This is a genomic window from Terrimicrobium sacchariphilum, from assembly GCF_001613545.1.
GTDB classification, from domain to species: domain Bacteria; phylum Verrucomicrobiota; class Verrucomicrobiia; order Chthoniobacterales; family Terrimicrobiaceae; genus Terrimicrobium; species Terrimicrobium sacchariphilum.
The window spans coordinates 226,324-687,696 of the sequence record NZ_BDCO01000002.1; the positions used below are offsets into that span (position 1 = coordinate 226,324).

Sequence of the window (461,373 nt, forward strand, 5' to 3'; positions counted from 1 at the left end):
GTCCGGTGGGATCGGGAAAGACCATGCTTGTCCTGCGGCTCTGCGAATGGATGAGGAACGAGTTCAACATGGCGGTGGTCACCAACGACATCTATACCCGCGAGGATGCGGAGTTCCTGGTGCGCAATCAGGCCCTGGAGGCCGATCGGGTCATGGGAGTCGAGACGGGAGGCTGTCCGCACACGGCGATTCGCGACGATACCAGTATGAACGACGCGGCGGTGGCGCAGCTTCAGGCCCGCTTTCCCGGTCTCCAGCTCATCCTGATCGAAAGCGGTGGCGACAACCTCTCGGCGACGTTTTCGCCTGAACTGGTCGATGTGTTCATCTACGTGATCGATGTCGCGCAGGGGGATAAGATTCCGCGCAAGGGCGGTCCGGCCATTCGCAAAAGCGATTTGTTGTTGATCAACAAGATCACCCTCGCTCCCCATGTCGGCGCTGATCTGAACGTGATGGCCCGTGATGCGAAAATCATGCGCGGCGAGCGACCATTTCTCTTCGCCGACCTGAAGTCCGGCGAGGGGCGCGACGATCTGCTGAACTGGCTGCGGCGCGAGTATCTCTTCGTCTAGTTTCGTGTGATCGGGCACCTGGCGATTGAGTTGGCACGAGGACCGAATGGCCTTACGCATATCGGTCGGCAGTCCTTTCATGCGCCCATGCATCTGAGCAAGCCATATTGGGACGGTCGCCACCTCATCGTGCAGATGGTGAATTGCACGGCGGGGCTACTAGAGGGCGACGTGGTCGACATTTCCGTGGAGGCTCGTGCGGGATCATCAGCGATATTAACAAGTCCCAGCGCGCAGCGGGCCTTTCGTGTGCGGGAGGAGGATGCGCTCGCCACGGTGAACCAGACGTTCTCTGTCGAGGCCGGGGCGTGGCTGGAGGTGTGCCCGGAGATTTTCATTCCGCACAAGGGATCGCGGTTAAGGCAGTCGACACGGATCAATGCGGAGACTGATGCCGAAATGCTCTTTATCGAATCGCTCGCGCCCGGTCGGGTGGGGTCGGCGGAGTCCTATGCATTTGCCCGGCTGGAGTGGGCTGCCGAGGTGTATGTGGATGGCCGTTTACAGGTACGGGAACGGTATGACCTTTCCCCGGAGCAAAAGAACATCGAAGCGCTTCGCAAAGTATTTCCCGATGCCTACTATGCGTCGTGCTATCTGGTGACGCCTCGGCTAGGGGCGCTGGCGGATTTGCGGGCGATGATGCGGGACTCCTCCACGCCGGATCTTTTCATGGCCGCCAGCATCGTCGCTCCCAATGTCGCTGCCCTGCGCTTGCTGGCCTCTGGCAGCATAGCCCTGCGCCAGGGTATCAAGATGGTGAGGGAATATTGCTATTCGGCGCTCGGTCGCCCGCTGCCTGACTGGCGCAAACTTTAGGGTTCGTCGTCGCTGCGTTTGAGCTCGCCTTCGTCGAAGTCGGCGAGTTCCTCGAGATCCTCCGCCGTGATCGGGCTGGCGATGCGGTATTCCTCGCCGAGCCAGCGTCCCAGGTCGACCAGCTTGCACCGCTCGGAGCAAAAAGGCGCGTACGAGTGGCTGAACCACGGGCCTTTCTTTCCGCAGGTGGGGCAGGTGTTCTCTTTGGACATGGGGGTATTTACGAATCTCTTTCAAACTCCGTCAAGTGGCCCTCTGGCTTCCAGCGCGCCATTGATTCCCATCATCCCTCCGCGTTATAAGCTGACTCGTGGCGCGCATCCCCCCAGTTTCCCCCCGAGGTGCATCGGTCGCCTTGCTGCCTGAGAACTGGCGAAACCTCCAGGTTTCCCTGATCTGGGCTTACCGGGGCCGGGTGGCGGAGGAGTTTCTGGATTTTTCCTCGGAGCGGGGAAATGTGACGGCTCGATTGCTTGTTTCGGGGCGCATGACCGTACGGCGTGGCGGCCTCGTGAGTGTAGCGCTTCCCGGGCAGTGGATGATCATGGGTAACGGGCCGAGCCATCTGAAGTTTGAGCGTGGCTCGGAGATCCTTTCCATTCATCTCGATGCGCACTGGCACACGGGCCAGCAGGTGATTCCCGAGAGCATGGCGGCCGTGGTCGACAGCCGGGAGGAAGCGGAACTCACCCGCCTGGGGCGGGCTTTGGAGAAGTTCGTTCGTGATCGGCTGCATGATCCGCGGTTCAGCTTGTTGAGCCAGCCGCTGGAGTTGATCGACTATCTCGACAGCCAGACCGTCTTTATCCCGTGGGTGAGTGCCTTGTTCCGCGTTTTGCAACAGGCGGGAGCATCGCTTTTCGTTCCTGCTGCCCAGGATGACCGGATCACGCGGGTGCTGCACCTGCTCGGGGCGACACCTTTGGATCAGCCTTTTGAGGAAAAGCGATTGATGTCGTCAGCAGGTATGAGCCGCAGCCATCTCAATCGGCTCTTTATCAAGCACACGGGACTCACCCCGCGCGGTTTTGCCGAGCGGCGGCGACAGGACTACGCCGTGCGCCGCCTGCGCGAGCCGGGTGTGACCGCCAAGGTGGTCGCGCTGGAACTGGGCTTCAAGCAGCTCTCGCATTTCTCGCGCTGGTTCAAGGCCCATTCGGGTCTCACCCCGCGAGACTATCAGGCGCAAAGCCCGCTCAGGCTGCTGACGTAGCGGGCTCGTACTCCGGCAGATAACCGCCGTTTTCGCGCAGGATGTCGCGGAGGCGTCCGGTATCGACGTCGCGCACAGTGCCGTTTTCCGCGAGGGCGAGGGCTGCGGCAGTACCTGCCGCCTCACCCATGGCGAGACACACCGGCATGACGCGTACGCTGCCCTGCACGATGCGGTCGGTCGAGATGCTTCTCCCGGCCACGAGCACGTTATCAAAGGAGGATGGGATCAGGCAGCGGTATGGGATGCCGTGCGATTCGCCGGGACCGTATCGGGTGAAGCGATTGATCGCCACCTCCCAGTCTTTGTTCGTCGCGGCTTCTTCGCGGGTGAGATGGATGTCGATGAAGTAGGCGTTGCGGCAAATCTCATCCTCGAACGTCCGCCGGGAAATATAGTCTTCCACGGTGAGCGTGTAATCCCCGGTGATGCGGCGGGTTTCGCGGGCGCCGACGAGGCTGCCGGTTTGCACGAGGTGGCAGTTGCCGAAAGCCTCGGGCTGGAATTCCTTCAGCGCATCGCGATAGGTCGCGGCGAGCTGGCGTCCAGCCATGATGGCGCGGGAGACGGCGGCGGGATCGGTATTGTCGATCTCGTAGATATGGCCGGCATTGAAGCCGACGCAGCCGGGGCCGACGATGTTGTTGCAAAAGTGCGTGTCGGGGATGAGCGGATATTTCGCCATCATCTGGTCCATCAGGCTGGGTTTGCCGTCGATGGACTTGCGGGTGTCCGGCATCCGGCGATAGGCCTCTTCGTTCACATTGGCGAGGACGAAGCAGATCGTAACGGGCTGGAGATTTCCGGTGACAGGTTCTCCCTTTTCAAATTTTCCGCCGGCGAAGGCGACGACATCAGCATCTCCCGAGGTATCGATGAAGATGCGGGCTTCGATTTTGCTGAGACCCTGTTTGTTCGCGATGGTGAGGCTTTTCACCGTACGCTCCTCGACCTCTGTACCTACGATGAAGGTGTCAAAGAGCACCGTCACGCCCGCCTCGGTGACGAGGGTATCGTAAACGCGCTTGAGGTGTTCCGCATCGATGGCGACCCAGTCCATCTGATCGGCGGGCACGTGGGGCGTACCCTCCTTGGAAAGCTGGAAAACCTCCGAGGCGAGGCCGCCGAAGATGATGCGCTGCTGGTCTGAAAAGGGACACCATGCCGGGACGAGAGCCGATGTCCCCATGCCGCCGAGGGAGCAGGTGCGCTCGATGAGGAGAACGCGGCGGCCTTGTCGGGCGGCGGAAATTGCGGCGGTGCATCCAGCGGGGCCGCCGCCAGCGACGACGACATCCCATTGCTGTGAAGAGGGAGAGGAGGGCGGGAGACTCATGGCAAAACTATCCGCCCGCCTCCTGTTTCAGTGCAACCCGGGTTGGTTATCCGGTATGTTCCAAAGGTTATCCGGATTGCTCATATTGGGAACCCGCTCCGTGGGCGACCTGGTTATCCTGGAACTCGCTTCAGGCTGCTTTGATGAACCACTCAGGGAAAGGGTCGGGGAAGTGCTTCCAGGCGGAGGGGGCGAGTGTCATCTCGTGATCATCAAGCAGGCAGCCGCGGAGCGCCTCCTCCATGTCTCTTTCCGGCATCTCCTGGCCGATGAAGACGAGTTCCTGCCGCCGGTCGCCGAAGGGCTGCTGCCATTCCTTGCGAATGGCGGCGAGAAGATCCTCCTCCTGCGGCCACTGGTCGAGCGGCGCGGATGCCCACCAGGTGCCCATCGGTCGATACTCGCCGCTGCCTCCCGCCTGTGACCAGGAGGCGACCACATCGTGTCGGGAGGCGAGCCAGAAATAACCCTTGGATCGCAGCAAGCCGGGCCACTCGCCGTTCAGGAAATTCCAAAAGCGCAGAGGGTGAAAGGGTCTCCGGGCGCGGAAGACGAAGCTGCCGATGCCGTATTCCTCGGTTTCGGGTGTGTGCTCTCCCTGGAGCTCCTTGATCCATCCCGCCGAGCTTTGCGCACGCTCCATATCGAAGCGGCCTGTATTTAGCACCTCATTGAGAGGGACTTTGCCGCGTTCGGCCGCGATCACGCGCGCGCCCGGGTTCAATTTGCGCAGCACGGCGTTGAGTTCGTTGCGCTGCTCCGCGGAGACGAGATCGGTTTTGTTGAGGATGATCACGTCGGCAAACTCCACCTGATCGATGAAAAGATCGGCGATGGTGCGTTCGTCCTCCTCGCCGAGGGCGAGATCGCGCTCAGCCAGTGTGTCAGCCTGTTCAAACTGGGTGAGGAAATTCGCTGCGTCCACCATTGTCACCATCGTGTCCAGTCGGGTGATGTCTTGCAGGCTCTCGCCCTCTTCATTGGCAAAGGTGAAAGTCTGGGCTACCGGAAGCGGCTCCGAAATGCCGCTGGATTCGATGAGCAGGTAATCGAAGCGATCCTCACGGGCGAGGCGGGAAACCTCTTTCAGCAGGTCGTCTCGCAGCGTGCAGCAGATGCAGCCGTTGGACATCTCGACGAGCTTTTCCTCGGTACGGCTCAACTCTGCCCCGCCATCGCGCACAAGGGAGGCGTCGATGTTGACCTCGCTCATGTCGTTAACGATCACGGCGACGCGCAGGCCCTCCCGGTTATTCAGGACGTGATTCAGGAGTGTGGTTTTCCCGGCTCCGAGGAAACCGGAGAGAACGGTAACGGGGAGCTTTTTGAGGATCTTCATAACGGTAGGCAATTTGAGTGGATTGAAAACGAGAGCCAAATATCAGATTTAAAACTGATACTTGACTCTCAATTGCCGTCAACAGAAATTCCGGCATGGCTTACAAGACCCGTCAGCGCGACGCCATCTGGCAAGTGGTCGTATCCTCGGATCGACCGCTTACCCCCCTGGACATCTGCGAGCAGGCGGGGAAGTCCGTGGAGGGCATTGGGATTGCCACGGTATATCGGGCTCTGAAGCAAATGATCGCAGAAGGACAGGTGCGGCACATCGACATCCCGGGTGTGCAGCCTCACTATGAAGCGGCCTCGCGCACTCATCATCATTTCTTCCTATGCGAGCGCTGCCAGAGGCTGTTCGACCTCGTGGGCTGCCTGCGTGGCATCTCCAGTCTGCTACCGGATGGTTTTCGCATGAAGCGACACGAAATCGTCATCTACGGCGATTGCGAGAGCTGCGTCGGCAAGGCATAGGTCACGTCGCTTGCCGATAACGTTGGTTGTCCTCGGGGGCGAGGGAGCGGCTGCGCTCTCCCGTGATTGTCCAGGCGTTCGAGAGCCTTCCATGCGAGAGCCGGAACCCCTCGTACAGGAGAGTTTTTCTGCAAGGGAATTTGATAATGATTATTGACAATCAATTATCAAATTTGGAAGGAAGTGAGAATCGGTTCTCAATATCAACCGAAAATTCTCATGATGAAATACAAGCTGCCCCTATTGTCCGGTCTCGTTGGAGTCGGAATGGTTCTCTCCGCGGGAATATCCGAAGCCCAAGCCATCTACACGTCTGGCCATGGCGACCTCGGTATTGAGTACACGCCGGGCGAGACGGAGTTTGAGGCACATTGGCACATTGGCGCTGGTGCGGTCGTCGATGGGGTGGCGTTAACGGAGGAGCAGGAGTTTTCGCCTGACGCCCTGGCAGCCCGCCTCGGTACGCAGGCGGCTGTCTCTTCCTCTGCCGTGGCTTCTGCTCTCGGTGTTTCTACGGGAGCGCAGGTCTATCGCACGGGAAATGCGGCCTATCCGCCGAATGTCGGATTTGGGCTTGAGGAGGTGGGATCAGATTCGGAGTGGTTGGATGGAAGCATTACGCTGACCCTCACCGGATGGACCGGACCGGGATCGCTTGCGGTCTCGCAGACGATAGCCAATGTCGGCACGTTTGTCTGGTTTTCCAGCGATGCCTCCAAGACGCAGAACAGCAATGCCTGGGATTTCGCCGTGGGTGGGCATCAGCATCTCGATTGGTGGTTCTCCGAGGCGGGGACCTACTCGGTGACTTTCACCTGGACCGGAACCTATATCGGGGGTGAATCGCCCGTGGCGGTTAGCGGGTCGGGAGCATATGAATTCCAAGCCGTGCCCGAGCCGGGGACGTGGGCGTTGCTCGTCGCGGCCCTGCTTTTCGGAATGGTGGTTTATCGGCGGCGGATGCTGCCAGTACGTTGACCCACGGTGGAGAGACCGGTCCGCGCACTGTGTGTGGGCCGGATTCCGTCCCAGATGCGAGGCGGGTTGCCGGGGCTTTCACCCTGGTGGAACTGCTCACAGTCATTGGGGTGCTGGCGATTCTGGCCTGCCTCGTCGTACCTGCGATTTCCTCGGGCGCGATGGCGGCGAACCGCGCCAAGTGCGCCTCCAATCTGCGGCAGATCGGACAGGCCATCCTCCTGTATGCCGGGGACCACGATGGGGTATTGCCTGTTACCTCCCATAGTACGGGAGATTCCCGGGTGAAGCTCAATGGGAAGTGGCTGAACTCGATCGAGTATAGCTGGGTCTACCTGCTGGCCGACTATCTGGATAATGTCGACAAGGTGCGGGTGTGCCCCGCGGATGAGGCTATTCGTCAGCGGCAGATCCTCCAGATGAAGGCGACGAGTTATTTGCTGAACGATGAGGTGTTCGACTCGGAAGTTTACGGACGTTTTCAAAATCTTCCGCATCCCTCGCGACTCATGCTCGCCTTTATCAGCAACCGCCCGGTCAGTCGGACGTGGGACCATGCGCACTGTGCGGACTGGACCGCCTGGCCGGCGCTGACGACGGATGTCGCGGTCGATCGGCATCGCACCGGTGAACGGGCGGGATCGAGGCTCAAGGGATCAGCCAATTATCTCTTCGCTGACGGTCACGTGCAGAATATGCAGGCAACGGAGGTCAAGGCGATACTCGATCGCGGAGAGAACCCCTGGCTGCCAGGAGGCTAAAGCTTCAGGATGTCCTTGAAGAGAGGCTCCCAAGGAGCGAACTCCCCGGTGGTGAGGCCAGCCTCGATCTCCGCGGCGCTTTGCACATACGGACCCTCAACAAGGTCATTGGAACAATGCGTGAGCAGATTTTGCACAGAATCGGGCGTTGATTCGGCGTGAAATTGCAGGCCAAGACAGACGCCGGGCAGATAAAAGCCCTGCTCGGGACAGGCTTCGCTGGAGGCAACCCGAATGGCTCCGCGGGGCAGTTCGAACGTGTCACCATGCCAGTGCAGCACTCTGGGAGTTCCAGACAGCGATGGAAAAAGTTGCCGGATATTGTCCGTTGGCTCGACGGGGAACCAGCCGATCTCGTGCTGAGCATTCTGAAAAACCCGTGCTCCGAGAGCATCGGCCAGCAATTGTGCGCCGAGACAGATGCCGAGCAGCGGGACTCCGCGATCAATGCACTGCCGGAGGAATCGCTTTTCCTGTACCAGCCATGGGTGATCTCGATGCTGGTAGATGTTCATCGGTCCTCCCATCACCATGACGGAATGACATTCCGAGGGATCAGGTAAATCCTGTTCGGATACGAGAATCCTGCGGAGTGCGATACCTTTGCTGGCCAGCCAGTTTTCCAGCCTGGCGGGACCCTCGAAAGCGACATGTTGCAGGCAGGTGAATTCCATGGTGTGCGTGAATCAGGAGTTTTCGGAAGGGGAATCGTTTTGCACGTGGGCAAGCTGGCCCAGGGTTTGCAAGGCGGCTTCCACGGCAGAAGACCAGTCGATGGCGCAGTTCACGCGGATGAAGTGGGAAAACTCCCCTGTGTGAGAAAAGATCGGACCCGGGCAGATGCTGATGCCGTGATGCGAGGCGGCATCGCGAAGGCGCAACGAATTGACGCGCTCGGGCAGTTCCACCCACAGAAAGTATCCGCCGCCGGGCCGGCTGAGAGCGGTGCCCTGTGGGAACGCGCGGGCGATGGCGGAGGAAATCCGGCACATCTGGGTTTCCAACATTTTGCGGAGGCCTCGGAGATGACGGTCGAAGCCGCCGGAGCGGAGATAGTCGGCCGCGGCCTTGGCTGTGACCTGCGGGGTGGTGATGCTGGAGACCAGCTTGAGCCGGTGGACATCCTCGGCATACCTGCCGCCTGCGACCCAGCCGATGCGGAGGCCGGGAGAGAGAGTTTTCGACAAGGAACCGCACAGAAGGTTATCTCCCGATCTGCCGAAGGTCCGCAGGGGGCGGTGCCGGGAGTTGTCGAAGCCGAGTTCCGCATAAATATCGTCCTCGATGATCGGGATGCCGTGGCGGGCGGCGAGGTCGACGACCGTCTGGCGTCGCTCATCGTCGAGACTCGCGCCATGCGGATTCCCAAAACTCGGGATGAGAATGCAAGTGGCGATCCGATAGCGCGAAAGCGCCCGCTCAAAGGCGGCGATATCCAATCCTCGGTCACAGGTCGACGGCACGCTGATGACTTTCATGCCGAGGCTCTCCAGCATTTGCAGGATGCCAAAAAATGTCGGCGACTCGACCAGGACGGTGTCGCCCGGGTTGGCTACGGCGCGGACGGCGAGATTGAGGGCGTCCATGCAGCCTGTCGTGATGACGATCTCATCTGGAGACATGGTGCATCCCGCGAGAGAAAGCCGGAGAGCGATCTCCTTGCGCAGGCCGAGATCGGTCTCGCGGGAGCCATAGCGGCCAAAATCGGTGGCGTATTGGCGTGCCGCCCTGCTGACGCAGCGAGCGACCTCTGTCGTGGGCAAAAGGCTGGGATGAGGAATTCCCGCGCCGAGTGCGATGGTGCGGGGATTGTCAAAATCGCGGAACACCTGGGCGACATGCTCGGAGACCTTGGGGCGTTGTGGGCGAGCGATGGCATGGGCCGGGGTGGGCAGTGGCAGATGCGGCCGGGATTGCACGTAAAAGCCCGAGCGTGGCCGGGCAAAGATGAGGGAGCGGGCCTCCAGATTGGTCAGGGCCTGGATCGCCGTGGCAGGACTGATTCGCTCCATGCGACAGAGTTCCCGTACGGAGGGAATACGGTCGCCGGGACCCAGGGCGCCTCCGGATATGAGTGCCTCGAGACGGGATTCCACCCGTTCGTAGGCAAACTGTTCACGCAATGCCATGCGCGGACTATAGCCTGCATGGGGCGACCAATACAGAAACAGCTTTGAGAATTATCGATAGGCACAGTTGTGCCGGGAGTCGTCTGTATCGATGGGGAATCCCGCAGGCTGTCCCTGCCGGAGCTCTCTCCATTGAGGAAACCTCAAGCGCATGAACATCGTACGCATGATCATCGGGCTGGTCCGCCAGTTGCGGGATATACTGGATGAGACATGGAGGGTGCAGCTCTGGCTCTGGGAAAACTACAGCGACAGCCTCCCTGGTCGTCGGCCGCGGAAGTGAGCGAGCATCCGGGTCTCCTGTCGGGGACTCTTGCCTAGCGGTGGCAGATATCGCCATAATCCGTGGCTCATGGCCCGCCCCGACACAGAATCCCGCCTGGCTTTGGAGCTGATTCGCCAGCGTCTTCTTCACGGAGATTATGCCCACCGCCTGCCGGGGGAGCGTCAGCTGGCGGGAGAGCTGGGATTGAGCCGACCGACGGTGCGCAAGGCGATCTCGCAGTTGCTCGAGGAGGGCAGCCTGTTGCGGACGGAGAGCGGGCGCCTGCATTTGCCCTCCGGAGACGGAGATGGAGTCCGACGCAAGGTAATCGCGTTCCTGCACCAGGGGTCCTCCCTCGGCCGGGAGGCGGGACTTTGGCGGGATGGTGTTTACGCCGCCGCAGAGAAGCGGGGCCTCACGGTGCGATCCATGGCTTATGAGCACGATGATGACCTGAGGATCAGCGCAGCCTTTGGCCGATACGACGGGGTATTCATCCTCCTCCACTCGCGGGACCAGGTGACGCCGCGATTGATGAAGCGCATTCAAGAAGCCGGGACGCGGGTTGTGGGGCTGGATCAGGACTGCTCTTCGCTCGGCTTGCGGTCGGTCATCGTGTTTCCGAGTGGATCGGTCTCAAAGCTGCTCGATCATTTGCGGGAACTCGGGCATCGCCGGATCAACTGCATAAATGTCCAGGTCGACAACCCGGTGATCGAGTCCCGTATCGCAGCCTGGCAGGCGTATATCGACCAGCACGGGATCGACGGAGAGCTGTGCTCCGTGGAGGACGCGGCGACTCTCGGCGATGCTTATCGTGTGGTAGGAGAACGCATCCGGAAGGGATGGCTGCGGCGGGGAGCTGTCCTTTGCGTGACCCTGCAGGCTGCCATCGGAACCATGCGCGCCCTGTATGAGATCGGCGTGCGGATCGGGAAGGATGTGTCGGTCTGCGTCATTAACGACGAAGGAATGGGGCCGTACCTTGTACCTTCGCTTACCTCGCTACAAATGCCCGCCCGCCAGAAATATGTGCAAAAGGCCGTCGACTGGATGGCCGGGCTGACAGAGTGGAAGACGCCCTCGCTGGTCCAGCCTCGCGATGCGCGATTGTTTATCGGGGAATCCACCGGCACATCGAGGCGGTAGGCGGGATTCCCGTTGACAGGATGGATTAAAGGACCGAAAACGGTAACAAAATCACTTCCGTGTTACCCAAGACCTTTCTCTCCCAATTGGTGCCGGCCAGGGTCGGCGAAGCCGTGCGCCGGGTTGAAAAGCAGATCTGGCGTGATCTGCCCGGTGAATGCCGGATCGAGCAGACCGAGCCCTCGCTCACATTTCGCACGGTCAAGGAGGTCGGCTCTGGAGATTTCCATCCGGTGCCCGAGGGGAGTTTTCACTGGGGACCGAAGTACGCTCAGAGCTGGTTCCGTGTGACTCTCCCGGAGATTTCTGCGGACGAAACGATATATTTCAACTGGCAGGACCAGGCCGAGGCAACCGCATACATTGATGGTGTGCCGTACTCGGGGCTTGATATCGCCCACCAGCGAATTCCGCTGCCAGCCGGAACCAGAGAGCTTTGGATCGAGTCGGTCTGTATTCGCAGCGGAGTGTGGCTGGCGGGAGAGGCTGCCCATCTTGACCAGGCGGGGAGTCTGTTCGTCGCGCCGAAACTGGAGTCGCGCAATGATGCCGCCTGGGCCGTATACCATGATCTCAAGGTAATGCTGGAACTCATGGAGACGGAGTTCTTTGAGTATCAGCCTACAGCACCCGGCCTGACCAAGCCGCTCACCAGCCCGGTGCGGTACTCGGCCCCGGCATTTCGGGCGAGCCGCTTGCTTCGCCGTCTTTTTGAGCGTCTTGATCGTGCTGTGGATGTCCTGGATCATGAGGGGCTGGATGCGATGGTCGAGGAAATGCGCAGGGTCTATGCGGAGTTCCCTGGGTCGGTCGATGCAGGCAAGGTCGTGCTCACGGGTCACGCGCACATCGATCTCGTCTGGCTTTGGCCGGAGCGGGTGGGGGAATTCAAAGCCGTGCACTCGTGGTCGACCCAGACGCGCTTGCTGGAGACGTATCCCGAGTTTCGTTTTGGCTATTCCCAGCCTGCGAGCTACGAGGCGGTCGGTCGTCGCTCGCCCGAGCTGCTGGATCGCGTGAAGGGGCTGATCCAGGCCAGGAAGTGGGATGCGGTCGGTGCAGCTTACGTTGAAGGTGACACCCAGATGCCGTGCGGCGAGGCGATCCTGCGTTGCCTGCGCATCGGGCAGGAGGAGTTTCGCGCGCTCAAGGGATCTCCGAGCGAGGTTTTCTGGCTTCCCGATGTCTTTGGATACAGCGGGGCGATGCCGCAACTCCTCAAGGGTCTCGGAGTGAAGAGCTTCTTCACCACCAAGCTCTCGTGGAGTTCCATCAACCGTTTTCCGCATACAAGCTTTGTCTGGCAGGGTCTCGATGATTCCTCGATCACTGCGCACGTCGTCCTGATCCATGATTATAATGAATGGGTCGATGTGAAGCGTCTGCGCGAGGATATGCTGCATCACCAGCAGTCGGCCGTGCATCCGGAGGTATTGATTCCTACCGGCTATGGGGATGGTGGCGGAGGACCGACCGAGACAATGATCGAGCGTGCGCGTCGTGTGGCGAATCTCGCAGGCATGCCGCAGGTTGAATGGGGCAACATCGAGCCGTTCTTCGAGAGACAGCGTGAGTTTCAGGACGAACTTCCAGTGGTCAAGGGAGAGCTGTTGTTGGAGTTGCATCGGGGTGTTTTCACCACCCATGGGGAGTTGAAGTATCAATTCCGCCGGCTCGAGAGAGCCTTGCAGACGCTCGAGGCGGCTCACGTCGTGCGCGGTCTGGGTCCGATCGATCTGCATTACTGGAAGCGGGCGAGCTTTTCCCACTTTCACGACTACATTCCGGGTAGTTCCATCTGGGAGGTCTATGCCGAGGCGATTCCGGAGCTTCAGCAACTGGCCGACAAGGCCTTCGCCGAGACGACGAGGGCGTTGAACGACTCTGCTGCGCCGACTCCTGCGTGGTTCAATCCGCTTCCACTCCCGCGTACCTGGATCGATGGGGATACTTGCTACGACGTGCCTCCGCTGAGCGGTGCGCCCGTAGCGGAGCTGACCCCTCTTGCAGTGCGTGCGCCGCGAGCTTCGGCCGGGACCTTGGAAAGTGAGCGCGTGGCCGCCACGTTCTCCGCGAATGGCTCCATTCAGTCGCTTCTCATCGATGGACGCAAGGTTGAGGTGACGGCGCATAAACTGGTTTCCTATCACGATCATCCGGCCGATTTTGAGGCTTGGGATGTCGATCGAGGCAGCATCGTTCTTGGTAGCGAAGCCCGCCTCGTGAGTGAACCCGAGATCAAAGTGGAGGGACTGGAGGCTTCCGTCGCCTTCTCCTATGAAATCGCGAAATCCAGCGCTGTCACGGTGATCTATTCCGTGCGCGCCGGGGAGCCAGCCCTGCGCATCCGGTATGCTGTGGACTGGCACGACCCGAAGCAATGGCTCAAGGCGATTTTTGTCAGTCAATACAATGGCAGGGAGGCTCGCTATGGAGCGCCATTTGGCAGCGTGCTGCGCGGTCAGTGGCCCGGGTATCCCCGTGAGGAGGCGCTGTGGGAGGTGCCCGCCAGCCGCTGGGTGGTGGTCGCCGATGATGCGCAGAGCGAGGGCCTGGGCATACTTACGGAATCAAAGTATGGCTTCACCACGCGCGAGGGTACGGTAGGCATCAGCTTGCTGCGGAGCGCTTTGGTGACGGAGGCTCCGTTCCATCCACAGATCCGACCCACGCCCGACCGGCCGGACTATTCCGATCTCGGGCGGCAGACGATTGACATCGCGCTTACCCGTTACGCGCCGGATCTTCCCGTTCACGAGCAGCCTGCTGCCCTGGCTGATGTACTGTTCACTCCCTGCATTGCCTACCAGGGAGGGGCGGTGACCGCCGGTTTCCGTGGTTGCGCCGGTCTTTCCTCTGCCGTGCCAGCATGGGCTGAACCGCTCGACAAGGGATGGGTGCTCCGCGTGCACGAAACCCTGGGCCGTCGCGGCACTCATGCGCTCACCCTGAACGAAGGGACCACGGGTCGTGAGGCGGACATGTACGGTAAAGCCGTCGATCCCCTGGCGGTGGAGGAGTTGACTTTTACTCCCTACCAGGTGCGTTCGGTTTTGATCGACCAGTAAGCGCTAGGGAACGTCGTACGGCACGGAGCCCTCGCGGAGGGAATTGGTTCCGAGATAACCGGCGGCCACGGCCTGCCGGGCGTCTTGCGGAGAGGCTCCCAGTGTCGTGCCGTTTGTCAAAAAAGAGAGGAAGTCCTCGATCATGAGGCGATCCGCACCGCCGTGGTGGCCCTCGAGCTGCGGCACTGTGCGGACTTCGTGTCCGGCAGCTTGATGGGAAACCCGCTGGTTCCAAAGATGGACCGTGGCGGGTTGTCCTGGGCGGGAGATGTCTCCGTAGTTCTCGATGCGGCCCTCGGTACCGATGATCGTGTAGTTGCGGTGGGCATCGGGGCTGTAGTGGCACTGCATGTAGGAGGCCTGCACGCCATTGGCGAGTTGCAGGAGGAGCATGCTGTGGTCCTCAATGTCGACGATGGGGCTTAATCCGACATGGGAGAGTGGCGGCCAGGTGGGAGGTTCGGAGTGCGTACGTCCCGGCTCGTCAGCTTGGCGGCGATCACTGATCTTGTCGTAGACGCTGAGCTTTCCCATGCCGACCACTCGCCGGGTGTACGCTCCGCCCAGGTGATGGATGATGTCGATATCGTGCGCTCCTTTTTGGAGCAACAGACCGTGGGAGTAGGCGCGTTCGGAATGCCAGTCCTTGAAATAAGCATCACCGCCATAACTCACGAAATGCCTGCACCAGATGGCCTCCACCCGGCCGATGCGGCCTTCCGTGATGAGCTGGTGCATGATCTGCACGGAGGGAAAAAACCGCATGTTATGCCCGACATAGAGGCGGGCGGAGGATTCGGCATGCACCTTCAGGATGCGATCGCAATCGGCGATGGAAACTGCCATGGGCTTCTCCAGGAAGACGTGCTTGCCTGCTCGCAGTGCGGCGCAGGCGTGCTCCGCGTGCAGGTGATCTGGCGAGCACACAAAGACAGCATCGATCGACGGATTACCCACGATGTCGCGATAATCCGCAGTGAACGGCACGGGAGCTCCAATCGTTTCGCGATAGACCTCCAGGCCGTCGGGCGATGATCCGCAGACGGCGACGACGGAGAAACCTCGTTCCGGATGATGGGCGAGCAGCGAGATGCGGCCGCGGTTGTGCGCTCCGATGACGGCGAGTTTCATGAGTCTGACAGGGCGAAGGATACACCTGCCAGCGGGATAACCCATCAAATTTCCGGCGGATGGGCTCTCGCCCCATTCTCCGGCTATTCTGTCACGACCTCAATCCGCTGATCGATGACCTTGCCGGTGAAGCGGTCGATGGCGACATGCAGCCAGTAGCGGCGCTCGCTCTCCACGGTGAACTGCGCGAGGGCGCTCGCGCTCGGGGAGTAACGGCCCGACTGGGCGATGAGGTCAATCATGAGATTCCAGGTGCGCGTCTGGGTGACGTCGCCCAGCGCTCGCACAAAGGCTTCGCGGCGCAGCTTGATGTTCTGAGCGTCATTGTTGGGAAAGTTTCCGCTCGTCGTGCTGCCGGTGGTGGGGCTGAGAAAGGGACTGACCAGGGTGGCCAGTTCGCTCTTGTTGACGATTTTGTTGGTCGCGGTGAATCCGCTGATCGATGCGGCGAGCGTTGTCGCAGTCGTAGAGGTCATTGAAATGCTGGCCACCGGATCGATGACAGTACCAGCGAGCAATGACTTGAGAACATCCTGGTTGCGGGTGTTCAGGTTGACCTTGCCGGTGACGAAGGGCTGGGTCGAATCCTGCACGCTGAAAATATCGAGCAGGGCAGAATCCGCACTTTTCGAGGAAAACAGGTCGAGGGTTTTCCATGGGCCATCCCGGAAAACAAAGCCGAGTTCACCCACGGTGCGAAACGGACGGTTCAGCACCACCGGCTTGTCGATGCTGCGCTCAAAGGGGTTGCCAGAGATGCCGGTGGCATCCACGAACAGGCCGGAATCCGAGATGCGGCGCAGGCCGTCATTGTCGACATAGCTGGTCTCCGAACTTGATCCGGACGCCGTGACAGTGTTGTTGCTGCTGTCAGCGATGGCCGTGTTGCGGCCGTAGTTATTACGGGCAAGCTGCGCGGGGAAGTAATTGTCTCCGAAGATGGTCGGTTTGCGCTCCACCATGGTGCTTCCGCCGCCGAATCCTTTTTCGAAGGGGGCGGCGTTATTGGTTGATGACCAGAGGATCGTATGCTCGGCCAGCAAGGCTGCGGCCAGCCCGCTGCGAATGAAAACCCAGGCGTTAAAGCGCGTGGAGCGCGGATCGTTCGAGGCAAAGATCGGAGAGCGATCCCAGGAGTTGTCGTGTGTGATACGAACTTTGCCTCCGCTGCCTGGAGTGCTCCAGGGATCGCCAGTCTCCGAATTCTGCACGGCGCCCGTCGCCGAATCCACCGTCCAGCCAGACGGGTACGGGCCGCTCAGGTAGGAGATGAAGTTTGCGTAATATTGACTATCGCTCGCGCGCTGGACTGATGAGACGATGGGCAGGCTGGCCAACACGTCGCGGAACCATGTCGTATTATCGTTGATGCCGGTGGCGTATTGATAGGGAATCCACTCGCCGGAGGAGCCGTTGGGCCGGAGATACTCCATCACCACGTTGAATGACTTGCTGATGGTGGCGGTGGCGTCGTAACCGAGGCTGACCTTTACCGAGTTGAACTGGCTCGAGGTAAGGGTGCTGGTCGTGCCGAGCTTGAAGGGGAAGTCCCTCAGGCGTAGCGCCGCGACATCGGAGACTGGATTGACGACGCCGAGAGTGTACGCTTTTACCCAGGCGCCTGCGGTGGCTGGAGAGGGCATCGTCGTAGTGGAGCCAAGGTTTGTCGAGGGGTCGTAAATATCCGCCTCGCGTAATGTGGCCGGAGCGCCGAAGCCTCCCACCGCAGTGCTCGAAAGTTCGATCGACTGATCGAGGGTCGAGACAAATCCGGGCTCGTTGCCTGAGCCGAGGGTTTCGGGCAGGGAGCCGTTGTCACCGTATTTGTTATAAACGGCAACCGACCCCTTAACCCGGATTCGCACTCGGGGCAGGCTGGATGAGACGGTCTGGTGGGGGTTCCAGAGATTGAAGGTCAGGTAGACCGCTGCATTGGCCGAGGTTTGGGTAGGGGTTTGCGAGTTGGCCTGTGCGCCGATGACGGGAGTGATGGAGGCGATGCCCGGCAGACTTTCCACTCCGCAGGCCAGCCATGAGGTACCGCCCTGGGAATACTCAATCGCGGTCGGAAATGAATCGGTATCCGCCTGGTCGATGGCGGCAGCTCCCATCCGCAGGATTTGAAACATTGGATAGGTTTGCTGGATGCTCGCATTGTATGCGGATGACCCGCCGGACGCTCCGGCGTTGCCATTGAGTCCGAGCGAACCCTGGAGAATTGCGGCCTGGAGGAGTTCAAAGAAATCCGGGGCGCGACCCTCTGTGGCGACTTCGCTCAAGGTCTTGATGCGCTGTTGCTCTGTGGAACCCGACACGCCGACATATTTCCAGACGGAGGCACCGCCGAGCGCGGGGTCGAGGGATGGTCCCCAGACGAGTCCAAAGCAGGCCTGGACAGCTGCTGCCGACACCCCATTGGGTCCTCCCGAGCCGACCCAGGCAAGGCGGGACAAAGGAAAGCGCCTCTGGATCACCTCGTCGCCTGGTTCGACAGTGTAGGTATAGGCTGTTCCAGAGGAGTTGTAGTTCGTGATGGTGTTGGTCGAGGTGAACCGGACGCCGGGGAGGAAGCGATTCGGGTTGGGGCTTGCGCCGGAGAAGGGGGAGGAGGTTGAGACGCCTGCGTTATTCTTATAGGCATAGGCTGGCGTGCTGACACCGCCCAGCGAAGAGGCGTTGTAGGTCGGTCCCCAGGCCGGGGAGTTGCGGTCACGGGAGAAGGTGGTCAGGTTCGGCAGGGCATTCGTTGATAGTCCAGCGATCCCTCCCTGCGCGGCCTTGATGAGATCCTGTCGGCTCAGGAACGTATTATCACCCGGATACACGGTTCCCGCAGCGTTGGTCGTCAGGAAATTTGTCACGTAGTTGACATACGACGATTTACTGGCGGCATTGCGCCACTGCACGAGATCATCCTGATTGATCGAGGAGCTGGCATTCGCTGGCGATACCCCGGCGAGTAGTCCCTTGATCTGCTCGATTTGCGTGGCGGTGAGCGCGGCTGGATAACCCGCAAGAGTGATATCGAGCAACCCGCCGACATCATAAATGGCGTAGGCAAAGCGCCCGATGGCAAAGTTGGTGTTGCCCGGGGCCGGATTATTCGCCGTGTTGCCCGTCGCACCAAAGGAAAGTCCGCTTCCATTGGTGGCGCCTGCGCGCGTCATGATGATCCAGTTGGGCGTGCTGGCGGTGGTGGGGAAGTTTCCCAACTGGGGAAGGTTCCACCGGTTGGTGTCGATGTATCGCCCGTTCTGGGAAGAGGTGAAGGTATTGACTGAGGAAGCAATGAGCTTCCCAGAGGCTTGCGACCCGGTGTATGGCGCGGTGGTCGAGCTGATCTTGAGCAGATTGGTCATGGCGGAGTTCGTACCCACGGGCTGCGGCATGACGTTGGTCGAGGAGACGTTGGTATAGAGCGGCTTCTGCGGGTATGTCAGATCGGCGGCCGCATCCTTGCCCATTTCATTCTGGAGCTCGGCCACGATGAGACGGAGACCGCCCTGGGCGACCTGCTCGGCGGAGAGAGCCTGGCTGTAGCTGAATGATGCGGTGCGCTCCACGCGCATGGCAGCGACGAAAGCAACCAGGATGAGGCTGACAACGACAACGAGCGAAAGAACCGTGATGAGCGCGACGCCACGTGTACGCCGGGACGGATTGCTCCGGGGAAAGGAATCAGGGGAGGGAGACATAGCGTTCGAAAATCTTCAATCCGCTTGTGAGGGTTTTCGGGTAGGCATCCCAGTTGAGGTCATTTTTGAGATATTTCTCCCAGTCGGCCTTGATGCTGTTGGTGCCGGTGGCATTGGTGTTGAAGCCATTGCGCAACGCTGAGATTTTGGCCGGATTGGCGCTCAGGAGTTCCAGTGTCTTGTCATCGACCACGGCGAGGCCCACTGCGGCGACCCTCGGGCGGTTGGTCGCGACGTAATTGGTCGAGATCGAGCCATCAGGATAGATAAACTGCACCTTGAAGCCGACAATGCCGGGGGCGGTATCACGAGGTGTCGCCCCCGCCGGAGCGACGGTATCACCGAACGCGGGAGGCGCGGAGGAACTCCAGGACGCGGCGAGATCAGCGCGCTGGAGCACGGTATTCGTCGATGCTCCCAAGTCATATTGAACCCACGAGAGGTTGCGGGTGGTGGCATTGCTGGAGAAACCGGGGCGTTCTGTGTAGAAGCCCACGGTTCCCGCGGGGAAGGCTGGGAGGTCGGTGCGATAGAGACCTCCCTGAAGGTCGCGGGTCAGGAGATCCATCATGGCGCGGCCCTTGGTGAAGTTATTTACCCGGGCCTGTCCGGTGATCCATGTCTGGCTGGTCGCCGAGAGCATCTGGGCCAGCACGACCGAGATCAAGGCCAGCACAGTGATGGCGACGAGCAACTCAACCAGCGTGAAGGCGTGGCGGGCGCTTTTTCGCCGGCAGGGCAGTCCGGGAATGTCAATACAACGGGACATAGGTGAGGGCCTCGTAACGTCCTGCCGCGTTGCTGATCGAGGCCTGGTACGGCCAACTGAGCATGACATAGACCTGGGCGAGCCGCGGTCCGGTCTGGGCATTTGTGCCGGCACGGCAGACGATGCGATAGGCTGGTGTGCTGTTCGTGCGTCCGTCGAGCCCGACCAGGCCTCCCGAGGAGGCATAGACATCGCCATAGGAGTTGGTGAGAGCGGTAAGGGGGATTGCAAAGTTGTTGAGATTGGAACTCGTGGTCGGCGCAGCCAGGCGGGTTGCGAGGATCTGGGAGGCGAGATTGGCCGCCTGGACCTGTTCCTCGGATTCGCGACCGGTGCGGAGGCCGGTGCTGAACAGGCCGATAAGCGCAACGAGGACAAACGCGCAAATACCGAGGGCGAGGACGACCTCAACCAGGGAGAAAGCTCGCGTGGGGTGTTTCATGGTGGGTCAGGGGCGGAAGACGGCGGTCTGACCGGTGAGTCCATTGACTCTCAGGACAGCGACGTTGTTCTGGTCTCCGGACTTGCCCCGGGTGGGGCGCAGACCGAACTCGATCACATCGATGACGTTGGATGAAACTCTCGCCTCGCCGTTGGGGGTAAACTGAATGACGCGGGTGAAATCGGTCGTACCCGACGCTCCAGGCAGCTTGATCCTGAAAGATGCGGTGTTGTCCGCAGGGGAGTTTTTCGAGGCGGAGGTGGTGGTTTTTCCTGAGAGGCTGGGAATATCGCTCGAGGTGAAGGTCCCTGCCTCTTCCAACCGGATCTGGTCAAACGTACGGACTCGGGTGGCGAGATCGATCTGGTCGTTGGGTACGCTGCCGTAGCTCGACCACGGAGACGGGTCCGTACCGGTCTTGGAGGCGAGCACTGCCACACTGAGTTCATCGCCATTGGCCCCGCCCGGGTTGGGGCGCATGGCCACCCAGACGTAGGTATTGCGGGAGATCGCGTATTGCCGGGCCTGCTCGAGCGTGCCGGACAGCTCGATGAGAGCCTGGGTCATCTGATTTCCCTTGGCCATGGAGGTCAGCGCTGGAATCGCCAGGGCCACCAGCACGCTCATGATCGCGATAACGACTAACAGTTCCACCAAGGTGAATCCGGAGCCGGGCTTCTGGGGTCGCAGTTTCATGGGTGATGAAGTTACTGGGTAAGCTCTTTGTGGTTACAGTGTATTTACTTTGTTTTTGCAACCCCTTTTTGCGAATGCCTGCGATTCGGTGGATTTCGTTCTGTTCGGAACGTTAATTGGCAGACGAAAGCTCGCGTGATCCCCCGAGAGATGTTTTTGATGGTTTGGGCGGCGGCTTGCCGCGAAGCCCCCCGCGCAAGTCGTAAAACCGGAGTTTTCTCCATGCTTTTCTCCATCTTGTGGCGCTCTCGGCGGCTTGCGGGAGTGATACGATGAATGGGATGAAAATCGTCCGCGAATCTGCCCGGGAGACGCCTGTCGTCGGGGAATTTGATCTCTGTGTGATCGGTGGTTCCTGCACCGGGGTGTTTGCGGCAGTGCGAGCGGCCCGGCTGGGATTATCCGTGGCAATTGTCGAGCAAAGCCTCCTTCTGGGGGGAGTTGCGACTCTCGCGCAAGTCAATGAGTGGCACTCGCTTTACGATACGGCGGGCATGCAAATCATCGGAGGGCTTACGGTGGAGGTGCTGGATAATCTCCGCCACCGAGGCCTTGTCATTGAATCCGAGCGCGAGGGCCGCGGGTTATGTGCCACGTTCAACAGCGCCGAGCTGGCTCTCGACCTCGACCGGCTGGTGATGGAGAATGGCATCCGGATTTTTCTCAGAGCCTCATGCGTGGCAGCGATCCGAGAGGGAGGACGGGTGGCTGCGGCCATCATCGAGGACAAGTCAGGGAGGCGGGCGATTGCTGCGCGGTTCTTTATTGATGCCTCGGGCGACGGGGATCTGCTCCGGCAGGCGGGTTTTGGAGCATGGAAGAGTGAAAGCCTGCAGCCGGTGAATTACCAGATGCTGGCTGCGGGACTCGATCGCGTGATGGAAAAAACCGGGCAGGATATCTGGGAGCAGGTAAAACATCGGGCGGCGGACTATGGCTATCCCGCCGACAATGCGGTGCCATGGATCAATCGATTCCCGGCCCCGGCGGACCTGAGAAACATCTACGGCCCGCGGCTGAACGGGTATGATGCGGCCGATGCAGACCAGTTGACTGCTGCGGCGCTCGAGGGGCGGCGATGCTTGCGAGCGCTGCTCGACATGATCCGGGCTGGGCCTGATCCGGGCGTCGCGGCGGTGTCACTCGCCCATGCGCTCGGCGTGCGCGAGACATGGCACGCCCGGTGCATGCACCGATTGCGGGCCGGGGAGCTCATGGCGGGTGTTGCATTTCCTGATGCCATTGCGCAGGGGACCTATCCGGTGGATGTGCATTCGCCCGAGGGAACGGTGCTGAGGTTTCTCGATGGTCGCGAGCAGTGTATCGGTCGCGATGGTATTGCGGTCTGGCGGCGCTGGCGCGATGAGACTGCGGAGAGTCCCCGCTGCTATCATCTTCCCTATCGCAGCCTGGTGCCCGAGTTCGCGGAGAATCTCCTGGTGGCCGGCAGATTGATCGATGCGGATCGCGAGGCTTTTGGGGGAGTCCGCGTGATGGTCAACATGAACCAGACTGGCGAAGCGGTGGGCACGGCTGCGTACCTTGCCCTACGTGAAGAGTGCGCCGCATCGGAGGTGCCGATTGCCCAGCTCAGGCGGATGATGGTCGATGGAGGTTCGCTGCTTTCCATCGGTGATGCCTGAAATCGAAACCCGGGCGGGCAGTGGCACCCGGCCCGGGTTCGGGAGATGACTATTGCCTTTAGGCCCTCCAGGTCTGGGTCTTGTAATTGCCGAGCGGCACGCCTTGCGCCTTGACCTTGCGGGCGGCCTTCCCGTTGATCTCCACGGTCGCAATGTCGGTCGTGGTCGTCACGGTGAAGTCCGGTGCACCGGCGCCCTCATGGAGGGTTTCGGTGGAGATGCGGAGCGTGTTTCGGCTGAGCTTTGCCTCGATGGCGAGGCGGGTATAGGCCCCTTTTGCGTAGGCGAAAGAGAGGCCGTCATCGAACTCATACTCTGTGCCTGCGGTGCCTGCACGGGAGAGGAAGACGTGGAAGTCGACCTTGCTGCCATCGAAGGTATTATCCGCCGGAGAGACGCGGGCAAGCGGCAGGATCGAGGCGTCGCGGATATAGAGAGGCGTATTTTCGCGGTCTGCCTTCACCGTGATGCTGCGACCGCCATCGATCCATTTCCCTGTGGAAATGTCGAACCACCGCGTGCGACCTGGCAGGACGACGTCGCGCTGGGTCTGCTTTTCCTGGACGAAGGGTGCCTGAAGGATCGAGGGACCGACAAGAAACTGGTCGTCGATTTTGCCCAGGGGCAGGCCCTTCGTGTCTGCAAAGTCGTAGAAGAGGGGCCGCAGGATGGCCTCTCCCTCGAGTTCATTGCCGATGAAGAGCTGGTAGAGGTAGGGGCGCAGGCGGTAGCGCAGGCGGACATATTTGCGCAGGACTTTCAGGACGGCAGGACCAAACATCCATGGCTCCTGCTTGCGCGTGTCCTTCATGCTGTGGTTGCGCAGGACGGGGAAAAGGAAGCCCGCCTTGTACCAGTCCTGAATAAGCTCTGGCGTCGTGTCCCCGCCGAACCCGGCTGCGTCCGGGCCATTGAAAGGAATGCCGGAGAGGGCGAGATTCAGGGTTGTCGAGATGCAGGTCTTGAGGTGGTGGTAGTTGCTATAGTTGTCACCGGTCCAGATGGCGGTGTGGCGGCCGGAACCAGTCGAGCCGGAGCGGCAGAGCAGGAAGGGACGCTGGTCCGGGTGAGCCTTGATAAAGCCCTCGCGCGAGGCCTGCGCCATACCGAAGGCATACTGGTTATGATAGGTCTCATGGCTCTTTTTGCCATGATCAAAGCACATCTGGTCATTGTCGGCCGGCCCGGTCGACGGATCGTTCATGTCGAGCCATGCTCCATGAATGCCGTGGGAGGCGAAGTCGGCGACTTCTTTCGACCACCACTGGCGTGCGGAGGGGAGAGAGAAATCCGGGAAAACGGTCTGGCCCGGCCATACCAGGCCGATGTACTCGAGGCCCTGCGGGTTTTTGCAAAAGGCGTCGGCTTTCCGCCCGCGTTCATAAACATCATAGCCTTTTTCCCATTTCACGCCGGGATCGATGATGGGGATGACCCTGCGGCCCTTGGCATTCAGCTTTGAGATCGCGTCGGCGGGATCGGGGAAGTGCTTTGCGTCAAAGGTGAAGACGCGATAGCCCCGCATATAGTCAATATCGAGCCAGAGTCCGTCGGCAGGTATCTCGTGCTTGGTGAAGTGTGCATCAAGCTCGAAGAGATCGCGGGCGGATTCATACCCCCAGCGGCATTGGTGATAGCCGAGCGCCCAGGCCGGAGGGCGAGGGGTGGTGCCCACGAGATTCTGGAACTTGCGAGTCAGCTCCGGCAGGGTCGGGCCGACGAGGATGAAGAGATTGGGCTGACCGGATTCTGCTCCGAGGTGAATGCGGCCATCGGAAAGCTTGGAAACGAGCTCCTCAGCGAGAAGCTCGCCCTCGGGGTTTACCTCCATCTGCTCGGCGATGGCGACCTTGAAGCCGGTGGACATAAAGGTCGAGTGCGGGTTGTCGAGGAGCAGGCCAATGTATTTGCCGCGTCGACGAATGATGAGATAAGGGATGGAAACGTAGACCGGATCGGGTGCAGGACGTCCGTTGACATAAGCCTCCGCGTTGAAGTCCCCCCACACGTCGGTGTTCCAGAATTTTGTCGTCTTCCCGGAATGTTCCAGCCCCGTCCATTTTTCGCCCATGCCGTAAAAGGCGTCGGCCTTTTCCTTGATAAACTCGAAGACTGAGGCATCGCCGCACTGGCCGAAAAACCGGCGTGGGGCGGACTCGAGCAATACTTCGCCATCGGAATCGCGGAGGATGAAGCGGTTTTTTGAAACTTCCAGCTTCGGCCCCGCGGAGATCGAGCTTGGCTTGAAGCTTAGGCCCGCCTGCGAATCGTTCACTTTCCAGCCTTTTCCGGAAATGCCGAGATGAAAGATGCCCTCATCGGAGGCGCTCACTTTCAGGCTGTAGGAACCCAGGCTGGTCTTGAGGTTGCCTTTGGCATCGGTAGAGGCGAACTCGAAATTCGAAATGTACGGGTATTTATGAAAATGCATGATGAACTGAATGTGGCGGGGAATCGCTCCGGATGGCCGAAGCTGACGACCGGTTCATTCTCTTTTTATCGGGCAATCCGCCAAGAAGATAGTGAGGGGTGAAACTCTTTCTGTGTCCGTACAGTTCGTGTTGCCACGGGCACTCAAGCAAGGTTGCTGCTCCTGGGCAGTGCTGAAGCTTCTCCGAAGGGTTTCACGCGGCTGGAAATTACCAGCCGCGTGAGAAGCAATGCCTAGTGGGCCGGTTCGCCGGGAATCCAGAAGGTCGTTGTCGCGGTGATGGGCGCGGGATCGCCGTCCAGAGTGAGAACGATGGTGGTGGCGATGGGATCAGGGAGGGGCACGGGAAGATTTCGCAGCACGATGCGCTCGGCGTCCTGTTCAAACTCGATCGCCTCGCCTGTGGCGAGCCACTTCGCCGAAAGCACTTTGTTCTTCGGTTCCGCCCAGCAGAGCTCGGTGGCGGTGCTGTTGCGGATGTGCAGATAAACCTGGCTGCCGCGCATGGTGACGCGACCCCAGTTGTTCCAGGCGAAGGTGGAGCGATCCGTATTGCGGATCGACTCGCGATTGCGGCTGAGCCAGGCACCGGCTTCCTTGAGGATGGCGCAGGATTCCTCGGGAATCGTTCCGTCCGGCTTCGGTCCGATATTGAGCAGGAGGTTGCCTCCGCCCGTGGCCGTCTCGCAAAGCATCTTGATGACTTCCTTGGCGTTCTTCCACTGGGTGTCTCCCGCGTGCCATCCCCAGTTGTCATTCAGCGTCATGCAGGCTTCCCAGAGAGTGTCTTCTGCCGGCGGGCGTATTGCCTGCTCGCTGATCAGGACATGGGACGGAGCGCCATTCCGCTCATTGATCAGGAGATGGGGTTGAAGCTGGAGGAGGTGTTCGTTGACCTCCGGGCTTTGCAGATTGTCCGGGATACAGCCGTCGTACCAGAGGTAGTCGATCTTGCCGTAATTGGTCATCAGTTCGACGAGTTGGGCGCGATAGTAGGCGATAAAGCGTTGGCGTGCTTCCTCGCTGGCCCAGTCGGTGACGCCCGGCCAGTCGCGGAAGTATGCGCCCGGGTAGTCCGGGTGAGACCAGTCGGCGGGAGAGTAGTACAGGCCGACCTTCAGGCCGGCGGAGCGAAACGCATCGACGAATTCGCCGACAAGGTCTCGCTTGGGGCCGAGGCGCGCTGCATGGAAGTCGCTCTGCTGCGTGGGCCATAGGGCGAAGCCATCATGATGGCGGGCAGTGAGAACGGCGTAGCCCATCCCAGCCTCTTTGGCGAGCTCGGCCCAGGCTTTTGGGTCGTAGTTTTCCGCGTGGAAATTTTCTACATAAAGTCTTTGGTAATTCTCCTGAGAGATGCGCTCGCGGTTGCGCACCCATTCGCCTCGAGCGGCGACCGAGTATGCGCCCCAATGAATGAACATTCCGTAGCGGGATTCGTTGAACCAGCTGAAGTGAGGAGGGGTTGCCTGGGATTTCATGGAAGAGTCTGATGTGATTTTTGCGGCCTTTTCGGCGGGGCCGATGAAGGGCTGATCTATGGCCAAAACCAAAGGAATTGAAAAATAATTCGTGAAGTTCTTATGAAATATCCCTCTTAGATACCGCCTTACATGAGCGCCGAATCCTCCCTGCCTGCCTTTCCCGCCAATAGTTATCGCGGTTATCTTCGCCACGATTTTCAGCTCGATGAAAACCCTGTCACCTTGATCGAGCCTCGCAATCCTGCGCCGGGCCGGCGCTGGGTTTGGAGGGCGGAGTTCTTTGATGCTTTTCCTGCCTTTGATCTTGAGATGCTCGGGCGAGGGTGGTGGCTGGCTTACCAGAATGTCGGCAATACATTTGGGTGCCCATCGGCCATGGATCGATTTGACCTTTTCTACAGGGAGCTCACCGGCAGATACGGGTTTCATCACCGCCCGGTGCTCGAGGGACTGAGTCGTGGAGGCCTGTATGTTTACAACTGGGCGGCGCGAAACCCGGAGAATGTCGGGCTGATCTACGCCGACAATCCAGTGTGCGATTTTAAAAGCTGGCCAGGCGGACACGGGTCGGGGCCGGGGAGCAAGGAGGATTGGGCCGCCCTGTTGCGGTGTTATGGATTTGCTTCTGAAGAGGAAGCCATGACCTGGAAGGGAAATCCGCTCGATCAGGTGCAAATCATAGTGCGCGAAGGAATTCCGATCGTGCACGTCTACGGGGATGCTGACGAGGTGGTGCCTTGGGATGAAAATACCGGGGCCATGATCAGGCGCGTACAGGCTCTAGGCGGCTCGCTCCAGACGTACCTCAAGCCAGGTGCTCTCCATCATCCCCATGGGCCAGAAGATCCGGCCGAACTGGCGGACTGGGTGATCTCGCACACGCGAGACTAGAGTCTTTCCGGGCACGAGGTGCCATCGCGCCATGTCCCGGAGATGAGGGTGAGACGGGGATTTTCCGGGAGCCCAAACTGGTTGTGCAGGATCTTTGAAGCTACCGTTTCGAGAGTCATGCGCCCGAGCTCAACATTCGGCTCATCGACTCCGGCATAGAAGGGATCGGTTGGGCGGACGAGGCAGACGAGGGCAAGCTTGTCGGGGACCCGGATCTTCAACGTGTCGAGCCAGACCATCTCGTGTCCGATAAGGGTAAGGAGCACCTGGGGACGTGATTGCCTGAGCCATTTTTGAAAATCCTGGGCGGAAGTGTCGTCGGGATTTCCGTAAAAGACGGTTGTCCTCTGCCTGCCAAAATATTCATGCTCGCACTGAGCGAAGCCTCCCAGCCACCGGGAGGGCTGGTCGGAGAGATTGTGCCTGGGCAGACAAAGGCTGATTCGTTGAAATCCCCGGGCGATCAGGTTGCGATAAGCCAACATCACATTGGCGTGGTGATCGTGCGCGACCCGGTCGGTCGCAATCGGCCAGGAGTATCCGGTGGTCGAACTCGCATAGCGCTCCCATTGGAAGGAAATCCGCTCTTTCAAAGAGAGGAAGGGAGCAGTCAAAATAAGCCCCTTGATGCCTCGTGAGAAAAGGATCGAGTCGATGCGGGCCGGGGACATCTTTGGGGCGTGCAGGTAGAATGTCTCCGTGTAAAAGCCCAGTTCGTCGGCGCGCTGGAGTATGCCCTGGCGATACTCCTGGTAGACATGAAGGGTGGGCCACTGCTCCGGAGCGGCCGCATCGACCAGGAGGCCGACGCAGCTTCTATCCCGCAAAGGACGACCGGACCGGATCTGGTTCATTAAGGACGAAACATAAGCATTCGGCCGATAGGCCTGCTTTTGCACCTCGGCCTCGATAAGCGCCTTGGTCTCCGGGGGGATGGACCGGTCGCCGCGCAGGGCGCGCGAAACGGTGGACTGGTTGATCCCCAGCACCCTGGCGATGGCCCGTTGATTAGGCATGCGCTACGCATCGTGATGCGTGATGCGTTGTTTGCCAAGTCCTTTGTTTGCCGGGAGACTCGCCCCATGCAGTTTCCCCTAACGCCTCCATATCGTTGCCGCCTGACGAAATCTCCTGTCGCGGCGGTACTTAAGCCAGCCTCTCTGGCCGCGTGCATCGTTGCGCTAATGGGTCAATCCCTAAACGCCTCCTCGGTGACCTGGGATGGTGGGGGAGCCAATGCCCTGTGGGGAACGGCTAATAACTGGGATACGAATACTCTCCCAGCCAGCGTGGATGACATCACCTTTGGTTCGGGCTTTACCTCGGGTAGTCCCAGCCTCGGAGGTGTGAGCTACACCGTCAACTCACTCACCTTCAACGGCTCCACGGCGATCTCGCTTGTGACTGGTGGCGGATCTCCGACCATCACCTTGACCTCGGGTTTGTTGACGAAGTCGACGACGGCAGCTGTAACGATCGCGCCTAACATCCTGCTGGGAGCGAATGGGAGTTGGAGCAACTCCTCCACGCCGTCGGCAAATGCTCTCAAGGTGACCGGGGTGATCTCCGATGGGGCGGCATCCTATGGTTTGACTCTCAGTGGAGGCGGACGGGTGGAACTCTACGCGAATAATACATTCGACGGGGGAGTGACGGCGAATTCCGTGAACCTCGGCGTGTATAATAATGGAGCATTGGGAACCGGTGCGCTTACGGTGCAGGGCGCCTCGGCGGTGTTTTTCACCGCAGGAACGGTTGCAAATAACATTGTCTTCAACAGCCCCAGCGGCTTCACCGGGCTATATTCCGGTTCTTACACGTCGGCGACGAACAATTTCTCGACGACCTTCACCGGCAGCATCACCGGGGCGATGAACAACCAGCAACTCCGTGTGGGTGGGAACGGACGGACATGGGTTTTTGGAACGATCAACCTTACGGGCATGCAGTCGGCGGGCCTCCAATTGGTGCCGGAGGAAGCATCGAGCAGTTCGTCGTATATCTTTTCGTCGACGCCGACTCTTAGCAATGGCCGCATCCTGCTTGGCGCGACCTCTGCGGCCGGAGCTCAGGGTAATCTCCTCGTCAACGCCGCCACGACCTTCAATGTGACTCGTATCACACAAAACAGCGGTGGCGGCAGGGACACGATTGGCGGCATCCACACGTCCGGCACAGCGACGTTCTCGCAGTCAGAGGGCATCCTGCTCAATGATGTGACGGCCGGACAGGTCAACCTGATCTCGCTGAATTCCGGAGCGACCACGGACTTTGCGTCGCTGCTCGATGATGGGACGAACTCGGTGGGAGTGACAGTCAACGGTACCTATCGTCAGATCGACACGACCGCATCCGCGGGCCAGGCAAACCCGGTTTACATGACCCAGACTCCCACGGGCAAGGTGAGGCTAAGCAAGTCCACCGGGAATACTTATGATGGCGGAACAGTGGTTTCCGCCGGGACATTGCTCGTGGCTAATACGAGTGGATCGGCCACCGGTACAGGTAGTGTTTCGGTGGAGAGCGGAGCCGTTCTTGGCGGTACGGGTATCATTGCTCCCGGCGGGGCGGGAACCGTGCTGGTGAAATCCGGAGCCACGCTTGCGCCGGGCGAGGGGATCGGCCAGATCCGCTTCAATGGAGCGGCCACATCGGCGGCGGTGCTTTCCCTTGAGTCTGGAGCGGCATTTTCGTTCGAACTGGGCGCACCGGGAGTAAGCGATTCCGTGGCGATGTGGAACTACGCGCTCGGCGATCTGGTGCTCAACGGCAATGTTGTCAACTTCACCAATCTCGGCGGGCTGGCGGAAGGAACCTATACGCTGTTCTCTTTCTTCTCGGATAGCGGCACGACATTGACGGCGAGCGGGCTGGCGTCGGGGTTGACCATCGGAACCGGGCTCGAGTCTTATAGTGGCAGCTACTTCGTATACGGGCCCGACTCGATCAATCTCGTTGTGGCGGTACCGGAGCCATCCACAATTTGGCTGCTGGTTGCCGTGGGCGTGCTAGGTTTGTGCAAGATGAGGATGACGTCGGTCAGTAATGGACGGAGTGTCGCCTTCGGCTTTCGCAAGGTTAACGGGTTTACCCTCATGGAGGTGCTCGCCGCAGTCGCGGTGATCGCGGTGCTCGCCGCGCTGATCCTGCCTGCGATGCAAGGCCTCCGGCAGAAAGGATTGTCCATTCTTTGTCTCCAGAACCTCCGGACACTGGCTGTTGCCTATAGTCAGTATCGGGCGGATCGGGATGGACTGCCTTTGCCTCGCGGCGTTACCTCCACCGATCCCGATTCGGAGAACGGCCATAACTTTTCCGGAATCAGCCTGCTGAGGCAGTACTATCAGGGAGGAACCGGGCCTTATGTCTTCACGCCCAGGGGGCAGTACATCGAGGTGAAGACGGAGAAGTGCCCGATGTCGGCCATCCGGAAGGAGACCACCACAGCGAACTATAACTTTATAGCGAAGGATAATTACCTGAGCTACACGGGAAATAATGCGGTCCGCATGGACCTGTATTTTTCCAATCACTCCAAGACCCCGCTGATGTGGGAAAGCTGGTCGATCAACTGGGGGTCCAATCCGTACATGCCCATGAGGCATTCCGGCAAGGTCAACATGGCATTCCTTGACGGGCATGTGGAAAGCATCCCGGGCACGGATGGCCGACTCTACAAGGGATACATCGAGTCCATCTACAAGACCGGAACTGTGGATGAGACCAAGCAGGGCAGCGGTATCGCCCTGGCGCGTGAAACCTATCCTTGAGTCCGGCCTGAACTTTCTTCCTCTCTTCTCATGAAAACCTCCCTTTCCTTCCTCTTCGCCGGCACTTTTGTTCTCGCAGTCCTCGTTGGCAACTCGCGAGCAGACACCCTGGAGATTGATTCTTTCGAAACCCAGCCATTCCAATGGCAGGCGGCCATGGATCAGCCCGACCGGGCTCCCTTTACCAAGGAAGCCTCTGCCCAAAAGATCAAGGAAGGCAGTGCATCCGCCCGCTGGTCGGTGTCGCAGCGTCCATGGGCCATCATGAAGCATGCGCCCGAGGACTGGAGTTCCTATCAAGCGCTCAGTCTTTGGATCTATGCCGACAAGGCGAATGGGCAGGTCCTCAACTTTTGGGTTTATTCCGGCGAAGGAGGGCAAAACTATTATTTCCACAAGCTTGTGGTCGACTGGACGGGCTGGAAGCAGATCGTGTTGCCACTTTCCGAGTTTCACGCCGTGCGTGATCCCGCAGGCTGGAACAAGGTCACCGGCTTTATGATCTCTGGCAAGGGCGGCGAGGCTGCCCCGCTGGCTGACAGTGTGCTTTGGCTCGACGATATCAAGCTGGAGTCTCTGTGATATCCCTCCTGAGAAATTGTGCCGTGGCAGGGATGATCTGCCTGGCGGGCTCCATCACTGGGGCATCCCTTTTGTGCGCAGCCGATGTCCTGAATACACCCGAGGATGGCGGACCCGGCGTGTATGGCGGCGGCAAGGTGGCAAAGCCCTTTATTCCACAGGCGAACGCAAAGGAATTCCCGATTGGCCAGACGGCAAGGATCGTCACCATCGGGGGCGGGGTGCGAGGATTTGGCCTGCTGGCCGAGTTTCCCGAGGGAGGGCCTCGTCGTATCCTGGTGAGCCGGCAGACGACGATTTCTGCGCAGGAACCCTACATCCCCGCCGCGCTGGCCAGGGTCTTTGACCCGGCCGGGAATCTTGTTGCAGTGGAGGACTTCAGCACACAGGGGAGTGGCATGGAGACCCGGGCGTTGCAGGTACCGGAGGGTGCCGCGGGGATCTGGCGTATTTCCTTCTCCGGGGGGAGACAGGGCGACCTTGTTGAGCTTCGATTGCCGCCGACAGATGCCTGGGGAGTGCGCGGTGAAATGGCGTTAGGGGTCTCTCCGACGACGCCGCGGCCGGGCTATCTGTGGGTGCCGCCTTCGTCGCGGAAGCTGTTCCTCGGCGTGGAGGCGGGAGTGCCTGCCGGGATTGCGCTGGAATCCCGGGACGGGAAACTGCTTGGCCAGGCGGAAACCCTGGGCAGTGGTCAGAGAAAGGGAAGCATCCTGCTCGATCCAGCCCCAGCCAACCAGGTGGTAAAGGTCGTACTCCCGCAGACATTTGAGGGAGCCATCGATTTCGAAGGTGCTCCCGGGTTGCTCTGTCCCACTCCGGAGGCGGCGGAACGGCTTCAAGGTGGCACCGTCGATAGCCATGGCGTGCGGGTGGCTGGTCCCCTCCAGGCCCGGGCCCGCGATTGGATGATCGCAGCTGCTCCAACCCTCGACAGGGATCCTCATCTCAACTGGCCCGCAGAGGTGCCGGCCGATCTGGCCTCGCCATCAGTCGAGGTGCTCCCTTTTGGGAAATATGGCGGGCTGAATGGTGTGATCAGCCTGATGCGCGCCCAGAATGAAAACCTCGATCCGGCAAAGCCCTACTTTGGCATCCCGGCTCCCACCGGATTGCCCACGGATGGAACCGAAACGGAATCTTGGATGAATTTTCTGCCTTTCCCGGGTCGGTTTCTCTCACTCTATGACTCGGCGAGCTTCGCCGCGCTCCATGCCTTCCCCGGCAAGCTGAACCCGGCCTTTCATGACTCGCAGATCCTGAAGCGGGCCATCATGGCCGCCTTCTTCCATCTGACCGCGTTGCAAGGCGATGACCTCATCCGTGACGGCCGGATGATTACGCTGCCGTATCCGCTCACGCACACCTTCTTCATCTACGACGGACTGGCCCAGGCCTATCTATCGATCAAGGATGCCCTGCCCGCCGACGCGGGGGAAATCTGGCGGCAGGGCCTCATGGCTATCGCGGACAAGGCCGCAGATCACCAGGCATACGAATCCAACCAGTGGGCACATGTCCTCAAGGCGCATCTCGAAACGTATCTCGCGACTGGAGAGAAGAGGTTCCTCTCCTACTTCGAACGCGGTATGCGAGCCTATCTCGGCGGCGCGTATGGGCCGAACTCGAAGTTCGGCCAGCATCCGGCCGGATACTTCCTCGAGGAGTATGGACCAGATGGCAACTACGACCGGCTCAATCTCTACAGCCTCGTCGCCTGTTACAATCACTACAAGGGCATGCCGGGACGCGATGAAACTCTGACCCAGGCGATGAAGCAGGGAATCGAGAAAAACCTCCGCTTCAAGAGCTTCTTCTGGCTGCCGCAGCCGGATGGATCTCTACACTCGCCCACGGCACTGAATTGCCGGACCTCGGCGATGTTCTGCCTCAGTGGCTATCCTGGCGAGTTTATCGCCAGGGGGGACTTCCCGCTCGGCGCATCCCGGTATTACCTCGACAAGGAACCGGCAGAGGGCATCGGGGCTGCTGGTATTACCTCATTCGTAGCCAATACGCCGGATTGGATCGCCCGTACGATCCGCCAGGGCGTGGCATGGGGAGGCGCGGAATTCGAGGGTGGAGGCCAGTGGCTGCCTGCACTCGCCCAGGCTTATGGCTCGGGAGTGATCGCGGAGCCGGAGGCGCTTCCTTTTACCCAAAAGGACAAGACATGGCAGCTCCCCGGGCTGCTGGCGTGGAATCGCGGTGGGATTTATGGACTGACATTTTACGATGTCGTCGGGGCGCAGCGCAAACTGGTCGGTCACTTTGGTGGTGGGCCGACTGTGCTCTGGACGCCGGCGACCGGCGCGTTTCTCTCCTCCATGCAGCCCGTGCCCAATGCGGAGGCCGGACATCTCCCGGCCTCGGCCAAGGAAATCGCAAAACCTGAGCAACTCACCTACTCCTGTGTCTTTGGCAAATCGGACAAAGGCGTATTTTTTGCCAGCGGGTCGGATCGGTCCAACCTGCGGGAATCGCCTGACGGGAGACAGTATTCCATCGTCTCACGCGCCGGCGCACCCATGCTGGCGGCATTCACCTGGGAGTACGCGTTTGTGGAAAATGGCCTCGACCTCTCAGTGGCGGCAAAGACATTGACTGCTCCTCAGGAGTGTTTTGTGAATCTCCCGATTCTCACCAGTCTCGCTACTGCAAAGGTGACGTTGGAAAATCCGCACCGGCTGGTGTTTGCCACCGACCGGGGAAGCGTTGCCATTGAGTGGCCCGAGGCAGCTGCGGGACGTATTGAGGATTCCATATCTCCCTCCGTGAAGCGACTGGTCGTTCCCATTACGCCTGGAGGAGAGAGTATGACCTTCCGCATTCGCGTTTCCATACCAGTTGATCCATCATGAAACTTTGCACTATCGGCTGCGGAGGGCACTCGAGCGATGTTCATGGCCCCGCCCAGCAAAAGGCGGCCCGGGAGGGGGCTGTTCATCTCGTCGCGTGTTGTGACTTGAACGAAACGCTGGCAGAGACGTACCGGGCGAGATTTGGTTTCGAGCGGGCCTATACAGATATCCAGACCATGATCGACCGGGAGGCTCCGGATGTGCTTTGCCTTATCGTGCCGACGCACGTCACCAGCGATCTGGCGGTCGACATCCTTCGCCAGGGTATCCCTCTGTTTTTGGAGAAGCCTCCCGGGCTGAGAACGGCGGAGTTGGATCGCATGAGGGCGGCGGCGCATTCCGGAAGAGTGCCGAACCAGGTAGCCTTCAACCGGCGCTACATGCCCGTGGTCGCACGGACGCATGATATCCTTGAGGCACATCTGCCGCCCGAGGCCGTCCAGCAGATCAACTACGAGATGACACGGTTCGACCGGCGGGACGCGGATTTTTCGACGACCGCCATTCATGCCATCGACGCCGTGCGCTTCCTGGCGCGAAGCCCCTACCACGAGGTGCAGATCAGCTACCGGGAGATGCCTTGGATGGGCGGCGGAGTAGCGGCCTTTACGCTCGATGGCACCTGTGAGAGCGGCACCCAGGTGCGTATCAACATCCAGCCGATCGCGGGCAAGACGAGTGAGGGCGCCTGCATTCATGCGGCGGAGCACACATTGCGTCTCAGCCTTCTCGGTGCGGACGGGCGTCAGTTCCAAGGCTATCTGGAGCACTGGCAGAAAGACCGGCTGGCGGAGCGATTTCAGGCGACGGGAGATCTTATCGACCGCAATGGCACCTTTGGCGAGTTCCAGGCTTTTCTCGACGCTGTGCGGGAGGGCCGTATCCCCCGTCCCGGTCTGGACGATTGCGGTCAGCAGATGGCTTTGATGGAGGCCTTGCGCCGGCGTTTGTCTCGTGTCGATTTTGCAGAATCTCGACAGGATTTGCTCGCTCCGGAGTTGATTGTCTCGAGGTTATCGTAAGTCTTTTCCCGCCTGGGAACGGGAGGGTCTTCGTGGCGTTTCACGGATTGGCTCTTTCCAAAAATGAGTTTTTTGGGAAAGAACGACTTATGGTATCCATTCCCAAGAAGGTTCATGCCGTCTATTCCCAAGTGAAGGGGGAGATTCTTTCCGGGCGATGGGAATCCGGGGCCAAGCTGCCCAAGGAGGCTGATCTTGCGCGGCAGTTTGGCTGTAGTCCTGGCACGGTGGCCAAGGCGCTGGCAGTCCTTGCCCATGAGGGACTCGTGGAGCGCCGCGCGCGGGCCGGGACCACGGTTACCTACGGGAAGGGGGACTCGACGGAAAAGGTGCTGGATGCGTACGCCTTTATTTATCCCAGCGATCAGCATGAAGGCGTGTGGCGCACGGTGAAGGGCTTTCAGGATGCCGCGACACAAGCTGGTCGGCGCGTGGTCATGTTATCCGCTGGCTCAGATTATCTGCGGGAAATGGAGATGATCGCCCGGCTATCCGAATTTGACGTACGTGGGGCGGTACTTTTTCCCGTGATCCAGACGCCGGAGGACCAGGTGGCACTTTCCCGGCTGCTCGTGGAATCGCGGTTCCCGATCGTCCTTGCCGGGATGTATCTGCCCGGGCTGGGGCGCACGGCGGTGACGACGGATGGCTTTCACGCGGGGTATACCATGACCCGGCATATGCTCTCCCGAGAGAGGCGGCAGGTGGGATTTTTCTCGAACTATGCCTGGGCGCCTTTCATGCGGGATCGCTACCTGGGATATCGGTGGGCTTTGGATGAGGCAGGAATCCCGGAGTCGGCTGATATCGTTTATCTCGATCCGGTGATGACCCCGAATTTCGAAGACCCCCTGGCCGAGTCGCGGACGATGGCCCGGACCTATTTGCAAAGAGCGGCCGGGAAAGTGGATGCCGTCGTGTGCGCGGATGATCTTCTCGCCCTTGGCTGTATCGAGGCCGCAGGGGAGCGTGGACTAAAGGTCCCCGGAGATTTGCTGGTTTCCGGCATCGATGATTACAGTTCGCTCCCTCAAATCTCTCAGGTCGAGCTGACGACGTACCATATCCCGTTTGAAGAGATGGGGTGCAGGGCGTTCGGTGTTTTGGACACCCTTTTAGGAAAGGAAGCCGATCAGGTCGGCGATGTGCAGTTGCGAGGTAAACTTGTCATTCGCCGGAGCGCTTAGCCAAGGGTTTCATTTTTCCGGCTGTTCTAATAAGGGAGCGCTTGCGCGGCGCGGGATGACTTAATAGCGTCTGCGGTAGCCGGCATGAGGAAATTCGCTTCTCCAAAGCGAGAAGCGGTCGGTCGGCCATGCACTGATATTTTCATGTCTCAATCCCACGTGCCGAAGATCCCGCCCGCTGACAAGCTGATTGCCTGGTTGTACCGATCCGGCCGTCCCGGCCTCGCGGCGACGCTCCTTTGGCAGACTAAAGGCTGTAATCTTTCATCTCTTATTCAGTGGCCGGATGCCAGTGGGATGATCTGGACGCTCAATCCCCACGTCGCTATCGACCGTGCGCTGCTGCTTACCGGTCGCCACGATCCCGAGATCTTCGATATCCTTTCGGCGGAGATCCGTCCGCATGATGTCGTCTGGGACATCGGAGCCAATATTGGCTGCCTGTCTCTTCCGCTGGTTCGTCAGCACAAGACGGTGCGCCTCGTCGCCTTCGAACCCTCCCCGGCAGCCGCCCATCAGTTTACCTTGAATGCGGAGCTGAATGGGTTGAAGGCTGAACTTGTCACCACGCCCCTGGCCGATTGCCTGCGTGCGGAGTGCCTGCATATCAAGCTTTCGCGAAACTCCGGCCAGAACAGCCTTCGCCCCTGGGAGGAGGTCTCATATGACTTCAAGATTCATCTTCTGTGCGAGTCCGCCGCGAGCCTGATGGAGAAGAGCAATCTGCCGGAGCCGAATATCGTCAAACTCGACGTCGAGCAGTTTGAGGAGGAGGTTCTGCGCGGCATGGAGCCGATCCTGCGCGGCAGCAAACTGCGCCTCCTGATCTTTGAATGCATGCGAAACAATTCCCCGCAGCGATTCCAGGCGATTTCCGATCTCCTGACCGAATGCGGGTTTCGCGTCGACGAAATCCCTCCCGAACCGGGGAAACCCGTGGAGAATTTTGTCGCCCGCCGGACCGGGCGGGATTGACGCTTTCTGCCCCCCTACGCTCCGTCGGTGGTGGTTTCCGGCGCGGGAGTTTCTTTCGTAGCGGGAGTCGTTTGTTCAAAGGCAAAGCCTCCCATGAATTGCACAATGTCCTTGAGCGGGATCTCCATCACACCCTTGCTGGCCCGATAGCCAGTTTCCAGCCCGGGGGTGCCGCGTGGTGTGTAGTCCTGCCCGTGCGGGTCGCGGATGATAACACAGTCCTTCGCGGCATCGAAGCCGAGGACGGCATAGGCATGCATGGATGAGATGCCTGGGACCTTGGAGCCTTTTGCGCCTGTACCCGCGGTGATGAGGCGATGGGCGGAAGATGTTTCCTCAAGCAGAACCCGGAGTTGGCCGAGGAGGGCGTCCTTCTCGGCGGGAGTCGTTTCTGGCTTGCGCCAGGGTGAACAGGAGAAGCGCTTGATTTCGTTGCCGGTCAATACTTTCACCATCGTGCCAGCCGAGCCAGCGGTCGCCGCCACCAGCGGCGGATCCTTGAGCGACTTGTCCTCGATGCGCATCTGGCCCACGGCCTTCTCGTAAACCGTGCTCCAGTATCCTTGGTCGCCAGTGGCGGAGCTGATGGCGATCTCTCCATCAGTGGGTGCGGTGACATGGACGGTCCGGCTGCCATTGAGGCGAACAGTGAAGCCGTCCTTGTCTCTGCTGAACCGTGCGGCTACATCCGCGGGATCGCGATTGATCAGGGCCGCCATCGGTGCGAGGCAGAAGCAAGAACCGACCTTTCCCTGGCGGAAGCCTTCGAGGCTGGGGGTTCCATTGACGAAGAGCTGTCGCGGCGCCTTCCCGATTTTATCGACATACGCGGCGTAGTAGCTGCCGAGCCGTGGCATGCCCAGATCCTCATCGCTCGCTGACGTATTGGCCTCGCCGGAATCCTGTTTCACGAGGTCGGCGAGGGCGAAGGGCGGTTGCATCGGGTGCGATTTATTGCGGGCGGCGCGGTAGATCGCGGCCACGGCGGCAGCTTCTTCTCCTCGTATCTCGGGATTGGCCAGCGCCCAGTTGATCTCGTCGAGGGTTAGTGATCCATCGTGGTCGGCGTCCCAGGCGGGGAAGCCCTTCTGGATGATCTGCGCGAGAGGCTGTGGATCGGCCTGTGCGGGCAGCGTCAACAACGCGAGCAAGCCGGTGGCGATGAGGGTGATTGCCGGGCGTGCGCAGGTCTTCATCTGGTGGGAGCGGCGAGGCCGGGAACGCGAGGATCGCTCGCACCGGTGAGGCGCCCGTCGGAGGTTTTACGAATCAGCTGGGTGCCGCCAAAGGGCTCGATCAACTCAATCTCATAGCCGAGCGTTTTGAGCTGCTTGACCAGATCGGGAGAGGTGCTTTTTTCCATGCGCAGTTGGTCGGGCGACCATTGGTGATGAAAGCGCGGAAGAGCGAGCGCATCGGCGGGCGTCATATTGTAGTCGAGCGTGTAGAGGAGCGCGAGGAGGGTCTGGGTGATTATCGTAGGTCCTCCGGCCGCGCCGACCGCCATGACGACCTGACCATCTTTCTCGACGATCGTCGGACTCATGCTGGAGAGGGGGCGCTTGCCAGGGGCGATGGCGTTGGCTTCCCCGCCAATGAGCTTGAAGTGATTTGGTACACCCGGCGCGATGGAAAAGTCGTCCATCTCATTGTTCATCAGGATGCCTGTGCCGGGGATGACGACCTTTGATCCAAAAGCGGTGTTGATCGTCGCGGTGCATGACACCCAGTTGCCCTCGGCATCCGCCGTGACGAAGTGAGTCGTGTGCTTCTCGAAGTAGTTATTCTGCCAGTCCGGCGGCGTGCCGTGATCGGGCACCGGCGTCACTTTGCCGGGCGAAACCCTGGTGGAGAGTTCCTTTGCGTACGCTTTGTCAAAGAGTCCTCTGGGCACATGGACGAAACCGGGATCGCCCAACCAGTAAGCGCGGTCGGCAAAGGCGAGCTTCATAACCTCGGTGAGACGATTGACGAATTCCGGCGTGCCAGGCTTGACGTCTGCCGGGTTGAAGTTTTCGAGAATATTAAGCATCTGCGCGACGTGGACGCCGCCCGAACTGGGTGGGGGAAATCCCACGATCTGCCAGCCATGGTAGCTTGTGACCAGAGGCTCGCGTAGCTTGATCCTGTACGTGGCAAAGTCGTTGGCGGTGAGGATGCCTCCCGCTTCCTTCATGTAGGTCTGTGTAGCCTGGGGAAAGGGGCGTGCATAGAACCACTCCGCGCCCTGCGCGGCGAGTTCGCGATAGCTTTTGGCGAGATCCTTTTGGCGGAGGGTTTCTCCCTCGAGATAGGGTGAGCCGTCGGGCTTGAGAAAGATGGCCTTCGATGCGGGAAAGAGTGCCAGCTCCGGTGCGGTGGCCTTGAGCTTGCGCGCATAGACGAGGTCGATGGGGAACCCCTCATCGGCGCAGCGAATTCCGGCGGTGAAAGCCTTCTCCCATGGCAGTCGGCCAAATTCCTTGATTGCATAGGAATACGCGGCGACAGCACCCGGGACACCCGAGGCGAGCGGGCCGGTTTTGCTCAGTGATTCGTCAAGTTTGCCGTCGCGCACATACATGTCCCGCGTCGCTGCGAGAGGGGCGATTTCCCGACCGTCTATGCAGATGTTGCGACCGTCCTTGAGATGAATCAGGAGGAAGCATCCGCCGCCGATTCCGGAGTTGTGCCCATCGACCACGCCGAGCGTGAGAGCTGCCGCGACCGCCGCATCAATGGCATTTCCACCATCAGCCATGGCATCGAGTGCCGCACGCGTGGCGAGCGGCTGGACGGTCGCGGCATACCCTTCAACTTTTCCCGCTTGGAGCGGCGCGCCGGTGCAGGCGATCGCCACGGACAACAGACAAATACGACGAAACATCAGTGTGATTTATTGGGCCTCCGGCCAGTTGGTTCTCCGGTCGTCGGCCACGGCTTCCCGCCGACCATCAGGCAGGAACCGGACAGCATTGACTCCTCCGAAGTAGTAGGACTTGCGGCTCTTGGACTGAATATCCCAGTGAGCCTCACTCAGTTCCGCTCCAGTGCCGGAATCAAACCCCTCCTCGAGGTCGATCACATTTGGCGGTTCATTTGAGGAGCGGCGGCTGCGGGTGTGAAACCTTGGTTCGTCGATCGCATCTGCGAGAGTCTGCTGGTAATCCAGCACAGCGCTCAAAACCTGGTAAATGCCAGTCGGGATGCGCTGCGAAGCCGGGGACCCGAGCGCAAGCAGAGGCCGGCCATTATCGAGCACGATCGTAGGGGCCATCGTGCTGCGTGGACGTTTACCGGGCTGCACATAGTTGATTGCTCGCGGGGACGAGAAACTGAAGTTGGACATGCAATTGTTGAGCAGGATGCCTGTGCCGGGTGCGACCACGCCAGATCCAAAGTGGTGAGCGAGCGACTGCGTCACGCAGGCAATGTTACCCTCCTGGTCGACGACAATGAAGTGCGTCGTGCTGCCATTGGTCTCCTCTGAAACCGCGCTGCGGGAGCTGGCGTCCGGGAATGGCGTTCGCGGGTCGGCGCTGGAGGCCCGCTTCCAGATCCCCGCATAGGTGGATTGTTTGAGGATGCTGCCGGAGGTTTTCTCCGACTCTGGAGTATTGGCGAATGCTCCCGCGACGATCGGATAGATCTGCTGGAGGACACGGGCGACGGAATCCACTCGCTCGCGGCTGAGGGGCTGGTCGTGATTGGCGGCCTTGTTCTGTTCGAGCGACTTGAGCGTGAGAAGGACGATCGCTCCTCCGGTGAGGGGAGCCGGGCTGCTGTAGATCACCTTCCCGGCGTAGTCGACCGAGAGCGGGGTGAGTTTGTTGGCGCGGTAATCGGCGAAGTCCCGCTCGGAGAACCATCCGCCTCCATTAAGCGAGGCCGCGATAAGTTGCTTCGCGGTTTCGCCATGGTAGAACTCCCCGGGCCCGTCATTGGCGATTCGCTCGAGGGTCCTGGCGAGGTCGGGATTCTTGATGACATCGCCAGCGCTGGGAATGCGGTCTCCCGGCAGATAGATCGAGCGCGCCTCGGGGTCCTCCATCAGGAGGTCAAACTTTTCACGGTAGGCGGTGAGCTGCTTGGCCGGGACGGCATAGCCATCCCTGGCCGCCTCCACGGCGGGCTCCACGCAAGCCTTCCACGGGAGCTTGCCCCAGGTGTCATGCATCGCAGCGATGCCAGCGACGACTCCGGGCACGCAGGCGCTGCGATAGCCTTTTTCGCGATCTTTTTGGGAAAGCTTGAGGACCGCTGGCATGTCCAGATCCTCCGGCGCCTGGTTCAGTGCCTCTATGCAATAGACCTTCTGCGTCTTTGCCTCGTAGTAGAGTGCGATGAGCTTTCCACCCAATCCGGAGTTGAACGGCTCCGAGACGCCCAGCGTGAATGAGACGGCCACGGCGGCATCGGCGGCAGTACCGCCTTCCTTGAGAATCTGGATTCCTGCCTTCGTCGATTCCTCGCTGCCGGAGACAATCACTCCTTCGCGGGATTCCACCCGGATGGAGGCATCGGCGGCCTGGATGAAGACAAGGGAACCCAGGAGGAACCCCATGAGGGTCCCCCGCGAGGGGATGGATATGTGCATAACGACTTTAGTTTACAGATGGATACTCGCCGCTTCTTTTGAATTCCACGTGAGCATCGAAATAGACGTAGTGACGGCCGCCCCAGGGTGTGCGGACATCTTCACTGAGAGAGTTGGAGAGACCGCCGGTGGTGGAGGAGTTGTAGTTTTCCCCGTCGGCATTGGTGATCATCCAAATCTGGCTCAGCGGCTCCTCATCCTTGCCCTTGGGATCTTTATCGGGATCGAGGTTGGATTTGAGGCTCACGATCCTCTTGGGATCGTAGGTGGTTGCCCCGGCGGTGCTGCTGCGATTGCCGAAGAAATAGGTGGGGACGGAGGACTTGCCGCTATTCACCACGTAGGCCACGCCAAACTGGTCCGCGCCGTACCCGCAGACCGTCTTCCAGATCTTGTCATCCTTTGAGCAGTAGCCGGCATCGATAAGCACGGTGCTGAGATAATAGGTGCGCTTGGAATCGGTTGTCACCGTACTGGGGATGGCCACGCCACGATTGATGCGGCCGGGCAGGACCCCATCGTGCTCGCCCGCATAGGCTAATACCGCCATGGCCTGCCCCCGGAGGTTACTAACATCGCGGGCGCGCATCGAGTTGTCCTTGATCTTCGTCCAGGCTGGCATGCACAGGGCGGCGAGCGTGCCGATGATGGCCACGGTGATCATCATCTCCATGAGAGAGAACGCGCCTACGCCAGCGCGAAGACTGACCTTGCTCAGTCCGGTGTCTGCCGCAACGTTGCGGCTCGATTTGAAAAAGATCCTTGGCTCCATGTTTTTCATAAAAATCGAAACTGGAGAGTCATCAGCATCTCTCATGCCAAACCTATCGACTCCCCTCTGTACCTGATGGGGAGGGATTTTCTACGACCCTAATGAAAAAGAAATCTTGTTGTCAGTTTGTCCACCGTGTTGTTGATTTGACAACATTATGAGTGCCGGTAAAGCTCGTTCGAGATCGAATGTCCTCATCGTCGATGACGTGCCGGATTTTCTCAAGGAGACCTCGGCCGTGCTGCGGGCTCATTTTGGCGTCACAGTGTGCTCGAGTCCATTGAGGGGTTTGCGCCTGATCAAGCAGGGCGGCATTGACCTGCTGATCACGACGCTCGTGATGCGAGAGCTTGATGGCCTGGAGGTGATCCGGCGGGTGCGGGGAAGCGGTAGTGCGCTTCCTATTATTATGGTGACCGGCTTCGGTAATGAGAACACGGCCATCGAGGCGACCCGTGTGGGAGCCACGGACTACCTTACCAAGCCGGTCGAGCCGGAGGAGCTTATCGCGCGCGTGCGTCGCGCCCTTACCTATGCCGACGTGCAGGAGGAGGTGGACGAGCCTCTCGTGCTGAGTCAGGACACGACCATGTTGGAAGTCATTGAGGTCTGCCGCCGTGTCGCTCGCTCGCCCAGCCGGGTGCTGATCCTTGGGGAGACGGGCACGGGCAAGGAGTTGTTTGCGCGCATGTTGCATGCGCGGAGCCAGCGGGCGCGGGAGCCATTTGTCGATGTGAACTGCGCGGCCATCCCTCCCAATCTCCTCGAGAGCGAGCTGTTTGGCCATGAGCGCGGAGCTTTTACCGGAGCTACTGAGCGGCGTGTCGGGCGCTTTGAGGAGGCTGGGGAGGGTACGCTCTTTCTCGATGAAATCGGGGAGTTGGGTATCGCGATGCAATCCAAGCTCCTGCGCGTGCTTCAGACTGGTGATTTCTCCCGGGTGGGCGGTTCGCGCAATCTCCGTTCGCAGGCTCGTGTCATTGCTGCGACGAACCGCGACCTGAACCAGGAGGTGCAGGCGGGGCGCTTTCGGGCAGACCTTTATTACCGCCTGAATGTCGTCACCCTTGAGGTGCCTCCGCTGCGCCAGCGTTTCGGCGACATACCGATCCTGGTTCGCCACTTCAGTCGTAAATTTACCCAGCCGGATCACCAGCCATTAGGGTTCTCCAGCGAAGCTATGCAACGATTGTGTGCCTATGGATGGCCGGGAAACGTGCGGGAACTTGAGCATCTTATCGAGCGACTTTCCGTGTTGGTGACGAGAGGTGAGGTGCGGCTCTCGGATCTGCCCACACACTTTCAAGGCCTCGCGGAGGCAGCTCCGGTCTCCCCAATCCCCACAAACCGCCCCTATCATGAGGCGTTGCGGGAATTCCAACGCACCTATTTCCAGAATCTCATCGCCGCCACGCATGGCAACCTCGCCGCCGCCGCCCGGCAGGCGGGAATGGACCGCTCGCAGTTCTTTCGGAAGGTCCAGAGCCTGCGCCTTATTACTAACAGCTAGTAAGTAGAGCGCAGATTGCTCTTCTAACACAAAAAAACGACAGTTCTTGCTGTTAGGCATCAGGGAGTCTCCCTGATGCCTGGGGGGCTATGTGTTGATGATTTATCAACAAAATCTGGTTATCGAGGGTGAAAATCAATGCGGTTAAGTATATTGATGTGATGTAACATGTTTATTTTCAGCATGTAATAATCTGATTTTTGTGGCGGTTGGCGGATGGTGAAATCGGTTGGCATGAAAAATGTTAAAAGGGTGGCATGGACGTTATTAGGGTCGGCATGAAAATAGCAGTGCTCCTTTGGGGGGCGATGCTAGCGAATGCTTCGGCGGCATTTACGATCCAGGACATCACGCTTCTTCAATTCAAGCTTCCGAAGAAGACGGCATTTGTGACCTCCAAGGGGACGAGTGATTCCTGCCCGGGGATATTTCTCGTCATCCGTGCGAGTGACGGCATTCGCAGCATTACCTCTGTCGGCGAGGTGCTCCCGCGTGCGCTCGTGACAAATGAAACCTCAAAGGATGCGTGGAATGGCGCTCAAGCCTTTCGCTCGGCCCTGCTCGATCGTTCGCTCTCCGGGGACTCGCTGGCGAAGGATCGCGAAACGGTGGGTCATTGGATGAATGATCTTTTTGCCATCGCGGCGGAGCAGAAGCTCACCACACAATCGCCGCCGGGGAAAGGCCGCCAGCTCCGCGCGACGTTGTGTGGCTTTGACATGGCGCTGCTCGACCTCGTCGGGCAGATATACGGTGTCTCTATCGCGGCGGTGCTGGGTGGCGCGGTGCGCAAGGAAATCGCGATCTCCGCGACGACATTCAGCGCGGATCTCGACGGCGACGAGCTTGAGGGCAAGGTCGACTCGATCGATAGTTCCTATCGCGCAGTGCGCATCAAGATCGGCCTCGACCTGGAGTCGGACCTCAAGAAGCTGCGCGCGGTCGCCGGGTCCCTCGTGGCAGAAGGGCGCCAGCGCGAGATCTGGGTCGACGTGAATCAGGCGTGGAAGGACGCCCCGCACGCGATCGATTACCTTTCCAAGGTGCGGGATGAACTCAAGGCTGTCGGATTCACCTCGCGCTTCATCTGTGAGCAGCCGACGGCAGAGAGCGACATCGCTGCCATGGGTGAGGTCACGCGCCAGACCCGCGAGTGGGCGAAGACCGATCCCTTCCGCATTGTCATCATGGCCGACGAATCCATGTGGGATGTTGACGACGCCAGGAAGATCGTCGCGCTTGATGCCGCTGATGCGGTGAACATCAAGATCGTCAAGGCAGGTGGCCTCATCAAGTCGATGGAGCTCGGCCAGTACCTCGTCGCCAATGCTCCGAAGGTCGAGGTGTATGTGGGAGGGCTCATCATGACCGACATCAGCGCCACGGCCAATCTGCAGCTCTGCATGGCGTTGCCGCGCCTGGACTACGCCACGGGACCCCTCCCGCGCACACACTCGTACCCTGCCCAGCCTGCCAGCGCGCCGCTCGCCTATACGCACGACCGCACGTTGGAACTGCCCCGCCAGCCGGGTCTCGGCACCGGCCTCGACCAGCAGGCGATCAAGCCTTTCGTAACCAAAACCTACCCCGCGGAACAGATGCCATGAACCAGAAAATCAAAGTCGCTCAATTCGGCCTGGGTCCCATCGGACGCAGCTGCCTCAACCTGCTCGCTCAACGCCCCGCATTTGAAATCGTCGGTGGCATCGATATCGATCCGGCACTCGCAGGAAAACCGGTCGCGGAAATCTGTAACCTGCCGGAGATCGAAGCTGGAGTTGTGTATCCCTCCTTTGACGCGATGTACGAGGAGGTGCAGCCCGATGTGGTGCTGCACACGGCAGGTTCCCGCGCCGCGGTCTCCTTTGCCCAGTGCCGCCCCATCCTGGAGAAGGGGCTCACGGTTGTGTCATCTTGTGAGGAACTGCTCTATCCCGCCTATCGCGCTCCCGAGGAGACGAAGGAATATGACGAGCTTTGCCGCAGCACCGGCGCGCGCATCCTCGGCACGGGGGTGAATCCCGGCTTTGTCCTCGATGTCCTGCCCGTCTGCCTCACCGGTGTGTGCCGCACGGTGACGGGCGTGTACGGCGAGCGCGTGGTGAATGCCTCATACCGTCGCCAGCCGCTGCAGAAAAAAATCGGCAGCGGCTTGCAACCGGATGAGTTCCGCGCGCTCTGGAATGAAGGCCGCGCGGGCCATGCCGGGTTCAAGGAATCGCTTCTCCTCATCGCTCACGCGCTCGGCTGGAAGATGGAGAATCTCACCGAGACGCTCGAGCCGATGATCGCCGATCACGACATCAAGACGGCGCACTTTGAAGTCGCCACGGGACTCACCTGCGGCCTTCACCAGATCGTGAAGGCGGAGACTGCCGAAGGCTATGCCATCCATCTCGACCTGAAGATGTATCTCGACGCACTCGACCCCCACGATGCAGTGCGCCTCGAGAGCGACCCTCCGGTCGAGGCGTACCTGAAGGGTGGCGTCTTCGGGGACTCGGCGACCGTCGCCGCCGTCATCAATGCCGTACCACGCGTGCTCGCCGCGAGGCCGGGCGTCCTTCTCATGACGGACATCCCGCTCGCCGCCGGCGCGTCTCACACCTCACCGCTTCTGGCAGCCTAACCCGGAAGCGTTTCTCAACTCCACAACCTCAACTGCTGCCTAACATGAAGAAAACCATCAAACTCTCGGCCATCCTCGGCCTGATTTCCCTGGGCTGTCTGCCAGATATATTCGCTGCCACGAAAACCTGGGACGGGGGAAGTACAACGGGAACCTTCATTATGACGACTGCCTCGAACTGGGTCGACGACGTTCTTCCAGCCTCGGGAGACGATGTGCTGTTTGACCCTGCCTACGTTGCAAATGGCATCATCGGGAGTTCCGCCAACGGGTATTTATACCTTACCAACGGATCGACCACGATGACCACGTACCAAAGCATGGTATTTTATAATACGAATGCTGTAACACTCTCCGCCACAAGCACGTCGCCCGCAAGCGCGAAAGTCTTAACCCTTACAGGAGCTAATGCGGGGATTACCGCAGCTGGAACCGCAAATCTGACTCTCGGGCGCGGTTATGGCGGAGCACTCTCAATCGCTCTGCCAGGTGCTACGACATTCAATGTGGTTAATTCCGGTGTGACATTAACAATTATCGATGACGTTCCGATCACGGGAGCTGGATCAGTCACGAAGACCGGTGACGGCACCTTGCTGATGGGTGTGAACAACACATTTTCCGGCGGCTTTACGCTCGAGTCCGGAACGGTCAGGACCAATGGATCGGGAACCTCGGCTCTCGCCTACAGTTCGTTTGGAACAGGCACGCTGACTCTCAAAGGCGGTAATCTTCAGTCGGTGTCGGACACCTCCCGCACGTATTACAATAATACTGTGCTGAATGGCTCGATCTCCTTTGGAGCGACGAGCGTTAATGGCTCCGCCTTGCAGACATTCTCAAAGTCGGCTGGAGGAGTCACCACTCTGGCCAGTGATTCGACGCTGAACACGATCGCAAACGTCACATGGGAGCAAAACATCGTCGGTGCGAACAGTACGGCTTATCGGCTCACCAAGTCTGGCAGCGGAACTCTCAAGCTGAGCGGGTCCAATAGCTATGTTGGGGGATTCACTGTTACAGGTGGCGTCCTTGAATTTGGTGGTACGAGCACGATGGGCGGCACCTCGGGCGGCTCGGTGCCAACTTACGTCTCTAATTTCTTCACGATGGACGGCGGTACGATTCGTTTCACCTCTACGGTGCAAACGACTTCGCTTACGGCAAATCGCGGATTCATGCTCGGAGCGAACGGCGGTACCATCGATGTGAAAGATGGCGTCACCATGCGTGCCGGTGGTCGTTTTCGTGAGTCTGTGGCAGGGGCCTCGCTGACCAAGACCGGAGAGGGGACCTACATCATGGCCCAGGGTACGAGCAACTACACGGGTACAACCACGGTCTCCGCAGGAAGTCTGCTGATACAGGAAGAAGCCACGCTCTCCAGCTCGAACGTTACGGTTGCCTCCGGCGCGACTTTTGGAGGACTCGGCTCGATCGGCGGCACGGTGACGGTGAATGGCACGCTCAGCCCGGGCTTTGCCCTGGCCTACAAGGAAGCTGGTGCGCAGACTGGTGTTTTGACCATCTCCAACAGCCTCACGATGTCGGCTGGTTCGATCCTCGATCTGGGCATCAGCGCTTCGGGCTACGATAGCATCGCGGGAGTGACCGATCTGTCTCTCGGAGGCGTGATCAAGGTGTCGTTCCTCGATGGCTATGTGCCCTTCGGCGGCAATGTCTACAAGATCATCGACTGGTCCGGCACGGTTACGGACAATGGGTTTACCTTTGACTTCTCCGGCGCTCAGCTGGCTCAGGACCAGTACTGGGACACCTCGAGCTTCCTGACCAATGGCACGATCACCGCCGTGCCTGAGCCGAGTGCTGTCACTTTGCTCCTGTTCTCGGTGGGCGCAGTCATTGTCCTGCGCCGCGTGCGCTCTGCCAAAGCTCTGAAAGCCTAAGTCGTTGTTGTAATGCGTAAACCGTTCTTCCGCGTACCTCTCACGCACCAGATCCTGCTAGGCCTGTTGTTTGGCTGCCTGCTGGGCTGGGCTCTGCCGGCGGTGGGTGTTCATCTCGAGGTCGTCCGCGATGTGTTCATCCGGCTGATCAAGTGCATGGTCGCGCCCCTCGTCTTTGGCACGATCGTGGTGGGTATCGCGGGAACGGGTGACATCAAGAAGGTGGGTCGCCTTGGGGTCAAGGCGATCGCCTATTTCGAAATCGCCACCACGGCGGCCCTGGCGATCGGGCTGCTGTCGGTGAACTTCCTCCAGCCCGGCCATGGCATCATGATCTCGGGCAACACGGGGGATCTCGGCGCCGTGGCCAATACGAAGCCGCTCACCATCACGGAGACGATCCTGCATATGTTTCCGACGAGCGTGATCGACTCGATGGCCCGGGGCGACGTGCTCCAGATCGTCACGTTCTCCGTGATTTTCGCGTTGGCGCTCGCGGCAGCGGGCCCGGTTGGCAAGCCGGTGCTCGAGTTCTGTACGAGCCTGAACAACGTGATGTTCCGCTTTGCGGACCTTGTTATGAAGCTTGCTCCCGCCGGTGTGGCTGCCTCCATGGCCGTGACGGTGAGCCACCAGGGTATCGGGGTGCTGCTCGGGCTGGGGAAGCTCGTGCTCGCGCTGTACCTCGCCCTGGCCGTTTTTATCATCTGTGTGCTTGGCACGGTCATCTGGATTGCGAGGGTGCCGCTCCTTCCCTTCATTCGAGCCGTGCGCGAGCCCTTCATGCTCGCCTTTGCCTCGGCCAGCAGCGAGGTCGCGCTGCCCCGGGCGCTGGAAAACATGACCAGATTTGGCGTTCCCTCAAAGATCGCCGGATTCGTCCTGCCCGTCGGGTATACGTTCAATCTCGACGGCTCCACGCTCTACCTCGCGGTGGCCTCGGTCTTCATCGCCCAGGCGGCGGAGACGACCACGGGCATCCACTTTGGCCTCGGCCAGCAGCTCACGCTCATGATGGTGCTCATGCTCACCTCCAAGGGCGTGGCCGCCGTGCCGCGGGCGTCGATCGTGGTATTGACTGCGGCGCTGCATTCCTTTGGCCTCCCGCTGGAGGGCGCGGCGATGATCCTCGGCGTCGATGCCATCCTCGACATGGCGCGCACGTCGGTGAACCTGCTCGGCAACTGCCTGGCCACGGTGGCCGTGGCGCGCTGGGAGGGGGAATTTGATGCCAGCCAGGCGCGGGCGGAATTCGGCCCGCCACACCTTCAGCGTCCGGTCGAACCCGAAACGCCACCGGAGCCCGAAACAGCCCCCGCGACTCCACCAATTAGTGAACTTACCTAAGCCATGAAAATGAACACTCGCCTCCTCACGACCCTGAAGGTCCTCGCCTTTGCAGCCGTCGCCTCTGCGGCGATGGCGCAGAACACCACGAAGAAAATCGCCCTCTACGACGATCTCGGCAGCGGCGGCGCGGGCATTCCGTCCGTCCAGATGATCCTGACCAAGGCGGGGATCAATCTCACCACCCTCAGTGCCGAGCAGATCCGCAACGGCGAGCTGTCAAAATACGATGTCGTTATCTTTACAGGCGGCAGCGGCAGCAAGCAGGCCGAGTCCTTGCAGACCGCGGGCGTCGACGAGGTGCGCAAGTTTGTGCAGAACGGCGGCGGCTATATCGGCATTTGCGCCGGAGCCTATCTCGCCTGCGACCGCTTCAGCTGGTCGACCAAGATGCTTAATGCCCGCACCGTGTCGCAGAAGTGGAAGCGCGGCAAGGGCAACGTCGAGATCGAGCTGACCGATGAGGGCAAAAAGATCCTCGGCGATGTTGATGGCAAGATGCTCGTGAAGTACGCCAACGGCCCGATCATCACCTCGGCGGACAACAAGGATATGCCGGAGTTCATCCCGCTGGCCTACTTCCGCACGGAGATGGCGGAGAATGATACGCCGGTCGGCGTGATGGAAAACTCGCCCGCCATCGTGGCGTCCACCTTTGGCAAAGGGAAGCTCATCACCTTCAGCCCACACCCGGAGCAGACCGACGGCCTGCACGACCTTATCACCCATGCCGTGAACTGGGTCGCCACGCCCAGCTCGGATGTCGCCGGGGTGCAGTAACTTTCCCTTCTTACCTTGCAAAAATCTACAGCCCAAATCCGTAGACAGGGTGCCCGGGTAGCCCCCCGGGCGCCCACCCTTTAACCCCCGCACGGGTGCCCGGCCTGCCGTCTCGGGGGAGTGCGGCCCCGGGACCCGTGCCACTTTAAGAAGAAACGCCGCAGTGCCAGAACACTGCGGCGTTTTTCATTCCCTTCGCCTGCCCACCAGCAAGCGAAAGGAGCGTGATTGACTCGTCCGGATTCCTAGGCCCGGCGACGACGGAGGAGGAGCACGACGCCGGTCGCGCCAGCGAAGAGCGCCAGGGTCGAGGGTTCGGGCACGACAACCACCTGGAGACCGCTCGAGAGGAAGTACGCGCTCTTGCCCGAGCCGAGATCATAGGCATTTGCCTCGCCGATGTTGGAAACATTGGTGAGGTTCACTGTCGCGAGGCCATCGATGAGGCTGTAGGTCCCGTTGGCAGTCGAACTGTCGAGGCCGATGAGGCTGGCGATGCCAAAGCCGCTGCCGAAGGTGACTGCCGCGCCATTGACGGTGAGGGCATCGGTGAGATTGAAGACAAACTTGCCGCCTGCCGAGATTGACAGGCTGCTCGCGATCGTGCCCGTGCCACCGATGGCCGCGCCTGAGGCGACCGTGACGGTTGCCGTGCTGGCATTGGAGCCATTGATGAGCAGCGTGCCTGCGCTCACGGTCGTCGTTCCAGTGTAGGTATTGGCGCCACCGAGGGTGACCGTGCCTGCGCCGACTTTGGTGAAGGTGCGTACACCGCCGGTTTCTCCGAAATTGCCGGAGAACGTCGTGCTGCCGGAACCACCGAGGCTCGTGTTGCCAGCCAGGGTGACTGCGCCGCCGTAGCTCGCTGCCGTGCCGCTGCTATTGATCAAAGCGCCGCTGCTGCTGATGCCGGTGCCGGTGATCGACAGGGCCTCGGCTCCGACGGTCTGGCCATTGAGGTCCAGGACGGCTCCATTGCTAACCGTCGTGCCGCCCGCAGTACTGCCGAGGGCATTGGCATGACCGATGCGCAGCGTACCTGCATTCACTGTGACTGTCCCGGTGTAGCTGTTGTTGCCGTTGAGCACGAGCAATCCGCCACCGTCGTTGGAGACGACATTGCCAGAGGTATTATAATAATTGGTCGCGCTAAACTTGCTGACGGAGACTACTGACGGGCCATCGGCAATGTTTGAGTTGATGATCTGGGTCGCGCCGCTAATGACCGAGGCGCGAAGGGTGGTGGCCGAGCCTGTCGATACGTTGGTGATCGCTCCGTTCAAGGTCAGGGTGGTTCCTGTCGAGGAGTTGCCGATGTTCACTCCGCTGGCGATATTGATGTTGCGGTCAGTGGTCTGATTGCCTGTTCCGATAAAGTTCAGGAACCCGCCATTGCCAAAAGCCAAGGTTCCGGTGGTCGTCGTCGTGGCGTTACCGAGCGAGCTGTTTCCCTCGCCGACGTTTTTGATCGAAGTGTAACCGATATAGCCATCGTAACGTTGCCCCGCACCGACAAGATTTGCCACATACGAGTTATTGTCATTCGTCAGGACCATGGCAACTGTGCCAGCAGTCGTGGTTGGGGAGGTGCCATATTGGGTATAGCGCGCGGTGAACGACGCGCTCGCTCCGCCGCCGGTTACGAGTGAATTCACCACCAGCACGGGCGACGTGGTCCACTGCGCTGTCACGTTGCTGTTTACCGTACTGAGAATCTGGTGCGCCGCGTTGCTCAGGTTGAGGGTGAGGTCGGAACCGAGCGTGATCTTTGAGGCGTTGGTCGACGGCATGTAGATATTGCTCGTCAGCCCGAGGGTCGCGCCGCCTGCGTTGCCGTTAAGCGTCAGGATCTCCGCCGTAGTGAGCCCGGTGCCTGAGGCAGTCGTGTCGCCGAAATACAGGCTCTTCACCGCATAGGTACCCGCTGTGCCGGCCGAGAACGTGAGTCCGGCACCGGTATTGGTGATGGTGGAAAATTTCAGATCTGTAGCCGAGCTCCAGGTCGGTGTGGCGGTGTAGTTGGCCGAGTCGGTCCAGTCAGTGCCCGAGGTGCCGCCGGTGACGCCTGCGCCGTTCCAGACATTCTGGGCCTGGGCGGCCAGGGGAGCGATGCTCAACGCCATGGCCATGGCGATCCGCTGCTTCGGAGCGGAGTGGATGAGGGATTGGAGGAGGTTTTTCATCGTGTCTGCTTTTTGGTGGGGGGTCTGTGGACCCGTTTTATTTGAGGGGAACAGGCGACTGTCAGGGAGGCGAGGGACTTAAAATTCGCATTATAGGACAAATCGACCCAGGGAGTATCTGGAGCTACGCTGTCCACCTTGCAGGGGTTGCATCAACTGACCCATGGCGGGGAATCTGTCGGATGCCGGGCTTCAACGGAGATTGAGTCTCATCCAGCATCGTGTGTCCGGAGCGTTTGCTGGCGTTTGAAAATAAACGAAAGTGATCCCAACCCACGGGGAGGAAACCGCTCGGCTGAGGCGGGGATTTAGCCCGGCGTTGTTTTCCGAGAGGGATGTCTGCCAACGCACCGGGTCCATGCGCGAGGTGATGCTGTGCACAAGCCGTGGGCGACGTTGACGCCTGCCGGATGCTGGTCGGGAAAACACACATCACGGAGCGGAAATTGATTAACGGTCTCCAGGTTCTCCCCCCTAGAGTGACTGATCGGCCGCTCTGTGGCTGACGCCTAGAGATGGACTCTTCCCTTCCCACACCCTCGGACCCCAAGACCTGGAAAGTCGGTACCCTCACCTATACGAAGGCCGGCCTGGTCGGTCTCTTTGCCTGGCTGCTCTGGGGGGATTTTTGCTTCACCATCATGGAGCAGGTCATTCCCAGCATCATGCCGCTGAAGTTCAAGGAACTCGGCGCGAGCAACACGCTGATGGCCCTCATCATGACCAGCGTGCCGAGCCTGCTCAGCACGGTCTTCAACCCGATCATCAGTTTCCGGAGCGACCGTACACGGACGAAATGGGGCCGCCGCATCCCTTATCTGCTGGGGACGGTGCCGTTTCTCAGCTTTGCCCTGCTGGCACTGGGTGTGCAGGGGCCGGTGGGCGGATGGATTCAGTCCGTCGCCAGCTCGTGGTTCTCCGGCCTGTCGCTGCCGACGGTGCTGCTGATCTACATCTGCTTCTTCCTGCTGATCTTCAATTTCTTCAACATCTTCGTCAGCTGCATCTTCTGGTACTTCTTCAATGATGTCGTGCCGGAGAAGCTCATGGCGCGTTTTGTCTCGTGGTTCCGTATTGTAAACGCGGGCGCAAGTACGCTTTACAACTGGTTCATCTTCAAGCACGCCGAGACCCACTTCCTGGAGATCTTCATCGGCGCGGCCGTGCTCTATCTCATTGGTTTTGGCCTCATGTGCGTGATGGTGAAGGAGGGCAAATATGCCCCGCCGCCGGAGAATATCGGGAACAAGAAGGGCGCGGTCGCCTCGGTGAAGACCTATTTCACGGAGTGCATGACGATCAAGCACTACTGGTTCCTTTACCTTACCACCTTCGGAGGAGCCATCACGGGCAGCGCCAACCTCTATATCATCTTTCAGCAGCGGTATCTCGGCCTGGACCTTGAGCATATCGGCAAGCTGAGCGCGATTAACAACATCTCGTACATAGTCTGGATTGCCATCCTGGGATTCCTGGCCGATCGGTATCACCCGCTCCGCATCACCATCATCGGCAAGATCGCCGCGCTTTGCCTGGCGCCGCTGGGCTTGATCTGGCTGTTCTGGAAACCCTCGGCCGAGGTGGTGTTTTACTTCTATGCCGTGCTGGGCATGGTGGGAACGACTGCGATCGGGGCATTGCAGGCGATCGTTGAGATTCCGCTATTGATGCGCATTTTCCCGCGAGCGCAATATGGACAGTATTGTTCGGCACGCGCCATGTGCGGCAGCTTCTTTGGCATCACCGCCGGAGCGACGACCGGCGTGATCCTCGATCAGCTGTACGGAAAATTTGGCGACCGCGTGTACCTGTTTCTTCCGTTCTGGAGCATCGCGGGACTGTCGATCACGATTGTCTGCCTGTTTCTGCTCTATCGGAGCTGGCAGCAGTACGGCGGCTTCGAGCACTACGTCGCTCCCATTCCTGGTCACCAGAAGGACAAGCAGCCGCCGCAGAACTGTCCGGCCGGGGTCTCCTGATTCAGCTCAGGACAAACGCCGCCGGAGTCCCGCCCTGGGAGTGGGGGGCGACCCACGCGTGAAATTCCCCTGCCTCGGGACCGTACGAGCCGTCCCGATGATGAAACGCGAGATCGTCCGGGCCAAGGAGGAAGCTGACCTCCCGGGCCTCTCCTCCGGCCAGTGGGATGCGCTGGAAGGCCTTGAGCTCCTTGACCGGCCGCGTGACGCTGCCCACGAGATCGCGGACATAAAGCTGCACGACCTCGGTGATCGGTCGGCTCCCTGTATTGACAACCTCTGCGCTGACGCGGAAGGAGCCACCCTCGGCTTTCACGAGCGTCGGTCCGTATGAGACGGTCGAATAGCTGAGCCCGAAGCCAAAGGGAAACTGCGGCGTGGTCTCGGCATCGAGATAGCAGGAGCAGAAGCCGACCGGATCGAGTGGAGTGCCCATCGGCATCTTGCGCTCCACCTCGATGGGCGGTCGGCCGGTATTCTTGTGATTGTAGTAGAGTGGGATCTGCCCGACCGTGCGCGGAAAGGTCACGGGCAGCTTCCCCGACGGAGAATGATCGCCGAACAATAGGTCGGCAATGGCAGGGCCGCCCATCGTACCGGGGTGCCATGCCAACAGCAGGGCCGGGATGTTTTCCGCGATCCAGGGAATAGTCAATGGACGACCGGTAATCAATACGACGACGACCGGTTTGCCGAGGGCGTGGATTCTTTTCACCAGATCAAGGTGGTGCTCCGGGAGGTCCAGAAAGGCGCGGCAGTGGGACTCGCCGCTGAGACGTTCGCCCTCGCCGAGGAAAAGTACCACGGCCTCGGCCGCGGCGGCCGCCTGAAGCGCGGCCTCATCGGTCTCGGGACGCGGCGCGGCTTCGTCGGTAAAGGCCCGCACGTAGTCAATCTTGGTGGATTCCCCGACCGCGCCCCGGATCGCCGCCAGAGGCGTGCGAATGTCGGGCAGATGACGGTCGAAGGCCCAGCAGCCGATCTGGTCCAGCGGGCTGTCGGCCAGTGCTCCGATGACGGCGAGGGAGCCTGCCGCCTTGCGGAGCGGGAGCACGGAGTCCTCGTTTTTCAAAAGGACGCAGCTTTCCCGCGCGAGCTGCCGGGCAAGGTCGAGGTCTTCCGGCCGGGCTTCAAAAGGGGCTGGCGGGAGAGGCGGCAGCGGGTTTTCGAAGAGGCCGAGGCGGAACTTGATCCGGAGGATGGAGCGGACGGCATCGTCAATACATGAGAGGGGGATCTCGCCACTGGAGACGAGCGACTCGAGGTGATCGAGGTAGCATGTGCTCTCCATCTCCATGCTGACGCCTCCCAGCACGCCCTCGCGGGCGGCCTCGCGGCTGTCCGCGCAGAAGCCATGCACGATCATCTCCTGGATCGATGTCCAGTCACTGACGACAAAGCCGTCGAATTTCCATTCCTCGCGCAGGATCTGGCGCAGGGTGAAGGCATTGCCGCTCGCGGGCACGCCATCGATCTCGTTGAAGCCCGACATGAGCGTGCAGACTCCGGCGTCGACGCAGGCCTTGAAGGGTTTCAGATACACATCGCGCAGCGTTCGCTCCGGGATGTCGGCGGTGTTGTAGTCGCGTCCGCCCTCGGTGGCGCCGTATCCGACGAAGTGTTTGGCGCAGGCGGCGATGGAGTCAGGCCGCGAGAGGTCGTCTCCCTGATAGCCGCGCACCATGGCTGCGCCCATCGCGCCGGCGAGCACGGGGTCCTCCCCGGCACCTTCCGCGATGCGGCCCCAGCGGGGGTCGCGGGCGATGTCGACCATGGGGCTGAAGGTCCAGCGTACTCCGGTTGCGGAGACCTCACGGGCCGCCGTGCGGGCGGCTTTTTCCACGAGCCCGGTATTCCACGAAGCGGCCTGTCCCAAGGGAATGGGGAAGATGGTGTGATAGCCGTGGATCACGTCGCGGGCGATGAGGAGCGGGATGCCGAGCCGGGACTCCTGCGTGCTTACGCGCTGAAACTCCGCGACTTTTGCCGCCTCGAATTCGTTGAACAGGCTGCCGACAAGTCCCTGGCGTACGAGCTCCTTGTTGGCGTCGCTGGAGCTGTGGACCTGGACCATCTGCCCGATTTTTTCGCGCAGGGTCATTTGGGAAAGGAGATGCTGGATGCGGTTTTCGATGGTCATGGATCAGGCAAGACGAAGGCGCAGGGCCTCGTGATTGTTTTCGGCGAGCAGGGCCTGCGCATAACGCGCAAAGTGCCCCCGCAAGTCGTGGGTATAGGATTGAAGGATGTTGCGGCCGGTGGCATTGGGATCGCCGGAAAGGAGCAGCCCCATGGCGAGATAAACCTCCCGCAGCGACAGATTGCGCGGATCGGTTTCGATAAGATTGTCTGTTGCCTGATCTCGCAGCACTGCGAGGTCGGTGATCTCGTGGCCAGCCATGCCCGGCTTGCGAAGCAAATCCTCCAGCGCGCTGGCCAGCACCGGGTGAGAGATCATCGCGGCGGCGAGGGCGACGGCCCGACAATGTGAGAACGCCGCGGTCTCGTCGAGCGTGCGGATCTTGGATTCCAAGGTGTAGACGGCTATGGGGTTGCGAGTTTTTCCGAGAGCGATAATGACAGAATCCAGCCAGCTCATGCTGGCGCCAAACTGCCCCATGCCCTGGTAATCCCACCCTTCATCCCAAGGTGTGGTGCGCACGAGGGCCTCCAGGACAGGAGCTGCGGCAGCGTCGCCCATCATGCCGAGGATACGTGCCGCGTCGGGGCGGCGGGTCTCGTCCGAGAGCAGGATTTCCATGAGACGCCCCCGGGTTTTCTCTGGATGGGCGAGGAGAATCGCGATGTTTTTCAGATCCCGCCAATCGCCAGCGAGCGCCTGCTCCAGAGAAGAGGAATCGAGCGGAAAGGAATCTTCCTGCTTGAGGTTCGCCTGTTCTATGATGCCGATGGCGACGAGTTTGCGCTGGAGTGTGCGAATGTTGAGCTGCCGGGGAGCGAGGCCGGTCCGGGCGGATTCCGCAGCGGCCAGTCCGGCGGCGAATCCCTGGTTCTGCACATCCGCTTGCATGCGCAGCAAGGGCAGAGCGTCGCGGTGGGCGCTCATTCCCAGACCGGTGACGAGAACGCCGTCGACTCCCTGCGGCACCATGCAGCGGTACGGTACATGAGCCGTCATTGGATCATGGTCCGGCGCGACCATCATGAACACTGGATGAACCGTGAAGCCATGAGTGTCGAAGTTGCTGCGCGCGATGTAAACGGTATCTGGAAACGTACGTCCGGCGAGAATGTCGAGAGGTGAAATTTCGATCTCGCCGATGATCTGGCGGCGCTCGCGGGAACTCACGATGGATACGGTGTCGAAGGCCGCGGGATACTTGGCTCGAGCCTCGACAAAGGCGCTCGTGACGCCGACGGGATCGGTGTCGTCAACAAAGGTATGGTCGGAGTTTTGATACTGCGAGGTCAGGGTCTTGCGGGGCGAAAGGCCGGTGCCTTGAACGGCGAGATGGTCTCCGCCGATGAGGCGGCAGGGTGCGCCAGCCGCGGCCGCGACGTCGGAGTCGCCCGTTGCGTCCACCACCGACCGCGTGCGAACGAGGCCGCTGCCAAAGGGCGTGGAGACGAGCAGTCCATCGATCTGGGCTCCTGACATCCTCACTCCAAAGGCAAAAGACCCGAGCCAGGCGTTGCCTCCTGCATCGCGAAGCAGACGTTGGTAGACACGCGACTTGACCTCGGGACTCCAGCCCGATCCGTCTTTGCTGCGGCTCCAGGAATCGTATTTGCTGACCTCCCGGTCCAGTTCCGAGGTGAACCCGGTGCGATTCCCAAACCAGTAGGCACTGATCAGGCCCAGTGTGCCGACACCTCCGAGTCCGTGCTGGGTTTCCAGAACCAGCGTGGACACCCCGGACCGGGCCGCGGCAATACCGGCGGGCGCACCTCCTGTGCCTCCCCCGGAGACGACAACATCGTAATCCCCGAGAACGGGGAAGCTCCAGGCCGGGAGATCGAGTGTGCCAAGGTTCGTGCGCAGAAAGACCGGGGCAAACCGGTAGTGTCCTTCGGTTTCTCCGCCCGTTTGCGCGTGAAAGGTCCTTCCGGTTGCACGCGGTTTGATATTGGCGGCTATCTTCCGACCGACCAGGCGTGCAAAAGGGATCCAGGTTCCCGGGTTCCCGCATTCCTGGACGCTCTTTCCCGAGACTGGAAGCAGGCCGTTTAGCAACCAAAGGCTGGCCTGGGGCTGGAGATCACCATCTCCGAGATCTGCAAGGCTGTCCCGGGCGGCATTGGACGCCAGCATACGGGACGGGGGAAAGACGAAAAGATCGGCAGTAAGGAGAATTGCCTCATCCACGAGGAGGGCGCGGGCGGCATGTTCCGCAAGCATGGGATCTTTTCCGAGTACGGTGGCATCGATGGAGAGCCGGAACGCCCTGCTGGTCATCTCTCCATCACCCGTTTCGGAGGGAAAAATGAAAGAGGGCGAGAGCTCGGTGATGGTCCCTGGCCAGGAGGAAGGGCGATCCTTGGCAAGAACCGTCCATTCTACGCACCCGGCGATGCCTGTACGTTCCTGAATCGGAAGGCCCGCGAGCCGGGCGACAATGCCATGTTCCGAGGCATCGAGAATGGCTCGACAGGTCACGGCGAGCAGGGCTGAGCGGGTGGCGAGGATCGCGCCTGCGATTTGCCCCGATTCGTCGCGCAGGATGGCAATCGGTCGGCTTTGGAAAAGGAAGGGGATGTTGGCGCCAAGCAAGGCCCCTTCGAGAGAGTGCTTGATCGCGCCCGGCCGCGCGGGAACTGATCCGGAGAAGGCTGCGTGCAGCAAAGGGTCGGCTTCCTTCCAGTCTCCCGGCCAGAGCCGGAATGTTCCGGCAAAGTCGCTGCCGACATAAGGCAGGTCACCTGCCAGCATGGCAGAGATTCCGGCTTGCTGGATCTCGAGCGATGCGGCGACGGCGGCAGTCGATGAGCCGACGACCAGGACGTCGACATCGCGAAAAAGAGGTACGGAGAGTGAAGGCATGGAAGGGACCGCGAAAGGTCTATGACGATCCCATTATAGGGTGGAGATCCCCCGCGACGTTAACCGGAAGCCGACCTCCCATGTGCTGTTTCCTGATGAGTCGTTTTCAGTCTGAGGAAAGTCAGAAATCAACACATCCTCAAACAGGAGACTGCTCACCTGGGCGGCGTGTTTGCGTTACTGTCACCATGAAACGTTAACCCCCTCTCATCCCTTTTTGCTACTGATGAAGAAATCTGCCCTCGCTCTGCTCGTACTGACATTCTCCGGCCTCTCTCTGTGGGCTGGTGCGCCGGATCTCCTTGAAAATGCGAAGTCCGATCCTGCTTCGTTAAAGGAACATAAATCCGTGGTGACCCCGCCGGGGGCGGACGGGGCCATACGGGTGGAGTACAATGCAGATGGCGGATTCCCCGGCGTGCAGATCGCTGCTCCGCCGGAGGGTTGGGATCTTTCGGGCTTTTCCGGCGTCGAGGCGGAGGTCGCCAATGAGGGGGCGACGGCAAAATCCATCGCCCTGCGTGTCGACAATAAAGGCGGCAGCAATGCGAGCAATACCGAGTCGGTGAAGATCGGACCCGGCGAAACAAAGAAGGTGCGGGTGCGTTTTGGCTATTCCTACGGCGGAAATCCCGCCTACCAGCTCGACCCTTCCTCGGTCGTCGCACTGCTTGTTTTTGTCGGCAAACCAGCCGATGGCGGAGCATTTGTCATCAAGAGCGTTACTCCTTTCAAGGAGGAAGGCGCTCCGGCCCCTGCGACTGTGGCCCAGCCTGCGACGAATGGCGGCGAGGCAACAACGTCGCCGAGCATAGGAGGTGAACTCCTTGATCCCGCCAAGGGGGCAGAGGGCTTCAAGTTTTCCCACTCCAGCGGTTCAGTCGAGGGAGACAAGATCAAGGCGACCTTTTCCACGGATACGGATTACCCTGGCGTGCATTTCCCGATCCCGGCAGGAGGCTGGAATCTCTCAGCCTTTGGCGGAGTGGAGGTCACTGCGACAAATACCTCGAGTGTCCCGATCACCGCCGTGCTGCGGGTCGACAATCCCGGTGACTGGAAGCAAGGCCCCTGGAACTCGCAGAGCGTGAAGCTCGCTCCCGGAGCGACTCAGACCATTCAGGTGACCTTTGGAAAGAACAATGGCCAGCCGGGATATCCTCTGGATTCGAAGAAGATCTCGGGCATCCAGGTTTTTCTCGCCAAACCCAAGCAGGAGATCACCCTGCTCCTCGGCAATCTCAAGGCCTTTGGCAGTCCCGGGGCCGTGGCAGGCAAGTCCACCCTCACCTCGCCCGCAGATCGTAATACCCCGGTCACTCCTCCCGACTGGCTGGGCAAGCGCCCGCCGGTGGATGGCGACTGGACGCTGACGTTTGAAGACAACTTCGACGGCACCGCGCTCGACAGCTCAAAGTGGGAGGCCAGCAACAGCCACTTCAGCAAGTTCTTCTACTATCAAAAGGAAAAGGCGCGCGTGGAGAATGGTGTGCTGAGGCTGGGTGCGGAGAAGAAGGCGGTCGAGGGGCGCGAGTACATTTCTGGACAGGTGACAGGTTTCGGAAAATGGGCGCAGAGCTATGGATACTTTGAGGCTCGGGTGAAGCTTCCGACCACACGCGGTTTCTGGCCCGCCTTCTGGCTGATGCCCGATCGCGATGTGAATGGCCCGACCGATCAACAGTCGATCTGGAACCGCAACTCGACCAAATGGGGTGGGATGGAGTTCGACATTCTCGAGCACCTTAGTGAATGGGGACCGGGTCGCCACAATGTCGCCGTTCATTGGGATGGCTATGGCGACCAGCATCAAGCCTGGGGGGATACGAATGTTTATTACGGCCCCACTCCTGACGGATGGCATGTCTTTGGCATGCTCTGGGAGCCGGGCAAGCTTACCTGGTACATTGACGGAAAGAAGACAGCGGAATGGGAGAACCCGCGAGTGGGTTCTGTCCCGGGCCATCTCCTGCTCAGCCTGCAACTCGGTGGCTGGGCGACCAAGGACATCGATCTTTCGAAAATCGACGAAACCTTTGATATTGATTATGTCAAAGTCTGGCAGCGCAAGGACCTTGCGGAAGCTGCAAAGAACGTCGATCTCAGCATCCCGGCAAAAAAGTAGTTTATGAAGCCCCTCCTTCTCATCCCCGTACTGTGTCTTCCCACCCTGCTTTTGGGCGAGAGTTCCCTCCCGTCTCCGACCACGGAGGCGCCATCGCGGCCTGTGATCGACCTCTCTGCTCCCGGTGCTGACAAGCTTCTGGAGCCGAGTCATGCCTCCCAGGTCCAGGTGCAGCCGGCGACGGACGGAAAAGGTATTGACGTATCCGTTGCCGCCGGGCCTGCGGGTTTTCCTGGAGTGCGTATCGTGCCCTCGACGGGAGCCTTTGATCTTTCCGGCGCTGGCTTTGTCGAGGCACGTGTCACCAATACAGGCTCCGCCATCATCAGTGCCACGCTTCGCATGGATTCCGGGGAGAATAGTGCCAGCGGCTCCGCCTATCTGAAGCCGGGGGAAACAGGCGCGGCCCGGGCGTACTTCGCCTCGCCAGGCAAGGGATCCAATCCGCTCGACGCGGCCAGAATCACGCAAATCCTGATCTTTATCGGCAAGAACGAGACGACGGCACGGGCGTTTCGCATCGACTCTCTCTCGGCGGGAGGTCGGGAGGGCGACACACTGCCGATCAATCCAAACACGGTGCGGGTCAAGCCGCAGGGAGGTGTGATCTTCTCACCCTCCGTGCCGGTCAGTCCCGGCTCCCAGCTCACTGGGCGCAATGGAGCAAAGGCCGAGGTGACTGGCAACAAGACGATAGGGGTGAATTTTTCCGGCAAGCCGGAGGAGAATGTGCAACTCCGGCCTGCGAAGGGATACTGGGATCTGGGGGACTTTCTTCAGGTGACGGTGAAGGTCAAGAACACCGGTTCTCATCCGGCGTCGCTCACAGCCCAGCTTTCGAGTCAGGCCGACAGATCGGATACGGCTACGCCGACGAAGCCCATTGCGCCTGGTGAAACGGTGGATTTGGTGGTTCCTTTTATCCCGGGCACACCTTTCAAGATCATTTCGGTTCCTGAGCAGAATCAGCTCGAAGGGAAGAATAGCTGGGGCATGGAGTCGACACCCGGCGTTCGCTACTTCAGCCATCAAACAAATGGACTGATCCTCAGTCCGGTCGCCGGGCAGGAGCCATCGTCCTTCGAAGTGCTGGCCGTGACCGCTGGCATGCCCGAGGGCGACCCGCGTCCGGAATGGCTGGGTCAGCGCCCTCCCGTGGAAGGGGAATGGATCAAGACCTTTGAGGACAATTTCGATGGCACGACTCTCGATGAATCGAAGTGGAATGTTTATTCAGAGAATCACTGGGACAAGCGCGTCGGTTTCTCGAAGCAAAATGTCCTCATCGGCGATGGCCAGGCCCGCTTGCGCATTGAAAAGCGGGCTGGCTTTCATAATGACGATCCAAACGCCCGCGCGACGGACTTTGCTACGGGATGGCTCGATACCTATGACAAATGGCGGCAGACCTATGGATATTACGAGGTGCGGGTGAAACTACCCACTGCGCCGAGTATGTTCCCGGCATTCTGGCTCATGCCGCAGCGTGGCCCGGCAACGTGGCCGAAGTATCGTCAGGCTAGCACCAAGGATGGAGGCATGGAGTTCGACGTCTTCGAGGGGCAGTCGATGTGGGGGCCATACCGGACCACCTTTGGCGTTCACTGGGACGACTACATGAAGTACCACAAGAGCGCAGGCACCTCAGCCCACTACAATCGCCCCGACAAGGATGGATATCTCACCATTGGCATGCTGTGGCTGCCGGGGCATATCTCGGTATATTCCCAAGGGCGGCTCCAGGGGAGCTGGGACTCTCCGCGTGTGGGTTCCGTCCCTTCTTACCTGATCTTTGACATGCTGCCGGGGGGATTTGAATACGATCCACTCGATCCGGCGAAGCTCCCGGCCGACCTTCAGATCGACTATGTGCGCGTATGGCAGCGGAAGGATCTCATGGAGACCGGAAAGAACTAGGCGGAGTTTCGAATAACGGACCGGCGGGAACGCCCCGCCGGCCCTTAATATTCAGCGCACGACACAGCCGAGCATGGCTTCGGCAATGCCTGTGCTCTGGCGATCTCCATCGACGACGCCAAACAATCCTTTGTAATCCCAGTTGGCCCAGCCAATACCATACTCCTCAAATACCGAGATGATGTCGCGGTACCAGGCCTCGCGTACCGGCATGGGGGCGTAATTCACCACGCCAAACTCTCCACAATAAAGCGGGCAGCCTGTCTTGCGCGAGACCTCGATGGCTCCGGCAAAATCCGCCACCATGTTTGCGCGGGTAAATGGTTTGTTGAGTTCCGCAAAATCCAGCGCGCCAAACTTGGTCGGCTCGGGTGGACGAACCATGGGCAGGTGTTCGTCGGCGATGGGGCGGCCGGGATACTGGATGGGACCGTCATACATCCGCCCTTCCTGGCTCCATCCCGCCCGGTGATGGGTGATGAGCATCGGATGGTAGTAGTGAAATGTGATGATTGTGTCGCGAGTGTCCGGCAGGTCGAGCTCGTGCAGGGTAAAGACCGAGTTCCAGCGATTTGAGCCGATGAGGATCGTGCGCTCCGGTTCACGCTCGCGCACGAGACGCATGGCAGCCGCCGCGACACGATTCCAGTCGGCGGGGTTGTCCGCCACTGGCTCGTTCATGAGTTCATAGGCGAGCGTGTCCGTCGAGTGCGACGAAAGTCGCGAGGATAGTTGACGCCACATGCCGGCAAAGTGCGCCTCTTCGTCGGGATCGGTGAAGAGTTTGGGTTCCGTCATCTGACCGAAGGAATGGCCGCGCAGGATATGCAGGTCGAGGATCACGCCGAGACCTTCCGCTGTCGCCCAATCTATGGCATTTTCAAGGAGGTCAAAGGCTTCGTTCTCCTGGTTTCCCTCTTCATCCCACATCTGCTCCTCGTCGACGGGCAGGCGAATGTGATCAAATCCAAAGTCGGTGATGATGCGGATGTCCTCCGGGGTGAACCACGCGCGGCGGTCCTCGCCGCGTCGGGCGCTTTGGCTGAGCCAGTGGGAAATGTTGGTGCCTCTGAGGTAGGAGTGAGTTTTCATTTTTGAAAGCGATAGGAATAAATCTCCGCGTTGGTCTTGCGGACGGAATCGATGAACTCCTGGTGGGGAGTGTCTGTGATCGAGACGAACCCGATGCCCGCGTTCTCGCCATCCATGGCACGACCCGTGGCTGGCTGATCGGCATATTGGAACCAATGTGCACCGACAAATTTCGGGTGAGCGAGCACGCTGCGGATGTAGGCATCATAGCTCACGCCTCGTGATTTCTGGTCGGCTGCGGCGAACAGGCCGGTGTCAAAGACTCCCCGGTCGGTCGATCCGAAGTGAAACTCTCCGATCAGCACCGGCTTGTCATAGGCATCGAGTATTGCCCACTCCGTCGTGCTGAGTTTGTCGCGGTAGATATTGAAGGAGAGTACGTCGCAGTGCTTCGCTGCCGCCGCGAGCACCTCGGGGGAGTACCCGGCGAAACGGCATCCCAGGTAAAGATGGTTGGGGTCGGCTTGTTTGATTGCCTCGTTGACCGTGCGGAAGTACGTCTCGGCGTAAAGCGAGAGGAAGGCCGAAAGGTCCGCGATCACCTTGGGCCTCAGGATGCCCGGCAGGGAAACCGGAGCCTCCATTGCGCTCCAGCTGGCAAAGGAAGTTTCCCATGCGGCATTCAGAGCGCTGATGTCCCGGTACTTTTCTTGCAGCTGCTGGAGTATTGCGCGCTTCGCGGGAGACGCCTTGGCCTCGGCCTTGAGCGCGCCGATTGCCAGGCCGTAGTGGCTGGCGGGATCATTCTTGTGATAGCCCCATGCCTCCTCGTTACCCACAAAGTATCCGATACAAAATGGGTCATCCTTGGCCCGCTTTGCCTGACCCTCGACTGCAGCGGCAACGTCTGCGGCAAATTGCGGATCGAACGGATCATCCATCCCGCGGACATACCCCGTTCCCCATGTCACCCGGGCATGCTTGCCTGAAGGCCACACCGTCAATGTATAGGGCACCCGGCCATTCCCGATGGAACCCCATGACGAAAAGGCTGCGATGGTGTTGAATCCCCAGGAGAGCAGACGGATGTACGAGCGATCCAGCCAGGGCTTGGTAAAGTCCGACCCGTATTTGCGGATCAGATTGGCTTTGAGAAAGTCCACGCCATCCGCTGTGGTGGCGGCTTTCAGCGCCGGGTCATCGGCAGGCAGGCCATTGAAGAGCTCTTCACGTCCTTTGATCGTGGTGACATCGGTGGTGCCAATGCAAGTCGGGCCAAAGGAGAGAAACAGCCGACCCTCGGGATCGACGAATGTCCATTTGTCGTCATGTTTTGCCACACGGAAAAACCCTGTCGCGTCGAGCTTGGGGCCACTTGCCCAACCGCCATAAATATCGCGATCCTTTGCGACGGGATGGGCGGCGAGGTCTCGATCCTCCTCTGCCGATTGTGCCGCAAAGTCCTGATCACCTGTCACCTTGCCCGGCCAGGTTTCGCGCGTGTATTGGCCGTATTTGTCAACGAGGTTGGAGAAATCCTCTTTGTGCCCTGGTACGAGACGCACATTGTCGATGATGAGGTCCCGATTGTCCGCCGGGAGGTTGAGAAAGACCTGCCAGTTAACCACGTGGCTGAGGTCAAATGGTCCTTTCCCGAGCGAACCGACACTCCGGAATGCGCCAAAACCCGGCAGTGCCTTCACCTTGAGCGTCGAGGGATCGGTGCCAAAGGGTATGACATACGTGGCCCGCTGGCCGCCATCGATCGATCCACGTCCCGTGCGGGAATGGTTTCCGCTTCCATCGGCCTCGGTCGAGCTGTCGATACGGGTGTTGAAGGCGACCATGTTGGGGCCGGGATTGTAAACGTCGAAGGCGAGTCCACCATACCCCCGGAAATCCTGAGGGGTGTCGAAGTCGAAAATGACTGCCGGATAGGGTGCCGGGGTGCGAAAGGTGAGATGCAATGCCCTGGCCCCGTCGGAGGCTCCCTCCGTCGTTGTTGCATAACTGGCATCTTTTGTCGTGATACCGGTCGGCTCGCTTTCGAAGCTATTGATCGGGCGGGTATCTGTCTTGAGCGGCTCCTGGGCGCAGAGCACCACCGGAAAGCCCAGGATGGCTAGAAATCGGATTCGCATGGGGAAACAGCTTCCATCATGCCAGAGACCGTTGGGTCGGCGTTAGCCGAGGGCCGATCCTTCTTGTGCTCTTTTCCGACCTTGCGATCGTTGGGAGGGTATTGACGGACCCTACCGCAGAGCCGCGGCATCCGCTTGGAGCCGACGCTGAAGATCCTGTCTTTGCTTCACCTTTTGCAGAGCGCCCTCAAACGCCGGAGGCAGGACCATTGCTCCCGGAGGAGCATCTCCGAAGCGGTAAACGTAAAGCGCGCCATCCGAAATATATCCCAGAGGCAGCCCGGTCTGGGCATCGACCCATGCCTCGGCAATGACGATATCGTTCTCTCCTTCCTTGGTTCGAAGGACATAGTGATAAGCAGGGATGGTTTTATTGAAGAGCCTCACGGCATCGTAGGTTTTTGGTCCGACCCAGTTCAGCCCCGGAAAGCCGGGGGATTTGATCGGATTTCCGACAAGACGATACGCTCCCTGCTGGTCGATGCTTTCTTCCAGGGCGGTAAAGGACTGGATCACGACCTTTTCCGGCCTTGACGATGCTGCGGATAAAGCCTGTCCATGGACGTACCATACCTCTTCCTTCTGTCCGTTGGCATACGTGATGAGATCTCGCTTCATATCGCCCTGGTGTGCGGACTCTATGCTCGTCACCAGAGATTTTGGCTGGGGGGGTGAGGATTCCTTCTTCTCGGTTGGCATTTCCTGGGTCGTGATCGTCCAGGCGGCTTTCTCGGCGACGGGTTTTACGTATGGCTCACGTGGTGGAGGGAAACTCGTGAGATCGGCGCCGGGGCTGGCGGCGGTTGCTCCGGATGCGCTGAGCACAATGGCAAGAAAAGCGATGGGGATCTTCATTCTGTCACCACCTCGAGTTTCTGATCCAAAACCTCACCTGTGAAGCGGTCGATCGCAACATGAAGCCAGTAGCGGCGCTCGCTTTCGACGATAAATTTGTCCAGCGCGCTGGCTGCGGGTCCGTAGCGGCCGGATTGGGCGATGATGTCGATCATGAGATTCCACGTGCGTGTCTGGGTCGTATCGCTCAAGGCGCGGATGAATGCCTCGCGCCGCGGTTTTAGGTTCTGATCGTCGAGCGTACTGAAGTTCGCGCTCTTGGTTGTCCCGGTGGTGGGACTGAGGTAGGGACTCACGAGATTAACGAGATCGCTCTTGTTGATCAGCTTGTTGGTCGAGGTGAACTGTGTGATCGCTGCGGCCAGATTGGCGGCATCCGTCGCCGATAACGACGAGGCGTCGATAGGATCAACCAAGGCATCCGAAAGGAGCGATTTCAGCACGGCCGGATTGCGGGTATTGAGGTTCACGCGCCCGGAGATCACCGGCTCGGTGGATTGCTGGATGGTGAAGACATCAAGCAGGGCAGAATCTGCGCTCTTTGAGGAAAAAAGATCTGCCGTGCGCCAGGGATTGTCGCGAAAGACAAAACCGAGTTCGCCGACCGAGCGGAACGGCCGGTTGAGGACGATCGGTTTGTCGAGCGCTCGCTCAAAGGGATTTCCCGTCGTCGCGCCAGCGTCGATGTAAAGCCCGGAGTCCGCGACCCGTCTGAGACCATCGCTATCGGTGTAGCTCGTTTCCGACCCTGCCCCGGTGCGGGTCACGCCGTTGTCCGGGGCCGATATCGCGGTGGAGCTGCCAAAGTTGTTTCGCGAGAGTTGAGCTGGGAAATACGACGTCCCGAAGATGGCCGGCTTGAGCTGCACGGCATTGCTGTCACCGCCGAACCCTTTTTCAAAGGGAGCTGCGTTGTTTGTTGATGACCACAGCAACATGCTTCGGGCCGCGCCAAGCGGGACCGTTCCATTGCGTGTGAACATCCACGTATTGAATCGTGTGGAGCGTGGATCGTTGGAGGCGAACATCAGCGATCGTTCCCACGTGTTGTTGTAAGTGAGATAGACTGTCCCCGTGCCGGCGGGTGAACTCCACGGATCGTTGGTGACCCCATGATACACTGCGCCGGAGTTGGCATTGATTGTCCAGCCGGCCGGATAGGTTCCGCCGAGATAGGCGATGAAGTTGGCGAAGTATTTTCCGTCCGTCCGCGCATTGGCGGAGACGACGTAGAAGTTTCCTCCGAGCGAGTTGAACCAGGTCAGATCATTGTTCATGCCCGTGGCAAACTGGTAGGGGACCCACGCACCCGAAGGCGACTTGAACTCCATCACAGCATTGAACGGGCTGGTGTTGTCGTAGCCCAAGGCAACCTTGGTGCTTTGGTAACGCTCTGTGGTGATGGCGCTGGCGGCACCGAGCTTGTATCGGAAATCGCTAAGTCGCAGGGCTGCGATACTGGTGCTCAGGCTCGCGCCGAGTGGTAATGCTTCCACCCACTCTCCCCGATCGACATCCGTCGGCACGGTGGCGGGAGGCTTGGCTCCCTGGAGGTCCGTGGTCATGAGAGTGGCGGGCGTGGTGAACCCTGTCCTGGCCGAGGGGGTTAGCTCGATGGCTTCGTCGATATCGGCCAGATAGCCGGGTTCGGATTTGGAGCCGAGCGTGGATGTCAGGACGGCTGGGTCTCCATGCATGTTGTAGACGCCGACTGATCCACGAGCCCGGATGCGCAACTCCGGCACATTGTTTGGAGTGGTCCGATGAGGGTTCCAAAGGTTGAAGGAAAGGTATACCGCCGCGGTCGCGCTGGTCTCGCCCTCGGTCTGGGGCGAGGAATAGGGCACTCCCACCACCGGCGTGACGGAGATGATGCCGGGCAGGCTCTCCACTCCACACGCCTGCCAGGCGCTCCCACTCTGTTGATACTCGATCACGGTCGGGTAAGAGTCCACATCGGCCTGGTCGATGGCTGCTGCACCCATCCGCAGGATCTGAAATGCCGGGAAGGTTTGCTGGATGCTGAGATTGTACGCGGTTCCGCTCGTTACGCCGGCATTGCCGTTTACCCCGAGGGAACCTCGCAGGATTGCGGCCTGGAGCAGCTCGAAGAAATTCGGGGCCCGCCCTTCGGATGCCACCTGGTCGAGCGTCTTGATCGTCGACTGCGGCGTCAGCTCCTCATATTTCCACACGTTCACTCCGGCGAGGTTTGGGTCGGCGGAGGCTCCCCAGGATAGACCGAAACACGCCCGTACGGCGGCGGCGGTCACGCCGTTTGGCCCACTTGACCCCACCCAGGCGAGGCGGGGGAGGGGGAAGCGGCGCTGGACCACAGCGTCGCCCGGTTCCACTTTATATGTATAGGCTGATCCCGAGCTGTCGTAATCGGTGATGGTATGGGTGGAGCTGAAACGAACGCCCGGGAGCAGGCGATTTGGGTTGCGGTTCGCGGAAGTAAACGGGGTGGTTGTCGATACGCCTGCGTTGTTCCTATAGGCGTACAGCGAGGAGTTCGTGCCACCGAGGTCCGAGGCATTGAACGTGGGTCCCCAGCTGGGCGCGTTGCGATCGCGGGAAAAGGTGGTGAGGTTGGGCAGGGAGTTGGTCGAGAGTCCTGCGATGCCGTCCTTGGCGGCCTTGATCAGGTCCTGACGGCTGAGAAAGGTGTTGTCCCCGGGATAGACTGTTCCAATGGCATTGGTCGCGAGGAAGTTGGTGACATAGGACACGTAGGAGGACCGGCTGGCGGCGTTTCGCCAGGTGATCAGCTTCTGTTCATCGATGGAGAGACTGGAGTCACTTAGCGACGCACCCGGCAGCGCGCCCTTGATTTGCTGCAAATCCGATGAGCTGATCGACGTGGGATGACCCGCCTGGGTGATGTCGAGCAAACCGCCGGTATCATAGATCGCATAGGCGAAGCGGCCGATGACAAAGTTCGTGTTACCTGCGGCGGGATTGTTCAGCGTGTCGCCGGTCGCGCCAAATCCGATCCCGCTGCCATTCGTCACCCCGGAGCGGGTCATAAGGACCCAGTAGGGCGTGGTGTTGGCTCCGGGAAACCGGCCCAGTTGAGGCAGGTTCCAGCGGTTGGTATCCACAAAGCGGCCATTCTGCGCGGCCACGGATGTATTGACTGAAGTGGCGACGAGTCTTCCCGAGGATAGCGTGCCGGTGTAGGGCGCGGTCGTCGTGCTGATCTTGAGCAGGTTGGGCATGTCCGCATTGGTTCCCACGTACTGCGGCATGATGTTGGTGGAGGATACGTTTGTGTAGATCGGCTTGCGGGGATAGTCGAGGAGCGGAGCAGCATCCTTGCCCATTTCGTTCTGGAGTTCCGCGATGATCCGGCGCAGCCCCCCCTGGCCGATCTGCTCGGCAGATATGGACTGGCTGTAGCTGTACGAGGCGGTGCGCTCGATGCGCATTGCCGCCACGAAGGCAACCAGGATAAGGCACACGATCACCACCAGTGACAACACGGTGATGAGCGCCACGCCACGGGTGCGGCGGGCTGGAGTACTGCGTGGGAAACGGTCAGGGCAGCGAGACATAACGTTCGAAAATCTTGAGTCCGCTCGCGAGACTTTTTGGGTATGCGCTCCAGTCGAGATCGCTCCGCAGGTATTTCTCCCAATCCGATTTCACGCTGTTCGTACCGGTGGCATGGGAGGAAAAGCCGTTACGCAGAGCGGAAATCTTCGCGGGATTGGCGGTGAGAAGTTCCAGCGTTTTGTCATCGACCACGGCGATGCCCACCGAGGCGGCCCTCGGCCGGTTGGTCGCGATATAATTGGTCGACATCGAGCCGTCTGCGTAGACGAACTGGATCTGGAATCCGACTACGCCCGGCGCCGTATCGCGGGATACCGCGCCCGCTGGCGCGTTGCTCTCGCCAAAGGCGGGCGTTCCGGCGGCATTCCATGCCTGTGCGAGATCCGCACGCTGGAGTATGGTGTTAGTCGATGGGCCGAGATCATATTGCACCCAGGACAGATTGCGGGTGAGCGAGGCATTGCCGCCGAATCCCGGTCGTTCCGTGAAGAACGCGATCGTCTGGTTGGGGAATGCTGGCAGATCCTTGCGGTATACGCCGCCTTGCAGGTCGCGGGTCAGCAGGTCCATCATCGCGCGGCCTTTCGTAAAGTTGTTCACCTTGGCCTGCCCGGTGATCCACGTCTGGCTGGTTGCCGACAGCATCTGTGCAAGGACCACAGAGATCAGCGCCAGCACGGCCGTGGCCACCAGGAGCTCGATGAGCGTGAAGGCACCGCTGCCCGGCTTGCGCTGGAAGGGAATGTCAATACAAGGTGACATAGGAGGAAACCTCGTATCGCCCGGCGGCATTGGACAGTGCGGCCTGGTATGGCCAGCTCAGCATGAGATACACCCTGGCGATCCGGGGACCCGTTTCGGAGTTTGTCCCCGCCCGGCAGATGATGCGATAGGTCGGAGTGCTGTTGGTTCGGCCATCCAATCCGACAAGCCCGCCTCCGGACGGATAGATGTCGGCAAACCCATTGGTCAGCGCTGCGGCTGGGATGGCAAAGCTGGGGAGATTTGTGTCGCCGGCTGCCGCGACGCGAGTGGCGAGAATTTGGGAGGCAAGGTTTGCAGCCTGGACCTGCTCCTCGGACTCCCGACCCGCCCGTAATCCGGTGCTGAACAAACCCAGCAGGGCGACCAGGACAAAGGCGCAGATACCGAGGGCCAGCACCACCTCGACCAGTGAAAACCCCTTTCTGCCGTCCTTGCTCATTATCAGGGGCGGTATACCGCGGTCTGGCCCGTGAGGCCGTTGACGCGCAGCACAGCCACGTTGTTGGCATCTCCGGCCTTTCCGCGGGTCGGATGCAGTCCGAACTCGATCACATCGATGACGCTGGATGAGACGCGGGCTTCCCCTGTGGGCGTAAATTGGATGACGCGGCTGAAATCGATCAGGGAGGCGGCTCCGGGGAGCTTGACGCGGAAGACGGCGGTATTATCTGACGGCGTGTTGGTGATCGAGGTCGCGCTCTTTCCGTCCAGGCCTGGGATCTCGTTCTTGGTATATTTCCCAGCCTCCTCGAAGCGCATTTGATCAAATGTGCGCGGACGCGTGATGAGATCGATCTGGTCATTTGGTACGGTGCCGTAGTCTGACCATGGCTGGGGATCGGTGCCGGACTTGGAGGCGAGTACCACCATGCTGAGTTCGTCCCCATTTGGGCCATTGGGGTTGGGACGCAGGGCGACCCAGACGTAGGTATTGCGGGAGATGGCATACTGCCGTGCCTGGTCGAGCGTGCCGGAAAGCTCGATCAGAGATTGGGTCATCTGGCTGCCTTTGGCCATGGAGCTGAGGGCGGGTGCAGCGAGGGAAACGAGGACGCTCATCACGGCGATCACCGTCAGGAGCTCCACGAGAGTGAAGCCATGGCCTTGATTGCGAGCGGTGGTTTTCATGAGGGGCGTGTGGTGTTTTCTCCGCGCCGAATTGGTTTTTCTCCTCGGATCGATTCTCCAGCTGCTGGAAATGATCAGGCCGGGGGATTGCCCAATTTCGGGTGATTACGAGGGCACTGTAGTCCGGGGGCTTCGATGGACGGTAGTCGGATGCCGATTGCCATTATGTCGTTTTCCGATGGGGGGGATGAACGGATTAAGGTGGGGGTGTTAGGGAAAGCGGTGCTTTCCGGGAATGCTTCCTACGTTAAAGGGGGGACAGATATTTTACCTTTGGGAAGCGAGGTATGCAACCCGCGGCATCGGGGGGGCGGCTTGTCGGCGCGAGGTGGCTTTATCCTGCCGGGAAAGCCTGTTTTGGCAGCCGATCCGACATGAAATGACACATCTGGCGTCGGGTGGAGACTCACGCTCCCGCTTCCTTTGAGGGCAGGATTCAACGGTCCACCCACCTCACCATGAACCGAAGTCTCAACTCCCTCACCGCATCCCTTCTGGCTGTTCTTCTCGTTGCAGGTTACGCCCGCGCTGCCACGGTCATCGACTTCACGTCTGCCGAAGGCTATACGAATGGCGTTCTTAACAACCAACCTGGAGCCTCTCCAGTCTGGAAAACAACAGGAACCTCAAGCTTCACGGGATTTCAGGTCGACGCGTCGAATGGCGGTTCTGTCGCGCTGGACACGACGGCGAGCAGTAAGCTCGCGGGTTATGCGACTCCGGTCTATTTCATGTCGAGCGGACCCGTCACGATGACGATGGACTTTCAATTTACGCAGGCGACTGCATCAGTGGGTTCGGCGACCAATGCCTTTGGACTGGTTTTTGCGTCGAGTCAGAATGCCGGAGGCTCTGCTACTGGACTGGCTTGGATTGGCCGCTCGGCTAACACGACCGATGGCTATCGCCTGACCGCCTTTGGCTCCAGTTCCGCGCTAGTAACGGGCACGCAGTTGGGATTAAACTCGGCGTCATCGGACAATCTTTCCGATGTGATCAGGTTGACCCTCACCCTGACGGCCGTGACTTCCACCTCCTGGAACGGGACGGCAACTTTGTATAATGTGACGACCGGAACGCAGATCGCAAACCTCGTGAAGAACGGCATTACTTCGGCGGCCGATCTTAACAATGCCATGTACGGCGGATTTCAGATTGGCTCCGGCACCCAGATGTCGTCCTCCAATCTCGCAAATGCCTCGGTGCTCAGCTACACGACGACCGCAGTTCCCGAACCCGGTACCTATGCTTTGCTGGGATTGGGCCTGGGAGGCATGGCGTTCGTTATCCGCCGACGAAAGGCTCTGAGCTCTCGCTAAGTTTACCCCGTGAGGGGGTAGGACGCCCTGGTGAATCCCGGTTACGGGTTCATCAGGGTTCTTGCGTTTTTCAGGCCGGCGCTTTGCCCAAGGCTTCCTTTTGATACTGCCCGGGAGTCATTCCCGTGACACGCCGGAAGACTTTGCTGAAGTGCACACGGTCGGAGAATCCGGCCTGGTCTGCGGCCATGCCGATATCGATCTTTGGGTTTTCCAATAGCAGCTTGGCGCGCTCGATGCGCGTATGCTGAATGTAAACACTGAGGTCGGTACCCGTATGCTGCTTGAATTTCCGGCTGAGAAAATCCGGGTGGCAGCGTAGGTGCGCGGCGAGGTCTTTGACGATCAGCGGTTCGTCGATGTGCGAGGTGATGAAATGCATCGCCTCCTTCACCACATATGGGGAGGACTCGGGATCGTCGTAGGGGAATCGCTGTGATCGGCGACGATAAAGATCGGGGCGCACTCCTGCGGCTTCGCAAAAATACTCGGCGAGACGGACGACCGTCTTCAATGTTTCCCGGTGTCTTGGGATTGATGATGGCTCGATCATCGAGATTCCACCGAGTTCCTTCAGGTAGGTTTCGGGATCGATGCCGAAGCGCGTGCAATGACGGCGGATGCGGCGGCGGGACGCCCCTTCCTTGCCCTTGACCAGCACCGAACCGTAGTAAAAAACGCCCAGTGTCCAGCCGCGAAAGATCAATGGCTCAGCCATGTCGAAGAGGCCGAGATGGCAGTATCCGGAGACGCCTTCGCGACGGTGATATACGAGCCGGTTTACCGCAGCCTTGTTGCGGATGCAGTGCTTCCGTCCGTGAGCGTCGGATTTGATAAACTCACAGAAGTCGCATGAGTGCGTGAGATGCAGCCAGTCGAGCTTCATCTGCGGCACGTCTTCGTGCCACCCGGTACTCCACCCGGTGAAGTCGTCAAAGCTCATGTGCAGGCCGGTCTCCTGCTCGAAGGCAACCATGACGGCCTGGATCAGGGGAACCTTCTCGAGAAGCGGCTCCGGGGACATTGGGATGGGGGGTGTGGAAGCAGTCATCGGAAGACGACACAAGTCGAATCGGCAAGGGACTAACGATTCATCATCAAAGCATACAATATCCCTTTTATCAACCGGCAACGCCGGATTCCTGCTCAGTGCCATGCCTAACTATCCCGAGACTTTTTCTCATATGGCGGATGATCTGCCATCCATTCCTTTATCGCAGGAAGCGCCGCTGGTGCAGCGATTGGCGGTGCGTGACGTGCCGTTTGATGACTCATGGGATGTCATCGTCATCGGTGGAGGGCCATCGGGCTCCGCCGCTGCCACTGCGGCCGCCCGTGAGGGGGCGCGGACGCTCTTGATCGAATCGACCGCATGCCTCGGTGGCTCGGGAACGAGTGCGCTGGTGCCTGCATGGACGCCATTTTCGGACCAGGAGAAAATGATCTACTGCGGGATCGCGGAGAAAGTCTTTACCACCGCCAAGGAAGGCATGGCGCACGTGAAAGACCAGGATCTCGACTGGGTTCCGATCGATGCCGAGCGGCTGAAGCGTGTATACGATCAGATCGTGACCGACTCCGGCGCGCACATCCTTTTCCAGACACTCCTGGCCGGAGTGGAGAAGGATGACGACGGCCGCATTACCTCCATCCTCGTGGCAAACAAGAAGGGCCTTACCGCCTTCCGGGCAGGTGTCTATGTGGATTGCAGCGGTGACGCGGATCTTTGCGCTTGGGCGGGAGCGGACTTTCAAAAGGGAGACAGTCTCGGCCAGATGCAGCCTGGCACCCTTTGCTTCACTCTCTCGAATGTCGACGAAAATGCCTATCTGAACGGCCCTGACCTGGGTTGGTGGAATCCCGAAAGCCCGATCCACGCCATCATCGCCTCGGGCCGCTACCCGGAGATTCCCGACAAGCACATGTGCCACAATCTCGTTGGCCCCGGGACGGTAGGGTTCAATGCCGGGCATGTGTGGGATGTCGACAATACCGACCCAGGGACCATGTCCCGTGGTATAATCAAGGGGCGCAAGCTGGCTTTTGCCTATCGCAATGCCCTGGCCGAGTTTCACCCTTCTGCCTTTGGCAATGCCTTCCTGGTGGCCACTGGCTCCGTGCTGGGGATACGGGAGACTCGCCGCATTCTCGGCGACTATGTTCTGCGCGCTGAGGACTATCTGGAGCGTCGCTCCTTTGAGGATGAAATCTGCCGCAACTGCTACTTCATTGACATGCATCTCACGAAAGAGGAGGCCAGAAGCAAGGGAGAGCTGGAGGCCGCTTTACGCTTCGATCGTTATAGGAAGGGTGAGTCCCATGGCATCCCATATCGATGCCTCACCCCGCATGGACTCAAGAATGTCCTGGTGGCCGGGCGCTCGATCTCCTGTGATCGAGCAGTGCAGGGCAGCGTGCGCATCATGCCTGTGTGTCTGGCCACCGGCGAGGCTGCAGGGATCGCGGCGGTTCATGCCTTGCGTCTGACGGATGTGGATGTGCACGCCGTCGATACGGAGCGGCTGAGGTCGCGGCTGCGGGAGATGGGGGCGTACCTGCCGGCAGAACCCGCCGGGGTGCTTGTCAATACCTAGCGAGCGTCCCGTGCTGGCTAGTGCTCCAGTACTATTTCACGGAAGGTGAAGGTATTGTTGCTTTTTCCGATCCCGGCAAAACCCAGCACACAGAGGCTGCTCGCATTCTTGACGGTAAACTTGATCGTGAAATCGCTCCAATCCTGGTTCACGGTGATGTCCTTGCGCAGCAAGACCTGCTGAGGGGCGTCCTGTGGATGAATGAAGACGATCGCCTTTCCTGGTTCCTCGGCCTTGGCCTGAAATCGGATGGTGTAGCTCTGGTCTGCCTCCACCCCGCCAAACGAGCGATACACACGCACGTCCCCGGATGCGCCTGATTCTGAGGCCACGTCAGCCACGACCACCTGCAGGACGTTTTGACCGTCCTCGGTGATCACGGAGGCTGACACGCTCGCGCCGGGTGCACTTTTTGTGGTCCATGAGGCCGACCCGTCCTCCAGCCAGTCATTGCTGATCTGCTCTGCGCACAGAAAAGACTGCGAGAGAACGGTCATGGACAGGACGACGAAGGATTTGTGGATGTTCATTATGGGAGGGATGGTGGGGATTTTACTTTGGGCGACTGCATGGTGCCAGTTTCAACCGAGCGCAGCGCCGTTGCTGCGGATTATCCCGGCGTACCACGATCCGGAGTCCTTCAGTGTGCGCTTGAGGGTTTGGTAGTCGATATGGATCAGTCCAAACCGATGCTTGTACCCTTCGCCCCATTCAAAGTTATCCATGAGCGACCAATGAAAATACCCTTCCACTCGTACGCCATCAGCTATGGCCCGGCGGAGCTGGCGCAGATACTTTGCGAGGAAGTCAATGCGTCCTGCATCATGGACCATTCCGTCGTCGGCCACCCAGTCGGCATGGGACAGCCCGTTCTCGGTGATGATGATCGGCAGCTTGTAGCGGTCATGGAGGAATTTTGGCGTCCAGAATAGGGCGTCCGGAGTGACGGCCCACATGAAGTGCGTGTGCGGATACCCTGCGGGGAGCTTTGCCGCGATGGGCTTTCCGTCAGAGTCTGCCTTTACAATGCCATTGCTGTAGACATTGCAGCCGTAGAAATCCAATGGCTGGCAGATGGTCTTCATTTCCTGGTCGGTGAATTTCGGCACGGCCTCGCCATATGCTTCCAGGCCAGCTTCCGGATACTGACCGAGCACGACCGGGTCGGCCCACCAGGTGGCGTTCCAGACGCTGTTCGGATGCACCTCGGCCATGGCGGCCATGGCGGCGGCCTGATCTTCCGGGGAATCGGTGGCTGGGGAGTATCCGGCCCCCACCGGAGCCCAGCCGATTCTAGCCGGGACCTTTGACTCGGCTCGGATCACCTGCGCCGCCAGCCCATGGGCGATCAGGCAATGATGTGCGGCCAGCAGTGTCTCGCGGAGACCGACCTGCAGGCCCGGCGCATGCTGGGCGCCGGTGAAATATCCCAATCCGATGAAACATTGCGGCTCGTTCAGGGTGATCCAGTGACGGATACGATCGGAGAATCGCGATACGACGACCGAGGCGTAGTCGGCAAACCACTTTGGTGCGTCCGGGTTCAGCCATCCTCCACGGAGGAAAAGCTGATACGGCAGATCCCAGTGATACAGCGTTGCCCAAGGCGTAATACCTGTTTCCAGCAGGGCATCCACCAGTCGATCATAGAAATCGAGTCCCTTTGCATTGATGGCTCCCGTACCATCCGGAATGATGCGCGGCCACGAGAAGCTGAAGCGGTACGCTTGCAGGCCGATCTGTCGCATGAGTGCAACATCCTCGGGATAGCGATGATAATGATCACAGGCGACATCGCCGGTGTGTCCCTCCCAGACCTTGCCGTCATGGGAAAACAAATCCCAGATCGACGGCCCCTTTCCATCGGCATCCCATGCGCCCTCGATCTGATAGGAGGCGGTCGCTGCCCCCCAGGTGAAACCTGCCGGAAATTGAAGAGAGGATAACGTTTTCAAGCACGGCGAGAATAACCCGGTCTCGCCACGCAGCGTGAGTCACCCTCCCGACGGAAGGAGTGCTTTTTCCCGACTTTTGCCGCCGTGGAAGGTTCCCTCAGAGCCTAGTCGGCCAACTGAACCGACGCTTTTCCCCCGGCGACGCAGAGACTTTCCAGTCGCAGTTCCTGGCCTGCGGCGAGATCGGGCAGGATCTCGATCATATGCTCGACGGCGGGATCCAGGCCTTCGGCGAGGATTTGCACGAGACGCATGTTTCCATCAGCGCAAAGGGCGGAATATTTCTTGGGTTCGCCACCGTCGATTTTCACGACATAGCTGCCGGAGGTCTTCGTTTGCTCTCCGAAGAGCATCAGGTCGCTGCCGTACACGCGGAAGCGCAGCGGCTTGGCGCCGGGTGCGGCGATGGCGAGCGAGTCCATCCAGCGCGAGCAGACGAAGTCATAGGCGACGGCATTGCGATGCGGCTTGCCCTTGCTCCACCCTGCGGGCAGCGACGGCTGGGCGGCCAGCACGAGGCGGGTCACCGTCATGTATGTGTCGGCCTGGATCATTTTCTCCGGCACCGCGCACTTCAGGGACTTCGCGACGGCCTCCAGGTAGGCGGCCCAGGCGGCATCCGCATAGAGCGCATATCCGGCGTCGCCGGGGTGCGTGTGATCCTCCGGCAGGTCCCAGAGTTGATCCGGTGAGGTTTTCCCTTCGGCAACGCGTGCCTTGGCGAGTGCCACCGCGTCCGCAATGGGCAATCCGTAGGCGGAGGCGATCTCCTTGTGCCTGGCATCGAGGGGGCGGGCTGGCGGGTTGGACTCGACGTCCTTTTTAGCGGGTAGGATCACCGCCACCATCGGCGCGCCGGTGCTCACGATGCGGCGGACGATCCCTTCATAGGCGGCGAGGCGATGAGGGTTCGGCTTGCCGTAGGGATCGTCGTTGATGGTGTAGTCGAGAAAGACGAGATCGGGCTTGTACGCGAGGACATCGCGCTCCAGCCGGAAGGAGGCGAGTTGCGAGCCGGTACCGCCAATGGCGGCATCGTGAAACTGAAAGTGCGCCTTGGGATAGGTCTCTTCCAACTTGTGCTGAACGATGGCGCGATAGGAGGTCTGCTGCGGATTCGTCGACTGCGCGCCCCACGTCAGGCTCCCGCCGAGGAAAACGACGCTCAGGGTTTCGCCAGCGCGGGCCTTTTGGTCAAAGATGGCAAACTCGGGAGAAGGAGCGGTGGCGGCAATCGACGTCATGGCGAGGAGAAGTGAGAAAAACAGGGAGAGGCTCTTCATGAATTTTGAGGGCGCATTCAGCGGATTGATTGCGCAGATATTCTTTTCTCATCACTCGCCGGTACAGGTAAAGCGGGATGACCGGCAGACGCAGCTTTCGTCTATCATGGAGGGAGGAATTGACGATGGAGCTTTAGACGACTATGTTGATCGCGTTATGAATTCATACCCTCACGGTGTGAAGAAATTCCGGGTCGCCGGTTCACCGCTCCATCGATGTTGCCCTCGACCAGGCTCTTGGTAGCTGGACTTCAGTGGCAAGCGAACCTTTACCCGCTGCCTTGAGCGTTCTATGATTTCTCTTCCGCTTCGTTGCACGGCGAACACCCGCGCTTTGACCGGAAAATCTGATTCTTCCATTTCGTACGTTTTGTCCTCTCAATCTGATATCACCCATAAACACGCCGACCACGGTTCCCTTGGCGTGAAATCGTCCGAATCTCCTTCTGGAGAGCACTCGCTCGGGCGTGTCTCGACCAGCTTCTTCCATTCCAAGGAGCCGTTCGAACTACGCTGTGGTGACCGCCTTGAGGAGTTCACTCTTGCCTACGAAACCTACGGCTCCCTGAACGCCGACCGATCCAATGCCATTCTGGTTTTTCATGCCATGACGGGCAGCCAGCATGCGGCGGGCTTCAATCCCGTCGTGCCAGGTCTCGATGGCCGCTGGACCGAGGAGATGTTCGGCGGATGGTGGGAGAACTTTATCGGGCCGGGGTTGGCGATCGATACGGATAAGTATTTCGTTGTGTGCGCCAACTACCTTGGCGGCTGCTACGGATCGACTGGCCCGGCCTCGCCTCGTCACTCCGGCGGGGAACGCTGGGGAGCGGATTTTCCGCCGATTCGGATTTCAGATATCGTGGATTCGCAGATGCGGCTTCTCGATCACCTTGGCATCGAGACCCTGCATGCCGCGGTGGGCGCGTCGATCGGAGGATTCCTCACCCTGAGTCTGGCGACGCGGTATCCGGAGCGGGTCCGTACGGTCGTTCCCATCGCGACCGGACCCAGCACGACGATGCTTCAGAGGTTGATGAATTTTGAGCAGATCGCAGCCATCGAGCAGGACCCGGAGTTTGCCAACGGGCACTACACCGCCCAACCTTTGCGCGGCCTCGCCTCGGCACGGCGCACAGCGCACAAGACATTCGTCTCGTTGCACCACCTACGCGAGCGGGCGCGAGGCGAGCTCGTGGTGAGCGCTCCGCCGTTTGGCTGGTATCAGATCAATCATCCGGTGGAGTCGTACATGTTTCACCAGGGGGAGAAATTCGCCGCCCGCTTCGATGCAAACTCCTACCTGCGCATCCTCGATGCCTGGCAGTGGTTTGACCTCGTGGCTGAGGGCCACGCGAGTTCCTACAAAGAGCTCTTCTCCCGCTGCCGCGACCAGCGTTATCTCGTTTTCAGCATCGACTCCGATGGTTCCTTTGAACCTGCCGAGCAAGGGCGACTCGTCCACCATCTCGAGGCAGCAGAGGTGCCGGTGACCTGGATCAGTGTCCACTCCAGCAAGGGGCATGACGCCTTTCTGCTCGAGCCAGCGCTCTTCACTCCCCACCTTTCGCACATTCTCGCGGGCAAGGAGTGATGGAAAAGCAAACGGCGCTTCCCGGAGGACCAGGAAGCGCCGCGTGAACTTGGACAGGATGCTGCCTTACGCCTGTGAGGCTTTCAGCGCCTGATCGATATCGGCGAGGATGTCCTCGATGTCTTCAATGCCGACGGAGAGGCGGATGTAGTCCGGCGACACGCCCGTCTCAGTCTGTTCCTCAGCCGTGAGCTGGGAGTGCGTCGTTGAGGCCGGGTGAATCACGAGGCTCTTGGCGTCGCCGATATTGGCGAGGTGCGAGAAGAGCTTCACCGCATTGATGAATTTCTTGCCTGCCTCCAAGCCGCCCTTGATGCCGAAGCCGACGATGCCGCCGTAGCCCTTGGTGAGATACTTCGAGGCAACCGCATGGCTCGGGTGCTCCGGTCGACCGGGGTAGTTTACCCAGGAGACGAGCGGATGCTCCGCGAGATGATTTGCGACCGCGAGCGCATTCTGCGAATGCCGTTCCTGGCGCAGCGGCAGGGTCTCGAGACCTTGCAGCAGGAGGAAGGAACTCAGCGGACTCAGCGCCGGGCCGATGTCGCGCAGAAGCTGCACGCGCACCTTGATGATGAAGGCGACATTGCCCATGCCCGGCAGGTTGCCGAAGACTTCCCAGAACTTCAGGCCGTGATAGCTCGGGTCGGGTTCCGTGAATTCCGGAAATTTGCCGGTGCCCCAGTCGAAATTGCCGCCGTCGACGATCACGCCGCCGATCGTCGTGCCATGGCCGCCGATGTATTTGGTCGCGGACGCCACCACGATGTTGGCGCCATGATCGATCGGACGCACGAGGCCGACGCCCACCGTGTTGTCGACGATGAACGGGATGCCTGCTTCCTTCGCAATGGCGGCGAGCGCCTCAAAGTCCGGCACATCGAGCTTCGGGTTGCCGATCGTCTCGGCGTAGAGTGCGCGAGTTTTCGGCGTGATGGCCTGACGGATCGCCTCCGGATTGCCGGAATCCACGAACTTCACCGTGCGGCCGAGCTTCGGTAGCGTGTAGTGAAAGAGCTGGTAGGTGCCGCCGTACAGGTTGTTGGCAGAGACGATCTCGTCCCCGACTTCGGTGATGGCCAGCAGGGCGAGAGTCTGGGCCGCCTGGCCCGACGCCACAGCCAACGCTCCTGTACCGCCCTCGATGGCCGCGATTCGCTGTTCGAAGACATCCGTCGTCGGGTTGTTGATGCGGGTGTAGATATTGCCAAACTCCTTGAGGGCAAAGAGATTGGCGGCGTGCTCTGCGTCTTTGAAGACATAGGAGCTCGTCTGGTAAATGGGCACCGCGCGGGCGCCTGTGGTGGGATCGGGCTGCTGTCCGGCGTGCAGCGCCACGGTGTGGATGTTTTTAAGACTCATAAGAGGTAAACGATGGAGAGGTCGGTTGCTGAATAAAGGAGTTTTCCGACTTAGAATTCGTACTTGAGGGTGAAGCCCCAGACGCCGTTGGCGACGTTGTTGGCCACGGTTCCAAAGTAGCCGTATCCTCCGGCGACGGTAAAGTGTTTGTTCACCACCCAGGCCAGGTCGACCGTCCACCAGTCTCCAGATTTTCCGATCAGCCCCGGGATGGGCGTATAGGAGTTCGGCTGCTGGCGATATTCACCCGCGAGGATGAGCCAGTCCGTGAGGAATACCGCAACGTTTCCCTCGAACAGGAAGCTGTACTGATTGGAGAAACCGAGGAATCCCAGCTCCTGCGCCCGCGTGGCGCGGCCGCCGACATTGATCAGGACGGGGCGAGGCAGGAAAGTGATGAGCTTGCTGGCGTAGAGGGTGAAGTCCACGCCGTTGTTTCCGGAGAGTCCCGCCTGGTCGAGCGCGCCGCCGAGATCATTGTTAATCTCGCTGATCCCGACGTTGTACTTGTAGTGGACGCCGAAGGTCAGCGCCGGGAGCCACTTCTGATCAAACTCATTCTCCTTCAGCAATTGAAACCGGGCGTTGAAGTTATGCACCGCGACCGAGGTGTTCCCGATGCTGATCCCGGTGGCATTGCGAATGTCGGTCGGGAGGTTGCCCAGCGAGAGCCAGTTGAAGCCGTAGCCAAGTTCGATCCGCTCCCAGGGACTCCACGTAACCGTGGCCGGAACGAGCGCCCAGCCGTTTCCCAGGCTGACGAAACCCGACCCGATGGCGGGCCGACCCACGGGTTCCCCGTTCCGGGGAGGATTCACGATATAGGCTGACAGCGTGGTCAGAATGCCACCATTGCCCTCGATTTCATGCAGGGGAAGTGGAGGCCCCTTTTCGGGTGCCACGGGAGGATTCTTCGAGACGTCTTTCGACGTGTCGATGGCGGTTCCCGCCAGGAGATGAGTCCCGGCAAAGGCGAGGGATGCGGCGACGGCCAGCGTTCCAAGCAAGGAGCGATAGGAGCGGCGGAAGACAGGGTGTTCCGAAAGGGGGAACTGGGTTTTGGTGGTGTGAGTTTGGGTGTTCATAACTAATAGCGACTTACTTGGTAGTTATTTGAAAGTAAATAGGACTTTTTGACAATGCAGTCGGAGCTTGATCATTATTCCTTTGGATATAAGATACTTAAGAAATATCTTCAGGAGCCGTTGACGGCAGGAATTTCACGGACATAGTAGAAAATTCCCTGCCCGCCTGTGAGAATTTCCAACAAGACCGACTACGCGCTGAGAGCTCTTTTCGCCTTGGTGGCCTCGCCAGGAGATACGGCGGTTTCCGCTCGCGAGATTGCCGAGAAGAGTAAGATTCCCCGCAAGTTTCTTGAGCAGATCATGCGCGAGCTCAAGGAGCAGGGTGTCGTACAGAGCATTCCAGGCAAACATGGCGGATACCGCCTCGCCCGCCCGGCGGCAGAAATCTCCATTGGCGAGGTGGTTCGAAATTTCGATGGCCTTCATGGGCCGGCCCCTTGTGCGTGCCTGGACTGTAGCGCCGAGACCTGCCCCCACGAGAGCGCATGCCATTTTCGCTGGCTGTTTGTCGATATTCGGGACTACGCCGCCCGGTTGCTGGACGGGGCGACCCTCGAGTCCGTCTATCGAAAGTCTGTTTCGGATCGAAGCAACGAGATGCCTTAACCGGCCTTTCGATCTGCGGAAGGAGCTTTCCCCCAGAAGCTTTTGTAGGCCCGGGTGAAATCCCCGGAGTGGGCGTACCCGAGGTGGAGGGCGATTTCTTTAACCGAAAGAACGGGATTTCGCAGTCCTTGCCGGGCGGCCCGCATGCGAATGGCCAGAGCGGCTTCACGCACGGACATTCCTTTGTGTTTCTCGAATAACCTTTGCAAGGAAGAGGGCGCCATCTGGAGATAGTCGGAGAGAGCCCTTACGGGACGGAGTTCCCCGGGATGATCGGTCAGCCAGCGCCATGCCAGCCGGAATCGGGAACCCTCCCCGGTTTCCAGCATGAGAGCTCGGGCCAGCAGGATGTCCATGCGTGTGCGAATCGTCCCGAGAGCCTGTGCAGCCAGATCTCCACCCAGCGTCGCCTCGGAACGCGTCTCACGATGTAACTGGCGCAAGGTGGCGAGCGCAACGGGCGGAAGGGAAATGGCGCTCCAGCCTTGCGGGGTCCTTTCCAAGCCCGGAATGGCAGGCGCATCCCGCCAGATCCAGCTGAGGATTTTGCAGCGATCACTGGCGCGGCCGCTCCACCCGTAGGCGCATTCCGGGGAAATCAGCACCACTGAGCCGGTGCCAATAGTGGTTTTCGCATTCTCCAGTTGCAGGCAGACCGTGCCAGCCAGGACCGCCTGGTAGGTCCACCCGTCATGCCGGGCGAGGGGAATCGGATGCCGTCCATACTCCCGCCATCCCCAGGAAAGATAGTCCAACCCTGCGGCCACGGTGGCCTCGCTCGACCAACGAGGGCGGCCAGCTGGCGGGGGGTAGATGGCTTTGATCGTCATGACGTGCGAAGTAGCAATATCAGTCACCATAATCATAATGCTATCTCGATTTATTTCCCCTCCCGGCGGCCCGGCTCGATAGTTTCACCATCGTATGCAAAAAGCCTCCCCGCTCTCCCTGACGAAGTCCTTTGGTTTTGGCGACCGCCTCGGCGTTGCGACGCCCGGCCATCTGGCCGCTGCCCTTGGGTATGACTTCGCCCCGATCTTCGCCCAGCAATCGATCCGAGAAATGGCGCGCACGCAGCGCACTCCGACCGAGGTGATGACCGCGGCCGAGACGGCGCTGAAAGCCGCTGGGTTCAATGGTGTGTGGGGTGCGGATGCTGATCATCTCAAGACCCCCGAGGATGTGCAGGTCACCGCTGCCGCCGGGTTCACCTTTTTCACGATCGATCCATCCTCCTACGTGAACAACCGCGCCGACACGATGTCGGCAAGCCAACTGGAGCCACTCGCCGCGCAGATCGAGCGCGAGGACATCTTTCATCCGTCCGATTACCTGGGGAAGACCTTCGAGTTCGGTTCGCAATCCCTAACCTTCTCGCCTGAAACGCTCACCCGTACGGCGGTAAAATACGGTCGTGCCATCGCGCACAGCGCCAACATGGCGGCGGAGATTCGCTCTCATCGCGCTGATGCCGACATCGAGATATCGGTCGACGAGACGGACTTTGCCACTACGCCGCACGAGCATCTCTTCGTCGGCCTGGAGCTGAAGCGCCGCGGCGTCGCCGTGACTGGACTCGCTCCACGTTTCGTGGGCGATTTCGAGAAGGGTATTGACTACAAGGGCGACCTTGCCGAGTTCGAGCGTCAGCTCGTCCTGCATCGCCAGATCGCGGAGCTGTGCGGCCCCTACAAGATCAGCATCCACAGCGGCTCGGATAAATTCACCGTCTATCCCATCATCGGCCGCGTCTGCGGCGATCTACTGCACGTGAAGACCGCTGGCACGAGCTATCTCGAGGCCCTGCGTGCCGTGCTGCGGGTTGATCCCCAGCTTTTCGCGGAGATCGCGGAGTACTCACACACCCGCTTCGCCACCGACCGTGCCAGCTATCACATCTCGACCACCGATGCCGAGGTGCAGGCGCTGGAGGGTTCCGCCCAGCAGGATTGGGAGGAGCTTTATCTCGATCTGCGTCCCGGGCGGCAGTTGCTGCACGTGACGTTTGGCTCCGTGCTCACCGTGGGCCGTCGCCCGGACGGGCAGACCTTCCGCGAGGGCATCCTCGACCGGCTGACCAAAAACGCCGCCCTTCACGAGGAACTGCTCGAGCGGCACTTCCGCAAGCACCTCTCGCTGCTCTGCCAGGGATAAGTCAGGCCGCACCAGAGACGCTCGCCGACCGCAGCGAGCGTCGATAGGCGGCAGGTGTGGCATTCAGCCGCTGCGCGAATGCCTTGGAAAAGTGGAAGCGGTCGGAAAATCCCAGGCTCTCCGCGATGTCCTCGATGCTTCGCTCCGTACAGGTCAGCATCTCGGCGGATGAGGCAATGCGGCGATCCATCACGTATTGCGTGGGCGTCACTCCCAGCGCACCGCGAAACATGCGGATGAAGTGACTCGTGCTCATCCCGCACCGTCGCGCCAGCTCTTCATTGCGGATCGGCTTGGCGAGATGATCGGCGATGAAGTCGAGGGCGGGCTTGAATCGCCCCGATCCGGCGGCCCAGGCAAAGCAGCCTCGACCCTCGGGGTATTCCTCCAGAGCTGTTGCCATGGCTGAGTAAGCGATGGCGTAAGCGTGGGCCAGTGCAATCCAGAGAGGGTTATCCTGAATGAGGGCATCCTCCCACCGGGAGCAGGTCTGCAGGAGCTGGCCCGTGAGCGGCAGCGACAAGGGGCGCTGAAAATGGGCACGATGAATCCCGGAGGGGAAATTCTGGAACTCAAAGTGAATGTAACTCTGCATCGTTGGCGTGGTGACACCGGTCGAGAAACGCAGCCAGGCGGGAATAAGATACAGCGTTCCGGGTCTCAATGGAATGCGCCCATCGCCCATGTCGATGAATCCTCCGCGATCTTTATTTACATAGAGCCGCCAATAAGGAGAGCAGAGGTCAAGGCTCCAGTCGTCCCCAATGCATGTTCGTCGTGTTACGAGGACTTTCAGGGTGAGATTGCGGAAAAAGGCCTCGGCCTCGGTCGAGGGAGGTGAGCCGATGTCCATGGCGTGAATTTACATATCGTTGCCAGCTTTAGCCATACCATTCCCGCGGAGGTTTGCGCTACGTTTACCCCATGAGTTCTTCGACCTTCCCCTCGAGGGCGCGCCAGGTTCACCTCGATTTTCATACCAGTCCGTTTATTCCCGCCGTGGGCGCGGCGTTTGACCCGGAGGAGTTCGGCAGGGTGATCGAGGAGGCTCGCGTGGACAGCATGACCCTTTTTGCCAAATGCCACCACGGTCATCTCTATTATGACACGGAGCATGCCGCGCGGCATCCCAGCATGGGCGAGGGGCTGCTGGAAAAGCAGGTCGAAGTCTTGCATCGCCGCGATATCAAGTGCCCGATCTACATCAGCGTCCAGTGCGACGAGTACGCCGCCAACACCCACCCGGAGTGGCGCGCGGTCAATCCCGATGGCAGCCTGGTCGGCCAGAAACCACTCGGCAATGATTCGTTCAACTGGCGGATTCTCGATATGTCGAGCCCCTACCTCGAGTACCTTGAGGCGCAGACCGAGGAGGTCATGAAGAAATTTGCCCCGGTCGACGGCCTGTTTTTTGACATGTGCTGGGACCAGGTGAGCGTATCCAAGTGGGCCATCGCGGGCATGCAGCGAGAGAATCTCGACCCGACGAATCCCGACGACCGTGCTCTCTATGCCAACCGTGTGACGCAACGCTACATGGAGCGCCTGACCGCCGTGGCGGCGAAGTACCAGAAAGATGTTCCGATCTGGTTCAACAGCCGCCCGATTTCCGACGCAAGCAAGGAGCGGAGGTTCCTCCGTCACATTGAGATCGAGGCGCTCCCGAGCGGCCAGTGGGGATACTCCTATTTTCCGGTCTGGGTGCGTTATGCCAAGGCGCTCGGCCTCCCCATGATCGGAATGACCGGGCGATTTCACAAGAGCTGGGCGGACTTTGGCGGCCTGCGTACTACGGCCTCGCTCATGTATGATTGCGTGCAGGCTCTCGCTCATGGCGGCGGGTGCAGCGTGGGCGATCAGCTTCATCCCTCGGGCGCCATCGACCGCGGCGTCTATGATGTGATCGGTCAGGTTTACCGGCATGTGGAAAAATGCGAGCCATGGTGCCGCGATGTCGTGGCGACGAGCGAAATCGCCGTCCTGCTCAGCACTCCCGTCTCCGAGCGCAATGGCAACCAGTGTTTTGATGGAATCACCAAGGCGCTCAGCCAGCTGCGCTACCAGTTTGTCTTCGTCGATCCTGAGGCGGATTGGTCCTCCTACGCGGTTGTGATCCTGCCGGAGTCGCTGATCGTGACCCAGGAACTCGAGAAACGCCTCTCGGCCTACAAGGCGGCTGGCGGCAAGGTGATCCGGGATTGCACACCGGGTGAGGAGTCGCCTTTCTCCGCCGTCTACCTGCGGTTCGATACCGACAAGCGCGGTTCGCTGGCCGACACGCTCCATGTCTTTTATGAGCGTGGCAACCGGCTCGTTCCGCAGGAGGGAGACGACGTGCTCGCGCGTATCGTCGAGCCATACTTCGAGCGCGGCTGGGAGAAATTTTCCTCGCACGCGCAAACGCCGAACGTGCCGGAGACCTCCCCTTACGCCGCCGCCGTGGTGCGGGGCAATGAGGCGATCTTCGCCCTGCCGGTCTTCCGTGCCTACGCGCTGCATGGCAATCTCCCATGCCGTCAGCTCGTCGCTGCGGCTTTGGAGAGACTATTGCCTGCTCCTGCCGTACGCGTGAAGGGACCGAGCTATGTGGAGGCTACCGTCGGCACGCGAGGCAAGGAAACGATCCTGCATTTCCTGAGCTACATCCCGCAGAAGCGCGCCGCCACCCAGGAGATGGTGGAAGACGCCGCCGCCGCGCGCAATCTCGAGGTCGATGTCAAGGTCGATGGCCCCGTTGCCAGCGTGAGGCGGATTTTTGACGGTGGGGATATTTCCTTCACCGAGGAAAACGGGCGGGTGAGGTTTACCCTCGACTGGCTCGAGGGGCACGAAGTGGTCGTTATTTGCGGTCGATAGGGCCGGAGGAAGTGCGGAGCGCCTCGTAGAGAATCTCCACGGGGTGCAACGCACGGCGTCCCGTGCCATCGCGAATCTGATGGCGGCATGAGGTGCCTGCTGCCGCGACGAGAATGTCCGGCGGCAGCGACCGCACCGCAGGGAAAAGCACCAGTTCGCCGATCTGCATGGAGATGTCGTAATGCTCGGCCTCGTAGCCGAACGACCCCGCCATGCCGCAGCAGCCGGATGGGATCACTTTCACCACATAGCCCTGCGGCAGTTGCAGGGCGCGTATGACCGGATCGAGCGAGGAGAGCGCCTTCTGAAAACAGTGCCCATGCAGGCGGATATCTCGCTTCTCCGTACGAAACGCCTCCGGCCCGATATGCCCGGCCTCAGCTTCTCGCGCGAGGAATTCCTCGACGAGATAGGTGTGCTTTGCCAGCGCCCTGGCCTGCTCGCGTTCCGTGTCATCGACGAGGTCGATATACTCATCGCGAAAGCTCAGGATCGCCGAGGGCTCGATGCCTACCAGCGGAGTCTCCGCGGAGATCAAGGGAGCCAGACGGCGAATGTTTTGCCGGGCGATTTCCCGCGCTTCGCGCAGGAAGCCTTTCGACAATCGCGAGCGCCCGCTCTCCACGTGATCCGGGATCACCACCTCGTATCCCAAAGCTTCGAGAAGCCGTATAGCCTTCTGCCCGATCGAGGCGTCGTTGTATTCCGTGAATTCGTCGCAGAAGAAGTAGACGCGCCGTTTCCTCGGCGGCTTCGCGCGCTTGCGATTCCAGCGAGACAGCGGAGTTGTCTCCAGGAGAGGAATGCTGCGCTCCGGATGGAATCCGATGAGGCGATTGACCGCCCGGCGCAGGGTGGGATTGCTGAAGATAGCATTCCACGTCTGCGGTGCGAAAGAGGCAATACGACTGGCGGAGGCAAATCGCGCCACCACCCGGGAGCGAAGCGGCGCGCCATGTGCATCATGATGGTGCTGGAGAAACTCGGCTTTCAGCTTGGCCATGTCGACGTTGGCGGGGCATTCCGATTTGCACGCCTTGCACGACAGGCAAAGCTCCATCACCTCGCGGACCTCCTCATTGTCGAAGGGCTTGAGCGCGTCCCGGGGATGCAGCAAGGCTTCACGCAGCACATTGGCGCGGCCGCGAGTGGAGTGTTTTTCCGACCGGGTGGCCATGTAGCTCGGGCACATGGCTCCGCCTGCGAGTGGTCCCTTGCGGCATTCTCCGGAGCCATTGCATTGTTCGGCGGCTCGCACGACGCCGAGAGCCGAGGAAAAGTCAAAGACGGTTTCGTATTCCGGCGTGGGATGATCTGGCGAGTGCCGCAACGAAGTGTCCATCGGCGGCGTGTCGATGATCTTGCCTGGATTCAGGATGCCGAGGGGATCAAAGACCGCCTTGGTCCGGCGCATGAACTCATAGCATTCCTCTCCAACCATGAAAGGAATGAACTCCCCGCGCAACCGCCCGTCGCCGTGCTCGCCGCTGAGCGAGCCGTGGTATTTCTTCACCAGCGCGGCGATGTCCTCCGCCACGCTGCGAAACATCCGCTGGCCCTCCGGTGTCTTCAGGTCAAAGAGCGGACGGGTATGAATCTCACCCGTTCCCGCATGGGCATAGTAGACGCAGGCGATGCGGTATTTTTCCCGCATGATGGCGTCAAACTCCGCGATATACGCCGGCAGATCTCGCACATCGACAGCCGTGTCCTCGACCACTTCGCGAGGCTTGGCATCGCCCGGAATGTTGCTGATCAGCGCCTGTCCGGCCCGGCGCAATTCCCACACGCGGGCCTGGTCGCTGCCTTGCAGCACCGGATAGTGATAACCCAGTCCGGCCATTTTTAGGGAAGCAGTCAATTCTCGCAATGATGCCGCTGTGGCCTCCGCCGTATCGTGACGTATGTCGATGGCGAGCACCGCTCCCGGGTCGCCTTCGACAAAAAAGCGATTCTTCGCGTGCTCGATGTGGCGTTTCGTTGCCTCGAGAAGGTGGCGGTCGATCAGCTCGACGGCATATGGATGATGCGGGAGCGCCAGAGTCACTGCGCGCAACGCCTCGTCCACGCTGGAGAAATGCGCGCATAGCAGCGCGCTGTGAGGAGGCGGCAGCGGGCTGCACTCCAGCTCAAACTCGACACCGACAAACAGCGTGCCCTCCGACCCCGCCAGCAGGCGGCACAGGTTGAACGGCTTGTCGCTTGAGGGATCGAACACCCGCGCGTCCATCAGCAGGTCGAGCGCGTAGCCGGTATTGCGCCGGGGAATTGACGTTTTTGGAAAATTCCTGCGGATCGTCTCCCGGTTCTCTGCCGGGGAAAGCAGGTCGCGGCAATGGCGGTAAATCCGCGCCTCCAGCGAGCTTTCCGGCCCCGCGCATTTGGCGTGAAATTCCCCCTCGCTCAGCGGACCGAATCGTACCGGCGAGCCATCGCTAAGAAATCCGCGAGCGGAAACCAGATGATCGCGCGTCGACCCGTAGACGATGGAATTTGATCCGCACGAGTTGTTGCCCACCATGCCGCCAATCATGGCTCGGTTAGCCGTCGACGTTTCCGGGCCGAAGAAAATGCCGTAAGGCTGGAGAAAGGCGTTCAATTCGTTACGCACCACGCCCGGTTGCACCCGCACCCGGCGTTTCGCAGGATCCACCGCTACGACCTGGTTGAGATGCCTGCCGAGATCGACGACCAGTCCCGATCCCACCACCTGTCCCGCGATGGAGGTTCCCGCTGTGCGCGGGATGAAGCCCAATCCGTTCCGGGCGCAGAAGAGCACGACCTTACGCACGTCGATCTCACTCCTGGGAAAGGCAACCGCCAGGGGTGTCTCCCGGTACTCGGATGCATCAGTCGCATAAAGCGTCCGCACGAGATCGCCGCTTTCCAATGAGCCGTCCAATTGCGCAGCCAATCCAGTCAGGTCGGGCTTGGCGGCGGCAGCAGAGTGGGACATGGGAGTTTCGATATTTTCTCCAAAACGCCTCGCCGCGCCAAGTGTCCATTCGCCGCTCCGAGGGAAACAACGTGGCTAACCCATCGCGGAGGGCGAAAATTCTCCAGTGCGAAATTCCACGGGACTCCGCCCCGTAAATTTCCGAAAGGCTGCGCTGAAGGCGCTATGATTCGAGTAGCCCACCTCCAGAGCCACATCGATCACCGAGCGAACGTGTCGTCGGTCCATCAGGAGTTGCATCGCCTTGGTCAGTCGGGCCTGCTGGATGTAGCGCTCTGGCGAAAGGGCGAGTTCCGAACGAAAGTAACGCCGTAGGGTGCGCTCGCTTACCCCGGCATGGCGCGCCAGCGACGCGGGAGAGGCGGTCTCCAGAGTTTGCAACAACTGATCCACTGCCTTGCTGAGTGCCGCCGAGCGCGGCCGGGGCAGAGAAGGTTGCGCCGGATTTTTCAGAGCCTGGACACAGGTGTAGTGCAGCAGGGTAAAAAGACTTTGCCTGACGGCCGATGGCACTTTCCTGGTAGCAGTTCCAGCCATCAGGAGCTCTCTCAAAAGCGATCCAGCGGGGAGAACATGTAGAGACTCTACCGGTGTGCGAAACTTTGCCGCTGGAAAAAAGAGCGTATAGGCCGGAGCTTCGCCAATGGTCGTTGCATGCCGCACCCCGGCAGGAATCCAGGCTGCTTGAAGCGCAGAGACCACGTGCAATGCGTCGGCAGTTTCGACCATCACCACACCAGCCTGGGGAGAGAGTAGTTGGTGCTTGGTATGCCGATGAAAGGCATAGCGATGCCGCACCATTTCATCGGAGTATCCGAACGCTTCAATGAGCGATCGCTCGATGCCAAACTTCGAAATCGCCTTCTCCGTTTCCTTTGCGCTCAAGTGCTTCGTCACGGGTCCAATCTCTCATCACATGGCCGTATCTCAATAAAGATTGTCCGGATAACGTGAGACGGTCAGGAAAGAACCAGTCAGATTTCCGGTATGAATTCCGACACCCATCAGGCCGAGATCATTCGGCAGTTTACCTTGCAGGCTGTCCCCTTCGCACGGCATCAGGCACATTCCGCGCTGGAGTCCTTCGACTTTATCCGGGACATCGCACGGCTGGACGGTACCCAGTACGTTCTCGACGCGGGCTGCGGTCCGGGGCTGGTCTGCTGTGCTCTCGCTCCGCATTGCCGCGAAATCACAGGCGTCGATGTCACGAAGGCCATGATTGATGAGGCCGGACGGCGGGCTGAAGAAGCCGGTTTGGAAAATACTCGCTTCGTCGAAGGCGACATGGCTGCCCTGCCCTTTGCGGACGAAACCTTTGACGTGGCCGTGAGCCGCTACGTGTTCCATCACCTGGAGAATCCGCTCGTCGTATTGCGCGAAATGGCACGCGTTACCCGCCCGGGCGGACGCATCGTCATTTGCGATGCTTCACCCGCCGCCGCATGTCGGGAAAACTATGACCGCTTCGAAAAACTGCGCGACGCGTCGCACACCTCAGCCCTGACCCTGGAGGAATTCGTCGCCCTCGGCGAAGCGGTCGATCTGGGCGAAGCCTCCATTCGCCGCTTTGGTTTGCCCATGGAGCTTGATTCGTTGATTGATTCGTCCTTCCCCTCGGGGGAACGTGATGAACTCCGCGCCATCATCCGCGGGGATATTGGCCGCAATGCCTGTGGCTTCTCTGCTCGCGAGGTGGGAGAAAGGCTGTGTATTACCTTCCCGATCACCGTGGCAGGTTGGACGAGGAAATAGCCTCCGGGGGAGTGGGCTGTCTGCGGCGTCTCAAAAGGATCACGCTGACAGAGATTGCTGCTGCTATTGCGCCGAGACCGAGGGCCGGAGGCTCCGGCACCGACACGACAAAATTGCGGAAGTCCGTCGTACCATCACCGGTGCGATCCACGACAAACCCGACGCCGGTGATCGTTCCGGCTAAGTCGGCTTCCGCCAATGCTCCGATCACCGGGCCTCCGGAACCGCCGGCATTGACTGTCATCAGGCGCCAGTTCTCCCTGGCTGCATTGAACGCCATTTCAAATGTGGTGAACGTTGCCGGGGGGATTCCGAGATTGACGGTTGAGACATACCATTGCCCGTCATCGATCTGTACGGCGAAATAGTTAAGCGTGTTGGCACCGAAGTGATCGGAAACCATGTCGATGGAAAACTTCAGCGGGCCGGTCGCGAGACTGATCGCGGAGAAGTCGGCATTCATCGTGCGGTTGGTAAAGTAGGCCTCGGCCCCGCTCGTGGCCCAGGACCATATCGCCCACTCCGGAACGGTGATGCCCAGATTATTGGTAAAAAGTCGCCATTGATTGGCCCCCTGAATATCTCCGGCCCAGTGTATGAGGGAGATATTCTGGTCCGAGGTCACGCCCTCGGCCACGGGAGGCTGGAAGTTTTCCGAGTACAGGATGGTATCGGCAAGAGCCGTTGACGATACGAGGAGCCAGGCGATCGCTGCGCATGCAGCAAAGCAAGCAGGAGTTTTCATGGGAGGAGAAGGGGCTAACCAAGTTCCGATTAGCTCTTCTCAACCGGTTGTCAATGAATCTCGCCGGGTGACGATCATCCTGGAAGGGGAGTCAGGTCTGAGCTGCGCCTTCGCAAATGTCTTTCGCCAGATCCCTCACCGCATCCTCGCTCGTTGCCCACGAGCACATGAATCGCGCTCCGCCGCCGATGAAGATATAATAGCTCCAGCCCCGGCGCTTAAGATGATCGTGCACGCGTTGGGGGAGGCGGAGAAAAACCGCGTTGGCTTCGACGGGGAAGAGGCGCTCAACATCGGGGGCATCCTTGATCAGGTCGACCAGCAGCGCGGCGCAATGGTTGGCATGGGAAGAACCCTCCAGCCAGCTCCCATCGGGCAGCATCTTCACCCATGGCGCGGCCATGAATCGCATCTTCGAAGCCAGCTGGCCCGCTTGTTTGCAACGGTAGTCAAACTCCTCCGCCAGGGTGCGATTGAAAAACACCACCGCTTCACTGAGGCCGAGGCCGGTCTTGGTTCCGCCAAAGCAAAGAACATCCACGCCGACCTGCCACGTGAGCTGCGCGGGATTTACCCCGAGCGCGGCGATGGCATTGGCAAAGCGCGTGCCGTCCATGTGGACCTTGAGGCCGTGACTGTGGGCCAGCGCCGTGAGCTCGCGGATTTCCTCCGGGCGATAAAGTGTGCCGAGCTCCGTGGGCGCCGAGAGCGACAGGACGTGGGGGCGAGGGTAGTGGATGTCTCGCCGCTTCATGATCAGGTGATCCACGGTGTCGAGCGAGAGCTTGCCATTCGGACCGCCTGCGAGCAGCAGCTTCGTCCCGTTGGAAAAGAACTCCGGGGCGCCGCATTCGTCCGTTTCGACGTGCGCCGTCTCATGGCAGATCACACTATGGTAGGACTGGCAGAGCGAGGCCAGCGCGAGGGAGTTGGCCGCCGTTCCGTTGAAAACAAAGAAGACTTCGCAATCGATTTCAAAAACCTCGCGAAACGCATCGGCGGCCGCCTCGGTGTACTTGTCGTCGCCATAGGAGGGAAGAAACCCTTCATTGGCCTCCGCCATAGCAGCCCAGGCTTTCGGGCTGATTCCCGACGTGTTGTCGCTGGCAAAATCCCATCGCCGCTCGTTCACGGCTGTCACTACAGAGCGCATGTCTCCTCCAGTATCGTCGAGAATCCTGATGGAGGCACGTGCAATCGCGTTCTCCCTCGGGAAGGAATGGCTTCGCGGGGGAAAATCCCAGTGGCCGGGTTATCCTTTCGATGATTTGCGATAGGACTTCGGAGAAAGTCCGGTGACTTTTTTGAAAATGCGTGAGAAGTAATAGGCGTCTCCGTAACCGGTGCGCGCAGCGATCTCCTGAACGGAGAGGCTGGTCATGTCGAGTAGCGCACAGGCTCGACTGATGCGCACGCGGATCAGATGGTCGATCGGGAGTGCCCCGTGTGCTGAAGGAACAGGCTCGTGAAATGCGAGGTCGAGAGTCCAAACCGGGAAGCGAGGCCGGGCGCCGTGAGCGGCTGGTCAAAATGCGCGAGCAGGAACAAAACGGCCTCCTCCCTCTTCCCGGGGTATCCATCGCCCTGGAGCAACTGGCAGCTTTGTTCCGTCGATGAGACTTTTCTGCATTTATCGAACGATCTCGTACGCAAGGGCCGTACCGGATGGGGTGATGGTTGCGGCCGTAAATTTCAGGACGTCTTTCTCCTGCATGCATTCCACAGGAAAAAGGCGGCGCCCTGCGGGGTCGATCGCCCACACGCTCCATGGCTTGTCCGTCGCCGGGAGGGAGACAGAGATTTTCGCCGTGCCGCGCCGGATCAAATACGGCATGACGCCGAACTTTTGCAGCACCGTGCGATGCTTGTCGGTAAAGGTCGTCCCGGAGGGCAGGACATCGGTGAGATGGAGTACCGCGAGCCGATTGGTCGAGGCGAGAGGTCGATCGTCCGCCGACACGACGTAGACCGCGCTGAAGGAATCATCGCTCTCCACAGTCACGCGTCGGCCCTGCTGGGTCTGGCCAGAAGGAAGGACGAAACACTCTGCGTAGTCCGTCACCAGGCGGGCGAAACCCCTGGTCGGCGATACGGCGATTTGTTTCGTGGAACTCTCGATCGTTCCATCTGCGGCCTGGGCGGGCAGGAGATTGTCTTGCGTGAGCGCCTGCGCAAGATCCGGCTCGAGGCTGAAGACCGGGAGTGAAAGCGCACTCGGCTTTGGGATGCGGGTGATGAACGCTTCGATGCCGGCTCGTTGCGCGATTGTGGGAAGGTCCGGGGAGGTGATCGGGACCGAACCGATTCGCGTGATTAGTCCGAGCCGGGAAAATGCCTCCGGGATCTTGGGCGTATCAGCCCTCTTCCCCTCAAGCATGAGCGTAGGATCGACGAGGTAGCTCAGTGCCCCTTTTGCAGGAGTGATTCCGCCGTGCAGGAAGAGGGTGGCCGCGATGCGATCCGTCAGCATTCCGATGGGATCGGAAACGATGCTGAACAGGAATCCACTCCCCTCGACTGGCTTGGGGGTGAACAGGGCGGACGAGTCTTGCGAGGAATAGTCGAAACAATAAATCGCGTCCCAATCCTGCAACCCGGCATAGGCGGGCATCAGGAGTCCGGCTTCTGCGCGCGCGGCGTTGGGCCAGCAGAAGTTATACTCGGTGATCGTGTAGGGTTTGCCAAAGATGCGCGACGGCATCAGCTCCCGGGGCAGCCACAGGCCCGATACGATGGCGCTGTTTTGATTTACCCCGACGTTCGGACCGAGGGGCACCGGATGATTCCAGTATTCGTGATTGTCAACGAAGTCGTACTGGTCCCGCACGTAAACCTGCGCTTCCTTGTTGATGTTGTTATCGCTGGTAACGAGGCATTGCACGCCGATCTCGCGGAGGTAAGCTTCCATGCGGGCATCCGAGTGTTTTTTGATGTCGACCAGGAAGCGATTGAAGAGCGCATCCTGCGATTGGCCGCTTGTGGCGGACATCGGCTGCTTTGCGAGCCACTCGGAGAAAGACTTGTCATACAAGGCGATGAACTCGGGTTTGCGCCGCGAGATGCCGCCGAAGAAGATCGAGTCTTCATTGATCATGCACACGCTGACCAGCGCCGGGTCTTCCGCCCAGGTCAGGCCGGTGTATGGATTGCGATGCGTCATCAGGGCATGCGCGAATTTTTTCCAGGCGGTGAAGGCGTTCTCGGAAACCGGGACAAGAAGCTTGAAGAGTGTATTTAGCGGGTATCTCAGCGCATAGCCGAGGTCTGGTATTTCCTCGATGGGGAATCCGCGGAAGGTATACAGGTCGATCGTGAGATATATACCGCGCTTTTTTAGCGCAGCGAAAAGATACTCCAGGCGATCGAGTCGATCCGGGTTGAGGTCATACGATGATCCATTTTTGTCCACCAGCAGGCCATCATAATGATGCAGCCGTACAGTGTTGTATCCCGCTCTCGCGAGGCGGTCGGCAAGCTGGTCGGCTTGCTCCGGCGTGAGCAGGAGGGAATCGAAGCACAGGTTTACACCCCAGAAGCGCGCGCGTTGTCCGGTCTCCGAAAAGACGAATTGTCCCGATGGGGAAACCGCCACCCGCCCCGATTTTCCCGCTGGAGCAGAGAGGAGTCGTGAGCGATCAAAAACGCTGCCGGGCTCGACTTCCACGCTCCCTTGGAAAGGCGACCAGTCAGGTCCCGCCTCGATCTTTGCCGTCGGGAAGGGGTCGGGCGCCTTGTCAAAGTGGGTGATGCGAAACTGCAGCGCACTGTCCGTGATCGCGCCCGAGCGCGGAAAGAAGGAAATCCGCATGCTAAACGAGCTGCCGCCAAATTGCCGGTCGTCGTGCAGCGAGACGCGTAGATCTTTTCCCTCGATCACCACGGTGCCGCCGGGGGAGGGAATGGTCACCTGTGTCACACCGGAGACATCATATAAGTTTCCCTTTCCATCGTAGCTCGCGGGCAGGGTGAAGCTTTCCCGTTCTCCAGAACGCAGCTCAAACAGAACCGGCTGACCTGCTCCCGAGCCAAGCGGAATGGTTGCAGAGACACAGAGGGTATCGGTTGAGATCCCGTCCGCCAGACGTACCTGCCATGAGAGATCGATGCCGTCGTCTGCGGTGACTGTCTGCTCGACGCTGGACGGTGCGGACGAGGGGGGTATCTCCCAGCTCGCGGAGAATGCGATGCGGCTGGCCGAGATCTCCGGCGACCCGGCGCGAAGTGTGAGCTTCTGGTTGGAGGTATACGTCGACCATCCCTGCCCGTAGTGGGCGAGGGCGAAGCGGAGTCCCCCGATGGAGACGCGGCCATCTGGCGAGACTTCTGCTCCCCCTGCCGTGGCTGGGAGAGTGGCTGGCTGCGCAGAGACGACGGCGACGGTGGCGGCGAGCATCCCGCAGAAGGAAATGAACAAGCGAACCATGGAGGTGGGGATCTGGGTTTTAGCGTTCCGTCGTAAGGGATAGGTCGGAAAACCAGTATTGCGCCGGGCCCGCACCAAGGTCGCCAATGTCAAAGCGAAGTGCTCCCGGCCAGGCAGCTGCAGGAATGTCAAATTGAACCTCCTGCCATTCCCCGTTCAGGTCGACGGTTTCCTTCCATAGGACATCCCAATTTCCGCCCATCACGCGGAGCGATACGGAGATCTTACCTTCGCCCTTGGCGCGGAAGGACAGTTTGAGTCCCACATCCTGTGGAGCATGAAAGATCGACTGGATCAGTTTCACGTCATAGGTGTGCGCCGTGGCCGACGGCACGGTGATATGAACTGCTGGGGAACCGTTCCCGCCATCCTCCACGACAGCCGTTGCTCCCGATGAAGCCGGGGCCTCGAGTTCCCATCCCGCCAGCTTGGAAAGAAACCGGCCATTTTTGAGTAGCTCGGTTTGTGCGTGTGCAGACGACAGGGAGACCACGAGGCCGAGAGCGGCTGTGAGCAGGAGGGCAGACGATGTTTTCATAATGGTCAGAATCAGCGGTTCGGGATGGGCCAGTAGAATGTGCTGGCAGAGTAGGCGTAGGCTTCGAGATCCGAACCCTTCACCCACCGAGCAGAGCCGTCCACGTTTACGACGCACATGCCGGAGAGGGGCCGAGATACTCCGGGATCAGCGTGGCCATAGGAGCGACCAGCACCTGATGTCGCCATGCATCCCCAGAGAGGCAGGGAGTTTGGCGCCGTGCTGGTACGAGCGAGATTGGGCTTGTTCGATCCGGTGAGCGTACCGGAAAAATCTCCCGCGTAGTTGAAATACTGGTAGGTAATGTAGCTTTTGGCGTAGTCTGGCGAGGTGAGTTGAGGATTGCGCACTTTGTTAAGCTCTCCCTGGCAAAACATGATGGTGTTGCGCTCACCGAGGTAGGGTTTCAGCGTTTGCGCATATGTGCTCTCGGGGAAATAATTCGGTCCCCAGTAGCCGTTATTCACTGCGGGGAAGAGACCGTTGTTCTCCGCGGCGTAGGTAATGCACCCCGTCTGGATCTGACGCAGGCGATTCAGGCATTTTGTCTTGGAGCTCGACGAAAATGCCTTTTGCAGCGCGGGCATCGCCAGGGCGGACAAAAGCACGATGATGCCAATCGTCACCAGCAACTCGATGAGCGTAAATGCGGGATGCCTGGAGGGGAGCCTGGTCATGGGTGTTCCGGGTGGGGTCAGTTCATGAAGGAAGGGTAATCGCCTCGCCGACGAACGTCGATTCAGGACGTTCTGAAACAGGCAGATAGGCGCCGCGAGTGCGTAGCCGGGAACGGAGGACATCGGTATCTACCTCGTGCACGTTGCCGCCAGAGAGTGCGAGCGCGGCGGCGATCCCGGCAGCTTCTCCCATCGCGAGGCAGACGGGCATCACGCGGATGCTTCCATGGACGATTCGTTCGCACGAGATGGACCGCCCGGCCATGAGGACATTATCGAGATCGCGAGGGACCAGACACCGGTAGGGGATACCATGCGACTCGCCCGGTCCGTATTGAGTGAACCGCTTTTCCACATCCACCTTGCTCTTGTGTCGTGCCTCCTCCTTGGTGAAGTGCAAGTCGATGAAGTAGGCATTGCGGCAGATTTCGTCATCGAAACCGCGGCGATCCAGATAATCGGAGAGCATCAGCGTATAGTCGCCAATGATGCGTCGGGTTTCGCGAATGCCCACCACCGATCCCGTGCTGATCAGCAGGGCGTTGCCAAATGCCTTGGGAACGAACTCCGCCAGCGCACGCCGGAAAGCCTCTGCCATGCGTCGCCCTTGGGTGAGCGCCCGCGAGACCACCCAGGGGTCAGTATTGTCGATTTCCCACAGGTGGCCGGCATTGAAGCCCACTGTGCGTGGCCCCACCAATGTGTCACAAAGGTGCGTATCGGGGATCTCGGGATAACGTCCGGAAGCGACGATGGCATGGATCGGGCTATTGGGATTGTTGGGATGCAGAATCGGCCCGTTGCGATAGGCGTACTCGTCGACATTGGTAAGGACGAAACAGTGGGTGGCTGGCTGAAGATCGCCTGCCGCATCGCCCTTTTGAAATTCCGCTCCGGCGAGAGCCGCGAGGTCGCCATCTCCCGTGCAATCAATATAGATGCCAGCCCGCAACGCGGTGAGACCTGCCTTGTTGCTGATCAGCAAGGTCGATACCAGACGATCCTCGCTCTTTTCCACGACGGACAGGACGGTATGAAACAGGACGGTCACGCCCGCTTCCTCGACCTTCTGGTCATAGACGCGCTTAAGCTTCTCGGCGTCGATCGGCACCCAATCGAGGGCGGATGGCGGAATATGCGGGATTCCTTCCTTGGAGGCCTCAAAGATCTCCTCTGCCAGTCCGCGATAGATGATCTTTTCCTTGTCGGAAAATGGGCACCAGCTCGGTACGAGCGCGCTTGTTCCCGATCCGCCGAGCGCACCCGTTCCCTCGATCAAAAGAGTTCTGGCTCCCTCGCGCGCTGCCGCGATTGCTGCCGCACATCCCGCTGGACCTCCGCCGACAACGATAACCTCCCAGGAATCGTCGAGGGGAATCGAGCTGGAGGAGAACCGGTGGAAGGAATTACCCATTGAAAAATATGACGAGCTGTTAGCGGAGGGAGCGACGACGAGCGGAGATCCCGCGCAGAACGAGAAATGAGATCCCGGCAATAACCAGAGACACGCTTGAGGGCTCCGGTACCGGAATGACATCGGAGAGCGAAGTGCCCACACGCATTTCGTCGAAGTAAACCGTCTGGGAGACCTGTGCATTGCCAATGGCAAACTGGATACCGCCGCCCGTCTGGAGTGTGTAGGTGCCCGATGTGACGGATGACGAAACTGCGCTGAAGATGGTGTTGCCACCCGAGGCGCCGACAGTCGCCGCAGCGAGCGCGGCGGTCGTTACGCCTCCATGGGAGTTGAAGTAGTTGTACTGATCGAGCGTCATTACGTAAGTCGTCCCCAGCCCGGGGCTGCCCGCCGACAAGCTCGTGCCGGTATTCGTAAAGATGCCAACCACGAGATAAGTGGTATTCAGGCTGAGCGATCCGGCGGTGGTGGCCGGCGAGCTGCTGTTCACCTGAGAGGCATTCAATCCATAGGCATTGCCTGGGACTGTCGAGGATGACGTATCCCCGTAGCTCTGGAAAAATGCGGTTGCACCTGACGCATTCTGCGACGTGTTTATACGCAAGCCGCTGCTTGATGCTGTTGTGATGCCGGAGGCAATGTTGAGCAGGAAGCTCGTGTATACCGTTCCCGTCACGCTCGGTCCGTTGTAATTGTAGGTCAGGCCCGCCGCCACGCCCGCATTGTCCGCATACATCGCCGATCCGGCGCTCACCGGCATGGACCCAAAGGTCAGGCCATTGGCACTTGCATAATAGTCATTGGATTGCCCGATGCCGCCCACCGTCCCGCTCACTCCGTAGGCGCTGGACCCGACAGGCTTGCCTGCCAGCTGTTGCCCGGCCGCATAGCCGGTAAATCCTTCATATGCTAACAGCGTCGCGTGTGCGGTTATGCTGGGTGCGAGTCCGGCGACGACTGCGGCCAGGAGGAGTTGAGAAATGGCGGTTTTCATCGTTTTAAGGTGAGGGGATGGAGTGGGACCTTCAGGTTGGTTCTTGGAAAAACGTAACCAGCTGCCAGGCAACGGGCCATAATTTGCGGTTGCCGGATTTGTCCGAAAAGTTTCATGATCTGAACATGGCGCGCATCCAGGAAAATCCCATCGGTCCACTGGAGGATTGGGAGAACCTTCGCACGGAGCTTGTCTGGGCTTATCAGGGGGAGGTCACCCAGTATGCGAACTGTCGCTACCCTGCGTTTCCTTTTGCTGCGTGGCTCTTGTTGAAGGGATCGGTCACGCTGTCGTTTTCCCACCATATGGAGAAGTACAAGGCCGGACGCTGGATCTTTCCCCGGGCGGAGGAGGGATGGCAGGAGTTCAGTCACGATGCGGAAGTCCTATCGATTCGCTTCATTGCCCAATGGCCCACCGGCGATCCACTCTTTGACCGGTCAAATACCATTAGTGTCGATGCCGGGCGGATTCCCCGGTTTACCCAGAGTTCAAAACGTCTCGTGCGGGTCGTGCGCCGGCAGTTTCCCGGCATCACCGATCTACTGCGGTATGCGCCAGGCACCCCGGAGCGGCACTTCGAGTTTCATCTCGAGTTCTCCCGCTGGTTGCTTGCGTACACCCGGGCGATGCGGGAGATAGGCCTCCCGCCGCATGTCGTGGGCCAGCTCGACGATCGGGTACGTGCCGCGCTCGATTTCATGGAGAGCAACAATCTTCGGCGGCCGCCCAATGAACGGCAGCTTGCCCAGCATGTGGGCGTCAGCGTGACGCATCTGAACCGCCTTTTCTCCCAGGATCTCGGCAAGACTCCCATCCGTTACTGGGAGGACAAGCGGATTCAAGCGGCCCGCTACTCGATCGAGGAAAGCTCGAAGAGTCTCAAATCCATTGCCTATGACATGGGTTTTGCCTCCCTTTCTCATTTCTCCTCCTGGGTCAGGCGGAAACTGGGGAAATCTCCTCGTGCCCTTAGGGCCCTTCGCTAACGAGTGATGGATTTACGCGCCTGATGTATTAGGGTGTTTGATTGGTGAGGTAGAGCGAGGTTGGTTTAGTGAGCGGTGGATTGGAGTGCCGGGCTTTGCTGTTGACGACTGAGAGGTTGGGCGACTATGGAACAGGGGCCCCTGGAGTTTTCCTGGCAATTTACCCTTTCGTATTACCTCTCCGATGGCAGCCACACTTCCCCCGCGTCCAGCCAATCTCAATGGTGAGCCTGTGGTCTGGAGCAAGGGACCTCCGCCGAAAGTGCTTGGCGTTTCTATTTCCGGCCTGCCGGGATGGCGTGAGAAGCTTTTCTGGAGACTTCAGATCTGCGGGTGGAGCGTCGCGGCCGTCCTGTCCACCTTCTTCGTCGCTCTCGGTCCATTTCATATTGAGCATGCCTTGCTGCTGGCGCTGACTCGCAATGTCTTTGGATTTACCGCCACCCTGGGGATGCGCTGCGTTTTTCGTGCGCTGCGACGGCGGTCCAGTAGCGTTTGGATATGGGCGCTTGTCGTGCTGCCTCTGAGTGCGCTGGCGTCCTTTTTTGACGGCCTCATGATGCTCTTTGTGGCACGCCAGCTCGGGGTGGATTTTGCTTCGGTTTCGCTGGGTCGGCTCGTGGCAGCGAGCACATTTATGAGGTGGGTGCTGTATTTGCTTTGGAGCATTCTTTATTTCGGGATCAATTACTGGATTGAGGTCCAGCACGAGCAACTGCGCATCGCCCGGCGGGACGCCGAGAACCGCACGAATGAACTTCGCCTGCTCCGCGCTCAGGTGAATCCACATTTTCTCTTTAACGCGCTGACCTCCATTCAGGCAGTGGCGGGCGATCGTCAGAGAGCAGAGCCCCTTATTCAGGCCTTCGGCGATTACCTGAGGTTCTCCCTCGAGGGACGCCGGGATATGTTGCCCCTCGGCGTGGAGTTGGAGGCGCTGGAGAATTACCTGCAAGTCGAAAAGGTGCGGTTTGATAGCAGGCTCGAGTATGTCATCGATGCTTCTCCGGCAGCGCGCAAGGTGAGCGTCCCGATCGCGCTGGTGCAGCCGCTGGTGGAGAACGCGATGAAATTTGCGCAGAAGTCCGGCATCTGGCCTCTGCGCGTAGCCATCCGTGCCTCACTGGAGGGCGATCGTCTCCATGTCACCGTGGCAAATACCGGGTATTGGGTAGAGTTCGACGAGTCCTCTTCCACGGGTATCGGACTAGATAACCTGCGGCGACGGCTGAATTTACTCTTTGGCGCTGAGGCGGAGCTTGACGTCGCGGCCGTGGGAGATCAGGTGATAGCTTCTGTTATTGTTCCGGCCTCCTAGTATGAACCGATCCCTTTCCGCGCTGCTGGTCGATGATGAACCGCTCGCCCGGCTTCACTTGCGGCGTTTGCTGGAGGAGCACGGAGGAGTCACGATCGCCGGGGAGGCCGGTTGTGTGACGGAGGCTGCGACCCTCGCCAAGAGCTGTCGTCCCGACCTGATCTTTCTTGATATCGACCTGCCTCCGCATACCGGGTTTGACCTTTTGCCGGCACTGGACTCCCCGCAAAAAATCGTGTTTGTCACAGCTTTTGACGAGTTCGCCGTTCGGGCGTTTGAGATCAACTCTCTCGATTATCTTCTCAAGCCGGTGAGTGCGGCGAGGCTCAGGGAAACCCTGCGTCGTTGTGAACTGGCGCCTTCTTCGGTGATGTCTCCGCCGTCCTGCGTGCAGAGACTTTTGATCGACGATCAAGTGGTCCTGCGGGATCGGCAGCACATGAAGCTGGCTCCCGTCCGGCAGATCACCGCCATCAAGGCGGAAGGAACCTACACCCGGGTTTTTCTGGCGGAAGGCGATTCGCTGATCGTGCTAAAGCCAATCGGCGAATGGGAGTTTTGCCTGCCTGCTCCTCCGTTTATGCGTCTCGATCGCTCTCTGATCATCAACTGTGAGGCGGTGACGGATCTTCACGTTTACGGCAGGGATGATATGAGAGTGACACTCAAAGGTGTTACGGAAGTCTTTGTCCTCGGTCGAACGGCTTCAAGCCGACTCCGAAGCACCATGGCAGGCAGGTGAGTTTCTGACTTCGCGCCCGATTCGTTAAATATTCGGGCCGGTTCGTTAAACGGCGCTTTTCATGATGAGCCCGTAAAAATAAGGCACTCGGCCTAAACCATATTACGCCGACATGAAGAATCGCCGACAGAAAAGCAGGGTGCGCAAAGGAATTGCATGGGGAGCTGGCAGATTCGCCGCCCCGTGCCTGGCGCTCATGGTAATGACCGGCGCGAGCCATGCGGCGACAAGCACCTGGGTGGGTAGCGGAGATAATAGCAACTGGATGAACCCCCAAAACTGGTCGGGCGGTTCCGCTCCGGTAGCCGGGAATTCTTTGCTGTTCACCGGCAATCTGCGCACCGATCCGGTGAACAATTTTACTGGAGGAACTTCCTTCGCAGGCATCACGTTTGGCGCATCAGCGTCGGCTTCCTTCACCATCAGTGGAAACGGAATTTTTCTCACGGGCGATGTCGTCAACAACAGCTCGCTTTCGCAGTCGATAGCAGCGCTGTCCGGCGCAGGCTTTACCCTTAACGGGGGCGACCGCACATTTAGTGCCGCTGCTGGCGACCTGGCCATTCAGTCGAAAGTCAATACGAATGGCAATCTCCTGACCGCGAACGCCTCCACCGGCAAGACGCTTACGCTGAATGGCATCATCAGCGGGGCGGGCGGACTCACCAAGTCTGGCGAGGGTACGACAGTGCTGGGAGGGGTCAATACATTCACGGGTGCGACCACTCTGAATGGCGGTTCCCTGGGGCTGAACTCCACCGCGGCCCTTCAGTCCACCTCGGGGATCACGTTTGCCTCGGGAGCGACCTCGACCTTGTATGCGATGCAATCGGGTATCACCATCGATCGAAATATCACCCAGTCGGGGACGGCGATCTATCAGGTGGATTCCGGGAATACGCTGACGCTGAGCGGTGCGATTTCTGGGGCCGGCAACTTTCAAACGCTCGGTTCAGGCACCGTAGCTCTCACCGGCAGCAATTCGTACACTGGTTCGACTCTCATCTCCGGGAGCACCTTGGCTATCAATACGGCGACTGCGGTGCAGTCCACTTCCCGAGTTATCTTTGGAACGGGCACTGCCGCGACCTTGTATGCAACCCAGAGCATGGCTCTTGATCGCATCATGGATCAGACCGGCCGCGGAAACTACCAGGTGGACTCAGGCAATACGCTCACGCTTAATGGACTCGTCACAGGCGTCGGCCAGTTTCAGAAATTTGGCCTTGGCACCGTGGTGCTTAACGCTGCTAACGACTACAGCGGCAAGACGGTTGTCAATGCAGGCACGCTACGGCTTGGGACCTCGGGTTCCATTGCTTCCACAAATATCGACGTCCTGGGTGGTACGTTTGACATGAATGGCAAGAACCACACGATGGGCGGCACACTCACACTCGGTAGCGGCTCCACGAGCGGATCGCTTTCCTCCAGTGGCAGCGCCAGCACTCTTTCGGTGGGTACTTCCATCCTGGTGCAATCCGGCTCGATCTCGGTGAATCTCGCTGGTGCCGCAGTCCTTACCAAGACCACCACCGGGACGGTGGTTCTCTCGGGCACCAACTCCTACACCGGTCAGACGTCCGTGAATGCGGGTACACTGGTCGTTAACGGGTACAATGCGGTGAGCAACGTCGTGGTCGCCAGCGGAGGTACTTTGAAAGGCTCCGGGAGTGTGGGCGATGTCCAGTTGCAATCCGGTGCGGTCGCACGGGCGGGAAGCGATATGGGTATCCTAAGTACCAAGAATCTCACCATGCAGGCTGGTTCGACCTTGGGGGTGAACATAGGAGGTGCCACCTCGGGCACGGGATACAGCGCGTTCGCGGTTCTTGGAGGCGTGACTTTGGACGGCAATCTCGACGTGGCCATCACCTTCACCCCTGCCTATGGCGATATCTTCTTTGTTATCGTTAATGACGGCAGCGATGCGGTGTCGGGCACCTTTGCTGGCCTGGCCAATGGCAGCTTGTTTCTCGTGGGTGGCCAGCAGTTCAAGATCAGCTATGTCGCGGATAGCGGGATGAACTCTCTCTCGGGAGGCAACGACGTCGCCATCATGGCGGTTCCGGAACCCGCCCCGATCGCGCTGATGCTGTTTGCCTTTGGAGGTGCCTTTTGGCTCATGCGATGCCGTCTCCCGCGTCCAAACAATTAGCATTGTGCAAAGCGGCCGGGTCCATGCCTTTGGGCGCGGCTCGCTATGCCGACGGGATCTTGAGGACTCGTGGTCCTCGCGCACTCTAGCCCTTGCGCCCAAATCTCCGATGACAGCCACCATCCACAGGTTGAAGGTCGTCATAACGGATTGTTCCGCGGGGCTCAATATCTCGCTCATGCTCTTGGTGGCCGGTATTGCCATCGTGGGCTTCCTTCCTGCATTCGAAGCGGTGCGGACTCAGGACGAGTTGAGCCCGCCGTTTGCGGCCTTGAGCAGTGAGCCGTCGAGAGTATTTGGAAAGGATGGAGCAGGGCACCCGTTGAAACCCTGGGTTGCCATCACAGGTACCATTCTGGCGACGCTCCTCGGGGTGGCCCTCACTGTCGGATCTGCCTGCAAAGCTAAAGCAGACGTCGAGAAGCATCGACGGGCTTGTGCAGAAATCGAAAGCCTTGCTCGCTCCCACGCTCAGGAGCTTGGCGTGACCGTGGAGAAGCTGGCGCGGGCGGAAGCCGTAAAGTCTGATTTCCTGTCCATCATGAGCCATGAACTGAGGACTCCGCTTAATACCATTATCGGTTACACGCAACTCCTCCTTGAAGAGCCTCCTTCCTCCCAGCTGCGGAGGGAGTACCTGGAGGCGATCCTCTCTGGAGGAGATGCCTTGCGCGGCGTGATCCATGAAGTTCTCGATTTTTCTTCCGTTGACCGAGGCTCGATCAACATTCAGCAGGAGCCTGTCGATATCCGTCAACTTGTTCGCAAAGTCCTGCTCGCCATGCGTCCGCCCCATCTTTGCGAGCGGCTGGTAGCCGAGATCGACGAGTCCCTGCCGGCTCGCATTCTGACCGATGAAAACAAACTCCGGCAGGTCATCCTCAATCTCGTGGCCAATGCCTTGAAATTTGCTCCCACGGGACAGGTGACGGTCCGATGCGGGATGGAGAAGGATGGGCAGCGGCTGGCCGTCAAGGTTATCGATGACGGCATTGGAATGGCGGAGGCGCAGATCCATCGACTTTTCGAACCCTTTCTCCAGACTGAGCCAGCCACGAGGAGGCGATCCTCCGGCGTCGGTTTGGGGCTTGCGATTTGCCAGAGATTTATCGAGGCCATGGGAGGTTCCATCACTGCAAAGAGCCAGCCCGGCAAAGGGACTCACATTTCATTCTGGCTGCCCCTCAGGCCTGCTGCGGTGGATGAGAGTGCAGGTCATGAGATAGGACTCACACCCGATGGTCTTGGGTCACTACGGTGCCTTGTCGTGGATGACAATCAGGTGAACCGAAAGCTGATGGTTACACTCCTCGCCCGGCTGGGTATGAAACCGTTGTCGGCCGGTAGCGGCGAGGAGTGCCTCGCGGTGTTTCGACAGGTCCGTCTTGACGTCATATTTATGGATTTGGACATGCCGGAAATGGACGGCTTCGACACCACTCTGGAGATTCGGCGTATGGAGACCTCCCGGGGCATTTCCCCTGTCCCCGTCATCGCCCTGACTGCCGATGTCTTGGAGGGAGTGCGCCAGCGCTGCGCGCAGACAGGAATGAATGGATTTCTGGCCAAGCCGATCAGAGCGCACGAACTCACCGCCGTCTTGCACTCCCTGCCAGGCAATTGCCAGGCAGGGTCTGGTCCTCTGGGGAGCTGAGCGGCATTCGCCCTTACCAGGCTAAACGAATGCGCCCTTTTTTGCCGCTGGCAAAGCAGCGGTAGCGTTGAGAGCGCATCGGTTTGCAGGACGCCTTGGAATCCAGGCGGCAACAGGTTTTCCACGCGCTGCACCGAGCGGCTGGTTTCTCGGTGGAAGATGGTGTCGGCTCCAGCCGGTGCTGCACCAAAAAAAACCGAGCCGCGAGCCGCGCGGGCGTTAGGGGGCAACCGGGTGCTGCGCACCTGTGCGGCCATCAAACCAAACAACGAGACAAATTGCGGATCTTTAGTTTTGAAGTGTCCCATCCGCGGAGTCAGGTCAAACTTCGCCGTAGCCCGTTTTTGAAGAGGGTCTATTTGGGAACTGCGATCCGCGTGCTTTCTGGCTCGTCGTAAACCACGCTTGCCCTCGACGGATCGATTGAAAATTCTTTTTGATCTCCGTCATTCAGCGATATGTCTGCAAAAGAAAGCAACTGCACGTTGGTTGGGAAATCTGAAATTATTCCTGGAGAAATGGCGTAATATTTCAACTCAATCCTCTCGGGAACAAATAGCTTTGTAGAAGTCTGAACTGTGACTTGATGCTCTTTCAAGACGATCAGCTCGGAAACTAGTTTTCCTTCGGTGTTGAAGCTCTTCCATCCGATTGGTGTCAAGTTGTGTTGGGAATCGAGGAAGACAGTATACTTGACAGGGAAGTCGATGAAACGATCTCGACCTCCTTCGATGTCAAAAGCAATGACGTTTTTCCCTTCAATGCTTTCTATGTGAACATTTGAAATCTTGCTTTTTATCGACTCCCAATTAATCCCGTTTAGAATCAAGGTCTGGGGCGAGAGCCATATTTTATCTCCCTCAGCACCGAATAGAAATTCGTATATGGAAAAAAGATGCGGAACATTTCTAATTTCGGGTGGAAGTTGGAAACCTTGCGATTCTTTTCTCACGTGGAGAAGTTTTTCGTCAGAAAGCAATTTATAGGAGTTTGCACCGTCGAATGCATATTCTCTCTCGATCCGTAACTGCCCGCTTTCAGGGTCAAATTCCCTGTATGAGAAAATAAACTTATCCAGGCACTCCGACATTGAAACGCGAGCCACCAAAGACCGCTTGCTGCCCAAAAAACTGTCGGCGGTAAAAGTCACCGCCTTAATTGCAGATAAATTTTGCTTTATCGACTGGACGATGAATTCAGGAGTCACCTCCTCCTCGGAAAGGAGGCGATGCGAGGAAAGAAACAGCAGACTAATGACGACGACACTAAACTTCATTGCATTCCTCCAAATTCAATAGAACGACTTGCTCAGAAGCCTGAGCAGATGCAGCCTGGACATCATTATCCGGGCAAGGCACTGTTTGACCTCCCATGCATGGCTGCCCAGATGGCCAGCTTGAAGGAATGTGCATCTCAGCACAACCTTTACTCCCCACACGGAAGATTCCTTTAGAATCGCTGGTGCCTGCGGCGTTTGAATGCACAGCACTGCCGGGCAGGCTTGGTGAGAAGTTTTTCAAGTATGTATTAGTCACACCATTAACTCCATTTGTATTCGTTGCTTCGCAGCTCACCTGTTGAGGCGCCGAAGAACAATTCGTTGACGTTTTATTGAATGTGGCAAGCGCGGCATTCGCTTGAAATAAATACCGGAATTCGCCAGGAACTCAATGAGGTTCGCCGCCTCTCCGGTTGATCGGTGTCCCGACCGGGACTGCTCTGTGGAAGGAATCTCAAGATGTCCTTTCTTCTCTTTTCGACGTTTTAGGGTGTCGGAAGGGTTGTCGATCAGAACCCGCAGTTCGTTTTCGCGTAACCAAAGACCTGCTTCCGCGTCTCTATCTCGATATTCCAGCTCCGGGCCGAGAGATTGTTGCCGATTTGAGATGATTGAAGGAATTGGGCTTGAGCTCTCCGTGGCGGGAGGCGAGCCAGCGGGTGGCAAGCTCTTTGAGTGTGAGCGTTTGAAATCGCTGCTTCCTGTCAGCTTCGCGACACTGTCCTGAAAGTCTCGCAGCCGTCGTTTGGCGATGGCCTTATGCCTTGGTCCGGAGACTGCGTCGAAACTGCTTGCTGCCGCGTTTTACCAAGAGATAGTACATACCGTCGGTGGACCGGTACAAATCCGGCCCCACCTTGGTCAGATACTTCACATGTCCATCATCATCCATATTTTCAGCCTTGGGATGACAAAAACGGGTTACATCCCGGTTTTTGCCCTCTCGGGAAATGGATGTAAGTATTTGTCCTGAAGTATATTGCTCCTATAGTTCAACGGATAGAACGGAGGTTTCCTAAACCTTAAATCTGGGTTCGATTCCCGGTGGGAGCACTTGTCCTGCGGCAAAAGGGCTCTCGAGATTGCTCGGATGACGTCTGTCCCTGAAGGCTTGGAATTCCCTCTGCGACGCCGGGAGGATCGATCGCCGTGTTGACCCTGCACCCCGCATCGGGCACCACGCGATACTGCCAGGAAGGAGGGTTCCCTGTTCGCTGGCTTCTTTCCAGTCGACCAGCGCTAGAATGGCGGTTTTTGCTTCCGTGCCCCCCTTCGACTCAGGGTTGAAAGGCTCGCCAGCGTCCAGATTTTACTCCCGGCACCTTGTAGATTTCCTCTCCCTTGCAGGACTCCACGTGGCCGTCGGCGAAGAGTAAGTTCATTCGATTGCCATGGTAGTAGGAGCCATCCGGCAGCTTGGGGACATTGCTCTCCGACAACCATCCATGGGTCCACGCGTACGGTACCTTGCATTGAGCGTTGTCCTTGTGGAAATACTCGCTCAGCAGCACGGTCCTGGCCGGGCGCTCGATCTGGTTCGGGCGGAGTGACATTGTTTCGCTATCTTCGGAGAATACTCCGTAGCCCGGGTTGTCCTCCTTCTGGCTTGAGGCAGTATAGGATCTCGCATCCGGGCGTTTGCGTTGATCTTCCGGACACCGCAGGACCTTCATCGGTTTCGAGGAGTTTTCCAGCCCCAGATACGAGGCGAGATGCCTGTCCCATACACTGCCGGGAGGGTACGCCTGGTTGTCTGCGACATATTGGGAAAAAGCGATGCCGAGCTGATGCATGTTCGACTGGCATACCGCCGAGCGCATCATTTTCTTCCCCTTGGTGGTGGCCGCCATGGTGAAAACGGCGAGCGCGCTGATCAAGCTGACGGCGGCGAGCAGTTCCACCATCGTAAAACCGGAGACGAGTTTCCTCCGGTGCGACGCCGGATTAGCCGATGAGGATTCTTCTTTCCCGAAATCACCGTCATCGGGGATTCGAGCAGGCGTCGGGGAATTATGACGCGGTATTTTGATGTTCTGTCGTGGGGCGTTCATGGGTGACAGCTTTGCTGTCGGGGGTGGAACATTCCAAATTGCCAGGATCGCCGCGTCGAGCAGAAATGTTCCTGGTTGCACAAGATATTGTGGTTATCCGATTGCGCACCCCGAGTGGTGCCATCCGCCAAGATTTTCTGATTTTCATCCCTGCAAGGGCAGTAACGCAGCGCCGAATGACCTGAAAGCAGGTTTAATGGCGTATTTTGACCATTTCAAAAATCAGTTTTTCAGCGGAATTGGCGCATTTTGTTCAAAATATACCATTTTAAAGAAAAACTTATAGTTTGCTTGACTCTGAGCAATATTTTGAGGCATATACAACATCTCGTGCAGGCGATGGTATGAACACACAAGATGTAGTGCCCCCCAGATCTTTAACCACAGTCGATCCTGTAGCCTCCATGCGGGAGTATCTTGACCGCAGTGACTGGCGGGTTAATGCAAATGCCAACCAAGGGTTTTCCCTCGGTGGCTTGGTTTTGAATGTTGCAGGCAAGCTGACGGCCAATTATTGGCTGGATCACGTCTATCCGCCGGACATTGGGCGAGCTCATCGCCGCGGAGATATTCATATCCACGACCTCGACATGCTCTCGGGCTATTGCGCGGGGTGGTCGCTGCGAGCCCTGCTGGCGGAAGGTTTCAATGGCGTGGCCAACAAGGTGGAGTCCAGCCCGCCGAAGCATCTGCGCACCGCTCTGGGCCAGATGGTGAATTTCCTCGGGACTCTGCAAAATGAATGGGCTGGCGCCCAGGCGTTCAGCTCGGTCGACACCTATCTCGCGCCGTTCGTTCGCTGTGACAATCTCGATGACGACACGGTCCGCCAGAACCTCCAGGAGTTTGTCTTCAATCTCAACGTCCCGTCTCGCTGGGGGACTCAGACGCCCTTTACAAACCTCACCTTTGACTGGGTATGCCCGGAGGATCTGCGTGATCAGCACCCATTGATTGGCGGTAAACCGGCGGATTTCGTCTACGGCGATCTTGCCAAGGAGATGCACATGATCAATCGCGCCTTCCTGCAGGTGATGGCGACGGGCGATTCTCTCCAGCGTGTTTTCACCTTTCCTATTCCGACGTACAACATCACGTCCGATTTTCCTTGGGAGAGTGAGACGGCGGATTTGCTCTGGGAGGTGACAGCCAAGTACGGCCTGCCGTATTTTCAGAATTTCCTTAACTCGGATCTCTCACCGGGCATGGTTCGCTCGATGTGCTGCCGGCTGCAACTCGATCTGAGGGAGTTGCTCAAACGCGGCAATGGTCTTTTCGGTTCTGCCGAGCAGACCGGGTCCATCGGCGTGGTCACGATCAACATGGCACGGTTGGGCTATCTCCATCCCGGCGACGAGAAGAAGCTCTTTGCTTCCATCGATGCGCTCGTGGATCTCGCTCGTGAGAGCCTCGAGATCAAGCGCCGCGTCGTGCAAGAGCAGATGGACAAGGGGCTGTATCCCTACACCCGGCGCTATCTCGGCACGCTGCGGAACCACTTTTCGACCATTGGCATTAATGGCGTGAACGAGTGCATACGCAATTTCACCCGCGATGCCGAGAGCATTGCGACTCCCGAGGGCAAGGCTCTGGCCATTCGCATCATGGATCACCTCCGGGACAAACTGACCGAGTGCCAGCAAAAGACCGGTCACTTGTACAATCTCGAGGCCACACCGGCGGAGGGGACCACCTATCGTTTTGCCCGTGTCGATGCGGCCAACCATCCCGGCATCATCCAGGCCGGAACTCCGGACGCTCCATACTACACGAATTCCACCCAGCTCCCGGTCTACTCTACCGAGGACCCCTTCGAGGCGCTTGATCACCAGGAGGAACTTCAGGCGAAATACACGGGAGGCACTGTCTTTCACATGTATCTCGGCGAGCGGGTTTCCACTCCTCGAGCCTGCCGCGAACTCGTGAAGCGGGTCTTGACGAACTACCGCATCCCCTATCTCACCATCACGCCTACCTTCTCGATCTGCCCGACACACGGGTACATCGCGGGTGAGCACAAATTCTGCCCGACCTGCGACGCCGAACGCCTCGCCGCCAAGCGCGCACGCTCCCGAATCTCTCTATCCACACCATGAACAGCAACATCCAACTCGAAGATCACGAACGTCAGCCGTGTGAAATCTGGACTCGTGTGATGGGGTATCACCGCCCTGTCTCCCAGTTTAACATCGGCAAACAGAGTGAGTTCCGCGAACGCAGGCTCTTCCAGGAGCCAGCACAAACACATGAAACCCTTAAGCACGCCGCCTAATGTAGAAACCCTCCGCGTCGGCGGGATCGTTCCTTTCTCGACCGTCGACTATCCCGGCTGGCTCAGCGCCGTTGTATTTTGTCAGGGCTGTCCCTGGCGCTGCCGCTACTGCCACAATGCCCACCTCCGCCGCTTCCGTAGCGGTGCCGTCCCTTGGGACCACGTGGTGGAATTCATGGACAAACGCCGTGGCCGTCTCGAGGCCATTGTCTTTAGCGGTGGCGAACCCACTGCTCAGCCCGGCATCGAAAACGCCTGCCGCACTGCCCGCGCACTGGGCTTCCGAGTCGGCCTTCATACGGCCGGAGCCTACCCCGAGCAACTGCGCCGTCTGATCCCGCTCATCGACTGGGTCGGTCTTGACGTCAAGGCACCCTTCGATGCTCGCTATGATGCGGTCACCGGACGCAAAAACAGCTGGAAACCGGCTCGTCAGTCTCTGGACATTATCCTGTCCGCCGGCGTCCCTTATCAACTCCGTACGACGGTCCATCGCGCTCTACTCGACCAGGAAGCGCTCGACGACATCAGCTCCACACTGGCACAGATCGGCACCCAGCCGACTCGCTGGCAGACCTTCCGCCCGCAGGGGTGCAAGGATGAGGAGCTTGTGAACTGGGCCGGCGAACAGGCCGGTGAAGATTCTCCGGAGGAGACTCTGGACGAGCATCATCACGAACACCACGAAGAGCCCGAGCTGGTGGAATAATCCGGCCCCGGCAGCGACAGCGAACTAATCCTTCGCGTTGCTGATCACGCTCAGAAAACGAACCGGTGGTCCATGGACGGCCACCGGTCCGTGGGCGATCATTCCGTCAAAATACAGGCTGTCGCCAGGATTCAGGCGATAGACCTCCTCGCCGTGCCGGTAATCCATGGCTCCCTCGAGCATGAAGAGGAATTCCTGCCCGGGATGTCGGAAGATGTTTTGCTTTGGGTCGATGGTCTCCGCCTCGATCGTCATCAAATGCGGCTCGAAATCTTTTCCAAACGGCAGGTCAAAAGCCAGTGACTCGTACGCATGGCCAATTTTTGACCCTCGCCCGGCGATGGTCCTCCGCGATTCCCTGGTGACCAGCACTGCGCGCGGGACCCCGTTGTCCTCGGAGAAAAGGTCTCCCGGCGCGACGCCCAATGCGGCAGCTACCCGCGTGAGGGTGGAGACCGGTGAGGATACCTTCCCATTCTCGATCCGGGAGAGCTGTCCTTTGGTCAGCCTGCACTGGGCGGCCATCTGGTCCAGGGTCACATTGCGCGATTCGCGCAATGCCCGTATACGGCGTCCGATGCGCTGTTCCCAGCTCTCTTCCTCGGGACTTCTTACGACTTGGGACGAGGTGCTGCTCAAGATGCTGCACGGTCTACCTCGTGACGGGCGGCAGGGCGAGAACGAAACACACCGCCCGGCTTGACCAGCCGCCCGGAACCGAGCAACGTTCCCTCCCTTGAGCTCGTTTCACCATCTTGACTGGGATCTTACGTTTTTGGCCGATAACCCGACGGTACGGTCCAAGCGGTTCGGTATCCCGAAGGAAGCCAAGCAGGTCAGATACCCGATCCGCTTGCTGCGGTATTGGTTTGGCTATCACCTGCTGCGCGAGGAGGCGGAGCAGTCCCCCGGCACGCTGGATGTCGCCGAGATCGGAGTCCATACCGGGCAGATGCTCGAGTTTCTCAACTCCGTACCCAAACCGCCGCAGTTCGCCAGTTGGACTGCTGTCGACGCAGTGATGCTCACGGAAAAGCTCCGCAAGGCGGGCTACACCGACTTCTTTGAGGCCAACCTCGAGGCGCCCGATTTCGATCTTCCGCGGGATTACGATGTCGCCGTCCTTCTGCACATTCTTGAGCATCTCCATGATCCTGAGACGGCTTTGGTCAAGGTGGCTCAGCGCATCCGCCCCGGAGGATCGCTCATCGGCGGTTTCCCCGTCGTACCGCACCTCTTCGCCGCCACCCGCGAAAAGCAGGTTCGCAAGACAGCGGCTCCCATGGGGCATGTCAGTGTCTTTTCTCCGACTCGCGTCCGCCACATGGCGAAAAAAGCCGGGCTGGAAGTCGAGTTTATGTCCGGCGCGTTTTTTCTCCGTAGCAAGGGAAGCTCACTGGAGAATTCCGAGGCTTGGGCGCGATTCAACCTCATCTGGGGTGGAGCCTTCCCCGGCTGGCCCGGTGAGATTTACTGGAAGATGCGCAAGCCCCGAACGGCTGCCTGACAGTTTCTAGCTGTTGGATTTGCGCTGTTGATCGCGAATTGCTTCCAGTTCCAGCACTGCGTGCAAATCCCGGGGGCGCCCCATGGCGCGCTTGGCTTGGATGAGAGCATCGATCGACAGGACATGCATGGACTGGCCGTCGATTTCCAGTATTTCGCTTGAACCGAGGCAAGCCTTGTAATCGCCGACGCCTTTGACCTCTCCGAGGCAATCAAGCTGCCCCCAGTCTGTAGTGAGATAGAGGTATTTCAGCCCTCCGCTCATCGCCTGATCCCTCGTGAAGGGAAGCTTGGCCGGAGTCATTCGATGTACCGGATGAAGTTTATCCAGTGCGGTGTGGATGCGCACGAGGTTCTCGGCATCAAGAGCGCAAACGACATCGACATCGCGGGTCATCAGGGCGCTGCCATGCATGATGACGCTCAACCCGCCGACAATGACGAATCGTACGTCATGGGCTGCCAGTCTACTGCTGAGGCGGGTGAGTTCTTGCACGTGAGCGGGCGAGTGCGGCTTGAAGCTCCAGGGCTTCGTTCAGGATGCGGTCATTTTGGCGCAGGCGCTCCTCCGGGGTGAGGGCGAGATTGGCTTCGAGCAGCGAGAGGTCGATGCCGTAGGCCTCGGCTCGTTCGCGGGCGGTGAGGCCGTCATCGGTACGCCAGAAGCGTTCCAGCTCGGGTGGAAGCGTTTCCGATGAGTCCATTCCCGCAGAGTATCCTTTCCAAGCGGTCGGTGCAATCCCGGCCCGCCTCAGCCCGCGCCGCCCAAAAAAGCTGGGTGAATCCGGAGCGGATTGCTAGCGTCGCCCGGATTGGGGGATGGGTATGCTGCTTCGATATCCGAGCTGTTCCGCTGCCCGCGCGCAATTTCCACTTGCAGGCGGGCGACCCCGCCGCCACTTTGCCCCGCCCGTGATTCGTCTCCTCCTCGCATTTTTCGCACTGATGCTTCCACTCCAAGCCGAGTGGAATGTTGTGATGTGCGATAATCGACGGTACGTCTCGGTCCAGGACGTCGCGACGTTTTACCGGATGAATCAACCGGTGAATCAGGGCGATAAATTCCGCATTTCCGCCCCCGGGCGAAGCATTGAAGGTCAGGCGAACAGTCGCGAGGTGCTGATCAACGGGGTGAAGTACGTGCTTTGCTTCCCCATCTTCAGTCGTGGCGGCCAGATCCTTATCTCCGCCATGGATGTCGTGAAGATCATCGAGCCGATCATGCGGCCGCAGAAAATCCAGAATGCCACCGCCGTGCGCACTGTGATCCTCGATGCAGGGCACGGCGGGCACGACAGCGGCGCTCGTGGCCCATACGGATCGGAAAAGGATGCCACCCTCGATGTCGTCCTGAGAGCCAGGAAACTCCTGCAGGACAACGGATATCAGGTTCGCTGCACGCGTGTCACAGACACCTTCATTCCGCTCGAGGATCGTGCAAGCTTCGCCAGCAAGCAGCTCAACGCCATCTTTGTCAGCGTCCACTTCAACAAGAGCAACACGGGCGGGGGAACGGGCATCGAGACCTACTGCCTTGCCCCTCGCGGGGTGCCATCGATGGATGAGGAAAGCCTGAGCTATTCCGACTTTAAGCAATATCCGGGTCATGGACGCGACCCGGAGAATATCGCCCTCGCCACCACCGTGCATGCCGCCATGGTACGCTCGCTCGGACTCACCGATCGCGGGGTGAAGCGAGCCAGATTCCTGGTGATCAAGAATATCACCGTCCCAGGCATCCTCATCGAGGGCGGTTTCATGAGCGGGTCGCCCGATGCCCGCATGATCGATACGGCGGACTACCGGCAGAAAATCGCCCAATGCATTCTCGAGGGAGTGAACCGGTACAAGCAGGCCGTGGCCGGGCAGACTGTCTATCAGACGCCTTCGGCGATCGTTTCCGCGACGGACCCGACCTCTGTGCCCAATATCGACAAGGTCGGGGCCACGCCGACACCGACCCCTCCGCCCGTCGGGTCCAAGACCTCCATCGATTCCTCGGTCGTCCAGGCGCAGGAATCCCTGCAGATTACAAAGCCGGGAAATTAAAGTTGGCCTCGGTGTCAGGCTGGATAGCGTGTATCGGATGGATATTGAAGACTCGCGCGACCCGCGCCGCGACCCCATTGGGGTGTTCGACTCAGGCATCGGTGGCCTGACCGTGGCAGCCGCGCTGAAGACCCTGCTTCCCTCGGAGACGATTTTTTACATAGGGGACACGGCACGAGTGCCTTACGGCGGAAAGAGCCGCAAGACCATCGAGCGATATGGGGTCGAGATCGGCGGATTGCTCCTGGCGGAACAGGCGAAGATCATCGTGGTGGCCTGCAACACCGCCTCGGCACTTGCCGTGCCGCGCATGACAGACGTTTTCAAGGTGCCGATCCAGGGAGTAATCACGCCCGGAGCTGCGGCCGCGGTCGCTGCAACGAAGTCCGGTCGCATCGGGGTCATTGGCACGCGGGCGACGGTTTCCAGCGGAGCCTATGGCAAGGCCATTCATGCCATCGATCCCAAGGTTCGCGTCTTTAGCGAAGCCTGCCCGCTGCTGGTCCCGCTCATCGAGGAGGCAATGTTTGAGGACCCCATTACCGATCAGGTCCTGGAACGTTATCTCGCTCCATTGCTCGCGCAGGATATCGATACCCTCGTCCTGGGGTGTACGCATTATCCCCTCGCTCGCGAGGCTATCGGACGGGCAGCCGGGCCGGGAGTGACCTTGGTCGACTCCGCGGAGAATTGTGCGCTCGCCGTGAAGACGCTCCTGGAAGAGCGGCAGCTCGGCGCGCCTGATGATCAGTTGGGCCGCCTCGACGTGGCGCTCACCGACTCCACAGAAGGTTTCCTCCGCACGGCTCAGGATGCGTTGGAGCTTGAGATCGGCGACGTGCAGCTCCGGACCGTCCAGGCCTCGGAGTAATCAACTCGCTCGCAGGGTGTAGGCGCAGCGGGTATAGCCTTGCGTCTCCGTACGGGTGAGCACGTCTTCGCAAGCCTCTTGCAAGGCCCGGTCCTGGGCCGCCCTGGCGAAAAGCGTCATGGACGAGACGAGCTTCATCGCATCAGTTCGCCCGCCCATCAGATTCTCCGGCGAGGCGCCGGCTGCCAGATGTCGCTGTACGACAGCCGTGATTTCGATCAGTCGGGCGCAGAGGACGGGATGTTCGGCATATTCCCGGGCTTCCCTCAGGTCGCGTATTCCGTAGTTTTGCGCCATCGGGGATGTCCCCAGTCCTTTGAGCTGGGGAAAGATATACCAGATCCAGTGGCTGACTTTGCGCTCGGCATGGAGCTCGGCAAGGGCATCGGCATAGCCGTTCGACGGGCTGTTCTGGGCTTCGAGGAATCGGGCGATGGTCGGCATGGTTTGCGAGTGGAGAGAGGGGAAATCGCAACTCCCGAGTTGCACTTTCCCGGAAATCTTCACATTCCAAGGTATGGTTCGCCACTTTTTATCGGCTGTGTTCCTGGTGCTGGCCGGGTCGCTCGCCTGCGCACAGGTCCCACAGGCCCCTGCCAAGCCGCTGACTCGCAATGTCGAGCCGGGTCTGGAGCAGGCCGTGAAGTGGCGCTGGATGCCCGTACCTTCCGATGGCTCGGCCTGGGGCGAGACACCTCCGGCCGCACCTCGTCCTGTTGCGACACCGATCCAGGACATGTCGACACCGACACCCCAATCGACCTACGAGGTGAAAAAAGGCGATGTCCTGGTCGTGATCGCCCGGCGATTCGGGCTCTCGGCCATCCATCTGAAGAAGTTCAACAATCTCGACACCGACATGATCCGCATCGGTCAGGTGCTGAACATCCCAACTCCTGAGCAAGCCCGGGCGATTGCTCCTCTGCCGGCGGATATCCAAAAAGCCAACGCCGCGAAGAAGGAGAAAAAGGATCCCGCCACAGAACAAAGGGATACGCTTATCCTGCAAATCTTCCTCGACCGTGAAGGTTTCTCAGCGGGACCCATTGACGGCAAACCCGACGCCACGCTCGCCCGAGTGTCTGAGTTGTACCAGGCCAATCATTCCGACGCCTCCACGCCCGAGGCTCTCTTGCAAAAGGCCAAGTCGGTTGTGGGTAACGACATTTTTGGCCAGTACACGCTGCGCCCCGAGGATTATGAGTTCATCGTCACGCCCAAGGCCCAGCGCGTCGAAGCTGCCGCTCCCATCGGTACGAAACCCCGTAGCACCATCGCCTACGAGGCTCTGATTTCCGCGCCCATGCTGGCCTATCGGGGGCCGTGGGAATTCGTGGCAGAGCGCTTCCACTGCGATGAGGTTTTCCTGCGTAGCATCAATCCCGAGATCCAGACTGTGCCGCAGGCTGGCACGACATTTCGCGTCCCGCGTGTGATGCCCTTTGCCATCGAGGGCGCGTTGCGCCAGCCGCTCCAACCTGAGCCCAATAGCGCCCATCCCGTCACCGCCGCGATCGAGGATCTTTCTCTGCTCAAGATCCGCCGCGGAGAGGAACTCGTCGCTGTCGTACCGGTGACCTCCGCCCGCCCGGGCCTGCGTGGCCGCGGCACATGGACGATCCTCAACGCCATACCCCGTCCCCGGCTGGAAACCCGCCAGGAGCCAATGGCGGCCGCGACTCCCGCTCCCCGGCTTTTTGGCGCGTCTGAGGCAAATCCCGAGCCTGCTCCGACTCCGTTGCAGGAACCACAGTATCTCGCAGCCGGTCCCAACAACCCCGCCGGAATCATCTGGATTAATCTCGCCAAGTCCGACAGCACCGAGCCGCTGCCCTACGGTCTCCACGGCACCAGCATTCCTGATCAGGTGAGGCAATACGACAGCATCGGCGGCTTTCGCATGGCCAACTGGAACATCGCCCGTGTCGCCCGGCTCCTTCCCGTTGGCACGTCGCTCGTCTGGACCCAGGCCGTCCCCGTTCCCGTTGCTCCAGCCAATGGCTCCGGCACTGTCCCCGTCGCCCCGGCGCAGATCGTGACTCCCGCCGACCGGGCGGCTCAGGATGCTTTCGTTGTCCCGGAACCCTCCCCGGCCTCGACCAATACCCCGCCTACGCTTTAGGGCGCGGGCGAATTCGGGAGCACCTGCCCGCCCAGCAGTTGGCGAAACGGACTGATGGGCGACTGGGATTGCCGGGCTGCGTAGGTGAGCAGCTCTTGCAAGGAGCGAAATTGCGTCAAGGGTCCCTCAAAGTGAAATGAAGGCGAGACTTGCAGTGGATTGTCTGAGGTGAAGCGCAACGTGCCCTTGTCCTTCGTGAGATACACGAGGGTGATGGTGTCGCGGGGGAATTCCAGATGCGCACCGGGTGCGAAATCGCCCGGGGGAGATTCCACGATCAGTACGCCGCCCCGGAAGAATGGCCGCGCTCCCTTGAAGCTCACGATCTCCGAGTACTTCATGTAGAGAAAGACCGTCCCGTTCAGCGACCCCTTTGCACGGAAACTCAGGTGCCGGAAGGCGTAGATATAGTCGGCCTGCTCAGCCAGCGCGGAGCCGGACATCAGCGACGTTGGCTTCGCCTCTGATGGCAAGACGCCCAGGCACAGCCCTGCGGAGAAGAGGGCAAGGATCGCCCAGGCACGAGAGCCGCGTAGAGATTGCATGTCCTTGCTATTGCGGAGTCAATACGACCCCATGAGGCACATAGCTTACTTTCATATTGAGCTGGCTGGCGATCACATTCAGCACCTGTGCCATCGAGGCACTGTGCACTTCCAGCGAGAGCCTCGGCTCAAACGGAGCCTCGGACTTGAGCTTGAGAATCAGATCGACACCTCGGCCGCTCGGGTCGGACTCCGAGGACAGCTTGCGAAGATCACTTAGCGCACTCCGGAGCGTTACGTTTTGCACCTTGAACTCCGGGATGATGATGGAGTTTGCCTCCGCAGCTCTCATGGCTGCTTTGGGATCAGTCTGGCATCGCGCCGCTGGCGGATGCAGGAAAAACAGAACTGCGGCGGCGACGATCGGCAATCTCATGGCTGAGGAATAGTGGCATGCTACGTTGCGGGAAAGCGTGATGGGAGCCTTATTCGCGGCGTAAGCGGCCGATCCTCATCCAAAGAACCCTGCCGCTCAGGAAAAAATTCGCAACCTTGGTCAGGTGGGGTAGATTTACGTACTAATCCCCATGAACGCATATCCCCTGCATGCCCTTGGTATGTCCGCGTTTCTCTTTGCGGCATCCGCAGTGCCTTCCCAGGCGGCCCTGCTGGTTTACGAAGGCTTCAACTATACGACCGGCTCGACCTTGAACACCATCACGCCCAACGCGAGCACGGTCGGCCTCAACAAGACCACTGCTTACGCCGGCAATGGAGTCGCGAATTATACTGTGCAATCCGGGCTGGCGTTCGGTCCACTTACGACCTCGGGAGGCTCGATTTCCGCCACCGGTCCGACAGCCGTGGGCGCTGCCAAGCTCTCACTGAATTCTTATGTGGGCACGCTCTGGTCGAGCTATCTGGTCAACTTTTCCAGCTTCTCGAGCGTTGATAGAGGTGATGGAGCTCTGAGCCGCGTTTCCAATGATACTTCAAACAACGGGGAGCGATTCAACTCCTACGCCGATTCCCGGACTCCAAGCGGATCGCCGACATCGAATCTCGGTATTTCGTACAACGCAGCGAGCAATATCACGGTCGGCTCGACGGGGCTTGAACTGAACACCACGTATATTCTCATTTCCAGGTTTACGAACGTCGGTTCGAGTATTCCCGCTGGCACAGGCACCGGCACCCTCTATGCGCTGACCCTGAGCCAGTTCAATAGTTTCCTTTCCGCGGGAGGCACGGAGTCTTATCTCGATTCGGCGACTATTGGTACAGGTGCGTCCAATGTTACCGGCCGTGTCTCAAACACGAATAATAACAACACACCGACCACATATTGGTTCCAGTCCACCAACTACGCTCAGTTCGTCAATGTGAACGATAGCGTGACCTTCGACGAGCTTCGCTACGGCAGCACACTGACCGATGTCGTTCCCGTCCCGGAGCCACAGACGCTGGGACTCGCCGCTCTAGGCATGGCGGTAGCTTTCCTTTCCCTTCGCAAAAATCGCGTTCCTACAAGGGCGGCTGTTTAGCGAAGTGTTCCGTATTCTCGATCAGGTGTTCGAAGGATTTTCGCAAATCGGGCGACATGGTGTCTTGTCCCCGCTCCAGCGCAGCTTCAGCAAGCTCGTAGGCGTCGGGATCTTTGTCGCTGGATAGCGTGGAGAGAGCAAAGTACGCCGTTCTGAGATCACTTGACTGGCTCTTGGCCACGAGGAAGTCGCGAAGCTCTTGATCTTCGAAGCCGGTCATCAGGTCGAAAAATGCATAGCAGTTGTCTGGTTGTGTATTGGCTGCGCAAATCAGCAGCTCCTTGAGGGAGTGAAACTGGGGAAGCGGGTCCTTGTATTCGAAGACTGGGCAAAACTGCCAGTCGCCGTCCGGAGGCGGTTGAAGCAATCCCGATTCATTTTTCAAGAAGAGCAACGTCGCCAAGTTGTCAGGAAACTCGCGCGAGAATCCGCTGGGTATCCTTTCCGTCATGTCGGGCATAGTCAGGATAATCGTTCCCGTTTTTGGAAATCTCTCAGCCCCTTTGAGTGACTGGAGCTCACAATACTCCACCAGGAAAACCGTCTTTCCCGGGGCGGATTCGCGAGCCGTCCATTTTTTCCATCGGGCGACGCAGACGACATCGGAGTTGTCCCACATCCATTTTCCCGTTTGCGTTTGGAATGAGCGCCCGTGATTCGCCGCGATGGTCGAAAAGACAATCAGGAAGATGAGGATGGAGATATTCCTCATATCCAAGCGTTAGCAGAACTTGAGGCAACAGGATAGATGCAAAATGCTCTCTTTCTCGTTGCATCTACCCCGGACACTGGAACCCAATTCTTCGCGGGATGCAGAATTGCCCGCTATGCTTTGTTACTTGGTAATACGCTTCAGGTAACTCTAGCAGGTACGCTGCCAAAGAGGGCGATCAGCCCTTCTGGCATGGTCGGGTGCGTGAAGATCGTATCTCGGAGTGTTGTGAAAGGCAGTCCTGCTTGCATGACGATTTGCACAGGAGCCAGCAGATCTCCGGCACCTGTGCCAAAGGCGGTGAAGCCGAGGATGCGGTCGCCTTCCGGCTCTACCAGCGCTTTCATAAAGCCCCGTGTTTCGCCGAGAGTTCGCGTGCGCAATGCCGCTGCCATTGGCACCTTGGCCAGTCGATAGGATGCTCCGCGTGCTTTTGCTTCCTTCTCGCTCAGGCCCACTCGTGCGAGCTCCGGATCGGTAAACATACAGTACGGCACCTGCCGCCCGGTGGTCGTGCGATTGCCGCCTGCCCAGTTGTCCCGCACGATGCGAAAGTCATCGTACCCGATGTGGGTAAAGTACGGGCTGCCTGCGCAGTCTCCCACGGCCCATATATCGGGCGCGGTGGTCTCCAGGCGCTCATTCACCTTCACATGTCCGCGCTCTGTCACGTCCACGCCGGCCACCTCCAGGCCGATGCCCTCGGTATTTGGCAGCCGACCGGTTGCCGCCAGCAGGTGGGTGCCGTGGATCGTAATCTTCTTTCCGCTGTGCTCCGCATACACGGTCACCGCCTGGCCCGAGCGACCTTCCACATTCGTTACGTGGGTGCCCGTCAGGACTTCGATCCCCTCGTCGAGGAACAATCCATGCAGCGCTTCCGTCACGTCGTCGTCTTCCGAGTGCACCAGGCGTTCGTTCCGTTCCAACACTGTCACCCGGCTGCCGAACCGCCGCATCGCCTGCGACAGCTCGAGTCCGATGTATCCACCCCCCAGCACGATGAGATGTTTCGGGATGGAGTCGAGCTCCAGGGCCTCGATGTGGGTGAGGGGTGATGCCTCCGCCAGCCCCGGCGTGTCGTCCACCCGCGCCCGTGTTCCCGTATTGATTACCACCTGTTTTCCGAGAAGTTGACGAGTGTCCCCTTCAGGCGTCTTAACCTCGATCGCTTTGGGACCGATGAATCGCCCTGTTCCGAGAATTAACTCCGCGCCGCTCTTCTGAAAGTTTTCCAGATGCATGTCGAGCAAACCGGACACCATCTTGCGCTTCCTCTCACGCACGGCTTCCATGGCGATTTCCCAGTCCGGCGCGCGAATGCCGAATTCCGCCGCCCGGTGAAAATATGAGGCTACCTTGGCGCTATGTATGATGTTCTTGCTTGGCAGACACGCAATGTTCGGACACGACCCGCCGATATATTGGCGCTCGATCACCGCTGCGCGTCGGCCTTGCTTCGCCGCCGTCCAGGCCAGGTATTTCCCAGCCTCGCCGCTTCCGAGCACGACGAGGTCGTACTCCTCCCGAGAGGAAATGCTCACTTTTTGAAAATGGGGATCGATGGTCGGCCTTACGCAGCCAGATCGTTTTCCAGCACGATGCGATACCGTGCCTTGCCCGAGCGAAGATGCTCGAGGGCATCGTTCACTTTCGACATCGGGAAGAGCTCCGTCACCGGGGCCACGCCATGCCGCGCGCTGAAGTCGAGCATGTAATCCAATGCGGACGGGCTGCCCGTCGGGGAACCGGTGATCGACTTCTGCCCAAAGATGAGGCCGAGCGCCGGGACCTGCATCGGCTCCAGCACAGCGCCCACCACATGGAGGCGTCCCAGGGGAGCCAGCGTGTTGAGCAGCCCGGGGATATCCTGCGGTACGTTGATCGTGGAGATGATCAGGTCCAGGCTGCCGGCCAGCTTCTTCAGCGCATCGGGCTTCTTCGTGTTATGCACGAAATGCGCTCCCATTTGCTTAGCCTCGGCTTCCTTGCTGTCGCTGGTGGTGAAGGCATGCACTTCGCAGCCCCATTTGTTGGCAAATTGCAGCGCCATGTGGCCGAGGCCGCCGATGCCGATCACTCCCACGCGGGACGTCGGCGAAACACCATACGCGAGCAGGGGCGTGAAAACTGTCACGCCGCCGCAGAGGAGGGGGCCGGTCTTTTCAAAGCTCAGCGCCTCGGGTAGCGGTCGCGCCCAGAGCCACTGCACGCGCACCCGGTCGGCGAATCCTCCATGCCGTCCCACGATCGTACCCTGCGATGTCGCGCAAAGATTATGATGGCCCGAGATACACTGCGGGCAGGACAGACAGCTATAGGCCGACCAGCCCACGCCGACGCGCTGGCCGATCTTCAGGCCCTTCGCCTGCTCTCCCAGCGCCACGACCGTTCCGGTCACTTCGTGCCCGGGCACGAAGGGATATCCTGTCATGCCCCAGTCATTGTCGAGCATCGAGAGGTCCGAGTGGCAGATGCCGCAATGCGAGACCTGGATTTCGACTTCCTCCGGTCCCAGATCACCTGGATCATAACTATAGGGCTCCAGGGTTCCTTTGGCGTTCGTGGCGGCGTAGGCGTGGATCTGACTCATGATGTGTGTGCGGTTGCTTTCCGTGGGTTTTCGAAAGAAAGTGGAAACGTGCGAAATCTTCCTGCGATGGCTGGTCTCTCTTTTGGCTTTTTAAATTTCAGCCAACCGTTAGATAAATAAGAGAACACTGTTCTCTTGTCAAATCATGGCCGCGAAAAAAATCCCCGCATTCAGCCGAGCTCGCACCCCGGAGCAAATCGAGTCCCGGCAATCCGCCATCCTCGCGGCCGCCTATGACCTGCTGAAAGAAAAGGGTCTGGAGAATGTCAGCCTCGGCGACATCGCCACCCGGGCGGGTACGGTAAAGTCCAATCTCTATCGCTACTTTGAGTCGCGGGAGCACATCTATCTGCTCGTCCTCCAGCGCCATGGCGTCCAATGGGCTGCCGATGTGCAGGCCGCGCTCCACCGGCTGCGGGGCCGGGGCACGCCCGCGCGTGTGGCCCGCGCCGTCACCGCGACGTTTCTCAAGCATGGCGACTACTCGCGAATGGTCGGTGTCTTCAATCCCGTCCTGGAGCATGCGCTCACGCCCGCCCTCGTGCTCAATTTTCGCATCGGATTTCTTGCACGGCGCAAACTTCTCGCTGCTGCCATGGCGCATGCTCTGCCCGCCCTGTCGGAGGAGGCTGCCTTAGAGCTGACGATTCCCATCTTCGCCCACGTCGGCGGCATCTGGCCGCTTTGCCAGATCTCTGCCGATACGAGACAGCTTCTTTCCGCCCCGGAACACGCGCATCTCGTCATTGATTTCGAGACGGAAATGAGCCGGTTCCTGCAAACCCTCATCACCGGGGCGCTATCTACGGACAGTCGCCCCTCCAAGGCTCCCAAAGGATAAGCTAATACGATTAGCTGCCTGCTTAAGCCAGTGAGCGCTTCTACGCGTTGCGCGTGAAATTGTTGAACAGAGTGAGCCCGATCAGCACGGCTCCGGCTCCCATGGACAGAAACGAAAGCATCCTGCTGAGAAGCGAATGCCTGGGCGCATCCGGAGGGATGAATTTGTAGCTCGATCCGATCCAAAGCCGGTCGCCGAGGAGCGAGGCCAGGCCAGCGCCGATCAAGGCGGCTCCGCCCATCGCGGGAAAAAGGAGGTCCGGGACGAGCAAGGACAGATTGTGCCGACGCCCGGTGCTGGCAACGCCGATTACGGCTCCGACCAGGAGGCCGAGGAGATACTGCAAGCTCCAGGCGAGCCAGTCGGCTTGGCGGTTTTCCTCCATGAAGACGGAGAAAGGAAACGGAATCGCGGTTGCCGCGAAGGGCAGTGGTGTTGAAAAAGCCCTTCGCGAATTCGCTTCTAGGAGTTCAGGACGGCGACGCACTCGATCTCGACGTCGAAGCCGAGGAGCTGCGCGCCGACCGTGGCGCGGGCGGGTTTGGACTCGCCGAAGTGCTTGCCGTAGACCTCGTTCATTTCCTTGAAGGTCTCCGGATTCAGCTCGGAGAGGTAGACGCGGCAGCTCACGACATCGGCGAGCGTCGCGCCCGCCTGGGCGAGGACGTTGCGGATGTTGGTGATGACGATCTCGGTTTGTTCCGCGATCGTGCCGCGCTGGATCTTCCCGGCGGCGGCGTCAAATGGCACCATGCCGGAAACGAAGACGAATTTCCCCTCTCCGACAACACCGAGAGAGTAGGGACCAAGGGCGGGTGGCGAACCTGCGAAGGCTGCGATGGGTGATTTCATTTAGCCTTCTTTTTACCGCTTCCCGAGAGCAAGGCAACTTCGCTGGCCTTGAGCAAACGCCATTCTCCGCATTTCAGGCGGCCCATCTCGACGGGGCCGATGCGGACGCGCATGAGGCGCTTCACCTCATAGCCCATCTGGTAAAACATCAGGCGGATCTGGCGCTTGAGTCCCTGGCGGAGAATGACTTTGAGGTGCGTCGGGGCGATCACGTGTAGACCCTCGACCTTGGCGCGGCCCTCCTCGGTCTGAAAACCGCGGAGAAACTTGGGCTTCAGGGTGGAGTCGAAGGGCTTGTCGATCAGCACCTCGTACTCCTTGTCCACCTCATGGGCGGGGTGGGTCAGGCGTTGGGACAGGTTGCCGTCGTTCGTGAGCAGGATGAGACCTTCACTGTCCTTGTCGAGGCGGCCGACATGGAAAAGCCGACCAAAGTGGCCCGGGATCAGGTCGAAGATGGTCTTGCGGCCACGCTCATCGGACCGCGTGCAGACGTAGCCGCGCGGTTTGTGAAGCAGGAGATAGACTTGGGGGGCGGATCGGGCGGTCTTACCAGCGACGCGAACGTCGTCCTCTGGACTTACGGTCGTGGCAAGCTCGCGGACGAAGTGCCCGTTGATCGAGACCTTGCCATCGAGAATAAGCGCTTCGCAGGCTCGCCGGGAACCATAGCCCGCGGCGGCCAGAAAGCGGTTGAGTCGCATTGCGACCTATTCTTCAGGCTTGGTCTTGGGCAGACCGATCACGCGCTGGCCTTCGGTGAACTGGCCGCGCTTTTTGAGGAGCTCGACACGCTCAAAGCGCTTGAGCACACTGCGCTTGGCTTTGATAGCGCCTTGGCCCTTAAGGCTGGGATGTTGACTCATAGGGCGGGAAAGTTTCGTCGGAAATCCACGAAAAGCAACCGAAAACCGCACGTTGGCGCGATTTAAGCCGAAACGTTCGTGGATTCCCTTGATTATGAACGACTAGACGAGGCCGAGTTTCATGCGGCCTTCCTCGCTGATCATGGATTGATTCCATGCCGGATCCCACACGAGCTCGACTTCGGCGTCTTCGATGCCGTCGAGAGCGAGAATCTTGTAGCGGGCGTCCGACGCGATGGCGGGACCCATGCCGCAGCCGGGAGCGGTGAGGGTCATCTTGACCAGCACGGAGGCGCCGCCGGATTCCTTTTTGGTCACCTGACAGTCGTAAATCAGGCCCAGGTCGACGACGTTGACGGGGATTTCCGGGTCAAAGACGGTCTTGAGCTGGTTCCAGACGGCCTCCTCGAGCGGGCCGCTGATGGCGACTTTCTCGCTGCCTTCCTTGGTGGGATCAAGGCCGAGGGCGTCGGCGTCCTTGTACTCGATGCGGGCGAGGCCGCCGGGCGTGGCTACAGTGTAGGTGCCGCCGAGGGACTGGGTGATGATGACATTCATCCCCGCGGGCAGCACGATCGGGTGGCCGCTGGGGATCTGGATCGCGTCGCAATCGCGTGACAGGGTGATTTCTCGGTGGTCCATGGCTATTTCTTGAAAGTGATTTTCAGCCCGCTGGCTTTTTCCTGCAGGCTGTCGATGAGGGTGGGAGCCTGCTGGGGAGCAGGCGCGGCCGGTTTGGATTCCCCGGCCAAGGCGTCCTTGAGCGCGCCCTCGACGAGCTGGGCGCAGTGAATCTTCATGGGCGGGAGCGGCCCGAGCGGAGCGGAAAGGTCCTCACCGGAGAGCGAAAGCGCCTCGGTGGGCGTCTTGCCGCGGATCAACTCCGTCGCCACGCTGGCGACCGCAATGGCCGTCTGGCAGCCGAAGGTCTGGAAAGTCGCCTTGTCGATGACCTTGCGACCGTTCTCCTCCTTGAACTTCACCCACATGCGCAGCATGTCGCCGCAGCCTTCACTGCCGACCGTGCCCACAGCATCGGCCTCGGACATTTCTCCGACGTTTTGCGGGTTGCGGAGGGCTTCCTGGATTTTGGCTTCGAGATCGTCGCTCATTCGAGAGTGTAGCGGGGAAGGGTTGAGTCCACCTCGAGGCTCCAGGCGTCGATACCGCCGCGGAGGCCCTTGACGGTGGTGAGGCCGTGACCGGCGAAATACGTGGTGGCGTCGAGCACCTTGCTGCCCTGGTGGTCAATCAGGATAACCTGCCGTCCGGTGGCGGCGGTGCCGAGGACCTCCTGCATGGTTTCCTGGGTGAACTTGCTGGAGCCCGGGATGTGCACGGCGTCAAACTCCTCCTGCGTACGGATGTCGATGAAGTCTGCTTCCCCCGCTGCGAGGGTTTTCGCGGCGTCGGAGGGTTCGACGAGGAGCTTTTTGTCCTCTTCCCACGCGAGGCGTACGTTTTCCAGCACCTGCTCAGGATCGAGACCGCCATTGCGCTCGCAAACCTGCGCCAGGGTCTCGTCGGGACGGAAGCCGCAACTCTGGCAGCCGCCGATGTGGTAGTGCCGGAAGAGAGCCCGTTGAGCCCCGGGGAACTCCATCAGGAGCTCCTGCATCGTCATGTCGGATTGCACTGCCATCCCAACAGCCTAGGCGGTTCGGCGGTGATTTCAACACGCGAGGACAAAGAACTCGCAATCGGACTAGCGCCCGCCCGACATCCCGCTATGCTGCCGCGATGAAGTTTCGAGCGTTGGGCGAGGCCCGATGGATTTTGGGCATTCTGGGCGTGTGCTGGATCGCGACGGTCCTGCTCTTTCCCATTCTGTCCATCGTGGTGGCGCTGATGTTCCTGTTTTCAGTCTATTTCTTTCGCGACCCCGAGCGTCAGCCGCCTGCGGACCTGCAACTGGTCGTCGCCCCGGCGGACGGCCTGGTCGTGCAAGTGGAGGAACTCGATGAAACCGAGCACCTGAATACCAAGGTGAAGCGCATCGGCATTTTCCTTTCCGTTTTCGACGTTCACGTGAACCGCAGCCCGATCGAGGGTGAAATCATTCACTCTCAGGGAGCCAAGGGTCGTTTCGTAGATGCACGTAACCCCGCTTCATCCCAGCTCAATGCCCGCCGCACCTGGGTCATCGCCGGGGCGCAGGGCACTGTCATTGTGAGGCAGATCACGGGCGCGATTGCCCGCCGCATCTGCCCGTGGAAAGCGGTCGGCGATCACCTTGAACGCGGGGAGCGTTTCGGTATGATCCGCTTCGGCTCCCGTACGGAAGTCGATCTGCCACTGGAAGCGGAAATCCTTGTGAAGAAGGGTGACCGGGTGAAGGGCGGCGAGACGGCGGTGGCCAGGTTGATCCACAAAGCCAAATGACATCGCCCCGGGAGCCCAAGGTGTACCTCCTGCCGAACCTGATGACGGCAGGAAACCTGTTTTGCGGATTTGCCGCCGTCCTCCGGCTCATCGAGGCGGCTCTCATTCTCGACAATGGCGGCTCCGTCGTGGCCCAGTACCACCAGGCGATCCTCTTTATTCTCGGCGCTTGCGTCTTTGACCTTCTCGACGGTCGGCTGGCCCGCCTCGGCGGCAGCGAGAGCGCCTTTGGCCGGGAGTTTGATTCCATCGCGGACATTGTCTCCTTCGGCGTCGCCCCGGCGCTCATGGTGTACCAGATGGTGCTCCGCGATTTTGAGGGCAACATCGGCTGGCTCATCGCCTTCGTTTACCTGCTCTGCGGCGCGCTGCGCCTCGCGCGGTTCAACTGCTATGCCCAGGCCAAGCAGCCGAACGATCCGCCCTCCGACGAGTTCGTCGGTTTCCCGATTCCCGCCGCCGCCGGGCTGATTGCCTCGCTCACGCTTTTCATGCTCTGGCTCCAGGAGGGTGAGCGCACCATCGGTCAGTGGAAGTACGCCCTCGCCGCGCTCATGCTCTTCCTGTCGTTCATGATGTTCAGCCATGTGCGCTACCCGAGCTTCAAGGGTCTCGGCTGGCGGTCGCAGCGCTCCATCCCGCGCTTCCTCCTCATCATCGTGATCATCGTCTTCAGCGCGGTGAACTACCAGTGGATGCCCGCGCTGATGTTCGTCCTGTTTCTCATCTACGGTTTTGTGCGTCCCTTCATCTCGAAAGCGTGGCGCCGCGAGATCGAGGAGGACGAGGGTGATCATCCGGAGATCACCCCGGGCAACGGGAAGTAACCCCTAAAACGCGACGCCGATCGCGAAATTCCACGCGCCCTGCGCCTCGCCATCACGAGGCGAGGGATTCAGGCCGTAGTCGAGGCGGATCGAGCCGATGGGCAGATTGTACCGCAGCCCAGCGCCGATCGCGTAGCGCATGTCCTCCAGGCCGAAATTTGCCGCGTCCGAAATCACGTTGCCTGCATCGGTAAAGACCGCTCCGAACAAATCGCCGATAATCGGGAAGGTGTATTCCAGGTTGAAGACCGTGAACGCCTCGCCGCCAAGCGGGTATCCATTTTTGTCGCGAGGACCCAGGGTGTATTCCGAGAAGCTTCGCACCGTGGTCGCGCCGCCGTTGAAAAATCGCTCGTCGATCGGCAACGGCTCATCCGTGAGCGAGGAAATGATGCCGCCTCGCGCTCCGATGGCGAGCGACGATCGCGCCGTGATCGGCAGGTAGTAGGAGAACCGAGCCACTCCGCGGATATAAGCCACGCTGCCGAGACCATCCGGCGCGAAATCCACCGCCGAGGTCAAAATGTACCCGCGAGTCGGAAGGGCCTTGTTGTTGCGGTAGTCCAGCGTCTGGGTCATGCCGATGGCAAAGAGCGGGTAGCTTTCGCGCCCGACCAGACTCTCCGGCGTGATGAGGATGTTGGTCGTGCGATTGTACTCCGCGAGGATGAAGGCCGAGACGTTCCAGTGATCGGTGATGTCCTTTTGGATCGAGGGGCGGAAGCCAAGCTCGTTCTTGGTGAAACCCCGCATGTCCCGCGTGATGCCGTAGGCGCGCACCTCCAGCTCGTAGTCGGTCTCGAGGAACCACGGATCGGAATATTTGATCTGCCCGTTGTACCCGCGCTGGTTGATTTCCGCATCGATGGTCAGCGGGCGCCCGGTGCCGAAGAGATTGCGATCGGCATAGCTGAGGCTCACGATGCCGCCATCGTAGGTGGCATAACCAACGCCGATGCCAAACTCGCGCGGCTTCGCCTCATCCACCGCCACATCGAGCCGGAGCTGGTTGCCATTTACGGGAGTCGGGGTGATGCGGACATTGCGGAAAAGCCCCGTGTCGATCAGCTCTCGGAACCCGCGATCCACCCGCGCCGGGTCATATGTCTGGCCGCTCAGGCTGGCGAGGCGGCGCTGAATAAAGGCGGTCTTCACCCCGCTGTTGCCCGTCACCGCAACGCCATCGAAGAAATATTTGATGCCCGGCTGGAGCTGGATCGTGATGGGGACCACGCCGTCCTTGGCTTCCATCGGGTCGCCATTGGCCCGTACCGTCGCGGTGAAATACCCGCGCTGGCGGTAGTAATCCTCCAGCGCACGTTCCGCCGCGAGGAGGCGACCGGGAGTGAAGATATTCTTCGTCTGCTCGGCCACGGCCGCCAGGAGGTCCTCGCGGGGAAAAACGAGCGGTCCCTCAAACTTGATCGCGCCAAACCGGTACTGGGTGCCCTCGGTGATCTTGAGGGAAATGTTCGCGACCGTCCCGTCCTCGCTGAAGGTCGGGTCCGGGTCGGAAACCTCCGCATCGAGATAACCCTCCGAGGCATAGAGCCGACGAACCAGATCGGCCCCGGCGCGGACATCGACATCCACGTACGGCAGGCGCAGAACATCGCGGATGCGCGGGAAGCGTTCGCGGGTGGGGCCGAGGAGATATTTCTCAATTGTCTCGGAGTCGTAGGCAGTATTGCCTGTCACTGTGATCTCACCCAGTCGCACGAGCGAACCTTGATCAACGCTGAGGCGAAGCTGCCAGGGTCCGGTGATGGTGGCGGTCACCTCGGCGTCGGCGTAGCCATTCTTCCGATAAAACGACTCAAGGAAAAATCCCGCATCGTAGGCATTGGGTTCATCCAGGCCGTATTTTTCAATTTCCCGCACCTGGCGGTCGATGCCTTCGCGCAAGCGCCGTTCGGGAAAGGCTGTCGCGCCGACAAACTCCACCTGCAGCCGTCCATTCACGCGGGGGCGGGATTCCTGCAAGGGCGGCAATTCGTCCGGCGCGGTCGGGTGCTCGCGCTCCGGTGGCGCATCAGTTTGCGCCCTCGTCAATCCGGCGCCTCCCAGCAGGACGCTCAGCAACAGGGAAAGCGGCTTCTTCATTTGAATCGCAGCAGGTATTTCACCTGCCCCCGGAAGTTACCGCCGACATCGACGCCGCCGACGAGTGCGAATTGGTCGCTCAAGGGAATGCGCAATCCCGCGCCCTGCTTGCCAGTTTTGGGATCGGTCATGCCAACGTCGAACTGGATGCGGCTGAGAAAGGTGTCATTGGCGGGCGGACTGTTGCGGCGGAAAATGCTGTTGTAGGCTTTTTGGAAGAGCAGGATGGCGGCGCGACCGGCCACGGCATTCGGGTCGCTGGTCAGCTCACGCGTGGTCATGCCCGTGGCGATGAGCGAGACGATCTCGGATTGCGGCAGCGGCGGGTCGCTGGTGAAGATCGCATTGGGCGCCGTGATGGGTCCCTGCACCATGACCCGCACATCATAGTCGCGGATGGCTGAGGTGCCGCGAATGTCGAGCTGCGGGACGAATGGATGCTCGGGCCGGAAAAAGACGGCGCTGTTGCCGATATCGAGCCGGCTGAAAGGAAGCGAGGCGACCAACTGATCGATGCGCACCACGCCGTCGGCCCACGGTCGCAGGCCCGTGCCGCCGATTCGCAGATCGATCGAGATCTTGCCATTGGCGAGATTGCCCTGAACCAGGAACGGATCAGCCGTCCGGACTCGGACATCGAATGTCCAATCCCGGAGCGGTGGCTGCGGAAAGCTCACGATGGCAGGCTCTTCCGGCGGTTGCGGAGCAGGGCGTCCGGGGAGGCCGATGGGGAGGATGTCGATATTTCGGAAGAACCGGCTGCGGGTGATATTTACGTCGCCGGTGACCCTCCCGGCGTTGAGCGGACCCGCCACGCGGAGATTGCTCGTGATGCGTGCCGTGACGTCGTCATTTTGCATCACGAGGGCGTTCACCGTGCCGATGCGCAGATCGAATGTCGGGTTATTGAGAGGAGCAAAGACCACGTTGCCTCCGGCGTTGAAGGAACCGCCTGCGATTCCTCCCCGGCAGCGCGTAATCGTCACGCGGTCTCCGGCGAAATTCAGGAGGAACGATGCATCATTCACGGGCGGCAGGCTCGGGTCGGTGAAGCGAAGGGTTGAGAGATCGGCCGCCACGCTGCCGGAGAGATTTGGTTGAGCAAAAGTGCCGTCGATACGGACATTGGCTTCCGCCGTTCCGCGGCTCTGGCGAATCGCCGGGACGAGTGCGCTCAAGACCGTCAGCGAGGATCGCGGCAGAGAAACGGCCAGTTGAATCGGCGTGGCCGGATCGATCGTGTTTTCCCGGCGGATCTTCACCAGATCGAGCGGCACGTCGCCCGTGATGCGCAGCGGCTGGATCAGGGGCTGGCGCAGCTCTCCGGTCAGGCCCAGGCGGTCGTTGCGCACGGTCGCGTTGAGATCGAGATTTGCCGGGGCGAGGTCGGGCGTGGATTGGGATCGCACCCCGGTGGCGCGAAGGGCGAGGTTTGCCTCCAGGTCGTCGATGGTTCCTCGCCCGGTGATGGTCATATTGACAATTCCCCGTACCGGAGGCGGGTTCTGGCCGAGCTGGGTGAGGAGGCGTTGGAGATCGAGATTGTCGGTGCGCAGGTTCAGCGCGACCGGCTGATCATTCGGGATGAGCAGATCCTGATTCTGGATGTTCGCAAGGTCGAGCGGCAGGGAAAGGGCGCCGGACAATACGGTGAGCTGCTGCTGGCGGACGACGAGATTGGTAACGCTTAATACCTTGTCGCGCCAGGCGAGGGCGAACTGTGCCGAGGCCAGGCTGCTGGAGACGCGGAAATTGGGGAGGCTGATCGTCTCCGGCGTGTAGGTGGCATTGAACCTCGCGGCGAGGTTGCGCTGATCCGCATAGACGCCGTTGGTCAGCTCCAGCGAGGCCTGGCCGGAATGCGCCGTTTTGGTTCCATTCCCCTGCCATTGGACTGCCAGCGCCCCACCAAGCTCCGGGGCATCCGGACCGAGCAACGGGCGAAAGACCGCGAGGTTCCGCAGGGCGATGTCGAGGCGTCCATGATAGGCGAAGGGATCAGTCAGATCCGCCTCGCCCTCCGCGCTGAGCGAGTTGCGATCATCCACCACGAGCGAGAGCTGGCTGATGGTGGCGTGGTTTTGCTGGACGGCGATCTTTGCATCCAGCGAGCGGACGGGTACCCCCTGCGCCCGGATCTCCCGCCCCTCGATCGTGAGATCGCCGGAGTAAACGCCCTGGGTGATCTGCGCCTGACCATCGGCCTTCACCCGGCCCGCCAGTTCCGTGCCGCTCTCCGGTGCCACGAAGGCATTCAGCTGGGGTGCGTCGATGTGGAATTTCGCGCTGCCCGGTTGTGCCGTCCAGGATGCGAGGTCGTCGGGCAACAGATACTCGCCCTCCAGCGCGACGCGATTGCCGGATTTCTCGATCGTAAGCTGCGTGAGTCGCACCGCCGCACCATCGGTTTTGGCCGCGAGAGCAATCTGGTCCGTGGAATAATCGCCGATCTTCGTCGCCGCCACGCCGCCCTCGAGATTCGCCTTCGATCCGGCAAAGACGGGTCCCTCGGCCTGCAAATCCTTCTCCACGGTGAAAGTGAAATGACTGCCCATCGCCTCGATGTCGCCGGCGGTTACGCGATCCGAATCCAGTACGCCCGTGATCTTCGCGAGGTGGCGGTCGAGAGCGAACTCGGCGTTCAGCTTTGCGGTACCGGAGACCGGCGCCGAATCTGACCAGAGCGCGGCAAGGTCGGGTAAACTGGCATCCAGCACGCCCTGCGCCTTGGTCTCGATGAAGCCATCCAGCCTGGCGGGAAGAGCCGTCTCGGCATTGAGGCGAATCGTGTTTCCCGCGCGAGCCTCGACGTTTGCGGCAACCTTGGCGCGCGCGTTGCCCAACTCCGCGGCGACAGTGACATTGCCTGCCTGAATGGCGTCGGCGGTGACTCCGGTAAGAGCCACGTCCACTTTGCCGGTCCAGCTGTCGGGCTTCTCGGGCAGGCCATCGAAAGCGATATGCACGGTCGGTATTTCCGCCTCAATGGGAAGGGCGAGATTCAGATAGGCGCTGAGGACGTGCAGCGATAGCCCGGTCACATCCAGTCGGAGGGCGAGCTTGTTCGTGTCGTTGAGATCGTCGACTTTGGCCGAAAGCTTGGTTCGCCCTTGGAACAAGGTGCCCTCAAAGCCCAGCTTGAGCTGGTTGTCGTCGAGCCGGGAGGCGTCAAGATTCAGCACATCGACGGCGATTTCGGGTCCGATGATGAGGTTTCGCAGGAAAAGATTCCGGTCGTGAAAAGTCGTCTCCGCCGAAATATCCGTCCACCGGCGCACGCCGGGAATATTCAGTGTCTTGATCGCAAATGTCCCGGCGCGGTCAGGCAGCAAGGTGAAGGTGAAGCCCCCCAGCTCCGTGTCGCCGCCGGGGGCGTGCGAGACGAAGTTGACGTTCTCGATGCGCAGGATTTCCGGGAACAGGGCGGGGAACTTGAAGCGCTGCGGCTTCTCCTCCTTCTCTGGCGGAAGCGGTTCGCCGGGCGTGAGGCCGATGAAGGCATCTTTGATCTCCACCGTCTTGAGCAAGGCCGGGAGTCCTTTGCGGAAAAGCCCCCACAGGCTGTATTGCAGACGGATCGTGCCGATTTCGAGCTGATCGATCGGGCCCGGTTCCGTCGGTACGGCCTTGAGCCGGGTGACATAAAGGCTGGTAAAAATCGACCCGCCGATGTCGTAGGTCAGATCGAGATGCTGCTGCTTGGCGGCGCGAACGATGAAATACCGCGATCCCTCAAAAATCAGCGGGCGGTGAAAGATCGCCAGCAGCAGGAACAGGGCGAGCAGCACGACCAGCACCCGGCGCAGCCAGCGGCGGCGCGGCTTGCGAGCGGGTGTTTTGGTGGAGTCGGGTGCTGGCGTTTCGTCGGACACGCTAGGCGGGCTGGGCCGGGTGGCGTTTCTTTTCGGGAATCATCGGGTGCGTGCCAGCATGAGCGGTGCTCCGGTTTTTCCCCATCGGGGTGTTTCCGCAGGGAGCGGTCAGGCGGCTAACCTCGCAGGGCTTCGATTTCCGCGGCGGCATCGGATGCCTTGAAGACCGCCGTCCCTGCCACGAAGATATCCGCTCCGGCCTCGCGTGCGATCTTGGCGGTAGCGGTGTTGATGCCGCCGTCGACCTCGATATGGAAATCTGCCAGCCCCTTGGCGCGCCATTCTGCAGCCGCCTGGACTTTCTCGATGGTCTCGGGAATGAACGGCTGGCCGCCGAAGCCGGGGTTCACCGTCATGACGAGCAGGATGTCGAATTGTCCGATAAACGGCTCCACTTTCTCCAGAGGGGTCGGTGGGCTGATGGCCAGCCCGGCGAGACAGCCGGCGGCGCGGATGCGGGAAAGAGTCTGCGCCACGTCATGATCGGCCTCTACATGCACACTCACGGAATCCGCCAGAGGCGTGTACCGGTCGAGGTAGTGGTCCGGGCGCGAGATCATGAGATGGACGTCGATGTGCTTGTCCGTATGGCGGGTGGCTGCCTCGACGAAAGCCGAACCGAAGGAGATGTTGTCGACGAAGTGGCCATCCATCACGTCGCAATGAATCCAGTCACCGCCCGCCTCGGAGATGCGGGCGACTTCCTCGCCGAGGCGGGAAAAATCGGAGGCCAGAATCGAAGGTGCAATGATCGGGGTGCGGTCAGCCATGGGGATGTGATACTGTGCCGCGATGGATTTCGCCAGCGATGAGTTTTACATGGGGGAGGCCCTGCGCCTCGCCCGCAAGGCTTTTGCCGCCGAGGAGGTGCCGATCGGGGCCGTGATTGTGCGCGAGGGGCAGATCATTGCCCGCGCCTGGAATCAGGTGGAAATGCTGAAGGACGCAACCGCTCACGCCGAGATGCTGGCCATTACCCAGGCCGAGAGCGTGGTCGACGACTGGCGGCTCAATGATTGCGATCTCTACGTAACCAAGGAGCCGTGCCCGATGTGCGCCGGGGCGTTGGTTCATGCCCGTCTGCGCCGGGTGATCTTTGGCTGCATCGATGGGAAAAGCGGCGGAGGGGGAGGGCTTTTCAACATCCTCCAGCATCCGCAGCTCAACCATCGCTGCGAGGTCCAGAGCGGAGTGCGCGGCGACGAATGCGCCGGAATTCTCCGCGAGTTTTTCCAAATGCGGCGCGCTGCCGCAGAGCAACGGGCCGGGGAAAACTCCGAAGCCTGACCAGCCGTTGGCCGTGGTCGTCGCGATGAGGGACAACCACGGCGATTCGGGCCGCGAAATTTCAGCCACTGGAGAGGGGAGCGTCAGCGACGTCCCCTCCCGGGTGTGGTGATGAGAGTGACTTATGCGGCAGGTTCCGCCGGTTCTACGACCGGGGACTTGCCTTTATTCATCGCAAATTCCTCCTCCGGCGAGAGGATCAGCTTATGCCGGCCGATGAAGGCGAAGTAGGCGAGTCCCGCCAGATACCAGGCCAGCGCAGCATAGACGCCTTTTACATAGGAAGGGTCCTGCAATTGATAGTAGAGCGTGCACATCGCGATCACGATGGTCGCCACGGCTCCAGGGATGCCGAGCGGACTGCGATACGGACGCTCGATATGCGGCATCTTGATGCGCAGCAGGATAAAAGACAGGCCCTGGAAGGCGTATGAAAGCATCGCGCCAAAGACCGCCATGTTTAGCAGTGTGCCGCCGATGAGTGCTCCGCCAGCAGTTTCGCCAGCCGTAAACCAGATCGTGAGCAGCACAGCCAAACCGATGCCTGCTCCCGTGAACATCGCGACATGCGGGGTATGGCGCTTACCGTGAGTCACAGACAGGAAGGGAAGATAATATCCCGCGCGAGAGAGCGAGTAAATCTGGCGACCGAAGGCGAAGATGATCGTATGAAAGCTCGCGATCAGGCCGATCACCGCAAACAGGGCCAGCAGCTTGGCGATGCCTGCGCCGTATAAGGTGCGGAACCCATCGAGCAGCGGCTCCGCCGAGGTCGACAGGGAAAACGCGCCCTGCATCTGTCCCGGCGCAGTACCACCGATCGAGGCATTGAGCACCATGACCATTACAGCCGAGAAGATGAGTGTGAACATTCCTAGGATCAGGCCTTTGGGCATGTCCTTCTTGGGATCGTGAGATTCTTCCGCGGCGAGCGGGAGTTCCTCGATGGCGAGAAAAAGCCACACGGCAAAAGGCAGCGCGGCCAGCGCTCCACCGATTCCCTTGGGCAGGAATGATCCGCCGCCATTCGGAAGCTCGACAAAATTGCCATCCGGTCCGACCCCTATGTTCAGTGCCCAGCGGGTGAAGTCCGCATGCGGGATGGCGCTGATCCAGAAGATAACCAGCACGCCGAGAGCCATGAGCGTCACCGTCACCGAGAACTTGAAGGAAAGCTCCACTCCCCAGTAGTTCAGGGCCACAAAAACGATGTAGGCGCCGATCCACCAGAGCGGTTGCGCCGCCGATGGTGTCCCGAATATACTACTCATGTAGGACCCGATGAAGAATACGATGACCGCCGGAGTCATGATGTACTCGATACTCTCGGCCAGTCCCGTAATGAATCCGCCCCAAGGTCCCATTGCACTGCGCGCGAAGGAATAAGCGCCCCCCGTGTGAGGCAGAGCCGGGGACATTTCCGCCAGGCTGAAAATCAACCCGAGGTACATGATGGCGATCAGGATGGCGGCAATGAAAAGGCCGCCCCAACCTCCCTGGCCAATGCCAAAATTCCAACCTGAGAAGTGTCCCGAAATGACCGCTCCCACTCCCAGCGCCCACAGAGACCAGACCCGTGCGTGTCGTCTCAGTTTGCGTTTTTCAAAATACGAACTGTCCGCCTTCTTGTAGGTGACCCCTCCAACAGTTTGTTTGTCGCTCATGATTTTCTCCGCGAGGCGCGGCAGCATAAAGCGTGCCGTGGGGTATCTGCGAAAATCCTGAAACCTATGGCATGGTCTATGCTATTGGTTTTCGATTATTAGCTATTAGGATTTAATTGCGGGAAAAATCCTCTTACTCATGGGTGTCAACTTATTGGAGTGTAAGGGGATGAAGTCCTGCGGAGCCTTGAGTTCACTGGAGGGATGGGCGGGCGTCCCGCTGAGGGCAGGGCGGCGAATTTGAAGCGACGGAAAATCCGGTGAAGAAAAATCCTGCTGTGCAGAATTGCACATTACCGATGAGCGGCGTGAAAAGGAACTTCTTCGCGTTCGTTTTCGCGCAGGGATTTTTGAGTAAGGAAAAGTGAAACAACACACTCGTTCGCGGTGGCACGATAGGTGCTCGCTTCAAGAACCCGATGGCCTATCATTTGCAGCTTGGGAATTCGTCGTGGTCGTTTCGCGATCTTAAGACGTTGATAGCCAAGGCGACCCCGTTGCGATCTGGTGATCAACTGGCGGGAGTTGCGGCCCAGTCGATGGAGGAGCGTGTTGCTGCGCAGATGCGGCTCGCGGAGCTTCCGCTTCAGACCTTGCTCGATGAGCCGCTCATCCCGCCGGAGGAGGACGAGGTGACCCGGTTGATCCTGGAGACGCATGATGCGGAGGCATTCCGCCTCGTGTCCCATTTCAGCGTGGGCGAGTTCCGCGAATGGTTGCTCGATTACGAAACCGATAGCGATACGCTTGCCCGAGTCGCGCCCGGCATCACTCCGGAGATGGCGGCTGCGGTTTCCAAGGTGATGAGCAATCAGGACCTCATCCTCGCCGCGAGCAAGATGCAGGTCGTCACCAGGTTTCGAAACACCGTGGGCCTGCCGGGGCGGCTCAGCGTGCGGCTTCAGCCGAATCACCCGACGGATGATCCGCAGGGAATCGCGGCATCGATTCTGGACGGCCTGCTTTATGGGTGCGGCGATGCCGTCATCGGAATCAATCCCGCCACCGACAATCCCGCAGCTTGCGCATCGCTCATGCGGCTGATGGATCGCATCATCCAGGAATACGAGATTCCCACGCAAAGCTGCGTGCTCACGCATGTCACGACGACCATGCAATGCATGGAGCGCGGCGAGCCGGTCGATCTGGTTTTTCAATCCATCGCGGGAACCGAGGGCGCGAATGCCAGCTTCGGCGTCACATTGAATCTTTTGCGCGAAGCTCGCGAGATGGCGCTCACCCTGGGGCGTGGGACGGTTGGCGACAACGTGATGTATTTTGAAACCGGCCAGGGTTCCGCACTCTCCGCCAATGCGCATCACAATGTCGACCAGCAAACCCTGGAGGCGCGGGCTTATGCGGTGGCGCGGGAATTCCAGCCGCTGCTGGTCAATACGGTCGTCGGATTCATCGGTCCGGAATACCTCTACGATGGCAAGCAGATCATTCGCGCCGGGCTGGAGGATCACTTCTGCGGCAAGCTGCTCGGCGTGCCGATGGGCTGCGACATTTGCTACACGAACCACGCCGAGGCCGACCAGGACGACATGGATGTGCTGCTCACGCTGCTCGGGGTGGCCGGATGCAACTTCATCATGGGGGTGCCCGGCGCGGACGACATCATGCTGAACTATCAATCCACCTCCTTTCACGACAGCCACTATCTCCGGCAGGTGCTCGGCAAGAAGCCTGCGCCGGAGTTTGACGCTTGGCTAAAGAAGATGCAGATCTTCAGCGAGGAAAACCGGCTTCGCCAGATCGCCTCATCCCACGCTTTGCTGCAAGCCCCGGAAGCCGCCCTGCCTGCCCATGGGAACTGCTGATCCCTGGCCGCATTTGCGGACGCATACTGCAGCACGAATCGCCCTCGGTCGCGCGGGCGCCAGCCTGCCTACTGCGCCATTGCTCGATTTCAAGCTGGCCCACGCGCGGGCGAAGGATGCGGTGCTGACGCACTTCGACCCGGAGTTGCTTGCCGCGCAGCTTCGCCCACTGGATCCCGGCCTCCTGATCGTGGAGAGCGAGGCGCAGGATCGCGCGACCTATCTGCAGCGTCCGGATTACGGACGGCGGCTTTCCGCGGAATCCGCTACAATGCTTTCTGCGCGTGCGGCGATGCCCGGGCCGGACCTTGCGATCCTTGTTTCCGACGGACTCTCCACCACGGCGGTGATGACGCAGGCGCTGCCGGTGCTGACGGCCCTGCTGCCACTGTTCCGCGAGGCAGGCTGGATGCTCGCACCGCTGCTCGTGGTGAAACACGGTCGCGTGGCGATTCAGGATCAGGCGGGGGCTTTGCTCCATGCGCAGCTGAGCTTGATCCTGCTCGGCGAGCGCCCGGGGCTCGGGTCGCCCGATAGCCTTGGCGCGTACTTCACCTACAATCCCGTGCCGGGTCGAAGCGATGCCGAACGCAACTGCGTCTCCAACATCCGTCCACAGGGACTCGATCCCGCGCTGGCGGCGCGGAAACTCTTTCATCTCCTCAGCGCCAGTCGTCACCTGAAGCTCAGCGGCGTGAATCTCAAGGACGACGAACCCCTCCTGGGAGGAGGCGTCGTTTCGGAAATCGCGTAGCGTCAGGACAAAGCCGACAGGAAAATCTGCCGCAATCCGACCGGGTCCGGTCCGAGGGGCAGGATGGCGGAGAACGGGCGGCGAATTTCCAACCCCTTGATATTGGCGATGTCGAGCGAGGCGGTCGCGAGCTCCTGAGTGATGGCGATTCTGGAGACGCAGCCGACCCCGAGACCGGCCTCCACCGCGCGTTTGATTGCCTCGGTGCTGGGCAGTTCCTGCACGATGCGGCGCTTGCGCGGGTCGAGTCCCACGGCGTTCAGCGCGCTCTCGATATAGCGGCGCGTACCGGACCCGTGCTCGCGGGAGATGATGGGGTATTTCAGCAACTCCGAGGGAGGGACCGCTTTTGGGCGAGCCAGCGGATGGCCGACAGGGACGATGAAAACCAGCAGATCATCAAAGAAGCGCCGCACCCGCAGGTCGCGCCGGCTGCAGGGACCCTCAATAAGCCCCAGGTCGATACGCTGGCCGAGCAGGTGCGAGATCACGGCATCCGTGTTCCCTTCAACAACCTCGATCTCGACTTCGGGATGGCGCATTTTGAAGGAGGTAAGCACGTTGGGCAGATAATATTGCGTCACCGTCGTGCTGGCCCCGAGGCGCAGGCGACCGCGCAGAAGGCTGTCGTCCTTGCGGATTTTTGCCATCACCTCATCCTCCATCCAGGCTACCTGACGGGCGTGCTCCAGGAGAACGACGCCAGCCTCGGTCAACGCGACGCCCGAGCGGGAGCGTGTGAGCAGCGTGGCTTGATAAGTTTCCTCCAGCATCTTGATATGCCGGGTCACGGCGGGCTGGGAGATGTTCAGCACCCGCGCTGCCGCGCTAATGCTCTGATGTTCAGCCACCCGCGAAAAAACTTCCAGCCGGTAATCCATGAATAATCAACAGCTCATAACATCAAGTTATGGTAAATTCAAAAGCGATATTACCTGTGATTATGGGATTTTCCGTATCAAGGAAGCGTGAAATTTCGATGTCCTCATTTCCGGACAGGGCTGGCGCTCACGGCGTTGATCGCGGTGCTGGCTTTCAACCTGGCGCATCTACCGGGGCTGGAGCACGTGGGGGCGCTTTCGCTGGCTCTATTGATTGGCATCGCAGCGCGGGCCTTCCTCCATGTGCCGGAGCATCAATCGGTGGGCATCGGGTTCTCGGCCAAGCATCTCCTGCGTATCGGCATTGTCCTGTTGGGCGTTCGCTTGAATTTTGACCTCATCATGCATGCCGGTCCGCGCATTCTGATTCTTGCGGTATCGGTTATCATCACCGGCCTTCTCTTTATTACGTGGCTGGGACGGCGCGCGGGGTTGCCGGGATTGCTCCCTGTGATCCTGGCGGTGGATAGTTCGATCTGTGGAGCCTCGGCGGTGGCGGCGACGGCTCCCGTCATTCGCGCCAAGGCCGAGGACATGGCGCTCGTCATTCCGCTTTGCAGTCTTATCGGTACCGGAGGCGTGCTCGCGCTCACGGCCATGCAGGGCATCTTGCATCTGGCGCCCTCGACCTATGGGGTGCTGGCGGGATCGACCCTGCACGAGGTGGCGCAGGTCATGGCTGCCGCCTCGGCGGTTCCGAGTGCTCTTGAGCCTGGGGCCGTGACCAAGCTCATGCGCGTGCTCTTGCTGGCTCCCACAGTGCTGTTGCTGGGATTCATCTTTCCCGCTCCGCAGGGAGCCGATGCCGAGGCGGGCGGCTCGAGGTTGGGGGCCATCCTCAAGTCGATCTGGTTTGTCTTCGGCTTCGTGTTGGTCGGCGTGTTGAATACGGGGCTGCTCCGGGCTTTTCCGGGGCAGGCAGAAACTCTCGCCGTCATCGATCAGCATGTGCTCACCCTCGCGACATTCCTCATGGGAATGGCGATGGCAGGGCTGGGGTTGCAGGTGGATTTCACGGATATCCGCCGCAACGGTCTGCGCACGGCGGGCGTCGCTCTGGCTGGCTGGCTCGTTCTGGTGGGTCTTGCTGCGATGGAGATCTACGTAATGAAGCTCTAGAGCGATATTCCCCATGGCGTACTGGTTACGGCTATGCTATCGCACGGGAATGGGAATCGTAGCTCGATGCATGGCCCTGGCTATCGGGGCGGCCGGTATGGCAGCGTCAGCCTGGGCGCAGGCCGTGGATCCGGATCAAACCTATACGGTTCCGATCTATGTTACCGGGAGCCACTCTCCGGCGAACTACCAGATCTACGTGAGTCAGAATGCGGATGGCAGCGATGCTGTCCCGTATCTTTTCGATACCGGGTCGCCAAACATGTTCACCGTGCAGGGGACGAATACCTCCATCGCGCCGACGAATACCTTTGTCTTCGGAGACGGCGACCCGGTCTACGGGTACTACGTCGAGGGGCGGAGCCTGAGTCTCACCACGAAAGCCTCTGTGCAGGTCACGCCCGTCGTTTCAAACTTCAACACGGCCATGGTCGTTCAGATCAATGGCAATACGGTCGCAAGCAGTACGCCGCTGGCCGACGGCACCTATGGAGACTTTGGGGCGGGACTTTACGGCACGAGCACGCTGAGCACGCTGCTGACGGCCCTCCCCATCGGCAGCAACGCCCGGCTCGGGTATGTGGTCAATGTGGCGGGAATTTCCTCCGGTGAGGGGGCGCTCACCATCGGCCTTACCCAGCAGACCATCGACACCCTGACGAACTCGCCGGGAGCGATCCAGCTCCATATGAATCACTCGGGCGACCAGATACAGGGGCCAGATGGCCGCCTGATCACCGGCTATCTCAAGGGTGTCGCCGTGACCACAGTCACGGTACAGACGGCTGAGGGGGTGGCGTCAGCGGATCTGGCGACAGTGTTTGATACCGGAGGCGGACCCAATGGTGTGATCTACTATGGGAACTCCAGTACGCCACCGGGAGTTTTTGATGGCTACCTGCCCAATGGATCGTTCTCTCTCACCTCCCCCGACGGAGAGACTTTTGATTCATGGGTGGGCAGCAGCCCATGGGGAGGCTCCGTGGCGGTGATCGGCAATCAGGCACCGAGCGAGAATCGGGTGAACTCTGGCGGGTATCTCTTCGAGAACTACGTGGTCATGTACGATCTGGAGTCGGCCGTGCTTACGTTGGTGCCCGTGCCGGAACCCTCGACATGGACCCTGCTGGCCGTAGCGGTTCTGCTCGTGGTTCCTGCCGTCATCCGCAGGAAGTCCCGCGGATAGGCACCCCTCTTGAAACGTCGTCTAGAGCGAGATCTTCTTCCCGGGTTCCGGGATGAGCACCTCAGTCTCGGGCAGTTCCTTGTAGATTTTCAGCTCGAACCATTCGATCGCGGAGCGATCGCCATGGACGAGGACGATCTTCTTGGGCCGGAGGCCGACAGCGTAGTTCAGGAGCGTTTCGCGTGAGGCGTGGGCGCTAAAGTTAAACTCCTGGATGTTGCACTGGAGCTTGATCGGAGGCTGCTTCGAGTCGAGGACGACTTCATCGCCAGGATTGGCGGAGCGGATGCGCCCGGCAGGAGATTCCGGATCGGAGTAGCCGACGAAGAAAAGGCTCTGGTTGGGATCTCCGAGGATGCGTCGACAGAAGAGATTGGAGAGAGTGTTCTCCGTCATCATGCCGCTGGACAGGGCGAAGATGCATTTCTTCCGCGGGGCGATGGTAAAGACCTCATTGCCCGAGAGGACATAGGGAGCCATTTCCTGGAGGAGCTGGAGTTCCGGATGGGCTCGTTGAGGGTCGTGGGAGAGAGCGTCGTAGATGTTGGTGAGCTTTGTGCTCAGGCCACCGATGTAGATCGGCACAGGGGCGAGCAGGCCTCGCAGACGCATTCGCCAAAGCATGGCGAGGAGTTCCTGGGTCTTGCCGAGGGCAAAGACGGGGATCGTCACGCTGCCTCCGCGGTCGAAGGCCTCGCGGATGGAGCGGGCGAGACGTTCTTCCTCCTTCGCGCGGGTAAAGCCGATCGGCGTCGGTGAGTCGCCACGCGTGGTTTCCATGATGAGCGTATCCACGCCGCTCTCGGGGAAGTCTGCTCCCTGGATGAGCGTCTGGTTGTCGAAATTGACGTCGCCCGTGTAAAAAACCTTCTTCCCATCGCAGCGAATCAGCACTCCGGCTGCACCGAGGATATGGCCGGAGTTGTAAAACTCGATGGTCGGGTTGTCCTTGTCCGTGGCTCGCTCTCCAGTGAGCGTGTAACGCTGGTTGGGCTTGCAGGGGACCCACTGCTGGCGGGAGAACTCGACACCCCGGTGGGTGAAGAGCGGGTACTCGGTCAGGTTGTGCTCCTCGCGCTGGCGGAGCATGACATTCACCGAGTTGTGCAGCATCACATCGGCGATTTTTGCCGTGGATTCCGTCATCAGGACGCGAGCCTGGGGTTCCCGGCGGGTCAGGAACGGGAGCGAGCCGAGGTGATCCTGGTGAGCATGCGAGACGATGATGGTCTGCACGGAACCGGCTGGCACCTGGGAATAATCCGGAGTAGCGCTCAGGCCCTCGTCCTTGGGGTGCAGTCCGGCGTCGATAATCACGGACTGGCCTTTGATCTTTAAAAGATAGGAGTTTGCACCGATTTCGACGCGTCGCGTGAGGTTGATCAACTCCATAAACAACGGTATGCAGGGAAACGCCCGGCTGGAAAAGAAATTCTCGCCTATCGAAACTTTCGATCTCGTGCTTTGTTCAATCTGCTGACATGCCCGCGACGAAATCCAGCGATGCTTGGACCCCCTTGCTAGCGGCTCATCTGCTGAGCCGGGCAGGCTTTGGGGGATCGCCTGAGAGTATTTCCTCCCTTCACGGCATGGGCCGCACGGCTGCTGTGGAGTACCTGCTGGCCGGGGACGAGGACACGGATATTTTTCCTCCCCCCGAGCTCACGCCGGTGGCCGAGGCCTATTGGGCGTTTCGCCAGGCAAACATGATGGCGGAGGGAGAGGAGAAGCGCGAACTCTTGGGAGAGCTCCGTCGCGCTCAGGACGAGCAGCTTCGCGCTGTACGGGCCTGGTGGCTTCAGCGCATGCGCTACACCCGGTATCCCCTGCGGGAAAAGATGACGCTTTTCTGGCATGGGCACTTTGCCACCAGCTTTGATAAGGTAAACAGCGCCAATCTGATGTATCAGCAGAACGAGACGTTCCGCACGCATGCGCTGGGAAACTTCAATTCGCTGACCAAGGACATTTCCCGCGATCCCGCGATGATGAGGTATCTTGACCTCAACCGGAGCGAGGCCAAGCGGCCCAACGAGAATTTCGCGCGGGAGTTGATGGAGCTTTTCACTCTGGGCGAGGGGGTGCGATACACGGAGACTGATGTGCGCGAGGCCGCCCGTGCTCTTACGGGCTACCGGATGACCCCGGCCTCAGGTGCCTTTCGCTATCAACCCAAGGCTGCCGATCAAACCGAGAAGACCTTCCTGGGACGGACCGGCAACTGGAATGGCGATGACGTCATCGACATCATCTGCGAGCAACCCGAGTGCGCAGCCTTCATCTCTCGAAAAATCTGGGTTTACCTCGCCGGTACGGAACCCGGGCCGGACCTGCATGCCCGGCTGACACGGCATTTCCAGGATTCCCGATACGAGATCAAGCCGCTGTTGCGGGAGATCCTGCTCAGCCCGGAGTTCTATTCCCCCCAGGTCGTGCGTCGTCAGGTGAAAAGCCCGGTGCAGTGGCTCGTGCAGATTTCCCATTCCCTGGAGGCGCCGCTGCCTCCGCCGAATGCCTGCGAGTTCATCCTTCGCTCCATGGGGCAGGTGCTTTTTGCTCCGCCGAATGTGAAGGGATGGGCCGGGGGGCGCAGCTGGATCAACGGGTCCACCTATCTGTTGCGCTGCAACCTCGCCGGAACCATCGTCGGAGCGGACGACAAGCCGCTGGATAAATCCCGCGATGCCATCCCGGTCGAGTGGGACCGTATCGCTCCCGCCGGGTTGAGGGGGAATCCCGAGGCCATGTGCGATGCCTTTGCTTTTCGCTTTCTTAATGTCCCGCTGGAGCCGACGGACCGCCAGAAGGTGGTCGCCTTCCTCGCCAAGCGCGGACCCGAAATTAACGATGCCACGGTCAAAGACTGTGTGCATCTCATCATGAGCACCCCGGAGTTCCAACTCACATGAGCGACGAACAGACATTACGCACTCGCAGGCAATTCCTCCGCACCGGCGTATTGGGCGGTGCCATGGCCTGGACGCTTCCCGCCTTCATTGAAAAGACCTTCTTTGCCCTCGATGCGGCGGCGGCGGATTCCGCCTTGCAGGTGGCGACGGGCAAGGACAGCCCCATCCTCGTCATTCTTCAGATGGCGGGCGGCAATGACGGTCTGAACATGGTCGTGCCCTATGGAGATGATGCGTATTACCGCGCCCGCCCCAAGATCGGTCTCGCCGCAGGCAATGTGCTCAAGGTCGACGACCATATCGGGTTGCACCCCAGGCTGAAGACCCTGCGCGGGTTTTATGACGAGGGCCGTCTCGGCGTCATCCAGGGCGTCGGATATCCCAATCCCAATCGCTCCCATTTTCGCTCGACCGACATCTGGCAGACGGCGACCGACTCAAACAAATTTGCCAACAAAGGCTGGCTGGCGAATTACTTCGACTCCTGCTGCAAGGGCGAAGACCCCGTCGTCGGGGTGTCGATCGGCTCGGAAACGCCGCTTTCATTCTCCGGCAGTGCTGGTGCGGGGATCACGCTCTCCCGGCCCGACCAGTTTCGCTTTATTTCCAACGATCCGGCGGCTGGGGAGGCCTTTGCCGATATGACGAGTTTATCGGACAATACAGGCGGCTCGGTCCAGTCGCTATCCGGGGACAAGGCGCAGGGCGATGGCAATACACTGGATTTTGTGAGGCGTACCGCTTTGGACGCCCGCATCAGTTCGGATCGCATCCTTGAGATCACCCGCAAGTCCAAGGCGCCCGTCTCGTATCCCGGAGGGCGGCTTGCGACAGATCTGAACCTCGTGGCCCGGCTTATCGCCGGAGGGCTGCCCACGCGGGTTTACTATGTCTCCCAAGGCGGGTACGACACGCACAGCGGGCAGCTGGGTTCCCACGATCGGCTGCTCGGCGAACTGGACTCCTCTCTGGGTGCTTTCGTTGCCGACCTCAAGGCCCAGGGGAATCTCGATCGCGTGACGATCATGACTTTTAGCGAGTTCGGCCGCCGCGTGGCGGAAAATGCCAGCGGGGGAACCGACCACGGGGCGGCCGCTCCGATGTTTGTCCTGGGCGGAAAGGTGAAGGCAGGCTTGCATGGCACACAGCCGAGCCTCACTGAGCTCGGCGATGGGGACCTGATCTACACGGTTGATTTCCGCAGCGTCTACGCGACGATGCTCGACAAGTGGCTCCACGCTCCCAGCGAGGCTGTGCTCGGGCGGAAGTTCCCGTCGCTGGGCTTTGTGTAGCGGCTAGCGCTGCCAGCCGGGCTTGTTGTCAAAGACCCAGCGGTAGTAGTCCGTCCGCTGGAGTCTTGAAGCGGCGGCCTCGTCGATCACGATCTTGGCCGTCGGATGAAACTGCAGCACAGATGCCGGCACGTTGGCAGTCACTGGTCCCTCGACCGAGGCGGCAATGGCGTCGGCCTTGCCCTGACCGAAGGCGAGGAGAAAGATCTCCCGTGCCTCCATGATAGTGCCGACCCCCATGGTGAGGACGTGGTGGGGGACTTCCTCCGGGCTGGAGAAAAAGCGGGCATTGTCCTCCCGGGTGCGGGGGGTAAGTGTCTTCAGCCGCGTTCGCGATGAGAGCGAGGAGGAGGGTTCATTGAATCCGATATGGCCGTCTCCCCCGATGCCGAGGAGCTGAAGGTCGATGCCGTTGTAGGCTCTGATCTTGGCTTCGTAATCCGCGCAGGCGGCGGACACGTCGGAGGCCTGCCCGCTGGGAATGAAGGTGCGCCCGGGGTTGAAATTCACATGCTGGAAGAGATTTTCCTGCATGAAATGGTGATAGGATGCCGGATGCTCCGGGGCCAGTCCCAGGTATTCGTCGAGATTGAAGGCTGCGGCGTGGGAAAAGTCTGCTTCACCGCGTTGGTGGAGCTGGATCAGCTCGCGGTAGACGCCGACGGGGGTGCTTCCGGTCGCGAGACCGAGCACGGCGGCAGGTTTGGCAGAGAGGAGGGAGGCGATGCGACCGGCGACATAGCGGCAGGCAGCCTCGGGGGTGGGTTGAATGATGATTTCCACGATTACAGAGAGAGGGCGTGGCCGAGCTTGGTGCGGATGTCGGCGCGTAACCGGTCCACAAAGCCGAGGGTGAACTCCAGCGGATCGAGTGAGTCGTCCGTGATAAGCGGGGTGAGGTCGAGCGCGAGCGAAGCGCGGGAGACCGCATCGGCGGCGTGGGAATTGCCAAAGGTGGCATTGGCGCAAAGCCGGCCCACCGTGGCGAGATCGTAGCGTTTTCCGCCCGCGATCTGGGAGTCAAAGATCCCGGCCAGGGCGGAGAAAAGATGCTCGCGCTGGCTGACATCGAGAATGGTCTTTTCGGAGTCGATGACCCAGTCGAGTCCACGCCAGCCCTCGTAGCCGAGCAGCTGCCGGGGGCGTTTTGCCATCGGGAGGCTGCGCAGGGCCTTGAGCGTGGCGCTGAAGACCGCCAGGTGCGTCTCGTGTTTGTCGGCGGGATTGTGGGTGTAGACGACTTCCGGGCGAAGCTCGGATACCAGCTTCGCAAGATCACTGGCGAGCAGGGCATTGTCCGCTGATTTCAGCTGCTGGGAACTAAAGTCCAGCTGGGCAAGGAGACGATATTCGCCCGTCACGGCGGCGGCCCGTTGCTCGCGCTGGCGGATGGTGCGCATTTCCTGATCCGAGACCTGGCCGTATGGGCCCGTGCGGGAGCTGCCGGCGCCATCCGTGCAGATCACCCCGGCGAAGGCGCGCCCCGGGACATGGTAGCAGGTCAGGATGCCGTGAAACGCATTGAACTCGAGGTCGTCCTGATGAGCCCCGATCCCGAGGTGGGAAACTCCTTCGGCGAGTACGGCTTCGAGTGGTTTGCCGTCGGGAATGAAGAGATCAGCGTCAGGTTGCGAGAGGGTCAGGGCCATGCGAGGAGAGCGGCGAATCGTTTGCCGGAGTCTGTCAGGCGGGGCGAGGCGCCCGGCACGCCGGTGATCAGTCCCTTGGTGGTGTAGGTATAGGCATCGCCGGTATCCTTTACCCACAAGGCAACGGGACCTTGGAGAGGCTGGTTGAGCGCCTCGACGCGAATTGGCACGCCGTGGCGGGTGAAGGTGATGGCCCACGCCTGGGGATTGGCTGGCTGGCCGGCAGCGAGCCAGGGGTAATTCCTGATCAAGTCGAACGTCGGCCTGGCAGGAATCCCGATCTTGAAAGCCGGTTCCTGGTTCGCGACGTGGCTGCGGATATCGAGATTTTCATTCTGCTGCGAGGCGATAAGTACCTTCGCCGGGTCCATGCCTACGAGGTTCAGTCCGTTGTAGAGTCCGTGTTTATTGGGACTGCCCGGGAAATTCGTGGCATGCCAGCTGTCGAAATTCCGGCTTAGGAGCATGCACACCTCGAAATGAACGTGCGCTCTCGGCCGATCGATGCCTGCTCCGGTAAATCCCATCTGGCCAATCGTTTGACCCTGGCCGACCGCCTGCCCCGGTTCCACTGCGATCGTCGAGAGGTGAGCGTAAAGGGTGTAAAACGGAGAGCCGCCCCATTGATGCTCGATCACGACATAGCGACCGTAGTTGGAGGCGCCTGCCTCGCGACTCACATGCACCACCTTGCCAGCGGCAGCGGCCTTCACAGGATCGAGCGGATTTCCCGCCGCGTCGCGGGTGAGGGGCTTGATGTCGATGCCCTCATGGATCTGCGCGTAGAGTACCTTGCTGCCGACGCGCACCGGGCCGCGGACGTAGCCAAATTGCCCGCCCTGCCAGGGCTGGCTCTTTTCACCCTCGAAATCGCGGTTCACGTACATGAAGAAATCCTGCGGCCGACCATCGAGGATGGCGTGGTTGGCCGTGGGGAAATCAATGAGCGGGGCTGCGCCGAGCGACAAGCTGGTCGCAAGCAGCAGGAGACCGGCAAATCCTCTGGTCATTGGCTGATGACCTTCTGGTTCTTCTTCTTGGCCTCTTCCTTCGCCTCGGCTGCCTTCTGCCGCTCGGATTCCTTCAGGATCGTCATCGCATTCTTTTTCTGCGTGGCGAATTCCTTTTCCTTCCCGATGATCGGGAACTTTGTCTGCAACTGCGTGATTTCCAGCGGGGAGAAGCCCGTGGGAACCATGAGCAGGCCGTCCTTGATTTTCTTGTCCACCTGCATCGCGGGACCGACACGTCCATTGATCAGGACCACGTCGAGGGTATCGCGGGATGCGGTGGTGTGTTGCTCGAGCTTATTGGTCCCGTTGGCATCGAGTTGGAAATACGCGCCGATCGAGCCGGAGTTGTCCTGCGCGGGGAAGGGATAGAACGCCACCACGTCCTTTTCGGAGATGATGGGGACTTTCTCGATGAATATTTTCTTCTGCGGGTTGAAGAGCTGGATTTCCGCGACAAAAGAATCCCCGCCCTTGGAGTTGCCTTCCGCGTGGAGGCGTACCGTGACGAGGTATTTATCAGCTGCGATGAGAGGACTCAGGGAGAGTAGGAGGAGGCACAGGATGCGGCCCATGTCGGGATCATAATTCTGAACTCGGGATTTGCAACACGCGCGGCCCTACAGTAGCAAGAGACTCCTGATGAAACGCCGTTACCTCGCTCTGATTGCCATCCTGCCCCTGGCCGCCCAGGCTCAGGAACTCAATCCGGCTGCGGACAAGGTGGCTGCAGAGCAGGCTGCGGCGGCTTTTGCAGTCCGTCCGATCGATGAAAGCAGTCCGTTCTTCGTTCAGCGCGAGCGGGCCAAGTTTGACCTCAGCCAGGCTGGCCAGGCCCGGACGGCTGATGCCAATGTCGCCGTCTATCCCAAGGTGAAAAACAGTGAAAATGCCGCCTCCACCATGGTGACGCGCTTTTTCACCGACATGTTTTCCTCGATCCACATCGGCCGGCTGCGCCAGGAGCCAACGACTGAGACGCTGACGATCGAGCCTAAAAGCTTTTCCGTCGGTGACCGCCGCGAGCTGGATACCACCTACGTCGTGCGTAACAACACGAACAAGCTCTTGCGCCTTGATTTCACGACCAGCCAGCGCATTGAGATCATCACCCGCGACGCTTCAGGCAATGTGATCGACAAATGGTCCGATGACCGTGCTTTCAAGCCCCAGGAGGGCATCATCATCATCAACCCCAAGGAACGCATCCAGTATAACGAGACTGTTCCGACGCGTGATATGAAGCCTGCGGAGCCCTACACGATCCAGGCGGATGTCGTCGGCTATCCCGACTACTCGGCCAATAAGGTCGTAACGCCCTCGCCCTAGACGCGATTTCCTCTTGACGTTGCTGGAAAATCGGCAATTTTGCCTCCCCTTACCCGCGTGTAAATATTTGTTGCCAAAGCGACAGACGAACACTACGCCTACCTACCAACTAAACATCTGCCATGTCCGAAAAATCCATTGAAGAAAAAGTAAAAGACATCATCGTCGAGCAGCTGGGAGTGAATCCCGAGCAGGTTACCCCGAGCGCCTCGTTCATCGAAGACCTCGGTGCGGACTCCCTCGATACCGTCGAGCTCGTGATGGCTTTTGAGGAAGAGTTTGGCGTTGAAGTGCCGGACGAGGACGCTGAGAAGCTCCAGAGCGTCGGCGACGTCATCAAGTACATCGAAGAGCGCAGCCAGAAATAACGCGCGTCATTCGTTTGTCGATTGACCTTTTGCGTCCCGAGCGCCTCGGCGTTTCGGGACGTTTTTTTTCCGGGCGACGCTTCTTCGTCCGGCTAGATTGAGCAGTTACCTATGGCCGGACTCGTCATTCGTCCCCGCGCCCGCATCTTGCATGGCCACGACTGGGTTTACTCCAGCGAGGTCCTCAAGGTATTTGGCAATCCCGTCGATGGAGATGTGATCTCGATCAAGGATGGCCGGGACAAGCTTCTTGGCACTGCCATCTACAACTCGAAGTCCCAAATTGTCGCGCGGCGCTACTCCCGTCGCCGCCAGGACCTCGATCTCGATTTTTTTGTGCGTCGCATCACCCAGGCCATTGAGTGGCGGGTGAATGCCGGTTGCGATCCCACGCTCAGCCGTATCGTCTGGAGTGAAGCCGATGGCCTGCCTGGTGTGGTGGCCGACCGATACGGGGATGTGATCGTCCTTCAGACGCTTACGCTGGGCATGGACCAGCGCAAGGACCTCATCGTGCAGGCGCTCGCTCAATTGCCCGGCGTTGCGACCATCATTGAGCGCAATGACGCGCCGATCCGCTCCGCCGAGGGGATGGAACTCGTCACCAGCGTGCTTTTTGGCCAAGACCCAGGCGACCGGGAGATCACTCTGCGCGGGATCCGTTTCGGGGCGAATTTCCTCCACGGCCAGAAAACCGGACTCTATCTCGATCAGGCTGACAACTACGCTGCGGTGGCCCGGCTGGCGCAGGGGAAGCGTGTGCTGGATTGTTTTTCCAACCAGGGTGGTTTTGCTCTCGCCTGTGCTCTCAATGGGGCAGCAGCCGTCACCGCCGTGGAGAGCGGGGCGGAAAGCGCCCGCCGCCTGCGGGAAAACACCGATCGCAATGGAGTGACCGTTCAAACGCTGGAAGCCGACGTCTTTGAAATTCTCAAGGATGCCGAGCGCGCTGGCAGTCAATACGACCTGATCATTCTCGATCCGCCGTCCTTCACCAAGGCGCGGGCAAAGATCAAGGATGCCATCCGCGGTTACCACGAGCTGCACCTGCGTGCCGCCCGGTTGCTCGCGCCTCATGGTCTGCTGGCCACGTTCTCCTGCTCTCACCATGTGTCTGCCGAGGAGTTTGAGTCCACCGTCGCGAGCGGTCTGGGTGACGCCCGGCGATCTGCCCGGGTGCTGGCCCGGCTGGGACAGGCCACGGATCACCCTGTTGTGCTTCATCTGCCGGAGACCCACTACCTGAAGGGGCTCATCGTGCAATTGATGCCCGGCAGGTAGTTGTTTCTGCTGGAATTTTCTCCGCATCGCCGTACTAGTGGTGCAAGCGTAAGCATTTATCTCATGCCATCGGATTTTACCAAGGACCCGGACCCTTACCTGGAACTGCAGGAATCACCGGAGGACCTGGGCGATGAGGTCCAGAAAACCAATACAGAACTCGAGAAGCTCAAGAGGCAGCTCGAGGACATCGAGAAGCAGAAGCAGCGCCTCGAGGAGCTGAAGCGACGTCAGGACGAGCTGGAAAACGGTCGCATCGACATGACCGACAAGCTCACGCGCTCCCTCGTGACCGTGCAGCGCGAAATCGAGGAATCCCAGAAGCGTCTCGAGCAGCTGAACCAGATTTTCAACTCCTTCACCCAGCATCTTCGGTACATCGAAGGCATCAATGCCAAGTCTTGGGGCACCAATGAACTGCCCAAGGAATTGAGCAAGGCATTGAGCGCCGTCGAGGACGCCCGTGCCGACTACGCCAAGGCGCTTCCCAAGATCACGCCCGACCTGCCGGTCGAGGCCGCCCCGGCCGCTGCCGGCTATGAGGCCGAGTACGGCTATGCCGAGGAGCGTGGTTTTGTTTACTGGCTCAAGAGCGGCGTGGCCTTCACGCTTCCTCTCTGGGTGTTGGGTATCGTGGGACTTCTCGTCTGGATCTGGTCGATTTCTACGGGAACCCACTAAAATGGCGAAGCCCAATGGACCGAAACGCTCCCGGCTTTCCGCCGAGGAGCAATTGCTCGAGCGCCAGCGCAATGAAATCGTGCGCCGCCAGGAAGAGCTGGAGCGCCGTCTCAAGCAGCTCCCTGTCGTCCTTGAGGCCCAGGAGCAGCAGAAGCGCGCGCTGACCGAGCGTCGGGCCAAGGAGGCCGCTCCCGCCATCTCTCCCTACATGGGGAGTAGCATGCGCCGCCGCAATCGCACCAAGGGTCGCAGCCTGCGCACGCCCTCCCGTGAACGGTTTCTGGTCCGCTCCAAGACGATCCTGCTGCTTTTTATCCTCGCTGTGATTGTCTGGCTTCTCATGCGCCAGATTCCTTCTGTCTAGAGGAGTGAATAAGGAAAGCATTGCAGCCTTGGTAGGCACTGCGTAATTCTTTCGGGAATGTCATCCGACCGCGGGAGAGAGACCGCCCCACGCACAGAGTATCTCAAGGCGTATCGCGTCATGCTGATGGCGCGAGTCCTCGAGGAAAAACTGTCCAGCCTGTATCGCGCCGGCCATATCAAGGGCGGCGTGTTCCTTGGCCGCGGCCAGGAGGCTCTCAGTGTCTCCGTGGGCATCAATTTACGCAAAGGCGATATTTACGCTCCGCTCATTCGCGACCAGGCCGGTCGCATGGCTTTTGGCGATACCGCTCTCGATACCCTGCGCACCTACCTGGGTTCGCAACTGGGCTCCATGAGAGGCCGCGACGGAAATATTCACCGTGGACGTCCCCGCGAGGGCTATTACGCGATGATCAGCCATCTCGGCGCGATGATCCCAACCGTCACTGGCGCTCTGCTCGCCCGGCGTTTCCGTGGGGAAACCGGGGTGGTCGGGGCCACTTGCATCGGCGATGGCGGAACCTCGACGGGCGCTTTTCATGAAGGTCTCAACGCGGCCGCGGTGGAGAAGCTTCCCTTGATCATGGTCGTGGCGAACAACCAGTACGCCTATTCCACTCCCAACGACCGGCAGTATGCCTGTGCCGACCTGCTCGACAAAGCTGCTGGATATGGCGTGGCTGGTCATGATGTGGACGGCACGGATCTGGGCGCGTGTCTTGAGGTGCTGGGCAAGGCTGTCGCGGCGGCTCGAGCCGGAGGAGGCCCCCAGTTGATCGTCGGTCGCCTGCTGCGACTCGTCGGCCATGGCGAGCACGATGATGCCAGCTATGTCGATCCGGCCCTGAAGGCCTCCCATGTCGGGAGAGATTGCCTGAAGGTGGCGGAGGACTACATCGTGGAAAATGGCTGGGCGACCCCGGAGGAGATTGCCTCCTGGAGGGTCGAGGCCAAATCCGAGGTGGATGTCACGGCAGCCAAAGTGCTGCGCGAACCCGCTCCGGACCCGAATGAGGAAGAGTGGATGGCGATTTCCGAAACCCGCCTCCAGGATAATTTTGCCGCATGATCACGTATCTCGACGCCATCCGCAGTGCCATGGATGAGGCCTTGGGCCGCGATCCACGCGTTTTTCTTTACGGCCAGGATATCGGGTCGTTTGGCGGCGCTTTCAAGGCCACCAAGGGTCTCGCGAAAAAATACCCCGGCAGAGTGATGGATGCACCACTCAGCGAGGACGCCATTGTCGGCATCGCCATCGGTGCGGCCATCGAGGGGATGCGCCCGATCGTTGAAATGCAGTTTGCCGATTTTTCGACGTGTGGGTTCAACCAGATCGTCAACCACGCGGCGACGCTCTTTTATCGCACCGAGGTATCCTGCCCGATCGTGGTGCGGTTGCCCTCGGGGGGCAGCCCTGGCGGCGGTCCTTTCCATAGCCAGAGCATGGAGGGGCTTTATGCCCAGTACCCCGGCTTGGTCGTGATGACTCCCGGCACGGTGGAGGATGCCTACAGCATGCTCCTCGACGCGGTGACGATCGACGATCCGGTGATCTTTTGCGAACACAAGTTTCTCTATAACCACCTGCGAGCCGAGGAGTTGCCCAAGGAGACAACCCCCATTGGCAAGGCTCGCATCGTACGGCATGGCCGCGATGTCACGGTGGTGACTTACAGTGCGATGGTCCACGAGTCCCTCGCCGCTGCGGATGAACTCCGCGAGGACGGTTATCAGGTCGAGGTGGTGGACCTGCGCACGGTCAAGCCGCTCGATACCGATACGGTACTGGCTTCCGTCGCCCGCACAGGACGGCTGCTCTGCGTGAGCGAATCTTTCCCATGGGGAGGCGTATCGGCCGAGGTGATCGCGCGAGTGACGAGTGAGGGCTTCGGCCTGCTCGACGCTCCTCCGCAGCGCCTGAGTGCAAAAGATACCCCGGTCCCGTATCACCCGAATCTTTGGTCGTCGCATCGGCCGACGGCGAACGCGATCGCGTCCGCGTTACGACGCCTGCTGGAAATGTAAAATTATGGCCCGCGTTCCCTTGCTCATGCCCCAATTGGGCGAATCCATCGCCGAGGCGACCATCCTGCGCATCCTTTTCAAGGAGGGTGACGCGGTGGAGGCCGATCAAGATGTCATCGAAGTCGAGACGAACAAGGCTGTGATGGGCGTGACGTCGTCCAACACGGGCCTCCTCATGGAGATTTCCGTCGAGGAGGGACAGAGTTATCCGGTCGGAGCTGTCCTTGGCTACATTGAGGTCAGCGATGAGGAGGCTCGCAGGCTGGGACTCGATGAGGCTCCCACCGAGGAAGAAAAGGTCACACGCAAAAAAGAGGCCAAGCGCCCTGCCGCACCGCCGGTGCCGCAGCAGGTGGAGCCGACCGTGCAGGGACTCCCGGTTCCCGCCCATGCGGGGGGAGCCAGCTATCTTTCGCCTCGTATGAAGGCGCGCATGACGGAACTTGGTCTCCATGCTGCGGATCTCGCGGGCATTGCGGGTCGAGGGGCCGGCGGTCGTGTCACCATCGAGGATCTCGAGCGCTTCCTGGAGGATCTCGAGCGCAACCGCATCACGCCTGCCTCATCCATGCGAGTGGCTGTGGCCGATGCGATGCGCCGCAGCGCCACCCGGCCGCTGGCCACCGTGGTGCTGCCCGTTCGCATGGACACGATGCTTGCGCATCGCCGCACCCAGGTTCCTCATAAGGCGGGTCCGGCCCTTTATGCCATGCGTGCACTGGCCGTGGCTCTTTCTGAAAACAGCGCCCCTGCGGGCCGCCTGATTGGTGACCGTATCGTGCATCCGCGCTCGATCGATATCGGGTTTGCCGTGGAGGCCGAGGACGGCGTGCTCGTGCCGGTCATCCGCAATGCCGACCAGTTCCGCCTTGTGGATCTCATCGATCGGTACAATCGCCTCGTGGATCTCGCCCGTCAGCGTCGCCTGCCTGCCGGGGAGACTGGAGGCTCCATCGCGACCGTGACGAATTACGGAGTCTTTGGCCTCACGATTGCCACGCCGATTCCGCTGCCCGAGCAGACCCTCCTCCTGGGAATGGGCGCAGGGCAGACCGTGCCGCACTGGGATGCGGGAAAAGGTGCATTCGTTCCGGTCACGGAGGCGGCTTTCACGCTGAGCTTTGACCATCGCGTGCTCGATGGCGGCGCAGCAGGCCGACTGCTTCGCCGCGTCGCCGAGCTTCTGAACAGCCCGGACGAACTCTAGAGTATTCTCGGAAAGGGGAGATGATCCGGGCGGTGTGAGCCGCCAGGAGTCCCGATGCTGTCGCGCAGGCTTCTTGCCTGGGCCAAACCTCATCGCGTTTCAGAGAACGCCCCTGCTTAATGGCTGGAGCGCGGGCGGCATCAGTTAAAGTAACATGGTCGGGCCGCGTTCCTTTGAAAAGCGTGCGCCCGGCGAATTTCCTCCGCGGAAACGCGATCCCGGTCCAGCGCGGGAAGGTTGTCGGTCGGGAAAAAACCGATCTCCGTGCTTTCGATGCTCGTGCGGGCTTCCCCGCCGATGATCTGGCAGAGAAAGAAGATCTTGTAGATCGTGTGAGTATGGACGGGAAAACCCGCCAGTTCCCGATCGATGACAGAGGTGATGGCCACGGCTTTCACCTGGTAGCCACTCTCTTCCAGGAATTCCTTTTCCACGTTTTGCGCCGCGGAGAGATTCACGTCGGCCCATCCGCCTGGCGTGGTCCAGAGGCCGGAGCTTGATTCCTTGATCAGCAGCACGGAGTCTCCCCGGAAGGCCACTCCCCGCACATCGACTTTTGGTGTCGGATAGCCTGATTCTGCCGGCCAGCGAAAACCGCTTTGCCCGATTTCCACGGTCATGATCTCTCCCGCCATCTCGCGCAGGCGGTTGAATCGCTCGCGGTCAAAGGGATCTTTGGAGAAGGCAAGTCCGGCCTGTGAAATTGCGGCGAGTTCGCGGGAGACCTCCAGAAGAGAACGGGGAGCAGGCATGAAGTGCGGGATGCGGGATATTGCCGGGTCGAGCGTGTCAATGCACGATAATTAGCATTTCCTTCGTTGCTGTTAGGAGTCCGCGCAGGCCCTGTCTTCCCGCTTTCCCGCGCTGTTAGCTAATGAAACCAGATGCATGGCGCACGGAAGTTTGCGGCGCCGCCGGGGCAGGTGATGCCTTCCGCCGGGCGATATTGGCTGATCCCCTCGGTTTTGCGCGGTGCGGCGGAGATCAGGCGTCGCCGTCGGACTGGTTGTCGCGGGAGGAACCCTTTCCGGGCTTTTCCTTGAAGGCGAGCGAGGCCGCGATCGAGACGAAAAGCAGTGCCGCGACGACAATGAGCGATTGCTCCGTCTTCAGGGCAAATGACGTGCCCGAGAGCAGCATCTTCGTGCCGATGAAGACGAGGATGGCGGAGAGTCCATAGTGCAGGAAGCGGAAGAGCTTCAGGATGCCGGCCAGGGCAAAATAAAGGGCGCGCAGGCCCAGGATGGCGAAGACGTTGGAGGTGAAAACGACGAAGGGGTCCCTCGTCACCGCCAGTACAGCCGGGATGGAGTCGACGGCAAAGATCAGGTCGGTGGTCTCGATCGCCACGAGGACCACGCAGAGAGGCGTCGCCATCAGGCGGCCATCGACCCGGTTGAAGAAATGGCTGCCCCGATAGTTCTGGTCGATGGGAACAAGACGCCGGAAGAGCTTTACCACTGGATTCTGCGATGGGTCCTGATCGTCCTTGTCGTCACCGATCATCTTGATGCCGCCGTAGATGAGGATCGCGGCGAAGATATAAATGACCCAGTGAAACCGCTCCAGCAGAGCGATACCGGCGAAGATCATCGCCGCGCGCATGCACAGAGCGCCGAGGATACCCCAGAAGAGAATGCGATGCTGGTACCGGGCGTCGACGCGGAAATACCGGAATACCAGCGCAAAGACGAAGACATTGTCGACGCTGAGCGCCACCTCGACGATATACGCGGTGAGAAACTCGATCGAAGCCTGACCGCGATGCGCGGCGGAACCGTAGTTCCCGATCCAGCCCATGTAGAGTCCCAGACAGAAGATGAGCGCCAGGGCGACGCGGAGAGCGGTAGACTGGAGCGCCTCGGAGAGCTTGAGTTCGTGGACCTTGCGCTGGAATAGCCCGAGATCGGCAGCCATCAACACAGCCACCACAGCCAGAAACAATACCCACCAGTACCAGTCAACAGACATTGAGCGATTCTTGGGAACCGGCTACCCATTCCCGGTGAGGGGTGGTGCATCGCGTAGGACTCGAACCTACAACCAAGAGATTAAGAGTCTCCTGCTCTACCATTGAGCTAGCGATGCATTGCGGATCGAAGGTGATAATCACCCCCGGCTCGTCGGCAAGGAGGGTGAGTATTACAAAAATTTCCGCGAGATCAACCGGAAATTCGTGCAGAAGCTACTGCACGCTGCACAACCTTCTCAAGTTCCTCGAGGTGAATGGGCTTGGCGAGGAAGTCATCCATGCCGGCAGTGAAGCAGGCGGTCCGGTCGGAATCGGCAGAATTTGCGGTCACGGCCGAGATGCGGACGGGGTGCAGCCCTTCCCGCGACTCGATGCCCCGGATCTGGCGGGTTGTTTCCAAACCGTCCATTTCCGGCATCTGAATGTCCATGAGGATGAGCTCAAATTTACCCGAGGTGAAGGCGGCCAGAGCCTGCTCTCCAGAGGATACGGCCTGCGCGACGCTCCCGAGTTTGTCGATCATGTGAAGCATCAGCTTGCGATTGATCGGGTCATCGTCGACGACGAGGATCGTCGCCGGGTTTTGCTCGCCGGACGTGGAGAGCTGGGTGGGTGAGGCGGCAAGCGCGGGGAAATCCGGCGTGCGGATCGGCAGGGAGAAAAAGAAGTCGGAGCCCTTGCCGGGAGCCGTCTGGACGCTGATTTCGCCTCCCATGGTTTCAACCAGCCGTTTACAGATGGAAAGCCCCAGCCCGGTGCCGCCGAAGCGACGGGTGAAGGAAGGATCGACCTGGCTGAAGGGCTTGAAGAGCCGGTCGATCATCTCTGTGGGAACGCCCGGGCCGCTGTCCACGACATGGAAGGTCACCTTGTCCCCGGCTTCGGAGGACGTCATCGAGACCTTGATCAGGATGAATCCCTCCTTGGTAAACTTCACCGCGTTGCCGACGAGGTTGACCAAAATCTGGCGTATGCGGACATCATCACCGAGGATTTGCGCGGGAACGTCCTGCTCGACCTTGGTTACGAGCTCGATCGAGCGGTCGCTTGAGGCCAGGACAAAGAGCTGGCTGATCTGGCGAACGACCTCGCGGATGTCCACCGGCACCCGCTTCATGTCGAGCGCTTCGTACTCCATGTGCGAGTAGTCCAGGATGTCCTCGAGGATTCTCAGGAGAGCTTCGCCGCTCATGCGGAGGGTGGAGACGTAGTCGGACTGCTCCTTGTTGAGCGGAGTGCGTTCCAGCAGGGAGGCAAAGCCGAGGAGGCCGTTCATCGGCGTGCGAATCTCGTGCCCCATCAGGGCGAGGAACTGGCTCTTGGCGCGGTTGGCGATTTCTGCCGCGTCCTTCGCTTGCTGCATCTCGTGAACGGTGAGCTTTTGCTGGGTGATGTCGGAGAGCGTGAGCACCACGCCATCATTGAGCTTTACCACCGTGATGCGGAACCAGACCCGACCCAAGGGGCCGGTTTCCGTCGAGTGCTCCATCTCGTAGCGGCTTCCGCTCATCGTGACATGTACGCACCGACCGAAGAAATCCGGTGAGAAGGAGAGGGGGAACTCGGTGGAACTCCAGGGGTGCTCGCGGTCGACGATCGCGTTGCGCAGGATGCTCTCGGCGGCCGGGTTGTAGAAGACGAGACGGAAATCCTTGATGTCTCCGCGCGCGTCTCGGATCGCCTCCCCGGCGACGATGCCATCCAGCGAGGAATCTGTGATGCTTTGCAGGAGCGCCCGGGTGTCTTCGCGGCTGCGGGCGGCTTCGCGGTGCTGTTCGCGGGCGGTTACCAGGACGTAGGTCGTCGGGACCAGTAGACCGACGCACCCGGCGACGATCCACCAGAGGAGAGAGGTGGATTCGTGGCGTCTTTGCTCGATGGTCTCTGGCCGCAGCCAGCTGAGGATTTTCCAGCTTTGCGGATTTCGCAGTGAGGACTGGCCTCCGGATTGGCCGATCCGGATCGTATCATAAGAGAAGAACCCCTGGTTGTCGGTGGACAGCGATCCGGTCAGCGGCAGGCTGGCATAGTTCCACTGCTGGCTTCCTACCCGGGGTGGAGCGCTCAGGTCGTCTTCATTACCGATCCATCGGCCAGTAGAGTCGGCGAGGTAGGTCGTACCATTCCAGCGGGCATCCTCTGATGAGATGCGCTTGAGGATGCGGTCGATGGGGTAATCCAGAACGACGAATGCCACGGGGACGCCCGCCTCGCTGCCGTAGATGGGGGAGCCGACACGCACGACCCCAGGAAGCCTCTGGCTTTCGCTGGCGGCGGGATGAATGCCCAGAAAGATGGCCTTTTCGGGGGCGGCGTTCTCGAGGAGCTCTGGCAGCCAGGGTTCGTTGGCGGCGGCGAGGTCGTTATCCGTCGAGACATCCTCAAAGGTATACGCTCCGTTGTTACGGGAGACGCGCGTGATGTTGAGGATGCGCTCACCCGATGGCTTGACGATCTGGAGTTGATCAAAAGTGCCGCGTGAACGAAGGAAAGCCAAATGCTCGTCCCTCAGCAGGTTGCGGGTGAGGGCGCTATCGTTGGCGCTGTGCTGAAACTGATCTGCGGAGATGTAGGCGAGGAGATTGGAACTCGATGCCAGGTCGTCCAACATGGACTGCACCAGGTATTTCTGCTCGCGGACGACCTTTTCCTGCTCGGCGAGGAGGCGGCGTTCCGTATCCAGAGCCGTACGATAATGGACGAGCCAGCCGAGGGCGAGAATCAGCCCGGCTACTGCAAATGAGGATGCCAACGCCTTTAGGGAAGAGGCGCCGCTCTCATGCTGACTCCCTATGCGCAGCATTTGACCTCCTTCATAGCTGGTTATGCAACGTTGATCAACAAATTCGTTTGCCAGAATATCGCTCGGGGGAAGGAAAATACGAAAACTTCTTGACCGTCCGGAAACCCGCCGCAATCTTTCCCACGATTCTTATCGAGAGTGGCGGAGGGACTGGCCCTGTGATGCCACGGCAACCGCTTCCAGCCGAGCAGAGCACTCAAGCTCTCCGAGGCGGGAAGGCCCAGGTGCCAAATCCTGCTCTGGCGCGAAAGCGTCGGGGAAAAGATGAGGATGCGACAGTCACAATGGTCCTTGGGGAAAATTGTCGTCGTCTCTCGTCACTACGCTCGGTGGGAAGACAAAGACAATGAACGAAGACAGACCTTTCTTTTCCAACCTGAAATGCCGTGAGTGCGGCCGCCTTTATCCGAAGGAGGCCATCCACATCTGTGAGTTCGATTTCGGCCCGCTTGAGGCGGCCTACGATTACGACGCCATCCGCTCCAGCATCAGCCGAGAGCGCATTACCTCCCGCCCGCAGACGATGTGGCGGTATCGCGAGTTTCTTCCCATCGACGGCGCACCGACAGTGGGCGCGCAGGTGGGCTTTACTCCGCTGGTCAAGGCCGATCGCCTCGCCGCCGCGCTCGGCGTGAAGGAGCTTTACATCAAGAACGACACGGTGAATTACCCGACCCTTTCCTTCAAGGATCGTGTCGTCTCCGTGGCTCTCAGCCGCGCCCGCGAGCTGGGCTTCAAGGTTGTCGCCTGTGCCTCCACGGGCAATCTGGCCAATTCCGTCGCCGCCAATGCCGCCGCCGCCGGACTGCGCAGTTATGTCCTGATCCCGGCCGACCTCGAGCAGAGCAAGGTGCTCGGCTCGCTCGTCTACGGGACGAACGTCATCGGCATCCACGGCCCCTACGACCAGGTGAACCGCCTTTGCTCCGAGATTGCGGGCAAGTACGGCTGGGGATTCGTCAATGTGAACCTGCGGCCCTACTACGCCGAGGGATCGAAGACGATGGGCTTTGAAATCGCCGAGCAGCTCGGCTGGAAGCTTCCGCGCCACACAGTCGTCCCGATGGCCAGCGGGTCGCTCCTGACCAAGATTCACAAGGCCTACAAGGAGTTCATCCACACGGGCATCATCGAGGACCAGCCGTTCACCATTCATGGTGCGCAGGCCAGCGGATGCTCGCCCATCAGCGAGGCGATGAAGAAGCAGGTCGAGATCGTCAAGCCGGTGCCGAAGCCGGAGACCATCGTGAAGTCCCTCGCCATCGGCACCCCGGCGGACGGTTACTACGCCATCCGCACCATGAAGGACACCGGCGGCAGCGCCGAGGACGTGTCCGACGCCGAGGTGATCGAGGGCATCCGTCTCCTTGCCGAGTACGCCGGCATCTTCGCCGAGACCGCTGGCGGAGTGACGGTTGCCAGTGCCCGCAAGCTCATCGAAAGCGGCAAGATCCCGCGGGATGAGAGCATCGTCCTGTGTATCACCGGCCATGGCCTGAAAACCGCCGAGGCCGTGCAGGGCAAATGCGGCGAACCCCGTCTCATCAAGCCCAGCCTCCGCGAGTTTGAAGCGCTCGTGGCCGACGAAGTGGCTGCCGCAGCCAACTAACTTTCCTTACTACCATGCCAATCCAAGTCCGTATTCCCACACCCCTGCGCAAGCTGACCGGCGAAAACGAAGTCGTCGAGGCAGAGGGCGCAACCGTATCCGAAATCTTCAAGAGCCTCGAGACGACCTATCCCGGTCTCGGTGAGCGCATCCTCGACGAGCAGGGTGCCGTTCGCCGTTTTGTGAATGTCTACCTCAACGAGGACGACATCCGCTTCCTCAATGAACTGGCCACGCCGGTCAAGGAAGGCGACGAGATCAGCATCGTTCCCGCCATCGCCGGAGGTTAGTCGCAAAAATCCGCCATCTTCGCGGCATGCTGAGTTTTTCTCTCGGTGTGCCGCGATCCCTCTGTGTAAAACCTTCGTCATGACTCTCAGCGACGAACAGAAATCCGCCATCTCCCAATGGATCGAGGGAGGCGCGAGCCTTTCGGAAATCCAAAAACGGCTGAAGGAAGAGTTTCAGATTTCCCTGACCTATCTGGAAACCCGTCTGCTCGCCGACGACCTCAAGCTCGCCTTCAAGGAGCCTGAGCCCGAGCCGGCCGTCGACCAGCCTCTGCCGCCGCCGGAACCGGAAGTCCCAGCCGAGGCACCCGGCAAGGTTACTGTCACCATCGACCAGATCACCCGCCCGGGTTCCATTATCAGCGGGCGCGTGACTTTTTCGGACGGCGAAAAGGCCGAATGGTATCTCGACCAGATGGGCCGTCTCGGCCTCAATGCCAATACGCCCGGCTACCGTCCCTCGCAGGACGATGTGATGAGCTTCCAGATGGAGCTCGAGAAGGCTGCGCGCGGATCAGGTCTGTAAGCGGGCGTATTTAGCCCTCTGCCATCAACTTATCGTTGCCCGGAAGCTTACTTCCGGGCAAAAAACTCCGGCATGGACCCGGTTTCCCTCGGCTTGCCCCATCGCGATCCGTTTGTCTTTGTCGATCGCGTCGTGGATTTGCAGCCCGGGGAATCTGCCCGAGGCGAGAAGGTCTTTTCACCTGACGACCCGATGTTTCGCGGTCATTTTCCCGGCGATCCACTGGTGCCTGGCGTCATTCTCACCGAGGCGCTCGCCCAGATGGCGGGAATCGCCGGAGGCGGCGATGGGCGGCGCTTTTTGCTCTCGGCCATTCGATCGATGAAATTTCCTTCCGCTGCGCGACCGACGCAGATCATCGCCCTTCGAGCCCGTCGGACCGGGGCAATGGGAGGCTTGTGGATGTTCGATGTTTCCGCCCGGGTGGGTGAGGTGGTGGTCGCCGAGGGACAGGTCGTTTTGAACGAGGTGACGGCATGACGGACCCGCTCTTTGCCATTTCCATTGCCGTGGTGGCACTCTTTGCCGGGTTGATCGGCTCCCTCATCGGGCTGGGCGGCGGAGTGATCATCACCCCGCTGCTGGTTCTCGGGTTTGGCATCGATATTCGCTACGCGATGGGAGCCGCGCTGGTCTCCGTGATTGCCACCTCGTCCGGAGCGGCAGCCGCCTACCTGCGCGACGGAATTTCCAACATGCGCATCGGCCTCTCCCTGTGCGTGGCGACCACGATCGGCGCGGTCGGCGGAGCCATGGCGGCGACGGTGCTGCCGCAAAATACGCTCTCCATCATTTTCGGCGTCGCTCTGCTCTCCACCGTTGCCCTTTCGTTGGGGAATAAAAAGCCCAAGGCGCAGGTCGAGGACAAGTCCGACCCTCTCGCGGTGAAGCTGAATCTGCCCGGCTCCTTTCCCACGCCGCAGGGAATGCAGCAGTACACCGTGCACCGGTTCATCCCCGGCTTTCTCATGATGGGTGTGGCAGGCATCCTCTCCGGGCTGCTGGGCATCGGCTCCGGCGCGTTCAAGGTGGTGGCGATGGATCAGATCATGCGCATCCCGTTCAAGGTCACGACGGCGACGAGCAATTTCATGATCGGCGTCACCGCCGCAGCCAGCGTGGGCATCTATCTGAAGCGCGGCTATCTCGATCCGGCACTGGTCGCGCCGGTGTCGCTGGGCGTGCTGGTCGGAGCTTTTCTCGGAGCGCGGCTGCTTTCCGTGGCTCCGGTGAAAATCCTCAAGATGATCTTTCTCGTGATGGTGTCCCTTATCGCCGTGCAGATGATCCTGCGCGGCAGCGGAGTTTCCCTATGACCGACGAAAAAATCCAGAGCCTCCTCGCCCGCGTGATGGTCGGCGGCGTCATTATCTCGGGCATCATCATCTTCAGCGGGCTCACGTGGTATCTCGCCACCCACATCGGCGTGCCGCCGGGCGACCATGTCTTCAGCGGAGAGCCGAAGTACTTCGAATCCTTTGGCGGGATGATTCGACGTGCGTTTTCCTGGCACGAGTTTGGGGAGCGTCGCAGTGTGATCATGGTCGGCATCGTCCTTCTGCTGTTCAATCCCATCGTCCGGGTGGGGTTGGCGGTGGCGGGGTTCTTTGCCCAGAGGGATTGGCAATATTGCGCCATCAGCGCCCTTGTCTTCGCGGTGCTGGTGTTTAGTTTCTTTGCGTGAGCAGTTCGACGTCTCCCGGTTTGTCGGCCCCGCTGAAGATAGCGGCCTTCCGCAACCTCTGGATGGCGAACATCGTTTCCAACGTCGGCACGCTCATGCAATCCGTCGGCGCGGCGTGGCTGATGACGTCGCTGACGTCCTCGACCACCCTGGTGGGATTGGTCCAGACGGCGTCCACGCTGCCGGTTTTTCTCGTGGGATTCCTCGCCGGGGTATTGGCCGATACGGTGGAGCGCAAGCGGCTCCTCTTCTGGTCGCAGCTCTGGATGCTCGTCGTGGCCCTGGTGCTGGCGGTCATTACGTGGATGGGGCTGATCACGCCATGGGTTCTGCTCGGGCTGACCTTCGCGCTGGGATTTGGGGCGGCCATCAGCCTTCCAGCCTGGCAGGCGACGGTGCAAGACATGGTGCCTCGGGAATCGGTCCCTGCGGCGGTTTCGCTTAATAGCATAGCCTTCAACGTGGCGCGCGCCGTGGGTCCTGCCATCGGTGGCGTGCTGGTGGCGGCAACCGGGGCGGCCAGTGCGTTTTTCGTGAATGCCGTCTCGTTCGTAGCCGTGATCGGAGCGGTGACGACCTGGAAACCTGCCGCCCGGCAAAAGTCGCGGTTGAGCGAGGATATGTTCGGCGCGCTCCGAGCCGGCTTTCGTTACCTGATCCACTCAAAGCGCCTGCAAAGCCCGATCATTCGCGCCTCGGCGTTCAACTTCTTTGCCTCGGTCGTCTGGCCACTGGGACCGCTTTATGCCAGGGACGTCCTACACACGACGGCCAGCGGGTTCGGCCTCCTGCTCGCGTTCTTCGGTACGGGGTCCATTGTCTCGGCGCTGCTCGTACCCCGTTTGCGCAGCGTGATGCAGCTCGAGCGTATCCTGGCAGTGGGATCGATGATTTCGGCGAGTTCCCTCATCGGGCTGGCTTTCGCTCACGAATTCTGGGTGGCGGCGGTGGCGATTTTCTTTGCTGGAACCGCCTGGGTCGGTGTGCTGGTGAATTTCAATGTGGCGACCCAGACCGCCGTTCCGGCGTGGGTGCGCGGCAGGGCGCTTTCGTTTTATCTCCTCGCCTTCCAGGGCGTGCTGGCCTTGGGTGGCCTGCTTTGGGGCTATCTCGCGGGTCATATCGGCATCGCCCCGTGTTTCCAGGTTGCCGCCGGGGGGTTGGTTGTCGGGCTGATCCTGACCCGGTATTTCCCGATTTCTCTCAACGAAGACGTCGACCTGCGCCCGTCCATGCACTGGCCGGAGGTGCACGAGAGCATCGACCTCGATGTCGAAGACGGCCCGGTGTTGGTCCTGGTGGAGTTTCAGATCGCCCCCGAGAGAGCCGACGCCTTCCGGGAAACCATGCGGGGCATGCGCGAGCAGAGGATGCGCAATGGTGCGCATCGCTGGCGGCTTTATCAGGACATCCAGGACCCCCAGCGGTTCGTGGAGCTTTTCCGGGTTGATTCCTGGGGCGAGCACCTCCGGCAGCATGAGCGCCTGACCGTGACCGATCTCGAGGTGCAAACCGCAGCGCTGGCATTCCATGAGGGCCCGGAGAAACCTCGCGTCCATCATTACCTCAACATCGAGGGATGAAACTCGTCGGGAAAGTGACTTTTTCTTGCCGAACGAAGGCCGCGCACCGATACCTTTTCCGAGTCAAACGGGCTGTCCGGGCGAAAAATAACTACGATGAGTTCAACAGCAACTGAAGTTCCAATGCTGAACGTGCAGGTGGATGGGGAGTGGAAACAATTCCCCAAGGGCACGCGCTTGATTGATGCGTGTATGAAGAGCGGGAGTTATGTCCCGCATTACTGCTATCATCCGAAGCTCAGTACACCCGGTAACTGCCGCATGTGTCTCGTCGAAATGGGCATGCCCAAGATGACCCCGGATCGCAAGCCGATCCTCGGTCCCGACGGTCGTCCCGAAATCGGCTGGAGCCCGCGTCCCGCCATTTCCTGCGCCACCGAGGTGAGCGAGGGCATGGCCGTGCGCACCGCCTCCCCGCTCGTCGAGGAGTGCCGCAAGGGCGTGATGGAGTTTCTGCTCATCAACCACCCGCTTGACTGTCCGATTTGCGACCAGGCTGGCGAATGCCGCCTGCAGGAGTTTTCCGTTGAGTACGGCAAGAGCGACAGCCGCTTCGTCGAGGAGAAGGTCAAGAAGCCCAAGCGCCAGGATATCGGGCCGCGCATTGTCCTCGACGACGAGCGCTGCATCATGTGTTCCCGCTGCATCCGCTTCATGCAGGAAGTGGCGAAGGACGATGTGCTCGGCTTCGTCAACCGCGGCAGCTACACGACCGTTACGGTTTACCCCGGGCGCACGCTCGATAACAACTACTCGCTCAACACCGTCGACATCTGCCCCGTCGGCGCGCTGACCTCGAAGGATTTCCGCTTCAGCATGCGCGTGTGGTTCCTTCGCGAGACCAAGTCGATCGATGTCAACTGCGGCCTCGGCACGAACATCCTCATCGGCAGCCGCGAAAACACGATCTACCGCATCACCCCGCGTGAGAACGAAGCGGTCAACTCGTGCTGGATGCCCGACAGCCATCGCCTGAATTTCCATTACGTCAACAGCCCCGAGCGTCTGACCGAGCCGACCGTGAAGGGTCGCACGTCGACGACGTGGAAGGAGGCCGTCCAGGCCGCCGCCGACCTGATCAAGAAAGACCCGGCCACGACCGCAATCATCGCCTCGGCCCGCATGACGAACGAAGAGCTCTTCCTCACCCGCCGGTTTGCCCAGGCGGCTGGAGTGGAGAAGTTCGATGTGCTCCCGCGCCCGCAGAAGGGTGATGGATTCCTTATCTCCGAAGACGGAAACCCGAATACCTCGGGCGCCAAGCTCCTCGGTCTCGCCACCGGCAAGCTTTCCGAGATCGCCGCAGGCGTTGCCAGTGGCTCGATCAAGACGCTCGTCGTCCTCGGTGAAGATGCCACGGACTGCGGCATCTCCGAAGCGGATCTCGCCAAGCTCGATGCCCTGGTCGCCACTGGTATCCTCGGTACCAAGACCACTGCCGCCGCCAAGGTCGTCCTCCCGACGGCCTCGTGGGCGGAGAAGCGGGGCTCGATGATCAACATCAAGGGCCGCCTCCAGCGGCTCAACCAGGCCATTCCTTCGCCGGGCAAGGCTCGCGACGACTGGGAGGTCCTGCGTGACCTCACGCAGGCCGTCGGCGGCTCCAACGGCATTTACACCATCGACGAAGTCTTCAAGCAGCTCGCTGCGGAGGTCGCGCCCCTGAATGGCCTGACCCTCTCGAAGATCGGCGACCTCGGTGTCCAGCTCACTCTGCCATCATGAACCTGTCCGCCCTAGCGATGCAGCCCGAGATTTTTCTCGCCTGGACATCGATCATCAAAACCCTCGTCATCGTCTTCGGAATCGTCCTTCCGATCGTTTCGCTCACGGTGTTTGCGGAACGCAAGGTCTGCGCCTTCATCCAGGATCGCGTCGGCCCGAACCGTGTCGGTCTCCCGACCACGATTCTCGGCTTTAAGAAGGACATCCGCCTGCTGGGTCTTGGCCAGATGATCGCCGATCCGATCAAGCTGCTCCTCAAGGAGAACTTCATCCCCAACAGCGTCAACAAGTTCTACTACTACATCGCCCCCAAGCTGGCGATGATCCCGGCGCTGCTCGTTCTCGCCGTGTTGCCCTTTGGCCCGAACGTGTTCTTTGGCGACATCAAGGTCCCGCTCATGGTGGCCAATGTCGATATTGGCATCCTCTGGGTGTTCGCGATTTCCTCGCTGGGCGTCTACGGCATCGTGCTCGCCGGCTGGGCCTCGAACTCGAAGTACCCCTTCCTCGGCGGCATTCGCTCGAGTTCACAAATGATTTCCTACGAGCTTTCGCTCGGCCTTTCCGTCATCCCGGTCTTCCTCATTGTCGGTACACTGAACATGCAGGAAATCGTGATGTGGCAGCGTGAGAACGGCTGGATGGTTGCTCCGTTCTGGCCCAAGGGCTTCAGCCTTGAGCAGCTTCTCCATGGCGATTTTGCTGCGATCGGCGCTTCCTTTGCCGCCGGATTCTCCGTTCAGCGCCTGCTGATCTGGCTCCCGATGGTGATCTCGTTCATCATCTTTCTCATCGCGATGTTCGCGGAGACCAACCGCGTGCCGTTCGATCTTCCCGAGGCCGAGCAGGAGCTCGTCGGTGGTTATCACACCGAGTACTCCTCGATGGGCTTCGCGCTCTTCTTTCTCGGTGAATATGCGGCGATGGCAGCTGGTTCCGGCGTGATCGTCACGCTGTTCCTCGGCGGCTGGAGCCTGCCCTTCATCCCGGATGGCAGCGCAACGTCATTCTTCGGCATCCCTTTCATTCCCGCCTGGGGCGCGAGCCTTATCTGGGGGCTGATCGGCATGACCATCTTCCTCGCGAAGATTGCCGCCATGCTGTTTCTCTTCATCTGGGTCCGCTGGACGCTCCCGCGTTTCCGCTACGACCAGTTGATGAAGCTCGGCTGGTACTTCTTCTTCGAGCTGGCGCTGGTGAACATCTTCATCACCGCGCTGATCCTCGCCCTCGTAAAGTTCTAGGGCGTCATTTGACCCTCTCATGCTAGGATGGCGGCGGTGCAAAGCGCTCCCGCCATCTTCGAGAAGTCCTTTCGCGAACACGACCGCCATTGTGTTATCGCGTCGGTCCTGAGCCTCATCGGCGCGTGGTTCAGCTGGCTCCTTTTCGGGACGGTGTATTGTGGTGCAGTCATTCTTTTCGAGACCGTCCGCACGGGAAACCCCGGTCTCCAACGAGTCGCCAACGTCTATTGGGTGGTGGGAGCGGGCATTGTCCTGATCCTTTTTGTCTGGACTTCGATCGATCGGTTTCGCCGTCTGTACCAGCCGCCTCCAGATCGTTCCATCATCGGCTGGCATTTGTTCGCAGATGTCCTCCTCTGGCCTCCCAGGCTGACCTATGCCGTCGCGGACAATATGGCCCTCAGAACTCACGCCGATGCGCGGATGATCGGCGAGGCGTGGCGATTGCTTGAGGTGATCGTACGGCGCGAGCGGGCGCCTCGCTCTGTTTTGACGTATGATTTTCCCGATGACGTAGTCCTGGACAAGCTGCTACGGGCGCTCCAGCTGACCGGCTGGATCGATCTCTATCGCGGGGAACAGGACTGGTATTATCGCATCCGGACCGACGCGGAGGAAGCCTTGCGCCAAGGGGGCACGCAGGAAGAACCGGCCTAGCTGGTCACAACCTGCTCCTCAGCCTTGGAGCGCGATTTCGCTCCCGGGGATGAACGGAGCGTGCGATTTCTGGCGAACGCCGCGGCCACGAAGACGAGTTCCGCAGCGACAAAGGCGAGCGCCCATCCGAAGCCGCCGGTGCCGAATCCGTAACTATGCAGGCCGACGCCGAGGACGAAGTTCACTCCATACCACGCCATGAGGACGGCGAGGAAGGAAATCACCGAGCCAACCGCCATGCCGAAGCCGCCCCAATACCCGGCGATGCGCCCATGGAGGACGATGAGGTAGCCGAGCAGGGTGATGAGCGCCCAGGTTTCCTTCGGGTCCCAATCCCAGAAGCGACCCCAGGAGTAGTTTGCCCAGACGCCGCCCAGGATGGTTCCCGTGGCGAGGAGGAGCACGCCGACCTGGAGAGTGCGGTATAGGTAATTGTAGATCGGAGCGGCTGGTTTTTTCCCGGCCAGGATCTGGATGAGTGCGATGTGCGCGATCCCGAGAGCGAGGGCAAAGGCAGCGTAGCTGAGCGTGATGCTCAGCACGTGAGTGGTGAGCCAGAAGTTATTGCGCAGGACAGCAGTGAGGGGATTAATTGCCGGGCTGAGGGCGATCGTCTGGGTGTCGGCCAGGATGAGCGAGACCACGGCGACGGGGATCGCTCCGAGCAGAAAGTACCGGCTGCGATAAATCGCCTCGAAGATGAGGGCAAACAGCACGGTGCCAAAGGCCACCCAGAGGATTGACTCGTACATGTTTGTCACCGGGGCTCGGCCCGCGATGAGAACACGGGAGGTGAACCCGGCGATCTGGAAAAGAAGTCCGGCTACGGCCAGAGCCCATGTCGCCTTGTAGGCGAGCGGAAAACGGAATGAGAGGCTCAAGGAGAGACCCGCGCCGAGGTAAAGGATCCAGGCCCAGCGAAAGGGGTGGAGCTTTTGGTAGATCAACTCCAGACTGATCCGCCATGCAGGCGGCTGGAGGGCGGGTTCCGCGGCGGCCCACTGGGTTTTCAGCTTGAGGCTTTCCGTACGGAAGGCCTCGGCATCATTGCGGATCAAGGCATCGCGAAGAGCGGAGACCTGATCGGCGGGAACGGCGAACCAGGGAGATTCTTCGCCCCGGGGATTGGCGATAAAGCGAAAGGCGGAACCATTGACCAGCGATTCAAACTCGGCCAGCTGCATGCCGACATCCGACGCCTCCTTGGGCAGTCCGGAGAGGCGCGCTGAGCCGGGTTTCATGCGCAGGGTCTGCGCTTCGCTGAGGAGTTGACGCAGTTGAGGGTTTGTCTCGAGGTCCTGATAAGCGAAGAGCTTCTGCATCGGATCGAGGCCGATAGCCTTCTTCAGATCGCGATTGTTGATCAGGATGAGGGGTTTGGTCTCCCAGCCCGCCGGGTTGAGCCAGAGAGTGGTCACCAGCTCCGGCGCGGACCACCTGCGACCATCGATCGAGACAGCGGTCTTGCCCGCGAGGGCGAGCGTAGTCTCCTGGGCAAAAACGAGATACGGCTTTTTACGGCCCTGTTCCTGGATGGGAACTCCTTCCAGCACAGAGAAATCCGCCGCCACGCAGGCGGTCACACCGAGGAGGAGAGCGAGGACGGATCGGAGCATCGGCCGAAAAGGTTGCCCGGCCAAGCCCATAGCGCAAGCAAAAGCGGACCGTCTACGGTCGCCCGATCCTGTGGTCCTCGGCGACAAGCTTGGCGTAGGTTTCCGCCGGTCGGTCGCCCAGGTGGTCGACCACACTTCGCTCGGCATTGCGGGCAAAGTCGACGGTGAACAGGCCAAAGCGTGGAGTGAATGTCCCCCACTCGTAATTATCGGTGATGGACCAGTGAAGATAGCCGAGCAGAGGGACCCCGTCCTCGCGCAGTCGGCGCACCTGCTGGACGTGGGCGCGGAGGAACTCGCTACGGGTGAGTTTGTCGCGACGCGGGCTGTTGACGCTGTTGTCGTACTTGCGACGTAGCGCCATGCCATTTTCCGCGATCAGGATGGGGCGCTGGTATTCCCGCGCGTAAAAATCGCAGAAGAAGTGCATGCCCTCCGGCAGAACGTGCCAGTCCCACCATTTGCGCGAAAGACTGTCCATGAGTTTGCCGTGGACGCTCTTGCTCTTGAACTCGAGATCGGCAAATGAAGGGGGCCGGAACAGGTGGCCGGTAAAGGGGTCGTAGTAGTCGAGCCCCAGGTAATCCAGCACCCTGGGACGTTTCGATGCCGCCAGAGTTTCCAGAAAATATTGAAAAGCGTCGGTGATCGCGTGTCTGGGGGCCAGCCAGTTGACGAGGAGGTGGATGAATCGGCCAAGCCAGACGAATGGGTCGGTCTGGAACGGCAGATTGGCCTTCAGCATGGCATGATGAAGGTTGTTCGAACCCTTGCGCAGGTAGGTTTGGAGATCCGTGGCGATGATGCCGCGCTCGCGGGAAACCAGCAGATCCAGAAGCATCATCTCCGACCAGTAAACGTCGCTGCAAAACGTGTTCATCGTCACCTGCGGTGAAGCCCAGCCGCTTTCCTCGTAAAGGTCGTGGATGGCGTTGTAAGCCCGGACATGAGCGGCCAGCAGGCGATTGTAAGCGACGATGCCGACCGCCATTCCGGCTTTTCCTCCCCCGGGGAAATGCCGGTTCATGTACGTATTGAGGACGAGCATGTTGGGCTCGTTCAGCGTCACGTAGTAGGTGATCGGTTCCTGGCTGTGCTCGGATACGAGCTTGTCATTGATATGCCGAACGGCGACAGCGACGAACTGCTCGAAATATGCGGGGGTTTCGTCATCGAGCCACGCATCCAGGCCCAGCCAGGCAGGATGGGTGAAATGCTGGAGGGTAACGACAGGCTCCAAGCCGTGCTTGCGGCACGCGGCGATCATGGCTGCGTAGTGATCCAACGCAACGTAATCGAAGGGAGGCGGCGAGGACTTTTCCAGCAAAGGGGAGGGTTGGACACGGGGCCATTCCACGCTGAGCCGGAAGGCATTCAGGCCCATCTGGCGGCAACGCTCGAAATCCTCCTCGTACCGATGCCAGAAATCCGCCGCTTCACCGGTGCGCATTACGCGCCCGGTGGCTTCCGATGAGGACCAGTTGTTTTGCGGATCGCCCGGGGAGTTGTAACCGCCCTCGCACTGATACCCTGAACTGGCTACGCCCCAGAGGAACCGCTTTTCCATCATGACTGCTCTTCGATTCGCTTGCGCAGGGCCTTCTCGCGTCGGCGGGAAATGATGGCCGGTTTGCGCGGTGGGCTGTCGATAACGATGGAAGCGATATCTTTGGCGGCCTCGGGGCGACCAAGCCTGCGGGCGTTATCTCCCATGGCGGCGATACGAACGGGGTCCTCAAGCAGGCGCTTGAGCTTGTGGTTCAGGACGGTGACCTCGGTGCATTTCACTGCGGCTCCGGCCTCGAGCAGGACGTCGGCATTGCGCTCCTCCTGGCCGCCGATGGGATCGAGAATGACCATGGGAAGCCCGCGTGCGAGCGCCTCGGCGGTGGTGAGACCACCGGGTTTGCTCAGGAGCAGGGTGGCCGCGCCCATGAGATCGGGCATTTCCGTGGTGTAGCCGAGGACGCGGAACTGGGCCTCCCGGCCAGCGACGAGTTCCTCGATGTCCTTTTTCAAATCCTCATTCTTGCCGCAGACGATGACGGCCTGAAATTTGGTGTCCAATTCCAGGAGCCGTCTTACGACCGCCATGGCGGGGCTGAGTCCCAGCGCGCCTCCCGCGATGAGCAGGGTGGGTAGCTCGGGGTTCAATCCATGGCGCTTGAGAACGGCGGCAGCATCCACCGTTTCCGCAAACGGCGGATCAACGGGAATGCCGGTGACATGGATACGGTCGCCGGGGAGGCCGAGGGCTTCCATGTGAATCTTGTCCTCTTCCTGCGCGACGAAATACCAGTGAAACGCGCGGGTGATCCAGAAGGCGTGAAAATGAAAATCCGTCACCACGATGCCCAGCTCGGCATCAAGGCGTCCCGCGCCGATGAGGTAGGAAAGCACCCCGGCGGGCATGAAGTGGGTGCAGATGATCGAGTCGGGATTGAACTCTCGGACGAGATTGATCAGGGGCAGGGCCTGGGGCAGATCGAGGGCGAGGCGGCCCTTGTCGGAAACCCACGGATCGTCGCTGGACTCGTACCACCAGCCGAGGAACTCCGGCAGGAGGGCGGAGAGTCGTTTGTACAGCGAGGAGTACAGCTGCTTGTGCAGTACGTTGGTGTGGTCGAGGGAATCGTCGACGAGGACCTCCTCGACATCCTCCCTCGCGCGGAAGGCCTTGGCCAGTGCGTCGGCCGCTTTGACGTGACCCGACCCTACGGAGGCCGAGAGAATGAGGATACGCTTCTTCTTACTCACGGGATTGTCATTGGGAAAATACCATGGGCGGAGGAGCGTGGCTTGTTCTTTTCTTTCAGGGGGAAAGATGGCTGGCAGGTCAGGTTCCTACCGGCTCCATGCGATAGAGGCCCGAGGTGATCGTCCAGGCGTCCTCGAAACTCATGCGCTTCTCCTCGTGTCCGTACCCCCAGGAGTCGGAGTAGAGGATCTCATTCTTTTTCGGATCGTATCCGATGATGAGACGCATATGGCCTCCCGCGTACTGAGGGATGTTTTTTTCCGGGACCAGGCCCAGGTTGACCGACCAGAGAAGCGGGATGCCCTCATCCACGCTACGGGCGATCTCGCGCTGGAACCTGCCGAAATCGGTCGTCTTTTTCAGGCGCACCTCGCGGTAGACCTTGGGGTCGGCCTTGGAGAGGAGCTCCTGCACATCGATGACGTTGCCCTCGATGCGGAGTTCATCGACTTTGTCTTTCTTGGCGGCGCGATTGTAGTCCTTGAGGATGTCGAGGATCTCATTGATGTCCCAGGAGTAGATGGCTTTGATCTTCACCCCTAGGCGAGAGGTGAGCTTGCGGAGGGAGTTGACCATGGCGCTGACGCTGGTGCCTTCCTTGGCGTCGCTGTTGGCGATCTGCGCGAGCTCGTCCTGGTTCACCTCGGCTCCGTAGTAGCGCATGACGCGTTCCGTGGTGGCGACGACGCAATAGCCCTTCTCACCCTGATCGACCATCGGAATGCCAGTAATCCGGACCGTGCTGTCGGGGAGCCTCTCGACCTTGTCCTTGCCTACGAACTTCTTCACGGCATCGCGATTCGCATAGCTTGACGGAGTGGCGGCGCCGATGGCGCGCTGCTCCTTGACGGCGGGGAGGACGGTCAGGCGGATAAACTCCGCCCGGTACATCCCTGTTGCCATGTCCTTCCCGCCGCTCCACTCCAGAGTGTACTGGGTTTCAGGCGTATTCCAGACGAGGCCGTCTGTGCGCACCGCGCTGCCCGCGATGCGGCCGCGCTCTACGGGCTGGACTTTCGTGATGGCCGAGAGGTCGTCCGAGATGGCCTTGAGCTTGTCTTCAAAGACCCGCTTGTTGATGTCTCCCGAGTTTCCGCGGCTGTAATAGAGCAGGATGAGTGAGGCCACCTTGCCTTCTTTCAACCGGATAAGCGTCTCCGAGACGGATTGAGAGCCGACCGTGAGCCCGGGCGATGTTGATCGCGCCTCGTTTTTATCCGCTGAGGTCCACTCGAAGCGAAGCGTTTGCAGGTAGGGAAGGAGTTCCTCGCTCGTCCTGCCCCATGGCCCGGGCGGAACGATCAGATCCTGGAAGTTCGTCCCAGGTGCCGGGGCGGTGGGAAGCGTCTGCTGGCTTGCCGGGGTTTCCTGGGCGAGAGCCGGGCTGACGCAGGCGGCCAAAAACGCGAAGAGGAGGGCCTTCATGGGCCTTTTCTATCGGTAAAAAACGGCTACGGTGTCCAGCACGCATGCAAACATTGGTAATAGGTCACAAGAACCCGGACATGGACGCGATCTGTTCGGCTATTGGATATGCGGAACTGAAAAAGGCCGAGGGAGTCGAGAATGTCGTTGCCGCCCGCTGTGGCAATACGAACCAGCGGATTGATTTTGCCTTGGGAAAATTTGGATTCGAAGCGCCGCTTTTTGTCAGCAGCGTCCTTCCGCGCGTCGAGGACGTGATGGAGCGCGACGTCATCTATGCGGGCCGGGATGAACCCGTTTACGATGCCCTCACCCGCATCGGGGACAACCGCTTCCGCGGGCTGCCCGTTCTGGATGAGCGTAAGCGCTGCGTCGGCCTCATCTCGAGTTTTAAGATCAGCCGATACCTTTTCCCTCATCGGGACCAGGCCAGCACGACTCGCGAGGTGCATGCCTCGCTAAAGGATATCGTTGATACCATCGGGGGGATCGTGCTGGCCGGACCGACCGACAATGAGATCCTCGATCTCGTGCTCGTGGTGGCCGCGATGCAGACCGACTCCTTCCAGCGTCGTCTGGAGGATCTCGATCACGGTCGCACGGTGCTTATCGTCGGCGATCGCCGCAACATCCAGCGCATCGCCATCGAGGCCGGCGTGCACGCGCTGGTCGTCACCGGCAGCAGAAGGGTCGATGACGGCATCCTTGCGCTGGCCCGTGCCAACAAGACGGTCGTGATCAGTTCACCGCACGATACCGCGACCACCGTGCTGCTCGCCCGGAGCGCGGTGCGGGCCGGCCAGATGGTGTACACAGACTTTCACACCCTCACACCGGAGATCCCGCTGGAGGAAGCCGAGCGCGAGATTGCCATGCTGGCGCAATTTGCCTTTCCCGTCGTCGACGGGGACAAGCGACTCATCGGAATCATTTCGAAAAGCGATTTCCTCAAGCCCGTGCCGCGTCAGCTGATCCTCGTCGATCACAATGAATTGACTCAAGCCGTCGAGGGCGCGGAAAACGTGCCGATCGTGGAGATCATCGACCACCACCGTATCGGTACGGCACCCACGGAAGCGCCGATCCTGTTCATGAACCGGCCGGTGGGTTCCACGTCCACGATCGTGAGCACGCTCTTCCAGCAGGCGGGCCGTGAGATTCCCAAAAACCTCGCGGGACTCCTCATGTGCGGAGTGATCTCCGATACGCTCAACCTGACCTCGCCGACCACGACGGATGTGGATCGCCGCATCATGGCTCACCTGTCGAGCCTGAGCGGAATCAATCCCGCCGATCTGGCCGCGGAGATTTTCTCCGTGGGTTCGCCGCTGCTGACCATGACGGCCAAGCAGGCGATCAACGCGGACTGCAAGGAGTATGAGGAGCGAGGCAAGACCTTCACCGTTGCGCAGATCGAGGAGTTGAGCTTTGCCCTCTTCGAGGAAAAGAAGGAAGAGTTGCTTCGCGAGCTCGAGACTTCCTGCGCCGAGAACAAATACACGTTCTGCGCGTTGCTGGTCACGGATGTGAACACGCAAAACTCGATCCTCCTCGTGTGCGGCGAGAAGTGGTTCACCAAGCTGATTGACTATCCCGAGGTGAGCGAGAATGCCTGGAAGCTCGACGGAGTGGTTTCGCGCAAGAAGCAGCTTCTCCCGTATCTCACCGGCTTGCTGGCTCGCGGATAGCCCCATAGATAACGGGCCGGATGCAGCCGACAGCGTGGGCGGCTGCGATCTCTCATAGATAGAGGCCGGATAGCCGGTCCTCGCCTCCCGGCGAGGTTGGCACGGTCGATGCTTGTTAGGATTCTCCGATGATCCACGCAAATTGCAGGGTGCGGCTGACGGCGGACGATTTCGCGTTCATCGTCAGGGTATTGTCTCAAAACGAGAGCGACCGGGTATCGCTGGTCAGGCTGCTGACGGATGAGGACACGCGCGACGCGATCCTCGACCATGATCTGCTGGCCAAGGCGATCCTGGATTCTCCCGAGCGATTGCCGATCTCACCGCAATTGCTTTTTTACGTCCTCTGTCGCCGCGTGCTGCGCGACAGCAAGGTGCGAAGTCGCGAGACATCGGATTTCATCGCCTCGCTGCTGGACGGGTTCATGCGTACAGCGCGGCTGGATTCGCCGGAGGAGCTCGGCCAGCAGAGCATGCGCTACATCAGCGACATGCTTCAGGCGCTCGGCAAGGCCGGAACTCGCGAGGCTTTCCTGCTCCGCTCGCATATCGCGAACTACGCGCTCTTTGTCAGCGGCATCTTTGCCGAGAATGTCGAGCAACGCCGTCGCAAGGGCGCGCCGGATATTTCCTTCTACGAGCAGATGGGACGAATGAACTACCGGGCAGCGGCGGAATATCGAGAGGCCAAGAAGTTCAATCTCCAGTCGATCTATGAAGAGCTCTCCGACGGGTTCCATGACGTGCGGCTGGCGCTGAACGATCTGGCCTCCAGGCTGCTGCACGTTGACACGCCACGCCTACCTATCATTGCTGCGCCGTGACGACGCTCTTCAGTGACATTCAACGGTTATTCGAAAGGACGTATGCCAGCCTCGGGGTGAACCTTGAGGAGTGCCTCATCGACAAGCGCCGCTGCCGACAGCTCTCCGCCCTGGCGGGAGCGCAGGCGGCGGAACTAAGCATGCTGGCGCGCACCTTTCTGCGTGCGGCAGACGGGCAGTTACGTGTCGGGATATATTACTCCTCGTGGCTGATCGAACAGCTGGAGAAACATGATCCGCGACAGGGGTTGAGCGACGAGAATATCGGCCCGCTTATTTCCTTCGTGGAGGAGATCAACCACGCTCTGCACGCGGGGCTGCAGTTTCAGCGCGGCGGGGTGCCGAGCCAGGACGAAATCTATGCGCGTAACCTGGAGCTCCAGGCCAGCGTCGATACCTATCTCGTATTGCTGCTTTTTGTCGCCTTCTTCCGCAAGCCCGGGCGGGTGACGCGGGCCGACCGGCGCTGGCTGCGGTTTCACATGTTTCACGGGCAGCAAACGCAGAGGTATCGTGATCCTGCGATTCGCGCCCGCTATCTGGAAACCACGCTGCTCGCGAAGAAATACACCACGTTTCTCGAGAGCCTCGCCACATCACGGCGCGTCGAGGAGATACGCATCTTTCACGCCCTGGACTATTCCGCGAAGCGGGAGCACATCCTGGCTCTGCCCGATCGGCAGCCACAACCGGAGGAGATGCCTTAGCGAAGCCCTCGATCCAGAAAAGGAAAGCGCCGTCTCCGCGTGGGGCGAGGACGGCGCTTGAGAAGAATGATGTGTTACGGGATTACAGAGCGGCCTCGTAGTTCTTGGCGGCGACGTCCCAGTTCACGACGTTCCAGAAAGCCTTGAGGTAATCCGCGCGGCGGTTCTGGTAGTTCAGGTAGTAGGCGTGTTCCCACACGTCGACACCGATGACGGGCTTGCCTTCGACTCCGGCAACAGCCTTGCCGTTGAGCGGAGTGTCCTGGTTGGCAGTCGAGACGACCTCGAGTTCGCCATTATTCACGACGAGCCACGCCCAGCCGCTACCGAAGCGACCGAGGCCGGCGGCCTCGAACTTGGCTTTGAACTCATCGAAGCTGCCGAATTTTTTGTCGATGGCCTCGGCGAGGGCTCCGCTCGGAGCGGTGGCGCCGCCCGGGGTGATGAGCTTCCAGAAGAAGGTGTGGTTGGCGTGGCCGCCGCCATTGTTGCGCACGGCGCCGCGGATCGACTCCGGTACGGAGGCGAGGTCGGCGATGAGTTCCTCTACCGGCTTGTTGGCCAGCTCGGGAGCGCTCTCGAGCGCCTTGTTGAGGTTTGCTACGTACGTTGCGTGATGCTTCCCATGGTGGATTTCGTTGGTCTTGCCGTCGATGTTGGGTTCGAGGGCGTTGGCCGGGAAGGGCAGTGGTGGAAGTTCGTATGCCATAGTATTGTACGGGTTCGTCGACAAAGTAAGTCGCGGATGTGTGGTTGCAAAGGGAAACCCTGACGAAATTTTTCCACCGCGAGGCGGAGGGAAGTGGGAAATGTCACAAGTCCGTCACGTCGGGCGGCTTGCCAAGATATGGTCGGGGCTGGTAAGGCCGTGCGAAGCTTGAAGACGCCCGAGTTTTTACCTGAAGCGAAGCCGCAGCGCTCGATGCTGGCGGATGTGATCGTAGTATGTCTGCTGGGCGGTCTCTTGGTGGCGATCCTCACGGTGGGGCGGGAGTGGCATGCTCCGTATCGGGAAGAGACGCAAATCGATCTTTCGATCGCGAAGCTGCCCCTCTACACCCTTTATTCGCTGGCGCGCGGGTGGGTGGCCATGGGGTTTTCGTTCGTTTTTGCCATCCTGTATGCCACCTGGGCGTACTACGACGCGCGGGCCCGCACCGTGCTGCTGCCGGTGCTGGACATCCTGCAGAGCATTCCGGTGCTGGGGTTCATGCCCGGTCTGGTGCTGGCGCTGGTGGCGGTCTTCCCGACGAGCAACTTCGGGCTGGAGCTGGCCTGCGTGCTCATGATCTTCACTGCGCAGGTCTGGAACATGGTTTTCAGCTATTACGATTCCCTCAAGGCCATCCCGGCGGAACTGCGCCAGATGGGAGCGCTTTGCGGGTTTAGCCCGTTGAAGCGATTTCTTAATATCGAGCTGCCCTTCGCAGCCCAGGGCTTGATTTACAACTGCATGGTCTCCATGGCGGGTGGGTGGTTTTTCCTTACCATCAACGAGGCATTCACGCTGGGGAACAAGAACTTCCAGCTCCCCGGTCTCGGCTCCTACATGAGTGTGGCGATCGCCCAGGGAGATGTGACGGCGCAGATTGCGGCCGTGGTGGCGATGGGCGTGATGATCATCTCGGTGGATCGCCTGATCTGGTGGCCTCTGGTGATCTGGTCGCGCAAGTTCAAGCTCGAGGACACCGCGAGTGGCCCGATGGAGACAACTCTCGTCCAGCGCATGCTGGCCAGATCCCACATTCTCAGCACTGCGGCCGAAATGCCGGTGCATCTCGGCAAGCGATTGCTGGATTTCCTGCCCCGGCCCGCCACACCCAAGGCCAAGCTGGAAAACCCCGCGCGCGCAGCCGAGATCTCCGAGCCGCACGCGCGCGCGATGCGCATTGGTTCGCGGGTTTTCTATGGTGGCCTCATGGCGGCCATCCTCGCGATCGGCGGATACGGGCTGTATGTGCTCGCGGGCATCCTCGCCGAGATCGACCTGAGGGAGTGGACGTATATCCTGTCTGCCACGCTGGCAACCTTCCTCCGCGTGCTGGCGGCGCTCGTCATTAGCTCCCTCTGGACGATTCCGGTCGGCGTCTGGATCGGATTGAACCCCCGTGTGTCGCGATTCCTCCAGCCCGTCATCCAGTTTGCGGCATCGTTCCCGGCTCCGATGTTGTATCCTCTTGTTCTCGGGGCGATTCTTGCGATTGGCGGCTCGTTGCAATGGGGGGCGGTCGTATTGATGATGCTCGGCGCTCAGTGGTACATCCTTTTCAATGTGGCCGCAGGTGCGCAGGCCATTCCCGCCGACATGGTCGCCTGTGCGGATGTCTTCAAGATCAACGGTCTGTCCCGGTGGCGGGACTTTATCCTGCCGGCCATCTTTCCCTCGCTCGTCACGGGCTGGATCACCTCGGCCGGAGGCGCCTGGAATGCCAGTATCGTGGCCGAGTACGTGCAGCAGGGTTCGCACACCTACACGGCATTTGGCCTGGGCGAACTCATCAGCCAGGCAACCAACAAGGGAAACTTTGACGTGCTGGCGGGCGGCGTGGTGGTGATGGCGCTAACGGTGGTTTTGATCAACCGGACTTTCTGGAAGCGCATGCAGCGCGTGGGAGACACTTATTGCCGATTTGGAGGATGATGACATGGAACCGCTGATTTCACTGGAAGGGGTCTGGCTCGAGTACCCGGGCGAAAAGCGCGCCCCGGCGGCAACCATCCTCAAGAAGATCAATCTTGAGGTGGCAGAGAACGACATCATCGCGCTGCTCGGTCCGTCGGGATGCGGCAAAAGCACGCTGATCCGCCTCATCGCGGGGCTGATCGAACCCACCAAGGGTGTGGTGAAATTTCACGGTAAGGAGGTGCGCGGAGTGTGTCCGGGCGTGGCGATGGTCTTTCAGAACTTTGCACTCTTTCCGTGGCTGACGGTGAGCGGAAACGTGCGGCTGCCGCTCAAGGAAGCCGGACTCGAGGAGGCTGAGATTGCACAACGCGTGGAGCGTTCGCTCGGGATGGTCGGTCTTTCGGGTTACGATAACGTCTACCCGCGCGAGCTTTCTGGCGGCATGAAGCAGCGCGTCGGCATCGCGCGGGCCCTCGCGGTGAATCCCGAGGTGCTTTGCATGGACGAGCCTTTCAGCGCGCTCGATGTGCTGACGGCGGAATCCCTGCGCGATGAACTCGCCCGACTTTGCGCCGATCCAAAGAATCCCCTGCGCACCATGATCTCGGTGACTCACAACATCGAGGAGGCGGTCTATCTCGCCAAGCGCATCATTGTATTGGCTGCTCACCCGGGCCGGGTGGCTCTCGATATGCCGAATCCGCTGCCGTACCCTCGCGATCCCGAGTCGCCGGAGTTCCGTGCGGCGATGGAAAAAATTCATGCCATCCTCACCCATACGGAAATGCCGGACACGGGGCACACGCCCGAGGGCGAGCGGGGAGAGGATGGGCACATCCGCCTGACGCCCGTGGTCGCGGGCGTGACGATTGGTGAGTTGCTGGGCCTCATCGCCATGTGCGAACCGACGCCGGCGAACGTCTTCGATCTCGCGGAGGATCTGCGCGAGGAGTACGACTCCATGATCAAGGTGATCCGCGCCGCCGAGGTGCTGGGTTTTGTCGCCACCCCGGATGACGATGTGGTATTGACCGATCTCGGCGAGGAGTTTCAGCGCGTGGACATGCAGGGCCGTAAGGAAATCTTCACCCGGCAGGTCAAGACGCTTCCCTTCTACGCCAAGATTCACGAACTGATCGCGCCGCGCGAGAACATGGAGATCGAGATGGATGAACTCGTGGACACCCTCCATGCATGGTATCCGCACGACAAGATCGAGCCGCTGGTCCGCTCGATCGTGAGCTGGGGGCGCTATGCGAACCTCATCGAATACGACTCCGCGGGAAAGATCCTGCGACTGAAGGAATAATCAGCTCTGCCGGATGTACGCAGCCCAGTCTGGCGGGTAGGGGAGTTCCTCGATCTTGCTGGCGATGCGGCCCTCCGCGGCGGGCTCAAAGGTCGTGCTCGTCCCGTAGACCATGAGCAGATCCTCGCTGCCCTCGGCGCGCAGGGCATGGGAGACACCGGGGGGGATGACCACGGCGATGTTGTTGGAGCCCTTGCGGTCGTCGCCGTCGATGAAGAGGCGCATGACCCGGCGCGGCATGGAATCGCGCTCATCGCAGAGCGTGAGGTCGAGGCGGCCTTGGAGAAAGTACATCACGTCCCACTGCTCGAGGTCATAGCGGCGCAGGGAGTAATCGGGTTCCTCGGCGGTAAAGAGCTTTGCGAACCACTCGGCGGCGGTTGCTTCCGTCGGGATGTGGGGTGGGTGAATGTGAAAACCCTTGGACGAGCCGGCAAACATCTTGGCGGCGGCCCACTGCTTCGGCCAGAGGCCGATTTCCCCGAGGCGTCCCTGGCCTTCGCGACCGAGCTCGGAAAAGAGCCCCCGATGACGTTGCGGGTGGACGTGACGGAAGATCAGCTCGACGCCTGGAATCCACGCTCCGGCTTCCTTGAGGACGCGTTCGTTCGCCACGGCGGCTCCGGCTTCGAGTCCTTCCGTGGCGATGCGCAGCTCCACCTCGGGGGCGGAGTAGTTGCGGATGTCGAGCTTCTTGCGGGCTTCAGGTCGCAGGCCGCGCCAGAGGGAGTCGTCGTGCATGGGGCTATTCTTTCTCTCCCGCCACGGCGCGCAACACCTTTTCGTAGCCATCGACGGATCGATCGACGCCGAAGCTGGCTGCCAGTTTGTGCGAATGCAGCGCCATGCGGGTTTTCAACTCCGGCGAGGTGAGCAGCAGTTGGAGTTTCTCGGCGAAGGCGGGAGCTTCCAGGGGACACATGAAGCCGTTTTCGTCGTCGGAGAGGACGTCGGCCAGGCCGCCGATATTGGAGCCGACAATGACCAGGCCATGGTGCAGCGCCTCGATGGCTGCCATGGGAAGGCCTTCGTGCAGGGAGGGGATGAAGAGCAGTTCAGACTCCGCCATGGCGGCGTGGACGTCGCGGGCATCGAGCCAGCCGCGAAAGGTGATGCGGTCGGCAATGCCTTTCTGCCGGGCGAGCTCTTCCATCTGCGCGCGAAGGGGGCCATCGCCGATAACGTCGAGGGTCCAGGGCAGATCCCGGACCAGTGCAAGGCTCTCGATGGCGAGGAGGGGATTTTTTTGCACGCTCAGGCGACCGACCATCAGGAGCTTGTTGGCGATTTTCTGGTCTCCCGTATTTGCGGGAGCGGCGATGCCGTTGAGGATCACGTGAGGGTCTGCCGCATAGGCGGCCCGGGCGAGGGCCCCCACATAGGAGCTGACCGCCGTTGTCGCCGCGGCTCTTTTCCAAAGGATGCGGGCAAACGGGTCGACGATCTTGAAGAGGTGCGACGTTTGCTCCGGTACGCCGCCCGGCACATCGCCGAGGTGGGCGGTGAGCACGTAGGGGATGCGCGTCAGCGCGGAAACCGAAGCAGCCAATACGCCGGTGGGAACGGCGAAATGCGCATGGATCACGTCGGGCTTCCACTCGCGGGCGAGCTTCAGGGCGGGCAGGAAGCTGGTGGCGAGATAGAGCGCCATTTCCGGGACGCTGCAGGTGTCCTCCTTTTTGCGGAAGGACTCGGCGCGTTCGATGCGCACGCCGTCGCGGTCTTCATGCGCAGGCAGGTGGCGCATGCCCGAGGTCTGGACGCGTACTTCGTGTCCGCGGGCGACGAGGCCGGTGGCGACCTGGGCGGCCACGCGTCCGCCGCCTCCCCCTACCGGCGGGTATTCATAGCAGAGAACGAGGACCTTCACGCGATGAGCCCCGCCCGCTGGCGGCGAGCCCGCCATTGCTCCGCCGTGTATTGGCACCAAAGGAAGAGCCGCTCGTCGGATTTCCGGTTGAGATGCGCCACAGCCCTGGCCTGGGCGAAGTGCGAGGGCTCGGTGATGGTGAGCTTGCCGGTGTGAAACCACGCGCTCATTGGCGTGCCGAAGCCCTTTTTCTTCCGGTAAATGATGTCTGCCGGGAGGAGCGGTTCGAGGGCTTTTTTCAGGAGATACTTGGTGACGCCGTCGCGAAGCTTGAACCGATTCGGCAGGCGGCGGGCGAAGTTTGCCACCTCGATGTCGAGGAACGGGCTGCGCGCCTCCAGGCCATGCATCATGCTGGCGCGATCGACCTTCGCGAGGATGCCGTCCTGCATGTAGATCTCGGTGTAAAACTGCAGTGTGCGGTCGAGCAGGGTTTTCTGGCGGCAGGCATCCCACACCTCGATCGCCTCGGAGTACACGGCTTCCAGGTCGACGGAGCCGCCGAAGCAGCGCGAGAGTTCGCCGGGGGCCACGGCGCCGAGCCATGCGGCATTCCAGTACGGCGCGGGGTACTGCACGCCGCCGAGGCCGCGCTTGATCTTGAAGTCAAAGCTCAGGTTGTTGTGCGACACCGGCATGAGCGAGGCCAGCGCGGCGATGCCGTGGTGCACGGGTTTCGGCACCAGACGGGAATACCACTGCGCCTTGTTCAGGCCGCGAAAGGTCTCGTATCCCGCAAAGAGTTCGTCGCCCCCATCGCCGCCGAGGGCGACGGTGACATGGCGGCGGGTGAACCGGCTGAGCAGCCACGTGGGGAGCAGTGAGTTGTCGCCCTGCGGCTCGTCCAGCTTGTCGAGGATGAGCGGCAGCACCTCGATGGCCTTGTCGAGATCGAGCATCTCCAGGGAATGCGAGGTTTGCAAATGCTCGGCGGCGCGTTTGGCGAAGGCGGATTCGTCGAATGTCGGCTCGGAAAAGCCAATGCTGAACGTCTTGAGCTGGCCGCGATCGACATGGCGGCAGGCCAGGGCGGCAACGGCGGTGGAGTCGATGCCGCCGCTAAGGAATACGCCGAGCGGCACGTCGGACATGAGGCGGCGCGCCACGGCGTCATCAAGCAGGCTAAGGAGTTCCTCGGCGAGGTCCTGCTCGGGGCGGGAGTTCCACGACTCCTCGGGTTCGAGTTCAAATCTCCAGTACCGCGAAATCTTTGGAGCCTCCCCAGGGCGGACGAGCAGGTTGTGGCCAGCCGGGAGCTTCCAGATTCCCTCGATGATGGAATGCGGGGCGGGAATCAGCGCGTAGGCGAAGAACTTTTGCAGGGCCAGCCGAGACTCATTGCGAGGCGACGACGGGTGCTCCAGCAGGGCGGTCAGTTCGGAGCCAAACGCAAACGTTCCCTGATGGTGGAACCAATAGAGCGGCTTCTTGCCAAAGCGGTCCCGGCTGATGAAAAGCTCGCGCCGCGCATGGTCCCAGATCGCGAAGGCCCACATGCCGTTCAGACGCTCGACGAAAGCCGCACCGTGTTCGCGATACCCGTGCAGGAGCACCTCGGTATCCGAGTGGTCGGTCTGGAAAACGCATCCCCGCTGCTGGAGTTCCACACGGAGGGCGGCATGATTGTAGATCTCGCCGTTGAAGACGATGGAGTACTGTCCATCCGCCGTATGCATCGGCTGGGCTCCGCAGGTGAGGTCGACGATGCTCAGGCGGCGATGGCCGAGATGCAGTCCCTCGGCCTCGATCTGAAACAACCCCTCGGCGTCCGGCCCGCGGTGGGCCAGGGCATTGGTCATCCTCTGGAGATCGGAACGCGTGCCCGTCCCGAGAAATCCCGCGATGCCGCACATGGTGTTATCGAACTGTTGCGGTAGCTGCGGCCTGAACCGGGATTGGCAGAACGCTATCGCCGGGGGTCACATTGCGCGTACTGCGTACGATGTAGATCGATTTGCCCTGCGACTCGTGGAAGGTGCGCGTCACCATCTCGGCCAGCAGACCCATGAGCACGCAAATCACGCCCGTCATGAAAGAAAAGACCGCCATCATCGGCAGCGGGGTCGCGGTGAAATAGTACCCACGCGTCCGCATGTAAAAGGTCCAGACCGTGAAGCCGAGCGAGGCGGCGAAAAACAGGATGCCCCAGAAGCCGAAAAGGTACATCGGCTTGAGCATGAACTTGTCCATGAACTTCACCGTCACAAGATCCATCAACACCTTGACGACACGCTCGAGCCCGTACTTCGAGGATCCGGCGGTGCGGGCGTAGTGATTGACGGGGATCTCTGTGATGCGGGCACCATGCCACTTGGCATAGATGGGCAGAAATCGATGCATCTCGCCGTAAAGGCGGACGTTCTTGATCACTTCGGCGCGGTAGGCCTTCAGCGAGCAGCCAAAATCATGCAACTGCACTCCGGAGACGGCCGAGATGAGTTTGTTGGCCAGGATGCTCGGGAGGTTGCGCTGGAGGGCGTTATCCTGTCGATCCTTACGCCACCCGGAGCAAACGTCATAGCCCGCCTCGATCTGCTCGAGCATGCGGGGAATGTCGTGCGGGTCGTTCTGGCCGTCGCCATCCATCGGGATGATCACGTCGCCGGAGGCGTAGTCGAACCCCGCCATCATGGCCGCTGTCTGGCCAAAGTTGCGCCGGAAATGGATCACCTTGACCTGCGGATAATCTGCGGCGAGACGATCGAGGATCTGGGCGCTGCGGTCGACGCTCCCGTCGTTGACAAAGATAATCTCCCAAGGCTGTCCGTACGGGTCCATGACAGCCCGCACTTTTTCGAACAAGGGCTCGATCGAGCCTTCCTCGTTATAAATCGGAACTGTCAGCGAAATCATCAGCCGGGCAGCATCGGACCAAAATTTCCCGAGTGCCAGAAAAAAGCCGAGGCCGGAACCACGGGGATTTCATTTTTTCTTGAAATGCCCCCCTCAATGTCGTTGCTAGCCCTCAATGTTCCCAGCCGCACATAGTTTTCAGGGAAACGCTGCCGGGAGGCTGGAGGCGGTGACTTGCCCATGACCGGAGCCCCCCAGCCGATTTGGAAGCAGCTCGTGTCGAGGATCGGCCGGGTGGATGCCCGGTCCGCTGCCGTTACCGCGGACGGCTGGCTTGCGCGGCACGGCTGGCTCCTGGTGTTGGCTCTGGCGGCGCTGTACTATGCGCAATATTACCGCTCCGGGTTGAACCTCAGCGGGGAGGGTGGCACGGCAGCGGTGATCGCCCTGCGCCTCCTGGAAGGACAGAGGCCGATCGCGGACACATTCCTCGGGTACAATGTCATGTGGTTTTACCCGGTGGTTGGGTTGTTCAAAGTCGTCGGCCCGAGCTACGTGGCATTACGCATCTTCTTTTTTGCGATCTGCACCTGCTCCGGGTTGCTCGCCTTTTTCACGCTTCGGCGGGCGACCGGACTCGGCGTTCTCTCGGTGGGAGTGGCTTTTCTGGTCGTTCTCATCCCGGGAATGATCTTCCGCAACTACATGCCATTTCTCGGGTTGCTGAATATCTACCTGCTTTTGCAGGCTTATGTTTTTCAGCAGAAATCCTCTGGCCGTCAGCTCCTGTGGATGGTGATAGCTGGTCTGGGTCTGGGGCTGACCTACCTGATCCGAGTCGACCTGGGGCTTTTTTTCACCTTCATCATGGTGGGACTGGCCATCCTCGCGCCCTGTATTGCCTCCGGTTCGGTGGTCCGGCGTATCGGCATCTCCGCCTCGGGGACGGCTCTGGCTCTGGCGGTGGCCGTATTGCTGCATCTGCCGGTATACTTCGACGCGAGAGCCCGCGGGTTTGACCAGCAGTTTGTTGGGCAATACCTGAACTGGTTCCATCTCGTTCGCACCGGGCTTTTTTCCGCTACGACGGGAGCATCCGATGCTCCGGTGGATGTCACGCCGGCCCCAGTGGAGAGCGGTTCAGTCCCGCAACCAGTCCCCGAGGCAAACTCGGATGCCTCCGGGCGCTCCATCGACAGAAGCTCACTGCAAAGGCCTCTCATGAGCGATGCATGGACGCTGCCCGTATTTTATGACCGGGCATTCGCGGTCATCATTCATCTTCCTCTACTGGTGGCTCCGCTTTTCGTCGGGATATTTTCGGTGACGTTTGTCTCGGCGTTGATCCGTCGACAAAAGGAGGCTGGGGCGGACTATCTCGCTGTCCTCACCGCCTTCGGTTGCTCGCTGACCCTGTTTCCGCAGTATTACTTTTTCCGGCCCGATACGCCGCACCTCAGCGAATTCATGGCTCCGTTTCTCGTGGCATTGGCCCTTGCCGGTTGGTGCGCAGTGAGGCGCTTTCGCGCCGCTGGTTCGGTCGGGGTGGTGGTGATTGCGCTCGTCCTTTGCCTGTCGATCCTCGATGCGGGCTTGTACGTTTATCATTCCTTTCCAAAGGAATCGGCAGGAACCATCGCGGCGAAAAACAAGCGTCGCTACGAGTTTGTCGCCGAAAATGGCGTCCGAGTCTGGCTAAAGAAGAAGGAGCTGGCGGAGATGCAGGGAGTGTACGATCTCCTGCGCACCCGGACCAAACCTGGCGAGTATGTTGTGTGCTATCCGTACGCGCCGACGATCAACTTTTTCGCCAACCGCCCTTCCTACGAGTACAATCTCTACATCGACAACGCGACGGCGGGGGCGGATTTTCACCGGGAAACTCTCGCCGAGTTGGCGAAGTATGCCCCGGCAGCTATCGTGATCGACAATCGACAGATCAACAAAAACGACGCGTCGCAATTCTCGCAATGGGCTGCGGATACCTACGAATACATTCGCTCCCACTATCACCTGGGAGGCGTATTCGGACGGCAGGAGGTTTACCTGCGGGACGAAAATGCGACAGAGAGATAGGGTGCTTCGCCCCTCGCGGCGCGACTGCAAGATGATGCGCTTTCCTCTTGCCCGCCGGGAGTCCGCCCGGTAGGCAACCGTGATGAATCGAGAGAACAAGCAGGCACCACCACCTCTGGCAGGCCTGGCCAAATCGGCCCCGGTCGGCATCGAGTGGCTTGTCCTGGCCTATCTCCTTTTCTGCGCCTGGCAGGCCCGCGCACCGCTCGCACCAGTACCCTTTGGCGATCCGGATACCTGGGGGTACGTCAATCCGGCGCTCTCCTGGCTGAGCGGAGACGGATTCCGGCAAACCAATGGCCGCGACTGGCTTTATCCGGGTCTCGTGACGTTGTTTCTCAAGACCACGGGCAGCTTTGCCGGGCTTTTCTACTGGCAGCAGGCGCTCGGGTATATCTCGATCATCCTCATGGCCGTGACCTGGCGCATCTGGGTGTCCTTCTTTGATCTGAAGCCTTGGATTCGTCTCGCCGTGGTCGTGGCGGGTGCGATTCCAATCTGGATGCAGGCTGTAAACCCGCAGCTGATCTTTCTCGAGTCGGCGCTCAGACCGGAATCTGTAATGCAATTCTTTGGCTACGCCCAGCTCGCCTGCCTCATGGCCTATTGCTGGTGTCGCTGGAAGCGCCCGCATGAGATGATCGCGATCCTCACTGCTGCCGGGGCGCTGTTTTTTGCCTACGGGTGCCTCTTGCTCAAGCCCAGTTGGCTGTTTGCATTTCTCGCCACGGTTGCTCCGGTCTTCGTCGGTATCGTGGGCAAGGGATTGCCGCTGCGAGCAAAGCTCGTAGGCCCTGCTCTCGGAGTTGTTCTTTGCGGGATCTTCCTCTGGCTCCCGCCCGAGTTGTGGTTCATCAAGGACAAAAGATCACGCACGTTTCTGCCTTCGACGCTCTTTACGATTCACGCCCGGCTGATCGAGAAAAAGCTCACCGCAGATGCAGCCGCGATGCCCGCTGGCGACCCGGAAAAGGCCCGGCTGGAGACCTTGCTCGCCGAACTGCGCAGCGAGATGCACGTCGCGGAAACGATGCAGCACAACTACGAGAAGCTCGGATTCAACCCCGACTATCTCTTTTACCGCTCGCATTTCATGGACTCCCTCTATGAATACGCAGGAGCGGATCCTGAAAAATTCCGATCCTACTGTATCAAACTATATCTTGCTACCGCGCTGACCAATCCTCTGGGAATGGCGGGCAAGGTCCTGACTCAACTAAGCCACGTACTGCTGCCGTCGGGCTCAACCTTTTACCGCGGCGATCTGGTTTGGAGCCGCATCGCGAAGTCGGCCGGAAACTCATTTGAGCTGAACATCGTCGATGATTACCGCCCACACATCCAGGAGATGTGTCGGGTCTATCTGGATCAGGCCGCGGGGTTGAGCCGCCATCTGCCCCATCTGCACCAAAGTAATGTGGGCCGGGAATGGGCCAAGATCGCGACGAGACTCCATATCCCGACGATAGTCCTCTTTGCCGCGGCATTTGTCCTGGTGCTGGTGCGTCCGGAGCTTGGTGCCTATCGACTCGCTGCCTGGGGAGCTTTGATACTTTTCTCCGCGCCGATGGCAAACGCCTTCACGGTCTCCATTGTCCACGCTCTCGACATCCAGCGATACCGGATCAGCCTCGGCGGATTCCTTCTCTTCGCCTTGACGGCGATGGCGGTGTTCGTCTTGGTTGTTGCCGCACATTATCTCCGTCCAGTGGTTTGGAAACATCTCCAGCCCATCGTACAGAGGTATCTCCCAACTCGTTCGTGATTCACCTTCCATGGCCAACTCTCTGTCTCCCACTTCGCCGTCCATAGCGGTACTCGTACCCTGCTACAACGAGGAGAAGACCGTCGCCAAGGTGGTCGCCGATTTTCAGCGCGTGCTGCCCGATGCAACGATCTGGGTCTTTGACAACCGGAGCACAGATCGCACCTCTGAGGTGGCCCGTGCTGCTGGAGCCAAGGTGGTTTATTCCCCGGATCAAGGCAAAGGCTGCGTCGTGCGGCATATGTTTTCCGTCATCGAGGCCGACATTTACATCATGGTCGATGGCGACTCGACCTACTCGGCCGACTCCGCGCCTGAACTGCTCAAGGCCTTTCACGAGCTTTCCGCCGATATGCTCGTCGGTAAACGATGCACGCCCAAGGAGCAACTCGCTGGCGCCTACCGCCCGATGCACCAGCTCGGCAACCAGTTTGTCTGCTGGCTTATTCGCTCCGCGTTTCGAGCGCCGATCGAGGATGTTTTCAGCGGATACCGTGTCTTCACCCGCAACTTCGTAAAGAGCATCCCCCTTTACGCCTCCGGTTTTCAGATCGAGATCGAGATGACCTTGCAGGCACTCTCCAAGGGGTATCGCGTCGCCGAGATCGACACGCCCTATGGATCACGCCCGGAAGGAAGCTTTTCCAAGCTCAATACCTACCGCGATGGAGCGCTCGTCGTCTGGGCCTTTGCCCTCATTTGTCGCGACTATCGCCCGGGTCTATTCTTTGGAATGGTGGCTGCGATCTTCCTGCTCCTGAGCCTCGCAGCTGGCGCACTGCCAATCATCGACTACGCGATCTTTCGTTACGTTTATCACGTGCCGCTCGCGCTCCTGGCGGTCGGATTTGCCATTCTGGGCGCTCTCAGCCTCAGCATCAGCTTCATCCTGCAAACCCAGCTGCGCTATCACAATGAGCTGCATGCCCTGATCCGGCGCACGTCTCACCTGAAATAGCGGGAGATCAGGCCGGGTGCCCGGGTCCGGGCGAACTGCTACTCGTAGCTGCGCAGCAGATCGTGCCGCCAGGCCGCGGAGTCTTCGCGGACGAAGACCATCTCGGTGAGCCAGAGCGTGCGGCTCCGGGGCGCGCGATTGAAGTCGGTAAAGTCGAACAGGCGATAGCCGTGCGAACTCAGAAACGAGTAAATGGCGTGGAAGGAGTTTTCCAGCTCCAGGCAGCAGACACCGCTCTCCACGAGAAATACCTCCGTTTTTCCCAGCAGAGTCGAGGCCCCTTTTAGGACGCGCAGGTCTAGTCCCTCCGCGTCGATCTTGACCATCTCGGGGACGCGGCCTTCTGATCGCGCGATCTCATCGAGCGTTGTGATGGGAACGGCTCTCTGGGAAATTCCCAGCCGACCAGCCTCCTCTTTGGAGAGACGAAAGTTTGAGCTGTCGTCGCGGGACATCAGGGAAAGCTGCAACTCGCCCACCTGGTCGCCGACTCCGGCAGTGAGCCAGCGGATATCGGTTTTTCCCAGCAGCTCCTCGGAGTACTTCCTGAGCTCCTCCTGAGGCTCGACCAGCAGATAGCTCGCTCTCGGGAAGTACTGAAGCGCCGTCCGTGTCCACTTTCCATGGTTCGCGCCGACATCGATGATGAACGTTGGCGGAACCCCGATCTGCGTCCATGTCTTCAGGAACTCTTCTAGCGGCGAGCATGTACGTCGGACAGAGTCAATACGGCGCAGTTCGAAGCCGAGTTTCCGGAGCGATGATGTTGCCAGACGTCTTAACATGGTTTCCTCAGGTAGCCCAACACCGTATATGCGATGTCCGGGATGCTGCAACAGACAATGTGCATAGGCGATGGCGATGGCGATGGCGATGGCGATGGCGATGGCGATGGCGATGGCGATGGCGATGGCGATGGCGATGGCGATGGCGATGGCGATGGCGATGGCGATGGCGATGGCGATGGCGATGGCGATGATGGCAGTCGGAGTTTCTTGCAGGAAATGGGTGTGTGTTTCCTTCGCGAAGCTCCTGTCCCAAATTTCACAGTACGCGCGGTGACGCGCATGACACCAAGACCTGCCTGAACCGAACGATGCGTCGAATGTTACGCGAACGAAGTAAGAATAATTGTCATGGACGCCTCTTAAGGCGCCCTCCCTCCCAAAGGGAACGATCCGGCAGTCACCATACCGAATTGGCGGTGCCCGGCGTCAGGCGCATTCCTTTACGAGAAAATCGGGCCCGTAGCACCGGCCCGCAACGTGGCCTTGCCATCCGTATCATTGACCAAAAGACACATCTTCTTCACGGTAAACCGAAGTGAAGGGAGTTTGGTTGCCTTCATTTTTTATTGAAATCAATGAAGTTCGGGATAACACTCTATCCCAGACATGCTGGAAAAACCGATCACCCTGCCACAGGAAGCGGACAAAGAGTTGTCGGAGATCGAGATTGAAGCGATCCAGATGTTCATTAACTTCCTGAAACTGATTGGGTTGCCGAAATCGGTTGGGGAGATCTACGGTCTTCTCTTCGTCGCGCCAAAGCCTTTGGCGATGGACGAGATCATGAGCAGGCTCAACATCAGCCTCGGCGCAGCCAGTCAGGGGCTCAAACTCCTCCGCGGAGTGGGAGCCGTCAAAACCACCTATGTCCCGGGAGATCGGCGAGACCACTATGTCGCCGACTTGGAATTGAGCAAATTTGCCACCGCCTTCATCAAGGAAGAGCTGCACCCTCGGATGGAGCGCGCCCTGGAGCGCATCCGCCGCATGGAGCAGCTCTCCGCCGACATGACCCCCGAGCAGCGCAAAGCCACCATGATGAAAATCGAGCGGCTCAAACACTGGCTCGAAAAGGGGAACAAAATGCTCCCCTGGATCCTGAAGTTCCTCGTCCGATGACCCCGCTCCCTTGAGGAGTACTGTCTGTGAAGCAGACAAAACCCAACATCTTAGAACTTAAAAAATGGTCTCGCCGTAAAGCGAGCTACCAAGGGCGGCAGCATGCCCGGAAAAATTCAATTTAATGGATAGCCTCGTAAAAACACCCGGCATCTCTTCCGAGAAATGGGACAGAATCATTACATCGAAGAGATCGTGGTTTGATTTGAACCTCGCCGACGTCTGGCGGTATCGGGACCTGATCTACCTCTTCTTCCGCCGGGATTTTGTTTCCACCTACAAGCAGACGGTACTCGGCCCGGTGTGGTTCATCCTGCAGCCCTTGTTGACGACACTCGCCTTTGCTCTCGTCTTCGGCCAGATCGCCAAGATGGGTACCTCCAGCGTACCGCCCTTCATTTTCTATATGCCCGGCATCGTGATGTGGGGGCTCTTTTCCGCCTGCCTCATGCGCTGCTCCGGAGTTTTCTCCGCCAATGCGCAGATCTTTAGTAAGGTGTACTTCCCCCGGCTTACTGTCCCTATTGCATCGGTGTTCTCTGTGCTGGCGACGTTTGTCCTCCAGTTCCTGATGTTTCTGGCCTTTCTGCTGTTCTTTTATCTGAGGGGAAATGACATCCGCCCCGGCATCGATGTACTTACTTTCCCGGTCCTTGTACTGCAAGTCTGCCTGATGGGGATAGGATTCGGCTGCATCGTCAGCTCGCTGACCACTCGCTACCGCGATCTCCAGATGGCCCTGAGCTTTGGCATGCAGCTCTGGATGTATGGGAGCTGCATTTTTTACTCCCGCTCGCAGATCGATGAAAGATATCGCTGGATCCTCGATCTCAATCCGGTCGCCCCGATCATCGAGACCTTTCGCAATTCCTTCCTCGGAACCGGCATTGTAAATTATCCCGAGCTGGGCATCCTGACCGTAGTCTCCTTGATCATCTTTGCCGCTGGAGTCGCCATCTTTAACCAGGTCGAGAAAGACTTCGCCGATACCATTTAGAAGAGAGGCGAACGGAAACTAATGTCTGAACTAATCCGCATTGAGAACGTCTCCAAGCGCTACCGCTTGGGCACCATCAACCGGGGCATGCTCGTCAAGGACCTCCAAAGCTGGTGGGCTCGTAAAAGAGGTAAGGAAGATCCAAACTCTGTCATAGGCGAACATAGTAAACGAATCGAAAAAGGTGATGAATTCTGGGCTTTACGGAACATCAATCTATCGATCCAGGCAGGAGATACTCTTGCAGTGATTGGGCGAAATGGCGCAGGTAAATCAACCCTCCTAAAAATTTTAAGCCGCACGACATCGCCGACCTCTGGCGCGATCAAAACACGCGGTCGCATCTCGAGTCTGTTGGAGGTGGGGACCGGATTTCACCCGGAACTAACCGGGCGTGAAAACGTTTATCTCAATGGTGCGATTCTTGGGATGAGTCGCCGTGAAGTGCGGGTTAAGTTTGATGAGATAGTGAGCTTTGCTGAAATTGGGGCCTTCATCGATACTCCTGTTAAACGATACTCAAGTGGGATGTATGTAAGGCTTGCGTTTGCGGTGGCTGCGCACCTTGATCCAGAGGTTCTTATTGTTGATGAAGTGTTGGCGGTTGGGGATGTGAATTTTCAGAAAAAATGTACCGGTAAGCTGAATGAGGTTCATAGGGAGGGTCGGACTGTTGTGTTTGTTAGTCATAATATGGCTACACTTTCCAGCTTGTGTACGCATGCGGTTGTGCTCGAGGAAGGAAAGGTGGTGCTTCCTAAAAGTGGAATTTCGGAAGCGGTTAACTTTTACTTGGGACGAATATCTGAGATTTCTGCGACCTCATTACTTGAGCGGCGGGATAGGGTTGGGGTTGGGGCGATTCGGGTTAAGGATTTGAGTATTGTGGGTCCGGATGCCGAAGAGCAGAGAGTTTACCTTTCAGGTCAAGAAATTGAATTTAGGATAAAGTACGTTAAGGATCCGAGGGTGAAATTGGAAAATGTTGCATTTGCTATAAGTATTTATCATGGTCAGTCGACTTTTTTGGCGACGCTTGGAAATGAATATGCGCGAGGTTTTTTTGGGGTTTATGATACTGAGGGCATTGCGGTTTGCCGTTTGAAAAAGCTACCCTTATGTAAGGGTACATATACGATGAATGTGATTGTATTCAATAATGGCGTTATCCAGGATTGGATTCAGGAGGCTAAAGTGATGGAGGTTGAGAATGGAGATTTCTACGGTACAGGCCGGATGATTCCTGAAACTCATGGAGGCGTCTTGCTTGAGCAAGCATGGGAGTTGGAGGGATAGTTGCAATGTTCGCTAAAGTAGGCGGATTTCTTCAACGATTAAGGCGCGATGAGACAGAAGGCTGTGCCAGTTGTTCCTTCTTTGCGCAGGAGGGCGAGGATGCTGTTCTAGCTGGGTTGATTGATCCTGAGTGGAATCGCAAGGGTTTTTTTGTCGATGTAGGGGCGCACCATCCTACGCGGTTTTCTAATACGTGGATGTTCTATCAGGCGGGCTGGCGAGGGATTAATATCGATCCTACTCCGGGGAGCATGGTGCCGTTTCGGGAGCTTCGGTCAGAGGATGTTAATCTCGAGGTTGCAATCAGCCGGGAAGCTGCGGTGCGCAAGTTCTATTGCTACAATGAACCTGCGCTGAACGGCATTGATAATGATCGGCGGGAGGAACTTAAGGATACGCACTATAAACTAGAGCGGATCCTTGATATTGAGACGCTTCCGCTTTCAGAAATTCTCAAACGCCACCGCGAGCGGTTCGTTAGTCCGAGTTTTTTGACCATTGATGTCGAAGGGTTGGAGGTCGAGGTGCTTTCATCCGTCGATCTGCAGAAGTACTCCTTTGATTTCATCTTAGTCGAGCAAATGCTTCCCGATCTCATGGCCTTAGGCAAATCCGATGTGTGGAAATACGTGACGGAACGGGGATACAAGGCTGTCGCCTGTACAGGACGGACGGTTTTCTATCAGAGGACGGGTGACGTGGCGTGACTGAAGCGTGTCCATTCGCGCCGATTGCGCTTTTCGCATACAATCGACCGCTGCATCTGCAGCGAACAGTGGAGGCCCTCGCGAAGAATACGATCGCCCGTGGCTCCGCGCTGTTTGTCTTTCTGGATGGGCCACGGAATGAAGACGATAGAGGCCTCGGCGGCGAGATTCGTGAGTATGTATCGTCCATCGATGGTTTTCAGTCTGTTTCGCTGGTCGAGCAGAGCGAAAACATCGGGCTTGCGGCATCCATCATTAGGGGGGTGTCGGGAATGCTTGAGAGGCACGAGTCGGTTATCGTAATGGAGGATGACCTCGTAACCGCCCCTTTCTTTCTCCAGTACATGAATGATGCCTTAACGACTTACCGCGATGATGAAGCGGTCGCGAGCATTCATGGGTTTGTTTATGATATCAAGGGACTCCCTGAGACGTTTTTTCTGAAAGGTGCAGACTGCTGGGGATGGGCTACTTGGCGACGGGCATGGAGGGTTTTTGAATCAGATGGGAATCGGCTGCTGCAAGGTCTCCAAGAGCGAGGACTGCTGAACGAGTTTGATCTCGATGGTGCAGCGTCTTACACGCAAATGCTTCGCGATCAAATCGAGGGACGAAATGACTCTTGGGCGATCCGGTGGCATGCCTCCGCCTTTTTGAAAGATATGCTCACTTTGCATCCCGGGCGTTCCCTCGTCCGAAATATCGGTCTTGATGGAAGCGGGACGCACTGCCATGACGTTCCCGCCCACCTTTTGGTCGAGGCGGATAGTCGTCCCCTGTGTGTTGATCGCCTTCCCGTTTCGGAGAATACAAGGGCCAGAAAAAGGATTATCGATTTTTTGCGCGATCAGTTGCTTCCCCACTATACCAATGGTGGCATCTTTCTCCGAGTGATCAAGTATTTGAAATCGGTGTTTAATTAAGTAATGGCTCTGCGTGATATCCCATCGTTCCGCGAATACCTATGGAAGGTTTATTCCGCATTGCGAGGTACTGCGGATGAGCCCGAACCGGCTGCGGCGGCGATCGAGCCGCCGGTTTTTTCCGGAGACTACCCGTCCTGGGACGTCGCTGCCGCGGAGTGCGGAGGCTACGATGCAGACCAGATTTTTATCAAAATCAAGGAGGCAGCAATTGCGGTGCGGGATGGGTTTGCTGCGTTTGAGCGGGATTCGGTGCTTTTCGAAAAACCGGAATATCGATGGGAAACTCTCGCGGCGCTGCTCTGGCAGGCGGCGCGAGATCGAGGGGAGCTGCGGGTGTTGGATTTTGGCGGTTCGCTCGGCAGTGTCTACTTTCAGTCACGTGTTTATCTGACAGGTCTTCCCCGCCTCCTCTGGGGGGTCGTGGAGCAACCGCATTACGTGGATTTCGGAAACCGTGAGCTGTCTTCCGAAGCCCTGCGGTTTTTTCGGGAGATCGATCAGGGCATAGAGGAGGTCAGGCCCAATGCTGCGTTTTTTGGTGCCTCGCTACAGTACGTCGACTCTCCTTTTGATATCCTTGATAGCTTTTTATCCCGGCGGGTATCGTCTGTTATTTTCGACAAACTGGCCTTGATCGATCAACCCGAAGATCGGTTGACTATTCAGCGTGTTCCGAAGAATGTTTACGAGGCGTCTTACCCTGCCTGGTTCTTTTCGGAGTGTCGCTTCCTGAAGTATGTGAAAAGTGCGGGGTACTCCTGTGTCTCGGAATGGAGGAACGTTGATCACTATCTGCTAGAAGGCGGACAAACCATCTTCAAGGGATATCACTTTGTCAGGCGCGATTAGGTAATTATGGAAATGCTTGTTAATGTGGGTTGCGGCTGCCGTGTTCATCCTGACTGGCTCAATCTCGATCTTCATGCCTCGGTGCCTGGTGTCATCCTTTGCGATTTGACTCGGGGCTTGCCGTTGGGCGATGGCGAAGCCGACGTTGTATATTCGGCGGCTGTTCTGGAACATGTGCGCCGTGAAAATGTCCCCGCTTTTCTCGCGGAGTGCCGACGTATTCTGAAGGCAGGAGGTTATCTGCGTCTGGCAGTTCCTGACTTCGAGAGACAAGCGAGGGTTTATCTCGAGTGTATTGACCGCCTGGATCGCGGAGATATTACTGCGGACGCGGACCATGAGTGGATGATGGTGGAAATCTTCGATCAGATTGCGCGGGAGCGTAGCGGTGGGGAAATGGGAGATATGCTGGCACGGACCAATCTTCCAAATGAGCGCTTCATCGTTGATCGTATTGGCAAGGAGGGTTCGGATCTCATAAAGATATTGAAGGGATCCCGACGAGATTCTTCGTCGAGAACTTCCCTTGCCGATAAGGTTCCGTGGGGGCGATTGGGGCAGTTCCTGCTTAAAAAGTTGCTGAACTGCAAAACCCTTGAAGACGATCTGCGAGCTCTGGAGATCGGGCGATTCCGGTTGCTCGGTGGCGAAGTGCACCAGTGGGCTTATGACCGCTACGAGATGATGCGAGTTATGCGGGACGCTGGATTCAGGTCCATCATAGCAAGAAATCACGGCGAGAGCGAAATCCCGAGATGGGCGTACTATCATCTGGAGGTTGATGAGGCGGGCGTGATTGAGAAACCCGATCTCATGGTGATCGAAGCGAGAAAATCTTAAGGAAGTTTTCATGAAAGCACTCATCACTGGCGGACTCGGCTTCATTGGCTCGAATCTGGCTCGGCGGCTTGTGGCTGAGGGGGCGACGGTTACTTTGATCGACAGCCTGGTGCCGGAGTATGGCGGCAACCTCTTTAACATTGAAGGTATCGAGGATAGGGTGCGAGTCAATATCTCGGATGTGCGGGACCAGTATAGTCTCTGCCATTTGGTGAAGGGGCAGGATGTCTTGTTCAATCTGGCGGGGCAGACGAGCCACATGGACTCGATGGCTAGGCCGGAGATTGATCTGGATATCAACTGCAAGGCGCAGCTTTCGATTCTCGAGGCTTGCCGACATCATAATCCAAATATTCGTGTCATTTTTGGCAGTACCCGGCAGATTTATGGGAAGCCGCGTTATCTGCCAGTGGATGAAAACCATCCGCTCGATCCGGTGGATGTGAATGGAGTCAATAAGCTCGCGGGCGAGCAATATCATCTGCTTTATGGTAAGGTTTATGGCATAGCAACAACTGTGCTGAGATTGACCAACGTGGTTGGTCCTCGCATGCGGGTAAAGGATGCCCGCCAGACGTTTCTTGGCGTCTGGATTCGCAATTTGATCGATGGCAAGCCGATCGAGGTCTGGGGGGGGGAGCAGTTGCGCGACATCCTTGATGTTATTGATTGTGTGGATGCCCTTGTTCTTGCGGCGCGCTCGGACAAATCCGCCGGACAGGTTTATAATGTCGGCTCCAAAGAATCGATCAACCTCCTCGATCTCGGCAGATTGTTGATTGATGTGAATGGCGGGGGCGAACTCCTAGTGCGCGAGTACCCTACCGATCGCAAAAGCATCGACATCGGCGACTACTATACAAATGCCGACAAAATTCACGCCGACCTCGGATGGGCTCCCGATGTCAGCCTGCGGGATAGTCTGGCAGGCCTGCTGGCTTATTATCGGAAGAATCTCTTCTCCTATGTCTGATCCGTTCCTTGTCTTTCCCGCGAATCCGTCGGCTTCCTACCAAGTTCACCGCGAGGAGATCGATGCGGCGCTACATACGGCGCTGAACGGGACGAACTACATCCTCGGCGATCAGGTGGCCGCTTTTGAGAGAGAGTATGCGGAATGGATGGGCGGAGGGTATGCGATCGGCCTGGCAAACGGCACCGATGCCGTGGAACTTTGTCTGCGGGCTTGCGGGGTGCAGCCCGGCGACCACGTGGCGATACCCACTCATACGGCGGTGGCAACGGCTACGGCGGTGGTCAGGGCTGGTGCCAGACCGGTGTTTCTCGATATCAATCCGGAGACATTTTTGCTCGATCTCGCCTCCTTAGAAAAGGTGCTGGTTTCGGAGAGAAAGCTGGCGGCCGTGGTACCGGTGCATCTTTACGGTCAAGCGATTGACATGACGACGCTCATGGCCTGGGCGGAAATACATGGCTTTCAGGTGGTGGAAGATTGTTCGCAGGCTCACGGGGCTTTGTGGAATGGGGGCAAGGTTGGAACGTTCGGTCATGCCGCGGCATACAGCTGTTATCCGACCAAAAATCTTGGAGCCATGGGAGACGCCGGTGTGGCTTTCACTCGGTCACCGGAAATCGCTGAGTGCATTCTCTCGCTGCGTCAATACGGGTGGCGGGAACGGTACATTAGTTCCGAGGTGGGGATGAACTCTCGGCTCGATGAACTGCAAGCGGCAATCCTGCGGGTAAAACTCCGCCATCTCAATGCGGACAATGCTCGGCGTCGCGCTATTGCCAGTCAATACGACAAGGCGTTTGCCGCGCTGGACATCCTTCGCCCAGTGGTTCATGACGGGCATGTTTTCCATCAGTACACCATCGCGACTTCACGAAGGGATGAGTTCAAAGCCCATCTGGCGGAGCGCAAAGTGCTGGCGGGGATTCTCTACCCGCAGCCCATTCATCGTCAGCCCGCATATTATGAATATGTCGATGAAAGCACTGTCGACCTTGGCGCGTCTGAGGAGGCCTGCCGCACCTTGCTGTGTCTGCCAATGCACCCGCATCTCATGGATGGGGAGGTGGCTCGAGTGATTGATGGCGTGGTTAGCTTCTTTGCATGAGGCATTTCTGCACGTACGCAGATCATCGGTTTTTGTCCCGGGCTTTGGCCTTGGTGGAGTCCATGCGGAAGAGTGGGGGCGAATTTCGCCTTTGGTTCCTTTGCCTGAGTCCTGAGTGTCGCGAGCGGTTGGACCGTTTGGCGGACGAAAATATCGTGGCGGTGAGTCTGGGGGAGTTGGAGGCATTCGACTCCGCCTTGCTCACGGTGAAGCCGGAGCGCAGCCCATCGGAGTATATTTTTACGCTGACGGCGGCGTGGATGACCTTCCTCTTCGGGAGGCATTCGGAGATAGATATCCTGACCTATCTCGATGCGGATTTGTATTTCTTCAGCAACTATGAGGCGGTCTTCCGGGAACTCGGAGACGCGTCGATCGGGATCATTGAGCACCGGCATGCCCGTGCCTATTCCGACCGACTGCAATATGGGCGCTTCAATGTCGGATGGGTTTCGATCCGGCGTGATGAAGAAGGGCTGCGGTGTGTTCGTCGATGGCGCGAGCAATGCATCGAATGGTGCTATGACCGTCCGGAGGACGGAAAGTTCGGTGATCAGAAGTATCTGGATGAGTGGCCGACTCTCTATCGAAAGGTCAAAATCATCGATCATCCGGGGGCGAATCTTGCGCCTTGGAACCTTGGTAGACACAAGGTTAGCGGCGTTTGGGCGCATCCCGCGGCAGATGGGCGCCCAGTCCTTTTTTATCATTTTACCAATATGTGGCAATCTCGGCCCAGTTACGTTTGGACGGGTCTAGGAGATTATGAAATATCAACCGCAAGAAAATGGATTGCGGCGAAGTTGCTATATAAACCCTATCTCGAAGCAGTGATGCATGCCTCAGCTCGGTTGGAGGCAGTAGGCTATAGGGATATTGCATTTAATTATTCTCGCCATTCCGTAGCGGGTGATCCCTCACGGAAGCCGAAATCCTTGGTAAGAAGGTGGGAAAAATGGAGTAAGTTCATGGCGGAGCGGATACGAGCCGAAGTCCTCAGATTTGCTGAGTAAAATATGGTAGGTGACTTGAAGGTATCTGTGGTCACTCCGAACTTCAATGGGGAGGCGCGGCTTGCTCGCACGGTGGATTCCGTGTTCGCGCAGGATTACCCGAACTTCGAGTACATCGTTGTGGACGGTGGCAGTACGGATAAGAGTCCTGAGATCCTGAGCGGTTATCGTGATCGTTTCTCCAAACTCATTATCGAGCGGGACCGTGGGCAATACGATGCAATCAATAAAGGGTTTTCCCATGCTACGGGGGATGTTCTTTGCTGGCTGAATAGCGACGATGTCTATTTCCCATGGACTTTGCGCGTTGTGAATCGGATCTTTCGCGATTTTCCAGAGGTAGAGTGGATTACGGGCATCCGTAGTGAGTTGCGGGATGGCGCTGTCCAAGGGATGTCCAACCTTACCCCTTTTCCCCGGGAGCTGTTGGCGGGAGGCGCATTTTATCCCGGCGGATTGGGCTGCGTGATGCAGGAGTGCTGTTTCTGGCGGCGCAGCCTGTTTGAGAAAGCCGGGGGCTTGGACCTGCGATGGACCATTGCGGGAGATTTCGAATTGTGGACGCGTTTTGCCCGTCATGCCGATTTGGTGGCGACGACTGCGTTACTTGGTGGATTTAACTACACGGATGCCAACCGCTCGTTTCAAGGGGCGGATCTCTATCGTGAGGAGGTCCAAAAAGTAAGGAGCTCGCTGCCAGCGGAATCCGTCCGGCGGGGCGATGCCTTAATCCAGAGAAAAGACACGGCCGAGAGGTTCTTTTTCAAGCGTCCATGGTCGCGCCGGCTCTTGCACTCGTGGTTTTATCAAACTGCTTACCGAGGGCCTGTCTTGGGCTTTGATGCCGGAGCGGACAGGTATGTGAAGTTCCATCCGACGTATGCAATAACATGATCGTGGGAATCGCGGAGCTCGGTCTTTGGTGAAATTTTCCATCATTACTCCCTGCCGTAATGCGGTGGGTTTGCTTGGCGAAACGATTGACTCGATCGTTAATCAAACGGCGGTTCGTGATGGCTCTGTCGAACTGGAGTATCGGATCGTTGATGGGGCATCGACGGACGAGACCGCGTCGCTCGTGGAGAGATATGCAGATCGGGGTGTGGAGTTTCATTCCGAGGCGGACTCGGGGATGTACGATGCGTTAGCCAAGGGTTTGCGATCCGCTACAGGCGACGTCGTGGCGTACCTGAATGCCGGAGATACCTACCATCCTCACGCCTTCGAGATTTTGGCGGAGGTATTCACTCATCCTGGGGTGGACTGGGTAACGGGATACAGTGTGCTGCAGAATGACCGCTCACAGATCATCGCATCGTGGAAACCGCCGCGGTTTCGGCGGGAGTTTTTCGAGACGGGCGTATACTTGGGTCCGCATCCGCGGCCCGGCGTGCAGCAGGAGTCGACCTTCTGGTCGGCGAAGCTGAATCGCACCATCAACTTCGAAAAGTTGCGCCGGTTCCGATTGGCGGGTGACTATTTTCTGTGGCATTCCTTTGCGACACAGGCTCCACTGCATTCGGTGTATTCGCATCTGGGAGCTTTCCGCATTCATCATGGTCAGCTCAGCGGTAGCATCGACGCCTACAATGAAGAGGCTCGCTCGCTCGTGCGTCCGATGACCTTCCGGGAGAAGCTTACTGAATATTGGGAATACCGCTGCAACCCGGTGCTGCGGGGTTTGTTGTGGAATCATATCCTCCCTCCGTCTCCTGCGCGCATTTTCGAGTACGATTGCGCTGAGGCGCAGTGGAGGGCGCGGTAGATCCTTCGGTCTGTCTCATGAAAAAGCCCGTCGTTTTCCAGTGGATCGAGCCGTGCCGGAGCGAACGTCTCCGCAATGCTCAGGCAAAGCTGCTTGAGAGTATCGAGGCTTTTGGTCTTGATCCCGTCATCTTTCGCGCTGGGCCGAAGATGGTAAAGTTTGCCGAAATCCTAAAGCTCGGTCGCGCGAACTCCAATGGGCGGGGATTCGTGTGGTGCAACTCAGACGTCATCATCACTCGCGACCCTTTCGATCTTCCGAACCTCGATATTGCGCATGGTTTTCATCGTCGGGAGTTGCCCTCGCATGAGATCACCTACGGCGTCGACATGTATTATATCCCCGATGTCATCTGGGACGATCTGCTGGTGCGAGATATGCCGGATCTCTGGTGTGGGGCGGCGACCATTGACTGGTGGCTCTCGCGCGCCTGCCAGAAGGCGGGGGCTTACGAAAACCACGTCGGCTACATCGATCATCCCTCGCACGAGCGCTCCCAGGCCAGCGCGGGTGGGGATCGGTATTTCAAGCATAACGTGAAGCATTACAATGCATGGGCTCGACGCAATGGCATTGGCACGCTGGATACTTACATCGAGTTGCCATTGCTCGGGGTTTGGCAAAATTCCATTCGCTCACTCTGGAGGAAAAGCCGTTAAGACCTGATCATCATGGCAAGCTGTTCATCCATTCTCTCCTCATTGAGGTCAGTGCTGTCGGGTTCCCGCGGACGGACGGTGTCTCTTCCCGATCAACGGTTGACGCCGACACTTAATCACTACCTAGTCGGACAGTTTATCGGCGGAGCACTGCGTGACCGAAGGCCATTTCTGGCGAGCCGACTTGGTTGGATGGAAAGCAACTGCATCGGGGTATTTCAGGAGACAGGCCGGGCGGATGAGGCGTTTTTACAAAAGGTTTGGTTGCATGCCGGCGTATATCCCGCGACGAGGGATCAGTTTGCCCGGTTTACGGAGACCTATCTGGGTGCGCTGGAAGAGGCTGATCTGCTGGGGCTGATGAATGCTCCTTACGAGGCGGAGCATATTCGCAGTCGCTGCCCTGGTGCTGCATTGACGGATCTCGGTTCACTCGAGCCGTACCTTGGTCCCGAGCCTTGGTCACGTCATCTGGCCGGTCTTGACGTGCTGGTGGTGCATCCGTTTACGGAGTCGATTGAGGATCAGTATCGTAATCGCCGGGAAGCCATATTTACGAATCCCGACGTGCTCCCCTCTTTTAACCTCAAGACTCTGCGACCGCCACAGACGCTTGGCGGCAATAGCGATGGACGCGAGTCGTGGAGCGGGAGTTTTGATGCGCTAGCCCAGGCCGTAGCCTCACAGACATTCGATGCTGCGATAGTGGGTTGCGGGGCCTACGGTTTGCCGATTGGCGCAGTGATCAAGAAGATGGGCAAGCCGTGCATCCATCTCGGCGGAGCGACGCAACTTCTGTTTGGTATCGCTGGCACGCGCTGGCGGGAGCAGCCCGCCTTTCGGGCGCTCCAAACCACCGCATGGCGCAGCCCGCTTGAATCTGAGCGGCCAGCGAATTGGAACAAGATCGAGAATGGCTGCTATTGGTGATGGGGCGGCTCGCTCGATATGGATACAATTGATTGAAGCTCGCTTCTCCAAATCTTCCGGATCGCATCCGCAAGGATTATGTGAACTCTGACCGTTTGATCGGACTGTGCGACCACGTTTTCTGGCAGGATAGTTTCGGTGCATGTCCGGCGGATAGTGGTTTCCGGGGCGGCCAGTCGATCTTTTGCAAGATCGATCGGGTTTGGGAATGTTTTGGCCGTTTGGTGCGGACGCGCCGTCGGGTGGTGCTGATCACGGGCCAGGGGGATTTTCCAGTTGATGACCGGCGACTTGCAGAGGCTCCGGCCAATATCTTTGCCTGGTTCGGCAGCAATGCGGTGGTGGAGGACCCGAGGGTACATCCGCTGCCCCTGGGGCTGGGTTCCAAGCATAGCGCGGTTACCCTGTGCGCAGAGGAGCTGGCTGATGGGCTGGAGTCCCATCGCCCGAGGGAAAGATGGCTTTACGTGAATTTCCGGCCCGACACAAATCCCCAGGTGAGGCAGCCGGTCTATGATCGTTTCCAGAGCTTAAGCGGTGAGGACTGGGTGACCTTTCAGGCTCCCGCGACGCATGGCGACAACTCTGGCTACCTTGAGGCGCTCCTTACCCATCGCTTTGTATTGGCGCCTCCGGGCAATGGGATCGATACCCACCGCATGTGGGAGGCGCTATATGCGGGAGCGATCCCGATCGTGCTGAGATCACCGGCAATGCGGGCGTTTACCGGGCTACCCATCCTGTTCGTCGATGATTTCTCCGAGATCACTTTTGACCGGCTTCGCGAGGAGGAGCTTCGCATCCGGAGTGCGGAGTGGCATCTCGATGCGATGTTCCTGCCCTATTGGCGGGAGAAGGTTCTCGCCGCCTGTCGCGAGGTGCAGCGTCGGCCTGCCTTGAGTCTCCTCGAGTGGCTCCCATCGTTCCACCAGGCATTTGTCCGCCGGTTTTTTAACAGGCAATGAAGTCCGCGCCGCTGATTTTCATCCACTACGGCGATGCGCCTTATCTGCGAATCGTACTGCGTACGGCGCAGCTCACGAATCCCGGAAAACGCATCGTATTACTTGGAGATGAAGCCAACCGGAAATACGCCCGCAATGTGGCGGATTTCGTGCCATTTGAGGATCTCGCCTTCGGTGCCGACCTTTCACTCTTTGAAAAGGTCTTCCAGCCGATCCAGGGATCGCGGCACCGCTTCAACAAGCTGAATGGCACGGATTTCTGGCTTCGTTTCGTCTTTCGCAGGTGGTTTCTCATTGCGAACTTTCTTGAGCGCGAGGGCATCGATGCTTTCTGGACGTTTGACTCCGACACGCTGGTGCTGGCGCCGCTCGCTCCCCGTGAAGAGCGGCTGGCTGCGTATGATTGCACGGAACAGTGCCGGGGAGAGTGCCTTAATGGCTATGTCGCCTCCTCTCGCGTGGCGCGCGACTTTGTGCGCATGATCAACGTGCTCTTCCTGGACGAGGCCTACCTCCAGGAGCAGCGCGACCGCCTCGAGACGCACCTGGGTCTGGCCTTCAACGAAATGGATGCCTACCGCGAATTTCGCGCCCGGGCAGGGATTCGGTCGATCCGTCTTTCTGTACCGTACGAGGGCGAGGCTTTTGATGATGCATTGGCTTTTGCAGAAGACTACGAGGAAAATCCGACCAAGCTGGTGGGGCGCACGACCGTGAAGCGACTCTGGACCGGGCCGCATGGCGGACTGTTTGCGCGGCTCAAGACCGGGGAGGGTATCCGCCTGCTCTCTGCCAATATGAGCTGGATGCCGCTGTACCTCTATCGCCGTCTAGGTCTCATGGCGGCATCGCCCAAGGCGGAGGTTGCGATCGGCCCGTGCACCTACAGCCCACTATTATCGATTTCCTATGATGAGCCGCTTACTGATGCCGCGTTGCGACGACTGCGGTTGAGGCTTGCACCTGTCGAGAAAATCGCCTCCCAATTTATACGCCGTTTCAAGCCGTGTCCCTGACTCAAAAAATTCGTAAGGTTCTCAAGAAGCCCCGCCGTGTTATTACGCTGAAGCCCGAGGGGCGTAATCGCGGTGTCGTTGCATTATCCTACATCACCTGGCCCTTTGTGGATGGTATCGATATTCCGAAGGCTATGGGCCACACGAACCCTTTCGAGTGCGTCACCATGGCCGAGAGTTTCCGGAAGGAAGGCTTCGAGGTGCAGGTGGTGGACCATGACAATTTCGACTACGAGCCGCCGGCAAATTGTCGCGTCGCGGTGGATATCCATTCCAACCTGGAGCGCTGGCATCCTCATCTGCCCGCGGACTGTGTGCGAGTCTTGCATGCTACGGGATCGCACTGGCTGGGCTGGAACCATGCGGAGCTTACACGGCTTTGTGCCATCCGGGATCGCAAGGGCATCGCGCTCGTGCCTCGCCGCAATGTCCCGCCGTCCCGCGGTTCGGAGGTGGCGAACCAGATTTCCATCCTCGGTAATCAATACACCATCGACAGCTTCAAGTTTGCGGGCAAGCCGATCACGCGCGTTCCGCTGTCCTCAGCCGTGGAGCATCCCTGGCTTGAAGGGCGCGACTTCGAGCAGAGCCGCCGGAGATTCCTCTGGCTCGGCAGCTACGGCATGGTCCACAAAGGACTCGACCTCGCGCTCGATGCGTTTGCCGACATGCCCGACCTGGAGTTGACCGTCTGCGGGCGTCCGGAAAAGGAGGATGACTTTTACCGCCTCTATCATCGTGAACTGCGTGAACTGCCCAACATCCGCCATGCGGGTTGGATGGATATGACGTCCCCGGCATTCGTGGAAATCGCCCGCACGCATGCCAGCATTATTTATCCATCCTCGGCGGAGGGCGGTGCCGGAAGCGTGCTGCATGCGATGCACGCAGGCATGGTGCCGATAACGACCTGGGAGTCCTCGGTCGATCTTGGCGACTTTGGGGTGCCTATCGCGCGCGGGGACGTCGAGTCCGTGAAAGCAGCTGCTCGCGCATTGGCCTCTCTTTCGCCGGCTGAGGTGGCCCAGCGGGCCCGCGCTTCGTACGATCATGTGCGCAGCGCACATACCCGGCCCCTCTTTGCGACGAACTACCGCGCCTTTGCCCACAAGATCACTGCCGCGCTGTGAAGCTTTCGCAAAAATTCTGGAAACGGCTTTCGGATCTCTACGACGCCACGCTTTGCCAGCCGAAAGCGGTTGCAAAGCAGGGCCACGCGCCGGCGAAGCCATTTGCCGGGGAAAAAATTTCCGTCGGCATCCCGCATTATAATCGTGGCAGCCGTATCCACCGTCCGCTGCGCAATCTCCTCAATGATCCTCGCGTCGGCGAGGTGGTGATCTGCGACGATGCCTCATCGGCGGAGGAGTATTCCGCGCTTCAGCGCAACGTGCGCTCGCTCGATCCTCATGGGAAGGTGCGCATCGTCCGACACGAAAAGAATCTCGGGGCTATGGCCAACAAGCTCTCGTGCGCAGAGAATGCATCGTTGGAGTGGCTCGTCATTCTCGATTCCGACAATACGATCTTCCGCAACTACCTCGATGCCATCTACGCCCTTCCGGAGTGGGACCCGCAGGTCATTTATTCGCCGAGCTGGGCGTTTCCCTATTTCCCGTTCAAGCGGCTCATCGGAGAGCGGCTCGACTTTGATCGCGTGGTGGAGCTTTGCCGGGATAATACGCTCAAGCGCGTCTATTATCTTAACGACGGCAACTATTTTGTGAACCGCAAGGCTTATACCAACGCCGTCGGTTGTCTGGCCGAGCTTAAGTACGATGTCGCCGACGTGATGGTTGCCAATTATCTCTGGCTCTCGCTGGGAAACAGGCTGCAGGTCCTGCCCAATGCGCATTACTTCCATCGCATCGACGCCTCGAGCTTCTGGGTACGAACACAGGAGGAATCCCGCCGTCGGGTCTTTGAGCTTTTTGATCTGCTGGAGAGCAACACCCGATGGACTCCCGACCTGCTGGAGCGGTTTCGGAAATCAGCGGCAAAGGAAGAATGACGCTGGTGTTTCCCGGCTTGTCAGCAGAGCGGATTTTGATACTGGAGCAGAACTATGGCCATCGGATCGAAAATTGAGACACGCGGACATATCGTAGGTTTCCGCGAGGAGATCCAGGCGGCTTCCGGCAAATCGGCGGATGACTTTTTCACGTGGTTCGACAGCGCGGCGGATGCCGATGCGTCGTTCGTGCGGGGACAGTGGGATTTCTCGCTGCATATCGCACCCTACATTGCCAAATACGTTCCGCAGCCGGAGACGAAGACGATCCTTGAGATCGGGTATGGCGGCGGGCGAATCCTGGCCGCGGCGGCCCGCTCGTTTCGGGGAGCGGTGGGTGTGGACATCCACGATGAAGCGGCGCGTGTTAAGGGAGAACTCGCGGCCCGCGGGGCGCGAAACATTGAGCTGTTCAAGTGCGACGGTGCCAAATGGCCGTGTCCGGATGCCAGCGTCGATGCGGTCTACACGTTCATCGTACTTCAACACGTCGAGAAGATCGCGATATGGAGATCGTGCATCGAGGAAACCGCTCGCGTGCTCAAGCCGGGCGGAGTCGCCATGCTGTATTTTGGCCGCTGGGCTCCGGTCTCGCTGAATCGCGCTCTGCCGCTGGCCTACTGGGCGGAGCGATTTACTGAGCGGTTTTTCCTTCCGCAAGGTTACAAGGAACTCAAGGCTCACGTAAATGACACCAACCTGCTTGTGACCCTGTCATTTGCTCGCAGGGCGCTGCGTGAGGCGGGCTTTCGTGTGCTGGATACCGCGGTGTCGCGCAAGAAGGTGCCAGACGGGCTGCACCAGTTTGGCTCACAACACGGTCTGCTCGTCCAGAAAATCTAGATCTTTCGTGTGACGGTCTCGCGCCGTCGTTGCCATGCCATCGGTTAGCATTGTCATTGCCTCGTACAACTCGGCGGAGTATCTCCCGGCGACGTTGGTGAGTTGTTTGAATCAGGTCACTCCCGCTCGCGAAATCATCGTCATTGACGATGGCAGCACGGACGATACTCCGGCGGTCTGTGCGGGATTTGGGGAGTCGATCACTTATCGCCGGGTGGAAAATGGAGGCGTCTCGGCCGCCCGGAATCTCGGCGCCAAGCTCGCCACCTCGGACTGGATTCTCTTTCTGGATTCCGATGACGTACTGCTTCAAACCGCAGTCGCATCCCTGCTGGCACGGTCCGAGCAGGTCCCGTCGGCAGGCGTGGTCTACGGCATGGTGCTCCAGCGCATGGAGCCGCCGCAGGAGCCGCGTCTGAGCGGGTTTGATTACTGCGCGGGTGATCCGCCGCTGCCTGCTCAGAGAAATCTCTACCGGTGTGCCATCATCACGCCCGGCTCTGCCATCGTCCGCCGCGAGGTGCATCTGCGGGTGGAGGGATTTGTGTCCGGCTATGAGCCGATGGAGGATCGTGATTACTGGATCAAATGCGGCCTGCTCAAGCCGGTTGCCTTTTGTGATACAGCCGTGCTCGACAAGACATGGCGACCGGCCTCCGCCGGGACCCAGGATGCCAAGCGCATCTACCGCAGCCTTCTTGCTCAGGTCGCCTTGCGCAAATGGTGCAAGGAGCGTGGTATCGACTTTTCCTGGGCGCCGAAAAATGCGGGATTTGCCCGCGAGGCCATCCGGCAGGCGTTGTTTTGGAAAACGCCCGCCATCATGCCTGCTCTGCTGCGCAAGGCGGATGACCTGGGGTATCGTGGGCTGTGGTACTTCCGCGCCCAGTTGGAGCTTTTGAAGCTGCGATTCACCGGCGGCATCCCGCCCGAACCAGCCTGGCTCAATACGCCCACCGGTATACGCTGACGTGCCTTTTTTTTCTGTCATCACGCCGTCCTTCAACCAGGGCGCCTATATCGGCGAATGCGTGCGCTCCGTGCTCGCGCAGAACGATGCTGATTGCGAGCATCTCATCTTTGACAATTGCTCGACCGATGAGACAGCCGCGGTGCTCGGGGGATTCCCCCATCTGCAGGTGACCCGGGAAAAGGACCGTGGCCAGTCCGATGCCGTAAATCGTGGTTTTCAGGCCGCGACGGGCGAAATCATTTGCTGGTTGAATTCCGACGACGCGTACCCGCCGGGGCTCTTTGCCCGGCTGCGGGAGGTTTTTGCCGATCCCTTGGTACAGGTCGTTTTTGGCGATGTTACGCAGATCGCTTATGATGGTTCGGCTCCGCAGCGAGTCGAGGGGCGATTCGATCGGCGCGAGGACATGGTACGCTGGTGGCGTAGCGACGTACGGCTGCACCAGCCTGCGATTTTTTTCCGCTCGTCCGTCCAGCGCGCTACCGGGCTGCTTCGCGAGGACCTGCACCTCGTGATGGATTATGAATACTGGTGGAGGATGTCCGAAAAGTTCGCCTTCCATTATGTTCCCGAGGTGCTCGCCGTCCAGCATCGGCAACCCGAATCAAAGACCATCCTCGACTGGCAGGGCGTCTTCGCCGAGAGAGAGAGGGTCTTTTCGCCCTTTTACAGCCTGGTCGACGGCGGAAACCGGCAGGCTTTTGATCAGGAGCGTCGCCAGGGTCTGGCCGAGCGGTATCTCGGCGAGGCCTATCACAATGCCTCGACCCATCCGCAGGCAGCCATCCGGGCGTTCGTTCGTTCCTTGAAGGAAGCACCTGCGTATGGTTTACACGCACGTTCACTCGGTTTGTTACGTCGCCTGGACTGGCGGCGGCTTTTGAGTTCCACGAAATGAAAATACTTCTTATCGGCGGCGCCGGATTCATCGGCTCACACACGGCCCTGCGTCTTTTGCGCGAAGGCCACGAGCCCGTCGTCCTCGATTCCCTTGATCCGCAAATTCACGGAACCGATCTAGGCACGTCGGCCACCTTTGGCCTGCTGAGCGGTCGGGTGCCGGTGATCTGCGGCGACACTCGCGATCGCGGCGCGGTCGAGCGCGTCGTGCGCGATGTGGAGGCCATCTACTACTTTCCGGCAGGAACCGGCACTGGCCAATCGATGTACCAGATCGAGCGGTATACGGATATCAATGCGCGTGGCGCGGCGGTTTTCGGCGAGATTCTTGGAGAACACAAGGCACACATCCGCAAGGTCATCGTCAGCTCCACCCGGGCTATCTATGGAGAGGGCGCGGCGACCTGTCCGGAGCATGGCCGGGTTTACCCCGACTCCCGCAAGTTGACAGATCTTGAGGCGGGTGTCTTTGAAACGAAGTGCCCGATTTGCGGCGCTTCGGTGGAGGCTGCTGCCTCGCTGGAGTCCGACCCTGCGCGGCCGAGTTCCATCTACGGGATTACAAAGCTCGCCCAGGAGCAGATTGTTTCCAACGTCTGCCAGTCGCATGGCATCCCGGCGGTGGTTTTTCGCTACCAGAATGTCTACGGCCCCGGCCAGTCACTGAACAACGCCTATACCGGCATCCTCTCCATTTTCACCCAGCTCCTGCTTGCCGGACGCGAGATCAACCTCTTCGAGGACAGCCTGCCCAGCCGCGACTTCGTCTTCATCGACGACCTGGTGGAGTACAACTTCCGTGCGCTTTCGCTGGCATCCGAGGGATTGGAGGTCTTCAATCTCGGCTCCGGGGTGCGCAGTACGCTGGTCGATCTGGTCGAGGCGCTCGCGGCCGCGCTGGGTGTGGAGTTAAAGTATTTCATCTCCGGCCAGTTTCGCGTGGGCGACATTCGCCATGCCGCTGCCGACCTGACGCGTTTGACCGCGGGTCTCGGGGCGCATGAATTTCTCTCCCTGCGCGATGGCGTGAAGCAGTTCACAGACTGGGTGGGTCGCCCGGGCGAGCAGGTCACAGAGGCGAACCGCCGATTTGACCATTCCCTCAACGAAATGGCCGCTGCCGGGTTGCTTCGTTCCAGCCGCAAATGAGCGACCTCTGCATCCTTGTTTCGGTCTATCACCCATATAAATGGGTGGCGGACTTTACGCACCGCTTCATGGATCGGTTCTGGCCGGATCATCCACCGCTCTTTTTCTGTGGGCTCACTTCCGAGGAGGCGGGCGATCTGCCACACATTCCCTGTCGTGACCAGGGGCTACCCCGCAGCTGGGCAAAGTTCGTACGCGACGCCTGCGAGGATCTCGCCGCCCGGGGATACAAAAAGTGTTATTTTCTCCTGGAGGATCATCCTCCCCTGGCTCCCTGCCATGTAGGGCATCTGAATGAGACCCTGCCCGAACTCCTCGATGTCATGGGCGCTGCCTATATCGGCTTGATGGGATGGGACAATCGCCGCTTCCTCGCCCGGGGTCCGGTGCTGGCCAATGGTCTCATGCATCTCACCGAGCGGGAGTCCCCGCGTTTTCACCTCCATCCCTCGCTTTTCCGCCTCGATGTCCTCATGGGTTGCCTGGACTTGCTCCTTCAGCAGAAAAACCAGACGCCATGGGGATTTGAGAAGACCTGTGACAAGGCCGATAATTCGCTCCCGGAGGAGTGGAAGCAGGCATGCTATCAGATTCGCGGAGAGGATCTGGCGGTGCATCCTTCCGTCGGGATGGGGAGGCTCCTTCGCACCGCCGAGCGGAAGTTCTATCACCGCGCGATGAGCCTTGTCCCCGTGACGCAAAAGCTCGGGCTGGGCATGGCCTTCTGGGACGCGCTGGGTTATGACGACTTCTTTTACAATGGGCCGTATCCCATGTTTTACGCGGGCGTGATGTCGCGCGGAAAGGTTAACCCTTTCCTGCTCAAGTACCTCGAGCGTCATAAGTCCGATCCGGCCCTTCAGGAGCTTATTGCAGCCTCAAAGGCGCAGGGAGCCGCTTGAACCCATCATTTTCGCTGATTCTCCACCTCCTGGGCTGCATTCCCATCGGGCCAAAGTTGCCATCGGCAAATTTCGGCCTAAACTGCGGCCCGGAATGCGGTTCACCGCACAACCAAGTAACTCGTAATGGCATACTTTCGTGAAATTTTCCGCCCGCAGCTGAAGCCGGCATTCTGGGCAAAAACCTTCCTGCATCTCGTGACGCCTGGAGGGTACGGCTACATTCGCGAACTCCGCAGTCGTCAGGACGCTTCCTACAACCACGAGCGCGACAAGCACGAGGTGCGGCACAAGCACCACGGGCAGGGCGGCTGGAAGGCCGAAAAGGACGAGACCGGCCTGCTCAAGCGCGACTACGCCAGCTACGACGAGTACCTTACCCACCAGAAGCTGAAGCTCGACGAGATGGTGAAGATCAAGGGTGGTTTCAGCAATTTCGACATCTTCGATTATCGTCTGAAGTTTTACGTGCGGTTCCGCCAGCTGCTCACGCTCCTGCCTTCCGATGCGAAAATTCTCTGCTGCGGCGCCCGCCAGGGTACTGAAGTCGAGGTCCTGCGCGACCTTGGGTTCACCAATGCCATCGGCATCGACCTCAATCCCGGCGACGGCAATCCACTGGTTCGCCCCGGAGACATGATGAATCTCGACTTTCCGGACAACTCGCTCGACCTGCTCTACACGAACTGCGTCGACCACGCCTTCGATCTCGAGAAGATGATCGCCGAGCACTCCCGCGTGCTGAAACCCAACGGCTACCTGCTTTACGACATCGGTGTGAACATGGAGGAGGGCGGCGGTCCCTTTGAGGCGATCTCCTGGGATCGTACGGAGGATATCGTCATCCGCCTGCTCCGCACCTTCCGCGAGGTCGTTCGCATCGAGCGCGAGAAACAATGGCTGTGGGTCCTGCTCCGCAGCAAGATGGCTTGAGCCGTCCCCGCATCGTCGGCGTCGTCCTCGTGCACAACGAGGATGTCTTCGTGGAGCGGGCCGTGCGCAATGCCGCCCCGTTCTGCGATCACATCCTGCTCATGGACCACGGGTCGACGGACGCTACCGTACCGATCCTCAAGCGGCTGGCGAAAGACCTGCCCTCGGCGGAATTTCACCGCCTTTCCCATCCGCGGGAATCCCACAGATTGATTGCCGGGCTGGCTGGACAGGATACGTGGATTTTTGCTGTCGATGGAGACGAGATCTACGACACGGCAGGGCTGCTGCGTTTACGCGAGCGAATCAACGCCGGGGAGTTTGCCCGCACCTGGATGATCCTCGGCAACGTGCTCAATGTCACCACGTTGGCTCAGGATTTTCGTTCCGCCAGCGGACATCTGGCACCACCCTGCCGCAGCATGACCAAGCTGTACAATTTTGCTGCGATCAGCTCTTGGGACGGCGATGCACCGGAGCGTCTGCATGGCGGTGAGGTGGTCTTTCGACCTGGATTTTCCAACTCCGATCGACGCATGCTCCACGATGAAGTGCCGTGGGAGGAGAGCGATTTTCGTTGCCTGCACATGTGCTTCCTGTCACGGAGCTCCAAGGAATCTGCCGATGCCGCAACGCGGGAAAACATCATGGAAAAATACGGAAACTCCTGGCAGCGCGTCATTCGCACCCTGCGCCGCTGGGTTGGTCTGCCGGTGACAAACTGGAAGGACTCCCGTTATCGGCGCGGCCCGGAGGTTACGGTTTCCACCACAGCTTTTTTCCCGCTCGAGTCATGATCTTTTTCCGCAAAAAGCCTATCGCCACCGTCGCCTTTAATCTCGCGCCGCGTCGCACGGCGTTTGGCGGGGGCAATCAATGGCTGAACCAGCTGTCTCAGTATCTGAAGCGCTGCGGTTACGATGTGGTCTATCAAATCACGCCGGACGTCGATTGTGTCATGGGCACTCACGCGGGATTGAGCGGCAAGCTCACGATTTCCTATGACGATGTGGTCTGGGCCAAGCGCCGCAATCCGCGTCTCAAGTGCATCCAGCGCATCAATGACAATGATGTGCGCAAGGGAACGGACAAGATGGACGCTCGTCTTGCGGAAGCCAACACCGCAGCCGACCACACGGTTTTCGTTTCGGAGTGGCTTCGCGACCATCACGCCGCAAAGTGGTTTTCCCAGGATCGGCCGCACACGGTCATTACCAACGGAGCTGATCCTGCCGTCTTTCATCCGTTTGGCTCGCCCGTCTGGCAGCCAGGGCATCCGCTGCGTCTGGTGACGCATCATTGGTCCGACAACATGGCCAAGGGTTTCGATATCTACCAGGAGGTCGATAATCTCATAGCCAGCGGCGATCTCAAGGGAGTCGAGCTCTGGGTCATAGGGCGGTGGCCGAAACAAATCACCTGGAAGAAGGCGCGCACTTTCCCGCCCTGTACAGGGGCAAAGCTCGCCGGTCTCCTGCGCCAGTGTCACGTGGGCATCACGGCTTCGCGATACGAGCCAGGCGCCATGCACCCGGTCGAGGCGATGCAATGCGGCCTGCCGCTCTTTTATCATCGCGATGGGGGGGGCACGGTGGAACTGGGGCAACGCTTCGGCGTGGAGCTCACGGAGAATCTCCCGGAATCCATCGAGACCCTGAAGGACCGCTATCACGACCTGCGGGCCAGGGTTCTCCGCGAGGCCCCTGCGGGCGACCGTATGTGCGCCGCCTATCGACAGATCATCCAGTCCCTCATCAACCAGTGAGCACGCTGTGGCATGTCCATTTTACCGGCGGCGAAAAGGTCGCCTGGGCGCTCGATGAAGACCTGCGGGTCGCGCGAGAGGCCATGGAGGGGCATGTCATTCCCACCTCGCCTGCGGCGGCCCGTGTCATTCACTCCGCCTACTGGCCGCGTCTGCTCGATTTCGGCGAGCGTGCGGTACGGGGAAAAAAGCTCGTCTGTTTCGCGGATAATCCCCCGGTTTATTCACTCACGCAGCCGGAGTTTTCTCAGGCGGCGGCACGGGTGGACCTCTGGATCGCCCGCACCCGCGAGGCTGAGTCGCAATTTCGCATGCTGGGTCTTCCAGTCGCTCGTGCACCGTACACGGTTGACGCCACCATCTTCCGTCCGCTGGAAAATGACGGCGGACTCCGTCGCGAACTGGGCATCGACAAAAAGGCGTTCGTCATTGGGAACTTTCATCGCGATACCGAGGGCACGGACCTGCGTCGATTGAAGCGGCAGAAGGGGGCGGACATTCTTTTCGAAATCGCCAAGGAACTCTATCAGCGTCTACCGAATCTCGTCGTCCTCCTCGCAGGCCCTCGCCGCCATTGGCTTCGTCGCCGCCTGACTGCGGCAGGCATCCCCTTCCGTTTTCATGGACGCATTGGCCCGAACGACCAGGACGATTACGATCGCAACATTCTGCCGCGTACGGAACTGAACCGCCTTTATCAGGCGCTGGACGTTACTGTTGTCCCGTCGCGCTGGGAAGGCGGACCACATTCTCTCCTCGAAGCCCTTTTTGCCGGTCAGGCGGTGATCAGTACGCCTGTAGGTATCGCCCGGGACATCCTTCCATCGGAGATGCTATTCCGTACGGTGGACGAAGCTGTGAGCATCCTTGAGAACCATGCAAAAACCGGTTCGCTTCGGGAACCCGCATTTCTCGCCAGCCGTCGAGCGGATCGAGAAAACTCCACCTCGGCCCTGAGCGAGGCACTGGTGGCGATTTATCAGGAGTTGCCCCGGGGACCAGAGCGTCCCATGGCCCGGCTCTCGAGCGCGATTGCCTCGTCCCTTTTCCGCGTGCGCCGCCAGCTCGGCCAGCGTCAGGTCGTTTTCCCACCGAATGAGCAATCTGCCCTGGCCGATCGGATCATCGCCAAGGTGCAGAGTCGTCATGGAGCGGCTGCTCAGTCGGCGGAGACTCCGCTGGGCGTACATGATCCTGCGAGAGACGAGCAGATCCTGCTCGGCGCAGCATTGTTTTGCCAAGGGCGATGAAAAAGGTGCTGTGTTTCAAGCAGGGCAGTTTTTCGTTCGTGAACGAGAGCATTGCCCGCACGCTGCCAGCGGCCTTGCCCGGCTATGATTTCCGGTGGCTCGACATCATCGATGATATCGCCCGGCGCCGCCCGGCGACCTACTTTGCCGGATTGATTGAGGCCACGCTGCGCTATCCCCAACCGATCTTTCGATATCGGTTTTCGCCCCAGGCGTTCCTGCCACGGACCGTGACGTTCCTCCGTATGTTTGAGCACTGGGTTGCGACCAGCGAGGAGTTCTCCGGCGCGGCCTTTTCCTTCCAGACCCAATCGGTTTTTCGTGCGATTCGTGCCGGCATACCGCATTTCGGGTACACGGATCACACCCATCTGGCGAATGCGCGGTATGGCAGCGGCCGCAAGCTCCAGCCGATGACCCCGCAGTGGCTCGCGATGGAGCGATCGCTCTACATGGACTCGCGCGTGACGTTTACCACCGGGGAGTTCGCCGCGAGGTCGGTGATCGAGGATTACAACATCCCGTCCAGCCGGGTGGAGTGCGTGCATTCCGGGATTAATATCGCCTTTCCCGAGGTATTGCCTGCCAAGGTCAATCCTCACCCCCGCATCGTTTTTGTCGGTGTCGAATGGGAGCGAAAGGGCGGTCCCGAGATGATCGAAGCCTTTCGAAAACTCACGGGTGAGTTTCCGCAATCCGAGTTGCACATCGTCGGTTGCGACCCTGGCTTGAGCATGGATCGGGTGGTGATCCATGGCCGTATCCCGCGTGAGCAGGTGGGAGAGCACCTCACGCGAGCGGATATTTTTCTGATGCCCAGCCGCTCCGAACCGAGCGCGGTGGCTGTAGTCGAGGCGGCGGCGTATGCTCTGCCCGTCGTCACGACCTCAGTAGGGGCCAATGCCGAGCGCGTCCTGGAGGGTGAGAGTGGCTTTCTGGTCCCGCCGCGTAATCCCGAGGCCATCGCCGGAGCTTTGCGCAAGCTGCTTTCCGATGCCGCCTTGCGCCAGCGGTTTGGGGAAAGGGGCAGGGCCTTGGTCAAGGAGCACTTCTTGTGGGAAACGGTGGCTGACAAAATCGCCCGACGCATTCGGGCCGAATTATCCGAATGAGTCTTCCCTGGCAGATTGCCTCCGCCGTCCGGGGCGTATTGGATTTTCCCGAGAGGATGAGGGTTCGCCAGACGCGGGCAGATATCTCTCTCGCATCGTCGGGTGATCCAGTGCTTTCCTTTGGCGGAGTGCTGGAGCGACGGGAATTTCTCCATGGCGGAGCCATCAAACTCCTTCATCTCCGCGACGCATTTCCCTCCCATGCCCAGGCGTTCAACATCCTGTACCTGGTCAGCAGCGCCCAGCCACGTTTTGCTCGGGATCTCTGGGACACCTGCCGTCGCCGAGGGATAAAACTCGTCTGGAATCAAAACGGCGTTGCTTATCGCGGATGGGCGGGCGCAGAGGCCGAGCGGTTTAATGGCCCGATGCGGTGGCTCCGCGACCGCGCCGACTATGTCGTGTATCAATCCGGGTTTTGCCGAACGGCTTCCGACGAATTCCTGGGTCCGGCGGATCGCCCGTCGAGCATACTTTTCAATCCGGTCGATCTGGAAAAGTTTTCGCCCACACCGGAGCCGCTCCCTGCAATCCCGCTCCGATTGCTCTCATTGGGCACACACAGCTATCCCGACCGGGTTTTGTCGGCATTGCAATGCCTGTCCGTGCTGAGGAAAGAAGGCATCGAGGCGACCCTCACGGTGGCGGGCAAAATGGAGTGGCCCGGAGCCACGGACCAGGTGCGTGCCGAGATTCAGAGGCTCGGCCTGGAAGAGGAAATCCGCCTCCTGCCTGCATTCACCCAGGATGAGGCGGTGGCGCTTTATCGAGGTCATCATATCGTCCTTCATCCGAAATATCTCGATCCCTGCCCGACGGTTGTCATCGAGTCGCTGGCATGTGGGTTGCCCGTTGTGGGTTCCGCCAGTGGCGGATTGCCTGAGATGGTTCCCGCGAATTGTGGTGCGTTGATCCCGGTGCCTCTCGTCTGGGATCGGATGATCACGCCGCCCGCTGCAGAATGGGCTGCCGCGGTGAAAAAGGTGATACCGCATCTCGCGGAGTATTCCCAGGCAGCCCGGCAGCATGCCGTCCAGTGCTTCCAGGCGGAAACATGGATCGCCGAGCATCGACGGATTTTTGAAAATCTCCTCGCGTGAGTACGCCCGCCGTCACAGTTCTCATGACAGTCTACAATGCGCGAGCCTACCTCGACGTTGGCATCCGCAGCATTCTCGGGCAGACATTTCGAGACCTTGAGTTTCTCATTATTGACGATGGCTCGACGGACGGGGGAGAGGAGATTTTAAAAGCCTGGGCGGGAAAGGATTCACGCATTCGGCTCATCCTCAATCCGGTCAACCAGGGGCAGACTGTTTGCCTGAACCAAGGCATCACGGAGGCGCGCGCACCATGGATCGCCCGTCAGGATGCTGACGATCTGCCCCATCCACAACGTTTGGAACTCCAGATGGCCGAGCTTCACCGCCGGCCCGAACTGGTCATTCTCGGCACGAACGGATGGCTTATCACCGAGGACGGCACATTTTGCGGCCTGATCAACGCCCCGTGCGGCGAGGAATCTGTTCGCTGGTTCACCCTGTACGACAACCCGTTCATCCACGCCTCGGTCTGTTTCCGGAGGGACGCTGCTCTGGCGGTTGGAAAGTATGATCCGCATTTCCGCATCACGCAGGATTACGATCTCTGGCTGAAGCTCCTCAAAACAGGCCCGGGCGACAACCTCCCCCAGCGCCTGATTTCCTACCGGGTGGTCGACTCTTCCCTTTCGCACCAGAAAGCCGAGGCCACCGCCTCCGAGGCGATGGAGGCAAATCGCCGCGCGTTCGTGCAATGGGGGCTGGAATCCCACGCCACCCGGAGCAATCTGGCGCTTGTCAGCCAGCTTCGCGATGGATTCGTGCCGGGCAAACGCGCGGAATTTTGGGCTTTGCACCGGGAACTCGAGAAGACGCGCCCGGCTCCTGCCTGCGATCGCGCCGAGGCCAGATGCCTCCTCCATTGGAAAGCGGCAGGCAAATTGGGAGCATCAGCGGCGATGGCTCAGGAAATGTCAGCGAGCCTTCGCGCTCAACCGGACTTGTTTTTCAGCCTGCTGCGGGATCGAATGATGGGACCGCGATGAATAGCCTTTTTCAGGACTGGGATGTGAATGTGGGAAACCCGAAGGGGCGCGCCGTGCTTGTCTTCTGGCGGCTCTGCCGGGCGATTCGTTCCCTGCCGGGAGGACTGTGGCTGCTGGGTTCTCCGCTCCTGCTCCTCTATGTCGTGGGAGTGGAGTGGATCATGGGGATCGAGCTCGGCTACTCCACGCGTATCGGCACGCGTCTGCGCCTTTATCATGCCAGCGGCCTCGTGGTGCATCCTGCGGCGGTGATCGGAGATGATTGCATCCTGCGACAGGGCGTGACCATTGGCTACCGACAGGCGGGTGAGGGGGTTCCGGTCCTGGGGAACAACGTCGAGATCGGTTGCGGGGCGATCCTGCTCGGTGCGATCCGGGTCGGCGATGGTGCGAAAATCGGAGCCGGAGCAGTAGTCATCAAAGACGTCCCCGCCGGAGCCGTGGCGGCAGGGAATCCTGCGAAGGTCATTCGGGCACAACAGGCGTGAGGTTTCTTTTTCTTTCCAGTTACGCGCATCTGGTACTTGATCCGGCCTCGACCCGGGTCTCCGGAGGAGCGGAGCTTCAGGTTGCTCTGCTGGCGCGGGAACTTGCTGGTCGCGGCTACGAAACCACCATCGCCGCAGGGGACATCGGCCAGCCGGACGGGCAGGTCTTCCAAGGCGTGAGAATCCGCAATGGCGGAAAGTTTCAAACCGGCGGCCTGGTCGATAGCCTGAGGGCGCTCCCCAGGGTGGCTCGCATCCTCCGCGAGGAACGACCTGATCATGTGCTGATTCTCGGCTGGACGGCATGGCTGTTCATCCTCTGGCTGCTCCGCCCCATTTTTGGTTTTCAGCTTCATTTTATCTGTGGTCTCGACACGGAGGTGAATGGTGGCTTTCGGCGCGACAATCCGGTACGAGGATGGCTCTTTGAATTTGGCATGCGCCACTGCGACCAGCGCTTTGCCATGACGAAGCTGCAGGAACGGCTCTTCCAGAAGCAGGGCATGCCGTGTTCCCTGTACCGGAATCTGATCCTGCCCCGGGCAGAACCTCGCACGGCGGAAAAGACGGTCGATTTTCTCTGGGTCGCCCGATGCCAGCCGATCAAGCAGCCCCATATCTTTCTCGATCTCGTCGAGGCGATCCCCGAGGCCCGCTTTGAGATGATCTGCCCCTGCGAGGATGCCGCGCTCTTTGAATCCGTGCGCATACGGGCGGAGAAGCTGCCCAATCTCATTTTCCATAACGGCGTTCCCTATCGCGAGGTGCAGTCTCACTACGATCGCGCACGGGTCTTTGTAAACACCTCGACGTGGGAGGGGTGGCCAAACAGCTTTATCCAGTCCGGCCTCGCCTCCACAGCGCTGCTCTCGCTCATTGTGCGTCCCGACACGCTGTTTGAAGACTTTCAGCTAGGCGCCTGCATGGGTGGAGACCGGGAGCGATTCGTGGTTCTCGCCCGACAGTGGTTTGCTGACCGTGTCGCCACGGAGGCGATGGGGCGTGAGGCTGAGCGCTTTGTCCGCGAGCTTCATGATAATACGAAGGAAACCGACGCCTTCCTCGCCGGGCTGCCGGTCGCGAAACGATGATCAAGGTTCTCCAGGTCATCGATCATCTGGGTTCCGGCGGAGCGCAAACCGTCCTGCTCAACTTGCTGAAGTTTCGCGATCAGCGGGACTTTTCCTACACCGTGGCCTGCCTGCACGGGAAAGGAGGCGTCGCCGCGGAGCTGGAGGCCATCGGCGTGCCAGTGGTCTCATTGTCTCCCGGGAAACTGCCGCCGCTCTATGTGCCGAATCTCGCACGGTTGCTCATAAAAGAGCGTTTCGACATCGTGCATTGCCATCTATTTGGGGCGAATTGGCTGGCTCGCCCCATCGCCGCCCTCTGCGGGCAGAGAGCGATCTTTGCCCACGATCATTGTAATGATGCCCTGCGCGAGCGCCTCGCTCCATTTCTCGTCGATCGCCTGACCAATCTGCTTTCGTGCAAGATCCTCGCGGTCTCACGCACCACCCGCGAGTTTCTCCTCCGCCAGGAAGGACTCTCCGATGAGGTGGTCGAATATTTCACCAACGGCGTGGACGTGGATGCCTTCCAGCCTCCATCGCCTGAGGCCCGCGCGGCGTTTCGTGCTCGCTGGGGGTTGAAGCCGGGGGATTTTGTCATTGGGGGCATTGGTCGCCTCGTGCCGCAAAAGGACTTCACCACCTTTCTCCGAGCCGCCGTACTGGTGGCGGAGAAATCGACCGCCGCCCGCTTTGTCATCTTTGGGGAGGGTCCGGAGGAGGCGGAACTGAAAGCTCTGGCTGAAAGCCTCGGCCTCGGCGATCACGTACGATTTGCCGGATACGTCGGCGACCGACAGGCGGTTTATGGGGCCATCGATCTCCTGCTCCTCACCTCCCGCTATGAGGGAACTCCCATGGTCTTGCTGGAAGCCATGGCGGCAGGGGTGCCGATTTGCGCCACCGGGGTCGATGGAACGGCGGAGATTCTGGCATCGAGAGAGACGGCATTGCTCTTCCCTCCCGCTGATCCGCAGGCCGCGGCCGAGGCGGTTCTTGAGATGCAAAATCAGCCATTTTCGCACAAACTGAGCCTTGCCGCCCGGTCGCGCGTGCAGGCGGATTTCTCGGCCAAGTCCCTCTGCCACAGGCTTGAACAGTTGTATCGCGAGATGCTCCCGGTTGCGCCGACCGGATAAGCCTCCTTGCCTAGTCGAGAGGGAGTTACTAAGGTCGCCCGCGATGTTTCCCGAGGGCGGCCTTTTTTCGTATGTGCGACAGACCAGCGTACGGCTGGCGCTGTTCGCCGTTGCCGTGATCTTGTCCGGCTGCGCAGCTACCCAGACTTTCACCCCCCAGACGGCTCCGGACTACGTGATGATCCGGGACTACACTCCGTTTTATCGGCTCGGGCCGATGCAGGGGAGGCCGGATGCCTCGCTGCCCTCCGGGACGCGGGTGAAGCTCCTGCGTCAGGAAATGGGCTTCAGCCTCGTCCAACTTTCCGACAGCCGTACAGGATATGTCGCCAATGAGAATATGGTGCCAGCCCCGCCACTTCCTCCATCCGCGACGGACTCAGACTCTTCGGACTCCTCGTCCAAGCCCGGCAAGAAGCGCCGCAACGTGCCGGACAGTCCGCGCTACACTGGCGAACAGCTCAACGATATCCCGATGCCCGAGCCACACACCCCGGCTCCGGACCTGAATATCGCTCCTGAGGACGTGGCCGCGCCAGCTCCGACTCCGACGCCGCCGGCGGAAAAGCCAAAATTCCGGTATTAAACTTCTTGTGCCTGAGCCATTCGCGGGGCATTCCGTGTTGGCCTAGCACACGATGTCCGACCCGGTACGTTTTCAACATTTCGAGGTATTGCGCCGCGAGGACGGTTCGCTGTTCGAACTCGGTCGCGGTGCCATGGGCATCACGTACAAGGCGTTTGACACGAATCTGCGCTGCTTTGTCGCCCTCAAGGTCATCAACGGCACGTATTTAAACAGCGACATCGCCCGCCAGCGGTTCCTGCGGGAGGCCCGGGCTGCCGCCGCGCTGCGCCACCCGAATGTGGCGACCGTCTTTCACCTCGGTGACGAGGAGGATAATTACTTTTACGCCATGGAGTTCATCGACGGCGAGACCGTCGAGGCCTTCATGAAGCGCGAGGGCGCGGTGCCGCCCGTGATGGCTCTGGAGATTGCCCTGCAGGTCTGCCGGGCTCTCACTGCCGCCGAGAAACAGGGGCTCGTCCATCGCGATATCAAGCCCGCGAATCTCATGCTCATCTGGGAGGATGATACGGAGTTCACGGTCAAGGTGATCGATTTCGGCCTCGCGAAGAACTCCAGCAAGGAGGACGGCGAGGATGCTGCCACGCTCACGGCGGGCGGATTCCTTGGCACTCCGCACTTCGCCAGTCCCGAGCAGCTCGACGAGCGAGAGATCGATATTCGCTCCGATATTTACTCCCTCGGGGTGACTCTCTGGTACATGCTCGCGGGCAAGACCCCCTTTAGCGGTTCGCTCGCCCAGGTGATGAGCCAGCACCTGCACCGCGACCCGCCGTTTCAGTCCCTCGACGGCCAGATTCCATCTGTGGTTGGACTGCTCAAACACATGATGGCCAAGGCCCCGGAGGACCGCCCGGCCACGCCAGCGGCCCTCCGCAAGGAAATCGAGGAGTGTCTCGCAGCCCTGCGGCAGTCCGGGGCATCCACTGCTCCCGCCACCAGTGCAGATGCGGAATCATTCGAGACGGTCGTCCTGCCCGAGCCGATCGCCGAGGCGGAAACTCTCGCCTCCGGGCAAATGCTCGCGGGTCGTTTCCGACTTATCGCCGAGACTGTGGCCTCGGATCACGGTCGATTGTTCAAGGCCGATAGCCTGGAGGACGGCAAGACTGTCGCGGTGCTAATCCTGCATTCGGAAAAGTTCGCCACCTCGCAGGCATTCACCCAGCTCGAGCAGGAGATCGAGACGCTCCAGCGCCTTCGCGCCCCGGCCTTGCAGAAAATCCTCTCGCTGGAGCGCACGGACTACCACAGCTTCATCGTCCTGGAATGGGTCGACGGGCCGACCTTGCTCGACCTGCTGCGCACCCGCCGCCTGCTCCCTGTTCCCGAGGCGGTGCGACTGCTCGCTCCGCTGGCGGAAGCGTTTGATAACATTGCCGAGGCGGGACTGAATTGCCCCGATATCGCGGCTCATGAGGTGACTCTCACTGGTGGGGAAGTCGACACTCCGGTGACGGGCTGGACGACCTGCCACCCGCGTTTCCTCGGCCTGAGCCAGGCCGGAGCCTCAAACCTGCCCGCCGACGCCACCATGGTGGCGACATCCTACGCGCTGATGAAGGCCGCCGGCGCGTTCGCGGCCAATCCTCGCAATGCCTTTGTTTACGCCGTCGCCACGCTTGCTTTTGAAATGCTGGGCGGGGTGAGGGGAGGGTCGTCGATCGGGACGTTCGTTCCCATCGCCGGTCTTTCCGAGGATGGCAACAATGCCCTGCGCCAGGCGCTTGATCCCGCGAAAGGCTTCGCCACGGCCGCCGAGTTTGTCACACGCCTTTCCGAGGCCCGGTCGACTGCCGCGGTCCCTTCCGCTCCGGTCATTGCTCCTGCGATTCCTTCGCCGGCTCCGTCGGTGGAACCGGCCACGGCTGCGACTATTCCCGGCAGGAAGAAGACCTCGCCCATCCTCATTCTCGGAGTGTCGGGAGGAGTCCTGGTTATTCTCGCGATTCTCGGTGTGCTCCTCAGTGCCCGCAAAGGCGCCCCGGCGGAAAAGCCTGTCGAGCCAGTGGTCGCTTCTGCCACGCCGACGCCCACGCCGGTTCCCGCGACACCCACGCCGATCCCGGTCAACCAGCCGTATCTCGATGACATGGCCAGGGCCGACGCCTTGCTTCACGAGGGCAACTTTCCCGGTGCGCTCGCCGCCTACACCAGGGTCGCGGTGAATTACCCGGATGAGAAAAAACCGCTCGATCAACTCGAGCTCGTTTCAGCGAGTCTCCGCGCGCGAAAGATCCCGGCCAGCCAGGTCGCCTCGCTACGCGGCCCGCTTGAGACGGCAGCGGAGTTGAAAGTTCGTTCCGCCCAGATGGCTCTTGGGGAAATGTTGAGGGTGAGCGATCCATCGGCTGCGTTGAAATGGTTCATCGCGGCGGCGGATCAGGGTCAGACCGAGGCGATGGTCTACGCCGGTCAGATGCAGGCCAGCGGGCAGGGCGTCTCCGCTCCGGATTTCGTCAGCGCCGCCAAGTGGTTCACCAAGGCAGCTGATGGGCAGGATGCCGACGGCATGTACTTCCTCGCGGAATGTTATCTCAGTCCCGACAGCTCCAAAGGCGTGCTTCGCGATCCGCAGAAGGCCTTTGTACTGCTCTCCACCGCCGCCACGGTCAGGAACCACACCCGGGCCATGAATCTCCTCGGGGATATTTACACCAAGGGCATTCCGAACGTGGTGGAGCGTGATTACGCCAAGGCGTTTGATTTCTTCAGTAAGGCCTCCGCAGGCGGGCTGCTCGACGCCCAAGGAAATCTCGGCGTTCTCTACATCAATGGGCAGGGAGTCGAAAAAGATCCGGCCAAGGCAGCTGCGTTATTCAAGGAAGGCGCGGAGCAGAAAAATCCTCTCTGCATGTACTTCTACGCGATGTGCCTGGACGGCGGCTTCGGCGTTGAGAAAAACGCCTCAGAGGCCAGGGAGATGTATCGTGCTGCCGCAAGGCTTGGAAATGCCAAGGCACTGGATTGGTGCCGATCGAAGGGCGTCTCTCTGGAGTGATTAGGGAGTCATTAGGCAACCCATGATGCGAAAAGTGCAAAATTCGCATAGAGCATTCCTTGCAACCCGCGGAAGGGGCTGGTAATCCGAGTCTCTTTTCCTCTTACCCGAATGAACATCCACGAATACCAAGCGCGTGAGCTTTTCGCCAAATTTGGCGTCGCGACCCAACCCGGAGCGGTTGCTTTTACTCCTGATGAAGCCGAGGCCGTTGCTTCGAAACTCGGAGGAAAGATCGTCGTCAAGGCCCAGATCCACGCGGGCGGACGCGGCAAGGGGACGTTCAAAAACGGTTTCAAGGGCGGCGTGCATCTTTGTGACACCCCGGCCCAGGCTCGTGACCTCGCTTCCCAGATGCTCGGCCAGGTGCTCGTGACGCACCAGACCGGCCCGGAGGGCAAGGAAGTCGGCAAGGTTTTCGTCGGCGAGGCGGTCGACATCACGAAGGAACTGTATTTCGCCATCCTCCTCGACCGCGCCACCTCGGCTCCGGTCGTCATCGCCAGCACCGAGGGCGGCGTGGACATCGAGTCCGTCGCCGAGCACACCCCGGAGAAGATCATTCGCGTGGGCGTGAATCCGGCCCTCGGTCTCATGCCCTTCCAGAGCCGCAAGATCGCCGCGACGCTCGGCCTCACCGGCCCGCTCGCCAACCAGGCGGTCAAGCTGTTCGCCAATCTCTACAAGCTCTTCATCGACTGCGATTGCTCGATGGTCGAGATCAACCCGCTGGTCATCACGGCCAAGGGCGAGCTCCTCGCGCTCGACGCGAAGTTCAACTTTGACGACAACGCTCTTTACCGTCAGCCCGCCATCGTGGCGATGCGCGACAAGAGCGAGGAAGACCCCCGTGAGGTGGCGGCTTCCGAGTACTCGCTGAATTACATCGGACTCGACGGAAACATCGCCTGTCTCGTCAACGGCGCCGGTCTCGCCATGGCGACGATGGACATCATTCAATACGCGGGCGGCAAGCCGGCGAACTTCCTCGACGTCGGCGGCGGCGCGAGCAAGGACCAGGTTTCCGCGGCCTTCCGCATCATCCTCGGCGATGCCAACGTGAAGGGCATCCTCGTGAACATTTTCGGCGGTATCATGGACTGCAACATCATTGCCAACGGCATCGTGGAAGCAGCCCGCGAAACCAGCCTCAGCATCCCGCTCGTCGTTCGCCTGGAAGGCAACAACGTCGAGGCGGGCAAGAAGACGCTCGCGGAGAGCGGCCTCGCCCTCATCACGGGCGACGACATCCTCGACGCCGCCCAGAAGGTCGTCGCCGCGGTCGCCAAGGCTGCCTGATTCACGAAAATGATCAAGGAAGTCGCATTCATCGGATACCCCGTTACGGACGTGGCCCGTGCGCGCGCCTTCTATGAGGGTTTTCTCGGACTCAAGGTTCATTGCGCGGAGGAGATCAAGACCATGCCTGGCATCTGGTGGATCGAGTACGATGTCGCCGGTGTGACGGTTGCGATCTCCAATGCCTGGCCCCCTTCGGGCCAGAGTGGACCCGGGGTGGCATTTGAGGTCGACGATCTCGACGCCTTTGTCGCCAAGACCCGCGAAGCCGGAGTTTCCTTTGCTTTTGAGCCGATGGAGAGCCCGATCTGCCGATTCTTCGGCATCAAGGACCCCGACGGCAACGATATCACCATTCACCAGCGTTCCGCGGATCACCCGGAACATTCCCATTCTTAACCCCACACCATGGCCATCCTCGTCAATCCCGACACGCGCATCCTCATTCAGGGCATCACTGGCAGCTTCGGCGCCAAGCACGCCCAGCTCAGCCTCGACTACGGCACGAAAGTCGTCGCAGGCGTCACCCCCGGTAAAGGCGGCCAGCTTTTCTCGAACGTCGTTCCGATCTTTGACACGGTCGACCAGGCCGTGAAGGAGACGGGCGCCACGGTTTCCGTGGTATTCGTCCCGCCGCCATTCGCTGCGGACGCGATCCTCGAAGGCGTTGACGCCGGTCTCGATCTCGTGGTTGCGATCACCGAGGGCATCCCGGTCAATGACATGGTGAAGGTGAAGCAGGCCATGCGCGGTTCCAAGACCCGCCTCATCGGGCCGAATTGTCCCGGTCTCGTCACTCCCGGCGAGGGAGAGAAGTCCCATGGCGGCTGCCGCATCGGCATCGCTCCCGGCTACATTCATAAGAAGGGCAACGTGGGCGTGGTCTCGCGTTCCGGCACCCTTACGTACGAGGCGGTATGGCAGCTGACCACGCGCGGCTACGGCCAGAGCACCTGCGTCGGCATCGGCGGCGATCCGGTCAACGGCACCTCGCACACCGACGTACTCAAGATGTTCAACGATGACCCGGAAACCGAGGCCATCATCATGATCGGCGAGATCGGCGGCACGGCCGAGGAAGAAGCCGCAGCATGGGCCAAGGAATACTGCAAGAAGCCGATCGCGGCCTTCATCGCCGGCGCCACGGCGCCTCCGGGACGCCGCATGGGCCACGCTGGAGCCATCGTGTCCGGCGGCAAGGGCACAGCGGCCGCCAAGATCGCGGCCCTGGAGGATGCGGGTATTGCCGTTTCCCCGACCCCGGCCGAGATGGCCGACACGCTGATCCGCCACTGGGGCAAATAACCGACGCCAGTCTTTTTCCGGCGCGCTCGCACTCCGGTGTGAGCGCGCTTTTTTTATTCCCGGATCACGGGAAAAGCATGTGCGGGAGGGCATCCGCGAGCGGGAAAAAAGCGTATAACTTTGCCCCCTTTTCGGCCTTTCGCAAGGATCAGGAAGACTTTGAGGAAAAATCGGTTACGAAGGCAGGTTTTGATTGGCGAACCGGGATGAGCGGGGCATACCGTTGGAGAAACCCAATTCGCTTATGCCCGTTACCGCCAAAGGACTCGAAGGTATTATTGCCAACTCCACCCGCCTCAGCGATGTGCTCGGCCAGGAAGGAGTGCTGATATATTCGGGCTACAATATCAATGAGCTCGCTGGCAAAGCGACGTACGAGGAGGTCGTCTATCTCCTCTTCTACGGCGAGCTTCCCAATCAGGAGGAGTTGGATGCGTTCTCGGCCAGTCTCCGCGCCGAGCGTGATCTCCCCGAGGGCGTGGTGGCTTTTCTGAAAACCGCTCCCAAGGACGCCAACCCGATGGACGTCATGCGCACGGCGACTTCCATGCTGGGTCTCTACGATACCGAGGTGACTGGCGATGATCGCGACAAGGCGGACTATCGCCGCGCGATCAGCATCACCGCAAAGATGGGCGTCATTGCGGCCTATTATCATCGCTCCCGGCAGGGACTCGACCTGCCGCCGGTGCGCAAGGATCTCGGCGAGGCGGCGCACTTTCTCTATCTTCTCAATGGCGAGACCCCGAGCGAAGATGCGGCCAAGACGCTGGACGTGGCTTACGTGCTCCATGCCGACCATGGCATGAATGCCTCGACCTTCAGCGCCCGCGTGACCATCGCCACCCTGAGCGACATTTACTCCGCGATCACCTCCGCCATCGGCACCCTCAAGGGCCCCCTCCACGGTGGAGCCAACGAGGGTGTTATTCAGATGCTTCTCGAGATTGGCAGCGAGGACAAGGTGGACGCCTGGGTCGAGGAGCAACTCGTCCAGAAGAAGAAGATCATGGGCATCGGACATCGCGTGTACAAGGTGCTCGATCCCCGCGCGCCTCACCTCCGCGCCATGGCCATCAAGCTTTGCGAGCAGCTCGGCGAGGGTAAATGGATCCGCATGAGCGAGCGCATCGCCACGATCATGAAGGAGCGCAAGGGGCTCAATGCCAACGTCGATTTCTACTCGGCCACGGTCTACTACTCCCTGGGCATCCCGACCGATATGTTTACCCCGATCTTTGCCATCGCCCGCACGAGCGGCTGGACGGCTCACGTCCTCGAGCAGCTCGCGGACAATCGTCTCTATCGTCCACTCAGCGAGTACGTCGGACCGGCGGTGGGCAAGCAGTTTGTCCCCATCGAGCAGCGCTAGGCGTTTTCTCGAGTTTAGGGAGTTCCCAAGGCGGCACGCGGCGAAAGCCGGTGCCGCCTTTTCTTTGTTTCGGAGAGAGGCTTTCGATACATGGCAGACTGGATGGCTGGGAATTTGACCTCAATCCCCGGGGGTTGCCTGACCCTCTCATAAGGCATTTTCGGCCTTGGACTTTCGCGCCGGGTCCATAGAGTGGGGGCATGAATCCTTCGACGCTTTCGGACGATGATTTCTACCCCCTGATCGAGGCTCGTCATTGCGACCCGTTCAAGGTTCTCGGCATCCGGGAGTTGCAAGGCAGTTGGTTTGCCCGCGTACTGCGTCCCGATGCTGCTGAGGTCGTGGTGGTGGATGCGCAGGATTCGTCGCGACGCTTCCCGCTGCAAAAGGTACACGACTGCGGGTTCTTTGAATCCGTCCTGCGTGGAGTCGATGGGCCGTTCGATTATTTCCTGGAGATGAAGAGCTACGCCGGGGTGACGTGGCGGGAGCGGGACGTCTATTCCTTTGGGCCAGTGCTCGGGGAGATGGACATCTATCTCTTCAACGAAGGCACGCACTACGAGGTCTATCGCAAGCTCGGTGCGCACATCATGGAGCTCGGCGGAGTGCGCGGCACGCATTTCGCCGTCTGGGCGCCGAATGCCCAGCGCGTCAGTGTGGTGGGTGACTTTAACAATTGGGATGGCCGTGTGCATCCCATGCGCAAGCTCGTGCCATCCGGCATCTGGGAGATCTTCCTGCCCAACGTGCAGGAGGGCGCCCATTACAAGTTTGAGATTCGCGGGCCGCAGGGTGAGGTGTTTTTGAAGACCGACCCGTTTGCGACCTTTGCCCAGCACGGCACGGAAACGGGCTGCATGGTGTACGACATCAACCGCTACTCCTGGAGCGACTCCGAGTGGATGGAGCAGCGCCCGAAGAAGGATGTTTATAACACCCCGATGAGCATCTACGAGGTGCATCTCGGCTCGTGGCAGCGCATCCCGGAGGATGGGAATCGCTATCTTAGCTATATCGAGCTCGGTGACCGTCTGATTCCCTACGTGAAGGAGATGGGCTTTACCCACATCGAACTCATGCCCGTGATGGAGCACCCCTTTGATGGCTCGTGGGGTTATCAGGTGGTGAACTATTATGCGCCCAGCAGCCGGTTTGGAAATCCGGACGAGTTTCGCAACTTCGTCGACCGCTGCCACCAGGCGGGAATCGGCGTCATCCTCGACTGGGTGCCGGGCCATTTTCCCAAGGACGCGCATGGTCTCGCCCGTTACGATGGTACCTGCCTCTATGAGCATGAAGACCCGCGTCTCGGCGAGCACATGGACTGGGGCACGCTCATTTTCAACTACGGTCGCAATGAGGTGAAAAATTTCCTCATCGGCAACGCCCTCTTCTGGCTCGACGAGTATCATCTCGACGGGTTGCGCGTGGATGCGGTGGCCTCGATGTTGTACCTCGACTATTCCCGCAAGCCCGGCGAATGGGTGCCCAACCGCCATGGTGGTCGCGAGAACCTCGAGGCGATCAGCTTCCTCCAACATTTCAATTCCATCGCCTACGAGCGTTTCCCCGGAGTGATCACCATCGCCGAGGAATCCACCTCCTGGCCCGGCGTCTCCAAGCCGACCTGGGAGGGCGGGCTGGGCTTTGGATTCAAGTGGAACATGGGCTGGATGAACGACAGCCTGCGCTATATCGCGCGCGATCCGATCCACCGGCGTTTCCACCAGGGGGATATTACCTTTTCCATGCTCTACGCCTTCCATGAGCATTTCATCCTCGTGCTGAGTCACGACGAGGTGGTGCATGGCAAGGGGTCGCTCCTCAACAAGATGCCGGGTGACATGTGGCAGAAGTTTGCCAACGTGCGCATGTTCCTTGCCTGGATGTGGGGACACCCGGGCAAGAAGCTCATCTTCCAGGGCATGGAGTTTGGGCAATGGGCCGAGTGGTCGCATGCGCGCAGCCTCGACTGGCACCTGACGAATTTCTCGCTTCACGACGGATTGCGCCGCCTGATCCAGCATATGAACTGGCTCTACCAAAATGAGCCGGCCCTCTCCGACCAGGATGATAGCTATGCGGGATTTGAGTGGATCGACTTCAATGATGCGGACAACACCGTGTGGTCGTTCATCCGCAAGGCCCGCGATGGCAGCGAGATCGTCTTTGTCATTAATGCCACGCCGGTGGTGCGCGGAGCCTATCGCGTGGGGGTCAATAGTGCCGGCTGGTACGAGGAGATCCTTAATACCGATGCGGAAACCTATGGGGGTGGCAATGTTGGCAACTATGGGGGACGGCAGTCGGAGGAATGGGCGTGGCAGGGCAAGCCGCGCTCCATCGCGATCGACCTCCCTCCGCTGGGTGTCGTTGCCTTCAAGTACAAGGGCTGATTTCCCTCGGGAAACCATTGACAAATCGGATGGTTGGGGTGAGCATTAGGCATCACCCCAATGAAACGACTCCGTTCCTCCGCGTTCACGTTGATCGAGCTCCTCGTGGTTATCTCGATCATTGGTATTCTTGCAGCCCTCGCTCTGCCGGCCATCACCAGCGCCCTGACCAAGGGCCAGATGACCCAGACCCTGAGCAACATGAAGCAGCTTCACCTTGCCACCCAGCAGATGGCTCTCGACGCCACCACGACTGGTGACACCAACCTCGGTTGGCCCGGCGACACGGGTGGAACTTGGGCTGGCTGGACGACGAATCTCGTCGGAGGCAATTACCTGACCTCCAGCGATCTGGCGAAGCTCCTCTCCGCTCCGGGTATCATCGTTCCGGTTCCTTCTGCGAGCAATGCCCCGACGAAGAGCGCGCTCCTCCTTTACAATGTGTCGGAGAACAGCGACGGCTCCACGGTTTTCCTTTCCACGGCGAACTTCACCAACAGCGCCTCGGGCGGCACGGCTCCGATCGCCACGGCCAAGCCCTACGGTAACAAGGGATTCGTTGTGTTCCGCAAGGCGGGTGACGGCATCATCCTTCAGCCCCGTCAGGCCGGCAACACGAACCTCGTCGGAATGTTCACGAACACCATCGCGGTGCCGAGCAACTAACGGAACGGTTTAGATCTCATCGACCTCAAAAAGCCCCGCAGCGATGCGGGGCTTTTTCTTTTTCAGCGGCCCTCGTAACGGGGCCGTTTTTGCTCTGGTAATTGCCAAATGGCTCGTTAAAGTATCCGGTTCACGTCAAATCTCATGAAGACAAAGAAAACCTCCTCGAAATCCCCGAAGGCCGCGCCGGATCGTGGTCAACTCACTGACGGGGCCAGCATTCTTGTAAATTGCCTGGAGCGCGAGGGGGTCGACGTCATTTTTGCCTATCCCGGTGGAGCGTCCATGCCGATCCATCAGGCGCTGACCAAGTCCAAGAAGATCCGCGTGATACTACCCCGCCATGAGCAGGGTGGTGTGTTTGCCGCCGAGGGGTATGCCCGCGTGACGGGCAAGGCCGGCGTCTGTATGGCCACCTCCGGCCCGGGCGCGACGAACCTCATCACAGGCATCGCTGATGCCTACATGGACTCGGTGCCACTCGTGGCCATCACGGGTCAGGTGAACCAGGACATGATTGGCCGTGGAGCTTTCCAGGAGACCGACATGTTCGGCCTTACCCTTCCGATCGTGAAGCACAGCTACCTCGTGTGGGACATCAATGACATCCCGCGTATCGTGAAGGAGGCGTTTCACATCGCCCAGAGCGGACGTCCCGGCCCGGTGCTCATCGACATTCCGAAAAACATCCAGAACCAGCGCGCCCAGCCCATCTACCCGAAGGAAGTGTCGCTGCGTGGCTACAATCCCGTGGTGAAGGCTGATGACGTGGCCATCAACGAGATGATCGGCCTGATCCAGAGCGCCAAGAAGCCCGTGATCTACTGCGGTGGCGGTGTGATCACCGGCGAAGCCTCGAAGGAACTCCTTGAGTTCGCCGAGCGCACCCAGATCCCGGTGACGACCACGCTCATGGGCATCGGCTCGTTCCCGGAGACTCATCCGCTTTCGCTCAAGTGGCTCGGCATGCATGGCACCGTGTATGCCAACAATGCCGCCAACGAAGCAGACCTCCTCATCGCCATCGGCGTGCGTTTCGACGACCGCGTGACGGGCAAGGTGGAGAAATTCTGCGAGCACGGCACGATCATCCACATCGACATCGACAACTCCGAGCTGAACAAGAACAAGCTCGTCCGTCTGCCGATCCTGAGCGACCTGAAGTATGCTCTCTCCCGCGCCAACGGAATCCTCGACAAGCAGGGCCTGAAGCGCGCCAAGTCCTTCACCCGCTACCCCGAGTGGTACAAGCTGATCGATGGCTGGAAGAAGAAGCACCCGCTTTCCTACAACGACACGCCTGACGCGATCCAGCCCCAGCACGTGATCAAGCTCCTCAACGAGCTGACCAAGGGCGAGGCCGTGATCACCACGGGCGTGGGTCAGCACCAGATGTGGGCGGGCCAGTTCTACAACTACAGCGAGCCGCGCACCTTTGTGAGCTCCGCCGGTCTCGGTTCGATGGGCTTCGGCTACCCGGCCGCTCTCGGCGCGAAGGTGGCTTTGCCGCACAAGGAAGTCATCGACATCGATGGCGACGGTTCGTTCCTGATGAACGTGCAGGAGCTTGCCACCGCGCACATCGAGGGCATCGCCGCCAAGGCCATCATCCTCAACAACCAGCACCTCGGCATGGTGGTGCAGTGGGAGGATCGCTTCTACTCGAGCAATCGTGGCCACACCTTCCTCGGTGATCCGCGTGATCTGAAGCGCATCTACCCCGACTACGTCGAGATCTGCAAGGGCTTCGGCGTGAAGTGCGAGCGCGTGCTTCACAAGAAGGACCTCCGCGCCGCTGTCCAGCGCATGCTCGACTCCAAGGAAGCCTACGTCCTCGACGTAATGACTCCCTACACCGAGCACGTGCTGCCGATGATCCCGGCCGGTGCCACCTACAAGGACATCATCACCGAGTAGGTTATCGTTTCTTTCGTCCGCCGGGGCCGAGCGCCCCGGCGACGATCCTTAAAGTTCGCGTGGCCTGCGGAGAGTCCGAGTGCACGCAAATGGTGTCCGCCATGTTCAGGCTGACCAATCGCGCCAGCTGGCTGCGAATCTCCTCCGGGTCTTCCAGCACTGCCCCTGCCTCGGTGCGAGGAACCAATGTGCCGTCATCCCGGTAGCGGCGTTCAGCGAAAGCCTCCCCCCAGGTCGTCATTCCCCGCCGCAGCGCCTCGCGGTGAACCCTTGCGCCATGGAGCGCGATGATCCGTAGTCCCGGACAGAATGCCGCGACAAAATCCAGGTACGCTTTTGTTAGCTCCGCGCTTCGGTCGACCTGGTGGTAGAGCGCTCCATGGAGCTTTATGTGGCGGAGCCGGATACGCAGGCTCGTGGCGATGAGTTGCAGCGAGCCAATCTGCTGGGAGAGCAGGCTGGTTAACTCGCGAGGGGAGATGGGGAGTTCCTTTCGCCCAAAATTTACCCGGTCAAAATATCCGGGGTGCGCCCCCGGATGGACCTTCATCCCGGCACAGAGCCGCAGGCAGCGATCCATGGAGGCGAGGTCGCCTGCGTGGCCGCCGCAGGCGATATTGGCCGAGGTGGCATAGTGGAGCAAGGCGCGGGTCCGGGCGGCGGATTCGCCTTCGCCGAGATCGCAATTGATGTCTTTCATGGTGAGCCGAGTTGAAACTGAAAACGGGTGCCGGGCGCGCACTGGGCGAGACGGTCGAGATCGGGAGGCGAGACGGAAGCCAGCCGGGCATAACCGCCCACGGTGGGTCCGTCCCGCATGAGGATGATCGGTTGTCCGCTTGGGGGGACCTGGATGGTCCCGGTCAGGACGGGACCGCTCAGGATGCCTGGGGGACCGCCGGGGAGAGATGCCCCTTGGAGACGATATCCTGTGCGATCACTCTGGGCGGAAACTTCCCAGTCCCCTTCCAGAAGGCGGGTGCGCGAAGATTCGGGGAAAGCCTCCCATTCCGGCCCGGGCCAGATCTCGATATTAGCGGGGTGTCTCCAGTCGGGAATGGCTTCTGGAGAGAGGAAACGGCCGGCGATCGTATTGGTCCGAAAATCGCGGGAGCGTCGTATGATGTCGCCGGGGCGCAGCATCCGGCCAATGCCCGCCCGTTGATAGACGCTTGCGCTGCCCAGGAAATGCGGCGCGTCCATTTCGCCCTCGAGGGCAACATAGCACCACAACCCACTCTTCGCGCCTCGGAGGTGTACGCTCTCCCCTGGGGTGAGGCGCAGGGTTCTCCATAGGGGGTGGCTCGCTGAGGCATCGGCGCCAGTCAGGGCTATGGTGACGCTGGCAAGGGCGCGAAATATTGCACGCCCGAAGGCGATTTCCAGCACGGGAGATTCATCGCGATTTCCCACCAGCCGGTTGGCCTGGCGCAGGGATTCCTGATCCATCGCTCCGCTTGAAGGTACTCCGAAAGAGCGCCATCCCTTGCGGCCTGCATCCTGTATGCTGGCGGCCGGAGCCTCGAGAATTTCCAAGGCCGGCGTACTCATGAGACGGGTTCGAACTTTACTCTGTCACCCAGGGCGAAGCGGAAAGCCGTTGCGTTGTCACGTGTCGGATCAAAAAGAGCTTCCGGCGTCCTTCCCAGCAGCCACCAGCCACCGGGCGAGGCGATACTGTAGAGGCCCGTGTGGGTGCCGCCGATGCCGATGCTGCCTGCTTCAACCCGAAGGCGGGGAGTCTCCCGGCGTGCCAGATGCAGGCGCGGGTCGAGCGGTCCGAGATACGCAAAGCCTGGAGCGAAACCCACCAGAAACACATCATAGGTCGGAGCGGAGTGGATCTCGATTACCTCTGCCTCGCACAGGCCTGTGCGATGGGCGAATTCCCCCAAGTCGGGGCCGTCGTAGCTCATTGGGAGCCGGTGCAACCGCGCACCCTCTCCGGGAATGGGACGAGCTTTCGAGACGGCTTCCCTGGCGAGGTGCTTGCCCGAGGAAAGAAAGTCTACACCCGGAAGATCGATCAAAATCTCTCCGTAGCCGGGCACGAACTCTGTCCCGTCTGGAAATCCGGCCGCATTCAATGAGGCAAGCAAGCCGCGGCAACGCTCCAGAGAGAGGAGAGTGGCGGAGCTGGCGAAGCGTACGATGAGGGCCGAAGGCCCCCAATGCTCGATGGCGACGTGGTCCATGGGGTAAATCCCTAAAAAGATACAGGCCACCGCGACGAATGCCACGGTGGCCTGTTGTTCCCCCCAGAACAGTTTCCAAAGTATGCAATCGCTCCCAACACGCAAGGGAAATTCTCGAAATTTTCTATAGAGGGGGATTTTTCAGCCAGCGAACGTCGTGGGAGAGCATATTCTCCCCGTCAAAAACGAAGTATCCCTCGAATTCCCCTCCCGCGATCACTCCGGGCAGCCAATGGGCGTCGTCTGCCCACATCTCATCATAGGGAATGGCGTCGAGCGGAGTCCAGATCGGCAGAGCCTCTGGTGTTTCCATCGGGATGCCCCGGTAGTCGGGAGAGACGAATACGCTGCAGGTGAGGCTATAGCCGTCGAGGAACTGAAAATGCAGTCGGCCCCGCCATTCCGGGGAGAGCGGAGTGATACGGAGTTCCTCGATGGTCTCTCGCACGGCGGCTTCCTCGGGTGTTTCGCCGGGTTCCAGCCGGCCTCCGGGACCGTTGATCTTTCCAGCGCCAAGGCCCCGCTTTTTGCGAATCAGCAGGATCTGGCCGTCCTTGATGACAAAAAGCAATGTTGCCCGTTCCTTTGGCTCCCAGGTCGTCCAGTCCACATTCATTGTGCCGGTCACCATACGGAGAGCCGCCGCTGGTGACAATGGCGGGAATTTCTTGTCATAAATTTCACGAATTGTTAGTGTTAGCTCACCGTAATGAGCACGATCCATGTGCTAAAAAACGGGGAAAAATGGGGGCCGTACACCACGGAGGAACTCGAGGGTCACGTGGAGCAGGGGACTTTTACCTCCGAGGATCTCGTCTGGTGGGAAGGTTTGGAAGACTGGCAGCCGCTGTCTTCGTTGTTTGAGGAAGAGGAGCCGCCTGATTTCGAATGTGATGGAGTGCGAGTTTTCGCCGATCGCTTGGAGCTGGACGGAGTGAGCCTTCTGGCTCCCTTGATTTTACGAGCGTCCGTGCAGAGACAAAGAAACCGCCGGGTCAAACCCGTCATCGGGGCGGTCCTGGTCGGTGTGTTCGCCGTCTGCGTCGCCTTTGTGCCGATCCCGCGCCAGAACCATACGGAATGGATCATCTGGGGGCTGGTCCTTCTCGGCTTGGTGATCTGGTGTTTACGGCTGATGTATGCCGGACTGGGAGGGGGGCGTTCGCTCCTTATCGTGGATCTCGCCGATGGCAATGAGCGGATACGGCAGGTCGATCCCGCCATCGCACCCCAGCTTGAGGAAGCTCTCGGGCGAGTCATCGTGACAGGTCGAGCCGGTTTCCCGGCGGCCCCAAATCAAGCGAGCTGACGCGAGCCGCGCACAGGGTCGGGGCTGGCGTATCTTCTGTCACATTCTCCGGAGTGTTGCGCTTCCCAAAGGCCGGGAGCCATAGTAGAAGGCGTCGCTCACATGATTGCTTTCCTGCCGATTCTGGCCGCTGCTGCGATTTCCACCGGAGGTTCCCCTGCGGAACTCGCGATTGCCTTTGTCACCCTCTGCGTTCTCGAGGTCGTGCTCGGCATCGACAACATCATCTTCATCTCCATCCTGGCCTCGAAGCTGCCGAAGCACCAGCAGGCCAAGGCGCGTCTCATCGGCCTTTCGCTGGCGATGATCACCCGCGTGCTGCTGCTTTTGTCCATTTCCTGGATGGCAACGCTGGTGAAGCCGCTCTTTGAGGTATTCGGGCATGGCGTGACCGGGCGTGATCTCATCCTGGTCCTCGGTGGTTTGTTCCTGGTCTGGAAGAGCACGCACGAAATCCATGCCAAGCTTGAGGGAGCCGAGGAGGAGCACTCTGTCGGCCGGGCTGCGGCGGCCTTCTCGACCACCATCGTCCAGATCGTCCTGATCGACATCGTCTTCTCGCTGGATTCCGTCATCACGGCGGTGGGAATGGTCAATAACATCCCGATCATGATCGCGGCAGTGATCGTGGCGGTGATCTTCATGATGTTCTGCTCCGGGCCGATCAGTGATTTCGTGGACCGCCACCCGACGATCAAGATGCTGGCGCTCAGCTTCCTCCTGCTCATTGGCGTGGCCTTGATCGCAGACGGATGCGGCCAGCATGTGCCGAAGGGCTACATTTACTTTGCCATGGGCTTCTCTGTCTTCGTGGAATTTCTCAACATCCGCATGGGCCGGGGCAAGGAAAAGCCGGTCAAGCTGCACCAGCAGATCTCCGAGTAAGGAGGGTTTTGCATGCAGAGGCCGGGATTTGGGCTAAGATAGGAAGATGAGCGAAGTTTCCGAAGATCAGGATCGCGGGATCGAAGTCAGGACATATTTTGCCCGGGTTCGCAACGCGCTGGTCGCGCGGGCGGATTTTGGCGAGTTGTATGCCAGCCTTTACCTGCACCAGATGGATGCGGGTATCCGCCTGGAGCCCGTCATGGACGATCTCCTGCGCGAGGCCCTCGCCGCGGTGACGCTGCATTGCGCCTCGCGTCCCTGGAAGGAGACGGTGGCTTGGACGGTGAACTTCCAGCATCCACTGGCCAATGTCTTTGTCTCCGGCGACAATCGTCTCGGCACCGTGGTGGGCAACATCTTCACGGAGAACGTCCGGGAGACGGACAAAAATCTTTTCTACGCCGATGTCGTGACCGAGGACCAGCCGCAGCGGCGCAGCGTGGTGGAGTTTGAAGGTGGCAGCTTTTTCCGGGCGATGGAAAAATTCTATGAGCAGAGCGAGCAGCGTGTGGTACGGATCTTTCCGTACGACGAGGAGGAGTTTGTCCTCATCGCGGCCCAGCCCGATTGCGATATCGAGTGGCTCAAGGGCCTCGATGCAGAGGCGGTAAAGACGCTCGACAAGGATGTGGAGCTACGGTTGCTCGAGCAGCGGTACTACCGTTTTGCCTGCGGCTGCAACCAGGACCGCATGCTCGCGATGCTGGCGCCGGTTATGCGGCACCAGCCCGAGGATTTATTTCAGGGCGAGGAAACGATCCGCGTGAGCTGCCCGCGTTGCGGCGCGAGGCACACGATCACGCGGGAATCTCTCGAGGCCCGGATCGCGACGGAGAAGTCGTCTGGTTAGTTGGACGACTTCTTGGTCGGGCACTGCGACGACTGGACAGGGCACTGCTGGGCCTTGGTCTTGCACTGGGTCTTGGAGACGCAGCACGAAGCGCCCTTGGCGGGACAGACACCCTTGCCTGCCGGGGCCGGCTCAGGCTTGCTGGCGCAACCGCCTGCGAAGGCGACGAGGGCGACCGATGCGGCGAGAGTAGTGAGGAAGTTCTTCATGACGTTCGTATTATAACGCGGGAAAACGCGTTTTCATGTTTTTTTGACCGTCTTTTTCTTCGCTGGTCTGGCCTTTTCCTCCCGGACCTGGCGCTCGGCTTCGACCCAGTCGGAGTGTTCGTCTCCCGGCCAGCCATGGTGGCGGCGGCGTTCGGAGATGAAGTAAGCCCGGAGGCTGATCTCCTCGACCGAGATGACGACCTCGACCGGGGCGGCCTCTTTCTTGGGGCGGGGCGCAGCGGGGCGTTTGGCGCGAGCCTTGGGCTTGGGGGATTCCTCCGCGACGACAACGGGCGTGGCTTCAGCCTTTGGCAGTGCTGCCGCCGGTTCTACCGGTGCGGGAGTCGCCGTGATGATTGCCTTCTTTGGTTTAGCCTTTTTGGGCTCCGGGGATTTTTCCTTCTTTTTCTCTTTTGACATATTCCCTCCGTTAACGAATCCGGTTTTCCTCGCGGGTGGGAGGAGTTGCAAAATAAATCTTCAAAAATTTCATTGCTAAAATACCTTAGGGTCATGGCCGCATTTCTTTTGAGATGGCTGGTGACAACGGTTGCGGTGCTCGCCGCAGCGCATGTTATCCCGGGTATTCGCTACGACAACTGGGGTTCTCTGCTGGGGGCGTCGCTCCTCCTGGGGATTATCAACGCCTTTGTGCGTCCTGTGCTCCTGTTGCTCAGCATCCCATGGATCATCATCACGATGGGGCTGTTCATTTTTGTCGTGAATGCCCTGCTGCTGATGCTGGTGGCGGCGATGGTTCCCTCCTTCCATGTGGATGGGTTCTGGAGCGCCTTCTTTGGTGCGATCATCGTCAGCCTGGTGAGCTGGCTCTTGAGCTCCTTCTTCCGCGGCAGTGACGGGCACATCTATGCGATCACCCACCACTCCGCTCCTGCGGGCATGAAGAGGGCCAGCGCACGGGTGATCAAATGACGTATTGCCTGAGCCTTCACTGTAGTGAGGGGCTTGTCTTTCTCTCGGATTCACGCACGACGGCGGGCATCGACAATGTGACGCTGCATCCGAAGATGCGCATCTATGAGCGCGAGGGCGACCGCGTGCTGTGCATCCTGAGCTCCGGCAATCTCTCCATCACCCAATCCGTCTCGGCCTTCATTGACCGCGACATGGAACGCGCGGTCGGAGAGGCCGGCGGGTGCTGCCTGATGAACCAGCATAATCTCTACGAGACGGCCCGCTATGTGGGGGAGCGCATCCGTGAGGTGCGACATCTCGACGCCGACGCGCTGCGGCAGGGCGGGTTGGATTTCAATATCAACCTGATCGTGGGCGGGCAGATCGGCTCCCAGCCGCCGGAGATTTACCAGGTCTATGCCGAGGGCAATGCCATTCATGCCAGCCGGGAGTCGCCCTTTCTCCAGATCGGCGAGCTGAAATATGGCAAGCCGATCCTCGACCGGGGATTCACTTACGACACACCGCTGCACGAGGCGGTGAAATTTGGACTGCTCTCGCTCGACTCGACGGCGAAAAGCAATCTTTCGGTCGGCACCCCCTTTGAGTTGTTCTGTTATCGGGCGGGCGACCTCCGGGTGAGCCATCGCATGGTGTTTCCGGAGGATCATCCCTACTTGAAGGATTTACGCGACCGGTGGCAGAATGGATTAATTCAGCTTGTGCATGAGATTCCGCCGCTAGACTGTCTCCTGCGATGAGTTTGTCTGATCCCATCCCCCCGCTTCGGACCAAGATTTGTGGCATCACGAATCTTGAGGACGCCATCATGGTGGCCTCCTGCGGTGCCGATGCCCTGGGGTTTAATTTTTTCACCCAGTCGAAGCGGTACATTGACCTCTCCGCCTCGCGGGGCTGGATCGCGGAGCTGGAGGGAAAAGTCGATCGCGTCGCGGTGGTGGTGAATGCCGAGCCGGAGGAGCTGAAGGCGATCCGCGAGAGCGGATGTTTTGAGTGGATTCAGTTTCATGGGGATGAAACTCCAGATTACTGCCGTGAGCACGGCGGAGAGCGCTGGATCCGGGCCATTCGCGTCAAGGATCAGCGGTCGCTGAGCCAGGCGAGCCGCTATGAGACGGCGTATATCCTTTTCGATGCGTGGTCGGAAACCGGCTACGGCGGCACGGGCGCCCGGCTGAACTGGGACATCGTGCGCGAGTATGTCGTCGCCAACAAGGACCGACACATCCTCCTGGCTGGCGGCCTGACTCCGCATAACATCCGCGATGCCGTGCGCATCGTGAGGCCGCATGCGGTCGATGTCGCCAGCGGCGTGGAGCTGGAGCCCCGGCGGAAGAACGAGTACCTCGTGCGCGAGTTTATCCGCCTCGCGGTGACGGCCTGAGACAATTCGGCGCAGACGCTGGCTTGCCAACCCCCCGGGGGGACTGATTGGATGGCGGCGTATGGGTAAATCTTACAAAATCGCCGTCCTTGCCGGCGATGGCATTGGCCCCGAGGTGATGGCGCAGGCCCTCCGCGTGCTGGCCGTGGTCGAGACGAAATTCTCGCTGAAATTTGAGTTTTTTGAACGTCTGGTCGGCGGAGCCGCCATTGACGGAGCTGGCAAAGCCCTGCCCGAGGAGACCCTCAAGACGTGTGAAGACTGCCAGGCCATCCTTTTCGGGTCTGTGGGCGGCCCCAAGTGGGAATCCCTGCCTCCGGCCGAGCAGCCGGAGCGAGGTGCCCTGCTGCCCCTGCGCAAGCATTTCGGACTTTTTGCGAACCTTCGCCCGGCGGTCTGTCTGCCGGAGTTGACCCATGCCTCGCCGTTGCACCCGACGATCGTCGAGGGCGGGTTTGACGTTCTCTGTGTCCGCGAACTCACCGGCGGTCTGTATTTCGGTGAGCCCAAGTACATTAAGCAGGAAGGCAATGAGCATTTCGCCGTCGATACGATGGTATACTGGGAGAGCGAAATCCGCCGCATTGCGAAGGTGGCCTTCGAAGCCGCCCGCCGCCGCAAGTCGCACGTCACCTCGATCGACAAGGCCAACGTGCTCCAGAACGGCGTCCTCTGGCGTCGTGTGGTGGACGAGGTAGGCAAGGATTACCCCGACGTGACCCTCGACCACCTGTATGTCGACAACGCCGCCATGCAACTCGTGCGCCGACCCAAGTTTTTTGACGTCGTTCTCGCCGAGAATCTCTTCGGAGACATCCTCAGCGACGAAATGGCCATGCTCACCGGTTCGCTGGGCATGCTCCCGAGCGCCAGCCTGGGCGAAACCCACGAGGGTTCCACCTCCCGGTTCGGCATGTACGAGCCGAGCGGCGGGTCCGCCCCCGACATCGCAGGCAAGGGCATTGCCAACCCGATCGCCCAGATCCTTTCCTCCGCCATGCTGCTCCGTTTCTCCTGTGGAGAAGAGGCTGCGGCTGCCGCCATCGAGGCTGCGGTGAAGAAGGTGATCGCCGACGGATTGCGCACCGCCGACATCCATACGCCGGGCACCACGAAGGTGGATACGGCGGGAATGGGGCAGGCGATCGCCGATGCCGTTGCGGTTGCGTAAGGAATGCCTTGACGCAGAACCTCCGCAACCCCAATTTTCGGCAACACTTACGGCGAGGGGTGTGCTCGGGCGATGAAAGCGCCCTGCGCCGTTGGCGTTCACCACTTTTTATATGTTTGATAACGTCCTCGGGTTTTTCTCCAATGACATCGGTATCGACCTCGGTACCGCCAACACCCTCGTTTACGTAAAGGACCACGGCATCGTTCTTCGTGAGCCTTCCGTGGTTGCTGTCCAGCAGGGCACCAAAAAGGTGCTCGCGGTCGGTGACGAGGCCAAGCGCATGCTGGGCCGTACCCCCGGCAACATCGTAGCCATCCGCCCGCTCAAGGACGGTGTGATCGCGGATTTCGAGATCACAGAGGCCATGTTGCGCCATTTCATCAGCAAGGTGCACAACCGCCGTCGCATGGTTCGTCCCCGGGTGGTGATCGCTGTCCCCAGCGGCATCACCGAGGTGGAGAAGCGCGCGGTAAAGGATTCCGCCACCCGCGCGGGCGCCCGTGAGGTTTACCTCATCGAGGAGCCCATGGCTGCGGCCATCGGCGTCGGCCTCCCGGTGCAGGACGCGGCGGGCAACATGATCATCGATATCGGCGGCGGCACCACCGAGGTGGCGCTCATCTCGCTCTCCGGCATCGTTTTCAGCCGCAGCGTGCGTGTGGCGGGCGACGAGCTCGACGAGTCGATCATCAACTACATGAAGCGGGCTTACAACCTCATGATCGGTGAGCGCACCGCTGAGGAGATCAAGATCAAGATCGGCTCCGCCTACAAGCTGGAGAAGGAGAACACGATGGAGGTCAAGGGTCGCGATCTCGTGGCTGGTCTGCCAAAAACCATCACCATCTCCTCGCAGGAAGTGCGCGAAGCGCTCCTGGAACCCATCTCGACGATCGTGGACTCCGTCCGCATCACGCTCGAGCGATGCCCTCCCGAGCTTTCCGCCGACCTTGTGGACCGCGGTCTCGTGCTTGCGGGTGGCGGCGCTTTGCTGCGCGGCCTGGACCGTCTCCTCCAGGAGGAGACCGGCCTGCCCGTGCATGTTGCCGAGGACCCGCTCAGCGCGGTGGCCGAGGGAACTGGCAAGGCGCTGGAGGAGCTCCGCTTCCTCCGCGCGGTGGCTTCTCACGAGCACACGGGTTCCCAGTCCTCGCACTAACGACCCCTTCGCTCCTGCGAGCGGACAGCCTGACATATCCCGGAAATTCGCCCGATGAATCGACTGCTTCTTGTTATCGTTTTCCTGATCGTGGCGGGAGCTGTGCTGCTCTCGACGCTTGGTTCCGATGCGATGCACAAGATGCAGTCTGGTTTCCTCGGCATCGTCGCTCCGTTTGTCAAAACCGGTTCCGCCGTGCAGCGGCAGATCGGTGAAATGGGCTCGGGGTTGAAGAACCTCGATGAACTGGAGGCCGAGTACAACAGGCTCACGGTGGAAAACCGGGAGCTGCGCACGGAGAATCAGCTGCTCCGTGACATCGAGGCCGAGAACAACAAGCTGCGCCAGGCGCTCGAGTATCGCGAGCGCTCGGTCTTCAAGCTGCTCCCGGCCCGGGTTATCTCGCGCGACGGGTCGACATGGTGGAGCACGATCAAGATCAACCGTGGCTTCGAGGATGGCGTCGAGGTGGACGAGCCTGTCTTGACTGATGCGGGCCTGGTCGGCAAGACGACCACGGTCGCAAAGAACGAGTCCATCGTCCTCCTCATCACCGACGAGACCTGCAAGGTCGCGGGCAAGGTGGAGGGGAGCCGGGAGCAGGGAATACTCTCGGGTGTGCGGGTGCAGCAGAGCGACACGCCCGGGCTGCTCCAGATGGATTTCCTTTCCAAGCAAGCCAACCTGCAGCCAGGCCAGAAGATTTACAGCGCCGGTGTCAGCAACGGCGTTTTCCCCTCGGGGATTCCCATCGGAGTCGTGAAAAGTTTCCAGGTGCGTGCGCTCGACGGGAGGGCTATCGTCGAACCCGCCGTGGATACTTCGATGGTCGAAGATGTCTTCGTAATCGTCGGAGCCAAATGAAGGACGTCCTGGGCGGCATCAGCTTCGCGATCTGCATCTTCCTGGCTCTCGTTGTCCAGGAGTTCATTCCTCCGGTGCGCATGCTCCTCGGGGCACATGTGCTGCTGGTGCCGACATTGTTTTGCCTGGCTGCCATTGCCTACTCCCCCTGGACGATGCTTTCGCTGGCGGTCTTCACCGGCTTCATCATGGATTTGATGAATCTCCATATCGTCGGGGGCCGGGTTGAAATCGCCCTCGGCTGGTCTATCGTCTATTTCGTGTTGCTGGGGCTTCTTTGTCATGGGTTTCAACCCGCGTTTCTCCGCGGCGGCTGGTGGATTCACACCTGCCTTTCCGTGGGGGGGACCTCGCTGTATCTCGCCTTGCAGTATGTGATGATCTGCTTCCGCAGGGAGGGAATCGTGCTGAACGAGATGGTCTTCTGGCGCATCGTGGGGCCGGGGCTCATCGCGGCAGCGCTTGCGCCGCTGATCTATCTGGCTTGGGAGTCGGTGCGACACTTCATCCCGGGCGAGTATGCTCGCGGTGATCGTTTTGGAGGTCGGGCATGAGGCGTACGGGACCAGCTCTGCGTTTTGTCTTTGTCGGAGTCGTCATCGTGCTGGCACTCTCCGCGCTGGTGGCCCGCCTTTGGATCGTCCAGATCGCTCATGGTGCGGAGTACACGGCGAAGACCGGGTCCACCTCGCGGGTGACGGTGCGCATTCCCGCCGTACGCGGTGAGATTCTCGACCGCAATGGCATCCCGCTGGTCCAGAACCGCGCCAGCTTTGACGTCGACTTTTACCTGCCCGACATGGTCTCGGCCTACCGGCGGACTCATAACAACCAGGTCCCCAAGGTGCGGTATCGCGGCACGGTGCGCAACATGCCCAAGGACATGGAGGAGGCCGACGTGGCGCGCATCGTCTCCGAGCAGATCATTCCCCGCCTGGAGGAGCTGGGTGTCGCTCAGGACTACAACGCCAAGCGCCTGCAGATCCACTTTCGGAACAAGAGTGAGATCCCGTTCAACTACATGCAGGATCTCGACTTCGAGAAGATGGCCGTGCTTTCCGAGAACAACCTCGGGCTGCCGGGCGTCAGCGTGACGAAAAAGCCCGTGCGGCAGTATGTCTATGGCTCGCTGGCCGCCCACCTGCTTGGTTACGTCGGCGCTCCCAACAATCTTGAGAAGCTGCCCGACATCAACAAGTACAAGTTTTACGAGCCGGATACCGAGGGCAAGGCCCAGATCGAACTCTTCATGAACGAGTACCTCAAGGGCACGGCGGGGGTGAAAATCCTCCAGCGTGACGCCAAGGGGCAGATCATGCGCAATGACGTGGAGATCGTGGAGCCGAAGCAGGGCGACAATGTCTACCTCACGATCGACGCTCGCATCCAATACATCGCGGAGAAGGCCCTCCGTGCTGTCGGTCGCGGCGCCGCCGTGGTGATCGACCCGAACAATGGCGACGTGCTCGCGATGGCTTCCGTGCCGTCCTACGATCCGAATAAATTCATCCCTTCCATCGCGGCGAAGGACTGGATCGAGCTGAACAAGGACGAGACCAATCCGATGCTCAACCGGGCCATCAGCGCTTACGCTCCGGGGTCCACCTACAAGGTCCCCATCGGCCTCGCCGGTCTCCGCGCCGGGGTGGGCGACAAGACATTTACCTGCTCGGGCGGCGTCACCTACGGCAATAAATACATGATGTGCTGGGTGACGCAGAAGCATCTCCCGCCGCACGGGACCCTGAGGCTCCCCGATGCGCTGAAATACTCCTGCAACGCCTTCTTCTACCAGTACGGCAATGCCGCCGGCATCGATAACATCGTGGCGATGGGCAACATGCTCGGCCTGGGGCAGAAGTCCGGCCTTCCACTTTCCGGAGAGATGGCTGGTGTATTGCCGGGTCCTGATTATCTGGCTCAGGTCAGCCCCAACGAGCGCTGGTCGAGCGGCTATACGGCCAATACCTCAATCGGCCAGGGCATGGTGCTGGCCTCGCCCATCCAGATGGCCATGATCGCAGCGACTGTGGCCAATGGCGGTACCTGTTATTACCCCCGTCTGATCGACAAGGTCGTCGCCCAGGACGGCAAGGTGGTCCTGCAGGAGCCTGCACGGGTGCGCACCGACCTGATCAAGGATGGCGGGCTGACCCGCGAGCAGATCGAGAAGGTCCGCCTCGGCATGGACAAGGTCGTTAACGAAGGCGGCGGCACTGCGGGCAAGGCCCGAATCAAAGGCGTCGAGGTCGCGGGCAAGACCGGCACCGCCCAGTTCTGGCGCAATGGCGTGAAGGACAACCACACGTGGTTCATCTGTTTTGCTCCCTACGAGGCTCCGAAGTACGCAGTGTGCGTGCTGGTGCAGGGCGCTCAATCTGGCGGCGGCGTGGCGGCTCCGATCGCGGCCAAGATCCTCGAGGACACCTTTGCCTTGGAGAAAACACCCGAGGCCCCGGCGGAACCCCCGGCCCCGGATGCCGCACCGACTCCCCCTCCGCCGCCTCTGGTGGCATGGCTCGATCCCGCCGTGGGAAATTTCAATCACGTCGACAGCGTCGATTTCGGGCGCGACATCCCGGCTGCCACGACGGTGACGGCCGACCAGGACACCGGCACGGGGGACAACACCTCGGGCGGCGGCCAGGAAAGTCAGGTCGCAGCGGCTCCGAGCGTACGTGATGAAGCGGATGAAGGCGGCCGCGTGCGCAATCGTCAAAACGCCAAGCCCTCGGGCTTGGAAAAATTCTTCAATTTCTTCCGCGGAGGGGACAAAAAGAAAAAGGAATCAAATCCTTCCCCCAATCGCAGTAGATGAACTCCCCCGGATCCCCCCTAATCACCCTTTCCTCCTACCGTGGAGACCAACCTCCGTTTTTTCATGATCGAAACAGTCAAAAGAATTTTGGGCCTAGGCAAGAAGACCACAGGAATTAAACTCATCGTCAACTGCGAGCGCCTCGAGAAACGGGTCGCTCTCCTCGAGGACAACCGCCTCGAGGAACTGACCACGGAACGCGAGTCCGACCGCAATATTGTCGGCGCGATCTACAAGGGCAAGGTGCGGAACATCGAGCCGGGCATCAAGGCGATGTTCGTCGATATCGGGTTTGAGAAAAACGCGTTCCTGCAATTCTGGGATGCCATCCCGGCGGCGCTCGACAGCGGCGTGGAAGCCGTGAGCCGAGGCGGTGGCAAGAACAACCAGAAGAAGCAGAAGATCACTCACAAGGATGTGCCGAACATTTACCCGGTCGGCTCGGATATCCTCGTGCAGGTGAAAAAAGGCCCGATCGGAACGAAGGGACCCCGCATCACCACCGATGTGAGCCTCGCCGGTCGCTATCTCGTGCTCATGCCGTTCAATGAGCAGTGCGGTATCTCGCGCAAGATCGATGATCCCAAGGAGCGCGAGCGCCTGCGCAAGATCCTGCAGGAGCTCGATATCCCCGAGGGCATGGGCGTCATCATGCGCACCGTGGGCCAGGGGCAGCGCGCCCGCTATTTTGTTCGTGACCTCAGCCTGCTCCTGGAGCAGTGGGCGGAGATTCAGCGCGGCATGGAGGAGCTTCCGGCTCCGGCCTGCCTGTATGCCGAGAGCGACCTCATTGATCGCACCGTGCGCGACTTTCTCACCGACGATGTGGATTCCATCATGGTCGATGACCAGAAGGCGTTTGAACGGATGCAGAATCTCGTCGGCCAGATCTCCAAGCGCGCCCGCAAGCGCGTGCAGCTCTACACGGGCACTCAGCCGATCTTCGATTGCTTCGGAGTTCAGTCCCAGATCGACGCGGCCTTTCACCGTCAGGTCTGGCTGCCCTGCGGCGGCTACATCGTGATCGACGAAACCGAGGCGCTCATCGCGGTCGACGTGAATACGGGCCGCAACAAGGGATCGAAGGATATGGAGAAAACCATCCTCCAGACCAACCTTGAGGCGGCGGACGAGATTTGCCGCCAGATGCGCCTGCGCAATATCGGCGGCATCATCATTGCGGACTTCATCGACATGAAGAGCCGCAAGGACCAGCAGTCCGTCTACCAGCGCATCAAGGAGCGCCTGAAGCGCGACAAGGCCCGCACCCACGTGCTTCCGATTTCGCAGCTCGGTCTCATGGAGATGACCCGTCAGCGTGCGGCGGAAAGCCTCGCCAGCACGCAGTTCGTGCCGTGCCCGCATTGCGGCGGCAAGGGCGTGATCAAGAGTCCCATGACGATGAGTGTCGAGCTTCAGCGCGCCCTGCACACCGTGATGCGGCAGAACCAGGAGAGCGTGCATGAGATCAAGGTCATCGTGCATCCCGACCTGCTCAACCGCCTGCGCAACGAGGACGAGGAGCATCTCGTCGACATCGAGCGCCGCTACGCCGGTCGCCTCAGCTTCCGTGCCGATCCGACGTTCCATCCGGAGAAGTTTGTCATCACCAACGCTGTCACCGGCGCCGAGATCAAGGCGTAGCCGGAAGTCATCGATCGTCTTTATTCCGGACGGGCAGGCATCGCGCCTGCCCGTTTTGTTTTCCGCAAATAGCCATTGACCGGGGTCGTTTTCGGTCTAATAGTTCAAAAATCCTGAACAATAGGATTAACTAATAAAAACCATGTCAAAACTCGACGGAAAAATCGCAGTGGTCACGGGCGGCAGCAGCGGCATTGGCCTCGCCATCGCGCAGAAGTTTGTGGAAGAGGGCGCCTATGTCTTCATCACCGGCCGCAGGCCGGCGGAACTCGAGAAGGCCGTGGCGGCCATCGGCAAAAACGTTACCGCCGTGCAGAGCGATGTCGCAAAGCTCGAGGATCTCGACCGCCTCTATGAGCAGGTGAAAGCCGAGAAAGGTGCGCTGGACATCATTGTCGCCAATGCCGGAATCGCGGAGTTTGCTCCTCTGGGCGAGATAACGGTGGAGCACTATGACAAGATCTTCGACATCAATGTCCGGGGAGTTCTCTTCACCACGCAAAAGGCGCTGCCCCTCCTGAGGGATGGCGGGTCAATCGTGGTGGTGGCGTCCGTCGTGCAGTACCTCGGCTTCCCCGGGGCGACGGTGTATTCCGCCACCAAGGCGGCGGTACGTTCGTTTGTCCGTACCTGGGCGGCGGAGTTGAAGGGCCGCGGCATTCGTGTCAACAGTCTCAGCCCGGGACCGATCGACACGCCGATCCTCGATGGGCAGCACAAGAGCAAGGAAGATGCCGACGCCACGAAGGCCGGTCTCGCGCAGATGGTGCCCCTCGGCCGACTTGGACGTTCGGAGGAGATTGCCGCAGCGGCGCTGTTTCTCGCGTCGAGCGACAGCAGCTATTCCACTGGCATCGATCTGCTCTCCGACGGCGGCATGGCCGATATTTAACTCAAACCCAAAACGGGGAGAGCCGTCCGTTAACGCGGGCGGCTCTTTTCCGCGACGGACTTCTTTTTGGGTTCGGACGGGACGTTCTGAACCGATTCGCCGACCTTGAGGCCATAGGCGACGAGGACGGCGCGAATCAAATCGCCAAACCGTTCCTTCAGGTCGCCGCAGCGGCTGACGTTGCGCAGTTCGACGCCCTTGCGTTCGCTGCGGATGAGGCCCGCCTCGCGCAGGATCTTGAAATGCTGGCAGAGGGTGGACTTGGGAAGCTTGTGGTTTTTGAGGGTGAGGAAATTCGAGCAGGTGGGAGCTTCCTCGGAACACGAAATCTCCGAGTAAATCTGGGCCCGGATCGGGTCCGAGAGGGCGTAGAGAATACCCTCCGTCGAGATGTCCTCCTTCGAGGGATGGTACAGCGGTCTCATGGGTAACTGATTTTTAGGATACGACGAATTTGACAAAGCGTCCAATAGTTTATAAATATTGAACTATTGAACTTACTGCCTGATTCCAGGCGAAACCGATTATGTGGATTGTCCGACTGGCATTGAACCGGCCCTACACCTTTGTGGTGATGGCCGTCCTGATTCTCCTGGCTGGCGTTGCGTCCTTCGTGCGCACGCCGAAGGATATTTTCCCGCAGATCGACATCCCGGTGATCAGCGTGATCTGGACCTACAACGGGCTGAGCGCGGAGGAGTTTGAAAAGCAGATCACGGTTTACTCCGAGTATTCGCTCTCGGCCAACGTGAACGACCTCGAGCGTATCGAGTCTCAGACGCTCGATGGCGTGGGCATCATCAAGCTGTACTTCCATCCTGGAGCGAAGGTGGAGCGCGGTCTCGCGCAGGCCACAGCGGTGAGCCAGGCCATCCTGCGACGCATGCCTCCGGGGGTGCAGCCGCCGATCATCCTGCGCTACGCGGCGGATTCCGTGCCCATCATCCAGATGAGCCTCAGCAGCGACACGTTGAGCGAGGCGGAGCTTTATACCTACGGCATTTTCCGCATCCGCCAGCAGCTTGCGACGATCAACGGCCTTACGCTGCCCGCGCCATTCGGTGGCAAGGTGAGGCAGGTGATGGTCGATCTCGATCCCGCGAAGCTCCAGGCGCGAGGCCTCTCCGCCCGCGATGTGAACAACGCGATCAACGTTCAGAATCTCACCCTGCCCAGCGGCGCGGCCCGCCTCGGCGACACGGAATACCGGGTGAAGATGAACAACTCTCCCGACACTCTGGAGATGCTCAACAACCTGCCGATCAAACGGGAGAACGGCGTGGTGACCTATGTGCGCGACGTGGCGCATGTGCACGATGGCTTCGAAGTGCAGCAGAATATCGTGCGTGCCGATGGCAAGAGAGCCGTGCTTTTGCAAATCTTGAAGAATGGCTCAAGCTCCACCCTCGACATCATTAAGGGCGTGAAGGAAAAGCTGCCGCAAATCCAGGCGGCGGCTCCTCCGGGAATGAAGATCGAGCTGCTGGCTGACCAGTCCATTTTCGTTGAAGCCGCGCTGGATGGCGTGGTGCATGAGGGACTCATCGCGGCAGCGCTCACGGCGACTTTTATCCTGCTCTTCCTCGGGAGCTGGCGGAGCACGCTCATTGTGGCGCTGTCGATTCCGCTGAGCATCCTGTCCTCGCTGACGCTGCTGAGTTTGATGGGGTATTCGCTGAACGTCATGACGCTCGGCGGCCTCGCTCTCGCCATCGGCATCCTGGTTGATGAAGCGACGATCACGATCGAGAACATTCACCGCCATATCGAGCTGGGCCGTCCCTTGCGGGAGGCGGTGCTGGAGGGCTCGCGCGAGATCGCGCTCCCGGCGCTCGTCTCCGCTCTCGCAATCAGCATCGTCTTCGTGCCGGTGATGTTTCTGGTCGGCCCGGCGAAGTACCTCTTCACCCCGATGGCGCTGGCCGTGGTCTTTTCCATCCTCTCCAGCTATGTGCTGAGCCGCACGCTGGTGCCGGTGCTGGCGGATTACATTCTGCGCTTCGAGCCGCATGGCGCTCCAGCGAGGCCCAATCTCTTTCAGCGTTTCCAAGCAGGATTCATCGGCGGGTTCGAGAAACTCCACGCGCGGTATCTCGGCGCACTGGGCTGGGCGCTGGCACATCGCGCCTCGGTCTTCCTGCTCTTTGGCATCCTTATTGGTAGCGCCTTCCTCGCGTTCCCCTGGGTGGGCCGGGACTTCTTTCCCACCGTGGATGCCGGGCAGTTCCGCCTGCACGTGCGGGCAGCCACCGGTACTCGCATCGAGAAGACCGAGACCATTTTCAGCGAAGTGGAAGACGAGATCCGCCGCATCATTCCGGCGAATGAGATCAAGCTGATCCTCGATAACTTCGGCGTCGTCTCGGAGAAATACAGCCTGGCCTTTGGCGACAACTCAACCATCGGTTCGCACGACGGCGAGATCATCGTGCAGCTCAACCACGAGCGCACCAAAACCACGCCGGAGTATATGGAAGAGGTGCGCCGGGGGTTGAAGGAGCGGTTTCCTGATCTCACCTTCTTCTTCCAGCCCGCCGACATTGTTTCGCAGATCCTGAACTTCGGTCTGCCCGCGCCGATCGATGTGAAGGTGTCGGGCTATGACAAGGCCAACAACTACGCCGTGGCTCAGGAAATACGCGACCGGATGGCCGCCATTCCCGGAGCGAAGGACGTGTATGTCCACCAGTCGTTTGACGCGCCCGCGCTGTTCCTGAATATCGACCGCACGCTCCTCGCTTCCGAGGGACTCGACCAGCGAGACATCGCGCAGGACGTGCTGGTGAGCCTGAGCAGCAGCACGCAGGTGACGCCAAACTACTGGGTCGATCCCGTGTACGGCATCCCATTCCTGGTCGCGGTGCAGACGCCTCCGCGCTTGATCTCGTCGGTCAATGAACTCCTGAACACCCCCGTTTCGGGACGCGTCGCCGAGGAAAGCGGATCAGGCAGCCAGTTGCTGGCGAACCTTGCCCGCGTCTCTCGCGCCCGCACCCAGAGCGTGGTGAATCACTACAACATCCAGCCCGTCTTCGATGTCTTCGCCAATGTCTCCCACCGCGATCTCGGCGGTGTTTCCGAAGAGGTCGACAGGATCGTCGCGGACGCCCGGCAAAAGCTCGCTCCCGGCAACACCATTTCCGTGCGCGGCCAGGTCGATAGCATGAATACGACCTTTCTCCGCATGGGTCTCGGCGTGATCGTCAGCGCACTGCTCGTCTATTTCCTGCTGGTGGTGAATTTCCAGAGCTGGAGCGATCCCTTCATCATTACGATGGCGCTGCCGGGAGCTTTTGCCGGCATCGTGTGGGGACTGTTTCTGACGGGAACCACCTTCAGTGTGCCGAGCCTGATGGGCGCGATCATGACCATTGGCGTGGCCACGGCGAACAGCATTCTCATGGTGACCTTTGCCAACGAGCGCCTCGCGGCGGGATTAAGCCCGATTGCCGCGGCGATGGACGCTGGAGCCACCCGCTTGCGCCCCGTGCTCATGACGGCGGGAGCGATGATCATCGGCATGTTCCCGATGGCCCTCGGTCTCGGCGAGGGCGGCGAGCAAAACGCCCCGCTCGGCCGCGCCGTGATCGGTGGCCTCATCGTGGCGACCTTCACCACCCTGCTTTTCGTGCCCGTGGTCTTCAGCCTGCTGCGCCGCAAACCCAATCCCTACCTCCAGACGCAAACCGCCGAGCCTCCGGTTGCCGGATCGCTCGCGCCTGCCCACTAATGCCATGAATACGCCCATCGATCGTCCTTTGCCCGAGCTCGGATATGCGAATACTCCGCACCCCGCGCCTCCCGGCAAATCCCGCGTCCCGACCCTGCTTCTGGCGGGGGGATTTGCGACCGTGCTCGGCCTCCTGCTGGTGCTCGGGATCAAGCCGCGGCTCGACAATGTTCACGCGCTCGCGGCGGAAGCGCCGTCCACCGCGTTTCATGCTGTTGTGCAGGAAGCAAAGCCCGCCGAGTCGGCGCTCGACATCACCTTGCCGAGCCGGGTCGAGGCTGCGCAGCGTGCACCTCTTTATTCCAGGGTAAGCGGATACGTGAAGGAACTCCACACCGACATCGGCAGCCAGGTGAAGGCCGGCGATGTGCTGGCCGTCATCGAAACGCCCGAGCTCGACGAGCAGGTCAACCAGGGCCGCGCCGCGCTCGCGCAAGCCGCAGCCAACTTGAAACTCGCCCGGACCAGCTTTGATCGATGGACGAAGCTCTCGAAGGAAAATGTCGTCGCCGCCCAGGAATTGGATGAGCGCCGCGCAACGCTCGATGCCCGCGATGCCGACTACCAGGCGGCGCAGGCGAATCTTGACCGCCTCGAGCGGCAGCAGGAGTTTCAGAAGATCGTGGCGCCGTTCGACGGCACTGTGACCAAGCGCTTTATCGAGGTTGGCCAGCTGGTGACGGCCGATGTGAACGACGCCAGCCGCCAGCTCTTTGAGCTCGCGCACACGGCGACGCTCCGCGCCTTTATCGACGTGCCGCAGAGTTATTTCCGGCTGGTCGCGGTCGGGCAGGGAGCCGATTTGCGATTCCACGAGCTGCCGGGGGAAACGTATCCCGCCCGAGTCGTTCGCACGGCGGGTGCGCTCGATGATAACAGCCGCACCCTGCGCACCGAGGTGCTTGTTCCCAATCAGAATGGCAAACTCGTTCCCGGCCTGTACACCGAGGTGACGCTGCACGTGGAGCGTGCCCAGCCGCCGATCCGCATCGCGTCAAAGTCGCTCATCCTTGGTTCCGCTGGCGTACAGGTCGCGGTGCTGGATGAGGGAAATCGCGTGGCTCTGCGCAAGGTGACCATCGATCGCGACCTTGGCGATCAGGTGGAGATCATTTCCGGCCTGACGGCGGGAGACCGCTTCGTGGCCAATCCCACCGACAGGCTCAAGGACGGCGCAACCGTGGAGGTCGAACCGGCTCCCAAGGTCGCCGCCAAATAACGGCTAACCCGGGATCGTGTCGCCCAGCTTGCGGATGTACGGGAAGGTATAGATTCCCGTGCGATGGCCGTCGGCCCAGGTTGGTTGAACTCCATAGCCGCCAATGACTTCCCAGCTCTGGAGATCAAAGCTGGAGGGCTGATATTGGACGGTCGGACGGATCACCTTGCCGGTGACATCCGGCTCGCCTCCGCAGGCTGCGCAGGGACAGGCCCGGCGCAGGACCTCGGCTGGGATGTAGGTCTCGGTGCCGTCGCTCCAGGCGAAGGCGATTTCACGACCGACTTTATTGATAATCGTAGGCGTCAGGGGCTGGGACATGAATTTTTTAGTGGCGGGAGGTAACGACTACCGCTTTAGTGGTTATTTTCCAATGGATCATCTTGACCAACTCGAAGCGCAAAGCGTGTACATCCTTCGCGAAGCCTATCACAGCTTCTCGAACCTGTGTATGCCGTGGAGCATGGGCAAGGATTCCAACGTCCTGATCTGGCTCTCGAAGAAGGCCTTTTGCGGAAAGATTCCGTACCCGGTACTGCACATCGATACGACTTACGAATTTCCCGAGATGCTGGAGTTTCGTGAGTGGGCGCGCAAGGAGTATGACCTCGATCTGATCGTGAAGATCAATGAGGATGCCCGCGCTGGACGTGGATCCTACACGCAATCAGTAGGTTATGAGACTCATGACCCGGTGACGGTGACGCATGAACTCAAGACCGTGGCTTTGCAGCAGGTGATGGCGGAGCGGAAGTTTGACGCGCTCATCACCGGCATCCGCCGCGACGAGGACCCGACCCGCGCGAAGGAACGGTATTTCTCGCCCCGCAATGCGGAGTTTGAGTGGGACTACAAGGACCAGCCGCCGGAGTTCTGGAACCAGTTCACCACCGCCATCGAGCCGGGCGAGCACATTCGAGTGCAGCCTTTGCTCGACTGGGCCGAGGTGGACATCTGGCGCTACATCGAGCGCGAGAAGATCCCGATCCCGACCATGTATTTTGCCCGTCCGGGTGACGACGGAAAGAAGTACCGCTTCCGTTCCCTCGGCTGCTGGCCGATCACGAAGCCGGTGGAAAGCACGGCCTCCAACATCAGCGAGATCATCGCGGAACTCCTCGTCACCAAGACGAGCGAGCGCGCCGGTCGCGCCCAGGATCACCATGAGCGGAATGCGATGCAGAAACTGCGGGCCAAGGGATTCATGTGATGTCGGAAGTGGGAAGGCGGAAGTCGGAAGTTTCGCCTCGCAGTGAGTCTCCCGTGAAATCGGTCGGGCTCAAAAGCGTGGCAAATTTGCGAGATCGGACGTTTGAGTTCGCAGTACGATGCATTCGGGCTGCGGAGGCTCTTCCCGATTCGCGATCAGGTTCCGTCGTCTCTTCCCAATTGATCCGGTGTTCCGCCTCGGTCGGAGCAAACTACCGGGCAGCGCGCCGGGCGCGTTCGTCGGCGGAGTTTGTTGCGAAGCTGGGGATCTGTGAAGAAGAGTGCGATGAAGTGATTTACTGGCTGCAACTTTCCAAAGCACTCGGCCTCATCAAGCCCGCCAAACTTTCGGCCCTGGAAAAGGAAGCCGACGAAATCCTCTCCATCATTGTTGCCTCCATCAAAAGCAGCCGCAGCAAAAAGAAATAGTCTCCAGTGCAAACGACTCTCGAACCCACAAAAGTTCCGACTTCCGACATCTCACTTCCGACTTCGCAAAAGCTGCGCATCGTGATCGTGGGCCATGTCGACCATGGCAAATCCACGCTCATCGGACGTCTCTTTCACGACACCAACTCCCTGCCCGAAGGCAAGGTCGAGCAAATCCGCAAGGCCAGCGAACTCGAAGGCATGGAATTTGAGTTCGCCTTCCTGCTCGATGCTCTCCTCGAGGAGCAGGCGCAGAACATCACGATCGACACCACGCAACTGCCGTTCCGTACGGACAAGCGCGAGTACGTCATCATCGACGCTCCGGGCCACAAGGAATTCCTCAAGAACATGGTCACCGGCGCGGCCAGCGCCGACGCGGCGATCCTCCTGATCGATGCCAATGAAGGCATCCAGGAGCAGTCGAAGCGCCACGCCTACCTGCTTTCGCTCCTCGGCATCCGCCAGATCGTCGTCGCGGTGAACAAGATGGACCTCGTCGGTTACCGGCAGGAGCGTTTTGAAAAGGTGCGCGCCGATTATACGGAGTTCCTCGGAAAGCTCGGCATCGTACCACAGCACTTCGTGCCGATGTCCGCCAAGCTCGGCCTCAATATCACGACGGCCAGCCCGGAGCTCGCGTGGCACAAGGGGCCGGCGATCTTGGAGGCTCTTGAGCAGTTCCAGATTTCTGCTCCGCCGGACGACCTGCCGCTGCGTTTCGTGCTGCAGGACATCTATCGTTTCGACGAGCGCCGCATCCTGGCGGGTCGCATTGAAACCGGTTCGCTCCAGGTCGGGCAGGAGATTGTTTTCTGGCCGGATGGCAAGAGCAGCCGCGTGAAGTCCATCGAGGAATGGAATGCGCCGGAACCTCCGACCAGCGCCCTCGTTGGCGAGTCCGTCGCCATCACGCTCGAGGAGCAGATTTTCGTGGAACGCGGCGACATCGGCAGCGCGCCAGACCATGGCCCGGCCGAGGGTCGCGAGATCCAGGCCAGCCTCTTCTGGCTCCAGAATGATCCTCTGCCGCTCAATGTGCCCTTCACCCTGAAGCTCGGCACGCAGAGCGTCGAGGCGCGTTTGGTCGAGATCACGCGCGTGCTGGATTCCTCCACGCTCGAGCCGCTCGCGGGCAACCCGGGCATCATCCATAAGAACGAGGTGGCCGACGTGCGCATTCGCGCTCGCAAGCCGATCGCCTTTGACCGTCACGACCGCATCAGCGAAACCGGGCGTTTCGTCATTGTCACCGGCAAGCGCATTGGCGGTGGCGGCATCATTCGCGAAGCCGAGTATCAGGACGAGAAGCGTCTCGCCGGGGCGACGGAGAACCTCACGTGGACGGTCAGCCCGGTCACCCGGGAACTGCGTGCCGAGAATTTCGGCCATCGCGGAGCCGTTCTCTGGCTCACCGGCCTGTCGGGTTCCGGCAAGTCGACGCTCGCCACCGGCCTGGAGTATCATCTCCATCGCCGCGGGATTTTCAGCTACATCCTCGATGGTGACAACCTCCGCCACGGCCTCTGCGCGAATCTCGGCTTCTCCGCCGAGGACCGCTCGGAGAACATCCGCCGCGCCGGGGAAACCGCCCGTCTCATGGCCGAGGCTGGTCTGGTGGTCATCTGCTCGCTGATTTCGCCCTTCCGGGCCGACCGCGACAATGTCCGCAAGATCTGCCAGCGCGACGGCATCCCATTTGCCGAGGTGTTCATCAACGCCCCGCTCGATGTGTGCGAGTCCCGCGATCCGCGCGGTCTGTATAAGAAGGCGCGTTCCGGCGAGATCAAGGAATTCACCGGCATCACGTCTCCGTACGAGGCCCCGCTCGCTCCCGAGCTGGAGCTCCGCACCGCCGAGCACACGCTGGACAACACCTTGCTCGACCTGACGCACTTTGCCGTCGATCTGTCCCGCATCCCCGAGCCTCAGATCGACGAGGAACTCGCACGCGGCGGGGGCATCTAGTTCATCGACTTGCCGAAAGGACGAAATCGAAGATCGGGAAAATCCGTTCCCGTTCTTTGATTTTCCGTCCGTTTGGTGTTCTGTGCGGGTGGTGGTATCTCGACCTGAACTTCTCGCCCCGGCTGGAGACTGGGAATGCGTGCGCGCGGCCGTCGCCAATGGGGCGGACGCCGTCTACTTTGGCATGCCCCGGTTCAATGCCCGCATGCGGGCGGAGAATTTCGGCGCGGACGATCTGCCGAAAGTCGTCGCCTTCCTGCATGCCCATGGCGTGAAGGCCTACGTGGCGCTCAATGTCCTGATCTTCACCAGTGAGCTTCCGGATGCGGTCGAGGAACTACGCCAGCTCAACGACGCCGGAGTGGATGCGGTCATCATCCAGGATGTCGGGCTGGCCGAGATCGCGCGCCGGATGTTCCCGGGCCTGCGCGTTCATGCCTCTACCCAGATGACCGTCACCTCGCCCGAGGGCGTGCGTTTTGCCGAGGAACTCGGGGCGAAACAGGTGGTGCTCTCACGAGAGCTGTCGCTGCGGGAACTCGCCAAGTTTGAATCCGACGTGCCCTTGGAGGTTTTCGTCCACGGTGCGCTTTGCGTGGCCTACTCCGGCCAGTGTCTCACCAGCGAATCGCTCGGCCAGCGCAGCGCCAATCGCGGTGAATGCGCCCAGGCCTGCCGCATGCCGTACCAGGTGGTGGTCGACGGCATCGTGCGAGACCTCGGCGACAAACGGTACCTCCTATCGCCGCAGGACCTCGCGGCGGTACGGGAGATTCCCGAGCTGATCCGGCTCGGGGTGAAGAGCTTCAAGATCGAGGGTCGGCTCAAGACTCCCGAGTATGTGGCCGCCGTCACCTCGGTGTATCGCAAGGCCATCGATGCCGTGCTGGAGGGCGAGAATGCAGAGCCCTCGGCCGATGATTGGTACCGCATGGAGATGACCTTTTCGCGCGGGCTTTTCAGCGGCTGGATGCATGGCGTGAACCACCAGCAGCTCGTGCGCGCGGATTATGGAAAAAAGCGCGGTCCCTACGCGGGCCGGGTTTCGCGGGTGGGGCGGAATTTTGTCGAAATCGACAGCGAGCTCGCGCTCAAGCCGGGCGACGGCATTGTCTTCGAGCACGCCGCCGACACGAACGACGAACAGGGCGGGCGCATCTACGAGGTGAGGAACGGGCAATACTACTTCCGCCACGGCGCGCTGAACTTCTCGCGCCTTTCGCCCGGCACGCGGGTCTGGAAAACGGACGACCCGTCGCTGGAGGCGGAGCTTCGCGCCACCTTCAAGTCCCGCATCGAACCCCGCTCCACGGGGAAGACGCCGCTCAACCTGCGCATCACTGGAGCGCCGGGCCAATCTCTTGAAGTGACGGCCACGGAGGGAAACTCGGCGATCGTTTTGCGTTCCGGGATGCCCTTGCAGGAAAGCCGCAAGGTGGCCCTGGGCGAGGAGCAACTGCGCGACATCTTTGGCCGGTTGAATGATACGCCCTATGCACTCGGCGAGGTCGTCGTGGATTTTTCTGCTCCGGTTTTTCTGCCCAGCAGCGAACTCAACCGGCTCAAGGCGGCCATCGTCCAGCAGTTGGAGGCCGCAGATCGCGCGAACCGCGAACCATCGGGCGTTACACTGGAGCAGGTGCTCTCCGACATTCCGCCTGCGAGCAAGATCGAGGCGGTGCCTTCGCTGGCCGTGCTGTGCCGTGACATGGCGCAGATCGAGGCGGCGCTGGAGGACGGGGTGCGCACCATCTACGTCGATTTTGAAGACATCCGGCGATACAAGGACGCTGTGGCCGCCGCGCCCGGAGCGGAGATTTTTCTCGCCACGCCGCGCATTCAAAAAGCGGGCGAGGAGGGATTCTTCAAGCTGATCGAAAAGGCCGGGCCGACCGGTGTGCTGATCCGCAATGTCGGCGCCATCGCGCACTTCCGCGACAGCTCGCTGCGCAAGGTGGGGGATTTCTCGCTCAATGTCGCCAACCCGCTAAGCGCTGCGGTTTTCAAACGCCACGGACTGGAGCGCGTCACGATCTCCTACGATCTCGCCATCTCGCAGGTCTTGGCTCTTCTTCGCTCCGCGCCGCCGGAGTGGTTCGAGCTGACGCTGCATCAGCACATGCCGATGTTTCACATGGAGCACTGCGTGTTTGCCGCGTTTCTGTCCAAGGGCAGTTCCTTCCTGGATTGCGGGCGGCCCTGCGAAAAGCACCGGGTCCACCTGCGCGACCGCGTTGGCATCGAGCATCCGCTGCGCGCCGATGTGGGGTGCCGCAATACGCTTTTTAATGCCACGCCGCAGACCGGAGCGGCGCATTATGCCGAGCTTCGCGCCGCCGGGTTGGCGCGGTTTCGCATCGAATTGCTGGAGGAATCTCCCGCCGAAACCCGCCGTGTTCTCGCTGCGTATCGCGAGCTGTTGGAAGGCCGCGCCACCGGGGCGGAACTCTGGCGCGAACTCAAGGCCCAGTCCCAGCTCGGCGTCACCTCAGGAACTTTGTCGAATGCCCGCAGTCATCTTTGAAACCCTCGCGCCTCTGGTGCTGATCATCGCGCTGGGCACTGTGCTCGCGAAGATCCGGTTTCTCGGCCATGACTTCATGAACGACCTGAACAAGCTGGCGTTCTGGGTCGCGCTTCCCGCGCTGCTTTTTACCTCGGCCTCGCACGCGATCGAGCCGGGCGGCCAGTTGATCCGGCTCATGGGCGTGCTATGGGCGGCGACGATCCTTATCATCGTCATTGCGTGGCTGCTGGCGATTCCGCTCGGCATCCCGCACATTTATCGCGGGACGTTTTCGCAATCCGCCTTCCGGGGAAACTCGGCCTACATTGCGCTGCCGGTGCTGGCCTACAGCGTGGCGACGCAACCCTTTCCCGGCTCGAAGGCCATGATGGCGACGGCAGTGATCGCGATGATCCTGCTCATGGCGTCGTACAATATCTTTGCCGTGATCGTGCTCCAGGTCAGCCGCCATGAGGGCAGGGTGCACTGGATGCAACTGGCGAAACCCATCCTGCGCAATCCGCTCCTGCTCGCAGGCATCCTGGGCATTCTGGTTCCGATTCTCGACGTGCCGATTCCCGGCGTGGTCGACCGGGCGTTCAAGGCGCTCGGTGATGCGGCTGTGCCGCTCGCGCTGCTGTGCATCGGCGGCTCCCTGGCGCATGCGTCCTTTCAGGGCAAACGCTCCGCCATCGTGGCGGCGGCTCTGCTCAAGGTCGTCGTGCTCCCGATCATCGTTTACGTGCTGTGCCGGATGCTCGGATTGGGCCTGCCTGAGCAGCGCATCGCCATGGTGCTCGCGGCCGCGCCGACTGCGGCGGCTGCCTTTGTCATGGCCAAGGAGATGGGCGGTGATCCGACCCTGGCGTCGGGTTCCATCGCCCTAAGCACGATTCTCTCCGCCGCAAGCCTCGCGGTGGCGCTTTACGTCACGAGCTAAGTCGTAGGGGTGGCGTCCCGCCGCCCCAAAGATCAAGGGGATGAAACCGCATCGGCCCTGCTTACTGAAGACATGGGGCGGCGGGACGCCACCCCTACGGAAACTGGTTCAGTACTCGCGGTTCAGCAAGTAGTCGGCGAGCTCGTGGAGCCGGTCGGCTTTGCGGATCGGGTCGAGCGCCTTGTGCGCGGCGCTGGTCAGGCGTTTGGCTTCCGCGCGGGCGGCTTTCAATCCGATGAGCGAGGGATAGGTGGTCTTTTGTGCCGCGACGTCCTTGCCCGCGCTCTTGCCCAGCTTTTCGCTGGTCTGCGTGATGTCGAGGATGTCGTCGATGACCTGAAAGGCGAGGCCGAGGTTCTTGCCAAATTCCGTCAGCGCGAGCACGGCCTTGGGAGTCGCGTTGGCGCTCATTCCGCCGAGGCGCAGGCTCACGACGATCATGGCCGCCGTCTTGCCCTCATGGATGAAGCGCAGTTCCGAGCGGGTGGATTTCTTGCCCTCGGCCTCCAGGTCGGCGACCTGGCCGGCGATGAGGTAGAGGCTTCCGGCCGCGCCGGAGAGTTCGAGAATGTAATCGCGGATTTTGTAACGCGGGGTTTCCTTCGCCTGGGCGAGAATGTCGAACGCCTGGGTCACGAGAGCGTCGCCCGTGAGGACGGCGATGCCTTCGCCAAAGACCTTGTGCGAGGTCGGGCGGCCGCGGCGAAAATCATCGTCGTCCATGCAGGGCAGGTCGTCGTGAATGAGAGAGTAGGTGTGCACGCACTCGACCGCGCACGCGGCATAAAGAGCGTCCTCGATTTCCCCTCCGCAGGCTTCCGCCGCAGCGAGGGTGAGAATGGGCCGCATGCGCTTGCCCCCGGCGAAGATGCTGTAGCGCATCGCCTTGTGCAGGGTCGCCGGTTTGGTCGTCGCGCGCGGGAGGAAGCGGTTCAATGCGGCATCGACCGTCTTGGAGCGATCGAGCAGATACGTGTCCAGGCTCATTGGCGGCAGATGATGCACCGGATCGAATTTCTTGGGAAGCATCGCTTGCATGTCGGGGGCGGGCAGGCATCATCTCCTCCCGCAATGTCTAAAATTCGTCTCGGCATTCTCGGCTCCGGAAAGGGTTCCAACTTCCGCGCCATCCTTGAAGCCATCCAGGCCGGTCAGATCGACGCCGAGGTGGCGATCGTGCTCTCCGATGTCCCGGGGGCGGGCATTTTGCAATATGCCGCCGACGCCGGATTGCGCGCGGAGGAAATCGTGGAGCCGAAGTTCCGCACCCGCCTTTCCCCCGAGGTGGAGGAGGGGCTTGTCCGCACGCTGAAGGATGCCGGGGTCGACCTCGTGGTCCTCGCGGGCTACATGCGGATGGTCAAGTCGACCACCCTCGACGCCTTCCCGCGCCGCGTCATCAATATCCACCCATCGCTTTTGCCGAAATTCCCCGGGCTCGAGGCCTGGAAGCAGGCGCTGGAGGCGGGGGAATCCGTCACCGGCTGCACGGTGCATTACGTCGACTCGGGGATGGATACCGGCGAGATCATCGCTCAGGAAAGCGTTCCCGTGCTGCCCGATGACACGGCGGCGTCGCTCCATGCCCGCATCCAGGTGGCCGAGCATCACCTTTACCCGGCGATCGTCAAACGCTTCGCCGATGGAGAACTGCCATGAGCAAGTTCCGCTTTTTCGATCTCAATCCCGAGCAGCAGGACGCGGCGAGCCACGAGCATGGCCCGCTCCTGATCCTGGCCGGGGCCGGAACCGGGAAAACGCGCACCATTACCGCGCGCATCGCGTGGCTGATTTCGCAGGGCGTCGATCCCGCGAAGATCATGGCCGTGACCTTTACGAACAAGGCCGCGCGCGAAATGAAGGATCGTATCGCGGGCATGGTCGATCCCGACCAGGCCAAGGCCGTGACGGCCTCCACCTTTCACGCACTCTGCGTGCGCATCCTGCGCGGCGACGCCAACCGGCTGGGGTACAAGAACAACTTCAGCATCTTCGACGAGGGCGACCAGACAGGCCTGATCAAGAAGGTCATCACCCGCGTCTGTGCGAAGGACGAGAAGATCGACCACAACCTCGCCAAGAGCCTCATCAGCAAGGCGAAGAACTCCGGCCTGAACGCCTCGACCGACGAGAACAGCCTCGCCGGAGCGGTTTATCGCCGTTACCAGGAGGAACTCCACTCGCTCAATGCGATGGATTTCGACGATCTGCTCGTGCAGGCGGTGAAGCTCATGGAGGAGCATCCCGAGGTGCGAGACAAATGGCGTGCCCGCATCGAGCAGCTCATGGTCGACGAGTTTCAGGATACGAATGGCCTCCAGCTCCGCATGGTCGGCCTGCTGGCCAGCGGCGATCCGCCGAATGTCTGCGTGGTGGGCGACGACGACCAGAGCATCTACGGATGGCGCGGCGCGGATGTGTCGAACATCCTCGAGTTTGAGCGGCATTTCCCAAACCCCAAGGTCATCCGCCTGGAGCAAAATTACCGCAGTACCAACGCCATCCTCGGCGCAGCCAACCGGCTCATTCGCAACAACCCGCGACGCCGTGGCAAAAACCTCTGGAGTCCGCAGCAGGGCGGCGAGCCGGTGCGTATTATTGCGGTGCCGGATGATCGCAAGGAGGCGGAGTTTATCGTCGAGGAAATCGCCGCGCACCGCCGCAGCCAGAATCTCCCGTGGGAGCACTTTGCGATCATCTATCGCATGAACGCCCAGTCGCGCCTGCTGGAGGAAAACCTCCGCAAGCACAAGATTCCCTACCGTCTCGTGGGCGGGAAGAGCTTCTTCGAGCGGCGCGAGATCAAGGACATCATGGCGTACATGACGGCGCTGCTGAATCCCTCCGACGATCAGTCGCTGTTACGCATCATCAACACGCCGCCGCGTGGTATCGGCGCGACGACGGTGGAGCTCGCGCTGTCGCACAGCGTGGAGCATCGGCAGAGTCTCTACGAGGCGCTGCGCCACGACTTGTTTTTGGAAACCTGCACGCGCAAGGCGGCGGATGCGATCAAGCGTTTCACCGACGAACTCGAGGAAACGCGAATTCGTGTCTCCACGCCGGGCGCGCCAATTGCCGAGATCATCTCCACTCTGATCGAGAACTGCGACTACATGGAGGACATGAAGCGCACCTGCAAAACTCCCGACGAGGCGATGAACCGCGAGGAGAATGTGCGCGAGATGATTCGCGCCCTCGACGAGTACCAGAAGCGCTCGAAGGACGGCCTGCAAGGCTACCTCGACGAGGTGAGCCTCGACCGCGAGCGCGAGGAGGACAAGGCGGAGACCGCGCTCGGCGTCACGCTCATCACCATGCACGCGGCGAAGGGGCTGGAGTTTCCCCACGTCCACCTCATCGGCGTGGAGGACGGATTCCTCCCTCACGACCGATCGAAGGCCGAGGGCACCGTCGACGAAGAGCGGCGGTTGTTTTACGTCGGCATCACGCGGGCGATGAAATCGCTCATCATCACGTGGTGCCGGGCGCGCGTGAAATTCGGCAGCCCGATGCACTGCCTGCCGAGTCCGTTCCTGCAGGAAATCAAGGGCGAGCACGTTGAGGAGGAGACTTATGAGGAAATCATGAGCCGCCCGATGGGAGAGGAAGACATCATGGCGCAGTTTGCCAAGCTGCGCGCGCAGCTTTCCGGATAGGGCGTTTTCTGACAGAAATGCTCTCATGAAATTCGGAATTCTTGGAGCCATGCCGGAGGAGGTCGCGCTGATGGCGCGATCCATGACCGTGCATCACACGGTCGAGGCGGGCATGCGGACCTTTTACGTCGGCGAGTGGGTCGGCCAGGAGGTCGTGCTCGTGCTTTCCCGCGTGGGCAAGGTTTCCGCCGCCGTGACGACGATGCTTCTGCTGGAGCGATTCGGCGTGGATCATGTGATTTTCACCGGAGTGGCCGGCGGCATTCATCCGAGCCTGCGCGTGGGCGATGTGGTGATCGGCGACCGGCTGGTGCAGCACGACATGGACGCGAGTCCGCTGCCGGCTTTTGAGCGCTTCGAGATTCCGCTGCTGGGCAAGGTGTTCTTCGAGTCCGACCGGGAGATTTTATCCCGCGCGGTGGCGGCGGCGAAACGATACACGACCGAGTTTTTCCCGCAGGATGTCTCGGCGGAAAGCCGCGCAGCCTTTGGCATCGACACGCCCGCTGTGTACGACGGTCTTATCGCCAGCGGCGACCAGTTTCTCGCCGATCCCGAGGTGACGGCGGAACTCCGTGCCTCGCTCCCCGGCTTGCTCTGCGGCGAAATGGAAGGCGCTGCCGTCGCGCAGGTCTGTTATGAAATGGGAAACGTGCCCGCCACGGTGATCCGCGTCATTTCCGATCAGGCCGACCATTCGGCGGCGGTGGATTTCCTCCGCTTCGTCAACGAAGTCGCCGAGTATCTCACCGGCGGCATCGTGCGGGAATTGCTGGCGGGATATTCGAAATAAGCTGAGCTAAGTCCCGATGCTCAGCACGCCGATATGGCAACTATCCTTTTTCAGGAAAAGGATGGTGGTTCGATCTATATCCGATGAATAGAATCTCGTGTCAGCACCTTTGGTGATTTGATCTTCCAGCGGTGATGGTGTTTGAGAAGTGTACTCATGATTCACTTTGGATTGTCGGGTGAGTTCCTGGCACTTCTCGTAAACCTCCTTAAAGGTTCCTTCATCGAGCGCGATCAAACCGAGATAGGACGGGCCGTCTATCCACCCGCTATAGTCAGCGTATTCGTCCAGGACTTGAGCTTTTGACGCAATATTCACTCCCGTAGTCTGTTCGACGAGCGCGACCAACTGGGATTCGCCATCCGGTTTTTGCCAGTGAAAGGAGGTGTCTTCGCTCTGGCGGTGCCACTGTCGAAAGGTTTCGATGCATGGCCAAAGATAAAACGCGGCAATGGATGCGGCTGCTACTATGAGGAAGCCAAATCCGAGGGCAATTTTACGGATTTTCTTCACATTTGGATCGGCGGAAAAAGTTTCCTAAGTGGCTTCGGGTGAATATACTGGCGGCATGAGCACAGGACAAGGTTCCGCTGGAAACGTGATCGCAGCCCTCGCGAGTTTTTTCATTCCCGGGCTCGGGCAGCTCATTCAAGGGCGTCCCCTCCGCGCGCTGATCTTCTTTCTCGCGGCGGCGGCGCTGTGGGTCATCATGCTCGGCTGGATCATTCACATCTGGGCGATCATCGACGCGGCGTTGTGGAAGCCCAAATCCTAGCGTAAGCTGAGGGTGCCATGAGCACCCTGGAGAATTACATCAACGGGCGCTTTGTTCCCGCCCGGGCCGGTCGCACGCGCGAATACCTCAATCCCGCCACCAACGAAGTCCTCGGGGTGGCGACGGAATCCGACGCCTCCGACGTCGAGGCAGCCATTGCGGCTGCGCGACGGGCATTTGACGATGGACCGTGGCCGACGACTCCGGCGGCGGAACGCGCGGCGCGGTTGTTCAAGCTGGCCGATCTGATTGAAAGCCATGCCGAGGAACTGGCGAAACTCGACACGCTGAACAACGGCAAGCCGCTGCGCGAGGCACGTTACGACGCGGCGGATGCGGCGGGGTGTTTCCGGTATTATGCCGGGCTGGCCACGAAACCCCAGGGTCAGACCTATGAGGTGGGCGATCCGAATATCGTCTCCGAGACCGTGCGCGAACCGATCGGCGTGTGTGGGCAGATCATTCCGTGGAATTACCCGCTCCTCATGGCGGCGTGGAAACTCGCGCCCGGCCTCGCGGCAGGGAATTGCTGCATTCTGAAACCCTCGGAGCTAACCCCGGTCTCGGCGGTGCGGCTCTTTGAGCTGATCGCCGAGGTGGGTTTCCCTCCTGGCGCGGCGCAGCTGGTGCTCGGCGCGGGTGATCCGGTGGGCGCGGCTTTGGCGGAAAGTCACGCGGTCGACAAGATCGCCTTTACCGGCGGAACCGCGACGGGGCGCAAGATCATGGCCGCCGCGACGGGCAACCTGAAAAAGATCTCCCTCGAGCTGGGTGGCAAAAGTCCGAACATCCTCTTTGCCGACGCCGATCCCGAGGCTGCGCTGGAGTATGCCATGTTTGGCATCTTCGCCGGGCAGGGGGAGGTGTGCAGCGCGGGGTCGCGGTTGATTCTGGAGCGAAGCATGGCCGAGGACTTTCTGCCCCGGCTGGCGGAAGCCTGCGGGCGCATCGTGGTGGGCGACGGTCTCGACGAGGAGACGGAAATGGGTCCGCTCATCAGCCGGGCGCACCAGCGCAAGGTGCTCGATTACATCGCGGCAGGTCGGGCCGAGGGAGCGGAGCTGCTTTGTGGCGGCGGGATATACGAGGACGAGCGGGCGAGGGGGAACTACGTGCAGCCGACAGTATTCACCCAGACAACGCCCGGCATGAAAATCGTGCGCGAGGAAATCTTTGGCCCGGTGCTGGCGGTCCAGCTCTTCGATACCGAGGACGAGGCGGTCAAACTCGCCAATGACACAGTCTATGGACTGGCAGGCGCGGTCTTCACCTCCGACGGAGCGAAAGCCCGGCGGGTGATTCGCCGCCTGCGGGCCGGGATCACGTGGATCAATACGTATCATCCCACCTTCAACGAGGCTCCCTGGGGCGGGTACAAGCAAAGCGGCATCGGGCGCGAACTCGGCACCTACGGGTACGAAGCCTACACGGAGGTGAAGCAGATCAATACAAACCTTGCGCCCGGGCGGCTGGGGTGGTTCAAAGGCATCTAGCAATCCCTCCCTGCATGACCATACTCGGCATCGACATCGGTGGGACCGGCATCAAAGGTGCGCCGGTCGACGTGGAAACTGGCGCATTACTCGAGGAGCGTTTCCGGCTTCCGACTCCGCAACCTGCTCTGCCCAACGCAGTGGCGGACGTGGTCGGCGAAGTCGCGAAGCATTTCAACTACTCCGGTCCCGCGGGTATTACCTTTCCTGCCGTGGTCAAGAATGGCGTCACCTATACGGCGGCCAATGTGCATGAGTCGTGGATCGGTACGGATGCCGGCAAGCTTTTCTCCGAGCACATCGGCGGCCAGGCGACGGTGGTGAACGATGCGGATGCCGCAGGCATCGCGGAGATGCGGTTTGGTGCGGGTCGCGATCGCAATGGCGTCGTCATCATGCTCACGCTGGGAACGGGTATCGGCAGCGCGGTGTTTCTCGATGGCAAACTGCTTCCCAATACGGAGTTCGGCCATCTCAAGATTCGCGGCAAGGATGCCGAGAAGCGGGCTTCCGAAAAGGTACGTGAGGACAAAAAGCTCTCCTGGAAGGAGTGGGCCGACCGGATCAGTGAATATCTCCAGGAGCTGGAGAAGCTGTTTTCCCCCGACCTCTTCATCATTGGCGGCGGCGTAAGCAAGAAGGCGGACAAGTTCCTCCCCCACATCACCACCCGCACGGAGGTGATCATCGTTCCCGCCCAGATGCGGAACGATGCGGGCATCATCGGAGCGGCTTATCTGGCTCGCGGTCAGGTGGTGGATGCCCTGCCGACCCCGTTGCAGGCAAATTCCTGACTTTCCTGCTGTTCTCCGGGCAAAAAACGGCTTTGTTAAAGCGCGATGCCTGAAGCTCCACAGGGTACGATTTCTTTCTTCTTCACCGACATCGTCGGGAGCACGCGGCTTTGGGAGAAACACCCAAACCACATGGGCACGGCGCTGGCCCGGCACAACGACATCATCCGCGGGATCGCGGAGGGTGGCGGAGGGTATGTTTTCAAGACGGTGGGGGATTCCTTTTGTGTCGCGTTTCCCACTCCCAGGATGGCCCTGGAGGCGGCGGTGGCCGCCCAGGTGGCGCTCCTCGAAGAGGACTGGTCCTCGGTCGGGACGCTGCTGGTTCGCATGGCCGTTCACACTGGTACGGCGGAGTGGCGGGATGGCGATTATTTTGGCGGAACGCTGAACCGCACTTCGCGCATCGAGGCGGCCGCGCATGGCGGGCAGATTCTTGTCTCGCAGGTGACGGTTGATCTGTTGGAGGACGAGAATCTGGATGTTTCCTTCCGTCCGCTCGGCAGCCATCGCCTGCGCAATCTCGACCGGCCGGAGCATCTTTATCAGGTCATCGGCAACAATCTGCCCGACTCCTTCCCTCCGCCGAAAAGCATGGAGGTGCTGCCGAACAACCTGCCCGTGCAGACGACCAGCTTCATCGGGCGCGAGAAGGAGATGGAGGAGATTCATGCGCTGCTCGAGCGCACGTCACTCCTGACGCTCACCGGCACCGGCGGCACGGGAAAGACCCGCCTTTCCATCGAGGTCGGCGCGAGCCTGATTCATGACTTCCGCGATGGTGTGTGGCTGGCGGAGTTTGCCCAGATCTCCGATCCGGCGCGCATTGTGGAGGTCGTGGCGACCAGCCTCGGAGTGCGCGAAGATCCCGAGCGCACCCAGCGCGAAGCCCTCGTCCAATTTCTGCGCGGCAAGACGCTCCTGCTCATTCTGGACAACTGCGAGCATGTGCTGGCCGAGGCGGCGAAGCTGGCAGCGGAGCTGCTGAGTTCCGCGCCGAATCTCAAGATCATCGCCACGAGCCGTCATTCACTCGGCATTCGCGGCGAGCAGACCTTTGCGGTGCCGCCGCTCGGGATGTTTGACGTGCGGCTGCATGAACTTAGCGGCCCGGACGTGGTGGAGCGCCTGTCGCAATACGACGCGGTGAAGCTCTTCATCGAGCGCGCCATGGCGGTGAAGCCAGATTTCCGCGTGACGAACGAAAACGCCCCGGCTCTGGCCGAGGTATGCAGCCGCCTGGACGGCATCCCGCTTGCGATTGAGCTCGCCGCCGCCCGCGTGCGGGTGCTCGACCTGGCCCAGATTGCGTCGCGTTTGAATGACCGCTTCCGCCTTCTGCGCGGGGGCAGCCGCACCGGTTTGCCGCATCAGCAGACCCTGCAGGCGCTGATCGATTGGAGTCACGACCTGCTCTCCGAGGAGGAACGCATCGTTTTTCGCCGGATGGGAGCTTTTCTTCTGGGCCGCAGCCTCCGGGCCCTGGAGCAGGTCTGCTCCGGAGACGGCGTGGAGGAGTACGACATCCTCGACCTCCTTCAGCAGCTTGTCGACAAGTCGCTCGTTATGGTCGAGCGCGATGTGGCGGGAGAACTGCGGTACACCATGATCGAGTCGGTCTGGCAGTACGCCAAGGAGAAGCTCAAGGACTCCGGCGAGGAAACCACCGTGCGCAATCGGCATCTGAAGTTCTTTCTCGAGTATGCCGAGGAGTTGCATCCCAAGTTTGAAGGCCCCGAGCAAAAGCACTGGCTCGATGCCGGGCAGGCCGATGCCTGGAATTTTCGTGCGGCTTTGCGCTGGGCGGTTGAATCCAGACAGGCCGAGCTTGGCTTGCGCATGATGTCATCGCTTTACCGGCTGGTCGAGGTGCGGGGGGATGTGCGGGAGGTCTACGAACTCCTTCTCAAGCTCCTGGCAGTCGACGAGGACGGTGATGGGAAGAAATATCGGGCCGATGCCGAAGTGGCGGCCGGCCGTCTGGCCTGGGCGCTCGACCGGTATGGCGAATCCCGCAAGCACTACGCCGCCGCCCGGAAGATTTACGAAGCCCTCGGAGATGAAAACGGCATCGGTATCGTGGAAATGCTCTCAGGTTTCATCAATCGCGGCGACCAGCGTGTCGACGAATCAGAGGCCAATTTCCGCCTCGCTCTGGAGCTGGGGCGCAAGACTGGCAATCTTTACGTGATCGCTGCATCGCAGAGCGGGCTTGGCAGCATCGCGCTGGATCGCGGTCAGCTTGAGGAGGCCAGGAAGCTCAAGGAGGAAAGTCTCGCGAACTACGAGGAGCTCGGTGACCAGTGGATCGTGGGGTTGATTCTGTGGGGAGTGGCGTGGGTCGCACTCGCCCAGGGAGACTATGCCCGCGCCAAGCAGGTCCTCGATCGCTGGGTGGCCAATGTGCGGGAACTCGGCAATCAGTGGACGCTGCCGTACATCCTCGAGGAATACGCGCAGCTGGCTTCTCGCACAGGCAAACCTCTGCTCGCCGCCCGGATCATCGGCGCGGCTGATGCACAGAGAGAGCATTTCAGCTCCTCTTTTTCCGCCAGCGAAGCAGAGGGCCATGCCGACCTTGTTTCCCGGGTGAGGGCGGAGATTTCCGAGGAGGAGTGGGTCACGGCGCGCGAGGAAGGCCGCATCGCGACTCCCTGGGAGGTATTCCGGGAGATCGACGAGCAGCTTTCATGAGCGGGGACTATCCGGCTCGCGCCAAGATCCCTCGCTGTGAGATCGAGCGCGCGCAACGACATCTTTTCATCTGCCTCGGGCCGGATTGCTGCGACGCTTCGGCTTCTGCACCGCTCTGGGATTTTCTCAAGGCTCGCTGTCGTACCCTGAGAGTCCCCGTGCTGAGAACCAAGGCGGCGTGCCTGCGGGTTTGCTCCGGTGGACCGTGGCTGGTGGTTTACCCGGAGGGAATCTGGTACGGAGGGCTGACCGAGGAGCGCCTGGAGCGCATCCTGGTCGAACATGTCGAGCAGGGCAGGCCGGTGGACGAGTGGGTGGTGGCCCGAACGTCTGTGGAGTGCTGCTAGGATCGGCCGACCTCTTCTGGTCGAGCCTGGGGACGGCAAGGAAACATTCCCTGCGAAAAATGATTTCGACGCGGCGGCCCGAGGTTGTATGGTGCGGGCCGTGGCTGCGATGGTGGAACTCCGCTCGATAAGTAAGGTCTTCGGGAATTTCACGGCATTGCAGGAGGTGAGCTTTGAGATCAAGGAAGGCGAGTTCATGACCTTCCTTGGGCCATCCGGATGTGGAAAGACCACATGTCTGCGCCTGATCAGCGGTTTTGACACGCCGACGAAGGGACAGGTTTTTATCGGCGGGAAGGATGTGACCTTCGATCCACCGTATCGCCGCGACGTGAATCAGGTTTTCCAAAGTTACGCCCTGTTTCCGCATCTCACCATCGCCGACAACATCGCCTTTGGCCTGCGGATGAAAAAAGTGCCCTCCGCCGAGATCAAGCGGCGCGTGGACAATGTGATCGGAATGACCGCGCTCGAGCAGTTCGTCCATCGCAAGCCCGCCCAGCTTTCCGGCGGCCAGCGCCAGCGCGTGGCCCTGGCACGGGCGATCGTCTGTGAACCCAAGGTCTTGCTGCTGGACGAACCGTTGAGCGCCCTGGATGCAAAGTTGCGCACGCAGATGCGGGTCGAGCTCAAGCAACTCCAGAAGAAGCTCGGCATCACCTTTATCTTTGTGACCCACGATCAGGAGGAGGCTCTCACCATGAGTGACCGCGTCGCTGTGCTCAACAACGGGCGGGTCGAGCAGATCGGCACAGTGAACGAGATTTATTACAAGCCGGCCACCCGGTTTGTGGCGACGTTCATCGGGGAGACCAACATCATCGAGGCGACGGTGCTCAGTCGTGGCTCTCGCACCGTCCGGTGCCGCCTGGAAGGCGGGCTGGAGCTCGAGGTGGCAAGCGTCGATCCGACCCACGAGGGAAAAATTCTCCTCTCGCTGCGTCCGGAGAAGGTCCGCCTCTCCCGGAACAAGCCCGAGGGCAGGAATGTTTTTCCCGGTCGGATATCCGCTGAGATTTTCAAGGGAGCTGTCGATGATATCACCCTCGTCGTCGAGGGTGGGCTGGAATTGGGAGCCTTGCTGACCAATGATGGCCAGGAGGAATACGATTTTCACGAAGGCGAAAGCGTCTTCTGCCGTATTCAGCCCGAGGATATCAATATTGTCGCCAGCTGAGTGTCGCTTTTTGCGACCTTTGTTCCCCGATTTCCCCTCTCAATTCCCTTCCGCGTCGAGGGAAGGTGTATTCCCTCCTGCGAGGATGTCCAAAGAGTGACAATCGGTGTTCGGATTTGTTCAAAAAGAATGTGAAAAAAGCTTTGACGGGGGGGCTGTGCCTTACTAAGACCTTGGCACATAACGTGCTGAAAGGCGTTACCATGCTTTTTTGCATGAGTAGTCAGGGGTGAGCCGCAAGGTGCATTCGATGGCTGCAAAACCAAAAACAAAGGAGAACTACAAAATGAAACTAGCTACCAAGATTGTTGCCGCAGTCGGAATGGCAGCGATGCTGGCCAACCAGCCGCTCCTCGCCGGTGATGGCAAGACCTTCAAAGAGAAAGTGGTCGTCGAAGAGGAAAAGAAGTGGTGGGGCGCGTCCCTCAGCACCGGTTGGGACAGCCTTTACATGTTCCGCGGTGTGAACATTCTTCGCTTCGACAGCGATGGCACCAAGCAGTCCTACGGCTCGAGCCTCTACTGGACTGACCTCAACGCCACGTGGAACATCACTGATAACGATTTCCTCACCGTTGGCACCTGGATGGCCTTCGGTCTCACCAAGAGCGTCTACAAGGAACTCGATGTGTACACCTCGTATACCCACAACTTCGGCAACCTCGCGGTTAGCCTCGGGTACACGTTCTACTACTACATCAGCTCCCAGCTCTATCAGAACGAGTTGAACGCCAAGGTTGCGTACACCTTCGAGTTGCCCGCTGGCATCACGATCACGCCGTCCTTGACCTACTACTTCAACGTTGGTCCTGACTTCCGTAACTTCGACTCCTGGACGGGCGCTGTGAACTCGGCTTCCAGCTACCTCCTGGCTCGCATCGACGGTGCAGTACCGCTCTACAAGGACGTTCTGTCCCTGACCCCGTGGTTCGCCTTCGGCACCTCGTTCGACTACAACCCGCAGACGTCCGACAACGCCAACGGCTTCAACTTCTACACTGGTGCTAACAACATCGAGTTCGGTCTCGGTCTCCCGATCAAGATCAACGACATGATCACCCTGTACGGCTACGGCGCCTACAGCTATCAGTGGGAAGGCCTCCTCGGCACCGAACCCAGCACCTTCTGGGGCGGCGCGAAGGTCACCTTCTCGTTCTAAGCTGATCAGTTAGCTGAACTTACCAAAAACCCTCTCCATCTCGGTGGAGAGGGTTTTTTTTGCCCTGAAATCGCGTGACTTGATGCGTCGAATGCCGATAGTCACCTGCATATGGAGGACGTCTTGCAGACCCTGGGAGTCGCCTTGGGGCTGGCCGCTCTGGCAGGGCTGAATCTTTATCTCACGGTTTTCGCGGCCGGATTGGCGATTCACTTTAGCTGGGTGGCCCTGCCAGCTTCCCTGCAAAGCCTCCATGTGTTGGGCGATCCCTGGGTGATCGTCGTGGCAGGGATACTTTATTTTCTGGAGTTCTGGGCTGACAAGGTGCCCTGGATCGATTCGGCGAACGATTCCGTTCATACCATCATCCGGCCCATTGGCGGAGCCTTGCTGGCCGTCCTTGCTCTTGGGGATGCGCATCCCACGGTGAAGGTGGTGGCGGCGCTGCTGGCCGGCGGGGTCACCCTCTCGGCTCACGCGGCCAAGGCGGGAGCCCGTCTCGTGGCCAATACATCGCCGGAGCCGATTTCCAATATCGGGCTCAGCCTGGGAGAGGATGCGGTCGTGCTGGGAGGCCTCACGCTGGTGGCATGGTATCCCATCGTTGCCCTCATCGTGACGGTGGCGGCGATCGTGGTGATATGGGTGGTCCTGCCGAAGCTCATGCGCTCGGTGCGCGCCACGAGCTGGCTGGCCTGGCGCAAGCTCAACGAGCCGGCCGAGGGCGGCGATGACGATAATATTTTCCGCAAGATCCCCGGTCCTTGCGAGTTGCTCCTGAGGCGGGCGCATGCCACGACGGAGGGGTTTACCGTGGCCGTTCCGTGCATCAGTGGAGGAGGACCTCGACTGCCGCGCAATGTGTTCGGCTGGCTCATTCGTTTCGAGGGCGGGCGGCTCTTTTTTGTTGGGCCGCGGCGGTTTGGCCCCATCGTGGTGGAGATCGGTCTTGAGGGGCGCGATATCCTGCGGGAGTCTCGTTTTCTTTCGGAGCGTCTGCTCATCTCCGGGCCCTCGACGACGAATGTCTTTCTTTTCGAGCGTGGTCACCGGGTGCTCTGCGATCGACTGGCCGATGCATTGAAGCCCCTCCCTGCGGTGGAGCCGGAGTTGATCCCATAGCCAGTCGTCGTGACGGTGGATTTCGAGCGCCCTTATCTTCTTTGGCTGATCCCTCTCGCCCTGGGGCTGGTCTGGCTCCTGCAACGCGGCACGCTTGCCTCCTGGACGTCGAGTCAACGGGTGCTCGCCCTCGCGGTTCGCTGCGCGGTCGTGATCCTCATCATCCTGGCGCTGGCTGGTCCGGCCTTTCGCGGCGTGACGCGCGATGCCGCCGTGGTCTTGCTGCGCGATGTCTCCGCCAGTGTCGATGACGCGGGGCAGAAGACTGCGTCGGACTTCATTGCCCAGGCCTCCCGGGAGCACCAGGCCGACTCCGGTCAGGTGGATTTCGCCGCCGGGGCGGCGGTGGCCCGGGCGTACGGGAGCAGGGAAGACAGCGCGGCGGTGACGGTTCCGAGGGACGCGACGGATCTCGCGTCGGCCCTGGAGTTTGCCCAGGCGTCGCTCCCGGCTGATCGTCCGGGACGAATCATTTTGCTCTCCGATGGGGCGGTCAATACAGGACGGCCGGCGGAGGGAGTGCTGGCCCGTCTGAAGGAGCGGGGAGTGGAGCTCGATGTCGTGCCGCTACCTCCGGAAAACCGCCCGGATGCGGCTGTGCTGGCGGTCAAGGTGCCGGCTGCTGCGCGCGAGGGTGAGACGTTCGACGCCCGCGTGACCGTGAACTCCGCGGAATCCAATGCCCGCGCGACAGTGCGTTTCTTTCAGAACCGGGTGCTGGTGGCGGAGGTGGAGAAGGAACTCGCCCGCGGAGAGAACGAATTGGTGATTCCCAACCTGCGGGCGGAAGCCGGGCTCGGCCTGTACGAGGCGACGGTGTCTCTGCCGGGGGATGCGCGTCCGGAAAATAACAGGGGCCACGTGGTGACCGTGCATGGAGGCGCGGCGCGTACACTGCTGGTGGATCGTGATCCCGCTCAGCTCGACGGGCTGGCGGGGGTGCTGAGAGCGAGCGGATTTCAGGTCGAGGTGCGGCCGGCATCGGGATTCCCCGCCACCCTGGAGGAGCTGGAGAGCTTTGATCTCGTGATGCTGAGCGACGTGCCGGCGTCGGAATTGAGCGACCAGCAGATGCGCTCGCTGGCCTCGTGGGTGAAGGATTTTGGCGGGGGATTTCTCATGGCGGGCGGAGAGTCGAGCTTTGGGGCGGGCGGGTATTTCCGCACCCCGGTGGCGGCGATGCTGCCCGTGCGCATCGAGCGTCAGGAGCGGGAGGAAACGCCTGTGGCCGCACTGTTGGTGATCCTCGATCGATCGGGCTCGATGTCTGCGATGGCGGGGGGCCAAACCAAGATGTCGCTGGCGAATGATGGCGCCAGCCTCGCTCTCGAGGTGCTGCAGGCGCGTGATTTGTTCGGTGTCTTTGCCGTGGATACCCGGGTCCAGCAGGTCGTTCCGCTCGCCAGCGCATCGGACAAGACAGGCGCGGCGCGCCGCATTGCGGGCATTACCTCGGGAGGCGGCGGCATCTATGTCTATACGTCGCTGGCGGAGGCCTTTCCCGTGCTGCGCGATGCGCAGGCGAAGATCAAGCACATCATCCTTTTTGCCGACGCTGCCGACGCGGAGGAAAAGTCCGCCGGGTCCGAGGGCAATCCCTCGATGGGCGGCGGATCGTCGCTCGACCTCGCCGCCGCCATGCTGGCCAATCGTATTACCCTCTCCGTGGTCGCCCTCGGCCGCGAGGAGGACAAGGACACGGCCTTCCTGCGCGATCTGGCCGCCAAGGGCGGCGGGCGCTTTTACCTCACGGCGGACGCCACGACACTGCCGCGTTTGTTCAGCCAGGAGACGATGCGTGCCACGCAGTCGAGCCTGCGCGAGGACGCGTTTCTGGTCACGCCGACGGGGGCGTCCGACGTGTTGCAGGGCATCCCATGGTCCGAGGCGCCGCCGCTGCTCGGGTTGAACCTCTCCAGTGTGAAGCCCGGAGCCGATCTCCTGCTCGCCGCGGAATCCGGCGAACCCATTCTCGCTCTCTGGCGGTATGGACTGGGACAAGCGGCGGCTTTCCTCAGTGATGCAAAACCCCGCTGGGCGGCTGAGTGGATGACGTGGCCGGGATATGGCAAATTCTGGACCCAGCTCGCCCGTCAGCTCGTGAGACCGGATCGTCGCGACGACCTGAGCGCCGAGGTGATGGAATCCGGCGACCGTCTCGTGGTGGATGTCTCGGCTGTGACCGGTGCGGGAACCTTTCGCAATGGACTGCCTGTTGCTGTCACCGTGGCCGAGCAGGGTGGGGTGAGCCGATCGCTTATTGCGCCTCAGGTCGCGCCGGGACGTTACCGGGTGGAGTTTCCCAAGCCCGAGGCCGAAACGGCCGTCATCGCCGTGAGCGATGGGGCCGGTCGCCCGGTCTCGCTGGCCTGGATGCGCGATGCCGGGCGGGAATTTCTCCCCGTGGCCGACACCCGGCCCTTTCTGGAAAAGCTCGCCCGGGACTGCGGCGGTATCTTCCAGCCCACGCCTGAGCAGGTTTTCCGTCCGGCCACGCAGGCCGCCTCGACACGGCGCGACCTCTCTCCCTGGCTGCTGGTGGCGGCGCTGGTTCTCTGGCCGGTCGATATCTGGCTGAGGCGACGGGACTGGACCTAAGCGCCCGGTGGAGAAACAGCTTGCGGCGATTTTCCCCTGCCCGCTAGGTTGCTTCGATGAAAGTACTGGTTACCGGCGGCGCCGGTTTTATTGGCTCCCATTTGGTCCGCAGGCTCCTGCGTGCCGGCCATGCCGCTGTGATCGTCGACAACTTCAACGACTACTACAACCCCGCCATCAAGCGGTCGAATATCGCCGGGTTGGATGGTCACGTGGAGTTGATCGAGGCAAATATCGAGGATGCCGGCCGCATGAAGCAGGTCGTGGTCGATGGGAAGTTTGACGCCATCGTGCATATCGCCGCCCGCGCGGGAGTGCGTCCGTCGGTGGAAAATCCGCTCTCCTACCTCCAGACCAACGTCAACGGCACCTACAACATGCTCGATGCCGCCAAGGCAGGCGGGGTGAGCAAGTTTCTATTCGCCTCCAGTTCATCGGTTTATGGGCTGGCGAAGACGGTTCCTTTTTCCGAGGACCTGCCGCTTCCTCAGACTCTCAGCCCCTACGCGGCGACGAAGCTGGCGGGCGAGCACCTGTGCGGCAATTTCTCCCATCTTTACGATCTCGGCGTGGTCTGCCTGCGCTTTTTCACGGTCTACGGCCCCGGCCAGCGTCCCGACCTCGCGATCCACAAGTTCACGGACCTCATTTACAACGATAAGCCGATCCCGAAGTACGGCGATGGCGGCACGCGTCGCGATTACACCTACATCGACGACATCATCCAGGGCGTGATGGGGGCGCTCGCCTACGACAAGACGAAGTTTGAGATCGTCAACCTCGGCGAAAGCGAGACGACCACCCTCACCGAGCTGATCGAGGCGTTGGAGAAGTCCATCGGCAAGAAGGCTATCATCCAGCAGCTCCCCGAGCAGCAGGGTGACATGCCGCTGACCTGTGCGGACATTCGCAAGGCTCGCGCCCTGCTCGGGTACGATCCGAAGGTGAAGATTTCCGAGGGCATCCCCCGCTTCGTCGAGTGGTATGCCAGCCAGCACGGAAAATGAGCGCCGTCGCCGACCTTCTCACCCAGCTCGTCCGTATCCCGAGCGTGAATCCCGAGGGCGACCCCGGGACGGATCGCACGGGTGAGGCGGAGTGTGCGAAGTTCATCGCCGATTTTCTGACGAATCTCGGCGCTGAGGTACAGCTGCCTGAGATTCTGCCAGGCAGGCCGAATGTCATCGGGCGGTTTCCATCCGATCGGCCGGGCAAGCCGCGTCTCCTTCTCGCGCCGCATACGGATACCGTGAGCGTGCTCGGCATGACGATCGAGCCCTTCAGCGGGGAGCAGCGCGACGGACGCATCTGGGGCCGGGGATCGAGCGATACCAAGGGGCCGATGGCCGCCATGCTCCAGGCCCTGAGTGACCTGAAAGACGTGATTCCCACGCTGAGCCATGAAATCTGGTTCGCCGGGTTGATGAGCGAGGAGGCGGGCCAGCATGGGTCCATCTCGCTGGCCTCCTCGGAGACTTTCGATTTCGTCCTCGTCGGCGAACCAACCAGCCTCGAGATCGTGCATACGCACAAAGGGTCGCGACGCATTTTCCTCCATGCCGCGGGAGTGGCCGTGCACAGCTCCACGCCGGATAAAGGCAAAAACGCCATCGAGCCGGTGCTCGACGCATTGGTCTTTCTCAAGGCGGAGTTTCACCGCCGTTTCGGCGACCTGACCCATCCGATCCTCGGTCGCACGACCATGAGCATCGGAACGATTCGCGGCGGCAGCAAGGTCAACATCGTGCCGGAGGGCTGTGATGCCGCGGTCGACATACGCACGCTGCCGGGGCAGGACATCGACGGGTTCGTCGCCGATCTGAAGGCGCGCTTTCCCGAGGTGACATTCACCACGGCTGGAGCCGCGCCCTTGTGGACCGATCCGGAGAACGCTATCATCCAAAAACTTCGTGGTTGCGGAGCCGGGCTCACGGGAGCCCCATGGTTCTGCGACGCTGCGCCCTTCTCGGAACGCGGCGTGCCTGCCGTGGCACTCGGGCCGGGGTCCATCGCCCAGGCTCACACCGCCGACGAATGGATCGCCATCTCCGACCTCGAAGCCGGGCTCACCTTTTACAAAAACTTTCTCAACCAACTCGCATGAGCGAAAAAACCGCCGTCTCTCCCACCCGCCAGGAGGATTTTCCCGAATGGTACCAGCAGGTCATCCGCGCCGCCGACCTCGCTGAAAACTCCGAAGTGCGCGGATGCATGGTCATCAAGCCCTGGGGCTACGCCCTTTGGGAGCGCATGCAGGCCGTGCTCGATGGCATGTTCAAGGCCACGGGCCACCGCAACGCCTATTTCCCGCTCTTCATCCCGCTGAGCTATCTGGAGAAGGAAGCCGCTCACGTCGAGGGCTTCGCCAAGGAGTGCGCCGTGGTCACGCATCACCGCCTCGAGGCCAAGGACGGCAAGCTCGTCCCCTCCGGCCAGCTCAGCGAACCGCTCATCGTGCGCCCGACCTCCGAGACGATCATCGGCGCGGCCTACGCCCGCTGGGTGAAATCCTGGCGCGACCTCCCGATTTTGCTCAACCAATGGGCCAATGTGGTCCGCTGGGAAATGCGCCCGCGTCTTTTCCTTCGCACCGCCGAGTTTCTCTGGCAGGAGGGACATACCGCCCACGAGACCAGCGAGGAAGCGGTCACGGAGACGATGAAGATGCTGCGTGTCTACGAGACCTTTGCACGCGATTACCTCGCCATCCCGGTCATCACGGGTGAGAAGAGCGAGAGCGAGCGCTTCCCCGGCGCGGTGCAGACGTATTGCATCGAGGCCATGGTGCAGGATCGCAAGGCCATCCAGGCCGGCACTTCGCACTTCCTCGGGCAGAATTTCTCGAAAGCCTCCGGCATTCAATTCCAGTCGCGCAGCGGCGCGGTGGAGCATGCCTGGACGACGAGCTGGGGCGTGAGCACCCGCCTCATCGGCACGCTCATCATGGCCCATGGCGACGACGACGGGCTCATCCTGCCGCCGCGCGTGGCCCCGGCCCATGTCGTGATCATTCCCATCACGCCCAAGGAAGACACCCGCGCCGCCGTGCTCGAGGCTGCGGACAACCTTGCCGCGCAGCTCCGCGAGATCAGTTACCATGGCGTGCCCGTGCAGGTGGAGATCGATTCGCGCGACCTCGGTGGTGGCGTGAAGAACTGGGAGTGGATCAAGAAAGGCATCCCGATCCGCATCGAGATCGGCCCGCGCGATCTTGCGCAGGGTACGGTGGCCCTTTCCCGCCGCGACCGTCCGCACAAGGAAAAGGCGTTCCTGCCCAATGGCGACGTGCTTTCCGGCGTGACTGGCATCCTCGACGAAATCCAGGCCGAGTTGCTCGCCCGCGCCACCGCCTTCCGCGACGAAAACCTCAAGGTTATCGAGAGCAAGGAGGACTTCTACAAGTTCTTCACCCCGGCGAACTCCGACAAACCGGAGATCCACGGCGGCTTCGCTCTTGCGCACTGGAATGGCAGCGCGGCGGTCGAGGAACAGATCAAGAACGACCTCAAGGTGACGATCCGGTGCATTCCGTTCACGGATTCACCCGAGGCAGGCACCTGTATCTTCACCGGCGAACCCAGCAAACAACGGGTCGTCTGGGCCAAGTCTTACTAAGCCTTCTTGAAAGGGGCCGTCTCGAAGATCTCGGGGCGGCCCCTTTTCTTTTCCCGGGAGGCGCTAAGTTTTGTCTTAAGAAAACTCTGCGTTTCGCGTTAACTCGGTTGACGTGAAAACGCCCCTCCTCTCCCTCCTCGGGCTGTTCGCGCCGCTGGCCATCGCCGCGGCAGCGCAACCGGCGCTTACGATTTACAACCAAAACTTTGCCGTCGTGCGCGACAGTATTTCGCTCGATCTGAAGCAGGGCGAAAACTCGGTGGTCTACGATGGCGCGACGATGCAAGTCGAGCCGGATTCCGTAATCCTGCGCGACCCGGCGGGAAATCCGCTTCAGATTCTCGAGCAGAGCTACCGCAACGATCCACTCAGCCAGGCGCTGCTACTGTCGCTATTCGAAGGCCAGGAGATTGATTTTTACATCGGGGAAATCTCCAAGCCCGACCGCATCGTGCGCGGCAAGATCATTCGTTCCGGCTACGTCGCGCACAACAGCCTCGCCATGCGGCGCTACGGCAACCAGTACGCCATGACCCAGATGGCCATGTCCAGCGCGAGCGGAGCGGGGGAGCCTATCATCCAGGTCGACGGCAAGATCCAGTTTGGCCTGCCGGGCAGGCCGGTCTTTCCCTCGCTCGGGGACGACACCATCCTCAAGCCGCGCCTGTCGTGGGTGATCAACGCGCCCAAGCCGCTGAAGACGGAGGCCGAGCTGGGCTACATCACGCGCGGCATGACTTGGGAGGCGAGCTACAATGTCGTTGCCCCGGAGAAGGGGAACGACCTCGACATCGTGGGCTGGGTGACGATGGATAACCAGACCGGGCGCGACTTCGCCGATGCGAGAATCAAGCTCATGGCCGGCGACGTGAACAAGCTCGATCCGAATCAGATGCAGGTCGGTGACAGATTGCGGGCTGCGGGTTACGCCATGGCATTTGAAACGCCTGCACCGCAAGTCACCGAAAAAGCCTTCGACGAATATCATCTCTACTCGCTGGAGCGTCCGGTGACCCTGCACGACCGGGAGACGAAGCAGGTCGAGTTCATCCGTGCCTCCGGAGTGAAAAGCGAGGTCATCTATGTTTACGACGGCGCGGTGATCGACTGGAATCGCTGGCGGAGTTACAACCGAGTCTCTCTGCGGCAAAACGAGGAGTTTGGTTCCGACAGCAACAGCAAGGTGTCGGTGATGCGGGAGTTCAAGAACACGAAGGAAAACGGCCTCGGTATTCCCTTACCCAAGGGCAATGTGCGCTTCTACCGCGCGGACGGAAAGCAACTGGAGTTCACGGGCGAAAACCAGATCGATCACACGCCGAAGGACGAGACGGTGCGGATCTACACCGGCGACGCCTTTGACCTCGTGGGCGAGCGCAAGCGGACGAACTTCAAGGTCGACACCTCCAACAAGTGGGCGGACGAGAGCTTTGAAATCACCGTGCGTAATCGCAAAACCGAGCCGGTGACGATCCGTGTCGTCGAGCATCTCCTGCGCTGGAACAACTGGGAGATCACGGACAAGAACACGACCTACAAGAAGCTGAACTCCGACGAGATCGAGTTCCTTGTCGAACTGAAGCCCGACGAAGAGCGCAAGATCACCTATACCGTCCACTACTCGTGGTAACTCCCATGAAACCCCCTTTGCTTGTGATCGCCGGCTGGTGCGTGTCAATGGCGGCAGCCGTTGCCGCCCAACCCGGCCTGACCATCTACAACCAGAACTTTGCCGTGGTGCGAGATCAGATCGCGCTCGACCTGAAACAGGGAGAGAACTCGGTGATCTTTGATGGCGCTACGATGCAGGTGGAGCCGGATTCCGTAATCCTGCGCGACCCGGCGGGGAATCCGCTCCAGATCCTCGAGCAGAGCTACCGCAACGATCCGCTAAGCCAGGGGCTGTTGCTTTCCCTGTTTGAGGGGAAGGAAATTGACTTTTCCATGCCTCAGCCGATGAAGCCGGATCGTATCGTGCGGGGAAAGGTGATTCGCTCCGGGTATCAATCGCCAGCCCAAGCCGCACGCAATGCCGTGGCAGTCGCGAGCGAACCGATCATCGAGATCGAGGGGAAAATCCAGTTCGGCCTGCCCGGCCAGCCGATCTTTCCCTCGCTCGGGGACGATACGATCCTCAAGCCGCGTCTGTCGTGGATCATCAACGCGCCCAAGCCGCTGAAGACGGAGGCGGAACTCGGCTACATCACGCGCGGCATGACGTGGGAGGCCAGCTACAATGTCGTCGCCCCGGAGAAGGGGAACGATCTCGACATCGTGGGCTGGGTGACGATGGACAACCAGACGGGTCGGGACTTCGTCGATGCGAGGATCAAGCTCATGGCAGGCGATGTGAACAAGCTCGAGCCTCAGGAAGCAATGGCGAACTTCAGGGCATTCACTGGCGGTTGGGCAAAAGATGAACAAAGGGCGAGTCAGGTCACCGAAAAGACCTTCGACGAATACCACCTTTACACGCTGGAACGTGCGGTGACCCTGCATGACCGCGAGACGAAGCAGGTCGAGTTTATCCGGGCCTCGGGGGTGAAGAGCGAGGTCATCTACGTCTATGACGGGGCGGTGATCGATTGGAACCGCTGGCGCGGCTACGACCGCAGTTCTCTGAGACAGAATGAGGAGTTTGGTTCCGACAGCAACAGCAAGGTGTCGGTCATGCGGGAGTTCAAGAACACGAAGGAAAACGGCCTCGGTATTCCCTTGCCCAAGGGCAATGTGCGGTTCTACCGCGCGGATGGGAAGCAACTGGAGTTCACAGGCGAAAACCAGATCGATCACACGCCGAAGGACGAGACGGTGCGCATCTACACCGGTGACGCCTTCGATCTCGTGGGCGAGCGGAAGCGGACGAACTTCAAGGTGGATAACTCCAACGACTGGGCGGACGAGAGTTTTGAAATCACATTGCGCAATCGCAAGACCGAGCCGGTGACGATCCGCGTCGTCGAGCACCTGCTGCGCTGGAAGAACTGGGAGATCACGGACAAAAACACGACCTACAAGAAGCTGAGCTCCGACGAGATCGAGTTCCTGGTCGAACTGAAGCCCGACGAAGAGCGCAAGATCACCTACACCGTCCACTATTCATGGTGAGGCGGGCGACGCTGACTGCCCTTCTGTTTTTGGTCAGTCTTCATTGGGCGGGGGCAGCGGTTGGGCCTGCGCCGTTCCGGGTTTTTGGAATGGCTCCAGACAGTACTGGGCGGCTCTACGTTTACGGAGGGCCGAAGTGTAACCAACTGGCGATACTCGACGGAAAGCGATGGACACCCCTGTCCCCGGCTGGTCCCGGCGGAGAGGCGGTCGTTCAGGGAATCCTGGGGCTGAAGGGTGGACGGGTCGTCGTGCTGTGGGAGCTGAAGAAAGGAAAGTGGGCGGCCATGATCCTGAAGGATATGGTGGTCGAGAAGACGATCCCCTTCGACTGGTCCGACGGATCGCGCACCACGGTCAACGCCGTTGAGGATTCCCGTGGGCGCATCTGGCTGTCCGGGAGCAGTCAATGGATAGTCCGGTTGGAGCCGGAATCCGGACGGGCGATTTCCTATGACGCCAAGCCGTTTTGCTGGACGCGAGATACGAACTGGTACCCGTTTCATTTTTTCGAGGACACGCGGGGCGGCTGCTGGATCTGGAGCAATAACGGAAAGGACGGACGATTTGTCCCGTTACGGGTGGACGGCGAGACGCTTTCGGGGATCTCCATGGTCGACGAGCCGAAGGACGACATTCTGGACGTTTTGAGAAAAGACGGGGACTTCATGTGGCTGGTGGGAAGGAATCATCTGTATGTCATGAATCTCGACTCCTTCCGTGTGGAGAAAGTTCACGGGCCTGCTCGACAGAGCTTTGCCGATCCTGTGTCGCTCGTTCCCTATGGGGAAGGCTGGCTGCTCATCGAGCGGAGGAATGGTGACAAAAAGGCGTGGGAGTTGACCGCGGATCGGGTGTGGGTGCAGAGAGACCTCCCTTCCGCGATCTCGGCGTGCGAAGCGCATTCCAATGACCGGACGTATTGCCAGACCACGGATGGCGCGTTCCTGCTGGCTCAGGAAGGTGCGATCTTTTTTCCTTTTGGAAAGACGACTTCCGAGGTGATCGACTGGCGTCGCGGCTGGACGATGGGGGCTGCCCGGGAGATCGTGTCGCTACCCAATGACCGTGTCGTTGTTTTTACCCGGGATGTACGGTCGCCAGAGTTTGCCGTGGTGAACTCGCGGGAGTTTTTGGAAGAAAAGCCGGCGGCTGATGTGATGGACGTTCCGGCGCGTGAAGCATGGGTGGTTGACTCGCAGGATCGCGTCTTCACTTTTTTTGAGGAGAAAGATCAACTTCGCGTCTGGAATGGGACCGAATGGATGAGAATCCAACTCCCGCACGAACTGGGAACGTCTTCCACTCGCGATGTGGTGATCGACGCTCAAGAGCGCATCTGGGTGGTTCCGGCATATAACGACTCAGACGAGGTGGGTGTCTTGAGTTCCAATCTGCAGGATTGGGATGTGTTGCCGGAGATCAAGGCAGCTTTGGTCAAGTACCGCGACGAGTTAGGCGCTGCCTTTCAAAACTCTTCGTTCATCAAGCCCATCGTGGGAGGCAATGGGTATATCGCCTTTCAGACGTCCGCATCCCGGCTTTATCTTTGGGATGGCAAGGAGTGGAGGGAGTGGCCTTCCGAGGAGATAACAGGTCGGAGGAACCGTATAGATATCAGTCAGCCCTTTTACTCACCCGAGGGGGATCTGTGCGTCATGACGAATCGTCCGAAAATGACCTATCGCCTGGTGGATGGCAAATCATGGCAGTTCGATCCCAGAAGTCTGGCCGGGGATGAGGTCTGGCAGGATCGTACCGGCTCGCGGGTGGAGCGGAAAGTGCCCGAGGGGTTTGAACCGCGGAACATCAAGGAACCCTATGTCTCGGAGGATAATCTCGGGCGCACCTGGGTGGCGGGAGCACAACAGCTCTATATCTTTCGGAATGGAAAGACGGTGCCCGTCTTCCGTGATGGGCGGGTGCATCCGTTTCTCGATCGTTGTGAGATTGGCGAAGTCAGGGTGGACAAAGCAGGTAATACGTGGATTCAGCAGCACTACCCCCTTCCTGCCCGGGTGATGATTCCGAACCGAAACCCATTGCCCGACAAGGTGGCGCTCAAGCTTGATGAGTGGGGGCGTCTTCAACTGGAGACGGATTCAAGAAATGAGATCGAGTTCCGTCTCGATGAGGGGAAGTGGACCTCGCTGAAGTCGTCCGAATGCGCGCTGGGGTACGTGTTTCAGGGAAAACATGCCGTGGAGGTGCGGTTTATCACTCCGGATCTGGACGTGGCGGGGCCGGTGCGGTTGGAGTGCGAATTTCCGATGCCCGTTGAAAAACAGTTCGCTCATTTTGCGGCGCGGTTTGCGACTGGCACCGACCAGGAACGGGAGGAAGCGGTGGCCCTTTTGAAACAGAAGCCAGCCGAGGCGCTGGAGGTTCTCAGGGAATGGAAGCCGGAGTCGGAAATCGAGAAATGGTGGGTCGAGGCGGCGGTGCAGGAGTGTGAACGGGAGGCGGCGAAACGGCGGTGATGAGCCTTTGCGCTTGAGTGCCAAAATCTTTCAAGGCATTTTGAGGCACGTGCCTTACGCCGACCCCGAGAAACAAGCCGAGTACCATCGCAACTATTACCGCGAATACATGCGGAATCGTTACGCGACCGACGAGGAATTTCGCGAAGCCGAGAAGGCCCGCAAACGCGAGGCCTACCAGGCCAATCGCGAAAAGGTGATCGCCCGCGTGATCGCCGCCCGCGCGCGCCGCAAAGCCGCCCAGGCTGCCGCCGCCGCAGCAGCGGTGAAGTCGCCGCGCAAGGCGGAGTAGTTTTTCGCTGACGGTTCTTTTTCCGCCGTAGTCCAGCAGGGAATTCCATGAAACCCGGGGCGGAGCTCGCAATCTTTCGATTGGGCGGGTTGATTGTTTCCGCCACGGCGCTGGTGCTATCCCTGCCTGCCCTGATCGTGATGCTTCTGCTCGTGGCCCTGGCCCACTTCACGCCGCACGATGCGATGGATTACCTTTGGATGCCGGTGACGGGAGGAGCGACACTGTGGGCTTTGGTGGCGGGAATGGTCTTCCAGATTCGCCCCCGGCGTTGGAGCTACATGCTGGTATTTTCGTCGCTCGTTTTCGTGCCGGGCGTGTGGGTTTATTGGGTGCTGGCCTTTCCACTCCGGCTGCTTCACTAAACAAAAAAAGGCCGGTGTTTCCACCGGCCTTTTAGCGAGAAAGGGTTCTCTTACTGAACGGGCAGACCGAGGCGCTCGGTGACCTTGCGGCCGAGGTACTCGCGCAGCGGGGAGGACTCGAGGCGCTCGAGGAGTGACTGGAAGAAGCCGTTCACGATGAGGCGGCGGCCGTCCTCTTTGCGGATGCCGCGAGCCTGCATGTAGAACAGCTCGTCCTCATTGATCTCGCCCGAGGTCGCGCCGTGGGTGCAGCGCACATCATCGGCGAGGATCTCCAGGCCGGGCATGGAGTTGGCCTCGGAATCGTTGCTGAGGATGAGGTTGCGGACCTTCTGGTAGGCATCCGTGCGATGCGCTCCCTCCTCGACCTTGATGAGTCCCGCAAAGATCGAGCGGGAGGCATTGTCGAGGGCGTTGAGGTACAGCAGGTCGCTCGACGCGCCGGGCGCGGCGTGATCCTGCAGGGTGCGCTGGTCGACGATACGGGTGCCGTCGAGCGGGTTGATTGAGAGCATCTCGCTGCGGGAACCCTCGCCATCGAGCCGGCTGAGCGATTCTCCGCGCACGAAGCCGCCGCCGAAGTTCAGGCTGAGGGCCGAACTCGTGGCGTCGCGGGCGACGATGGTCGAGTTGATGTGAAAGGCGAGCGAGGTGGGCGACCAGTTCTGGACCGCGACGTAATTAAGCTTCGCTCCGCGCTCCAGGTGCAGGTCGTTGACGCCGCAGGCGAAGGCGCGCTGGTTGTCGGAACTCTGGAAGTAATCCAACACGGTCACCTTGCTGTTTTCACCGCAGATGATGAGGGTGTGAGGGAATACCGAGGCATTCTCGCCCTCGACCCAGTGGAAAACCTCGATGGGCAGGGCCACCTCGACATTGGCCGGCACGTAGACGAACGTGCCCCCGGTGACGCGCGCCTTGTGCAGGGCGGCGTACTTGTGGGACCCGAGCTCCACGGGTTGAGCCATGAAGTAACGGCGGAAGATCTCCGCATGATCGCGGGCGGCGACATCGAGCGGAGCGACGATCACTCCGGCGGGAAGGCTGGCGGTGTCACAATGCAGCAGGGCGTTGTTGCCAAAGACCAGCTTAGCGGCGGTCTGTTCCACTCCGCGCGAGGAGTTGATCAGGCGGCCTTCGCTTTCCACGGGCCTGGCCTCGACAAAGGCGTCGAGGTTGAGCGCGGAGAGGTCGGAGTAGCGCCAGGCCTCGTCGCGGCGGGTGGGCGCGGGCGTGTTCTCGTAGTCCTTCAGCGCCGCAGCCTGAAGCTCGGCCAGCCACGCTGGCGTGGTTGTTTCGATCGTATTGTCGTCCAAGGTCGTGCTCATCCTACCGATCCCTCCATCTCCAGGTCGATCAAACGCTTCAACTCGACCGAGTATTCCATCGGGAACTGCTGGACGAGGTCGTTGACGAATCCATTCACCGCGAGGCTCATGGCCGCGCCCTCCGAGATGCCACGCTGCTGCATGTAGAAAATCTGCTCTTCACTGATCTGGCTCACGCTGGCCTCGTGCTGACAGGAGTTGCCCTGGCCGCGCACGGTGATCGACGGATAGGTGTCCGTGCGGCTGTGCGAGTTGATCAGGAGCGCGTCGCACTCGGTGTTGTTCTTGCAGCCCTTGAGGTGCTTCGGCACGTGAACGAGGCCGCGATAGGTGGCGCGGCCGGTGCCGACGCTGATCGACTTGGACACGATGTTGCTCGTGGTCTCGTCGGCGGCGTGGATCATCTTGGCGCCGGTATCCTGGTGCTGGCCGTCGCTGGCGAGCGCGATCGAGATGACCTCGCCGCGCGCCTTGCGGCCCTTCATCACCACGCCGGGATATTTCATCGTGAGGCGGGAGCCGATGTTGCAATCGATCCACTTGATCTCGGCCTCTTCGTGGGCGAGACCGCGCTTGGTCACGAGGTTAAAGACGTTCGGGCTCCAGTTCTGCACGGTGACGTACTGGATCTTGGCACCCTTCATGGCGACGAGCTCGACGACCGCGCTGTGCAGCGTGGAGGTTTCAAACTTCGGCGCGGTGCAGCCTTCCATGTACATCACCTCGCTGCCCTCGTCGGCGATGATGAGCGTGCGCTCAAACTGGCCGAAGCTCTCCGCGTTGATGCGGAAGTAAGCCTGTAGCGGGTGCTTCACCTTCACGCCTGGCGGGACGTAGATGAACGAGCCACCCGAGAAGACCGCGCTGTTGAGCGCGCTGAATTTATTGTCGCCGGTTGGGATGACCTTGCCGAACCACTTCCGGAAAATCTCCGGGTGCTTGTGCAGGCCCTCGGTCGAGCCGACGAAGATCACGCCCTGCTCGCCCACGGCGGCCTTGATGTTTGAGTAAGCCGCCTCGCTGTCGAACTGCGCCTCGACGCCCGCGAGGAACTTCCGCTCCTGCTCCGGGATGCCGAGCCGTTCAAAGGTCTGCTTCATCTCATCCGGCACATCGTCCCACGAGCGCTTCGGCTGGGTGCCCTGCGAGAGGTAGTAGCGGATGTTGTTGAAGATGATGTTGTCGAGATCCTTGCTCGCCCAGTTGGTCGGCATCGGCTTCTCGAGGAACTTGCGGTAGGCCTCGTGCCGGAACTCGCGAATCCAGTCCGGGTCGTTTTTGACGTCGGCGATGTAGTCGATCGTCTTGTCGGAAAGACCGGTGCCCGCATCGAACTCGTAATTGACATCGTAACTGAAGTCACCGACCGAGCGGTCGATGGCGATGTCAGGTTTGGTATCAGTGCTCATGGTATGAGGCCTTGGCGGTTGGGGATTAGGCGGTGGCGAGGAGTTCCTTTTCGATCCAGTCGTAGCCCTCGGCTTCCAGCTTGAGGGCGAGATCCTTGCCGCCGCTGCGGACGATGCGTCCGTCGACCATCACGTGCACCACGTCGGGCACGATGTAGTTGAGCAGGCGCTGGTAGTGGGTGATGACGAGGAAGCCGGTGTCGGGGCTGCGGAGCGTGTTCACGCCCTCGGCCACGATCTTGAGCGCGTCGATGTCGAGGCCGCTATCCGTCTCGTCGAGCACGGCGTAGGCGGGCTTGAGCATGGCGAGCTGGAGCACCTCGCAGCGCTTCTTTTCGCCGCCGGAGAAGCCGTCATTGACCGAGCGGGAGGTGAAGGTGCGCGGCATCTTGAGCGCGTCCATCTGCGCGTAGAGATTCTTGTAATACTCGACAGCCTCGAGTTCCTCGCCCTCGGGCAGGCGGGCCTGCAGGGCGGCGCGGATGAAGTTGGCGATGGTCACGCCGGGAATTTCCATCGGGTACTGGAAAGCAAGAAACAGACCGGCGCGGGCGCGCTGGTCGGGCTCGAGACCGAAGAGGCTGCTGCCATCGAGGAGCACGTCGCCGCCCGTCACTTCATAGGAGGGGTGGCCAGCCATCACCTTGGCGAGGGTGCTTTTGCCCGATCCGTTCTTTCCCATGATGGCGTGGACTTCGCCCTTCGGAATGGTGAGGTTCAGTCCCTTGAGGATTTCACGGTCGCCGATGTTGGCGTGCAGGTCTTTGATTTCGAGGCTCATAGTTGAAATTCAGGTGTTGCAGTTCGTACAGATTCCCCGGAGCGTGATGTCGCAGCGCTCCACGGTGAAGCCCGGTGGCAGGTCCCACATCTGCTCGCGTTTCTCTCCCAGCGCGAACGGCACGTCGAAGACCTTCTTGCAGCGGTCGCAGACGAAATGCGCGTGTTCCTGCACGTTCGGGCAGTAGCGGGTAGCCTCCCGCTCGACATTTACCTGCTTGGCCAGGCCGCAATCAACCAGTGTCTCCAGGCAGTTGTACACTGTTGCGAGGGAAATGCTTGGCATTCTGGCCTTTGCGCGCAGAAAAACCTCCGTCGCCGTGGGATGGTCGCGCTCGGAAAGGAGCACATCATAGACCTCCCGGCGTTGGGGCGTCAGACGATGGCCATTATGGCTGATCGTCTCGTAGCGCTCGTTGCCAGCGGGTTTCATCATCGAAAAACCTACGACGGCCACATATTCAATCAAGAATTATTCTAAATTGAGTCTCCATCTCATGGGGGTCATTCTCAATAGTTGCAATCCGGCCGTTCGATGTCTTATTGACTGCCCTATGGTCAAAGGGCTGTTTGCTGCCGCTGTATTATTTGTCGCTGCCCTCTCCGCTCGCGCGGATACGCTGGTGGGGTATTGGGATTTGAATGAAAATCTGAACCGAAACGCCGGGACTTCCGGCAGCCTTGCCGTCGAGGTGATCGGTTTGGGTATTCAGTATGTGGGCTGGGGGACTGGTAGTGACAAGAATCTGGTGGAAGGTTACCCCGTCGGCCAATCGCTTCAGTTTACGAACCTTGCCACAGTCGCTGAGGTCGGCCACATCACGCTTTCCAACCTGAACTTCACCAACCTCGTGAATCCGGTGATCACCTTCGCGGCAAAGAGCAATCCGGGTTTTGAGCTGAGTGATACTTTCACCATCGACTACTGGAACGGCTCGCAGTGGGTGTCGTCCAAGCTGGATAAGCCAACGACCTCCTACGAGGTGATCACTCATCCATTCAGAGCTGGCGAACTCGACGGCGTTGCGAATGCGTCCATCCGCATCAGCTTTTCCACTGTGGCCGCGGTGGTGGATACGATGAATATCGACAACATCCAGGTGAATGCCGTGCCCGAACCCGGAACGCTCGCCTTGGCCGGAATCGGAATGGTTGGAGCGTTCGTTCTGTGGCGTCGCCGTCGGTAGAAATCGTTACAGATTTCCGTTTGGCACCGAGGGGAACTGGTGAGAGGTTCCGGCATGGATTTGCTACTTCAAGACAAGCTGGTGCTGGTGACGGGGTCGACGGCAGGTATCGGGTTTGCCATTGCCGAAGTGTTTGCCGCCGAGGGCGCGCGGGTAATCATAAATGGCCGCTCGGAAGAGCGAGTCGCGGCGGCCAGTGCCTCGATCTTGAAGAAATACCCTCAGGCGCACTTGGAATCCCTCGTCGCTGATCTGGCCACGGCCGGGGCGGTGGAGGAGACGATCAAGCGATTCCCGACGGTCGATGTGCTCGTGAACAACCTGGGCGTCTACGGGCCGAAGAATTTCGAAGACCTGTCGGACGAGGAATGGCTGTCGATCATCGAGACAAATTTCCTCAGCGGCGTGCGCCTCTGCCGCCACTATCTTCCTGCCATGAAGAAGCCCAACTGGGGCCGCATCCTCTTTCTCTCCAGCGAGTCCGGGGTGAACATTCCCGTCGAGATGATCCACTATGGCGTGACCAAGACCATGCAGATCGCCCTGGCGCGAGGCCTGGCCGAGACGACGATCGGCACCGGCGTGACGGTGAACTCCGTCCTGCCCGGCCCCACGCGCTCTGAGGGCGTGGAGAAATTCATCGCCGATATGGCGGAAAAGGACGGCAAGACCACGGCCGAGGTGGAAAAGGATTTCTTCGCCACCGTTCGGCCGAGTTCGCTCATCCAGCGTTTTGCCACCGTACACGAGGTGGCGACTACGGTCGCCTATCTCGCCAGCCCCCTGGCAGCGGCGACGAATGGCGCGGCTGTGCGGGCGGAAGGTGGTTTGCTTCGCTCGATTTTATAGGTGGCGTTTGTTGCGGTGAAAGTTGGGGCTTGGCCCCGGGGTGTCGGCGGGTTATATGGGGAAACTCATGTTGCCCGTCGAAGAAGCCGCCGCCATCCTCAAGCTGGCAGACAACGATACCCGGATGGCTTTTGATATCATTCAAAAGCAATTCGACGTCATGTATGGACGCGCCCAGTCGGTCGTCGGCATGGCGAGCATCATCGTGACCGTGACGGGATTTTCCGGTCGTTTGATCGCCGGTACGAATGTGGCGGCGCAGATTTTTGTCATCGCGGGTCTGGCGGTGGCGTTGCTCGGAGCGGGCTGGGTCGTGTGGCGCGTGATGCTGATCGACTGGCTGACGGCGCATCTTTCCGACGACGCAGTGGCCTCGCTCGGGCGCATGGTGATGACGCGCAATGCCAAGACCCGTGCCGTGGCCGTGGGCGGATGGCTCCTGCTGGCAGGGCTTACTCTTTACTTTGTGGCCATATCGATCATGCTGGCCAATCCCACCCCTCTCCAGGTTCCTGTGCGATAAAGCTGGAAGAGTCATTGTGGACGCTGTAAGTACTTCTCCCATAAGCTTTGAGATGATTTTTCCGCCGAGGCATCCCGTTTTGGGTCCTATGGAAAAAGATTTACAAAGAGCCTGATCCTGTAACTTTATCTAATCCTTTTCATGCGTACGTTGGCGCGAGATTTATTTCAGAAATGCCGGGACTACAGGGATAGCGCCGACGCGAAAGCACAGGGCTTCTATCCGTATTTCCGCCAGATCGACGAAACGCATGGCAATTACGTGATGTGCGACGGCGAGCGCAAGATCATGATCGGGTCGAACAACTATCTCGGCCTCGCTCAGGACGAGCGCGTGATCGAGGCGGCCTGTGAAGCCACTCGCGCCTATGGCGCCGGCTGTACCGGCTCCCGACTCCTGAACGGTACGATCCGCCTGCACTCCCAACTGGAAGAGGCGCTTGCCGATTTCCTCCAGCGCGAGGCTGTCCTTCTTTTTTCGACCGGATTTTTTGCGAACCAGGGAGCCCTGGCCTCACTGACCGAGGATGGAGACGTGATCCTGTGCGACCGCGAGAATCACGCCAGCATCATCGATGGATGTCAGTTTGCGCCGGCCAAGCTGGTGCCTTATCGCCACAATTCCGCATCGTCCCTGGGCAATCGCCTGAAGCGTCAGGCTCCCGAGGCGGGCAAGCTCGTCGTGATGGACGGTGTCTTCAGCATGTCGGGCGACATTGCCGACCTGCCGCCTCAGCTCGAGGTGGCCAAGAGCTACGGCGCCCGCGTCTATGTCGACGAGGCCCACTCGCTCGGCGTGCTCGGCCCGAAGGGCCGCGGCGTGGTGCATCATTTTGGCCTCAATGACGATGTCGATATCGTCATGGGTACGTTCTCGAAATCGCTCGGTTCCATGGGCGGCTTCATCGCGGGTGACCGCCAGATGATCGAATTTCTCAAGCATCGTGCCCGGTGCCTGATCTTTACAGCCTCGCTCGCTCCCGCTGTCGCGGGCGGCGTGCTCAAGGCACTCGAGATCATGCAGCAGGAGCCCGAGCGCATGGAGCAGCTCTGGCGCAACACGCACAAGATGCACGAGGGCTTCAAGCGCATCGGCTTCAAAATCGGCACCACCCAGACGCCCATCGTGCCGATCCTCATCGGCAGCGAAGCCAAGGCGTTCATGTTTACGCAGCGCCTGTTTGAGGAAGGCGTCTTTGCCACTCCGGCGATTTACCCGGCGGTTCGCTACGGCGAGGCCATCGTGCGCACGAGCTACATGGCGACCCATACGGACGACGACCTGGATCACGTCCTCGAGATCTTCGAGAAGCTGGCCAGGGAACTCGGTACCTTCGACGATCCCGCCTACGTGGAACCCGGTCGCCGTCGCAATGTTTTCGACTTCCGTCTCGATGCCTCGGAAAACGGCTCGGAAGGAGCTGCCGAGGGGCAGAATGGATACCATCAGGCCACCAAGTAGACTCTTTTCGTCAGGTACATGTCGGGGAGCATAGAGATCGTTCCATGTCATACGGGCAGGGAGCGGCAGGCTTTTGAAGATGTCGCGGAACTGCTCCAGGGGGAGAACCCGGCTTTCGTTCCGCCTTTTCCCGGCAGCATCGCCAAGTACCTTTCGGAAAAATCCGCCTTCTGCAAACGCCACGGCGAGATCATTCCTTTCATCGCGCGACGCGACGGCAAGCCGGTCGGGCGCATTGCGGCGATCATCAATCGTTCGCACAACGCGTATTACAAAGACCGCACGGGGTTCTTTGGGTTCTTCGAGTGCGAGAATAATCTCTCCACCGCGACGGAGCTCTTTAGAAAAGTCGATTCTGTCCTGCGCGAGCGGGGCTGCGACTCCGTGCGCGGCCCGTACAACCCGAGCATCAATGATGAGTGCGGGTTGCTGGTCGAGGGCTTCGACGTGCCACCCTTCATCGGCCTGACGTGGAATCCCGCCTACTACGAGGCTCTCGTGAGAGATGCCGGCTACGATTCCGTGCGCGCATCGCTCGGGTTTCACCTTCCGCTGGCCAAGCTCGAGGTGCCCGCGCGACTCAGCAAGATTGTCGACCGCCTCACCCGGCGCTCGCGCCTCAAGCTCCGCCCCATCCGGCTCAAGGAGCTCGAGGAGGAGCTCAAGATCGTGCTGGAGGTTTACAACTCCACGCTAGAGCGCAACTGGGGCTTTGTCCCCATCTCGATGGATGACCTGCTTTTTGCCGCCGACGATCTCCGGGCCATCGCTGATCCGGAGATGATCCTCATCGCCGAGCATGATGGGGAGAATGCCGGAGTCGGCCTTTCGTTGCCAAACATCAACGAGGTCCTCATCCAGCTCAAGAAGACCCCACGCTGGCTGCGCCCGCTCCATTTCCTCTGGCTTCTGAAGACCCGGCCGATTCGCACGGGTCGCCAGGTGGTCTACGGCATCTCACCGCGCTTCCGCGACAAGACCGGCCTGCATGGGTGGCTGCTGCGTGAGCAGTTTGCCTGCGCCAAGGCCCGCTACACGCATGCCGAGCTCGGCTGGATCGAGGAAAACAATACCGAGATCATCGAAAACTCCCTCATGCTCGGGGGGATTCCGCATCGCAAGTGGCGGATTTTTGAAAAGTCCCTCGGATGAACCTCCTGCTGACAGGAGCGACGGGCTTTGTCGGTCGCAACGCCCTGTTGCGCGCGCTCCCGGGTTACGGGACGGTTTTCGCCCCCGTTCGCTCCGAGGCCAAGCTGCGGAGCCAGTTGAGCGGCGAGGGAGTCGCGGGGGAAAATGTCGTCGCTCTCGGGGCAGATCCTGCGACGTGGGGAGGGGCCATGCCCGACCATGCGATTCTCGGGGCGGGAGTGCTCTTTGCCCGCGACCGGCAGGAATATTTTGAGACCAATGTCGACTGGAAGCTGCGCGTCATCGAGGCGTTGCCAGAAACGTGTCGGATCGTCGTTCTGTCCTCGCAATCCGCGGGGGGACCGACGCCGGCAGGCCGCGCTGCACGCGGCGAGGACGATGCCGATTCTCCGATCACGTGGTATGGCGAGTCCAAGCTCGCGATGGAGCGGGCGATCCGGGAGAGATTCCCGCATCGTCCGATCATCATCCTGCGTCCGCCGATGATTCTCGGCCCGCGCGACCAGGCGACGCTCCCGCTTTTCAAGATGGGCGAGGGGCTGGTGCGCCTGAAACCCGCGTGGCACACGAAGAGCTACAGCTTCATCGCCGTGCAGGATCTGGTGGAGGCCATCTTTCTCGCGCTGGCGGCGGGTTCGCTGCCGGATCGCAGCCTGTATGTGGCTGCTCCCGAGCCGATCACGGACTGGCAGTTGATCGCCTCCGCCGTGCTGCCGGGCAAGGTCGGGCTGACATTGCCTGTTCCGCAGCCCGCAGTCCGCCTGCTCTCCGCCGTGGTCGACGCGGTGCCTGCCTTGCGAGCACAGACTCCGAGCCTCACGCGGGATCGCGCGCGGGAGATCTGGCCGCCCCGCTGGGTGGTCGATGGCGGTCGCTTTGCCCGATGGTCGGGCTGGTCGGCGAAGCGCGGACTGGTCGAGACGATGCGGGAGACGGCGGATTTTTACCGGCGTACCGGCCAACTGTGAAAAGGCTGCTGGTTGTCGCTGCGTTCCTTGGGGCTCTCGCGTTTGGAACGTGGTGGCTCCTGCGCCAGCAACGATCCGCCGCCGTCCTCCCGCCCAAGCCGCGTACCCTGGCTGACGCCCTCCAGGCCATCGAGCCGACGGCGGGGCCTCGCGTGCGGGCCTTTTGCAAAAGGGCTGGCGTGGCCTATCCGCCCGAGCGGCTGATTTTCATCGCGAATAAAAAGGAACGGCGCATCGACCTCCTTGTGGCTCAGGAGGGAAGGTATCGCCTCGTCCACTCATGGCCCGTCCTCGCCGCCAGCGGCGGACCGGGTCCAAAGCTCCGCGAGGGCGACCGGCAGGTGCCGGAGGGGTTTTATCGCTTTGAGCTTCTCAACCCCAACAGCAGCTTCCATCTCTCCCTCCGCGTCAATTACCCCAATCCCGAGGACATCCGGCGCGGCGCGGGAGAAGGGATTACTCCCGCCGAACTCGGCAGCGACATCATGATTCATGGCGGTGCGGTCTCCATCGGCTGCCTCGCCGTCGGCGATCCGGCCGTTGAGGAAATCTTCCTCCTCGTCGCAAGGACGGGCCTCGACCATGCGGAACTCCTCATCCTCCCCGACGAAAGACTCACTGTCATGGACGACCGCCCGTGGGTGAACGACCTTTACGCCCGCCTCCGGGAACGCATGGGCGAGCTTGATCGGCGTTGAGCGTTTTTCCCGGCGGGATTGCCGGGGTGGGTCATCGGAAAAGTCTACTTCAGCGTGAGCTCGCTCACGTGAGAGAGGGGTGCGACGCGGGTGATCCCGTCGTCCGTGCGAATGACGACGACCTGATCGTAGACCTCGACATCGGCTCCCACGGGAATGCCAAAGCCGTTATTGCTTTGTCCGCTCGCCAGGCTGAAGTGCCACACGGTTCCGCTGGTGGCTTTGCCTTTGACGATCGGGCGGGGTGGGACGGAGCAGGAGGTCAGTGAAACGGCGGCGAGGACGGCGGCGAGCGTCGGGAGGAGTTTCATGCCTTGAGGTGAGGTGAAATGTCGCCCGGCCTCAAGCCGGAACCGCGGCGCTGGGGATTTCTCCTCGGAGAGGGAATGCACCGCGTCCCGGGAACCCCTTCGATTTTATATTTTCACCGAGAACGTCTCTCCCGCCTGCACATCGGCGCAGAAGCTCGCGACGAGCTGGGCCATGGCCTCCAGATCCTCCAGGTCGATGACCTCCACGGGGGAGTGCATGTAGCGGTTGGGCAGGCCGAGTGAGATCGACGGGATGCCGCCCCGCTGGAGGAAGAAGGCATCGGCATCCGTGCCGGTATAGCGAGGGTTTGCCTCGTACTGCACGGGGATGCTTTCCTTCCTGGCGACGGCGATCATGCGCTCCACGAGGACAGGGTGGTTGGAGCTGCCGATGCTGATGACGGGACCCTTGCCGAGCCTGATGTCGCCGTGCTTCGCCTTGGAGCAGATCGGGATGTCGGTGGCGTGAGTCACGTCGATGACGATGGCCAGGTCGGGTCGGATGCGGTAGCCGGCCATTGTCGCGCCGTAGAGGCCATTTTCCTCCTGGATGGTCGAGAGGGCGATGACGTTGGCGTTGAGTTTGCCCTCGTCCTCGGCTAGCAGGCGCAGGGCCTCGGCGGCGGTCCAGGTGCCGATGCGGTTGTCGCAGCCCCGGGCGGCGATGCGCTCGCCGAAGAGCTGGACGACGCCATGGTCCATGGTGATCGGGTTGCCCACGCGGACGAGTTCCTCGGCCTCGGCCTTGCTGCTGGCCCCGATGTCGATGAAGACCTCGTGAAACTCCGGCACCTTCTTGCGATCCTCCGGCTCCTGCATGTGGATCGCGAGATGACCCGTCACCCCAGGTATGGACCCATTGGGGCCGTGAATGAGGACCGGGCGCCCGCGCAGCATGGCCCGATCGACTCCGCCGATACCCTTGAAGTAAATGAACCCCTCCTCGCCGATGTACGAAACCATGAGACCGAGTTCGTCGGAATGCCCTGCGAGCACGATTTTCGGGTTCCCCGAGTCATTGAGGCCTGCGTAGACGTTGCCGTAAGGGTCGCTGTGCACCTTTTTGGCAAACTTGCCTACGTAGTCAGCCCACACTCGCTGGCCTTTGGTTTCGAAACCTGAAGGGGAGGGGGTGGTCAGCAGCTCTTTTAAAAAGGCGAGAGATTCGTGGCGCATGGCAATGAATTTTTCACATTTGAGTGTTCCACGGAAGCCCGAAGAAGAGCCGAAAATGGCGTAAATAGCCTTTTCTCAAAGCCTTAAAATCCTCCGTGAAAATGTGAATTTCTTGTGAAGAGAAGGGGGTTGGGAAAATTTCGCCAAACCACAACATATTGTGGTGTCTTTATTTTGCCTCCCCCATATAGGGGATTTTTTATTGACGCGCAAAAAGGCAAAAGGCATGGTGCGCGTTACCGCTGGATGTCAGGGTCTATCGCTGGGAAATGACGTATCCGGCGCTTCCCCGACCCCGGACCACAATCACCTTACTGCACCACCGAATGCCTACGACCACGATTACCCTTGGAGACCGTCAATTTGTCCTCGACCGCGATAAGGCGGAAGCCGCCTACGCAGCCAAGCGCGTGATCAATGGCCGCGACACGATGTTCTTCAACATCCTGCCGCTGCGCTACCAGTGGGCCTACGATCTGTACAAGACGATGAAGGCCAACCACTGGGAGCCGGAAGATATCCAGATGCAGAAGGACTGCGAGCAGTGGCGCGACGATACCGGCATCGCCGACATCGAGCGGTGGATCATCAAGATGGGCATCGGCTACTTTTCGGCCGCCGAGGGCATCGTCGGTGACAACATTCTCCACGTTATCCGCGAACTGGTGACGGCTCCCGAGTTGAAGCTCGTGCTGGGTCGTCACGCCCACGAGGAGAACATCCACGCGGATTCCCTCGTGTACATGATCAGTTCGCTCGGCATCAACCCGCACGAATGCGAGTCGATGTTTGAGGATATCGACACGATCAAGGAGAAGACCGATTTTGTCGTCAACAACAGTCGCAAGCTCCGCCGCGATGTCGACCTGACCGTCACGGAGAACAAGCAGGCGCTGGCCAAGAACATGTTCCTCTTCGGGCAGTGCATGGAGGGAACCCAGTTCTACGGCCTCTTTGGCATGATCCTGGCGCTCTACCGCCAGAACAAGTTCCCGGGCATCGGCCAGATGTTCCGCTACACGATGCGCGACGAGTCCAACCACATCGAGCTCCTGCGCAAGCTCTTCATGGAGCTGGTGGACGAGAATCCGGACGTATGGACGGAAGCCTTCCGCAACGACCTCCGCGCGACCATGGCCGAGGCTGTGCGCCTGGAGAAACAGTTTATCGCCGATTGCCTGCCCGTGCAGGCGGTGGGTCTGACGAAGGAGGAGTTCCTCACGTACATCGACTACATCGGCGACCGCCGCCTGGAAGGCGTCGGATTGCAGCCCCTCAACGGTCCAATCAACAACCCGCTCCCGTGGCTGGCCGAGTTGATGGATCTCAAGAAGGAGACTAACTTCTTCGAAGGCAAGGTGACGGAATACCAGAAGAAATCCGCCCTTGCGCCCGTTTCCGACGACGAGTTGTAAGCCGCCGTCTCCCCACAACACCACCACCGAACGAAACCGCTCGCTCATCACGCGCCATGATCCGCCACATCTCGCTCGAAGAAGACCTCATTCTTAAACGTCTCGCCTCCACACCCACCGACCAAAAGCCCGGCTACGCCTGGCGTACCGTGCTCGGCGACTCGCTCTTTAGCGACGCCCTGCCGGAGATCACGGTGACCCGTCACTCGGGAGAGGAAAAGCTCTTCAACCTCGCCGACGTCGCCGACGAGATCGGCTCCGCTCTCACGGACCTGCTTATTTCCCGCGAGGAGAAGGATATTTTCAACGAGCAGAACCGCGCGTTCGTGGCCAATGTGGCGCATTCGGTCTCGACTCGTCTGCTCGATCACATCCGCGAGGGGCACGCCCTTCGCCTTTCCGAGTACGATCTTTCCCTTCTCATCGAGAAGGCGCTCATCGAGAACGATGCTCACGATGTGGCCAAGAGTCTCGTCTTCAAGCGCTCGGCCTCCCGGCCCTCCGATCGGCAGAGCGATGAGGATGCAGAGCCGATTTCGGTGCGTCTGATCCGCCGCAATGGCGCGGTCGTTCCGTGGAATGAGGCCAAGATCGAGATCGCCTGCCGCAAGGCGTTCCTCTCCGCCAAGGAAGATGCCGAGGCTGCGTCCAAGGTGGCCCGTGGCATCACCAATCGCATCCGCCGCGGTGATCAGGCATTCATCCATATCGAGGATGTACAGGATATGGTCCAGGAGGAGCTGATGCGCCAGGGCTACTACAAGGTGGCCGAGAGCTACATCCTTTACCGTGCCCATCGCAGCAAGCTGCGCGAGGACGAGGTCCAGGCCCCGAATGACGAGGCCCAGCAGGAGTCCCTCATCGTCGTCAAAAAGAAGGACGGCCAGAATGTGTTCTGGGACGGCAGCGAACTCAAGCGCCGCATCCAGTTTGCCATGATCGGGCTCACCCTCGACTACGACGAGGCTCGCATCGAGCGCGAACTCCGCCGCTCCATTGGCACCGAGATCACGGAGGAGGGTCTGCGCAGCACGATCATCCTCAACGCCAAGTCGCTCATCGAGAAAGACGCCGACTTTACGAAATTCGCCGGGCGCATCCTGCTCTCCTACATCTACGAGGAAGTGCTCGACTGGAGCATCACCCGCGATGGCATGGAGGGGCTGAAGGAAGCTCATCGCAAGGCCTTCAAGAGCTACCTGCGCCATGGCGTGACCATTGAGCGCCTGAGCCCGAAGCTTCTTCAGTACAACCTCGACAAGCTGGCCGACGCGCTCGACCCGTCCGCCGACCTCGACTTTGAGTATCTCGGCATCCAGACCCTGTACGACCGTTATCTGATCGTCGACAAAACGCGCAAGCCGGCCCGTCGTCTTGAGACGCCGCAGTTCTTCTGGATGCGCGTGGCGATGGGGCTCTTCATCCAGGAGGAGAAGGACCGCGAGGATTGGGTGGTGCGTTTGTACAACCTGTACAAGTCCCGTCGTTTCTGCTCGAGCACGCCGACGCTTTTCAACTCCGGCACGCCGCATAGCCAGCTCTCCAGCTGCTACCTGTACAAGGTCGATGACAACATCGAGAGCATCATGATCCGCGGCATCGCCGAGAATGCCTTCCTCTCCAAGTGGGCGGGCGGCCTGGGTGGTTCCTGGACGTCGGTGCGTGGCACGGGCGGCTACATCAAGGGCACGAACGGCGAGAGCCAGGGTGTGATCCCGTTCCTCAAGCTGCACAACGACCAGCTCGTGGCGGTGAACCAAGGCGGCAAGCGCCGTGGCTCCGGCTGCGCGTACCTGGAATCCTGGCACAACGACATCCATGACTTCCTCCAGCTCCGCATCAACACGGGTGACGAGCGCCGCCGTACGCATGACCTGAATACGGCCAACTGGGTGCCCGACCTGTTCATGAAGCGCATGGAGTCCCGTGAGAACTGGACGCTCTTCCGCGCGAACGAGGCGCCGGATCTCCACGAGTGCTACGGCCAGAAGTTCGAGGAGCGTTACGCCCACTACGAACAGCTGGCGAAGGAAGGCAAAATCTTCGGACGCGAAGTCCCGGCGATCGATCTCTGGAAGGAAATGCTCAAGGCGCTCTTTGAGACCGGGCACCCCTGGATCACCTTCAAGGACCCGTGCAACGTGCGCTCGCCGCAGGATCATGTCGGCGTCATCCACTCGTCGAATCTCTGCACCGAGATCACGCTCAATACGAGCGAAGAGGAGACAGCTGTCTGCAACCTCGGCTCCGTCATTCTCGACACGCACATCAAGGACAATGGCGACCTCGACCTCGAGATGCTTCGCGAGACCATCACGGTCGCCGTGCGTGCCCTCGACAACGTGATCGACATCAACTTTTACCCGACCGAGGCCGCGAAGCGCTCCAACATGCGCCACCGCCCGATCGGCCTGGGTGTGATGGGTTTGCAGAACGCGCTCTTCAAGCGCAACGTCAGCTTTGCCAGCAATGAAGCCGTCGAGTTCAACGACGAGTTCATGGAGGCCATCGCCTACTACGCCTACAGCGCGTCGAGCGATCTCGCCGCCGAGCGTGGCACGTACTCCAGCTATCGCGGATCGAAGTGGGATCGCGGCCTGTTGCCGCAGGATACCATCGAACTCCTCGAGCAGGAGCGCGGGGTGAAGATCGACGTGCCGCGCGGCGGTCGCCTCGACTGGAAGCCCGTCCGCGAGAAAATCGCCAAGCAGGGCATGCGCAACTCGAATGTCATCGCCATCGCCCCGACGGCGACGATCTCGAACATCACCGGCACCACGCCGTGCATCGAGCCGAACTATAAGAACCTATACGCAAAATCGAATCTCTCGGGCGACTTCTCGGTGCTGAACCGCGAGCTCGTTCTTGACCTCAAGCGCGAAGGGTTGTGGAGTGACGACATGGTCGATCAGCTCAAGTACTTCGACGGTGAGCTGAAGGACATTGCCGGTATCCCCGAGCATCTCAAGCAGAAGCACCTCACGGTCTTTTCGGTGGGCTTCAACTACATCATCGACGCGGCGGCTCGTCGCCAGAAGTGGATCGACCAGTCCCAGTCGGTGAACCTGTTCCTGGCCGCGCCGGACATGAAGACCCTGAGCCACATGTACCGCCGGGCGTGGCATGTGGGATTGAAAACCACGTATTACTTGCGTACACTCCAGGCATCCAATATCGAGAAAGCGACGTTGCAGGTGAAGAAGGACGTGACCGGAGTGGCAGGCCGCAAGGAATACACCGCCGAGGAAAAAATGGTCTGCTCGATCGAAGCCATGCGAAATGGCGAGATCTGCGAGGCCTGCCAGTAACGGAAAATATAAACAATTTGGTTAGGCAGCCAGCGGGGCGAAGGGATCACTCGATCCTTCGCCCCGCATGCCTTTTGGATATTCGAGCTTTCGAGTTTCGCCATTAGGGTACAGAATAGAGAGTCTTCCATGAGCAAAGTGACTTTTGACTCCATCCCCGACGCCATCGCCGAAATCCAGAAGGGCGGAATGGTCATCGTGACCGACGATGCCGATCGGGAAAACGAGGGCGACCTCGTCATCGCCGCGTCGCATGCGACGCCGGAAGCGATCAATTTCATGGTGCGCTTCGCCCGGGGGCTGGTCTGCGCCCCGATCACCGAGGAGCGGGCCAAGAAGCTCGGCCTCCAGCGCATGGTCGCTCACAATCGCGAGCTGTATAAGACGGATTTCACCGTCTCGGTCGATGCCGCCAAGGGCGTGACGACCGGCATCAGTGCCCAGGATCGCGCCCGCACCGCCCGCCTGCTGGCGAGTGACGAAAGCGTGCCTAATGATCTGGTGCAGCCCGGCCATATCTTCCCGCTGCAAGCTCGCCCGGGTGGGGTGCTTCAACGTGCCGGCCACACGGAGGCGGCGGTCGACCTCGCCCGCCTGGCGGGACTCGATCCCTCTGGGGTCATTTGCGAGATCATGAACGAAGACGGCAGCATGGCGCGGTTGCCGGACCTGCTGAAGTTCAAGGAAGAGCACAAACTGCTGATCTGCTCCATCGAGGATCTGATCGCCTACCGCCGCAAGCAGGAGAAGCTGGTCGAGCGGGAGCAGACGATTTTCATGCCGACGGACTTCGGCGATTTTGATCTCTATCTCTATCGGTCCAAGGTGGACAACGGTCATCACCTCGCCCTGGTCAAGGGGCAGATTGCCGCCGACGAGCCGACGCTCGTGCGGGTGCACAGTGAGTGCCTGACGGGGGATGTTTTTGGCTCCCGGCGGTGCGACTGCGGGACGCAACTGCATACGGCCTTGCAGCAGATCGAGGACGCGGGGTCCGGCGTGCTCGTTTACATGCGCCAGGAAGGCCGTGGCATTGGCCTCGGGCCGAAGATCCACGCCTACAAGCTCCAGGAGCAGGGACTCGACACGGTCGAGGCCAATGAGAAGCTCGGCTTCCCGGCCGATTTACGCGATTACGGCCTCGGCGCCCAGATCCTCGTCGACCTCGGGGTGAAAAAAATCCGCCTCCTCACCAACAACCCCCGCAAGGTCGTGGGGTTGGATGGGTACGGCCTCGAGATCGTCCAGCAGGTGCCGATTCGATCCGTGGCCAACCCGCACAATGAAAAGTACCTGGCGACGAAGAAGATCAAGCTGGGCCATCTCCTGTAACCGGAGATAATCCGCTTGAGGCCGCCGCACATTTCACAAACCATTTAGCTACACATGTCATCCGCCCAACCGATTCGCCCCCGCATGGTGGGAAAAGCCACGTTTTCCTTTGCCCTGGTCGCCAGCCAGTACAACCAGGAGTACGTGCAGGGGCTGGTGACCCACGCGCATCAGGAGCTCAACGAGCTCGAGCCCGGCTGCACCGCCACACTGGTGTGGGCGCCAGGGGCCTTTGAGATTCCCCTGCTGGCAAAGCTGGTGGCGGAAAAGAAGAAGTACAACGCCATCCTCGCCCTGGGGGTGGTGCTTCAGGGCGCCACGGCTCATGCCGACCTGATCGGTCGAGCGGTGACGGACTCCCTCCAGAGAATTTCCCTCGAATATTCGGTGCCCGTGATCAACGAGGTGCTCCTCCTCCAGAACGAAGACCAGGCGCGCCAGCGTTGCCTGGAACTCGAACTCAATCGCGGCATCGAAGCCGCGCGCGCCGCCGTCTCCTCGGCCCGCACGGTTCGCGAAATCGTCTCCAAACTTTAATTTTTCATTCCCATGGGTGTCCGACGTGAAGGCCGCGAAGCGGCTGTGCAATATCTCTATCTCCGCGAAGTCAACGGGGAGTGCGACCTTGAGAGCTTTTACAAATTTCGCGGGCTGAGCCCGGCGGCGCGCCGATTCACCGGTGAGCTCGTGGCTGGCACGATGAAAGAGCAGGAGGGCATCGACGAGACCATCCGCAAGAGCGCGCAGAACTACGAGCTCAACCGCATCTCCGCCGTCGATCGCAACATCCTCCGCGTGGCCATCTACGAGATGCTGCACTGCCCGGATACGCCGCCCGTGGTCTCCATCAACGAAGGCATCGAGATCGCGAAAAAATACAGCACCGAGGAGTCGGGCCGCTTTGTGAATGGCGTGCTCGACCAGGTGCGCTCCAGCCTCGCTCGTCCCGCTCGTACAGCCGCGAACTGATGCCGCTGAAGTTCCTTCAGAAGTTTGTCGCCCAGTATAGCGCCGGGCCGGCGGACTGGGATGCCCTGGAAGAAGCGCTCCTGCGCGCAGACCTCGGCGTATCCATGACGACGCACATCCTCGAGGCGGTGCGCAAGCGTGGTCTCGACGTGAATGCCCAGACGGCAGCGGAGGTGTGCCGCGAGGAAATCCTCAAGGTGCTGCCTCCGGCCGGTCCTCCGCCGATGCCTCTCCCTGATCGCCCGAGCGTGGTGCTGGTGGTGGGGGTCAACGGCACGGGGAAAACCACGTCGTCGGCCAAGCTCGCGCGCTGGTTCACCTCTGGCGGTTTCGGTTGTCTCCTCGTCGCGGCGGATACCTTTCGAGCGGCGGCCATCGAGCAACTCGAGGCCTGGGGCAAGCGGCTCGACATCGAGGTGCTCAAGGGCCAGTACGGCGGCGACTCGGCCGCGCTCTGCTTCGACGCCTGGAATAGCGCCCATCGCCGCAAGATTCCCTATCTCATCTGCGATACCGCCGGTCGACTGCACACCAAGAGCAACCTCATGCAGGAGCTCTCCAAGGTGAAGCGCACCATCGGGAAACATGATCCCACCGCACCTCGCGAGTGCCTGCTCGTCGTCGATGCCACCACGGGATCAAACGCCATCGTGCAGGCGAAGGAGTTTCATGAAGCCGTCGGCCTGACCGGCATCATCCTGACCAAGCTCGATGGTAGCGGAAAAGGTGGCGCGGCCGTCGCGATCCAGCACGAACTCGGCATCCCGACGCGATTTATTGGCACCGGGGAGAAGCCCGAGGATTTTGCGGCCTTTGACCGCGATACGTTCGTTAATACGATTCTTTAGGCCTGCCGTCAGTAGCCCCGGTAGTGGAGGCTGAGGAGGCGGTAGCTGTTCGCGTCGCGCTCGGCCGTGTAGTAGTAGAGCGAGAGCGAGGTGGCGTTTTGCGTCCACTGGTAGCCGATGAGGGTCTGGAGCACGTCGGACTCGCGGGTCTTCTGGCGGGCGATGACGCGGCCGATGCCGTACTTGCCCTCGATGTTGCGACGGGTCTGGTCGAAGAAGTTGCCGTATTGTGTCGAATCCCAGTTTGGGTCGCCATAGTGGAGCTCGATCTCGTTGAGCGAGTCGTTGTCGAAATAAAACAGCGCGCGCTGGAGGAGCTTTTGCGGGATGCCCTCGACGACGAGGCAGAGACGGTTCTGCACCTGCTTGCGCTCGACCACCGAGGCCTGGACGCGCTTCATGCTGTCCTCCAGACGCTGGGAGGATTCGCCCCAGGTGAAGTTGAATGGCACCTTGATCTCCTCGACGGCGTGCGCCGATCCGCAGGCCAGAAAGGCGGCGGCGAGGCACAGGAAAAGGAATCGACGGAGGCTGGTCATGGTGTTAAGCGGCGCAAATCTGCATCTTCTTTCAGGGAAGATCAATTTCCCCGGCATCAAAAGGCTCAATTTGATCCGATCCGCTGACGAGAAACTCGGCGACCACCGAGCCATCCCCGGCGAAAAGCTGGACTTGGCTGGAGTCTGCGACCTTTCGCGCGACGAGGCGTGGGTTGGGGGCGGAGAAATCGCCCACCCGGAGGGTGCGCAGGTTGTTGATCTCGAGCCAGACGGCGCCGTTGTAGCTGGAGGCTTTCACGTTGACCCGGCGACCCACGGGGGAAAGGCCCGCGGGTGAGACGCGCATCTCCACGGTATCCTGCTGCGGGGTGCTCCCGGCGTCGGGAACGAGGCGGCCATCGACGATGCCAAACCTCGCGCAGGGCGTGATGGATTTCTCGAGGAGGATTTTCCACGCGACTTCGCTGTTTTCCGTTTTCTTCTCCTGTCGGAGTACGCGGAACCGGGTGACGCCGGTGTCGTCGGCCTCGAGGATGGTGATCTCGTCGTTCTCGTCGGAGGCGTGGATACGCCGTACGGAGAAGCCATCGTAGTATTTTCTGAGGAACGTCCCGTCGGGGGCGAACTGACCGGCAGCCTCCCGGCCGGAGTCAATCTCCTGCCCGGTCAGCCAGATGGTGCTGTCCTTGCCGAACGACACGCTGGTGACGCGGAAGGGGACGTCGAGCTTCTGCCAGCGGTCGTTCTCCAGTTTCCACACGCCGAGCTGCTTCGACGTGCCGCCGAGGAGCTGGTGCTTCGGGCCGGAGGCGAGGGATTGGAACTCCTCGGGGGCCTCGCTGGTGGCGACGGGCTCGAGGGTGGGCAGGGAACGGCGAACGAGGGATTTGCCCTCGATGGAGAGCAGGGCGGTATCCTCGATGGCGAGGGCGGCTGGGGCGGCGGTAATGGTCTTTGACTCGCCTGGGAGCGGAAATGCGCTCAAGGCTCCCTCGCGGGCAACGACGACGGTCGAGGCGCTGGCCGCGATGCGAGAGGGGGCAAAGATGCCCGACGGGCGCAGGATGCGCTCGGGCTGGAAGATGCTCTCCGGTCCCTCGGCCGAGGGATCGAGGAGGGTTTTCCACAGGAGGTCGCCCTCGCGGGCGTACCGGGCGGCGAAGGGCTGGCCGTCGGCCAGGTTGCCGAGGAGGGCGAAGGTATCGGGAGTGACAGCAAAGTCGCTGATGCGGGCGATGCGCGGCGAGGCATCCTCTGTCACCCAGTCATTGAAATGGTAGGCGATGCCCTCCGATTTCACCTTTTCGGTGATGACGTAGCCCCGGATGAAGTATTTCCCGGCAGGCTGGGGCTTTCCGGCGTCGTCCCGGCCGTCCCAGGAGGTGATGAGGCCGTTGAGGCCGATGGTGAAGTCCTGCTCCTTTGCCTCGGAGGCGAGCTGGCGGACGAGATTCCCCTTTGCGTCAAAGACGCCAAGGCTGATCAACCCCTCATGCTCGGGCAGGGCGAAGGTGAATTTCTGATCGTCGGCTTGCGCGGCGGCGAGGCCGAGGGCGACGAGGGCCGGGAGAAGGAGATGCTTCAAGCGTAGTAGCGCCAATTGATATTGGGGAAAATATTATCCCGGGATTCGCAGGCCGCCAGCAGGGATTGATCAGGAGTTTTTTGGCCGAGGGCCTCGTAAAGCCGGATGAATCGCATGATGTGATCCTTGGTTCGTTTCTCGGCGTACTCCCGGGCGGTTCCGGTTTTCATCAGAAACGCCCAATCGCTGGATTGCGCGAGGAGGAGTTCCCGAGCCATCTGGGCGAGGATGCGCTCGCGCACTGCGGACTTGGTCCTGGCGTACTTGCGGGCGCTCTCCGTCATGCGACGGGCGGCGGCGTGGAGGTGCGGGTAGATCCAGGAGTTTACCTGATCGAGCCAGACCTCCCAGTACCCCTTGTTGCCCCAGCTGGAGGGCGAAGGGGCGACGATCTGGAGAGTCGGGTGATTGGCGAGATACAGGCTCGGCGTGGTGAGGGTAAAAGCCTGCTGGTCGTAAACCGCCTTGCGCAGGACGAGGTCGAGGAACTCCGGCCCCTCGTACCACCAGTGGCCGAAGAGCTCGGCGTCGAAGGGGCTCAGGATGATGGGATCGACCGGGAGGACGGACCGGAGCTGGTTCATCTGGTCGACCCGGCTCTGGACGAAGTGCCCGGCATGGGAATCCGCCGCGCCCATGGCCCAGTCGCGCCGGTAGAGGTCCTTGTGTTCGCTGCCGGTGATGCGGTGGTACTTGATGCCGGTGAACCGCCGGTGGCCGACCTCGGGGTAGACCCGGTGCAGATACTCCTCGGAGAGTTCCTTGCCGATGTCGCGGTAAAAGTCCCGATAGGCAGGGTCGCCGGGGTAACCCTCCCGGGCGCTCCAGACCTGGCGGCTGGATTCCCGGTCGCGGGCAAACACGGCAGGTCCCGCCACGGTGTAGTAGGGCGAGAAAATGGCAAAGCGCGGGCGGGGTTCGCCATACATGAGGCCGTGGGCGTCGACGACGAACCACCGGATGTTGGCCTCCTTGAGGACGCGGTCGATGCCGGGGATATATCCGCACTCGGGCAGCCAGATGCCCACGGGGTCCACGCCGAAGCACTCCCGGTGGTAATCGCGCCCGATGAATATCTGCGCCCTCATGGCCTCCGGGTAGCTCTCCATGAGGGGGAGGAACCCATGGGTGGCCGCGCAGGTGATGATCTCGATCACCCCATCGCGTTGCAGCTCGGCAAAGGCGGCCACGATGTCGCGCCCGATGTCGTGCAGGTAAAAGCTCTGCACCTCGAGGAACCTCGCATGATAAAACCTCGCCAGCTCATTGAGCCGCCCCTCCGCCGAGGTGCGCTCGATCTCCATGCGCGACAGCTCCACGCCCCGGGCGATGTAGCGTTCCGTCCGGTCCTGGAGTAGTGGGTCCCGCAACATTGCGCACAATGTTGGCGTCATGGTCAGGGTGATCCGGAAAGGGACCTTGTCGACCACGAGCTTCCTAAAAATCTTCAGGAGAGGGACATACGTCTCGACGACAGCCTCGAAAAGCCAGTCCTCTTCATGAAACTCCTCGTGTTCGGGATGTCTCACAAACGGCAGGTGCGCATGTAGGAGAAGCGCGAGGGATCCCGGATTCATTCCAGCGCGGGAAGCTATCTGTGCGAGAAGCCGGGGACAAGAGTGATTTGCTGTTGCCGGGCGGCCTTCGTTGAGTTCAACTTTGCGCTGCCTTGAAAAATCTCCCACCCATCGCATGCATCGCGGCACTGGCCTGCGTCTTGGTCCTTGGCTCCGCGTTCGCCGAAGAGCCCTCGCCACAGCAACTTGTCGATACCGCCATCTCGGAGTTTCAGGCAGGGAAATACGACCAGGCGCTCGAAAAGCTCAAGCAGGTCGAGAAGACCCAGCCCGACTCGGCCTTCCTCCAGAATCTGCTCGGAGCGGTCTATACCAAGAAGAAGGACTACGCGAATGCGAAGGCGGCCTTCGACAAGGCGCTGGACATCGACTACACGTTCTTCCCCGCTCAGTTCAACGTGGGCGAGGTGCTTTTCCTGCAGAAGCAGTATCCGCAGGCGCTCGATCACTTTGAACGCATGCTGCGCGGCGCTCCGGACAACGAGTTGCTCCAGTTCAAGGTGGCGCTCTGCCTCCTGCAGACCGGCCAGAAGGCGGAGGCGGAAAAGCTGGCCAACCGCATGAAATACCCCGGACAGGAGCCGGCATGGTATTTCACCCAGGCGGCGATCGCCATCAACAACAAGAACTCCCGCAAAGCGTCGGAGAACCTCGCGGCAGCCAGGGAGCTCTTCCCCGACAAGACCAGTATTTACACCGAGACCTTCCAGGATCTCGGGTGGCAGACCAAATGACCTCGACCCTGAAGTCTCAGAAACAAAAGAAGAAGGAGCTTTCTCTCCTGCACCCCAAGGCGCGCGTGCTCGTGACCGGTGCCGGTGGGTTCATCGGCAGCGCGATCGTTCATGCGCTCAATCAACGTGGCATCGAGCAGATCGTCGTGACGGATTTCCTCGGCGAAGACGAAAAATGGCGTAATCTCGCCCCGCTAGCCTTTGAGGACTATGTCCCGGCAGACCGCTTCCTCGAGGGCATTACGAAAGACCCCGATTCCTTCGGCAAATTCTCCGCCTGCTTCCACCTGGGCGCGTGCTCATCGACGACGGTGACAGATTCCGCCTACGTGATGGACAACAACTTTGGCTACACCAAGGCGCTGTGCCGCTGGGCGCTGGCCTCGGGCACGCGGTTTGTCTACGCCTCGTCCGCCGCCACGTATGGCGACGGAGCCGCCGGGATGGATGATCGCACGGAGAATCTCCGGGCTTACCGCCCGCTCAATCTCTACGGCTACTCGAAGCATCTCTTTGACCTCTGGGCGCAGCGCGAGGAGCTCCTCTCGGAGATCGTCGGCATCAAGTACTTCAACGTCTTTGGTCCCAACGAATACCACAAGGGAGATATGCGCAGCCTCGTGTGCAAGGCCTACGAGCAGATCGTCGCGACGGGCAAGATCCGTCTCTTCAAGAGCTACAAGCCGGAGTTTGCCGATGGCTGCCAGATGCGTGATTTCGTTTACGTAAAGGATGCGGTGGCCATGACGCTGCACCTCGCGGAAAATGAGGAAGTCGGTGGGCTTTTCAACGTGGGAGCGGGAGTCGCCCGGACCTGGGTGGACCTCGCCAACTCGCTCTTTTCCGCGCTCGGCATCCCGCCGCAGATCGAGTTTATCGAGATGCCCGAGAGCATCCGTCACCAGTATCAATACTACACCTGCGCCGATATTTCGAAGGTGCGCGAGGCGGGGTTCTCCGCGCCGACGACGACACTGGAGGATGCGGTGCGGGATTACGCGGTGAATTACCTGAAACCCGGCAAGCGTCTCGGCGACGAGGCGGCGGGCTGAGGCGGGGCAGAGACGCGATCGTGATGATCCGGCGTAGAGCGAAACGGCGGTAGGAAGGAAAGCATGTCTCCCGTCACTTCGCTGATCCTGGGGCTGGGGTTGTTTTTTCTCGGCCTGCGGCTGGTGGGGGACAATCTCCGGCTGCTGTGCAGCTCCAGCTTCCGGGATGTCATGAGGTCATCCGTCCACTCGCCCCTGGCACGGGTCGGGGTCGGGCTCTCGGCTGGTGCGCTCATGCAGAGCGCGACAGCGGTGACATTCATCCTGGTCAGCATGGTCGGGAGCGGGCTGATCCCGGCGAGCGCGGCCGGGCTGATCATTATCTGGTGCAATGTCGGCCTGACGGCTCTGGCCTTTGTCGCGACGCTGAATATCACGGCGGTCGTCGGATTCGTTGTCGGAGCCGCGGGCATCGCCATGGGCATGCTGCGGAAGAGGCTTCCCCAGACTGTGGCGGGGGCTTTGCTCGGGCTGGGTCTGATCCTGTACGGGCTGGAGCGAATGAGCGCGGGGGCTGCTCCGCTCAAGGAAGCGGAGGTCTTTCGAGGAGCCTTGGAACATGCGGTGTCCAATCCCGTCATGGCTTTTGTGGCGGGCATTATCGCCGCAGCCGTCCTGCAGTCAAACAGCGGCGCAGTGATGCTGGTCATCACCTTTGCGGCCAGCGGGTTGATCGATCTGGAGCCCGCCATGCTGCTCATTTTCGGCACGAACCTCGGGGCCATTGGGCTGCGGCTCTTTTTGTCGGCAGGCTTGAACCGCCCCATGCTGCGCCTCGTGCGGCTGGAGGATTTATTTTGCGTGATTAGCGGGGTGCTGATGTTTGCACTTTTTCTGATCGAGCAGTGCGGGGTGCCTCTCGTGGGGGCTCTGGTGCGATCGCTCCATCGCTCGATCGATGTGCAGCTGGCGGTGGTCTTCCTGCTTTCCAACCTGATACCCGCCGCGGTGATGACTCCCTTCATGGGCGTGTGGCGCCGGATGCTGGAGAAGATCTGGCCCGACAAATCGGCGGCCGATGATCCGTCGCGCCCGATGTACATCCTGCCCCAGGCGCTGAATGATCCGGCGACCGCGCTCGACCTGATGCGCAAGGAGCTCACCCGCCTGCTCAGCCATGTCCCGGTCAAGCCGATCACCGATGGCGATGGGGAAAACCCGGACCCTGCATTTCAGGCGCTTTCGCAGGCGATTGAAACCTTTGCCGTTCAGTTGAGCGCCCGGTCGGTGCTGAACGAGAAACAGGCGGGATTACTGCACGGTCTGCGGGCCGAGTTGAGCCTTATCCGGCATACGGAGGAGGCGGTGCGCCATTTTTGCCGAGGTTTGAAGCCCGGAGCGGCGGGGAAGCTCGACGAGACGCTGGCCGAGTTGCTGAAGGATTCCGTGGAGGCATCCTCGGCGCACGATGCCGCGAAGCTGGAGCAGCTGGAGGAGCGCACGAAGTGGAAGGGCGAGTTTCTCAACCAGGTCTCCAACGGGCATGCCGAGGCGCTGGAGACGCTCGATGCGACGGCGGCGCATGAGGATTTCCGCATCGCGGTCTGGACGCTGCACCGGCTGGCGAAGCTTCTCGCCCGGCTGGATGCGAGCGGAGGCTAGAGCCTCCTCCGATAAACAGAAAAGGCATCCACCGGAGTGGATGCCTTCCTGCTTTGTGTGATTGTGCGGGAGTGTGTGTACTAGAAAACCACGAGGGACTTGACCGTGTGAGGGGCAAGGACTTCGCGGCCTTTCAGGAATCCCAGCTCGATGAGGAACTGGGCTTGGACGACGTTGCCGCCGGCCTGCTCGACGAGTTTTGCCGCGGCTGCGGCGGTGCCTCCTGTGGCCAGGAGATCGTCGATGAGGGCGACGCGTTCGCCCGGGCGAAAGGCATCGAGATGAACTTCGATGGCGGCTTCCGCGTACTCGAGTTTGTAGGACAGACTGGCGGTCTTCCAAGGCAGCTTGCCCTTCTTGCGAATGGGGACGAAGCCGAGGCCGAGCCGGTCTGCGACGGTGGCGCCGAAGAGGAATCCCCGCGCATCGATGCCGGCGATCTTCTCGATTCCCTGTCCCTCGCAGTCGGCCACGAAGCGGTCGATGGCAAGGCGCAAGAGGCGGCCGTCGGCAAGGATCGGAGTGATGTCCTTGAAGACGATGCCCGGTTGCGGGAAATCCTGAATGTCGCGGACGGCCGCGCGAAGTTCGTCAACAGCCATGGGACTAGTCACCGAAGGAAATGCCCACGGCGCGAGCGGCCGAGACGAGCTGGCTGTCCTCGGTCACGCGGCGCAGCTTGTGCACGGCATGCGAGATCGGCACGTCGAGAGTGAGGTAATTCTGGTAGCTCACCATGGTGCCAAACTTCTTTTCCTCGATGAGCTGCACGGCCTTCACGCCGAAGCGGGTGCCGAGGATGCGGTCGAGGGTGGTGGGAGCGCCGCCGCGCTGGAGGTGGCCCAGGATGCAGGTGCGCACTTCCTTGTCGGTGCGGTCTGCGATTTCCTTGCCGACGATGTCGCCGACGCCGCCGAGGCGGTGTTCCCCGCTGGCCACGGCGTGACGGAGGGGCTTGCCATCCGGAGCCGCGCCTTCGGCCACGACGATCATCGTGCTCTTGGCGCCTTCCTTTTCGCGACGCAGGACTTCCTCCGCCACTTTCTCAACGGAGAAGGGGATCTCGGGGATGAGGATGACATCCGCACCACCGGCGAGGCCGCCGTGAAGGGCGATCCAGCCCGCGTTGCGGCCCATGACTTCCAGGACCATGACGCGCTTGTGACTGGTGGCCGTGGTGTGCAGGCGGTCGAGCGCGTCGGCCACGCAGGCCACCGCGGAGTCGAAGCCAAAGGTCATGGCCGTGGCCTCCAGGTCGTTGTCGATCGTCTTGGGGACGCCGATGACCGGGATGCCATTCTCAAACAGCTGGAGAGCGGTCGAGAGCGAGCCGTCGCCGCCGATACACACGAGGGCGGTGAGGCCGAGGTTGTGAAAGGTCTGCTTGGCCTGGTCGATGATATCCTGCGGGATGGCGGCCTTGTCACCGGCGCCGACCTTGGCGACGAAGTGGCCGCGGTTGGTCGTTCCGAGGATCGTGCCACCGAGGTGCATGATTCCCGAGGTATTGCGACGGTCCAGCGTGAAATAGTCGCCGGGAGGGAGGAGCCCCTCGTATCCGTCACGGAATCCAATTACTTCCCAGTCCAATTTGTCCGCCGCCCGGCAGACTCCTCGGATCACTGCATTAAGACCGGGGCAATCCCCGCCACTGGTCAGAACACCTATTCTTGTTTTCGGCATATTGTCTAAAGTGTCTGGGAGCTTTTGATCTTGCGGCCTTGCGCGGCCCACTGGTCGTAGGCGGCCCAGCCTTGCTTGATCAGGGCCAATCCTTCTCCGAAGCGATTGGTGGAGCCCAGAAGCACGACGATGATTCGGCGGGGGGTAACTTGAACGGTGTTTCCTTCGCGCTGCACCTCGGGGCGGCGTTCGGAGGAGAGGATGAGGCATTCGCCGGCCTTGGAGGTACGACCGGTTTTCACACCGTCGATATTCTCCTGGCCGAGGAGCTCGTTGGTGTTGCGGAGTTCAAAGGGATTATCGACACCGGCGCGGAAGACGTGGACGACCCGGCTCTCCTGCGAAACATAGAAGGGAAAGTCGGCCTCGCTGTAGGCATAGCGGGTGAGGCGGGCGATGTCGGCCGCGGTCGAGAAGGGGAGCGACTCGCTGTTGCTATCCAGCCCGCTCGGGTTGAGGAAGCGGGTGTGGTTCATCCCCAGCGTGCGGGCGAGGGCGTTCATGTGAGAGACAAAGTTGTCGATCGGCAGCAGGCCCTGGGTATTGGGGAGGCGGGAGCCGACATGCTCGGCCAGCACGGTGGCGGCGACGTTGTCGGAGGCCATGAGGGCGCAGTAAAGGAGGTCGCGCAGGCTAAGCTGGTCGCCCTCCTGGAGGCCCACCGGGTTGACTCCGCCGGAGGAAAGTGCACGGGCCGAGACGGTGGCCATCTGGGTGAGGTCGGCCTTGTTCAACTGCGCCCAGTCGAGCACGAGCATTCCGGTGGCCACCTTGGTGAGGCTGGCGACCTGACGTTTTTCGTCACGGTTATCCCCAGCCAGGATGCGGCCGGTCTGGTTGTCGACAATGATATAGCTCTGCGCGGCGAACAGCGAGCCGACGGAAAGCAGCAAGGCGCACAGCGGAGCGAGGCGCAGAATCTTCATAAGCAAATATCCCGAGCAGCCTATCGTCCAACCTCAAGAGTTCAATGCCATTTCTCCTTGGACCGGGTGGGAAACAGCTTCCTGGCCCTCCGCCGTTGATAATCTCACGGAATTTCCTACCATTTGGTAAAAGTCACGGAACATGCCCATATATGAATTCTACTCTCCGGATACGAATCGCATATACAGCTTTCTGGCCCGCAGCCTGAGCCTGCGGGACGCCATCCCGCGCTGCCCGGATAATCCCGGTGCGCGCATGGAGCGGATGGTCTCCCAGTTTGCCGTGACGGGAAGGGCGAAGGAACAGTCGACCGAACCCGGCCCCGAGATGATGGATGCCGGGATGGAGCAGGTGCTGGCCCGGATGGAGCGCGAGATGTCGACGCTCAATCCCGACAATCCCGATCCGCGCCAGCTCGGGCGCATGATGCGGCAAATGGCCGAGGCGACCGGGCAGAAAGTGCCCGAGGGCATGCGGGAAATGATCATGCGACTGGAGCGCGGTGAGGACCCCGAGAAGCTCGAGCAGGAGTATGGGGACAACCTGGAGGATTTTGCCGAGGGCGAGGAGGGAGCGATGGGAGTGGAAAAAACGCTCGCCCGTATCCGCCGGGGGCTGCCCTCCCGCGATCCGCAGCTGTACGAGATGCGGGATTACCTTCCCGAGGCCTGAGCGGCGTTACGCGGGCAACCCGGCCAGGCGTCGGGCGGCGGCGAGGGTGTCGATATCTGCCACGGTCTTGTCGGGGCGAAGGCGCTTGATGCGGGGAAACCGCAGGGCGAGGCCGCTGGCGTGGCGGTCGCTCGGCTGGATGGCATCGAAAGCGACCTCGATGACGATGCGGGGATCGACCTCCAGGCGGTTGCCGGTACGGGAAACCATCTGGGTGAGAAAGACCTCGGTGAGCTCCTCGATCTCGGTATCGGTAAGGCCGGAGTAGGCCTTGCCGATGGGCAGGAGACGGCCGGACGCCTCGTCACGCACGGCAAAGGTGTAGTCGCTCAGGACATTGCTGCGCCGCCCGTGGCCGTACTCGACGGCGACGACGATGACGTCGAGGGTGGCAAATTCCTTTTTGAGCTTCAGCCAGGAGAGGCCGCGCCGGCCGGGTGAGTAAATGCTCGTGGGGTCCTTGGCCATGAGGCCTTCATTGCCTCGGGCGCGGGCGGCGCGGAAGGTCTCCTCGATCTCGTCGGCGGAGCGTGCGGTATGCACCTCCGCGGCCAGGATGCCATCGGTGAGCGGGAGGCGCTGGAGCAGGCTGCGCCGCTCGGTGAGCGGTTTTTTCAAAAGCGACCGACCGTCGAGCTGAAGCAGGTCAAAGATCATGTAGGCGACGGGAATCTCGCCGCCGAGGAAGAGATCGGCCTCGCGGCGGCCGAGGCGCTTCTGGAGTTCGAAGAAACTGAGTGGCGTGCCGTTTTCCCAGGCGAGGATCTCACCGTCGAAGACAGCCTCGCGGCGTAGTCGGGCGGCGGCTGTGGCGACCTCGGGAAAGGTGTCGGTGATGCGCTTGAGGTCGCGGGTGTAAATCTCGACACGCTCGGGGGTGACGTGGATCTGCGCGCGGATGCCATCGAGCTTGTCCTCCAGCCAGACGCGTCCGCTGCCGCCGAGGCGGTCCCAGATGGCGACGGCATCCGGCTCGGGGCTGGCGAGCATGCATTTGATGGGCTGGAAGATCGTCAGCTCCGCCTGCTCGAGCCGTTTCTCGCTGGCGAGGGTGGCGGCGCGGCCGATGTCGCCGAGCAGCATGGCGGCCTCGCGCACATCGGTGGCATCGACCTCAAAGGCCGTGGCGACCGCTTCCTCAACCAGCCCTTCCTTGAGCCCGATGCGGAGGTCGCCGGTGAGGATGCGCACCAGATAGCCTCCCATGATGGGCGGCATGCGCCGAAAGGCCTCGGTGAGGATTTCTGTCTTGGCGATCGGTCCGCGGGCGGCGCGCAGGTCGACGAGCAGGCTGTGGATTTCGCCTATGGCGAGATTTCCCTCGCCGGGGTGATGGGCCAGGGCCTCGGTGGCGGTGAGCCCGGCATCATTGTGGCGGCGCGAGATGGTGCGCAGCTCCGCCATGGAGAGCCGGCTGGCGGCGCCGAGAGCCCGGTGAATGATCGACCAGCCGACGTTGATCGCCTTTTCCTCATGCGGCGGGAAGGCTCGCCCGGTCAGCCACGTCGCGGCGTGGGGGAGTTCCTCCGCAGGCAGGGCGCGGAGGTAGGTGGCGAGGAAGCGTACCTTGCGGAGCTTGCCCGTGGACTGGCGGATTCTTTCGCAGACGGAGCAAAAGCGCTCGAAGCCATGCGCCGGGCGGTCGCGCAAGGGGACGGCCTCGGGAGTCTTGCTCCGCCGGGATTCCACGATGGAGAACTCCAGCTGGTTCGCCCCGGTGAGCGCCCAGGCATCGATGCCACGGGCGCGGAGGTCGCGGGCAAACTCCTGTGCAAAGCCATGCAGCGTGAGCACGCGGCGGGGCTGGACGGTTTCCACGAGCTGCACCAGGTCGTCGTACCCCGCGTGGTCGGAAAGCGGAAAGGCTGCATCGACCTGGAGGCGGTAGCGTGCGGCGGGATCGAGAGCCCAGCCCGTGAGCACAGCCACGCGGCGTTTCTTGATGCGCGTGAGCAGGCGCGAGCCATTCGCGCTCGGCGGGCAGATCAGGACATGGCCGGAGAGTTTCTCCGGGTCATACTTTTCGTAGGCAGGAAAGGTGACGCCAAACTCCTCGTAAACCTGCGCGACGGTATAGACTGAGCCGTGCAGCATGATGGGCAGCCCGGCGCTGTGCAGGACGGAGAGGATCTCCTGGGCCTTGCCGAGGGCGTAACCCAGCAGGACGGGCGTCTCGCCATCCTCGAGCGTTTCGGTGCAGAACTTCAGCACGTCGGCGATGACTGCCTCGGCGGGCGGAAAGACGTAATGCGGGAGGCCGTAGGTGGTCTCCATCACGAGGGTATCGGCCCGCGGGGCTTGGAAGACCTCCGAGGAAAGGCCCTTGCGGAGCTTGAAATCTCCCGTGTAGAGCAGGGAGCCCTGGCCATCCTCGTAGAGAAGCTGGGCCGAGCCGAGTACGTGACCGGCGGGGAAGAGCGTTCCCGCCCAGGAGCCGAAGGCGCGACGTTCGCCGAAGGGCAGGATATCCAGTTGCCCGATGTCGCCGCCCATGCGGGCCTGCATCAGGCGGGCGGTGGGGGCGGTGCAGATGAGGTGACGGTGCCGGCCGGTATGGTCGCTGTGAGCGTGGGAAACAAAGGCGCGATCGCAGGGAATCCAGGGATCGAGCCACAGATCGGCATCAGGCAGATGCAGCCCTTTGCGATATTCGATGGCGACCATGGATAAGAGAGCGGAGGTCTTTTTAACTCCGGCCCCGAGGATAGGACGGCTTGATCATCGCCGCCACCAGAAAGCCCACCCCTATAAGGATCAGGAAGATCGAGAGAAACTGCCCGCGAGTGAGGGAGCCGGTGAGCGGGGCGTCGGGCTCGCGGAAAAATTCCGCGACACTGCGCAGCAGCGCGTAACCGAAGAAAAAAATCGCCGTCAGCACGCCGTTGGGCATGCGGACTCTCGTGCGCAGCAGCCAGAGCACGGTGAAGAGCAGGGCGCCCTCGAGGAAAGCCTCGTAGAACTGGGATGGATGCCGGGGCGACAGGATGCCAGCGAGGGCCGCGCGGAGCGGTTCGGAGTCGCGCGATGCCTCGATGATGGCGTCGACGGAGTTCCACGCCGGATTGATCGATGTGCTCTCCTGCAGGGCGAGGGAGACGGTTTCCTGCGGAGCGGTATAGAGTTCCTTGGGGAACTGGACGGCCCAGGGAACATTGGTGACGCGGCCGTAGAGTTCGCCATTGATGAAGTTGGCCAGGCGCCCCAGGAGCAGCCCGAGCGGCGCGGCAACGACGACGTTGTCCCCGATATTGCGCCAGGAAATCCTGGCATGCCGCGAGTACCACCAGGTGTACAGCGTGAGGCCGATGATGCCGCCATGGGCCGACATGCCGCCATCCCAGACCCGGACGATGGAGATGGGGTCGTGGATGAGGCCGTCCCAGTTGTAAAAAAGCATATACCCCAGCCGACCGCCGAGCAGTACGCCAAAGATGGCTCCGCCAATGATGAAGTCGGCGACCTTGGCCTCCGGGATATCGCAATACCCGCGGCGGGAGAGCGACTTGACGACGAGGATGCCGAGAAAAAATGCAGCAACATAGGCCAGGCCGTACCACCGCAGCCCGAAGACCTCGGTGAAGCGTATGAGATACGGGCTCAGGTCATGGACGTAATAGGCGAGCATAAAACCGGGCAGAACGATGGGAGAGCGATGCCCCGAGCGCAACCCGGAAATGGTGCGGCGTGACAGGCTCGCGGATTGACAGCACGGGCGCGGACCGCGTTTACTCTGCCGAGTGAAATCTGCCCTCTACCTGTCTGGCGCGGTGGGCGCCCTCATTCTCACAGCTTCCTGCACCACCCTGGAAAATCGGCGCGACCTGTACTCGCCGCAGCCGGTTAATGGACCGTACACCCAGATGGTGCGCAACGGCCTCCCGACCCCGGCGCCCAAGAAGAGCGCCGTGACCACGGAGACATCGGTCAGCGATTACAAGAACGTCGTCCGCTAAGGACGGCTACTGCATCATCTCCGGGCCGCCGACTTCCGGCGGTTTCGGAGGCTGGAGCTTGATCAGGATCTCCTCGATGGTGGGGTCCTGCTTGACCATGGCGTCGTGCATGGTTTTGCGAAAAGCCTCCGCCGCGGAGCGGCGATCTTCCGGCGTCGCTGCCGATTGCATGGTTTCCCGGGCCTTGGCCACGGCGGGATCCGCCTTGGCTTTTTCGCGTGCGGCATCCAGCCGCTGACGCTCCGGGGGCGAAAGCTTTTCCATACCGGCTCCCTCCGGTCCGCGAGGCGGGCGGGGCCCTTGTCCTTTGTCGAAGCCGTTTTTCTTGATGATCTCGTCCAGGCCGGGATCGAGCTGCTGCATTTTCTGTCGGACAGCGTTGAAAAATTCATCGCGTGCGTCGTCCGCCTTTTTGCGCAGTTCCTGGATCTTTGGGTCCTGCAGGGCTTTCTCACGGACATTCTCGAAGCGCATGCGCTCGTCCTCGGTGAGCTTGTCGAGGAAGCGCTTCATCATGCGCTCGCGCGGGAACTCCCGGGCCTGCTCCGGGTTGGGCGCGCCGGGTCGCGGGGCATCCGGCGGAGGTCCCGGCGGCTTCTGGTCCGACATGGCCGGAGCAGGGGCGGGGGACGGGTTGGCGCCTTCCATCTGGGCGCGTGCTGCGTGGGTGGCGAGGATAGTGCCGACCAGCGCGAGGATGACGGGACGGATTTTCATGGCGATAAAGGTAAAACCCCCTGGCAAAGGTAAAGTTGCTGGAAAACGCCTCCAGTTCAAGGGGTGGGATGGGTCTCGGTCGCGGCCTGTGCGACGGGGAGGCGGACCTTGAAGGTGGCTCCCTGCCCGGGGACGCTCTCGACCGAGACGGCCCCACCATGGGCCTGGATGACATGCTTGACGATCGATAGCCCGAGCCCGGTGCCTCCGGCCACGCGGGACCGATCCTTGTGCACGCGGTAGAAGCGCTCAAAGATATGCGGCTGGTCCTCCAGAGGGATGCCGGGGCCGTTGTCCTGAAAGGAAATGACGACGTCGTCGGCGTCGCGGATCACGGAGATGGCGACCAGCACCTGGTTGGCGGTCCCGTAGCGGAGGGCGTTTTCCAGCAGATTGGCAAAGACCTGGTCCAGATGGCGGGCGTCGCCTTCGAGGTAGGAGACCTCCTCGGGGCAGTCGATCGTGACCTGGGCGTTGCGCTCGGCGACGGCGGACTGGAGGCGGTGGAGGATTTTCCTAAAGACCTCCCGGAGATCGAGCGGGCGAAACTCCAGCATGGCGGAGCGGTGCTCCATCTTGGAGATGGTCATCAGGTCCTCGATCAGCAGCGTGAGGCGCTGGCCGTTCTTGTACATGACCTTGAGAGATTTCTCCGCCATCGGTCGGTCGTCGAGCGCACCGTCGAGCAGGGTCTCGATATAGCCATTGATGATGGCGAGCGGGGTGCGGAACTCGTGCGAGACATTGGCGACGAATTCGCGTCGGACGGACTCGAGGTTGCGCACCTTGGTGACATCGTGAAAGACGATGACTGCGCCCGGCGGGCGGCCCTGGCCGCGCGGACTCAAGCCGCCGACATGGATGTCGAAGTGCGTGGTGCCGCCGAAGGTGATGGAAATCTGGCGGCTTTGTCCGGAGGTGAGCGTCTGCTCGATGGCATTTTGCAGCTGGTGGCTGCGAAAGACCTCCATCACCGAGCGATTCACCGGCGACTGGCGCAGATCAAACATGCGCTGGAGTGGATCATTGCAGAGGCGAACTCGCAGGGAACGATCGACGATGAGCACGCCCTCCACCATGCTGGAGAGAATGGCTCGCAGGCTGAAGCCCTCGTCGGCCACCTGCCGGTCGAGCTGCTGGAGCAACTCGGAGATACGGCGGACGTTGGCGGCGATCTCGCGAAACACTCCCAGCCGGGAGCGAAGCAGCACGGGGCGGAAGTCGTAGGCGGCCAGGCGCTTGAGTGATTCCCGCACCTCGTTGAACGGGGCGATGATCTGGTAATAGACGTAGCTGGCCAGCAGGATGCCGACGGCTCCGCCGACAATGGCCCAGATCATTCGCCGGAGGCCTGCACGTTGAAGCGATACCCTTCGCCGCGCACCGTCTCGAGACGGGAGGCGTGGTCGCCGAGCTTCTCACGGAGGCGGCGCATGTGGGTGTCGACCGTGCGGGTGTCGATGGCATTCTGGTATCCCCAGACGTCAAAGAGCAGCGACTCGCGGCTCTGGATACGGCCACGGCGATCGATAAGCAGGGCCAGGAGCTTGAACTCGGTCGTGGTCAGGTCGAGCCGCTTGCCATCGAGGCGAATCTCAAAGGCATTTTTATCGACCTCAAAGGCGTCGACGGTGACCAGGTCGTTGCTCCGGCTGGAGCGCAGACGGCGTAGCAGGGCTTGCACGCGCAGGACGAGTTCCCTCGGGCTGAAGGGTTTGGTGACGTAATCATCCGCACCGAGTTCCAGGCCGCCCACACGCTCGTTGGGTTCGCTCTTGGCGGTGAGCATCACGATGGGCATCGTCTCGGTTTCCGGCTCACGTTTCAAAGCCTTGCAGACGGCGAGGCCATCCATGCGGGGAAGCATGAGATCGAGGACAATGACGTCGGGGCGGTTCTTGCGAGCCATTTCCAGGCCCTCGACTCCATCGTTGGCAATGATTACGCCAAACCCGGCGCGCGACAAATTGTAGCGCAGCAAATCAACGACATCGGACTCATCTTCTACGACTAGAACCGTATCCTGCATGCAGAGTCGGGTGATAGCTGTCCGACCCCCCGGCTGGCAAGCCGATGCGGAAAAAAGATTCGGGCCACTCGCGATGAATGCTCAGAACAAAGGAAACTGAACCGCGGTGGCCCGAATTGCTGCCTTAACCATAGAGTTTGACCCCCCAGGTGGCACCGCGTTCAATCTTTCGAAGATTTTTTTGAGAAAAATCTACTGCAGCCCGGATTCCGGGAATCGCAGGGGCTGGAACGGCTGGGGTTCCTGGCTGTTTGGGTCCCAATAAACCTCGGAGACGCGCTTCCAGATGGCGGCCGGCTCGGCTTTGAAGAGGGTCTTTTCCTTCAGCTTTCGACGCAGATCCGTGCGGAGCTGGTAGCTCGAGGCGTCCGGTGCGGCATCGAGTTGCGGCTGGCGGATCGCGATGCGATTCTGGTTCAGCAACTGATAATGGAGGAAGACGTAGCTGCCCTGCGGGATGTCGCCCGGTCCTTCATCGCAACGCAGCGTGAGGAACACCGCGGAGCCGACGCGGGAAATCCACCCCTCGAAACGCCACTTCTTCTTCGGTCCGGACTTGGGCTCGCTCTCGTACCAGACGGTATAGCGAGCGCCCGTAAGGGGAAGAACCGTGGCGCGATCGAGGTCGCCCTTGTCGTTGGTGTGTTCCCAAACGCCTAGGAGCCAGGTGTTTATGTCCTTGGACGGCGTATCGGTCAGCGGATGGTCGTAAAAGCAGCCCGTGAGGACTGAACAAATGATGGCCATCAGCGCGGCCGCGCAGGAACGAGAAATCATAGCGTACGGGCGCCTGCTATAACCAAGTTCCCGACGGAATGACACTGTTTTTCGGCACGACCACGATGCCATCGCGAATGTAAAAGCCCTCGCCGTCGTAATCCGCCGCCTTTCCGGCAGGAGAGATGACGACGTTGTCCCCGATGCGGGCATTCTTGTCGATGATGGCGTTTTCGATATGGGTGCCCTGGCCGATGCCGATGCGGGGATGGCCGTTGGCCGGGGACTCCGAGAGGTCGGACTCGTAGTAGTCCGCGCCCATCATGATGACATTCTTGAGCTTGCAGCCGGGATTGATGATCGAGCGGATGCCGATGATGGCGCGGTCGATGGTCGAGTCGGTGATGACGCACCCGTCGGAGATCATGGCCTGGTCGATCTTGGTATTGCTGATCACACTGGCCGGCAGGAAGCGCGGATGCGTGTAAACCGGAGCGCCCGGGATGTTGAAGCTGAAAGATGGGTTCGTCTCCGCCAGGTTGAGATTGGCATCGAAGAAGGCTTTGATCGTGCCGATGTCCTCCCAGTAGCCCTGGAAGATATAGGCGTTGACCTGGTATTTCTCGATGGCGGCAGGGATGACGTGCTTGCCGAAGTCGACGAGGTCGTTGTCGAGGCACTCGATGAGGACCTTGCGGCTGAAGACGTAGATACCCATGGAGGCCTGGAAGAGCTCCTCTGTCTCGGGGTGGCCGATGGAGCGGAGGAGGTCCGGCGGGATGCGCAGGCTGTCGAGGACGGCGGGGTCCTTGGGCTTCTCCACGAACTCGATGACGCGGCGCTGCTCGTCGGTGTGCATGATGCCGAAGCCCGAGGCGTCGGCGCGATTCACCGGGATGGTGGCGAGCGTGATGTCGGCCTTGGTCTCGATGTGCTGGCGGAGCACGTCGCGGTAATCCATGCGATAGAGCTGGTCGCCGCTGAGGATCACGAGGTAATCGGCCTGGCGCTCGAGGAAGTAGCGCATGTTTTGCCGTACGGCGTCGGCCGTGCCCTGGTACCAGCGGGAACCCTCGGGGGTCTGCTGGGCGGCCAGGATCTCGACGAAGCTGGGCGTGAAGTTGTCAAACTTGTAGCTCGCGTTGATATGCCGGTGCAGCGACATGCTGTTGAACTGGGTGAGCACGTAGATGCTGCGCAGGCCGGAGTTCAGGCAGTTGCTGATCGGGATGTCGACCAAGCGGTATTTGCCGCCGAGCGGGACCGCGGGCTTGGCGCGTTCCTTGGTGAGGGGGAAGAGTCGGGTGCCAGCACCGCCGCCCATGATGATGGCGAGGGTGCGATTAAGAGGGAGAAGGATGGGTCGTGCGCTCATCGCGAGAGAGGAAACGGGAATTGCATCTTGCCCGGCTGTATGGCTCTTGTCACGATCCTAAAGAGATATGTGCGGAATTGTTGGATACGTTGGCAAGGCTGAGGCGGTGCCCGTTCTTTTGGACGGCCTGCGCAGGTTGGAGTACCGTGGATACGATTCCGCCGGGGTGGCGACACTCAACGGTCATGGCATCGAGGTTCGCAAATCGGTGGGCCGCATCGCGGAGCTCGCGCGGGTCATCGGCGAGTCGCCCGTGCATGGTCGCATCGGCATCAGCCACACGCGCTGGGCCACGCATGGCGGCGTGACGAATGAGAACGCCCACCCGCACTACGACCAGAGCGGCAAGCTCGTCCTCGTGCACAATGGCGTGATCGAGAATTACCAGACCCTCCGTGAGCAACTCGAGGAGCGGGGGCATGTTTTTAAATCCCAGACGGATACCGAGGTGCTGGCGCATCTCATCGGCGAGGCCTTTGAGCGCAATGGCGACATCAGCCAGGCGGGACTCGTCACCGCGGTGCGCGAAGCCCTGCGGCAGGTGATCGGTACGTATGGCATCGGGGTGCTGCACTCGGCGTTGCCCGGCGTGCTGGTCGGCGCGCGGCGCGGCAGCCCGCTGGTCGTCGGCATCGGCAAAGGCGAGCATTTCCTCGCCAGCGACGTGAGCGCGATCGTGGCGCACACCCGCGAGGCGGTGTACCTGAATGACTACGAGATCGTGGCCTTGCGCGAGGATGGGTTTGATATCTCCACGCTGGCCGGGTCGGGCGTGAGCTTTCAGGTGAGCAAGGTCGAGTTCTCTGCTGAGGACGTCGACAAGGGGACGTACCCCCACTACATGCTCAAGGAGATCTACGAGCAGCCGAATTCCGTGCGCGACGCGATGCGCGGCCGCCTTTCGCCCGAGGAGGCGACGGCCAAGCTGGGCGGGCTGAACATGACGAACGCCGACCTGCGTTCCGTCGAGCGCATCATTCTCTGCGGCTGCGGCACGGCGTTTCACGCGGCGATGGTGGGCGAGTACCTTATCGAGTCGCTCGCGCACATCCCGGTGGAGTGCGAGTTTGCCAGCGAGCTGCGCTATCGCAACCTGCCGACCGACCGCGACACGCTGGTCTTTGTCATCAGCCAGAGCGGCGAGACGGCGGATACGCTGGCGGCCTTGCGCGAGAGCCAGCGCAAGGGTCACCGTACCTTAGGCATCTGTAACAGCGTCGGCAGCACGATCGCCCGCGAGAGCGACGGCGGCGTCTACATGCACGCCGGGCCGGAGATCGGCGTGGCGGCGACGAAGTCCTTTACCTCGCAGCTCACGATCATGACGCTGCTGGCGACCCTGCTCGGCCGCATTCGTTACCTTAGCTATGCCGAGGGTTTGGAAATCCTCGCCAACCTCGAGCGCCTGCCTGCTCTGGTCTCGCAGACACTGGAACTCGACGCCCAGGTGGCAGCCATCGCGAAGAAATACGCGAAGGCGCCCAACTTCCTCTTCATGGGCCGCCAGGCGAACTACCCGATCGCTTTGGAAGGTGCCCTCAAGCTCAAGGAAATCAGCTACATCGCCGCCTCGGGCTACCCCAGCGCCGAGCTGAAGCATGGCGTGATCGCCCTGGTCAACGAGGTGACGCCCTCGGTCTTCATCGCGCCGCGAGACGCGGTCTTTGAGAAGAACGTGAGCAACATCGAGGAGGTCAAGGCGCGCAAGGGTCCGGTGATCGCCATCGGCACCGAGGGCAACGACCATCTCGACAAGGTGGCCGATGAGGTAATCCGCATCCCGCAGTCGCCCGATTATATCACCCCGATTCTCGCCTCGATCCCGCTCCAGTTGCTCGCCTACCACATCGCCGCCGAACTCGGCTGCGACGTCGACAAGCCCCGCAATCTGGCGAAGAGCGTGACGGTGGAGTAGGAGCAGTCCTCCTCCTTCGGATCGGCAAGATTCTGGCGGAGGCGGCGGATCGGACGACGAAACGCCGCTTGGCTAAGATTTTTCAATTAACTGGTCGTGCAAGTTTTCGACTTCTCCGCCGCGGAGAAACATCTCGCGAAAGCCGATCCGGTGATGCGCGGGTTGGTCCGTCAGTTTGGGCCGGTGTCGATCGGGGAGGAGGAGCGGCGGCAGAGCCTGTTTGAGTCGCTGGTGCGGGCGATTGCGAATCAGCAACTGAGCGGGCGGGTGGCGGATGTGATCCTCGGGCGCTTTGTGAAGTTGTTCCCGGGGAAGAAGTTCCCGGCGGCCAGGGACCTGGCGGCGGTGACGGATGAGGAGATTCGCGCGGCGGGGTTTTCATGGGCGAAGATCGCAGCGGTGCGCGACCTCGCGGCCAAGGTGATCGATGGCACGGTGCCGACGGCGGCAAGGATTCATAAGCTTTCCGACGCGGAGATCATTGAGCGGCTTACGGCGGTGCGGGGCATTGGGCAATGGACGGTCGAGATGTTGCTCATTTTCAAACTCGGCAGGCCCGACGTCCTGCCCGTCGACGATCTCGGCGTGCGCCAGGGGTTTACACGCGCCTATGGATTGGGTGAACCCGTGAAGCCCAGGGCGCTACGGGAATACGGCGAACTCTGGCGGCCGTATCGCACTGTGGTCACGCTGTATCTGTGGCGTGTGATGAAGGCTGCGGGCGACGGTGGCGCACCGGCGATTTAGCGCGTGGATCAAAAAAACTGCGTATCCCGGAGTGGCTGGGTCGCCCGGCTGGTAATCGGGTGAGTGGGCGGTGTTGCGGAGATCCCGGGTCGGTTTGATGGGAGCGCAAGCCATTGGCCGAAAAGGACAAGCTCTTCAGCTTGAGGTTTTGTTGTGAAGCGTTGTTGCAAAAGGTGGGTGTGGGATGATTAGAGTTCCGGTGAATTTGCAAGGGGGATTATCTAAGTTTTTTTAAGCTAAATTCCGGTGGTTCCCTTGACAAAGGAAAAGGCTGCATGACCTTTCTTCAGTGCTATGTGTCGCCGGTATACGCGATTCGTGGTGCTTGAAGGAGTGGTGTTAGCGATAGTGGTAGGGGTATTGTGGTCCGGCTGTGCAGATCCTGCTTTTCAAGCCTATCAGTCCACTCCCATATTCGGGAAGTCGCGCGGCATTGTGCGCAACGGGCATGCCTATCAATATCAGTTCCGGTATCGCGGCGGCCTGGTTACCTATGAAGGGTGGAGGGGCGGCGTCTGGTCCATGGATGGAAGTCGCAGACCGGTCGGCGTGGCGCACGCCATGGAGCCCGGGCAGGCTCCCCCGTTTCCGAATGGATGTCTGGTCTATGCCTGCATGAGGGCGGAGGAAATGCGCATCGGGTGGCAGCCGGGAAGGCGTTCCCAGGTGATCGCCTATTATCGAGGGGATGGATCAGGTCATGCATTTGTGGTCTATGACCTGCCCGAGGGGGTGTTTGGGGAGGATAACCTGGGGCGCAAGGTGAGGCTCCCGGACTGGAAGAACCGTACCTCGAGCGAGGCGCTGCGGCTGGCGACGGCTTTTTGTCAGCAGACGAAGGCGCGGCGCTCCTCCTATCCCCGGGAGGCTTCCTTTATCGGAATGTACTAAGCCTTGTGCCCGGTGAGTCATGGGCGGGCTTGTCTGACTAATGCAACGGATTGCTTAGTTTCGGAGATGCCTGGGTTGTTCTTTGGGTGATGCGTTTCTGGCGCAGGCCATTTGAGGTTTGCAATCTGCGTGCGCTCTCGCTTATTTGCGGGGAACCTCACAGAGAGATGAAAAACCCACGGAAATCCGGGAAGGCTGCAGTGCGGGCCGGCTCCCGACCCCTCGCCAAGAACAAACACCTCCTCAAGTGGATCGACAAGATCGCTGCATTGACGAAACCCGACGCCATTCACTGGGTGGATGGCTCGCAGGAAGAGTACGATGCGCTTTGCGAACAGCTCGTCCAGGGAGGAACCTTCACTCGGCTGAACCAGGAAAAGTGGCCGGGCTGTTTTTACGCCAAGTCCGATCCGACCGATGTGGCTCGCGTGGAGGATCGCACATTCATCTGCTCGCTGTCCAAGGATAATGCCGGGCCGACGAACAACTGGGTGAACCCTTTCGAAATGCGGCGCACGCTGAAGGGACTCTTCGACGGCTGCATGAAGGGGCGCACGATGTATGTGCTGCCCTTCTCGATGGGGCCGATCGGCTCGCCCATGTCGCAGATCGGCGTGGAATTGACCGATTCCCCGTACGTGGTCGTCAATATGCGCATCATGGCGCGCATCGGCCTCGAGGTCTTCCGCGAGATCGATGCCAGCAACAAGCGCGTGGTGCCGTGCGTGCACTCGGTCGGCGCTCCGCTTGAACCCGGCCAGGCCGATGTGCCATGGCCGTGTAATAAAGAGAAGTACATCGTCCATTTCCCGGAAACCCGTGAGATCTGGAGCTACGGCTCGGGTTACGGCGGCAACGCGCTGCTGGGCAAGAAGTGCTTCGCCCTGCGCATCGCCTCCAACATGGCCCGCGACGAAGGCTGGATGGCCGAGCACATGCTCATCCTCGGGGTTGAAGCCCCGACGGGCGAAAAGACCTATGTGGCGGCGGCTTTCCCGAGCGCCTGCGGCAAGACGAACTTTGCCATGCTCATCCCGCCGAAGCATTTCCAGGATCAGGGCTGGAAGGTCTGGACGGTCGGCGACGACATTGCCTGGCTGAAGCCGGACGCCCATGGCCATCTGCGGGCGATCAATCCGGAGGCGGGTTTCTTCGGTGTCGCGCCGGGAACCTCGGCCAAGACGAATCCCAACGCCATGGCGTCGCTTTCCAAGAACACGATCTTTACCAACGTCGCGCTCACGCCGGATGGCGGAGTGTGGTGGGAGGGAATGACCGACGAGCCGCCAAAATCCTGCCTCGACTGGCAGGGCAAGAAGTGGACGCCGGCCATTGGCGCGAAGAAGGGCACGAAGGCAGCGCACCCGAATGCGCGCTTCACCGCCCCGGCCTCGCAGTGCCCGTCGATCGATCCCGCGTGGGAGGACCCCGAGGGCGTGCCGATCAGCGCCATTATCTTTGGCGGACGCCGCGCCACCACGATGCCGCTCATCTTCCAGGCCTTCAACTGGAGCTCCGGTGTCTATATCGGTGCGACCATGGGTTCCGAGATGACGGCGGCCGCTGCCGGCACGATCGGCAAGGTGCGCCGCGACCCGATGGCGATGCTGCCCTTCTGCGGATACCACATGGGCGATTACTTCCGCCATTGGATCAAGATGCAGCGCACGCTCAACGAGACGCCGCGCGTCTTTCACGTGAACTGGTTCCGCAAGGACAAGGACGGCAAGTTCCTCTGGCCCGGCTTTGGCGAAAACATGCGTGTCCTGCGCTGGGTCGTCGATCGTGCCCGGGGCCGAGGCATCGCCAAGGAGACTCCGCTCGGCTGGCAGCCGCGGTATGAAGATATCGACTGGGAGGGACTGAAGTTCCCGAAGGAGAAATTTGAGGAGCTCCAGGCCGTGGAGCGCGACTCCTGGAGGCACGAGGTGCTGGGCCAGGAAGAACTCTTCCTCGACCTCCATGATCACCTGCCGAAGGAGATGGTCTACGAGCGCGAGCTGCTGATCTGTCGTCTCTAGGATTGCAAAAGATCCGCCAGTCCGGTAGATAAAGCCGGACTGGTCAGGATCTTACGCACCCAGCGAAAGAGCGGAACGGTGGCGGGAGAAGTTCAGTAACTTTTTCCTTGCGTCCCCGTGCGCCCTGCCTAGTATCTACCCTCCCTCGTCAAACCGAGGAGAAAAGAGGCTTGGCACCGGCCAGCTCTTCGTCTCACAGAGTTTCACCCGAGGAAACCGGATTACTCAATGCCCACTATTAATCAATTGGTCCGCAAAGGACGCAGCAAGGTGACTGTGAAGTCGAAGTCGCCGGCGCTCGTGAAGTGCCCGCAGCGTCGCGGCGTTTGCGTGCAGGTGATGACCCGCACGCCCAAGAAGCCCAATTCCGCCCTCCGCAAGGTCGCCAAGGTTCGTCTCACGAACGGGCAGGAAGTCATCGCCTACATTCCGGGCGAGGGACACAATCTTCAGGAACACTCGATCGTTCTCGTCCGTGGTGGACGTGTGAAGGATCTGCCGGGTGTTCGTTATCACATCGTACGCGGTACGCTCGACAGCCTCGGGGTTGACGGTCGCCGTCGCGGACGTTCCAAGTACGGAGCCAAGCGCCCGAAACCCGGTCAGGAAGACACCAAGGGTGCGAAGGGCAAGAAGAAATAGCACGCCATGTCACGTCGTCGCCGAGTCATTCACAAGGAAGTCAAGAAAGACGCCCGCTACGCCAGTCCGGTCGTAGCCCGTCTCATCAGCGCAGTCATGAACTGCGGCAAGAAGAGCATCGCCGAGCGCATCGTCTACACCGCGATCGACAAGTCCCGCGAGGGAACCGATACGGTCGACCCGCTCGAGACACTGCACAAGGCCATCGAAAACGCCAAGCCGCGTCTCGAGGTGAAGAGCCGCCGCGTGGGTGGCGCCACCTACCAGGTGCCGATGGAAGTGCCGGCCGATCGTCAGATCGCCCTCGCCATGCGCTGGTTGGTCACGTTCGCGAACAACCGCAAGGGTGTTCCGATGGAAAACGCTCTCGCTTACGAGCTTAAGGACGCAGCTGCCGGTCAGGGCAACGCGATCAAGAAGCGCGACGATATGCACAAGATGGCCCAGGCCAACCGTGCGTTCGCTCACTTCCGCTGGTAGTTCTCCAATCTCCAGTTGGTTTTAAAAAAGAGCGGCCTGAAAAGGTCGCTCTTTTTTTGTGCCCGGATGGCAGGGCTTTCACGCGAGAATCGTTGCCCCGTCGGGATGCCGCGATATGTGGTGGACGCGCGAGGGGAGCGTAAGGCGCCCGGTCGGAATGGGCTGGAGGCGGGTCGGGGCGGTTTCATTTCCATCTCTCACTGATTCCTTGCGGCGCTGGGAGGTATCCCCTGTCCTCGTGACCCTCGGGCGGCAGCCCGGTGGGATCGCGGCCTGGCTTCTGTCGATTTGGCGGCCATCTGGCACGCTCGCTATCTTTCATCCAGACGCCGTAACGGCTGAACAATATGGCGGATCATCGAACTGCGAGGCGGTCGTTCGATGGCGTCGGGTGACGCGATGGGCGGCTCGCTTTCCTTTGCCTGCGCCGGGATGCCGCCGCGATCTCATCCGATCCGACAGGGTGCGCGCGGGCATGTGTCGCTAGCGGTTGCGGCAATCACCCAAGCTGCCGGTGACGTTGAGCCGTGGGAAGAGCGAAGGGCGTGTTGTCACGCCGGGCGGGGGCGTTGCGCTGCCATCGTGCGCTTGATCCAAGCTCTCGTCAGGACCCGAGCCCCTCCTTTTCCAAAGGCCTGCCAGCCCGCTGTGCCTGTCCGCTTTTGGAAACTGTCTATGGGACGAAGTGCTAGCGTTTCCCGGGCGACCCGAGTAGCCGCACAAAATCCGCGAGAGGCGGAGCGGGGCTGGCCTTTTTATAGACGAAGGTGTGGTCGAGGGTGGGCGGTTTGCGGCCGGGGAGGGGGCGGATGGTGACGCCTTGCGCGAGGAATCTGCCCATCGTCACGGGGAGGAGGCTGATGCCCTGGCCTGCGGCGACCATGGTGAGCACGGCGGCGACGCGCTCGGACTCCTGCACGATGCGGGGCTTGAAACCCTCGGCGGCGCAGAGGGTATCGAATTGACGTCGGAAGGCCGGGGCGGCTTCGCGGGAGACCATGATCCAGCCTTCGTCGCGGAGGCGGGCGATGGGGAGCGAACGCGCGGCGGCCAGCGGGTGCGCGGCGGGGAGGGCGATGCCGAGGGGTTCGCGCTGCCAGATGAAGCTCGCGAGACCGCGGCGCAGGGAATGCGGCGGCGCGCCGAGGAAGGCCCCGTCGATCTTCCCCTCCGACAGTGCCTCCAGCTGCGCGGCGGGCGAGAGATCCTCAAGAGCGATCTGGCAGTGCGGGTGCGCCTCGCGAAAGGTCTGGAGCAGGCGGACGAGGGATTCGTCGAGCAGCGCGCCGACGAACCCGATGCGCAGCCGCGTGACCTCGCCCCCGGCGGCGCGGAGCACGGCATCGCGCGCGGCGTCGAGGCGCTGGAGCACGGCGCGGGCGTCCTCCAGGAAGAGCCGCCCGGCGGCGGTGATCGCGACCGAGCGCGTGCTGCGCTCCAGCAGCGGGCAGCCGAGCTTTTCCTCCAGCGACTGGATTTGCCGCGTGAGCGGAGGCTGGCTGAGATTCAGCCGACGCGCGGCGCGGGAAAAGTTCAGCTCCTCCGCGACGGCGGTGAAGCACTCCAGCTCGCGGATGGTCGGGCGATTCATACGTAAAAGGTATTAATCCGATGCAATACTGGCAATTCCGAAATACCGGAGGGGGCGGTAAAGTGCGCGGCATGACGACAGCAGCAGCATTCGCCGGGAAATCGACGCTCGAGGAAATCCGCGAGCGGTTCGACCACGACGTGGAGCGTTTCAGCAACCTGGAGACGGGCCAGCAGGCGACGATCGACGCGCCGCTGGTGCTCGACCTGGTGGCGGCTGCCGCCGCGAGCCATGTGCCGCGCGACGGGCGGCTGCTCGACCTCGGCTGCGGCGCGGGAAATTTCACCCTGCGCGTGATGCAGGAGACCGGCCCGCTGCATTGTCACCTCGCGGACCTGAGCCAGCCCATGCTGGACCGGGCGCGGTCGCGCGTGGAGGCGGCAGGGGCGCGGAGCGTGGAGACGCGGCAGGGCGACCTGCGCGAGCTGGAGTTTGCCGACGGGACTTTCGACGTGATCCTGGCCGGGGCCGTGCTGCACCATCTGCGCGAGGATGCGGACTGGGAGCGCGTGTTTGCCCTGCTCCACCGCTGGCTGAAACCCGGCGGCCGCCTCTACGTGGCCGACCTGGTGTATTTTGACTCACCCGCGATGCAGGCGATGATGTGGGCCCGCTACGGCGCGTACCTGGAATCCCTCGGTGGCCCGGCCTATCGCGAAAAGGTCTTCGCCTACATCGAGCGGGAGGACTCCCCGCGCTCGCTCCACTACCAGCTCGGCCTGTTGCAAAAAACGGGCTTCACCTCCTGGGACGTCCTGCACCGCAACAGCGTCTTCGCGTGCTACTTCGGAGAGAGGTAATACCGGAACGGAAGGAAGAGGTCGAACAGAAGGAAGCGAAGGAAACGAAGGGCTGCAACCTCCGGTGCTATTTCTCGGGGAGACGGATATCTTTCATCCAGTCACGTCTTCGTCTCGCTTCGGGATTTTCTCGGGGGAGGTCATGGCTGACGTTGATTATCCTCCTTGCTCTTCGGGGATGGGGGAAACCAAAACTGGGTCTCGTTGCCGGGCGTCCGGATGACGAGGCGCTGCGGTGTGTCGGCCCAGGAGGGATTGGAAAGGAACGGGCGCGGGTTGATCTGGATCAGCATTGCCTCCACGAAGGCGGCGGGAGCGAAGACGCAGACCTCCCACGCGTGGGGAAAATCGCGGTAGTGAAAATACTCCCCCGCTCCGCGCGCCCGGCCGGAGTCCCTGGTGGCGAGCAGGACGTACGTCCCCACGTAGGCCACGACGGCCAGAGCCGCGAGGATGAGGACGACGCGCGCGCGCTTCACGGTTTGGCAGGCGTTGGCGTCGCGGACGGGCGCGGGCCGATGTACATGAAAGAAAGGATCGGCGGGTGGCCGGAAATCTCCATCGTCTGGGCAAAGTACTCGATCTCGTCTCCGATGGCGCGGGGCGTGCCGCCGAGCGGGGAACTGACGACGATCTCCTGTCCCTTGCGCTCGACGACGTAGGCGAGGAAGGTGGCCGTGCCCTCGCTGGCCTGGTAGACCTTGAGAACTTTGCCTTTCTCGGTGGAGCTGGCGGTGGTCTTGGGGAGGAAGTTGCACGAGCTCAGGAGCAGGGCGGCCAGCAGAAGGCTGGCGAGGGTGGTCACTCTCATGGCGGGCGAGGGTACTTTGCTTAGTGGGAAAAGCAGAGTTTTTTCGGAGGGGAATTGGAAATGGGGCGCAACTCTGCTCTGCTGGCCGGGTGAAAGTTTTGCTTATGCTGCTGATCGTTTCGGGCTCCGCTTTGGCCGAGGATTTTAGCGGTATAGGATCGACACCTCTGTCAGCGCGAGCGATGGGGGACAGGGTGACATTTTCCGTGGTAGCGTTGCCTCCGGACAACTCGCTGTACTGGCGGATCGTGCGGGACCGGACGGGAGACAAACTGGATCCGGACATGAGGACCATTACTTCGGGAGAGGCGGTGAAGGCCGGAGAGCGGTATGCGTATTACTGGGACTCTGCCCAATCGATCCTCTGGTTTGCCACGCGTCGCTCTCTGATGAAATTGGATCTGACGGACTGGAAGTCGACGCACTGTCTCTATCGAGGCACAGCGGGCTATGAAAGCTTCGAGGATTTGCCAGATCAGTTTCGCCGCGAGATCCCGAAGGTGCTGGAGAAAGAGTAGGCAACAGGATGAAGCGCCGTTGAAAGGAAGCACCGCCGGGGTTGACATATCCGGGAATGGCATGTTTGGTCGCTGGCATGAAATGGCTGCTTTTCCTCCTGCTGCTCGGTGCCGCGACGGCGCGAGGGGCGGAGGTGGAGATGGCGGCGCAGTGGATCGAACTGCCGACGGCCTCGCCGCAGACGCGGGAGGTGACGTTTGATGAACCGCATGAGTCCTTTGCGGTGAATGCGTCGGAGGGAGCGGTGTCGAAGTCCTTTTCGCAGCCGGTGAGCTATGAATTTCACCCCGTCGAGGTGGATTGGGTTTCGGTGCGCTACACGGGCGAGATGCGGGTGGAGAATGTGTGGGGCGACTCGTATTTGCAGGGCAATCTCGGCTGCTCAAACCGCGTGGCCTTCGACCTCGATGTGACGCGCATGGTTTCCAACGAACTCTCGCTCGAGACGGTGAACCGCTTCGTGGACCGGGGGACGTCGACGATCAATCGCGCGGAATGGCGCGCGAAGGGAAAGACGCCGGTCGGCCTCACCTATGGCGTGACAGGCGGCGTGGCCGCGCAGACGGATGCGGCGGGAGCGATGCTGAATACGCGCTACGCCAGGCTGGAGCTGGCACAGGAGCTGCCCTTCGTTCCCGTGCGGCTGCGGGTCGCGCCCAGCTTTAGCACACAGGAGACGGCGACCTCGGGGCAATCTCTAGCGGGAGTCGATGCCTCGATCACCATCCGCGCGGCGGCGCAGACCCGCGTGAGCCTGGGCGCGGCGGAGACGGAGACTTACGATACGGATGAACTCGATAGCACGACGTACCGCGCAGTGTACGCCCAGGCGGAGCAAAAACTCCTGCCCGACGCGGCGCTGAAGCTGCGGGCCTCCTACGAGGATCGCGGCGCGGCCTCGCCGGAGAGCGGGCGCATGTACGTGGGCATGGAGTCCACCTTTGCGCTGACGGATTCCATCCTCGGGGCCTTCCGCCTGCGGCACGGCCTCGGCACGATGATCTCGGGCGCGCAGAATCTCTCGGAAACCCTGCTGTCGTTTTCACTCGGCGGGGGATTTTAAGGCAGGCCCCGATCAGGAGACGAGAAATGCCAGGCGCGGGTCGGCGCGACCGGGGTCGATCTCGATGATCTCGGTCTGCACGATGCCCTCGGCCACGAACGGGTCCGCCGCGAGGCGCGTCTCGAGTTCCTCCCTCGAAAGCTGGTGGGCAAGGATCGCGCCGCCCTGGCTCGGCTCGATGCCGCCTGCGAGGAGGAAGACGCCGTCGGCAAAGCCGCCCTGCACCCAGTGCTTGTGCTCCTCCATGTATTGACTGGCTCGGCTGCGGGCTTCGGTGAATCTCAGGAGGGCGATGAACATGCGATGTGGTTGGTTGTGGGTTTACGGAAAGCTCAGGCGCGTCTCCGGCGCGGCGAGGGAGAGGCAATACCATCGAGCCAGTCATGGAGGGCACGCACCTCCTCGCGGAGGAAGGCCTCGTCGCGAAGGGCGCTGGCCAGCGTGGCGATGCCCTGGCTGCGGGCGAGGAGATGGAGGGCGAGCGCGTCGGCCTCTTTCTTCAACCCGAGGGCGGCGAACTGCGTGGCGAGCCAGCCCTTGAAGAGTGTGAAGAGCGCGCTGGCGTGGCTGAGCGCGTCGTGCTCCAGCTTGGCGAGCTCGGCGCAGAGCGTGCCGACCGGGCAGCCGTGGAGCATGATTTTTGCGCGATTGGCGATGAGGATGTCGATGAAGCTCTTGATGCGGGCTGCCGGGCCTTCGCCGCCCGCCTCCCAGTGCTCCAGCAGCGCGGCGGTGCGTGCGAGCCGACGGTCGATCACGGCGTCGAGGATCGCGTCCTTTGTCTGATAGTGAAACGTCACATTGCCGCGGGAAATCCCCACCGCCTCCGCGATGTCGGCAAAGGCGGTGTGCTCGTAGCCGCGTTCATAGAAAAGCCGGTCGGCCTCCTCGAGGATCCGGTCGCGCGTGGATGTCGGCTTCATGCGTTGCGGACTAGCACTAGGACAATTGTCCTAGTCTGTCAATACGTTCCTGCCGCCTCCCGGAAACCGGGTAGGGGTGGCTCCCTGATATTTACGAAATCACCGGTTTTTTTCCGTGTGTTTGGCGGTTTCGTTTGCTAAGGCGGAGGGCAGTCACTCCACAGACTAATGAAAACCACCCGGCAGCTTCTTGTCGTTGCCATCTCGGGCTTCTGCGCCCTTGCTGGCAGGTCACTCCAGGCTCAACAGACCTCCTTTAGCGTAGCCACGGCGGCAGAGCTGGAGACGGCGCTTCACCAGGTTTATCTAAACAACGCGTCCAATCCCGCGCTGCAAAACACGATCACGCTCACGGCCAACATTTCGGCAACGAGCCAGATGGTGGTGAACGCGAATGTGACGATCGATGGCGGGTATTTCTCCATCGACATGAATAACTCCGACCGGGCGTTCTTCATTGCCGGTGGCACCGTGTCCATCAGCAACCTGACCATCGCCAATGGTAACGCCACGGGCGGCAACGGCAGCCTGGGCGGCGGCGGTGGTGCGGGGTTGGGCGGAGCGATCTTTGTCGGCAGCGGGTCGTACTATTCGGGCACGGGGGCGCTCGCCGCGCAGGGACTCAGTGCGCCGGCGGTGACGCTCAGCGGGGTGACATTTTCAAACAACAAGGCCGTGGGCGGCTCGGTGGGATTCACCCTGAGCGACCAGTTTCTCAGCGGTGGCGGCGGCATGGGAGGCAATGCCTCCGGTGGCGGCGGCGATGGCGCGGGCGGCGGTGGCGGCGGATTTGGCAATGGAGCCAACGGCGCGGGTGGCACGGGGAGCAACGGTTCGGCGGGAGCCTTTGTCAATGTCAGCGCGGTCAATAGCACGAGCCTCTCGGCCGGCGGTGGCGGCAGCGGCGGCGATGGTAGCGGGGGTTCCGGCGGCGCGGATGGCGGCGGCGGTGGAGGTGGCGGCAGCACGAGTTTTACCTATCCCGGAACGGGCGGAGGCGGCGGTGTGGCCGGAGGCTATGGGCACTATGCCGATAGCGACACGCCAAACAGCGGCGGCAATGGCGGCTTCGGCGGAGGAGGCGGCTCCGGTGCGGGATCGTATAGCGAGTCGGGTGGCAATGGCGGTTTCGGCGGAGGCGGCGGCGCGTCGTCCCAGAGCGGCGGTAATGGCGGCTTCGGCGGAGGCGGTGGAGCGTACTCCACAGGCTCTGCGGGCGTGGGTGGCTTTGGCGCGGCGAGCGCGACGCCGAGCGAAGACACGGGCCTTGACAGCTCGGGAGGCGGCGGCCTCGGCGCGGGCGGCGCGGTGTTTGTCATGGCGGGAGCGACCGTGACCGTGCAGGACGGCGGCTTCTCCGGCAACACGGTGACGGGGGGAGTCAGCTCGGGCAATCGCAACAACGGCTCGGCCTACGGCGCGGATCTCTTCCTCGGTGGGAATGCGACCTTCAACGTCTCGTCCACCCTCAATGTCACGGCCCTCGGCGGAGCAGGCAATCTCAGTGATGCCAATGTCTCGAAGAATGCCGATGATGCCAACGCCCAGGGCGGCGTGATCAAGACCGGCGCGGGAAATCTCATCATGAATGGGGACAACTACTACGCTGGCGTGACAACGATCAACTCCGGCACAGTCACCCTGGCCGCCGGGGCGGTCGAGAAAGGCACCAGCGTGGTGACGGTGGGGCAGGACTCTGGCGATAACGCGACCCTCGCCCTGGGCAGCAGTTCCCTGCTTCAGCTCAAGGGCTTCAACAGCAGCGATCCGCAGGCCTCCACGGATGCCGCGGTGCAGGTCGCGCAGGAGGCCGGCTCGACCGGCCAGATCGTGATCGGGGCGGGAGCCGGCACGAGCGGTGCGGATATCGGAGCGCGGGTCTTCAATGGTGGCGAGGGCACGGCATCCATCGCCTTTCAGCAAAACTTCGCGGCGGGTTCCTCCTCCAACACGGTCTACGAGTTTTACACCACGCTCACCGGGAGCATGAACCTCGTGCAGAGCGGACCCGGCACCACGGTGCTCAATCCCCTCTATGGTGCGAATACGATGACCGGCGATGTCTCGATCACCGGTGGCACGCTCGCCACGGCGGGCAGCGTGGCGTCGCTCGGCTCGGTGGGCCAGATCACGATCGATGGCGGCAATCTCCAGCTCGGCCAGTCGGAGGGTATTGCCAACTCCGCAGCGCTGAACCAGGGCAGCGGCCGGGTCGTCATCGGCGCGAGCGCCATCCAGGAGACCATGGGCGCGTGGGTGGTGTCGGACGCGGCGGTGGTGGATTTTAACAACTTCGCCGCCGGGCTGACCTTTGCCTCGCTGGAGATCGACGGCACGCTGGCGATCTACAACTACCAGGGCGCGTCGACGACGATCACGATCCTGAGCGGCTCGGCGGTCGGCGATCTCTCGCAGGTCGCCTTTTACTCCGACGAGGGCTCGACCTACCTCGGCTCCGGCGAGATCGTCGGCACATCGCTCCAGGTCGTGCCCGAGCCTGCGACGTTTCTGCTCGTGGGCCTCGGCGTGACGGCGCTCTGGCTCCGTCGCCGCCGGGAGTAACCTGCGGGTCTCTGGTTGCGGGACTGGCTCCGCAAGAGGGCGGAGCCGGTGCCGGGTGACAGGCGATGAGTCGCTCGGCCGCGCCTTGGCGTCTCAGGGAGGGAGTAGTCGATACGCGCTCCTTCCTGCTGGCAGACCTCGGGGGCGCGGCTTGCGGGCGACACCTCGCCGCTTTCTCGAAGCGCTCTCGCCTTGGCGGGGGCAAAAGCATGCTGGTTCCAGCGCGGTGGGCCTGGTACCATCGTCTGCCTATGGCAAAGCGCTCCCTCCTGCTCGCCCTGGTGATCGTTTTTTCCACGGGGCATGCTGCCTGGGCGGAGGATGTCGGGAACAGGCCGATCATTGTTCCCTTGAACGCCCTGCGCGATGTGAGCGAGGTGGAGATCTACGACCGGCTGGCCTGGGTGAAGGCGACCGATCTCCTCGATGCTCTCGGGCGCTTGAAACCCGAGGGGGCGCAGCCCTCGTATCTGGCAGAGCGCATGATGGTGAGCCTGTCGGGCGAGTATTTCATCGTGGGAGTGTTTCAACGCCACGGCAACGGCATGGAGGTCATGCCGGTGGTGATCGTGCTTTTTGACGACTCTTATCGTCCGATCGCCTGGGGGAAGTTTGAGTCGGCCGGCTCGGTGGTCTGGGCGGGCGCGCTGCAATCAGTTGCCGGCACGGAGAGCGAAGCCGGACTGGTGGTCATCATGGAGCCGGAGCGAGCTTTGAAGAGTGAACTGCACTTTCAAAAATACGCGCTCTCGCGGAGCGGGATCAGACTGCTCGGCCAGGGGCGTCGCTGGCCGCTGCCCGACGAGGAAAAATAGGGTCGAAGAAAAGGCGCGGTCGCCTAGACCGGGAGACGCCTGCTGGGTCAACGCCGCGAAAGCGTGTGATGCTCTCGCGGCGACAGCGGGGAATCAGGAAATACGGATCGCCCTACGGCAGGAGGCCGTCCTTTTGCATCTGGGCCTGCACCTTCTGCGCGGCGGAGAGATGCTTGGCGATGATGGGTGTGATCTTCTCGGCAAAGGCCTTCATCTTGGGATTCGGGCAGGTGGCGGCGAAGGACTTTACCATGGCGAGGACCTGTGTGTGGCCGGCGACCATGGCGGGGATGTAGGCTTTGTCAAAGGCGGGACCCTTGAGCGCGGAGAGCTTCTTCAGTGTGGCCTGGCTTGGGGCGTCGAGCTGGGTGGGCAGCGGGATATTGCACTCGGCCGCGACCTTTGCGAGCCGGGCATTGATCTCGGTGTGGCTGGCGGTCATGAACGCGCCGAATTTTTTCACCGAGGGCAGCGAGGCGTTGGTCTGGGCGACCTTGCCTAGTTGGATTTCCAGCAGATCGACCATGGCGACCTTTTGGGCAAAGGCCGGGCAGGTCATCGTGCCCGAGGGCATCTGGCCGCAACACGAGGCGGGCGCGGGGGCTGATGCGGCGGTGGCGAGGACGGGGGTGAGCGCGAGAAGCGCGGCGGGCAGGATGTGGTGGAGTTTCATGATGTGGGTATGTGCAGGTGGAGGTTTCAGGAAAGCGTCGGGTCGTTCCCGGCAGGTGGAGCGGGAAATGGCTGGCGGCTGGAGCGCGGCTCGCAGTCGTGGAGGAGGAGGGGATTCATGACTCCCGGGTAAGGGTGTGCCTGAGCACTAGGAAAGCACCTGCGCGCGCGAGTGCAAGGCGAATGCGCGACGTACCGCCTTCGCTGCACGTGCTGCCTGCATGATTGAGGATGGCGGCCTGGATGCCGGGGTGTGTCGGGTGGGGCGGTAAGCGTATTTCTACGGCATCGCTCCCTCGGGGCCGGATGTCTCCATTAGCCCTGGGCAAAGGCCAGGAACTCGCCTGCTCGCAGGGCCTTGGAAAAGTACCACCCCTGGCCGAGCGGGATGCCCAGCTCGCGCAGGAGGGCGGCTTGTTCCGGGCGCTCGATGCCCTCGGCGATGATCTCGATGCCGCGCTCCCGGGTCATGCGGACGATCTGCTCGATGAGCGGGATGCTGCTTTGCCCGCCCTCCTCGAGGCGGTCGACGAGGGATTTGTCGAGTTTCACGATGTCAAAGGGAGCCTGCTGGAGGAGGGCCGCCCAGTGGTCGTTCACCCCCACGTCATCGAGGGCGAGGCGCACGAGGCGGCGGCGGCCCGTGCGGTGGATCATGGCGTCGAGCGCGATCTCGTCGGGTACTCCGCGCTCGGTGACCTCGAGGACGAGCTTGTCGGCGACTGCGGCAAGGCCGACGCGGCAGCCCGCATACTCCATGCCGCCCCGCCCGATAAGCTCGGGAGGCGTGTTGATCGCGACGTGCGCGTCCTCCGTGCGGAGGAGCCAGTCGCCCAACTCGCCGGCCACGGTTTCCAGTACCCAATAGGTGAGCAGCCCGGCCACCGGCGTCCGTTCGACGATGGGAATGAACTCCGACGGCGGCACCAATCGCCCATCGGTTCGCCGCCAGCGGGTCAGCGCCTCGGCTCCCGCGCACACGCCATCGCGCAGCCGCACGGTGGGCATGTATTCCAGGAAAAGCTCCTTCTCCTCGATGGCTTCGCGGACTGTGTCGACTGTGATCATCCTGCGCGCACTCTATCGAGCTGCGCCGACCGCGCCATGGGAAATCGCTCCTCGTGGAGCTGAGGCCGATCCGCGCGGATGAGGCCGCGCCACCAAGGCGACACCAGGGGCAGTGGGCGCGTGGCCGCCATGCTTTGAGCATCTCATCCGTCCCAATCCTGACCGGCAGGGCGAGGTCAAGGCGGGAGCCGACGCTCCTGGAGGGCTGGCGAAATGCGCCCTGGAGTTTGGCCGAGCGGCGCAGGAATGCGATGGCTGGGTGGCTTTCTCTCCGGGGTGCTCTGGAGCAAATGGAAGCCTTTAGCCGAGGCTCGGAGACGGCGAGGGCTGCGGGGAGGCATTGGTCGCCAGGGCAGTCGGTATCCCTGCCGACGCGCTCCCGGCCTGCCTCTCCGTTCACCGATTCCCTGTTTATGGAAAATCGCCCTAAGGGAAAGTTCCTCGACCGTTGATGCGCTTTGCTTATGATAATGGACTTATGCCGTCCCTGCTCACCGCCCCCGGTCGTCGCTGGTGCATCCTGGCGATCATAGCGATCGTCCTCGCTCCTCTCTCTGCTCCGCTGCGCGCGGATGAGGACGACTACCGCAGGTACCTCGCCGCGACCCCGGCGACCCCCGAGCAGATGAGCAAGATCCTCTCAAGGATGAACATTCTGACCAACTACTTTCCGGTGCTCCTGCAAACCGAGGTCCAGAATGGCCTCACGGATCAGATCGTCGTCGGCGCGATCGTCGCCGTGACCTATACCGATCCGGCCACCGGCAAGGAAAAGACGCTCGATGTCTTTGCCGCGCTCCCGGAGATCCTGCCTTTGACGGCATCCAGCTGCACCTCCCGGCTCTTCGATGGCGAGGAGATTGCCAAGCTCTCTCCGACCCTGACTCTGAAGGAAGTGCGGCTGCGAAAGATGAATCTCGCGAAGGGCGCGTCAAAGTAATCTCGTCTCGCGCCACGGGACATCGGTTCGCCGCGAAGCTAGCTCAGCCAGGCCAGCGCGCAGAGGGCGAGCAGGGTCACGAGGACCGCCCAGCCAAAGTAAAGCGGAGCCTGGGAGCTATGCCGCAGGAAGGCCTGCGTGGGATCGTCGGGATCGTAATACACCGTCACGTCTCCGCCGCGATGGAGCTGCGCGAGATAGCGCAGGGCCCGCTGCCGTTTGTGGAAGCCGACGGGTTCGCTGGGTGGAACGTACAGATGAATGCTTTCGATGACGCGCCCCTCATAGACTGCATCGCCCACCTGATACTGATACCGGACGTTAACCGTATGGTCGTCCTCCCACCCGTGCCGGAACTCCTCCGTGCCGGCGGAGAGCAGGCGGCCCGGTACGGATGGCCATGTGCGGAATTTGCGAAACGCCCGCAGGTAGCCCGAGGAGAGCCAGATCCAGATAATGAAGAACCCCCCGAACAAAATCGAAAACCACCAGACGCGGGGCATCGCGGCGAGATAAGCAGGCAGACTCATCGAGGCGTCTGGACGTATTCCTTGGCGGATGACCAGCCAGTGCGAGGAGGAGTCATTACCCTACGGCGTAAAGAGCCAGCCAATGAGGCCGAATAACAGCCCGTTGAGCGCAAAGACCGCGCCAAACGCGACCAGGATGAAGGCCCTCTTGCTCACGCCCGGCTCCAGCACGGAGGTCTGCGGGCGGGCCGGATCGTACGCCACGGGAACGGTCGAGCCCTCGGGGTATTTGTTGTCGTAATACTGGGCAAAGCTGCGGCTGGCGGAGGAACCCTTCAGCCCATACGCGATGAGATCGCCGCAGTACTCCGTGCCGTCCACCGTGTAGGTGTAGGTGACCTCGGGCTTGTAGGTCCTGCCGCCCTTGGACCCGCGCTGGCTGGTCACCGTCGAGGTGCGAATGATCCCCTGCGCCGAAGGCCACGCCGCGCTCTCCCGCGCCTGGAGCACCGTCCGCACGCCGAAGCCCGCGACAGTGACCCCGACGAGGAAAAAGATACCGAGAAAGATGGCGACAAAGTTCATGATGTGATGGTTTCGCTTATACATCATCGCTTCCGCAAAAGCGATCCTAACCTTAGGAAATCTGTCGAAAACCATGCTAATACGGCAACCCTTGCAAGTTTGGCATGGGGGGATTTTTGCCAGTGCGTGCATGCCTGCCTCGACGAATCCGCGCGAGGTGTTGGGGAATTCGCTCCGGACGAAGCAATCCACCCACCCGCCGCGCACCCCTGGCTCGCGATGCCCCAACCATCCGTTCGCGGGAAAGAACCGCCCTCCGGTGTTTCCGAAAGGTTTTCAAAAAAACACCATCGGGAGCGAGAGGGAGAGAGCAACCGCCCGCCGCCCGCAGCGGCGACCCGTGGAATCCCACGCCGCCCGTACTCTCTCTCTGGTTGGGTACTGTACTGTTCTGTGTAGCGTGACGTCACCGTGACAGGGCGTGACATCCCGTGTGACATGAGCGTGACGTCACAGTGACAACAGCGTGACATGCCCGTGACAGGTCCGATCGGGAATCGCTAGCGGTCTAAATCTTGTGAGTATGATCCGCTTTGCTGAATGGGCGCACTCTTTTTACTCGTAAGATACACCGAAAAATTTAGATTTTCCATCCATCTATGCACGACTATCAGCTGGAACGTCTTAATACCCGCTCATTTGAGCAGCTTATTCAAGCTCTTGGCTTGGAAATAATTGGTAAGCAGTTGATGGTTTTTGGTGACGGTCCGGACGGCGGACGAGAAGCTTCGTTTGATGGTTTGATAAATTATCCTAGTGGGGGAAAGTGCTGGGACGGATGTGGCATTGTGCAAGCCAAGTTTCGACAATACCCGGATGCTCTTGCCAAGGTCAATGCCGATTGGGCTATTAAACAGTTGAATTCGGAGCTTTCGAAATTTGAGCCGCGACGGGAGAGCGAGAAGCAGGTTGTGCGAGGAGAAAGAATATGTCCCGAATACTACGTATTTGCTACAAACTTGTCTCTAAGTTCTGTAGCGAAAACGGGAGGAAAGGATCGTATATGTTCTATTCTAGACAATTTCAAAAAATCTCACGGGCTGAAAGATTATGCTGTGTGGGACCGTGATCAGATATGCCGATTTCTAGATGTATATCGTGATATTCGTTCCACTTATGCAGCGTGGTTGCTTTCGGGTGATGTTCTGGCGGAAGTTGCAGATTTTGTTCGGCTTAAGAAAACAGACTTTCTTAAAACTATTCGACGATATCTAGAAGTTGGGTTGCTGGATGATCAATTTGCGAAGCTTAGTCAGGGTGGATACACGGACGCAACCGCAATTCCTCTATCCAGAGTTTTTGTAGATCTGCCCGTAAAGGTGTCAAATGAACGAAATTATATAGATTCATCTTCTGACGAGTACGATTTTAATGATCTCTCTGATGAGGAGTTGGATTTAAATGAGCAGGAACGAGTGACCTTTCTCGATCTATTTTTTGAAGAAGGTCGTCAGGTATTGAAGCCTTCGGCTAATTTCAACAATAAATTGGGAAGTGCTGGTCTGAGGCAGACAGCTGGAAGGGTGGTTTTGGTTGGTGGTCCAGGCCAAGGCAAGACTACAATTAGTCAATTTGCGTGTCAGTTGTATAGAGCTGCGCTACTTCAAGAAGATTCCGCTAAACGGTCCCCTCAGGTTCGAGCTGCGTTATCTCATATTGAAAATCAGGCTGGCGACATTCCGAAACCGAAGGTTCTTCGCTATCCGCTGCGTATTGATCTGAAGAAGTTGGCTGAATCGCTCGCCGGGGAGGGTGGTCTTTCGTCCAGTTCACTTCTTGATTATCTGGTAAAACATATATCGGAGAGAACCGACTGTGAATTAAGTAAATCTGAATTTCGCAAATGGCTATCGAGTTATCCTTGGTTGATTGTTCTTGATGGTCTTGATGAAGTGCCTGCCTCAAGTAATCGCAAGAGAATGATGGATGCAATTCGTGATTTTGTTAGCTCGGAAGTGCACGATGAGGACGCAGACATATTAATTCTAGCAACTACGAGGCCTCAAGGTTATTCCGATGAATTTGATCCAAACTTCTATCTTCATCTTCCGCTTGCTTCGCTTAATGCAAATGAAGCGCTGAAGTATGGTAGTAGGCTCGCGAGTGCACGTCATCCTAATAATAATTTAAGGGTTGATGATCTCTGTAGTGCTCTGAAGAGAGCTACGGAAAACCCTGCTACCGTGCGTTTGATGGAATCTCCCTTGCAGGTAACGATCATGCTTGCACTTATTGAAGGCGGAGGAGAGCCGCCTGAACAGCGGTGGAAGCTTTTTCACGATTATTATGATGTGATTTATCGAAGGGAAAAGGAGCGAAACACAATTTTTTCAAAAATTCTTAGAACATATGAACCAGATATTCATTGGCTTCATCATCGCGCGGGTTGGGTGCTGCAACAGCGGAACGCTGCGATTGGTTCTACCGCAGCGCGGCTTTCTCATTCTGAATTTGAGGAAATCGTGGAAACTAGACTGCAAAAGCGTGGGCACTCGGAATCGGAAGGGCGCGCAACACTTGTAAGGCAAATACGGGAAGCTGCAACCGATCGACTTGTGTTTCTAGTAGGGAATAGCGCCAACGAGATTGGATTCGAGATTCGTTCCCTTCAGGAGTTTATGGCGGCTGAACATATCTTTTCGGGGCCAGAATCATGCGTGCTAGAAACAATTCGTGAAATAGCTCCTCACTCTTACTGGAGAAATGTATTCCTGTTTGCAGCTGGTAGGATATTCTTTGAAAAAGAACATCTAACGGATTCCTTAATTGGTATCTGTGGACGGTTGAATGAGGTGATTGTCAACCAGGAGCGCAAATTTATTGCTCCGGGTTCCCGGCTTGCGTTAGCAATGCTGGAAGATGGCGTGTCGAGAAATCAACCGGAGAATTCTCGTGCCCTTTCGCGTTGTGCAGCACGAATACTGGATGTGCTGCTTCCCGATGAGACTTCGAGGTTGCTCGAATTATTTTCAAGCGAGGCTAAGGAGGTGTGGAATGAAGAGCTTGGGAGAAGATTGCAGGTAGATGAAGGATGTTTTCCTTATGCTCTTTGGAAGCTGTGTTTGGATCTGGTTCGAGGAGGTAACAAATTTGCCGAGAATCTGATGCTAACAGGCTTTCCGTGGAAGAGTGATAGTGTTGGAGTGTTTCTTTCGGAGGTGGTTCCGGAAATCTCGAGAATTCCGTCGGAATTTTGGATTTCATTTAGGAATTATATTTATGTGCATTCTCCGGCTATATGGAGGCGGATGTTTGCTGGAGAAATGCTGCCGCAGTCGTTGAGATTTTCACCGATCAAAGAGCTCTTTAATATATACTCTCAAGACTTTGAAAGTGATGGAATTACTTTGCTTGATAACGATGGGGCGGAAACCTGTAATGCTCTAGTCTATAATGGTGACCGAAGACTTGCTCAATGGGCGGAATTGGGAAATCTTCCAGAAGAGGTGAGTGCGGATGTGCATCCGGTCTGGGGTGATTTTTGTTTGGTTTCCGAGTTTGCTCGCAATTGCTCATCGGAAAACTTAATCCGACAGTTTTCGTTAATGAGTAGCGATTTTTCTTGTGGAGAGTCGGTCTCTGGCGAGTTTCCGTGGCAAATAAATGCGTGCCTTATTGCTCGGCAATTAGGGTTTTCAGTTGAGGAGATTTGCAAGGTAATTCATGGTGGAGGATTGGGGCATGTTGCTGACTGGGAGCGCTGGGGTGCCGCTTGGAGGGGTGGTATTAGAATTTCTGAATTGGGATTCCCGAAAGATAAGTTTAAGTTAGTTTCCGATCAGCATCAAGGTATTGTGTTTTCTGCGAATGCATGGCGTCATAGCGGGGGGGTGATGAGGCGCAGTTTGCTGTTGCTTTAACTAAAGCTTTGCCTTATCTGAAAGCCGATAGCGCTGTAGTTAGGAGTCTGCTTGATGTGTGCTGCTTTGGGCTTGGAAATTGTGCGGATGAGTGGGGAGGTGGCATTTTCCCGACGATTGAGAATTTGATTGAGGTGTGTTCCAAGCTGGGAGCTCAGTTGCCGCGCGCCCTTGTGGCTGCTATTCTTCAATCTCCTTTTGGGGTGGACGAAAAAATGAGGCTCGTCGGTTTAATCGGTCCTAACGTGGAGTCGCGGTCATGGTTGTCTTTTGGCGGGGGACGTTCTGATAGGGTAAATGCATCGTCTCAACTTCTCGTTGAGAAGTTCGGTGAATCCGAAATCCTAGATGAATTCTTTGGCGCAATTTCTTGTCTTCCACCGCTTGCGTTTCTCCGTATGATGCCAACAGGCTATCTGCAAAGCTGCCGGTTGCGTGGCGGTCTCTACAGGCGGGCAGCAAGTGTCCTTAGAATTAACAGTCTGCGATGGGAGGGAGCTGAAAATGAAATTGCGACTGAGGCATTGCAGCTGAGTTCAAAATTTCCAAGGCTTCTTGAAGAGCTGTTCAGATTTATAGATCTACAAGGGCTATGTGGTAGCGACATCGAGGAGGTTGTTGTTCTTTTGTTGCAGGCTTCATGTCCGGCGTTATCTGTTTCGCTGAAGCATAGTGGGCTCCGCCTGCTTGTTAAGCTTGTCGAGCGTCGACCGGCAATGACAGTCATTCCTGATCCTTTGATGGCGAAATGATAAGATGATCCATGTGTAGCTGCGCCTTGCGGGAACGGGCGGATCTCGGGGATGTAGGAATAGCTTAATAGGACTATATAGGAGACCGGTTTTTTGCTGGCGCGCCGGGCAGAGGAGTCTGAGCGATGCGCAGAAGGTGAAGAGGGCGTGGAGGTCTTCGGTGGGGTCAGCGGGGTTTTGTTCCTGCGGGGCGAGGGATTCGGCGAGGGTGCGGCCTGCTGCTAATGTCTGAGGAGGGTGTATTGACTGGCATTAAGGAGCCTTAAGTAGGCGCTGTGGTCGGCTCGGTAGACGAAGAGGTGGATGGCCTCGGGGCGGAAGCGGTGGGCTATGGCCGGGCTGGTTGCTTCGGTCCGCCCGGGCGCTGGTGTCGGCGCGGAGGTGGTTGCACATGAGGCGGATGACGATGTCGTAGACGGGGTAACGGAGCGCGAACAGCGGGCGTGGAACTGGAAGCGCGGATCACCGCCGCGACGAAGAAACACAACAAGTACCTCAAGGAACTCGGCCTCCCGCCGCTGCCGTAGGGGCAGGGATTTTTACAAAAGACCGCCAAGGCAGGGACGAACAAAAGGAAGCGAAGGAAACGAAGGGGGAGGCAGGAAGGCCGTCAACCGAAGGGCGCGAAGGGTTTGGCTGCGCGGGACTCCGCGCAGGCCGGGCCGTACAAGGGCGTTTTCAAGCTGCGGGCGAAGTAATCTTTCCGAAGGATAACACTTTGTTTTTACGCGGGTTACATCCTTCGTGTCCGGGCATCGGGTTTGCGTACCCTTGGTCTATGCCGGGAACGGTGAGCCGATTTGCCGGGCAGGCCGGGCGGTGGGTCCAGGGGTGGGGTTTTTGTCGGAATGGCGCGGGCGGGGGTGGGGTTCGCGGGGAAATGGCGTCGAAAACGTAAAAAGGCGCTCTATTGACAGGGGGGCAGTGGCTCCGCATAGTGCTCCGCCCGTTCAATCCGGGATCGCCATGCAAAATATTCGAAATATCGCCATTATCGCCCACGTGGACCACGGTAAGACCACGCTGGTCGACCAGCTCCTTAAACAAGCGGGAACCTTCCGCGCCAACCAAAAGACCGACGAGCGCATGATGGACTCGATGGACTTGGAAAAGGAGAAAGGCATCACGATCCGCGCGAAGAACGCCGCTTTCCGCTGGCATAATTACCATGTGAATATCGTCGACACTCCCGGCCACGCCGACTTTGGCGGCGAGGTGGAGCGCATCATGAAGATGGTCGACGGCGTGCTGCTGGTGGTGGATTCCCACGACGGCCCGCAGGCCCAGACGAAGTTCGTGCTGCGCAAGGCGATGGAAAACGGCCTCAAGCCGATCGTGGTGATCAACAAGATCGACCGTGAAAACGCGCGTCCGCACAAGGTGCTCGACATGGTGTTTGAGCTTTTCATGGAACTCGAGGCGACGGATGAACAGCTCGACTTTCCGCATATTTACGCCAGCGCCAAGGCGGGCTTCGCCAAGCGCGAGATCGACCACGAGAGCGACAACATGGAGCCACTTTACGAGGCGATCGTGAAGCACATCCCGCCGCCGCCAAAGGCCGACAAGGATTACTTCCAGATGCTCGTGTCGAACCTCGACTACAGCGATTACCTCGGTCGTATCGCCTACGGGCGCATCATCAGCGGTTCCGTCAAGGTGGGCCAGAGCATCGTGTGTGTACACAAGGATGGCCGCAAGGAGCGTGGTAATGTGACGGCGCTCTTCAGCCACGAGGGCCTGGAGAAGGTCCAGATCGAGAGCGCCAGCGAGGGCGACATCATCGGCCTGACGGGATTTGAGGAAGTTTTCATCGGCGAGACGCTGGTCGACAACGAAGAGCGCGAGGCGCTGCCCTTTGTCGACATCGACCCGCCGACCATCGCGATGAAGATCTGCGTGAACGACTCGCCGCTGGCGGGTCGCGAGGGCAAGCTGCTGACGGCGCGCCAGATCAAGGATCGCCTCGTCCGCGAGACCCGTACGAATGTGTCGATCATCGTCGCGGAGACGGAAACCGCCGGCCACTTTGACGTGAAGGCGCGTGGTGAGATGCAGATCGCGATTCTCGTCGAGCAGATGCGCCGCGAGGGCTTTGAGCTGCTCGTTTCGCGTCCCGAGGTCATCTTCCGCCGCGACGAGGCGGGCAACCTCCTCGAGCCGATGGAGACGCTTTACGTTGACGTGCCGCCGGACAACCTCGGCGACATCCTGCAGTCGCTCGCCAGCCGCAAGGCCGAGATCGTGAACATGCAGCACAACCCGCACAGCGTGCTCGTCGAGGCGACGATCCCGACGCGCGGATTGATCGGATTTGAGACGGACCTCGTGAACGTGACGAAGGGTCACGGCATCGCGAGCCACCTCTTCAAGGAATACGGACCGCACAAGGGCGACATCCCGAGCCGCAACAACGGCGTGCTGGTCTCCATGGAAGGCGGCACGAGCACGGCCTACGCGCTGGACAGCATCCAGGAGCGCGGTCGCCTGTTCATCGGGCCCCAGGAGGAGATTTACGAGGGAATGATCGTGGGTGAAAACGCCCGCCCGGACGACATGCCGGTGAATCCCTGCAAGGCCAAGAAGCTCACTAACATGCGAAGCCAGGGTGACGGCAAGGGCATTCAGCTCGCCCCGCCGCTCGTGCTCTCGCTCGAGCGCTCCCTCGAGTACATCGCTCCCGATGAATACGTCGAGGCGACCCCGAAGAGCCTGCGCCTGCGCAAGAAGATCCTCGATGCCAACGCCCGCAAGCGTGCGCAGACGAAGGTCAACGTGGCCGAATAAGCCCCGTCTTTAGACAACTTCGAAAACGTCTTGTTGAGCGTCCCAGCCACCCGGCCGGGGCGCTCAATGCGTTTTTGGGGAGTTGCTTTTTGGAAGGCCGGGAGTAATTTTCGCCCGTGATTCTCCGTGCATTGTTGGCGCAATGGGAGAGCAGGAGACTCTTAATCTCCTGGTTGTAGGGAGGGATCCTACGCGATTAGCTCCCCGGCGATGGCCGGGTGTTGGCACGGCAATGGAGCGTTGTGATCTCGCTCTGCTCTGGTTCCAGAGACAGACTTTTCTATTTATCACTCAGAAATGCCGCATTTCATGAGTAATAAATCGGGCGGATATTACTCATGCGCTGCTCAGTGGTGTTTCCACAATGGGCTGGCGACAAGCTGCAATCGCCCATAACCGGCGGGGCATGCCCCGCCTTGGTGTCCTTTGCGACGTTGGCTTCGCCTGTCTCGCAGACTCGGCTCTGTAAAAGGTCTGCCTGTCTTTCTCTTCGTTTCCTTCGCTGCCTTCTGTTCAGAAGGTTTGAAGGCGGGAGGGCGTTGTCCGCCCTCCCTGTGATGCGGAGAACTAGGAGGCGAGTTTTTTCTCGAGGATTTCGCCGACGAGGGCGGGGTTGGCCTGGCCTTTGGAGAGCTTCATGACCTGGCCCTTGATGGCGTTGATGGCGGCGAGTTTGCCCGCCTTGTACTCGGCGACGGCCTTGGCGCTGTTTGCAATGGCCTGGTCGCAGAGGGCCTCGATGGCTCCGGTGTCGCTGACCTGCTCCATGCCCTTTTCCTTCACGATGACGGCGGCTCCCTTGCCGGAGGTGAACATCTCGGCGAAGACTTCCTTGCCCTGGCGGGAGTTGATCTTGCCATCGTCGATGAGGTTCACGAGTTCGTCGAGGGCCTCGGGAGCGACGGGACATTCGGCAATGGATTTGCTGGCTCCGGCGAGGGCGCTCTGGAGGTCGTTGAGAATCCAGTTGGCGATGCTCTTGGGCTTCTTCGCGCCCTTGGCGGCGGTCTCGAAGTAGCGGGAGGTCGGCAGGTCGTTGGAAAGGACGGCGGCGTCGTATTCCGTGACGGCGTATTCGCTCACGTAGCGGGCGCGCTTTTCCCACGGGAGCTCGGGCTTGCGGGAAACCGCATCCTCGATGAGGTGGGCGGTCTTGACCGGGAGGAGGTCGGGATCGGGGAAGTAGCGGTAGTCGTGCGCGCTTTCCTTGATGCGCATGAGGGTAGTCTCGCCGCGGACGTCGTCCCAGCGGCGGGTCTCCTGCTGGAGCACCTCGCCGCGCTCGAGGGCCTCGATCTGGCGCGGGATTTCAAAGAGGAGGGCGCGGCGGACGCCGGAGATGGAGTTGAGGTTCTTCAGCTCGATCTTGGTGCCCCATTTGTCGCTGGTCGACGGGCGCACGGAGACGTTGACGTCGCAACGGAGCTGGCCTTTTTCCATGTCGGCGTCGGAGATGCCGCCGTAGATCATGACCTGCTGGAGGACGGTGAGGTAGGCAAAGGCCTCCTCGGCGCTGGCGATGTCGGGCTCGCTGACGATCTCGACGAGCGGGGTGCCGGCGCGGTTGTAGTCGATGCCGGTGGAGCTTTCCATGTGGAAGCTCTTGGCGACGTCCTCCTCGAGGTGGATGCGGGTGAGGCGGATCTTCTTGTCCTTGGTCGCGATGTTCTTCTGGACGTCCTTCGGGTAGGCGAGGTCGTGGAGCGGGACGGCGCCGCCGAGACAGAGGGGCAGATCGTACTGGCTGATCTGGTAGTTCTTCGGCATGTCCGGGTAGAAGTAGTTCTTGCGGTCAAACTTGCAGGTGACCGGGGTTTCGCAGCCGAGCATGAGTCCGGCGAGGGCGGTGAGGCGGAGGGCCTCATCGTTCATGACGGGGAGGGCGCCGGGGAGGCCGAGGCAGACGGGGCAGACATTCGTATTCGGCTCGGCGCCGTACTCGACCGCGCAGGAGCAGAACATCTTGGTGCGGGTCTTGAGCTGGACGTGAACCTCGAGGCCGATGGTGGCGATGTAGTCGGGCATGGGAAAAATGGGATTACTTCTTCTTCGTGGCGGTAGTGGGTGAGGGTGCCGGAGAGGGGGAGGGTTTTTCCAGCGCGAAATTCATGGCGGCGCGAAGATCGACCTTGGCGAGCTGCTCGGCAAAGGCGGGGTCCTGCACGGCGGCGATGAGGGCTTTATTGGAAACGAGGGCGGGGAGATCCTTGCGCTGGGCGGCGTCGATGACGGTGGGATCGCCGAGGGCGGCGACGAACTTCGGGCTTTGCACGACGCGCTGGATATCGGGGTACTGGAGAAAGCGAGCCATGATCTCGGGGTCGGTCGAGATGCGAGTCAGCTCGGAGAGGAGCTGGTAGGCGTCGTCGGGGATGGGGTCGGTGGCGGCGATGAGCTTCCCGGCAGGACCCATCTCGAGGGATTCCTTGGTGCTGGCGAGGGCGGCGAGGAGGCCGGAGGGGGTGGGCTGCGGTTGAGCGCCGACGACATGAGGGCCGATATGAGGGCGGGCGGTATGGACGGGAGGAGCGGCAGCCTGGCTTTTCAGGGAGGACTCGGCAAAGGTGCCGAAGGTGCGGATGATCGACACGCCGCCCCAGACAACGAGGAGGCCGAGGATGAGTCCGCAGATGCCGCCGCCGAGGCCCCAGAGGAGCCGAAAGAGGAAGGTGCGCTGGTGTTCCGTGCGCTTGAAGAGTACCGCGCCGAGAATCCAGATCGCGGCAAAGACGACGATGGCGACGGCGAGGCCGACGAGGACCCCGGTGGTGAGGCCGGTAAAGGAATCCGCCCCGCCAAAGAGGGACGCGGCGACGCGCCCGGCGACGAGGCCGAACATGCTGGAGGCGACGATCGCGCCGAGGTTCAGCCCGGCCCGGACGAGTCCCGCCCGCCAGCCGCGCCAGAACTCGAAGGCGAGAAACAGCGCGGCGATGCCGAGGAGGATGGCCTGGAGATTGGGCGAACCCTGGATCATTCTTCCCGGGGAAGGGCGTCCTGCGCGCGCTGCCGGAGCAGGTGGTCGACGAGGACGAGGGCCGTCATGGCCTCCACCATGGGAACGGCGCGCGGGAGCACGCAGGGATCGTGGCGGCCGCGTGCGGCGAGGCTGGCGTTTTCACCCGTGACGGTCACGGTATCCTGCGCCCGCGAGATGGTGGCGGTGGGTTTGAAAGCGACGCGGAAGACGATGGGCTCGCCATTGCTGATGCCGCCCTGGATGCCGCCGGAGAGGTTTGTGGTCGTGCGGACCTGGCCGTCGACGATGCGGAAGGGGTCGTTGTGCTCGGAGCCGCGGAGTTTGCTGCCCGCGAAGCCGGAGCCGATTTCAAAGCCCTTCGTGGCCGGGAGGCTGAGCATGGCCTTGGCGAGGTCGGCGTCGAGCTTGTCAAAGACCGGTTCGCCGAGTCCACGCGGGCACCCGCGCACGACGCACTCGAGCACGCCGCCGACGGAGTCGCCGTCGCTGCGCACCTCTTTGATGCGCTCGATCATGGCGGCGGCGGTGGCGGCGTCGGGACAGCGCACGGAATTCGCCTCGATGGCCTCGGAGGTCACGGCCAGCGGATCAATGGCGACGCTGATGTCGTGAATGGCCGTGATGTAGGAAAGGATCTCGATCCCCGGGTGCAGGGTGCGGAGGATTTTCTTCGCGACCGCGCCGGCGGCGACGCGGCCGATGGCCTCGCGAGCGGAGGAGCGCCCGCCGCCCTCCCAGTTGCGAATGCCGTATTTCGCCTGATAGGTGAAATCCGCGTGCGACGGGCGGTACATCGTCTGCATCTCGGTGTAGGCCGAGGGACGGGCGTCCGTGTTGCGCACCATGATGGAGATGGGCGTGCCGAGGGTGCGGCCCTGGAAGACGCCGGAAAGGATCTGGCACTCATCGGCCTCTTTGCGCGGGGTGACGATGTCGCTCTGGCCGGGGCGGCGGCGGTCGAGGTCGGGCTGGATGTCGGCCTCGGAAAGCGGCAGCCGCGCCGGGCAGCCATCAATCACCACGCCAACGCCCCCGCCATGGGATTCCCCCCAGGTGGAAATGCGGAATACTTCTCCGAAGTTGCTCGACATAAAGGGGTCTAAAATACCTCACCCGGGCGGGAGGGGATAGGGGAAAATGGGGGGCGCGAGTTTGCGCGATCGCCCTATCTGGCGGGAACGAGGTCTTTCTTCAAAACCACGCGGATGTCCGTGGTGCCGGGCGAGAGATTTTTCGCAGCGGCGGCTAACTCGAAACCCGGAGCGGAAACGACTATTTGAAAGCCTTCATCGGGAAGCAGGTGCGGGAGAGTGAAGCGTCCGGCGGCGTCAGTGGACACGCTGTTGGCTCCCCAGGCGCGTTTATGAGCAGAGTGGGATGATACCGACGCATTGGCCACCGGATGGCCTTTTTCATCGACCACGATGCCGGCAGCGGTCGCATTGGCGGGGCGGAGGACGAAGTCTCCCAAGTCATGCCGGGTGCCGGAGCCTGTTTCAAATTTCCTCTCGGCAGAGCTTTGCGTCACACCGCCGACGGCAAGGATGTATTTGCAGTCCGGGTAGAGAGTGACCTCAAACGCACCATCAGTGTCGCTCGACCCCAGCGGGCCGCTTTGTGATCCCATGGGATTTGCTGGAGAGAGCGGGTCAAAACGCGCGGAGATGAGCACATTGGCCAAGGGGCGGCCCTTTTCATCGACGACGCGCCCTGTCGCTTTTGCCGCGCGGGCAGGCCGGGCCTTCTCGACAGCCAGGGTGATGTCTGTGTCGCCGGTTGCCACCTTGCCATCCTGGATCGAGACGATGCGTCCCGCCTGCTTTGCAGGATAGGCGAATCCCGCAGGGACGGAGGATATGTAGATGAGCGAATCGCCGGGTGGGAGGAGCAGGGAATAGCGACCGTCGGAGCCGGTCTGCGAGGAGTCGAGTCCCTGCCCGCCGACATCGTTGCTCACGGCGGAGACCAAAGCTCCTGCGATGGGTTTGCCGGTGTCCTGTTCCGACACGATACCGGAGACGACGGTTCCAGCCTGGCGCTGAAGGGTGATGGATTTTGTCTCTCCGTTTTTCACTACGACATCCACGGGCTGCATGGTCCATTTGTCGGTCCAGTCCAGCGAAACGGTGTATCCTCCCTCCTGGAGCGAGCCGATGCGGAAGCGGCCTTGCGCGTCGGCGCGCGCCTCGAAGGGAATCAGGTCGCCACGGAGACCCGATTTGGGATCGGGCCTGGCGGTAAGGCGGGCTCCCGCCGCCGGGGTGCCTGTCCCTGCGTTGGTGATCGTGCCCTCAATGAAAGCCTCCTTTTCCAAGGTAATCTCCAGCGGGGAGGAGTGGCCGGGCATGGAGATTCGCTGGGCCAATCCATAGCCAGGTCCGAAGGCCGCGACTGCGGCGGAGGCGCTCGCCGGGAGGTCGGTGAGTTCAAAACGACCCTCCGCGTCGGGGCGTGTCTCCATGAAGGCGGGAAACTGATCGTGCTCGAGCGAGGGATAGGCGGTAAACGCCTCGTAGCGCTCCGTTTGCATTAGCATCCATCGCAGGAGGCGCACTTTTACTTTAGCAAGACTCCCTCCTTCGCTCGTGGTGACCCGCCCGGTGATCCGACCGCTGGGGTGCAGCTTGATCTCAAAGGGGGTGTCTTTGGGGAATTCGCTCGCATAGGTCCCGCCGACAAGTTTTCCCGGCAGTCGGGCGAGGAGACGTGCGGCGAATGGTTCGCCGTCTTTTGCATGCAGCGTAAAGGATGCTTCTCCCTTCAGGTCGGTTTTTAGCGGGCCGTGGGCAAACTCTTGAAGGTCAGAGCCGTGTTGATACAGCAGGCGCTTTCCGATCATTTCATAGAGATAAACCTCGGCCTCCGGCACGGGATTTCCCTGCTCATCGAAACATCGGACGAAGAAGGTTTTTCCCGCGGCGGGAGCGGAGGTAGTTTCCGCTGCGACGGGACGCACAATGGTGGCGACGAGCGTGGTGGCGATTGCAGCGACCAAGGCCATCGCCCGTGTCGCGGACCTCGGGGCGGACCTGTCCACGCCTCCATCCAGTACACGGGACAGACGCGAGCTGATCTCGGAACTCCCAGCCATGCGGGATGCTGGAAAGAGGCGATGATCGGCCATCCGCAAACGGCGCACGGTGGCAAGAAGGGTCTCAGCATAGTCGGCCGGGGGGATCGCGCCTTTCAGCGCGTCGTCGTCAGCTGCTCGTTCCGACTCGGCGCGGAGTCTCGCCGCCGCGATCCAGACGAACGGGTTGAACCAGTGAATGGCCGATACAAGCCTCACAACAATGAAAAACGCGACATCGCCTCGCCTCACGTGAGCGGTCTCGTGGAGCAATACCGCTCGCAGAGAGTGGTTCGACTCCGTGAGCAGTTCCCCCGGAATGAGAATCGCCGGAACGAAGAGACCGGCAGCCATGGGGGTCCCGATTTCTCCGGAGGAATATACCGCCACTCCGCGCGTCGCATCGGCGGAGAGAAAGCCATGGTCGTCCGTGCGTCCGAGATAAGTCGCGCGCCGACTCACGCTGCGCAGGATCAGGAAACCGATGACAGTGCGGACGATCGTGAACGAAACACCGAAAGTCCAGACCGTCCAGATAAGGGCGGCCCAATCGAATGATGAAGCGTTGGAGGAAATTGACTCGTCCCCGGGCGGGATGTTGACGGACGTGCCGACGGGCACCGAAGGAACTGGCTCGTGAGGCTCGAGCGATGACGTCGCTGATGACGACGCGGCGGCCGGTGCACTTTGCGCCGGCAGGATCGGGAGAGGCAGACTCAGGTGCAGGAACGCCAGCGGGACACAGGCGGCGACTGCCGCAAAGGAAGCCTGCCAGACGAGTAGTCGTCGCGCGGCAGAGAGACGCGGCAGCAATGCCAGGACTGCAAAGGTGAGGACAAACAGGCTGGACGAGCCGATGAGGAGAAACAGGAGCGGGGAAAGGCTCATTTCGAGCGTTCCTTTCGCGCATCGGTTATCAGCTTTTCCAGGCGAGCGAGTTCCTTGTCGGAAACCGCGAGCTCGCGACTACCGACCAGTGTAGCCACGACACTCGAGGCGGAGTTGTCAAAGAAGGCCTCCAGCACGCGCTTGAGCACGGAGACCTTGGCTTTCTCTGGCGATACCACCGGCTCGAACAAATACTTGGCGCCCGCCCGGCTGTGGGTGAGCAGACCCTTCTTTTCCAGCAGGCTCAACGCTGCCCGGACAGCGGAATAGCTCGGAGGCGACTCCAAACTCTCCAGGACCTCCTGGGCGCTGGCCCGGCCTCGGGAGTAGATGATTTCCATGATCTGGCGCTCGCGGCGACTGAGGTTGGCGAGTGAGAACTTCGCTCGGGGCATGAAAGTGCTGATAAATCAGCACCAAGCTTCCGTCAATTGGAAATGCTGAAAATTCAGCAGTAATGGGTGGACCCTGCGGTGGTGGACTTGAGAGCCGGAATTGTCGTGGTGAGCGAGCCGTCAGGTGATGACAGGCAATGAGAGCGCCACCAGTGCGCCGAGTACGGTGAGCACGCTGATGATGGCGAGGATCGTGCTTTTTCGCCGCAAGGCCAGCGCATTGGCGAGGAGGATCAATGGGGCGATGAGCACGCCAAAAGCAACCACGGCATTCAGGAGCGGCGGGATGTAATAGCTGTTCCTCGGGAGGTAATAGGAGAGGAATGCCGAGCCGATAACTAAAGGCTCAAGAATGCACCAGGCGAAGTGCGCGGGACTGGTGGCGAGGCGATAAAAGGCGGGCGTGGCGGGGTCTCGCGGCCTGAGCAGCAAGCAACTCAGGCGAAAAACGAGAATCGCGAGGGCGAGCGGAAGGGCAGTTTGAAACAGCCAAAGACTGGTGGCGATGAGATCCATGTCCGTGCTGGGAAGGAGCAGGCATGCGCTCGTGATATAAAAGACGAGGATGCTGCACAGGAGGCCTGCGAGGGAGGCGAAATCCAAGGGCGTAGTTTGTGCTGGCCTGGAAGGTGCTTCGCGGGTCGGGATGTTCGTCAGCAGTTTGCCAAAGACAAGGCAGATTAGCCGATAGCTCAGAGCGGCAAGGATGAAGGGAAATATAATCCGAAGAACCAGGGAGATTCCGCCGCCGTAGCGAATCTCCGTGATAGATAGGGGCAGCCAACGTGGAGCGGAGAAGAAGACCAGAATGCCGACGATCGTGGCGAGGATGTGCGCGGGTCTGGAGGTCCGGGCAGAGGGAGGCATTGGGGCGTGGTTTATTTCCGATAGCCGGTTTTTGCACGGATGCGCTCCCGACGTGGGTCGGAAAGAGCGGCGAGATCGCCAGGATTCAGCCAGCCTCTATGGAGCCACTCGGAGAGTTGATCCTCGGCCCTGTCAAAATTGAGGGTAAAGGCGTGTCTGCGGTCTCTCCGCCATTCACGAATCTGGAGTTCCAAGCTCCAAAGGTCATCGGCTTTCCTGACGGGATAGGCTCGGAAAAGATCAAGTACCTCGGCCTCGGCGCTGGCCTGAGCGCGAGCGGCGGCTTTGTGGGCGACGTTTTTATCGGTCGCTGACCAACCTTGGGACATCCGTGAGAGAACTTAGCAAAGTGTGCGGTGGTCGTAAAGTTGCGAAACAGCCCCGGAGCGGGGACAGGCTTTTCTCATCGCCTCCGGATCGGATCGGCGATATGCAGGCGGGCAAGCTGATGCCCGGATTACCTGAAATACTCAAGGCGTTGATCGCCATCGTCGTACTCATCAATCCGCTCGAGGGGGTGCCGATTTATCTCTCGCGGGCGGCGAAGCTGTCGGATGCGGAGCGGCTGAAAACGGCTCGCAAGGCCTCGATCACCGTGCTCATCCTGCTGCTGGCGGCGATGGCGGGAGGCAAGGCGGTGCTGTATCTCTTTGGCATCCAGATTGCGTCGTTCACCATGGCGGGAGGGCTGATCATTCTCCTCATCGCGTTGAACATGGTGCTGTCGTCGCCGAAGGACGATCCCTCGAGCGGCGGGAGCGGGGATTTTTCCATCGTGCCGCTGGGCACCCCGCTGCTGGCGGGGCCGGGGCCGATCAGCAGCGTGATCATTTTTTCCAGCCAGGGAATCGGCGGCCACGACACGCTCTGGATGAGCGACGTGGTGCTGCTCGCGATCATCATCGCAGCGTCGGCGATCACGTACCTGTGCCTGCGCGTGGCGATTCCCGTCGGCAAGCTGCTCGGCACGACGGGCATCAACGTAATGACCCGGCTGGCCGGCATCCTCGTCGCGGCTATCGCGGTGCAGATGATCGTGAGCGGCGCGTTGAAGTCCTTCCCCGCCTGGCAGTGAGCGAGGTACGGCTCCGCGAGAAGCCCGGCCGGGCTCGGAGATAAAGGCTGTCGATCGATCGCGGCGAAGGAAGCGTGTTGATATAGCGGGCAAGCGAGATCAGGGTCAGGAAGAGGCCGATCAAGCCCTGGATATGGATGAGAGTCTCGAGGAGGTTGTCGCTGCCTAAGGGAATGTCAAAGAGGTTCAGAGTTGCCGAGAGGCTGGAAAAGAGCATGTCCGGGTAGTTTTGGAATCGGATTTGGCGGTTGAACGTGATGTAAAAGACCGAGAACCAGAAAACGATCTCCGCGAAGTTGTGGAGGAGCAGAATGAGCAGCCGCCGGAGGCTGATGACGGAATAGCGTTTGCCGTTGGCGGTCGCCCGGACTTCATCAAACAGCAGAACATTGATCTGATAGACGATGACTTCGAAGATTCGAAGCGAACCGTAAGCTGTAAGGGCATAAGCCAGCCACTTGAGGGGCAGGAAATAGAGCAGGATCGAAGCGAGGATCGCCAGAAAAAGGTGCCCGAGGACATAGATATCGATGAGAAAGCCGGTCCGCCACCTTTTGGGAATCCAGTGGCTGACTGAGATCATGGCCAGCCATCCGAAAATGGCGGCCCACCACTGTACGACAAAGGAACTTTTGCGCATAAATTATCGAGACGCACTGCGATCGCAGCGGTCGCAGGAAGATGTCACGAGTCGCGCGACCTTTTACAGTAAAAAGTCAGGCTTAGAGAGATTTGAGCGAAGCCATGAAAGCTTAAGCAGGCGGCTCAGTACTCTGCCTGCGGTGCTGTGCGCGCTCCAAGGTGAGGCTTAGGCAGTGAACGACTGAAAGCCTGGGGGACGGCTTCGTCTCCAGGGGCCATGCTCTTGTTGAGCATGGGATCGATGCCGCGAGAGGCAGCGGGGAGAGGGCGGTACGAGCTAAAAAAGTGCGCCCACAAAGAGGAGATCGCGGCTCGCGAGCCAGGAACCGTGCGAGAAGAGGCTGTTTCCAACCGTGCGGTTGCTTCGTACGATGACACTCCGCAGTTTCGGAAAAGCCGGAAAGAAAAAGAGGCGGTCGAAACTTCAGGAATACAGCAGGGCAGCCCCGACAGGGAAAGCTCACCCCGTCCGGGCGCCCCGGCTCCTTCGGTCTCCGTCCCGTGTGTTGACCGCTGGGGAGCCGGGGCGTAATCGGGAGAATCGGTTACTTCTTTGCGGGGAAGTGGCCTTCCTTGGACTGGACGGTGTCGTTCTTCAGCACGATGACGACGTTGGCCCCTTCGGAGTTTGTGTAAGTGTAGGTGGTCTTGGTGCCGCCGACGACGGGAATGGGCTCTTCCTTGGACTCCGTGGGAGCGCCGAGGATGGTCTTTACCTGGGTGGCGGACATGCCGTCCTGGATCTTGTCGAGGTTTTCCTGCGTGAGCGTCACGGAGGAGGCGACGTTGCAGCCCGCGAGCACGGCGGCACATCCGACGGCGAGGAGGGAAAGAGGTAGTTTCATCATGGGGTAGTTCGCTTCGCGGTTTGCGGCCGGATGGGTGAAAGTTGCGTCAGGTGACAGCAACTGGTTGCGCGGGATTTCAACATGTGCCCGGCTGTCGCGGCGCGTGAATGTATTGACTGATCGAGCGGAAAAAATCTGCATTGTTACGATCTTGTCAAAGATACCGGCTTCGCTTTGAGGCTGATGGGGTTGCGTGTTTCCGGATCGAGAGGTGGGGGCGGGGTGTATTGACGGTCTCCATTTTTTAATGGCCTGAGCGGCGTGGTTTGCCTAGACGTTCGCGGAACATTTTCAGGGAGGAGATTTGCAATGGTGAGGAAGGGATTGCTGGTGGTGTTGCTTTGCGGTGCGGGCCTGGGGCTGGAGGCGGAAGTGAGGGCGGCGGAACTGACCCCGTCGAGCGGGGTGCCGGGGACGTTATTTGGCACCGGAGCCAGCATGGATGGCGGCATCCTGGTTTTTGGCGCGACGGGATCATCGCTGGCGATCGGCGAGGCGTACTTGTATCGCGGACTCGACCCGGAAACGGGCGAGGCGACGGAGGCGGCAAAGCTGGTGGCCTCGGATGGCGCGCAGGATGATTTGTTCAGCGGCCCGGGGAGGAATAGTGTTTCTGGGACGATGGCCCTGATCGGCGCGCTGCGGGGTACGGTCGGGTCCAATGTGAACCAGGGTGCGGGCTATATCTTCCGGAATCTGGATACGGCAAGCGGGACGGTGACGGAAACGGCGAAGCTGGCCGCATCGGACGGCGCGAATAACGACCAGTTTGGGACTTCCGTCGGACTTGTTGGCAATATGGGACTCGTTGGAGCCTCCAATAAGCGAGCGGCCTATGTTTTTCGGAACCTGGACACGGCGACCGGCACCGTGACGGAAAACGCAAAACTTGTCGCCTCGGATGATGCTGCGAGCAGTCAGTTCGGCGGGTCGGTGGCAATCTCCGGGAGCATCGGGGTTGTCGGCGCCTATTGGGCCAGCATCAATGGCAACTCCCAGCAGGGGGCCGCGTACATCTATCGCGGCCTGAATACGGTCACAGGCACGGTGACAGAAAATGCGAAGCTCGTGGCCTCCGATGGCGGGGCGGGAGACCGCTTTGGCGGTGCCATGAGCATCTCGGGCAATATGGCTGTGGTGACCGCTCCGCGCACGACTGTGGGCGCTAATACGAGACAGGGAGCAGTCTATCTTTATCGCGACCTGGATACGGCGACAGGTACGGTGACGCAAAATGCCAAACTTTCGTCCTCGGATGGCGTGGCGAGCGGCAACTTTGGCGATTCCGTGGCGATCGATGGCACGGTGGCACTGGTAGGCAGCCTGTCGACCAAGATCGGCGCCAACTCGGCCCAGGGGGCGGTGTACCTCTTTCGTAATCTGGATACGGCGTCGGGCAGCGTGACGGAAAATGTGAAGATCTTTGCCTCGTCGGGAACAGCGGATATGAACTTCGGGTCCTCGGTGGCGATGAGTGGAGACCAGTTTGCCATCGGGGCGCGTGGGGTGGACTCCAAGACCGGCGCGGCCTTCACGGGCAGCGTGAGCAGCATGACGACGATGGATTTTGGCAATACGCAGCGCACGATCGAGGGCATCAGCTTTATCACGCAGGATGACTGGACGATCGGCGGCACGACGAGCGGCAACATCGTGGCGCTCTCCGCAGGCGACGCGGCGCAGGTGGTGGATGGCCGCTCGCTGTACATCGGCAAGGGCGCGGGATCGAATACCAACGCGCTGGCCCTGAGCGGTTCGCTCACGGCGGAGGAGGTCGCGATCGGCAGCGTGGCGGGGAATGTCGGAAATGCGCTCGTGCTCAATAGCGGTTCGCTCCTCACGGTGGATACGATCCGGCTCGCGGGCGGCAACTCGATCGTGATCGAGGGCGACTACACAGACCTCGCCAGCTTCCTCGGCTATCTCGGCAGTGCCGCGCTCAATGTCTGGAACGGCGCATCATGGCAGACGGCGGACAACGCGAATGTGTCGAGCCTGCTCACAGCCTCGCTGGAGGCCGACTACACCCGTATCACGGCGGTGCCGGAGCCGGGTTCTCTCGCGCTCCTCGGTCTCGGGTTGGCGGCTGCTGCGGTCGCCTGGCGACGTCAGGTCGCCTAGACGCGGCCTGCCCGGGAGAGAAATCTCCCGATCCACTGGGGACTTTCGCAAAGCTTCGATCAAGTCGTCTACAAACAGCGCCGCATCGGGATGACCTTTCCCGAGAGGTGCGGCTGCCATCGCGGAACCTCGGGAGTGAGATGATGCACTTCATGTCGTATTGCCTGCCGTTTGGGAGATGCCATTTTTCTCGTGGTCAGGAATCATGGATTTCTTAATATCGCGCGCATGTTTCCAGAAGGAGGCATGAGGTTGGCAAGAGGGCGGGATTTGGCCTTTGCAGTGAGCGTTGTACCGGGAGGTCTGCCGGATGAAAGAGGGCTAATAAATAGAAGACAGACCCTTTTGAAGGAGTGACGAGATGGAGATACTAAAGAAGCTGGGAGAACGGTACGTGCGCGGCTCGTGGTTTGATGTCGTGGCGGTGCTGGCCGGGAGCCTCGTGCTGGGCGTGGGTTTTTGGTCGCTCGGGCGGCAGGACCCGATGTGGGCGATCATCGCCTTTGTCCTGGTCTATGAGCCGGGGGAGGGCGAGGTGTTGGATCATGCATTGACGCGGCTGTGCTGGACGGTAATCGGCTCCGTGCTGGCGGTCGCCGCGCTCACGCTGGGTGGTGTGCAAAAATGGGTGCTGCCTGCCAGTCTTGCGATCGCGATGATGCTCGGGATCTTTTTCACCCCGAGCCTCGCAGCCCGCCGGGTGCTGCTGGTGACGGTGGCGCTGATCGTGGGCTCGACGCTGATGCAACCGTCGTCGGATCTGTTTATCGCGATCACGCGGTCGGTCGAGGTCGCGGTGGGAAGCTTCCTTGCGGTCGGGGTCTCCGCCGTCTCGGTGCGCTGGGTGCGGCGCGGTGGGCCACGCCAACGGAAGCGCTTTCTGGAAAAATAGGACCAAATGTGAGGGGGCTATAATGGGCTTGCCCGCTCTTTGAGGGGGGGCGACATCCCTGCCGCCCGAGTCATTCAGGATGTGATATGGGTTCTTTGGCCTGGGTAAGAGCCGCCTGCCAACTCTCGAAGTCCCGGCTCATCTCCCGGTCGAGGGAAAGCCGGGAGAGCCGACTGGACGAGCCACGCCACGTGTCGGATGCCGGATTTGAAATGTATTGACCAATCCCTCCTCGTTTTATGAAGGAAAAGGGAGCGGACTAGGGGATAAGCGCGGCGCTGTGGAGCTTGGCCACGAGGGCGGAGGCGAGCTGGTCGACCTGGGCGGGGGAGTCATTCACCATGTGGGTGAAGGTGGCGGACCAGAGGAGCGTGCCGGAGGGGGATTCGTAAAAGGTGGCCTGCGCGCCGATCACGTTGCCGACCTGGACGTTCTCGGGATTCGTGACAAAGGCGGAGGGGGCGCTGAAGAACTCAAACCAGTTCTGCCACGGGGCGAGGGTTTTTCCGTTATTGCCGGGGGAGATTTGCACGACCTTGAGGGTCTCGCGGTCGACCATGCGCACGGCGAGCACGGCCTTGACACCGAGAGCCCGGGCGCGCTCGATGGCGGCGGGTTTGTTGGAGACGATGGTCTGGGTGTCGACGACAGGGTAGGTCGCGCGGGCGTTGACGCCCTGCTGGCGGAGGCGGGCGACGAGGGCGTCCTCGACCTCCTTGCGCACATCGGCGTGATAGGCGAGCACGGCGACGGCGACGGATTTCTTGGGTCCGCCAAAGTAATCGGGCCTGCGCCAGATATTGGCCGAGGCCTCGGGGCTGCTCTGGCAGCTGGTGAAGATCGTGCCGAGCAGGAGCGCGGCGAAAAGGGCGGGGAGGGAGAGCTTCATGGCGGGACAGTTCCAAATTCCCGCGCGGCGGGCAATAGTGGTTTTTACGATAGGAAGATAGTTTTTAACAGAAGGAAGCGAAGGAAGCTAAGGGATGGCGGGACGTGGTGGCGGCGAGACGCTGCGGGAGTCGTTGAGGCGGCGAGGCAACCGGGGCGGAAGGCAGGTTTTACAGAAGGTCGCAAAGGACACAAAGAGGAAGGCCGCGATGGCAGGGGGTGAACAGAAGGAAGCGAAGGGAGCTAAGGGGTGGCGGGAAGTGGTGGTGGCGGGTGCCTTGGAGCTTGGGCGTGCTTTGCCATCGACTCGAGCAGGGTGATGTGCGATGGCACGCGAATGCTGGATCACTTTGGCTTTTTCGTGACGGATACGGAGCGGAGCTTTGCGTTTTATGAAAGCTGTCTCGCGCCGCTGGGTGTGCGGACTGTCGAGCGGCAGCCGGAATGGGGCTCGGTGGTGATGACGGGGGAGGCGGATGTGCCGTTTCTCTGGGTCGGTCCGGCGGAGCGCGATGGGGAGGGAAACCTGCGCCAGGCGGTGAGGACGTTTCACTTTGCCTTCACCGCGCGGAGCCGTGAGGCGGTGGATGAGTTTTACCGCGCGGGCCTGCAAAATGGCGGTCGCGACAATGGCGCGCCGGAGGAGGAGGGCGGGGTGTACCACGCTTTTCTCTTCGATCCCGATGGGAACAACATCGAGGCGATCTTTCGCGGGTAGCGGAGTGGGCATTCGACGCGGAAGACGGGCTTCTTACAGAAGGACACGAAGGGAAGGCCGCTAAGGCAGAATCGAACGGAAGGGAGCAAAAGGGCTAGGCCGAAAGCGGGGTGGCGGCTCGGCGGGAACCTCGATAGTCCGCTGAGGTGGCCCGGGGGAGGGAAAGACAGATTTTAAAGAAGGTCGCAAAGGACACAAAGGCAGGATCGAACAGAAGGAAGCGAAGGAAGCTAAGGGGAGGCCGGGAGTCGGAGGGTTTCGGATTCGTGCGGCCCGAGCGGGAGGGTGATTCGGGCTTGCGGCGGGGATGGGGCGGGGCGTTAATCGCGGGCTCTCTCTTTTATTTTGATGTTTGTTGTCGCGCGATTCGTGGAGTGGCTGGGGACGGAGCTTGATCCGGCCAGCTTGAAGGAAAAGGCCGTTTCCGGAATGGGCGGCGTGCTGGGCATCCTGCTGGTGATGGCGGTGAGCCATTCCGTGCTGGGGCTGTCGGGCGCGGCGATGCTCATTGCCTCGATGGGGGCGAGCGCGGTGCTGGTCTTTGGCGTGCCGCACGGGCCGCTGTCGCAACCCTGGCCGGTGCTGGCCGGGCATGGGGTCTCGGCGTTGATCGGGGTCACGTGCGCGCGGTTGATGCTGGATGCGATGTTCGCCGCAGCCTGCGCGGTGGGGCTCTCGATCGTGGCGATGCGCGTGCTGAAGTGCATTCACCCGCCGGGCGGTGCCACGGCGCTCACGGCGGTGATGGGCGGCCAGGCGGTGCACGATCTGGGCTATTCCTTCGTTGCCTGCCCGGTGCTGCTCAATGCCCTCGTGATCGTGGCGGCGGCGGTGGCGGTGAATTACCCTTTCGCCTGGAGGCGCTATCCGGCGGCGCTCGTGCGCCAGACCGCCCCGCCCACCGATCCGCGCAAGGTGACGCACGAAGACGTGATCGCCGCCCTGGAGCGACTGGACACCTTTGTCGACATCACGGAAGACGACCTGCTCCGGCTCCATGCCTCATTGACGAAGCGGGTCGAGGAGCGGGTCCGCGCGGGGCGGAGTGGGCGGGTGACGTCTTAGGTTTTTTGCCGGGTGCTGATATTAGCGTGATTTCAGCTTGCGACTGTCTTGCGTGCGGCGATTACTGGTTGCCGTGAGATTATTAGGTCCTTTCCTCCGGCGTGTCTTCTTTGCTTTGGCAATGGGTGCGTCATTGGGTGTAGCGGCTGATTTTCGAGAGGCGATGGATGCCGGGTACATGCCGACGTCAGCGGAAAGGAGGGCGATTGCCGGGATCGTTGAGGGCTTCATGAGGCAATACGATGTGAAAGGACTTTCTCTCGCCATCGCGAGGCACGGGAAATTCGTTTACCGGGAGGGCTTTGGGCTGGCTGATGTTTTTGTTGGGAAGAAGGTGACTCCCGAGAGCTTGTTTCGGATCGCGAGCGTGTCAAAGCCGCTCACGGCGGTGGGGATTCTCACATTAGTGGATCAAGGTCGGCTCAAGTTAAGCGACCGCGTCTTTGGGGAGGGGGGTGTTCTCGGGTTTGACTATGGAGAGAACTACCCTGAGAGGGTGAAGAAGATCACGGTCGATGATTTGCTGACCCATAGTGCCGGGGGCTGGGCAAATGACCGCTATGATCCGATGTATCGCGACCCAACCTGGAGCGCTGCGGAGCTGATCACCTGGACCCTGAAAAATCAGCCGCTTGATCACGAACCGGGTACGACCTACGCGTATTCCAACTTTGGATACTGCATTCTAGGCCGGATCATCGAGAAAGTCACCGGACAGCCTTATGCCGACTGGATGCAGCAAAACATGCTGGCGAAATGTGGCATTACCGACATGCGTATCGCTGCAGGTACACGATCCAGCGGTGCAGGGAGCGAGGTCGTTTATTACGCGAAGACTGGCGATCCTTATGCATTCAATATCAGTCGCATGGATGCACATGGCGGCTGGATCGGAACACCAAGCGATCTGGTGCGATTCGCCATCCGTGTGGATGGCTTTAATACGCCGAGCCTGTTGCGACCCGAGACCATCCGGCTGATGACGACTCCCGGCATGGCATCGCCCGAATACGCGAGAGGCTGGATGATCAATGCCGAGCAAAACTGGTGGCACAACGGGCGACTGGATGGAACAACGTCCATCCTCGTGCGAACTTCCGATAATTTCTGCTGGGCCGCATTTGCGAATACCTCCGGCCCTGACATGGGCCACGCGCTCGATCAACTGATGTGGAAGATCAAGAATGTAGTGTCGCGATGGAGGCGGTGAGAGGAAATGTGGTAGTCTTTAATGTCAAGTAAGAGAGTTCAAAAACTTGACAATAATTGGCAAGAAGCGGAACCTTCTCGCATGGCAAAGCGCTCCCGGGATGAATCTGTCGCCGCCAAGATCCTGCAGCGGATCTTGCGAGGCGGGGCGGATCGTCTTTGGGGGTTGCGGGATTTTCTCGATATCGATACGGCGACTGCTGCGGGGGTGGCGGCGACGCTTTCCCGTCTCTCTCGGCAGGGAACTTTGCGGCGTATTCGGCGAGGAGTTTACTATCGACCGGGGAAGACAGCCTTTGGAGAGAGCCAGCCTGCGGCGGAGGCGGTGGCGAAGTTTCTGCTGCGTGATCGGAAGACCGTGCGCACTGGTGAGTTTAACCGGCTCGGCCTGACGACTCAGATGAGCAATGCGCTGATCAATGCCTCGGATCGGCCCGTGCGAATGAAGGGACTGAGCGGGGTGGGCCTGCGCTTTGTGAACAGGCCATTGTCGGATCAGAAAGGCATTCTGGCCGAGGAGCGTACGGCGCTCGATTCGCTGCGGATGCTGGAGAAAATTCCTGACGCAACGCCGGAGCAGACGCTTTCTCGTCTGCTCGGTCTGGTGAGGCACGGGAAGCTGGATTTTGATCGCCTGGCCCGTTTCGCCCTGGCGGAACCTCCTCGAGTGAGGGCGCTGCTGGGTGCGATTGGCGAGACTGCTGGAGTCGATGCGGGAAAACTCGCCCTGCTGAAGAAGTCCCTGAACCCCATCACCACCTATCGGATCGCAGGGGCTGCGTCTGTATTGGCAAATCCCACGACTTGGAATATCAAATGAAAACGCTCGATACGCATCCCGAGTTTAGCCAGCTCGTTAACATCACAGCGCAGGAGTTGGGCATTCGGACCGAGTTTGTGGTCAAAGACTATTGGGTGACGCGGATTCTACGCGCCATCGCCACGGATGATTCTATGCGTCGTCAGGTGATCTTCAAAGGTGGTACCAGCTTGTCCAAAGGGTGGAAGTTGATCGACCGATTTTCCGAGGATGTCGACCTTTTGGCGACTGGACCGGATTTCTCTGGTCCTCCGGGAGGCAAGGCACGCGAGCGGCTCTTCAAGGCGATTCGGAGTCGAGTTGAACGCGAGACTCCTCTTCGACTGCCGGAGATGAGTGATATTGCGCCCGGAGACCGGAATTTCCTTTATCTTAGGGGACCGCATAAATGCGACATTCGTTACCCGCTCCCAGGTCGAGTGATTAGTAGGAGCAGTGCATACACGGAGTTTGTCTTTCTGGAAATGGGTTTCCGAGGCGGGCCGAATCCGCATGTGGCGGTCGCATTGAATTCGTTTGTCGGCGAGTATATCCTCGGCCTCGCGGCGGACCAACACTCAGCGCTGGCAGATTATGCGGAGGATTTTGCCGCCTTCGAGATGGAGTTGCTTGATCCGGTCCGTACCTTTGTCGAGAAGCTGCTGGTTCTCCATGGTTCGCTGGCGAAAGGCATCAAGGGCGTGCGGACGCGACATTTCTACGATCTCGATTCGTTGTTTCGGAAAAGTGAGTCTGTGCGCACATCGCTGCAGAGCGAGCAGTTTCCTGCTCTAGTGAAAGATGCCTTGCGGATCACGAGAGAGTATTTCGATGCCGATCTCGACCCGAACCTGAATCTCGCGGAGAGCCCTGTGCTCAACCTGACAGCGGAGCAAATTAGCGAGTTGACGATCCAGTATCGCGGGGAGCGGGATTACTATTTTGGCCGACAACCGCCATTTGGCGAACTGGTGGAAACGTTGGCGGAGGTCAGGGCATTGCTACGAGATCGCTGAGCTAGCGTTTTTCTCTCTAATCGCGGCTGAATTTCTTGGGAGGAATTTTCGGTCCTATTAGAGCGTTCAAAGGAGATCAGTTTTAGCCCGTTGAATAAAGCGTTCCATTATGTCTAGGGGAATATCTGGTTCGAATGTGCTCAAAGTCATTTCATGTGTGATGTCGGAGTGGAATATCTCCGAAAGGAGCTTTCCCGATTTCGAATGGTAAAGCTCAAGTCCAATGCCGTCTCGGATGATATCACTGGCACGGAGCGTGTGATACTCGGGGGCTAACTCAGCCATTTTTATGTGTGCTTTTTGAGTTTGATGCCCACCAGCTCCCCACCATGCAGCCGACCAGGAGCAAGGCCCAGAGGGGGTCGAGGTGGGAGCCTTGGGCGTTTTTTTGGCGTTGGGTGGTGAGGGTGGGGGTGGATTGGGTGAGGGTGGCGGCGGTGGCGAAGTCGGATTCGCGGAGGTCGGTGAAGCTCACGGCGGCGTCGAGGAGCGGGGTGCCGTCGGGGCTGGTGACTTCGTAATAGCCGGGGGTGTCGGGGGCCTGGTGTTCGGGCGGGGTTGCTCCGGCGACGGTGAGGGGTTGGGAGGTCTGGAGCTGGGCGGTTTGATAGACGGGTTTGCGGTCGCGGACTTGGGCGATGAAGCGGTGCAGGAGGAGGGGGAAGGCGGGGAGGCGCGCGAGGTTTGACGCGGCGGGGTCGAAGGTGAAGATGAGCTGCGGGGCGGTGGCGGCGTGGCGCAGGAGGATGAGCGGGCGGTCGCCCTGCCAGAGGAGCGGCGTGTCGCCGGGGGCGGCGGGAAGGAGGGCTGTATCGGGGCGGAGGACGAGGCCCTGCCAGTTCAGATCCTCCATGAGCGGGGTGCGTTCGGCGATGAGGAGGGTGTCGGGGCGCGGCGCGGGTTTCGCGGGTTCGCTCGTGGCGTTGCTCGTGGCGTTGCTCGTGGCGTTGCTCGTGGCGTTGCTCGTGGCGTTGCTCGCGGTGTTGCTCGCGGTGTTGCTCGCGGTGTTGCTCGCGGAGGTCGCGGAGGTCGCGGAGGTCGCGGAGGTCGCGGAGGTCGCGGAGGTCGCGGTGGGGGTGTCCCCGGCAGGGGGAAGGGGGGTGGTTTTGGCGGATGGGGGGAAGAGGATGGCGGGGGTGGTGGATTGGAGCGGGTTGGCGGGGTCGTAAAGGCCGAGGAGGAGGTCGGCTCCGGCGCCGGGGATGGGGCGCGAGGGGGCGGCGAGGCGGAGGATCTGGTCGACGAGCGCGGGGGCGGCGTCGGCGGGGGGGGTGGTGGTGAGGAGGAGCTTCGGCTCGGGGCGGATGAGGGGGAGGGTGTCGTCGAGGGCGAAGCGGTCGGGGTCGAGCCGGAGGGTGAGGCGGCCGGAGGCGGGCCAGCGTCCGCTGAGCGTGGTGAGCTGGCCGGGCTGGAGGGTGATCTCTTGCGCGGGGCCGTCGTCGATGCGCCAGCGGGCGGTTTGCGCGGTGGGGCTGAAGTTTTTGAGATACGCCTGCCAGGTGGTCTCGGTGGCGAGGGAGCCGGTGAAGCCGAGATTGGGGACTGGTTCGCCGACGGCTAGCCAGGTGGTGCGGGGATCGAGGAGGTCGGGGGTGGCGGGGGCGTGGTCGGTGAGGAGGATGACGGGGCCGGTGGGTCCGGCGAGGGTGCGGGCGAGGCGGAGGGATTCCGCGAGGTCGTGGCTGTGGCGGGCGGGGGTCCAGGCGCGGAGGGCGGCGTCGAGAGTGGTGGAAAGGTCGGTGCCGGAGGCGAGGCGGCGGGTGGTGGAGTCGAGAATGATCCACTGGGTGCGGGTGGCGTCGCGGGAGCGGTCGGCGAGTTGCGTGGCGAGGGCGTCGGCGGCGCGGTCGCGGAAGGCGCTCAGCGAAGCGCTGGAGTCGAGGACGGTGACGACGGTCTGGGCGCTGGTTTCGTCGAGCCAGCGGGGTTGCGCCCAGAGGAGGGTGAGGGCGAGGATGGCGAGGAGCTGCCACCAGAGGGCGGGGGATTGGCGGAGCCAGCGGAGGCGGCGGCCTCCCTCATGCGAGGGCGGGACGCGCTGGAGGAGGAAGAGCGTGCTGACGCGCACCTGCCGCGACCGGCGGCGCAGGAGGTGAATGGCGAGCACGACCGGCAGCCCGAGCAGGGCCCAGAGGGCGAGGGGATTGGCCAGAAAGAGTGCCGGCATGGGAACCGGAGTTTACAGGAGCGGGGGACGCGAAGGAAAGACTGCCCATACGGGATTGAAACAGAAGGACTCGAAGGCAGGGATCAAACAGAAGGAAGCGAAGGAAGCAAAGGGCTAGGCCGAACGGGGTGGCGGCTCGGCGGGAACCTCGATAGCCCGCTGAGGTGGCCCGGGGGAGGGAAAGACAGATTTTACAGAAGGACGCAAAGGACACAAAGGGGAAGGACTCAAAGGCAGGGATCAAACAGAAGGAAGCGAAGGAAGCAAATGGCTAGGCCGAAAGCGGGGTGGCGGCTCGCCGGGAACCTCGATAGTCCGCTGAGGTGGCGCGAGGGAGGGAAAGACAGATTTTACAGAAGGTCGCGAAGGACACAAAGGGGAAGGACTCGAAGGCAGGGATCAAACAGAAGGAAGCTAAGGAAGCAAAGAGGGAGACGAAGTCGGAGGTGGGAGGCTGGAAGTTTTCGGATTCGTGTGGCTGAGTGGCGCGGTGGAGTTCGGTCGCGCGGTGCGCAGGCGGGGGAGGAAGGCGGATTTTTACAGAAGGTCGCGAAGGGGGAGACCGCTAAGGCTGGAAGTCAATAGAAGGAAGCGAAGGGTTGGACCCCTTCCGAAACCCAAGTCGCCTATGTGTTTTCGTCATCTTTCTTGAAAGGGATTAATTCATCGACCGTTGGCAAAGGGCCGGGAGTTTCGTCAAAGCCATAGACTTCCAGGCCGGACAACATGTCTTCCTCAGTGAAAACAAACACACCGAAGTGACCGTTCGCCCCGCGCTGGAAGGCATGGTCGGAGATCACCGTAAGGCCTGGCTTGTAATGAGCAGGCTTGTCGCCAATCTGGAAATTAATGCTGGCACATCCGCAGCGGCAGCCCGATATCACGACAGCCTCTTCGAGTTGGGCGAGATAACGATCCGCACCCGGCTCGCCGTGTTCAAGCATCCACTTGACGAGCGTCCGCTCCTCAGATGTCAGACTACGGGGAAAGCTCATATCGGAAACCTGCTTTGGATTTATCTTTTGCACAAAAGGAAATCACCTGCTTCCAAAACGAGACGAAACCAAGATATCGTGCCTTCCTAAAGGACAACACAGCTCCCCAGTCGACCCCATGAAATCCCCCTCACAGGAAACCTTTGCCCAGGTCATGTTCTGGACGGGAATGGGCTGTTTTCCGCTCTCCATCATCCTGATCACCGTCGGCGCTCGCGCCAGAAAGGTGCGGCAGGCCGCAGCGCTCTTCTTTCTCGCTGCCCTCACCTTTACCCACTTCGTCTGGTACTTCAATGTGCTGGGCGGGGCGCTGGGCACCAAAGTCGGGCGATACGAACCGCCCAACTGGTTCTCGTTCCTCCCCTTCCCCCTTGTCGGCTTTATCGTCGTGATGGCGGTGTGGGTGGCCAATGACCGACGCCGGAAACAAGCCCTCCTGCCCCCGCCTTTGCCGCGACAGTAGACAACGCCAGTCCCGATAACCATTGGTGCTCGCTTCCCGCCTCGTCCCTTTGTTTCCTTCGCTTCCTTCTGTTCAAACCTGCCTTTTCGTCCTTTCCCGCAACATTTGACGCCCCCTTTAGTCGGGCAGTACTCCCCGGGTGAATGGAAACGGAGAGCGCGCCCTACCGCCGCAGCGGCGGCCCCGACAGTTCGCAGGCGTAGGCCTCGATGGCTTCGCGCGGGACGGTCACGCCGAATCCCGCGAGGGCGACATGCACGATGTCGACCAGCATGTCGACTCCATCCACGGTGAGCAGGCCCAAGGCATGCGCCTGGCGCAGGAAGGGCGTGGTGCGCGGCCCGGTAATGACATCGACGGCCATCGCCGCCTTGTTCAGCGTGCTCCAGTCGAGGTCGAGAGTCCCCTCGTCGGGAAAGGCTCCGACCGAGGTGGCGTTCAGCACGATGTCCGTGCCGTCGGGAATCTGGAGCGGCCCGTTCCAGGGCAGGACGTCCGCCGCGAAGCCCGCCGTGCCAAAGCGCCGTAGCGCCTCCGCCACCGGCTGGCCTTTGGACACATCCCGCGCCACGATGGTGATCGACGCCGCGCCCTGCCGGGCGATCTCCGCGCCGATGCCGCGCGCCGCTCCGCCCGCCCCGAGAATAAGGAAGCGCCTGCCCGCGATCTCCATCTGCTGCCGGATGGAATTGCAAATCGCGACACCGTCCGTGTTCCTGCCGACCGCCCTGCGCTCCGGCCCTTCGAAAGTGATGAAATTCACCGCCCCCACGCCCTGGCTCGACTCGAGGATTTCGTCGCAATGCGGGACGATGGCCATCTTGTAAGGCACCGTGATGGCAAATCCGGCAAACCCCATCTTGCGAGCCCCCTCCACGCAAACCCCGAGATCCTCCGCGCGCTCGACCCGGATCTTCAAAAACCGATAAGGCGCCCCCTCCTGCTCAAAGAACCGATTGAACAGCAAATCGATGGGATTCTCCTCCACCGGATTGCCCACCATCGGCAAAATCCGCACGAGAGGAAACAGCCCGCTACCATCCGTCTGGTCGAGTTTCATGATTCCGCCCGTCCTAGCGGAAGGGAGCGCGGTCTGCCAGAAAGGACTATGCGCCTTTCCGACAACTCAGATATGGGCAGGGATAATTATATCCGGGAAAGAATGCACTCTGCCAAAGTGCGAAAGTCATCTTCCGCGTCTTTGACGCTATAAGTATGAGCTCCGATGGCTCCGTCTGACGGTTTGAGTTTGAAAATCGGTTTGCGCGCCTCCATGGCCATGGGCATCAAACTGCGATAGTGCTTGAGCAGGCCGAGGCAATTCGGATCGGCCTCACAAGTTTCAAATGATTCTCCCGACTCACCCAGGACCTTCTCGCAAAACGTGGAGGGAATTCTCTTCGCCCACTTTTCGTAGGCGCTGACGGGCCGGTTATCACGGATGCCGAATTGAAGCACCACATATCCGAGAGGGCGCATAACGGCAGAAGGCAGAACGAGGTCATCCGCAGGATTTAGCTCCAAACGCGTCTGCCACTCACGCCTCCAATCCATCAAGGTGGGGCCAAGGTTGCGAAGACCCTGAATGGAGAATAAATCCGGGGCAACGGGAATCACCACGGCATCAGCAGAAATGAGCGCTGCCCGATTGATAGCTCCAAAATTTGGCCCGACATCGATCAGCGCTATGTCGGCACGAAAGCTCTCGCCCGATTCCCGAATGATTCTGTAAAAGGCGCTGGTCGTTCGAAAGGCTGGCTCCTGCCTGTCCAAACACTTGGCCCAAGCTTCCGAAAGATTTGACTCAAAGCTGGAAAGCGCCAGGTCTCCAGGAACAAGGCGGATATTGGGATCAACACTACGGAAAGGAGCAGGCCCAATATCTCCCAACCCTCGGACGATCGGCTTGAGAGCGGCCATGATACTCTGGTTATCCCTACCCTCTCCTCCCCATAAGTCCTCGAGTTCCCGCTCGACGAGGAACATCGAAGTCAAATTCGCCTGCGGGTCAAGGTCAGCCACCAGCACGCGCTTGCCCATATCCGCAAACATCCACGCCAGATGATAAAGCAGCGTGGTCTTGCCGACACCGCCTTTGTTGTTGAAGAAGGCTATGGTTTTCATCGGAGCGGATGCTTGGGAATTACGACAAGGAATTGGTTTCCTGGATAGTCAAATATGAGCTCTCCGCTACCGTTTTCCTTCATGGCCTTTCTGGCACGGGCGATGCCTCGCCCGAATCGGTTGACGTATCCCAAGACATGCATTGCCTCCGCGATGATAGGGTTGCGATAGGCATTTACCCGGGGAAAGTTTTCCGGAGCAGCATCACCGTAAAGACCCCCGGAATTCTGAATCTCAATGCGGTCGCTGAATTGATAGAACCGGATCGGACTCGTGGACTGGTAGTCACGATGAAGCACGGCATTCATCAACAACTCGCGCACTGCCTCTGGAGGATAATCAAATACAGCCTCTTCCCTAAGGTCCGATACAGCCACCGGGCGGGAGGTAAAGCGTCCTTTCAGAAAGCTATCCAGCTCCGCGAGTATGGTGATCAGATTGCCCGTAAAGGTTTTCTCCGCCAGCACATCATCCTCCAGGTCCGTCCCGTCATACTGGACAAACTGAATTTTCGCTCCCGGGAACAAGTCCAGGGGATCAAAGGCAAACACCAGCATGCCCGCGTTGGTCGGACATTCGCGTTTCAGGTTGTAAAACCGAAGAGCCGCGAGCTGCTCCGGTAGGTCACGATGATTTTCCGCAATAACCTCGGCTGCGACAGCCTGGGGACGATAGGTTTGCCGGAATGTTTCCAGGTCCAGTCTATCCAAATCCCCTTCGGGGCAAGGTGTGGCATCAAAGGTCGGAAAATTCGATGTTCGGCGCTCTATCAAGATCCTCTCTTCCGCCTCCGTCGCATGTCCCTTGCGCGGACCCACCCGGATGCAAATCCGCCCTTTGTAGCGAACGGGCGGCAGGGCATGAGGAAGAACCTCTACGACGATGACATCCCCCCCACCTTCGGGATGCGGGACGCTTTGCACATTCATCACGGGCAACGGCATGACCTGACCGTCATCGCGATAGGCAGTGAATTGCTTCAAAAGATCGTCTGTCGCTTGCAGCCGGAAAGACGCATCCTTCTCATCCACCCCTATCAGCAGATAACCGGGCAACTTACGCCCCGCCATATCGTTGGAAAAAGAGCAGATGGCCTCACGAAACTTGTCCGTGTCTGTCGTCGAGCGGGTTTTCTCGATACGATCAGCCTCCTCAGACTGTATCAGGGAGCGGAGGTCATCTGCTGTCATGGGAAAAGAATCACGAGTACGGGAAAATTGTCGAGCCCTGCCTTTTGTTCCTCCTGAAACGCCGATTATAGCACGCCGCCGCAACATTTGACGCCCTCTTTCCCGGGGCTATACTCCCCGGGTGAACGGAAACGGCAAACGCGTCCTTGTGGGGATGAGCGGGGGGGTCGACTCGAGTGTGACCGCCCATCTGCTCAAGCAGCAGGGATATGAAGTCATCGGCGTGACCATGAAGGTCTGGCCGCAGGACTGTATTTCGCGCGCCGAGGACAAGTGCTGCGGCCCCTCCGCCATCGCGGATGCCCGGGGCGTGGCTCATCGGCTCGGCGTCCCGCATTATGTGGTGGACGAGGCGGACCAGTTCGAAAAGCTCGTCATTGATTATTTCGCCAGCGAGTACCGCGCCGGGCGCACGCCGAACCCGTGCGTGATGTGCAATGAGAAGCTGAAATTTGGCAACCTCTGGGAGAAAGCCCGCGCGCTCGGGGCGGATTACATCGCCACGGGCCACTACGCCATCATCGAGCATCACGCGAATGAGGTGGTGCTGCGCAAGGGCCACGACGGGCGCAAGGACCAGTCGTACTTCCTCTTCAGCCTCAGCCAGCAGCAGCTCCGGCACGCGCTCACGCCGCTCGGCGGCATGACGAAGCCCGAGATCCGCGAGATCGCCCGCGAGCTGGGCCTGCGCGTCGCCGACAAGGAGGACAGCCAGGAGATTTGTTTCGTGCCGGGGAATGACTACAAGGCCTTCCTGCGGTCGCACCTCGGCGAGAAGGAATTCCATCGCGGCGGCATTTACGACGTGGATGGGAAGTTCCTCGGCGACCACGAGGGCATCGAGATGTTCACCATCGGCCAGCGCAAGGGGCTGCCCGGCGGTTCGCCGAAGCCGATCTACGTCGTCGACATCGACCCCGAGACCTCCCGCGTGATCGTGGGCGGCGAGGAGGATCTGGTGCGCGAGGAATTTGAGGTCAACCGCGTGACGTGGCATGTCGATCCCGCCACGCTGACCGGCGAGCTTTCCGTAAAGATCCGCTACGCGCACCCGGGAGCACCGGCGCGGGTGGAGCCTCTCACCTCCGACACGGCACGTGTGGTATTGACCACGCCGCAACGGGCCATCACGCCCGGGCAGGCGTCGGTCTTCTACGACGGCGACCGAGTGGTCGGCGGCGGGTGGATCGTGCGCAAGCCGTCGCTCGTTCCCGCCTGATTGGCGCTTTTTTCCGATGAAACTCGCCCTCACCACCTTTGCCACGCAGGAGGAGGCGGCGGCCGTGGTGCGCCAGCTCCTGGAGGAGCGCGTCATTGCCTGCGGCACCATCCTGCCCCCGGCAAGGTCGCTCTACGTGTGGCACGGCAAGGTGGAGGACTCGACCGAGAGCGTCGTGCTGCTCAAGACCGGCGCGAGCCGCCTCGACGACCTGCGCGAGCGCCTGCTCGCCCTGCATCCGTATGACACGCCGGAGTTCGTCGTGCTCGATCCCGAGACCGCGTCCCCGGCCTATCTCGCCTGGGTGCGCCAAAGCTGCGGGGAATGAACGAGACCTTCTGGCGGGACCGGGCGCGGCGCGAAGCCGGGCGGTTTAATTTCGCCTGGTGGCTCCAGCGGTTTCTCCCGCTCTTCGTCGCGTCGGCCATCATCTCCACCGTGCTCGTGCTCGCCCTGCGGGCCATGCACTCGGCCACCGCTCCCGCGCTCTGGCTGGCGGGCGTGCTCGTCGCCGCTTCCGCCGTGGCCGCCTGGGTGCGCGGGCGGAGCCAATACCTCACCGCCGCCGAGGCGCTGACCCGGCTCGACGCCGACCTGCGGCTGCACACGCGTCTGACCTCCGCCGCCGAGGGCGTGGGCGACTGGCCCGCGCCGCGCGATGATGCGCGGTTCCGCCTCGGGTGGGATTGGACGCGCCTCGCCTGGCCGCCCGTCGCCGCCGCCGCGCTCTGGATCGCCGCATGGGCGATTCCCGTTCCCGCCGCGCAGGCCGCTCCGAGCGCCAGCGTGACCGAGCCGCCCGCCTGGACCGCCGTGGAGGAAAAGCTCGAGGAGATCAAGGAAACGAAGCTCCTCGAGGAGCAGGCGCGCGAGGAATTTGCCCAATCGCTGGACGCCCTTCGCGACCAGCCGAAGGAGGACTGGTATTCCCACGAAAGCCTGGAGGCGGGCGACCATCTGGCCGAGCAGCTCGACACCTCGCTCGCCGCGCTGGGCAAGGATCTCTCCGCCGCGCTCGACGCCATGGAGACAGCGCGCGCGCTTTCCGAGCAGGAATTCGCCGCCCTTTCCCCCTCGCTCAACGAGGCACTCCGGCAATCCGCCACCGCACTGGAAAAAGGCCAGCTCAACGCCGAGCTGGCGAAGCAGCTCAAGGCCCTCGACGCCTCGAAGCTCCGCCAGCTTTCCTCCGCCGAATACAAGGCCCTCTGCGAGCGCATGGGCGAGGGGTGCAAGGTGTGCGATCGCATGGGCTACAAGCGCGGAGAAAAAGCCACTCGCGTGTCGGATACCGTCGTGCAAATCGGCCAGGGCGGCGTCTCACGCGGCCCCGGCGCGGCTCCGCTCACCATGGGCGACAAGCCGACCGACCTCGGCACGAAGACGACCGAGGGCATCTCAAACGACGACCTTTCCCGCGCCACACTCGGCGAGGTAACGAGCCTCGGCCTGTCCAAGCCCAAGCCGAACACCGAAGCACCTGCCACCACCGCGGGCGGCACGATTACGACGGGCAAGGGCGGCGAAACCGGCCTCCAGCAAACCGCCACTCCCGAGGAACAGGAAGCCTTAAGGAAATTCTTCGACTGAGCCGAAGCGGGATCTCGGAACGCGGAAGCCGGAAGTTTCGATGCGCCACGCCCGGCTCGGAAACGGCAGGCTGCCGATTTCCCAAGGGAGCAGGCGGGGCTGACGTCGCGTAGACAGCGGGTAAGGCGTGGTTCCGGGGGCAGGGAAGGGGGCTGTGCTCGGAAGTACCGCTAAGCGGAGAAAGGGAAAAGGCACGTGATTTTTCCCTGACGCGCCTCACAGAGAGCTGTCTTTTTTCAAAGCGGACCAGTCGAGCTCGGAGCAAAGGCGTGTCGCTCGCAGGATGGTTTCCCCGGCTTCCTCCATGCGCCGGCAAAAGGCGAGCAGGTTCAGCCATTGTGCGGGTGGCAGCCGAGGCGCGTTTTCCCGGCAGAGATCGGCGATGGCGGATTTTTTGGCGTTGAATGCCGTCTCGAACTGCGCCACCGAATCGGCGGGCGCCGTCCGGCCATCGATGAGCTTTTCGTTTGCGAGCATCTGCTCCCGGAAGTCATTCTCGAGAGAGACTGCCTTTACGTAGGCAGGCTCCTGCTTCATGCCGTCCGGCCAGTCTGCGCTTTGCCCGGCTGCGGCCGAGAGGATCATGGCACCGCGGTGCAGGCAGCGCAGGTATTCCCTCATCTGGTCAGCCTGCCCGTCGACGAGCACGGGCCGGCCTAACAACCCGAGCCTCGCGGAGACCTCGCCGGGAATGAGCGCCAGGCGGCCGCGCTCGGCCGGGGAGAGCTGGCTGGAGCCATCTCCCAGCACGCGGAGGGAGAGCCGGGAGAGCTCGCGCAGGCGGGAGAGGATTTCACGCTGGGGGAGGGAGGGCCAGATCAGCCTGCGAATGAGGGCCGAAAGCAGGATCGCCAGCATCATGCCCAGGCTGAGATCGGCGATGTCCTGAAACGAGACCGGTTTCTGGGCATTGAGGCCGAATATCCCGACGATCATCAGCATGCCCACCAGCATGGGGGTCGTCATTGGGTTGCGACCGTAAAAGATGTACCCCCAGAGAAACAGGAGGGAAAAGAGCACGATGTTCATCACTGCATAGGAGGCAAGGAACGGATGCACCCACAGGAGGATGATGCCGAGAACGAGCCAGGCGGCGATCGAGATGAGCGCGCCATGAAAGGCCCGCCAGTCCCCGCGCCCGGCGGGTGCGGTCGGGCCGCGAACGAGGAGTATCCAGGCGCTGATAGCGAGCAGGTCTCCACCGGGCGGGTGGAGCCAGTTTTCCAGGAATAGCGCGGCGGTCACCGCCAGCCCGCCTTTGATTCCCAGGCGAATCCAAAAGATGCTCGGCAAGGAGGGTCCGCGGAGCGTGGGCGAGGGGAGGCTGCCGATCTGGCCGGAGGCGATGAGTGCCAGCTTCTCGTGGATGACTGCGAAGGCCTGGGCGAGCTCAATCAATGCCTGAAAATGATGCCCCAGCGAGAAAATGTATTCGCGTTTTTCGGCGTCGAGGTCCCCCTGTTTCCTGGCGGTTTCCAAGCACTCGACGAGTTGTGACTGAGCGGTCTGGACCTGGAGAAGCGTCTCATCTGCCGGAGTGTTCGTTGCCAGGGCGCGGAGTCCGGTGACGAGGGTCCGGCCGAGGTCTTGCATCCGGCTCTGGAGTTCCGCGTGCGGGCGCTGGGATGGAGGGAGCGGCTTGGACAGGGCTGCCATGCCGAGTGCCATGAGGTTGAGTTGATCGGTTATTTCCTCAAAGACGGGGACCCACTGGTGGAAGCGGTGGCTTTCGTTGGCGCCAAAGCCGATCAGCGATCGCATCTTGCCCACCCGCAGCGGGAGTTTCCGGATGCGTTCGGCGGTGTCGGCTTCCCCGCCCTCAAAGAGCGAGTCCAGGCGGGGAATGAGCAGGCCCTCGATGTCGGTCAGGACGTCCTTGAGGGACTTTTCAAACTCCACCCAGGCATAGCGCGGCCATAGGACACTCTGGACGACGACGGCGACGAGGATGCCCAGCACGACCTCCTCCGCCCGCGAGAGGGCGTAGCGCCAGGACATCTCCGGATCGCCCAGCCCCGCCTGCATCACATCGATCATGGTCAGGCCGCAGAGAAAAAAACCATAAGCCCACAGACCCTGCCCAAACATGGCGACGCAAAAGGCGAGGATGCCCGCGACCACCGGCAAAAAGAGGAACGGCTGCTGCTGCCAACCCAGCAGCAGGTAACCGAGGATCGCTCCGATGATTGTCCCGAAAATCCGGAGCACGGATTTCTCCATGATTGTTCCCACGTATGGGGTGACCATGAGGACGAAGACTGTGAAAAGAGCCCAGGTCGGTTCATCCAGCCGCAGGAAGAGAGCGAGATAAGTGGCCAGCAGGCCGGCGATGCCGAGCTTCAGCCCGAAGCGGATGGCGGGATCGCGGAGGAACTCCCTCACGACGCCGGGGAGGCCCGCATTTCCTTCTCAACGCTCTGAGGCCCTGCCGTGGCGGCGAGGCAGTCCCGGGTGAACTGGACATTCCAGGAGTGCCGGGGATGGTGAGCGCTATCGTTCCGGGTCATTCGTTTACCTTGGATACCGTTCGTGATCAAAAAGCACGAACCGGAAAAGGGCGATGAATTTTTGGAGGATCAGGAGAGACGTTATTCCGCACGTTCCGACGATGCGATGAAAATCATCCTCCCTCGCCGGTTGGCCCAGGCACAACCGTGGCGCAGACCGTTCCGCTCACCCTTGCGAGGAAACCCTGCGGCGGAGGAAATAAAGCCCGAGCGCACCACCGACCAGCAGCGCCCAGGTCTGCGGTTCCGGAACGGCCTGCCATTGTCCGATCACGGTGCCGTTGGTCTCCGTGTTTACGCCGGTGATGATGTTGCCGTACGAGCCGATCGCCGGGAGAAAGGACGCGAAGCTGGACAGGTTGAGGTACGCCTCGCCGGTGAAGGCTCGCGCGGTCGTGTTGAAATTCTGCGGCGCAGTCAGCGAGCCGCCGTCGAGGAGATTCAGGTCCACGAGGGAGCCGCTGTAGTTGTCCGACTCGAAGTTCAGGTACGCGCCGCCACCCGTGGGCGTGAGCGTGCTGTCGCGCGTGTACATAACCGACATATTCACCGCGCTAGTGAAAAAATGGAGCAAATCGACGCCGACCATCTGCGGGAAGTCCGAATCGCTGGCCTGGGCGTTTGCGGTGGTTGCGGTGATTTTCACCGCCGAAGGATCAGTCACATCCACCAGCAACACCGTTGCAGCCGACGACGTCGCACAGAACGCCGCCATGGCAGCCAGGACACACACGAAAGCTTTCCAGACAGGGAACATAACGCGCCGGACTTTACGTGCCCTTTGTCTGAGATCAAGCCCCTGCGGCTGCTTTTCGCAACCAAATGCGCAATGGAGAAACATTTTACAGAAGGCAGCGAAGAAAGCAAAGGGGGTGCGGCGTCGCTCCGCATGGAGGGACGATATGGAAATTCGGGAGTGCGTCGTGGCAAGGGGGGAGGAAAGACGGGTTTGCAGCGGAGGAATTTTCGAGTTGCGCCACGCTGCCGACATGATCCTGTACATCGAAAACCTCGCCGATCAGCACGTCTTTCCCAGCGGGAGAAAACAGCCGTTCGCGGAACCCTCCGTCAGCCCCGAAAGGCCGCCAACCCTTTGTGTCCTTTGCGACCTTCTGTTTAAAAATGGTTTCCGTCCGGTTCAGGCCACGGTGCCGCGATACCCGTCGGGGTCGAGTTCCACGGAGGCGAAGCCTGCCTCGTGCAGGCCAGAGCGTATCGTCTCCTCCACGCGGAAGAGACTGGCGAGTTCGTCGGGAGCCACCTGGACGCGGGCGCCCGGCTTTTCCGCCGGCAGGTAGCGCACGCGGAAGACCCGGAACCCGTGCGCCTTCAGAAACGCCTCGCCCCGCTCGACCAGCTCGATCGCCGCGCGCGTCACCGGCGTGCCGTGCGGGATGCGCGACGACAGGCAGGGCTGGGCCGGGGCGTCCGCGGTTGGCAGGTCCCATTGGCGGGAGAGTTCGCGCACATCGGCCTTGGTCAATCCCGCCGCCTTCAGCGGGGCGATGACGGCAAACTCCGCCGCTGCCTGGGAACCGGGCCGCAGGTGGGCCGGGTCGTCGGCATTCTCGCCATAGGCCAGCGCCGCCGCTCCGCGCGAGTGGGCCAGCTCGTCCATGCGGAGAAACAGCTCGCTCTTGCAGAAATAGCACCGGTTCACCGGATTGCTCACATACCGCTCGTCCTCAAACTCCTGCGTCGTTACCACCTCGACACGCGCGCCGATGCGGTCCGCGACCTCCAGCGCCTCCGCCAGCGCCTGGCGCGGAAGGCTCGGGCTGTCGGCGATGATGCCCGTCACGGCCTCGCCCAGCGTGCGATGAGCCGCCGCGAGCAGGCACGTGCTGTCCACGCCCCCCGAGTACGCCACCAGCAGCGGCGTACGGGAGCGCAGGATCTCCTCCAGGCGGGCGAGCTTTTCCGTGAGCACGATTACAAACTCACCCGGGCAAAGAGCGAATCAAGCGGCATCTGGAGGCCGATGAAAAATTCGCCAAATTCCGCATACTGCGCGCTCACCTCGTCAAAGCGCATCTCGTACACGATCGCCTTGATGTCCGACGTGCTGCGGGAGAAGAGCGTGACGCCCCACTCCATGTCGTCCAGCCCCGTCGATCCCGTGATGAGCTGGAGCACGCGCCCGTGGTACGTGCGGCCCACGCGGGCGTGGCCGAGCATGAGCTTTTTGCGGGCTTCAAACTCGAGCGCATACCAGTTTTGCCCCGCCGTGCCGCGGCGTTTGGACATCGGGTAAAAGCAGACGACCGGCCAGTCGGGGAGGTTGGGTTCCAGGCGGTCCTTCATGTACTTCGCCATGCGGGCGCGGAAGGCGGCGAGGCGCTCCTCCTGCTGTGGGGTGCCGGGGGCGATGCCTTCGTCCTTTTCGAGGGAGATAAGAAATTCCTCCTCCGTCGTCGTGTACTCGCTGCGCTCCGTCATCGAGAGCCAGCTGAACTCCGGCACGAGGATGCCTGGGCCGAGCGCGAGACCGAGCTGCTTGGCAAACTGGTCGCCCACGTGGAGGTCCTTCGTCAGGAGCATGAAGCCGAGGTCCGCCTTGGGCGATACCATGCTGAAGGTTAGGAGCTGGGTATCCGGCGTGGCGCGGATATTCTGCACCAGCTGCGCGAGCGCGGTCTTGGCCGCGATTTTCTCCGAGTTATCCAGAATATCCCACGAGGCGTAGTCGATCCGGAAAAAAAGATGGATTACGTGCCGGCCCTCGGCGGGCAAGACAGGCTCTAGTGTCGGTACGGTCATCATTGACCTTTATGATGTGCCTCGGCAAAAAACGATTGCAATCCTTGGTGCGGAAATTAGTTTCCGCCATCGGATAGGAATCAACTTTTTATGGCAGATCTAGCGAACAAATACGCGCAGAACGTGGGAGGCAAATTCTACGTGGACGACCAGTGCATCGATTGCGACCTGTGTCGCGAAACCGCTCCGTCCAACTTCAAGCGCGACGACGACGGCGGGCACAGCTTCGTCTACAAACAGCCCGAGTCTCCTGAGGAGGAGACCCTCTGCAAGGAAGCCATGGAAGGCTGCCCGGTCGAGGCCATCGGCAACGACGGCGAATAAGCCGCCCGACATTCCAGATTTAACGAAGGAAGGCCTCCGCCGCAACGGAGGCCTTTTTTCTTCCCCCGGTCACCCCGCACCATGGCCCTGCGCATAGAGGAAATCCGTCGCCGCGTCCTCGAGGACTGGCGCGGCCTGCCCGAGCCGATCGAGAAACCCGATCGCTGCGTCGCCGTGCCCGATGCGCTGAAAAAGCTCCTCCCCAAGCTCGGCCTCTCCGAACGTCTCAACGAGCAGGAGATCCAGAGCGCGTGGAAGGACATCGTCGGGGAGTTCCTCGCCAGCCACTCCGTCCCCTCCGCCGTCCGCGAGGGCGTCCTCACCGTCCAGGTCCTCCAGCCCACCGTGCGCTACGAACTCGACCGCAGCTGGAAACCCCAGATCCTGCAAAAACTCCAGGCCCGCTTCGGCGCCAAGGCCATCCGCGAGGTTCGCTTTCGGAGTTAAGGGCAGGGGACGAACAGAAGGTAGCGAAGGCAGCAAAGGGATTGCTCAACCCGAAGATGGCGGGACCCCGCGACCTGGAGCGCATGCAGCGAGACCAGCCTAGGAAAACAGGTTTTTACAGAGCCAAGTCCGCGAGACAGGCGCAGCCAGCGTCGCAAAGAACGCAAATGGGGTGCCTCTCGTGTGTTTGCGTGACGGCGTTTTTTAAAAAAGGGACGACCGGGTGGAGACGTAGGGTCGGCATCCTGCCGACCTGTGAGTTTTGCTACACAGTCACGGCGTTTGTCGGCGTGCTGCCTGGCGAAAAAGTCCGGCGGGCGGGACGCCCACCCTACGACCGGATTTTCGAAACGAGTCAGTCGCCTTTCGTGACAAGGGCTCTACCTCTATTCCCGCCCTCAAGCTTTAGCATCAGACTCCTGCCTTCCCAGTGCTTCCTTCCACCCTCTGCAAAACCCCGTCTTTCCCTCCCCCACCACGGCACGCGCCAAAACCCACCACGCCCTGCCACCTCCAGGTCACGCCAGCCCCTTTGCTTCCTTCGCTACCTTCCGTTCGATCGGCCTTTGAGGCCTTCCCTTTGAGTTCTTTGTGACCTTCTGTAAAAACATGTCTTTTCCGCATCACTGAAAACTCGCCGTCTCCCGCCCTGCGGGCATAACCTCCCGCCAATCCGATGATCCGCAACGTCATCCTCGACTGGTCCGGCACCCTTGCCAACGATCTCGGCCCCGTACTGGAGGCCACCAACGCTATTTTCCACGACTTCGGTCGCGCCCCGCTCACGCTCGAGGAATTCCGCCACCACTTCCGGCTCCCTTTCTCCGGGTTCTACGCTGAACTGCTCCCCGAGGCTACCACCGAGGGCCTCGAGGTTCTCTATGAGCGCTTCTTTGCCAATCTCCAGGAGCGCGTCGAACTCCTCCCCGGCGCGCGGGAATTCCTCGAGTTCTGCGCCAGCACGGGACGCCGCACCTTCCTCCTCAGCACGATCAAGAAGCACCATTTCGAAACCCAGGCCGGCCGCCTCGGTGTCTACGCCTCCTTTGAACACGCCTACGTCGAGATCATGGACAAGCGGGAAAAAATCCGCGACATCCTCCACGACCACGGCCTGAACCCTGCCGAAACCATGTTCGTCGGCGACATGGTCCACGACATCGAGACCGCCCGCCACGGTGGAGTCCTCGATGTCGCCGTGCTCACCGGCTTTGACCCCCTGGAAAAACTCACGCCGGCCCGCCCCAGCGTCATCGTCCAGGACCTCGCCGCCCTCCAGCGCCTCCTCTCCTGATTCCCTCCGCCAGACTCGCCATCGCTCGTACCACCCTCCCAAGCCACAACCCACCGCCGTGAACGAAATCTTCATCAAAGCCCTCGCCGTCGACGTCCATATCGGAGTCCCCGACGAGGAACGCGCCCAGCCCCAGCGCATCCACCTCGATATCACCATCGTTCCGCGCGTCCCCTTCGACGCCCTCGACGACGACATCACCCGCACCGTCGACTACGACGCCGCCTCGCAAAGCATCGTCCGTCTCGCGCAGGCGCGTCCCCGCCGACTCATCGAGACCCTCGCCAGCGAGATCAGCCACATGCTCATCCGCGACTATCCCGCTACCGCTGCCACCGTGGAAATCCGCAAAGTCATCCTGCCCAACACCAAATACGTCGCCGTCCGCCACACCGCCCACGCCGGGACCTAGCGCCCGGAATAACGCGTGCTTTTTCACAGTACGCTCTCTGCACGAACCGCGGTGGCGGAGTTGAAAGAAGCGCGGCCTGTGTTCGTGCACTTATGATCTCCGGCCAGCATCCAACCTCAGAGTGCTCCCAGGAAGCGCGGTGACCGGGATCAGTACAATGCGAGAGAAGCGATGACCGCAGCGCAGCCATCCTCGCAAGACCACAGACACTACCTGATCGTCCGGACCTCAGTCCCTCGTCCGCGCCTCGCTTTCCGCGCGATACCTTTCACGAGCGCCGAGCCGTCCTAAAAAACAGATCGTAGCTCGCAGGCTTCGATCCAGGCGATGCCGCTCAACCAGCGCAGACCGGCATTTCCCGGCATCTGCGATGCATCGTTCCCGTAAAAGTGCCAGGATGAAACCGAGTCGCCGCTGTCGCCTCTGGAACCCGCACCGATCAAAGCCTTTCAGCGGAAAGACGGAGCCTACCTTCAAAAAATCTTAAAATTCCTGAAAACCGCCATTGACGTTTTAGGGGAGTGCGGTACTCTTTGCCTCCCAAGTTACGCGGGTGTAACTCAGTTGGTAGAGTGCAACCTTGCCAAGGTTGATGTCGCGAGTTCGAGTCTCGTCACCCGCTCCACCTTCCACAAACTCTTGTGGAAGAGCGCATTAAAAGATCTGCCGAGGCTCTTCAGGCGGATCTCGATGCTACCGAGAAAAAGGTCGGCGAGTTGGAAAAGGAAATCGGCCCTCTACGGCGGCTGGCGGAAGTGGCGGGCAAGTTTCTAGATGCCGTTATGGATAATTGGCCGAAGCTCGGCCCCGACTTGATAGCCATGCTCAAGGAGATCGGCGAGTTGATTGGGAATAAGGACGGGCAAGAGCTTGTTCAAAAACTGGAAAAAGGCGATGCCGCGCAGCTGTTTCAGACGGGATTTCTGGTACTGGAGGCATTTTTCCTGAGGGCAGCCGCCCGAGATTTGAAGATGTGCTGCGGTTCAACGAGCTCTTCCGCTACACTCACTTGCCATACTTCCCCAAGCAGGAAAAACCATGGGGGATACTACTAACATCTTAGGAAGCGCGCTCAGACGATGCGTCTATTCAGGGAACTCAATCCAGATTCGAGCGCTTCTGGGTGGAAGGGGCGGAAAGCGTCCTTCCCGGACGGAGATAATCTCTCCTGAAAGCCATTCCTTATAGGACTTATCGTTGCAGGCATTTTCAGATATCTGAATGCTTTTCGAGTCGTCGGAGAGGTTAAAGAGACCAATCATTGCCCGATCGCTCGTTGATCGGAGCACGGCCAGATCGGGATCACGAAAGCAATTAACCAAGCCTACCTTTTGCCGATGAGATGCAAATGCTTGTTGAAGGAGAAGCTGACGCTCAGGCGGCAGGTTGTTCCAGACTTCAGAAAGCACGCTCAACCCACCGGTAAACCAGACCGCTCTGACCCAGAATTCCGCTTCATTCAATGTCAGGCCAAAGTCCTTTTCTGAAATCCCCAGCCCGGTGGTTGGCAGCTCCGCCCTGATATGTTCAAACGCTGCGATCTCGTGAGAAACGGAGACGTCGCGAGCCAATAAACAATCCGGATCGTTCTGCCACCAGGCCTCGTGCATCCACTGCCGGTAAAACGTCGGATAGGCTGCTGCGCGAATACTGCAGTTCCCCTGGGGCCATTCCACCAGATTGATAGGGGCGTACCAGCGGCCGCCCACGTCGGGTCCGATGCGCATAGCGTCACAGAGCCCAATGGCGGGACCGAGGGGACTTCCGCAAGCCAAAACAAATTTCTCCTCTCCAGCGCAGCGTCGGATCACTTCCATACCCATCCTGAAGGCCTCTGCAGTCGTCTTGGTGGGATCAAATCTATTTCCTTCCAAAACGCCGTGCATCAGAAAATCGATTTTTACATAATCAAAACCCCAGTCGTAAAAAACGCGGTTAAAAGTCTCTTCCAGCCAGTTCAGGACTTCCGGATGTGTCAAGTCCAGCCCCTTCACCTCAGCCGGACCTCCGGCATCGAGAAGACCGCCTTGTCGATTCCTGGTCTGAATAAGCCAGTCGGGGTGCTCCGCAACGAGGGTGCTTGCCGGATCAGCACTAAAGGGCGCCAACCACAGCCCGGCTTGAAAGCCCAGAGCGTGAATTTCATCCGCCATGCGCTTCATTCCCATCGGAAACTTCCCGCCAGGCTGCCAGTCACCCCAGACTCTCTGCGCGTCAACTCCGGGGCGATTCCAGCCTTCATCAATTTGAATAACCTTGATCCGTTCACCCAGAGGAGATGCCCTTAGAACTCTCGCGTTTTCGAGAATATCGTCCTCGGTCTCGCTGCCATAATAGTGATACCAGCTACACCATCCCGACATGGTCTCTGAGGATACCCTTGCGCCGAGCCTCTGGCCTGTCACCTTTGCATACTCGCTGAACAAGGCGCTCATTCTTTGCCCTGCTCCGATCAAAAGAGGGGAAATTTCCAGTTCGGCGCCCGGCGCGAGAGCGATATCCTCCCGAGGGCACACCGGGGTTAGTCTACGTACGCTCGCATCTGCGGAAAATCGGTAGAAACTGTCGCTCAGATCTTCAAATCCGGCAAGCAGACCCTCTTCATCATTTAACCCTGAAAGTGCTACACACATGTGGGACTCAAAGATTCCTTGAAACTCGAAAATCCCAACCTTCTTCGTCATGGTTTCGCTTTGTGAGAATATTCGATCCCAACCTAAGCACAAAACCCCGGAAAACGGTTCGACGGAACGAATATTGACTGCCGTTTGGCTATCATTGCGAATGATCGTTCGGACCTTGAACCATTGATCGCACTCCTCCCATGTATGGGAAATGGCGATACTATCGATCTTATGGACCCACGCGTCTTGCGACTTCTCCGTCGCCGAAACCGCACCTATGGCAACAAAACCGTCCGCAAGCTCGACGCGCGAAACTAGATCGGACAAAAGGACGCGACCTCCCAATCGCAATTCCCCGCGTTCAGAGACAAACCAATTATTTGTAACGCTCATTTGATTCTATACAGCGGAATATCGTCTCAATCCGCGGTGGAGCCTCCGACCAATATCAAGTGGCTGATCTCCAATGTGTGTTCCAATGCCAGGCTCCTCCCGCCAAACTCCAGGACCCTCCAGGTCGTTGGATCGAGCCGGGTATTCTGATTTCCGATCGCAGCCGGACCAGGCTTGAACTCTGCAAAGGGAATGTAGGCAACATGCCATTCCCCATCTCCCGGGAAAATATCCGGAACCCAAAAAGGAATGCCTTCATTTGCACCGTTCACGCCAGTTTTCGCGATGATCGCTGGCGCCCGGCCGCCTGATGCCTTTGCCCTGATCAGGATGCCGTAGGCAGTCGAAGGATCGATCGGTTTCGGCAAGGTGAATCGGGGAAATGTCCATAAACCACGGTTACCGGGGTTGCTCTCGAAGATGCTCGTGATGCGCAGAACTCCATCCGGCAACATCGAAAAGCTCGTCTTTCCTTTGCTCTGATTGGTGCGCCAATTCGCGAGGTCCGCAATGGGAAGGGGAGATTTATTTCGGTGAATGGAGAGATGTTGCTCCAGGTTACCCTCCATGACGAAGGGAACCGCCAGCGGGGAAGGTTGAGAGCCAGCCGAGGATTTCGCGGTGACGATGATAAACTTCGTCTTGGCGATATCCAACGTGTTTGACGCATCCAACTTCCAGTCAACATCAACAAACCCCATGGCTGGAACCGCCACGCTCTCCTTCTTCAGCGGTGTTCCGCCCGGAAGAGTCAGCTCCGGAATGACGTCGAGCGGATCTTTGGAAAGATTGTGGATGCGGACCGTGATTGGAAGGGCTTTCGCAGTTTCCTGGGTCACCAGATAGCGACGGGTGGAAGCCCGGGACGGAGTATTCTGCGGCAAAAGTTGAAGAACAACGGGAGAAGCGCGCCGCTCATGCACCAGAGGGTTCTGGCCGATTTTGTAGAGCCGTGCCGCCTCCGTGTCGGGGTCCAATTTTTCGCGAATCTCTGCCTCATTGGCCCACAAAAAGCCGATGCCATCGGGCAGAGGAATCTTTCCGTTGACGGGTTGAAGCTCCCGGCCATCCGCTCCCGCAATTCTTTTTCCAGTAACCGGAAGTGAAACAAGCGCCTTGGAATCAATGACACCGGTATAGAGCACCACGACTCGCTCTCCACCAGATGGGTCTCCAAAGACGCGGGCGCGTTGGAGAGATTCTCCGACACCCTTCAAGTCACCCAGGTATTTCTTTCCCCCAAGGTTCGATACGGTATTTGCATAGACGGCCATGCTGCGCAAGGGGCTTGCTTCCCGTCCGAACATGCTGAAGTTCTTGAGCCCCTCCTCGTAATAGGTGAGGACGAAGGGGAAAGCTCGGGCGACTCCGCATGCCATCGATTCCACCCCCATGCCGGATATCTCCATGGCGCTGACGGCATCCTGATCCTGAGGAGGACGAGCCGGTCCATTCACCCATGGCTTACCGTATTCAGTGAGCCAGAGCGGCATATTCTCCTTGCCCGAGATCTTCAGCCATTCCCGATACAGACCGATCATTTTCTCCATGTTTGGAGTGGAGTCATAGGAGTGGAAACTCACGACGTCCGAGTCGTCCAACATCCCATTCTCTGCGCAAGTGGTGAAATAGGGACCCGGTGGCATAGTCGCAAAAACACCACCAACGAGAGGAACCTTTGAGTCAGCTTCCTTCAATGCATAGCTGAGAGCCTTGACCATCGGAACGTATTGATCGGCCGAGGCAACCGCCAGGTCAGGCTCATTATAGACTTCCAATCCGCCCCAAATATTCTCCCAGTGCCTGGCCACGCCGCTCCACTCGGAAGCCATAACCGCTAGATTCTGGGGAAAGATCTGGCCCTTCATCATGCCAAACTTCGCTTCGTCGCGCATGACGATATCGAGAACCCTCACATTGTGGTCGGAATAAACCCTCCGCAGTGATTCCATTTTTCGCTCCCCGCCCTCCCAATTGTACTGCCCGGGACCCTTTCCAAAAATCGCACTCGATCTCTCACGCGCGATCGAGAGGCCTGTGCGAGACATGATTTTCACCAGCCCGACCCGACGCGCTGGGTCGAGCTCCAGCGAAGTCATCGAGGCGTCGACCCCAAAGAATGGATCGACGGGGCCAGCGTGAGGGTCGATACTCACTATGCCAAAGCTTTCTGCGGCCAATGGAAATACCACCTCAAAGTAGCCCTGTTTGAAAACACGCTTCAGGCTTAGTATTCCGTCCTCCCCTAGATTCGCGACACCGGAGTCTATCTGGTTTCCAGAATAATCGTTGATCACATACGGAACTTCATGTGATGGTCCCGGGCTTCCGACCTTCCACTGGAGCGTCGTGTCCGCACCGGGGGTGACAAAGAACATGCTGTAATCAAGCGGCGTAAATGCCGTTGCCGAAAGGCTGGCCAGGCTGACCTTGAAATTACTCACGACCGGCACATTGGCGTCAACTGGTTCGTGAAAATGAAAGCCTGCAGCCGATATGCCGTTCAACTGCGCCTCTGGTGGCAATACCAAATTTTCGATCGCCGGATGGCCATTGATTCGAACGGTTGCCATTCGAGTGGTGGTATCCACATCGAATTCGATATGGTTTGGACTGTCGCTATGGATTAATCCTGGCGTGGGCGCGGCGACCAAATTCCTTCCGGCTGCGAAGAGATTGTATCGGCCATCGCTGGTTACGGTGACCATGACGGCGAGATTCCGCCAGAACAGCTCGCTAAGTTTTGCCCTTCCCAGAGCCAACCCCGTCCAACTCGTACCCCGCGCATCCACATCCGCTTCAACATGAATTTTCCCGGCTATCACCGGAAATGAAAGTTGAGACGCTCCCGGTCCGTTGGCGGAAACTCCATCCTTCACCATGACAATGCTTTTCGTCGCAGTCCATTTTCCTCCGCCTTCTTCGATGTCGGTTTTATCAAGCGGTTTACCCACCTCCCGCTGAGGTGTCGGCCGGAGACCGTCAGTGAAACTGGTGACCGGGACTGTCTGGGATTGAACGGCCACCGACAGACCGAACATAACGAAAAAGTTCCACATCAGAAACTTTGAGAGTCTCGAAGTTCCGCAATGTTGATCGCCGGGAAAGGAACTCTGAATATTTGTCTGCATGGGAAGGAGGGGAATTGGCGCCTTGGATCAAGATCATGGCGGGTTTGCGCGTTGTCGCTCCTGCCGTGAAGTAAACGGACGGTATTTCGCGTTTGGGATAACACAATTCCCATTTCATGTTATACGTAATCTTGATTGGCTGGCCTTCTTCCGGGGATCGATGGGAGCCGAAGAAGATCTCGTCCGCCGCCGGACTCCGATTGGGCCGTGCTCGTTTCTTGATTAAGCTCTCGCAGACCGTTCACGAATGTGGCTGATCGTGGAATTTCCCATTATCCACTCTCCGCCGGCCATCACGACCTTGGGCGCTTTGGGTATGCCCCTTTCGTTTTTGTGGATCTGTTCAACCACGATATCAACCGCCAGCTCCCCGACCCGCTCGTAATGTTGGGCTACGCCCGATAAACCGATGTTGCTGCCGTCGCTGTGCAGGCTGGCTACACCCACCTCCGTGGGGACGGAAAACCCCTCCTCCTCCACCCAATTCTTGACGGACGAATCGAGACAGAGGATGGCATCGGGTCGATGTTTGTGAAGCCACTTTGAAAACGTCCGTTTTTGCCAATCGCTTGTCATCAGGATTGGAACTCTCCCGCTGGCAGGCGCATAGAACTGTTCAGCCGAGAAACCGGCGACCCACCTTCTGTTTACCCGCTCATCGTCGCTGGCCTGAATGGCCAAGCCAATACGCTTGTATCCCAGCTCACTCAGAGATCGGCAGGCCGTGGAGACTGTCGCCAACTGGTCGTTGACGGCTCGGTGCAACACCGGAGCTTTCATGGAATACCCGATGGCCGCACACGCGAACCAATCCCAGGCCAGATTTATCTGCGGAGGTGGCTCGGGCAACGGGGCAATGATCAAGCCAGCCACTCCACGTCCGTGGAGGATTTTGTTCGCACGCTGGTCCGTCATTCCAGGCTCGGTCAGGCAGAAATGCTCAACGCCATAGCCGAGTGCATCGGCCCGCATTCGCGCCCCTTGGAAGGCATGGACGTTTAGGGATAGATCCTTCCAATGCGCGGGATCCGGATAGGCCGTTACAAAACAAATCGTCGCAAATCCCCCGTGGGGGCGCACGCCCCGTAGCTGAGCCATAAGGGTCGACACCATAGGATTTGGGCGATATCCCATTTCATCGGCAATTTTCTGAATGCGCCGTCTCGTAGACTCGGGCAGGCTCGGGTGGTTTCGCAGCGCTCGCGAAACTGTCATGGACGATACCCCGGCCTTTTCGGCCACAGCTCTCATCGAAATTTTGACCAGTTTCATGTTACGTATATCGTTACATGATTCCGGGCGTTGTCCAGTCCTGCCCGACCGGGAGCCCGTGTATGCCGCGTTGCCTTATCGTACGCCACCCGGAGCGATGTCCCAACCACTCTTCTGCCGCCTCAACGGCGCTATTCAATATTAAAGACCTGACGGCAATCTCGTACGACAGGGCTGTTATCATCATTTGACGACATGATTTCAGCCATGTATTTCCACCATCTCTTGCAGACATCTGTGTCTGCTATTGCTGCAAATTTCTCCTCCGACTCAATCTCCAGGCAGGCAAATATTTGAGACGTCTGCTCGTCTAGAAAGATGGAATAGTTGCTCACGCCGTGCTCCTTCAGAACACGAAGCAGCTCCGGCCAGACATGGGCATGACGTTGCGCATACTCGCTTTCTTTGCCCGGAAAGACGGACATGATAAACGCTTTGCGGATCTTCGGGGAAGACATGATCAGAATAGCAAACAGCCAAGGTTAATCGTCGAACCCACGCCGGCCACATCTTTTTGATGTTATCCGTAATCTTCGCGAACGGAACCTCGCGATTCGATTTTCCCGGCAATGTTAGGTGTAACTTTAAATAGATCTCGATTGAGTTGATTCGGTCCCGGAAACCTTAACAGCGCGTTCTTATGACCAATCCGACATTTCCGGCTTCGAGCCCCGGTGCTTCAGCGCATCACGAAGAGCAGCACTGCCACAGATGCACACTGGTGTGCGGCCATCGGATTAGTGCTATTGCCGTCATGGGCGAACCGAGGCGAGATTGATGCAAGACCTGATCAAACCCTTGTCGTCCGAGGTCGTCGCATCCGAAGCATTTGGAGACGCTCGATCACGCATTCCGCAAGATCGAAGAAACCATCTGCGCGCTGCCATCATCGGGGTATCGGGGTATGCCAGCATGCTGCTCGACTCCGTCATCCCGGCGCTGAAGGCGGTGCAAGGAAGCCTGGTAGCGGCAACTGCAATCGGAGCCGATGGCGAATCGCCGACTGCCAGGGCCCTTTCCAACGCTGGCTGCGCGATCTTTTCGGATTACCAACAGATGCTTTCCACGTTTCGCGGCCGGATCGATCTCTGCATCATTCCAACCAGCATTCACTGGCATGCGCGAATGAGTGTGGACGCCATGGGCGCGGGAGCCCACGTCCTCGTAGAAAAGCCGCTAGCCGGCTCCGTGGCGGATGCCTTGAAAGTCACGGAGGCCTCAAGCCGTACCGGCCGTTTTGCCGCAGTTGGCTTCCAGGACATGTACTCCACGACAACTTACGAGATTAAGAAATTTCTCTGCTCGAACCGCCTTGGCCGTGTCCGCTCCATTTTTGTCTCGGGAAGCTGGCCGCGGGAAAAGCCTTATTACGACCGCAATGACTGGGCCGGAAAGAGTTTCAAGGATGGCTGGGCCGTTCAGGACTCGCCTATCAACAATGCCTTCGCTCATTTCTTGAATCTCGCACTCTTCTTCTCGGGGTCGGGAATCGAAAAATTCGCCCGGATCGAGCACTACGGCGGAAAGTTGCTCCGATGCTACCCCATCGAGACATTTGATACCGCCAAGGTGAAATTGCAAACGACGGAGGGCGTTCAAATCGACTGCACTTTCACCCATTCCGACGAAGACTTGGTAGACCCTGTCCTGACCATCACGCTCGACCAAGGTTCCCTCGTCTGGGATTTCGAAAATATTGCTCGCGCCGCTCACAAAGATGGCACCGAGGTCGCCCGTTGGAAACTTGATACCTCCAGCGAAGCGAGATTGGCCATGATGACGAATGTCCTGCACTGTCTTGAATCGGGCGACGATCCGATGTTTCCGGCTCGGACCGCGTTGATTCACACGCGGGTGGTCGAGCGTATCATGTCCAGTCTCCCTATCGAGAACTTCAATTCGGAATCTCCCTCGTGGCGATTGCGAAGTGGGCTCCTTAGCTCGTTGCTTTACGCCTAGCGTGGCACATTCTCCGCAGAGTTGCTCGTGTCTTTCCATCGACCATCTCGAACGAAAAAGAACAATGCCACTCCGCCCTATGGTCACTCAGCTCCATGCGGTGTCGCCGCTGGCTGTCGAGGATCGCGCGTGGTTTTCAAGCGCGCTGGTCATACGACGTGGTGGCGAGCTTATCCCTGTAAACTAGACCACTGGCCAGTCGAAGCTTCGGTGATAATGCCAGCTTATTTTGAATCGAAAGTCCAAGGAAAGCCTGCATGGATGACCCCGCGTCTCCGGCCAGGGAGAAATTTCGATCCTACGTGTCAGCATACGACACGTTAGGTGTAACACACTTTTCACATTGTTCCGTTACAGACCTCCATTTTACTTTCGCACTCAACCCCCTCATTCTATGAAATATCTCCTTCCACTCGTTCCCTCCATCGCCGTCTTTGGCCTTCTCACTTTGGTTCCCGACAGCGGCCGGGCCGCCAGCAATACCTGGGATGGAGGAGGTGCGAATGGAAACTGGTCAACCCCTGGCAACTGGGTGGGCGATACCAATATCCCCGGTGTTGCCGACAACGGCGTCACGACGACGAACACTGACACCGCCACGTTCTTTCAGCCTCTGGGAACCTCGCCGATTGTCATCGACGCAGGTGGACGGAATCTTCAGAATATTACCTTCGATACGAACACCAATGTGGCTTTCGTGATAGGCACGGTCGGCGGAACCAATGCTCTTCTCCTCACGAACGGAGGAGCGATCACAAACAAGACCTCCACATCAACATCCAATGCGCAGACGATCAATGCGCCCATTGTGATTCAAGGCAACGGTGGCTCCTACACCTTTGATCAACAAGACGGAGGAACCGGCGCGGCAATCACTTTCAACGGGCCGATCTCTGGCGTGTCCACGTCGGGCAATACCACCACGCTCACTCTGACAGCATCCAACAATGGTGTGAGCATCATCAACGGGAAGGTCAGTGATGGAAGCGGCGGAGGAAAGCTGTCCATTTCCTCAACTGGAAATAGCGGCACTTGGCGGTTGACCGGCTCCAACGACTACACGGGCGGCACGACGATCTCGACGGGCAACATCCTGGTGGGCAACAACTCGGCTCTGGGCACGGGAACAGTGACATTTTCCGGGGCCAATGCGGGCACCCTTGGAGTGACCGGAGCCACCGCGATCACATTGGCCAACAATATCAACCTCCAGCACAGCGGGGGCAGCGGCTCTGGAAATATTTCCTCCGCCGCCAGCACCGCGGCACTGACTCTCAGTGGCACCATCACAAACGTGGGCGGGGGAAGTCGAGTCGTGACCCTCTCCAATACTAATGGAACGACCCTGTCAGGAAACATTCTCCTTTCAGATAACTCCAATGCAGGCACCCTAAACTTCCAACCGGCTGCAAACACGACCGCGACAATCTCCGGTGTAATCTCCAACGGAACGGCGGCATCCGGTGCCATCACCAAAAGCGCTACCGGCACATTGGTCCTTACCGGGAGCAATACCTATACCGGAGCGACCACGATCAGTGCGGGAACGCTGCTCATCAACGGTAACAACTCCTCCGCAACCGGCGCCGTCGCGGTGAATACCGGCGGCACGCTCGGCGGCAACGGCACCATCGGTGGCGCGGTAACCGTCGCCAACTCCACCACGGCCATTCTCGCGCCTGGTACGCTGTTGGATTCCACGGAAACTCTGACTCTGAACAACAAGGATCTCACGTTTTCCGGGGTGGATTCCCAATTGAAAATCGACATCACCGGGACGTCCGCCGGGAGTTTCGACCGCATCGTCGGCGTCAACTCGCTCACGGCAAACGGCGACATCACCTTCACCCTCTCCGGCACTTATGGGACGGCTTCTTGGGATGTCCTGGACTTCACTAGCAAGACGGGCAACTTCGACACGATCACGCTGGCCGGGAGCTATTCCGGGTCGCTGCTTCGCAGCGGAGACACATGGACCGGCACGGTCGGCGGACAGGCGTGGACCTTTGAGCAGACGACCGGAGTGCTTTCCGTCGTCCCCGAGCCGACAACTTGGGCATTGCTGGCCGCCTCGGCGACCTTCCTGGTGGTCACAGCCCGCCGACGCCGGGGCCTCCTCCGGTAAGGGCTTCCTCCTGGCGGATGACGCGCGGGCGTCGCGATCCTTTTCGTCGCCAGAGCATCAACCGCTGTTGCCAGTCCTGAGTCGATTGTCATTCACTGAGTACCAATGCATCCAAAAAGAATGGACGGCTGCCTGCCCGTATGCTGCGATCCCCCTTTTGGGGAGCCTCCCAAACACTGAGGCTCTTTGCCTGAAGAACTTCGATTCCCTCTCTTTGTTTTCAGAAGCATGAGACCAACTCCGATCCTCATCAGCGAGTTCTCACAAAATCGCTATCTCACTTATCCCCATGCCAATGGCTTCGCGGACCAGGGGAATTCACTCGTCCTTGGTGAGCTCTGGGAAGATACCGTGAATCTTTGGAAAATTGATATCGCCACAAGGGCTGAAACATTGATTTGCTCCTTCCCCAGGGAACCCGAACCCGAGAAGCTATTGTGGTTCGATATTTCACTCGAATCCAACAGGCTGGTCACCATCGCTCAGAATACCGTCTGGCTCTTCGACCTTAGTGACATTGAGCGTGGCGGCGTCGAGCTCTTCCACGCTTCCCCCAACCATATTATCCATCCCCTGCCCAGCCTCTCGAACGACGGGCGCCGGATTGTCATTGGGCACTACACCGAGGGAAGACACAGTGCGCTCCTTATCAGCATTGACGACCCCAATGTTAAAAAGCTTTTCGAGCACGAGTGGTGGGCAAATCACTTTCACTTTTGTCCGCACGATGAGAGCTGGATCGGATATAGCCATGAAGGAGACCCCGATGTCATCCGAGATCGCATCTGGGCTTGGCACGCGGATCTCGCCAGCTCGGGGAAACCGTTGTTTGATCAGACTGCCAGCGGTTCGGCTATAGGCCACGAGCGATGGTGTTTTCATGCCACGTCCGCCCTGGGAATCGCTTATGGCGTCTCCTCCACGGTCCCCGGCGGCCTCTTCGAATTTTTTCCCGACGGTCGACCGCCGCGTCTCGTCAGCGCGGGAGATCGCGACTGGCACGTCGGGGTGAGCCGCGATGGCCGATGGGCCGTGGTCGATACCACCGGCCCGTATGATGTCCCCGGCTACAGATGGACGGATGCGGCAGACATCAGTGACGTCCTTCTCGTCGACATGCAAACTGGCGACCGCACCTTTCTCGCCAGATCACACCAATACATGCGCCACCCGCGCCATCCGCATCCGACTTTCAATCTCGACGGCTCAGCAATCTACTATAACGAATCAAGCCCGGATGCATCCCGAAACCGTGTCTGGATGATTCCAAATCCAGCTTGGACGGAATCCGATCAAGTGCGGAAATAGCAGGGCGGTACCATGGGCGAAAGTGCCGATGGTAAGACTTCCTCCCAGAGAGTTGAAAGAAAGGGTCCGGAAAGAAGGTCCATGACGGTACCTGCGGTAAAGAGACCGGAACTGAGGCATTTTCCCAGCAGGCATCCAAAAAACGAGCCAAGGCTTTTATTTTTATGCTTCTTTTGATGAGTAAGCTAAAAAACGTTGTTACGTGAACCGGCCAGGGGCCTCAGACTCTACTTTCCTCCAGAGAGCCTAACGGGTGTGGCGTCGAGCTCACGGAATCTCGAGAGCTTTTTCACATACTCCTGCGGCGGGGACAGTGGAGAAGAAGGGGCGTTCCAAAAAGTGAAAACCCCTTTTAGGTCACTATTTTCATAGGCAACCGGCAGTAGAGAAACAGCATCAATCCAAAGAGTCTCATTGCTGTCATCGCTGGGACTTTTCCTCTCAAAGCGGAAAACGCGCCGTTCCTGGATGGTGTTTTCCTCCTTGAACGCATCGCCCGTTGCCCATGAGCCGAAAGCGGACAATGTCAGTGCTCTCCAGGCGGAGGAGGCTTCTTCACTCTGAATATTCATCACATTCAACCAGTCACCGACGGGGCTTCTTGTCACAAGCAGAGGACCATCAGCCCAATCCTCGGTTTGCTTTCCATCGAGCCAAGTGATCTTCGAATTCTGAATTCCATCAAAACGTTGCACTGCGACTTCGCTGGGCAAGGCATTCCCAGGGGAGGCAGCCGCTGTGGCTCCATTTTTCCAGATGAACTTCACCGTATAGGATGCCCGATCCAAAGCCGGATGCACGGAAGGCGCCTGACCGAAGGCTCGGATGCCAAACGCAAACACTAAGGATACCATCAGCGTGAATGTCCTATTCATAAACTGGTTCCAATTGACGTGAGATAACAGCGCCGGTAACGCGGTCGATCGCGATGTGCAGCCAGTAACGTTTCTCTCCCTCGACAATGAAATCAGAAGCGAGCGAAGTGGCCTGCGGTGAATACCTTCCCGCCTGTGCGACCACATCGATGAACAGATTCCAGGTCCTGACATCGCAAATGTCGGCGATACTGCGAATTGCAGCTTCACGGTGAGTCTTGTTTGCCGCATCGAGATAATTATTCGCGGGAACGACCGCCGACAACGCCGTGCCGAGAGAAGCCGCGATCTCTCCTCTGTGCAGGAGCGGCGTCTGCCGAAGCTGGGCAGACAAATTGGCCGCCAAATCCGGAACATAGCTGCCGAGCAAATCCGCTGATGCCGGCTCCGAGCCAACAAAATTCTCTCTCTTCAGACCTCCGGTGACAATTGCCCGCAGGACCTCCGCCGGAGCCGTATTCGGGTTGATCTTCCCTGCGACGATGGGGGCCTCATCGACCGAGAAGACGTCCAGCAGTCCCAGATCAGCACTCTGATCGGTGAAGAGATCCACGGTCTTGAACGGCAGATCCCGAAATGCGTATCCTAACTCTGCCACTGATCTGCACGGGCGGTTCAAGATAAGGGGGCGCTGGCTCCCGGTGTTGTTCCCAGCCGCCAGCGGGAAGCCGTTTGGAAAGCTCGCCGCTGACTCGCTTGCGAATCCCCCGTCGGCCATCCGCGCGATTCCATCGACATCCTTGTACTTGACTGTTCCGGCGTCGCTATTCTTGGCAAGCGACGCGGGATAATACCCCGCACTTGCTGTTGGCATGACAGGGCTTGGAGGCGATCCGTACAAGAAGCCCGACGCAACGTCAGGACCAGGGCCGACAAACTTGCTTCCGCTCACCGGCAGATAGGTCGGCCGGAAAGTTGAGTTGATCGGGAACAACGCCAGCCCAACTCCGAATCGGTCCGTCCTGCCATCAAAGGTGACATAAGAATCGTGAGCCGAATCATCACCCAGGTATCCCGCTGCATCAGGAGACACTTGCGTCTGCATCTTGGTCTTCACCTGTCGAATATTGGCGTATGTGCGCCAAACATTCCCGTCCAGCCATTGAAGAGTGAAGGAAACGGACCCTACGGGTTGAAAAAGAAAATAGATAGGGTTTGTCTTGGTCGTGCTATCGGGAAAATACGGCATCGCATCGACTGCAAACCCCACGGGTTTGGCCGTCCATGGCGCGGTGGGAAACTGCTGGCTCGGGATATTCTTGATATCGGTCGCGACAAGATCCACGTTGCCCTCATTCAATGGAACGGGCTGCGTCCGGAAATCAATCGAGGCGAGCGGCTGGATAATGGCGGCCTTTTGATCGACGGAGAAATCGGTATCCGGACCCGTGGCGGCCTTCTTGGGGGGCGTCGGTTGTGGAACCGGGCCGCTGTATGAGTAGCTCGCCGTCATGCGGGCCACCCCGGAGGCTTGCACGCGGATAACCGACGGTGTAGGCACGCTTTCCACATCCGCCTGGTGAGGGTTCCAAAGGGCAGGCTGGACCCAGCATCTTCCCAGGCTCTTGGTTCCATCGAAGGCTGGTGGCGTGACATCTCTAAGTATTGGCGCAAGCCTGGTCAAGTACGGGAGATTTTCGATTCCGTACGCGAAATTTGCGCTATCCGTCAAAGGCGCGAACATCGGGCAGAAAATCGTTGTCGGATAATTATCGGCGTCGAACTGATCGATAATATTCGCGCCAATCTTGAAGATTTGCGGGTCGTGCTCGACGCTCACGGCGCGTACATCGGAGTACATCCCGGGATCGGTGGAGTTGACCTTGACCCCACCCGGATCACGACCGAGGGATCCATCCAGGATTGCCGCTTTGAGCAGTTCAAAAAAATCCGGCTCACGATTTGCGGCTGCCACCTCTTGCAAGGTCATGATGCGCCCCGAGGAACCATGGTTATACGTCCAGGGCTCGTTCCCACCTGGTCCACTCAGACCAAAATACTTCTGGATGTCAGTAGCATTTGCGGATGCGTCCGCCAAAAGACCAAGCCGCTTGAGCGGAAACCGATTTTTCAGAAGCGGCTCTCCAGTCACCGCCAAACTCCCATCTGAGCGAACCCATCCTCCAGCCTTTACCCTGACGTTCGCAAGGGACCGATTGATCGACGAAGGAGTGTTTGCCTTATCCTTATACGCGTAGATCCCACCCGCCGGGGCATTTGTTGTCGGAGAATAATTTGGAGCGTTGAGCGATCTATGGATGGTGGTCAGATACGGAAGGGCGTTGGTCATTCCGTTCAGCTGCGCGTATCGTATGAGATCCTGACGATTGACAAATGCGTCGTCCCCGGCCTTCACAGCCACTCCTCCGTTCGTTCCCAGATAGTTCGTCACATAGGAGATTGCCGTGGGGAGACTGGCCTTGTTCCTCCACTTGACCATCTTGTCAATTTGAGCCGCACTGAGATTTCCACCTCCGTTGGGAATTTGCGTAAGATCGGCAAGGAAGGAGGACCCTTTCTGCGCGATGAACCTTCCGGTCAGATCCGAACCGCCCTTGGTAAAGCCCGCGATGGAGACATCGAGCAGCCCGCCCACATCATACACCGCATAGCTGTAACGGCCGATGACGTATTTCGGATTCGAAAGAGATCCATTCTTCGCTTCGGATACTGTGACAATCTGAGGGCCGGAACGAGTGACATTGATCCAGTCAGGCGCCGCCTGATTCGTCGGCCATCCATTGGCGAGGAGGGCTGGTTTACTCCAGCCTTGCAAGGTGATCCTCCGACCATTTCCCGCCGGGGCGCTGGACGCGGCCGCACTGGCGAGACTCGGCCCGTTGGTGAAGAAAGGCACTCCGGCTTTGCTGATCTTGTAGAGCGTGCCGACATTCGTGGTCGTTCCGGCCCGCTGGAGCACCATGTCGGTTCTCGCGATGGGTTCAAAGACGCAAGGAGCGCTGGTGTCGCCGGTCGTTCCGTCCGCCCCGTAACGGACAGACCCATTCTCGATCTCCGCCACAATCTGATCCTCAAGAGTCTGTGCTGCACCCAAGGCGATCTGGTCCGCCCGAATTCCTTGCGAGTAGCTCTGTGTGGCCGCCCGATCCATCCTCATGACCGTGACAAAGGCTATGAGGATCGAACTCACGACAACGATGAGGCAAAGAACCAGCACCAAAGCAAACGCCTTTGATTGAGAGGGAGCCTTCATCTTTGCGCGGTATTGGGAAGCGGCACGACCGTCTCGAACACTCGAATGCCGGTTCGAACATTCTGGGGAAGATTCGCTCCCTCCGGTCCGCTCAGAAAGGAGTCAATCGCGGCCTGCCAGTGGGCTCTGAGTCCCCGGCTCAAGCTCCCCGGTTCGTTCCAAGCGGAAGACGAGAGAAAGGCGTCTAGACGGCCTTGCGAAGCGAGCAATTTCTCGGTTCGCTCATCCAGTACGATCATGCAAATCCCCAAGGCGCGGGAGGACGACTGGGCACTATTGGTGTAGGAATTTTCGATAACTGGAGAATCTCCTTTCGGACCGGAGTTCAAAAAATAGATTCCAAACGCCACAACCCCGGTGACGAGTTCCGTGGACGAGCCCTTGCTATCGAGATCCGAAGCGCTTGGAATGGTAGTGGTTCCGAAAGCCATATTTCCCGAGTTCGAACCATCCCAATCAATGGGCAGAGTCTGTCTCAGCAAGGTTGCATTGGCGCCAATCCGGTATCGAACGATCGAGATGGATCGATCTCCCCGCCCTCCGCGGGCAACGTAGAGGCAGAAATTCTTCGGCACCGAGGAATCGACGGAAACGAAACCTCCGAGATCGGGCCGCAAGATTCCCGCTTGAACATCCCGCGTGATGATGTCGAAGGCGGCCCGGGATTTCCCAAGGTTATCCGCCAGTTGCCGACCCTCGGCCCAGCTCTTGCTCGTCCACGAGATCATCTGGAGAAAGAGGACCGCCATGACGCTGATAACGGCCATCGCGACGAGCAGCTCAACAAGGGTGAATGCCCCGACGCGGCTACGACTCCGTCTTTTCATGGGACAGCGATCTCCGTTGAAATCTCGTATCGCCCAATGGCATTTGTGAGATCGGCGCGAGGCGGCCAGTACAGCAAGCAGTAAACGCTCGCGGACCGCGCATGTTTCGTGACGACATACCCGAGGGCATACTCCGCCGCAGCCACGTTCGTCGCATAGCCATCGGCGCCCACGTAAACCGGAGTGATACTGGAAGACGATGGATCAAAGTTGCTTTTGCTCTCCTTGAGGTCAGGCAGAGAGAATCCGGACAGCAGGGGACTGTTTGTTCCGTCGATAGGAACCATTCTTCTCTGGTTAAGGAGAAGAGACGACAAGTTGGCCGCCTTTGTTGTCTCCAGGGATTCGCTGCCAGTGCGCAAGCCGAGGGCAAACAATCCCAGTATCCCAACCACGACGAAACCGACAATACCAATGGTGATCACCACCTCGACGAGGCTGAATCCTCGTTGCCCCCTGGGAGAAAGCAGAATCACAGACTTCTCGATGGATGCCTACTCCGAACGGTAGACATGGACAGAGCCCGTTAATCCAGCGATCTGGATCACTGAGGCCCATTTGGGATCGGGTCTGACATCCGGTCTGATCGCAAGCTCGATTCTCGTTGGTACATCAGAGTCCGTACTCGCGGAGCCATCCGGTGAAAACCAAAACCCAATCGGAAAAGTCGCTCCGCCGATCGGACCGAATGTTGATGCGCCTGTGTCGATCGGCTCCACTGATTGAGCGGGATCTGGACGAGATACGGCCGAAAGCGGAATCTGACCCTTCTTTTCCGTCACCATTCCATTTAGCTTGAGAGTGTGCGTCAGCTGCCTGCCCTCCGCGTCCCCCGACCCTACCACGAAAGACTTCGTGCCCCGAGCGGCAATGTCTGATCCGCTATTGGAGGCTACGGCCGTGACCCATAGGCTGGCCTCAGGCCCGCCGCTATCACGCGGCAGAAACGAAATGTAAACGTACGTGTTCTGGGCGGTCGCATACTGACGCGCCTGCTCCAGGAATGAAGCCAGCTTCAATGTGCTGCTGGACGCATTTCCACCGTCCGTGATACTATTGAGAGCCGGAACAGTTGCCGTCGCCAAAAGCCCGATGATCGCAATGACGAATAGAAGCTCAACGAGGGAGAAAGCTTCACGATGGCGACTGGGGAGTCTGGGGATGATGAGATTGTGGAACATCATTGCTCGATTTGAAGTAAACAGTGTGCTCGCAGACATTTCCACTCAATCTTTGTGTTAATCGTAACGTTATGGCATTTCCGCGGAGATGCAGCTTCCGCCACCTGCTGGCAGAACGCTGAGGCAAAGCGTTCAGTTTGTTGGTCAAAGTTATTGGGGTGCAGTCAAAACAATCTTGCAAATTTGAACGATCCCTCAAATTTTTGCCCTGATGCGCTCTTGCCACTGCCATCTATTAACTATTCTGGAGCAATAGCAGGTCTTTTCGGATATTGACCGACCCATCCCCCAGCTCGCTTGCCCCATAAGCCAACCTTTTGAGTTTTGTTTGAGCAATCCCTCAGGGGATACATTTCAGAAATCACATTGGATGCTAAGCGAAAGCCGTCCAGCAAGCGAGAGACGATCCGCAAGGAGTCACTGCTGGGACGGCTGGCACCGCTGGCGCAAGTGCTGGCGGAATCCATTTTGGAGACACACTTCCATCAAGCCTTTTCGCAGGAATGCGGGGTCCCATGACGGAGTTTGCTGCGGTCGGCGCGCCATTATAGAATTTTCACTTGTTGCGATATCGTCGTCCCCAGGCGTTTCCCATACTGTCGTGAGGGCTTGGAATCAACATATCGCCATAAATGCGACTGCATATTGGGCGCGGGAAATGAGATCGACACAGGCATGTTTCCCAGGTCCGGAGATGATTCTGCCGCCTCAAGGCGGCCAGGCGCTGCATCCGTCAGGGGGGAGAAACGAACAGAAATTTTCTGCGACCGTCGCAACATGCGACCGTTGGCACCACTGAAAAGGCGATAGCAGAATACGATGCCTGCGTTAGGAATAACATTGAGATTTCCTTGATTGCCAATCTCTGGGAATCCAAGATGGACGCTTGCTTTCCTTTCCCCCAATCGAGATGCCACGAATCCCCTTTCCTATCACAGGCTCAATAATGAAATGCTTCTTCGTTTCGGTTGCTGCCACCTTAATTTTTTCTGCCTCCCTATCCGCGGGGCAGACGCTTCCAGTTGAAAACTTCGATACTGAAAGCCCAGCATGGATCTCGCAGGCCGACGCGCCCGCGGGAGCGAAGCTGGAATTTGTCGAAGACGAAGGGCGATCCGCTATTCGCTTCAAGGGGACATTTTTTCCCGGGGATGGGGAGCCTCATGGTTTAAACGCAATTCAGTCCAAAGAGTTCCTGTCGGGCTTAACCGTGCCGGAGGGAAAAATCATCGTTGTCACAGTAGAGGCGAAGGCGAGTGAGGCAGGCCGCCGCCTCCGCCTCCTGATCAGGGATGCGCGGAGCCAGAACTTTGTCGTCTCTTCGCTGGACTTGGATACGAGTTGGTCAGAACTCCGGTACACCATCGATCCAAAAGAGATGAAAATGGCGTTGCCAGTTCAACTTTTTCGGTTGGCGTTTGAGACGGCTCGCCGCGACGAAATGGGGACCCCCGACGAATCCGTTTCCATCGACAAGATCACCGTTTCAGTTGAATGAAGACTGCCTAGACAGTGTGCGTCGGACTATTCGGAATCGGCCAGGATAGCTATTAGCCATCAGTTTGCGGGCTGGAGGAACGCATGAAGAGCGATCTGGCGGCCGTTGAGAACGCCCGGTCCGGCCGGGAGTCTAAGCGGTAAACCTTTGCCTCATCGATAACGCGCTGAAGGCGTTTGAACCCGGACACCCGTTTTGCCGCGAGGGTCTAGATCTTCCCGCACGTCACCACCTAAGCGATCACCTCGACGGTGCTACCCGTGGTGCACCGAGCCAGGGCGTCGGCAGTTAGCCTCAACCTTGCAGCCTTCCGCAAACGTCGATCACGTGAAATTCACCGTCCTGCGCGACCGCGCAGCCATGACCCGGGACTTTGCCAGTCCTGCTGCCCGGTATGTCCTGTTCCGGAAACAGCCAGTTTTTCCACCTCGCGGGGGTCGACGTGTATCAGTCGGTACATCGTGTTCAACGTATTGACTCAACGAAAAGCGAAACCCAGGAGCCCGGGTCAGTTTATTTCTGTCGGAGTGTATCCGAGATAGGTGGAGAACGCCTCTCTCACGGCGTCCGCGACGCGGCCAAAGGTCATGCTGACGTGGTGGCGGTAGCCGGCGCGGCCAATGAGATTCAGTTTTTTCTGCAGCTCCGGAATGCGTGCGACGCCCGCGCAGCCGAAGAATCCCTCGGCGATGGGATCCGCCGTCATCTCGCCCTCGCCAAGATAATAGTGGAATTTTCCGTCCTCGGTCTTGGCACTGGCATAGGTCATGGACGATGCCGCGATGCGCCCGACATTTGGACCCCATCCGCAGCCGGCGCCCAGAGCCTTGGCGAACATTGGATGATCCACCACCTCGCCCTTTGCGGTCATGAGATCCTGGGGAACGGGGCCGCAATGGAACAGGATGCATTTATCGGGATCCTCGCCGTAGTTGTTGTTCCAGTCCAGGCATGTGGCTGGCATTTCGGCGGCCAGGCGCAAGGCATACATGGTGATGGCATTGCACATGTCCACCTCGCACGCGGCGGGAATACCCCGGTTGTTTAGCTCGCTCATCAAAAGACACGGGGCGATTTTCAGTTCCTTCTCAAGCTCGATCCAACAGCGGAACGAGATCGCGTCCATCCGGTATTCCTCGATGATGTCGTCAATCACGATGGAGAGCTTGGACATCGTGTCCTGCGCAGGGGCGGGAACTTTGGAGCAATTGGCATAGCCGAGCAGAAAATCCTTGCGTGCTTTGAAGGCATCGCGCGAGGTGTCGAAATTCTTCACCCGAAGAAATACGTCGGAAAGATCGAGGGTCTCAGTCGTGATCCCGTAGCGTTGAAGCGTGAGTTCGTCGAAGCGCACGGTTTTGAACGCCGTCGTACGCGCGCCGATGGCGCCAACTGTCATGCGCTTCATTTTTCCGACGATGCGACAGATGCCTGCGAATTTTTCGAGCTGTTTTTTGAAAGTGTCGCTGGAGGGATGTGCGGTGTGGGGCGGGAACACCGTATAAGGCAGGCCATATTGGTAAAAGACATCCATGATGGAAAACTTGCCGCAAAATGCATCACGCCGTTCCTTGAAGCCCATCTTGTCGAGCTCGTCCGGATAGGCCTGGATGAGTATGGGCACGCCGCAATCCTGAAGCGCGGTGACGGCCCCGGTTTCATCGCCAAAGTTCGGCAGGCAGAGAATGATGCCATCGTATTTTCCCTTATTGGCTTCGAGAAACCTCGAATAGACGCGGCCTTCATCGGGGGTCTCCACCGCGCCGTAGCGGGTTGCGGATTCGTCCAGCAGGAGTGCCTTGTATCCGAGGGCTTCGACCTGCGCGGTGAGTTCCTGGCGGGCGCCAGCGACGAGTGTCTCGGGAAAGAATCCGCGGTTTCCGAAATAGAGAGCAAAGGTGAGCGATTGTTTTTTCATAAGAGGGTGGAGAGTTTATTCGCGAGAGCAGGGGAGGTTTCCCGGCGCGCCATTGAGGGTGCATCCTTCCGCCACGGCAGAGCGGTCCGTCCGCCCACTCGACCCGCCACGCACGACGCCAGGAGGGAGCCGAATTCCATGCGCAACTCAAGCGGCCAGTCTTCGAGCAAACCCACAATATAACCGGCGTGAAAGGCATCGCCGCATCCCGTGGTGTCTACCGCCTCAACAACAAAGGCTGGCTGATGCCGGAGGCCGCCGGAATCCCGGTCGAGCGCCCAGCTTCCGTGCCGCCCATCCGTCACAACCACCTGCCCGGGACACCAATCTTCCAGCGCGTGAAGAACCTCGCCCGGCTCCCGCAGACCGGACAGAGCTCGGGCTGCAGCAAGCGGAAGAATGGCATCGGTCCCTAGGCCGAGAAGTTTTTTCAACCGTTCCGGATCGCCTGACTCAAAGTCCATGATGCTCCGGCAGGCGCTTCCCGCGGCCGCCTTGAGCGCGGCCTCTGTCGCGTCCAGGTCATAGCTGTCCACCAGAAGCGCCCGCGCCTGCGCGATCTCGGCGTTCGGGATGTCCTCCCTCCTGAGATACCCATAATGATCCATCTGAATGAACACCGTGCGGGCCGCCGTGCGGTGGTCGATCTCCACCAGGGCAATGGCGGGACGCGACTCCTCGTCACGCACCACCAACCCGGTGTCCACGCCGTTGGCGTGAAAATCCTCGAGACAGATCGAACTCAGCGTGTTCCTTCCCAAGCGCGCCACCATCCCTACGTGAAATCCGAAACGCGCCACGCCGCAACAGCCCGATCCGACTGGCGCGCCACCCTGTATGACCAGATCGTCCACAAATTGTTTGTCATCGTGCCGTACCGTTTCCGGCAGGCGCACCAGCACGTCCACGGCATTGAGACCGACCGCGATCAGATCATAGGGCATGGGATCAATACAAGGTTGACCTAACGTTAGGTCAAGCCCTATTTAAATATCTTCCCAAGGCAAATCACGACTCCTGTGCAAAGTTCTCCAACCCAAAAGCAAAAGTCCCGAGCTGGAACGCGGCGGCGTGATGGGTTGGAATTTCTTCCGCCCTCTCTCACTACACCTCCGCGTGAGACCTGCTCATCCCGCGCAGTGCTGCACGGGGTACTGTCCCTCGTCTCCCACATAGAGCGGAGCAACGGATACGCGCCGCGAACGCGGCGATTCGCCGCGCATGAGCTGGATCAACAATGCGGCGGCCTTTTCGGCGACCAGAGCCGGGCGCAGATCCACAAAGGGAAGCCGCGAGGACATGGCCTGGACAAGGGGCGTGCCGTCAAAGCCTACCACGGGTGCCGATCGGTTCTTTCCCTGCGCGGCAAGAAACCAGGCGAGCGCGCAGACATCGTTGAATCCGATCACGGCGGTTTCGCATTTCACGTCCGGGAGAAGGCGCATGGCGCCTTCAACCGCCGCCTGAAAATCCCAGCTTTCCCCATCGTAGTAGAGCAGGATTGGCTGGGGAATCCGGTGGCGGAGGCAGGCGTCCTGGAGAAGCTCGGGCCGCGGTCTGGGAAGCCCGGCGGTCCGAGCATAGGATGGCGAAAAAAAGGCGATCTGTCGGAACCCCTCGGCGACCAGGCGGCCGACAGCCAGGGCCAGTCCCTTTCCAAGGTCAATGGTGACGGCCGGCTCGCGCGGAGGCCCGTATCCGAGAAACACGCGGGGGCACCCGGCTCCGGCGGAAAACTTCGGCGCGCGCCCTCCGCGCATTTCCGACCAGATCAACAGCCCGTCGACCCCGCGTTCCGAGAGGGTCTGCGCGAGTCGGAGTTCGTCGTCGGCATTGTCCGCGCCATGACAGGTGAGCAGCAACTCGTAGCCGAGCGGATGCAGGCATTTTTCCAGTTCGAGGGAAAGCTGGGCAAAAAACGGATTCTGCAGATTTCCGGCCACCAGGCCCACCGTGTAGCTTTTGCGGGCGCGCAGGTTCCTGGCGGCGAGGTTGCGCACGTAGCCCAGGCGTTGCGCCGCCTCCTCGACCAGACGGCGTGTCTCCGGACTGAAACGGGAATTTCCCGATGCGGCGTTGAGAATACTGGAAGCGGTGGTGGGATGAACGTTCGCCGCTCTTGCCACGTCTTTCAAATTCGGCACAGCCCCGCTGTCTATTCTTTCTGGAGCGACAACTCAATAGACGAATCATGAAAATCATCCGAAATCGAACCGACGTCCTGAAGCGCATGAAATCGGCGGGCGCAACGGCCACCCCAGTCCTTTGTCCCAACGCGGAAACCCCGGAGGAAATGGAAGGCATCCTCATCGGAGCGCAGCGTTATGCCGAGAAACGCGACGCGCCCCGCGTCGTGGTGGGCATCGGTGTCACCGCCTCCTATCCCGATCACCCGCAACTCGGACGCCTGGCCGCCGAAGGGTCTCTGGAACAGGCCGCTGAGACATGGATGAACTGGCTGGAAGCCTATGCGGATCGGGACGGTCTCTCTGAGCGGGTGGAGGTCATACCGTTTCTTGACCATGGCTGGGTTCCGTTGGAGGCCGATCTCCGGCTGATGCGCTCACCCTGGTTTCAGGACGCCATGGGCATCATCCTGTTCGACGCCAGCCTCTACGACTTTGACCAAAACGCCGCCATGACCGCGAGCTACGTCGCCGAAGCTGGCGGCAAGGTGGTCATCGAGGCCTGCCCGGACAAAATTTACGAAAGGGTGGAAATCGAGCGAAAAAACATCCGGGAGTCGGAGATGTTGTCCGATGCTGCCCGCGTCCGGGAATTTGTCCGGCGAACGGGTGTAGACCTGATCGTGCCGAATCTCGGAACCGAGCACCGCACCCAGTCCACCGCACCTCTCGACTACCGCCGCGATATCGCCCGGGGCATCACTCGCGAAGTCGGACCGATCCAGGCTCTTCACGGAACCAGCAGCCTCGGCGACCGTATTCAAAGTGTCGGGCAGGATGGCGTTTGCAAGGTGAATTTCTACACCGCCATGACCCGTGACGCCAGTGCTCGGGTGAAGGCGGGGTGGGACGAAATCCCCGCAGATCAACCCTTGCCCATTTTCCGCGCCTGCGGCGGTGCCATTCACGTCGCGCGACGGAATGTCTTTGCCGAGAAGACACAATCCATGATGGAACTGCTGGTGGATGTCGGTTGATAATTTCCCCCTCTCCCCCCGACAAAAATCATAAAAGAATATCGCAAATTTAGCGTTCTACGAGACCAAGGAGTGCTTGCCAGCCGACAATATTACAATCCCGTTTGCTTTGTCTGAGAGCAACAATCTGCCGGAGAAACTTAAAAGGGCGGTACGGACATTCTTGCAGCCACCGGCAATGAGGCGACGTCCGCCGTATTGACCGCTGTCGCGATTGAAGGGAGCGACTCTGGCGAGAGAGACTCCTCATCGACCACTTCGTCAAACATCTCTGGAACCAGGAGCCCAAAATCCCGACTAATCCTGAGCAAATCCATCGGGTGAGGCGCAGAGAAACTATTTTTCCGAGGTGTCTTCGAAGTCTTTGCGCATTCTATCAGACAGACGGCAGTCGGGCGTTTCGCAGCACCAAGGAGCGTAATCGTGCCAAGGCCCTGAGAATCTGCCTGGGGTGGGATGATGCCGCGCGACAAGGAAAGGAGAAGCGTCTGACGGAAGCGCAGGTGCGACGCGTTCTCTCGGACATCATGGAGAACGCCACTGGTGAAAAGGTTCAGTTTTACTCGACTCGCTCATGGCTGGAGGAGTGGTTGAAGAACCGCGAGGGCTCGGCGTCAGCGACGACGATGCAGCGATACAAGCAATTGATCCGGGATTTTCTGGAACACTTGGGAGATCGGGCGGAACTGACGATTGCTGCCGTCACGCATGGTGATGTGGTGCGCTTCAGGGACAAACTCAAGGCTGGAGGTCGGGCCGAGTCGACGGTCAACAACCTCCGGGAGTCCAAAACCTGCGCGTCGAAAGCAAACTACGGATCCGGTCCGAAGCCTTTTCCCTCGGTCGCTCGCTCTCGATCCGCCAGCTTCCCTAAGCCATCCGAATTTTCGCTTTCCACTTCGCTTATGCTTTCGTAAGCAAAGTCGCCGTGATTTTAAGCAAAGTCGTCTACGCGGACGTGGAAAAGATACTCGTCCGCCGGTTTCAGCCGCCCAAGGATTCTGATTGATGAGGCTCTTTCCCGCTCTCTGCCTGCAAGTCGTGGTGGTGGCGCTTGCGTGCGCGGGGACGGCCTCGTACATGCGGTTACGTGGCGATACGGAACTTCTCTCCGGCGTTCAGGACGCATGTCTGCCGGTCGCGCAAGCAGTTCGCAACCGCCTCAGAGAGGAGGGCGTGGCGAATCGCATCCTCCTGGTGGATTACGAGCTGAATTCCTACGCCTGGCACCACGTCGCGGTGGTCTTTGCCTTGGAGGACGGCACCCTGGCTTCCTTTGAATCCTTGAATTCGCTGGCCGCCTTTAACAGGGGAAGCGTCGCGCTCGGGATATCGGATTGGAACGCCATGGACATCGCCGAGCGCCTGCCCCGGCAAGGCGGCGTGACGGTGAGGGACGCCAGATGGATTGACGGATTAACCTACGAGTCGACCCAATCGGCTTTCATGACGGGGGTGCGACGATGAAAAGGAACGCCGGAGCTTTCACCCTTGTTGAGGTTCTGCTGGTCGTCAGCGTGCTGGCGATTCTGAGCGGGGCGGCCTATCAGGGCGTGGTACAGGTGCGCAAGTCGGCGCGGGAAAACAAGCTGCAGCAGGACGTGGACACAATCAACCGGGCGATACCGATCTACCAAACCTTCGACGGGCAGCTCTCGCCAAACCTGAAGGAAGAAGCGGTGATCGCCCAGCTGAAGACGCGGCGGACGGACAGTTCGGCCGCAGTGGCCATCCTGCCCGGCGGTTCGGTCATCGACCAGCGGATCCACCCGGTGATGCAGACGGCCGCGGAAGCGGCCACGACCGACAAGCGGGCCGTTTGGACGGGAACGATTTTCGAGGTGCGCTCCGGCCCGGGGCCGGCCGGGGTGAAGGAATTCGAGATTCAGGACAATCTGGCCAAAGAGGCGCCGGTCGACGCGACCGAACGCAAGGAGCTGCTGGCCCAGGTGCATGACGTCAAGCAGGGGCCGGGATGGATCTGGGACTACCGCGACCTCACCCCCGAAGAGGCCGCTGCGCTCACCAACCCAAATACGAGCAATCCCACCAGCACCCCGACGCCGTCTCCCGCCCCGTCGGCCAGCCCGACTCCGGATCCGGCCAAGATCGCCATCCACCCGATGATCAGCGGTCCCACCGAGGTGACCTACGCCGCGGCCGGAGGACAAATGGCCAGCGGCGCCGCCACCGTATCGGTCTTCCTGACGGGCAGCGTGGTTGGAACCATCCCGGCCAACCAAGCAGGCAAGGTGACAGTCACCCTCAAGCTTGAGGGGGGAAGCGCCGGCGGCACGGATGCCGCCCCGGCCACCATGGGGATTAGCACCAGCGCCTTCGCCGGCATCACCACCGTCATTGGAACCGCAAGCCTCGACGCCGACCCGAATGCCTTTGTGATCAGCGGCAATCCCGACCGCCAGAGCGTCGCGATCAAGAAAGTCACCCTCGGTACACCGCTCATCACCGCCGTCCAGGGGATGAACACATCCTTCTTTGTCTCCCCTGGCGATCTGGCCAACCTGCCCGCCGGGTACATCCTGCGGTATTCGACCGACGGTAGCGACCTCGAGTCTCCCAGCGCCGGCCAGGCCTATACCAGCGCCGTGCCCCTGGCGGAGGACGCCATCACGACGATCAAAGCCCGCACCTTCGCCCCGGCCAGCCTGACCAACTGGTTCTTCGACTCGGCCCAGACCACGCAGGTCTACACTCCCGTCGTCAGCCCGTCCACCATCCCCAAAGGGGTTTTGGTGGGCAGCCTGTCGGCCCTGAACGGCACGTTCAACGGCAACATCATGCTGGCCTACAGCCCAACCCCGAGCAACATCCAGATCAACAGCGGCGGCAAGATCAACGGCAGCCTCTACCTGCCTGGCACACCGACCGTGAAAAGCAACGCCGTCTCGGGAGGCGACAAAACCTGGACACCCGCCCGCGACAGCCTCTTTGCCTCCGTCATCCTCGGGCAGAACACTTACGACAACAGTCCGTACCGCGTCGTCGACCTGGGCGGGCCGGCCGACCCGTCCAATTACACGGTCAACTTTGATCCGGCCCCCTCCGTCACCGGCAAGGTTTACCGGCAGATCGAACGCTACACGCTCACGGCCTTCGACCTCAGTCAATGGGGCACCAAGGCGTCCAATGCCCCGACCGCCTTCCCCGTCAGCGGGACGTACACCTACGCCGCCACCAGCAATGCCGACATCACGGTCAACAGCGGCACCCCCACCGTCAACTTGATCGGAGGCACCACCGCAAACCCGCAAGCCGGCCACTTCGGCAGTGTCTCGCTCAACAGCGGCACCCTCGTCCTCGGCAACGCCTCCGACCCGAATCAGGAGATGGTCTACTACTTCGACAGCCTGACTCTCAACGGCGGCACCATCCAAGTCGTCGGCAAGGTCACGATCAACCTCAAGGGCGGCTTCAACCTCGGCCGCACCATCGGCAACTCCGCCCACCCCGGATACTTGCAGCTCAACATCTGGAGCGGCAGCTTCAACGCCAACAGCGGGTCCGCCGTCTACGGCGCCGTCTACGCCCCCAGCAGCACCGTCACCTTCAACGGCGGTTCCACCCTCAACGGATCCATCACTGCCAACAAGCTCAACATGAACTCAAGCTCCGTCATCTACTCCCTCAAGCCCCCTACCGAACCCTAAAGCCAAATACGAGCCAACCGGATGTACCGAGGGGCCAGGGTGGCAGGATGGTCACTATTCGGCGGTCCAACAGCGCTTCCATCCAAACATCCAGATCTCTAGCGGGCTTTGCGCGTCCGGGATGCCTTTTGGTGCGGGCGAGAGGGCTTGGGAACGAGCAGCGTGGCGCCGGCTTTCCAATATCCGCCGATCAAAAGATCGTGAGACACTGTGGGAAGGCCGAAATTATTGTTATGCATGGCGGTGACCAACTGCTCGACGACTTGCGCTCCGATCTCGCGTTTTCTCGACCAGATACCCGCCCATTCCGCACAGTCGTCTTCCATCGCGAGATGCACGACTCCGATTTCCTCGGGGACTTTCCGACCGGCCGCTCGCAACCAGTTCACGAGTTCGCTATGGTGACCGACCACGACATCCGGACGTTCCCCGTCCAGCCATTCGCGAAATTTTCGGCCATCGCCTTTGATCTCGTCCACGTGCCGGTAGATTAGCGGGCTGACTCGCTCCGCCGTATCGACGTCGGCGTGGAAATACCACAGGCCTGAGATGTAGCCGTGGAAGCTTTTGCGCTCGGTGAGTTGCTGCATGAATACGCCGATCCGCCGATACCCGAAACGGCGCAGCATCTTCAGCGCGAGAAGCATGTTGTAGAAGTAATCGTGTGCCACGCGATGCAGCCTGGGGGCGAGGATGGCGCGCTCGAAAGTCACGCTGGCAAATCGGCTCCAGTTCAGACGGAGATGGGTCAGACTCTCCAGCGATGGACATACGATGACACCGGTGATGCCACGATGGTACAGGATGTTGGAAATTCGGCGCGAGTTCATCTCCGGTGTCTTCAGCCAAATCTCGTCCAGCTTGTAACCCAGCTCCGCGCAACGGTCCCGAGCGCCTTCATAGTAAGGGTACAGCCAGCGGAACCGGCGCCAGGCGTCTTCGTGCTTGCCGGTATTCAGCCATGCGATGGGGAGAGGCTCTTTGCTCTTGGCTTCGCGCACGCCTTCCATGAGGCGGGCCATTCGCGCGTCCGGGATGAAGTTGAGTTCTCGCGCGATGCGGTGAATCTCCTCCCGGGTTTCAGCCTTCACTCGCGGGGAGTTGCGCATGGCGCACGAGACTGTCATCCGCGAAACACCGGCGATCCGCGCAATGTCGCCCAAACTCGCTTTTTTCATCGACTCCTTACGATGGCTTTCCGGTCAGGAAATGGCAACAATCTTATGTAAGATTATTGGCTCATTGCTGAAGATTCGGGAATGAAGCAGCGTGTTCTCGTTTTCCAACCTCCATGAAACACCCTATCTCACTCATTGCTCTGACGGGCACCCGCATGTTTGTGCTGGCTTCCCTGATCACGGGCTTTGCCGTCACTTCACAAGCACTCATTGTGAATTTTGATTCCGCGAGTTCCATCACCGACAATTTCTCCGCTGGAGGGATCGTGGCCTCGGGAAGTCTTACCTATTCCTCCAGCGTCGGGCTCAACGGGGGCGGAGGAGCGGTGTTGCCGGGCGGAACTAATAACAATTTTATCTATTCGGCTAATCAATCGTTCAGCCCCGCATCGCTCCTGACGATCAGCACTTATCTCAAGATCGACGCAGCGCCAGGGGGCGCGACGAACGGGTTGTCGCTGGTGACAGGCATCAGTGGCACCGCCGCCCCGCAGTCCGCCCTGGGGTGGGGAGGTGCTTCCACCGACGGTGTCGTGGGTGTGCCGCGCTCCGCGACTGGCAGCGGGTCGACCTTTACCACGCCCCAGTATTCCCTGGCGGTCTCGCTGCGATATGACGCTACTGCGGCGAAATATAATCTCGTGTCGTTTAGCAATGGGTCCAATGCCGGGCTTGGAACCGGTGCGCAATTTTCGCTCACGGCGGGGAACTGGTATTATTGGAGCACGACGTATACGTTTAACTCGATCAATCTGTCGTATACGTTCTCCTCGCAGCTTTTCTCGGCTTCTGCGGACGGGACCGTGGGAACGGCGGTGAGCGGCATCTATACTCAAACGGTGATTAATTCCGGCCTCGCGGGATCATCTTCGATCTATGGAATCCTGGCGTCGCAGGCGGGTTCGGCGAAAGGTGTTGCATCGATCGACAGTTTTGCGGTGGTACCCGAGCCCGGTTCGATGGCTCTCCTTGGGCTGGGGATGCTTGGTTTGGTTGGCTATTGCCGCTTGCGCTCGCGGAAGTAAGCTTTGCGGGGATCTGTTTGCATGTCTGGCTCTCCTATCAGCGGTCTGGTGACCGCGGCTCTCATCCTTCTCCTGGGCGGCGCCGGTCGGCTGATTGCGCAGGTTGACAAACCGGTGCCCCCGGGCGGGGAGGCGATCTTCGCCAACGCCTCGCGAGAGGCGGCCATTTCATCCACGGCCACGGCGTATGGCTCTGTCACCCTTCCGACGCCGGAGTATCCCGCCTTTCGCTTTACGGTCGAGAAGATGCCCCGCAATCCCTGGGATATCCAGGCGCGGTGGATCAATCCCGCTCCCATCAAGAAGGGTGAGATATTGCTTCTCACGGCGAGGGCGAGGACCCTGGACATGAAAAGCGAAACCGGCGAGAGCCGGATCACGACGTCGGCAAATCGCGCGACGCCGCCGCATGACTCCTGGGGAGGGTATGAGTTTGCGGTCGGATCGGACTGGACCGTAATCGCGCACCCCTTTCAGGCAAAGAGCGACATCGATGCAAACGGGTTCCAGTTTGGAATCAACTTTGGGACCGGCCTGCAGACGGTGGAGCTTGCCGACGTGAGCATCCTGCGGTTTCCGGCAGGCACGCCGATGGACCAGATGCCGCGCCCGATCGTAACTTATGAGGGGCGTGAGCAGGACGCCGCCTGGCGAAAAGAGGCGCAGGAGCGGATCGAGAAGATCCGAAAGGGGGATCTGAGCGTCACCGTGCGGGATCTCTCGGGGAATCCCGTCCCGGGGGCGCAGGTGCATGTCGCGATGCGACGGCATGCCTTCCCCTTTGGCACCTCGGTACGGGCATTCCGTCTGCTGGACGACTCGCCGGAGCATGAGCAGTATCGGTCAATACTCACGAGGTATTTCAATCGGGCCACATTTGAAAATGAAATGAAGTGGCGCAAGACGGGTGAGCCGCAAAACAGCCCCGACAAGATCGAGAGGGCGGTCGACTGGCTGTTGTCGCAAGGGTTTTCGATTCGCGGGCACTGTCTGGTCTGGCCTGCCGCCAGGTTTCTTCCGGATGATGTCGTGCAGTTGCGCGACAAGCCGGAGGAGTTGCGGGCGCGGTTCCTCGATCATATCGCCAATACGGTGGAGGCCTATCGCGGGCGGGTCTCCCTCTGGGATGTGCTCAATGAGCCAGTGAATAACATGGAACCATGGGTGAAGGACACGCTCGGTCCGAATGCCATGACCGAGTGGTTTGAGGCTGCCCGCGCGGCAGCCCCTGAAGCGCGCCTTTACCTGAACGACTATGCCATGCTCTCGGGCGGAGCCCGCGACGCACGGCGGATCGATGAGCTGGAGAATATCCTGCGTACGCTCAGGAATAACGATGCTCCGGTCGATGGCATCGGCGAACAGGCGCATTTTGACGCGACGCTGGTCGCGCCGGAGAAGATGTTCAAGACGCTGGATCGGTTTGCCGCCTTTGGCCTGCCGATTGAGATCACGGAATTTGACATTGCGAGCAGCGATGCCCGGTTGCGCGCGGACTACACCCGCGATTTCCTGATCGCTGCGTTTTCCCACCCTTCGGTCGCTGGTATTACCATCTGGGGGTTTTGGGCGGGCAGCCATTGGAAGCCGGAAGCCGCTCTGTGGAATCGCGACTGGAGCATTCGCCCCAACGGTCAGGCCTTTATCGATCTGGTGCGCCAGCAATGGTGGACGGATATTACCGAGACGACCGATGCATCGGGAAATGTCCGGGTACGGGGATTCCTTGGAGAGTACGAGATCACGGTCAAGATCGGCGACCGGCAGCGCAAGGTGATCGCGCAACTGCCTGGCGCCGGCCTCGCTCTGCCCGTGCGGATCGATGTTTCCTCCGAAAAAGCCAATCCATGAACACCCTTACTCACATCGCGCGTGAAGCCGGCCGGACCGCGCCCGACTTTTTCGTCTACCAGCCGGAGTGCAGCGGCGACATCCGGCACTCCAGGGCCAGCAATGAGCACTTTCTGGTGAGCCGTCTCTCCGGGCAGACGTACCTGGCCGTCTGGACGCAGAGCAGTTTCGAGGGAAATCCCGACCAACACATCGTCATCTCCAAAAGCGTGGACGGCGGGGTGGTTTGGTCGGAACCCAGGACGCTGGCCGGGCCGGATTTGCCGGAGGGCTCCGGGATGGCTAGCTGGGCGTTTCCTTTGATCTCGCGCACGGGCCGCATCTATATCATCTACAGCAGGCATACCGGGGTGAACGATGTGTTCACGCATACGACCGGCTTGATGGCTGGCATCTTCAGTGATGACGAGGGGAAGACCTGGAGCCAGGAGTCCATCATTCCGATGCCCCGCTCGATTTGGGACAACCCCGACCCCGATGTGCCGGCGAACTGGATCGTCTGGCAAAAGCCAATACGACTGGCCGATGGGCGCTATTTCTCAGGATTCACCCGGTGGGTCAGCCCGTCGGTGCGTCCGCCCAAGCCCATAGACGAATGGTGGGCTGAGGCTTCGGTGGTTCAGTTCATCCGGTTTGAAAATGTCGATGAGGGACCCGATATCGATGGCCTGAAGATATCCTGGCTGGCCCGGGACAAGGACGCCCTGCAAACGCCGCTGGTGGGTCATCCCTCGGTGCCTTGCATCCAGGAACCCAGCATCGTCGTTTTGCCAGATCAGCGATTGTTCTGTGTCATGCGGACGACATTGGGCAGCCCGTACTATTCCGTGGGCAGTCCGGATGGCAGCGAGTGGACCAGGCCGGAGATACTGAGGCAGTACGATGACGGACCGGCATTGCCGCACCCGCTGAGCCCTTGCCCGATCTACGAGACCGGACTGGGAGACTACGTGCTGCTCTATCACAACCACGATGGGTACTTTCTCGACAAGACGCCTTCGGATACCTCGGAACATCGCCGGCCGGTCTGTCTCGCTCGCGGTGAGTTTCGCGCCCAGGCGCACCAGCCGGTCTGGTTTTCCTCTCCCTGGTTCTTCATGGATAATGGAGGAGTTTCCATCCTGCGTGGAGATCTCGCCCTTTATGCCAGCCTGACTACGGGGGAGGAGGGGCCCGTGCTCTGGTATCCGGACCGCAAGTTCTTCCTTTTGGGGAAGAAGATCGATCCCGCGCTCTTCGGAGCACTGGAAGTCATTTCCTAACATTTCAGCCATATCCCATATCATGAATCCATTTCGCCTCACTGTTCTTGGTCTCTGCCTCGTCGGCGCGTCCTCTGTCTGGGCCGAGGAACTCATCGTCGATTTTAGGAAAAGCGACGACATCGGCCTCCTCTTTCCGGGAAAGATAGTCGGCCCGGGTGTGTTGACTGTTTCCCCCGGCGGCCAGCCTGCAGCGATGCTGCCGACTGGCGACTCGGGGAATTTCCTCTACTCGCTCAAGAAACCGCTGGCCAACTCCGGAGCCGATGTCGAGGTGACGGTGGACTTTTGGACCACGACGCCAACAGCGTCCACTCCCGGTCTGGCCCTGGTGACGGGACTCTCTGCCGTGCCCGGCCCTCAGTCCGCGCTGGGCTACAAGGGGGCTGATACGGATGGCTCCATCGGCGTGCCGCGTTCTTCCACCGGCACCGGAGAGGCCTTTGAAGATGCCCAGGCCTCGGTGACAATCGCGCTGCGGTTCAGCCCGGATGGGAAATGGAGTCTGATGGCGTTCAATGACTCGTCCCGCCAGGGAACAGCCATTTCCGAGACATTCCCGCTGGAGGAGGGAAAACAATACCGATGGATAACGCGGTACGCTCCGGTTGCGAAACGACCGGGCTTTGAGTTCACCTCGCAGATCTTTGAGGTGACGGCGTCGGGCGGCAAGGGTACCCCGGTCGCTCCGGCCTACTCCCAGCAGGTCGCCAATGAGGCGCTCTTTGGCGCGTCCTCCTTCTTTGCGGTGATAGGCTCGCAGCAAGGCGGCGCCCGGGGAGTCGAAAAGATCGATCATTTCGGCGTCAAGTCGGTGAAATAAGTTCTCCTGGCTCATACGTCTTTCCCCCAAAACGATGAAAGCGCGACGACCGTACGGCTTTACGATGATCGAGGTGATCGTCACGACAGCGATCATCTGCATCCTTGCCGCCCTGCTGTTTCCCGTCGTGAAAAACACGATGGCGACGATGAATCGCTCGAGTTGCCTGGCCCAGATGGCAGCCTACGGCAAGGCGATCCAGCTGTACGCTGCGGATAACAATCAGTCGTTGCCGGGTCCGATCTACCGGGAAATGGCCGGCGTGTACGGCAGTTGGGCCCCCACTCGGATCTCGAGCTTCATTGCCCCCTATCTTTCTTTGCCTCAGACGACGACTCTCGCCTATTCCAAAAAACTGCAATGCCCGGCTTTCCTCCGTGTTTACAAAGCCGACCCTCAGGCATGGGGAGCGTATTCCTATGTGCTGAACAAACAGGTGTCTCTGAATGGTGCCGCCTTGAATCCCTGGGGGAACCCGTCCGGAAATACCTCATGGGGCCGCGTTGCCCCGGCGACGTTTCCTGAGCTGGCAGCATTGGACGACGGTCTTTCCAAGACCTGGATGATGCAGGATTTTGATGGCCCCGACGCCGCAGTCGCGTCACCGGTTCACAGGGACTTTCGCAATCGCATGTTCTTCGACCTTCACGCGGAGTCTGTGTCCTCGCGGTAAGGGCTTTTTTCTCATGGCTACCCCGTCTTCATTGTGTCGTTCGCATGTCAATCAGTCCGTTCTCCATGCCCTGGAGGTGTTCTCGCACTTCGGGATTTCGCTTCCGGGTTTTTCCCGGTGGACTCCGGAGCAGTGGCAGACTGTTGGTTCCGAGGCAGACGAGATTCGTGATTGTATGTTGGGCTGGGACGTGACGGATTTTGGGTCCGGGCGCTTTTGCGAGATCGGGCGCACCCTTTTTACCCTGCGGAATGGCCGCATGTCCGATGATCGCTACCCGAAGTCCTATGCGGAAAAGCTGATACTGGATCCGGAGGGCCAGCGTGCTCCGGCGCACTATCATCGTTCCAAGCGTGAGGATATCATCAATCGCGCCGGCGGGAACATTATCGTCGAGTTGACAGCCACGGAAGGCGATGGATCTCCATCCTCGCGGCGATTTCCTATCGTGGTGGATGGTGTGTTGCGGGAGCTCGGTCCCCGCGAGCGGGTGCGTCTGCGGCCAGGGGAGAGCCTGTGTATTCCGCCTCGTACGATACATCAGTTTTGGGGGGAGGAGGGAACGGGGTACCTGGTCGGCGGCGTGCGATATTCCGTCAGTGGCGAGGTCTCCAGTGTTTGTGACGATTGGAATGATAATGTCTTCCTCGATCCAGCCTCCCGTTTCCCGGTTCTGGTCGAGGATGAACCGCGACGATTTTGCCTCTGCAACGAATATCCCAGAGCTAGCTGAGCGGATATAAGGCAGCCTCCCAGGTTTCAATGGTCATCGCGGACGACGTGCCCGCATGGCTGTTATCACGGAGGCGTCCCGGATCGGAATGGAGCATTCTGGTGAACATTACTGTCAAGTAACCTTTGGATTTTCCATTGGTCATCCGCGTGTAGGATGAATCGTTACGATGTCGTTTGCCCGTGATGAAAGGAATCCCGTTTGCGCGTTGATGGTTGATACGATCGACGTGCATTCGTTTTCTCTCGTATTGCACGCCACGCCTCGCGGTTTCGCTTCTCGTTAGCTTTTATACTTCTCGCTCCTGCCATGACTGTTCTTCCGCCGCGCCATCAACGTCCTTCTAAACTTCCCGGGTTTCTTTTTGGAGTTCCCTATTATCCGGAGCAGTGGAGGCCGGAGGATCGAAAGAACGATGCCGCCATGATGGCGGCGGCCGGAGTGAATGTCGTACGCATGGCGGAGTTTGCCTGGGACCGGATGGAACCTCGCCCGGGCGCATTCGATTTCTCGATCTTCGACGAAACCATCGATGTGCTCGGCGCGGCGGGGATCGAGACCATCCTGTGCACGCCCACGGCGGCTCCGCCCCGGTGGATGACGTCCGCGAATCCCGACTGGTTCCGTGAGAATGCCTCCGGAGTTCGCATGACGCATGGCAGCCGCCAGCATGTCTGCACGAATCATCCCGAGTTTCGCGCGGCATCCGAACGCATCACGCGTGCGATGGCAGAGCATTATCGAGACAATCCGAGAGTCATCGGCTGGCAGACGGACAATGAGTTTTTCTGTCACATCAGTGAGTGCTTCTGCCCCGCCTGCGGGCGGGATTTTCAACGCTGGCTGCGGGAAAAGTACGGCAACATCCAGGCGCTGAATGAAGCCTGGGGTGCGGCATTCTGGGCGCAGACCTATGGTGATTTCTCTGAGATCGTGCCGCCGCGGCAGGATCGCCCCACCTACCCGAATCCCGGTGCGCAGCTCGATTGGTTTCGTTTCCTGGGAGATGCCATCCGCGATTTCCAGGGCGGACAGGTCAATATCCTTCGCTCTGTTCAGCCGCGCTGGTGGATCACGCACAATGGCACCTTTCAGCATGTGGATTATTGGAATCTCGCGGAGGACCTGGATTTTCTGGGAGTCGATGTCTATCCAGGCTTCACAGTGCAGAAGCCTGAGGATTACTGGTGGGCGGCGGTGAAAAACGAAGAGGCCCGCTCGGCGTCCGGGAGCTACATCATTCCGGAGCAACAGGCGGGAGCCGGTGGACAATGGCCCTATCTCCATCGTACGCCGGACCCGGGGCAAATGCGCCTGTGGGCCTGGCAGGCTGTGGCTCACGGCGCCGATGGCATCCTGCATTTCCGCTGGCGCACGTGCCGCTATGGCGCCGAGATGTATTGGAACGGCGTCTTGGATCACGACAATATCCCCCGCCGCCGCTACGACGAGTTTGCGCGGGAGGGCGGGGAGTTTGCCCGGCTCGGCGACAGTATCCTGGGCACCACTCTTTCCGTGAAGGTGGGGGTCTTGCTTGAGAACGACCAGGATGAAGCCCATCAAACCATGCCCATGGGCCTGCCGTCGCCGGATGAGCAGAGACGGGTAATCCTGCGCGAGCTGCTGCGCCGGAAACTGGAGGCCGGATATGTCAATGCACATGATTCCTTTGAAGGTCTCGGCATCATTATTCTGCCGGGATTTGTCCTGATGGACGAGGATCTGGCAGCCCGCCTTGGGGAGTTCGTGGAGCGCGGAGGGTTGCTGGTAGCCACGGCTCGCACGGCGACCCGTCACCGGAATAATCATGTTAGCGAATTCACGCCCCCCGGGTTTTTGCGTGATGTTTTCGGCGCGACCGTCGAGGAGTTTGGCAAGTTGGAACGCGGATCGATTGACCTGGAGATGGCTCCGGGCGTTGTCGCGCCGGTGGGCGACGGGTACGAGATTCTCTCTTTGCGGGGAGCCCGGGCCCTTGGCAACTGGCAGTGTTCCCGCTGGCCGGCACCTCACGCTGCATCCGGCCTGCCCGCCGTCTCGCATCATGTCCATGGCTCCGGAAGCGCGATTTACCTGGGTACGTATATTTCTGCGGACAATGCCGCCGCGCTGATCGGGCTGGTTCTTGATCATGCCAATATCCCGCCTCTCGCCGTGGCGTCGGATGGGGTGGAGATTACCTGCCGACACTCCGCAAGCCATCGGTTGTATTTTCTGCTTAACCACAGCGGCCAGCCTGCAAGTGTGAGCGCCCTCCCGGTCGGAACGGACCTCATCACGGGTCAGCCGTGCGACGGAGACTGCACCCTCTCACCGTTCGGCGTGGCACTCATCAAAGCTTGAGAAGCGGCGCCTGACAAATCTACCTGGCAGGGGGCAGTCTTGTTTTTACCGTGGAACCATCGACCCAGGAGGAGTCAATAAGCGTGGCTCTGGGAAAGGCCGGGATGCCGCTTTCATTATTGTGAATCATGCCGATGACCATCTCGACGGCGGCCTCGCCGACCACGTCGTTATGTTGATTCATTCCGGCCCAGTCGGGTGAACTGGAGCGCCACTCGAGCTGGATGAGCCCGATGTCGCGCGGTACGCGGAAGCGTCTTTTTTCCAGCCAGCGGCGGACATTGTTATAGAGCGTGAGAATGACGTCGGGATGCTCGCGCTCCCGCCATTCATGGAAACCCGCCTCGCTGCCGGGAGAATCGTCCGGCGGAAGGAAGGTCCGCACGCGACGGGCGCGTGGGAGGGCTCGCTGCGCCACCTGGACCCCCGCGGTGATGCGATGCTCCACGAGTTCATCGATGACGGGATCAATGACCAGGGCGGGACGCTGGTAGCCGAGTGCGAGCGCCTTGCGAAAGGCTGCGAGAGCGAGCATGTGGTGATCCGTGCAGGCAAAGGAGAGAGCTGGCTCATGCGTTCTCACTCCCGTCACCACGGTCGGGAAGCTCTGCCAGGTCGGGAGAAATCTGTCCGGCAGGCGGTTGTTCCCCATCAGGCCCACCACGATCACCCCCATGATGCCGCGTGCCCTGAGGACCTTGTTGAGGCGGATGCCGTCGAGAGAGGGTTCGTGCAGCCAGAACTCATCCAGGCGATAGCCCAGCGCAGCGGCGCGTCGTCGACATCCCTCGATATAGGTCGGGATGGTCGGATGCGTCCGAAAGGCATTCCGGTCCGCATGGGCGTTGACCACCGCAAGACATGAGCGGAAGCGCGGTGCTTTTCCCCTGCGCAACTCGGCCATGAGCCGCGCGACGGTCGCGTTCTTGTTGTAACCGAGCTCCCGGGCGATCCGGGCGATGCGATCGCGGGTCTCCTGCGGAATCTGCCGGTCATGCCTCAGCGCCAGCGAGACAGTGTTCTTGGAAACACCTGCCCGGCGGGCGATCTCGGCCATGGAGGGCGGCTTATCGGGCATGTCACATTACTGTAATGTAACGGGCCGCTTTTCCATCGAAAAGTTTCGGGGAACGCTTAACCCGATGAACTCCTCCCTCGGCATAGACTATGGAACGAATTCCGTGCGGGCGCTGATCGTCGACTGTGCCGACGGACGCGAACTGGGGAGTTGCATCGTGGATTACCCGAGCGGCCACCAGGGCGTGCTGCTCGATCCGCGCAATCACCATCTCGCCCGGCAGAACCCGGCGGATTACATCCTCGGCCTGGAAAAGGCGGTGCAGGGCGCGGTCCGGCAGGCGAAAGAAAAGGGATTCTCGCCGGATACGCTGGTCGGTATTGGCGTGGACACCACGGGATCGAGTCCGCTGCCAGTGGACGAAAAAAACGGTGCGCTCGGGATGGTGCCGCGCTGGAGTGAGCATCTCGCCGCGCAGTGCTGGTTGTGGAAGGATCATACGAGCCACGAGGAGGCGGCGGCGATCACGCGCCTGGCCGCGCTCCATCGTCCGCAGTACGTGGCCAAGTGCGGCAACACGTACTCCTCGGAGTGGTTTTGGGCCAAGATCTGGCGGTGCCTGAAGGTCGCGCCCGAGGTCTTTGAGGCTGCATACAGCTGGGTGGAGCTGGCCGACTGGGTGCCCGCCGTGCTGGCAGGGGTGCGGGATCCCCGCCAGATCAAACGCGGGGTGTGCATGGCCGGTCACAAGGCACTCTACAGCGAGGAATGGAGCGGCCTGCCGGACAAGGAATTCCTCGCGCTGCTCGATGCCCGCCTCGCGGATCTGCGAGATCGCCTTTACGAGAAAGCCTACGACGCCATGACGCCAGCCGGGCGCCTGTGTCCGGAATGGGCGGCCCGGCTTGGGCTGCCGGAGGGAATCCCCATCGCCATCGGCGAGATGGATGTTCATTACGGAGCCATCGGCAGCGGCGTCACGGAAGGCACGCTGGTCAAGGTCATCGGCACCTCGACCTGCGACTGCGGAGTGGTCTCGGCAGAGCGCGAGGTGGCCGACATCCCGGGCATCTGCGGCATCGTCAAAGGGGCAATCCTCCCGGGATACTACGGCGTCGAGGCCGGGCAATCGGCCGTGGGTGATATCTTCAAGTGGTGGGTCGAGGTCGTCTGCCAGGGCGACGCCCAGCTCCATCAACAGCTCAGCGAGGAGGCTGCAGCCTTGCGGCCGGGCCAGAGCGGCCTGATCGCGCTGGATTGGAACAATGGCAACCGCACGATCCTGGTGGATCCCATGCTGACCGGGCTGCTGCTCGGCCAGACCCTGTATACGACCAGAGCGGAGATTTACCGCGCCCTCATCGAGGCGACAGCCTACGGAGCCCGCGCGATCATCGAGCGCCTGAAAGAATACGGCGTGCCGGTCGAGCGAGTGGTATGCGCCGGAGGCATCGCGGAGAAAAATGCGCTGGCCATGCAGATTTACGCCGACGTCACGGGCTGCGCCATCCACCTGGCGGGATCCAGCCAGGCCTGCGCCCTGGGAGCTGCCGTGTCGGCTGCCGTGCAAGCCGGGGTCTACGAGGACTTCCCTGCCGCCCAGGCTGCCATGACCTCGCTGAAGGACACAGTGTACCAGCCCATCCCCGGGCAGCAGGCGACCTACAACAAGCTCTACGCCATTTATCGCAAACTCCACGACGCCTTTGGCGGCGTCGCCAAGGACGCGGATCTTTCCGGCGTCATGAAGCAGCTGATCGAAATCAAAAACCAACTCTCATGAAAAATCTCCCTGCACCCGAAATCTGGTTCATCACCGGCAGCCAGCATCTCTACGGAGAAGGCCCGCTCCGACAGGTCGCCGCCAATTCCCGGGAGATCGTGGCCGGCCTCAACGCCTCCAGCCGCATCCCGCTCAATGTCGTGTTCAAGCCCGTCTTGACTCGTCCCGAGGAGATCCGCGCCCTTTGCCTGGAAGCCAACAGCTCTCCCGCCTGCGCGGGCCTCATCGTGTGGTGCCACACCTTTTCGCCATCCAAGATGTGGATCAACGGTCTGCTGCAGCTGCGCAAGCCGGTGCTGCATCTCGCCACGCAGTTCAACCGCGACCTGCCCTGGAGCGAGATCGACATGGATTTCATGAATCTCAACCAGGCTGCTCATGGCGACCGGGAGCATGGATACATCCACACGCGCCTGCGCCTGCCGCGCAAGGTGGTCGTCGGCCACTGGAGCGACGAAGAGGTGCAGGATCGCGTGGCCGCCTGGATGCGAGTGACGCGTGCGTGGTGCGACTGGCAGGGCGGCAAGTTTGTCCGTTTCGGCGACAACATGCGCTACGTGGCCGTCACCGAGGGTGACAAGGTCGCGGCGGAAGCACGTTTTGGCTTTTCCGTGAATACGCACGGCATCGGCGACCTGGGCGCCGCGATGAACGAGGTCGAGGAGACTGCCATCACCGCACTCTGCGAGGAGTACGAGTCGCTGTACTCCGTCGCCGCCAGCCTGCGCAAGGGAGGTGAACGCCACGAGGCCCTGCGCTACAATGCCCGCCAGGAGCTGGGCATGAGGGCGTTTCTCGAAGCAGGCAGCTTCCTGGGATTCACCGATACCTTTGAGGATCTGCACGGGATGAAGCAGCTCCCGGGCCTCGCCGTCCAGCGCCTCATGGCGGAGGGCTATGGCTTCGCAGGCGAGGGCGACTGGAAGACCGCCGCGCTCGTGCGAGCGATGAAGGTCATGGCGGGCGACCTGCCCGGCGGCACCTCCTTCATGGAAGACTACACCTACGAGCTCAACCCGGCCGGGCAGCTCGTCCTCGGCTCCCACATGCTGGAGGTCTGCCCCTCCATCGCCCAGGGCAAGCCCTCCATTGAGATTCACCCGTTGGGAATCGGCGGCAAGGATGATCCGGCAAGACTGGTCTTCGACGCCCACGCCGGACCTGCGATCAATGTCGCGATGATGGATCTCGGCAACCGCTTCCGAATCCTCGTCAACGAGGTCGACGCCATCGCTCCGCCGCATCCGCTGCCGAAGCTCCCGGTCGCCCGGGCTGTCTGGAAATGCCGCCCGGACCTCAAGACCGCCGTCGCAAGCTGGATCTATGCCGGAGGCACGCACCACACGGGCTTCAGCTACTCCGTGACCGCCGAGCACATCGAGGATCTCGCCGAAATCGCGGGGGTGGAAGTCGCGATCATCGACGCAAAGACCGAACTGCGTGATTTCAAGCAGCAACTGCGCAACAACGAGATCTACTACCATATCGCCCCCGGCCTCGGCCGACTGTAGTCATGAGCGCATTCCGCGATATCAAAGACGAATGCTTTGAGGCAAATCTCCTGCTCCCCGAGTACAGGCTGATCGATCTCACGTTTGGCAATGTCAGCGTCGCCGACCGGGACAAGGGCGTCTTTGCCATCAAGCCCAGCGGGGTGGATTACCGCACCATGCGCGCCGAGGACATGGTGGTCTGCGACATCGCTGACGGGCGCGTGGTCGAGGGCGGTATGCGCTACTCCTCCGACACCCCGACCCATCGGCGACTGTTTCAAGCCTTTGAGGGGATTCGCTCCGTGGTTCATACCCATTCACGCAATGCCGTGGCCTTTGCCCAGGCAGGGAGAGAGATTCCCTGCCTCGGCACCACCCATGCCGACTACTTCCATGGCCCGGTGCCTGTCACGCGCTTCCTGAACGCTTCGGAAATCTCCGAGGCTTACGAGTGGGAGACGGGCAATGTGATCGTAGAGCGGTTCCGGGAAATCGATCCCCGGCACATCACCGCCGTACTGGTGCGAGGGCATGGCCCGTTTGCCTGGGGCCTGTCAGGAGCCAAGGCCGTCGAAAGCGCCTTCGCTCTCGAAATCGTCGCCGAGATGGCGATGAAGTCTCTGCAACTGGCAGCCCACGCCGAGCCCATTCCGCCGGAACTTCTCGACAAGCATTTTCTGCGAAAGCACGGCTCCTCCGCCTACTACGGGCAGCCCGACTCGTAAAAGGCGACTACCCGTCTGGCAACCCGCCTTCCGCGCCTGATCCATCTTCGGCTCCAGTCGCCCTCCATGCCACTGACGTCCAAGATGAACAGACCCAGACAACCGCCCCAAACATCAACACCGAGTCCTCGGATTAGCTCTCCACCTGGAGCAAATTCGCGAGTCCGATCACCACGCTTTCCGTGTGAGTTCGTTATTGACCAAGCGCATGATGTGGCGCGGATTGCCAGATCGCAGCTCCTCGGGAAGCAGGGTTTCCGGAACATTCTGCAGGCAGACAGGCCTCGCGAAACGCAGCATCGCAGCCGTGCCAACGGACGTGAATCGCGTGTCGCTCGTCGCCGGATAGGGGCCGCCGTGATGCATGGAGGGGCAGACTTCCACGCCGGTGGGAAATCCATTGAAAACAATGCGCCCTGATCTTTGGGTGGCTGAATGAAGCAGACTTTTGACCAGGACATCATCTCCCCCGGAGTAATGAATGGTAGCCGTCAGCTGGCCGCCAAGGTGCGCGGAAATCTCCAGCAGCTGAACGTCGCTTTTTGCCGCAACAAACAGGCAGAACGGACCGAAGACCTCGATCTCTCCGCAGGCGGGATCAGCGAGGAATTCATCTCCCGAAATCAGACCCGCAGCGGGAAGACTTTCGGTTTTACTCGAATCCGAAGCTCTGGTGGATTCCGCCAGAATGTGCACGCCGTTTCGACTGCATAGCGTGGCTTTTGCATTCTTGTACGACTCTAATATACCGGCGTTGAGCATGGTGGTGGCGGAACCTTGAGCCACAAGCCGACGGAATTCCTCCACCATGTTTTTCCAGGCCGGACCTTCGATGCCCAAGATCAGGCCGGGCTTTGTGCAGAACTGGCCTCCGCCGAGCGTGACAGAATCAAACAGACCTTTGGCAAAAGCGGAGCCTCTTTCCTCAAGGAGGCGAGGAAGGGCGAAAACCGGATTGAGGCTCGCCATTTCTGCGAAGACGGGAATCGGATCGGGTCTGGAAGCCGCCGCGTCACACAGAGCTCGTCCGGCCGTATGCGAGCCGGTGAATCCGACGGCTTTGATCGCGGGCTGCCGGACCAGCTCAAGTCCGATCGTCTGACCTCTGCCGTGCAGCATGGAGAAGACGCCCGAGGGCAATCCGCACTCCTGGATGGCCGCAAGGATCGCGGATGCGATCATTTCCGAGGTGCCTGGATGCCCGCTGTGGGCCTTTACGATCACCGGGTTTCCCGCAGCGAGGGCAGATGCCGTATCTCCACCGGCAACAGAAAAGGCGAGGGGAAAGTTGCTTGATCCAAAGACCACGACCGGACCGAGTGGAATCAGCATCCGCCGAAGGTCTGGTCGTGGAAGAGGTGTGCGATCGGGCAGTGCCGTGTCGATTCGGGCATCCACCCATGAACCCTCGCGAACGACTTCGGCAAAGAGCCGGAGTTGGCCGCAGGTCCGGGCTCTCTCGCCGGTCAGCCTCGGCAGGGGCAGCCCGGTTTCCTGGTTGGCTCGGAGCAGGAGATCTTCGCCAAGCGCCTCGATCTTTAGGGCGATCGATTCCAGGAAAGCGGCGCGCTGCTCCGGGCTTGTTTGCGCATAGTCCGGGAAGGCGTCGGCGGCGGCTTGTGCGGCCAGCCTGGTTTGTTCCATCGAGGCTTGATGAAATCCAGGTTCCAGCGGCTCCTGTGTGAGCGGGGAGATGACAAAGGTGTTCTGGCCGGAGCCTTGAAGCCAGGCGCCACCGATGAGGAGCTTGCCATGAAGGTTGATCATAATATTAGGCGACAGTGTTCGACAGAGTGCCGATGCCGGTGATTTCGATCTCTGTGCGGTCTCCGGGTTGCAGGGAGAAGTCATTGGGTGGGACGATTCCTGTTCCGGTCATGAGAAAGCATCCCGTTTTGAAAGAGGTTTCCCGAAACAGATAGCCCGCCAGTTCGTCGAAGCTCCGTTTGATTTGGGAGATGGCGGTTCCGGTATCGAGAATCATCTTTTCATCTCGAAAGACTCTCAGGAGGATCTCGGTGGCGGGATCAAGCGGCTTATCTGTCAAAACGATGCAGGGGCCGATAGAGCAACTGCCGTCATAGATTTTGGCCTGGGGAAGGTAGAGAGGATTTTCGCCCTCGATGTCGCGTGAGCTCATATCATTACCGACCGTGTATCCGATGATCCTGCCTTGGGAGTTAAGCGCGAGAGTCAGCTCCGGTTCCGGCACATTCCAGTGCGAATCCCGGCGGATTCGCACTGCTCCGTTCGGACCGACCACTCGATAGGCGGGCGCTTTGAAGAATAACTCCGGGCGATCGGCCGCATAGACACGATCATAGCAGTCGGCTCCACCGGTTCCCCGGCTTTCCTCCATGCGGGCGTTGCGGCTGCGCAAATAGGTGACGCCTGCGGCCCAGACTTCCTGGGATTCCAGTGGGGCGAGCGGCTGGAAGGAGGGTTTCCCACTGAGAGGCTTCGCGGCGGAGAGCAATTCCGCAGGAACATCTGCGGTAAAAATCGCGTCGATTGATCCATCGGGGAGGAGCGCCCATCCGGCCTCCGTTTCAAGATATAATGCGTCAATACTACGGTGGAGCTTTTTCATAATGGTGGACGGATTTTACGCGTGTTGGCCAATTGACTTATCCTGACTGATTTAGTGGATGGAGATTCGAGCGCATAACGGTCGAAGCTCAGCATCTGGTCGAGTCGTCTTGAATGGGCTAGGCGCGTGCACTTTGTGCCGGGGAGGATCCGTTGGATCGAGGAACACACACTTATCAAATCACAGGAGCTAGATTTTCCCACGGCGTGCCTCCAATTGCCCCCGGATCTCAGCCATCCGCGCGCGGGTGAGTGGATACCACCAGAGAAACATCAGAGTGATGGGCCATAGCACGAGTGGTAAGATCACAAAAATGAGCAGCATCCGCTGAAGCACTTCGGGTTGCTGGCCTTGGATTTTTGCGTCGAAGCCCGTTATCTGGAGCACCCCTCCTCCGAGGCCCAAGGCGAGTGTCGAAGCCACTTTGATAAACCAGGAAAAAAACGCATTTAGTGCACCTTCGCGCCTTCGGTTTGTCCGGGCTTCGTCATAATCCGCAACATCGGCCTTCATCGATGGCAGAAAGATCCAGATTGCGGAGACGGCCCCCACCTCGAAGACGGCTGGGATCAACTGAAGATACGGCATGTCCGGGCGCAGGCAGAGGAGATAAGAGAAGTGGCCGAGCAGCGAAAGCACGACCATCGCGATGACGATTGAGCGCTTGTCGAATTTCTCGGCCAGCCAGGTCCAGAGCGGGATGCAGGCAATGCCCGTCGCGACAAGCACTGTGGATTTCCAGCCGGTGACGATCGACGCCTTTGCGATATCGCCCTCGTTTACCAGATAGATATTCAGATACTGTCCCAGGCTGCTCACGGAAATCGTGCCAAGAAGGATGAAGAATGAACTCCCGATCAGGAGCCAGAGGGGTTTGTTGCGAAAAGATTCCTTCAAACTCGCCCAAAACGGATCACGCGTTTGCCGGACAACCTCCTTGTCATAAAATCGCTCCCGTCCAATGAGCGGCGGGAGCAAGCCAAAAACGAGAATCAGGCCGGCGACTATCCAGCAAAAGAACTGCATGCCTTGAACCAAATCCGGTTTTCCCGTGGCAGAATTAATGAACCAGCTCCCGGTCACAAAGGCCATCGACCAGCCACCGAGCAGGCCGGAGATTTTTCCAAACAAGGCGGTCCAGGCCATCAGCCGGGTTCGCTCGTCGTAATTTGGAGTCAACTCCATCTGCATCGCATAGAATGGCATGTTCCAGAAGGTGCAGGACGTTGAGAACAGCAAGCCGATGCCGCAAAGATAGGCTAGCATGACGTATTCGTTATGCCCTTCCGGGGGATGCCAAATCAGGAGGTAGAAGACGGCCATAAAAATGGCTCCGCCAACCATGAATGGCCGTCGTCTGCCCCAGCGGGTCCGCATATTGTCCGAGAGGTTTCCCACCAACGGATCTCCGAAAGCCTCCCAAACGCGCAGCACTACGAGAACTGCGCTAAGTGATAATGGACTGATCCCCAATCCGATGTTGAAAAACGGCATCCAAAACGCCGAAATAGTCAAATCTACCGCCAAAAAGGGGGTGCACGCACCGACCGCGAAGGCGAGTTTCTGGTTGAAAGGAATGCGGTCCGCCTCGGGAATTCCGGCGAGGCGCTGGCGACTGGTTGAGACACCGCGGGGCGAGGCGCCGACTTCTGTCACGAGGGCGGCGGCGGTGTGGGGAGACTTCACCAAACAAACCAACCAAAGCGAAAAGTCTGCGTCAAACGAAATCTTGCGTAAAATAATTGTGGCCTAGAAGTCGTAAGGCGCTGAGAGATCACGGATTTTTTTACGATAGTTTACGCCCTGGCGGGGCCGGTCGATTCGCGAACAACGAGCCGCGTGGGGAGGATCTCCTGCGGCGGGCGCCACTTTCCGGGATTGTCGATGGCGTCTTTGATGGCTTTCGATGCATGGTAGCCCGCGAGCTGGATTGGATGATTTACGGTGGTAAGCGCGGGATACCAGATTTCGGTTTCCGGATAGTTGTCAAATCCGACGATCGAGATGTCCGCCGGGATTTTTTTTCCGATCTTGTGAAGATGGGTCATGGCGCCAAACGCCATTTCGTCATCGACGGCGAGCACCGCTGTAATATCGGGGGCCTGCTCAAGCAGTTGTCTCATGGCGCGCAAGCCGTCGACACCCTTCACGTTTCGTTTGTCTGGAGCCGGCGATTCCGCCAGCCATGCTGGTGCTGGTTGGATGCCGGCTTCTTTGAGCGTGTTTTCGTAGCCCTTGAAGCGCTGGATTTGATTGAGGCTCGAGAGGTGATAGCGGAGAAAGCCGATTTTTCGATGTCCCAGCTCCAGCAGATGGCGGGTCGCTGCGCAGGAGCCTGAGTAGGAGTCATTATCGATAAATCCCGCGCCCTCAATGGCGATTTGTGCGTCCAGAAACATCACTGGAAGCTCCGAAGCGGCAAGCAGCCGATGCTCGTCAATGTAGTAATCCGAGAGCAAGACGATGACCCCGGCGCATTGCTGGTCACGGATTTGCTCCAGCGTGGTGGTGCGTGGATGAGTGCTCCTGGTAATGAGGTTCACCTCCATGTCTCCCTCTCGAGCGTAGGTGAAAATCCCCTTTAGCGCTTTCGCGATGTAGTTGCTAAAATCATCGACCGGGATCAGCACGGCAACTTTCGGCTGGCGCGATTGCGGGTAGGTGGTCGTGAACTGGTATTTCCTCAGGAGCTGATCGATTCGATCTCGCGTCGCCTCACTCACGCCAACGCGACGATTCATCACTCGCGAGACGGTGGCAACGGAAACCCCTCCCTCTTTTGCGATGCGTGTGATGCTAACTTCCTGTGGATGGCGGGCCATGTGGGCAAAAGAACATACTGAAAAATCAGAACAAGTTCACGACTTCGTCAAACGCAATTTTTTCGCAAATTTTCCTTTTGACGGAATCGCTCGAAATGGAGTAATTAATTTACGCAACTTAATCCACGTCCATCCAATGAACACAATGCTCCCCTCCGTGACTAAAGTTCTTGCCTTCACTTTGACCCTGGCCTTCGCGGCCGTGATTCCGGCTTCTGCGGGTTCGCTGATTACCAATGGCAACCTCGAAGCCTGGGGTGCTGTCAGTGGAACTCCGCCTCAGGGAAGTCCCACGGGATGGGCGGGAGGAGGTACCGTCATTCGCTCGGCGGGCCTTGTTCCCGGGTCAACCTATTCCGGTGTGATACAGGCCGGGAATTCGGGACTCTACACCACGGCCCTTCTCGAGAGCACCGCCCAGTTTGAGTTGAGTTTTGTATTGGCCGCGACTGACCCGGGGAGCGCCACCTCGCGCAGTTTCAATCTTCAATTGAGTCAAGCGTCGGGAATGTTTTTGAATTTCCGCACGGTTCGGGGTTCCTCTGGCGCGGGATTCCTGACATTGCAGGTCTATGATATTGCCGCATCGGGTTGGAGTAATCTCGTCCAAAATCTCGACGCATCAGTCTATACCGGAGGCTCGACGAATTCCTTCACCACGCTGAACCCTTATGCCTTTACCTTGGATGTCAACCTGACGGGAACCCCCTCGTGGTCCTTGTCGTATGGCGCGGTCGGCGGCTCGATTACCACTCTCTCCAATAAGACAATATTTTCGGCGAATCCCACGGTGGGTGGGGCGTTGACCCAGTTTGGCTTCGCTGGAGGGGCCTCTGCCAGCAACTATGGGGTTGATAACATTACCGCTATTTCCGTGCCTGAGCCCGGAACTGCGGTGCTGGCTCTGGTGGGCGGCTTCCTCCTGGTGGCGAAGCTCCGTCGAAAGATGTAGCCAGACATTCAGGAATTTCAAAGCGATGCTCCCCCCTCGGCGCCGTCTTCCATTTTCGAATCATCGGGCATTCACATTGGTGGAGCTCGTGGTGACTGTTGCAATCGTCGCCCTCCTGGCTGCATTGATTCTTCCGGCCTTTCGTGGCACTCAAACTCGAGCGAAACAGATAAAGAGTCTCGCTAATCTGCACGCCATCGGAGGAGGGCTCGGGCTCTACCTGACGGAAAACCAAAACACGTTTCCGGCATCATGTAACAGTGCTTATACTGGCGGATTTTGGACCGAATCCCTGGCGCCCTTTTTACCGCCTCCCATCACAGTGGCCAAGTTCGATACGGGAACCAAATTCCAAATCAGCCCGGTTTTTGTCGATCCGCTCCTGCCCAATAATCGGCACCATCCTCTCGGCGACTATGGGGCCAATTCGGACATCTTCTACGGACCGACGGGCTGGCCGGTAACCACGACGCCCGTGTCTGCCGCTGCACTCGGCGGGAGGTTGTCGAAAGTCGTTGCAGTGATGACGGCCGAGGATGCGACGAACGTCACTCCGCCATGTGGGTCTTGGTTTATCAATCGCAAGGGAATCGTAACAACCGCGCCGCAGAGCTGGACCGGATCCCGCCCGGGTACCCGAGGGATGGATTCTTATCTGTGCCTATTCGCTGACCTCCATACCGAAATCATACAAAAGGACGATTTTCAACAGCGTCGTGGGGATTTGCTGAGTCTCGTACCGTAAGTTTATGTCTTTCTCTCTGAGCTATTGGTCCCTCGTGCGGACAGCAAGAACCAGCATTCTTGCCCTGTTCCTCGGGCTTTGTTTTTCTTCTGCGAACGCGGATTTTTCCATCACGGACTCCTTGCGCGCTCTTCCCGATGGAACTTTCGTCTTTTCCTCGCCAGCGACCACCGAGACTTTTCGCGCAGGCTTGTTTCTGGATCAGAAGATGGGAAATGGAACTGTCCATACCAGCGACCAGACGGCTGACGGGACGACGAAGATCTCCGACGGTTTCCCAAAGTCCAGTGAAGGACAGACGGTTTTTGAAGGTACACTACAAACCGCCGAGAGCGGAGAGACTCTATTATTCCGCGAGACTTTTGTGAAAACAGGTGCGGAGTCCGCGACGCTAACAGTCAGCGTTCATGCCTCCAAACCAACTCGGCAAAAGGCGCTTTGCTTGAATTTTCTGTTCGGAAAGGAATTTCGGGGACGAACTTTTCTTTTCGATGGCGAGCCCGTGGTAGTCCCCGAAAAGGTGGATAATCCCTGTTTGTTCTTCACTCCGCACGGAAAGGGCGTCTCTCAAATAGTTATTCCTGGGGCCACGCAGATGTTGACGCTTGGCGGCGGCGCCTTCGATGTCCTCTTTTGTCAGTATCCCAATGGACAGGTATCCCTTCGCCTCTTTTTGGTGCCGGCCAATACAGAGGTAACCGACGGGGAATTGCGCGTTGAACTCTCAGCAGCTCCCTACATGACGACGCCTGTGGACATTCGCGCCGCCGCCAACAGGGCCTTTCACGACGAGACTGCCGATGACGAACGGGGCGGCTGGACTGATCAGGGTCCCAAGAACGATCTTCGTGTCTTGCCGGTGGGAAAACGGTCTTTCGGTAACGTCCCGTTCAACATCCTCGACGCATCGGAAAACTCGGGCCGCTCTTGTCTGGTCCTGGGATTGAACCGTCAAAACCTTCCGAAGAGCGCGGAGATCCCTCTGGATGGTCAAAAGTTCTCTTATCTGTATCTGCTCCACGCCTCGGCATGGACGCCTCGGGGGACCGGCATACTGTGCGGAACCGTGGCCGTCGATTACGATGATGGCTCCCGGCAGACATTCGATGTCCAGAGCGGACGGGATATTGGTGATTGGTGGGACCCGGTCAGCGGTCAGAATTCGGCAGTCGTCTGGAAGGACAAAAATGCGGGCGGACTTACCGTTGGGCTCTATCTAAGCCGCTTCCGTGTGAAGGAGCAGGGAATATCACGCATCACGTTAACCCCGGCCGGTGACAGCGTTTGGATGATTGCGGGCATGAGCGGTGTGAAAGAAGGCATCATTCCGGCCATGCCGAATGATACCGATGTGCCTGTGACGATCGTCATGCGCGAAGATGACGATTGGAAATCGTTTACCTTTGAGAAGGACATCGTCGCAGGGAGCGCGCTGGATTTCTCATTCCTGCAGGATGCTCCCGCTGGCAAGTACGGCCCCGTCATCATAAAGGGGGGGAGGTTTGTCTTTCGGGATCGCCCCGACCAGCCGGTGCGGTTCTTTGGAACCAACCTGAACAGCGAAATCGTTACCGGGCTGACTAATGAAGAGTGTGAAATCATTGCCACCCGTATCGCCGCCCTGGGGTACAACGCCATACGCCTGCACCATTTCGATGATACTCTGATCAAGGAGGGTGCCACGCAGCCCGAGTTCGACCCCAAACGACTCGATCGTATGGACTACCTGATATCCTGCCTGAAACGCAGAGGTATCTATCTCGTCACAGATCTCTATATCTCGCGGTTAAAGGGATTCCCTGAGAAATATTCGGATATCACCGAGGTAAAGTTTTCTGCCGCCTTTATTCCCGAGGTTCGCGACAACATCAAGGCTTACGCGAAAACTCTGCTTGAGCACGTAAATCCCTATACAGGCCTGGCTCTCAAGGACGAGCCAGCCCTGGCCACGTTGTCGATGATCAATGAGGATGCTCTGGCAACCCACTATACGATAGACTACCTCAATCGCTATCCCCGCCTGCGAAAAGCTTTTGACGAGAGTTTTGCCATCTGGTGTGCGGAGAAAAATGTCCCTGTTCCAGATACTCCCGCCAAGGATCCCGAGTTGCTCACCCGGTTTCTCACGGATCGTCAAACCGCTCTCTATGCCGATCTCAGTGCCTTCGTGCGATCACTCGGGGCCATGAAGCCGCTCACGGATATGAGCCATCGGGCGCTGTATGTAATGGCGATTCCCCGAAACACCTTCGATTTTGTGGAAAATCATGGTTACCATGATCATCCCGAATTTACCGGCACCGCTTTTGCCAGTGATACGATCAATCACAACAAAAGCGTGCTTGGCGACCTCAGCGAGCTGCTCCGATACGGCGTTCCTCGAATCTTCGGAAAACCGTTCATGCTTACGGAATGGAATTTTTGCTATCCGAATCGATATCGCAGCGAATCCGGGCCCGTAGTGGGCGCATATGCGGCGTTACAAGATTGGGACGGGATTTTTCGATTCGAATATTCCGGGATGAAGGTTACTGCCTTTGGTCAGACGCACACCTGGTCCTTCAATACCGTGTGCGACCCGCTCCAGCTTCTGTCCGAGCGGATCGCAGCGCTATTCTTTCTTAGACAAGACGTCAGACCGGCGAGCACGCGAATATCTTTCGCCGTCACCCCCGAAGTCTGGAAGTTGCCATTCACTCACGACTACCTCCGTTGGGAGACTCTTAAAAACGCATGGTTTCCCAGTAATTTCGCTGAGCTGGGAACATTCGCCCAGATTGGAAGTAACCTGGTTACCCCGGAGGTGACTTCGATTCCCGCGGAGGCGGCAGTGGCATTTGAGGATATCAAGCCCTTGAAGCCAGCGATACCGGTCGTGCCAGCTCAAGGCGATTTCCTCAGGGGCCTTGAGCAGGCTGGAATCATAGATGCCTCCGCGATTCGGCCTGACCAGGGGACATTCGCGAGCGAGGGTGGGCAGCTTTTTGCCGATGCGAAGCAACTTTCGTTCCGAGCCGTCACTGCTCTCAGCGAATGTCTCGTGCAAGCCGGTCCGGTCCAGCACGGAAATGCGCTCGGCGTAAAGGACAACACGACCTTCTCGACAGTGTTTGCCGGCAGTCTCGACGGACAGCCGCTGATGGATAGTCGCCGGGTGCTTGTTCTGCATCTGACGGACTTGAGCAACTCGGAGGAAAAACGTTCTGAAATTCGAGGCAAGCTTATCTTTGCGCGCGGATCGAGCAAATATCCGCTCCTCATCCGGCGCGGCACCGCCGAGATTTCGTTGAAAAACCGCAACTCCGGCACTCCGAAGATCTGGGCCATCGATGTCACGGGGCGGCGTCTGCAGGAAGTCGTCTTCCAGGTTCGCGATGGTGAGATCGTCTTCGTCGCCACAACGGCAATGAGTGGAATCACTCCGATGGCTTACGAAATCACCTGGCCGGCTCCTGCGGCATCGCAGGAAACCGCCCAGTCATCGCTCTAGATTTTCCAGTTATTATGAAAAAAACGCTAATACTTATGTTTGCGGCCGGTGTTTTCTTGTGCGGTCGTGCATCCGCTCAGCAGGTCCTGGGGAACGGTCGTTTCGAGAAATGGAGTGACCTCAGCGGCACGCCGCCTCACGGGCAGGCCCTCGGCTGGGGCGGGTCCACTCCCGTGCAAGCGCCAGCTCTGGCCGGGTCGGGATTCTCCGCCGTGCTGAAAGGGGAAACCATGATCTACCAGTTGCTGAACGCCGCCCCCGCGTTTCCCGCCGATTTTCAAATAAGTCAGACCATCGTGGTCATGGAGGGCGATGGGTGGCAGCAGCCACTATGGATCACCCTCCAGGAGACAGGGCCTGATGGTGAGGCGGCGGAGAGGCATGACTGGATCCAGCTTCGCGTGGCGGGATCGGGCGGGGTATTTTCGATCGAGGCCAACACCGGCGCTGCGGGAAGCGCGCGCTGGCAAAGGATCGCGCAAGAGGTTGTCGATGCGTCGGTATACGATCAGGAGAAGAACAAGTTTACGACGAAGAAGCCCTTTGTGATTACCATCAGCCGTGATCCTAGTAGCGATTCCTATACGGTTTCCTACAGAAAAATCGGAGAAGCTCCTGTGGAGATCCCGAATATCACGCATTTCGCACAGCCTTCGAACGGTTCCGGCAAACTCGCCTTTGTCTCTTACTCGGGTGTCGGCTCAGATACTCAATATTTGGCAGCCGTCGGTGGCGTCGAAATCGTCACAAAAAAGCCCTGATTTCCGCCATGTCTTCTCTTATCGATCCGAGTCAGCTGGATAAAGATGCGGCTCTCTCCACGGCGGAGTTTCTGGGCTCCGGGATCTTGACGACCGGTGCGAACTACTGGGCCTCGCACGCCGGGATATTCATGTGGCAGGACTGGCGGCCCGATATTGTCCGTGAAGATATGCGGTTGCTATCGGGCGCAGGCCTGCAAATCCTGCGCGTTTTCCCGCTCTGGTCGGATTTTCAACCCATTCACTCGCAGCGAGGTTACCATGGAAACCACATCGAGTTTCGCCTGGGCGAGGACCCCTTGCCCGATAACGTCGCGGTGGCCAGCGGTGTGAGTGAGGAGATGCTTGATCGATTCGGCGTGCTTGCCGACCTCGCCGAGGAGTTCGGGTTGCAACTGATCGTGGGCCTCATCACAGGGTGGATGAGCGGACGCTTTTTCGCGCCGCCCGCGCTTGAGTCGCGCAATGCAATCACCGATCCGCTTTCCATTCGGTGGCAGGTGCGCTTCGTCAGCGCACTGATCCGGCGATTTGAGACCCATCCGGCCATCCGGGCATGGGATCTTGGGAATGAATGCAATTGCATGGGACCAGCCGCACGTGACCAGGCTTGGTTATGGACGGCCACCCTGGCCAACGCCATTCGGGTGGCAGATCCAACTCGCCCGATCATCTCAGGCATGCACAGTCTCGATGCCGATCCAACCAAGACGTGGACCATCCGGGATCAGGCCGAACATACCGACATCCTCACGACCCATCCCTATCCTTTGTTCACTCCGCACTGTCACCGCGAGCCATTGGATACGATGAGGCCGCTGCTTCATGCCTCCGCCGAGACGTGCCTCTATGCCGATCTCTCCGGAAAGCCGACCTTTGTTGAAGAATTCGGGACTTTGAGCCCGATGGGTTTTGGCGAGGAGGCTAGCGCCGCGATGGTGAAGGTGCGGATGTTCGATCTTTGGGCTCACGACTGCCGTGCGGCACTTTGGTGGTGCGCGCATGATCAGCGGCATCTCACCCAGGCGCCCTACGATTGGCTGGCAGTCGAGCGCGAATTGGGGCTCTTCCGTGATGATGGTTCGCCGAAACCGGTTCTGGATGCTCTTTCCGAAGCGCACACGTCGATTAACAGCCTGCCGATTGACCGGCTTCCCCGTCGCCGTACAGAAGCGGTTTGTCTTCTCACACCGGGCCAGGATAATTGGGGAGTCGCATACAGCACGTTCGTACTTGCGAAACAGGCGGGCTTTGATTTGACGTTTCACTACGTTGATCGCGCATTGCCCGACGCCGGATTGTATCTGCTCCCCAGTATGAAAAGCTATTCCGCGCTCTCCCGCGGCAGGGAACGCGAACTTTGGGAAAAGGTGGCGGCAGGCGCGACGCTCTATGTCTCCTTTGATGCAGCAGGATTCCTTTCCGATTGGGTGGGAAATTCCGGGATAGAAGTCCTCAACTCCTCGGAGCGTGCTGGAGAAAGCCGTTTTCACCGTGCGAAAGATGACGTTCCGTTTAGCCTGGCTGCGGCGTGGCGCATACGAGTCAGGACGTCCCGCGCACAAGTACTGGCGTCGGAGAGCGACGGGAATCCCGTGTTCCTTGTTTCCGAATATGGAAAGGGACGCGTCTATTCCCTCATGCTTCCTCTCGAGGCCTCCGTCGCGGTCGCGCCGGAAGCTTTTTTACCGGAAACCCTGCAACCGTTCTGGGAACTCTACCGGGACTTCGCGGACCACGCGCTGGCGTCCCGGGTGATTCGGAAAAACTCTCCCTGGCTCGGCGTGACCGAGCATCCCGACGATGATGATGGAGTGATTGTGGTGTTTATCAACTACTCACCTTTGCCGATGGAAGACGAAGTTTCGGTCGCACCCGCCTATCGATGGGCGGAGACGTGGCTGGGATCCGAGCCCGTATCGTGCGGAAAAAATCGGTTGCGTCTGCAGATCCCGCCGCATTCCACGGTCGTAGCTCGAGTCTCCTTGCGTTGAAGACCCTGAAGACAACGCGGGGAGGCAAGGCTGTCGCTCCGGTGGTGGATATTTTCCCGCAAATAGCCGTCGGATACCATGATCAATCGCGTGTCGCCGAGGAAATGCGGCTGCTGCGGGATCTCGGATTTGAAAGAGTCTATTTTGTGCTCTGCAATCCGGGGTATCCGACGTTTTCAAATCCGCTCCTCTGTTTACATCCTCCGGATAGAGCGGGATTCGAGAACCATGCCTTTCGATCGCTGGTGGCACTGGGAGATCCCAATTTCGTTTACGTGCATGAATGCCATCGTCACGGAATGGAAGCCTTCGCCGTTCTCAAGCCCTATGAAGGCGGCGGCGGCTCCACGGTTCCCCATGGGGCGAGGCTGGACTTTGCCTCCATGCGGGAGGAAACCATCGGAGGCGAGCGCATCGGGTTCGACGCTCTTTTAAGCCGGCGTCCAGACCTGCGGGTGCAACGGAAACCGATTCCAGACTATGAGCGGCTCCTGGCTCAACCGGTGACGGCAATCTCGATTTGTTTCTGCCTGGATGAAATCCCTGGCATCCAGCCCGCCCGTGAAGGGCGCGAGTTGGCACCGGCTGGTTTCAAACTTTTCGTGAGCGATGACAACGGCCGCTATGTGCCATATGACGGTCCGTGCTCGATCAGCGACACGATGGAAAGGCGCTCAATCGCCGACGCGAATGGAACACCGCTGTTTTCGACACCACGCGACTGCCGCGTGGTCACGTTCTCGAACCTGAAGATTTCCGCCTCCGCTCGCTACTTCGCGATCCTGATCGACGCCGGGGAACGGTTGTTCACCATTCCACAGTCGATGATTGTCCTGCACGGCCCCGAAGGAGACATCCCATCCACGGCAACAGCGCAGGTCCGCGCAGGAGGCAATGGGATCGAAGCAAAGAAACCTCCTGAGGAGCGCACCTGGGGCATGGAGCAGATGCCTCGGATATTGAAGGACGCCGAGCAGG

At 60.2% G+C, this 461,373-nt stretch carries 399 protein-coding genes, 4 tRNA genes, 3 pseudogenes and 1 riboswitch (2 of these 407 cut by a window edge); of the genes and pseudogenes, 244 read left to right on the top strand and 162 right to left on the bottom strand.

The window, feature by feature from the left end; all coding sequences use genetic code 11:
• Positions 1-575 carry the 3' portion of an urease accessory protein UreG gene (gene ureG, locus TSACC_RS01820; RefSeq protein WP_075077699.1) on the top strand. Its footprint begins 28 nt before the window's first position, so the window shows 575 of its 603 coding nt (coding positions 29-603); its start codon lies off the left edge, out of view; the stop codon is at positions 573-575.
• 6 nt (positions 576-581) lie between these two features.
• Positions 582-1,394, top strand: a complete 813-nt coding sequence (locus TSACC_RS01825; RefSeq protein ID WP_501211789.1) for an urease accessory protein UreD — start codon at positions 582-584, stop codon at positions 1,392-1,394.
• Here TSACC_RS01825 and TSACC_RS01830 read toward each other — a convergent pair.
• Complete coding sequence (locus TSACC_RS01830; RefSeq protein ID WP_075077701.1) at positions 1,391-1,606, bottom strand: DNA gyrase inhibitor YacG; 216 nt, start codon at positions 1,604-1,606, stop codon at positions 1,391-1,393. The genes TSACC_RS01825 and TSACC_RS01830 overlap by 4 nt on opposite strands.
• Before the next feature lie 98 nt (positions 1,607-1,704).
• Here TSACC_RS01830 and TSACC_RS01835 point away from each other — a divergent pair, with 98 nt between their 5' ends.
• Positions 1,705-2,607: an AraC family transcriptional regulator gene (locus TSACC_RS01835; RefSeq protein ID WP_153811203.1), complete on the top strand. Its 903-nt coding sequence runs from the start codon at positions 1,705-1,707 to the stop codon at positions 2,605-2,607.
• On the opposite strand, the gene TSACC_RS01840 is transcribed toward TSACC_RS01835, so the two are convergent.
• Positions 2,591-3,943: an FAD-dependent oxidoreductase gene (locus tag TSACC_RS01840; RefSeq protein WP_075077703.1), complete on the bottom strand. Its 1,353-nt coding sequence runs from the start codon at positions 3,941-3,943 to the stop codon at positions 2,591-2,593. The two genes, TSACC_RS01835 and TSACC_RS01840, sit on opposite strands and share 17 nt — an antisense overlap.
• Positions 3,944-4,073: 130 nt before the next feature.
• Positions 4,074-5,282 carry a zinc metallochaperone GTPase ZigA gene (zigA, locus tag TSACC_RS01845; RefSeq protein WP_075077704.1) on the bottom strand — a complete coding sequence of 403 codons (1,209 nt, stop codon included), beginning with the start codon at positions 5,280-5,282 and terminating at the stop codon, positions 4,074-4,076.
• A gap of 95 nt (positions 5,283-5,377) precedes the next feature.
• Between zigA and TSACC_RS01850 the strand changes: the two genes are divergently transcribed.
• From TSACC_RS01850 to TSACC_RS01860, 3 genes are all read left to right on the top strand, one after another.
• Positions 5,378-5,755, top strand: a complete 378-nt coding sequence (locus TSACC_RS01850; RefSeq protein WP_075077705.1) for a Fur family transcriptional regulator — start codon at positions 5,378-5,380, stop codon at positions 5,753-5,755.
• Positions 5,756-5,974: 219 nt separating this feature from the next.
• Positions 5,975-6,733: a choice-of-anchor M domain-containing protein gene (locus tag TSACC_RS01855; RefSeq protein WP_101927810.1), complete on the top strand. Its 759-nt coding sequence runs from the start codon at positions 5,975-5,977 to the stop codon at positions 6,731-6,733.
• 86 nt (positions 6,734-6,819) lie between these two features.
• A complete protein-coding gene (locus TSACC_RS01860) occupies positions 6,820-7,494 on the top strand; it encodes a type II secretion system protein (RefSeq protein WP_084400116.1) in 675 nt (224 codons plus the stop codon).
• Here TSACC_RS01860 and TSACC_RS01865 read toward each other — a convergent pair.
• Both TSACC_RS01865 and TSACC_RS01870 read right to left on the bottom strand, forming a co-directional pair.
• Positions 7,491-8,168: a type 1 glutamine amidotransferase gene (locus TSACC_RS01865; protein WP_075077706.1), complete on the bottom strand. Its 678-nt coding sequence runs from the start codon at positions 8,166-8,168 to the stop codon at positions 7,491-7,493. The genes TSACC_RS01860 and TSACC_RS01865 overlap by 4 nt on opposite strands.
• A 12-nt stretch (positions 8,169-8,180) precedes the next feature.
• Positions 8,181-9,623 (bottom strand): aminotransferase-like domain-containing protein, encoded by a 1,443-nt coding sequence (locus TSACC_RS01870; protein ID WP_075077707.1) that lies wholly within the window; start codon positions 9,621-9,623, stop codon positions 8,181-8,183.
• Between the two features lie 151 nt (positions 9,624-9,774).
• On the opposite strand from TSACC_RS01870, the gene TSACC_RS22515 reads away from it, so the two are divergent.
• From TSACC_RS22515 to TSACC_RS01880, 3 genes are all read left to right on the top strand, one after another.
• Positions 9,775-9,906: a hypothetical protein gene (locus tag TSACC_RS22515; RefSeq protein ID WP_269084866.1), complete on the top strand. Its 132-nt coding sequence runs from the start codon at positions 9,775-9,777 to the stop codon at positions 9,904-9,906.
• A 69-nt stretch (positions 9,907-9,975) separates the two neighbouring features.
• On the top strand, positions 9,976-11,037 hold the full coding sequence (locus tag TSACC_RS01875) for a substrate-binding domain-containing protein (protein WP_075077708.1): 1,062 nt from the start codon (positions 9,976-9,978) through the stop codon (positions 11,035-11,037).
• A gap of 59 nt (positions 11,038-11,096) precedes the next feature.
• Positions 11,097-14,105, top strand: a complete 3,009-nt coding sequence (locus TSACC_RS01880; RefSeq protein WP_075077709.1) for an alpha-mannosidase — start codon at positions 11,097-11,099, stop codon at positions 14,103-14,105.
• Positions 14,106-14,108: 3 nt separating this feature from the next.
• On the opposite strand, the gene TSACC_RS01885 is transcribed toward TSACC_RS01880, so the two are convergent.
• From TSACC_RS01885 to TSACC_RS01905, 5 genes are all read right to left on the bottom strand, one after another.
• A complete protein-coding gene (locus tag TSACC_RS01885) occupies positions 14,109-15,236 on the bottom strand; it encodes a Gfo/Idh/MocA family protein (RefSeq protein WP_075080544.1) in 1,128 nt (375 codons plus the stop codon).
• A gap of 83 nt (positions 15,237-15,319) precedes the next feature.
• Positions 15,320-18,931 (bottom strand): hypothetical protein, encoded by a 3,612-nt coding sequence (locus TSACC_RS01890; protein ID WP_075077710.1) that lies wholly within the window; start codon positions 18,929-18,931, stop codon positions 15,320-15,322.
• A complete protein-coding gene (locus TSACC_RS01895; protein WP_075077711.1) occupies positions 18,915-19,700 on the bottom strand; it encodes a prepilin-type N-terminal cleavage/methylation domain-containing protein in 786 nt (261 codons plus the stop codon). Before TSACC_RS01895 ends, TSACC_RS01890 begins: the two co-directional genes overlap by 17 nt.
• Entirely contained in the window at positions 19,684-20,142 is a 459-nt protein-coding gene (locus TSACC_RS22190) for a type IV pilus modification PilV family protein (RefSeq protein WP_075077712.1), read from the bottom strand. The genes TSACC_RS01895 and TSACC_RS22190 overlap by 17 nt, the downstream gene beginning before the upstream one ends.
• Before the next feature lie 6 nt (positions 20,143-20,148).
• Positions 20,149-20,838, bottom strand: coding sequence for a prepilin-type N-terminal cleavage/methylation domain-containing protein (locus tag TSACC_RS01905; RefSeq protein WP_075077713.1), 690 nt, complete (start codon positions 20,836-20,838; stop codon positions 20,149-20,151).
• Between the two features lie 281 nt (positions 20,839-21,119).
• Here TSACC_RS01905 and TSACC_RS01910 point away from each other — a divergent pair, with 281 nt between their 5' ends.
• Complete coding sequence (locus TSACC_RS01910) at positions 21,120-22,481, top strand: FAD-dependent oxidoreductase (RefSeq protein WP_075077714.1); 1,362 nt, start codon at positions 21,120-21,122, stop codon at positions 22,479-22,481.
• 58 nt (positions 22,482-22,539) lie between these two features.
• Here TSACC_RS01910 and TSACC_RS01915 read toward each other — a convergent pair whose 3' ends face one another.
• A complete protein-coding gene (locus tag TSACC_RS01915; protein WP_075077715.1) occupies positions 22,540-24,912 on the bottom strand; it encodes a glycoside hydrolase family 31 protein in 2,373 nt (790 codons plus the stop codon).
• A 233-nt stretch (positions 24,913-25,145) separates the two neighbouring features.
• Positions 25,146-26,393, bottom strand: a complete 1,248-nt coding sequence (locus TSACC_RS01920) for an alpha-L-fucosidase (protein ID WP_169809502.1) — start codon at positions 26,391-26,393, stop codon at positions 25,146-25,148.
• Positions 26,394-26,525: 132 nt separating this feature from the next.
• Here TSACC_RS01920 and TSACC_RS21160 point away from each other — a divergent pair, with 132 nt between their 5' ends.
• The gene (locus tag TSACC_RS21160) at positions 26,526-27,287 is read left to right on the top strand and encodes an alpha/beta hydrolase (RefSeq protein WP_075077716.1); all 762 of its coding nucleotides are present in this window, start codon (positions 26,526-26,528) and stop codon (positions 27,285-27,287) included.
• Here TSACC_RS21160 and TSACC_RS01930 read toward each other — a convergent pair.
• Positions 27,284-28,303 carry a LacI family DNA-binding transcriptional regulator gene (locus TSACC_RS01930; protein ID WP_075077717.1) on the bottom strand — a complete coding sequence of 340 codons (1,020 nt, stop codon included), beginning with the start codon at positions 28,301-28,303 and terminating at the stop codon, positions 27,284-27,286. The two genes, TSACC_RS21160 and TSACC_RS01930, sit on opposite strands and share 4 nt — an antisense overlap.
• Before the next feature lie 66 nt (positions 28,304-28,369).
• Here TSACC_RS01930 and TSACC_RS01935 point away from each other — a divergent pair, with 66 nt between their 5' ends.
• From TSACC_RS01935 to TSACC_RS01960, 6 genes are all read left to right on the top strand, one after another.
• Complete coding sequence (locus TSACC_RS01935; protein ID WP_237763882.1) at positions 28,370-31,057, top strand: H-X9-DG-CTERM domain-containing protein; 2,688 nt, start codon at positions 28,370-28,372, stop codon at positions 31,055-31,057.
• Positions 31,058-31,087: 30 nt separating this feature from the next.
• Positions 31,088-31,639: a carbohydrate binding domain-containing protein gene (locus tag TSACC_RS01940; RefSeq protein ID WP_075077719.1), complete on the top strand. Its 552-nt coding sequence runs from the start codon at positions 31,088-31,090 to the stop codon at positions 31,637-31,639.
• 32 nt (positions 31,640-31,671) lie between these two features.
• Entirely contained in the window at positions 31,672-34,500 is a 2,829-nt protein-coding gene (locus TSACC_RS01945; protein WP_075077720.1) for a hypothetical protein, read from the top strand.
• Complete coding sequence (locus TSACC_RS01950) at positions 34,497-35,522, top strand: Gfo/Idh/MocA family protein (RefSeq protein WP_075077721.1); 1,026 nt, start codon at positions 34,497-34,499, stop codon at positions 35,520-35,522. Before TSACC_RS01945 ends, TSACC_RS01950 begins: the two co-directional genes overlap by 4 nt.
• Positions 35,523-35,611: 89 nt before the next feature.
• Complete coding sequence (locus TSACC_RS01955) at positions 35,612-36,709, top strand: LacI family DNA-binding transcriptional regulator (RefSeq protein ID WP_075077722.1); 1,098 nt, start codon at positions 35,612-35,614, stop codon at positions 36,707-36,709.
• A 144-nt stretch (positions 36,710-36,853) separates the two neighbouring features.
• Positions 36,854-37,684, top strand: a complete 831-nt coding sequence (locus TSACC_RS01960) for an FkbM family methyltransferase (protein ID WP_075077723.1) — start codon at positions 36,854-36,856, stop codon at positions 37,682-37,684.
• A 14-nt stretch (positions 37,685-37,698) separates the two neighbouring features.
• On the opposite strand, the gene TSACC_RS01965 is transcribed toward TSACC_RS01960, so the two are convergent.
• Genes TSACC_RS01965 through TSACC_RS01980 form a run of 4 tightly spaced genes read right to left on the bottom strand, consistent with a single transcriptional unit; the run spans position 37,699 to position 43,032 of the window.
• Entirely contained in the window at positions 37,699-38,880 is a 1,182-nt protein-coding gene (locus TSACC_RS01965) for a hypothetical protein (protein WP_075077724.1), read from the bottom strand.
• Positions 38,877-40,550 carry a gamma-glutamyltransferase gene (ggt, locus tag TSACC_RS01970; RefSeq protein WP_075077725.1) on the bottom strand — a complete coding sequence of 558 codons (1,674 nt, stop codon included), beginning with the start codon at positions 40,548-40,550 and terminating at the stop codon, positions 38,877-38,879. The genes TSACC_RS01965 and ggt overlap by 4 nt, the downstream gene beginning before the upstream one ends.
• 9 nt (positions 40,551-40,559) lie before the next feature.
• The gene (locus tag TSACC_RS01975; RefSeq protein ID WP_075077726.1) at positions 40,560-42,260 is read right to left on the bottom strand and encodes a gamma-glutamyltransferase family protein; all 1,701 of its coding nucleotides are present in this window, start codon (positions 42,258-42,260) and stop codon (positions 40,560-40,562) included.
• 7 nt (positions 42,261-42,267) lie between these two features.
• On the bottom strand, positions 42,268-43,032 hold the full coding sequence (locus tag TSACC_RS01980; RefSeq protein ID WP_075077727.1) for a type II secretion system protein: 765 nt from the start codon (positions 43,030-43,032) through the stop codon (positions 42,268-42,270).
• 157 nt (positions 43,033-43,189) lie between these two features.
• Here TSACC_RS01980 and TSACC_RS01985 point away from each other — a divergent pair, with 157 nt between their 5' ends.
• The 6 genes from TSACC_RS01985 (at position 43,190) to TSACC_RS02010 (ending at position 51,205) form a co-directional block, all read left to right on the top strand.
• A complete protein-coding gene (locus TSACC_RS01985; RefSeq protein WP_075077728.1) occupies positions 43,190-44,542 on the top strand; it encodes a sigma-54-dependent transcriptional regulator in 1,353 nt (450 codons plus the stop codon).
• A gap of 278 nt (positions 44,543-44,820) precedes the next feature.
• Complete coding sequence (locus tag TSACC_RS01990) at positions 44,821-46,149, top strand: mandelate racemase/muconate lactonizing enzyme family protein (RefSeq protein ID WP_169809504.1); 1,329 nt, start codon at positions 44,821-44,823, stop codon at positions 46,147-46,149.
• Complete coding sequence (locus TSACC_RS01995; RefSeq protein WP_075077730.1) at positions 46,146-47,171, top strand: NAD(P)H-dependent amine dehydrogenase family protein; 1,026 nt, start codon at positions 46,146-46,148, stop codon at positions 47,169-47,171. Before TSACC_RS01990 ends, TSACC_RS01995 begins: the two co-directional genes overlap by 4 nt.
• A 44-nt stretch (positions 47,172-47,215) precedes the next feature.
• Positions 47,216-49,078 (top strand): beta strand repeat-containing protein, encoded by a 1,863-nt coding sequence (locus tag TSACC_RS02000; RefSeq protein WP_075077731.1) that lies wholly within the window; start codon positions 47,216-47,218, stop codon positions 49,076-49,078.
• 12 nt (positions 49,079-49,090) lie between these two features.
• Positions 49,091-50,425, top strand: a complete 1,335-nt coding sequence (locus TSACC_RS02005; RefSeq protein ID WP_075077732.1) for a dicarboxylate/amino acid:cation symporter — start codon at positions 49,091-49,093, stop codon at positions 50,423-50,425.
• 9 nt (positions 50,426-50,434) lie between these two features.
• The gene (locus TSACC_RS02010) at positions 50,435-51,205 is read left to right on the top strand and encodes a BPL-N domain-containing protein (RefSeq protein ID WP_237763883.1); all 771 of its coding nucleotides are present in this window, start codon (positions 50,435-50,437) and stop codon (positions 51,203-51,205) included.
• Between the two features lie 245 nt (positions 51,206-51,450).
• Here TSACC_RS02010 and TSACC_RS02015 read toward each other — a convergent pair whose 3' ends face one another.
• Positions 51,451-53,388 carry a beta strand repeat-containing protein gene (locus TSACC_RS02015; RefSeq protein ID WP_075077734.1) on the bottom strand — a complete coding sequence of 646 codons (1,938 nt, stop codon included), beginning with the start codon at positions 53,386-53,388 and terminating at the stop codon, positions 51,451-51,453.
• A gap of 515 nt (positions 53,389-53,903) precedes the next feature.
• Between TSACC_RS02015 and TSACC_RS02020 the strand changes: the two genes are divergently transcribed.
• On the top strand, positions 53,904-55,367 hold the full coding sequence (locus TSACC_RS02020; RefSeq protein ID WP_075077735.1) for an MFS transporter: 1,464 nt from the start codon (positions 53,904-53,906) through the stop codon (positions 55,365-55,367).
• Position 55,368: 1 nt separating this feature from the next.
• Here the strand turns inward: TSACC_RS02020 and TSACC_RS02025 are convergent, their stop codons facing one another.
• Both TSACC_RS02025 and TSACC_RS02030 read right to left on the bottom strand, forming a co-directional pair.
• Positions 55,369-57,507, bottom strand: a complete 2,139-nt coding sequence (locus TSACC_RS02025; protein WP_075077736.1) for a glycoside hydrolase family 3 N-terminal domain-containing protein — start codon at positions 57,505-57,507, stop codon at positions 55,369-55,371.
• 3 nt (positions 57,508-57,510) lie between these two features.
• On the bottom strand, positions 57,511-60,369 hold the full coding sequence (locus TSACC_RS02030; protein ID WP_075077737.1) for an FAD-dependent oxidoreductase: 2,859 nt from the start codon (positions 60,367-60,369) through the stop codon (positions 57,511-57,513).
• 226 nt (positions 60,370-60,595) lie between these two features.
• Here TSACC_RS02030 and TSACC_RS02035 point away from each other — a divergent pair, with 226 nt between their 5' ends.
• The gene (locus TSACC_RS02035) at positions 60,596-62,494 is read left to right on the top strand and encodes a glycoside hydrolase family 16 protein (protein WP_075077738.1); all 1,899 of its coding nucleotides are present in this window, start codon (positions 60,596-60,598) and stop codon (positions 62,492-62,494) included.
• Between the two features lie 3 nt (positions 62,495-62,497).
• Entirely contained in the window at positions 62,498-64,411 is a 1,914-nt protein-coding gene (locus TSACC_RS02040) for a glycoside hydrolase family 16 protein (protein WP_075077739.1), read from the top strand.
• Between the two features lie 51 nt (positions 64,412-64,462).
• On the opposite strand, the gene TSACC_RS02045 is transcribed toward TSACC_RS02040, so the two are convergent.
• From TSACC_RS02045 to TSACC_RS02075, 7 genes are all read right to left on the bottom strand, one after another.
• Positions 64,463-65,503 carry a glycoside hydrolase family 5 protein gene (locus tag TSACC_RS02045; RefSeq protein WP_075077740.1) on the bottom strand — a complete coding sequence of 347 codons (1,041 nt, stop codon included), beginning with the start codon at positions 65,501-65,503 and terminating at the stop codon, positions 64,463-64,465.
• Entirely contained in the window at positions 65,500-67,584 is a 2,085-nt protein-coding gene (locus TSACC_RS02050) for a beta-galactosidase (protein ID WP_075077741.1), read from the bottom strand. The genes TSACC_RS02045 and TSACC_RS02050 overlap by 4 nt, the downstream gene beginning before the upstream one ends.
• Before the next feature lie 111 nt (positions 67,585-67,695).
• A complete protein-coding gene (locus tag TSACC_RS02055; protein WP_075077742.1) occupies positions 67,696-68,439 on the bottom strand; it encodes a hypothetical protein in 744 nt (247 codons plus the stop codon).
• Complete coding sequence (locus tag TSACC_RS02060) at positions 68,436-71,996, bottom strand: hypothetical protein (RefSeq protein WP_153811207.1); 3,561 nt, start codon at positions 71,994-71,996, stop codon at positions 68,436-68,438. The genes TSACC_RS02055 and TSACC_RS02060 overlap by 4 nt, the downstream gene beginning before the upstream one ends.
• Positions 71,980-72,759, bottom strand: a complete 780-nt coding sequence (locus tag TSACC_RS02065; protein WP_075077744.1) for a PulJ/GspJ family protein — start codon at positions 72,757-72,759, stop codon at positions 71,980-71,982. The genes TSACC_RS02060 and TSACC_RS02065 overlap by 17 nt, the downstream gene beginning before the upstream one ends.
• Positions 72,743-73,201 carry a prepilin-type N-terminal cleavage/methylation domain-containing protein gene (locus TSACC_RS02070; RefSeq protein ID WP_075077745.1) on the bottom strand — a complete coding sequence of 153 codons (459 nt, stop codon included), beginning with the start codon at positions 73,199-73,201 and terminating at the stop codon, positions 72,743-72,745. The genes TSACC_RS02065 and TSACC_RS02070 overlap by 17 nt, the downstream gene beginning before the upstream one ends.
• Positions 73,202-73,203: 2 nt before the next feature.
• Entirely contained in the window at positions 73,204-73,890 is a 687-nt protein-coding gene (locus tag TSACC_RS02075) for a pilus assembly FimT family protein (RefSeq protein ID WP_075077746.1), read from the bottom strand.
• Positions 73,891-74,348: 458 nt separating this feature from the next.
• Between TSACC_RS02075 and TSACC_RS02080 the strand changes: the two genes are divergently transcribed.
• Positions 74,349-75,209, top strand: coding sequence for a PEP-CTERM sorting domain-containing protein (locus TSACC_RS02080; protein ID WP_153811209.1), 861 nt, complete (start codon positions 74,349-74,351; stop codon positions 75,207-75,209).
• A gap of 70 nt (positions 75,210-75,279) precedes the next feature.
• On the opposite strand, the gene TSACC_RS02085 is transcribed toward TSACC_RS02080, so the two are convergent.
• Complete coding sequence (locus tag TSACC_RS02085; protein ID WP_237763884.1) at positions 75,280-76,260, bottom strand: helix-turn-helix domain-containing protein; 981 nt, start codon at positions 76,258-76,260, stop codon at positions 75,280-75,282.
• A gap of 103 nt (positions 76,261-76,363) precedes the next feature.
• Here TSACC_RS02085 and TSACC_RS02090 point away from each other — a divergent pair, with 103 nt between their 5' ends.
• Positions 76,364-77,803, top strand: a complete 1,440-nt coding sequence (locus tag TSACC_RS02090) for an FAD-dependent oxidoreductase (protein ID WP_202815887.1) — start codon at positions 76,364-76,366, stop codon at positions 77,801-77,803.
• Between the two features lie 17 nt (positions 77,804-77,820).
• Here the strand turns inward: TSACC_RS02090 and TSACC_RS02095 are convergent, their stop codons facing one another.
• From TSACC_RS02095 to TSACC_RS02105, 3 genes are all read right to left on the bottom strand, one after another.
• Positions 77,821-78,333 (bottom strand): carbohydrate binding domain-containing protein, encoded by a 513-nt coding sequence (locus TSACC_RS02095; protein ID WP_075077750.1) that lies wholly within the window; start codon positions 78,331-78,333, stop codon positions 77,821-77,823.
• A gap of 51 nt (positions 78,334-78,384) precedes the next feature.
• Complete coding sequence (locus TSACC_RS02100; RefSeq protein ID WP_075077751.1) at positions 78,385-79,758, bottom strand: GH1 family beta-glucosidase; 1,374 nt, start codon at positions 79,756-79,758, stop codon at positions 78,385-78,387.
• 104 nt (positions 79,759-79,862) lie between these two features.
• A complete protein-coding gene (locus TSACC_RS02105; protein ID WP_075077752.1) occupies positions 79,863-81,041 on the bottom strand; it encodes an SGNH/GDSL hydrolase family protein in 1,179 nt (392 codons plus the stop codon).
• A 424-nt stretch (positions 81,042-81,465) separates the two neighbouring features.
• Here TSACC_RS02105 and metX point away from each other — a divergent pair, with 424 nt between their 5' ends.
• Positions 81,466-82,635, top strand: coding sequence for a homoserine O-acetyltransferase MetX (gene metX / locus TSACC_RS02110; protein WP_075080546.1), 1,170 nt, complete (start codon positions 81,466-81,468; stop codon positions 82,633-82,635).
• Positions 82,636-82,701: 66 nt separating this feature from the next.
• On the opposite strand, the gene TSACC_RS02115 is transcribed toward metX, so the two are convergent.
• Complete coding sequence (locus TSACC_RS02115) at positions 82,702-83,997, bottom strand: O-acetylhomoserine aminocarboxypropyltransferase/cysteine synthase family protein (protein ID WP_075077753.1); 1,296 nt, start codon at positions 83,995-83,997, stop codon at positions 82,702-82,704.
• 50 nt (positions 83,998-84,047) lie between these two features.
• Positions 84,048-85,082 carry a DUF3034 family protein gene (locus TSACC_RS02120; protein ID WP_075077754.1) on the bottom strand — a complete coding sequence of 345 codons (1,035 nt, stop codon included), beginning with the start codon at positions 85,080-85,082 and terminating at the stop codon, positions 84,048-84,050.
• A 168-nt stretch (positions 85,083-85,250) separates the two neighbouring features.
• Between TSACC_RS02120 and TSACC_RS02125 the strand changes: the two genes are divergently transcribed.
• On the top strand, positions 85,251-85,691 hold the full coding sequence (locus TSACC_RS02125; RefSeq protein WP_075077755.1) for an RrF2 family transcriptional regulator: 441 nt from the start codon (positions 85,251-85,253) through the stop codon (positions 85,689-85,691).
• On the opposite strand, the gene TSACC_RS02130 is transcribed toward TSACC_RS02125, so the two are convergent.
• Positions 85,688-86,521: a helix-turn-helix transcriptional regulator gene (locus TSACC_RS02130; RefSeq protein ID WP_169809505.1), complete on the bottom strand. Its 834-nt coding sequence runs from the start codon at positions 86,519-86,521 to the stop codon at positions 85,688-85,690. The genes TSACC_RS02125 and TSACC_RS02130 overlap by 4 nt on opposite strands.
• Positions 86,522-86,615: 94 nt before the next feature.
• On the opposite strand from TSACC_RS02130, the gene TSACC_RS02135 reads away from it, so the two are divergent.
• A complete protein-coding gene (locus tag TSACC_RS02135; protein WP_075077757.1) occupies positions 86,616-87,845 on the top strand; it encodes a tagaturonate epimerase family protein in 1,230 nt (409 codons plus the stop codon).
• Position 87,846: 1 nt separating this feature from the next.
• Here TSACC_RS02135 and TSACC_RS02140 read toward each other — a convergent pair whose 3' ends face one another.
• Positions 87,847-88,698, bottom strand: a complete 852-nt coding sequence (locus TSACC_RS02140; protein ID WP_075077758.1) for a helix-turn-helix domain-containing protein — start codon at positions 88,696-88,698, stop codon at positions 87,847-87,849.
• Positions 88,699-88,769: 71 nt separating this feature from the next.
• Between TSACC_RS02140 and TSACC_RS02145 the strand changes: the two genes are divergently transcribed.
• Entirely contained in the window at positions 88,770-90,701 is a 1,932-nt protein-coding gene (locus tag TSACC_RS02145) for an alpha-amylase family protein (RefSeq protein ID WP_075077759.1), read from the top strand.
• Here TSACC_RS02145 and TSACC_RS02150 read toward each other — a convergent pair.
• Complete coding sequence (locus tag TSACC_RS02150; RefSeq protein ID WP_075077760.1) at positions 90,685-93,657, bottom strand: FAD-binding and (Fe-S)-binding domain-containing protein; 2,973 nt, start codon at positions 93,655-93,657, stop codon at positions 90,685-90,687. The two genes, TSACC_RS02145 and TSACC_RS02150, sit on opposite strands and share 17 nt — an antisense overlap.
• A gap of 75 nt (positions 93,658-93,732) precedes the next feature.
• Positions 93,733-94,554, bottom strand: coding sequence for a helix-turn-helix transcriptional regulator (locus TSACC_RS02155; protein ID WP_075077761.1), 822 nt, complete (start codon positions 94,552-94,554; stop codon positions 93,733-93,735).
• Positions 94,555-94,644: 90 nt separating this feature from the next.
• Between TSACC_RS02155 and TSACC_RS02160 the strand changes: the two genes are divergently transcribed.
• Positions 94,645-95,412, top strand: coding sequence for a class I SAM-dependent methyltransferase (locus TSACC_RS02160; protein ID WP_075077762.1), 768 nt, complete (start codon positions 94,645-94,647; stop codon positions 95,410-95,412).
• Here TSACC_RS02160 and TSACC_RS02165 read toward each other — a convergent pair.
• The 8 genes and pseudogenes from TSACC_RS02165 to TSACC_RS02200 all read right to left on the bottom strand — a co-directional run bounded on the left by TSACC_RS02165 (position 95,384) and on the right by TSACC_RS02200 (position 104,206).
• Positions 95,384-96,157, bottom strand: coding sequence for a hypothetical protein (locus TSACC_RS02165; protein ID WP_075077763.1), 774 nt, complete (start codon positions 96,155-96,157; stop codon positions 95,384-95,386). The two genes, TSACC_RS02160 and TSACC_RS02165, sit on opposite strands and share 29 nt — an antisense overlap.
• Positions 96,158-96,248: 91 nt before the next feature.
• The gene (locus TSACC_RS02170; protein WP_075080547.1) at positions 96,249-97,289 is read right to left on the bottom strand and encodes a threonine aldolase family protein; all 1,041 of its coding nucleotides are present in this window, start codon (positions 97,287-97,289) and stop codon (positions 96,249-96,251) included.
• 120 nt (positions 97,290-97,409) lie between these two features.
• Positions 97,410-97,595 (bottom strand): annotated as a pseudogene (locus TSACC_RS22655) (helix-turn-helix domain-containing protein); the annotation flags it as partial.
• A gap of 192 nt (positions 97,596-97,787) precedes the next feature.
• Positions 97,788-100,580, bottom strand: coding sequence for a glycoside hydrolase family 5 protein (locus TSACC_RS02180; protein WP_075077764.1), 2,793 nt, complete (start codon positions 100,578-100,580; stop codon positions 97,788-97,790).
• Between the two features lie 19 nt (positions 100,581-100,599).
• Positions 100,600-101,118, bottom strand: coding sequence for a carbohydrate binding domain-containing protein (locus tag TSACC_RS02185; protein ID WP_075077765.1), 519 nt, complete (start codon positions 101,116-101,118; stop codon positions 100,600-100,602).
• 11 nt (positions 101,119-101,129) lie between these two features.
• The gene (locus tag TSACC_RS02190; protein WP_075077766.1) at positions 101,130-101,795 is read right to left on the bottom strand and encodes a type II secretion system protein; all 666 of its coding nucleotides are present in this window, start codon (positions 101,793-101,795) and stop codon (positions 101,130-101,132) included.
• A 22-nt stretch (positions 101,796-101,817) separates the two neighbouring features.
• On the bottom strand, positions 101,818-103,209 hold the full coding sequence (locus TSACC_RS02195; RefSeq protein ID WP_075077767.1) for an FAD-dependent oxidoreductase: 1,392 nt from the start codon (positions 103,207-103,209) through the stop codon (positions 101,818-101,820).
• 19 nt (positions 103,210-103,228) lie between these two features.
• Positions 103,229-104,206: a hypothetical protein gene (locus TSACC_RS02200; RefSeq protein WP_075077768.1), complete on the bottom strand. Its 978-nt coding sequence runs from the start codon at positions 104,204-104,206 to the stop codon at positions 103,229-103,231.
• 98 nt (positions 104,207-104,304) lie between these two features.
• Between TSACC_RS02200 and TSACC_RS02205 the strand changes: the two genes are divergently transcribed.
• The 5 genes from TSACC_RS02205 (at position 104,305) to TSACC_RS02225 (ending at position 111,067) form a co-directional block, all read left to right on the top strand.
• Entirely contained in the window at positions 104,305-105,195 is an 891-nt protein-coding gene (locus TSACC_RS02205; protein ID WP_237763885.1) for a helix-turn-helix domain-containing protein, read from the top strand.
• 184 nt (positions 105,196-105,379) lie between these two features.
• Positions 105,380-106,513 (top strand): sensor histidine kinase, encoded by a 1,134-nt coding sequence (locus tag TSACC_RS02210; RefSeq protein ID WP_075077770.1) that lies wholly within the window; start codon positions 105,380-105,382, stop codon positions 106,511-106,513.
• 1 nt (position 106,514) lies between these two features.
• A complete protein-coding gene (locus tag TSACC_RS02215; protein WP_075077771.1) occupies positions 106,515-107,255 on the top strand; it encodes a LytR/AlgR family response regulator transcription factor in 741 nt (246 codons plus the stop codon).
• A 112-nt stretch (positions 107,256-107,367) separates the two neighbouring features.
• Positions 107,368-109,413, top strand: a complete 2,046-nt coding sequence (locus tag TSACC_RS02220) for an autotransporter-associated beta strand repeat-containing protein (RefSeq protein WP_084400130.1) — start codon at positions 107,368-107,370, stop codon at positions 109,411-109,413.
• Positions 109,414-109,522: 109 nt separating this feature from the next.
• Complete coding sequence (locus TSACC_RS02225) at positions 109,523-111,067, top strand: ATP-binding protein (RefSeq protein ID WP_075077773.1); 1,545 nt, start codon at positions 109,523-109,525, stop codon at positions 111,065-111,067.
• A gap of 355 nt (positions 111,068-111,422) precedes the next feature.
• Here TSACC_RS02225 and TSACC_RS02230 read toward each other — a convergent pair whose 3' ends face one another.
• Positions 111,423-112,343, bottom strand: coding sequence for a hypothetical protein (locus TSACC_RS02230; RefSeq protein ID WP_075077774.1), 921 nt, complete (start codon positions 112,341-112,343; stop codon positions 111,423-111,425).
• A gap of 984 nt (positions 112,344-113,327) precedes the next feature.
• On the opposite strand from TSACC_RS02230, the gene TSACC_RS02235 reads away from it, so the two are divergent.
• Positions 113,328-113,399: transfer RNA gene (locus TSACC_RS02235), tRNA-Arg, on the top strand.
• Between the two features lie 224 nt (positions 113,400-113,623).
• Here the strand turns inward: TSACC_RS02235 and TSACC_RS02240 are convergent.
• Positions 113,624-114,397: a prepilin-type N-terminal cleavage/methylation domain-containing protein gene (locus TSACC_RS02240; RefSeq protein WP_084400131.1), complete on the bottom strand. Its 774-nt coding sequence runs from the start codon at positions 114,395-114,397 to the stop codon at positions 113,624-113,626.
• Between TSACC_RS02240 and TSACC_RS21590 the strand changes: the two genes are divergently transcribed.
• From TSACC_RS21590 to TSACC_RS02255, 4 genes and pseudogenes are all read left to right on the top strand, one after another.
• On the top strand, positions 114,396-114,683 hold the full coding sequence (locus TSACC_RS21590) for a hypothetical protein (protein ID WP_153811210.1): 288 nt from the start codon (positions 114,396-114,398) through the stop codon (positions 114,681-114,683). The two genes, TSACC_RS02240 and TSACC_RS21590, sit on opposite strands and share 2 nt — an antisense overlap.
• 100 nt (positions 114,684-114,783) lie before the next feature.
• Positions 114,784-116,493, top strand: a pseudogene (locus TSACC_RS02245) (ribonucleoside triphosphate reductase); the annotation flags it as partial.
• Entirely contained in the window at positions 116,490-116,669 is a 180-nt protein-coding gene (nrdD, locus tag TSACC_RS22660; protein ID WP_075077776.1) for an anaerobic ribonucleoside-triphosphate reductase, read from the top strand. The pseudogene TSACC_RS02245 and the gene nrdD, both read left to right, overlap by 4 nt.
• On the top strand, positions 116,644-117,378 hold the full coding sequence (locus TSACC_RS02255) for an anaerobic ribonucleoside-triphosphate reductase activating protein (protein WP_075077777.1): 735 nt from the start codon (positions 116,644-116,646) through the stop codon (positions 117,376-117,378). The genes nrdD and TSACC_RS02255 overlap by 26 nt, the downstream gene beginning before the upstream one ends.
• A gap of 24 nt (positions 117,379-117,402) precedes the next feature.
• Here TSACC_RS02255 and TSACC_RS02260 read toward each other — a convergent pair whose 3' ends face one another.
• Positions 117,403-118,017 (bottom strand): helix-turn-helix domain-containing protein, encoded by a 615-nt coding sequence (locus TSACC_RS02260; RefSeq protein ID WP_075077778.1) that lies wholly within the window; start codon positions 118,015-118,017, stop codon positions 117,403-117,405.
• A 136-nt stretch (positions 118,018-118,153) separates the two neighbouring features.
• Between TSACC_RS02260 and TSACC_RS02265 the strand changes: the two genes are divergently transcribed.
• Positions 118,154-118,885 carry a class I SAM-dependent methyltransferase gene (locus TSACC_RS02265; RefSeq protein ID WP_237763886.1) on the top strand — a complete coding sequence of 244 codons (732 nt, stop codon included), beginning with the start codon at positions 118,154-118,156 and terminating at the stop codon, positions 118,883-118,885.
• 6 nt (positions 118,886-118,891) lie between these two features.
• On the opposite strand, the gene TSACC_RS02270 is transcribed toward TSACC_RS02265, so the two are convergent.
• Both TSACC_RS02270 and TSACC_RS02275 read right to left on the bottom strand, forming a co-directional pair.
• Positions 118,892-119,380, bottom strand: a complete 489-nt coding sequence (locus tag TSACC_RS02270; protein WP_075077780.1) for a hypothetical protein — start codon at positions 119,378-119,380, stop codon at positions 118,892-118,894.
• A complete protein-coding gene (locus TSACC_RS02275; RefSeq protein WP_075077781.1) occupies positions 119,352-119,588 on the bottom strand; it encodes a hypothetical protein in 237 nt (78 codons plus the stop codon). Before TSACC_RS02275 ends, TSACC_RS02270 begins: the two co-directional genes overlap by 29 nt.
• Before the next feature lie 241 nt (positions 119,589-119,829).
• Between TSACC_RS02275 and TSACC_RS02280 the strand changes: the two genes are divergently transcribed.
• Both TSACC_RS02280 and murI read left to right on the top strand, forming a co-directional pair.
• Positions 119,830-120,933: an N-acetylmuramoyl-L-alanine amidase family protein gene (locus TSACC_RS02280; protein ID WP_169809508.1), complete on the top strand. Its 1,104-nt coding sequence runs from the start codon at positions 119,830-119,832 to the stop codon at positions 120,931-120,933.
• 37 nt (positions 120,934-120,970) lie between these two features.
• Positions 120,971-121,804, top strand: coding sequence for a glutamate racemase (gene murI / locus TSACC_RS02285; RefSeq protein WP_075080548.1), 834 nt, complete (start codon positions 120,971-120,973; stop codon positions 121,802-121,804).
• Here murI and TSACC_RS21410 read toward each other — a convergent pair whose 3' ends face one another.
• Complete coding sequence (locus TSACC_RS21410) at positions 121,805-122,248, bottom strand: DUF1810 domain-containing protein (protein WP_075077783.1); 444 nt, start codon at positions 122,246-122,248, stop codon at positions 121,805-121,807.
• A gap of 73 nt (positions 122,249-122,321) precedes the next feature.
• Here TSACC_RS21410 and TSACC_RS02295 point away from each other — a divergent pair, with 73 nt between their 5' ends.
• Positions 122,322-123,926 carry a L,D-transpeptidase family protein gene (locus TSACC_RS02295; RefSeq protein ID WP_075077784.1) on the top strand — a complete coding sequence of 535 codons (1,605 nt, stop codon included), beginning with the start codon at positions 122,322-122,324 and terminating at the stop codon, positions 123,924-123,926.
• Here the strand turns inward: TSACC_RS02295 and TSACC_RS02300 are convergent.
• Together TSACC_RS02300 and TSACC_RS02305 are read right to left on the bottom strand one after the other, a co-directional pair.
• Positions 123,923-124,471, bottom strand: a complete 549-nt coding sequence (locus TSACC_RS02300) for a hypothetical protein (protein ID WP_153811211.1) — start codon at positions 124,469-124,471, stop codon at positions 123,923-123,925. The genes TSACC_RS02295 and TSACC_RS02300 overlap by 4 nt on opposite strands.
• 7 nt (positions 124,472-124,478) lie before the next feature.
• Complete coding sequence (locus tag TSACC_RS02305; RefSeq protein WP_075077786.1) at positions 124,479-124,847, bottom strand: hypothetical protein; 369 nt, start codon at positions 124,845-124,847, stop codon at positions 124,479-124,481.
• Positions 124,848-124,998: 151 nt separating this feature from the next.
• On the opposite strand from TSACC_RS02305, the gene TSACC_RS02310 reads away from it, so the two are divergent.
• Positions 124,999-125,955 (top strand): PEP-CTERM sorting domain-containing protein, encoded by a 957-nt coding sequence (locus TSACC_RS02310; RefSeq protein ID WP_084400136.1) that lies wholly within the window; start codon positions 124,999-125,001, stop codon positions 125,953-125,955.
• Here the strand turns inward: TSACC_RS02310 and TSACC_RS02315 are convergent.
• The 3 genes from TSACC_RS02315 to ahr form a co-directional block, all read right to left on the bottom strand.
• Entirely contained in the window at positions 125,936-126,415 is a 480-nt protein-coding gene (locus TSACC_RS02315; RefSeq protein ID WP_153811212.1) for a hypothetical protein, read from the bottom strand. The two genes, TSACC_RS02310 and TSACC_RS02315, sit on opposite strands and share 20 nt — an antisense overlap.
• Positions 126,416-126,807: 392 nt before the next feature.
• The gene (locus TSACC_RS02320; RefSeq protein WP_075080549.1) at positions 126,808-128,205 is read right to left on the bottom strand and encodes a dihydrolipoyl dehydrogenase family protein; all 1,398 of its coding nucleotides are present in this window, start codon (positions 128,203-128,205) and stop codon (positions 126,808-126,810) included.
• A 35-nt stretch (positions 128,206-128,240) separates the two neighbouring features.
• A complete protein-coding gene (ahr, locus tag TSACC_RS02325) occupies positions 128,241-129,260 on the bottom strand; it encodes an NADPH-dependent aldehyde reductase Ahr (RefSeq protein ID WP_075077789.1) in 1,020 nt (339 codons plus the stop codon).
• A 145-nt stretch (positions 129,261-129,405) separates the two neighbouring features.
• On the opposite strand from ahr, the gene TSACC_RS02330 reads away from it, so the two are divergent.
• A complete protein-coding gene (locus TSACC_RS02330) occupies positions 129,406-130,101 on the top strand; it encodes a TetR/AcrR family transcriptional regulator (RefSeq protein WP_075077790.1) in 696 nt (231 codons plus the stop codon).
• Positions 130,102-130,141: 40 nt separating this feature from the next.
• On the opposite strand, the gene TSACC_RS02335 is transcribed toward TSACC_RS02330, so the two are convergent.
• The 7 genes from TSACC_RS02335 to TSACC_RS02365 form a co-directional block, all read right to left on the bottom strand.
• A complete protein-coding gene (locus TSACC_RS02335) occupies positions 130,142-130,486 on the bottom strand; it encodes a hypothetical protein (RefSeq protein WP_075077791.1) in 345 nt (114 codons plus the stop codon).
• A 77-nt stretch (positions 130,487-130,563) separates the two neighbouring features.
• Entirely contained in the window at positions 130,564-130,953 is a 390-nt protein-coding gene (locus TSACC_RS02340) for a RidA family protein (RefSeq protein ID WP_075077792.1), read from the bottom strand.
• Entirely contained in the window at positions 130,950-131,657 is a 708-nt protein-coding gene (locus TSACC_RS02345) for a pseudouridine synthase (RefSeq protein WP_075077793.1), read from the bottom strand. The genes TSACC_RS02340 and TSACC_RS02345 overlap by 4 nt, the downstream gene beginning before the upstream one ends.
• A 6-nt stretch (positions 131,658-131,663) precedes the next feature.
• Positions 131,664-131,819: a small basic protein gene (locus TSACC_RS02350; RefSeq protein ID WP_075080550.1), complete on the bottom strand. Its 156-nt coding sequence runs from the start codon at positions 131,817-131,819 to the stop codon at positions 131,664-131,666.
• A 102-nt stretch (positions 131,820-131,921) separates the two neighbouring features.
• Positions 131,922-132,461, bottom strand: a complete 540-nt coding sequence (sufT, locus tag TSACC_RS02355; RefSeq protein ID WP_075077794.1) for a putative Fe-S cluster assembly protein SufT — start codon at positions 132,459-132,461, stop codon at positions 131,922-131,924.
• Between the two features lie 2 nt (positions 132,462-132,463).
• Positions 132,464-132,931, bottom strand: a complete 468-nt coding sequence (locus TSACC_RS02360; RefSeq protein WP_075077795.1) for an iron-sulfur cluster assembly scaffold protein — start codon at positions 132,929-132,931, stop codon at positions 132,464-132,466.
• Complete coding sequence (locus TSACC_RS02365) at positions 132,928-133,461, bottom strand: rhodanese-like domain-containing protein (RefSeq protein ID WP_075077796.1); 534 nt, start codon at positions 133,459-133,461, stop codon at positions 132,928-132,930. Before TSACC_RS02365 ends, TSACC_RS02360 begins: the two co-directional genes overlap by 4 nt.
• A gap of 98 nt (positions 133,462-133,559) precedes the next feature.
• Here TSACC_RS02365 and TSACC_RS02370 point away from each other — a divergent pair, with 98 nt between their 5' ends.
• Positions 133,560-134,201: a phosphatidylserine decarboxylase gene (locus tag TSACC_RS02370; RefSeq protein ID WP_075077797.1), complete on the top strand. Its 642-nt coding sequence runs from the start codon at positions 133,560-133,562 to the stop codon at positions 134,199-134,201.
• On the top strand, positions 134,198-135,028 hold the full coding sequence (gene pssA / locus TSACC_RS02375; protein WP_075077798.1) for a CDP-diacylglycerol--serine O-phosphatidyltransferase: 831 nt from the start codon (positions 134,198-134,200) through the stop codon (positions 135,026-135,028). Before TSACC_RS02370 ends, pssA begins: the two co-directional genes overlap by 4 nt.
• A 3-nt stretch (positions 135,029-135,031) precedes the next feature.
• Here pssA and bamA read toward each other — a convergent pair whose 3' ends face one another.
• The 3 genes from bamA to rpe all read right to left on the bottom strand — a co-directional run bounded on the left by bamA (position 135,032) and on the right by rpe (position 141,773).
• Entirely contained in the window at positions 135,032-137,131 is a 2,100-nt protein-coding gene (gene bamA, locus TSACC_RS02380) for an outer membrane protein assembly factor BamA (RefSeq protein ID WP_075077799.1), read from the bottom strand.
• Entirely contained in the window at positions 137,128-141,003 is a 3,876-nt protein-coding gene (locus TSACC_RS02385; protein ID WP_075077800.1) for a translocation/assembly module TamB domain-containing protein, read from the bottom strand. Before TSACC_RS02385 ends, bamA begins: the two co-directional genes overlap by 4 nt.
• Before the next feature lie 116 nt (positions 141,004-141,119).
• Positions 141,120-141,773, bottom strand: coding sequence for a ribulose-phosphate 3-epimerase (gene rpe, locus TSACC_RS02390; protein WP_075077801.1), 654 nt, complete (start codon positions 141,771-141,773; stop codon positions 141,120-141,122).
• Between the two features lie 22 nt (positions 141,774-141,795).
• On the opposite strand from rpe, the gene tadA reads away from it, so the two are divergent.
• On the top strand, positions 141,796-142,290 hold the full coding sequence (gene tadA / locus TSACC_RS02395; RefSeq protein WP_075077802.1) for a tRNA adenosine(34) deaminase TadA: 495 nt from the start codon (positions 141,796-141,798) through the stop codon (positions 142,288-142,290).
• Positions 142,291-142,412: 122 nt separating this feature from the next.
• Here the strand turns inward: tadA and TSACC_RS02400 are convergent, their stop codons facing one another.
• The gene (locus tag TSACC_RS02400) at positions 142,413-143,954 is read right to left on the bottom strand and encodes an amino acid permease (protein WP_075080551.1); all 1,542 of its coding nucleotides are present in this window, start codon (positions 143,952-143,954) and stop codon (positions 142,413-142,415) included.
• A gap of 419 nt (positions 143,955-144,373) precedes the next feature.
• On the opposite strand from TSACC_RS02400, the gene TSACC_RS02410 reads away from it, so the two are divergent.
• Positions 144,374-145,777 carry an ethanolamine ammonia-lyase subunit EutB gene (locus TSACC_RS02410; RefSeq protein WP_075077804.1) on the top strand — a complete coding sequence of 468 codons (1,404 nt, stop codon included), beginning with the start codon at positions 144,374-144,376 and terminating at the stop codon, positions 145,775-145,777.
• On the top strand, positions 145,764-146,531 hold the full coding sequence (eutC, locus tag TSACC_RS02415; RefSeq protein WP_075077805.1) for an ethanolamine ammonia-lyase subunit EutC: 768 nt from the start codon (positions 145,764-145,766) through the stop codon (positions 146,529-146,531). Before TSACC_RS02410 ends, eutC begins: the two co-directional genes overlap by 14 nt.
• A gap of 2 nt (positions 146,532-146,533) precedes the next feature.
• Here the strand turns inward: eutC and TSACC_RS02420 are convergent, their stop codons facing one another.
• Positions 146,534-147,412: a LysR substrate-binding domain-containing protein gene (locus tag TSACC_RS02420; protein WP_075077806.1), complete on the bottom strand. Its 879-nt coding sequence runs from the start codon at positions 147,410-147,412 to the stop codon at positions 146,534-146,536.
• A gap of 87 nt (positions 147,413-147,499) precedes the next feature.
• On the opposite strand from TSACC_RS02420, the gene TSACC_RS02425 reads away from it, so the two are divergent.
• Together TSACC_RS02425 and TSACC_RS02430 are read left to right on the top strand one after the other, a co-directional pair.
• A complete protein-coding gene (locus TSACC_RS02425) occupies positions 147,500-148,531 on the top strand; it encodes a YeiH family protein (RefSeq protein ID WP_075077807.1) in 1,032 nt (343 codons plus the stop codon).
• A gap of 13 nt (positions 148,532-148,544) precedes the next feature.
• Positions 148,545-149,717, top strand: a complete 1,173-nt coding sequence (locus TSACC_RS02430; protein ID WP_169809510.1) for a hypothetical protein — start codon at positions 148,545-148,547, stop codon at positions 149,715-149,717.
• Positions 149,718-149,738: 21 nt separating this feature from the next.
• Here the strand turns inward: TSACC_RS02430 and TSACC_RS02435 are convergent, their stop codons facing one another.
• The gene (locus TSACC_RS02435) at positions 149,739-151,109 is read right to left on the bottom strand and encodes an MBL fold metallo-hydrolase (protein WP_075080552.1); all 1,371 of its coding nucleotides are present in this window, start codon (positions 151,107-151,109) and stop codon (positions 149,739-149,741) included.
• A gap of 89 nt (positions 151,110-151,198) precedes the next feature.
• Here TSACC_RS02435 and TSACC_RS02440 point away from each other — a divergent pair, with 89 nt between their 5' ends.
• Both TSACC_RS02440 and TSACC_RS02445 read left to right on the top strand, forming a co-directional pair.
• Complete coding sequence (locus TSACC_RS02440; RefSeq protein WP_075077809.1) at positions 151,199-152,626, top strand: DUF1800 domain-containing protein; 1,428 nt, start codon at positions 151,199-151,201, stop codon at positions 152,624-152,626.
• A complete protein-coding gene (locus tag TSACC_RS02445; RefSeq protein ID WP_075077810.1) occupies positions 152,623-153,918 on the top strand; it encodes a DUF1501 domain-containing protein in 1,296 nt (431 codons plus the stop codon). Before TSACC_RS02440 ends, TSACC_RS02445 begins: the two co-directional genes overlap by 4 nt.
• A gap of 3 nt (positions 153,919-153,921) precedes the next feature.
• Here TSACC_RS02445 and nagB read toward each other — a convergent pair whose 3' ends face one another.
• From nagB to TSACC_RS02465, 4 genes are read right to left on the bottom strand one after another with little or no spacing between them, the layout of a single operon-like run.
• Positions 153,922-154,701, bottom strand: coding sequence for a glucosamine-6-phosphate deaminase (gene nagB / locus TSACC_RS02450; RefSeq protein ID WP_075077811.1), 780 nt, complete (start codon positions 154,699-154,701; stop codon positions 153,922-153,924).
• Positions 154,702-154,703: 2 nt separating this feature from the next.
• Positions 154,704-155,567, bottom strand: coding sequence for a PIG-L deacetylase family protein (locus TSACC_RS02455; RefSeq protein ID WP_075077812.1), 864 nt, complete (start codon positions 155,565-155,567; stop codon positions 154,704-154,706).
• Complete coding sequence (locus TSACC_RS02460) at positions 155,558-156,577, bottom strand: M23 family metallopeptidase (RefSeq protein WP_075077813.1); 1,020 nt, start codon at positions 156,575-156,577, stop codon at positions 155,558-155,560. The genes TSACC_RS02455 and TSACC_RS02460 overlap by 10 nt, the downstream gene beginning before the upstream one ends.
• The gene (locus TSACC_RS02465; RefSeq protein ID WP_075077814.1) at positions 156,574-157,152 is read right to left on the bottom strand and encodes a hypothetical protein; all 579 of its coding nucleotides are present in this window, start codon (positions 157,150-157,152) and stop codon (positions 156,574-156,576) included. The genes TSACC_RS02460 and TSACC_RS02465 overlap by 4 nt, the downstream gene beginning before the upstream one ends.
• A 67-nt stretch (positions 157,153-157,219) precedes the next feature.
• On the opposite strand from TSACC_RS02465, the gene TSACC_RS02470 reads away from it, so the two are divergent.
• The 8 genes from TSACC_RS02470 (at position 157,220) to TSACC_RS02505 (ending at position 163,837) form a co-directional block, all read left to right on the top strand.
• Positions 157,220-157,906, top strand: coding sequence for a BsuPI-related putative proteinase inhibitor (locus TSACC_RS02470; protein ID WP_075077815.1), 687 nt, complete (start codon positions 157,220-157,222; stop codon positions 157,904-157,906).
• 122 nt (positions 157,907-158,028) lie between these two features.
• Positions 158,029-158,274: an acyl carrier protein gene (locus TSACC_RS02475; RefSeq protein WP_075077816.1), complete on the top strand. Its 246-nt coding sequence runs from the start codon at positions 158,029-158,031 to the stop codon at positions 158,272-158,274.
• Positions 158,275-158,385: 111 nt separating this feature from the next.
• Positions 158,386-159,555 carry a class I SAM-dependent rRNA methyltransferase gene (locus tag TSACC_RS02480; RefSeq protein ID WP_075077817.1) on the top strand — a complete coding sequence of 390 codons (1,170 nt, stop codon included), beginning with the start codon at positions 158,386-158,388 and terminating at the stop codon, positions 159,553-159,555.
• 63 nt (positions 159,556-159,618) lie between these two features.
• Complete coding sequence (locus tag TSACC_RS02485; RefSeq protein WP_153811214.1) at positions 159,619-160,236, top strand: coiled-coil domain-containing protein; 618 nt, start codon at positions 159,619-159,621, stop codon at positions 160,234-160,236.
• Between the two features lies 1 nt (position 160,237).
• Entirely contained in the window at positions 160,238-160,600 is a 363-nt protein-coding gene (locus tag TSACC_RS02490; protein WP_075077819.1) for a hypothetical protein, read from the top strand.
• 57 nt (positions 160,601-160,657) lie between these two features.
• Positions 160,658-161,671 carry a thiamine pyrophosphate-dependent dehydrogenase E1 component subunit alpha gene (locus tag TSACC_RS02495; RefSeq protein WP_202815890.1) on the top strand — a complete coding sequence of 338 codons (1,014 nt, stop codon included), beginning with the start codon at positions 160,658-160,660 and terminating at the stop codon, positions 161,669-161,671.
• Complete coding sequence (locus TSACC_RS02500) at positions 161,668-162,630, top strand: alpha-ketoacid dehydrogenase subunit beta (RefSeq protein ID WP_075077821.1); 963 nt, start codon at positions 161,668-161,670, stop codon at positions 162,628-162,630. Before TSACC_RS02495 ends, TSACC_RS02500 begins: the two co-directional genes overlap by 4 nt.
• Positions 162,631-162,634: 4 nt before the next feature.
• Entirely contained in the window at positions 162,635-163,837 is a 1,203-nt protein-coding gene (locus TSACC_RS02505; RefSeq protein ID WP_075077822.1) for a 2-oxo acid dehydrogenase subunit E2, read from the top strand.
• Between the two features lie 140 nt (positions 163,838-163,977).
• Here TSACC_RS02505 and TSACC_RS02510 read toward each other — a convergent pair whose 3' ends face one another.
• The 4 genes from TSACC_RS02510 to TSACC_RS02525 form a co-directional block, all read right to left on the bottom strand.
• Entirely contained in the window at positions 163,978-164,589 is a 612-nt protein-coding gene (locus TSACC_RS02510) for an NUDIX hydrolase (RefSeq protein ID WP_075077823.1), read from the bottom strand.
• A 232-nt stretch (positions 164,590-164,821) separates the two neighbouring features.
• Positions 164,822-165,808: a TerC family protein gene (locus tag TSACC_RS02515; RefSeq protein ID WP_075077824.1), complete on the bottom strand. Its 987-nt coding sequence runs from the start codon at positions 165,806-165,808 to the stop codon at positions 164,822-164,824.
• Between the two features lie 42 nt (positions 165,809-165,850).
• Positions 165,851-165,925, bottom strand: a tRNA-Lys gene (locus TSACC_RS02520).
• Positions 165,926-165,999: 74 nt separating this feature from the next.
• Positions 166,000-168,561, bottom strand: a complete 2,562-nt coding sequence (locus TSACC_RS02525) for a hybrid sensor histidine kinase/response regulator (RefSeq protein ID WP_169809511.1) — start codon at positions 168,559-168,561, stop codon at positions 166,000-166,002.
• A 177-nt stretch (positions 168,562-168,738) separates the two neighbouring features.
• A riboswitch (SAM riboswitch) is annotated at positions 168,739-168,883 on the top strand.
• Between the two features lie 75 nt (positions 168,884-168,958).
• Between TSACC_RS02525 and thrC the strand changes: the two genes are divergently transcribed.
• The 10 genes from thrC (at position 168,959) to TSACC_RS02575 (ending at position 177,933) form a co-directional block, all read left to right on the top strand.
• Positions 168,959-170,221 carry a threonine synthase gene (gene thrC / locus TSACC_RS02530; RefSeq protein ID WP_075077826.1) on the top strand — a complete coding sequence of 421 codons (1,263 nt, stop codon included), beginning with the start codon at positions 168,959-168,961 and terminating at the stop codon, positions 170,219-170,221.
• 14 nt (positions 170,222-170,235) lie between these two features.
• Positions 170,236-170,511, top strand: coding sequence for a ubiquitin-like small modifier protein 1 (locus tag TSACC_RS02535; protein WP_075077827.1), 276 nt, complete (start codon positions 170,236-170,238; stop codon positions 170,509-170,511).
• 79 nt (positions 170,512-170,590) lie between these two features.
• A complete protein-coding gene (locus tag TSACC_RS02540) occupies positions 170,591-171,037 on the top strand; it encodes a hypothetical protein (protein WP_075077828.1) in 447 nt (148 codons plus the stop codon).
• Positions 171,038-171,109: 72 nt separating this feature from the next.
• Positions 171,110-171,517: a 3-hydroxyacyl-ACP dehydratase FabZ family protein gene (locus TSACC_RS02545; protein ID WP_075077829.1), complete on the top strand. Its 408-nt coding sequence runs from the start codon at positions 171,110-171,112 to the stop codon at positions 171,515-171,517.
• Positions 171,514-172,353, top strand: coding sequence for a sulfite exporter TauE/SafE family protein (locus TSACC_RS02550; protein ID WP_075077830.1), 840 nt, complete (start codon positions 171,514-171,516; stop codon positions 172,351-172,353). Before TSACC_RS02545 ends, TSACC_RS02550 begins: the two co-directional genes overlap by 4 nt.
• Positions 172,350-172,721, top strand: coding sequence for a DUF1634 domain-containing protein (locus tag TSACC_RS02555; RefSeq protein WP_075077831.1), 372 nt, complete (start codon positions 172,350-172,352; stop codon positions 172,719-172,721). Before TSACC_RS02550 ends, TSACC_RS02555 begins: the two co-directional genes overlap by 4 nt.
• A complete protein-coding gene (locus TSACC_RS02560; RefSeq protein ID WP_075077832.1) occupies positions 172,718-174,304 on the top strand; it encodes an MFS transporter in 1,587 nt (528 codons plus the stop codon). Before TSACC_RS02555 ends, TSACC_RS02560 begins: the two co-directional genes overlap by 4 nt.
• Positions 174,305-174,400: 96 nt before the next feature.
• Positions 174,401-176,029, top strand: a complete 1,629-nt coding sequence (locus TSACC_RS02565) for an NADH-quinone oxidoreductase subunit G (RefSeq protein ID WP_075077833.1) — start codon at positions 174,401-174,403, stop codon at positions 176,027-176,029.
• Positions 176,026-177,273: a complex I subunit 1/NuoH family protein gene (locus TSACC_RS02570; RefSeq protein ID WP_202815892.1), complete on the top strand. Its 1,248-nt coding sequence runs from the start codon at positions 176,026-176,028 to the stop codon at positions 177,271-177,273. Before TSACC_RS02565 ends, TSACC_RS02570 begins: the two co-directional genes overlap by 4 nt.
• Positions 177,274-177,300: 27 nt before the next feature.
• Positions 177,301-177,933, top strand: a complete 633-nt coding sequence (locus TSACC_RS02575) for a hypothetical protein (protein WP_075077834.1) — start codon at positions 177,301-177,303, stop codon at positions 177,931-177,933.
• Here the strand turns inward: TSACC_RS02575 and TSACC_RS02580 are convergent.
• The 4 genes from TSACC_RS02580 to TSACC_RS02595 all read right to left on the bottom strand — a co-directional run bounded on the left by TSACC_RS02580 (position 177,930) and on the right by TSACC_RS02595 (position 183,732).
• Positions 177,930-179,549, bottom strand: a complete 1,620-nt coding sequence (locus TSACC_RS02580) for a cytochrome c biogenesis protein (RefSeq protein WP_075077835.1) — start codon at positions 179,547-179,549, stop codon at positions 177,930-177,932. The two genes, TSACC_RS02575 and TSACC_RS02580, sit on opposite strands and share 4 nt — an antisense overlap.
• A 52-nt stretch (positions 179,550-179,601) precedes the next feature.
• Complete coding sequence (locus TSACC_RS02585) at positions 179,602-181,119, bottom strand: glycoside hydrolase family 1 protein (protein ID WP_075077836.1); 1,518 nt, start codon at positions 181,117-181,119, stop codon at positions 179,602-179,604.
• The gene (locus TSACC_RS02590) at positions 181,116-182,306 is read right to left on the bottom strand and encodes an MGDG synthase family glycosyltransferase (RefSeq protein WP_075077837.1); all 1,191 of its coding nucleotides are present in this window, start codon (positions 182,304-182,306) and stop codon (positions 181,116-181,118) included. The genes TSACC_RS02585 and TSACC_RS02590 overlap by 4 nt, the downstream gene beginning before the upstream one ends.
• A 79-nt stretch (positions 182,307-182,385) precedes the next feature.
• On the bottom strand, positions 182,386-183,732 hold the full coding sequence (locus TSACC_RS02595; protein ID WP_075077838.1) for a C39 family peptidase: 1,347 nt from the start codon (positions 183,730-183,732) through the stop codon (positions 182,386-182,388).
• Positions 183,733-183,776: 44 nt separating this feature from the next.
• On the opposite strand from TSACC_RS02595, the gene TSACC_RS02600 reads away from it, so the two are divergent.
• From TSACC_RS02600 to TSACC_RS02610, 3 genes are all read left to right on the top strand, one after another.
• Entirely contained in the window at positions 183,777-185,420 is a 1,644-nt protein-coding gene (locus TSACC_RS02600; RefSeq protein ID WP_075077839.1) for a putative manganese-dependent inorganic diphosphatase, read from the top strand.
• A gap of 128 nt (positions 185,421-185,548) precedes the next feature.
• Positions 185,549-186,244 carry a hypothetical protein gene (locus tag TSACC_RS02605; protein WP_075077840.1) on the top strand — a complete coding sequence of 232 codons (696 nt, stop codon included), beginning with the start codon at positions 185,549-185,551 and terminating at the stop codon, positions 186,242-186,244.
• Positions 186,241-186,951 (top strand): hypothetical protein, encoded by a 711-nt coding sequence (locus TSACC_RS02610; RefSeq protein ID WP_153811215.1) that lies wholly within the window; start codon positions 186,241-186,243, stop codon positions 186,949-186,951. The genes TSACC_RS02605 and TSACC_RS02610 overlap by 4 nt, the downstream gene beginning before the upstream one ends.
• Positions 186,952-187,033: 82 nt before the next feature.
• Here TSACC_RS02610 and TSACC_RS02615 read toward each other — a convergent pair whose 3' ends face one another.
• Positions 187,034-187,660 (bottom strand): superoxide dismutase, encoded by a 627-nt coding sequence (locus TSACC_RS02615; RefSeq protein WP_075077842.1) that lies wholly within the window; start codon positions 187,658-187,660, stop codon positions 187,034-187,036.
• A gap of 159 nt (positions 187,661-187,819) precedes the next feature.
• Between TSACC_RS02615 and TSACC_RS02620 the strand changes: the two genes are divergently transcribed.
• Both TSACC_RS02620 and TSACC_RS02625 read left to right on the top strand, forming a co-directional pair.
• Positions 187,820-189,592: an ABC transporter permease gene (locus TSACC_RS02620; protein WP_169809512.1), complete on the top strand. Its 1,773-nt coding sequence runs from the start codon at positions 187,820-187,822 to the stop codon at positions 189,590-189,592.
• Between the two features lie 4 nt (positions 189,593-189,596).
• A complete protein-coding gene (locus TSACC_RS02625) occupies positions 189,597-190,886 on the top strand; it encodes an ABC transporter ATP-binding protein (protein WP_153811216.1) in 1,290 nt (429 codons plus the stop codon).
• Here TSACC_RS02625 and TSACC_RS02630 read toward each other — a convergent pair whose 3' ends face one another.
• Genes TSACC_RS02630 through TSACC_RS02645 form a run of 4 tightly spaced genes read right to left on the bottom strand, consistent with a single transcriptional unit; the run spans position 190,887 to position 195,609 of the window.
• A complete protein-coding gene (locus TSACC_RS02630; RefSeq protein WP_075077845.1) occupies positions 190,887-191,627 on the bottom strand; it encodes a hypothetical protein in 741 nt (246 codons plus the stop codon).
• Between the two features lie 4 nt (positions 191,628-191,631).
• On the bottom strand, positions 191,632-192,756 hold the full coding sequence (locus TSACC_RS02635; protein WP_169809513.1) for a glycosyltransferase family 4 protein: 1,125 nt from the start codon (positions 192,754-192,756) through the stop codon (positions 191,632-191,634).
• Complete coding sequence (gene asnB / locus TSACC_RS02640; protein ID WP_075077847.1) at positions 192,753-194,609, bottom strand: asparagine synthase (glutamine-hydrolyzing); 1,857 nt, start codon at positions 194,607-194,609, stop codon at positions 192,753-192,755. Before asnB ends, TSACC_RS02635 begins: the two co-directional genes overlap by 4 nt.
• A 4-nt stretch (positions 194,610-194,613) precedes the next feature.
• A complete protein-coding gene (locus TSACC_RS02645) occupies positions 194,614-195,609 on the bottom strand; it encodes a glycosyltransferase family 2 protein (protein ID WP_075077848.1) in 996 nt (331 codons plus the stop codon).
• A 180-nt stretch (positions 195,610-195,789) separates the two neighbouring features.
• On the opposite strand from TSACC_RS02645, the gene TSACC_RS02650 reads away from it, so the two are divergent.
• The 3 genes from TSACC_RS02650 to TSACC_RS02660 all read left to right on the top strand — a co-directional run bounded on the left by TSACC_RS02650 (position 195,790) and on the right by TSACC_RS02660 (position 200,348).
• On the top strand, positions 195,790-197,625 hold the full coding sequence (locus tag TSACC_RS02650; RefSeq protein WP_075077849.1) for a hypothetical protein: 1,836 nt from the start codon (positions 195,790-195,792) through the stop codon (positions 197,623-197,625).
• A gap of 82 nt (positions 197,626-197,707) precedes the next feature.
• Positions 197,708-199,390 carry a hypothetical protein gene (locus TSACC_RS02655; RefSeq protein WP_075077850.1) on the top strand — a complete coding sequence of 561 codons (1,683 nt, stop codon included), beginning with the start codon at positions 197,708-197,710 and terminating at the stop codon, positions 199,388-199,390.
• Positions 199,391-199,400: 10 nt separating this feature from the next.
• A complete protein-coding gene (locus TSACC_RS02660) occupies positions 199,401-200,348 on the top strand; it encodes a glycosyltransferase family 2 protein (RefSeq protein ID WP_075077851.1) in 948 nt (315 codons plus the stop codon).
• Positions 200,349-200,386: 38 nt separating this feature from the next.
• Here TSACC_RS02660 and TSACC_RS02665 read toward each other — a convergent pair whose 3' ends face one another.
• Positions 200,387-201,133: an FkbM family methyltransferase gene (locus TSACC_RS02665; RefSeq protein ID WP_075077852.1), complete on the bottom strand. Its 747-nt coding sequence runs from the start codon at positions 201,131-201,133 to the stop codon at positions 200,387-200,389.
• Positions 201,134-201,175: 42 nt separating this feature from the next.
• Between TSACC_RS02665 and TSACC_RS21415 the strand changes: the two genes are divergently transcribed.
• The 43 genes from TSACC_RS21415 (at position 201,176) to ilvB (ending at position 245,468) form a co-directional block, all read left to right on the top strand.
• The gene (locus tag TSACC_RS21415) at positions 201,176-201,436 is read left to right on the top strand and encodes a hypothetical protein (RefSeq protein ID WP_153811217.1); all 261 of its coding nucleotides are present in this window, start codon (positions 201,176-201,178) and stop codon (positions 201,434-201,436) included.
• A gap of 306 nt (positions 201,437-201,742) precedes the next feature.
• On the top strand, positions 201,743-202,255 hold the full coding sequence (locus TSACC_RS02675) for a GbsR/MarR family transcriptional regulator (RefSeq protein ID WP_075077854.1): 513 nt from the start codon (positions 201,743-201,745) through the stop codon (positions 202,253-202,255).
• A 124-nt stretch (positions 202,256-202,379) separates the two neighbouring features.
• Positions 202,380-203,252, top strand: a complete 873-nt coding sequence (locus TSACC_RS02680; RefSeq protein ID WP_075077855.1) for an ABC transporter permease — start codon at positions 202,380-202,382, stop codon at positions 203,250-203,252.
• A 21-nt stretch (positions 203,253-203,273) separates the two neighbouring features.
• Positions 203,274-204,548: an ABC transporter ATP-binding protein gene (locus TSACC_RS02685; RefSeq protein WP_075077856.1), complete on the top strand. Its 1,275-nt coding sequence runs from the start codon at positions 203,274-203,276 to the stop codon at positions 204,546-204,548.
• Positions 204,549-204,553: 5 nt separating this feature from the next.
• Positions 204,554-205,255: an FkbM family methyltransferase gene (locus TSACC_RS02690; RefSeq protein WP_169809514.1), complete on the top strand. Its 702-nt coding sequence runs from the start codon at positions 204,554-204,556 to the stop codon at positions 205,253-205,255.
• A complete protein-coding gene (locus TSACC_RS21170) occupies positions 205,252-206,178 on the top strand; it encodes a glycosyltransferase family 2 protein (RefSeq protein WP_237763888.1) in 927 nt (308 codons plus the stop codon). The genes TSACC_RS02690 and TSACC_RS21170 overlap by 4 nt, the downstream gene beginning before the upstream one ends.
• A 3-nt stretch (positions 206,179-206,181) precedes the next feature.
• On the top strand, positions 206,182-207,030 hold the full coding sequence (locus TSACC_RS21175) for a methyltransferase, TIGR04325 family (protein WP_084400141.1): 849 nt from the start codon (positions 206,182-206,184) through the stop codon (positions 207,028-207,030).
• Between the two features lie 6 nt (positions 207,031-207,036).
• A complete protein-coding gene (locus tag TSACC_RS02700; protein WP_075077858.1) occupies positions 207,037-207,870 on the top strand; it encodes a class I SAM-dependent methyltransferase in 834 nt (277 codons plus the stop codon).
• A 10-nt stretch (positions 207,871-207,880) separates the two neighbouring features.
• Positions 207,881-208,843, top strand: a complete 963-nt coding sequence (locus TSACC_RS02705) for an NAD-dependent epimerase/dehydratase family protein (RefSeq protein ID WP_075077859.1) — start codon at positions 207,881-207,883, stop codon at positions 208,841-208,843.
• Complete coding sequence (locus TSACC_RS02710) at positions 208,836-209,951, top strand: DegT/DnrJ/EryC1/StrS family aminotransferase (RefSeq protein WP_075077860.1); 1,116 nt, start codon at positions 208,836-208,838, stop codon at positions 209,949-209,951. The genes TSACC_RS02705 and TSACC_RS02710 overlap by 8 nt, the downstream gene beginning before the upstream one ends.
• 155 nt (positions 209,952-210,106) lie before the next feature.
• Complete coding sequence (locus TSACC_RS02715) at positions 210,107-210,964, top strand: hypothetical protein (RefSeq protein WP_153811218.1); 858 nt, start codon at positions 210,107-210,109, stop codon at positions 210,962-210,964.
• A gap of 3 nt (positions 210,965-210,967) precedes the next feature.
• On the top strand, positions 210,968-211,858 hold the full coding sequence (locus TSACC_RS02720; protein ID WP_075077862.1) for a glycosyltransferase family 2 protein: 891 nt from the start codon (positions 210,968-210,970) through the stop codon (positions 211,856-211,858).
• A gap of 28 nt (positions 211,859-211,886) precedes the next feature.
• Positions 211,887-212,729 (top strand): glycosyltransferase, encoded by an 843-nt coding sequence (locus tag TSACC_RS02725; protein WP_169809516.1) that lies wholly within the window; start codon positions 211,887-211,889, stop codon positions 212,727-212,729.
• A gap of 17 nt (positions 212,730-212,746) precedes the next feature.
• Positions 212,747-213,388 carry a hypothetical protein gene (locus TSACC_RS02730; protein WP_153811219.1) on the top strand — a complete coding sequence of 214 codons (642 nt, stop codon included), beginning with the start codon at positions 212,747-212,749 and terminating at the stop codon, positions 213,386-213,388.
• 192 nt (positions 213,389-213,580) lie between these two features.
• Entirely contained in the window at positions 213,581-214,318 is a 738-nt protein-coding gene (locus TSACC_RS02735) for a hypothetical protein (protein ID WP_084400142.1), read from the top strand.
• Between the two features lie 224 nt (positions 214,319-214,542).
• A complete protein-coding gene (locus TSACC_RS02740) occupies positions 214,543-215,283 on the top strand; it encodes a glycosyltransferase family 47 protein (RefSeq protein WP_237763890.1) in 741 nt (246 codons plus the stop codon).
• Positions 215,280-216,299, top strand: a complete 1,020-nt coding sequence (locus TSACC_RS02745; RefSeq protein WP_075077866.1) for a hypothetical protein — start codon at positions 215,280-215,282, stop codon at positions 216,297-216,299. Before TSACC_RS02740 ends, TSACC_RS02745 begins: the two co-directional genes overlap by 4 nt.
• The gene (locus tag TSACC_RS02750; RefSeq protein ID WP_075077867.1) at positions 216,290-217,429 is read left to right on the top strand and encodes a glycosyltransferase; all 1,140 of its coding nucleotides are present in this window, start codon (positions 216,290-216,292) and stop codon (positions 217,427-217,429) included. Before TSACC_RS02745 ends, TSACC_RS02750 begins: the two co-directional genes overlap by 10 nt.
• Entirely contained in the window at positions 217,426-218,310 is an 885-nt protein-coding gene (locus TSACC_RS02755) for a glycosyltransferase family 2 protein (protein ID WP_075077868.1), read from the top strand. Before TSACC_RS02750 ends, TSACC_RS02755 begins: the two co-directional genes overlap by 4 nt.
• 54 nt (positions 218,311-218,364) lie before the next feature.
• A complete protein-coding gene (locus TSACC_RS02760) occupies positions 218,365-219,153 on the top strand; it encodes a class I SAM-dependent methyltransferase (protein ID WP_075077869.1) in 789 nt (262 codons plus the stop codon).
• 34 nt (positions 219,154-219,187) lie between these two features.
• Positions 219,188-220,123 (top strand): glycosyltransferase family 2 protein, encoded by a 936-nt coding sequence (locus tag TSACC_RS02765; protein ID WP_075077870.1) that lies wholly within the window; start codon positions 219,188-219,190, stop codon positions 220,121-220,123.
• Between the two features lies 1 nt (position 220,124).
• Positions 220,125-221,024 carry a glycosyltransferase family 2 protein gene (locus tag TSACC_RS02770; protein WP_075077871.1) on the top strand — a complete coding sequence of 300 codons (900 nt, stop codon included), beginning with the start codon at positions 220,125-220,127 and terminating at the stop codon, positions 221,022-221,024.
• Complete coding sequence (locus TSACC_RS02775) at positions 221,021-222,175, top strand: NAD-dependent epimerase/dehydratase family protein (RefSeq protein ID WP_075077872.1); 1,155 nt, start codon at positions 221,021-221,023, stop codon at positions 222,173-222,175. The genes TSACC_RS02770 and TSACC_RS02775 overlap by 4 nt, the downstream gene beginning before the upstream one ends.
• Positions 222,172-223,077, top strand: a complete 906-nt coding sequence (locus TSACC_RS02780) for a hypothetical protein (protein WP_075077873.1) — start codon at positions 222,172-222,174, stop codon at positions 223,075-223,077. Before TSACC_RS02775 ends, TSACC_RS02780 begins: the two co-directional genes overlap by 4 nt.
• Before the next feature lie 126 nt (positions 223,078-223,203).
• On the top strand, positions 223,204-224,010 hold the full coding sequence (locus tag TSACC_RS02785; RefSeq protein ID WP_075077874.1) for a class I SAM-dependent methyltransferase: 807 nt from the start codon (positions 223,204-223,206) through the stop codon (positions 224,008-224,010).
• Positions 224,007-224,807 (top strand): glycosyltransferase family protein, encoded by an 801-nt coding sequence (locus TSACC_RS02790; RefSeq protein WP_237763891.1) that lies wholly within the window; start codon positions 224,007-224,009, stop codon positions 224,805-224,807. Before TSACC_RS02785 ends, TSACC_RS02790 begins: the two co-directional genes overlap by 4 nt.
• Positions 224,804-225,775: a glycosyltransferase family protein gene (locus TSACC_RS22050; protein WP_075077876.1), complete on the top strand. Its 972-nt coding sequence runs from the start codon at positions 224,804-224,806 to the stop codon at positions 225,773-225,775. The genes TSACC_RS02790 and TSACC_RS22050 overlap by 4 nt, the downstream gene beginning before the upstream one ends.
• Complete coding sequence (locus TSACC_RS02800) at positions 225,772-227,025, top strand: glycosyltransferase (protein ID WP_075077877.1); 1,254 nt, start codon at positions 225,772-225,774, stop codon at positions 227,023-227,025. Before TSACC_RS22050 ends, TSACC_RS02800 begins: the two co-directional genes overlap by 4 nt.
• Before the next feature lie 38 nt (positions 227,026-227,063).
• Positions 227,064-228,137 (top strand): glycosyltransferase family 4 protein, encoded by a 1,074-nt coding sequence (locus TSACC_RS02805; protein ID WP_169809518.1) that lies wholly within the window; start codon positions 227,064-227,066, stop codon positions 228,135-228,137.
• Positions 228,134-229,237, top strand: coding sequence for a glycosyltransferase family 4 protein (locus TSACC_RS02810; RefSeq protein ID WP_075077879.1), 1,104 nt, complete (start codon positions 228,134-228,136; stop codon positions 229,235-229,237). Before TSACC_RS02805 ends, TSACC_RS02810 begins: the two co-directional genes overlap by 4 nt.
• Positions 229,234-230,223, top strand: a complete 990-nt coding sequence (locus TSACC_RS02815) for a glycosyltransferase family 2 protein (RefSeq protein WP_075077880.1) — start codon at positions 229,234-229,236, stop codon at positions 230,221-230,223. Before TSACC_RS02810 ends, TSACC_RS02815 begins: the two co-directional genes overlap by 4 nt.
• Positions 230,220-230,711 carry a serine O-acetyltransferase gene (locus tag TSACC_RS22055; RefSeq protein WP_075077881.1) on the top strand — a complete coding sequence of 164 codons (492 nt, stop codon included), beginning with the start codon at positions 230,220-230,222 and terminating at the stop codon, positions 230,709-230,711. The genes TSACC_RS02815 and TSACC_RS22055 overlap by 4 nt, the downstream gene beginning before the upstream one ends.
• Positions 230,708-231,802 (top strand): glycosyltransferase family 4 protein, encoded by a 1,095-nt coding sequence (locus tag TSACC_RS02825; protein ID WP_075077882.1) that lies wholly within the window; start codon positions 230,708-230,710, stop codon positions 231,800-231,802. The genes TSACC_RS22055 and TSACC_RS02825 overlap by 4 nt, the downstream gene beginning before the upstream one ends.
• A complete protein-coding gene (locus TSACC_RS02830; RefSeq protein WP_075077883.1) occupies positions 231,799-232,920 on the top strand; it encodes a glycosyltransferase in 1,122 nt (373 codons plus the stop codon). Before TSACC_RS02825 ends, TSACC_RS02830 begins: the two co-directional genes overlap by 4 nt.
• A gap of 43 nt (positions 232,921-232,963) precedes the next feature.
• Positions 232,964-233,506 carry an SH3 domain-containing protein gene (locus tag TSACC_RS02835; RefSeq protein WP_075077884.1) on the top strand — a complete coding sequence of 181 codons (543 nt, stop codon included), beginning with the start codon at positions 232,964-232,966 and terminating at the stop codon, positions 233,504-233,506.
• Positions 233,507-233,558: 52 nt separating this feature from the next.
• A complete protein-coding gene (locus TSACC_RS02840) occupies positions 233,559-236,510 on the top strand; it encodes a protein kinase domain-containing protein (protein WP_075077885.1) in 2,952 nt (983 codons plus the stop codon).
• 111 nt (positions 236,511-236,621) lie between these two features.
• Complete coding sequence (gene sucC, locus TSACC_RS02845; protein WP_075077886.1) at positions 236,622-237,809, top strand: ADP-forming succinate--CoA ligase subunit beta; 1,188 nt, start codon at positions 236,622-236,624, stop codon at positions 237,807-237,809.
• A 9-nt stretch (positions 237,810-237,818) separates the two neighbouring features.
• A complete protein-coding gene (locus TSACC_RS02850) occupies positions 237,819-238,208 on the top strand; it encodes a VOC family protein (protein WP_075077887.1) in 390 nt (129 codons plus the stop codon).
• 9 nt (positions 238,209-238,217) lie between these two features.
• Positions 238,218-239,114, top strand: coding sequence for a succinate--CoA ligase subunit alpha (sucD, locus tag TSACC_RS02855; protein WP_075077888.1), 897 nt, complete (start codon positions 238,218-238,220; stop codon positions 239,112-239,114).
• Positions 239,115-239,358: 244 nt separating this feature from the next.
• Positions 239,359-240,486, top strand: coding sequence for a citrate synthase (locus tag TSACC_RS02860; RefSeq protein WP_075077889.1), 1,128 nt, complete (start codon positions 239,359-239,361; stop codon positions 240,484-240,486).
• A 200-nt stretch (positions 240,487-240,686) separates the two neighbouring features.
• On the top strand, positions 240,687-242,885 hold the full coding sequence (gene glgB, locus TSACC_RS02865) for a 1,4-alpha-glucan branching protein GlgB (RefSeq protein WP_075077890.1): 2,199 nt from the start codon (positions 240,687-240,689) through the stop codon (positions 242,883-242,885).
• Between the two features lie 60 nt (positions 242,886-242,945).
• Entirely contained in the window at positions 242,946-243,551 is a 606-nt protein-coding gene (locus tag TSACC_RS22600; protein WP_075077891.1) for a type II secretion system protein, read from the top strand.
• Between the two features lie 144 nt (positions 243,552-243,695).
• Entirely contained in the window at positions 243,696-245,468 is a 1,773-nt protein-coding gene (ilvB, locus tag TSACC_RS02875) for a biosynthetic-type acetolactate synthase large subunit (protein ID WP_075077892.1), read from the top strand.
• Position 245,469: 1 nt separating this feature from the next.
• Here ilvB and TSACC_RS02880 read toward each other — a convergent pair whose 3' ends face one another.
• The 4 genes from TSACC_RS02880 to TSACC_RS02895 form a co-directional block, all read right to left on the bottom strand.
• Positions 245,470-246,168, bottom strand: coding sequence for a 5-oxoprolinase subunit PxpA (locus tag TSACC_RS02880; RefSeq protein WP_075077893.1), 699 nt, complete (start codon positions 246,166-246,168; stop codon positions 245,470-245,472).
• The gene (locus tag TSACC_RS02885; RefSeq protein ID WP_075077894.1) at positions 246,165-247,019 is read right to left on the bottom strand and encodes a 5-oxoprolinase subunit C family protein; all 855 of its coding nucleotides are present in this window, start codon (positions 247,017-247,019) and stop codon (positions 246,165-246,167) included. Before TSACC_RS02885 ends, TSACC_RS02880 begins: the two co-directional genes overlap by 4 nt.
• Entirely contained in the window at positions 247,016-247,663 is a 648-nt protein-coding gene (locus TSACC_RS02890; RefSeq protein ID WP_075080555.1) for a 5-oxoprolinase subunit B family protein, read from the bottom strand. Before TSACC_RS02890 ends, TSACC_RS02885 begins: the two co-directional genes overlap by 4 nt.
• A 124-nt stretch (positions 247,664-247,787) precedes the next feature.
• Complete coding sequence (locus TSACC_RS02895) at positions 247,788-248,387, bottom strand: 8-oxo-dGTP diphosphatase (protein WP_237763892.1); 600 nt, start codon at positions 248,385-248,387, stop codon at positions 247,788-247,790.
• Here TSACC_RS02895 and TSACC_RS02900 point away from each other — a divergent pair.
• The 3 genes from TSACC_RS02900 to TSACC_RS02910 all read left to right on the top strand — a co-directional run bounded on the left by TSACC_RS02900 (position 248,373) and on the right by TSACC_RS02910 (position 250,710).
• The gene (locus TSACC_RS02900; protein WP_075077896.1) at positions 248,373-248,972 is read left to right on the top strand and encodes a DUF4339 domain-containing protein; all 600 of its coding nucleotides are present in this window, start codon (positions 248,373-248,375) and stop codon (positions 248,970-248,972) included. The genes TSACC_RS02895 and TSACC_RS02900 overlap by 15 nt on opposite strands.
• 102 nt (positions 248,973-249,074) lie before the next feature.
• The gene (locus TSACC_RS02905) at positions 249,075-249,857 is read left to right on the top strand and encodes a TerC family protein (RefSeq protein ID WP_075077897.1); all 783 of its coding nucleotides are present in this window, start codon (positions 249,075-249,077) and stop codon (positions 249,855-249,857) included.
• A gap of 46 nt (positions 249,858-249,903) precedes the next feature.
• Positions 249,904-250,710 carry an Hsp33 family molecular chaperone HslO gene (locus TSACC_RS02910; RefSeq protein ID WP_075077898.1) on the top strand — a complete coding sequence of 269 codons (807 nt, stop codon included), beginning with the start codon at positions 249,904-249,906 and terminating at the stop codon, positions 250,708-250,710.
• On the opposite strand, the gene TSACC_RS21595 is transcribed toward TSACC_RS02910, so the two are convergent.
• Both TSACC_RS21595 and TSACC_RS02920 read right to left on the bottom strand, forming a co-directional pair.
• Positions 250,707-250,919: a hypothetical protein gene (locus tag TSACC_RS21595; RefSeq protein WP_153811220.1), complete on the bottom strand. Its 213-nt coding sequence runs from the start codon at positions 250,917-250,919 to the stop codon at positions 250,707-250,709. The two genes, TSACC_RS02910 and TSACC_RS21595, sit on opposite strands and share 4 nt — an antisense overlap.
• Positions 250,920-250,952: 33 nt before the next feature.
• Positions 250,953-251,339 carry a hypothetical protein gene (locus TSACC_RS02920; RefSeq protein WP_075077900.1) on the bottom strand — a complete coding sequence of 129 codons (387 nt, stop codon included), beginning with the start codon at positions 251,337-251,339 and terminating at the stop codon, positions 250,953-250,955.
• A 93-nt stretch (positions 251,340-251,432) separates the two neighbouring features.
• Here TSACC_RS02920 and TSACC_RS02925 point away from each other — a divergent pair, with 93 nt between their 5' ends.
• The 10 genes from TSACC_RS02925 to TSACC_RS02970 all read left to right on the top strand — a co-directional run bounded on the left by TSACC_RS02925 (position 251,433) and on the right by TSACC_RS02970 (position 261,790).
• Entirely contained in the window at positions 251,433-251,852 is a 420-nt protein-coding gene (locus TSACC_RS02925) for a phage holin family protein (protein ID WP_075077901.1), read from the top strand.
• The gene (locus TSACC_RS02930; RefSeq protein WP_075077902.1) at positions 251,849-252,595 is read left to right on the top strand and encodes a proteasome-type protease; all 747 of its coding nucleotides are present in this window, start codon (positions 251,849-251,851) and stop codon (positions 252,593-252,595) included. Before TSACC_RS02925 ends, TSACC_RS02930 begins: the two co-directional genes overlap by 4 nt.
• Positions 252,596-252,597: 2 nt before the next feature.
• Complete coding sequence (locus tag TSACC_RS02935) at positions 252,598-253,239, top strand: phosphoribosylanthranilate isomerase (RefSeq protein ID WP_237763893.1); 642 nt, start codon at positions 252,598-252,600, stop codon at positions 253,237-253,239.
• 61 nt (positions 253,240-253,300) lie between these two features.
• Positions 253,301-254,410 (top strand): 3-isopropylmalate dehydrogenase, encoded by a 1,110-nt coding sequence (gene leuB / locus TSACC_RS02940; RefSeq protein WP_075077904.1) that lies wholly within the window; start codon positions 253,301-253,303, stop codon positions 254,408-254,410.
• Positions 254,411-254,522: 112 nt separating this feature from the next.
• Entirely contained in the window at positions 254,523-255,572 is a 1,050-nt protein-coding gene (locus TSACC_RS02945) for a rod shape-determining protein (protein WP_075077905.1), read from the top strand.
• A 54-nt stretch (positions 255,573-255,626) separates the two neighbouring features.
• The gene (mreC, locus tag TSACC_RS02950; RefSeq protein ID WP_075077906.1) at positions 255,627-256,436 is read left to right on the top strand and encodes a rod shape-determining protein MreC; all 810 of its coding nucleotides are present in this window, start codon (positions 255,627-255,629) and stop codon (positions 256,434-256,436) included.
• Positions 256,433-256,990 (top strand): hypothetical protein, encoded by a 558-nt coding sequence (locus TSACC_RS02955; RefSeq protein WP_075077907.1) that lies wholly within the window; start codon positions 256,433-256,435, stop codon positions 256,988-256,990. The genes mreC and TSACC_RS02955 overlap by 4 nt, the downstream gene beginning before the upstream one ends.
• Complete coding sequence (mrdA, locus tag TSACC_RS02960) at positions 256,987-259,254, top strand: penicillin-binding protein 2 (RefSeq protein ID WP_075077908.1); 2,268 nt, start codon at positions 256,987-256,989, stop codon at positions 259,252-259,254. Before TSACC_RS02955 ends, mrdA begins: the two co-directional genes overlap by 4 nt.
• A gap of 63 nt (positions 259,255-259,317) precedes the next feature.
• Positions 259,318-260,898, top strand: a complete 1,581-nt coding sequence (locus TSACC_RS02965) for an Rne/Rng family ribonuclease (RefSeq protein ID WP_075080556.1) — start codon at positions 259,318-259,320, stop codon at positions 260,896-260,898.
• A 142-nt stretch (positions 260,899-261,040) separates the two neighbouring features.
• Positions 261,041-261,790, top strand: a complete 750-nt coding sequence (locus TSACC_RS02970; protein WP_075077909.1) for an SDR family NAD(P)-dependent oxidoreductase — start codon at positions 261,041-261,043, stop codon at positions 261,788-261,790.
• 29 nt (positions 261,791-261,819) lie between these two features.
• Here TSACC_RS02970 and TSACC_RS02975 read toward each other — a convergent pair whose 3' ends face one another.
• Positions 261,820-262,215: an ArsR/SmtB family transcription factor gene (locus TSACC_RS02975; RefSeq protein WP_075077910.1), complete on the bottom strand. Its 396-nt coding sequence runs from the start codon at positions 262,213-262,215 to the stop codon at positions 261,820-261,822.
• Positions 262,216-262,316: 101 nt separating this feature from the next.
• On the opposite strand from TSACC_RS02975, the gene TSACC_RS02980 reads away from it, so the two are divergent.
• Entirely contained in the window at positions 262,317-265,520 is a 3,204-nt protein-coding gene (locus TSACC_RS02980) for an efflux RND transporter permease subunit (RefSeq protein ID WP_075077911.1), read from the top strand.
• A 4-nt stretch (positions 265,521-265,524) separates the two neighbouring features.
• Positions 265,525-266,739 carry an efflux RND transporter periplasmic adaptor subunit gene (locus TSACC_RS02985; protein WP_153811221.1) on the top strand — a complete coding sequence of 405 codons (1,215 nt, stop codon included), beginning with the start codon at positions 265,525-265,527 and terminating at the stop codon, positions 266,737-266,739.
• 3 nt (positions 266,740-266,742) lie between these two features.
• Here TSACC_RS02985 and TSACC_RS02990 read toward each other — a convergent pair whose 3' ends face one another.
• Positions 266,743-267,060 carry a gamma-butyrobetaine hydroxylase-like domain-containing protein gene (locus TSACC_RS02990; protein WP_075077912.1) on the bottom strand — a complete coding sequence of 106 codons (318 nt, stop codon included), beginning with the start codon at positions 267,058-267,060 and terminating at the stop codon, positions 266,743-266,745.
• Positions 267,061-267,112: 52 nt separating this feature from the next.
• Between TSACC_RS02990 and cysD the strand changes: the two genes are divergently transcribed.
• From cysD to TSACC_RS03015, 5 genes are all read left to right on the top strand, one after another.
• Positions 267,113-267,949 carry a sulfate adenylyltransferase subunit CysD gene (gene cysD, locus TSACC_RS02995; protein WP_075077913.1) on the top strand — a complete coding sequence of 279 codons (837 nt, stop codon included), beginning with the start codon at positions 267,113-267,115 and terminating at the stop codon, positions 267,947-267,949.
• Positions 267,949-268,377: a four helix bundle protein gene (locus TSACC_RS03000; protein ID WP_084400148.1), complete on the top strand. Its 429-nt coding sequence runs from the start codon at positions 267,949-267,951 to the stop codon at positions 268,375-268,377. The genes cysD and TSACC_RS03000 overlap by 1 nt, the downstream gene beginning before the upstream one ends.
• A gap of 6 nt (positions 268,378-268,383) precedes the next feature.
• On the top strand, positions 268,384-270,345 hold the full coding sequence (gene cysC, locus TSACC_RS03005) for an adenylyl-sulfate kinase (RefSeq protein WP_202815896.1): 1,962 nt from the start codon (positions 268,384-268,386) through the stop codon (positions 270,343-270,345).
• A 91-nt stretch (positions 270,346-270,436) separates the two neighbouring features.
• Positions 270,437-272,869 carry a U32 family peptidase gene (locus TSACC_RS03010; protein ID WP_202815897.1) on the top strand — a complete coding sequence of 811 codons (2,433 nt, stop codon included), beginning with the start codon at positions 270,437-270,439 and terminating at the stop codon, positions 272,867-272,869.
• On the top strand, positions 272,850-273,791 hold the full coding sequence (locus tag TSACC_RS03015) for an AEC family transporter (RefSeq protein ID WP_075077915.1): 942 nt from the start codon (positions 272,850-272,852) through the stop codon (positions 273,789-273,791). Before TSACC_RS03010 ends, TSACC_RS03015 begins: the two co-directional genes overlap by 20 nt.
• A gap of 108 nt (positions 273,792-273,899) precedes the next feature.
• On the opposite strand, the gene TSACC_RS03020 is transcribed toward TSACC_RS03015, so the two are convergent.
• Entirely contained in the window at positions 273,900-274,778 is an 879-nt protein-coding gene (locus TSACC_RS03020) for a polyprenyl synthetase family protein (RefSeq protein WP_075080560.1), read from the bottom strand.
• 84 nt (positions 274,779-274,862) lie between these two features.
• Between TSACC_RS03020 and purN the strand changes: the two genes are divergently transcribed.
• Genes purN through TSACC_RS03035 form a run of 3 tightly spaced genes read left to right on the top strand, consistent with a single transcriptional unit; the run spans position 274,863 to position 278,243 of the window.
• Entirely contained in the window at positions 274,863-275,450 is a 588-nt protein-coding gene (gene purN, locus TSACC_RS03025; protein ID WP_075077916.1) for a phosphoribosylglycinamide formyltransferase, read from the top strand.
• The gene (locus tag TSACC_RS03030; protein WP_075077917.1) at positions 275,447-277,450 is read left to right on the top strand and encodes an ATP-dependent helicase; all 2,004 of its coding nucleotides are present in this window, start codon (positions 275,447-275,449) and stop codon (positions 277,448-277,450) included. The genes purN and TSACC_RS03030 overlap by 4 nt, the downstream gene beginning before the upstream one ends.
• A 25-nt stretch (positions 277,451-277,475) precedes the next feature.
• Complete coding sequence (locus TSACC_RS03035; protein ID WP_075077918.1) at positions 277,476-278,243, top strand: 5'-methylthioadenosine/adenosylhomocysteine nucleosidase; 768 nt, start codon at positions 277,476-277,478, stop codon at positions 278,241-278,243.
• Positions 278,244-278,249: 6 nt separating this feature from the next.
• Here the strand turns inward: TSACC_RS03035 and TSACC_RS03040 are convergent, their stop codons facing one another.
• Positions 278,250-278,756, bottom strand: a complete 507-nt coding sequence (locus tag TSACC_RS03040) for a hypothetical protein (RefSeq protein ID WP_075077919.1) — start codon at positions 278,754-278,756, stop codon at positions 278,250-278,252.
• 55 nt (positions 278,757-278,811) lie between these two features.
• Here TSACC_RS03040 and TSACC_RS03045 point away from each other — a divergent pair, with 55 nt between their 5' ends.
• The 17 genes from TSACC_RS03045 to TSACC_RS03125 all read left to right on the top strand — a co-directional run bounded on the left by TSACC_RS03045 (position 278,812) and on the right by TSACC_RS03125 (position 300,262).
• The gene (locus TSACC_RS03045; protein WP_075080561.1) at positions 278,812-279,018 is read left to right on the top strand and encodes a DUF6677 family protein; all 207 of its coding nucleotides are present in this window, start codon (positions 278,812-278,814) and stop codon (positions 279,016-279,018) included.
• A 17-nt stretch (positions 279,019-279,035) separates the two neighbouring features.
• A complete protein-coding gene (locus tag TSACC_RS03050) occupies positions 279,036-280,511 on the top strand; it encodes an aldehyde dehydrogenase family protein (protein ID WP_075077920.1) in 1,476 nt (491 codons plus the stop codon).
• Positions 280,512-280,525: 14 nt separating this feature from the next.
• A complete protein-coding gene (gene ppgK / locus TSACC_RS03055; RefSeq protein ID WP_075077921.1) occupies positions 280,526-281,305 on the top strand; it encodes a polyphosphate--glucose phosphotransferase in 780 nt (259 codons plus the stop codon).
• A gap of 45 nt (positions 281,306-281,350) precedes the next feature.
• The gene (locus TSACC_RS03060) at positions 281,351-283,999 is read left to right on the top strand and encodes an adenylate/guanylate cyclase domain-containing protein (protein ID WP_075077922.1); all 2,649 of its coding nucleotides are present in this window, start codon (positions 281,351-281,353) and stop codon (positions 283,997-283,999) included.
• The gene (locus tag TSACC_RS03065) at positions 283,996-284,346 is read left to right on the top strand and encodes a (2Fe-2S) ferredoxin domain-containing protein (protein WP_075077923.1); all 351 of its coding nucleotides are present in this window, start codon (positions 283,996-283,998) and stop codon (positions 284,344-284,346) included. The genes TSACC_RS03060 and TSACC_RS03065 overlap by 4 nt, the downstream gene beginning before the upstream one ends.
• Positions 284,347-284,434: 88 nt before the next feature.
• On the top strand, positions 284,435-285,523 hold the full coding sequence (locus tag TSACC_RS03070; protein WP_075077924.1) for an ABC transporter ATP-binding protein: 1,089 nt from the start codon (positions 284,435-284,437) through the stop codon (positions 285,521-285,523).
• A 286-nt stretch (positions 285,524-285,809) separates the two neighbouring features.
• The gene (locus tag TSACC_RS03075) at positions 285,810-286,682 is read left to right on the top strand and encodes a hypothetical protein (protein WP_153811222.1); all 873 of its coding nucleotides are present in this window, start codon (positions 285,810-285,812) and stop codon (positions 286,680-286,682) included.
• A 111-nt stretch (positions 286,683-286,793) separates the two neighbouring features.
• Positions 286,794-287,804: a DUF4126 domain-containing protein gene (locus tag TSACC_RS03080; protein ID WP_075077926.1), complete on the top strand. Its 1,011-nt coding sequence runs from the start codon at positions 286,794-286,796 to the stop codon at positions 287,802-287,804.
• A 9-nt stretch (positions 287,805-287,813) separates the two neighbouring features.
• Positions 287,814-290,402, top strand: coding sequence for a glutamine amidotransferase (locus TSACC_RS03085; RefSeq protein ID WP_075077927.1), 2,589 nt, complete (start codon positions 287,814-287,816; stop codon positions 290,400-290,402).
• A 56-nt stretch (positions 290,403-290,458) separates the two neighbouring features.
• Positions 290,459-291,409 carry a GDP-mannose 4,6-dehydratase gene (locus tag TSACC_RS03090; protein WP_075077928.1) on the top strand — a complete coding sequence of 317 codons (951 nt, stop codon included), beginning with the start codon at positions 290,459-290,461 and terminating at the stop codon, positions 291,407-291,409.
• Entirely contained in the window at positions 291,406-292,506 is a 1,101-nt protein-coding gene (locus tag TSACC_RS03095; protein WP_075077929.1) for a M20 family metallopeptidase, read from the top strand. The genes TSACC_RS03090 and TSACC_RS03095 overlap by 4 nt, the downstream gene beginning before the upstream one ends.
• The gene (gene proS, locus TSACC_RS03100; RefSeq protein ID WP_075077930.1) at positions 292,503-294,017 is read left to right on the top strand and encodes a proline--tRNA ligase; all 1,515 of its coding nucleotides are present in this window, start codon (positions 292,503-292,505) and stop codon (positions 294,015-294,017) included. Before TSACC_RS03095 ends, proS begins: the two co-directional genes overlap by 4 nt.
• Before the next feature lie 112 nt (positions 294,018-294,129).
• Positions 294,130-295,647 carry a DUF4139 domain-containing protein gene (locus TSACC_RS03105; RefSeq protein WP_075077931.1) on the top strand — a complete coding sequence of 506 codons (1,518 nt, stop codon included), beginning with the start codon at positions 294,130-294,132 and terminating at the stop codon, positions 295,645-295,647.
• A gap of 5 nt (positions 295,648-295,652) precedes the next feature.
• Positions 295,653-297,125, top strand: a complete 1,473-nt coding sequence (locus TSACC_RS03110; RefSeq protein ID WP_075077932.1) for a DUF4139 domain-containing protein — start codon at positions 295,653-295,655, stop codon at positions 297,123-297,125.
• Positions 297,126-297,214: 89 nt separating this feature from the next.
• Positions 297,215-299,605: a hypothetical protein gene (locus TSACC_RS03115; RefSeq protein ID WP_153811223.1), complete on the top strand. Its 2,391-nt coding sequence runs from the start codon at positions 297,215-297,217 to the stop codon at positions 299,603-299,605.
• A gap of 49 nt (positions 299,606-299,654) precedes the next feature.
• Positions 299,655-299,897: a hypothetical protein gene (locus tag TSACC_RS03120; protein ID WP_108058807.1), complete on the top strand. Its 243-nt coding sequence runs from the start codon at positions 299,655-299,657 to the stop codon at positions 299,895-299,897.
• 47 nt (positions 299,898-299,944) lie between these two features.
• Entirely contained in the window at positions 299,945-300,262 is a 318-nt protein-coding gene (locus TSACC_RS03125; RefSeq protein ID WP_075077935.1) for a hypothetical protein, read from the top strand.
• A gap of 50 nt (positions 300,263-300,312) precedes the next feature.
• On the opposite strand, the gene sufD is transcribed toward TSACC_RS03125, so the two are convergent.
• Genes sufD through TSACC_RS03145 form a run of 4 tightly spaced genes read right to left on the bottom strand, consistent with a single transcriptional unit; the run spans position 300,313 to position 304,215 of the window.
• The gene (sufD, locus tag TSACC_RS03130) at positions 300,313-301,590 is read right to left on the bottom strand and encodes a Fe-S cluster assembly protein SufD (RefSeq protein ID WP_075077936.1); all 1,278 of its coding nucleotides are present in this window, start codon (positions 301,588-301,590) and stop codon (positions 300,313-300,315) included.
• Complete coding sequence (gene sufB, locus TSACC_RS03135; RefSeq protein WP_075077937.1) at positions 301,587-302,999, bottom strand: Fe-S cluster assembly protein SufB; 1,413 nt, start codon at positions 302,997-302,999, stop codon at positions 301,587-301,589. Before sufB ends, sufD begins: the two co-directional genes overlap by 4 nt.
• Before the next feature lie 25 nt (positions 303,000-303,024).
• Positions 303,025-303,780: a Fe-S cluster assembly ATPase SufC gene (gene sufC / locus TSACC_RS03140; protein ID WP_075077938.1), complete on the bottom strand. Its 756-nt coding sequence runs from the start codon at positions 303,778-303,780 to the stop codon at positions 303,025-303,027.
• Between the two features lie 9 nt (positions 303,781-303,789).
• Positions 303,790-304,215, bottom strand: a complete 426-nt coding sequence (locus TSACC_RS03145) for a Fur family transcriptional regulator (RefSeq protein WP_075080562.1) — start codon at positions 304,213-304,215, stop codon at positions 303,790-303,792.
• A gap of 118 nt (positions 304,216-304,333) precedes the next feature.
• Here TSACC_RS03145 and TSACC_RS03150 point away from each other — a divergent pair, with 118 nt between their 5' ends.
• From TSACC_RS03150 to TSACC_RS03180, 7 genes are all read left to right on the top strand, one after another.
• A complete protein-coding gene (locus tag TSACC_RS03150; RefSeq protein WP_075077939.1) occupies positions 304,334-304,966 on the top strand; it encodes a PEP-CTERM sorting domain-containing protein in 633 nt (210 codons plus the stop codon).
• 54 nt (positions 304,967-305,020) lie between these two features.
• On the top strand, positions 305,021-305,815 hold the full coding sequence (locus TSACC_RS03155; RefSeq protein ID WP_075077940.1) for an SDR family NAD(P)-dependent oxidoreductase: 795 nt from the start codon (positions 305,021-305,023) through the stop codon (positions 305,813-305,815).
• A 67-nt stretch (positions 305,816-305,882) separates the two neighbouring features.
• A complete protein-coding gene (locus TSACC_RS03160; protein ID WP_075077941.1) occupies positions 305,883-306,338 on the top strand; it encodes a hypothetical protein in 456 nt (151 codons plus the stop codon).
• 141 nt (positions 306,339-306,479) lie between these two features.
• A complete protein-coding gene (locus tag TSACC_RS03165; protein WP_075077942.1) occupies positions 306,480-307,799 on the top strand; it encodes an aminotransferase class I/II-fold pyridoxal phosphate-dependent enzyme in 1,320 nt (439 codons plus the stop codon).
• 18 nt (positions 307,800-307,817) lie between these two features.
• Positions 307,818-308,951, top strand: a complete 1,134-nt coding sequence (locus tag TSACC_RS03170) for a GNAT family N-acetyltransferase (RefSeq protein WP_075077943.1) — start codon at positions 307,818-307,820, stop codon at positions 308,949-308,951.
• The gene (locus TSACC_RS03175; RefSeq protein WP_075077944.1) at positions 308,948-309,919 is read left to right on the top strand and encodes an NAD-dependent epimerase/dehydratase family protein; all 972 of its coding nucleotides are present in this window, start codon (positions 308,948-308,950) and stop codon (positions 309,917-309,919) included. Before TSACC_RS03170 ends, TSACC_RS03175 begins: the two co-directional genes overlap by 4 nt.
• A complete protein-coding gene (locus tag TSACC_RS03180; RefSeq protein WP_101927815.1) occupies positions 309,916-310,617 on the top strand; it encodes a L,D-transpeptidase family protein in 702 nt (233 codons plus the stop codon). The genes TSACC_RS03175 and TSACC_RS03180 overlap by 4 nt, the downstream gene beginning before the upstream one ends.
• 44 nt (positions 310,618-310,661) lie before the next feature.
• Here the strand turns inward: TSACC_RS03180 and TSACC_RS03185 are convergent, their stop codons facing one another.
• Positions 310,662-310,928, bottom strand: a complete 267-nt coding sequence (locus TSACC_RS03185) for a hypothetical protein (RefSeq protein WP_153811224.1) — start codon at positions 310,926-310,928, stop codon at positions 310,662-310,664.
• A 105-nt stretch (positions 310,929-311,033) separates the two neighbouring features.
• Positions 311,034-312,104 (bottom strand): M42 family metallopeptidase, encoded by a 1,071-nt coding sequence (locus TSACC_RS03190; protein WP_075077946.1) that lies wholly within the window; start codon positions 312,102-312,104, stop codon positions 311,034-311,036.
• A gap of 326 nt (positions 312,105-312,430) precedes the next feature.
• Here TSACC_RS03190 and TSACC_RS03195 point away from each other — a divergent pair, with 326 nt between their 5' ends.
• From TSACC_RS03195 to ftsY, 6 genes are all read left to right on the top strand, one after another.
• Positions 312,431-313,519 carry a ribonucleotide-diphosphate reductase subunit beta gene (locus TSACC_RS03195; protein ID WP_075077947.1) on the top strand — a complete coding sequence of 363 codons (1,089 nt, stop codon included), beginning with the start codon at positions 312,431-312,433 and terminating at the stop codon, positions 313,517-313,519.
• A gap of 56 nt (positions 313,520-313,575) precedes the next feature.
• Positions 313,576-316,827 carry a ribonucleoside-diphosphate reductase subunit alpha gene (locus tag TSACC_RS03200; protein WP_075077948.1) on the top strand — a complete coding sequence of 1,084 codons (3,252 nt, stop codon included), beginning with the start codon at positions 313,576-313,578 and terminating at the stop codon, positions 316,825-316,827.
• 129 nt (positions 316,828-316,956) lie between these two features.
• The gene (locus TSACC_RS03205) at positions 316,957-318,159 is read left to right on the top strand and encodes a bifunctional 3,4-dihydroxy-2-butanone-4-phosphate synthase/GTP cyclohydrolase II (protein WP_075077949.1); all 1,203 of its coding nucleotides are present in this window, start codon (positions 316,957-316,959) and stop codon (positions 318,157-318,159) included.
• A 54-nt stretch (positions 318,160-318,213) separates the two neighbouring features.
• Complete coding sequence (gene ribH, locus TSACC_RS03210; RefSeq protein WP_075077950.1) at positions 318,214-318,696, top strand: 6,7-dimethyl-8-ribityllumazine synthase; 483 nt, start codon at positions 318,214-318,216, stop codon at positions 318,694-318,696.
• Positions 318,697-318,708: 12 nt separating this feature from the next.
• Positions 318,709-319,128, top strand: a complete 420-nt coding sequence (gene nusB, locus TSACC_RS03215; RefSeq protein WP_075077951.1) for a transcription antitermination factor NusB — start codon at positions 318,709-318,711, stop codon at positions 319,126-319,128.
• Positions 319,128-319,976: a signal recognition particle-docking protein FtsY gene (gene ftsY, locus TSACC_RS03220; protein ID WP_075077952.1), complete on the top strand. Its 849-nt coding sequence runs from the start codon at positions 319,128-319,130 to the stop codon at positions 319,974-319,976. Before nusB ends, ftsY begins: the two co-directional genes overlap by 1 nt.
• An 8-nt stretch (positions 319,977-319,984) precedes the next feature.
• Here the strand turns inward: ftsY and TSACC_RS03225 are convergent, their stop codons facing one another.
• Genes TSACC_RS03225 through TSACC_RS03235 form a run of 3 tightly spaced genes read right to left on the bottom strand, consistent with a single transcriptional unit; the run spans position 319,985 to position 323,638 of the window.
• The gene (locus tag TSACC_RS03225) at positions 319,985-320,515 is read right to left on the bottom strand and encodes a hypothetical protein (protein WP_075077953.1); all 531 of its coding nucleotides are present in this window, start codon (positions 320,513-320,515) and stop codon (positions 319,985-319,987) included.
• A 31-nt stretch (positions 320,516-320,546) separates the two neighbouring features.
• A complete protein-coding gene (locus TSACC_RS03230; RefSeq protein ID WP_075077954.1) occupies positions 320,547-322,061 on the bottom strand; it encodes a flagellar hook assembly protein FlgD in 1,515 nt (504 codons plus the stop codon).
• Positions 322,058-323,638 carry a glycoside hydrolase family 57 protein gene (locus TSACC_RS03235; RefSeq protein ID WP_075077955.1) on the bottom strand — a complete coding sequence of 527 codons (1,581 nt, stop codon included), beginning with the start codon at positions 323,636-323,638 and terminating at the stop codon, positions 322,058-322,060. Before TSACC_RS03235 ends, TSACC_RS03230 begins: the two co-directional genes overlap by 4 nt.
• 92 nt (positions 323,639-323,730) lie before the next feature.
• Here TSACC_RS03235 and TSACC_RS03240 point away from each other — a divergent pair, with 92 nt between their 5' ends.
• The 3 genes from TSACC_RS03240 (at position 323,731) to TSACC_RS03250 (ending at position 327,026) form a co-directional block, all read left to right on the top strand.
• Positions 323,731-324,372 carry a tetratricopeptide repeat protein gene (locus tag TSACC_RS03240; protein WP_075077956.1) on the top strand — a complete coding sequence of 214 codons (642 nt, stop codon included), beginning with the start codon at positions 323,731-323,733 and terminating at the stop codon, positions 324,370-324,372.
• Complete coding sequence (rfaD, locus tag TSACC_RS03245) at positions 324,369-325,424, top strand: ADP-glyceromanno-heptose 6-epimerase (protein WP_084400150.1); 1,056 nt, start codon at positions 324,369-324,371, stop codon at positions 325,422-325,424. The genes TSACC_RS03240 and rfaD overlap by 4 nt, the downstream gene beginning before the upstream one ends.
• Positions 325,425-325,487: 63 nt before the next feature.
• Complete coding sequence (locus TSACC_RS03250) at positions 325,488-327,026, top strand: Na/Pi symporter (RefSeq protein WP_075077957.1); 1,539 nt, start codon at positions 325,488-325,490, stop codon at positions 327,024-327,026.
• 80 nt (positions 327,027-327,106) lie between these two features.
• Here the strand turns inward: TSACC_RS03250 and TSACC_RS03255 are convergent, their stop codons facing one another.
• From TSACC_RS03255 to TSACC_RS03265, 3 genes are read right to left on the bottom strand one after another with little or no spacing between them, the layout of a single operon-like run.
• Positions 327,107-327,628 carry an adenine phosphoribosyltransferase gene (locus TSACC_RS03255; protein WP_075077958.1) on the bottom strand — a complete coding sequence of 174 codons (522 nt, stop codon included), beginning with the start codon at positions 327,626-327,628 and terminating at the stop codon, positions 327,107-327,109.
• Positions 327,629-327,632: 4 nt separating this feature from the next.
• Positions 327,633-328,709: a 6-phosphofructokinase gene (locus TSACC_RS03260; protein WP_075077959.1), complete on the bottom strand. Its 1,077-nt coding sequence runs from the start codon at positions 328,707-328,709 to the stop codon at positions 327,633-327,635.
• Positions 328,710-328,714: 5 nt separating this feature from the next.
• Positions 328,715-329,635: a D-alanyl-D-alanine carboxypeptidase family protein gene (locus tag TSACC_RS03265; protein ID WP_075077960.1), complete on the bottom strand. Its 921-nt coding sequence runs from the start codon at positions 329,633-329,635 to the stop codon at positions 328,715-328,717.
• A 142-nt stretch (positions 329,636-329,777) separates the two neighbouring features.
• Between TSACC_RS03265 and TSACC_RS03270 the strand changes: the two genes are divergently transcribed.
• Positions 329,778-330,308: a hypothetical protein gene (locus tag TSACC_RS03270; RefSeq protein ID WP_075077961.1), complete on the top strand. Its 531-nt coding sequence runs from the start codon at positions 329,778-329,780 to the stop codon at positions 330,306-330,308.
• 6 nt (positions 330,309-330,314) lie between these two features.
• Here the strand turns inward: TSACC_RS03270 and TSACC_RS03275 are convergent, their stop codons facing one another.
• Both TSACC_RS03275 and lgt read right to left on the bottom strand, forming a co-directional pair.
• Positions 330,315-332,972, bottom strand: a complete 2,658-nt coding sequence (locus TSACC_RS03275) for an ATP-dependent DNA ligase (RefSeq protein ID WP_075077962.1) — start codon at positions 332,970-332,972, stop codon at positions 330,315-330,317.
• Between the two features lie 22 nt (positions 332,973-332,994).
• The gene (gene lgt / locus TSACC_RS03280; RefSeq protein ID WP_075077963.1) at positions 332,995-333,933 is read right to left on the bottom strand and encodes a prolipoprotein diacylglyceryl transferase; all 939 of its coding nucleotides are present in this window, start codon (positions 333,931-333,933) and stop codon (positions 332,995-332,997) included.
• A 112-nt stretch (positions 333,934-334,045) separates the two neighbouring features.
• On the opposite strand from lgt, the gene TSACC_RS03285 reads away from it, so the two are divergent.
• On the top strand, positions 334,046-334,261 hold the full coding sequence (locus TSACC_RS03285) for a hypothetical protein (protein ID WP_153811225.1): 216 nt from the start codon (positions 334,046-334,048) through the stop codon (positions 334,259-334,261).
• A 6-nt stretch (positions 334,262-334,267) separates the two neighbouring features.
• Here the strand turns inward: TSACC_RS03285 and TSACC_RS03290 are convergent, their stop codons facing one another.
• From TSACC_RS03290 to TSACC_RS03310, 5 genes are all read right to left on the bottom strand, one after another.
• Positions 334,268-334,978, bottom strand: a complete 711-nt coding sequence (locus tag TSACC_RS03290) for a hypothetical protein (RefSeq protein ID WP_075077965.1) — start codon at positions 334,976-334,978, stop codon at positions 334,268-334,270.
• Positions 334,979-335,034: 56 nt separating this feature from the next.
• Entirely contained in the window at positions 335,035-336,318 is a 1,284-nt protein-coding gene (locus TSACC_RS03295; protein WP_075077966.1) for a sensor histidine kinase, read from the bottom strand.
• Complete coding sequence (locus TSACC_RS03300) at positions 336,315-337,007, bottom strand: response regulator (protein ID WP_075077967.1); 693 nt, start codon at positions 337,005-337,007, stop codon at positions 336,315-336,317. The genes TSACC_RS03295 and TSACC_RS03300 overlap by 4 nt, the downstream gene beginning before the upstream one ends.
• Before the next feature lie 192 nt (positions 337,008-337,199).
• Positions 337,200-337,784 carry a hypothetical protein gene (locus TSACC_RS03305; RefSeq protein WP_075077968.1) on the bottom strand — a complete coding sequence of 195 codons (585 nt, stop codon included), beginning with the start codon at positions 337,782-337,784 and terminating at the stop codon, positions 337,200-337,202.
• Between the two features lie 16 nt (positions 337,785-337,800).
• Positions 337,801-339,099, bottom strand: coding sequence for a glucose-1-phosphate adenylyltransferase (locus TSACC_RS03310; protein ID WP_075077969.1), 1,299 nt, complete (start codon positions 339,097-339,099; stop codon positions 337,801-337,803).
• Between the two features lie 67 nt (positions 339,100-339,166).
• Here TSACC_RS03310 and glmS point away from each other — a divergent pair, with 67 nt between their 5' ends.
• From glmS to rpsG, 6 genes are all read left to right on the top strand, one after another.
• Positions 339,167-341,014 (top strand): glutamine--fructose-6-phosphate transaminase (isomerizing), encoded by a 1,848-nt coding sequence (glmS, locus tag TSACC_RS03315; RefSeq protein WP_075077970.1) that lies wholly within the window; start codon positions 339,167-339,169, stop codon positions 341,012-341,014.
• A gap of 96 nt (positions 341,015-341,110) precedes the next feature.
• On the top strand, positions 341,111-341,761 hold the full coding sequence (locus TSACC_RS03320; RefSeq protein WP_202815900.1) for a DNA-3-methyladenine glycosylase family protein: 651 nt from the start codon (positions 341,111-341,113) through the stop codon (positions 341,759-341,761).
• Positions 341,762-342,196: 435 nt separating this feature from the next.
• Positions 342,197-342,652, top strand: a complete 456-nt coding sequence (locus TSACC_RS03325) for a hypothetical protein (protein ID WP_153811226.1) — start codon at positions 342,197-342,199, stop codon at positions 342,650-342,652.
• A 167-nt stretch (positions 342,653-342,819) separates the two neighbouring features.
• Positions 342,820-344,673 carry a phosphoenolpyruvate carboxykinase (GTP) gene (locus tag TSACC_RS03330; RefSeq protein ID WP_075077972.1) on the top strand — a complete coding sequence of 618 codons (1,854 nt, stop codon included), beginning with the start codon at positions 342,820-342,822 and terminating at the stop codon, positions 344,671-344,673.
• A gap of 228 nt (positions 344,674-344,901) precedes the next feature.
• Complete coding sequence (rpsL, locus tag TSACC_RS03335; RefSeq protein ID WP_075077973.1) at positions 344,902-345,315, top strand: 30S ribosomal protein S12; 414 nt, start codon at positions 344,902-344,904, stop codon at positions 345,313-345,315.
• Between the two features lie 6 nt (positions 345,316-345,321).
• Positions 345,322-345,795, top strand: a complete 474-nt coding sequence (gene rpsG, locus TSACC_RS03340; protein WP_075077974.1) for a 30S ribosomal protein S7 — start codon at positions 345,322-345,324, stop codon at positions 345,793-345,795.
• Between the two features lie 688 nt (positions 345,796-346,483).
• Here rpsG and TSACC_RS03345 read toward each other — a convergent pair.
• A complete protein-coding gene (locus tag TSACC_RS03345; protein ID WP_075077975.1) occupies positions 346,484-347,386 on the bottom strand; it encodes a LysR substrate-binding domain-containing protein in 903 nt (300 codons plus the stop codon).
• 20 nt (positions 347,387-347,406) lie between these two features.
• On the opposite strand from TSACC_RS03345, the gene TSACC_RS03350 reads away from it, so the two are divergent.
• Positions 347,407-348,186 (top strand): class I SAM-dependent methyltransferase, encoded by a 780-nt coding sequence (locus tag TSACC_RS03350; RefSeq protein WP_202815901.1) that lies wholly within the window; start codon positions 347,407-347,409, stop codon positions 348,184-348,186.
• A gap of 140 nt (positions 348,187-348,326) precedes the next feature.
• Here TSACC_RS03350 and TSACC_RS03355 read toward each other — a convergent pair whose 3' ends face one another.
• Both TSACC_RS03355 and TSACC_RS03360 read right to left on the bottom strand, forming a co-directional pair.
• Positions 348,327-348,665: a hypothetical protein gene (locus TSACC_RS03355; RefSeq protein ID WP_075077977.1), complete on the bottom strand. Its 339-nt coding sequence runs from the start codon at positions 348,663-348,665 to the stop codon at positions 348,327-348,329.
• On the bottom strand, positions 348,662-348,997 hold the full coding sequence (locus TSACC_RS03360; RefSeq protein ID WP_075077978.1) for a hypothetical protein: 336 nt from the start codon (positions 348,995-348,997) through the stop codon (positions 348,662-348,664). Before TSACC_RS03360 ends, TSACC_RS03355 begins: the two co-directional genes overlap by 4 nt.
• 104 nt (positions 348,998-349,101) lie before the next feature.
• Here TSACC_RS03360 and TSACC_RS03365 point away from each other — a divergent pair, with 104 nt between their 5' ends.
• Together TSACC_RS03365 and TSACC_RS03370 are read left to right on the top strand one after the other, a co-directional pair.
• Positions 349,102-349,515 carry a hypothetical protein gene (locus TSACC_RS03365; protein ID WP_075077979.1) on the top strand — a complete coding sequence of 138 codons (414 nt, stop codon included), beginning with the start codon at positions 349,102-349,104 and terminating at the stop codon, positions 349,513-349,515.
• A 77-nt stretch (positions 349,516-349,592) separates the two neighbouring features.
• Entirely contained in the window at positions 349,593-350,579 is a 987-nt protein-coding gene (locus TSACC_RS03370) for a hypothetical protein (RefSeq protein ID WP_075077980.1), read from the top strand.
• A gap of 12 nt (positions 350,580-350,591) precedes the next feature.
• On the opposite strand, the gene TSACC_RS03375 is transcribed toward TSACC_RS03370, so the two are convergent.
• Both TSACC_RS03375 and TSACC_RS03380 read right to left on the bottom strand, forming a co-directional pair.
• Positions 350,592-350,879, bottom strand: coding sequence for a YciI family protein (locus tag TSACC_RS03375; RefSeq protein WP_075077981.1), 288 nt, complete (start codon positions 350,877-350,879; stop codon positions 350,592-350,594).
• Between the two features lie 32 nt (positions 350,880-350,911).
• Complete coding sequence (locus tag TSACC_RS03380) at positions 350,912-351,502, bottom strand: TetR/AcrR family transcriptional regulator (protein WP_075077982.1); 591 nt, start codon at positions 351,500-351,502, stop codon at positions 350,912-350,914.
• A gap of 168 nt (positions 351,503-351,670) precedes the next feature.
• Between TSACC_RS03380 and TSACC_RS22520 the strand changes: the two genes are divergently transcribed.
• Both TSACC_RS22520 and TSACC_RS03390 read left to right on the top strand, forming a co-directional pair.
• Complete coding sequence (locus tag TSACC_RS22520) at positions 351,671-354,064, top strand: beta strand repeat-containing protein (protein ID WP_075077983.1); 2,394 nt, start codon at positions 351,671-351,673, stop codon at positions 354,062-354,064.
• Between the two features lie 251 nt (positions 354,065-354,315).
• Entirely contained in the window at positions 354,316-354,879 is a 564-nt protein-coding gene (locus TSACC_RS03390; RefSeq protein WP_153811228.1) for a hypothetical protein, read from the top strand.
• 112 nt (positions 354,880-354,991) lie between these two features.
• On the opposite strand, the gene TSACC_RS03395 is transcribed toward TSACC_RS03390, so the two are convergent.
• Together TSACC_RS03395 and TSACC_RS03400 are read right to left on the bottom strand one after the other, a co-directional pair.
• Positions 354,992-355,552, bottom strand: coding sequence for a DUF4142 domain-containing protein (locus TSACC_RS03395; protein WP_075077985.1), 561 nt, complete (start codon positions 355,550-355,552; stop codon positions 354,992-354,994).
• A gap of 314 nt (positions 355,553-355,866) precedes the next feature.
• Positions 355,867-356,619, bottom strand: coding sequence for an EAL domain-containing protein (locus tag TSACC_RS03400; protein WP_075077986.1), 753 nt, complete (start codon positions 356,617-356,619; stop codon positions 355,867-355,869).
• A gap of 478 nt (positions 356,620-357,097) precedes the next feature.
• On the opposite strand from TSACC_RS03400, the gene TSACC_RS03410 reads away from it, so the two are divergent.
• Positions 357,098-357,559: a cytochrome c family protein gene (locus TSACC_RS03410; RefSeq protein WP_153811229.1), complete on the top strand. Its 462-nt coding sequence runs from the start codon at positions 357,098-357,100 to the stop codon at positions 357,557-357,559.
• Between the two features lie 38 nt (positions 357,560-357,597).
• Here TSACC_RS03410 and TSACC_RS03415 read toward each other — a convergent pair whose 3' ends face one another.
• Together TSACC_RS03415 and TSACC_RS03420 are read right to left on the bottom strand one after the other, a co-directional pair.
• Positions 357,598-358,089, bottom strand: a complete 492-nt coding sequence (locus tag TSACC_RS03415) for a DUF3592 domain-containing protein (protein ID WP_075077989.1) — start codon at positions 358,087-358,089, stop codon at positions 357,598-357,600.
• A 60-nt stretch (positions 358,090-358,149) separates the two neighbouring features.
• Positions 358,150-358,614, bottom strand: a complete 465-nt coding sequence (locus TSACC_RS03420) for a DUF3592 domain-containing protein (RefSeq protein ID WP_169809519.1) — start codon at positions 358,612-358,614, stop codon at positions 358,150-358,152.
• 599 nt (positions 358,615-359,213) lie between these two features.
• On the opposite strand from TSACC_RS03420, the gene TSACC_RS21605 reads away from it, so the two are divergent.
• From TSACC_RS21605 to TSACC_RS21615, 4 genes are all read left to right on the top strand, one after another.
• Positions 359,214-362,474, top strand: coding sequence for an NACHT domain-containing protein (locus TSACC_RS21605; RefSeq protein ID WP_153811231.1), 3,261 nt, complete (start codon positions 359,214-359,216; stop codon positions 362,472-362,474).
• An 8-nt stretch (positions 362,475-362,482) separates the two neighbouring features.
• Positions 362,483-363,226, top strand: a complete 744-nt coding sequence (locus TSACC_RS21610; RefSeq protein WP_153811232.1) for a hypothetical protein — start codon at positions 362,483-362,485, stop codon at positions 363,224-363,226.
• Positions 363,227-364,192: 966 nt separating this feature from the next.
• On the top strand, positions 364,193-366,013 hold the full coding sequence (typA, locus tag TSACC_RS03425) for a translational GTPase TypA (protein WP_075080566.1): 1,821 nt from the start codon (positions 364,193-364,195) through the stop codon (positions 366,011-366,013).
• Positions 366,014-366,140: 127 nt separating this feature from the next.
• Positions 366,141-366,213 (top strand) — tRNA-Lys (locus tag TSACC_RS21615).
• Between the two features lie 367 nt (positions 366,214-366,580).
• Here TSACC_RS21615 and gatB read toward each other — a convergent pair.
• The 6 genes from gatB to TSACC_RS03455 all read right to left on the bottom strand — a co-directional run bounded on the left by gatB (position 366,581) and on the right by TSACC_RS03455 (position 374,213).
• Positions 366,581-368,038, bottom strand: coding sequence for an Asp-tRNA(Asn)/Glu-tRNA(Gln) amidotransferase subunit GatB (gene gatB, locus TSACC_RS03430; protein ID WP_075077991.1), 1,458 nt, complete (start codon positions 368,036-368,038; stop codon positions 366,581-366,583).
• Between the two features lie 13 nt (positions 368,039-368,051).
• Positions 368,052-368,990: a hypothetical protein gene (locus TSACC_RS03435; protein ID WP_075077992.1), complete on the bottom strand. Its 939-nt coding sequence runs from the start codon at positions 368,988-368,990 to the stop codon at positions 368,052-368,054.
• Entirely contained in the window at positions 368,987-370,084 is a 1,098-nt protein-coding gene (aroC, locus tag TSACC_RS03440) for a chorismate synthase (RefSeq protein ID WP_075077993.1), read from the bottom strand. Before aroC ends, TSACC_RS03435 begins: the two co-directional genes overlap by 4 nt.
• A 74-nt stretch (positions 370,085-370,158) precedes the next feature.
• Positions 370,159-372,951, bottom strand: coding sequence for a carboxypeptidase regulatory-like domain-containing protein (locus tag TSACC_RS03445; protein ID WP_075077994.1), 2,793 nt, complete (start codon positions 372,949-372,951; stop codon positions 370,159-370,161).
• Positions 372,948-373,346: a BlaI/MecI/CopY family transcriptional regulator gene (locus TSACC_RS03450; RefSeq protein WP_075077995.1), complete on the bottom strand. Its 399-nt coding sequence runs from the start codon at positions 373,344-373,346 to the stop codon at positions 372,948-372,950. The genes TSACC_RS03445 and TSACC_RS03450 overlap by 4 nt, the downstream gene beginning before the upstream one ends.
• Positions 373,347-373,466: 120 nt before the next feature.
• Positions 373,467-374,213 carry a hypothetical protein gene (locus TSACC_RS03455; protein WP_075077996.1) on the bottom strand — a complete coding sequence of 249 codons (747 nt, stop codon included), beginning with the start codon at positions 374,211-374,213 and terminating at the stop codon, positions 373,467-373,469.
• A gap of 152 nt (positions 374,214-374,365) precedes the next feature.
• Between TSACC_RS03455 and TSACC_RS03460 the strand changes: the two genes are divergently transcribed.
• Positions 374,366-374,527 carry a hypothetical protein gene (locus tag TSACC_RS03460; RefSeq protein WP_153811233.1) on the top strand — a complete coding sequence of 54 codons (162 nt, stop codon included), beginning with the start codon at positions 374,366-374,368 and terminating at the stop codon, positions 374,525-374,527.
• 134 nt (positions 374,528-374,661) lie between these two features.
• Positions 374,662-375,288, top strand: coding sequence for a MarC family protein (locus tag TSACC_RS03465; protein ID WP_169809520.1), 627 nt, complete (start codon positions 374,662-374,664; stop codon positions 375,286-375,288).
• Here the strand turns inward: TSACC_RS03465 and TSACC_RS03470 are convergent.
• Together TSACC_RS03470 and bamE are read right to left on the bottom strand one after the other, a co-directional pair.
• Positions 375,230-375,928 carry a hypothetical protein gene (locus TSACC_RS03470; RefSeq protein ID WP_075077999.1) on the bottom strand — a complete coding sequence of 233 codons (699 nt, stop codon included), beginning with the start codon at positions 375,926-375,928 and terminating at the stop codon, positions 375,230-375,232. The genes TSACC_RS03465 and TSACC_RS03470 overlap by 59 nt on opposite strands.
• A gap of 547 nt (positions 375,929-376,475) precedes the next feature.
• Complete coding sequence (gene bamE / locus TSACC_RS03475) at positions 376,476-376,919, bottom strand: outer membrane protein assembly factor BamE domain-containing protein (protein WP_075078000.1); 444 nt, start codon at positions 376,917-376,919, stop codon at positions 376,476-376,478.
• A gap of 168 nt (positions 376,920-377,087) precedes the next feature.
• Between bamE and TSACC_RS03480 the strand changes: the two genes are divergently transcribed.
• Positions 377,088-378,899 carry an FG-GAP repeat protein gene (locus TSACC_RS03480; protein ID WP_075078001.1) on the top strand — a complete coding sequence of 604 codons (1,812 nt, stop codon included), beginning with the start codon at positions 377,088-377,090 and terminating at the stop codon, positions 378,897-378,899.
• Between the two features lie 361 nt (positions 378,900-379,260).
• Positions 379,261-379,791, top strand: coding sequence for an FUSC family protein (locus TSACC_RS03485; protein ID WP_075078002.1), 531 nt, complete (start codon positions 379,261-379,263; stop codon positions 379,789-379,791).
• A 259-nt stretch (positions 379,792-380,050) separates the two neighbouring features.
• On the opposite strand, the gene TSACC_RS03490 is transcribed toward TSACC_RS03485, so the two are convergent.
• On the bottom strand, positions 380,051-380,680 hold the full coding sequence (locus tag TSACC_RS03490) for a hypothetical protein (protein WP_075078003.1): 630 nt from the start codon (positions 380,678-380,680) through the stop codon (positions 380,051-380,053).
• Positions 380,681-380,929: 249 nt separating this feature from the next.
• Between TSACC_RS03490 and TSACC_RS03500 the strand changes: the two genes are divergently transcribed.
• From TSACC_RS03500 to TSACC_RS03520, 5 genes are all read left to right on the top strand, one after another.
• Positions 380,930-381,397, top strand: a complete 468-nt coding sequence (locus tag TSACC_RS03500) for a VOC family protein (RefSeq protein WP_202815902.1) — start codon at positions 380,930-380,932, stop codon at positions 381,395-381,397.
• Positions 381,398-381,745: 348 nt separating this feature from the next.
• A complete protein-coding gene (locus TSACC_RS03505; protein WP_075078005.1) occupies positions 381,746-382,462 on the top strand; it encodes an HPP family protein in 717 nt (238 codons plus the stop codon).
• Positions 382,463-382,583: 121 nt separating this feature from the next.
• Entirely contained in the window at positions 382,584-383,672 is a 1,089-nt protein-coding gene (locus tag TSACC_RS03510; protein WP_084400152.1) for a serine hydrolase domain-containing protein, read from the top strand.
• A gap of 81 nt (positions 383,673-383,753) precedes the next feature.
• A complete protein-coding gene (locus TSACC_RS03515) occupies positions 383,754-384,491 on the top strand; it encodes a DUF6088 family protein (protein ID WP_075078007.1) in 738 nt (245 codons plus the stop codon).
• On the top strand, positions 384,488-385,486 hold the full coding sequence (locus TSACC_RS03520) for a nucleotidyl transferase AbiEii/AbiGii toxin family protein (RefSeq protein WP_075078008.1): 999 nt from the start codon (positions 384,488-384,490) through the stop codon (positions 385,484-385,486). Before TSACC_RS03515 ends, TSACC_RS03520 begins: the two co-directional genes overlap by 4 nt.
• 277 nt (positions 385,487-385,763) lie before the next feature.
• Here TSACC_RS03520 and TSACC_RS03530 read toward each other — a convergent pair whose 3' ends face one another.
• Positions 385,764-387,653, bottom strand: coding sequence for a DUF7407 domain-containing protein (locus tag TSACC_RS03530; RefSeq protein WP_075078010.1), 1,890 nt, complete (start codon positions 387,651-387,653; stop codon positions 385,764-385,766).
• Positions 387,654-388,279: 626 nt separating this feature from the next.
• Entirely contained in the window at positions 388,280-388,681 is a 402-nt protein-coding gene (locus tag TSACC_RS03535) for a hypothetical protein (RefSeq protein ID WP_237763894.1), read from the bottom strand.
• Positions 388,682-388,766: 85 nt separating this feature from the next.
• Between TSACC_RS03535 and TSACC_RS03540 the strand changes: the two genes are divergently transcribed.
• Positions 388,767-389,111: a hypothetical protein gene (locus tag TSACC_RS03540; protein WP_075078012.1), complete on the top strand. Its 345-nt coding sequence runs from the start codon at positions 388,767-388,769 to the stop codon at positions 389,109-389,111.
• Between the two features lie 163 nt (positions 389,112-389,274).
• On the opposite strand, the gene TSACC_RS03545 is transcribed toward TSACC_RS03540, so the two are convergent.
• The 3 genes from TSACC_RS03545 to TSACC_RS03555 form a co-directional block, all read right to left on the bottom strand.
• On the bottom strand, positions 389,275-390,171 hold the full coding sequence (locus tag TSACC_RS03545) for a shikimate dehydrogenase family protein (protein ID WP_075078013.1): 897 nt from the start codon (positions 390,169-390,171) through the stop codon (positions 389,275-389,277).
• A gap of 86 nt (positions 390,172-390,257) precedes the next feature.
• Positions 390,258-391,235 carry a ParA family protein gene (locus tag TSACC_RS03550; protein WP_075078014.1) on the bottom strand — a complete coding sequence of 326 codons (978 nt, stop codon included), beginning with the start codon at positions 391,233-391,235 and terminating at the stop codon, positions 390,258-390,260.
• A complete protein-coding gene (locus tag TSACC_RS03555; RefSeq protein WP_202815903.1) occupies positions 391,232-392,512 on the bottom strand; it encodes an RNA/DNA-binding domain-containing protein in 1,281 nt (426 codons plus the stop codon). Before TSACC_RS03555 ends, TSACC_RS03550 begins: the two co-directional genes overlap by 4 nt.
• A 67-nt stretch (positions 392,513-392,579) precedes the next feature.
• Between TSACC_RS03555 and mnmA the strand changes: the two genes are divergently transcribed.
• From mnmA to TSACC_RS03570, 3 genes are read left to right on the top strand one after another with little or no spacing between them, the layout of a single operon-like run.
• Complete coding sequence (mnmA, locus tag TSACC_RS03560) at positions 392,580-393,644, top strand: tRNA 2-thiouridine(34) synthase MnmA (RefSeq protein WP_202815904.1); 1,065 nt, start codon at positions 392,580-392,582, stop codon at positions 393,642-393,644.
• Positions 393,645-393,660: 16 nt separating this feature from the next.
• Complete coding sequence (gene cutA, locus TSACC_RS03565) at positions 393,661-393,972, top strand: divalent-cation tolerance protein CutA (RefSeq protein ID WP_075078017.1); 312 nt, start codon at positions 393,661-393,663, stop codon at positions 393,970-393,972.
• Entirely contained in the window at positions 393,969-395,234 is a 1,266-nt protein-coding gene (locus tag TSACC_RS03570; RefSeq protein WP_075078018.1) for a hypothetical protein, read from the top strand. The genes cutA and TSACC_RS03570 overlap by 4 nt, the downstream gene beginning before the upstream one ends.
• A 216-nt stretch (positions 395,235-395,450) precedes the next feature.
• Here TSACC_RS03570 and TSACC_RS03575 read toward each other — a convergent pair whose 3' ends face one another.
• The 4 genes from TSACC_RS03575 to TSACC_RS03590 all read right to left on the bottom strand — a co-directional run bounded on the left by TSACC_RS03575 (position 395,451) and on the right by TSACC_RS03590 (position 400,504).
• Positions 395,451-397,616: an FUSC family protein gene (locus tag TSACC_RS03575; RefSeq protein ID WP_075078019.1), complete on the bottom strand. Its 2,166-nt coding sequence runs from the start codon at positions 397,614-397,616 to the stop codon at positions 395,451-395,453.
• Between the two features lie 291 nt (positions 397,617-397,907).
• A complete protein-coding gene (locus tag TSACC_RS03580; RefSeq protein WP_075078020.1) occupies positions 397,908-398,456 on the bottom strand; it encodes a PEP-CTERM sorting domain-containing protein in 549 nt (182 codons plus the stop codon).
• A 423-nt stretch (positions 398,457-398,879) separates the two neighbouring features.
• Positions 398,880-399,671 (bottom strand): ATP-dependent sacrificial sulfur transferase LarE, encoded by a 792-nt coding sequence (larE, locus tag TSACC_RS03585; RefSeq protein WP_169809521.1) that lies wholly within the window; start codon positions 399,669-399,671, stop codon positions 398,880-398,882.
• Between the two features lie 2 nt (positions 399,672-399,673).
• Positions 399,674-400,504 carry a chlorite dismutase family protein gene (locus tag TSACC_RS03590; RefSeq protein ID WP_202815905.1) on the bottom strand — a complete coding sequence of 277 codons (831 nt, stop codon included), beginning with the start codon at positions 400,502-400,504 and terminating at the stop codon, positions 399,674-399,676.
• A gap of 87 nt (positions 400,505-400,591) precedes the next feature.
• On the opposite strand from TSACC_RS03590, the gene TSACC_RS03595 reads away from it, so the two are divergent.
• The 6 genes from TSACC_RS03595 to TSACC_RS03620 all read left to right on the top strand — a co-directional run bounded on the left by TSACC_RS03595 (position 400,592) and on the right by TSACC_RS03620 (position 404,033).
• Complete coding sequence (locus TSACC_RS03595) at positions 400,592-400,825, top strand: ferredoxin (RefSeq protein WP_075078022.1); 234 nt, start codon at positions 400,592-400,594, stop codon at positions 400,823-400,825.
• Positions 400,826-400,906: 81 nt separating this feature from the next.
• On the top strand, positions 400,907-401,272 hold the full coding sequence (locus tag TSACC_RS03600; RefSeq protein ID WP_075078023.1) for a DciA family protein: 366 nt from the start codon (positions 400,907-400,909) through the stop codon (positions 401,270-401,272).
• A gap of 676 nt (positions 401,273-401,948) precedes the next feature.
• Positions 401,949-402,566, top strand: a complete 618-nt coding sequence (locus tag TSACC_RS03605) for an HAD family hydrolase (protein ID WP_075078024.1) — start codon at positions 401,949-401,951, stop codon at positions 402,564-402,566.
• A 58-nt stretch (positions 402,567-402,624) separates the two neighbouring features.
• Complete coding sequence (locus tag TSACC_RS03610) at positions 402,625-402,978, top strand: dihydroneopterin aldolase (RefSeq protein ID WP_075078025.1); 354 nt, start codon at positions 402,625-402,627, stop codon at positions 402,976-402,978.
• Between the two features lie 549 nt (positions 402,979-403,527).
• Positions 403,528-403,603, top strand: a tRNA-Gly gene (locus TSACC_RS03615).
• Positions 403,604-403,619: 16 nt separating this feature from the next.
• A complete protein-coding gene (locus tag TSACC_RS03620; protein ID WP_075078026.1) occupies positions 403,620-404,033 on the top strand; it encodes a hypothetical protein in 414 nt (137 codons plus the stop codon).
• A 30-nt stretch (positions 404,034-404,063) separates the two neighbouring features.
• Here TSACC_RS03620 and TSACC_RS03625 read toward each other — a convergent pair whose 3' ends face one another.
• From TSACC_RS03625 to rhaM, 4 genes are all read right to left on the bottom strand, one after another.
• Complete coding sequence (locus tag TSACC_RS03625) at positions 404,064-405,995, bottom strand: glycoside hydrolase family 36 protein (protein ID WP_084400155.1); 1,932 nt, start codon at positions 405,993-405,995, stop codon at positions 404,064-404,066.
• 26 nt (positions 405,996-406,021) lie between these two features.
• Positions 406,022-409,054, bottom strand: a complete 3,033-nt coding sequence (locus TSACC_RS03630; RefSeq protein WP_075078028.1) for a glycoside hydrolase 5 family protein — start codon at positions 409,052-409,054, stop codon at positions 406,022-406,024.
• A gap of 294 nt (positions 409,055-409,348) precedes the next feature.
• A complete protein-coding gene (locus TSACC_RS03635) occupies positions 409,349-410,398 on the bottom strand; it encodes a LacI family DNA-binding transcriptional regulator (RefSeq protein WP_075078029.1) in 1,050 nt (349 codons plus the stop codon).
• Positions 410,399-410,529: 131 nt separating this feature from the next.
• Positions 410,530-410,856: an L-rhamnose mutarotase gene (gene rhaM, locus TSACC_RS03640; protein ID WP_075078030.1), complete on the bottom strand. Its 327-nt coding sequence runs from the start codon at positions 410,854-410,856 to the stop codon at positions 410,530-410,532.
• Between the two features lie 319 nt (positions 410,857-411,175).
• Here rhaM and TSACC_RS03645 point away from each other — a divergent pair, with 319 nt between their 5' ends.
• The 3 genes from TSACC_RS03645 (at position 411,176) to TSACC_RS03655 (ending at position 415,790) form a co-directional block, all read left to right on the top strand.
• A complete protein-coding gene (locus TSACC_RS03645; RefSeq protein WP_075078031.1) occupies positions 411,176-412,357 on the top strand; it encodes a Gfo/Idh/MocA family protein in 1,182 nt (393 codons plus the stop codon).
• Between the two features lie 394 nt (positions 412,358-412,751).
• Positions 412,752-414,482, top strand: a complete 1,731-nt coding sequence (locus tag TSACC_RS03650; protein ID WP_075078032.1) for an autotransporter-associated beta strand repeat-containing protein — start codon at positions 412,752-412,754, stop codon at positions 414,480-414,482.
• A 228-nt stretch (positions 414,483-414,710) separates the two neighbouring features.
• Positions 414,711-415,790, top strand: a complete 1,080-nt coding sequence (locus tag TSACC_RS03655) for a hypothetical protein (protein ID WP_075078033.1) — start codon at positions 414,711-414,713, stop codon at positions 415,788-415,790.
• A gap of 227 nt (positions 415,791-416,017) precedes the next feature.
• Here the strand turns inward: TSACC_RS03655 and TSACC_RS03660 are convergent, their stop codons facing one another.
• The 5 genes from TSACC_RS03660 to TSACC_RS03680 are packed head-to-tail and all read right to left on the bottom strand — an operon-like array spanning position 416,018 to position 421,890.
• Positions 416,018-416,665 carry a hypothetical protein gene (locus TSACC_RS03660; protein ID WP_153811236.1) on the bottom strand — a complete coding sequence of 216 codons (648 nt, stop codon included), beginning with the start codon at positions 416,663-416,665 and terminating at the stop codon, positions 416,018-416,020.
• Entirely contained in the window at positions 416,658-419,879 is a 3,222-nt protein-coding gene (locus TSACC_RS03665; protein ID WP_075078035.1) for a hypothetical protein, read from the bottom strand. Before TSACC_RS03665 ends, TSACC_RS03660 begins: the two co-directional genes overlap by 8 nt.
• A complete protein-coding gene (locus TSACC_RS03670) occupies positions 419,876-420,706 on the bottom strand; it encodes a type II secretion system protein (RefSeq protein ID WP_075078036.1) in 831 nt (276 codons plus the stop codon). Before TSACC_RS03670 ends, TSACC_RS03665 begins: the two co-directional genes overlap by 4 nt.
• A complete protein-coding gene (locus TSACC_RS03675) occupies positions 420,703-421,182 on the bottom strand; it encodes a type IV pilus modification PilV family protein (protein ID WP_075078037.1) in 480 nt (159 codons plus the stop codon). The genes TSACC_RS03670 and TSACC_RS03675 overlap by 4 nt, the downstream gene beginning before the upstream one ends.
• 18 nt (positions 421,183-421,200) lie before the next feature.
• Positions 421,201-421,890, bottom strand: coding sequence for a prepilin-type N-terminal cleavage/methylation domain-containing protein (locus TSACC_RS03680; protein ID WP_075078038.1), 690 nt, complete (start codon positions 421,888-421,890; stop codon positions 421,201-421,203).
• A gap of 943 nt (positions 421,891-422,833) precedes the next feature.
• Between TSACC_RS03680 and TSACC_RS03685 the strand changes: the two genes are divergently transcribed.
• Complete coding sequence (locus TSACC_RS03685; RefSeq protein ID WP_075078039.1) at positions 422,834-423,385, top strand: hypothetical protein; 552 nt, start codon at positions 422,834-422,836, stop codon at positions 423,383-423,385.
• Positions 423,386-423,893: 508 nt separating this feature from the next.
• On the opposite strand, the gene TSACC_RS03690 is transcribed toward TSACC_RS03685, so the two are convergent.
• The 3 genes from TSACC_RS03690 to TSACC_RS03700 all read right to left on the bottom strand — a co-directional run bounded on the left by TSACC_RS03690 (position 423,894) and on the right by TSACC_RS03700 (position 427,429).
• Positions 423,894-425,303, bottom strand: a complete 1,410-nt coding sequence (locus TSACC_RS03690) for an L-fucose/L-arabinose isomerase family protein (protein ID WP_075078040.1) — start codon at positions 425,301-425,303, stop codon at positions 423,894-423,896.
• Positions 425,300-426,247, bottom strand: coding sequence for a carbohydrate kinase family protein (locus TSACC_RS03695; RefSeq protein WP_075078041.1), 948 nt, complete (start codon positions 426,245-426,247; stop codon positions 425,300-425,302). Before TSACC_RS03695 ends, TSACC_RS03690 begins: the two co-directional genes overlap by 4 nt.
• A 183-nt stretch (positions 426,248-426,430) precedes the next feature.
• Complete coding sequence (locus TSACC_RS03700) at positions 426,431-427,429, bottom strand: LacI family DNA-binding transcriptional regulator (protein WP_153811238.1); 999 nt, start codon at positions 427,427-427,429, stop codon at positions 426,431-426,433.
• Between the two features lie 65 nt (positions 427,430-427,494).
• On the opposite strand from TSACC_RS03700, the gene TSACC_RS03705 reads away from it, so the two are divergent.
• A complete protein-coding gene (locus TSACC_RS03705; protein ID WP_075078043.1) occupies positions 427,495-428,466 on the top strand; it encodes a class II fructose-bisphosphate aldolase in 972 nt (323 codons plus the stop codon).
• Positions 428,467-428,610: 144 nt separating this feature from the next.
• On the opposite strand, the pseudogene TSACC_RS22330 reads toward TSACC_RS03705, so the two are convergent.
• Positions 428,611-428,706 (bottom strand): annotated as a pseudogene (locus tag TSACC_RS22330) (IS110 family transposase); the annotation flags it as partial.
• 287 nt (positions 428,707-428,993) lie between these two features.
• Here TSACC_RS22330 and TSACC_RS03710 point away from each other — a divergent pair.
• The 3 genes from TSACC_RS03710 to TSACC_RS03720 all read left to right on the top strand — a co-directional run bounded on the left by TSACC_RS03710 (position 428,994) and on the right by TSACC_RS03720 (position 432,134).
• Positions 428,994-429,383 (top strand): site-specific integrase, encoded by a 390-nt coding sequence (locus TSACC_RS03710; RefSeq protein WP_153811239.1) that lies wholly within the window; start codon positions 428,994-428,996, stop codon positions 429,381-429,383.
• A 91-nt stretch (positions 429,384-429,474) separates the two neighbouring features.
• The gene (locus tag TSACC_RS03715) at positions 429,475-429,933 is read left to right on the top strand and encodes a hypothetical protein (RefSeq protein ID WP_075078045.1); all 459 of its coding nucleotides are present in this window, start codon (positions 429,475-429,477) and stop codon (positions 429,931-429,933) included.
• The gene (locus tag TSACC_RS03720; RefSeq protein ID WP_075078046.1) at positions 429,930-432,134 is read left to right on the top strand and encodes a DUF7305 domain-containing protein; all 2,205 of its coding nucleotides are present in this window, start codon (positions 429,930-429,932) and stop codon (positions 432,132-432,134) included. Before TSACC_RS03715 ends, TSACC_RS03720 begins: the two co-directional genes overlap by 4 nt.
• Before the next feature lie 98 nt (positions 432,135-432,232).
• Here TSACC_RS03720 and TSACC_RS03725 read toward each other — a convergent pair whose 3' ends face one another.
• Positions 432,233-433,312, bottom strand: coding sequence for a LacI family DNA-binding transcriptional regulator (locus tag TSACC_RS03725; RefSeq protein WP_075078047.1), 1,080 nt, complete (start codon positions 433,310-433,312; stop codon positions 432,233-432,235).
• A gap of 113 nt (positions 433,313-433,425) precedes the next feature.
• Between TSACC_RS03725 and TSACC_RS03730 the strand changes: the two genes are divergently transcribed.
• The 7 genes from TSACC_RS03730 to TSACC_RS03765 all read left to right on the top strand — a co-directional run bounded on the left by TSACC_RS03730 (position 433,426) and on the right by TSACC_RS03765 (position 442,022).
• The gene (locus TSACC_RS03730; RefSeq protein ID WP_075078048.1) at positions 433,426-434,337 is read left to right on the top strand and encodes a PEP-CTERM sorting domain-containing protein; all 912 of its coding nucleotides are present in this window, start codon (positions 433,426-433,428) and stop codon (positions 434,335-434,337) included.
• A gap of 21 nt (positions 434,338-434,358) precedes the next feature.
• The gene (locus TSACC_RS03735; RefSeq protein WP_075078049.1) at positions 434,359-436,188 is read left to right on the top strand and encodes an endo-1,4-beta-xylanase; all 1,830 of its coding nucleotides are present in this window, start codon (positions 434,359-434,361) and stop codon (positions 436,186-436,188) included.
• Positions 436,185-437,450 (top strand): exo-alpha-sialidase, encoded by a 1,266-nt coding sequence (locus TSACC_RS03740; RefSeq protein ID WP_075078050.1) that lies wholly within the window; start codon positions 436,185-436,187, stop codon positions 437,448-437,450. Before TSACC_RS03735 ends, TSACC_RS03740 begins: the two co-directional genes overlap by 4 nt.
• Positions 437,451-437,472: 22 nt before the next feature.
• Positions 437,473-438,273 carry a hypothetical protein gene (locus tag TSACC_RS03745; RefSeq protein ID WP_075078051.1) on the top strand — a complete coding sequence of 267 codons (801 nt, stop codon included), beginning with the start codon at positions 437,473-437,475 and terminating at the stop codon, positions 438,271-438,273.
• Between the two features lie 34 nt (positions 438,274-438,307).
• Positions 438,308-438,946 (top strand): type II secretion system protein, encoded by a 639-nt coding sequence (locus TSACC_RS03750; protein ID WP_075078052.1) that lies wholly within the window; start codon positions 438,308-438,310, stop codon positions 438,944-438,946.
• Positions 438,947-438,959: 13 nt separating this feature from the next.
• Complete coding sequence (locus TSACC_RS03755; RefSeq protein ID WP_084400159.1) at positions 438,960-439,679, top strand: D-lyxose/D-mannose family sugar isomerase; 720 nt, start codon at positions 438,960-438,962, stop codon at positions 439,677-439,679.
• Between the two features lie 309 nt (positions 439,680-439,988).
• Positions 439,989-442,022, top strand: coding sequence for a beta-galactosidase (locus tag TSACC_RS03765; RefSeq protein WP_075078055.1), 2,034 nt, complete (start codon positions 439,989-439,991; stop codon positions 442,020-442,022).
• A gap of 19 nt (positions 442,023-442,041) precedes the next feature.
• Here the strand turns inward: TSACC_RS03765 and TSACC_RS03770 are convergent, their stop codons facing one another.
• The gene (locus TSACC_RS03770; protein ID WP_202815906.1) at positions 442,042-443,100 is read right to left on the bottom strand and encodes a LacI family DNA-binding transcriptional regulator; all 1,059 of its coding nucleotides are present in this window, start codon (positions 443,098-443,100) and stop codon (positions 442,042-442,044) included.
• 64 nt (positions 443,101-443,164) lie between these two features.
• Here TSACC_RS03770 and TSACC_RS03775 point away from each other — a divergent pair, with 64 nt between their 5' ends.
• The 3 genes from TSACC_RS03775 to araD are packed head-to-tail and all read left to right on the top strand — an operon-like array spanning position 443,165 to position 447,041.
• Positions 443,165-444,823, top strand: coding sequence for a ribulokinase (locus tag TSACC_RS03775; RefSeq protein ID WP_075078056.1), 1,659 nt, complete (start codon positions 443,165-443,167; stop codon positions 444,821-444,823).
• Complete coding sequence (gene araA, locus TSACC_RS03780; protein WP_075078057.1) at positions 444,820-446,334, top strand: L-arabinose isomerase; 1,515 nt, start codon at positions 444,820-444,822, stop codon at positions 446,332-446,334. Before TSACC_RS03775 ends, araA begins: the two co-directional genes overlap by 4 nt.
• A gap of 2 nt (positions 446,335-446,336) precedes the next feature.
• Positions 446,337-447,041 (top strand): L-ribulose-5-phosphate 4-epimerase AraD, encoded by a 705-nt coding sequence (araD, locus tag TSACC_RS03785; RefSeq protein WP_075078058.1) that lies wholly within the window; start codon positions 446,337-446,339, stop codon positions 447,039-447,041.
• A 168-nt stretch (positions 447,042-447,209) separates the two neighbouring features.
• Here the strand turns inward: araD and TSACC_RS03790 are convergent, their stop codons facing one another.
• The 4 genes from TSACC_RS03790 to TSACC_RS03805 form a co-directional block, all read right to left on the bottom strand.
• On the bottom strand, positions 447,210-448,808 hold the full coding sequence (locus TSACC_RS03790; protein ID WP_075078059.1) for an aldehyde dehydrogenase (NADP(+)): 1,599 nt from the start codon (positions 448,806-448,808) through the stop codon (positions 447,210-447,212).
• Between the two features lie 4 nt (positions 448,809-448,812).
• The gene (locus TSACC_RS03795) at positions 448,813-449,631 is read right to left on the bottom strand and encodes a fumarylacetoacetate hydrolase family protein (RefSeq protein WP_075078060.1); all 819 of its coding nucleotides are present in this window, start codon (positions 449,629-449,631) and stop codon (positions 448,813-448,815) included.
• Positions 449,632-449,820: 189 nt separating this feature from the next.
• Positions 449,821-451,287: an MFS transporter gene (locus tag TSACC_RS03800; RefSeq protein ID WP_269084885.1), complete on the bottom strand. Its 1,467-nt coding sequence runs from the start codon at positions 451,285-451,287 to the stop codon at positions 449,821-449,823.
• 140 nt (positions 451,288-451,427) lie between these two features.
• Positions 451,428-452,453: a LacI family DNA-binding transcriptional regulator gene (locus TSACC_RS03805; RefSeq protein WP_075078061.1), complete on the bottom strand. Its 1,026-nt coding sequence runs from the start codon at positions 452,451-452,453 to the stop codon at positions 451,428-451,430.
• Positions 452,454-452,610: 157 nt separating this feature from the next.
• Between TSACC_RS03805 and TSACC_RS03810 the strand changes: the two genes are divergently transcribed.
• The 6 genes from TSACC_RS03810 to TSACC_RS03835 all read left to right on the top strand — a co-directional run.
• Complete coding sequence (locus tag TSACC_RS03810) at positions 452,611-453,405, top strand: hypothetical protein (protein ID WP_153811240.1); 795 nt, start codon at positions 452,611-452,613, stop codon at positions 453,403-453,405.
• Positions 453,406-453,430: 25 nt separating this feature from the next.
• Complete coding sequence (locus TSACC_RS03815; RefSeq protein ID WP_075078063.1) at positions 453,431-454,150, top strand: type II secretion system protein; 720 nt, start codon at positions 453,431-453,433, stop codon at positions 454,148-454,150.
• A 595-nt stretch (positions 454,151-454,745) separates the two neighbouring features.
• Positions 454,746-457,640 carry a hypothetical protein gene (locus TSACC_RS03820; protein WP_153811241.1) on the top strand — a complete coding sequence of 965 codons (2,895 nt, stop codon included), beginning with the start codon at positions 454,746-454,748 and terminating at the stop codon, positions 457,638-457,640.
• 14 nt (positions 457,641-457,654) lie between these two features.
• The gene (locus TSACC_RS03825; protein ID WP_153811242.1) at positions 457,655-458,401 is read left to right on the top strand and encodes a hypothetical protein; all 747 of its coding nucleotides are present in this window, start codon (positions 457,655-457,657) and stop codon (positions 458,399-458,401) included.
• 8 nt (positions 458,402-458,409) lie between these two features.
• On the top strand, positions 458,410-460,395 hold the full coding sequence (locus tag TSACC_RS03830; RefSeq protein WP_084400161.1) for a glycoside hydrolase 5 family protein: 1,986 nt from the start codon (positions 458,410-458,412) through the stop codon (positions 460,393-460,395).
• Positions 460,392-461,373 carry the 5' portion of a hypothetical protein gene (locus TSACC_RS03835; RefSeq protein WP_075078066.1) on the top strand. It continues 860 nt past the right edge of the window, so the window shows 982 of its 1,842 coding nt (coding positions 1-982); the start codon lies at positions 460,392-460,394; its stop codon lies off the right edge, out of view. Before TSACC_RS03830 ends, TSACC_RS03835 begins: the two co-directional genes overlap by 4 nt.

Bases quoted from the DNA above. Each gene is read 5' to 3' on its own strand.
- TSACC_RS03730 (WP_075078048.1), top strand. From the start codon at position 433,426: ATGAAACACCCTATCTCACTCATTGCTCTGACGGGCACCCGCATGTTT.
- TSACC_RS01885 (WP_075080544.1), bottom strand. From the start codon at position 15,236: ATGAAACTCGCCGTCATCGGAGCGCACAACCGCGGCCGCATCTCGCTG.
- TSACC_RS01850 (WP_075077705.1), top strand. From the start codon at position 5,378: ATGGCTTACAAGACCCGTCAGCGCGACGCCATCTGGCAAGTGGTCGTA.
- TSACC_RS01950 (WP_075077721.1), top strand. From the start codon at position 34,497: ATGAAACTTTGCACTATCGGCTGCGGAGGGCACTCGAGCGATGTTCAT.
- TSACC_RS01840 (WP_075077703.1), bottom strand. From the start codon at position 3,943: ATGAGTCTCCCGCCCTCCTCTCCCTCTTCACAGCAATGGGATGTCGTC.
- TSACC_RS02195 (WP_075077767.1), bottom strand. From the start codon at position 103,209: ATGGGTAATTCCTTCCACCGGTTCTCCTCCAGCTCGATTCCCCTCGAC.
- TSACC_RS01975 (WP_075077726.1), bottom strand. From the start codon at position 42,260: ATGCACATATCCATCCCCTCGCGGGGGACCCTCATGGGGTTCCTCCTG.
- TSACC_RS02575 (WP_075077834.1), top strand. From the start codon at position 177,301: ATGGCGGCGGTGCAAAGCGCTCCCGCCATCTTCGAGAAGTCCTTTCGC.
- TSACC_RS03820 (WP_153811241.1), top strand. From the start codon at position 454,746: ATGTTGACGCTTGGCGGCGGCGCCTTCGATGTCCTCTTTTGTCAGTAT.
- TSACC_RS02350 (WP_075080550.1), bottom strand. From the start codon at position 131,819: ATGAGTCAACATCCCAGCCTTAAGGGCCAAGGCGCTATCAAAGCCAAG.
- TSACC_RS02970 (WP_075077909.1), top strand. From the start codon at position 261,041: ATGTCAAAACTCGACGGAAAAATCGCAGTGGTCACGGGCGGCAGCAGC.
- TSACC_RS03250 (WP_075077957.1), top strand. From the start codon at position 325,488: ATGTCTCCCGTCACTTCGCTGATCCTGGGGCTGGGGTTGTTTTTTCTC.
- ftsY (WP_075077952.1), top strand. From the start codon at position 319,128: ATGCCGCTGAAGTTCCTTCAGAAGTTTGTCGCCCAGTATAGCGCCGGG.
- TSACC_RS02690 (WP_169809514.1), top strand. From the start codon at position 204,554: ATGTTCGCTAAAGTAGGCGGATTTCTTCAACGATTAAGGCGCGATGAG.
- TSACC_RS02645 (WP_075077848.1), bottom strand. From the start codon at position 195,609: ATGATTTCGCTGACAGTTCCGATTTATAACGAGGAAGGCTCGATCGAG.
- TSACC_RS02105 (WP_075077752.1), bottom strand. From the start codon at position 81,041: ATGAAGAGCCTCTCCCTGTTTTTCTCACTTCTCCTCGCCATGACGTCG.
- TSACC_RS03725 (WP_075078047.1), bottom strand. From the start codon at position 433,312: ATGAAAAAAGCGAGTTTGGGCGACATTGCGCGGATCGCCGGTGTTTCG.
- mreC (WP_075077906.1), top strand. From the start codon at position 255,627: ATGAATCGACTGCTTCTTGTTATCGTTTTCCTGATCGTGGCGGGAGCT.
- TSACC_RS03170 (WP_075077943.1), top strand. From the start codon at position 307,818: ATGTCGGGGAGCATAGAGATCGTTCCATGTCATACGGGCAGGGAGCGG.
- TSACC_RS02835 (WP_075077884.1), top strand. From the start codon at position 232,964: ATGTTTCCCGAGGGCGGCCTTTTTTCGTATGTGCGACAGACCAGCGTA.
- TSACC_RS02020 (WP_075077735.1), top strand. From the start codon at position 53,904: ATGGACTCTTCCCTTCCCACACCCTCGGACCCCAAGACCTGGAAAGTC.
- TSACC_RS02910 (WP_075077898.1), top strand. From the start codon at position 249,904: ATGAGCGAAGTTTCCGAAGATCAGGATCGCGGGATCGAAGTCAGGACA.
- TSACC_RS02705 (WP_075077859.1), top strand. From the start codon at position 207,881: ATGAAAGCACTCATCACTGGCGGACTCGGCTTCATTGGCTCGAATCTG.
- TSACC_RS02830 (WP_075077883.1), top strand. From the start codon at position 231,799: ATGATCAAGGTTCTCCAGGTCATCGATCATCTGGGTTCCGGCGGAGCG.
- TSACC_RS21415 (WP_153811217.1), top strand. From the start codon at position 201,176: ATGCTGCAACAGACAATGTGCATAGGCGATGGCGATGGCGATGGCGAT.
- TSACC_RS03485 (WP_075078002.1), top strand. From the start codon at position 379,261: ATGGAGATACTAAAGAAGCTGGGAGAACGGTACGTGCGCGGCTCGTGG.
- TSACC_RS03580 (WP_075078020.1), bottom strand. From the start codon at position 398,456: ATGGCGGCGTTCTGTGCGACGTCGTCGGCTGCAACGGTGTTGCTGGTG.
- ilvB (WP_075077892.1), top strand. From the start codon at position 243,696: ATGAAGACAAAGAAAACCTCCTCGAAATCCCCGAAGGCCGCGCCGGAT.
- TSACC_RS02030 (WP_075077737.1), bottom strand. From the start codon at position 60,369: ATGCCTTCACTCTCCGTACCTCTTTTTCGCGATGTCGACGTCCTGGTC.
- thrC (WP_075077826.1), top strand. From the start codon at position 168,959: ATGAACGAAGACAGACCTTTCTTTTCCAACCTGAAATGCCGTGAGTGC.
- TSACC_RS21410 (WP_075077783.1), bottom strand. From the start codon at position 122,248: ATGCCGACCATCGCCCGATTCCTCGAAGCCCAGAACAGCCCGTCGAAC.
- TSACC_RS03270 (WP_075077961.1), top strand. From the start codon at position 329,778: ATGCCCATATATGAATTCTACTCTCCGGATACGAATCGCATATACAGC.
- TSACC_RS02735 (WP_084400142.1), top strand. From the start codon at position 213,581: ATGGAAAGCAACTGCATCGGGGTATTTCAGGAGACAGGCCGGGCGGAT.
- TSACC_RS02095 (WP_075077750.1), bottom strand. From the start codon at position 78,333: ATGAACATCCACAAATCCTTCGTCGTCCTGTCCATGACCGTTCTCTCG.
- TSACC_RS03205 (WP_075077949.1), top strand. From the start codon at position 316,957: ATGAGCAAAGTGACTTTTGACTCCATCCCCGACGCCATCGCCGAAATC.
- TSACC_RS02945 (WP_075077905.1), top strand. From the start codon at position 254,523: ATGTTTGATAACGTCCTCGGGTTTTTCTCCAATGACATCGGTATCGAC.
- TSACC_RS03680 (WP_075078038.1), bottom strand. From the start codon at position 421,890: ATGATGTTCCACAATCTCATCATCCCCAGACTCCCCAGTCGCCATCGT.
- TSACC_RS21605 (WP_153811231.1), top strand. From the start codon at position 359,214: ATGCACGACTATCAGCTGGAACGTCTTAATACCCGCTCATTTGAGCAG.
- TSACC_RS01965 (WP_075077724.1), bottom strand. From the start codon at position 38,880: ATGAAGACCTGCGCACGCCCGGCAATCACCCTCATCGCCACCGGCTTG.
- TSACC_RS02860 (WP_075077889.1), top strand. From the start codon at position 239,359: ATGCCCGTTACCGCCAAAGGACTCGAAGGTATTATTGCCAACTCCACC.
- TSACC_RS01995 (WP_075077730.1), top strand. From the start codon at position 46,146: ATGAACCAGAAAATCAAAGTCGCTCAATTCGGCCTGGGTCCCATCGGA.
- TSACC_RS03305 (WP_075077968.1), bottom strand. From the start codon at position 337,784: ATGATTTCTCGTTCCTGCGCGGCCGCGCTGATGGCCATCATTTGTTCA.
- TSACC_RS02625 (WP_153811216.1), top strand. From the start codon at position 189,597: ATGGAACCGCTGATTTCACTGGAAGGGGTCTGGCTCGAGTACCCGGGC.
- TSACC_RS02120 (WP_075077754.1), bottom strand. From the start codon at position 85,082: ATGAACACCCAAACTCACACCACCAAAACCCAGTTCCCCCTTTCGGAA.
- TSACC_RS03590 (WP_202815905.1), bottom strand. From the start codon at position 400,504: ATGATGACCGTACCGACACTAGAGCCTGTCTTGCCCGCCGAGGGCCGG.
- TSACC_RS03200 (WP_075077948.1), top strand. From the start codon at position 313,576: ATGATCCGCCACATCTCGCTCGAAGAAGACCTCATTCTTAAACGTCTC.
- TSACC_RS02630 (WP_075077845.1), bottom strand. From the start codon at position 191,627: ATGCACGACGACTCCCTCTGGCGCGGCCTGCGACCTGAAGCCCGCAAG.
- TSACC_RS03300 (WP_075077967.1), bottom strand. From the start codon at position 337,007: ATGCAGGATACGGTTCTAGTCGTAGAAGATGAGTCCGATGTCGTTGAT.
- TSACC_RS02080 (WP_153811209.1), top strand. From the start codon at position 74,349: ATGAACCGAAGTCTCAACTCCCTCACCGCATCCCTTCTGGCTGTTCTT.
- gatB (WP_075077991.1), bottom strand. From the start codon at position 368,038: ATGCCCGACTACATCGCCACCATCGGCCTCGAGGTTCACGTCCAGCTC.
- TSACC_RS03505 (WP_075078005.1), top strand. From the start codon at position 381,746: ATGTTTGTTGTCGCGCGATTCGTGGAGTGGCTGGGGACGGAGCTTGAT.
- ppgK (WP_075077921.1), top strand. From the start codon at position 280,526: ATGACCATACTCGGCATCGACATCGGTGGGACCGGCATCAAAGGTGCG.
- TSACC_RS03655 (WP_075078033.1), top strand. From the start codon at position 414,711: ATGAGACCAACTCCGATCCTCATCAGCGAGTTCTCACAAAATCGCTAT.
- bamA (WP_075077799.1), bottom strand. From the start codon at position 137,131: ATGAAGAAGCCGCTTTCCCTGTTGCTGAGCGTCCTGCTGGGAGGCGCC.
- TSACC_RS02275 (WP_075077781.1), bottom strand. From the start codon at position 119,588: ATGGACTCATCGGAAACGCTTCCACCCGAGCTGGAACGCTTCTGGCGT.
- TSACC_RS02410 (WP_075077804.1), top strand. From the start codon at position 144,374: ATGGCCTATCATTTGCAGCTTGGGAATTCGTCGTGGTCGTTTCGCGAT.
- TSACC_RS02600 (WP_075077839.1), top strand. From the start codon at position 183,777: ATGCAAACATTGGTAATAGGTCACAAGAACCCGGACATGGACGCGATC.
- TSACC_RS03690 (WP_075078040.1), bottom strand. From the start codon at position 425,303: ATGAAAAAACAATCGCTCACCTTTGCTCTCTATTTCGGAAACCGCGGA.
- TSACC_RS02485 (WP_153811214.1), top strand. From the start codon at position 159,619: ATGCCATCGGATTTTACCAAGGACCCGGACCCTTACCTGGAACTGCAG.
- TSACC_RS03165 (WP_075077942.1), top strand. From the start codon at position 306,480: ATGCGTACGTTGGCGCGAGATTTATTTCAGAAATGCCGGGACTACAGG.
- TSACC_RS02710 (WP_075077860.1), top strand. From the start codon at position 208,836: ATGTCTGATCCGTTCCTTGTCTTTCCCGCGAATCCGTCGGCTTCCTAC.
- TSACC_RS02980 (WP_075077911.1), top strand. From the start codon at position 262,317: ATGTGGATTGTCCGACTGGCATTGAACCGGCCCTACACCTTTGTGGTG.
- TSACC_RS03095 (WP_075077929.1), top strand. From the start codon at position 291,406: ATGAGCGCCGTCGCCGACCTTCTCACCCAGCTCGTCCGTATCCCGAGC.
- TSACC_RS01930 (WP_075077717.1), bottom strand. From the start codon at position 28,303: ATGCCTAATCAACGGGCCATCGCCAGGGTGCTGGGGATCAACCAGTCC.
- TSACC_RS01935 (WP_237763882.1), top strand. From the start codon at position 28,370: ATGCAGTTTCCCCTAACGCCTCCATATCGTTGCCGCCTGACGAAATCT.
- typA (WP_075080566.1), top strand. From the start codon at position 364,193: ATGCAAAATATTCGAAATATCGCCATTATCGCCCACGTGGACCACGGT.
- TSACC_RS02440 (WP_075077809.1), top strand. From the start codon at position 151,199: ATGCCCGCGACGAAATCCAGCGATGCTTGGACCCCCTTGCTAGCGGCT.
- cutA (WP_075078017.1), top strand. From the start codon at position 393,661: ATGAAACTCGCCCTCACCACCTTTGCCACGCAGGAGGAGGCGGCGGCC.
- TSACC_RS02055 (WP_075077742.1), bottom strand. From the start codon at position 68,439: ATGAAGATCCCCATCGCTTTTCTTGCCATTGTGCTCAGCGCATCCGGA.
- TSACC_RS02605 (WP_075077840.1), top strand. From the start codon at position 185,549: ATGATCCACGCAAATTGCAGGGTGCGGCTGACGGCGGACGATTTCGCG.
- TSACC_RS22520 (WP_075077983.1), top strand. From the start codon at position 351,671: ATGAAAACCACCCGGCAGCTTCTTGTCGTTGCCATCTCGGGCTTCTGC.
- TSACC_RS03375 (WP_075077981.1), bottom strand. From the start codon at position 350,879: ATGTTCATCGCCCTCCTGAGATTCACCGAAGCCCGCAGCCGAGCCAGT.
- TSACC_RS03510 (WP_084400152.1), top strand. From the start codon at position 382,584: ATGGGTGCGTCATTGGGTGTAGCGGCTGATTTTCGAGAGGCGATGGAT.
- TSACC_RS02075 (WP_075077746.1), bottom strand. From the start codon at position 73,890: ATGAAAACCACCGCTCGCAATCAAGGCCATGGCTTCACTCTCGTGGAG.
- TSACC_RS01980 (WP_075077727.1), bottom strand. From the start codon at position 43,032: ATGGAGCCAAGGATCTTTTTCAAATCGAGCCGCAACGTTGCGGCAGAC.
- TSACC_RS02060 (WP_153811207.1), bottom strand. From the start codon at position 71,996: ATGTCTCGCTGCCCTGACCGTTTCCCACGCAGTACTCCAGCCCGCCGC.
- aroC (WP_075077993.1), bottom strand. From the start codon at position 370,084: ATGTCGAGCAACTTCGGAGAAGTATTCCGCATTTCCACCTGGGGGGAA.
- TSACC_RS03410 (WP_153811229.1), top strand. From the start codon at position 357,098: ATGCCGTCCCTGCTCACCGCCCCCGGTCGTCGCTGGTGCATCCTGGCG.
- TSACC_RS01870 (WP_075077707.1), bottom strand. From the start codon at position 9,623: ATGGCATTGCGTGAACAGTTTGCCTACGAACGGGTGGAATCCCGTCTC.
- TSACC_RS03740 (WP_075078050.1), top strand. From the start codon at position 436,185: ATGAACACCCTTACTCACATCGCGCGTGAAGCCGGCCGGACCGCGCCC.
- TSACC_RS01940 (WP_075077719.1), top strand. From the start codon at position 31,088: ATGAAAACCTCCCTTTCCTTCCTCTTCGCCGGCACTTTTGTTCTCGCA.
- TSACC_RS03745 (WP_075078051.1), top strand. From the start codon at position 437,473: ATGAATCCATTTCGCCTCACTGTTCTTGGTCTCTGCCTCGTCGGCGCG.
- TSACC_RS02340 (WP_075077792.1), bottom strand. From the start codon at position 130,953: ATGAAATCACCCATCGCAGCCTTCGCAGGTTCGCCACCCGCCCTTGGT.
- leuB (WP_075077904.1), top strand. From the start codon at position 253,301: ATGGGTAAATCTTACAAAATCGCCGTCCTTGCCGGCGATGGCATTGGC.
- TSACC_RS03445 (WP_075077994.1), bottom strand. From the start codon at position 372,951: ATGAGCCTTTCCCCGCTCCTGTTTCTCCTCATCGGCTCGTCCAGCCTG.
- lgt (WP_075077963.1), bottom strand. From the start codon at position 333,933: ATGCTCGCCTATTACGTCCATGACCTGAGCCCGTATCTCATACGCTTC.
- TSACC_RS03345 (WP_075077975.1), bottom strand. From the start codon at position 347,386: ATGAATCGCCCGACCATCCGCGAGCTGGAGTGCTTCACCGCCGTCGCG.
- TSACC_RS01895 (WP_075077711.1), bottom strand. From the start codon at position 19,700: ATGTCCCGTTGTATTGACATTCCCGGACTGCCCTGCCGGCGAAAAAGC.
- TSACC_RS02665 (WP_075077852.1), bottom strand. From the start codon at position 201,133: ATGTTAAGACGTCTGGCAACATCATCGCTCCGGAAACTCGGCTTCGAA.
- TSACC_RS03015 (WP_075077915.1), top strand. From the start codon at position 272,850: ATGCCCGCAGTCATCTTTGAAACCCTCGCGCCTCTGGTGCTGATCATC.
- TSACC_RS03630 (WP_075078028.1), bottom strand. From the start codon at position 409,054: ATGTGGAACTTTTTCGTTATGTTCGGTCTGTCGGTGGCCGTTCAATCC.
- TSACC_RS01985 (WP_075077728.1), top strand. From the start codon at position 43,190: ATGAGTGCCGGTAAAGCTCGTTCGAGATCGAATGTCCTCATCGTCGAT.
- TSACC_RS03190 (WP_075077946.1), bottom strand. From the start codon at position 312,104: ATGCGCCACGAATCTCTCGCCTTTTTAAAAGAGCTGCTGACCACCCCC.
- TSACC_RS02240 (WP_084400131.1), bottom strand. From the start codon at position 114,397: ATGAACGCCCCACGACAGAACATCAAAATACCGCGTCATAATTCCCCG.
- TSACC_RS02185 (WP_075077765.1), bottom strand. From the start codon at position 101,118: ATGAAAACATCGTCTGCCCTCCTGCTCACAGCCGCTCTCGGCCTCGTG.
- TSACC_RS03530 (WP_075078010.1), bottom strand. From the start codon at position 387,653: ATGCCGGCACTCTTTCTGGCCAATCCCCTCGCCCTCTGGGCCCTGCTC.
- TSACC_RS02675 (WP_075077854.1), top strand. From the start codon at position 201,743: ATGCTGGAAAAACCGATCACCCTGCCACAGGAAGCGGACAAAGAGTTG.
- TSACC_RS02990 (WP_075077912.1), bottom strand. From the start codon at position 267,060: ATGTCCCAGCCCCTGACGCCTACGATTATCAATAAAGTCGGTCGTGAA.
- TSACC_RS03075 (WP_153811222.1), top strand. From the start codon at position 285,810: ATGAAACTAGCTACCAAGATTGTTGCCGCAGTCGGAATGGCAGCGATG.
- tadA (WP_075077802.1), top strand. From the start codon at position 141,796: ATGGATTTCGCCAGCGATGAGTTTTACATGGGGGAGGCCCTGCGCCTC.
- TSACC_RS03195 (WP_075077947.1), top strand. From the start codon at position 312,431: ATGCCTACGACCACGATTACCCTTGGAGACCGTCAATTTGTCCTCGAC.
- TSACC_RS02455 (WP_075077812.1), bottom strand. From the start codon at position 155,567: ATGGCCCTGACCCTCTCGCAACCTGACGCTGATCTCTTCATTCCCGAC.
- TSACC_RS03515 (WP_075078007.1), top strand. From the start codon at position 383,754: ATGGCAAAGCGCTCCCGGGATGAATCTGTCGCCGCCAAGATCCTGCAG.
- TSACC_RS02190 (WP_075077766.1), bottom strand. From the start codon at position 101,795: ATGACCAGGCTCCCCTCCAGGCATCCCGCATTTACGCTCATCGAGTTG.
- TSACC_RS02540 (WP_075077828.1), top strand. From the start codon at position 170,591: ATGACTCTCAGCGACGAACAGAAATCCGCCATCTCCCAATGGATCGAG.
- TSACC_RS02850 (WP_075077887.1), top strand. From the start codon at position 237,819: ATGATCAAGGAAGTCGCATTCATCGGATACCCCGTTACGGACGTGGCC.
- TSACC_RS03415 (WP_075077989.1), bottom strand. From the start codon at position 358,089: ATGAGTCTGCCTGCTTATCTCGCCGCGATGCCCCGCGTCTGGTGGTTT.
- TSACC_RS03600 (WP_075078023.1), top strand. From the start codon at position 400,907: ATGGCCCTGCGCATAGAGGAAATCCGTCGCCGCGTCCTCGAGGACTGG.
- eutC (WP_075077805.1), top strand. From the start codon at position 145,764: ATGGGAACTGCTGATCCCTGGCCGCATTTGCGGACGCATACTGCAGCA.
- TSACC_RS02720 (WP_075077862.1), top strand. From the start codon at position 210,968: ATGGTAGGTGACTTGAAGGTATCTGTGGTCACTCCGAACTTCAATGGG.
- TSACC_RS02295 (WP_075077784.1), top strand. From the start codon at position 122,322: ATGGTTCGCCACTTTTTATCGGCTGTGTTCCTGGTGCTGGCCGGGTCG.
- TSACC_RS03265 (WP_075077960.1), bottom strand. From the start codon at position 329,635: ATGAAGATTCTGCGCCTCGCTCCGCTGTGCGCCTTGCTGCTTTCCGTC.
- TSACC_RS02595 (WP_075077838.1), bottom strand. From the start codon at position 183,732: ATGAAGGCCCTCCTCTTCGCGTTTTTGGCCGCCTGCGTCAGCCCGGCT.
- TSACC_RS02225 (WP_075077773.1), top strand. From the start codon at position 109,523: ATGACAGCCACCATCCACAGGTTGAAGGTCGTCATAACGGATTGTTCC.
- TSACC_RS22190 (WP_075077712.1), bottom strand. From the start codon at position 20,142: ATGAAACACCCCACGCGAGCTTTCTCCCTGGTTGAGGTCGTCCTCGCC.
- TSACC_RS02255 (WP_075077777.1), top strand. From the start codon at position 116,644: ATGAAACCCTTAAGCACGCCGCCTAATGTAGAAACCCTCCGCGTCGGC.
- TSACC_RS03805 (WP_075078061.1), bottom strand. From the start codon at position 452,453: ATGGCCCGCCATCCACAGGAAGTTAGCATCACACGCATCGCAAAAGAG.
- TSACC_RS03830 (WP_084400161.1), top strand. From the start codon at position 458,410: ATGTCTTCTCTTATCGATCCGAGTCAGCTGGATAAAGATGCGGCTCTC.
- cysD (WP_075077913.1), top strand. From the start codon at position 267,113: ATGGATCATCTTGACCAACTCGAAGCGCAAAGCGTGTACATCCTTCGC.
- TSACC_RS02015 (WP_075077734.1), bottom strand. From the start codon at position 53,388: ATGAAAAACCTCCTCCAATCCCTCATCCACTCCGCTCCGAAGCAGCGG.
- TSACC_RS02650 (WP_075077849.1), top strand. From the start codon at position 195,790: ATGACCGGAGCCCCCCAGCCGATTTGGAAGCAGCTCGTGTCGAGGATC.
- TSACC_RS03715 (WP_075078045.1), top strand. From the start codon at position 429,475: ATGAGGCTCTTTCCCGCTCTCTGCCTGCAAGTCGTGGTGGTGGCGCTT.
- TSACC_RS03060 (WP_075077922.1), top strand. From the start codon at position 281,351: ATGCCTGAAGCTCCACAGGGTACGATTTCTTTCTTCTTCACCGACATC.
- TSACC_RS02500 (WP_075077821.1), top strand. From the start codon at position 161,668: ATGATCACGTATCTCGACGCCATCCGCAGTGCCATGGATGAGGCCTTG.
- TSACC_RS02230 (WP_075077774.1), bottom strand. From the start codon at position 112,343: ATGAAGTTTAGTGTCGTCGTCATTAGTCTGCTGTTTCTTTCCTCGCAT.
- TSACC_RS02200 (WP_075077768.1), bottom strand. From the start codon at position 104,206: ATGAAAACCGCCATTTCTCAACTCCTCCTGGCCGCAGTCGTCGCCGGA.
- TSACC_RS03185 (WP_153811224.1), bottom strand. From the start codon at position 310,928: ATGAAACTCCTCCCGACGCTCGCCGCCGTCCTCGCCGCCGTTTCACTG.
- TSACC_RS03395 (WP_075077985.1), bottom strand. From the start codon at position 355,552: ATGAAACTCCACCACATCCTGCCCGCCGCGCTTCTCGCGCTCACCCCC.
- sucC (WP_075077886.1), top strand. From the start codon at position 236,622: ATGAACATCCACGAATACCAAGCGCGTGAGCTTTTCGCCAAATTTGGC.
- rpsG (WP_075077974.1), top strand. From the start codon at position 345,322: ATGTCACGTCGTCGCCGAGTCATTCACAAGGAAGTCAAGAAAGACGCC.
- TSACC_RS03450 (WP_075077995.1), bottom strand. From the start codon at position 373,346: ATGCCCCGAGCGAAGTTCTCACTCGCCAACCTCAGTCGCCGCGAGCGC.
- sufC (WP_075077938.1), bottom strand. From the start codon at position 303,780: ATGAGCCTCGAAATCAAAGACCTGCACGCCAACATCGGCGACCGTGAA.
- TSACC_RS03570 (WP_075078018.1), top strand. From the start codon at position 393,969: ATGAACGAGACCTTCTGGCGGGACCGGGCGCGGCGCGAAGCCGGGCGG.
- TSACC_RS22055 (WP_075077881.1), top strand. From the start codon at position 230,220: ATGAATAGCCTTTTTCAGGACTGGGATGTGAATGTGGGAAACCCGAAG.
- TSACC_RS02760 (WP_075077869.1), top strand. From the start codon at position 218,365: ATGGCCATCGGATCGAAAATTGAGACACGCGGACATATCGTAGGTTTC.
- TSACC_RS03670 (WP_075078036.1), bottom strand. From the start codon at position 420,706: ATGAAAAGACGGAGTCGTAGCCGCGTCGGGGCATTCACCCTTGTTGAG.
- TSACC_RS03380 (WP_075077982.1), bottom strand. From the start codon at position 351,502: ATGAAGCCGACATCCACGCGCGACCGGATCCTCGAGGAGGCCGACCGG.
- TSACC_RS02150 (WP_075077760.1), bottom strand. From the start codon at position 93,657: ATGTCCCACTCTGCTGCCGCCGCCAAGCCCGACCTGACTGGATTGGCT.
- TSACC_RS02335 (WP_075077791.1), bottom strand. From the start codon at position 130,486: ATGGAGGAAAACCGCCAAGCCGACTGGCTCGCCTGGAGCTTGCAGTAT.
- TSACC_RS01875 (WP_075077708.1), top strand. From the start codon at position 9,976: ATGGCCCGCCCCGACACAGAATCCCGCCTGGCTTTGGAGCTGATTCGC.
- rfaD (WP_084400150.1), top strand. From the start codon at position 324,369: ATGACCTCGACCCTGAAGTCTCAGAAACAAAAGAAGAAGGAGCTTTCT.
- TSACC_RS02895 (WP_237763892.1), bottom strand. From the start codon at position 248,387: ATGGATCGTGCTCATTACGGTGAGCTAACACTAACAATTCGTGAAATT.
- TSACC_RS02565 (WP_075077833.1), top strand. From the start codon at position 174,401: ATGAGTTCAACAGCAACTGAAGTTCCAATGCTGAACGTGCAGGTGGAT.
- TSACC_RS02490 (WP_075077819.1), top strand. From the start codon at position 160,238: ATGGCGAAGCCCAATGGACCGAAACGCTCCCGGCTTTCCGCCGAGGAG.
- TSACC_RS03815 (WP_075078063.1), top strand. From the start codon at position 453,431: ATGCTCCCCCCTCGGCGCCGTCTTCCATTTTCGAATCATCGGGCATTC.
- TSACC_RS03765 (WP_075078055.1), top strand. From the start codon at position 439,989: ATGACTGTTCTTCCGCCGCGCCATCAACGTCCTTCTAAACTTCCCGGG.
- TSACC_RS03710 (WP_153811239.1), top strand. From the start codon at position 428,994: ATGGAGAACGCCACTGGTGAAAAGGTTCAGTTTTACTCGACTCGCTCA.
- TSACC_RS02180 (WP_075077764.1), bottom strand. From the start codon at position 100,580: ATGGTTCGCTTGTTCATTTCCTTCTGCGGGATGCTCGCCGCCACCGTC.
- TSACC_RS03370 (WP_075077980.1), top strand. From the start codon at position 349,593: ATGAAATGGCTGCTTTTCCTCCTGCTGCTCGGTGCCGCGACGGCGCGA.
- TSACC_RS02210 (WP_075077770.1), top strand. From the start codon at position 105,380: ATGGCAGCCACACTTCCCCCGCGTCCAGCCAATCTCAATGGTGAGCCT.
- sufB (WP_075077937.1), bottom strand. From the start codon at position 302,999: ATGAGCACTGATACCAAACCTGACATCGCCATCGACCGCTCGGTCGGT.
- TSACC_RS01890 (WP_075077710.1), bottom strand. From the start codon at position 18,931: ATGTCTCCCTCCCCTGATTCCTTTCCCCGGAGCAATCCGTCCCGGCGT.
- TSACC_RS02810 (WP_075077879.1), top strand. From the start codon at position 228,134: ATGAGTCTTCCCTGGCAGATTGCCTCCGCCGTCCGGGGCGTATTGGAT.
- TSACC_RS02140 (WP_075077758.1), bottom strand. From the start codon at position 88,698: ATGGACATCGGCTCACCTCCCTCGACCGAGGCCGAGGCCTTTTTCCGC.
- TSACC_RS03720 (WP_075078046.1), top strand. From the start codon at position 429,930: ATGAAAAGGAACGCCGGAGCTTTCACCCTTGTTGAGGTTCTGCTGGTC.
- TSACC_RS03065 (WP_075077923.1), top strand. From the start codon at position 283,996: ATGAGCGGGGACTATCCGGCTCGCGCCAAGATCCCTCGCTGTGAGATC.
- TSACC_RS03050 (WP_075077920.1), top strand. From the start codon at position 279,036: ATGAGCACCCTGGAGAATTACATCAACGGGCGCTTTGTTCCCGCCCGG.
- TSACC_RS02785 (WP_075077874.1), top strand. From the start codon at position 223,204: ATGGCATACTTTCGTGAAATTTTCCGCCCGCAGCTGAAGCCGGCATTC.
- TSACC_RS02005 (WP_075077732.1), top strand. From the start codon at position 49,091: ATGCGTAAACCGTTCTTCCGCGTACCTCTCACGCACCAGATCCTGCTA.
- TSACC_RS01865 (WP_075077706.1), bottom strand. From the start codon at position 8,168: ATGGAATTCACCTGCCTGCAACATGTCGCTTTCGAGGGTCCCGCCAGG.
- TSACC_RS03365 (WP_075077979.1), top strand. From the start codon at position 349,102: ATGCTGCTGATCGTTTCGGGCTCCGCTTTGGCCGAGGATTTTAGCGGT.
- TSACC_RS02310 (WP_084400136.1), top strand. From the start codon at position 124,999: ATGAACGCATATCCCCTGCATGCCCTTGGTATGTCCGCGTTTCTCTTT.
- TSACC_RS22515 (WP_269084866.1), top strand. From the start codon at position 9,775: ATGAACATCGTACGCATGATCATCGGGCTGGTCCGCCAGTTGCGGGAT.
- TSACC_RS03595 (WP_075078022.1), top strand. From the start codon at position 400,592: ATGGCAGATCTAGCGAACAAATACGCGCAGAACGTGGGAGGCAAATTC.
- TSACC_RS02685 (WP_075077856.1), top strand. From the start codon at position 203,274: ATGTCTGAACTAATCCGCATTGAGAACGTCTCCAAGCGCTACCGCTTG.
- TSACC_RS02460 (WP_075077813.1), bottom strand. From the start codon at position 156,577: ATGACCAGAGGATTTGCCGGTCTCCTGCTGCTTGCGACCAGCTTGTCG.
- nrdD (WP_075077776.1), top strand. From the start codon at position 116,490: ATGAACAGCAACATCCAACTCGAAGATCACGAACGTCAGCCGTGTGAA.
- TSACC_RS01990 (WP_169809504.1), top strand. From the start codon at position 44,821: ATGAAAATAGCAGTGCTCCTTTGGGGGGCGATGCTAGCGAATGCTTCG.
- TSACC_RS02920 (WP_075077900.1), bottom strand. From the start codon at position 251,339: ATGTCAAAAGAGAAAAAGAAGGAAAAATCCCCGGAGCCCAAAAAGGCT.
- TSACC_RS02370 (WP_075077797.1), top strand. From the start codon at position 133,560: ATGAAGTTTCGAGCGTTGGGCGAGGCCCGATGGATTTTGGGCATTCTG.
- TSACC_RS02780 (WP_075077873.1), top strand. From the start codon at position 222,172: ATGAGCGACCTCTGCATCCTTGTTTCGGTCTATCACCCATATAAATGG.
- TSACC_RS02360 (WP_075077795.1), bottom strand. From the start codon at position 132,931: ATGAGCGACGATCTCGAAGCCAAAATCCAGGAAGCCCTCCGCAACCCG.
- TSACC_RS03420 (WP_169809519.1), bottom strand. From the start codon at position 358,614: ATGAACTTTGTCGCCATCTTTCTCGGTATCTTTTTCCTCGTCGGGGTC.
- TSACC_RS03310 (WP_075077969.1), bottom strand. From the start codon at position 339,099: ATGAGCGCACGACCCATCCTTCTCCCTCTTAATCGCACCCTCGCCATC.
- TSACC_RS02400 (WP_075080551.1), bottom strand. From the start codon at position 143,954: ATGAGCGACAAACAAACTGTTGGAGGGGTCACCTACAAGAAGGCGGAC.
- TSACC_RS03650 (WP_075078032.1), top strand. From the start codon at position 412,752: ATGAAATATCTCCTTCCACTCGTTCCCTCCATCGCCGTCTTTGGCCTT.
- TSACC_RS03795 (WP_075078060.1), bottom strand. From the start codon at position 449,631: ATGAAAAAGCTCCACCGTAGTATTGACGCATTATATCTTGAAACGGAG.
- TSACC_RS03465 (WP_169809520.1), top strand. From the start codon at position 374,662: ATGCCCGGATTACCTGAAATACTCAAGGCGTTGATCGCCATCGTCGTA.
- TSACC_RS02580 (WP_075077835.1), bottom strand. From the start codon at position 179,549: ATGCTCCGATCCGTCCTCGCTCTCCTCCTCGGTGTGACCGCCTGCGTG.
- TSACC_RS03175 (WP_075077944.1), top strand. From the start codon at position 308,948: ATGAACCTCCTGCTGACAGGAGCGACGGGCTTTGTCGGTCGCAACGCC.
- TSACC_RS03000 (WP_084400148.1), top strand. From the start codon at position 267,949: ATGTCGGAAGTGGGAAGGCGGAAGTCGGAAGTTTCGCCTCGCAGTGAG.
- zigA (WP_075077704.1), bottom strand. From the start codon at position 5,282: ATGAAGATCCTCAAAAAGCTCCCCGTTACCGTTCTCTCCGGTTTCCTC.
- TSACC_RS03645 (WP_075078031.1), top strand. From the start codon at position 411,176: ATGCAAGACCTGATCAAACCCTTGTCGTCCGAGGTCGTCGCATCCGAA.
- ggt (WP_075077725.1), bottom strand. From the start codon at position 40,550: ATGTTTCGTCGTATTTGTCTGTTGTCCGTGGCGATCGCCTGCACCGGC.
- TSACC_RS02585 (WP_075077836.1), bottom strand. From the start codon at position 181,119: ATGATGGAAAAGCGGTTCCTCTGGGGCGTAGCCAGTTCAGGGTATCAG.
- TSACC_RS03225 (WP_075077953.1), bottom strand. From the start codon at position 320,515: ATGACCAGCCTCCGTCGATTCCTTTTCCTGTGCCTCGCCGCCGCCTTT.
- TSACC_RS03360 (WP_075077978.1), bottom strand. From the start codon at position 348,997: ATGAGAGTGACCACCCTCGCCAGCCTTCTGCTGGCCGCCCTGCTCCTG.
- TSACC_RS02545 (WP_075077829.1), top strand. From the start codon at position 171,110: ATGGACCCGGTTTCCCTCGGCTTGCCCCATCGCGATCCGTTTGTCTTT.
- rpe (WP_075077801.1), bottom strand. From the start codon at position 141,773: ATGGCTGACCGCACCCCGATCATTGCACCTTCGATTCTGGCCTCCGAT.
- asnB (WP_075077847.1), bottom strand. From the start codon at position 194,609: ATGTGCGGCATCGCGGGATTTCTCGGGACGGGCACGCGTTCCGATCTC.
- TSACC_RS02570 (WP_202815892.1), top strand. From the start codon at position 176,026: ATGAACCTGTCCGCCCTAGCGATGCAGCCCGAGATTTTTCTCGCCTGG.
- TSACC_RS03635 (WP_075078029.1), bottom strand. From the start codon at position 410,398: ATGAAACTGGTCAAAATTTCGATGAGAGCTGTGGCCGAAAAGGCCGGG.
- TSACC_RS03035 (WP_075077918.1), top strand. From the start codon at position 277,476: ATGAAATTCGGAATTCTTGGAGCCATGCCGGAGGAGGTCGCGCTGATG.
- TSACC_RS02365 (WP_075077796.1), bottom strand. From the start codon at position 133,461: ATGGCAGTGCAATCCGACATGACGATGCAGGAGCTCCTGATGGAGTTC.
- TSACC_RS02470 (WP_075077815.1), top strand. From the start codon at position 157,220: ATGAAACGCCGTTACCTCGCTCTGATTGCCATCCTGCCCCTGGCCGCC.
- pssA (WP_075077798.1), top strand. From the start codon at position 134,198: ATGACATCGCCCCGGGAGCCCAAGGTGTACCTCCTGCCGAACCTGATG.
- TSACC_RS03235 (WP_075077955.1), bottom strand. From the start codon at position 323,638: ATGAATCCGGGATCCCTCGCGCTTCTCCTACATGCGCACCTGCCGTTT.
- TSACC_RS03705 (WP_075078043.1), top strand. From the start codon at position 427,495: ATGAAAATCATCCGAAATCGAACCGACGTCCTGAAGCGCATGAAATCG.
- TSACC_RS03125 (WP_075077935.1), top strand. From the start codon at position 299,945: ATGAAACCCGGGGCGGAGCTCGCAATCTTTCGATTGGGCGGGTTGATT.
- TSACC_RS02880 (WP_075077893.1), bottom strand. From the start codon at position 246,168: ATGAAAGACATCAATTGCGATCTCGGCGAAGGCGAATCCGCCGCCCGG.
- TSACC_RS02905 (WP_075077897.1), top strand. From the start codon at position 249,075: ATGATTGCTTTCCTGCCGATTCTGGCCGCTGCTGCGATTTCCACCGGA.
- TSACC_RS02745 (WP_075077866.1), top strand. From the start codon at position 215,280: ATGAAGTCCGCGCCGCTGATTTTCATCCACTACGGCGATGCGCCTTAT.
- TSACC_RS02145 (WP_075077759.1), top strand. From the start codon at position 88,770: ATGAGTTCTTCGACCTTCCCCTCGAGGGCGCGCCAGGTTCACCTCGAT.
- TSACC_RS03520 (WP_075078008.1), top strand. From the start codon at position 384,488: ATGAAAACGCTCGATACGCATCCCGAGTTTAGCCAGCTCGTTAACATC.
- bamE (WP_075078000.1), bottom strand. From the start codon at position 376,919: ATGCAGATTTTTTCCGCTCGATCAGTCAATACATTCACGCGCCGCGAC.
- TSACC_RS22050 (WP_075077876.1), top strand. From the start codon at position 224,804: ATGATCTTTTTCCGCAAAAAGCCTATCGCCACCGTCGCCTTTAATCTC.
- TSACC_RS02925 (WP_075077901.1), top strand. From the start codon at position 251,433: ATGGCCGCATTTCTTTTGAGATGGCTGGTGACAACGGTTGCGGTGCTC.
- TSACC_RS03790 (WP_075078059.1), bottom strand. From the start codon at position 448,808: ATGATCAACCTTCATGGCAAGCTCCTCATCGGTGGCGCCTGGCTTCAA.
- TSACC_RS02220 (WP_084400130.1), top strand. From the start codon at position 107,368: ATGAAGAATCGCCGACAGAAAAGCAGGGTGCGCAAAGGAATTGCATGG.
- TSACC_RS01955 (WP_075077722.1), top strand. From the start codon at position 35,612: ATGGTATCCATTCCCAAGAAGGTTCATGCCGTCTATTCCCAAGTGAAG.
- TSACC_RS02160 (WP_075077762.1), top strand. From the start codon at position 94,645: ATGAATTCCGACACCCATCAGGCCGAGATCATTCGGCAGTTTACCTTG.
- TSACC_RS03625 (WP_084400155.1), bottom strand. From the start codon at position 405,995: ATGAGCGTTACAAATAATTGGTTTGTCTCTGAACGCGGGGAATTGCGA.
- TSACC_RS03435 (WP_075077992.1), bottom strand. From the start codon at position 368,990: ATGATCCAGGGTTCGCCCAATCTCCAGGCCATCCTCCTCGGCATCGCC.
- TSACC_RS02535 (WP_075077827.1), top strand. From the start codon at position 170,236: ATGCCAATCCAAGTCCGTATTCCCACACCCCTGCGCAAGCTGACCGGC.
- mnmA (WP_202815904.1), top strand. From the start codon at position 392,580: ATGAGCGGGGGGGTCGACTCGAGTGTGACCGCCCATCTGCTCAAGCAG.
- TSACC_RS21175 (WP_084400141.1), top strand. From the start codon at position 206,182: ATGGCTCTGCGTGATATCCCATCGTTCCGCGAATACCTATGGAAGGTT.
- TSACC_RS03080 (WP_075077926.1), top strand. From the start codon at position 286,794: ATGGAGGACGTCTTGCAGACCCTGGGAGTCGCCTTGGGGCTGGCCGCT.
- TSACC_RS02510 (WP_075077823.1), bottom strand. From the start codon at position 164,589: ATGCCTGCTCCCCGTTCTCTTCTGGAGGTCTCCCGCGAACTCGCCGCA.
- TSACC_RS03290 (WP_075077965.1), bottom strand. From the start codon at position 334,978: ATGAAAATCCGTCCCGTCATCCTCGCGCTGGTCGGCACTATCCTCGCC.
- TSACC_RS02305 (WP_075077786.1), bottom strand. From the start codon at position 124,847: ATGAGATTGCCGATCGTCGCCGCCGCAGTTCTGTTTTTCCTGCATCCG.
- TSACC_RS01910 (WP_075077714.1), top strand. From the start codon at position 21,120: ATGAAAATCGTCCGCGAATCTGCCCGGGAGACGCCTGTCGTCGGGGAA.
- TSACC_RS03390 (WP_153811228.1), top strand. From the start codon at position 354,316: ATGGCAAAGCGCTCCCTCCTGCTCGCCCTGGTGATCGTTTTTTCCACG.
- TSACC_RS03045 (WP_075080561.1), top strand. From the start codon at position 278,812: ATGAGCACAGGACAAGGTTCCGCTGGAAACGTGATCGCAGCCCTCGCG.
- TSACC_RS03260 (WP_075077959.1), bottom strand. From the start codon at position 328,709: ATGCCGAAAACAAGAATAGGTGTTCTGACCAGTGGCGGGGATTGCCCC.
- TSACC_RS03555 (WP_202815903.1), bottom strand. From the start codon at position 392,512: ATGTTGCGGCGGCGTGCTATAATCGGCGTTTCAGGAGGAACAAAAGGC.
- TSACC_RS03350 (WP_202815901.1), top strand. From the start codon at position 347,407: ATGCAATACTGGCAATTCCGAAATACCGGAGGGGGCGGTAAAGTGCGC.
- TSACC_RS21160 (WP_075077716.1), top strand. From the start codon at position 26,526: ATGAGCGCCGAATCCTCCCTGCCTGCCTTTCCCGCCAATAGTTATCGC.
- TSACC_RS02840 (WP_075077885.1), top strand. From the start codon at position 233,559: ATGTCCGACCCGGTACGTTTTCAACATTTCGAGGTATTGCGCCGCGAG.
- TSACC_RS02975 (WP_075077910.1), bottom strand. From the start codon at position 262,215: ATGAGACCGCTGTACCATCCCTCGAAGGAGGACATCTCGACGGAGGGT.
- TSACC_RS01915 (WP_075077715.1), bottom strand. From the start codon at position 24,912: ATGCATTTTCATAAATACCCGTACATTTCGAATTTCGAGTTCGCCTCT.
- rhaM (WP_075078030.1), bottom strand. From the start codon at position 410,856: ATGTCTTCCCCGAAGATCCGCAAAGCGTTTATCATGTCCGTCTTTCCG.
- TSACC_RS02515 (WP_075077824.1), bottom strand. From the start codon at position 165,808: ATGTCTGTTGACTGGTACTGGTGGGTATTGTTTCTGGCTGTGGTGGCT.
- TSACC_RS03490 (WP_075078003.1), bottom strand. From the start codon at position 380,680: ATGAAGCTCTCCCTCCCCGCCCTTTTCGCCGCGCTCCTGCTCGGCACG.
- TSACC_RS02165 (WP_075077763.1), bottom strand. From the start codon at position 96,157: ATGAAAACTCCTGCTTGCTTTGCTGCATGCGCAGCGATCGCCTGGCTC.
- TSACC_RS03695 (WP_075078041.1), bottom strand. From the start codon at position 426,247: ATGCCCTATGATCTGATCGCGGTCGGTCTCAATGCCGTGGACGTGCTG.
- TSACC_RS02555 (WP_075077831.1), top strand. From the start codon at position 172,350: ATGACCGACGAAAAAATCCAGAGCCTCCTCGCCCGCGTGATGGTCGGC.
- TSACC_RS01905 (WP_075077713.1), bottom strand. From the start codon at position 20,838: ATGAAACTGCGACCCCAGAAGCCCGGCTCCGGATTCACCTTGGTGGAA.
- TSACC_RS02495 (WP_202815890.1), top strand. From the start codon at position 160,658: ATGTCATCCGACCGCGGGAGAGAGACCGCCCCACGCACAGAGTATCTC.
- sufD (WP_075077936.1), bottom strand. From the start codon at position 301,590: ATGAGCACGACCTTGGACGACAATACGATCGAAACAACCACGCCAGCG.
- TSACC_RS02215 (WP_075077771.1), top strand. From the start codon at position 106,515: ATGAACCGATCCCTTTCCGCGCTGCTGGTCGATGATGAACCGCTCGCC.
- TSACC_RS02660 (WP_075077851.1), top strand. From the start codon at position 199,401: ATGGCCAACTCTCTGTCTCCCACTTCGCCGTCCATAGCGGTACTCGTA.
- TSACC_RS02480 (WP_075077817.1), top strand. From the start codon at position 158,386: ATGGCCGGACTCGTCATTCGTCCCCGCGCCCGCATCTTGCATGGCCAC.
- TSACC_RS02475 (WP_075077816.1), top strand. From the start codon at position 158,029: ATGTCCGAAAAATCCATTGAAGAAAAAGTAAAAGACATCATCGTCGAG.
- TSACC_RS02775 (WP_075077872.1), top strand. From the start codon at position 221,021: ATGAAAATACTTCTTATCGGCGGCGCCGGATTCATCGGCTCACACACG.
- TSACC_RS03330 (WP_075077972.1), top strand. From the start codon at position 342,820: ATGAAAAACCCACGGAAATCCGGGAAGGCTGCAGTGCGGGCCGGCTCC.
- proS (WP_075077930.1), top strand. From the start codon at position 292,503: ATGAGCGAAAAAACCGCCGTCTCTCCCACCCGCCAGGAGGATTTTCCC.
- TSACC_RS02070 (WP_075077745.1), bottom strand. From the start codon at position 73,201: ATGAGCAAGGACGGCAGAAAGGGGTTTTCACTGGTCGAGGTGGTGCTG.
- ribH (WP_075077950.1), top strand. From the start codon at position 318,214: ATGTCATCCGCCCAACCGATTCGCCCCCGCATGGTGGGAAAAGCCACG.
- TSACC_RS01960 (WP_075077723.1), top strand. From the start codon at position 36,854: ATGTCTCAATCCCACGTGCCGAAGATCCCGCCCGCTGACAAGCTGATT.
- TSACC_RS02930 (WP_075077902.1), top strand. From the start codon at position 251,849: ATGACGTATTGCCTGAGCCTTCACTGTAGTGAGGGGCTTGTCTTTCTC.
- TSACC_RS03275 (WP_075077962.1), bottom strand. From the start codon at position 332,972: ATGGTCGCCATCGAATATCGCAAAGGGCTGCATCTGCCTGATGCCGAT.
- TSACC_RS03685 (WP_075078039.1), top strand. From the start codon at position 422,834: ATGAAATGCTTCTTCGTTTCGGTTGCTGCCACCTTAATTTTTTCTGCC.
- TSACC_RS03090 (WP_075077928.1), top strand. From the start codon at position 290,459: ATGAAAGTACTGGTTACCGGCGGCGCCGGTTTTATTGGCTCCCATTTG.
- TSACC_RS03660 (WP_153811236.1), bottom strand. From the start codon at position 416,665: ATGAATAGGACATTCACGCTGATGGTATCCTTAGTGTTTGCGTTTGGC.
- TSACC_RS02680 (WP_075077855.1), top strand. From the start codon at position 202,380: ATGGATAGCCTCGTAAAAACACCCGGCATCTCTTCCGAGAAATGGGAC.
- TSACC_RS02135 (WP_075077757.1), top strand. From the start codon at position 86,616: ATGCAAAAAGCCTCCCCGCTCTCCCTGACGAAGTCCTTTGGTTTTGGC.
- TSACC_RS03750 (WP_075078052.1), top strand. From the start codon at position 438,308: ATGAAAGCGCGACGACCGTACGGCTTTACGATGATCGAGGTGATCGTC.
- TSACC_RS03455 (WP_075077996.1), bottom strand. From the start codon at position 374,213: ATGCCTCCCTCTGCCCGGACCTCCAGACCCGCGCACATCCTCGCCACG.
- TSACC_RS03255 (WP_075077958.1), bottom strand. From the start codon at position 327,628: ATGGCTGTTGACGAACTTCGCGCGGCCGTCCGCGACATTCAGGATTTC.
- TSACC_RS02955 (WP_075077907.1), top strand. From the start codon at position 256,433: ATGAAGGACGTCCTGGGCGGCATCAGCTTCGCGATCTGCATCTTCCTG.
- TSACC_RS02550 (WP_075077830.1), top strand. From the start codon at position 171,514: ATGACGGACCCGCTCTTTGCCATTTCCATTGCCGTGGTGGCACTCTTT.
- TSACC_RS03735 (WP_075078049.1), top strand. From the start codon at position 434,359: ATGTCTGGCTCTCCTATCAGCGGTCTGGTGACCGCGGCTCTCATCCTT.
- TSACC_RS02890 (WP_075080555.1), bottom strand. From the start codon at position 247,663: ATGGACCACGTCGCCATCGAGCATTGGGGGCCTTCGGCCCTCATCGTA.
- TSACC_RS02435 (WP_075080552.1), bottom strand. From the start codon at position 151,109: ATGGAGTTGATCAACCTCACGCGACGCGTCGAAATCGGTGCAAACTCC.
- TSACC_RS02505 (WP_075077822.1), top strand. From the start codon at position 162,635: ATGGCCCGCGTTCCCTTGCTCATGCCCCAATTGGGCGAATCCATCGCC.
- TSACC_RS01830 (WP_075077701.1), bottom strand. From the start codon at position 1,606: ATGTCCAAAGAGAACACCTGCCCCACCTGCGGAAAGAAAGGCCCGTGG.
- TSACC_RS03145 (WP_075080562.1), bottom strand. From the start codon at position 304,215: ATGATGAAACCCGCTGGCAACGAGCGCTACGAGACGATCAGCCATAAT.
- murI (WP_075080548.1), top strand. From the start codon at position 120,971: ATGGATATTGAAGACTCGCGCGACCCGCGCCGCGACCCCATTGGGGTG.
- TSACC_RS01855 (WP_101927810.1), top strand. From the start codon at position 5,975: ATGATGAAATACAAGCTGCCCCTATTGTCCGGTCTCGTTGGAGTCGGA.
- TSACC_RS03400 (WP_075077986.1), bottom strand. From the start codon at position 356,619: ATGATCACAGTCGACACAGTCCGCGAAGCCATCGAGGAGAAGGAGCTT.
- TSACC_RS02010 (WP_237763883.1), top strand. From the start codon at position 50,435: ATGAACACTCGCCTCCTCACGACCCTGAAGGTCCTCGCCTTTGCAGCC.
- TSACC_RS03480 (WP_075078001.1), top strand. From the start codon at position 377,088: ATGGTGAGGAAGGGATTGCTGGTGGTGTTGCTTTGCGGTGCGGGCCTG.
- rpsL (WP_075077973.1), top strand. From the start codon at position 344,902: ATGCCCACTATTAATCAATTGGTCCGCAAAGGACGCAGCAAGGTGACT.
- TSACC_RS02280 (WP_169809508.1), top strand. From the start codon at position 119,830: ATGCTTCCACTCCAAGCCGAGTGGAATGTTGTGATGTGCGATAATCGA.
- TSACC_RS03605 (WP_075078024.1), top strand. From the start codon at position 401,949: ATGATCCGCAACGTCATCCTCGACTGGTCCGGCACCCTTGCCAACGAT.
- glgB (WP_075077890.1), top strand. From the start codon at position 240,687: ATGAATCCTTCGACGCTTTCGGACGATGATTTCTACCCCCTGATCGAG.
- TSACC_RS02420 (WP_075077806.1), bottom strand. From the start codon at position 147,412: ATGGATTACCGGCTGGAAGTTTTTTCGCGGGTGGCTGAACATCAGAGC.
- TSACC_RS02885 (WP_075077894.1), bottom strand. From the start codon at position 247,019: ATGAGTACGCCGGCCTTGGAAATTCTCGAGGCTCCGGCCGCCAGCATA.
- TSACC_RS03030 (WP_075077917.1), top strand. From the start codon at position 275,447: ATGAGCAAGTTCCGCTTTTTCGATCTCAATCCCGAGCAGCAGGACGCG.
- TSACC_RS02025 (WP_075077736.1), bottom strand. From the start codon at position 57,507: ATGACCATCGAAAACCGCATCCAGCATCTCCTTTCCCAAATGACCCTG.
- TSACC_RS01945 (WP_075077720.1), top strand. From the start codon at position 31,672: ATGATCTGCCTGGCGGGCTCCATCACTGGGGCATCCCTTTTGTGCGCA.
- TSACC_RS02085 (WP_237763884.1), bottom strand. From the start codon at position 76,260: ATGACTGCTTCCACACCCCCCATCCCAATGTCCCCGGAGCCGCTTCTC.
- TSACC_RS21595 (WP_153811220.1), bottom strand. From the start codon at position 250,919: ATGAAGAACTTCCTCACTACTCTCGCCGCATCGGTCGCCCTCGTCGCC.
- TSACC_RS02045 (WP_075077740.1), bottom strand. From the start codon at position 65,503: ATGAAAACTCACTCCTACCTCAGAGGCACCAACATTTCCCACTGGCTC.
- TSACC_RS02445 (WP_075077810.1), top strand. From the start codon at position 152,623: ATGAGCGACGAACAGACATTACGCACTCGCAGGCAATTCCTCCGCACC.
- TSACC_RS21590 (WP_153811210.1), top strand. From the start codon at position 114,396: ATGGGTGACAGCTTTGCTGTCGGGGGTGGAACATTCCAAATTGCCAGG.
- TSACC_RS02615 (WP_075077842.1), bottom strand. From the start codon at position 187,660: ATGGCATACGAACTTCCACCACTGCCCTTCCCGGCCAACGCCCTCGAA.
- TSACC_RS02730 (WP_153811219.1), top strand. From the start codon at position 212,747: ATGAAAAAGCCCGTCGTTTTCCAGTGGATCGAGCCGTGCCGGAGCGAA.
- purN (WP_075077916.1), top strand. From the start codon at position 274,863: ATGTCTAAAATTCGTCTCGGCATTCTCGGCTCCGGAAAGGGTTCCAAC.
- TSACC_RS03665 (WP_075078035.1), bottom strand. From the start codon at position 419,879: ATGAAGGCTCCCTCTCAATCAAAGGCGTTTGCTTTGGTGCTGGTTCTT.
- TSACC_RS03020 (WP_075080560.1), bottom strand. From the start codon at position 274,778: ATGAGCCTGGACACGTATCTGCTCGATCGCTCCAAGACGGTCGATGCC.
- TSACC_RS03540 (WP_075078012.1), top strand. From the start codon at position 388,767: ATGAAATCCCCCTCACAGGAAACCTTTGCCCAGGTCATGTTCTGGACG.
- TSACC_RS03155 (WP_075077940.1), top strand. From the start codon at position 305,021: ATGGATTTGCTACTTCAAGACAAGCTGGTGCTGGTGACGGGGTCGACG.
- TSACC_RS03070 (WP_075077924.1), top strand. From the start codon at position 284,435: ATGGTGCGGGCCGTGGCTGCGATGGTGGAACTCCGCTCGATAAGTAAG.
- TSACC_RS03825 (WP_153811242.1), top strand. From the start codon at position 457,655: ATGAAAAAAACGCTAATACTTATGTTTGCGGCCGGTGTTTTCTTGTGC.
- TSACC_RS02330 (WP_075077790.1), top strand. From the start codon at position 129,406: ATGGCCGCGAAAAAAATCCCCGCATTCAGCCGAGCTCGCACCCCGGAG.
- TSACC_RS03770 (WP_202815906.1), bottom strand. From the start codon at position 443,100: ATGCCCGATAAGCCGCCCTCCATGGCCGAGATCGCCCGCCGGGCAGGT.
- TSACC_RS03775 (WP_075078056.1), top strand. From the start codon at position 443,165: ATGAACTCCTCCCTCGGCATAGACTATGGAACGAATTCCGTGCGGGCG.
- TSACC_RS03545 (WP_075078013.1), bottom strand. From the start codon at position 390,171: ATGAAACTCGACCAGACGGATGGTAGCGGGCTGTTTCCTCTCGTGCGG.
- glmS (WP_075077970.1), top strand. From the start codon at position 339,167: ATGTGCGGAATTGTTGGATACGTTGGCAAGGCTGAGGCGGTGCCCGTT.
- TSACC_RS02300 (WP_153811211.1), bottom strand. From the start codon at position 124,471: ATGCAATCTCTACGCGGCTCTCGTGCCTGGGCGATCCTTGCCCTCTTC.
- TSACC_RS02115 (WP_075077753.1), bottom strand. From the start codon at position 83,997: ATGAGTCTTAAAAACATCCACACCGTGGCGCTGCACGCCGGACAGCAG.
- TSACC_RS03160 (WP_075077941.1), top strand. From the start codon at position 305,883: ATGTTGCCCGTCGAAGAAGCCGCCGCCATCCTCAAGCTGGCAGACAAC.
- TSACC_RS22600 (WP_075077891.1), top strand. From the start codon at position 242,946: ATGAAACGACTCCGTTCCTCCGCGTTCACGTTGATCGAGCTCCTCGTG.
- TSACC_RS03150 (WP_075077939.1), top strand. From the start codon at position 304,334: ATGGTCAAAGGGCTGTTTGCTGCCGCTGTATTATTTGTCGCTGCCCTC.
- TSACC_RS02765 (WP_075077870.1), top strand. From the start codon at position 219,188: ATGCCATCGGTTAGCATTGTCATTGCCTCGTACAACTCGGCGGAGTAT.
- araD (WP_075078058.1), top strand. From the start codon at position 446,337: ATGAGCGCATTCCGCGATATCAAAGACGAATGCTTTGAGGCAAATCTC.
- TSACC_RS02655 (WP_075077850.1), top strand. From the start codon at position 197,708: ATGAATCGAGAGAACAAGCAGGCACCACCACCTCTGGCAGGCCTGGCC.
- TSACC_RS02065 (WP_075077744.1), bottom strand. From the start codon at position 72,759: ATGTCACCTTGTATTGACATTCCCTTCCAGCGCAAGCCGGGCAGCGGT.
- sucD (WP_075077888.1), top strand. From the start codon at position 238,218: ATGGCCATCCTCGTCAATCCCGACACGCGCATCCTCATTCAGGGCATC.
- nusB (WP_075077951.1), top strand. From the start codon at position 318,709: ATGGGTGTCCGACGTGAAGGCCGCGAAGCGGCTGTGCAATATCTCTAT.
- TSACC_RS02700 (WP_075077858.1), top strand. From the start codon at position 207,037: ATGGAAATGCTTGTTAATGTGGGTTGCGGCTGCCGTGTTCATCCTGAC.
- TSACC_RS03755 (WP_084400159.1), top strand. From the start codon at position 438,960: ATGGCTACCCCGTCTTCATTGTGTCGTTCGCATGTCAATCAGTCCGTT.
- araA (WP_075078057.1), top strand. From the start codon at position 444,820: ATGAAAAATCTCCCTGCACCCGAAATCTGGTTCATCACCGGCAGCCAG.
- TSACC_RS03470 (WP_075077999.1), bottom strand. From the start codon at position 375,928: ATGCGCAAAAGTTCCTTTGTCGTACAGTGGTGGGCCGCCATTTTCGGA.
- TSACC_RS02090 (WP_202815887.1), top strand. From the start codon at position 76,364: ATGCCTAACTATCCCGAGACTTTTTCTCATATGGCGGATGATCTGCCA.
- TSACC_RS02315 (WP_153811212.1), bottom strand. From the start codon at position 126,415: ATGCCCGACATGACGGAAAGGATACCCAGCGGATTCTCGCGCGAGTTT.
- TSACC_RS03295 (WP_075077966.1), bottom strand. From the start codon at position 336,318: ATGATCTGGGCCATTGTCGGCGGAGCCGTCGGCATCCTGCTGGCCAGC.
- sufT (WP_075077794.1), bottom strand. From the start codon at position 132,461: ATGGACCACCGAGAAATCACCCTGTCACGCGATTGCGACGCGATCCAG.
- mrdA (WP_075077908.1), top strand. From the start codon at position 256,987: ATGAGGCGTACGGGACCAGCTCTGCGTTTTGTCTTTGTCGGAGTCGTC.
- TSACC_RS02900 (WP_075077896.1), top strand. From the start codon at position 248,373: ATGAGCACGATCCATGTGCTAAAAAACGGGGAAAAATGGGGGCCGTAC.
- TSACC_RS01920 (WP_169809502.1), bottom strand. From the start codon at position 26,393: ATGAAATCCCAGGCAACCCCTCCTCACTTCAGCTGGTTCAACGAATCC.
- TSACC_RS02965 (WP_075080556.1), top strand. From the start codon at position 259,318: ATGATCGAAACAGTCAAAAGAATTTTGGGCCTAGGCAAGAAGACCACA.
- TSACC_RS02050 (WP_075077741.1), bottom strand. From the start codon at position 67,584: ATGCGAATCCGATTTCTAGCCATCCTGGGCTTTCCGGTGGTGCTCTGC.
- TSACC_RS02345 (WP_075077793.1), bottom strand. From the start codon at position 131,657: ATGCGACTCAACCGCTTTCTGGCCGCCGCGGGCTATGGTTCCCGGCGA.
- ahr (WP_075077789.1), bottom strand. From the start codon at position 129,260: ATGAGTCAGATCCACGCCTACGCCGCCACGAACGCCAAAGGAACCCTG.
- TSACC_RS02035 (WP_075077738.1), top strand. From the start codon at position 60,596: ATGAAGAAATCTGCCCTCGCTCTGCTCGTACTGACATTCTCCGGCCTC.
- TSACC_RS03110 (WP_075077932.1), top strand. From the start codon at position 295,653: ATGAAACCCCCTTTGCTTGTGATCGCCGGCTGGTGCGTGTCAATGGCG.
- TSACC_RS03115 (WP_153811223.1), top strand. From the start codon at position 297,215: ATGGCTCCAGACAGTACTGGGCGGCTCTACGTTTACGGAGGGCCGAAG.
- TSACC_RS02465 (WP_075077814.1), bottom strand. From the start codon at position 157,152: ATGGGCCGCATCCTGTGCCTCCTCCTACTCTCCCTGAGTCCTCTCATC.
- TSACC_RS02430 (WP_169809510.1), top strand. From the start codon at position 148,545: ATGGCGTACTGGTTACGGCTATGCTATCGCACGGGAATGGGAATCGTA.
- TSACC_RS02985 (WP_153811221.1), top strand. From the start codon at position 265,525: ATGAATACGCCCATCGATCGTCCTTTGCCCGAGCTCGGATATGCGAAT.
- TSACC_RS03550 (WP_075078014.1), bottom strand. From the start codon at position 391,235: ATGAAAACCATAGCCTTCTTCAACAACAAAGGCGGTGTCGGCAAGACC.
- TSACC_RS02000 (WP_075077731.1), top strand. From the start codon at position 47,216: ATGAAGAAAACCATCAAACTCTCGGCCATCCTCGGCCTGATTTCCCTG.
- TSACC_RS02040 (WP_075077739.1), top strand. From the start codon at position 62,498: ATGAAGCCCCTCCTTCTCATCCCCGTACTGTGTCTTCCCACCCTGCTT.
- TSACC_RS02130 (WP_169809505.1), bottom strand. From the start codon at position 86,521: ATGACGATCAAAGCCATCTACCCCCCGCCAGCTGGCCGCCCTCGTTGG.